Consider the following 371,958-nt stretch of genomic DNA (forward strand, 5'->3'; position numbering starts at 1 on the left):
TGCTTACTTTTGCGCTGTTCAAAAGTGAGCCGCCGTAAGGGCGGAACCCATACCCGCCGTTACCGCGGCAACGGATATGTACACATACCCAGAAGAGCGGGTCGTGTAGATACTCATGCTGCGATAGCGGTGTATCAGTTGGCAGATAAGTTGCTGACCCACAGCGATCGCAGGCAAGCCCGCTCCCACATTTTGTGTCGGCATATGCCCTACCGCCGCCGATCCTCCCGCGGGCACTTGGCAAACCGCGCCCGGTAGCTTCGGGTGAAGTACGACGGTGACTCAAACCCGCAGGCAATGCTCACTTCCAGCACGCTCATGCCGCTCTGGCGCAGCAGTTTGCGGGCTTTTTCCAGACGCAGGCCGAGGTAGAAGGTGCTCGGTGTTTCGTTCAGGTGCAGGCGAAACAGACGCTCCAGTTGGCGCCGTGTGACCTTGATCATCTGCGCCAGCGCCAGGGTGCTCAGGGGCGGTTCGGTGTGTTGTTCCATCTCGCCGATCACCTGCACCAGCTTCTGGTTGTTGATCCCGTAGCGAGTGGCGATCTGCATGCGCTGGTGGTCTTTGCGCGGGCGGATGCGGCCCAGCACAAACTGTTCGGAGACCTGGATCGCCAGTTCCGGGCCGTGGGCCTGGCTGATCAGGTCAAGCATCAAGTCGATGGAGGCGGTGCCACCGGCGCAGGTGATGCGCCGACGGTCGATTTCGAACAGTTCCTGGGTCACGGCCAGCGCGGGATAGGACTCCTTGAAGGCATCGATGGCTTCCCAGTGCAGGGTCAGACGGTAGCCATCGAGCAGGCCGGCCTGGGCCAGGACGAAGCTGCCGGTGTCGATGGCGCCCAGGGTCACACCGTCATGATCGAGGCGGCGCAGCCAGTGCTCCAGGGCTGGCGTGACGAACTCCAGCGGTTCGAAGCCGGCGACCACCAGCAAAGTCGCGCCCTTTTTCAGTGGCGCCAGCCCCTCGTCCGCGTTGACGGACATGCCATTGCTCGCCAGCACCGCGCCGCCATCCGCACTCAATACGTGCCAGCGATACAGCTCGCCGCGAAAACGGTTGGCCACGCGCAGCGGTTCGATGGCAGAGATAAAGCCGATGGCGGAAAACCCCGGCATCAGCAGAAAGTAGAAATCCTGGGACATGGTGCGCACTCGTGGGACGGGTAGCGTGGTCACTGTGATACGTCAGTTCCAACGCCCATTCAAGGGCACAGGTCGCCACAGTGCAAGATCGGGTCGCCGCCGTGCGTTTTACCGGGCATCAAGGTGGGTAACTTGGCGACACGGTGCACAAAGACGCCGGAACCCACAATAACGACCTGCCGAGGGATCCATCATGAACCGACTGATCAGCCGCTGCGTGCTCGCGCTCAGCGCCGTCCTGAGCACCAGCCTGTGGGCCGCCGATGCCGCCTCCTGTAAAAACGTGCGCATGGGTGTAGTGAACTGGACCGATGTGATCGCCACCAGCGCCATGACCCAGGTGCTGCTCGACGGCCTCGGCTACACCACCAAGCAAACCAGCGCCTCCCAGCAAATCATCTTCTCCGGCATTCGCGACCAGCGCCTGGACCTGTTCCTCGGCTACTGGAACCCGTTGATGACCCAGACCATCACCCCGTTCGTCGACGCCGGCCAAGTGAAAGTCCTCGACACGCCCAGCCTCAAGGACGCCCGCGCCACCCTCGCAGTGCCGACCTACCTGGCCGACAAGGGCCTGAAAACCTTCGCCGACATCGCCAAGTTCCACAAAGAACTGGGCGGCAAGATATACGGCATCGAACCAGGCTCGGGGGCCAACACCCAGATCAAGGCGATGATTGCCAAGAACCAGTTCGGCCTGGGCAAGTTCCAGCTGGTGGAGTCCAGCGAGGCCGGCATGCTCGCCGCCGTGGACCGCGCCGTGCGCCGCAAGGAGGCGGTGGTGTTCTTCGGCTGGGCGCCGCACCCGATGAACGTCAATGTGCAGATGACCTATCTGTCGGGCAGCGAGGACGCCCTGGGCCCCAACGAAGGCATGGCCACGGTCTGGACCGTCACCACGCCGACCTACGCCGAGCAGTGCCCGAATGTGCATAAGTTGCTGACCAACCTGACCTTCACCGCCGCCGACGAGAGCCGGATGATGCAGCCGCTGCTGGAGCACAAGGATGCCTTGGAATCCGCCAAACAGTGGCTCAAGGATCACCCCCAGGACCAGCAGCGCTGGCTGGAAGGCGTGACGACCTTCGATGGCAAGCCGGCGGCCGCCAACCTGCAATTGACCAGCAAGTAACTTCTCCTGAATCCCCGTTTCGCGGCCATCAACGGCCGCGAACAGCACCCTCACGCCTGTAAGGAACCCGCCCCATGAACCACGACGTCATCATCACCTGCGCACTCACCGGTGCTGGCGACACGACCGCCAGAAGCCCACACGTGCCGGTCACGCCCAAGCAAATCGCCGCGGCGGCGGTGGAGGCTGCCAAAGCCGGCGCCACCGTGGTGCACTGCCATGTGCGCGACCCGCAAACCGGCAAATTCAGCCGCGACGTAGCGTTGTACCGCGAAGTGATGGAGCGCATCCGCGAGGCGGATATCGACATCATCGTCAACCTCACCGCCGGCATGGGTGGCGACCTGGAAATCGGTGGCGGCGAGAACCCCATGGAGTTCGGCCCCAACACCGACCTGGTCGGCCCGTTGACCCGCCTGGCCCACGTCGAAGAACTGCTGCCGGAAATCTGCACCCTGGACTGCGGCACCCTGAACTTCGGCGATGGCGACACCATTTACGTCTCCACCCCGGCCCAGTTGCGGGCGGGCGCCAAGCGTATCCAGAAACTGGGGGTGAAGGCCGAGCTGGAGATTTTCGATACCGGCCACCTGTGGTTCGCCAAGCAGATGATCAAGGAAGGCCTGCTCGACAACCCGTTGTTCCAGCTGTGCCTGGGCATCCCCTGGGGCGCCCCGGCCGACACCACCACCATGAAGGCCATGGTCGACAACCTGCCGGCTGATGCGGTGTGGGCCGGCTTCGGGATTGGGCGCATGCAGATGCCGATGGCGGCGCAAGCCGTGCTGCTGGGCGGCAATGTGCGGGTCGGGCTGGAAGACAACCTGTGGTTGGACAAGGGCGTACTGGCGACCAATGGGCAACTGGTGGAGCGCGCCGGGGAAATCCTCAGCCGCCTGGGCGCGCGAGTGCTGACCCCGGCAGAAGGCCGCATAAAAATGGGCCTGACCAAACGCAGCTGATCCCCCTGCCGCAACCCGCTCAAAAATGTAGGAGCTGGCTTGCCTGCGATAGCGGTGCATCAGTTGATACATATGGCACTGACCCACCGCTATCGCAGGCAAGCCAGCTCCCACAATGAACCTCTTTAGCACTGGAAATTACCCAAATGAGCTTTATCACCGAGATCAAAACCTTCGCCGCCCTGGGCAGCGGTGTCATCGGCAGTGGCTGGGTGGCCCGCGCCCTCGCCCACGGCCTGGATGTGGTGGCCTGGGACCCTGCGCCCGGGGCCGAAGCGGCTTTGCGCAAACGTGTCGCCAATGCCTGGGACGCCCTGGAAAAACAGGGCCTGGCACCGGGCGCCAGCCAGGACCGCCTGCGGTTTGTCGCGACCATCGAAGAATGCGTGCAAGACGCCGACTTCATCCAGGAAAGCGCCCCGGAACGCCTGGAGCTGAAACTGGAATTGCACAGCAAGATCAGTGCGGCGGCCAAGCCCGACGCGCTGATCGGCTCCAGCACCTCGGGCCTGCTGCCCAGTGAGTTTTATGAGAGCGCCACCCACCCGCAGCGCTGCGTGGTCGGTCACCCGTTCAACCCGGTGTACCTGCTGCCGCTGGTAGAAGTAGTGGGCGGCAAACACACCGCACCCGAAGCAATCCAGGCAGCCATCAAAGTCTACGAGTCCCTCGGCATGCGCCCCTTGCATGTGCGCAAGGAAGTGCCGGGGTTTATCGCCGACCGCTTGCTCGAAGCGCTGTGGCGCGAGGCGCTGCACCTGGTCAACGATGGTGTGGCGACCACCGGCGAGATCGACGATGCGATCCGCTTTGGCGCCGGTTTGCGCTGGTCGTTCATGGGCACGTTCCTGACCTACACCCTGGCCGGCGGCGATGCCGGCATGCGGCATTTCATGGCGCAATTCGGCCCGGCGCTGCAACTGCCGTGGACGTACCTGCCGGCACCGGAACTGACGGACAAACTGATTGATGATGTGGTCGATGGCACCCGCGAGCAGTTGGGCAGCCATAGCATTTCAGCGCTGGAGCGCTATCGTGATGATTGTTTGCTGGCGGTACTGGAAGCGGTGAAGACCACCAAGGCCAAACACGGCATGAGCTTCACTGAATAACTGCTGTTGATTCCTGTGGGAGCTGGCTTGCCTGCGATAGCGGGGGTGAATCCAAAATCGCCATCGCAGGCAAGCCAGCTCCCACAGTTGACCGAGTACGGATCAGGGATTCATGACATGCCAACGTTGACCACCTACACCACCAAAATCATCCCCGACTGGGTCGATTACAACGGCCATCTGCGCGATGCGTTCTACCTGCTGATCTTCAGCTACGCCACCGATGCGTTGATGGACACCCTGGGCCTGGACAGCGACAACCGCGAAGCCAGCGGCCATTCGTTGTTCACTCTGGAACTGCACCTCAATTACCTGCACGAAGTGAAGCTGGGCGCCGATGTTGAAGTGCATACCCAACTGATCGCCCATGACAGCAAGCGCCTGCATCTCTATCACAGCCTGCATCGGGTCGGCGAAGCACGGGAACTGGCAGGCAATGAACAGATGCTGCTGCATGTCGACCTGGCCGGGCCACGCTCGGCACCGTTCAGCGAGGCGGTTGCGCAGCGGTTGGCGATGCTCAGTGCCGAGCAAGCAGACCTGCCCCGGCCTGCCCTGCTCGGACGCGTCATCGGCCTGCCCCAACGCTAACCTTGTAGGAGCGAGCTTGCTCGCGAAGAACGTCAACGATAACGCGCGCTGCCTGGTTAGACGCGGCGTCCTTGAGTTTTTCGCGAGCAAGCTCGCGCCTACAAAAAAGCAGGCATAAAAAAGCCCCGATCAAGCCGTGACAAGATCGAGGCAGAGTGCTTTGTGTGAGCGTGCGTCCCGAGGGTGACCAAACCGTCAAACCGCTTGCTTGAACCTAAGTGTGCCCGCAACGCTGCCCGGTAACTGGCCCGAAAACGACCTGTTCATAGTCGTCCCAGCCATTGCAGCATTCAGGCCTTGCCGACCCGCTGGCGGCCCACCAGAATCAAACCTGATCGAAGTCTTTCTTAACCAGGATGAACATCATGATGCACGCGGATTTGATTGATCAGGATGACCTGTTGAGCCAACTGCGCTCCCTGGGTTTCGAGGTGTCCAGCGGCGCCACCGCCGAGCAGGCCTGTGAATGCGCGGTACGCGGCTTGAGTGAAGCGCGGGCCAAGGCGCTCAAGGGCATGGTTGAGCAGATGTACACCGGCAGCGCGACGATTCTGCCGGCGGTGCGCCAGGCGATTGATAAGCAGTTGTTGCCGGCCCTGGTGCAGTTCAAGCAGAACTCCGGGGCCTGATACACCGCTATCGCAGGCAAGCCAGCTCCCACATTTGAAGGTGTTCACACATCAAAATGTGGGAGCTGCGGTGCGACGATTCGACTTGCCTGCGATGCAGACGCCCTGGTCTACAGCCTTACACTGGCAAACGTCGACTCATTGCGCGCCTGGCTCAACGCCGACATCGGCCCGGCCAACGGTGACAATACCAACGCCTGCGGGATCGGCATCATCGCCACTTGCTGGGTGGTGTTGGAACCTACGCGTTCATCCCGTGGCGGAATGCCGAAGTATTCGCGGTAGCACTTGGAGAAGTGCGGCGTGGACACAAACCCGCACACCGAGGCCACTTCGATGATCGACATCGGCGTTTGCTTGAGCAACTGCCGCGCACGAATCAGGCGCAGCTTGAGGTAGTAGCGCGACGGCGAGCAGTGCAGGTATTTCTGGAACAGCCGCTCCAGCTGACGCCGCGAGACGGCGACGTACACCGCCAGTTCATCGAGGTCGATCGGCTCCTCCAGGTTGGCTTCCATCAGCGCGACAATTTCCTGCAGCTTCGGCTGGTTGGTGCCGAGCATGTGCTTGAGCGGCACACGCTGGTGATCCTGTTCGTTGCGGATGCGCTCGTACACGAACATCTCGGAAATCGCCGCCGACAGTTCACGGCCGTGGTCGCGGCTGATCAGGTGCAGCATCATGTCCAGCGGCGCGGTGCCGCCCGAACTGGTGAAGCGATTGCGGTCGAGGGTAAACAAGCGCGTGCTCATCGACACCCGTGGGAAAGCTTCCTGCATCGATGCCAGGCATTCCCAGTGCACGCTGCAGTCAAACCCGTCGAGCAGGCCGGCGCAGGCCAGGGCCCAGCTACCGGTGCACACCGCGCCGAGGCGACGGGACTGGCGTGCCTGGCTTTGCAGCCACGACACATGTTCGCGGGTCACGGTGCGCTGGATACCCACGCCACCGCAAACAATCACGGTGTCCAGGGCTGGGGCTTTGTGCATGGAGCAATCGGGGGTGATTTGCAGGCCATCGCTGGCCCATACCTGGTTGCCGTCGACGCTCAAGGTGGTCCAGCGATACAGCTCGCGGCCGGACAATTGGTTGGCCATGCGCAGCGGTTCGACTGCGGACGCCAGGGAAATCAGCGTGAAATTGTCCAGCAGCAAAAAGCCGATGGATTGAGGCGCACGGTTCTGGGGTTGGGCCCCGGAGTTGAACGACGTCATCGCGGTATCTCCTCACACAAAGCGGGTGATGGCCTCAGGCGAGGCTCTTGTTATTGCACTCTTCATCCATCAGGAGAGAGGCTTTGGATTGATAGAGCAAATGCCATGCCTAAACTTGAATAGGCATTCAATAAATCCTAAAAACGACCTGTGAGGTGTCTATATAAGCCCCCGCCCGGCGTGAGGATATGACGTGGAAAAAGCCTACGCTCAAGGTCTGTGAGCAGATCGGTAGCACTTGTGGGAAAGCGCTTTCAGGACGTAGGAAACGGGTGTCACCACACGCACGGGCGACGGGTGGCAGGCGGGAATATCGTTTGGGAGCTACTTATCTGTTTGCGACGCGCTAAAAGGTAGCGCTTTTGGCGGGGGTGTTCACTTTATGAGCAGCGGTGTTTGAACTACCGCCATCGCGGGCAAGCCCACTCCCACATTTGAATGTATTCACAAATCACTTTTGTGGGAGCTGGCTTGCCTGCGATGCAGGCGACTCGGTCTCAGCATTCGACAGCACTCACCGCCAACCCACCCCGCGATGTTTCCTTGTACTTGTCATGCATGTCCGCGCCGGTATCGCGCATGGTGCGGATCACTCGGTCCAGGGAGATAAAGTGCTGGCCGTCGCCACGCAAGGCCATCTGCGCAGCGTTGATCGCCTTGACCGCCGCTATCGCGTTGCGCTCGATGCACGGCACTTGCACCAGGCCGCCCACCGGGTCGCAGGTCAGGCCCAGGTTGTGTTCCAGGCCGATTTCGGCGGCGTTGCACACCTGCTCCGGGGTTGCGCCAAGAATCTCGGCAAGCCCCGCCGCAGCCATGGCGCAGGCCGAGCCGACCTCACCCTGGCAACCCACTTCGGCACCGGAGATCGAAGCGTTCTTTTTACACAGGATGCCGATGGCCGCCGCACCGAGGAAGTAGTCCACCACGTTGGCCTCGGTGACTTGCTCACTGAACTTCATGAAGTAGTGCAGCACCGCCGGAATGATCCCCGCCGCGCCATTGGTCGGTGCGGTGACCATGCGCCCACCGGCGGCATTTTCTTCGTTGACGGCCAGGGCGAACAGGTTGACCCATTCCATGGCGCTCAAGGTCGAGCCGATCACATTCGGCTTGCCCAATTCCTGCAGGCTGCGGTGCAACTTGGCAGCGCGGCGGCGCACATTCAGGCCGCCGGGCAGGATGCCTTCGTGCTTGAGGCCCTGCTCGACGCAGTCCTGCATGGCGCGCCAGAGCTTCATCAGGCCACTGCGGATTTCTTCCTCCGAGCGCCAGACCTTTTCGTTGGCCAACATCAATTGCGCAACGCGCAGGTTGTGGGTGTTACACAACTGCAACAGCTCCACCGCGCTGGAAAAATCATAGGGCAACTCGGTGCGGTCCATATCGGCCACGCCGCTGCGCGCCTGGGCTTCATCCACCACAAAACCGCCCCCCACCGAATAGTAGGTATCGCGATGCAATTCGGTCTGGGCGCCGTAGACCACCAGGGTCATGGCATTGGGATGAAACGGCAGGTTTTCGTCGATCAGGCGCATGTCCCGCGCCCATACAAAGGGCACCGGCACGCGGTTGTCCAACAGCAGCGTCTGCGTCTGGCGCAGGGTCTCGATGCGCAGGCCGATCTGCGACGGATCAATCGCGTCCGGCCATTCGCCCATCAGCCCCATGATCACCGCGTTGTCGCTGCCATGGCCGATGCCGGTGGCCGACAGCGAGCCATACAGCTGAACTTCGACGCGCTGCACCTGTTCCAAAAGAGCACGTTCACGCAGGTTTTGCACAAACAACGCCGCGGCACGCATGGGGCCGACGGTGTGGGAACTGGACGGCCCGATGCCAATCTTGAACAGGTCGAAAACGCTGATAGCCATTGCGCGAAACTCCTCGATAGCACAGTCCAGGCGCAATAACGCCTGGTGGCGGAGCTGCTACGCTCAAGTCGCCCAGATGGCCGCATCATCAAGCTTTCGCTGCGCCGTCCGGCGTCTCACACCGACATACCCATGCTCACCAGCGTCGTCCCCGCGCAATGGGGCGTAATCGCCGTTTTTGGCGGTGCAGATCGAGAAAAAGTGCAGTTTTGCCTGTGGAAAAACCTGTAAGCGACGTCACCGACACTGGATACGACCATCCCTGTACTGGATACGACGCACCCTGTAGGCGTCAGATTTTCACTGGTACATGATCAGTCTCGACTCGTTTGCAAGGCACCGAGGCGGCACCTAGCTCGCACGCCCCAACTGCAACACTTATAAGCGCGGTCAAGCACCGCCGGAAAAACACCAGGAGTCCAAACCCATGAAAGGTTCCCCCCCGTTGTTGTTGGCCGCCATGCTGAGTCTTCCCCTTGCGGCTCACGCTGCTGATCCCGAGCAGTGCAGTACCGTCAACTTCTCCGATGTCGGCTGGACCGATATCACCGTCACTACCGCCACCACCAGTGAGATCCTCAAGGGCCTGGGCTACAAGCCCCGCACCACGATGATTTCCGTACCCGTGACCTACAAGTCCCTGGCCGACGGCAAGAACATGGATATCTTCCTCGGCAACTGGATGCCGACCATGGAGAACGACATCAAGCAGTACCGTGATGCCGGCACCGTGGAAACCGTGCGCGCCAACCTGGAAAACGCCAAGTACACCCTGGCAGTGCCACAAGCGCTGTACGACAAGGGCCTGAAAGACTTCGCCGATATCACCAAATTCAAGGACGAGCTGGATGGCAAGATCTACGGCATCGAGCCTGGCAATGACGGCAACCGCACCATTCAGACACTGATCGACAAGGATGCCTTTGGCTTGAAATCGGCCGGTTTCAAGATCGTCGAATCCAGCGAAGCCGGAATGCTTTCCCAGGTCGAACGTGCCAGCAAACGCGACAAGGCCATCGTGTTCCTCGGCTGGGAACCGCATCCGATGAACACGCGCTTCAAGATGAAATACCTGACCGGGGGTGACGATTCGTTCGGCCCCAACTACGGCCAGGCCACCATCTACACCAACACCCGCAAGGGCTACTCCGAGGAATGCAGCAACGTGGGCCAGTTGCTGAAAAACCTGGTGTTCACCCTGGACATGGAAAGCACCCTGATGGGTAACGTCCTCGACGACAAAATCAAACCCGATGCCGCCGCCAAGGCCTGGCTGAAGAAAAACCCACAAGTACTCGACACCTGGCTCGCCGGGGTCACCACCCTTGATGGCAAACCAGGACTTGCCGCCGTAAAAGCCTATCTCGACAAGTAATCGCTGACCCTGGGCCGGCGTGCCGGCCCAGGATGTTTTCCCTCTTCGCATGTGGACATTCACTACCATGCTGACTGAACAGAAAATCCCCCTAGGCCAGTACATCGCTGCCTTCGTCGAATGGTTGACGCAGAACGGCGCCGATTATTTCGACGCGATCGCATCGACACTGGAAACGATGATCCACGGCGTGACGTTCGCGCTGACCTGGTTCAATCCGCTGGCATTGATCGGTCTGATTGCGCTGCTTGCACACTACATTCAACGTAAATGGGGGCTGACTGTTTTTGTCATCGTCTCCTTCCTGTTGATCCTCAACCTGGGGTACTGGCAGGAAACCATGGAGACCCTGGCCCAGGTGCTGTTCGCCACCCTGGTTTGCGTGTTGATCGGCGTGCCGCTGGGCATCGTTGCCGCGCACAAACCGATGTTCTACACGATGATGCGCCCGGTGCTCGACCTGATGCAGACCGTGCCGACCTTCGTCTACCTGATCCCGACCCTGACCCTTTTCGGGCTGGGGGTGGTACCCGGGCTGATCTCCACGGTGGTGTTCGCGATCGCCGCGCCAATCCGCCTGACCTACCTGGGCATCCGCGATGTACCGCAAGAACTGATGGATGCCGGCAAGGCCTTTGGCTGCTCGCGCCGCCAACTGCTCTCGCGCATCGAACTGCCCCACGCCATGCCGAGCATTGCTGCCGGTATTACCCAATGCATCATGCTGTCGTTGTCGATGGTGGTGATCGCGGCCCTGGTGGGCGCCGACGGCCTCGGCAAACCCGTGGTCAACGCGCTGAACACCGCCGACATTTCCCTGGGCTTTGAAGCGGGCCTGGCGATTGTGCTGCTGGCCATCATGCTCGACCGTATCTGCAAACAACCCGATGCCAAAGTAGGGGGTGATGCATGAGCATTATCCGATTCGACAATGTCGATGTGATCTTCTCCAAAGACCCACGCGAAGCCCTCAAGCTGTTGGACGAGGGGATGCACCGCAACGAAATCCTGAAAAAGACCGGGCAGATTGTCGGCGTGGAAAAAGCCAGCCTGGATATCGAGAAAGGCGAAATCTGCGTGTTGATGGGCCTGTCCGGTTCCGGCAAGTCGAGCCTGTTGCGCTGTATCAACGGCCTTAACACCGTGAGCCGTGGCCAGTTGTTTGTGGAGCATGAAGGTCGCCAGATCGACATCGCTTCGTGCACGCCGGCAGAGCTGAAAATGATGCGCACCAAGCGCATCGCCATGGTGTTCCAGAAGTTCGCCTTGATGCCCTGGCTGACTGTGCGCGAAAACATCAGCTTTGGCCTGGAGATGCAGGGTCGCCCCGAGAAGGAGCGGCGCAAGCTGGTGGACGAAAAGCTCGAACTGGTCGGCCTGACCCAATGGCGCAACAAGAAGCCCGACGAACTCTCAGGCGGTATGCAACAGCGCGTCGGCCTGGCCCGCGCCCTGGCGATGGACGCCGATATCCTGCTGATGGACGAACCGTTCTCGGCCCTCGACCCGCTGATCCGCCAGGGCCTGCAGGACGAATTGCTGGAGCTGCAACGCAAGCTGAGCAAGACCATCGTGTTCGTCAGCCACGACCTCGACGAGGCACTCAAGCTGGGCAGCCGTATCGCGATCATGAAAGACGGCAAGATCATCCAGTACAGCGTGCCGGAAGAGATTGTGCTGAACCCGGCGGATGACTATGTGCGCACGTTCGTCGCCCATACCAACCCGCTCAACGTTTTGTGCGGCCGCAGCCTGATGCGCACCCTGGACAACTGCAAGCGGGTCAACGGTTCGGTATGCCTGGATCCGGGCGGCGACTCGTGGCTGGACCTGGCCGAAGGCAACACCATCCAGGGCGCGCGGCAAAATGGCGTAGCGATGAACCTGCAGAACTGGGCGCCGGGCCAAGCCGTGGAAGGCCTGGGGCGGTTGCCGACCTTGGTGGATTCGAATATCGGCATGCGTGATGCGTTGCAGATTCGCTACCAGACCGGCAACAAGCTGGTGCTGCACGACAACAACAAGGTGGTGGGGATTCTGGGGGACAGCGAGCTGTACCATGCCCTGCTGGGCAAGAACCTGGGCTGAAGACCCAACTGAAGGAACTGGATCAATGTAGGAGCGAGCTTGCTCGCGAAAAACTCACAGGCACCGGGTTCCTCCAGGAAACACGGTTATCGTTGACGTTTTTCGCGAGCAAGCTCGCTCCTACATTTGACCGCATTGCCAAGTTTGAACAGGCGGTGTCAGTGACGACACCGCCGGCTTTTATCAGCTATAGACACGGCCAAGGAGCTGCCGATGGCTTTCAAACTGATCGAGCACATCCCGGGTGATCTGTTCCTGGGTGAAGCCCATCAGGTCGTATTCCTGACCGCCGTTGTGCAGGTAGACCTCGGCGCGGTAGTAGCGCGCACGCTCCTCGTCCGCTTCGATCGACTCACTCGGCGCCGCCAGGTAGCCATCCAGGCTCACCTCGTAGACAAACGGGTTGCCTTCCATCTCGATCCGCACGCCAATGCAGCGCTTGGATTTACCCAACAGCGTCTGCACATCCAGCCCCTGGGCGCGCAACGCCACGGCCGCTTCTTCCAGCGCCGGGGTGACTTTCTTGTCCATGAAACGCTGCACCACAGCCTGGCTCGGTTGCAGGTCCTGAGCAGTCAGGCGCTCGCTGAAACCACGACGGCCGCGTTCGGCCAATTGCGCCTGCTCCTGTTCGATGGCCACGTCCTGGCGCATGGCCTTGTGCAAACCGAACATAAAGAAGATCAGCACCACCGAGAACGGCAAGCCCGCCAGCACCACCATGGTCTGCATGGCTTCGAAGTTACCGGCAAACAGCAAACCGATGGTCACCAGGGTGATCACCGCCGACCAGAAGATCCGCAGCCAGTGCGGCGCATCCTCATCCACGTTGCCGCCTTTGCACGACAGGTTGGCCATCATCACCGCGCCGGAATCCGCCGGCGTCAGGAACAGCACAAAGCCGACAAAGATCGACACGCCGATCACCACTTTCGACGCCGGGTAGTATTCCAGCAACTGGTAGATCGCCATGGAGGGTTGCTCCAGCGCGGTCTTGCCCAGCTCTACGGCCCCATGGTTGAGCACCAGGTCCAGGGCCGAGTTGCCGAAGATCGACAGCCACGCCAGGGTAAAGCCCAGCGGAATCAGCAGTACGCCCGCCACCAGTTCACGCACGGTACGGCCACGGGAAATACGCGCGATGAACATGCCCACGAATGGCGCCCAGGAAATCCACCAGGCCCAGTAGAACAGGGTCCACAGGCCCATCCAGCGCTCGGATTTCTCGCCATCGCCTTCGTACACGTACAGGTCGAAGGTCTTGAGCACCAGGCCGTTCATGTAGTCGCCGATGTTCTGCACAAAGCCGTTGAGCAGGTGCAGGGTCGGGCCAAACAGCAGCACAAAAATCAGCAGGCCGCTGAACAACACAATGTTGAGGTTGGACAGGCGGCGAATGCCGTTCTCCACGCCCGACACGGCAGCGATGGTCGCCACGGTGCTCATCACGATGATCACGATCAGCAGGTTGGTGTTGCTGTGCTCCATGCCGAACAGGTTTTCCAACCCGGACGACACTTGCATCGAACCAATCCCCAGGTTCGTCACCAGGCCCAGCAGGGTCACGAACATGCCGAAGCCGTCCACCGCGTGACCGGCCGCGCCTTTGACCCAGCGCTCGCCCATCAATGGGTACAGCGCCGAACGCAGCGCCAGCGGCTGGTTATGCCGGTAGGCAAAGTACGCCACGGCCAGGCCGACCAGCGCGTAGATCGCCCAGCCATGCAGGCCCCAGTGCAGGAAGGTCAACTGCAACGCCTGGCGCGCGGCCATATGGGTGGCGGCGGCGCCTTCAGGCGGGTTGAAGTAGTGGTCCAACGGCTCGGACGCGCCGAAGTACAGCAACGAAATGCCGATGCCCGAAGAGAACAACATGCCGGCCCAGGCGCCGTAGCTGAAGTCTGGAGTGTCGGCCTTGCTGCCCAGCTTCAATTTGCCGTAGGAGGAAAACGCCAGGCCCACCACGAATACCAGGTAGGCGGCGATGACCACCATGTAGTACCAGCCAAAGCTTTTCGAGAGCCAGGTCTGGGCGACTCCCAGCATTCTGCCGGCCTCTTGCGGGGCGATGATCAGAACGGCGGTCAACAACAGGATCAACGCGGTGGAGGTGTAGAACACCCAACCGTTGACCCGCACCTTTTCCGGTGGGGTCTTTATAAGAGAGGCAGAACTCATGGCACAGAGGCTCCGGGCAGTGCGAGAGAGGACACAAGGCAGCGCTTGACCCGCGCCATCGATTTTTCGGCAGTCGACGGACGGGTGTTATAAAGACATCCCGAAAAACCCCGAACCCCAGCGAAGCGCTGTGACGGGCTGTTTCAGGGGTTTTTACGGATGTCAGATGTGCCTGCCGACATGTAGGAAATACCTGTAGGCAGCGACCATTTGTCGCAGATCTTATTCTTTGTTGATTGAACGTTCAATCAAAACAAAATAGACTGGCCCTCAAGCCGACGAACGTTTACGCCCGTCGGCAGGCCTAAGGAGAGGTGCTACATGCCCAAGGTCGGTATGCAACCCATACGCCGCCAGCAGTTGATCGAAGCCACATTGACGGCCATCGATCAGGTTGGGATGGGAGATGCCAGCATTGCGCTGATCGCCCGTCTGGCCGGCGTTTCGAACGGCATCATCAGTCACTACTTTCAGGACAAGAATGGCCTGATCGCCGCAACGATGCGGTACCTGATGAATGTGCTGATCGAGAACGTCCACGAACGCAGGCTTGCGCTGAAGGACGACAGCCCACGGGCGCACCTTCGGGTGATCATCGAGGGCAACTTCGACGCCAGCCAGGTCAACGGCCCGGCAATGAAAACCTGGCTGGCCTTCTGGGCCACCAGCATGCACCACCCGTCTTTGCACAGGTTGCAGCGGATCAACGATCAACGTCTGTATTCCAACCTGTGCTGCCAGTTCCGCCGAGTGCTACCGCTGCCGCACGCACGCAAAGCAGCCAGAGGCCTGGCGGCCCTGATCGACGGCTTGTGGTTGCGCGGCGCCCTGTCGGGAGACGCTTTCGACACGGAGCAGGCGCAACGGATCGCTTACGAATACATGGATTTCCAATTGGCCAAGCAGGTGAGTTAGAGCACACATAAACGCTCAACCCCTGAACGGCTACTGAGTGGGCTGCGCCCCTCAGTGGTTAACGCCAACCACTTATGCACTTGCGAGGACTTTATGGCCCGTTTCGAACTGCAAAAACTCTACATTGACGGCGGCTACAGCGACGCTGGCAGCGATGCCACCTTCGAAGCCATCAACCCGGCTAACGGTGAAGTTCTCGCCAATGTGCAACGCGCCACTTTCGAAGACGTCGAGCGTGCCGTGGTCAGCGCCGAAAAGGGCCAGAAAATCTGGGCCGCGATGACCGCCATGGAGCGTTCGCGCATCCTGCGTCGCGCCGTGGAAATCCTGCGCGAGCGCAACGATGAACTGGCTGCCCTGGAAACCCTGGACACCGGTAAATCCTTCTCCGAAACCAAGTACGTCGACATCGTCACCGGTGCCGACGTGCTGGAATACTACGCCGGCCTGGTGCCTGCCATCGAAGGCGAGCAGATCCCGCTGCGCACCACCTCCTTCGTCTACACCCGCCGCGAGCCGCTGGGCGTGGTCGCCGGCATCGGCGCGTGGAACTACCCGATCCAGATCGCCCTGTGGAAATCCGCCCCAGCCCTGGCTGCCGGCAACGCAATGATCTTCAAGCCAAGTGAAGTGACGTCGCTGACCACCCTGAAACTGGCCGAGATCTACACCGAAGCCGGCGTTCCGGATGGCGTGTTCAACGTCCTGACCGGCAGCGGCCGTGAAGTCGGCACCTGGCTGACCGAGCACCCGCGCATCGAAAAAATCTCCTTCACCGGCGGCACCGACACCGGCAAGAAGGTCATGGCCAGCGCGTCGAGCTCCTCGCTCAAAGACGTGACCATGGAACTGGGCGGCAAATCCCCGCTGATCATTTTCGACGACGCCGACCTGGATCGTGCCGCCGATACCGCGATGATGGCCAACTTCTACAGCTCCGGCCAGGTCTGCACCAACGGCACTCGCGTGTTTATTCCAAAGCACCTGCAAGCCGCCTTTGAAGCCAAGATCGTCGAGCGTGTTGCGCGCATCCGCGTCGGCAACCCAGAAGACGAAAACACCAACTTCGGCCCGCTGGTCAGCTTCGCCCACATGGAAAGCGTGCTCGGCTACATCGCCAAAGGTAAAGAAGAAGGCGCACGCCTGCTGTGCGGCGGCGACCGTCTGACCGCTGGCGACTTCGCCAAGGGTGCGTTCGTGGCACCGACTGTGTTCACTGACTGCACCGATGAGATGACCATCGTGCGTGAAGAAATCTTCGGTCCAGTGATGAGCATCCTCACCTACGAGACTGAAGAAGAAGTGATCCGTCGTGCCAACGACACCGACTTCGGCCTGGCTGCTGGCCTGGTCACCAAGGATCTGAACCGCGCCCACCGCGTGATTCATCAGCTCGAAGCGGGTATTTGCTGGATCAACGCCTGGGGCGAGTCCGACGCCAAGATGCCGGTTGGCGGCTACAAGCAGTCGGGTGTTGGCCGTGAGAACGGGATCAGCTCGCTGAACAACTTCACCCGCATCAAATCGGTACAGGTTGAGCTGGGCGACTACGCCTCGGTGTTCTAAACCCGAGTTCTGTATTGCCTGCGAGGCCGCCATCGCAGGCAAGCCAGCTCCCACATTGGAATGCGTTCCCCTGTGAGAGCGGGCTTGCCCGCGATGGAGCCCGACCTGACCATCTCCAAAGAGGGTGCATTTATGTCCCAAGAATACGACTACATCATTGTGGGTGCCGGCTCTGCCGGTAACACCCTGGCGACCCGTCTGACCGAAGACGAAGGCGTCACCGTCCTGCTGCTGGAAGCCGGCGGCCCGGACTACCGTCTCGATTTCCGTACCCAGATGCCCGCTGCCCTGGCGTTCCCGCTGCAAGGCCGCCGCTACAACTGGGCCTATGAAACCGATCCAGAGCCACACATGGACGGCCGCCGCATGGAATGTGGTCGCGGCAAGGGCCTGGGTGGTTCCTCGCTGATCAACGGCATGTGCTACATCCGTGGCAACGCCATGGACTACGACAACTGGGCGAAACTGCCTGGTCTGGAAAACTGGAGCTACCTCGACTGCCTGCCGTATTTCCGCAAGGCCGAAACCCGCGACATCGGCCCTAACGATTACCACGGTGGCGAAGGCCCGGTCAGCGTGACCACGCCTAAGGCCGGCAACAACCCGCTGTTCCACGCCATGGTTGAAGCCGGCGTGCAGGCCGGCTACCCGCGCACCGAAGACTTGAACGGCTACCAGCAGGAAGGCTTCGGCCCGATGGACCGTACCGTCACGCCGAACGGCCGTCGCGCCAGTACCGCCCGTGGCTACCTGGACACCGCCAAGAAGCGCTCGACCCTGACCATCGTCACCCATGCCCTGACCGACAAAGTGTTGTTCGAAGGCAAGCGTGCGGTCGGCGTGCGTTACCTGATCGGTGCCGCCGAGGAACGTGTTGAAGCCCGTGCGCGCAAGGAAGTGCTGGTGTGCAGCGGCGCAATCGCCTCGCCACAACTGCTGCAACGTTCCGGTGTCGGCCCGGCCAAACTGCTGGAAAGCCTCGACATCCCGGTGGTCCACGACCTGCCAGGCGTCGGCGAAAACCTGCAGGACCACCTGGAGCTGTACCTGCAATACGCCTGCACCCAGCCAGTCTCGCTGTACCCCTCGCTGCTCTGGTACAACCAGCCGGCGATCGGTGCCGAATGGCTGTTCAACGGCACCGGCATCGGCGCCAGCAACCAGTTCGAAGCGGGCGGTTTTATTCGTACCCGTGAAGAGTTCGAGTGGCCGAACATCCAGTACCACTTCCTGCCGGTCGCGATTAACTACAACGGCAGCAACGGTGTGAAAGAGCACGGTTTCCAGGCACACATGGGCTCCATGCGTTCGCCGAGCCGTGGCCGTGTGCAAGTGAAGTCGAAGAACCCACGGGACTACCCGAGCATCCTCTTCAACTACATGGCCACCGAGCAGGACTGGCAGGAATTTCGCGATGGCATCCGCCTGACCCGTGAAATCATGCAGCAGCCGGCGCTGGACCAGTACCGTGGCCGCGAAATCAGCCCAGGCATCGAGGTGCAAACCGACGAGCAACTGGACAAGTTCATCCGCGAACACGCCGAAACCGCGTTCCACCCATCCTGCTCGTGCAAGATGGGCACCGACGAAATGGCCGTGGTCGATGGCGAAGGCCGCGTGCATGGCATGCAGGGCCTGCGGGTGGTCGATGCGTCGATCATGCCGATCATCACCACCGGCAACCTGAACGCGCCAACCATCATGATCGCCGAGAAAATCGCCGACAAGATGCGTGGCCGCCAGTTGCCGCGCAGCACCGCCGACTACTACGTGGCCGGCGATGCGCCAGTGCGTGGCAAGCCGTTGCGTGAAGTGGGTCCTAGCCTGTAGGAGCGAGCTTGCTCGCGAAAAACCTCAGAACCCCGCGGGGCACCAACTGCCCCGCGTCATCGTTAACGACATTCGCGTGCAAGCTCCCCGTACAAAACCCCTCCTACACCGCCCCACCCTTGATCCCACCCCCCGCGCCGGCCTAATCTAGTCCCTCGCGCAAACGTTTCACCTCCCTACCGACACGCCGGCTTCTGCCTGGCCACGAGGCTTTCTCATGTTTGATGTCGTTTCTTCGAGCAAATGGCCTACCGGCTTCCTGATCAATCCAAACGTTGAACCGCTGGACCCGAAATGGCTGAAGGAATTCAGCAAGATCCCGGCCGCGGCCGTCAGCGACTGCCTGGGCCGTAACGTCGGTGGCCTGGGCCTCAAGGCCTTCCACGGCAACGCACCGATGCTCGGCAGCGCGCTGACCGTACGTGTGCGCCCCGGTGACAACCTGATGATTCTCAAAGCCATGCAAATGGCCCGCCCGGGCGATGTGCTGGTGATCGACGGCAGCGCCGACCTGACCCGCGCCGTGTTCGGCGGCATCATGCGTGCCATGGCCCTGAAGGCCGGCATCGTCGGCGTGGTAATCAACGGCGCCCTGCGTGACCTCGACGAATGGCAAACCGGCGAGCTGCCGGCCTACGCCATCGGCGGCGTGCACCGTGGCCCGAGCACCGACGGTGGCGGCGAGATCAACGTACCGATCTCGTGCGCGGGCATGCTGGTAGCCCCTGGCGACCTGATGATCGGCGATGGCGACGGCGTGGTCGCCGCCTCACGCAGCGAACTGCCGGAGTTGCTGGTGCGCTGCCATGACCTGCTGGCCCGCGAGAAAGCCACACTGGCCGCTATCGAAGCCGGCACCCTGGACCCTGATCGCTTTGACGCCATCCTGCGCGCCAAGGGTTGCCCGGTCTAACCCTGTAGGAGCGAGCTTGCTCGCGAAAAACCCAAGAGCGCGGCATTTATCCAGAATGCCCGCGCCATCGTTCGCGACCTTCGCGAGCAAGCTCGCTCCTACAGCGATGAGGGCCTCCGGGCCACCGCTGCCAACAAGGAGGTCCCCATGTTCGACAAACACCCGCAACTCAAACAACATTTCGCCGCCCTGCGCACCCACGCCGAGTTCTTCTCGTTGCGCTACGTGCGCGAGTCCGGCCAGTACCTGTCGGTACGCAAGAACGTCGCCGAGCCGCCGCACCTGAGCCGCGACGAAGGCGCCATGCTCACCGTGCGTCTCAACGGTGTCGAAGCCTACGCCGCCACCCATGATATTTCCCTGGCCGGCCTGCAAGCCGCGCTGGAGCGGGCCGAACAGCAAGCCCGTCGCATCAGGCCCCATGCCCTGCTCGACCTGCGCGACCAGCCGGTGTCCAGCGACATCGCCGACTATCTGTCGCCAGAACTCGACCAACCCTTCCCGTCCCTCAGTGACTGCTACCAACTGCTCGGCGCCGAATCGGCCGCCGTGCCCAAGGATGAGCGCCTGGTGAACTGGGAGGTCAGCCTGGGCACCACTGACGTCGAGCAGATCTACCTCAACAGTGCCGGCGCCGAGTTGCGCCAGGCCCAGCGTTTTGTGTTCCCCGGTGTCGATGTCACGGCCTACGACGGCAACGACAGCCAGACCCGCACCCTGGGCGGCAGCAACTTTGGCCAGCAAGGTGGCTTTGAGGTGATCAGCCGTTTCGGCCTGGTCGGCGCCGCGCCACGGATTGCCGACGAGGCCCTGCAACTGCTGCTGGCCCCCAACACGCCCCAAGGCCCGCGCGACCTGCTGCTGATGCCTGACCAGATGATCCTGCAGATCCACGAGTCCATCGGCCACCCGCTGGAGCTGGACCGCATCCTCGGCGACGAGCGCAATTACGCCGGCACCAGCTTCGTCAAGGCCAGCGACTTCGGCCACCTGCAATACGGTTCCAACCTGCTGAACGTGACCTTCGACCCCAACATTCCCGAACAACTGGCCAGCTACGCCCATGACGATGACGGCACGCCCGCCAACAAGCAGTTCCTGATCCGCAATGGCCTGCTGCTCAAACCCCTGGGCGGGGCGCTGTCGCAATACCGCTCGGGCCTGGGCGGCGTGGCCAACAGCCGCGCCAGCAGTTGGAACCGCGCGCCCATCGACCGCATGGCCAACCTCAATATCGAGGCCGGCGACCAAAGCCTGGCGCAACTGATCGGCGGTATCGAGCACGGCATTCTGATGTCGACCAACCGTTCCTGGTCCATCGACGATGCGCGCAACAAGTTCCAGTTCGGTTGCGAATGGGGCCAGTTGATCGAGAACGGCGAGCTCAAGGGCGTGGTCAAGAACCCCAACTACCGGGCTATTTCCGCGCAGTTCTGGCGCAAGCTCAGTGCCGTGGGCGATGCCAGTACCTTCAAGGTGCTGGGCACGCCCAACTGTGGCAAGGGCGAGCCGAACCAGGTGATCCGCGTCGGCCATGCTTCGCCTGCGTGTGTATTCAGCGATGTAGATGTGTTTGGGGGAGATGCCTGATGAATGCTTTCAAGGAACTGGTGGAGTGGCTCAAACAGGCCATCACCGCCGAGGAACAGTTTCATCTGGGCTACGCGGCGGAGTCGTCCGAATTCGTGCGTTTCAATCACGCCAAGGTACGCCAGGCCGGCCAGGTGCAGCAGGCCAGCCTCAACCTCAAGCTGATCAATGATGGCCGGCATGCCGACCTTGGCATCACCCTGGCCGGATCCCCCGAAGTCGACCGCCAGCGCCTGGCCGAGGGCCTGCAGCAATTGCGCGAAACCCTGCCCTTGCTGCCCAAGGATCCTTACCTGCTGCTCAATCACACGGCCTGGCAGAACAGGAGCGAGCAGGCCCAGGCGTTGCCAGACCTCGATCAGGTTCTGGCCGACATCAGCCACGGCGCCCAAGGCCTGGACTTGGTCGGAATCTATGCCGCCGGGCCGATCAGCCACGGGTTCGCCAGCTCGTCGGGGGCCTTTGGCTGGCACCAGGCCAATAGCTTCAACTTTGACTTCAGCCTGTTCCATGCCAATGGCGAGGCGGTAAAGGCCAGCTACGCCGGTGATGCCTGGGACAGTGCGGCGTTTGCCCAGCGCTTGCAGCACGCCCGCGAACAACTGGAGTTCCTGGGCCGACCATTGCACGCCCTGGCGCCCGGCCAATACCGTGCCTACCTGGCGCCGGCGGCTCTGGAAGAAATCGTCGACATGCTCACGTGGGGCGGTTTTTCTGCACAGGCCATCGCCAGCAAGGGCAGCCCATTGCAACGCCTGTATGCCGGTGACCAGGCCCTGAGCCCGCTGGTGGGCATGAGCGAACAGATCACGGCCTCCCTGAGCCCGGCGTTCTCCCGTGACGGTTATCCGCGCAGCGACGTGACCTTGATCGCCGATGGCCGGGCACAGGGGCGTCTGGTCAACTCACGCAGCGCCGCCGAATACGGCTTGAGCACCAACGGCGCCAGCGGCGATGAGTCCCCCAGCGCCTTGCAGATGACCGCCGGCAACCTGGCCCAGGCCGATATCCTCAAGCAACTGGGCACCGGGCTGTATATCAGTAACCTGTGGTACCTGAACTACTCCGACCAGCCGGCGGCGCGCCTGACGGGCATGACCCGCTTCGCCACGTTCTGGGTGGAAAACGGCGAGATCAAGGCGCCGGTCAGCACCATGCGTTTTGACGACAGCGTGTACCACCTGCTGGGATCGCAGTTGGAAGCGCTGACTGCCGAGCGCGAGCTGCGGCTATCGGCCAGCACCTACGGCGCGCGCAACACTTCATCCAGCTTGCTGCCCGGCGCTTTGGTCAAGCGTCTGACCCTGACCTTGTAAACCCTGGGCCGGCTGTGGTGAGGGCAAGTTTGCTGTGGCGAGGGGGCTTGTCCCCCGCTGGGCTGCGAAGCAGCCCCAGTAAGGCGCACCGAGTTGTGTCAGGTTGACCGCGGGGGCTGGTTTTGGGGCTGCTGCGCAGCCCAGCGGGGGACAAGCCCCCTCGCCACAACAAGCCCGCCTTACCCACGGTTTAGGCCGGCTCCTACAGGGCAATCCCCCGCACGCTGATGAACCTTCCCTGACAGCGCCCCGTTGGTTGGCGGGCTGTTGTCGACTCTCCAAAAGCTCGTTATAACAGTTAGTGGCATCCCGCCACCTTTCAACCCGCTTGCCTGCAAGCGATGCATGACCTCGCCCGGGATAGGGCGAGCCGGAGCGTTGACATGTACCAAGGAAGTTTTGTCATTGATAAGTTGTTCAAGCACTACAACGTTCACGTAGAGCAATTGGGTAACGATCCGCAACGCAAGACCGTGCTGTTGGTCAACGGCGCGCTGTCCACCACCCGCTCATTCGCCCGCACCAGCAAGTGCCTGGCCGAGCATTTCAATGTGCTGATGTTCGACCTGCCGTTTTCCGGCTATTCGCGCCCGCACAACACCGATCTGGACCTGGTGACCAAGGACGACGAAGTCGAGATCCTGCGGGCGCTGGTGGAGCGCTTTCAGGTCAACCATCTGGTGTCGGCCTCCTGGGGTGGCATCTCGACCCTGCTGACCCTGGCACGCAACCCGCCTTCGATCGAAAGCTCGGTGGTGATGGCCCTGGCGCCCAACCTCAACCAGGCGATGCTCGAATATGTGGAGCGGGTGCGGGTGCTGATCGAGGCCGATGACAAGTCCGCCGTCGGCCACCTGCTCAATGAAACCGTCGGCAAATTCCTCTCCAGCCGGCTCAAGCGCAATAACCATCGGCACCTGTCGACCATGGCCACCACCGAATACCGCCAGGCACGCTTTCATATTCATCAGGTACTGGCCCTGGGCGATGGCAACTACCTGCCGCAACTACGCCAGATCGAGACGCCGGTGCATTTCCTCAACGGCACCCTGGATGAGTACACGCCGGCCAATGAGGCCCAACTGTTCAAGCAATATGTGCGGCGCAGCAGCTTCGCCAGCGCCGAACACACCGGCCATCTGCTCGACCTGGAATCGCGGGAGGCGGCGCTGGCAGTGCATCGGGCACTGATCGATTTCCTGGTGGGCAAACACGTAGCCATCGCCGATATAGACGAACCGCCAGTGGGAAAACCGGCCGAGGTTGGCGCATAATCGGCGACACATAGCCTGCTAACAAAAAGGGATCTCATGCCGAATCGTGTCGTGCTCGATGCCAAGACCGCCCGCTGGTTGCCATGGGTGGTAGCGATTGCCTTCTTCATGCAGTCGCTCGACGGCACGATTCTCAACACGGCCCTGCCCGCCATGGCCGAGGACCTGGCGGAAAACCCGCTGCGCATGCAGGGCGTGATCATCGCCTACATGCTCACCGTGGCCCTGCTGATCCCGGCCTCGGGCTGGATCGCCGACCGTTTCGGCACCAAGAAGATTTTCTTCGGCGCGATCATGCTGTTCAGCATCGGCTCGCTGCTGTGCGCCCTGTCCAGCAGCCTGACCATGCTGGTGGGCGCGCGGGTGATCCAGGGCCTGGGCGGCGCGCTGATGCTGCCCGTCGGCCGGCTGGTGGTGCTGCGCGCCTACCCGCGCTCGGAGCTGGTGCGGATCATGGGCTTTATCACCATTCCCGGCCTGCTCGGCCCCCTGCTCGGCCCGACCATGGGCGGCTGGATGGTGCAGTACCTGACCTGGCACTGGATTTTCTTGATCAACCTGCCGGTGGGCATGATCGGCTGCTACGCCGTGTGGAAATTCATCCCCGACCTGCGCGGCACTGAGCGCACACGCTTCGACAGCCTGGGCTTTTTGCTGTTTGGCGCGGCGATGGTGCTGATCACCATTGCCATGGAAGGCCTGGGTGAGCTGCACCTGCCGCACTTGCGCGTGATGTTGCTGCTGTTCGGCGGCATGGCGTGCCTGGCGGCCTACTGGCTGCGCGCCGGGCATATCGAAAACCCGCTGTTCTCGCCGGTGCTGTTCAAGACCCGGACCTTTGCCGTGGGCATTCTCGGCAACCTGTTCGCCCGCCTGGGCAGCGGCGCCCTGCCGTTCCTCGTGCCCTTGCTGTTGCAGATCGCCCTGGGCTATTCGCCGTCCCAGGCCGGGATGAGCATGTTGCCCCTGGCGGCGGCGGCCATGGTCGCCAAGTCCATCGCCCGGCCGCTGATCGAGCGCCTGGGCTATCGCATCGTGCTCACCGGCAATACGTTGCTACTGGGCATGATGCTGGCGAGCATGGGCTTGGTCAGCGAGCAGACGCCGTACCCGCTGCTGCTGGCCATGCTCGCGGTGCTGGGGGCGATCAACTCCCTGCAATTTACCGCGATGAACACCGTGACCCTGATCGACCTCGATGATGCCCAGGCCAGCAGCGGCAACAGTTTGCTGTCAGTGGTGGCGCAACTGGCCCTGAGCCTGGGGGTGGCCTGCGCCGGTGCCCTGCTCGGCGGGTTTACCGCCGAAGCCGGTAACGATGGGGTCAATACCGTGCTTGAGGCATTCCAGTTGACGTTCCTCACCGTGGGCATCATGGCGATGCTGGCGGCGGCGATCTTCCTGCAATTGTCGCCAAAAGACGGCAAACGGATGGTCAGCCGCGAGCACGACATCGAGCATTAAGCGGCGTCTCGTCTAGAACTTGCAGGGAAATTCCCACGGGGCTGGTACACTGCGCGACATTTTGTTTTTGCAGAGCCAGTCCCGTGACCACCATCGCCACCGCTTTTAATACTTTGCCGCTCTCCGCCGCCATGCTGGCTAACCTCGACTCGCTGGGTTATGCCGAGATGACGCAGATCCAGGCGCAAAGCTTGCCGGTGATCCTCAAGGGGCTGGACCTGATCGCCCAGGCCAAGACCGGCAGCGGCAAGACCGCCGCCTTTGGCATCGGCCTGTTGAACCCGATCAACCCGCGCTACTTCGGTTGCCAGGCCCTGGTGATGTGCCCGACCCGCGAGCTGGCTGACCAGGTGGCCAAGGAAATCCGCCGCCTGGCCCGCGCCGAAGACAACATCAAGGTCCTGACCCTGTGCGGCGGCGTGTCCCTCGGCCCACAGATCGCCTCCCTGGAACATGGCGCCCACGTCATCGTCGGCACCCCCGGCCGCATCCAGCAGCACCTGCGCAAGGGTTCGCTGGTGCTGGACGGCCTGAACACACTGATCCTCGACGAAGCCGACCGCATGCTCGACATGGGTTTCTACGACGCTATCGAAGACATCATCAGCAAGACCCCGGCCCGTCGCCAGACCCTGTTGTTCTCGGCCACCTACCCGGTGAGCATCAAGCAACTGGCCTCCAAATTCATGCGCGCGCCGCAGCAGGTCAAGGCCGAAGCGTTCCACTCCGACGAGCAGATCGAGCAGCGTTTCTACGAAATCTCCCCGGAAGAACGCATGGACGCGGTGACCAAGGTGCTGTCGCACTTCCGTCCGGCCTCCTGCGTAGCCTTCTGCTTTACCAAGCAGCAAGTGCAGGAAACCGTGGATCACCTGACCGCCAAGGGCATTTCTGCAGTCGGCCTGCATGGCGACCTGGAACAGCGCGACCGTGACCAGGTGCTGGCAATGTTTGCCAACCGCAGTACTTCGGTACTGGTGGCCACCGACGTGGCGGCCCGTGGCTTGGACATTGACTCGCTGGACATGGTGATCAACGTCGAACTGGCCCGCGATTCGGAAATCCACATTCACCGCGTGGGCCGTACCGGTCGCGCCGGTGAGACCGGGATCGCCATCAGCCTGGTAGCACCGTCCGAAGCGCACCGCGCCCAGGCCATCGAGCTGTTGCAGAAAGCCCCATTGAACTGGGACCAACTGAGCAACCTCAAATCCCAGGGCGGCGCGCCGCTGCTGCCGGTGATGAGCACGTTGTGCATTGCTGCCGGTCGTAAAGACAAGGTTCGCCCAGGCGACATCCTCGGCGCACTGACCGGTGAAGCCGGGATCCCGGGCGCCCAGGTCGGCAAGATTGCGATCTTCGACTTCCAGGCCTACGTGGCAGTGGAGCGCAGCGTCGCCAAGCAGGCGTTGCAGCGCTTGAACGATGGCAAGATCAAGGGCCGTTCGTTGCGCGTGCGGATCCTGTAAGCACACCGTTTAGCCACTGGGTAAACCCAATCAATGTGGGAGCTGGCTTGCCTGCGATGCAACCGACTCGGTCTGACTCTCAGGCCGAGTTGATGCTATCGCAGGCAAGCCAGCTCCCACATTAGATTGCATTTCAAATTAGGTTTTTGTGAGGACACCGTTTTGCGCTCGACCGAAGTTGTGATCATTGGCGCCGGCGCCGCAGGCTTGATGTGCGCGCTGACCGCCGCCGAGCGTGGGCGCAAGGTGATGTTGATCGACCATGCAAACAAGGCCGGCAAGAAGATCCTGATGTCCGGCGGTGGTCGCTGTAACTTCACCAATATGTACACCGAGCCTGCCAACTTCCTCTCGCACAACGCACACTTCTGCAAATCTGCCCTGGCCCGCTACACCCAGTGGGATTTCATCGGCTTGGTGGCCAAGCACGGCGTGCCGTACCACGAGAAAAAACTCGGCCAGCTGTTCTGCGATAACAAATCCAGCGACATCCTCGGCATGCTGCTCGACGAGTGCATCCAGACCGGCGTGAGCCTGCACCTGGACACCTCGATCCAGCAGATCAGCAAACTCGACAGCGGCTATCAGTTGCAGACCACCCTCGGCGAGTTGCGCTGCGAGTCGTTGGTGATTGCCACCGGCGGCCTGTCGATTCCGACCCTGGGCGCCACCGGCTTTGGCTACCAGGTGGCCAAGCAATTCGGCCATGAACTGCTGCCGACCCGCGCCGGGCTGGTGCCGTTTACCATCACCGATCAGCTCAAGGAGCTGTGTGGCGAGTTGTCCGGCACCTCGGTCGATTGCCTGGTGAGCTGTAACGACCAGAGCTTTCGCGAGAACATTCTGTTTACCCATCGCGGCCTGAGCGGGCCGGCGATCTTGCAGATTTCCTCTTATTGGGAACCTGGCGACACCGTGCAAATCAACCTGTTGCCCGACCACGACGCCCACGCCTGGCTGCAACAGCAACAGGCCGAGCGCCCCAACAGCGAGCTCAAGACCCTGCTGGGCGAGATCTTCACCAAGAAGATGGCCAACCTGCTGGCCGAGACGTGGTTTGTGTCCAAGCCGATGAAGCAGTACACCCACGCCGAACTGGCAGACATCGCCACCAAGCTGGGCGACTGGCAGTTGGTCCCGGCCGGTACCGAAGGCTACCGCACCGCCGAAGTCACCCTGGGCGGGGTGGATACCCGGGAAGTGTCGTCCAAGACCATGGAGTCGCTGAAAAGCCCAGGTCTGTACTTTATCGGCGAAGTGCTGGACGTGACCGGGCACCTGGGTGGGTTCAACTTCCAATGGGCCTGGGCGTCGGGCTATGCGGCGGCGCAGTACGTCTGAACCCCGCCCTCTAGAACGGTAATGCGATCAACTGTGGGAGCGGGCTTGCTCGCGAATGCGCAGTACCAGTCAACTGATCCGGTGGCTGGCACACCGCATTCGCGAGCAAGCCCGCACACATTTTGATTGGGGTGTGCCAAAAACATTTTTTGCTTATGAATGTGATTGCCGCGCTTGCCGTGGCGTCATTACTGGCTCAATTTAGCGGCATCGTCCCGGAAGACCCCAGACTTCATGTCCTCGACCTCGTTCAAGCAGTCCATGCGGCGCCTTTGGGCACTGGATAAGTTCAGTTACAGCGTAAGGGTGTTTATCGCCCTCACCGGCAGCATGGCGCTGTGCTGGTATCAGGATGAAATGTCGCTGCTGATCCCGCTGTTCCTGGGGATCATCGCCAGCGCCCTGGCCGAGACCGATGACAGCTGGCAGGGCCGCCTCAATGCGCTGGCGGTAACGCTGGTGTGTTTCAGCGTGGCGGCGCTGTCGGTGGAGTTGCTGTTTCCCTACCCGTGGATTTTCGCCATCGCCATCGCCCTGGCGAGCTTCTGCCTGACCATGCTCGGCGCCCTCGGCGAGCGCTATGGGGCGATCGCCTCGGCCACCTTGATTCTGTCGGTCTACACCATGATCGGCGTGGACCAGCGCGGTGGCGCCGTCACCGATTTCTGGCACGAGCCCTTGCTGCTGGTGGCCGGCGCCGCCTGGTATGGCGCGCTATCGGTGCTGTGGCAGGCGATGTTTTCCAACCAGCCGGTGCAGCAGAGCCTGGCCCGGCTGTTTCGCGAACTGGGGCGTTACCTCAAGCTCAAGTCGTCGTTGTTCGAGCCTATTCGCCAACTGGACGTAGAAGCGCGGCGCCTGGAACTGGCCCAACAAAATGGCCGGGTGGTGGCGGCGCTCAATGCGGCCAAGGAAATCATCCTGCACCGTGTCGGCAATGGCCGGCCGGGGTCCAAGGTCAGCCGCTACCTCAAGCTGTACTTCCTGGCCCAGGACATCCACGAACGCGCCAGTTCCTCCCACTACCCCTACAACGCGCTGGCCGAGGCGTTCTTCCACAGCGACGTGCTGTTCCGCTGCCAGCGCCTGCTGCGCCAGCAAGGCAAAGCCTGCCAAGCCCTCGCCGAGTCGATCCAGTTGCGCCAGCCGTTTGTCTACGACGCCAGCTTCGCCGAGGCCCTGGGCGACCTGAATGCATCCCTGGAACACCTGAGTATCCAGAGCAACCCGGCCTGGCGCGGCCTGTTACGCTCGCTGCGGGCGCTGGCGGCCAACCTGTCGACCCTCGACCGCCTGCTCAGTGACGCCAGCAACCCCGACAGCCTGGCCGATGCCAGCGACAGCAGCCTGCTGGACCGTTCGCCGCGCAACCTCAAGGAAATGTGGACGCGCCTGCGCACCCAACTGACCCCGACTTCGCTGCTGTTCCGCCACGCCCTGCGCCTGCCCCTGGCGCTGAGCGTGGGCTACGGCATGGTGCATTTGATCCACCCGTCCCAAGGCTACTGGATCATCCTTACCACCCTGTTTGTCTGCCAGCCCAACTACGGCGCGACGCGGCGCAAGCTCGGCCAGCGGATCATCGGCACGGCCATCGGCCTGACGGTGGCCTGGGCGCTGTTCGATCTGTTCCCAAGCCCCCTGGTGCAATCGATGTTCGCCATCGCCGCCGGGCTGGTGTTCTTTATCAACCGCACCACCCGCTACACCCTGGCCACCGCCGCCATTACCCTGATGGTGCTGTTCTGCTTCAATCAGGTGGGCGATGGCTACGGGCTGTTCCTGCCGCGCCTGTTCGATACCCTGCTCGGCAGCCTGATCGCCGGGCTGGCGGTGTTCCTGTTCCTGCCAGACTGGCAGGGCCGGCGCCTGAACAAGGTGCTGGCCAACACCCTGACCTGCAACAGCATCTACCTGCGCCAGATCATGCAGCAATATGCCGCTGGTAAGAGCGACGACCTGGCCTACCGCCTGGCCCGGCGCAACGCGCACAACGCCGATGCTGCGCTGTCCACCACCCTGGCCAATATGCTGATGGAGCCGGGGCATTTTCGTAAGGAAGCCGACGTGGGCTTCCGCTTCCTGGTGCTGTCCCACACCCTGCTCAGCTACCTGTCGGGGCTCGGTGCGCACCGCGATACCCAACTACCGGCCGACATGCGCGAACACCTGATCGAAGGCGCGGGCAAGACCCTCGCCACCAGCATCGACGAAATTGCCACGGGGCTGGCGAACAAACAGCCGATCGCGGTGCAGAGCGATGCCGAGGAGGCGCTGGCGGTAGAGTTGGAGCAGATGCCCGATGAGATCGATGAGGCGCAAAGGCTGGTGCAGACGCAATTGGCGTTGATTTGCCGGCAGTTGGGGCCGTTGCGCACATTGGCCGCGCATTTGATCAAGGAAACCAGCGCGGCTTAGGGCCCTATCGCGAGCAAGCCCGCCCACATTGGAAGTATTCGCAGATCAAAATGTGGGAGCGGGCTTGCTCGCGATGGCGGCCTTAAGAACACTACATCCCATGTTGCTTAAGAAGGCGCGCATAACTGCCATCCGCCTTCATCCTGCTGATCTCCCGGTCAAACCCGGCAACAATCTGCTCATGCTTGGGGTTTTTCAGGCTGACCAGGATATGCAGGCTGTTCTCACTCAAGGGCTGGGGCAGGAACTCCACGGCATTGCGCACCCTGGGCGATTCCCGCGCCAGGTAAAAGCGCGCGACATACTCATCCTCGACCGTCATCCGCACGCGCTGGGCAGCCAACATGCGCACGGCCATGGCGAAGTTATGCACCGGGACTTTTTGCAGTTTGGGATCGGCATCGAAATCCGCCGAATAGGCATAGCCGCGCACTACCGCGATGGGATAGGCATGCAGCTGCTGCAAGTTCTGGTACTCGATGGGATCGTCGCGGCGCTTGATAAACCGCACGCGGTTAAGCAGATACTCGGCGGAAAACTGCCCCAACTGCGTGCGCGCCTCGTCGTACCAGGCGTTGACCAGCACGTCGTAACGCCCGTCCCCCACCCCCATCAACGCCCGTGCCCATGGCACCTGCTCGAAATCACTGGCATAGCCGGCACGCGCCAGGGCGGTGCTGACGATATCGGTGGCCAGGCCACCATTGATCAGGGTCGCATCGGTAAACGGCGGCCACGCATCCGCCACCAGGCGCAAGCGTTCCGCGGCCACCGTCGGGGCCAGCAACAGCAATACGATCAAAGCAACGGCACGAGACAATCGCAGCATGCTTAATGTCCTTGCACAGCGGGCAATTCGTTGCGGGCGATGACGCTGGCGGGAGTACTTCCAGGTTCTGACTGTAGCTTATCGCTCGAGGTGTATCGCAGATTACACAAAGAACCAGGCCGAGAAAGCACTCAATGATGGCAAATTGACGTCACTCACAAAAAACAGCGTTTTCCAGGTGTTTGCACTACCGCCCAAGACAGTCGGCGGCCAGGGCTTTACTATCCGGGTCAGGTCTTTATGTGAGATGGAACGATGACTGTCGATTGGGTTTGCAAGCACCACAATGATCTGGGCAAAGAACAGCTCTACGCCATTTTGCGTCTGCGGGCAGCGGTGTTTGTGGTCGAGCAGAAATGCGTCTACCAGGACATCGATGATCAGGACCTGGAGGGCGATACCCACCACCTGATGGCCTGGCAGGACAATCAACTGGTGGCCTACCTGCGCCTGCTAGACCCGGAGCTGAATGGCGGCGACGTGGTTATCGGCCGCGTGCTTGTGGCCGAGGCCGCGCGAGGCACCGGCCTGGGCCACAAGATGCTGGCGGAAACCCTCAAGCAGATCGACGATATCTGGCCGCAGACGCCGATCTTTCTCTCAGCCCAGGCGCATTTGCAGGGGTACTACGCAAGATATGGGTTCAAGGTCGAGGGTAAGGTCTACCTTGAAGACGACATTCCACATATTGGTATGCGGCGCGCTTGAGATCGCTATCGCGGGCAAGCCCGCTCCCACATTTGATCGTTATCGACCTGTGGGAGCGGGCTTGCCCGCGATAGCGTCAGACCTGCCAGCCCAATTTCACGGGTAACCCAACACCTGCTTGACCTGCACCAGGTTGCGCTCGATCCAGCCACGGTCAATCGCCCCCCAGTCGCGAATCCGGTAGTGCCCGGCATGGTTGCGGGCGCCATCTTCCTGCTCGAATTCACAGACGATATCCAGGTCCGCCAACGCCGCGATGGTGTCCTGGGCCGTGCGCCGGGGCATGCCCGTCACCTCGGTCAACGCCGGGACGCTGCTGGCCAATTGGCTGTCGATCAAGTACGCCACATACAGGCGCCGGTAGAAACTGCTCTTGGTCTTGCTTACATCCATGATCGGTCGCCTTGTGTTTAGCACTTGCCCTGCAAGTCGCGATAAGTCAGGTACACCCGCAGGTCGAATTCCACCTGATGGTAGCCGGGCATCATGTATTCGCAGAGTTTATAGAACGCCTTGTTGTGGTCCGATTCCTTGAAGTGCGCCAGTTCGTGGACGACGATCATCTTCAGGAATTGCGGCGCGGCCTCCTTGAACAACGCAGCGATGCGGATCTCTTTCTTGGACTTGAGGTTGCCACCCTGCACCCGCGAGATCGTGGTGTGCAGGCCCAGGGCGCGGTGGGTCAGGTCCAGGCGGTTGTCGAACAGCACTTTGTCGATGGCCGGCGCGTTGCGCAGGTGTTCCTGCTTCAGGGCCTGGGCGTAGCTGTACAGCGCCTTGTCACTCTGCACCGCATGGCGCTCGGGGTAACGCTGGTGCAGGTAGTCACCCAGTTGATCCTTGGCGATCAATTGGCGCACTTGCTCTTGCAGGGCGGCGGGATAGGCCTGGAGGTATTTCAGCGCAGTCATGGGTTCGAACGGCAGGGGCGTGAGGCCGCCAGTGTAGCGAATTCAGCAGGGGCCTGCGCGCAGCGCGAAAGGCTGCGGCCACAGGGAAATATCTTCGGCGGTCAGGGGCAGGGCCACCAGCGGCCCCTGGATAAACTGGCAGCCATTGGCCTGCAGCCAGTGGCATTGCTCAAGGGTTTCTACACCTTCGGCAATCACCAACAAGCCGAAGTGCCCGCACAGTTCGATAATGCTGCGGGCCAGCGCGGCCTCCCGTGGCGAGCCGAGCACGCGGGCCACCAGGCCGGGGTCGAGCTTGAGGGTGTCGAACTCCAGGTCACGCAGATGGGCCAGGGAGCAGTTGCCCAAGCCGAAGTCATCCAGGGCAATGCGCACCCCCAGGCGGCGCAGCTGCTTGAGTTGCTTGATGGACTCTTCAATATTGTGCATCAGGCTTTCTTCAGCGATTTCCACCTCCAGTTGCCGCCCGTGCAGCCCATGTCGCTCCATTGCCTGCTGCAGTTGAGGCGCCAGGTTGGGCATATTGAACTGGCTGCTGCTCAGGCTCACGCTGAGCACCCAGTCGTCGCTCATGACCGAGGCCCAGGCCTGGCGCGCCAATGCCACCTGATGGTAAATCCAACTGCTGAGCTGGCTGATCAGGCGCGCCTCCTCCAACAGAGGCATGAACAACCCCGGCGGCACATCGCCCACACTCGGGTGCTGCCAGCGCAATAAGGCTTCGACACCGCGCAGATGCCCGTCCAGCAGCGACACCTGGGGCTGGTACACCAACGTCACCTGCTTGTTGTCGATGGCCTCGCGTACGCTGCTTTCAAGCATCAGGCGCGAGCGGGCCCGGCCGTTCATTTCCTGATCGTAATAGCGATATTGCTGACGCCCTGCCCGCTTGGCTTCGTACATGGCGATATCGGCGGCACGCAGCAGGCCGGACAAATCGCGACCGCAATCGGGGAAGGTGGCAATGCCGATACTGACCCCCAGCATGACCTCCAGGCCGTCCACCTGCTGGCAGATCGACACCCGCTCGATCAACTGTTCGGCGAGCTTGGCGGCCTGTTCCGGGTATTCCAACTCCAGCAGCGCGACGAACTCATCGCCGCCAAGGCGGCCAAGAATGTCACAACTGCGCAGGCACAGTTCCAACTGCTCCGAGACCCAGCGCAGCACCCGGTCGCCGGCGTCGTGCCCCACCGAATCGTTGACCCGCTTGAAACCGTCCAGGTCCATGTAGAGCAGCACTGTGGAATGTTCGCTGCGCTCGTTGCGCAGCAGGATCGTCTCCACGGTCTGGTAGAAACCACGCCGGTTGAGCAAACCGGTGAGCGGATCGGTGACGGCCTGGGATTCCAGTTGCTGATGCAGATGGCGCACCTGGGACATGTCTTGCACCGTCACCACCATGGCCTTCTGCTCCCGGGGCAGTGGCGCACAGGACATCGCCACCGGCAACTGCTGGCCGGGTGCGGTGCGCAGGATTGCATCATGCAGGCGCCAGGTTTCGCCACGCAGGTAGCCGGTATACAGCTCGCAGCTGAACCAGTCAGGCATATGGGGTTTTTGCAGGAAGCCCAGGAACGCCTGGCCTTGCAACTCGTCCACAGTGGCATTGAGCAACCGTGAAATGGCCGGATTGGCATAGCTGACGACTCCGTCCTCGCCCACCACCAGAATGCCCTCGGCGGCATTGTCGAGCACCGAGGCATTAAAGGCCCGGGCCGCCTCCAGGTCATGACTCAGACGCTGCAAGGCGCGGCGGTTGCGCTGATGCTCCAGCAAGGCCTGGACCTTGGGCTTGAGAATATGCGGGTCGAAGGGTTTGAACAGATAGTCGATGGCGCCACTGGCATAGCCTTCGAGCACAGCGGCGGGCGATTGCTCAGTGGCACTCAGGAAGATGATCGGCGTCATGCGGGTACGCTGGCTGCCGCGCATCAAGCGCGCCACTTCGAAGCCATCCATGCCCGGCATGCGCACATCCAGCAGCACTAGGTCGACATCACGCGCCAGTAGCAGCCCCAGGGCTTCCTCGCCGGAACCCGCAGTCAACACCTGCCAATCCTCGCGCTGCAGGAGCGCGCGCATGCTGATCAGGTTTTCCGGATAGTCATCGACTACCAGGAGCACTGAAGAGCCTTCGGCCAGGGTTGGAACGGATTCCATACTGCGTCTCTTCCTTGAGGGTTCACTCCGGTCAATTTTGAGATAAAACCGGACACTTAATGTGGAGTCACTCTAGCCTTGGATCATTTAAAGCAGAAGGCACGACGGGGCCATCATTGCGCCAAAGAGCACACAACCGACTAACGGTCAGGCGCTACAGCCCCCGAACTACGGGAAAGATGGCTTTTGGACAGACTATTGGCGCCAATAAACCGCCTAAAACTTATTAACAAACAGTTACCAGCCGCTTATAAAGAACGCGCCAACCCATGGGCCAAAGCCTTTTGACCCTTCTTCCGTACAGCAAAGGCGCACTCCATGATTGATCTGTCCACCTGGAACCTGAGCATCCCTGTTGGCACTCCGCCCGCCACCATCGACACCCCTAAACTGCTCAGCGGCTTCAAGGGCAAGTACTTCCAGGCCGAAGGCAGCAGCGTGCAATTCTGGTCGCCCGTCACCGGCACCCGCACCGAAAATGCCATCTACCCGCGCAGCGAACTGCGCGAAACCTATGCCGATGGCCGGCTGCGCAACTGGACTTACCCCGAAGCCGACAACTACCTGCGCGCCACCCTGGCCATCAACCAGGTGCCCTCCTCGGGCAAGATTGTCATCGGTCAGATCCACGCCTATGACAGCCAGAAACCGCTGGTCAAAGTCGAATACCAGTACAAGGAAAAAACCCAGACCGGCAACATCGTCGCCAAAGTGCGCATGCGCCCGGATGACAGCAAGGGCCGGGTAATTATCGTGGCCGAGAATGTGCCACTGGCGCGCAACTTCACCTACGTCATCCACCTGAACAAGGCCGGCCTGTTGAGCGTGGAGGCCGCCAACGGCCAATGGAACGAACGCCTCGGCGCGGCCTGGGGCAAAAAACCGTTGTACTTCAAGGCCGGCGTGTATGTGCAAGACAACAGCGGCGACAGCAAAGAGGGCGGCAAAGTGACATTTGCCAAGCTGGATATCGATCACAACTGACAGTCCGATCATTCTCACGACGCTTTAGGACAGAACCGCGACCCTGGGTCTCGACTTTCTTGTAGGACAATTCGAGTATGGCGCCGCGCACGCGCAATGCTTCCCTATAAGAAAGTCATGGAGACTCACCAATGCCCTTCACTCGCACCCTACTCGCCCTTTCCATGGGCATGGTTATGCTGCAAAACCCGGCCTTTGCGGCCCCGCCGTTGTCGATGACCGACGGGGTGGCCCAGGTCAATATCCAGGACAGCAACGCCTGGGTTGAAATCAGCAAAGCCGCGTTCGAACACAACATCCGCACCCTGCAAACCAGCCTCGCCGACAAGTCGAAAATCTGTGCCGTGCTCAAGGCAGACGCTTATGGCCACGGTATCGGCCTGCTGATGCCGTCGGTGATCAAGCTGGGCGTGCCTTGCGTCGGCGTAGCCAGCAATGAAGAAGCCCGCGTGGTACGTGAAAGCGGCTTCAAGGGCCAACTGATCCGCGTGCGTACCGCCGCGCTGAGCGAGCTGGAAGCGGCGCTGCCGTACAACATGGAAGAGCTGGTGGGCAACCTCGACTTCGCCGTGCGCGCCAGCCTGATCGCCGAACATCATGGCCGCCCGTTGGTAGTACACCTGGGCCTGAACTCCAGCGGCATGAGCCGCAACGGCGTGGAAATGACCACCGCCCAAGGCCGGCGCGATGCCGTCGCCATCACCAAGGTGCCGAACCTGGAAGTGAAGGCGATCATGACCCACTTCGCCGTCGAAGACGCCGCCGACGTGCGCGCCGGCCTCAAGGCCTTCAACGAGCAAGCCAACTGGCTGATCAACGTCGCCCAACTGGACCGCAGCAAAATCACCCTGCACGCCGCCAACTCCTTCGCCACCCTGGAAGTGCCCGAGTCGCGCCTGGACATGGTGCGCCCCGGCGGCCTGCTGTTCGGCGACACCGTACCGTCGTTCACCGCCTACAAGCGCGTGATGCAGTTCAAGTCCCACGTGGCCTCGGTCAACAGCTACCCCAAGGGCAACACCGTCGGCTACGACCGCACCTACACCCTGGCGCGGGACTCGAAACTGGCGAACATCACCGTGGGCTATTCCGACGGCTATCGTCGAGCGTTCACCAACAAAGGCATCGTGCTGATCAATGGGCATCGGGTGCCGGTGGTGGGCAAAGTGTCGATGAACACCTTGATGGTCGACGTCACCGATGTGCCGACCGTAAAAAGTGGCGATGAAGTGGTGTTGTTTGGCAAGCAGGGGAATGTGCAGACCACCCAGGCCGAGGTTGAGGATATCAATGGGGCGCTGTTGGCCGATCTCTACACCGTCTGGGGCAACTCGAACCCCAAAGTGCTGGTTGATCAATAAGCACCGCAAATCAAAGGTGGGAGCGGGCTTGCCCGCGATGGCGGTGTCAGGCAACAAATGTATTGGCTGAACCACCGCAATCGCGAGCAAGCCCGCTCCCACATTATTTTTCAGTGCTTGGAAGGTCGGGCTCGGCTATAAGCCGCTCACAAAAAACCCGCATCGCTGCGGGTTTCTTTTTAAACGCTTTAGGCTTAGTTCACCTTGGCGTTCAGCTCACCTTTGAGATAACGCTGGTACATCGCTTCCAACGACACCGGCTTGATCTTCGAAGCATTGCCGGCAGTGCCGAACGCTTCGTAACGCGCGATACACACATCACGCATCGCCGTCACGGTGGCGCCGAAGAATTTACGTGGATCAAATTCACTCGGGTTGGTGGCCATCAGGCGACGCATTGCACCGGTGGACGCCAGGCGCAGGTCGGTGTCGATGTTGACCTTGCGTACGCCGTGCTTGATGCCTTCGACGATTTCTTCAACCGGTACGCCGTAGGTTTCTTTGATGTCGCCGCCGTACTGGTTGATGATTGCCAGCCACTCTTGCGGTACCGAGGAAGAACCGTGCATCACCAGGTGGGTGTTGGGGATGCGTTTGTGGATTTCCTTGATGCGGTCGATCGCCAGCACGTCGCCGGTAGGTGGCTTGGTGAACTTGTAGGCACCGTGGCTGGTACCGATGGCGATGGCCAGGGCGTCGACCTGGGTGCGCTTGACGAAGTCAGCGGCTTCTTCCGGGTCGGTCAGCATCTGGCTGTGATCCAGCACGCCTTCGGCGCCGATGCCGTCTTCTTCACCGGCCATGCCGGTTTCCAACGAACCCAGGCAGCCCAGCTCGCCTTCTACCGACACACCGCAGGCGTGGGCCAGGGCTACGGTTTGTTGGGTGACGCGTACGTTGTAGTCGTAGTCGGTCGGGGTCTTGCCGTCTTCGCCCAGGGAGCCGTCCATCATCACCGAGCTGAAGCCCAGTTGGATGGAGCGCTGGCATACATCAGGGCTGGTGCCGTGGTCCTGGTGCATGCACACCGGGATATGTGGGAATTCTTCGATTGCCGCGAGGATCAGGTGACGCAGGAACGGGGCACCGGCGTATTTACGCGCACCGGCAGAAGCCTGGACGATCACTGGGGAGTCGGTCTTGTCAGCGGCTTCCATGATGGCGCGCATCTGCTCAAGGTTGTTGACGTTAAAGGCTGGAACGCCGTAGCCGAACTCGGCTGCGTGGTCCAGCATTTGACGCATGCTGATAAGTGCCATTGTGTTGTCTCTCCCGGTCGAGGGTCGTTAATCGTGCAAGCCTGCCGTAGCGGCGGCTGCTATTCAAGTTATTGCAGATCAAGGAATTGGACCTTGGCCTGCTGAATCGTTATTGCTAGTGGGCCTGACCCAACTTCCAATCTGGAACCGAATCATGTGGGAGCTGGCTTGCCTGCGATCGCGGTGTACCAGACACCGAATTCGCCAACTGACCCAGCGCTTTCGCGGGCAAGCCCGCTCCTACATGAGATTTTCAGTTCTGTGTTACTGAGCCTTGCAGCCTCGGCCGATCAAATCGTCGGTGGCGACCCAATAAACCAGGCCTTCCTCACCTTTGGTATGAAATGCCAACTGCTCATTGCTATACAGCGCCCCGGAGGCCGCCACGTCTTCCTTGAGGCGATATACCTGGTCGGAGCCGCCGAGGCGGACATCCACCTGCTTGCGGTCAGTATCGACAAACCGCCAGTTAACCTGGGCCTGGCTGTCGCATACCCAGGTGGTCCATGTGTCTTGCTGGGGCTCTGCCTTGTTGAACATGTTCAGGTTGGCACAACCGGCCAATAGAGCCAGTGCTGCCAGGGCGATAACGCCTTTCATTGCCAATCCTCGAACGGCGGCCCGTGGCCGCCGGTGCTGTCGGTTAGTGAATCAGACCCGTCAAGGGCAACCCTGTTCCTTACCTTTGGGCGGGGAGTCGTATTTCTCCAGCCCGTCAGGCCCTATGCGCTTGCTGATCACCGGCATGGTCTCCGCCTGCCAGTCGGCCTGGTAACAGCCCTTGTGCGGCGCAGCCCCTGGGGCCTCTGCTGGCGCCTTGGGCGCGCTGCCGCAGCCGGCCAACAGGCCTGCTGCAATCACCAGCGCGAATGGCTTGATCATGGGAATGCTCCTTTTCCAGGCCGTGGGCCTCAGCCTTTGGCTCGGCTTTCCAGCACTTCAACGGCAGGCAGCACCTTGCCTTCGACAAACTCAAGAAACGCGCCGCCACCGGTAGAAATGTAGGAGATCTGCTCAGCAACGCCATATTTATCGATGGCCGCCAGGGTGTCGCCACCACCGGCAATCGAGAATGCCGAGCTTTCGGCAATCGCCTTGGCCAGCACTTTGGTGCCGTTGCCAAACTGGTCGAACTCGAACACACCGACCGGGCCGTTCCACAGGATGGTCTGGGAGGCTTTCAGCAGTTCAGCGAAGTTCGCCGCAGTTTGCGGGCCGATATCCAGGATCATATCGTCAGCGGCCACGTCAGCAATCAGCTTGACGGTGGCTTCGGCGCTTTCGGCGAACTCCTTGGCCACTACCACGTCCACCGGCAGTGGCACGCTGACCTTGGCGGCGATGGCGCGAGCGGTGTCCAGCAGATCCGGCTCGTACAGGGACTTGCCGACCGGGTGGCCAGCAGCGGCCAGGAAGGTGTTGGCAATGCCGCCGCCAACGATCAGTTGGTTGCAGATCTGGCTCAGGCTGTTGAGCACGTCCAGCTTGGTCGACACCTTGGAGCCAGCCACGATGGCGGCCATTGGCTGGGCCGGTGCGCCCAGGGCCTTGCCCAGTGCATCCAGCTCGGCAGCCAGCAGCGGGCCAGCAGCGGCAACCTTGGCGAACTTGGCCACGCCATGGGTCGAACCTTCGGCGCGGTGCGCGGTGCCGAAGGCGTCCATCACAAACACGTCGCACAGGGCTGCGTATTGCTGGGCAAGTTCGTCGCTGTTCTTTTTCTCGCCCTTGTTGAAGCGCACGTTTTCGAACAGCACGATGTCGCCGGCCTTGACCTCGACGCCGCCCAGGTAATCAGCCACCAAAGGCACTTCGCGGCCCAGGGCCTTGCTCAGGTAGTCGGCTACAGGCTTGAGGCTGTTTTCGGCAGAGAACTCACCTTCGGTCGGACGACCCAGGTGGGAGCAGACCATCACGGCCGCGCCTTTTTCCAGGGCCAGCTTGATGGTCGGCAGCGAGGCCAGGATTCGCGCATCGCTGGTGACTACACCGTCCTTGACTGGGACGTTGAGGTCTTCGCGGATCAGTACGCGCTTACCTTGCAGATCGAGGTCGGTCATCTTCAACACGGTCATGGGTCGCAGTTCCTGAATTACTGTTGAGGTTGTTTAGTAGCGATGTGCAGATAGTGCTCTGCTACGTCGAGCATGCGGTTGGCAAAGCCCCATTCGTTATCGAACCAGGCCAGGATATTCACCAGCCTTGGCCCGGAAACACGGGTCTGGCTGGCATCCACGATGGCCGAATGCGGGTCGTGGTTGAAATCACAACTGGCGTGCGGCAACTCGGTGTAGGCCAGCAAGCCTTTGAGCGGGCCGCTGGTGGCGGCGTCGCGCAGGATCCGGTTGACCTCGGCGGCATCGGTATCGCTGACGGTTTGCATGGTGATATCCAGGCACGACACGTTCACCGTCGGCACGCGCACTGCTTTGGCCTGGATTCGCCCGGCAAGTTCCGGCAGCAGGCGTTCGATACCGCGGGCCAGGCCGGTGGACACCGGAATCACTGACTGGAACGCCGAACGGGTGCGGCGCAGGTCTTCATGGTGGTAGGCGTCGATCACCGGCTGGTCGTTCATCGCCGAGTGAATGGTGGTAATCGACACATACTCCAGGCCAATCGCCTGGTCCAGCAGGCGCAGCAGAGGCACGCCGCAATTGGTGGTGCAGGAGGCGTTGGACACCAACACCTCGTCACCGGTCAGGCAGTCCTGGTTGACGCCGTAGACGATGGTGGCGTCGACATCCGCCTCGCTGGCCATCGGCTGGGAAAACAGCACGCGCGGTGCGCCGGCGTCGAGGAAGCGCTGGCCATCGGCACGGGTGTTATAGGCACCGGAGCATTCCAACACCAGGTCGACGCCCAGCGCCGCCCAGTCGATGCCCTCGGGCGTGGCACTGCGCAAGACCTTCACGCAGTTGCCATTGATATGCAGACAATCGCCGTCGATCCGCACTTCGCCGGGGAACCGGCCGTGGGTGGAGTCGAAGCGTGTCAGGTATTCGATGCTGGCCATGTCAGCCAGATCGTTGATTGCCACAATTTCAAACCCAGCCGCCGCCCCTCGCTCGAACAGAGCACGCAAGACGCAACGACCAATGCGGCCGTAGCCGTTGAGTGCAACTTTGTAGGGACGGGGTTGAGGCATGGGGTTCTCGATTACCTTGGGTAATGGGGTGAATGTGCCGCCGCCTTCGCGAGCAAGCCCGCTCCCACAGTTGAAATGCATTCCAAATGTGGGAGCGGGCTTGCTCGCGAAGGCGTCAGTACAGCTACCCCAATCTACAGCCTTAGTCTTCCAGCAGCTCTTCAGCCTGACCCAGGATGTTTTCCAGGGTGAAACCGAACTCTTCGAACAACGCTGGCGCCGGCGCCGACTCACCGTAGGTGGTCATGCCGATCACGCGGCCTTCCAGGCCCACGTACTTGTACCAGTAGTCGGCGTGAGCCGCTTCGATGGCGATACGCGCGCTGACCTGCAACGGCAGGACCGATTGCTTGTAGTCCGCGTCCTGGGCTTCGAACACGCTGGTGCACGGCATGGACACGACACGCACGTTGCGGCCCTGGGCAGTCAGCTTGTCGTACGCCTGAACGGTCAGGCCCACTTCGGAACCGGTGGAGATCAGGATCAGCTCCGGCTCGCCGATGCAGTCCTTGAGCACGTAGCCGCCACGGCTGATGTCGGCGATCTGCGCGTCGGTACGCACTTGGTGCTGCAGGTTCTGACGCGAGAAGATCAGCGCCGAAGGGCCGTCCTTGCGCTCGATCGCGTGCTTCCAGGCCACGGCCGATTCCACCGCGTCGGCTGGGCGCCAGCAATCCAGGTTCGGCGTGGTACGCAGGCTGGTCAGTTGCTCGACCGGCTGGTGCGTCGGGCCGTCTTCACCCAGGCCGATGGAGTCGTGGGTGTACACATGGATCACACGCTTCTTCATCAGCGCAGCCATGCGCACGGCATTGCGCGCATATTCCATGAACATCAGGAAGGTCGCGCCGTACGGCACCAGGCCGCCGTGCAGGGCAACGCCGTTCATGATGGCGCTCATGCCGAACTCGCGCACGCCGTAGTACATGTAGTTGCCGCTGGCGTCTTCAGCCGAGACACCTTTGCAACCTTTCCACAGGGTCAGGTTGGAACCGGCCAGGTCAGCCGAACCGCCGAGGAACTCAGGCAGCAACGGGCCAAAGGCGTTGAGGGTGTTCTGGCTGGCTTTACGGCTGGCGATGGTCTCGCCCTTGGCCGCGACTTCGGCGATGTAGGCCGAGGCTTTTTCCGAGAAATCGGCAGGCAGGTCGCCAGCCAGGCGGCGCACCAGTTCGTTGGCAAGTTGTGGGAACTCGGCGGAGTAGGCAGCAAAGCGCTGGTCCCACTCGGCTTCTGCGGCGCGGCCAGCTTCCTTGGCGTCCCACTCGGCGTAGATATCAGCCGGGATTTCGAACGGGCCATGGTTCCACTTCAGCGCTTCGCGGGTCAGGGCGATTTCCGCGTCACCCAGTGGGGCACCGTGGCAGTCTTCCTTGCCTTGTTTGTTCGGCGAACCGAAGCCGATGGTGGTCTTGCAGCAGATCAGGGTCGGCTGCTCGCTTTTGCGCGCGGTTTCGATGGCGGTCTTGATCTCTTCCGGATCGTGGCCGTCGACGTTGCGGATCACCTGCCAGTTGTAGGCTTCGAAACGCTTTGGCGTGTCGTCGGTGAACCAGCCTTCGACTTCGCCGTCGATGGAGATGCCGTTGTCATCGTAGAAGGCAATCAGTTTGCCCAGGCCCAGGGTACCGGCCAGGGAGCTGACTTCGTGGGAAATGCCTTCCATCATGCAGCCATCACCCAGGAACACATAGGTGTGGTGGTCGACAACGTTGTGGCCGGGGCGGTTGAACTGCGCCGCCAGGACTTTTTCTGCCAGGGCAAAACCCACGGCATTGGCCAGGCCTTGGCCCAGAGGACCGGTGGTGGTCTCGACGCCTGGGGTGTAGCCGAATTCCGGGTGGCCCGGGGTGCGGCTGTGCAGTTGGCGGAACTGCTTGAGGTCGTCGATGGACAGGTCGTAACCGGTCAGGTGCAGCAACGAATAGATCAACATCGAGCCATGGCCGTTGGACAGCACGAAGCGGTCACGATCGGCAAACGATGGGTTGCTCGGGTTGTGTTTCAGGTAGTCACGCCAAAGTACCTCGGCGATATCCGCCATGCCCATCGGGGCACCGGGATGGCCGCTGTTGGCTTTTTGCACGGCATCCATGCTGAGGGCACGAATGGCGTTGGCACGCTCACGACGGCTGGGCATCGCTGATCTCCTGGGGGTTGAATAAAAGAAACGGAAAAAAGGACCGGCATTTTCCCTCAGCCAAGGCCTCAGGGGCAATGACAGATACCGACTTATGTGGGTTTTTCCTGTGGTTTGGACTGCATTGACAGCAAGAACACTTCCCGCCGTTCGTCTAAAGGTTATAGCGCCTGCTTATAACCACCGATTATCGACCAATATCAAAACTTTTTGATATTGGCCTTGCGGGGATTTGACCTCATCACTAGACTGCTGGCCTTATGAACTTACCTGCGCCTTCCATTCGCCCCGACGATTGCGATGAGCTGGCGGCCCTGTGCAAGGCCGGCGGTGATCCGCTGCGCCTGAATGTACTGCGCGCCCTGGCCAACGACTCGTTTGGCGTGCTGGAACTGGCGCGGATCTTTGCCATCGGCCAGTCCGGCATGAGCCACCATTTGAAGGTGCTGGCCCAGGCCGACCTGGTAGCCACCCGCCGTGAAGGCAATGCGATTTTTTACCGTCGCGCCCTGCCCCACAACGATTTGCTGGGTGGCAAGCTGCACGCTGCATTGCTTGAAGAAGTAGACAACCTGGCCCTGCCGGCTGACGTGCAATCGCGGATCGCTCAGGTCCACGGGCAACGCGCCGCCGCCAGCCAGGACTTTTTCTCACGGGTGGCGGACAAGTTTCGCGCCCAGCAGGACCTGATTGCCGGGCTGCCTCAATACCGCGAAAGCGTGCTGGCGCTGCTCGACAAGCTGGGCTTCAACCCAGGTGCCACGGCGCTGGAAGTCGGGCCGGGCGATGGCGGGTTCCTGCCGGACCTGGCACGGCGCTTCCACCAGGTGACGGCGCTGGACAACAGCCCGGCCATGCTGGAGCTGGCGCGCCAGCTGTGCGAGCGCGAGCACTTGGGCAACGTCAGCCTGCGGCTGGCCGATGCCTTGAATGATGTAGGGCTGCAAGCCGACTGCGTGGTGTTGAACATGGTCCTTCACCATTTCGCCGCACCGGCCGATGCGCTCAAGCAGATGGCCGGTTTGCTGCAACCGGGCGGCAGCCTGCTGGTAACTGATTTATGCAGCCACAACCAGAGTTGGGCCAGGGAGGCCTGCGGTGATCTATGGTTGGGGTTTGAACAGGACGATCTGGCCCGTTGGGCCACCGCTGCGGGACTCGTTCCCGGGGAAAGCCTCTATGTAGGCTTACGTAATGGTTTCCAGATTCAGGTCCGCCACTTTCAGCGGCCATCTGGCGACACTCACCATCGGTAAATATCAGGAAAACATCGAGATGAGCGAATATTCCCTTTTCACCTCCGAGTCCGTGTCTGAAGGGCATCCGGACAAAATCGCCGACCAGATTTCTGATGCGGTGCTGGACGCCATCATTGCTGAAGACAAGTTCGCCCGCGTGGCGTGCGAGACGCTGGTGAAAACGGGCGTGGCGATCATCGCCGGTGAAGTCACCACCTCTGCCTGGGTCGACCTGGAGCAGATCGTCCGTGACGTGATCACCGACATCGGCTACACCAGCTCCGACGTCGGCTTCGACGGCGCGACCTGCGGCGTGATGAACATCATCGGCAAGCAGTCGCCTGACATCAACCAGGGCGTCGACCGTGCCAAGCCAGAAGACCAGGGCGCCGGCGACCAGGGCCTGATGTTCGGCTACGCCAGCAACGAAACCGACGTGCTGATGCCGGCGCCGATCACCTTCTCCCACCAGTTGGTCAAACGCCAGGCCGAAGCCCGTAAATCCGGCCTGCTGCCTTGGCTGCGCCCGGACGCCAAGTCCCAGGTGACCTGCCGTTACGAAGGCGGCAAAGTGGTGGGCATCGACGCCGTGGTGCTGTCGACCCAGCACAACCCGGAAGTCTCCTACAAAGACCTGCGCGAAGGCGTCATGGAGCTGATCGTCAAGCACGTGCTGCCTGCCGAACTGCTGACCAAGGACACCCAGTTCCACATCAACCCGACCGGCCAGTTCATCATTGGTGGCCCGGTGGGCGACTGCGGCCTGACCGGGCGCAAGATCATCGTCGACAGCTACGGCGGCATGGCCCGTCACGGCGGTGGCGCATTCTCCGGCAAGGATCCTTCCAAGGTTGACCGCTCGGCAGCCTACGCCGGTCGTTATGTGGCCAAGAACATCGTCGCCGCCGGCCTGGCCGAGCGTTGCGAGATTCAGGTTTCCTACGCCATTGGTGTGGCCCAGCCTACGTCGATCTCGCTGAATACCTTCGGTACCGGCAAGATCAGCGATGACAAGATCGTCAAGCTGGTGCGTGAGATCTTCGACCTGCGTCCGTACGCAATCACCACCATGCTCGACCTGCTGCACCCGATGTACCAGGAAACCGCGGCCTACGGCCACTTCGGTCGTACCCCTGAACAGAAGACCGTCGGCGACGACACCTTCACCACGTTCACCTGGGAAAAAACCGACCGCGCCGACGACCTGCGTACCGCTGCCGGCCTGTAATCGCAGCACGTAGCACCCAAAGCCCCGCCGGGTTTTCCCGGCGGGGCTTTTTTGTTGCGCTTTTTTTGCGGGTGGGGGTTAGCGCGCGACGGCGAACCTGGCAAATAGTTCACATTTATTGGATCCAAACCTTGCAGGCTAAATGATGGCCCTCTAGAATCCGCGCCCTCCCGAGCGCTCAACCACATTGGATATTGCATTGCGCCTGCTCGGGACAGCCAAGTGCGCAGGCAATCGAACATTGAGGTTTTTCATGCGTATTTCCACGTTCGCCCCTGCTGCCGTCCTGTTCAGCCTGTTCGCCCTGCCAGTGCAAGCCGCTGACCTGAGCGGCCTGACTGGCGCCCTGACGTCCCAGCTGGGCGGCGCTACCGGCAACTGCGAAAAACAGAGCCAGGAGCTGCAAGCCAAAGTCGACGCCGCCAAAGCCAACGGCGAAGACCTGAAAGTGAAGGCCATGCAGGCTGCACTGGACCAGGTAAACAAAGGTTGCAAAAAAGTCGGCGAGTCCCAAGGCAAGCTCGACGAAGCCTCGCAAAAGCAGCAGGCCAAGGCTGACAGCAACGACACCGTGAAAGCCCTGGGCGGTCTGTTCAAGTAAGCAGAAACACCCGGTAAAAAGCCTCGCGCCTGCGGGGCTTTTTTATGGGCGTTTGCTTGCTTTAGGCTGGGCGCCCCTTCAGAGCAAGGATGCTCGTGATGACGCCCCGCCTGCTGCACTACCTGCTGTTGATGCTCTTCCCTATCGTCGCCTGGGCGCAGGGCTGCCCGGACTGGCCAGCCGACAAGGCCCGGGACGAAATCGCCGCCCTGCAACGGCAAATCGGCCTGTGGGATGACAGCTACCACCGGCTCGGCCAATCCCTTATCAGCGACGAGCTGTACGACCAGGCCCGCATACGCCTGGAGCAATGGCGCCGGTGCTTTGCACAGGTGGCGCCGCCTGGCGACAGCCCCCTTTCCAGCGCCCGGGGCACCATCCCCCACCCAGTGCCGCACACGGGCCTTGCGAAGCTGGTCAACGACCGCGCCGTGGAAGACTGGGTCCGCACTCGCAGCGACCTGTGGATACAACCCAAGGTCGATGGCGTCGCCATAACCCTGATCTACCGTGGGGGGCGCCTGGCCCAGGTCATCAGCCGTGGCGATGGCCTGCTCGGCCAGGACTGGACGACGTCGGCCCGCAAAATCCCCGGCATCGTGCAACGGCTGCCCGAAGCCATCGACCTGCTTTTGCAGGGCGAGCTGTACTGGCGCCTGGATGCCCATATACAAGGTGAGACGGGGGGCATGAACGCCCGCAGCAAAATCTCCGGGCTGATGAACCGTCACCAACTGAGTGACGCCGACGCCGCAGGTATCGGCCTGTTTGTCTGGGCCTGGCCCCAGGGGCCGGCGGACCTCAGGCAGCAACTGGGCACCCTCGCACGCTGGGGTTTTAGCGACAGCCAGCGCTATAGCCAACCCATCGAGAACTTCGAACAGGCGCGGCACTGGCGCACCTTCTGGCATGGGCATCCATTGCCCTTCGCCACCGACGGAGTGGTGCTGCACCAAAGCCAGCGCGCTCCGGCCGAACGCTGGCAGGCCAGTACGCCGTATTGGGCGGTTGCCTGGAAATACCCTGTGATCAAAGCCCTGGCCCATGTGCGCCAGGTGCAGTTCAAGATCGGCCGCACCGGGCGTATCACGCCGATCCTGGAACTGCACCCGGTGCTGCTCGACGACCGCCAGATCCGGCGCGTCAGCATCGGCTCCTTGAAGCGTTGGCAGGAGTTGGATATCCGTCCCGGTGACCAGATATCCATCAGCCTTGCCGGCCAAGTGATCCCAAGGCTCGACCAAGTCATCCTGCGCAGCCACCCACGCGCGGATATCACCGTGCCTGCCGCGAGCGATTTCCATCACCTGAGCTGCTGGCGACTGACTCCTGCCTGTGAGGAACAGCTGCTGGCCCGGCTGGCCTGGCTCAGTGGCAAGCAGGGGCTGGATCTGCCACACATTGGCCGCGAGACCTGGAACAGTTTGATCCAGGCCGGTCAAATCAGCGGTTTGGTGGATTGGTTGAACCTTGATGAGACAGAGCTTGCTACCATTGACGGATTCGGCGAGCGCAGCAGTGCGCGCCTGCTTGCGGGCTTGCGAGTTGCGCGCCAGCGACCGTTCGCGCAATGGCTGATGGCGCTGGGGGTTCCACCTACCGCCCGGAACAACCTCGCGGGCGGCTGGCAGGCCCTGGCCGCGCGAGACACTCAAGCCTGGCAAGCCGAAGCGGGAATCGGCCCGGGACGCGCGGCGCAGTTAAGCGCCTTTTTTCGCGACCCTCAGGTGGTGGCCATGAGCGAAACACTGCGGGCTGCCGGGATAGACGGCTTTTAGTCCCGGGCCCGTTACATTAATCGGTGCCGGCAGAAATCATCCTGCCCACCTGACAACGATCTTGTTTAATCTGGAGTCTTTATGAAGTTTCTTGCACCGCTTGCCCTGCTGACCATCACCAGCTTAATGACCACACCATTGATGGCTGCCGAGACGGCCCCGCAACTGACCGGCTGCGCCGCCAAGCGTCAAGCCATCAGCCTGCAGATCGAACAAGCCAAGGCCCACGGCAACAGTGAGCAACAAGCCGGCCTGGAAAAAGCCTTGAGCGAAGTCACCGCCCATTGCACCGACGCCTCCCTGAAAAAGGAACGCGAGAACAAGGTGCTGGATGCCAAACACGAAGTCAGCCGCCGTCAGGCCGACCTCGACAAGGCCATGAAAAAGGGCGACTCCGAGAAGATCAACAAGCGTAAGGACAAGCTCGCCGAATCGCGCAAAGAGTTGCAGGAAGCCCTCGACGACCTGGACAAGTAAGGCGCATTCGGCGTTCTTGCCCGATCAGGCTCAGTGGTCGCGAAACTGTTTATGACAGGCGCTGCAGGCATCTTCGACTTTCTGCACGGCCGGCCCCAGGTTACTGGCCTTGTAAGGCTGAACCTGGCTGGCGATCACCAATTCACCGGTGGCCGCCTCAAGGTTGCGCGCCAGTTCCTGGAACTGCGCCTGTTTTTGCCAGACCTCATCCTTGGCGCTGGTGTGGTCTTCTTCGCGCACCGTTGGAAAGTGCTTCCACGGCTCATGGGACAGAGCGTCGAGCTTGACCGCACCTTCGGCAAATTTCGCCCCGTCGAACGGGATGCGACCGCGCAGCATGCCACCCAGGTCTTCGCCGGTCTTGAGCATCTGCTTGAAAATAGCCTTGCGCTGGCCCAGTGGCGAGTTTGGATCAACGCCACCGCAGGCAGTCAGCGTCAGGCAGGCCAGCAATACAACAGTCAGTTTTTTAAAAGTCATGGTGGCTCAGGGTCACGGGAAACGGCGGCCAGTATCCTCGCCCCGCCCGCAAAGACCAATAGCCCTATTAATAATATGGATGCTTGCGCCACAACCTGCGCGGGCAATCGCCTTGGGAATTTACTTGCATGAATAACCTGTTGAACCCCTGGAGTCGCCGACTGGCGTGGGCTCTGCCGATGATCGCGCTGCTCGCAGGATGCGACGGCGGCAACACTCCGGCCCCCACGCCTGCGCCCGAAAAACCCCACGCCGTAGCGACCTATGTCAGCGCCACCTGGGACGCCCTGCCCGTGGTTTCGGACAGCGACCTGCAAGCCGGTTTCGAATCCTGGCGCAGTGCCTGCCAACGCCTGAAGAACGATCCGATATGGGGCACCACCTGCGCGGCAGCGGCCAATGTGCCGGGCAATGCCGGCGACATCCGCGGCTTCCTCAAGCAACAGTTGGACGTCTACGGCTTGCGCTCGGCGGACAACACGCCCAATGGCCTGATCACTGGCTACTACGAGCCGGTCTATCCAGGCAGCCTCACCGAAACCAAAACCGCCCATGTTCCCGTGTTTGGCGTGCCGGACGACCTGATCATCGTCAACCTCGAAAGCATCTACCCCGAACTCAAGGGCAAACGCCTGCGCGGGCGCCTGGAAGGCCGGGTCCTCAAGCCCTATGACGATGCCGGCACCATCAACCAACAAGGCTCCAGTGCCAAGCCGATTGCCTGGCTGACCCACCCGATGGACCTGCAATTCCTGCAAATCCAGGGTTCTGGCCGCATCCAGCTGGCTGATGGCCGACAACTGCGCGTGGGCTACGCCGACCAGAACGGTTTCCCCTATCGCCCGATCGGCCGCTGGCTGGTGGAGCAAGGCGAGTTGAAGAAAGAAGAAGTCAGCATGGGCGCGATCAGTGCCTGGGCCAAGGCAAACCCGCAGCGCATCCCGGAACTGTTGGCGAGCAACCCCAGCTACGTCTTCTTCAGCACCCGGCCCGATAGCAACGAAGGCCCGCGCGGCTCGCTGAACGTGCCGCTGACTGCTGGCTACAGCGTGGCGGTGGACCGCAAGGTCATCCCGTTGGGCAGCCTGTTGTGGCTGTCGACCACCCGGCCCGACGGCTCGCCAGTGGTACGACCGGTAGCGGCCCAGGACACTGGTGGTGCGATTGTCGGTGAGGTGCGTGCGGACCTGTTCTGGGGCACGGGTGATGCTGCGGGCGAGTTGGCCGGGAATATGAAACAGCAGGGCCAGATCTGGATGCTGTGGCCCAAGGGCGCAGCGCTACCCAAAGTCCCGGACGCCCCCCTGTAGGAGCCGGCTTACCGGGGCAAGCGGGCTTACTGTGCCAAGGGGGCTTACTGTGGCGAGCGGGCTTGCCCCGCGCTGGGCTGCGAAGCAGCCCCAGTAAGTCGAATACGGTGTATCAGATAATCCGTAGCGGGTGGTTTTGGGGCTGCTTCGCAGCCCAGCGCGGGCGATGCGGCGTTCCGACAAGCCCGCTCGCCACAACAAGCCCGCTCACCATAGTAAGCCTGCTCGCCACAGCAAGCAGGCACTGGCCGCGCGCCTTACATCGAGACGAAGAAAAAGCTCGCAATCAACACCATGCCCACAAACCACACCAGCGAACGCAAGATCGCCCAGTCCGCCAAATAGCAGATGATGTACAACAGGCGACTGGTGATAAACAGCACCGCCAGGACGTTGATGGTCACCAGTTCCGCGTTGCCCGCCAGGTGGGCAATGATCACCGCCGCCGCAAACGCCGGGGTCACTTCAAAGCTGTTGAGCTGTGCGCTATGGGCGCGTTTGGCAAAACCTTCCAGGGTCTCCAGGAAGGCCCGGGGGTCGTGGTTCTGCCGGGGCCCGAATTTGCCGCCACTGAACTTGGCCACGCCGGTGCACAGGTAAGGCAGAAAAATTGCGATCAACACACACCAGAAAGCGACAGTCATCACTCATTCCTTTTTTAGTTTTATCCACTGGTTAGAGTTTCATCACGAGCATGCCGATCAGTACCAACCCACAGGCTAAGAGCCGGGAGCGGCCGAAAGGTTCTTTCAGATAGCGCATACCGAACAACACCACCAGGATCACGCTGACTTCCCGCAGCGCGGCGGCCTCGGCAATCGAGCCCAACTGCATGGCCCAAAGCACCAGAGCGTAGCTCAACAACACGCACAATCCCACGCTCAGCCCCAACCGCCATTGCGTGCGCCAGAACAGGCTGAACGCCGCCCGCTTGCGCACCATGGCCAACAATGGAAAAGGCCAGGCGCTGAGCAGCGTCAGCCAGACCAGGTAGTCCAAAGGGTGCGACCAGCGCCGCAGCGCCTGCCCGTCGAGGAAGGTGTAGCAGCCGATGCACAAGCCGATCAGCGCCACCACCGGCAGCATCGACCAGGGCAACCTGTCCCCGCCACCGCCCTGCCACAACAGGCACAGCATGCCGAACGGGATCAGCAGGATGCCGACAATCTGCTGGGTACTGAGCACTTCACCGGCAAACACCAGGGTCAACGCCAGCACCACCAGCGGTGATAAGCCACGCATCAACGGGTACACCAGCCCCAGGTCGCCGACGCGATAGGCCTGGATCAACAGGTACCGGTAGAGCAACTCGAACAACGCCGAAGCGATGATCCACGGCCAGATTTCCAGGGGTGGCAGTGAAACAAATCCCACCGCCAGCAGAACAAACAACAGCGCAACGCTGTCCATGCAGGCGATCACCAACAGGCGTTCGCCGCTGAATTTGATCAAGGTGTTCCACGTCGCATGCAACAACGCCGCTACCAGGACAAGGGCCGTCGCAAGCAATGGAACCTCCTTAATTGATTCGGGATGTATCAGCACATGTTTATACTAAACGCCGCTTCGGCGCACCTAGCATGCCTATGACGGCTGCCATTTCCCCTATCTGCTCTTATTTCAACCGCCTTCCAAAGGACCCCGGATGCTTGAACTTGTTGCCGCCTTCATATGCCTCACCACCCTGCTCACTTATGTGAACTTCCGGTTTATCGGCTTGCCACCGACCATCGGCGTAATGGTCACCGCGCTGATGTTTTCCCTGTTACTCCAAGGCCTGAGCTTTATCGGTTACCCCGGCCTTGAAGAGCGCGTCCAGCAATTGATCGGCCAAATCGACTTCGGCGACTTGCTGATGAACTGGATGCTGTCGTTCCTGCTGTTCGCCGGCGCCTTGCACGTCAACCTGAACGACCTGCGCAGTTATCGCTGGCCCATCGGCCTGCTGGCAACCTTTGGCGTATTGATCGCCACCGTCGTGATCGGCAGCCTGGCGTATTACATCTTTGCCCTGTTTGGCTGGCATGTGAGCTTCCTCTACTGCCTGCTGTTCGGCGCACTGATCTCGCCCACCGACCCGATTGCGGTGCTCGGCGTGTTGCGTACCGCCAATGCGTCAAAACCGCTGAAGACCACGATTGTCGGCGAATCGCTGTTCAACGACGGTACGGCGGTGGTGGTGTTTACCGTCCTGCTGGGCATCGCGCAGCTCGGCGAGACGCCCACCGTAGGCGCCACTGCCATGCTGTTTGCCCATGAGGCGATTGGCGGCGTGGTGTTTGGCGGGCTGATCGGCTACCTGGTGTACCTGATGATCAAGAGCATCGAGCAGCATCAGATCGAAGTCATGCTGACCCTGGCACTGGTGATCGGCGGCTCGGCGATGGCCTCCGAGCTGCACGTATCGGCGCCGATTGCGATGGTGGTGGCCGGGCTGATCATCGGCAACCTGGGACGCAAGCTGGCGATGAACGACATGACCCGTCGCTACCTGGATGGCTTCTGGGAGTTGCTCGACGACATGCTCAACGCACTGCTGTTTGCACTGATCGGCATGGAACTACTGCTGTTGCCGTTCAACTGGCTACATGTCCTTGCCGCCAGCCTGCTGGCGGTAGCGATCCTGCTGTCTCGCCTGCTGACGGTGGCCCCGGCGATCCTGTTGCTACGGCGCTGGCGCACGGTGCCGCGCGGCACCATCCGCATCCTCACCTGGGGCGGGCTGCGCGGCGGGGTTTCGGTGGCGCTGGCCCTGGCCTTGCCGTTGGGTCCGGAGCGTGACCTGCTGTTGAGCATCACCTATATCGTGGTGCTGTCGTCGATCCTGTTGCAGGGTTTGAGCATCGGCAGGCTGGTCAAGCGCGTGACCCAGGGCGAGCCCCAGGCCACGCCTGAACATCACTGATCCTTGTCGATCTGCTGCGGATGCCTGGGATCCGCAGCCTTTTTACCCGGCAAGCTGCTTTCGCTGCGAATCTGCGCATGGCTGATCAACGCGAAGATAAAACTGCCGCCGATGATGTTGCCGGCCAGGGTCGGGCCGGCAAATATCAGCCAGAAGTCCTTCCACGGCAGCTCGCCGGCAAATACCAGGTAGGACACCTCCGCCGAACCGACGACGATGTGGGTAAAGTCGCCCAGTGCCATCAGATAGGTGATCAGGATAATGATCCACATCTTGGCGCTTTCCATGGACGGGATCATCCATACCATGGTGGCGATCATCCAACCGGAGACAATGCCCTTGGCGAACATCTGGCCGGTGTCGTTCTCCATGATCTTGCGCCCGATCTCCAAGAAAGCCAGGTCGGTCTTGGTGTCGAAGATCGGTAAGTGCAACATCACATAGGCCACCAGCAAGGTGCCACACAGGTTGCCCACCAACACCACCGTCCACAGCCGCAACAGGCGCCCGGCATTGCCCAGGGTCGGCTTGCTCATCACCGGCAGCACGGCGGTCAGGGTGTTTTCGGTGAACAGTTGCTGGCGCGCGAGGATCACCGCCAAAAAACCCGCGCAGTAGCCCAGGCTGGCGATCACCTTAAAGCCTTCGCCGTCCGGCAGGCGTGAGTTGAGCAACCCCATGGCCATCAATGACAGGCCCATGGTCAGACCCGCAGCCAGCGCTGACCACCATAACGCCGCGACGCTGCGCTCCAGTTCCTGGTCGCCCTGGGTGCGGATGATTTCATGCAACACAGCCGCCCGGGGCGGCTGGTTTTTGTCCACGTCGTGCTGTTCTTCCTGCGACAGATTGGGAGTCTTGCCGTCTTTTTGCGTGGCCATGGGCGTACCTGAACGAGGGGGCGATTTCAGGTACGACCCGTGCGCCCTCAAGAGCGTTCAATGACCACCGCTACACGGCGGATCGTTACTCGCTGTCGTCCTGGAACTGATCCTTCACGTACTTGATCTCGGTACGCCCGTGGGGCGCCGGCAAGCCGTCTTCGCCGAGGTTGACGAAGACCATTTTTTCCACGGTCAGGATGCTTTTGCGCGTGATCTTGTTGCGCACTTCACAGGTCAGGGTGATGGAGGTGCGGCCAAATTCGGTAGCGGTGATGCCCAGCTCGATGATGTCGCCCTGGCGCGAAGCGCTGACAAAATTGATCTCGGAGATGTACTTGGTCACCACCCGCTGGTTGCCCAACTGGACAATCGCATAGATCGCCGCTTCTTCATCGATCCAGCGCAGCAGGCTGCCACCGAACAGGGTGCCGTTGGGGTTCAGGTCTTCGGGTTTTACCCACTTGCGGGTGTGGAAGTTCATGTTCACTCCAAAGCGTCTTGCGAAATGATGGGCAACATCATGGCAGAGCGCCGGCCCAAGCTCTATGAGCCATTGCCTATCACAGCCATGAGCGATCTTCATGAGCCCGACAGAAAGGCTTGGGAAGTCGGGCGCAGGCGGCTATAATCGCCACCGTTTCAAAACGGTCATCTGTGATTGATACCGTTCTCCCGCCACCTGTCCGAGGGGCGCTGCAGCAGGCCCTGGCCTGTCAGGCTCGGATGGGGCGTTGCCCAGCCAGGTTGTCCTGGTTGGATACTAAACGCACAACGGCGCCCATTCGCACACTACGAATGGAGGCTCTTGATGAGCGCTGTAATCACGCCTGCAGGTTTTACCGACTACAAAGTCGCCGATATGTCCCTCGCTGCCTGGGGCCGTCGCGAAACCTTTATCGCCGAATCCGAAATGCCAGCCCTGATGGGTCTGCGCCGCAAGTACGCCGCTGAACAGCCGCTCAAGGGCGCGAAGATTCTCGGCTGCATCCACATGACCATCCAGACTGCCGTGCTGATCGAAACCCTGGTTGCCCTGGGTGCCGAAGTGCGTTGGTCGTCCTGCAACATCTTCTCGACTCAAGACCAGGCCGCTGCCGCCATCGCCGCTGCCGGTATCCCGGTGTTCGCCTGGAAAGGCGAGACCGAAGAAGAGTACGAGTGGTGCCTGGAGCAAACCATCCTGAAAGATGGCGCGCCTTGGGATGCCAACATGATCCTCGACGACGGCGGCGACCTGACCGAGCTGCTGCACAAGAAATACCCGGCCATCCTGGACCGCGTCCACGGCGTGACCGAAGAAACCACCACCGGCGTACACCGCCTGCTGGACATGCTGGCCAAGGGCGAGCTGAAAATCCCGGCCATCAACGTCAACGACTCGGTGACCAAGAGCAAGAACGACAACAAATACGGTTGCCGTCACAGCCTCAACGATGCGATCAAGCGCGGCACCGACCACCTGCTGTCGGGCAAGCAAGCCCTGGTGATCGGCTACGGTGACGTGGGCAAGGGTTCGTCCCAGTCCCTGCGTCAGGAAGGCATGATCGTCAAGGTTTCCGAAGTTGACCCGATCTGCGCCATGCAAGCCTGCATGGACGGTTTCGAAGTGGTCTCGCCGTTCATCGATGGCGTCAATGACGGCACCGAAGCCAGCATCGACAAAGCCCTGCTGGGCAAGATCGACCTGATCGTGACCACCACCGGTAACGTGAATGTGTGCGATGCCAACATGCTCAAGGCCCTGAAAAAGCGCGCCGTGGTGTGCAACATCGGTCACTTCGACAACGAGATCGACACCGCTTTCATGCGCAAGAACTGGGCATGGGAAGAAGTCAAGCCACAGGTGCACAAGGTTCACCGTACCGGTGCTGGTGATTTCGACCCACAGAACGACGACTACCTGATCCTGCTGGCCGAAGGCCGCCTGGTTAACCTGGGCAACGCCACTGGCCACCCAAGCCGCATCATGGATGGCTCGTTCGCCAACCAGGTACTGGCACAGATCTTCCTGTTCGACCAGAAATACGCCGACCTGTCGCCAGCCCAGAAAGCCGAGCGCCTGACCGTGGAAGTACTGCCGAAAAAACTCGACGAAGAAGTGGCCCTGGAAATGGTCCGCGGCTTCGGCGGCGTAGTGACTCAACTGACCAAGACCCAGGCCGACTACATCGGCGTGACTGTCGAAGGTCCGTTCAAGCCGCACGCCTACCGCTACTGATTTGCCTGCTGCCTGCTCCCCATGTGGGGGCAGGCTTTTGTGGGAGCGGGCTTGCTCGCGAAGGCGGTGTGTCAGTCGACTTATCTACTACTGACATACCGCCTTCGCGAGCAAGCCCGCTCCCACATTGACGGTGTGCACCTTCTGGCCTTATGAGTTTCCATAGGTATTACCATGTCCCAAGACCGTCGCTACAGCTTCGAGTTCTTCCCGACCAAGACCGATGCTGGGCATGAAAAACTGATGGCAACTGCTAAGCAGTTGGCCAGCTACAACCCCGATTTTTTCTCCTGCACCTACGGCGCAGGCGGCTCGACCCGTGATCGTACGATCAACACCGTGCTGCAGCTGGAAAGCGAAGCCAAGGTGCCCGCCGCTCCGCACCTGTCTTGCGTGGGCGACAGCAAGGACGACCTGCGCGGCCTGCTGACCCAGTACAAGGCTGCCGGCATCAAGCGTATCGTCGCCCTGCGCGGTGACCTGCCATCCGGCATGGGCATGGCCAGCGGCGAGCTGCGCTACGCCAACGACCTGGTGAGCTTCATTCGTGAAGAAACCGGTGATCACTTCCATATCGAAGTGGCCGCTTACCCGGAAATGCACCCGCAGGCGCGTAATTTCGAAGACGATCTCAACAACTTCGTACGCAAGGCCAATGCCGGCGCCAACAGCGCGATCACCCAGTACTTCTTCAACGCCGACAGCTACTTCTACTTCGTCGAGCGCGTGCAGGCCCTGGGCGTGAACATCCCGATCGTGCCGGGTATCATGCCGATCACCAACTACAGCAAGCTGGCGCGCTTTTCTGACGCCTGCGGTGCAGAAATCCCACGCTGGGTACGCAAGCAGCTGGAAGCCTACGGCGATGACGTCAAAAGCATCCAGGCCTTCGGCGAGCAGGTCATCAGCGAAATGTGCGAGACCTTGCTGCAAGGTGGCGCACCGGGGCTGCACTTCTACACCCTGAACCAGGCCGACCCGAGCCTGGCGATCTGGAACAACCTCAAGCTGCCACGCTGAGGCTGCCCGTTGTGCCGTCGCCCCGGATTCCTCGCGGGTCGGCGGCACAATAAAAATTCAGGTTTGCCGCCTGAAGATCCCCGATCCAGAGCTTCTCTTTAACCTGAGACAGTCGTAACCTCAGGGTATGCCCGTCATTCTCCAGTTGTTGACCGCTGTTATTTTCACTTGCCTGAGCCTGACCGCCCATGGCGAGAAACTGCGCATTGTCACCGAACCCTGGGCACCCTACGTCTACGAAGAAAACGGCCAGATGCGCGGGCTCGACTACGAGACCACCGTGATCGTGTTCCAGCGCCTGGGGATTGAGGTGCAATGGCAGTTCCTGCCCTGGAAACGTTGCCTGGCCATGCTCGACCAGGGCCTGGCAGATGGCGCGCTGGATATTTTTCACAGCCATGAACGCGACGCAGCACTGCTTTACCCCAGCGAACCGTTGTCCCAGGTTGAGTTTGTGATGTTCTACGCCAACGAGCGCCCGCATCCATTCCGCACCCTCAACGACCTGAAAGGGCTGACCATCGGCACGTCCCCCGGTTACCTGTATAGCGCCGGGTTCAGCGAATCCTCCCTGTTTACCCGCGAGCCGGCCCCCAGCCATGAGGCCAACTTCGGCAAGTTGGCCCGTGGCCGGATCGATCTGGTGATCACCGACCGCCGGGTCGGCCAGCATGTGCTCAAGGAGTTGGGCCTGGAGCAACAAGTCACCCAGGCGTCGCCGGTGATCAGCAGCCAGAAGCAATTCCTGGCCGTACGCCGTGGCGCGGGCATGGACCTGCTGGTGCAGCGCTTTGGCGCCGAGCTCAAACGCTTCAAGCAAGAGCCCGCCTACGCGGCCCTGAGTGCAAAATATGCCGGTACCGTGAGCCAAATCGCCCCGTCGCCCCTGCTGGACGACACCGTTGAGCAGCAGGAAAGCAGCGCGCAGTGATTGCTCTGTTATACTCCGGCCTTTCCGCCAGGCTTACGCCCGGCCTCTGTGGTCGTATCACAGGTATCCAACCCCGCTACTGCGCAGCTTTGCAGCCCGCGCGAGCCGTTGGAGTGCCTGCCAACCCCAGCAGGACCGGACGGGATTGCGTTCCTCTAAACGCCATTCGCGCCCGGCAAGATTATCCCTTTGGGCCAAGCCCTAACTACAAACAGGATTACTCATGTCCTTTGCTTCCCTCGGTCTCTCCGAGGCTTTAGTCCGCGCCATCGAGGCAGCGGGCTATACCGAGCCTACTCCGGTGCAACAGCGGGCTATTCCCGCCGTGTTGCAAGGTCGCGACCTGATGGTCGCGGCTCAGACAGGTACTGGTAAAACCGGCGGCTTCGCCCTCCCGATTCTGGAGCGGTTGTTCCCCAATGGTCACCCGGACAAATCCCAGCGTCACGGCCCGCGCCAACCCCGCGTACTGGTCCTGACCCCTACCCGCGAACTCGCCGCACAGGTGCATGACAGCTTCAAGCTGTACGCCCGTGACCTGAAGTTCGTCAGCGCCTGCATCTTCGGCGGCGTCGGCATGAACCCACAGGTTCAGGCCATGTCCCGTGGGGTTGACGTGCTGGTCGCCTGCCCTGGTCGTTTGCTCGACCTCTGCGGCCAAGGCAGCGTCGATCTGTCCCACGTGGAAATCCTCGTGCTGGACGAAGCCGACCGCATGCTCGACATGGGCTTTGTCCATGACGTGAAGAAAGTCCTCGCGCGCCTGCCGGCCAAGCGTCAGAACCTGCTGTTCTCGGCAACGTTCTCCAACGACATCACCGCCCTCGCCGGCAAGCTGCTGCACAACCCCGAGCGCATCGAAGTCACGCCGCCCAACACCACGGTCGAGCGTATCGAGCAACGGGTGTTCCGCCTGCCAGCCAGCCACAAGCGCTCGCTGCTGGCCCACTTGATCACCGCTGGCGCCTGGGAACAGGTGCTGGTGTTCACCCGCACCAAGCACGGCGCCAACCGCCTGGCCGAGTACCTGGACAAGCACGGCCTCACCGCTGTCGCCATCCACGGCAACAAGAGCCAGAACGCGCGGACCAAGGCCCTGGCCGACTTCAAGGCCGGCTCCGTGCGGATCCTGGTCGCCACCGATATCGCCGCCCGCGGCCTGGATATCGACCAACTGCCACACGTGGTCAACTTCGAGCTGCCAAACGTCGATGAAGACTACGTGCACCGTATCGGCCGTACTGGCCGTGCCGGTCGTTCGGGCGAGGCCATTTCCCTGGTCGCGCCGGATGAAGAAAAACTGCTGAAAAGCATCGAGCGCATGACCAAGCAGAAAATCGCCGACGGCGACCTGATGGGCTTCGATGCCAGCACCGTAGAAGCCGAAAAGCCGGAAGTGCGCGAGCGTCCGGATGTGCGTAACCCGCGCAACCCACGTGGTCCCAAGGGCGATGGCCCGAACGGCGGCGGTGGTGGCGGTGGTCGTCGCGACAAAGGCAAGGACAAGGGCGGCAAGGACAAGGCGCCTACCAACGGCCGTGGCGAACGCCCAGCCCGCGAGCAAAAGCCCCGCGAAGGCACCCCGGCCCGCGAACAGCGCCAGCCGAGCCAGCCGCCACGCGCCGCAGCCGACCGCGCACCGGACGAGTTCCTCGACGATGACGTGGATAACTTCGGTAACCGCGTTGACTACGTGCCCCAGGCCAAACCGGCCCAGGGCCGTGGTCGCCGCCCAGGTGCCCCGGCACAGGGCGCAGGCGCCGGCGCTCCGCGCACCGGTGGTCAGCCGCAGGGTCGCCAGAATGGTCCACGCAGCAGCAACGGCGCCACCACTGGCACCCCGCCTGCCAAGCGCAATGGTCCGCGTAACGGCGCTCCGCGTGATGGCCAGGCCCGTCGCGAAGAGTCGCGCAACCGCCGCCCCGCCCGTGATGAGCAGCCACGCTCCTCCGAGCCGGCCGTGCAGAACCCGCGCAGCGGCACCACGCCGAAGATTATCCACAAGGAGTCGAAAAGCGATCGCTTCCCGACACCTGAACAGTTGGATCAACTGCCAGGCCGCCCTCGTGGTGAAAAACCAGCGTTGCTGACCCGCAACCGCTGATTTTCATAGCGCCACTAAAAATGCCCCGGTTCGAACGATCCGGGGCATTTTTTATGGACTGGGCATCGATCAACTGTGGGAGCTGGCTTGCCTGCGATGGCGGTATTTCAGCCAGCATCTCTGGTGGCTGACCTGCCGCCATCGCAGGCAAGCCAGCTCCCACATTGACCGCGTTCCAGGCTAAAAAAAACCGGATCTCTCGATCCGGTTTTTTATGCCCGCAACAATTACTTCTGCTTCACACCTTCGATGGAGATGTCCAGGTCCAGGGTCTGGGAAGACGGGCCTGGGCCTTTGATGCCGAAGTCATTCAGGTTCAGCGTAGTCTTGGCGTTGAAGCCAGCACGTTCGCCACCCCATGGATCCTTGCCTTCACCGTTGAAAACGGCCTTGAAGGTCACAGGCTTGGTCACACCGTGGAGGGTCAGGTCGCCGGTCACGTCAGCGGTTTTTTCGCCGGTGGACTTAACCGAGGTCGACACGAACTTGGACTCAGGGAACTTGGCAACGTCCAGGAAATCCTTGCTGGCGATATGCTTGTCACGCTCAGCGTGGTTGGACCACAGGCTGTTGGTTTTCAGGTCGACCGCGATCTTGCTGGCTTCAGGCTTGGCGGCATCCCAGCTAAAGGTACCGTCGAAGTCCTTGAACGTACCGTGGATATAGCTGTAGCCCAGGTGGCTGATTTTCCAATCGATGAAGGCGTGCTGGCCTTCCTTGTCGATCTTGTAATCGGCCGCCATCACCTGACCAGCAGACAGCAGAGCAGTACCGATTGCCAGAGCGGCGAGTGTCTTTTTCAACATGCTTTCTATTCCTTGTGAGTCGAGGTTGAACATCAGGCTTTGCGCCCCAGCATACGAACCAGGGTCGCGTCACGATCGATAAAGTGGTGTTTCAAGGCGGCCACGCCATGCAGGCCGGCAAACACCACCAGCACCCAGGCCAGGTACAAATGCACCAGGCCGGCTACGTCTGCCTGGTCCGGTAGACCGGAAACCACGGCAGGAATTTCAAACAGACCAAACACCGGGATCCCGACACCGTCTGCGGTGGAAATCAGGTAGCCGGCAATCATCACGGCAAACAGCCCGAGATACAGGAACGCGTGGCCAAACGCCGCGCCGATCCGAGTCATGCGGCTATAACTGGCCAGCACTGGCGGCGGTGGGCTGAGCAGGCGCCAGACAATGCGCACCAGCATCACCGCGAACAGCGTAATGCCGATGCTTTTATGCAGGTCCGGCGCGTCTTTGCGCCACATGCTGTAGTAATCCAGACCGACCATCCACAGGCCCAGCGCAAACAGACCGAACACCACCAGTGCCACGCTCCAGTGGATAACAATGCTGACCCAGCCGTAGCGGGTCGATGTGTTTCGTAGTTGCATTCCCCAAATCCCGTAAGAGCCGTGCCCAAGACTAGCGTTTTACCTATCGATATAAAGCGGAAAATTTTGCTGTGAAAGATCGATTTATCCGATCTTGAGCCTATGAACAGTAAATTAACTAAGGATTAAGGACTATTGAGCACAAACGTGACAGACCGTCCTGCATTTACTGCCAATTCATGGCTCATGGGTTGTGACACAGCCCGCCATTGCATAGGCTTGCGCGATTGTTTTGCCTGCGCAGGTCGTGGCAGCGCTTCGAGGAGACGCAAAGATGGGCTTGAATAACCAGTGGATGCAACGCGATCTTGCCGTGTTGTGGCACCCCTGCACCCAGATGAAAGACCACCAGCAACTGCCGTTGGTGCCGATCAAGCGCGGTGAAGGCGTATGGCTGGAAGACTTCGAAGGCAAGCGTTACCTCGATGCCGTCAGCTCCTGGTGGGTCAATGTGTTCGGCCACGCCAACCCGCGCATCAACCAGCGCATCAAGGATCAGGTGGACCAACTGGAGCACGTGATCCTCGCCGGTTTCAGCCACCAGCCGGTGATCGAGCTGTCCGAGCGCCTGGTAAAGATCACGCCCGAGGGCCTGACGCGGTGCTTCTATGCCGATAACGGTTCGTCGTGTATCGAAGTCGCGTTGAAAATGAGCTTTCACTACTGGCTCAACCGCGGCCAGCCGAACAAGAAGCGCTTTGTCACCCTGACCAACAGCTACCACGGCGAAACCATCGCCGCGATGTCGGTCGGCGATGTGCCATTGTTCACCGAGACCTACAAGGCCTTGCTGCTGGACACCATCAAGGTGCCCAGCCCGGACTGCTACCTGCGCCCCGAAGGCATGAGCTGGGAAGAACACTCGCGCCACATGTTCCAGGCCATGGAACAGACCCTGGCCGATAACCACGACAGCGTCGCCGCCGTGATCGTCGAGCCGCTGATCCAGGGCGCAGGTGGCATGCGCATGTACCACCCGGTATACCTCAAGCTGCTGCGCGAAGCCTGCGATCGCTATGGCGTACACCTGATCCACGACGAAATCGCCGTAGGCTTCGGCCGTACCGGCAGCATGTTCGCCTGTGAGCAAGCGGGCATCCGCCCGGACTTCCTGTGCCTGTCCAAGGCCCTGACCGGCGGCTACCTGCCGCTGGCGGCCGTGGTCACCACCGAAGATGTGTACAGCGCCTTCTACGACGACTACCCGACCCTGCGCGCCTTCCTGCATTCCCACAGCTACACCGGCAACCCGCTGGCGTGTGCGGCGGCCCTGGCGACCCTGGATATTTTCGAAGAAGACAACGTCATCGAGAACAACAAGGCCCTGGCACAGCGCATGGCTACGGCCACCGCGCACCTGGTGGATCACCCCCATGTCTCGGAAGTACGCCAGACCGGCATGGTGCTGGCCATCGAGATGGTGCAGGACAAGGCCACCAAGACCGCCTACCCGTGGCAGGAACGGCGCGGCCTGAAAGTGTTCGAGCATGCCCTGGAGCGCGGTGCATTGCTGCGGCCCCTGGGCAGCGTGGTGTATTTCCTGCCGCCCTACGTGATTACCCCGGAGCAGATCGACTTCCTGGCCGAAGTGGCCACTGAAGGCATTGATATCGCCACCAACAGCAAAGTCAGCGTGGCAGTCCCGAAAGACTTTCACCCAGGCTTTCGCGACCCTGGCTAACGCCCCCTGTAGGAGCCGGCTTGCCGGCGATGAGGCCCGCAAGTCTTGCGCAGACCTTGATGCCGCCATCGCCGGCAAGCCGGCTCCTACAGGAAAAACGTCGCTCCCGCTGCATAGCAACACACACATTATTTGCAGAGAACAGAAATGAGACTGTCGCGTTTTTTCACCGATACCCCGCTAAGCCTTGGCGACCACGAACTGCCCGAAGCCCAGGCGCATTACATCAGCCGCGTGTTGCGCATGAACGAAGGCGATGCCGTGCAACTGTTCGACGGCTCTGGCCAGGAGTTTCGCGGCACACTGCTGGAAGTCGGGAAAAAACGCGTGACAGTGCAACTCACCGAGGCCTTCGCCGGCCAGGTCGAATCGCCGCTGCACATTCATCTGGGCCAGGGCCTGTCCCGTGGCGAGCGTATGGATTGGGCAATCCAGAAAGCCACCGAGCTTGGGGTCAACGCCATTACGCCGATCTTCAGCGAGCGCTGCGAGGTGCGCCTCAAGGACGAACGCGCCGACAAACGCCTGCTGCACTGGCGCCAGGTGGCGATCAGCGCCTGTGAGCAATGCGGCCGCTCCACGGTGCCGGTGATTCACCCACCGCTGTTGCTGGCCGATTGGTTGAAACAGGCCGAGGCGGATTTGAAGCTGGTGCTGCACCCGGTGGCCGAGCCGCTGGTGAGCCATGCCAAGCCGTCGAGCCTGGCGTTTTTGATCGGGCCGGAGGGTGGCTTGACCGATGGCGAAGTCCAGACCGCGCAAGGCGCTGGTTTCCACGCCGCAAGGTTGGGGCCGCGGGTATTGCGCACCGAGACTGCACCGGTAGTCGCGTTATCAGTCGCTCAACAACTCTGGGGCGACTTCTAACCCCACCTTGCAAACCCAATCAAACTGTAGGAGCTGGCTTGCCTGCGATGAGGCCCGCAAGTCTTGCGCAGACCTTGATGCCGCCATCGCAGGCAAGCCAGCTCCTACAGTTTTGATCGGGTGCTCGCCTGTTTACTCCACCGGATCACTCACCGGCTTGGCAATAATCGCCTTCAGCTCGCTGGTCATGGGGAACTCCAGGTTCAAGCCCTTCGGCGGAATCGGCTGTTCAAACCAGCGCTGGTAAATCCCGTTGATTTCCCCTGAGCTGTACAGCTCGCCCAGGGTCTCGTTGACCACCGCCAGAAACTGCGGGTCGTCCTTGCGCACCATGCAGCTGTAGATTTCCCGCGACTGTTCCTCGCCCACCACCACCCACTTGTGCGGGTCCTTGGCCTTGGCGCGCTCGCCATAGAGCAACGCGTCATCCATATAGAACGCCACGGCCCGACCCGATTGCAGCATCTGGAACGCCTCGCCATGGTCCTTGGCGCTGATCACCGACATATCCAGCTTGTGCTCATGGTTGTAGCTCTTGAGGAACCGCTCGTTGGTGGTACCGGCAGTGGTCACCACGTTCTTGCCGCGCAGGTCGGCGAAGCGCTGGATACCGCTGTCGTTGGCGGTGAGCAACTGGCCCTTCACATAGATAAAGCCATAGGAAAACGCCACCTGCTTCTGCCGCTCGGCCGTCACCCCGGTGGAGCCGCACTCCAGGTCGACCGTGCCGTTGATCACCAGCGGAATACGCGTCTGCGAGGTGACCAGGTTGTACTTCACGTTGAGCTTGGGCACACCGGTCTTTTGTTGAATACGCTCGACAATCTTGCTCGCCAGGTCCACCGAATAGCCCATGGGTTTGCCGGTGTTATCGCCGACATAGGAAAACGGCACCGACGCATCGCGATAACCCAGGGTGATGCTCTTGGCATTCGCGACCTTGGCCAGGGTGCCCGTCAGCGGTGCTTCATTGGCCTGGGCCTGGGCCGTCAACAACAGCCCCAGTGCGGTACCGATCAACGTGATTTTTTGCATTGTTATTCTCCGTTGGTGTTCTTGTTATGGGCGGCGTACAGCAATCACGCTGATTTCCACCAGCACACTCGGGCGTGCCAGTTCCGCCTGCAGGGTGGTGCGGGTCGGTGCCTGGCCGGGCGTGAGCCAGGCGGACCAGACATCATTCATCGGCGCAAAACCTTCCTGGATGTTCTTCAGGTAAATGGTCGCATTGAGCAGATGATCCTTGTCGCTGCCGGCTTGCGCCAGCAGCGCGTCAATCTTGGCCAGCACCTCGTGGGTCTGGGTGGTGACGTCCTGCCCCTGACCCGGCACTTGGCCGGAGAGGAATACCAGGTCCTGGTAGGTCACGGCGCCCGATAGGCGATTATTGCTGTCGATCCGGTTGATGGTCATTGCGGTGCCCTATGCGGCGCGGGGCGCGAGGCCCTGCATATCAATGGAAGTGGTGTGCTGGCCGATCAGTTCGGCCAATACCTGGCCGCTGCCACAGGCCAGGGTGAACCCCAGGGCGCCGTGGCCAAGGTTGAGCCACAGGTTGCGGTACACGCTGGCGCCAATCAGCGGCACACCGCTGGGGGTGGCCGGGCGCATGCCGGCCCATTCGGTGGCCTGGCTGTAGTCACCGGCCAAGGGGAACGTCTCACAGGCCTGGCGCTTGATCAGGGCCAGGCGCTTGGGCTCAAGGCCCGTATCAAAGCCGACGATGTCGACCATCGCCGCCACCCGCAGCTGTTCGCCGATCCGTGCGTAAACGATCTTGCGGTCATAGTCGGTGATGCTGATTTTCGGCGCGGCGTGTTGCTCGCCAATCGGCACACTCAGGCTGTAGCCCTTGAGCGGGTACAGTGGCAGCGCGATCCCCGGCAACGCCAGCTCAGGGCTGCGCACCCCCGCCGCCAACACCAGGTGCTGCACCGGCATCACCTCGCTACCCAACTCAATCGCCTGCACCGTGCCGTTGGCATGCCGGATACCCGTGACCTTGCGCCCCAGCACAAACCGGCAACGGCCCGACGCTTCAAGGCGCGCCGCCAGTTGCTGGCAGAAGCAGTGACAGTCCGCTACTTCTTCATTGGGCGTGTAGATCCCGCCGACAAAATCCTTCGCGCCCAGGGTCGGTTCCAGGCGCGTGCAATCGGCCGCCGACAGCACCTGTTGCTGCAGGCGATCCAGCACTTTGCCGCGGGCATGTTCAAAGGTGTGATGGCTGCGAAATGTCACCAGTTTGCCGTTGCGCTGCCAGTCGAAGCCGTCCAGCCCATCCTCTTCGCGCCATTGCTGCAAGATGCCTTGGCTCAACGTGGCCAGGCGCAACAGGTGGCCGGCGTTGCGTTTGTTCACCGAGGCCCGGCAAGCGCCAAGGAACGCGGCCATCCAGCGCCATTGCGCCGGGTCCAGGCGCGGGCGCAGCTTCAACGGCGAGTCACCGCGCAGCAGCCAGCCAATGGCTTGCAATGGCACGCCCTTGTCCGCCAGCGGCGCGACGTAGCGGTAGGACAACTGGCCGCCATTGGCAAAACTGGTCTCGCTGCCCAGGCTGTCGCGGGCCTCGACCACCGTCACGTCCATACCGGCGCGCACCAGGGCATAGGCGCTCGCCAGACCGATGACCCCACCGCCAATGATGCAAACCTGCTGAGCCATGTCGATTCCCGAGCGTTGTAATGAGCGTCCAAGGTTAGGGGCAGGTGACAGGCGCCGGACAATGAATAAAGATGGGCCACCTATAAACAAAGGTTATGGACTCGTCATGCGCTTGCGTCATATCGAAATTTTCCAGGCCATCCGCCAGACCGGCTCCGTCAGCGCCGCCGCGCAGTTGTTGCACGTCTCGCAACCGGCGGTGACCAAGGTGTTGCAACATGCCGAGTTGCAGCTGGGTTTCCCGCTGTTCCTGCGCATACGCGGCAAGCTGCAGCCGACTCCGGAAGCCCTGGCCCTGGAGCGCGAAGTCGATAAGGTCAGCGAAAGCCTGCAAGGCGTGCGGCGCCTGGCCCAGAACCTGCGGCGCGCGCCCGGCCAAAGCCTGCGCATCGGCGCCACGCCGGCCCTGGCCTTGTCATTGTTGCCGCCGGCAATTGGCGAGTGGACCCAGCGCTATCCGGACATTGCCTGCGAACTGTCCAGCGCCCACAGCCGTGAGCTGGTGCAGAACCTGTTGATGCGCGAGATGGATGTGGCGCTGACGCTCAAGTCCCCGGACCATCCCGGGCTCAAGGCCCAGGCATTGGCCCACGGCGTACTGGTGGCCCTGGCGCCTCGGGGCTTCTGGCCTGCGGCGGAGCTGGGCAAACCCTTGCCGTTGATGGCCCTGGCAGGCGCGCCGTTGATTGGCCTGTCCAGTGCCGACCCGCTGTCGGCGCGGCTCGACAGCTACCTTGAAGCGGTCGAGCCGCCGCCCAAGGTGCAGATCTCGGTGCAGACCTATTCCCTGGCCCGGGCCATGGTGGAGTCCGGCGCCGGCCTGGCGGTGATCGACCCCTTCACCGCCCTGGGCACATCCACCGACAGCACCTGCATCCGCCCCCTGGCCCCGCCGCTGCCCATCACCCTGTACGCCCTGACCCGCGCGGATGAACCGCCGCCGCATATGTTGGCGAGCCTGCTGGAGATCTTTGGCAGCCGTGCCCAGGAGCAGCTAGACCGCCTCTAAAACACCGCAGAACCCTGTAGGAGCTGGCTTGTGTGGGAGCTAGCTTGCCTGCGATGCAGACACCTCGGTCCATCAGTCACACCCCAGTGATGCTATCGCAGGCAAGCCGGCTCCCACACAAAACCAGCGCCATGTGGTCTGTCAGAGCACGTAGCCCATGATCGCCACAAAGTGCAGCAGGCTGCCGCCGATCACGAACAGATGCCAGATCCCATGGGAGTGCCGCAGCCGGTGTTCCAGGGCGAAGAAGATAATCCCCACCGTGTACAACACCCCGCCCGACGCCAGCCAGATAAACCCGTCCATACCCAACGCGCCAATCAATGGCTTGACCGCCACCAACACAATCCAACCCATCACCGCATAGATCACAATCGACAAAATACGCGCCTCGGAGCGCGGCTTGATCTCCTGCAGGATTCCGATCACCGCCAGGCCCCAGACAATCCCGAACAACGTCCAGCCCCACGGCCCGTTCAGCGTCACCAGGCAAAACGGGGTGTAGCTGCCGGCGATCAGCAGGTAGATCGAGAAGTGATCGACCTTCTGCATGATTTCTTTTTTGCGCCCGCGCACGCTGTGATACACCGTCGAGGCGCTGTACAGCACCAGCAGGGTAAAGCCGTAGATCGCCACACTGACGATTTTCCACGGGCTGCCGTCCATACTCGCCACCACCAACATCCACACCGCGCCGATAAAGGCCGCCACGGCGCCGAGCAAATGACTCCAGGCGTTGAATCGTTCTCCGTGATACATGTGTCGCCAACCTCCAAAACTGCTGCATCGACCCCGTAAGGCTCAGGCCTGACAGGCCAGAGTGCAAGACCGTTATGACGGTTGCGGCGCTTTAAGGGCACAATCGAGCGCATTCGAATAAGAGCCATCGCCATGCTGATCGACGAAGAGTTCACCCTCAAGAAGCTGGAAATCTTCCTGGCCTTCATGCGCACCGGCAACCTGGCCCGCGCCGCCGCCGAGTTGCAGACCAGCAATGTCAGCGTGCACCGGGCCATCCACTCTCTGGAGAATGCCCTGCGCTGCCCCCTGTTCAAGCACGAAGGGCGCAACCTCACCCCACTGGAAAGCGCCTACGTGCTCGAAGAGCGCGCGCAAAAACTGGTGCAGGACGTGGTCGACAGCGTGCGCCTGACCCGCGAAGCTGCTGGCTTCTCCGCCGAACGTTTCAAGCTTGGCGCCCTGTATTCGCTGACGGTCAAGACCGTGCCGCAACTGATCATGGGCCTGAAAATCCGCCGCAGCGAGCTCAATATCGACCTGATCCTGGGCTCCAACGTCGACCTGATGTACAAGCTCAAGAACATGGAAGTCGACGCGATCCTGATCTCCCTCGACGACCAGGTGATGGAGCCGGACTGCGCGCAGATCCAGCTGTTTTCCGATGACATCTTCCTCGCCACCCCCGCCGACTCGCCCCTGGACCGCGAACAGGAAATCGACCTGGCCCAGGTGCGCGACGCCACCTTCATCACCCTGACCCAGGGCTTCGCCACCCACCAGGACGGCGCACGGGTATTCAAGCAGGCGGGGTTCGAGCCGAAGGTGGCGATGCAGGTCAACGACATCTTCACCCTGCTGAGCATGGTCAGCTCGGGGGTGGGATATGCATTGCTGCCGGGAAGGATTGCGGCGGTGTATGAGAACCGGGTGAAGCTGATTCCCTTGCAGGCGCGCTACCGGCTGCAGCAGCACATTGGCGTGGTGTTCTTGAAGGCCAAGGAGCGCGATCCGAATTTGCTGGCGTTGTTGGCAGAGTGTCGGATGTATGCCAATCGGCAGGATTGAAACCGCCGATGAGGCCCGAACATTCAATCGAGATTAGCGAATCAGCCCACCAACCCCCGCATCAGCAAAAACAACAACGAAGGCCCCAACAGACACCCCAGCGCCGTATAAAACGCCGCCGTCAGGCAGCCATAGGGCACCAGCTTCGGATCGGTCGCCGCCAACCCGCCGGCCACGCCGCTGGAGGTGCCCATCAGGCCGCCGAAGATAACCGCACTGCGCGGGCTGTTCAGGCCAATCAACGGCGCCACGAACGGGGTCATCACCATCACCAAAATGGCCTTGATCAACCCCGCAGCAATGGACAACGCCATCACCTCGGAACTGGCGCCAATCGCCGCCCCGGTCACGGGCCCGACGATATAGGTCACCGCCCCGGCGCCGATGGTGGTCAGGCTCACCGCATCGGTGTAGCCAAACGCCATGGCCACCCCAACGCCTGCGACAAATGACGAGCCGACGCCCACAAACAGTGCAAGCACCCCCACGTATCCGGCACGCTTGAGCTCATCGACGCTCACCCCAAACGCGGTCGCCACAATGGCAAAGTCGCGCAGCATCGCCCCGCCCAGCAGGCCGATGCCCGACAGCAGCGGGATATCCACCACGCCCTTGGCCCCGCCGGTAAACGCACCGCCCACATAGGACAGCACCAGCCCCAGCAGGATCGCGATGGCCGACCCATGCAAGCGGCCTTTGGTGAAGGTGTCGCTGATCCAGTAGGACACCCACATGGTCAGGCCGATCACCGCAAAACCACTGATCAGGCCATAGCCGGTGATGACTTTCATCAAGGATTCGTACATGGCGCTCACCCTGCCGTCTTGGTAGGGATGACGGCATCCGGCTCACGGTTGCCGAGGCGTACCAGCACCGGCACCAGGGCAAATGCCACCACTACCGCGCAGGTGCCGGCGAGAATCGCCATGGGGCCGCCACTGATAGCGCCATAGACGTTTTGCTGGGCCGCCATGGCCACCACAATCGGGATGTACACCGCCGCCCAGAAGCTCACACCCTGCTCCGACTTGCCGGTAAACAGGCCACGCTTGCCCAGGTAACTGCCCAGGCCGATCAGCAGCAACATCGCGATGCCTACCCCGCCGACGTTGGCCGGGATGCCCATCCATTGGCCCAGCAGCTCGCCGACAAACAGGCCCGCCAGGGTACACAAGGCCAGAAACGCCACACCGTAAATAATCATGCTGGTAGTCCTCTTGATGCTTGATCGAAATTGTTGTTTTTGTGCTTCGAAAGCCAAGGTCATGCTTTATCGGTGATGGCGGCCCTCCTGCTCCAACAGGGCCTGCAAGGTGTCCAGGCGGGCACCTTCGAACGCGATCACGGTGCCCTGTTCAAACACCCGCCGCGCCAGGCCAGTAAGCACCGCGCCTGGTGGCAGTTCGATCTGCAGGCGCACACCACGCTCATAGGCGCTTTGCACGGTGCCGCGCCAATCGACGATGCGGCACATGTTGAAGGCCAGGTCGTCGCGCAGTTGCGCGGGATCACGAATCGGCCGCGCCCGCGTGCTGCTCAGGTAGCTGATGGCCGGCGCCTTGAGCGCGACCTTGGCGAACGCCTCGGCCAGTGTTTGCGCAGGCGTGTCCAGCAGCGCGCAATGGGACGGCACGCTGACGGCCAGGCGCTTGGCCACGACCTGGCCTTTGACGCGATCCGCGACCCGTTGCATGGCTGCATCGCTGCCGGCAATCACGCACTGGTTGTCGGCATTGATATTGGCCAGGTACACCGGTGAATCGGGTCCCTGGACTTCGGCCAGCACATTTTCGACGGTGGATAACTCCAGGCCGATCAGCGCGGTCATGCCGTAGCCCTGTGGATAAGCGCGCTGCATCAGCTCACCGCGCAGGCTGACCAGGCGCAGTGCATCGGCAAACCCCAGGGCGCCGGCGATCACCGCCGCCGGGTAGGCGCCAATGGACAGGCCCGCCACGTAGTCCGGCGTGTGTTGCAACTGACGAGCGTGGGCCACGCCTGCAATCAGCAAGCACAGTTGCACGGCGCGGGTACTGGCCAGGGCCTGTGCCGAATCGAGCTGGCGCACATCTTGCGCCAAGGCCTCGCTGGCTTCGTCGAGGACGCTGGCGGGCAACTGCTGGAGCATGCCCGGGCGCTGGGCGCCTTGCCCTGGGAACACCAAAAGGCTGCTCATACCACCGCCTGCCAAGGGTCACTGACCAGGTGCGCGCCGCTGGCGCTTTTCAGCAGCACCCGCGGCGAAGGGCCGGCCCATTCGCGCAAGGCCACCGCGCCATACGGGGTTTGCAGTTGCAGATCCACGGCACACGGCGCGGTGTCCAGCAGCGCCGCCAGATCCTTGGCATCGCCGCGATCAAGAGGCTCGGGCGTGCGCAACAACAAATCCAGATCGCTCTGGGCATGCAGCGCTTCAATGCCGGTGGCCAACTCGAAACCCGCGCTGCCCGTCACGCCCCAGACTTCGTGCGCCAGCATCGGCCGCAACTGATCGAGGGCGCGCAACGCCGGCAGATCCCGAGGCGAGATCACCTCGCGCAGCGCTTCCGGGGCAACTCGCCGTTGTACCGCTGCTAGGGGCATCAATGCGCCAAAGCGCTGCTCACGCAAACGCCCGCGCACACCCACCGCCACATAGCCCGGTTCGGCCAGCGCCCGGCGCACCACAACGGGCTGCCCGGCACCGATCGCCGCCAGTGCCCAGGCCGGTGCGTCAGCCGGCAGATGCGCCGGGGTCATGCCCCAGAGCAAGTCGTGAGCGTTCACCATTGCTCCCGCAGCAGCTCGCGTACACGGCTGGACGCCGCACGGTTGACGGCGCCCAGGCGCCCGCGCAAATCCCGCACGCCGCTGTTCTGTACGTCCTTGATCGCCTGCTGCAGGCAATCGCTGACCCGCACCAGGTCATCGGCCGTGGGGTGCTCGATCTGGTTGACCGTGAGGGTTTCCCAGAGCAGACCGAGGCTGGCATAGCTGTCGATGTCATAGGCCATGGGCGGCACGCTGGCGGCCAGGGCTTCCAGTTCTTCGACACTGCGCAAGGTGACCCGCGCCGCCGACGCCTTGCCCATGGCGTGCACCATCACCCCAGGGTCGCGCAGGGCAATCAGGCGATTGGCTTGGTAGCCATGGGCAAGAAACGCCCCGGACATGGCCTTGCCCACCAGCAACCCGATCACCGGGTGCCCGGCCAGGCGCGCACGGGCATAACTGTCCGCCGCCGCCGCCAGGGCTTGATGAATCCCCAACGCTTCTTCGCGGCGGCCGTAGGCCTGGCTCGGTACGTCGACGATGGCAATGATCGGGCGTTGATCGCCGCTGGCGATGGCTTCATCCACCGCCTTGGCCAAACCCCAGCCTTCCAGCAAACCCACCTCACCCTGACGCGCCCTTGGGAAGCGGTTGGCGGCATCCGGCACCACCGCGATAAACCGTACGGCTTGCTCGCCAAGCACGCCATCCGCCACTTTCAACGAAGCCGGCAGACCTGCCACCGGCGCCGCACCGGCGCTCAATGCGCTGAACCACTGCAAGCCTCTCATGGGCGTTCTCCCTGATACAGGTCACGAACCGTGGCCGGCTCGATCTGCGGTGCGGCGTCCAGCGCAGCCAGACGCGCCAGGTAATAGTCGGCCTGGCGGCTGCGTTGCGAGGCCGGCAAACCTTGCTGCAACAGTTCACTGATCTGCTGGCGGATCTGCGCCACGTCGTCCGCCACATAGCGGTCGGCCAGGCCGCTGTTGAAGCGCTGCTCGCCGCCGGTCAGGCTCCAGATGAAGGGCCGGTCACGGGAGTCGTATTCTTCAAGGCCGGCTTCCTGTTCGATCACTTGCGGGCCGTTCAAGCCCAGGCGGGCTTCGCGGGTTACCAGCAGGTAACTGCACAGGCCAGCGGCAATCGACATGCCGCCAAAGCAGCCAACACTGCCGGCCACCACGCCGATCACTGGCTGGTACTGGCGCAGGTCGACAATTGCGGCGTGGATATCGGCAATCGCCGCCAGCCCGAGGTTGGCTTCCTGCAAGCGCACACCGCCGGTTTCCAATAGCAGCACAGCGCGGGTGGGGACGCCGTTGCGGTTGTCCTCGGCGGCCAGTTCCAGGGCCCCGGCGATTTTTGCCCCGCCGACTTCACCGAGGCTGCCGCCCTGGAAGTTGCCTTCGATGGCGGCGATCACCAGCGGCAGGCCGTCGAGGGTGCCCTTGGCGATCACCACGCCATCGTCGGCCTGCGGGACCACACCCTGGCGGCTCAGCCACGGCGACATTACGCGTTGGAACGGGTCGATCAGTTCCCGGTAGCTGCCGGCATCCAGCAACGCCTTGGCCCGCTGACGGGCGCCGAGCTCGACGAAGCTGTGTCGGTTGAGTAAGTCAGTCATGGCCAAGCTCCTCGAAACCTTGCTCCAGACGCAAGCGCACCACGCCGGGGGTGGCGCCAAAGTCGTGGATCTGAATGTTCAAGGCCGGCGGTGTCTGTTCCTGGAAAAGCCGCTGGAACAGGTGTTGCCAGCGTTGCTCGGCGCCGTTGACCGAGGTTTGCACCTGGATGCTCAAGGTGCCCGCCGTGCCCGGTTCCAGCAGCACTTCAAGGTCGCCGGAACCGACGCAACCCACCAGCGCACGGCCTTTGGGCGGCTGCCCGGCGGGGAATTCAAAGGATAGGGTTTCCATCAAAACGCTCCGTCGCAAGACTCGATGCGGTCGATAAACAGGCAGGCGGCCAACAGGTCGGCGGCGCCACCGGGGGAGGCATTGAGTGCCAGCAGTTGTTGGTCCAATTCATTGAGGCGCCGCCGCCCGGCCAGGCTTGCACTGCCGCCTGCGTCCAGCACGGCCTGGGCCCCCAGTTGCATGGCCTGCAGGCCATCGGTGCCGGCGCGGTACAGCACGCAGGTATCGGCCAGTTGGGTCATGATCGCCAGCAGCGCATCGAGGCGTGCGTTCTGCTCGCCGTGTTGTTGCGCACGGCTTGCATGCAGTTGCGGCAGGCCCCGTTGCAGCACCGCGGGGAAGCCCAGTTGCGCTTCTTCGCGGGCACCGTGCACACCGTAGCGCTGCGCGACTTGTACGCCATGGCTCAACGGTTGCGGCGCATAGCGGTCGTTGAGCAAGGCCAGGCGCGCGGCGCGCAGGCTCACGGCACTGGCGTTGCGGGAGGTGGGATCCAGCGCGGTGGCAGCCACCAGCAGGCCGAGGGCCCAGATCGCGCCGCGATGGGTGTTCACGCCTTGGGTGGTGATCAGCATCGCTTGCTCACCCTCGCGCCCGATACGGCCCAGGGCTTCGCGCAGTGGCAGGCCGACTTCACCTAACTCGATCGCCGCCTCGGCCATTTCCTTGAACGCCGGCCACAGGGACAGCGCCGAGGCATGCATCAGGCCCAGGTGCAGATCGTTGTGAGCGCCGTTGCCGCGCCGGTCCACCAACGCCGGCTTGGGCGACAGGTCCGCTTCGTCGATCAGCGCGTCGACCGCCAGGTCCGCCAGTTGCTCGGCCAGGGTCAGTGTGTGCAGTTTGAGTGCGTGCATTTACCAGCTCCTGAACTTGGCGGGCGGGTTGTACAGGCCACCGGACCAGTCCACCAGGTCGGCCACGCTTTTGGCCGCCAGCAGTTCGCGGGTGGCGTCGGTGCGGCGGATGCCGAGGTCTTCGGGCAAGGCGATCAGGCCCTCGCGGCGCATGCGCGCGGTGTCCTTGGGGTTGTGGCGCAGGCCGATGGCGGTCACCCCGGCCACCGCCGCGATCATCGCCTGGCGTTCTTCCAGGGAGCGCGCCTTGTACAGGTAGGCGATGCCTTCTTCGGTGAGCAGGTGGGTCACGTCGTCGCCGTAGATCATGATCGGCGCCAGGGGCATGCCGCTTTTGCGCGCCACTTCCACCGCATCCAGGGTTTCGACGAAGGTCGGTTTGCCGCCCTCCTGGAAGGTCTCTACCATTTGCACGACGAGTTTTTTGCCGCGTTCCAGCAGGGCTTCGGGGGCATCGTCGTGGCGCATATCGAGCCAGGCCGGGGTGCCGTGACGGCGCCCCCGCGGGTCGTGGCCCATGTTCGGCGCGCCACCGAACCCGGCCAGCCGGCCGCGGGTCACGGTGGAGGAATGACCGTCGCCATCTACCTGCAAGGTGGCGCCGATAAACAGGTCCACCGCGTATTGGCCAGCCAATTGGCAGAACATCCGGTTGGAGCGCAATGAGCCGTCGCGGCCGGTGAAGAACACATCCGGGCGGGCGGCGATGTAGTGTTCCATGCCCAACTCGGTACCGAAGCAATGCACGCTTTCGACCCAGCCGCTTTCGATGGCGGGAATCAGCGTCGGGTGCGGGTTGAGGGTCCAGTTGCGGCAGATCTTGCCTTTGAGGCCCAGGGACTCGCCGTAGGTCGGCAGGATCAGTTCGATGGCGGCGGTGTTGAAACCAATGCCATGGTTCAGCGACTGCACATTGTGTTTTTCGTAGATGCCACGGATCGCCATCATCGCCATCAGCACATGCACCGGCTTGATATGCCGGGGGTCGCGGGTGAACAGCGGTTCGATGTAGAAGGGCTTGTCGGCCACCACCACAAAATCCACCCAACTGGCCGGGATGTCTACGCGGGGCAAGTCGCTGACGTCGTCCACCAACTGGTTGACCTGGACGATGACGATGCCATCGCTGAAGGCCGCCGGTTCGATCAGCGCCGGGGTGTCTTCGGTACTGGGGCCGGTGTAGATGTTGCCGGCGCGGTCGGCCATAAAGCCGGCGGACAGCACCACGTTGGGGATCAGGTCGACAACCAGCCGTGCATACAATTCGATGTAGGTGTGGATCGCGCCGACTTCCAGCAGGCCGTCTTCGAGCAACTGGCTGATGCGCAGGGATTGGGTGCCGGCGAAGGAAAAGTCGAGCTTGCGCGCGATGCCCTTTTCAAACAGGTCCAGGTGCTCGGAGCGCCCGACGCTGGGCATGATCATGTGCAAGTCGTGGAGCACAGCCGGGTCGGCCTTGGCCAGGGAGCGCGAGAGAAAGTCGGCCTGCTTCTGGTTATTGCCTTCCAGCACCACACGGTCGCCGGGCAGGATCAGGGCTTGCAGGGCCTCGACAATGCGTTCGGTGGGTAACACCACACCATCGGCCAGGGATGCCACCCGCGCCAGACGCCGCTGTTTCTCATCGCGTCGCCGCGTCCAGCGCGAGTCGGGGGTTATTGTTGTTGTCATGATCGCTCCACGGGTTCGCTGTCGTGGGGCTCACCATAGGAGTGAATCGGGGGGGTATCAATCAAGCTCGGCGGCGAACCGTTACGGCTGGAGTAACGATCCGTTCTGTGGGAGCGAGCTTGCTCGCGAAAAACGTCAACGATAATGCAGCGCTATTAGGTAACGCGCGGCGCCCATTCATCCTTCGCGAGCAAGCTCGCTCCTACAACCATTCCATACGCTGGCGCCATACGGTCCAGCCCATGGCGATGCCTGCCACGGTATGAAACCCCAGCACCGCCGCCAGGCTCCAGCTCACCAGCCCCCAAATCGCCTGCACATACACCGGCAGCAGAAACAGCAATAGCCCAAACAACAGGCCCACGCCCCACTGCTCCCACTTCATTGACCGACGCAGGTAGGAAATGAACGCGCAACCCATCGCCGCGACCAGGAACACCAGCAACAAACCCGACACTGCATGCCCCGTCACCACAGGCCAACCGAAGAACCAAAAGAGCAGGCAGAGCGCAGACAAGGCGAGTGAGCACATGAGGATAAACACCAACAGGTATTCAAAGATCCTCAGGCCCCAGCCATGGATGAAGGTGCGGGTCTGTTGAATGTCGGCCTTGCTCGGCCGTCGCGAGATAGCCACCGCCAGCAGGCCCGAGCCCAAGCCGCCCAGGCTCATGACCACCAGATTGATCACAACGACCTTGGGTTCTTTGTATTCGTCACTGAGGGTTTCCAGATACCCCAAGATAAACACCGCGCCCACCGACGAGATCACGAAGCCTGCGAGCTTGCCGCGCCGGGTCGGGAAATTCATCGTCACGCTGGCAGTGAGCGCCAACACCACGACCCACAACAGCAAGGCACCATTAAACGGGCTGGAGTTGTACAACCGGACAAATACGTCAAATAGCCACATTGTGTTGTTGCTTCCACCGAAAGACTCCTCGGGTTATCGGCGGGTTTGCGTGGGGCTTTATCCGAGAAAGCATTTGAGCTGCGCATCCACATTACTCAACAACGCTTGTGTACTGTCGAGTTGCCCTGACGGCTCATGCTCAAGACACCCGCCCGTTGCAGGCGCTCCAGCTCACGGGTCAGGCTGCCCTTGCCCACTTGGGCCCAGCGGGCTATTTCATTGGTGAAAAAGCTCTGTTCAGGTTTGCCAAAAAGCAGGCCCAGGACTTTTTGCTGGGTCACGGTAAACAGGGCTGTGCTGAGGGGCAGGGTTTGCATGGCGACGACCAAAGAGTCCCAAAAAGGGAACGATAGGTCCCTTTTTGGGACTGATCAAGTTTTACGCAGCGGCCGCCGGCGATATCTGCTCCAGCGCGTGCTCGATCAGCAGTTGGCCCCGCTCGATCATTTGTGGGATGGCGCGAAAATTTCGCGGGAAAAATCTAAAGACTGCATCCCCATCAATCATTCCTACAACCTTTTAGGGTTGTTGCTCGGATGTCGCCTCACTAGCCTTTGGGATTTGAATCATCTCACCAGCAGAACATCATGAATCTGACCCTGAAACCCGATACAAGGCCATTGCAGAGTGTGATGTATCACATCACAATCCATCCATGATCGTCAGCTGGAAACACAAGGGGCTCCAGCATTTTTATGAAACAGGATCAACCAAAGGTATCAACGCGGGTCATGCGAAACGCTTGCGTCGTGTGCTGCTGATTCTGGATAGCGCAGGACACCCGAACGAATTGAATCTCCCAGGATGGCGCTTTCATCGTCTCAAAGGCGATCTGCTCGACTACTGTTCCGTCAGCATCAGCGGTAACTGGCGCATCATTTTTCGTATGCTGGATGATCACGTCGAACTGGTTGATTACCTTGACTACCACTGAACAGGGGCACGCACATGGGTATGCACAACCCACCACATCCCGGCGAAATCCTGCTTGAGGATGTGATGCCCAGCCTGGGTATCACCATTACCGAAATGGCCCGGCGGCTCGGCTTTGCCAGGGAAACATTCTCCAGGATCCTGCATGGTCACGCGCCAGTCAGCCCGGACCTTGCCGTGAGGCTGGAGCGGGCAGGCATCAGCAAAGCGCGGTTATGGCTGTCGATGCAAAGCACCTATGATCTTTGGCAAGCGGAGCACCGTGAACAACCGGTGATTGAGCGTTTTGCGCAGATTGAGTAGGGCTAGGCGCCAAGCACAATCCAATGTGGGAGCTGGCTTGCCTGCGATGCAGACGCTTCGGTGTGTCAGTTAAACCGAGGGGATGCTATCGCAGGCAAGCCAGCTCCCACACAAGCCCGCTCCCACACTGGATCTTCAGAGGTGCTGAGAACGGGTGTTCAGGCCAGGCCAGCCTCGACCAGCAGCGCTTCCAATCCCATCAGGTCCGGCACTTTCGCCACATGCTCGCCGACCTGTACCGCCGCCAGTTCCAGCGGCGATAGAGGCACGTCCACGTAACTCAACTGGCTGTCGAGCTTGTAGGAACGGGGAATGCCCTGGATCACCAGGGCAATGAACTTCAATGTGGGCCGCCCGCCCAGGGCGTTGAGCACGACGATCCGCGCGCGCTCGCTGACAATACTGGTGCCACCGCAGGCCGCTTCAAAGCTGATCAGCGGCAGGTGCTGGTCGCGCCAGGTCACTTGCCGCAGGTACCACGGTGGTGCGTCGCTGGCCGGTTCGCCGCGCTGGAAGTCGATCAGCTCGGCCACCGCGACGTTGGGTAGCAACAGGTGGCGGTCGGCCAGGGGCAGCAGCAAGCCGGTGAGTTGACTGGTGCGGTGGTCAAGCATGTTTCGGGCTCCAGTAGGCGATGCTTTCGAGCAACACCGACTCTTGATAGGGCTTGCCGAGGTAGTCGTTGACGCCGATCGCCATGGCCCGGTCGCGGTGTTTCTGGCCGGTGCGGGAGGTGATCATGATGATCGGCAGGCGCTTGAGCCGCGGGTCGTTGCGCACCTGGATCGCCACTTCAAAACCATCCATGCGCGGCATTTCGATATCCAGCAACATCAGGTCCGGGGTGTGTTCCTCGAGCAAGGCGATGGCGTCGATGCCGTCCTTGGCGGTCAGCACGTTCATGCCATTGCGCTCCAGCAAGCGGCTGGTGACTTTGCGCACGGTCACCGAGTCGTCCACCACCAGCACCAGCAAGCGCTGTTTTTTCTGCGGCTCGTTGACCGCCAGCACGCTGTCTGCCGCCTGGGCCGGCAAGGCCGGGGCCAGGGCGCGGATATGCGCCAGCAGGTCGATGATCAATACCACCCGGCCATCGCCCAGGATGGTCGCCCCGGACAGCCCTTGCACCGCCGCAAACTGCGGGCCCAGGCCCTTGACCACGATTTCGCGGGTGCCGGCCATGTCGTCCACCTGCACCGCAATATGCCGCTCGTTGCATTGCATCAGCAGCACCGGCAGCGGCTGGTTTTGCCCCAGCAGCTTGGGCCGGGCCACGGTGTGCAGCAACTCGCCCAGGTAATACAACTCGTAGCGCTGGCCCGCGTATTCATACACCGGCGGATCCAGTTGGTAGTGCCCCTCCAGCTCATTGGGCAATACGCGCACCAGGCCCTGGATGGTGTTCAGCGGAATCGCGTACTGGTCCTCCGCACACTGCACCATCAACGCCCGGTTGACCGACACGGTAAACGGCAGGCGAATACGAAAATGCACGCCCACGCCCGGCGTAGAGTCAATGAACATGCTGCCGCCCAACTGGCGCACTTCTTCGTGCACCACGTCCATGCCCACGCCACGCCCGGAAATCTGGGTGATTTTTTCGGCGGTGGAGAACCCTGGCTGCAAGATGAACTGCAACACATCGCGGTCGCTGATCTCCATTTCCGGGTCCAACAGGCCGCGCTTGATCGCCTTGCGCCGCACTGCATCCAGTGGCACGCCGGCGCCGTCGTCGCGCATATCGAAGATGATGTCGCCGCCTTCGTGGCTCAGGTCCAGGGTGATCCGGCCCTTCTCCGGCTTGCCCGCCAACAGCCGTGCATCCCGCGACTCCAGGCCATGGTCGACGGCGTTGCGCAGCATATGCTCCAGGGGCGCCGCCATGCGCTCCAGCACGTTGCGGTCCATCTCGCCCTCGGCATTGCCGACGACGAATTCCACATCCTTGCCCAGCTCACCGGCCACCTGCCGCACGATGCGCTTGAGGCGCGGCAGCATGCGTTCGAACGGCACCATGCGCGTGCGCATCAGGCCTTCTTGCAACTCGGTGTTGATGCGCGCCTGTTGCTGCAACAGGTTCTGCGCGTCCTGGTTACGCTGGTCGAGGGTTTCCTTGAGGTCCAGCAAGTCCGAGGCCGACTCGGACAACGCGCGGGACAACTGTTGCAACTGGGAATGGCGATCCATTTCCAGTGGGTCGAATTCTTCGTAGCCCAGGCGCTCGGTTTCGGCGTGCTGGCGGCTGACGATCCGCCCCTGGGTCTCGGTTTCGAGGCGACGCAGTTGGTCGCGCATGCGCTCGATGGTGGTTTGCACCTCGGTGAGGGCGCTGCGGGCGTCGTTGACCTGCTGCTCGATACGCCCACGGAAAATCGAGGTTTCACCGGCGAGGTTGACCAGGTCATCCAGTAGCTCGGCGGATATTTTCACCATGTCCGCGCCCGGCTCGCTGGCCGCTGGCGCTTCGGGTTTGCCGGCGGGCATCGCGACCGGGGCAGCCTGGGTTTCGGTGGGCTGGACCAGGCTCTTGATGCGCTCGATCAGACGCTCTACGGAGCCGACCGGCAACCCCGCTGCCACCGCCTCGACCATCTGTGCCAGGCGGTCGTGGCAGCCTTGCAACAATGCAAACAGCTCGGCCGTGGGCGCCAGCAGCCCCGCCGAAAGGCCTTCGTAGAGAAACTCCAGTTCGTGGGCCAGGTCGCCGATGGGCGCAATTTCGACCATACGCGCCCCGCCCTTGAGGGTATGCAGGTCGCGCAGCAAGGTCTCGACCTCCTGGCGGTTCTGCGGCTCGGCCTGCCAACGCAGCAGCGCCGCGCCGGAGCTGTCGAGGATATCGGCCGCTTCTTCGAGGAAGATATCCAGCAGTTCGGGATCGCTGCCTGCACCCTGCGCCTCAGGCGCTACGGGCACAGTTACTGGCGCCGCGTTCTGGCGCACATCGCGCAAACGGTTGATCAAGGCGCTGGAGTCACTCAACGGTTGCTGCTCTTGCAACTGCTCCAGTTGCAAGGCCAGGTGTTCATGGCTGTCCATCAACACTTGGGCCATTTCAGCGGAGTAGCTATAGCGCCGGTCCACCAGGCCTTCGTAAAGGGTTTCCAGTTCCTGGGCCAGATCGCCCACCGGACCGATTTCGGCCATGCGCGCGCCGCCGCGCAGGGTGTGCAGGTCGCGCTGCAGGGACGACAGCGGTGCCACGCCGTCGGGGTCCAGCAACCAGCGCTTGAGGGACTGCCCGGCGCTGTCGAGGATATCGACCGCTTCCTCAAGGAAGATCTCGACGATCTCATCGTCCACCGCCCAGTCCTGTTGCAACTGTGTGGTGGCCGCGCCCAGTTCGGCAATGCTCAGGGCGCGACTGCCATCACTTTTGATCAGGCCGGTGGCGCTGGGGTCGAGCCCTTCATCGAGCAGCTCGCGCAAGGCTTTCATGCGCGCCGGCGCCGGGCTGACTTCCTGGCCGGCGGCCAGTTGGTCGAGCATGTTGATCAGGGCTTCATGGGCCAGCTCGGCCTCATGGAAAAACCGCTCGCTGACTGCCAGGCTGCTCTCTTCCACCGCGCCATACAGGTCGAGCAACGCTTCGCACAGCTCATCCATCGGGTGCAGGTCGGCCAGGTGTGCGCCCTCGCCCAGGGTGGTCAACTCGTCCAGCAATGCGCTGAGTTCCTGGCGCTCGCCGGGGTGTTGCTGCCAGCGCCGCAGCAGGCTTTCGGCGTCCAGCAGGATGTCCATGCCCTGGGCCAGGAAATTGCTGATCAACTGTGGGTCGCGCTTGACCCGCAGGCCCTCGCTCGGGGCGTTGAGGAAGGCTTCAAGCTGGCTGTCGAGACGCGCCTGGGTGCGCTCGATCAACGACTGCGCGCCGTCGATGGGTGCCAGGGGATCACTGTCCAACTGGCGCAAGCCGCGCTGGAACAGGGCTTCACCCTCCAGCAGCAGGTCGATTTCATCCAGGTCCAGCGCCAGGCGATGGGCCTTGTACTCACGGGTCAGATGGTCCAACGGCCGCGCCAGCTCGGCGATGGGCAGGACGCCCGCCATGTAGGCGCTGCCCTTGAGGGTATGCAACGCACGTTGCAGTTCATCGCTGACGTGCAGCGGCATCTGTTCGGTGGCCTGGTGCAAAAACCGATTGAGGCTGTCCAGGTGGCTCAACGCTTCGTTGCGGAAGATCTCCAGCAGCAGCGGGTCGAGCGTGCTGTCCTCCGGTTCCACGGCAGGCGGTAACGGCGCGCCACTGGCCAGGGCATGGGCGCGTGCGGCAAGCAGGTCGACATCATCGCGCTGGCGCTGGGCATCGGCGGCGAACTCGGCAATCAATGCCGGCAGCAGCAGCAATACATCATCCAGTACGGCCTGGACTTCGGCGCCCGGCGCGACCACCCGCTCCAGCACGCGGTTAAGCAGGTTTTCCACGGCCCACGCCAGTTCCGCCAACACCAGGGCACGCACCATACGCCCGCTGCCCTTGAGGGTATGGAAGGCGCGGCGCATGTCGCTCAGGGCGGTCTTGTCTTCGAGGCTGACGGCGCCTTGGGGTATAAGGCGCTGCAGCACTTCCAGCACTTCGGCGGTTTCCTCGAGGAACACTTCGCGCAGTTCATCGTCCACCGACTCTTCGTCGGCCGGCGGCGGCAGCAGGCTGCCCGGGCGCTGCAGGGCCGGCGGGTTGAGACGTGGGGTCGGGCTGGCCAGGGCCTGCGCCAGTGTCTGGGAATCGGCCGGCAACTCATCGTGTGGTGCCGAGCGTTCCTGGCGCCAGGCTTGTTGCGCTGGCACGGGTGCATAACCTAGGGCCGCGAGCCCTTCAAAGGCGATGTCCAGCACCCGCTCGCCCGGGGCATCCGGGTCCTGCAGCATGCGCTCCAGGTAGTGTTCCAGGCTGGTGAGCACATCGGCGCAATGTTCAAGCTGCGCCGCCGGCGGCGCCGTGTCATGGCCCATCCACTGTTCATCGACGTAAATCTTGAAGCCACGCACCAGGCCCGCCGCGCGCGGCAGCGGGATCATCGCCAGGGCACCGCGCACCTGGGTCAGCAGTTGCGGCAGGGATTCCAGGCGCTGCGTATCCCACTGCGCCTCCAGGCAGTCGATGACCAACTCCCGCGCCTGCTTGAGGCACTGGCATGACTCCTTGATCACCAACTGGTGGATCTGGGTCAGGTCGGTGGTGGGCAGGCGGCTGTCTTCACGGTTTTGCGGTTCGACGGTGCCCACCATCCCGGCCAGGGTCGCTTCGACATAGAGCAACGCCCCGGCCACATCCATCAGCACCGCATCATTGGGTTCGCGCTGCCCCTGGGCCAGGCCCTGGACCACCGCCAGCTGGTCGATGATCACTTTGCGCGGCTGGCCAAACCCCAATACCGCCAGGGTATCGGCGATCTGGCGCAACGGCGCCAGCAGGCTGTCCAGGGCAGAGATGTGCTGGCGGTCGCTGCGCACAAACAGGTCCAGACGTTCCTTGACCCGCACCAACTCTTCACACAGCGCGCCGAGCACCGAGCCCATGGCGTTGCGGTCCGGGCCGGCCAGGCGCGCGCGCTCGGCATCGACCACGGTGCTGTCGGGCAAGGCTTCATCCAGGCCGTAGCGTTCCTTGAGGCTTTGCATGCGCGGCGTCGGCCGGGTGACTTTGGCGATGTAAAACAGCAGGCTCTTGAGCAGTTGATCCGGCGCCGGGGTGTTGATCCCTTCGATGCCCTGGATCTGCAGGCGCTTGAGTACCTTGTCGCAGCTCTTGAGCAGGCTGCGCAACGCCGGGCTATTGGCGATAACGCCGGTGAGCATGCCTTCGGCCAAGGCCGAGGTAACTTGCCACAACGCCAGCAACGGCGCGCCATGGCACAGCGCTTCGAGTTGGGCAAAGACCCGCGCCATGTCTTCCAGGTTGCTGGGGCCGTGGTCCTCACGCAGTAGCCCGGCCAACCCTTGTTGCAGCATTTGCCGCCACTGCTGCAGTTGCTCGGCAAAATCGGCCGGCGCACGCTGGGCCAGGGCATCCTCGGGCAACGGCGCGATCACCAGCAGTTGCGGGCTGAACAGGCTGGTTTCCGAGAGCAGGCTTTTGCCGTGCACGCTGCGCAGGTCATTGAGCAGCGGCAACACCACCAGCGGCAGGTCGCGCCGCGCACTGTGCACACGGTCCAGGTACAGCGGCAGCTGCCCGAGGGCCTGTTGCAGCAAACGAATGCCTTCTTCACGCTGGCTGACCCGCCCCGCTTGCAGGGCCTGGGCCAGGTGCTCCATTTCTTCGGCGAGCAGTGCCGCGCCGTAGAACTCGACCATCTGCAGGGCGCCGTGGACCTGGTGAATGCCCGCAAGGCACTGCGCGAGGGCCGCATCGCTGGAGTCGTCGGTGTAGGCGTCCAGCGCCGCACGGGCCTGTTTCAGGGTGTCGGCGATCTCGCCCTTGACCCATTCGAGGGCGACGTAGTCGTGCCGGTCAACCATAACGACTCCCGTCTGAATGGGTGAAAAGTGAGAATCCATGTGGGAGCGGGCTTGCTCGCGAAAGCGCTGGGTCAGTCGGCACATTAGGTGACTGACCCAGCGCTTTCGCGAGCAAGCCCGCTCCCACATTTAGATTGCGGTGGTTTTGGGGGCGCATGTCATTCATGGGTCTTGCGCACGGGCGGCAAGGTGAAACCCGATACCGAACGGCGCAACTGGCTGGCCATTTTGGCCAGGTTGCCGATGCTCTCGGCGGTGGCCGTGGAGCCCGATGAGGTCTGGCTGGTGATCTGCTGGATCACGTTCATGGTCAGGGAGATCTGCCCCGCCGACGAGGTTTGCTGCTGCGCGGCGTTGGAGATGCTCTGGATCAGCGCGGCCAGGGTCTTGGACACCCCTTCGATTTCTTCCAGGGCCACTCCGGCGTCCTGGGCCAGCCGCGCGCCACGCACCACTTCGGTGGTGGTCTGCTCCATGGAGATCACGGCTTCGTTGGTATCGGTCTGGATCGCCCGCACCAGGTTCTCGATCTGCCGGGTGGCCGCCGACGAGCGTTCGGCCAGGCGTTGCACTTCGTCGGCCACCACTGCAAAGCCGCGCCCGGCATCGCCGGCCATGCTCGCCTGGATCGCGGCGTTGAGGGCGAGGATGTTGGTCTGCTCGGCAATGTCGTCGATCAGGCTGACGATATCGCCAATCTCCTGGGATGACTCGCCCAGGCGTTTGATGCGCTTGGCGGTGTCCTGGATCTGTTCGCGAATGTTGTCCATGCCGTGGATGGTGTTGTGCACCACCTCGTTGCCCTTGTTGGCGATCTCCACCGACCGTTCGGCCACGGCCGAGGACTCGGCGGCATTGGCCGACACCTGGTCGATGGATTGGGCCATCTGATTGATCGCGGTGGAGGCTTCGGCGATCTGCTGGGCCTGGTGTTCCGAGGCCTGGGCCAGGTGCATGGCGGTAGCCTGGGTTTCCTGCACGGCGCCAGCCACTTCACCGGCGGTGAGGTTGATGGTCGCCACCAGGTCGCGCAACTGGTCCACCGAATAGTTGATGGAATCGGCGATGGTGCCGGTGAAGTCTTCAGTCACCGAGGCGGTCACGGTGAGGTCGCCGTCGGCCAGGTCTTCGATTTCGTCCAGCAGGCGCATGATCGCGTTCTGGTTGCGTTCGTTTTTCTCGGCGGTTTCGCGCAGTTGGCGATTGGTTTCGCGCACCATCACCAGGCCGATCAGGATGATTGACGCCAGCGCCAGCAAGCCCAGGACATAGCCGCCGATGGTGTCGAGGGTGCGCCCGCCCGCCAGGTTTTCAAAACCGGTGGCCAGGTGCGAAGCCTCATCGAGCAGGGTTTGCGAGAGGCTGAAGATATTGCTCGCCGAGGCGCGCACCTGGAACAGTTGCGGCGATGTTTCGAGGATTTCATCCACGGAGCCCGAGACAAACTCGAACAGCTCGGCAATCTCCGCCAGGCGCGCACGGGCGTCGGGGTCTTGCACCTCGCTGATCTTCAGGCCAGCGCTGCCCTGGAGCATGCCGGCCAGGACCTGGCCAAAACGGTTGGCATCGCGGCCAAAGGCGTCGGCGGCCTTGACCGCCGTGTCATCCCCGGCCAGCACCGTGTTGACTGCTCCCAAAATGCGCTCGGCCAACAACGATTGGCGCTGGGCCACGGCCACCTGGCTGGCAGGTGCACCGCGCTGCAGCAGGATCTCGACTACCTTTTCCGACTCCAGCTGCAATTGCGGCACGGTTTCGGCCAGGGTCGCCGCCACTTGATGCAAGGACAGCACCGTCTGCTCACTGGCCAGGATCACATCGGTGTTCTTCAGCAAGGCTTCCCAATCATGCTGCACGGCGCGCATTTCGCTGCGCACGGCACTGGGCGCGGCGGGCAGGCCGGTGGCCGGGTCGCCTTTTTTCAGGTAGCCCCAGCGCTGGGCAAAATCATTACGCGCCTCGCTCAATAGCCTGAACGCGGCGGCCTTGCCGGCCGCCGCCTCGGTGGCGTTCTTGGCAATGCGCTGGGACAGCACCCGCAGCTCGCCGGCGTGGCCGATGTACTGCTTGTCATAGGTGGACTGGGTGTTGAGGTACGCGAAGTTGGCGAACAGCAGCATGATGAAGATGATCAGCGCAATAAACAGCACGATGATCTGCGAACGGCTACGGGAGGCTTCCTGCGGTTTGACGGGCGTGGCGGTGCTCATGCGGCAACATCCAGAAAGCCCGGGGCCTGGGCCAGGGCGAAAGGGCTGAAGACCTGCCACAGCGGCTCGCCGCTGAACTGGCCTTGGATAAATGCAGCGCTGGCGGCGGGCACACTGGCGGATACCGGGCGCAACAGGTCCTGGGCAAAATGCTGCAGGCCGACCACTTCATCCACCAACAGGCCGACAAAGGTGTCTTCGTGTTCAATCACCAGCACCCGGCGCTGCTTGCGTGAGGTCGACAGCTCATAGCCGAAAAACCCGCACAGGTTGATCACCGGCAGCAAGCGCCCGCGCAGGTTGGCCACGCCCCGGACCCAAGGCTTGACCCCGGGCATCAGGGTGCAACGCGGCTCATGCAGCACTTCGGCAACTTCGCCCATGGGCGCTACATACCAATGCCCGCCCAGGCGAAAGCCGATGCCGCTCCAACTGTGCGAGCGGGTTTCCTGGGACGGCAGGTCAGCGGCCAGCAGGCGGCAGCGGCGGTCGATGTCCAGCAGCAGCTCAAAGGCAGTTTGCGACTCGGTCATGGGAGCGTGCCGTCAGGGTTTGAGCACCGAGTTCAGGACTTCGATCAGCTTGTCTTCTTCCACCGGCTTGGTCAGGTACGCCTTGGCGCCCTGGCGTGCGCCCCAGATCTTGTCGGTTTCCTGGTCTTTGGTGGTGACGATGATGATCGGGATGCCGTTGGTTTCCGGCTCCTTGGACAACTGGCGCGTGGCCTGGAAGCCATTGAGGCCGGGCATGACGATGTCCATCAACACCGCATCGGGTTTTTCCTGGCGGGCCAGGGCCACGCCGTCGGCGCCATTTTCGGCCTTGAGGACCTGGTGCCCGTGCTTTTCCAGCATGCCGGTCAGTTTGTACATTTCAGTCGGCGAATCGTCGACGATCAGAACGCGTGCCATGGTTTTCCCCACTACATTGGTTGACGCAAGCCCTGGGGGCTGGGTCAATGTGCTTGTTCTACTGCGGCGAAACCCGGCACATAGGCCTTGATCGCACTCAGCAGTTCTTCCTTGCTGAAAGGCTTGGTCAAAAATTGATCGACGCCGACGATGCGCCCCTTGGCCTTGTCGAACAGGCCATCCCTGGACGACAGCATGATCACCGGGATGTCCTTGAACGCCGGGTTGTTCTTGACCAGGGCGCAGGTCTGATAGCCATCCAGGCGCGGCATCATGATGTCGACAAAGATGATGTGCGGGTGATGGTCAACGATCCTGGCCAGGGCATCAAAACCGTCGATGGCCGTGATGACTTCGCACCCTACGTTCTTCAACAGCGTTTCAGCGGTGCGGCGAATCGTTTTCGAATCGTCGATCACCATCACTTTCAAGGCGTTGGAATGCTGTTCCATATCTGCTCTACCATCGCCACAGCGAATCGGTTTTCGGTGTGTACTGCCGGATGCTGCCTGGGACGAGCGCCAAAACCCTTGCCGTGCAAGGGCCGACACGCCATGGCAGCCTTTTTAGCACAGACTGGGGAGGCAATCTATCGGCCGACCGGCAAGGTGGTTTTTCCTTGACCCACAACAGCCGCAGCGCCACTCTGACGCCACTTTTATGCGCCCTTATTTGCTAGAGGAAATCCCCCATGAGCGTTCGCGTCGGCATTGTCATGGACCCTATCGCCAGCATTTCCTATAAAAAGGATAGCTCGCTGGCCATGCTGCTGGCCGCCCAGGCCCGCGGCTGGACCCTGTTCTATATGGAACAGCGCGACCTTTACCAGGGCGACGGCGAAGCGCGGGCGCGGATGCGTCCCCTGCAGGTGTTCGCCAACCCTGAAAAGTGGTTTGAACTGCAAGACGAGATCGACAGCCCCCTGAGCGACCTGGACGTGATCCTGATGCGCAAGGATCCGCCGTTCGACATGGAGTTCGTCTACTCCACCTACCTGCTGGAGCAGGCCGAGCGTGCCGGTGTGCTGATCGTCAACAAGCCCCAGAGCCTGCGCGACTGCAACGAGAAGTTGTTCGCCACGCTGTTCCCGCAGTGCACGCCGCCCACCGTGGTCAGCCGCCGCGCCGACGTGCTGCGTGAATTTGCCGCCAAGCACGGCGATGTGATCCTCAAGCCGCTGGACGGCATGGGCGGCACCTCGATCTTCCGTCACCGCGCAGGCGACCCCAATCTGTCGGTGATCCTTGAGACCCTGACGGCCCTGGGCACCCAGCAGATCATGGGCCAGGCCTACCTGCCGGCGATCAAGGATGGCGACAAGCGCATCCTGATGATCGACGGCGAGCCGGTGGATTACTGCCTGGCACGTATCCCGGCGGCCGGCGAGACCCGTGGCAACCTCGCGGCGGGTGGGCGTGGCGAGGCCCGTCCGCTGAGCGACAAGGACCGCTGGATCGCCGCCCAGGTTGGCCCGACCCTGCGGGAGAAAGGCCTGCTGTTCGTAGGACTTGACGTAATTGGTGAGCACCTCACGGAAATCAACGTCACCAGCCCGACCTGTATCCGCGAAATAGACAACGCGTTCGGCACCAACATCGGCGAAATGCTCATGGCAGCGATTGCCGACAAGCTACAAGCCAAGTGACATAGAACAGCCGGAGGTCAGCCAACATTGCGCTATCATGCCCCACCTGTGAAACGCGCGATGTTGGTTTTCCTGTTATGACGCTTCCGTCCGACCTGCCCCCCGAATTCAGCCACAGCGGCGTACGCCCGGCTGATCGGCTCGGATTTACCCTATTTCTGGCAGCGCTGATTCATTTGGCGTTGATCCTCGGCCTGGGCTTCACGTTCGTCGAACCCCAGCAAATCAGCAAGACCCTGGAAATCACCCTCGCCACCTTCAAAAGTGAAAAGAAGCCCGAAAAGGCTGACTTCCTGGCCCAGGACAATCAGCAGGGCAGCGGCACCCTGGACAAAAAGGCAGTGCCCAAGACCACCGAAGTGGCGCCCTTCCAGGACAACAAGATCAATAAGGTCACGCCGCCTCCGGTGGCCAAGCCCGAGGTCAAGCAGGCCGCGCCCAAGGCCGCCGTCGCCACCATTGCGCCAAAACCCCAGAAGGCCGCGACCCAGCGCGAAGCCGTGAAGACTGAGCCTGCGCCAAGCAAACCCGCACCGACTTTCGACAGCTCGCAACTTTCCAGCGAAATCTCCAGCCTGGAGGCCGAACTGGCCAACGAGCAACAGCTGTATGCCAAACGCCCGCGCATCTACCGGCTCAACGCCGCCTCCACCATGCGCGACAAAGGCGCCTGGTATAAGGACGAATGGCGCAAGAAGGTCGAGCGCATCGGCAACCTGAACTACCCGGACGAGGCCCGGCGCCAGCAGATCTACGGCAACCTGCGCCTGCTGGTGTCGATCAACCGCGACGGCTCCTTATATGAAGTGCTGGTGCTGGAGTCGTCCGGCCAGCCCTTGCTGGACCAGGCGGCGCAACGCATCGTGCGCCTGGCCGCACCGTTCGCCCCGTTTACCGGCGACCTGAATGATATCGACCGCCTGGAAATCATCCGCACCTGGCGCTTTGCCAAGGGCGACCGCCTTTCCAGCAACTGATCAGCCCAGCGGTGCAGGAGCGAGCTTGCTCGCGAAGAACCTGAGGCCACCGCGTGCATTCTGACTGCCCGCGTTGTCGTTGACGATCTTCGCGAGCAGGCTCGCTCCTACAGCCCAAACAAACCCGCCAACCGATTTCCTACACATCCCCAGCTTGTCAGTTCGCCCCTCCAACGCCACACTAGCGGACATGAAAAATGTCAGCCCGACTTACCTCAAGCACCAATTCCTGATCGCCATGCCCCATATGGCCGACCCGAACTTTGCGCACACCTTGACCTATATCGTCGAGCACACGGCCAATGGCGCCATGGGGTTGGTGGTCAACCGCCCGCAGGACCTGAACCTGGCCGATATCCTTGAGCAACTGCGCCCGGAGATCGACCCACCCGCCAGTTGCCAGGCGGTGCCGATCTATTTCGGTGGCCCGGTGCAGACTGACCGGGGCTTTGTCCTGCACCCCAGCGGCCCGACGTTCCAGGCAACCGTCGACCTCGATGGCGTGTCCTTGTCCACCTCCCAGGACGTGCTGTTTGCCATCGCTGATGGCGCCGGCCCGCAGCAGAGCCTGATCACCCTGGGTTACGCAGGGTGGGAAGCCGGGCAACTGGAAGAAGAGTTGGCCAACAATGCCTGGCTGACGTGCCCCTTCGATGCCGACATTCTGTTCAATACCGCCAGCGAGCTGCGCCTCAATGCCGCTGCAAAGCAACTGGGGATCAACCTCAACCTGCTGACCAGCCAGGCGGGGCACGCCTGATGGCCCTGCGACTGATCCTCGGGTTTGACTACGGCACCAAGCAGATTGGCGTTGCCGTGGGCCAGGTCATCACCGGCCAGGCCCGCGAGCTGTGTACCTTGAAGGCACAAAACGGCATCCCGGACTGGAATCAGGTCGAAGCCCTGATCAAGGAGTGGAAGCCCGACGCGGTGGTGGTCGGCCTGCCGCTGAACATGGACGGCACCCCCAGCGACATGTGCTTGCGCGCCGAAAAATTCGCCCGCCGCCTCAACGGCCGCTACAACCTGCCCTTCTATACCCACGATGAGCGCCTGACGACCTTCGAGGCCAAGGGTGAGCGTCGCGACCGTGGCGGGCAGAAAGGCAGCTACCGCGACAACCCGGTCGACGCCATTGCCGCCGCCTTGCTGCTGCAGGGCTGGCTGGATGAAAACACCGCTTTATTTGAATCCTGACTGACGCGGCTTGCCGCGTCTTCTTACGTTTGAGCCCGGACTTTGCCAGCGTCACGCTGCCCGAGCCCTTGAAGGAGCCACCATGAGCCTGCCCAATCCCGCCGAACTGATCCGTCAGATGGCGACGAGCCTCACGACCCATCTGCAACACCGCGCCATCAGCGAGCCGCGTTTCATCGGTATCCGTACCGGTGGCGTGTGGGTCGCCCAGGCGTTGCTGCAAGAGCTGGGCAGTGACTCGCCCTTGGGCACCCTGGATGTGTCCTTCTACCGCGATGACTTCAGCCAGAACGGCCTGCACCCGCAAGTGCGCCCGTCTGCGCTGCCCTTTGAAATCGAAGGCCAGCACCTGGTACTGATCGATGACGTGCTGATGAGCGGGCGTACCATCCGTGCAGCCATGAACGAGCTGTTCGACTACGGCCGCCCGGCCAGTATCACCCTGGTCTGCCTGCTCGACCTCGAGGCTGGCGAACTGCCGATCAGCCCGGATGTGGTGGGTGCCACCCTGTCGCTTTCAGCCCAACAGCGGGTAAAATTGTCCGGTCCCACGCCGCTCGAACTCGAACTGCAAGACCTCGCCCTTTAAACCGCCTTGTAAAGAGTCCCCGCGATGACGCCTCTAGATGCCAAGCGCCCGCTGCAGCTCAACGCTCAGGGCCAGCTGCAACACTTCCTGTCCCTCGACGGCCTGCCCCGCGAATTGCTCACCGAAATCCTCGACACTGCCGACTCGTTCCTTGAAGTCGGCGGCCGGGCGGTGAAGAAAGTCCCGCTGCTGCGTGGCAAAACCATTTGCAACGTGTTCTTCGAGAACTCGACACGCACCCGCACCACCTTCGAGCTGGCGGCCCAACGCCTGTCAGCCGACGTGATCACCCTGAACGTCTCCACCTCGTCGGCGAGCAAGGGCGAAACCCTGCTCGACACCCTGCGCAACCTGGAGGCCATGGCGGCCGACATGTTCGTGGTGCGCCATGGCGACTCGGGCGCGGCGCACTTTATTGCCGAGCACGTGTGCCCACAGGTGGCGATCATCAACGGCGGCGATGGCCGTCACGCCCACCCGACCCAGGGCATGCTCGACATGCTCACCATCCGTCGGCACAAGGGTGGCTTCGAAAACCTCTCGGTGGCCATCGTTGGCGACATCCTGCACTCGCGGGTGGCGCGCTCGAACATGCTGGCCCTGAAAACCCTCGGCTGCCCGGATATCCGCGTGATCGCGCCGAAAACCCTGCTGCCTATCGGCATCGAGCAATACGGGGTCAAGGTCTACACCGACATGACCGAAGGCCTGAAGGACGTGGATGTGGTGATCATGCTGCGCCTGCAACGCGAGCGCATGGCCGGTGGCCTGCTGCCCAGCGAAGGCGAGTTCTACCGCCTGTTCGGCCTGACCACCGCGCGCCTGGCAGGCGCCAAGCCGGATGCGATTGTCATGCACCCTGGCCCGATCAACCGTGGGGTGGAGATTGAGTCGGCGGTGGCCGACGGCCCGCACTCGGTGATTCTCAACCAGGTCACCTACGGCATCGCGGTACGCATGGCCGTACTGTCCATGGCCATGAGCGGGCAAACTGCCCAACGTCAATTCGAGCAGGAGAAGGCCCAGTGAAGCTCAGCATTCTCGGCGCCCGAGTCATCGATCCGGCCAGCGGCCTGGATCAAGTCACCGATCTGCACCTGGAAGCCGGCAAGATCATTGCCATCGGCGCCGCCCCCAGTGGTTTCAGCCCGGTCGAGAGCATCGACGCCAAAGGCCTGGTCGCCGCGCCCGGCCTGGTAGACCTGAACGTCGCCCTGCGCGAGCCGGGCTACAGCCGCAAAGGCAGCATCGCCAGCGAAACCCGCGCCGCGGCTGCAGGCGGTGTCACTAGCCTGTGCTGCCCACCGCAAACCAAACCGGTGCTGGACACCTCGGCCGTCGCCGAGTTGATCCTCGACCGCGCCCGCGAGGCCGGCAATTGCAAAGTGTTCCCCATCGGCGCCCTGAGCAAAGGCCTGGATGGCGAGCAACTGGCCGAGCTGATTGCCCTGCGTGACGCCGGCTGCGTAGCCTTCGGCAATGGCCTGGAGAGTTTTCGCAGCACCCGCACCCTGTGCCGGGCCCTGGAATACGCCGCCACCTTCGATCTGACCGTGATCTTCCACTCCCAGGACCACGACCTGGCCGAAGGCGGCCTGGCCCACGAAGGCCCCACCGCCAGCTTCCTCGGCCTTGCGGGCATCCCGGAAACCGCAGAAACCGTGGCCCTGGCCCGTGACCTGCTGTTGGTGGAACAAAGCGGCGTACGCGCGCACTTCAGCCAACTGACCAGCGCCCGTGGCGTGGCCCTGATTGCCCAGGCCCAGGCCCGTGGCCTGCCGGTGACCGCCGATGTGGCGTTGTACCAGTTGATCCTGACGGATGAGGCGCTGATCGACTTCTCCAGCCTGTACCACGTACAACCACCACTGCGCACCCGCGCCGACCGTGATGGTTTGCGTGCGGCGGTGAAGTCGGGGGTGGTTTCGGCGATCTCCAGCCATCACCAACCCCACGAACGGGATGCCAAGCTGGCACCGTTTGGCGCCACAGAGCCTGGGATCAGCAGCGTCGAACTGCTGCTGCCGTTGGCGATGACGCTGGTGGAGGATGGTTTGCTGGACCTGCCAACGTTGCTCGCACGCCTGAGTACAGGCCCGGCGCAAGCGCTGCGCCTGCCGGCGGGCAAGCTGGCGGTGGGTTCGGCGGCGGATCTGGTGCTGTTTGATCCAGCCAGTTCCACTGTCGCCGGCGAGCACTGGTTGTCCAGGGGTGAAAACTGCCCATTCATCGGCCATAGCTTGCCGGCGAATGTACGTTACACCCTGGTGGATGGGCGGATCAGCTACCAAGCTTGATCCGATCCAAAGCGGGCACGGTCAAAATGTGGGAGCTGGCTTGCCTGCGATACAGGCACCTCGGTGTGTCAGTGACACTGAGGTGATGCAATCGCAGGCAAGCCAGCTCCCACACAAGCCCGCTCCTACAGTTCAGGACCTGCGCTTATCGACCGCCCAGCCGCTCGGCATTGCGCACCGAAATCTGCGTGTTCAGCGTCCAGAAGTCATACAGCACGCCAATCAGGAACAAGCCGCCGGTCACCAGGTACAACAGGCCGGTGAGCCATTTGCCCTGATACATGCGGTGCAAGCCAAACACCCCAAGAAACGCCAACAGAATCCAGGCCACGTTGTATTCAATGGGCCCGGCGGTAAAACGCAGGTCGGCTTCGCGGTCCATTGCCGGGATCAGAAACAGGTCGATCAACCAGCCAATGCCCAGCAAACCAAAGGTGAAGAACCAGATCGTCCCGGTCACCGGCTTGCCGTAATAGAAGCGGTGCGCCCCGGTGAATCCGAAGATCCAGAGCAGGTAACCGATCATCTTGCTGTGGGTGTCCTGTTGCGAAACGCCCTGTCGATAGGTGTTCATGAATGACCTCTTTTGCCTCGATAGATAAATATTTCTGGTTTCTTTGTGACTTTTTTACAGGCACCCGACGTACGGCAAATGATATCGTCGCTCCCCTCAAAGCCTTATGCCGCCTGACTTGTGTAGGACAATTGCGACAGTTCGTCGCGGTTTTCCTGATTTTGACGTCAAGGTTCAGTCGACAAACGGCCTGAGAAAGACACTAAAAGCTGTTATAAAGTTGCGCGCAAACCAACAAGAGCCTGCCTTATGCGACCATTTTTAAAGACATGGCTAACCATTTGCCTATTGATGCCACTGGCCGCCCACGCCACCAATCGTGAGCAACGACTTCCGAACGTTAATGGTTTCACCCCTAAAGTTCACGCCACTACCAGCTCTGCCAAATCGGTAAAACTCACCGTCAAGCGCCCGACTCAAGTGAGCAAGGCCCACGGTAAAGCAGTTTCCGGCCTGGTAGCGAGCAATAACCAGCAAAGCAGCAAAGTCCTCAGCCGTGCCGTAAACGTGCTGGGTACTCCTTATCGTTGGGGCGGCAGCAGCCCAAGTAAAGGCTTTGATTGCAGCGGCCTGGTGAAATACGCCTTCAATGATGTGGCTGCGGTGGATTTGCCACGCACCTCCAATGCAATGGCCAGTGGCCACGGGCAGAAGGTTGATCGCAAGGATTTGAAGCCCGGCGACCTATTGTTCTTCAAGCTCAAGAGCCGCCAGGTCAACCATGTAGCCATCTACCTGGGCAACGACCGTTTTATCCACGCGCCGCGCCGTGGCAAGTCGGTCAGCATCGACACCCTGAAAAAGCCGTTCTGGAACAAGAACTACGTGATTGCCAAGCGCGTGCTGCCTAAAGAGCAGAACAACCTGCGCATTGTGCAACGCTGACATTGAATGGGAATGCAGGCTGGCATGGGAGCTGGCTTGTGTGGGAGCTGGCTTGCCTGCGATTGCATCACCTCAGTGTGAATGACACACCGAGCTGCCTTTATCGCAGGCAAGCCAGCTCCCACAGGTCATAACTCTGCGGGCACCCGTGCCTGCTCCCGGGCCTCTTCGCGGCTGACCAGCCCCTGACTCACCAGCCCCTTCAAGCTCATATCCAACGTCTTCATCCCCAACGCCCCACCCGTCTGGATCGCCGAGTACAACTGCGCCACCTTGTCCTCGCGGATCAGGTTACGGATCGCCGGTGTACCGAGCATGATTTCATGGGCCGCCACGCGCCCGCCGCCGACTTTTTTCAGCAACACCTGGGAAACCACCGCCTGCAGCGACTCCGAGAGCATCGAGCGGACCATGGCCTTTTCCCCCGCGGGGAACACATCCACCAGCCGGTCCACGGTCTTTGCCGCCGAACTGGTGTGCAGGGTGCCAAACACCAGGTGCCCGGTTTCAGCCGCCGTCAGGGCCAGGCGGATGGTTTCCAGGTCGCGCAACTCGCCGACCAGGATCACATCCGGGTCTTCGCGCAGCGCAGAACGCAGGGCGGCGGAGAAACTGTGGGTATCGCGATGCACCTGGCGCTGGCTGATCAGCGCCGTGCGCGGTTCATGGACAAATTCGATAGGGTCTTCAAGGGTCAGGATGTGTTGCTGACGGGTGTTGTTGAGGTAATCGATCATCGCCGCCAGGGTGGTGGACTTGCCCGAGCCCGTGGCCCCGGTCACCAGCACCAACCCCCTGGGCAGTTCGGCGATGCGCCGGAACACGTCGCCCAGCCCCAGGCTTTCCAGGCCCTGTACCCGGGAGGGAATCGCGCGAAACACCGCGCCCATCCCTCGGTGCTGCTGGAACACATTGGCGCGAAAGCGCGCCACACCGGGCAACTCGAAGGAAAAATCCGTTTCAAGAGATGTTTCGAAATCCTTTTGCTGGTGTTTATTCATGATCGGGCTGAGTAAGTCCGCTACTTGCGTAGCACTCAATGGGGGCCAGTCGAGTGGCACAACCTCGCCATCGACTCGCATCCTCGGCGCCAACCCTGCCGACAGATGCAGGTCGGAGGCGCCCCGGCTGACGCTGGCGGTCAGCAGTTCAGTGATGTCCATAGGGCTATCCATTTCCAGTAGAATGCCGCGGACTCCATATCCACGGGCGCAACTTGAATGTCGACCATAGCAGACAATATTGGCCTGGTTAGTCAGCGGATCCGTGCTGCGGCCCAGGCCGTGCAGCGCGATGAATCCAGCGTGCATTTGCTGGCGGTCAGCAAGACCAAGCCCGCGCAAGCCGTGCGCGAAGCCTATGCCGCCGGGATGCATGACTTCGGTGAAAACTACTTGCAGGAAGCCCTCGGCAAACAAGCCGAATTAACCGACCTGCCCTTGAGTTGGCACTTCATCGGCCCCATTCAATCGAACAAGACGCGCGCTATCGCCGAGAACTTCGCTTGGGTGCATTCCGTGGACCGCCTGAAAATCGCCCAACGGCTGTCGGAGCAACGCCCGGCCGACCTGCCGCCGCTCAATATCTGCGTTCAGGTCAATGTCAGTGGCGAAGCCAGCAAGTCCGGCTGTACACCCGCCGACTTGCCAGCGCTGGCCGAGGCGATCCAGGCCCTGCCGCGCTTGAAGCTGCGTGGCCTGATGGCGATCCCCGAGCCCACCGACGACCGTGCCCAGCAAGATGCGGCGTTTGCGAAGGTGCGTGACTTGCAAGCGAGCCTGAACCTGGGGCTCGACACACTTTCCATGGGCATGAGCCATGACCTTGAGTCGGCCATTGCCCAAGGGGCCACGTGGGTGCGGATCGGTACCGCCCTGTTTGGTGCCCGCGACTACGGCCAGCCGTGAAATGGCTGACTTCCATCTGAGTAAGGACCTGTCATGAGCAGCACGCGTATAGCCTTTATCGGCGCCGGTAACATGGCGGCCAGCCTGATCGGCGGCCTGCGGGCCAAGGGCCTGGACGCTTCGCAGATTCGCGCCAGCGATCCGGGCGCCGAGACCCGCGCCCGGGTGAGCGCCGAGCACGGTATCGAAACCTTTGCCGACAACGCCGAAGCCATCCAGGGCGTCGACGTGATTGTGCTGGCGGTCAAGCCACAGGCCATGAAAGCCGTGTGCGAAGCGTTGCGCCCAAGCCTGGCACCGCAACAACTGGTGGTGTCGATTGCCGCCGGCATCAATTGCGCCAGCATGAACAACTGGCTCGGCGCCCAGCCCATCGTACGTTGCATGCCCAACACGCCATCACTGCTGCGCCAAGGCGTCAGCGGCCTGTACGCCACCACCCAAGTGAGCGCCGAGCAACGTGACCAGGCCCAGGAGCTGTTGTCGGCCGTGGGTGTGGCCCTGTGGCTGGACGAAGAACAGCAACTGGACGCCGTCACCGCTGTGTCCGGCAGTGGCCCGGCGTATTTCTTCCTGCTGGTCGAAGCCATGACCGCGGCTGGCGTGAAGCTGGGCCTGCCACGGGAAATCGCCGAGCAACTGACTCAGCAAACCGCCCTCGGCGCTGCACATATGGTGGTGTCCAGCGATGTGGACGCGGCCGAGCTGCGTCGTCGCGTGACCTCGCCCAATGGCACCACGCAGGCTGCCATCGAATCGTTCCAGGCCGGGGGCTTTGAAGCCCTGGTCGAAAAAGCACTGGGTGCCGCCGCGCACCGCTCGGCCGAACTGGCCGAACAACTGGGTCAATAAGGAGCCAATATGATTGGTTTGAACACCGCAGCCGTCTACGTGCTGCAAACCCTCGGCAGCCTGTATCTGCTGATCGTACTGTTGCGTTTTGTCCTGCAACTGGTACGCGCCAACTTCTATAACCCGCTCTGCCAATTCGCCGTGAAGGCCACCCAGCCGCTGCTCAAGCCCTTGCGCCGGGTGATCCCGAGCCTGTTCGGCCTGGACATGTCGTCGCTGGTCCTGGCGATCCTGGTCCAACTGGCGCTGATGGCCCTGACGCTCCTGCTGACCTACGGCACCACCGGCAACTTCCTGCAACTGCTGGTCTGGGCCTTGATCGGCGTGACCGCGCTGTTCCTGAAGATTTTCTTCTTCGCCCTGATCATCAGCGTGATCCTGTCCTGGGTCGCACCGGGCAGCCATAACCCTGGCGCCGAGCTGGTCAACCAGATCTGCGAGCCGGCCCTGGCGCCGTTCCGCAAGATCCTGCCGAACCTGGGCGGCCTGGATATCTCGCCGATCCTCGCGTTCATGGTGCTCAAGCTCCTGGACATGCTGGTGATCAACAACCTGGCGGCGATGACCATGATGCCGGACATCCTGCGCCTGCTGATCTGACCTTTGCAGGAGCCGGCTTGCCGGCGATGGCACCCGCGAAAACGCCATCGCCGGCAAGCTGGCTCCCACAGAAACAAGCCGTCATCAGCCAGGACAAGGTTCGCTTGCCGCTGGCCCCCCCGCTCTTTAGACTTACGCCTCATTTAAACGAGAGCAGGGTCGATGCCAGCTGCCTTCCCCCCCGATTCTGTTGGACTGGTCGTGCCCCAAGTGGCGCACTTCAGCGAACCCCTGGCCCTGGCCTGCGGTCGATCGCTGCCGGCCTATGACCTGATCTATGAAACCTACGGCCAGCTGAACGCCACGACGAGCAATGCCGTGCTGATCTGCCACGCCCTTTCTGGCCATCACCACGCCGCCGGCTACCACAGCGCCGACGAGCGCAAGCCCGGCTGGTGGGACAGTTGCATCGGCCCCGGCAAGCCCATCGACACCAATAAGTTCTTTGTGGTCAGCCTGAACAACCTCGGCGGCTGCAACGGCTCCACCGGCCCCAGCAGCCTCAACCCGGAGACCGGCAAGCCGTTCGGCGCCGACTTCCCGGTGCTGACCGTGGAAGACTGGGTGCACAGCCAGGCGCGCCTGGCCGACCTGCTCGGCATAAGCCAATGGGCAGCGGTGATCGGCGGCAGCCTGGGCGGCATGCAGGCGCTGCAATGGACCATCACTTACCCCGACCGCGTGCGCCATTGCCTGGCCATCGCCTCGGCCCCCAAGTTGTCGGCGCAGAACATCGCGTTCAACGAAGTGGCGCGCCAGGCAATCCTCACCGACCCCGAGTTCCACGGTGGTTCGTTCCAGGAAGCCGGGGTGATCCCCAAGCGCGGCTTGATGCTGGCGCGGATGGTCGGGCATATCACCTACCTGTCGGATGACTCCATGGGCGAGAAATTCGGCCGCGGGCTCAAGAGCGAGAAGCTCAACTACGACTTCCACAGCGTCGAATTCCAGGTCGAAAGCTACCTGCGTTACCAGGGCGAGGAGTTCTCCGGGCGTTTCGACGCCAACACCTACCTGCTGATGACCAAGGCCCTGGACTACTTCGACCCGGCGGCAAACTTTGATGACGACCTGGCGAAGACCTTCGAGGGTGCCACCGCCAAGTTCTGCGTGATGTCGTTCACCACCGACTGGCGCTTCTCCCCGGCCCGCTCGCGGGAACTGGTGGATGCGCTGATGGCCGCCCGCAAAGACGTGTGCTACCTGGAGATCGATGCACCGCAAGGCCACGACGCCTTCCTGATCCCGATCCCGCGCTACCTGCAGGCGTTCAGCAACTACATGAACCGCATTACATTGTGAGAAAGCCATGAGAGCCGACCTGGAAATCATCCAAGACTGGATCCCCGCCGGCAGCCGCGTGCTCGACCTGGGTTGCGGCGATGGCGAACTGCTGAGCTGGCTGCGCGACAACAAGCAAGTCACCGGCTATGGCCTGGAAAACGACCCGGACAACATCGCCCAGTGTGTGGCCAAGGGCATCAACGTGATCGAGCAGGACCTGGACAAGGGCCTGGGCAACTTTGCCAGCAACAGCTTCGATATCGTGGTGATGACCCAGGCCCTGCAGGCCGTGCACTACCCGGATCGGATTCTCGACGAGATGTTGCGCGTCGGCCGCCAATGCATCATCACCTTCCCCAATTTCGGCCACTGGCGCTGCCGCTGGTACCTGGCCACCAAGGGCCGGATGCCGGTATCGGATTTCCTGCCGTACACCTGGTACAACACGCCGAACATTCACTTCTGCACCTTCGAAGATTTCGAGGCGTTGTGCAGTGGGCGTGAAGCCAAGGTCATCAACCGCCTGGCCGTCGATCAACAGCATCGCCACGGCTGGGCGAGTAAGCTATGGCCTAATCTTTTGGGTGAAATCGGAATTTACAGGGTCAGCAGTCCTGGCCTGACCGATCATCAGATTGCCGTCTAACCATTTTCGAGGAGGACGATCATGAGTCGCCTGGCTATTTTTCTACTCACCGCCTGCCTTGGCGCCAGCGCCATGGCCGCCGGCCCTATCGACAGTAACCGGCAGAAGGCGTTTGGTGATATCACCGTGCACTACAGCACCTTCACCTCCAGCTTCCTGCAACCCGAGACGGCCCAGGCCGTGGGCGTGGTGCGCAGCAAGAACAAGGGCATGATCAACGTCTCGGTGATCAAGGGCGTGGAGCCTGTGGCCGCGCAAGTGACCGGCACGATCAAGGACTTGACCGGCAAGAGTGAAATGCTGACGTTCAAGCAGATCACCGAAAAAGGCGCGATCTACTACCTCGCCCCCTACTCGGTGCCGCAGCAGGAATTCCGCACCTTTACCATCAATGTTGAAACCGGCGGCAAGGCCCACGGTTTCAGTTTCACCCAAGAACTGTTCCCGGCCGAATAATGAACCTGACACAACTCGTACTGGCCAGCCACAACGCCGGCAAACTCAAGGAACTCCAGGCCATGCTCGGCGAATCGGTGCAATTGCGCTCGATTGGCGAGTTCAGCCAGGTGGAACCTGAAGAAACCGGCCTGTCGTTCGTCGAAAACGCCATCCTCAAGGCCCGCAATGCCGCGCGCATTTCCGGCCTGCCGGCACTGGCCGACGATTCTGGCCTGGCCGTGGACTTCCTCGGCGGCGCACCTGGCATCTATTCGGCGCGGTATGCCGACGGCAAAGGCGACGCGGCGAACAATGCCAAGTTGCTGGACGCGCTCAAGGACGTACCGGACGCGATGCGTGGCGCGCAGTTCGTGTGCGTGCTGGCCCTGGTGCGGCATGCCGATGACCCGCTGCCGATTCTCTGCGAAGGCCTGTGGCACGGGCGCATCCTGCATGCCGCCAGTGGCGAGCATGGGTTTGGCTATGACCCACTGTTCTGGGTGCCGGAGCGCAATGTCTCCAGCGCCGAACTGAGCCCGGCCGACAAGAACCAGATCAGCCACCGCGCCCGCGCAATGGCTTTGCTGCGCCAGCGTCTGGGCTTGAAATGACCCAGAACACCTCCGCGCAGCCACTGATCCTCGGTGGCGCGCAAACACCTCGGGCGGCCCTGCCAGTGCTGCCGCCCCTGGCGCTGTACATCCACATCCCGTGGTGCGTGCGTAAATGCCCCTATTGCGACTTCAACTCCCACACCGCCAGCAAGGTGCTGCCGGAACAAGAGTATGTCGATGCGTTGCTGACGGACCTGGATCAGGATCTGCACGCGGTGTATGGCCGCGAGTTGAGCTCGATCTTCTTTGGCGGCGGCACGCCTAGCCTGTTCAGTGCTGCGGCGCTGGGCCGATTGCTGGAGGGCGTGGAGCAACGCATACCGTTTGCCCGCGACATCGAGATCACCCTGGAAGCCAACCCCGGCACCTTCGAGCAAGAGAAGTTCGTCGCCTACCGCAAGCTGGGGATCAATCGCCTGTCCATCGGCATCCAGAGTTTCCAGCAGGAAAAGCTCAAGGCCCTGGGCCGCATTCACAACGGCGACGAAGCCGTGCGCGCCGCCGGCATGGCGCGCCAGGCCGGGTTCGATAACTTCAACCTGGACCTGATGCACGGTTTGCCCGATCAATCCCTGGACGATGCCTTGAGCGACCTGCGCCAGGCCATCGCCCTCAAGCCGACCCACCTGTCGTGGTACCAACTGACCCTGGAACCCAACACAGTGTTCTGGAACCAGCCGCCGACGCTGCCGGAAGACGACACCCTGTGGGATATCCAGGAAGCCGGCCAAGCCCTGCTCGCCGCCCACGGATACGCCCAGTACGAAGTTTCGGCCTATGCCCAGCCGGGTCGCCCCGCACGGCATAACCTCAACTACTGGAGCTTTGGCGACTTTATTGGCATCGGTGCCGGCGCCCACGGCAAGCTCAGCCATCCTGACGGGCGCATCGTGCGCACCTGGAAGACTCGCGCACCAAAGGACTACCTCAACCCGGCCAAAAGCTTTCAGGCAGGCATGAAAGAGCTGACCAACGAAGAGTTGCCTTTCGAGTTCCTGATGAACGCCCTGCGCCTTACCGACGGCGTTGAAGCCAGGCTTTACGCCGAACGCACGGGCCTGGACCTGGCCAGCCTGGATGAGGCCCGACGCGAGGCAGAACAAAGTGGCTTATTGCAGGTCGAACCGTCACGCCTGGCGGCCACCGACCGTGGGCAACTCTTTCTCAATGACCTGCTGCAGAAGTTTTTGAGCTGATCGCTCTAAGGAAATCGAATGGATCTGGTACTCGACCTGCTTGCCACCGTATCCCGCTGGAGCCGCAGTAACCTGTCAGAAATATCCCTGGCGCTTGTCGGCTGCTTGCTGGTGCTGTTCGGTGCCGACATCAAGGGCTGGGTCGAAGCGCGCCTGGGCAACATCGCCGGCGCCTTGCGCGTACCGTTGATGGCCCTGCTGTGCATGATCGGCAGCGGTGCCGCGCTGATCTACGCCACGCCGTGGATTGTGCGGGGGTTGAGCCAGTTCAATAACTACAGTTTGGCGCCGGTGTTGCTGGTGGTGCTGGTGTTGATTGGCGTGGTTGCCGACCGCCGCTGACTAAAAGCCCACCACCAAAAAACTGTAGGAGCGAGCTTGCTCGCGAAGAACGTCAACGATAACGCCGAGCTATCAGGTAGCCCGCGTCGCCTGTCCGTTTTTCGCGAGCAAGCTCGCTCCTACAGTTGATCGCATTTCAGTCTTCTAGCTGGTCAAGCCAGCTTTTCGAACTTCAAATCCCATGCTGGTGATCGGGCACTCGGCCGGGACTGACCAAACCCCCAACACCAAAAAACTGTAGGAGCGAGCTTGCTCGCGAAGAACGTCAACGATAACGCCGAGCTATCAGGTAGCCCGCGTCGCCTCTCCGTTTTTCGCGAGCAAGCTCGCTCCTACAGTTGATCGCATTTCAGTCTTCTAGCTGATCAAGCCAGTTTTTCGAACTTCAAATCCCATGCTGGTGATCGGGCGCTCGGCCGGGACTGACCAAATACCCACCACCAAAAAACTGTAGGAGCGAGCTTGCTCGCGAAGAACGTCAACGATAACGCCGAGCTATCAGGTAGCCCGTGTCGCCTGTCCGTTTTTCGCGAGCAAGCTCGCTCCTACAGTTGATCGCATTTCAGTCTTCTAGCGGGTCAAGCCAGCTTTTCGAACTTCAAATCCCATGCTGGTGATCGGGCACTCGGCCGGGACCGACCAAATACCCACCACCAAAAAACTGTAGGAGCGAGCTTGCTCGCGAAGAACGTCAACAATAACGCCGAGCTATCAGGTAGCCCGCGTCGCCTCTCCGTTTTTCGCGAGCAAGCTCGCTCCTACAGTTGATCGCATTTCAGTCTTCTAGCTGGTCAAGCCAGCTTTTCGAACTTCAAATCCCAAACCCCATGCCCCAATCGCTCGCCACGGCGTTCGAACTTGGTGATCGGGCGCTCGGCCGGGCGTGGCACGCATTGACCGTCTTCGGCCAGGTTGCGGTAGCCAGGGGCGACGTTCATCACTTCCAGCATGTACTCCGCGTACGGTTCCCAGTCGGTGGCCATGTGCAGGATGCCGCCCACTTTCAGCTTGCTGCGTACCAGTTCCGCGAAGGAGGCCTGGACGATGCGGCGCTTGTGGTGGCGGCTCTTGTGCCATGGATCCGGGAAAAACAGCATCAGGCGGTCGAGGCTGTTGTCGGCAATGCAGCGGTTGAGCACTTCGATCGCGTCGCAGTCGTAGACACGCAGGTTTTTCAGGCCCTGAGTCAGCACGCCGTTAAGCAATGCACCTACGCCCGGACGGTGGACTTCCACGCCGATAAAATCTTGCTCGGGCGACGCGGCGGCCATTTCCAGCAGGGAATGGCCCATGCCGAAGCCGATTTCCAGGGAGCGCGGGGCCGAACGGCCAAACACCTGGTCGAAGTCCACCGGCGCATCGGCCAGGGGCAGGACGAACAACGGCGTGCCCTGGTCCAGGCCCTTTTGCTGGCCTTCGGTCATGCGCCCGGCACGCATCACAAAGCTTTTGATGCGGCGGTGCTTGGACTCGTCGCCTTCTTCCACGGGGTTCGGCGTTTCGTTTGATTCAGTCATCAATGGCTCTTACTTGATCAGACCATCCAGCGGCGAGGAGGCGCTGGCGTAAAGTTTTTTCGGCATACGCCCGGCGAGATACGCCAGGCGGCCGGCGACAATCGCGTGTTTCATGGCTTCGGCCATCATGATCGGCTGTTGCGCGTTGGCGATAGCGGAGTTCATCAGCACCGCCTCGCAGCCCAGTTCCATGGCGATGGTGGCATCGGACGCGGTGCCGACGCCGGCATCCACCAGCACCGGGATCTTCGCTTCTTCGAGGATGATCTGCAGGTTGTACGGGTTGCAGATCCCCAGGCCAGTACCGATCAGGCCGGCCAGCGGCATGACCGCGATGCAGCCGATTTCGGCCAGTTGGCGCGCGATGATCGGGTCATCGCTGGTGTAGACCATCACGTCAAAACCTTCCTTGACCAGGGTTTCAGCGGCCTTGAGGGTTTCGATCACGTTGGGGAACAGGGTTTTCTGATCAGCCAGCACCTCCAGCTTCACCAGGTTGTGGCCGTCGAGCAGCTCACGGGCCAGGCGGCAAGTGCGCACGGCTTCGATGGCGTCGTAGCAACCGGCGGTGTTGGGCAGGATGGTGTAGCGATCCGGCGGCAGGATATCCAGCAAGTTCGGTTCGCCCGGGTTCTGGCCGATGTTGGTGCGGCGCACCGCCACCGTCACGATCTCGGCGCCCGAGGCTTCGATAGCCAGGCGGGTTTCTTCCATGTCGCGGTATTTACCGGTGCCTACCAGCAAACGCGACTGGTAGGTACGACCGGCCAGGACGAAGGGCTTGTCGCTACGAACGATGCTCATGGGAAATCCTCGAGTTGGGGTGAGGTTCTGCAGAATTCGGGTAGTTGCCCCAGGGCTAGCCGCCGCCGATGGCGTGGACTACTTCGACCTGGTCGCCTTCGGCAAGGGCGGTTTCGGTGTGCTGGCTACGCGGCACGATATCCTGGTTGAGCTCCACTGCGACGCGACGTCCGGTCAGTTCCAGACGGGTCAGCAGGGCCGCGACGGTTTCACCGTCGGGCAGTTCATAGGATTCGCCGTTCAATTGAATGCGCATGCCACGGGCCGCCATCGTTTTTAGGGGCCAGCATTCTAGCCTGATCGTGACCTGAAGGTCAGCTACAAGCGTCAGGCGGTCAGTTGCAGGCGCCAGGCGGCGAGCCCCAGGCACAGCCAGCCAATCAGGAATGCCAGGCCGCCAAACGGGGTGATGATCCCCAGTTTGCCGATGCCGACGGTAGTCAGCAGATACAGGCTGCCGGAGAACAACAGGATACCGATGCTGAACGACACCCCCGCCCACATCACCAGGCGCCCGGGAATATGCGCCGCCAGCAAGGCCACGCCAAACAACGCCAGGGCATGCACCAGTTGGTAAGTCACGCCGGTATGGAAAATCGCCAGGTATTCAGCACTCAGGCTTTTTTTCAGGCCATGGGCAGCGAACGCGCCGAGGGCAACACCGGTAAAACCGAAAAAGGCAGCCAACATCAGAAAGCCACGCAGCATGAGGAACTCCAGTCAGACTCAAAGGGCCGGGTCTGTATAATGGCCCGCTCAACGGGTTCGGCCAAGCCATCTCTATGCTGCGTGTCCTCTTCAGTCGTTTTCTCAAAGTCGTGAAATGGTTCGTCATCGCCAGTGTTTTGCTGGTGCTGCTGTTTCGTGTCGTCCCGCCACCGTTCACCGCGCTGATGGTCGAGCGCAAGATCGAATCCTGGGTCGACGGCGAGCCTATTGACCTGCAACGCAGTTGGGTGCCGTGGGACGAGATCTCCGATGACCTGAAATTGGCGGTCATGGCCGGCGAAGACCAGCGTTTCCCGCAGCATTGGGGTTTTGACTTTGGCGCGATCCAGGCCGCCCTGCTGCATAACGAGCGCGGCGGCTCGCTGCGTGGCGCCAGCACGCTGAGCCAGCAGGTGTCGAAGAACCTGTTCCTGTGGGCAGGCCGCAGTTATCTGCGCAAGGGCCTGGAAGCCTGGTTTACCGGATTGATCGAGATCCTCTGGCCCAAGCAACGGATCCTTGAGGTGTACTTGAACAGCGTGGAGTGGGATGAGGGGGTGTTTGGCGCAGAGGCCGCAGCGCGACACCATTTCGGGGTGAGTGCCAAGGGGCTTTCGCGGCAGCAGGCCAGCTATCTGGCCGCAGTGCTGCCTAATCCGCGGGCTTGGAGTGCCAGCCACCCAACCGCATATGTGGCGCGGCGGGCGGCTTGGATTCGTCAGCAGATGGGGCAGCTGGGTGGCACGGGCTACTTGAATGAGCTGAACACTACGCGAAAGGCGCCGTGGTCCAACTGACGCTACACAAAGCCGGCTCCTACAGGGGCGCGACACAAACAAAAATGCCCCGATCTTTCGATCGGGGCATTTTTTTGGCCGTTCGCTGCGTGTTAGGCGGCGATCGACAGTTTCAGCTTGTTCATCGCGCTCTTCTCAAGCTGACGAATCCGCTCGGCCGACACGTTGTACTTTTGCGCTAGGTCGTGCAGCGTGGCTTTTTCTTCTGCCAGCCAACGCTGGTAGAGGATGTCACGGCTGCGGTCGTCCAGCACTTCCAGTGCTTCGTGCAGGTTGTGGTTGGAGTTGTCGCTCCAATCGGCATCTTCCAGTTGACGCGCCGGGTCGTACCGGTGGTCTTCCAGGTAGTTGGCCGGCGATTGGAAGGCGCTGTCGTCGTCCGCTTCAGCGGCCGGGTCGAAGGCCATGTCATGGCCGGTCAGGCGACTTTCCATCTCGCGCACTTCCCGAGGCTCCACACCGAGGCTTTCAGCCACACGGTGGACTTCCTCGTTGTTCAGCCACGCCAGGCGTTTCTTCTGGCTGCGCAGGTTGAAGAACAGCTTGCGCTGGGCCTTGGTGGTCGCCACTTTCACAATGCGCCAGTTGCGCAGGATGAACTCGTGGATTTCCGCCTTGATCCAGTGCACGGCGAACGACACCAACCGCACACCCATTTCCGGGTTGAAGCGTTTTACAGCCTTCATCAGGCCGACGTTGCCTTCCTGGATCAGGTCAGCCTGGGCCAGGCCGTAGCCGCTATAGCTACGGGCGATATGTACGACAAAACGCAGGTGGGCGAGCACCATCTGCCGAGCCGCCCCCAAATCCTGCTCATAGTAGAGACTCTCGGCCAGTTCACGCTCCTGCTCGGGCGTCAGCAAAGGAATGCTGTTGACCGTGTGCACATAGGCTTCCAGGTTCGCGCCTGGGACCAGAGCATAAGCAGGTTGCAAAGAAGTGGTCATACGAAAAAACCTCCGACTCACATAACTCGTGCAGTTCAGCACTGCGAAAATTGACCGGAAACCGTAGGACAAGTTCCCTATAAACGCTGAAAGGTCAATACAAGCAAAAAGACACTATTTCGGCGCCAGCTCCCTGAGATGGCGTGCGACTGCGATCCATGCACCGATATAACCCAACAACACCGCGCCAAGCAAGAGCGATAGACCATCGGCAGCGGGTACGCCAGCCAAGGCAAAGTCACTGCCATACAAACCGGCCAGGCCGACTACCGCGTCGTTCAGCCAATCCAGGCCAAACGCCAATACACCCCAGGACAGAATCCCGGCACCGAAGCCATAAAGCGCGCCCATATACAGAAAAGGACGACGCACATAGCTGTCTGTGCCGCCGACCAGTTTAATCACTTCTATCTCGGTGCGACGGTTTTCAATATGAAGACGAATGGTATTGCCTATCACCAAAAGTAATGCAGAAACCAGCAACACCGTCAGGCCGAAGACAAACCGGTCGCCCAGCTTGAGAATCGCCGCCAGACGCTCGACCCAGACTAAATCAAGCTGCGCCTGTTGTACCTTGGGCAGTTCAGCCAATTTTTGTCTTAATGCTTCAAGGGCCGTCTTGTCGATTTCATTTGGCGTCACCAGCACCACGCCCGGCAGCGGGTTCTGCGGCAGCTCCTTGAGCGCCTCGCCCAGGCCCGATTGCTGCTGGAATTCTTCCAGGGCCTGGTCGCGGCTGATGTACTCGGCATCCGCCACGCCCGGCAGGTTCTTGATCTGCTCGCGCAAGGCCTCGCCCTCAGTGGCGCTGGCATCCAGTTGCAGGTACAGAGAAATCTGCGCCGCACGCTGCCAGGAGCCGCCAAGGCGCTCGACATTATTAAGCAGCAACGACAACCCCATCGGCAGGCTCAACGCCACAGCCATTACCAGGCAGGTAAAGAAGCTGCCAATCGGCTGTTTGCCCAAGCGGCGCAGGCTATCCACCAGGCTGGCGCGATGGCTTTCGATCCAGGCGTGCAGCAGGGTGCTGAAATCGGGACCGTCATCTTCGTCGCGTTTCTTTTTCTGCGGTTGCGGATCGGCCGCTTTCGGCGCGACGCGCTCGGAGACTTTAGGGCTGCGTGTGGCACTCATACGCCGGCCTCCCCGTCACCAATCAGGCGACCGCGCTGCAGGGTCAGCATGCGATGGCGCATGCGCGCGATCAATGCCAGGTCGTGACTGGCAATCAGCACGCTGGTGCCCAGGCGGTTGATGTCTTCAAAAACCCCCATGATCTCTGCGGCCAGGCGCGGGTCGAGGTTACCGGTGGGTTCGTCCGCCAGCAGCAAGGCCGGGCGGTGGACAATGGCGCGGGCAATGCCGACGCGCTGTTGCTGGCCGGTGGACAGGTCGCCGGGGTACAAATCGGTCTTGTCCGATAGCGCCACGCGCTCCAGGGCCGAATCCACACGCTTGACGATTTCGGCCTTGGACAGGCCGAGAATCTGCAATGGCAAGGCGATGTTGTTGAACACCGTGCGGTCGAACAGCAACTGGTGGTTCTGGAACACCACGCCGATCTGCCGACGCAGGAACGGGATCTGTGCATTGCTGATGGTGGCCAGGTCCTGGCCCGCCAGCAGCAGTTTGCCGGTGGTGGGGCGCTCCATGGCCAGCAACAGGCGCAGCAAGGTACTTTTGCCGGCGCCGGAGTGACCGGTGACAAACAAGAACTCGCCACGGCGCACCCGGAAACTCAGCTCATGCAAGCCGACATGCCCGTTGGCGTAGCGCTTGCCCACCTGTTCAAAACGAATCATGAACGCTCCCGCTCGGCAAACAGTGCCTGGACAAAGGGTTCGGCCTCAAAGGTGCGCAGGTCATCAATACCTTCGCCGACACCGATATAACGAATCGGCAACCCGAATTGTTTAGCCAGGGCGAAAATAACCCCACCCTTGGCCGTGCCATCGAGCTTAGTCAATGCCAGGCCAGTGAGCTGTACCGTCTGGTTGAATTGCTTGGCCTGGCTGATCGCGTTCTGCCCAGTGCCGGCGTCCAGCACCAACAGCACCTCGTGCGGCGCGTCGGCGTCGAGCTTGCCCATCACCCGGCGGACTTTCTTCAACTCTTCCATCAGGTTGTCTTTGGTATGCAGGCGACCGGCGGTATCGGCGATCAGTACATCGATGTTCCGGGCCTTGGCGGCCTGCACGGCATCGAAGATCACCGAAGCGGAGTCGGCGCCGGTGTGCTGGGCGATGACCGGGATCTTGTTGCGTTCGCCCCACACCTGCAATTGCTCCACCGCAGCGGCGCGGAAGGTGTCACCGGCGGCGAGCATGACTTTCTTGCCTTCCAGTTGCAGCTTCTTCGCCAGCTTGCCGATGGTGGTGGTCTTGCCGGCGCCGTTGACGCCTACCACCAGGATCACGAAGGGTTTCTTCTCGGTGATCACCAGCGGCGCTTCCACCGGCTTGAGCATGGCGGCCAGTTCGGCCTGCAATGACTTGTAAAGCGCGTCGGCGTCAGTGAGCTGCTTGCGCGCCACCTTCTGGGTCAGGCTCTGGATGATCACGGCAGTGGCTTCGACGCCCACGTCAGCAGTCAGCAGGCGGGTCTCGATGTCTTCGAGCAGCTCGTCATCGATGATTTTCTTGCCGAGGAACAGGCTCGCCATGCCTTCGCCGATGCTGGCGCTGGTTTTGCTCAGGCCTTGCTTGAGGCGGGCGAAGAAGCCGGTCTTGCTGGCTTCGGCAGGCGCCTCGGCAGGCACAGGCACTGCGACAGCCTCGATGACTGCGGGAGCAGCATCGATCACCAGCGGAACGGGCTCGACTACGAGCGGGGCCGGCTCAACGACGACGGGTAGCGGCTCGACAGGCTCGACAATGGCAGGAATCGGCGGCGCTGCATGTTCGGCCTGCACATCCTCCACCAACGCAACGGGCTCTTCAGCCACCGGCAATGACGGCCATGGCTTGTGCTCTGGCTCTGGCTCTGGCTCTGGCGCAGCCTCCACTACCGGTTGTAACACCGGTTCGGCCATAGGCAACACCACGGGGGCCTCGACGACAGGCTCGGCCACCAGCTCAATCGCAGGTTCCGCCTGCAGAACAGGCTCGGGCACAGGCTCAGGTTGGACTTGCGGCTGTTCGACGACGGTTTCCTGCGGCTTTTTGCGCAGCCATCCGAACAGGCCTTTTTTCTCGCCAGCCGCAGCTGGGCTCTTCTTGTCGTCGTTGGAACCAAACATGGAGGACGGCTATCTCACGGTAGCGACGCGCCTAGGTGGCGCCTCGGTAAATAATATTCGATGCGCAACAGACTGTTTTTTAGCCAGCTTGTTCATGCGCAGCATTTTGTGAGGCGTGAATACAGCCTCAACAAATCGATTCAATATAGGACTGAAGCGATAAAATCGGCGAAAAGCGGATTAAAACCGGGGAAACCCACCGATAACTCCATCTTTACGACGACTGGATCCGAAACGATATGACAGCCGCAGTGGCCGCCGCTAATACGGATCAGTATCCTAGCACCTCCTCGCCCGCCGACGCTAAGACCAAGCGGGCAGCCCAACAGGTTTAAAAACGAATGAATGCTCTAGCCCGCCGCGCCGCAGGCCTGCTGCTCAGCACAGTTTGTCTGCCCCTTTCAGCCTTGGCTGCCGACCCACAACCCACCCATGAATTCACCCTGGACAACGGCCTCAAGGTCGTCGTGCGCGAAGACCATCGCGCCCCGGTGGTGGTCTCGCAGGTCTGGTACAAGGTCGGCTCCAGCTATGAAACCCCTGGCCAGACCGGCTTGTCCCACGCCCTGGAACATATGATGTTCAAGGGCAGCTCCAAGACCGGACCCGGCGAAGCCTCGTTGATCCTGCGCGACCTGGGCGCCGAAGAAAACGCCTTCACCAGCGACGACTACACCGCCTACTACCAAGTGCTGGCCCGCGACCGCCTGGGCGTTGCCCTGGAACTGGAGGCCGACCGCATGGCCACCCTGCGCCTGCCGGCCGACGAATTCAGCCGCGAGATCGAAGTCATCAAGGAAGAGCGCCGCCTGCGCACCGATGACAACCCGCTGTCCAAGGCCTTTGAACGCTTCAAGGCGATGGCCTACCCGGCTAGCGGCTACCACACGCCGACCATCGGCTGGATGGCCGACCTGGACCGCATGAAGGTCGAGGAACTGCGCCACTGGTACCAATCCTGGTACGTGCCCAACAACGCCACCCTGGTCGTGGTGGGCGACGTGACTCCGGACGAGGTGAAAACCCTGGCCCAGCGTTACTTCGGCCCGATCCCCAAGCGCGACGTGCCACCGGCGAAAAAGCCCCTGGAGCTGGCCGAGCCGGGCGAGCGCCAACTGACCCTGCATGTGCAGACCCAATTGCCGAGCGTCATCCTGGGCTTCAACGTCCCGGGCCTGGCCACCGCCGAAGACAAACGTTCGGTCAACGCCCTGCGCCTGATCTCGGCGCTGCTCGATGGCGGCTACAGCGCGCGCATCCCGAGCCAGCTGGAACGCGGTGAAGAACTGGTGTCCGCGGCCTCGACCAACTACGACGCCTACACCCGTGGCGACAGCCTGTTCACCTTGAGCGCCACGCCCAACCAGCAGAAGAAGAAAACCGTGGCCCAGGCCGAAGCCGGGCTCTGGCGCCTGCTGGACGAACTCAAGGCCAAGCCACCGACCGCCGAGGAGCTGGAACGCATCCGCGCCCAGGTCATTGCCGGCGTGGTCTACGAGCGCGACTCCATCACCAGCCAGGCCACAGCCATTGGCTCCCTGGAAACGGTCGGCCTGTCGTGGAAGCTGATGGACACCGAGCTTGCCGAGCTGCAAAGCGTGACACCCGAGGACATCCAGAAGGCCGCGCGCACGTATTTCACCCGCGAACGCCTGAGTATCGCCCATGTCCTGCCCGAGGAGACCACTCATGAGTGATCGCAAAAACAACCGCCTGGTGCTGCCCGGCCTGATCGTCGTGACCCTGGTGGCGGCGGTCGCGGTGTATATCGGCCGCCCGGACGACTCCGTGGCCAGCCCGGCGCTGGAGCAGGCCAAGTCCAGCAAGACCCTGCAATCCCTGGCAGAGCTGGATGGCAAGAACCCGACCAACCGCAAGCTCAACGTGCAGACCTGGAATACCGCCGAAGGCACCAAGGTGCTGTTCGTCGAGGCCCACGAACTGCCGATGTTCGACATGCGCATCCTGTTCGCCGCCGGCAGCAGCCAGGACGGCAACACGCCGGGCCTGGCCCTGCTGACCAACGCCATGCTCAACGAAGGCGTGCCGGGCAAGGATGTGGGGCAGATTGCCGCCGGTTTTGAAGGCCTGGGCGCCGATTTCAGCAACGGTGCCTACCGTGACATGGCGCTGGTCTCGCTGCGCAGCCTCAGTGCCGCCGACAAACGCGACGCCGCCCTTACGCTGTTTGACCAGGTGATCGGCCAGCCGACCTTCCCCGCCGACTCCCTGGCGCGGATCAAGAACCAACTGCTGGCCGGCTTCGAGTACCAGAAACAGAACCCGGGCAAGCTGGCGAGTATCGAGCTGTTCAAGCGCCTATATGGCGAGCATCCCTATGCGCACCCGAGCGAAGGCACCCCTGCGAGCGTTCCGGCCATTACCCAGGCACAGCTGAAGGCATTCCATGCCAAGGCCTACGCCGCCGGCAACGCGGTGATCGCGATGGTCGGCGACCTGTCCCGCGCAGACGCCGAGGCCATGGCGGCCAAAGTCTCCGCATCCCTGCCCAAGGGCCCGGCGCTGGCGAAGATCGCCGAGCCAATCGAACCCAAGGCCGGCCTGGGGCATATCGAGTTTCCATCCAAGCAGACGCATCTACTGTTCGCACAACTGGGCATCAACCGCGCCGACCCGGACTACGCCGCCCTGTCCCTGGGCAACCAGATCCTGGGGGGTGGTGGTTTTGGCACCCGCCTGATGAGCGAAGTGCGTGAGAAGCGCGGCCTGACTTATGGCGTGTACTCGGGCTTCTCGCCGATGCAGGTGCGTGGCCCCTTCATGATCAACTTGCAGACCCGCGCCGAAATGAGCGGCGGCACCTTGCGCCTGGTGGAGCAAGTGCTGGCCGACTACCTCAAGACCGGGCCGACGCAAAAAGAACTGGATGACGCCAAGCGCGAACTGGCCGGCAGCTTCCCGCTGTCCACCGCGAGCAACGCTGATATCGTCGGGCAACTGGGCGCCATGGGGTTCTACAACCTGCCGCTCAATTACCTGGAAGACTTCATGCAGCAATCCCAAGCCCTGACCGTCGATCAGGTCAAGGCCGCCATGAACAAACACTTGAGCAGCGATAAAATGGTGATCGTGACCGCTGGTCCCACCACCGCGCAAAAGCCACTACCGCCCCCCACTGATAAACCTGCCGAGCAGCCGCTCGGGGTTCCGGAGCATTAATGGCCAGTCCATCGCGCCCTAAAAAACCTGTCCATAACGTTCATAACGGTGTGGGCCAACTGCGCATCATTGGCGGCCAATGGCGCAGCCGCAAGCTGAGTTTCCCCGATGTGGTGGGCCTGCGCCCCACCCCGGATCGGGTCCGCGAGACCTTGTTCAATTGGCTCGCGCCGTACATCGAGGGGGCCAAGGTACTTGACCCGTTTGCTGGCAGTGGCGCGTTGTTCCTCGAGTCCCTGTCCCGTGGCGCCGCCCTGGGCCAGGCCCTGGACGCGAGCAACGTGGCGGTTTCCAGCCTGCGCGAGCACCTGGGCACACTGCGTTGCACCACCGGCCATGTACAGACCGCCGATGCCCTGCGCTACCTGGAAACCCAGCCGGCCAGTGCATTCGATGTGGTGTTCCTCGACCCGCCGTTCAACCAGAACCTGTTGCCAACCGTCTGCGCGCTGCTGGAAGAGCGCCAATGGCTGGCCGATGACGCCTGGGTCTACACCGAAAGCGAGACCGCGCCGTCGACCCTGGGCCTGCCCGGCAACTGGCGCCTGCACCGCGAGCAAAAGTCCGGGCGGGTGTATTACGCACTGTGGCAACGTACGCTGCAGACCGCTTAATAGGACCACTGCTTTTTTCAGGTGTACCGAGATAGCGGGTTTTTGGGGCTGCTGCGCAGCCCAACGGGGGACAAGCCCCCTCGCCACAACCCACTGGCCACCCCCCCCCTTAAGAGTTGTGTCGAGACCCCTCATCGTGCCGAAACCTTCAGACCGCTTCACTCCCGCTTTCGGCCTCGGTAACCCCCACCTGCAAACGTTGTGGGGCCCACTCTGGCGCCCCACCACCCACCTCGATCGCCAGCGCGAGCGCCTGTGGCTGGAGGATGGTGACTTCCTCGACCTCGACTGGCATGGCCCCCATGACCCGCACGCACCACTGGTGCTGGTACTGCATGGCCTGACAGGCTCGTCCAACTCGCCCTACGTCGCCGGCCTGCAAAAAGCCTTGGCCAGCCAAGGCTGGGCCAGCGTCGCCCTGAATTGGCGCGGTTGTTCCGGCGAACCCAACCTGCTGGCCCGCAGTTACCATTCAGGCGCCAGTGAAGACCTGGCGGCCGCCATTGCGCACCTGCGGGCCAAGCGACCGTTGGCGCCACTGTATGCCGTGGGTTACTCCCTGGGTGGCAATGTGTTGCTCAAGCACCTGGGCGAAACCGGCGACAACTCCGGCCTGCAGGGAGCTGCGGCGGTATCGGTGCCGTTTCGCCTGGACCAGTGCGCCGACCGCATAGGCCTGGGGTTTTCACGGGTCTATCAAAAGCATTTCATGCGCGAGATGCTCGGCTACATCCGGGTCAAGCAGCGCCAGTTCCTGGCGGACGGACGCGAAGAAGCATTGAAGACCCTGGCGCAGCTCGGCTCGCTGGAGAAAATGCGCACGTTCTGGGATTTTGACGGCCGCGTCACCGCACCGCTGCATGGTTACTTGAGTGCCGAGGACTATTACCGACGGGCGTCGAGTCGTTACTTCCTCGGGGCAATCCGCACGCCGACGCTAATCATCCACGCGGCAGATGATCCTTTTGTGTTTGCCCACAGCTTGCCCCAGGCCAGCGAACTGTCGGACTGCACCGAGTTTGAACTGCAGGCCAAGGGCGGGCATGTGGGGTTTGTCGACGGCTCGCTGAAGACGCCTGGGTACTACCTGGAGCGGCGGATCCCGCAATGGTTACGGGTAAAACACGGTTAATCATGTGGGAGCGAGCTTGCTCGCGAATGCGGCGTTTCAGCTAATAAATTCGGTGGCTGGCACACCGCATTCGCGGGCAAGCCCGCTCCTACATTTGATCGGGGATTACCCACTTAATCGCCGGTAGCAATTTCGCGCTGCGGATCATTGATCCACTCACTCCACGACCCCGCATACAACTTGCCCAACGGATACCCCGCCAGGCTCAGGGCAAACAGGTTGTGGCACGCCGTCACGCCCGAGCCGCAATACGCCACCAATTCATCCGGCGAACGACCTTGCAGTTTGTCGGCAAACCGCTGCTTGAGCTGCTCCACCGGCAAGAAACGCCCATCACTGCCCAGGTTCTCGTTGAACGCTGCACATTGCGCCCCGGGAATGTGTCCGGCAATCGGATCAATCGGCTCCACCTCGCCGCGAAAGCGCGGCAAGGCGCGGGCGTCGATCAGGGTCAGGCCCGGCTGGCCCAGGCGTTTTTGCAGGTGTTCGACATCCAGCAGCAAATGGTTGTCCGGGCTGCCGGTGAAGGTGCCAGGCTCGGTGCTCGGCGCATCCAGGCTCAAGGGGAAACCCGCGGCATGCCAGGCTTTCAGCCCACCATCGAGGATCGACACGCCGTCGCGCTTGCCCAGCCACGCCAGCAGCCACCAGGCACGGGCGGCATACGCGCCAGGGCCGTCGTCATACAGCACAATCTCGCTGTCAGCATTGATGCCCCAGGCCTGCAACTGCTGGACCAGCGCCTGGGGCGCCGGTAGCGGATGGCGACCCGTCACGCCCTTGGTCACCGGCCCGCTGAGGTGGCGCTCCAGGTCCGCATACTGCGCGCCTTCGATATGCCCCTCGGCATAGCTGCAACGCCCGTAGTCCGGGTCTTCCAGGGCAAATCGGCAATCGAGGATGACGAGGCCCGCGTGCTTCTGGCGTTCGGCCAGTTGTTGCGGGCTGATCAGTTGCGCAAGCGGCATAACGGACTCCTGGAAATATGTTCGGGAAAGGGCCTACTTCACTTCTTCCAGTGCCTGACTCAACGGCACATAAAACTCCTTGAACAACGCGTCCACGGCCTCTTTGGCCTGGGGCGTGATAAACCCTGCCTCCAGCACCAGCACCTGGTACACCCCGCGCTTGATTGCCTCGGCACTCAGGTGTGCGGAGTTCTCGTTGGTGGTGCACAAAAAACGCACCCAGGAGGTGAGGATAATCCAGGCGTTGAGGGTCAAGGCTTCGGTCTGCACCGGGTCCATGTTCAGGATCCCTGCCTCGACAAACCCCCGGTAAATCGCGCCACCCTGGATCAGGCAACGCTGGGAGAAACGCCGGTAGCCGGTGGCCAGTTCCGGGTCGCTTTCCAGCAGATGCTCAAGATCGCGGTGCAGAAAACGATAGCGCCACATGCCCGCCAGCACCGCCTGCAGGTAGAAGCGCTTGTCCTCGACCACCATGGCGCGCCCCTGGGGCGGGCGCAGGAAGCTGTCCACCAGAGCTTCATACTCGCGAAACAGCACCGCGATAATCGCCTGCTTGTTCGGGAAGTGGTAGTACAGGTTGCCCGGGGATATTTCCATATGGGCGGCAATATGGTTGGTGCTGATGCTGCGCTCGCCCTGCTGGTTGAACAGCTCCAGGCTGGTTTGCACAATGCGCTCGCTGGTCTTTACTCGTGGTGCCATAGGGGATCGGCTTCTTGAATCCTGATACAAACATCTTACGGTCTATCCTTGCCAGGATAAAACTGCATGTTGCAGCGAAGGCATTTGACAAAATAGAGTAATGACTCTAAAAACGCAGGTATTCCAATAACAATCGGGAACTGCGTCATGTCTGCCAACGTTGCTTACCTGCAAGATTCCCAGGCGCTGGACCAACTCCAGGACCTGTTCGCTGCCCAGCGCCGCGCCTACGCAGCCAACCCGATGCCACCAGCGGCGCAGCGCCAGCAGTGGCTCAAGGCCTTGCGCGACCTGCTCAGCGATGAGCGCCAGGCGCTGATCGAGGCCATCAGCAACGATTTCAGCCATCGCAGTGCCGACGAAACCCTGTTCGCCGAGCTGATGCCCAGCCTGCATGGCATCCACTACGCCAGCAAACACCTCAAGGGCTGGATGAAACCGTCGCGCCGCGCTGTAGGTATAGCCTTCCAACCGGCATCTGCCAAAGTGATCTATCAACCCCTGGGCGTCATCGGGGTGATCGTGCCCTGGAACTACCCGCTGTACCTGGCCATCGGCCCGCTGGTCGGTGCGTTGGCGGCAGGTAACCGGGTGATGCTCAAGCTCAGCGAATCCACCCCGGCCACTGGCCAGTTGCTCAAGAACCTGCTGGCGCAAATCTTCCCCGAAGACCTGGTGTGCGTGGTGCTCGGCGAAGCCGAAGTGGGCATGGCGTTTTCCAAACTGCCTTTTGATCACCTGCTGTTCACCGGCGCCACCAGCATCGGCAAGCACGTCATGCGCGCCGCCGCCGAGCACCTGACCCCGGTCACCCTGGAACTGGGCGGTAAATCCCCGGCGATTGTTTCGGCCGATGTGCCGCTCAAGGATGCCGCCGAACGGATCGCCTTCGGCAAGGCATTGAATGCCGGGCAAACCTGTGTGGCGCCGGACTATGTGCTGGTCCCCGAGGACCGGGTGGATGGCTTCGTCGCGGCCTACACCCAGGCGGTACGCGGGTTTTATCCGACCCTGGCTGATAACCCGGACTACACCGCCATCATCAACGAGCGACAACTCGCCCGGCTCAATGCCTACGTCAAGGACGCCACCGACAAGGGCGCGACCCTGGTTCCGCTCTATGACCAGGGCCAGGCCCGGCGCATGGCCCATAGCCTGCTGCTGAACGTCAGCGATGAAATGACCGTGATGCAGGACGAGATTTTCGGCCCGGTGCTGCCCATCGTGCCCTATCGCGGGATCGACCAAGCCTTCGCCTACATCAACCAGCGCCCTCGCCCCCTGGCGCTGTATTACTTCGGCTACAACAAGGCCGAACAGAATCGCGTACTCCACGAAACCCATTCCGGCGGCGTGTGCCTGAACGACACCCTGCTGCATGTGGCCCAGGACGATATGCCTTTTGGCGGCATCGGCCCCTCGGGCATGGGCCACTACCATGGCCATGAAGGCTTCCTCACCTTCAGCAAGGCCAAGGGCGTGCTGATCAAACAACGCCTGAATGCGGCCAAGCTGATTTACCCACCGTATGGCAAAGCCATCCAGAAACTGATCCAGAAGCTATTCGTGCGCTAAAACCGTTATCACTGGGACAACAATAAAAATGAACCCTAGCCTGACTGAATCACCCGCGCTGTCGCGGCGCGGCGTCTTGAAAATCGGCCTGTGCGCCAGCGCCTTCCTGGCGACTGCAGGCCTTGGTGCCAGCCTCAGCGGCTGCTCCAGCAGCACCCCGGCCAGCGGCTTTGCCATGCTGCGCCACAGCGACCTGCCGTTTTTGCGCGCGGTGATCCCAGTGTTGCTAGAGGGCGCGGCCAGCGCCGAGGTCGTGGCGGCGGGTATCGACGACACCCTGAAAAAACTCGATTACAGCCTGCAGCACCTGTCGCCGGAGATGTTCAAGCTGACCCAGCAGTTGTTCGACGTACTGGGCATGGCCGTCACCCGTGGCCCGCTGACTGGCATCTGGGGCAGTTGGGAAAACGCCAGCAGCGAGCAGATCCGCAACTTCCTGCATCGCTGGGAGAACAGCTTCCTCAACCTGCTGCGCATGGGCCAGGGCTCGCTGCTCAAGCTGGTGATCATGGCCTGGTACTTCCGGCCCGAGTCCTGGGCCCATTGCGGGTACCCCGGCCCACCGCAAATCTGACCGTGATAGCTCCTACACGTCATGACCGCTGATAAAAACAAGAGAATAAGCTGATGCCCGTACCTGATGTGTTCCGCGATGGCATGGCCCGCGGCTGGAAAACCCATAATGGCGCTGCCCTCGACCAGGACCTGACGCTGGAAGCCGATGTCGCGATCATCGGCAGCGGCGCAGGGGGTGGCACCACTGCAGAGATTCTCAGCGCCGCTGGCTACAAGGTGCTGCTGATCGAAGAAGGCCCGCTCAAGACCAGCAGCGATTTCAAGCTACTGGAAGACGAGGCCTACGCCAGCCTGTATCAGGAAGGCATCGGCCGCATGAGCAAGGACGGCGCCATCACCATCCTGCAGGGCCGCGCCGTGGGCGGCACCACGCTGATCAACTGGACTTCGAGTTTTCGTACGCCGGACCCGACCCTGTCCCACTGGGCCAGTGAGTACGCGGTCAAGGGCCATAGCAGCGCCGAGATGGCGCCATGGTTTGAAAAGATGGAGCATCGCCTGGGCATCGCCCCCTGGGCCCTGCCGCCCAACGCCAACAATGACGTGATCCGCAAAGGCTGCGAAAAGCTCGGTTACAGCTGGCACGTGATCCCACGCAACGTGCGTGGCTGCTTCAACCTGGGTTATTGCGGCATGGGCTGCCCGGTCAACGCCAAGCAATCGATGCTGGTGACCACCATTCCTTCGACCCTGGAGCAAGGCGGCGAGCTGCTGTACCTGGCCCGCGCCGAGCGCCTGAAGTTCAGCGGCGACACCATCACCAGCCTCGAATGCGTGGCCATGGATGCGCGTTGCGTGGCGCCCACCGGCCGCAAGATCACGGTCAAAGCCAAGCATTACGTACTGGCCGGCGGCGGCATCAACAGCCCGGCGCTGCTGATGCGCTCGGACGCACCCGACCCACACTCGCGCCTGGGCAAGCGCACCTTCCTGCACCTGGTGAATTTTTCCGCGGGGTTGTTCGACGAGGTGATCAACCCGTTCTACGGCGCGCCGCAGTCGATTTACTCTGATCACTTTCAATGGCAGGACGGCACCACCGGCAAAATGTCCTACAAGCTCGAAGCACCGCCCTTACACCCGGCCCTGGCCAGCACGTTGTTCGGCGGTTACGGCACGCAGAACGCCCTGGACATGAGCCAGTTGCCCAAGACCCATGCGATGCTGGCGCTGCTGCGGGATGGCTTCCACCCCGACAGCCAGGGCGGCAGCGTCGGCCTGCGCGGCGATGGCACGCCGGTACTCGACTATGAGGTCTCGCCCTACGCCTGGGACGGCCTGCGCCGGGCCTTCCATAGCATGGCCGAGATCCAGTTTGCCGCCGGCGCCAAGTCGGTCAAGCCGCTGCACCATGACGCGCGCTACGTCAGCACACTGGCCGAGGCACGCAGCCTGATCGACGGCCTGAACCTGGAACTGCATCGCACCTGCCTGGGCAGCGCCCATGTGATGGGCGGTTGTGCCATGGGTGAAGAGCCAAAAAATGCGGTAGCCGATAGCCTTGGAAGGCATCACCAGTTGCGTAACCTGTCGATCCACGATGGTTCATTGTTCCCCACCAGTATCGGCGCCAACCCACAATTGTCGGTGTATGGCCTGACCGCACAACTGGCGACAGCACTGGCCGAGCGTCTGAAAACAGCATGAAAAACCGATTATGCGCCCGTGTAGGAGCGAGCTTGCTCGCGAAGTACGCCAACGATAACGCAGCGCTATCAGATACCCCGCGGTGCCTATGGGTTCTTCGCGAGCAAGCTCGCTCCTACAGGGGGTTCATAGGGGTATTCGCGGTGTCTATAGTGCTTTCTTCTGAATAAGTTGACTTGGCCGACCGGGATGGCTGCGATACCATCCGGTTCCCCAACGGACTCCGCCAGGACGACGCGATGAACCGAGTGTTGTACCCAGGTACCTTCGACCCGATTACCAAAGGCCATGGCGATCTGGTCGAACGCGCCTCGCGCTTGTTCGACCATGTGATCATCGCGGTCGCTGCCAGCCCCAAGAAAAACCCACTGTTTCCTCTGGAACAGCGTGTGGAGCTGGCCCGCGAGGTCACCAAGCACCTGCCGAACGTTGAAGTAGTGGGCTTTTCGACACTGCTGGCGCACTTCGCCAAGGAACAGAACGCCAATGTATTCCTGCGCGGCCTGCGCGCGGTGTCGGATTTCGAATATGAATTCCAGCTGGCCAACATGAACCGCCAACTGGCGCCGGACGTAGAGAGCCTGTTTCTCACGCCGTCGGAGCGTTATTCGTTTATTTCCTCGACGTTGGTCCGAGAGATTGCGGCGTTGGGCGGTGATATCACCAAGTTCGTACACCCTGCGGTGGCGGATGCGCTGACTCTGCGCTTCAAGAAGTAAGACCGCTCAACCGGCGCCCGCTCGCACTGCGGGCGCCAATGCGGCACAATTGCGCGCATTAGTTTTCCAGATGCCTTGGCAGAGTGCCCTGGCAGGAGTTTCCATGTCCCTGATCATCACCGACGATTGCATCAACTGCGACGTCTGCGAACCCGAGTGCCCGAACGCTGCCATTTCCCAGGGTGAAGAGATCTACGTGATCGACCCCAACCTGTGCACCCAGTGTGTCGGCCACTACGACGAACCCCAGTGCCAGCAAGTGTGCCCGGTCGATTGCATTCCGCTGGATGAAGCCCGGCCGGAAACGGAAGAGCAGTTGATGGAGAAGTACCGGTTGATTACCGGTAAGGCCTGAAACCTTGTGGCGGCTGGGCGGGCCTCATCGCAGGCAAGCCCGCTCCCACATTTGAAGGTGCCCACAAGTCAAAATGTGGGAGCGGGCCCCCGCGATGAGGCAAGCCGCAGCGCCTGCTGTCTTCAGCTCTGGCACTTAGGGCAAAACACACTCGCCCGCTGCCCCAGCATCACATTGCGCAACTCACTGCCGCACACCTTGCACGCCTCGCCCCCACGCCCGTAGACAAACAGCTCCTGCTGGAAATACCCCGGCTGCCCGTCGCCGCCAATAAAGTCACGCAAGGTCGTACCGCCACGCTCGATGGCGGCCGCGAGGATGCGTTTGATCTCGATCGCCAGCTTCAGGTAACGCCCACGGGAAATGCCCTTGGCTTCCCGGCGCGGATCAATCCCGGCGGCAAACAGCGCCTCGGTCGCGTAGATATTGCCCACGCCCACCACCACCGCGTTGTCCATGATGAACGGCTTGACCGCCATGGAGCGCCCGCGGGACAGCTGGAACAGGCGCTCGCCATCAAACAGATCGGTCAACGGCTCCGGCCCCAGGCGCAGCAGCAGTTCGTGGTTATGCGGGTCCTGGCTCCAGAGCATCGCGCCAAAACGCCGGGGGTCGGTGTAGCGCAGGGCCAGGCCCGACTCCAGCTCGATATCCACATGCTCATGCTTGGCCGCCGGCAGACCGACTTCCACCAGGCGCAGATTGCCCGACATGCCCAAGTGGCTGATCAAGGTGCCGACTTCGGCGTTGATCAGCAGGTACTTGGCCCGCCGCTCCACCAGCACGATACGCTGCCCGGACAGGCGCACATCCAGGTCTTCGGGGATCGGCCAGCGCAGGCGCCGTTCACGCACCACCACGCGGCTGACCCGCTGGCCTTCCAGGTGCGGCGCAATCCCGCGCCGGGTGGTTTCGACTTCTGGCAGCTCAGGCATATTCGTCTCGCGATAGAAAGGTTAGTGCGCGCCCAGTTCGCGGATCGACAACTTCATGCTTTCGAAGTCGTAGTCCGACAGGCCCACGTAATCCAGGACCAGATGGCCGATGCTCTCCCACTCATGGTCCACCGTCTGGTTGCCCAGCACCCGATAGGACGCGCAGATATGCTCGGCCATTTTCAGGATCGCCAGCAGGTTTTTCAGCGGGCTGTTGCGCGCCGACTCATCGCTGAAAATCGCCAGGGCGTTGTGGTGGTTGGCGATGGCGTTGGTCACATGTTCCGGCAGGCGCCAGGACTTGGCGGTGTAATAACCCACCACCGCATGGTTGGTATGGAACGCGCGGTTCTCGGTGTCGACCACCCGGCAATCAGGCCCGGCCTTGGCGTAGGAATCTTCCAGCACGCTCATGTAGTCCGGGAACCGCTTGAGCATCAGCGGCACGCCACAATCGTGGAACAGCCCCAGGGCGTAAGCTTCGTCCACCGCCTGGGAGCCGGTGCGCTTGGCCAGGGTCAGGCAGGTCATCGCCACATCCTGGGCCGTGTCCCAGAACCGGTTGAGGGTGACGATGGTGTCGTCGCTCATCTCGCCCTTGATCGATTGGGCGTTGATCAGGTTGACGATGGAGCGGCTGCCCAGCAGGTTGACCGCGCGCTGGATCGAGGCAATTTTGTTGCTCAGGCCGTAATACGGCGAGTTGACGATTTTCAGCAACGAGCCGGACAGGCCGGGGTCCTGGGAGATCAACCGCGCAATCACCTCCAGGTCCGGGTCGGGCATATATTGCTCCATCTGCAAATCCACCATGATCTGCGGTTGGGGCGGCACGCTGATGCCTTGCAGGGCCTGTTGGATCTGTTCGGCAGAAAGCTCTTGGGACATAGGTACATACTCTGGGCTAGGCGGCGATTCTAACCCCGATGGGAACCTGACCGACACCTCAAAAGCCGGATTGGAAACCGGAGCAAAATGTGGGAGCTGGCTTGCCTGCGATGGCATCGCTGCGGTGCGACAGACAGACCGAGTCGCCTGGATCGCAGGCAAGCCAGCTCCCACATGTCCGGCGGCGCGGCCAACAACGACACAACACGGTATACTCCCGCTCTTTTTTCCGGAGCGACGTCATGTCCCTGCCAAGCCTGCGTCTCAAAGCCAACGCCGATCGTCGTTTGCGCAACGGCCACCTGTGGGTCTACAGCAACGAAATCGATGTAGCCGCCACCCCACTCCACGGCTTCCAGGCAGGCGACCAGGCCATCCTCGAAGCCGCCGGCGGCAAGACCCTGGGCATCGTGGCCATGAGCCCGAACAACCTGATCTGCGCGCGCCTGCTGTCGCGTGACATCAAGTTGCCTTTGGACAAGTCGCTGCTGGTGCACCGCCTCAACGTCGCCCTGTCCCTGCGCGACCGCCTGTTCGACAAGCCGTTCTACCGCCTGGTCTACGGCGATTCCGACCTGCTGCCAGGCCTGGTAGTCGACCGTTTCGGCGACATCCTGGTGGTGCAGATCGCCTCGGCGACCATGGAAGCCCATAAAGAAGACGTGATCGCCGCACTAACCCAAGTGCTCAAGCCCAGCGGCATCCTGTTCAAGAACGACTCCGCCGCACGCGATGCCGAAGGCCTCAACCGCTACGTCGAAACCGTGTTCGGCCTAGTGCCGGAGTGGGTTGCGCTGGAAGAAAACGGCGTGAAATTCGAAGCCCCGGTGATCCAGGGCCAGAAGACCGGCTGGTTCTACGACCACCGCATGAACCGCGCACGCCTGGCCCCGTACGCCAAAGGCAAACGCGTCCTCGACCTGTACAGCTACATCGGCGGCTGGGGCGTGCAAGCTGCAACGTTCGGCGCCAGTGAAGTGTTCTGCGTCGACGCCTCGGCCTTCGCCCTCGACGGCGTCGAGCGCAACGCCGCGCTCAACGGCGTCGCGGAGAAAATGACCTGCATCGAAGGCGACGTCTTTGAAGCGTTGAAAGAACTGAAAGCCAGCGAAGAACGCTTCGACGTGATCGTCGCCGACCCACCGGCCTTCATCAAACGCAAAAAAGACATGAAAAACGGCGAAGGCGCCTACCGCCGCCTGAACGAGCAAGCCATGCGCCTGCTCAGCAAGGACGGCATCCTGGTCAGCGCCTCGTGCTCCATGCACCTGCCGGAAGACGACCTGCAAAACATCCTGCTGACCAGCGCCCGCCACCTGGACCGCAATATCCAGATGCTGGAACGCGGCGGCCAGGGCCCGGACCACCCGGTGCACCCGGCGATTGCCGAGACCCGCTACATCAAGAGCATTACGTGCCGGTTGTTGCCCAATAGCTAAGCCAAATCCCGGTTCCAACCTGAAACCGGCTCCACTGTAGGAGCGAGCTCGCTCGCGAAGAACGCCAACGATAACGCAGCGCCCCCAGGCAACCTGCGTCGCCTATGGGTTTTTCGCGAGCAAGCTCGCTCCTACAGTGGGCCGTGGCATATTCAGAATCACTGTTTGAACACCCATAGACGCTGGCGCCTCCTACCTTTTCTCTTCTAACCACAGAAGAGGACGAAGGAATGTCCACCCCGCAAAATGCGCATCGGCTGCGTGCAGGGCGCTATTCAGAGCCTGGAAGAATATATCTGCTGACCGCCGTGACCCACCAGCGGCAGGCAATCTTCAAGGACTGGCGTATCGGCCGCCTACTTGTCAGCGAGTTCAGAAAGGCACAGGAAGACGGCGAGGCAACTTCGCTGGCCTGGGTAGTCATGCCTGACCATTTTCATTGGCTGGTCGAATTGCATAACGGCGATTTGCCTAGGCTGATGCAAACCACCAAATCGCGAAGTGCCCGCGCCATCAACCAGTCGAAACGCACCTTCGGGACGATTTGGCAAAAAGGTTACTTCGACCGAGCGCTGCGCAGGGAAGAGGACTTGAAGGTTATGGCCCGCTACATCATTGCCAATCCTTTGCGAGCCGGTCTGGTCGAACACATCGGCCAATACCCACTGTGGGATGCCATCTGGCTTTGAAACGTCTCCCTGTAGGAGCGAGGGGGACGCCTAGTTCTTGCTCGCGAAGAACGCCAACGATAACGCAGCGCCCCCCGGCAACCTGCGTCGCCTATGGGTTTTTCGCGAGCAAGCTCGCTCCTACAGGAAGACGGTGTAGAATCGGCCGTATTCATCGCCAGTCATCCCCCGGCGGGTTTATGAGCTCAAGGCCAATGCGCACGGCGATCCCGTCACGTTTGCGGCAACTTCCGGACACCAGGGCCATTTTTCGGGTGTTCCAGACGTCAATAGAAGCTCACTCCCCTTTGATTCCTGATTAGCCGCCCGGAGTGCTCCATGCCAGATTACCGCTCGAAAACATCCACCCACGGCCGCAACATGGCCGGCGCGCGCGCTCTGTGGCGTGCCACGGGGATGAAAGATGACGACTTCAAGAAGCCGATCATCGCGATTGCCAACTCGTTCACCCAGTTCGTACCGGGCCATGTCCACCTCAAGGACCTGGGCCAACTGGTCGCCCGTGAGATCGAACGCGCTGGCGGCGTGGCCAAGGAATTCAACACCATTGCCGTGGACGACGGCATTGCCATGGGCCATGACGGCATGCTGTATTCCCTGCCGAGCCGCGAGATCATCGCTGACTCCGTGGAGTACATGGTCAACGCCCACTGCGCCGACGCCATCGTGTGTATCTCCAACTGCGACAAGATCACCCCCGGCATGCTGATGGCCTCCCTGCGCCTGAACATCCCGGTGATCTTCGTCTCCGGCGGCCCGATGGAAGCCGGCAAGACCAAGCTCGCCTCCCACGGCCTGGACCTGGTGGACGCCATGGTCATCGCCGCCGATTCCAGCGCTTCTGACGAGAAGGTCGCGGAATACGAACGCAGCGCTTGCCCAACCTGCGGTTCGTGCTCCGGCATGTTCACCGCCAACTCGATGAACTGCCTGGTGGAAGCCCTGGGCCTGGCGTTGCCGGGCAACGGTTCGACGCTGGCGACCCACAGTGACCGCGAGCAGTTGTTCCTGCAGGCCGGCCGCACCATCGTCGAGCTGTGCAAGCGTTACTACACCGAGAACGATGAGTCGGTATTGCCGCGCAATATCGCCAACTTCAAGGCGTTCGAAAACGCCATGACCCTGGATATCGCCATGGGCGGTTCCACCAACACCATCCTGCACTTGCTGGCCGCCGCCCAGGAGGCCGAGATCGATTTCGACCTGCGCGACATCGACCGCCTGTCCCGCAACGTGCCGCAACTGTGCAAAGTCGCGCCGAACATCCAGAAGTACCACATGGAAGACGTGCACCGTGCCGGCGGGATCTTCTCGATCTTGGGTTCCCTGGCCCGTGGCGGCCTGCTGCACACCGACCTGCCGACCGTGCACAGCAAGTCCCTGGCCGAAGGCATCGCCAAGTGGGACATCACCCAGACTGACGATGAAGCCGTGCACACCTTCTTCAAGGCCGGCCCTGCCGGGATCCCGACCCAGACGGCATTCAGCCAGTCGACCCGTTGGGACACCCTGGACGACGACCGTGAAAACGGCTGTATCCGTAGCGTCGAGCACGCCTACTCGCAAGAAGGCGGCCTGGCCGTGCTGTACGGCAACATCGCCCTCGACGGCTGCGTGGTGAAAACCGCCGGCGTGGATGAGTCGATCCATGTGTTCGAAGGTCGCGCCAAGATCTACGAAAGCCAGGACAGCTCGGTGCGCGGCATCCTCGCCGACGAGGTGAAAGAAGGCGACATCGTGATCATCCGCTACGAAGGCCCGAAAGGCGGCCCGGGTATGCAGGAAATGCTCTACCCGACGTCGTACCTCAAGTCCAAGGGCCTGGGCAAAGCCTGCGCACTGCTGACCGATGGTCGCTTCTCTGGCGGTACGTCCGGCCTGTCAATCGGCCACGCTTCGCCAGAAGCCGCAGCCGGTGGCGCGATTGGCCTGGTACAGGATGGCGACAAGGTGCTGATCGACATTCCGAACCGCTCGATCAACCTGTTGATCAGCGATGAAGAACTGGCCGCACGCCGGGTTGAGCAGGACAAGAAAGGCTGGAAACCGGTGGAGAAGCGTCCGCGCAAAGTCACCACCGCGCTGAAAGCCTACGCCCTGCTGGCCACCAGTGCCGACAAGGGTGCGGTGCGTAACAAGGCCATGCTCGACGGCCTGTAAGCCCCGCCCATGAAAATGCCCCGCCAGGTGCGGGGCATTTTTTTTGCCTGCCTGAATCGCCAAGCCACAGGAGATCAAAGGGGGGAGCTGGCTTGCCTGCGATGGGGACACCACGGCGTACCTGATACACCGCGTCGATGCCATCGCAGGCAAGCCAGCTCCTACAGGGTTACTGGATTTCGTCGGGCTTGACGATCACCCAATTCTTATCCGCCGTCACCGGCAAGCCTTCCTTGGCCTGGGCCGCGGCGTGCTTGGCGATCATGCCGTTGAGTTGGGTCATGTACTTGTCCTTGCGGTTGATCCACAAGTGAATGCCGCCCTTGGCCACGTCCACATCGTGGAACAGCATGTAGCCGTCGCTGGTGGGGGTGTCGCCGCCGACCAGTACCGGTTTTTTCCATTCATCGATGTAGGTGAGGATCGCCGCGTGCTTGCCTGCCATCCAGGTTGCCGGGGTCCACAGGTAGGGGGTCAGTTCCAGGCCCAGGTTGGCTTTTTCGTCATATTTGCCGGCGCTGATCTGCTTACGCGCGGTGGTCAACTCGCCGGTCTTGCGGTCCTTGAGCAGGGTGGTGACGCCAATGACGTTCTGCGGCTTGACGTTGTAGCCGTACTTGGGATCCGAAGCGACCATGCGCACCAGCTCTTCAGAGGCCGCCGTCATCACGTACACGTCGATGCCGTTTTCCATCAACTTGTTGTACAGCTCGGTCTGGCCGGTGAAGATTTTCGGTGGCTGCACCTCCATGTTCTTCACCACATCGCCTTCGAAGTAGGTGACCGGCACCGGCTTGCCGGAGGCCATCAGCTCATCGACGTAGCCCTTGAGTTCCTTGAGGGTGAAGCCAGAGAACACCTGGGCGACCCACGGGTAGCAGACCATGTCGTCCACTTCGCACAGGCGATAGTAGTAACTGAACAGACTTTCCTTATGGTCGGCGGTGTCTTTGAACGGCATAAGCTTGAGCGACGGGTCGAGACTGTCACGGGTGATAAGGCCCTTGTTTTCCATGTACGGCAGCAGCGACTCTTCAAGGTCGAAGCGGTAGCTGGTGTTGTCCATGTCGAATACCGCGTAGTTACCCTTGTTGGCGTTGGCGGTGATCATTTCATTCAGTTGCTTGGCGGCGGGTGCCGGCCAGTGTTTCAACTCGGTGGCGGCCATGACCTGGCTGGCAAGCCCCAGGCACAGCGCGGCGGCAAACAGTCTCGGCGCAAGCTTCATGTGCGTTTTCTCCCTGAGTGAAAAACACCAACGCTAACAAATCTGTATGACAGCCCCCGCCACACGCACGACCGACGGCGTCCTGATCCCGTCACCCACTTACACAGGAGCGTCAACGCCTTATTCCAAAAACGACAGTCGCCATTCCATAACGGTATTAAATCAATATATTTCAAGCTGTTAGGATTTCCGGTTCGCAGTCGCACGCTCATGCGATTGGCAGTCCTTTACCTGGAGCTTCAATGAATCTGCCGCTGATTCTCAACCTGTTGGTGTTCCTCGCATTATTGCTGGGCCTGGCACAAACCCGCCGTACTAACTGGAGCCTGGCCAAGAAGGTGTTGTTCGCCTTGGTCCTGGGCGTTGCCTTCGGTGTGGCCCTGCATACGATCTACGGCGCAGGCCACCCGGTGCTCAAAGCCTCGATCGGCTGGTTCGACCTGGTCGGCAATGGTTATGTGCAACTGTTGCAGATGATCGTGATCCCGCTGGTGTTCGCCTCGATCCTCAGCGCCGTAGCCCGCCTGCATAACGCCGCATCCCTGGGCAAGATCAGCTTCCTGACCATTGGCACGCTGCTGTTCACCACCGCCATTGCGGCGCTGATCGGTATCGGCCTGACCAACCTGTTCGGCCTTACCGCCGAAGGCCTGGTGGCCGGCACTCAGGAACTGGCGCGCCTGCAAGTGATCCAGAGTGATTACGCAGGCAAGGTCGCCGACCTGAATATCCCGCAGTTGCTGCTGTCGTTCATCCCGCAGAACCCGTTTGCCGACCTGGCCCGGGCCAAGCCGACGTCGATTATCAGCGTGGTGATCTTCGCCGCGTTCCTGGGCGTTGCCGCGCTGCAACTGCTCAAGGACGACGTGGAAAAAGGCCAGAAAGTGATCAACGCCATCGACACCCTGCAAGCCTGGGTGATGCGCCTGGTGCGCCTGGTGATGAAGCTGACCCCTTACGGCGTGCTGGCGTTGATGACCAAAGTGGTCGCCAGCTCCAACCTGCAAGACATCATCAAGCTCGGCAGCTTCGTGCTGGTTTCCTACCTGGCACTGGGGCTGATGTTTGTAGTCCACGGCCTGCTGCTGTCGCTGGCGGGTATCAACCCACTGCGCTTCTTCCGCAAGGTGTGGCCGGTGCTGACCTTCGCGTTTACCAGTCGCTCCAGTGCAGCAAGCATCCCGTTGAGCATCGAAGCGCAAACCCGTCGCCTGGGCATCCCGCAGTCCATCGCCAGCTTTGCCGCCTCGTTTGGCGCGACGATTGGCCAGAACGGTTGCGCCGGCCTGTATCCGGCGATGTTGGCGGTGATGGTCGCGCCGACCGTGGGCATCAACCCGCTGGACCCACTGTGGATCGCAACATTGGTGGCGATTGTGACCTTGAGTTCAGCCGGCGTGGCCGGTGTGGGCGGCGGTGCGACGTTTGCCGCGCTGATCGTGCTACCGGCCATGGGCTTGCCGGTGGCGTTGGTGGCGTTGCTGATTTCCGTGGAGCCGCTGATCGACATGGGCCGCACGGCGTTGAACGTGAATGGTTCGATGACCGCCGGGGCGATTACCAGCCAGATCATGCAGCAGACCGATAAAGCGCTGCTCAATGCCGACGAGCATCCTGAGTTGGCGCAAGCCTAAAGCCCCCCCTGTGGAGAGGGGGCTTGTCCCCCGTTGGGCTGCGTAGCAGCCCCAGTAAGCCGAGTGCGCTGTATCAGATACTCTGTAGCGGCTGGTTTTGGGGCTGCTTCGCAGCCCAACGGGGGACAAGCCCCCTTGCCACAGAGAGCTAGGCCTTTTCCCAGACTTCGAAGTTGTACGCCGGCTTGTCGCCTTCTGCCGGATTCTGCACATTCGACACCAGCTTCCACCGGTTCAAGTCAAACTCCGGAAACCACGCATCCCCCTGCGGGCTCAACGCAACCCGCGTCAGATACAGGCGATCCGCCTGCTCCAGGCCTTGCGCATACAGCTGCGCGCCGCCGATCAGCATCAGCTCATCCACACCCTGCTCCAGCGCCCAGGCTTCGGCCCGTTCAACCGCTGCGTCCAGTGAAGGAAAAACTTGCGCACCTTCAAGCTTAAGATCGGTCTGACGACTGACCACAATGTTCAGCCGCCCCGGCAACGGTCGGCCCAGGGAATCCCAGGTCTTGCGCCCCATGATGATCGGCTTGCCCAAGGTGGTGGCCTTGAAATATTTGAAATCCCCCGGCAAATGCCAGGGCATGCTGTTGTCGACGCCGATCACGCGGTTTTCACCGAGGGCTGCGATCAGGCTTAAAGGGAGAGTTTTTTTCATGGCAACGAGAATACCAGAGGCGCGGGCCAGGGGTTATGCTCCAGGCTCACTGACACAACAGGACCGCGCGTGACAGCACTGAACCCTCTGCAAAAACTGTGGCTGACGGAAACCGTGCGCCTGCGTGAAGAACACGCCGGCCCCCTGGAAGACCAGGAAGCCAATCGCCTGGCCCGCAGCAACGGCGGCGACCTGCCGACACGTATTCAAAACCGTGCACTGTGGCTGGCCGAGCGCGACGGCCTGAGCGCCGCCCTGCTGCACTGGTTGCAAGGTGCGCGGCTGGCGCTGATCGCGCTGATGGTACTGGCCGTGGTCAGCGGTGCCGGCCTGGCGTTCGCCGCCCTGGGCAACGGCCTGGCCCCGGTCAATGTGTTCTGGGCCCTGGGCAGCCTGCTGGGCTTGAACCTGATCCTGCTGCTGAGCTGGGCCCTGGGCCTGGTGTTTGCCGGCGAGCACAGCGCCAGCCTCGGCCGCCTGTGGTTGTGGCTCAGCGAAAAATTCGCCCGTGATGCCAAGGCCGCGCAACTGGCGCCGGCGTTGTTGTTGCTGCTGCAACGCCACAAGCTCAACCGCTGGGCGGTCGGTGTGCTGGTCAATGGTCTGTGGCTGCTGGCGCTGTGCAGCGCGCTGGTGATCCTGCTGACATTGATGGCCACCCGGCGCTACGGGTTTGTCTGGGAAACCACCATCCTCGGCGCCGACACCTTTGTCAGCGTGACCCAGGCCCTGGGCAGCCTGCCCGCCCTGCTCGGCTTCAGCGTGCCGACCGTCGAGATGATCCGCGCCAGTGGCGACTCTGCCCTGAATATCGAAAGCGCCCGCCAAGCCTGGGCCGCCTGGCTGGTGGGCGTATTGCTGGTCTACGGCCTGCTGCCCCGACTGCTCCTCGCCTTGCTCTGCCTATGGCGCTGGCGACGCGGGCGTGCCGCCTTGGGCCTGGACCTCAACCTGCCCGGCTACAGCCACTTGCGCGAAGCCTTGATGCCCAGCAGCGAACGCCTGGGTGTCAACGATGCAGCTCCAGAACAGTTGCATCACGTCAGCGGCGGCGCCAGCGAACTGCACAGCGATGGCGCCCTGCTGGTGGCCATCGAACTGGACGACCAACACCCCTGGCCGCCCAAACTACCGGCCACGGTCAAAAACGCCGGCATCCTCGACAGCCGCGAATCACGCCACAAGCTGCTGGAGCAACTGACCCGCTTCCCGCCCGCACGCCTGGTGATCGCCTGCGACCCACGCCGCTCGCCGGATCGTGGCAGCCTGGCGCTGATCGGCGAACTGGCGCGCAGCGCCAGCGCCACCCGTGTCTGGCTGCTGCAAGCACCACCGGGCCAGGCGCTGGATGCCGAGCGCCTCGGCGATTGGCACACGGCCTTGCAGCAACTGGACCTGCCCTTCGCCGACTGCGCGCCACTCACCTGGCTGGAGACCGGTCATGACTAAACCCCTGAAACTGGCGGTGGTCGGCCACACCAACGTCGGCAAGACCTCGCTGCTGCGCACCCTGACCCGCGACGTGGGTTTTGGCGAAGTGTCCCACCGCCCCAGCACCACCCGGCATGTCGAAGGCGCGCGTTTGTCGGTCGACGGCCAAGCCTTGCTGGAGCTTTACGACACGCCAGGCCTGGAAGATGCCATCGCCCTGCTTGACTACCTCGAGCGCCTCGACCGACCGGGCGAACGCCTCGACGGCCCGGCTCGCCTCGCCCGTTTCCTGGAAGGCAGCGAAGCCCGTCAACGCTTCGAACAGGAAGCCAAGGTGTTGCGTCAGTTGCTGGCGTCCGACGCCGGTCTGTACGTGATCGACGCCCGGGAACCGGTGCTGGCCAAATACCGCGACGAGCTGCAAGTACTGGCCAGTTGCGGCAAGCCGCTGTTGCCGGTGCTCAACTTTGTCAGCAGCAGCGACCACCGCGAGCCGGACTGGCGCGAAGCCCTGGCCCGCCTGGGCCTGCATGCACTGGTGCGCTTTGACAGCGTGGCGCCCCCCGAAGATGGCGAGCGACGGCTGTATGAAAGCCTGGCCCTGTTGCTGGAAAGCTCACGCCCCCAGCTGGAACGGCTGATCCTTGATCAGGAGGCTCAACGCCAGGCGCGCCAGCAAAGCGCCGCACGCCTGATCGCCGAGCTGCTGATCGACTGCGCCGCATGCCGGCGCAGTGTGGTCACCGAGGATGAACAGCAAGCCATCAGCGATCTGCGCAAAGCCGTACGCCAGCGCGAACAACGTTGCGTCGAAGCCCTGCTCAAGTTGTTCGGCTTCCGCCCGCAGGACGCTGCGGCCAGCGACCTGCCGTTGCTGGACGGGCGTTGGGGCGATGATTTGTTCAACCCCGAAACCCTCAAGCAACTGGGGGTGCGGGTCGGTGGCGGGATTGCGGCGGGGGCGGCGGCCGGTGCCGGTGTGGACTTGCTGGTCGGCGGCCTGACCCTGGGCGCCGCCGCCCTCGCCGGAGCGATTGCCGGCGGCGCACTGCAAACCGCGCGCAGCTACGGCAGCCGCCTGCTGGGCAAGATCAAGGGCCAGCGCGAGCTGACGGTGGATGACAGCGTGCTGCGCCTGCTGGCCCTGCGCCAACGGCAATTGCTCAAGGCCCTGGCCCTGCGCGGGCACGCGGCGATGCACAGCATCAAGGTCGACACTCCGCAAGACAAGACCTGGCGTGAAGGCAAACTGCCGGACGCCCTGCACAAGGCTCGCGCCCATCCGAAATGGTCGTCGCTCAACCCTCACCCAAGGTTAAGCCAGGCCGAACGTCAGGAACAGATCGAAGCCCTGGCCCAGCGCCTGGACGAGGCTTAAGCCGCCAGCAATTGCCGGGCCTTGGCCTTCAGCACCTCAAGGTCCAGCACCGGCACGTGCATGTCCTTGGCCTGCTCATCCCAGTGGCGCATGCGCAGGCTCACCGCGCACAGCGGGTCCTGCTCGAACGCCAGGGCCTCATCGGCCGTCATGACCCCACCCTGGTAGCCCAGGGTGCGGCGGCTGGCCTCGCTCAAGCGATGGTAATAGTCCGGCTGGCTGAAGGTCAGGTAGCGCTTGGCCTGTACGTGATATTCCACCAGTTTCGCCAGGCGCTCGCTGAAGCCGGCGCGCCGCAGATAGTCGGCGCCCAGGCGTTCATGGCTGACTACGCCGTAGCCGCCCATGTTCGCTTCACCCTGGCCGCAGATATGCCCGATATCGTGGAAGAACGCCGCCAGCACCACTTCATCGTCGAAGCCCTCGGCCATCGCCAGTTGTGCGGCCTGGGACATATGCTCGATCTGCGACACCGGCTCGCCGATGTAGTCGGCGGCGCCATGCTGTTCGTACAGGCCGAAGACTTCGGCGACTACCTGCTCAGCGTTCATCACGCCTCCCCCCACAGTTCAGTGATATTGCGCTCGGCCATCGCCGGCCCCACGCTCATGCCTACACCCGTATGCATCAACGCCACGCGCACGCCATCTGCAGCGCGCAGGAACGAAAACGGCCCCGGCCCCCGGGAACCATAGACGCCCTGCCAGCGTTCCACGACCTGAATCTGGCAGCCCAGGGTCTGTTCTGCCAGCTCGATCATCCAGTTGTCCACCTGTTCGGCATTGAACGGCGACGGATCGCTGCCGTAATGGTGGGAGTCGCCGATGATCAACTCGCCATGGGGCGTCGGGCTGATCAACAGGTGGATGCCATGTTCATCCAGGTGCGGCGTGTCGCGCAGGATCTGTGCCTGCACGGCGGCGGCTTGCGGCAAGTCGGCGAAGGCGCCGTAATGCACGCAGCTCAGGCCCGTGAGCAGCGCATGTTGCAGGTTCAAGTCGGCCTTGGGCCGCGCGCGCAGCATTTGCAACTGGCAGATTTGCGGTGTGAGTTGGGCGATCTGCTCGGCCAGCAGGGTCTGATAGTCGTGGCCGGAGCAGACAATGATCTGCTCGCCGCGAAAGCTGCCGGCGGTGGTGTGCAGTTGGCCGGGCTCGATGTCGCGTACCAGGGTGGAGAAGTGAAACTCTACCTTGAGTTCGCGGCGCAGGTAGTCGATCAGCGCCGGCAGCGCCTCACGGGAATACAGCTGCTGATCGTCGAGGCCGTGCAGCGCAGCGCGATGATGGCGGAACTGGCCGCCGTACAGATCATTCATGGCGGCGCCTTGCAGCAGGTTGACGCGGTAGCCGTGCGCCTTGGCGCGACCGGCGCAAAAGGCTTGCAGCAAATGCTCTTCGGCTTCGGTGCGGGCAAACAGGTAAGAGCCATTGCGCTTGAGTTGCAGGTTCGCCAGTTGTGCCCACTGGCCCCAGATCTCGCGGCTTTGCCGAGCCAGGTCGAGCATCTGCCCAGGCGGTTGACCAGTGACCAGGGCCTGGCCGAAGTTACGCACCGAGGCACCCAGGGGCGTGGCCGTGCGTTCGAAGACCCTGACCTTGAGCCCGCGCTTGGCGGCGGCGTAGGCGTGGGACAGGCCGAGGATACCGGCGCCGACGATCAGCAAATCACTGTGGTGTGTCATGGTGTTCGCCCCCTGTAGGAGCGAGCTTGCTCGCGAAGAACTTGAGGGCGCTGCGTGGATTCTGACGGCCCGCGTTATCGTTCACGTTCTTCGCGAGCAAGCTCGCTCCTACAGTTTTAGAAACGGTTGAAGTTATTGTTTTTCCGACTTGCCGTCATAGCGCTTGCGCCATTCAGTCAGGATGTTGTCGCGGTTTTTCGAGGCCCAGGCAAAGTCGTTCTTGATCAGGCGCTGCTCGTAGTCCGCCGGCAATTCGGTCTGTGGCTTGGCGATTCCCGGCTGGGCCAGGACCGCAAAGTTTTCCTTGTACAACTCCATCGCCGCCGGGCTTGCAGAGAAGTCGGCGAGCTTCTGCGCCGCTTCCTGGTGGGCGGTGCCCTTGATCACCGCAGTGGCTTCAATGTCCCAGCCCAGGCCTTCCTTGGGCAAGACGATATCCAGCGGCGCGCCCTGGCGCTTCAACTGCACGGCCGGGTATTCGAAGGAGATACCGATCGGGAATTCGCCGGACGCCGCCAACTTGCACGGCTTGGAGCCGGAGTGCACGTACTGGCCGATGTTCTGGTGCAGGTCATCCATGTACTGCCAGCCCTGCTTCTCGCCGAAGGTCTGCAGCCAGGCGCTGACGTCGAGGAACCCGGTGCCGGACGACGCCGGGTTCGGCATGACGATCTTGCCTTTGTATTCCGGCTTGGTCAGGTCTTGCCAACTGATCGGCTTGCTCAGGCCCTGTTTTTCGGCTTCGACGGTGTTGAAGCAGATGGTCGCGGCCCATACGTCCATGCCGACCCAGGCCGGTGGGTTGGCGGCGTCGCGGTAGTTCTTGCCAATCTTGTCCAGGTCCTTTGGCGCGTAGCTTTGCAGCATGCCTTGCTGATCGAGGATCGCCAGGCTGGAAGCCGCCAGGCCCCACACCGCATCGGCTTGCGGGCGGGCTTTTTCCGCCAGCAGCTTGGCGGTGATGATGCCGGTGGAGTCCCGCACCCACTTGATCTCGACGTCCGGGTTGGCCGCTTCGAAGGCTTTTTTGTAGGTCTTCAATTGCTCGGCTTCAAGGGCCGTGTACACGGTCAACTCGGTCTTGGCAGCAAAGGCATTCAGGCTGAACGCGGTGAGCACAGCAGCGGCGAGGGCCAGGGGCTTGAACATGGTGCGTTTCCTTGTGTGGGGCAGGGTTATTGACCGGGCGCGGTTTGGCGCCAGGCCTGGGAGCGGCGCAACAAGCCGCGTGAGGCCCACGCCAGCAGCAGCGAGACGCCGGCTGAAGTGAACAGAATCAGGGTCGACATGGCCGCCGCGCCGCCAACGTTGCCGGCGTCGTCCATGTTCAACACGGCGACTGCGGCGAGGATGGTGTCGGGGCTGTAGAGAAAGATCGCCGCCGACACAGTGGTCATCGCCGAGACAAACAGGTAGCGCAGGATGTCCAACAGCGCCGGCAGGCAGATCGGCACGGTGACCCGCAGATAGTGGCGGTACAACGGCGCCTTGAGCGACAGCGCGGCGGCTTCGAACTCGGCGTCGAGTTGGCGCAGGGCGGTGGTGGCGGTCATCTGCGCGGTGGTCAAATAGTGCGCAATGGTGCACACCACCAGCAGCGTCATGGTCCCGTAGAGCACATGCAGCGGGTTGCCGTTGAGGTTGAAAAAGAACACATAACCCAGGCCCAGCACCAAGCCCGGCACTGCCATCGGCACAAAACTGAGCATGCGCAGCGCCAGGTTGAGGCCTTTTTGCCCTTTGGTCTTTTCCATCAGGTAGGCGCCGGTGAAGATCAGCACACTGCCGATCAATGCGGTGCAGATCGCCATGGTCAAACTGTTGCGATAGGCCAGCCAGCCGCCGCCGGAGGTGTCGTTGAACTGGTAATGGTTGAGCGACAGCGACAGGTTGTACGGCCAGAATTTCACCAGCGACGAATACACCGCCATACCGAACACCAACAGCAGCACCGCGCAGATCAGCAACACAATCGCCAGGTAGCAGCCATCGCGCAGGCGCGACGGCGCCGGCTGGAACACTTGGGCGCGGCCACTCATGGAGTCGCCGTGGCGCCGGCGCAGCCAGGTATCCACCGCAAAACTGAGCAGCGCCGGCAGCAGCAACACCATGCCGATCAAGGCGCCGCGACCGAACTGCTGCTGGCCGACCACCGCCTTGTAGGCTTCCAGCGCCAGTACTTGATAGTCGCCGCCCACCACCACCGGCACGCCGAAGTCGGTGATGGTCAGGGTGAACACCAGGCAGAACGCGGCGAACACAGCCTGGCGCGTCGCCGGCCAGGTGATGCTGCGAAACGCCCGCGCCGGGCTGGCGCCCATGCTTGAGGCAGCATCGAACAGCCGCGCATCCGCCAAAGACAGCGCCGACAGCAGGATCATCAGGGCATGGGGAAAGGTGTAGATCACTTCACCGAGGACAATGCCCCAGAAGCCGTAGATGTTGTCTGACAGCAGGCCGCGCAACATGCCCTGGTTGCCGAACAGATACACCAGGGCGATGCCCGGCAACATCGAGGGCGCCATCAGCGGCAGCAATGACAAGCCACGCCAGAGCGTCTTGCCGGGGATCAGCGTGCGTTGCAGGGCGTAGGCAAACAGGTAGGCCAGGGGTACGACGATGGCCGCAACGCTCAGGGAAACCTTCAGGCTGTTGCCCAGCAGCCAATGGAAGTTGGCGCTGGTCAGCAACTCGCGCGCCGCCACCAGCCCGCCGCCCTGGCCGTCTTCGGCGCTGAAGCCGCGCCAGAAGATCGCCAGCAACGGCAGCAGCACGGCGATGCCCAACAGGCACAGCAACAGCACCTTGCCGCCCACTACAAAGATGCGGTCGCCGATTTCGGCACGGGAAACCTGGCGAGCCACGCGGCCGGGTACCGGCAGGGTCATATCGGCGGCCATCTCAGGCAAACACCTGCAGGCTGCGCGGCGGCAGTGCAACCCAGATATCCTGGGCGCCCAGGCGCGGCATGGCTTCCGGCGCCAGTTCGGCGAGCAGCGGATGGCCGGGCAACTGGTCCAGTTCAAAGCTCATGCGGCAACGGTTGCCGAGGAAGGTGATCTCGCGGACCTTGGCCGGGAACAGGTTTTCTTCGTGTACCGGCGGGTTGACGCTGATTGCTTCCGGCCGGCAGAACAGGCGGCCCGAGGCGGCCTTGCCGCTGTCTTCGGCCAGGCGCACGTTCATCCCGCCGACCTGGGCGTGGCTGGCGCTGTTGCGGCTGAACGGCAGCCAGTTGCCCTGGCCGACAAACTCGGCCACGAACGGCGTGGCCGGGCGATCATAAATCTCTTGAGGAGTGGCGTATTGCTCGACCTTACCGTTGTTCATCACGGCGATGCGGTCGGCCATCAGCATGGCCTCGTCCTGGTTGTGGGTGACCATCAAGGTGGTGATGCCCAGGCGGCGTTGCAGTTGGCGAAGTTCGGTACACAGGTGCTCACGCACCCGGGCGTCGAGGGCTGACATGGGTTCGTCCAGCAGCAACAGCGACGGGGCCGGCGCCAGGGCGCGGGCCAGGGCGACCCGTTGTTGCTGACCACCGGACAGTTGGCCGGGGTATTTCTTTTCGCTGCCGGTCAGGCCGACCAGCTCCAGCATCTGCGCCACGCGCTTGCGCACTTCATCGCGGCCGCTACCGGTCAGGCCGTAGCCGATATTGGCCTCGACGCTGAGGTTGGGAAACAACGCGTAGGACTGGAACAGAATGCCGTAGTCCCGCGCCTGCGGTGCCAGTAGGGAAACATCGCGATCACCCAGGTACAACTCGCCGCTGTCCTGGCGCTCCAGGCCGGCGATGCAGCGCAGCAAGGTGGTCTTGCCACAGCCCGAGGGGCCGAGCAGGCACACCAGCTCACCGGCAGCGACGTCCAGGGACACATGGTCCAGGGCGGTAAAGGCGCCGAAGCGCTTCTGGATACCACGCACCTTCATCGGCGCGCCGGGGTTGAGCTGGGCTGTGTTCATGGTGGCACCTCATCAAACTGATGAAGGCCATGCTAGGGAGCAAATGCGTCCCTGGTGTGGCAGGAAGGCAAAAGCGGGTGATAGTGGTATTGGTGGATTTGGGTAGGGTTGTGGCGTTGTGGTGACTGGCCTGGCGTTATCGCGGGCAAGCCCGCTCCCACATTTGGGGCTGTGAATACATGCAAATGTGGGATCTGGCTTGCCTGCGATGGCGATTTCAAAGCCACCAACACCCTCAGAGTGGCGACATTTCCTGCGCCAACCCCAGAAACGCCGCCGGCAACCGCGCACCTTTGCGCTCCTTGAGGCAATACAGATACTCCGGGATCTGCGGCGCATTCTCGATGGTCAGCACCCGCAGTTGCGGGTCATGGGGTACTTCCTGGCGGGCAATGATGCTGATGCCGATATTGCGCAGCACCGCCTCGCGAATCGACTCGCGGCTGCCGATCTCCAGCAGTGGCCCATAGCTTACGCCAGCGCCATCGAGCATCTCTTCGGTCAGGCGCCGGGTGGTGGAGCCCGCTTCGCGCATCAACAGGGTGTGCCCCACCAACGCACTGAGTGGAACATGTTCCAGCGCGGCCAACGGGTGATTGCGATGCACCGCCAGCACCAGCGGGTCAGTGCCCAGCACCCGGCGGATCAGGCGAGGGTCTTCCAGCAGTTGCGAGGACGCGGCGACATCCACCCGGTAATCATCCAGCGCTTCGAGCACCTGCTGGGAATTGCCGATTTCCACCGCCACTTCCACGTGGGGCAAGCGTTCGCGAAAGGTCTTCACCAGGTCGAGGATGTAGTAAGGCGCGGTCGCGGCGATCCGCAAGGTGCCCTGGACCTGACCGCTGTTGCGCAGGAAAAACTCGATATCCGCTTCCTGCTGCAACAGCGCCTTGACCATCGGCAACAGCCGCGCGCCCTCGTCGCTGACGGTGAGGCGCCGGCCACCGCGATAGAACAGCTCAACCGAGTACTGGCTTTCCAGGTGGCGGATCTGGGTGGTCACCGTGGGTTGGCTCAGGCCGAGTTTCTTCGCCGCCTGGGTAATGCTGCCCAGGCGGGCAACCATGTAAAACGCCTTCAGCTCGGCACTCAGCACACCACCCTCTCATCGACTATTTGCGCAACAAGCGCAGACCATTGAACACCACCAGCAGGCTGACGCCCATGTCGGCGAACACCGCCATCCACATGGTGGCCATGCCCAGGAAGGTCACTGCCAGGAAGATCGCCTTGATCACCAGCGCCAGGGCGATGTTCTGCTTGAGGATACTCGACGTTTGTCGCGACAAACGTATGAATGCCGGAATCTTGCGCAAATCGTCGTCCATCAGCGCTACGTCGGCGGTTTCGATGGCGGTGTCGGTGCCTGCGGCGGCCATGGCAAAGCCAATCTCCGCGCGGGCCAGGGCCGGGGCGTCGTTGATACCGTCGCCGACCATGCCAACCCGGTGGTTTTTGCCGTACAGATCCTCGATGGCTTTGAGCTTGTCAGTGGGCAGCAGGTCGCCTTGAGCCTGGTCGATACCCACCTGGGCGGCAATCGCCTGGGCGGTGTGGGTGTTGTCGCCGGTGAGCATCAGGGTCTTGATGCCAAGCTCGTGCAACTGCTCGATGGCTTCGCGGCTGCTGTCCTTGACCGTGTCGGCCACGGCGAACAGCGCCAGCGGGCCGGACTTGTCGAGCAGCAGCACCACGGACTTGCCTTGTTTTTCCAGGGCGAAGAGTTTTTCTTCAAGGGCTGGCGAGCACAGGCCAAGTTCTTCCACCAGGCGGTGGTTGCCCAGGTGATAGACCTCGCCGTTGATCTCGCCACGTACCCCGCGCCCAGCCAGGGCCTCGAAGTTATCCACAGCGAGCAGCGCCAGGTTTTTATCCACAGCCGCGTTGGCGATGGCCAGCGACACCGGGTGGTCGGAGCGCCCGGCCAGGCTCGCGGCCAGGGCCGGGGCGTTGTCTTGGGTGGACAGCGCCAGGTAGTCGGTCTGTACCGGCTTGCCATGGGTGATGGTGCCGGTCTTGTCCAGGGCCAGGTAGTCCAGTTTGTAGCCGGCCTCCAGGTACACGCCGCCCTTGATCAGGATGCCTTTGCGCGCGGCCGCGGCCAGGCCACTGACGATGGTCACCGGAGTGGAAATCACCAGGGCGCATGGGCAGGCGACCACCAGCAGCACCAGCGCACGGTAGATCCAGTCGAACCACACCCCGCCCATAAACAGCGGCGGAATCAATGCCACGCCCAAGGCAAACAGGAATACCGCCGGGGTGTAGATTTTCGAGAAGCTGTCGACAAAGCGCTGGGTCGGCGCCCGTGAGCCCTGGGCCTGCTCCACCGCATGGATGATGCGCGCCAGGGTGGAGTTGTTGGCGGCGGCGGTCACCCGGTATTCCAGGGAACCGGCCTGGTTGATGGTGCCGGCGAAGACTTTATCGCCCACGGTCTTCTCGATCGGCAGGCTTTCGCCGGTGATCGGCGCCTGGTCGATGGTGGACTGGCCGGCGGTGACTTCCCCGTCCAGGCCAATGCGCTCACCGGGACGTACCCGCACGATGGCGCCCAGTTCAATGACTTTGACCTCCTGTTCGACCCAGCTACCGTCAGCCTGGCGCACCGTGGCCTGTTCCGGTGTCATCTGCATCAGGCCGCTGATCGCGTTGCGCGCGCGGTCCAGGGACTTGGCCTCGATCAATTCGGCCACGGTAAACAGGAACATCACCATCGCGGCTTCCGGCCACTGGCCGATCAGGATCGCACCGGTCACGGCGATGCTCATCAGCGCGTTGATGTTCAGGTTGAGGTTTTTCAGGGCAATCCAGCCCTTTTTATAGGTAGTGAGGCCACCGCTGAGGATCGACACCAGCGCCACCAGCGCCACCACCCAGGTCGGTGCGGCGTTGGTGAAATGGATCACCTCCGCTGCCAGCGCACCCACGCCGGACAGGGCCAGCGGCCACCAGGGTTTCTTGGCAGCAGGCTCGGCGGCAGGCGCACCCTCTTCGATCGGATCGGCCTGCATGCCCAGGGATTTGATGGCCTCGATGATCGGCGCGGTGCTCGGCAAATCGTGGGTCACGCCGAGGATGCGGTTGATCAGGTTGAACTCCAGTTGCTGCACACCGGCCAGCTTGCCCAGCTTGTTCTGGATCAGCGTCTGCTCGGTGGGGCAGTCCATGGCTTCGATGCGGAAAGTGCTCAGCCGCGCGTTGGCGCTGGGCGCTTCGGTCAACGTCACCAGAGAAGGCGCAGCCGCGCCGGAACAGCAGGAGCCGCCATGATCGTGCTTTTGCACAGGCTGCAGTTTTTCGCCGTGATCATTATCGTGATCGTGGTCATGCTTATGCGGGGTGTGAATGGAATCGCTCATTGTCTCGCGTCCGTGAAGGTGCCTGTTGCCAAGTAAAGACCCTGTAGCCACTATAGGGTCAAGCACCCTTTTGGAGATTGCTGCGATGAAGATCGGCGAACTGGCAAAACTGACCGACTGCCCGGTAGAAACCATCCGCTATTACGAGAAGGAAGGCCTGCTGCCGCCCCCGGCGCGCAGTGAGGGCAACTACCGGCTGTACACCCAGGCGCACACCGAGCGCCTGACCTTTATTCGCAACTGCCGCAGCCTGGACATGACCCTGGAAGAGATCCGCAGCCTGCTGGGCCTGCGCGACAGCCCCCAGGACCAGTGTGAAAGCGTCAATGCGCTGATCGACGAGCACATCCATCACGTCAAGGCGCGGATTGATGGGTTGTTGGCCCTGCAGGAACAATTGATCGACCTGCGCCAGCGCTGTGGCGAAGGGCCGGAGATTGACCAGTGCGGGATTTTGCAGCGGCTGGAGGTCAGTGGGAGTGTGGCGGCCAGTGAGGCGGAGCATTCACATGTGGGTAGAAGCCACGGCCACTAACTAATGTGAACGCCAACCAAATGTGGGAGCGGGCTTGCCCGCGATAGCGGTGGACCAGTCAATTAAGATGTCGACTGATACACCGCTATCGCGGGCAAGCCCGCTCCCACACTTTTTTGACCGCGTTTAGATCAGACCGCCATCGGCGCGGTCATCGGCGCATGGTGCTCATAGCCTTCGAGCGAGAAGTCGCCCGGTTCGATCAATTCCAGCCACTCCGGCTGGTACACCCCAGTCTTGGCAAACTCCGGCACACGCTCGCTGATCACCAGCTTCGGCGCGGCGAATGGCTCGCGCTTGAGCTGTTCGTTGAGCATGTCCAGGTGGTTTTCGTAGACGTGCGCATCACCGATGAAATAGGTGAACCAGCGCGGCGTGTAGCCAGTCAGGCGGCCGATCAGGCTCAGCAGCGCGGCGCCTTCGGTGAGGTTGAACGGCGTGCCCAGGCCCAGGTCGTTGGAGCGGATGTAGAGGGTCAGGGAAATCTCCTTGGTCTCGACATTCGGGTGGAACTGGTACAGCAGGTGGCACGGCGGCAAGGCCATTTCATCGAGCTGGGCGCAGTTCCAGCCGTGGAACAGGATGCGCCGGCTGCCCGGGTCCTTGATGATGGTGTCGACACACTGGCGGATCTGGTCGATGGCCTTGTACAGCACCACGTAGGCCTGGCCATCTTCCTCGCCTTCGGCGATCTGGCGATAGCCCTGGGCCAGGGTCTGCTCGATAGCGGCCTGGTTGCTCAACGGGATCTGCTTGTACGCCGGCCACTTGCGCCATTGCACGCCGTAGATCTCGCCCAGGTCGTCCTCGCCCTGGCGGAACGGGTTGGCCAGCCACTGCGCGTTTTCGTTGGCGTTTTGGTCCCACACCTTGCAGCCCAGGGCGCGGAATTCGGCGGCGTTGTTCACCCCGCGCAAAAAGCCGCACATCTCGCCAATCGCCGACTTGAAGGCCATTTTGCGGGTGGTGATGGCTGGAAAACCTTCCTGCAGGTCAAAGCGCAACATCGCACCAGGGAAGCTGATGGTGTTCACGCCCGTGCGGTTGGCCTGCTTGGTGCCGTTGTTGATGACGTGGGAAACCAGCTCGAGATATTGCTTCATGACTTTACCTGTATCGGTGAAGCCGAGGCCCTCAGGCCTCGGCGTTCGAATTTATAGCGCGGCGTTCTTGATCGCCTGCGGGCGATTGTAAGCCCACCAGAGCATGCCCAGGCCTGCGAGGATCATTGGGATACTCAGCACCTGGCCCATGGTCAGCCAGCCGAACGCCAGGTAGCCCAGTTGCGCATCCGGCACCCGCACGAACTCGACGATAAAGCGGAAGATCCCGTAGAACAGGGCGAACATCCCGGAAACCGCCATGGTCGGGCGCGGCTTGCGCGAGAAGATATAAAGGATCAGGAACAGCGCCACGCCTTCCAGGGCGAACTGGTACAACTGCGACGGGTGGCGCGGCAGTTGCGCCGGGTCGCTGAAGGGTGGGAACACCATCGCCCACGGCACGTCGGTCGGTTTGCCCCACAATTCGGCATTGATGAAGTTACCGATACGCCCGGCACCCAGGCCAATCGGCACCATCGGCGCGACGAAGTCCATCAACTGGAAGAATGACTTGCCGTTGCGCCGGCCAAACCACCAGGCCGCGAGCATCACGCCGATAAAGCCGCCGTGGAACGCCATACCGCCCTTCCACACCTCGAAAATCAGGGTCGGGTTGGCCAGGTACGCGCTCAAGTCGTAGAACAGCACATAGCCCAGGCGGCCGCCGACGATCACCCCCATCGACATCCAGAACACCATGTCGGAGAGTTTCTCCTTGGTCCAGGTCGGGTCGAAGCGGTTCAGGCGCCGAGAAGCCAGCAGCCAGGCACCGCCGATGCCGATCAGGTACATCAACCCGTACCAGTGGATTTTCAGCGGACCGATGGCCAGGGCCACCGGGTCGATCTGCGGGTAAGGCAGCATTGCGACTCCTCGTTAAATCATTCGTTATTGCGCACGGACCATGCCGGTGGGCGATTAAGCCTGCGTTACAGCAGTTCGATCAAATGAAGAAGTTCGCCCCCACGCCAAGCAGCCTGGCATGTTAACGGATGGGAGGCATCTGGCCCAACTTCGATACGATGGATAGCCGGCGGTTCTATGGGTAGAGTGAACAAAACACAAAAGGATCGCCTTATGTGCCTGATTGTTTTCGCCTGGCGGCCGGGCCACGCCCAGCCCCTGATCGTCGCGGCCAACCGTGACGAGTTCTACGCCCGGCCCAGCCTGCCCCTGGCCCAGTGGCCGGATGCACCGCAGGTATATGCCGGCCGCGACCAGGAAGCGGGTGGCTCCTGGCTGGGGATCGGTGCCGATGGGCGGTTTGCCGCGCTGACCAATATCCGCGACCCGCACCAGCCACCGGCGCGCAAGTCCCGGGGCGAGTTGGTGGCGCGCTTTCTCAACGGTTCCCTACCGGTTGATGACTATTTAGCCGATGTTAACGGCAGATCGATTGAATATGCCGGGTTCAACCTGTTGATCGGCACGCGGGATGAGTTATGGCATTACAACGCCAATGAGTCGACGCCCACGCAACTGATGAACGGGATCTATGGGTTATCCAATGCCGGGCTGGACACGCCGTGGCCCAAACTGCTCAAGGCCAAGGCCGCGCTGGCCGAAGTGCTGGACGATCCCCATCCTGAAGCCCTGCTGGGGATTTTGAGCGACCCGCAGACCGCACCGTTTGCCGAGCTGCCGGATACCGGGGTCGGGCTCGCCACCGAGAGTTTGTTGTCGAGTGTGTTTATCGCCAGCCCCAGTTATGGAACACGGGCGAGTACCGCACTGATTGTGCATGCCGATGGAACGCGGCGGATGGTGGAACGTAGCTTCGGGCCCCATGGTGGGCGACTCGGCGAGGTAGACATCAACCTGTAGGAGCAAGCTTGCTCGCGAAAAACCTGAGCGCGACACGTTTAATCAGCGGGTACGCGTCATCGTTGACGTTTTTCGCGAGCAAGCTCGCTCCTACAGGGTTTTGGTCGCCGTCGGATTGATCATCCGCGCCAACCCCAGGCTTTTCAGGGCCAACTGCAGCGAGCTGTGGATAACTTGCGGGTTGTCGATGGTCATCAACTCCGCCAACAGCTCCTTGGCCTTGCTCAGGTTGATCTGGCGCAGCATCCACTTGACCTTCGGCAGGTTGGTGGCGTTCATCGACAGGCTGTCAAAGCCCATGGCCATCAACAGCACCGCCGCTGCCGGATCACCGGCCATTTCCCCACAGATACTCACCGGCTTGCCTTCGGCATGGGCGTCGCGCACCACGTGTTGCAGGGCTTGCAGCACTGCCGGGTGCAGGTAGTCGTAGAGGTCGGCCACCCGTGGGTTGTTACGGTCCACGGCCAGCAGGTATTGGGTCAGGTCGTTGGAGCCCACCGACAGGAAGTCCACCTGCCGCGCCAGTTCCTTGGCCTGGTACACGGCTGCCGGAATTTCGATCATTACGCCAATCGGAGGCATCGGCACATCGGCGCCTTCGTCGCGCACTTCGCCCCAGGCGCGGTGGATCAGGTGCAGGGCCTCTTCCAGTTCGTGGGTGCCGGAGATCATCGGCAGGAGGATACGCAGGTTGTTCAGGCCTTCGCTGGCCTTGAGCATGGCGCGGGTCTGGACGAGGAAGATTTCGGGGTGGTCGAGGGTAACGCGGATGCCGCGCCAGCCAAGGAAGGGGTTGTCTTCCTTGATGGGGAAATAAGACAGTGACTTGTCGCCGCCGATGTCCAGGCTGCGCATCGTCACCGGTAGCGGATGGAAGGCGGACAGTTGCTCGCGATAGATCGCCAGCTGCTCCTTCTCGCTCGGGAAACGTTGGTTGATCATGAACGGCACTTCGGTGCGGTACAGGCCCACCCCTTCAGCGCCACGTTGTTGAGCACGCGCCACGTCCGCCAGCAGGCCAGTGTTGACCAGCAGCGGTACACGGTGGCCGTCGAGGGTCACGCAGGGCAGTTCGCGCAGGGCATCGAGACCCTGGGACAGCTGGCGCTCCTCCTCTACGACTTCGGCGTACTGCTTGCGCAGCAACTCGCTGGGGTTGGTGAAGACCTCGCCCCGGTGCCCGTCGACGATCATCGAGATGCCGTCAACCTTGGAATACGGCAGGTCCACCAGGCCCATTACCGTCGGGATACCCATGGCCCGGGCCAGGATCGCCACGTGGGAGTTGCCCGAACCCAATACCGAGACCAGGCCCACCAGTTTGCCTTCCGGCACTTCGCCGAGCATGGTGGCGGTCAGTTCTTCACTGATCAGGATGGTGTTGTCGGGGTACACCAGGTTGGTGGTGCGGTCTTCCTGCAGGTAGGCCAGCAGGCGCCGGCCCAGGTCGCGCACATCCGAGGCGCGCTCGCGCAGGTAGGCGTCGTCCATCAGCTCGAAGCGGTTGACGTGATCGGTGACCACCTGGCGCAGCGCGCCCTGGGCCCACTGGCCGGTCTTGATCACGGTCTTGACTTCGTTGCCCAGGGACGCGTCGTCGAGCATCATCTGGTACACGTCGAACAGCGCCCGTTCTTCGGGGCGCAACTGGGTGGCCAGTTTGGTCGACAGGTTGCGCATGTCGGCGCGCACCCCTTCCAGGGCGGTCTTGAACAGTTTGATTTCCGCATCGATGTCGTCGATGGACTTGTCCGGCACCACATCCAGGTCAGCCGGCGGCAGCATGACCACCGCAGTACCGACCGCAGCGCCCGGTGAACCCGGCACGCCAACGAACTTGGCCTCCTGGATGCCCTTGCCCTGGCGACCAAGGCCGCGAATCGAGCCGGTGGCCTCGGCATGGGCGATAACCCCGGCCAGCTGCGCGCTCATGGTCACGAGGAAGGCTTCTTCACCTTCATCGAACTGGCGGCGTTCTTTCTGTTGGATGACCAATACGCCGACAACGCGGCGGTGGTGGATGATCGGGGCGCCGAGGAAGGAGGCGTAACGTTCTTCGCCGGTTTCGGCAAAGTAGCGATAACGCGGGTGATCGGCCGCGTTCTCAAGGTTCAGGGGTTCTTCACGCGTCCCCACCAGGCCCACCAGACCTTCATTGGGCGCCATGCTGACCTTGCCGATGGAGCGCTTGTTCAAGCCCTCCGTGGCCATCAGCACAAAACGGTTGGTCTCGGGGTCCAGCAGGTAAACCGAGCAGACCTGGCTGCCCATGGCTTCCTTGACGCGCAACACAATAATCCCCAACGCCGCCTTGAGATCCTTGGCGGAGTTAACTTCCTGGACGATCTTGCGCAGCGTATTGAGCATGGCTCGGGGTCGAACTCCGTCGTCAGTCGCGCGCTAAAAGGCGCGGGGCAAGCTCTTTGAGAGCGCGACGATAAACCTCGCGCTTGAATGTCACCACCTGGCCCAACGGATACCAATAACTGACCCAGCGCCAGCCATCGAACTCCGGTTTACCGGTCAAATCCATCCGCACCCGCTGCTCGTTGGAGATCAGGCGCAGGAGAAACCACTTTTGCTTCTGGCCGATGCACAGTGGTTGGCTGTGGGTACGCACCAGGCGTTGCGGCAAACGATAGCGCAACCAGCCTCGGGTACAGGCGAGAATTTGCACATCTTCGCGTTCCAGGCCTACTTCTTCGTTCAACTCGCGGTACAAGGCGTCTTCAGGGGTTTCGTCGGGGTTGATCCCGCCCTGGGGAAACTGCCAGGCATCTTGGTTGATACGGCGAGCCCATAGCACCTGTCCGGCATCATTCGTAAGAATAATCCCGACATTTGGACGGAAACCATCGGGGTCGATCACGGCAACAACCTCGCAAACGCATGTCGCCGCATTGTTCCACAAAGCTTGTTGCAGCGGCAACGAGGCTGCTTACCTTATGTGCACTCTTGTGAAAAGACCGTATTCTGGACGCCTTTTTACAGACTTTTCAGCGAGTAACCGCAATGCGCCTGGCTTTATTCGACTTGGACAACACCCTTTTGGGCGGCGACAGTGACCACGCCTGGGGTGATTACCTGTGTGAGCGCGGCATCCTCGATGCCGTTGCCTACAAAACCCGCAACGACGAGTTCTACCAGGATTACCTGGCCGGCAAGCTGGACAACGCCGCGTACCTGAACTTCAGCCTGGAAATCCTCGGCAACACCGAGATGGCCCAACTCGACGAATGGCACCGCGACTTCATGCGCGACTGCATCGAACCGCTGATGCTGCCCAAGGCGGCTGAACTGCTGGCCAAGCACCGCGCCGCCGGTGACACGCTGGTCATCATCACCGCCACCAACCGCTTTGTCACCGCGCCGATTGCCGCACGTTTGGGGGTTGAAACCCTGATCGCCACCGAGTGTGAGATGGCCGATGGCCGCTACACTGGGCGCAGCACGGATGTTCCGTGCTTTCGCGAGGGCAAGGTGACGCGCTTGAATCGGTGGCTGGAAGAGACCGGGTATAGCCTGGACGACAGCTATTTCTACAGCGATTCGATGAACGACCTGCCGTTGCTGGAGCAGGTGACTCACCCGGTGGCGGTGGATCCGGATGCGAATTTGCGGGCTGAGGCCCAGAAGCGTGGATGGCCGGTAATCAGCCTGCGCGGCTGATCACCCAAATCCCTGTAGGAGCGAGCTTGCTCGCGAAAAACCTGAGCGCGACACGTTTAATCAGCGGGTACGCGTTATCGTTGACGTTTTTCGCGAGCAAGCTCGCTCCTACAATGGTTTGACGAACGCTAGACCGGCTTGGCCCCCATCAACCCGGCAATCGCCACAAACCCCACCAGGCTGACAACCGCCAGGGCCAGGGTGAATTTCGCGCTGCCCGTACCGCCCAGGCGCAGGCGATTGAGGCGCACCACCAGCCAGAACCAGGCCAGCGCCGCGACGGTATAGATCACGCTGGAGCCCAGGATCCATGTCTGCCCCAATGGCCAGCCGATCAGGTGCACCAGCCACCAGCCGGTGAATGGCATGCTCACCAGGCTTACGCCCATCAACAACCACACAAACAGCCATGGCCGTTGCAATGTAATCGCCGGCCCGGCTGCGCGCTTGCGCCAGCTCAGCACCGCCAGGGCCAGGCCGCTGGCCAATAGCAGCACCGTTGCCACCATGTGGATGGTCTTGAGGGTTGTCAGATATTCCATGCTCTCGATTCCTTAAAGGCCGCCCAATCAGCGTAGTCGCTCAACCGAGGAACAGTTGATAGGCCGGGTTGTCACTTTCATCCCAATACGGGTAACCAATGGCTTCCAGCGCTGCCGGCACCAGGTGCCGCTCGTTGGCTGGCACTTGCAGCCCAGCGACCACCCGACCGTCAGCCGCGCCGTGGTTGCGATAGTGGAACATCGAGATGTTCCAGCGACCGCCCAATTTGTTAAGAAAGTTGAACAAGGCTCCCGGACGTTCCGGGAATTCGAAACGGAACACCACTTCATTGCTGACATGCGCCGCATGCCCACCGACCATATGGCGGATATGCAGCTTGGCCAGCTCGTTCTCGGTCAGGTCCAGCACCGGGAAACCCTGCTCGGTCAGGCTCGCAATCAGTGCGCTGCGCGGGTCGTTTTCCGGGTGGGTCTGCACCCCGACAAAAATGTGCGCCTCACTGCCAGAGTGGTAGCGGTAGTTGAATTCGGTGATCTGGCGCTTGCCCACGGCCTCGCAGAAGGCCTTGAAGCTGCCTGGGCGCTCGGGGATGGTCACGGCGATGATCGCTTCACGGCCTTCGCCCAACTCGGCGCGCTCGGCCACATGGCGCAGGCGGTCGAAGTTGACGTTGGCCCCGGAATCAATGGCAACAAAGGTCTGGCCGCTGACGCCACGGGTCTCCACGTACTTCTTGATCCCGGCCACGCCCAAGGCCCCTGCTGGCTCGGTGATGGAGCGGGTGTCGTCGTAGATATCCTTGATTGCCGCGCAGATTTCATCGGTGCTGACGGTGATCACTTCGTCGACATAGTCTTTGCAGATATCGAACGTGTGCTGGCCGATCTGCGCCACCGCCACGCCATCGGCAAAGATCCCCACGGCTGGCAGCACCACACGTTCGCCCGCGGCCATGGCGGCTTGCAGGCAGTTGGAGTCGTCCGGCTCGACGCCGATGATCTTGATCTCCGGGCGCAGGTACTTCACGTACGCGGCGATGCCGGCAATCAGGCCTCCACCGCCGACCGGGACGAAAATCGCATCCAGCGGCCCTGGGTGCTGGCGCAGGATCTCCATCGCCACGGTGCCCTGCCCGGCAATGGTGTGCGGATCATCGTAGGGGTGAATGTAGACGTAGCCTTTTTCGTCGACCAACTTCAGCGAATACGCCAGCGCTTCCGGGAAGGAGTCGCCATGCAGCACCACTTTGCCGCCACGGGAACGCACGCCTTCAACCTTGATTTCCGGGGTGGTCTTAGGCATCACGATCGTGGCCTTGACCCCCAGCACCTTGGCCGCCAGGGCCAGGCCCTGGGCATGGTTGCCGGCCGAGGCGGTGACCACGCCACGCGCGCGTTCTTCAGCGGTCAGTTGGGTCAGCTTGTTGTAGGCACCGCGAATCTTGAAGGAAAACACCGGCTGCAAATCTTCGCGCTTGAGCCAGACCTTGTTGCCCAGGCGCTCGGAGAGCTGGCGGGCGGTCTGCAACGGGGTTTCCACGGCAACGTCGTAAACGCGCGAGGTGAGGATCTTTTTGACGTACTGTTCGAGCATCGGAAAGCATCACTGGGCGGGTTGGGCAGGGCCGAGGAGTCTAACCCGCCTTTTGGCCGGACGACCACACGAATCCAGAGGTTTTGTTGGGTTATACTCGCGCCCCTCTTTACTCCCCGCCCGTTCCGGAGCCCGCATGACCCAGGATCAACTCAAACAGGCAGTGGCCCAGGCCGCCGTCGATTTAATCCTTCCTAAACTCGACGATAAAAGCATCGTCGGTGTTGGCACCGGCTCCACCGCCAATTGCTTTATCGACGCGCTGGCCCTGCACAAGGGCGCGTTCGACGGCGCCGTGGCCAGTTCCGAAGCCACCGCCGCGCGCCTCAAGGGCCATGGCATTCCGGTGTACGAGCTCAATACCGTGAGCGACCTGGAGTTCTACATCGACGGCGCCGATGAAAGCGACGAACACCTGAACCTGATCAAGGGCGGCGGCGCTGCCCTGACCCGCGAGAAAATCGTCGCGGCCGTGGCCAAGACCTTTATCTGCATCGCCGACGCCAGCAAACTGGTGCCGGTGCTGGGCAACTTCCCGCTGCCAGTCGAAGTGATCCCCATGGCCCGCAGCCACGTGGCCCGCGAGCTGGTAAAACTGGGCGGCGACCCGGTGTACCGCGAAGGCGTGCTGACCGACAACGGCAACATCATCCTCGATGTGTTCAACATGCAGATCACCAACCCGGTGGAGCTGGAGACCCAGATCAATGCGATCGTCGGCGTGGTCACCAACGGGTTGTTCGCCGCGCGCCCTGCGGATGTGCTGCTGCTGGGTACCAGTGAAGGCGTGAAAACCCTCAAGGCCTAAGTACACGCAGAACCCCTGTGGGAGCGGGCTTGCTCGCGAATGCGGCGTGCCAGTCACCGAACTTGCTGGCTGACACACCGCATTCGCGAGCAAGCCCGCTCCCACATTTTTGACCGCGCTCCGTTCGATGGACATGTAACAAAAACGCTACTTTTCGCAGCAGCCTCTCCCCCGCCCGCCCCAATTTGTGCGCCAAGTCACGGCATCCCCTGCCGCATCTGGTATCAAATCCGTTACAACTTATAGCCAGGCGACCCCCACTTCCAACAACGCGCCAATTCGCGACCGCCCCACGGAATGAGGCGCGCATTGTGCAATCGGTCCCGCCGAGCAACTCCCTCAACCTCTTCAAGGAAGACCTTGTGATCAAGCCCCTAGCCCTCGCTGTCAGCGTTGCCTGTGCCCTGCTGTCGACTCAATCCAATGCCTACGATTACGGCGAGCACGCCAATACCACCCTGGAAAAGCTGATCACCGACTACCCCGGCCGCTACCGAGGCACGGCCAACTTCGCCGGCGCCGCCGACTGGATGCAGAGCCAGATGGGCAGCGCCTATAACATCAGCCGCCAGGACTTCACTTGGAATAGCGGCAGCCGCGCTTCGCAAAACGTGGTGGCCTATGCCGCCGGCACCAAACCGCAATACGTGGTGATTGGCGCGCACTTCGATACCTATTTTGGCCGCCCGACCCTGCAAGGCCTGGACGACAACGGCTCCGGCGCCAGTGTGCTGACCGAAGTGGCGAAGAACCTTGGCGGCCTGCAACTGGAAAACGGCTTGCAGATCGTCGGCTTCGGCGCCGAAGAGGAAGGCCTGCGCGGCTCCCGGGCATTTGTCGATTCGCTGAGCGCCAGCCAGCGCGCCAATATGCTGGCCATGATCAACCTCGACAGCCTGATCACCGGCGACATGATGTACGCCCACGCCGGCCAGAACAGCACCGCCAACCCGGCCCTGGCATCGTTGCGCGAACACACGTTCCAGATCGCCAAGGAATTGAACATCAACCTGTTCACCAACCCCGGCCTGGACGCGCAATACCCCGCCGGCACCGGTTGCTGCAGTGATGGCGAAGCCTTCGAGGCGCTGAATATCCCGATCCTGTATATCGAAGCCACCAACTGGGAACTGGGCGACCTGGACGGCTACACCCAGACCGACAACCCAGCGATCCCCGGCGGCTCGACCTGGCACGACCCCAACGAAGACAACAAGAGCGTCCTGACCAATGCTTTCGGCCAGGAACGCATCGACCAGCGCCTGCGCGATTATTCGCGCCTGCTCAGCCGCCTGGTGCTGGAGCTGACCAATGCCGACTTGATGGCCTCCACCACCTCGGGCGGCGCGGTTGCGCGCAATATGCAGGACAACCTGCAGCGCCAGCACCAGGCCATGGTGCGTTTGCACGATCGCCGCTGGCTGACGTTGCAATCGGCCAGCCGTGAAGTGGGCACCTTCGATGGCGAGATCGGCGTGGACGGCGAGTACAACCCGGACAGTGGCTTCGACACCGCTCCCAACCCCGAAGCGCGACGCCTGGGCCTGCATGCCCTGGGCGACTATCAAGTGAGCAGCAGCTTGAACATCGGTGCCAGCCTCAGCTACCTCAACGGTCGCGACAAACTCGAGCACCGTGGCAAGCTGGAAAGCGACACCTGGCAAGCCGCAGTCTATGCCTTGTTGAACGATGGCGGCCCGACCTGGCTGGCCGGCGACCTGAGCGTGGGCCACAGCAGCTTTGACTCAAAACGTAACCTGGTGATCCAGGCCAATGGCGGCCCCGTGTTGCTTGACCAGCAACTGACTGGCGAGACAGATGCCTTGTCCCTGGGTGCCCGGGTGCTCGGCGGCTATGACTTCGACCTGGGTGCGATCAAGACCGGACCGTTTGCCGGCCTGGATTACAGCCACTCGCGTATCGACAAGTTCCACGAGAAGCAGAACCTGCGCACGGCCCTTGAATATGAAGAGCAGTCTTTCGATTCCCTGGAAGCCAGCCTCGGTTGGCGCGTGCGTGGTGCTGTGGCCCTGCCTTACGGCCTGAGCCTGATGCCCTACGGCGATATCGCCTGGGTCAAGGAACTGGCCGACGGCCGCCTGGACGACCTGGACCTGACTGCACGAGCTGATGGCCAGGTGCGCACTGCGCGCCTGGGTTCAGTAGACAAGAGTTTTGGCCGCGCACAGGTCGGCAGCCAATTGGCGATCACCCCGCAGCTTGGGGTGTACGCCGAAGTGAACGGGCGCCTGGGCCATGCCGAAGGCAGCCAGACCGGCTACTCCCTGGGCGTACAGTGGATGTTCTAATCCTTGCAGGAGCGAGCTTGCTGGCGCCTACAGTGGGTCGGCTTTTTTCTTGAACACGTAGAACAAGTTCGGCTCACTGACCAAATACAGTGTGCCATCGTCATCCATGGCGATGCCCTCGGCCTGGGGCACGCGCTTCTTCAGGCCATGGCGCCCCTTGAGCAATGACAGACTGCTCAAGGGGCGACCGTCGATATCCAATTCCAACACCAGGTACGACTCATCGGACAGCGCCAGCAAGTGGCCGCTGCGCTCATCGTATTGCAAGCTGGACAGGTCGCGCACAAACAGCCCGGCATCGCGCCGTGGGTTGTTGACGACATGGACCGAGTAGGTCTTTTCGGGTTTGAAATGGGGAAACCCATGCACTTCGTAGATCAACATCGGGTCCCGCTCCTTGGCGACAAACAGGCGCTTGCCCACCGAGTCATAGGCCAGCCCTTCAAACCCTTTATTGCCCTTGAGGTGCACACCCAGGGTCATCTGCTCGGCATCGGCCGCGTCGAGGAACTGCGTGTCGTCCTCCAGATGTATCTTGATCAAGCGCTGCTGACGTTCATCGCTGACCACATAGGTGTTCTCGCTGATGAACTCCACCGCTTCGGCATCGCCAAAGCCCACCAGGTTGATACGCCGCAGGATCTTGCCATCCAGGGACAGTTCGACCAGTTCGGCGTTTTGGTTGGTCACGGTAAACAGGCTCTTGCGCACCGGATCGAAGGTCAATGCCGAGACGTCATCGTCCAGGCCGTCAATCACCTGGGCTTCCAGCACCACGTGATAATCCGCCAGGCCAATGGATCGTTCGTCCACCGGCTGGCGCCAAGCCTGCCAGTTGAACCAGGCACGCTCGAATAAACGAAACTGCTGGGCGACCACGCCCACAGCAACCAGGGCGATCAACAACAGGATAAACAGGGCGGGTTTGGGGCGGGCAAATCGGCGCATGGGGGCTGGCTCAAAGTCAAAACTGGCAAATGAATATCACAGCCATCTGAATTTAAACTTAAACGCAGCTCAGTGTCTGGGGAATGCCGCTCATAGAGAAGAATCCGACGTATCAGTCGGCTATTTCTGCTTTTCGAAGCGGTAGAACAGATTGGGCTCGCTGACCATGTACAGCGTGCCGTTTTCATCCATGGTCACGCCTTCGGCGCGGGGGATGGTGTTTTTCAGGCCATTGAAGCCGCCAAGCACCGTCATGAAGCTGACTTGCTTGCCTTCTTCGTCCAGCTCCAGCAACAAATGGGAGTCGGCGGACAGTACCAACAGGTGGCCGGTACGCGGATCGACGCTCAGGGCCGAGAGGTTGCGAATATCCAACTCGGAGCTGGGCAGTTTCTGCTTGTTGCCAGCCAGGACCTGGCCGCCGTCGCTGTGCCAGGTGAACAACTGCGCTGGCCGTTCGATACCCAACACCAGTTGTTGATTGCGCTTGTCCCAGGTGATGGCCTCGAATGCCTTGTTCTGGTTTTCGGAGGGTCCCAGGTCGTAGCTGGGGAAGTCAGCGAAGGCCAGTTGGCGCGTGTCGGCATCGACCTTGACCAGCGTCATGTTGTGCCTGCGCTCATCGACGATGGCCAGCACGCCGTTTTCCATGACCGTCACGCCTTCCGGGTTGCTCCAGCCCACCAGGGGGATCTTGCGCAACACATCGCCCTGCAGGCTCAGCTCCACCAGGAACGGGTTGCGGCCCATGACCGCGTACAGGGTCTTGGTCCTGGGGTCGTAGGCCAGATCCGACGCTTCGTCCTTTTCCATGCCGGGCAAGGGCTTGGCGTCAATCACCGTCTGGTAATCCGGAAGCCAGACACTCTCCCGACGCTCCATGGGGCTTTCAAACCGCTCCAACACCCATAACGCGCCCCGGTCGTCCCAGTGCATCAACCAGGAAATCCCATACATGACGGCCCCGACCAGCAACAGCCAGGAGTACCAACGCATATTCAGGCGCGGGCGCGGAGCGGGTTTCACAGAAGGGAGAGGTACGGCCATGGAGGCATTCCAGATAATCGGCTGTAGGTGATAGCCCAGGCTTAGACCGCCTGCGTGCCATATGGCCGAGGATTATCCAGATGGCGTGTGAAAAAAATGCAAAGCGCCGATTTGCGCAGTACGCACAAATAATCTGTGTACGAGCTTGTGTGGGAGCCGGGCTTGCCCGCGATGCAAGCACCGTGGTGTATCAGGCACACCGCGGTGATGCTATCGCAGGCAAGCCAGCTCCCACACAAGCCGGCACCTACAGAGGGATGGGGTTAGCGTACGGAGCTTTCGAAGCGGCTCACGCCGGGCAATTCCAGCACCAGTTCATCACCCACTTCCAGCGGGCCCACGCCCACAGGCGTACCGGTCAGGATCACATCACCGGCCTGCAGCGAGAAGCAGCCGGCCATGTGCTGGATCATCGGCACGATCGGGTTGAGCATCTGCGCACTGTTGCCGTCCTGGCGCACCTGGCCATTGATGGTCAGGCGAATGCCGATATCGGTCAGGTCCGGGAAGGTGCTGCCCACCACGAACGGCGCAATGACCGCCGCACCGTCGAAGGACTTGGCAATTTCCCACGGCAGGCCCTTGGCCTTGAGCTCGGACTGCTTGTCGCGCAGGGTCAGGTCCAGGGCCGGGGCGAAGCCGGAGATGGCGTCCAGCACTTCTTCACGGCTCGGGGTTTTCGACAAGGGCTTGCCGATCAGCACCGCAATTTCCGCTTCGTAGTGCACCGACCCACGGTCGGCTGGAATGGCAAAACCGCCTTCCAATGGCACCACGCAACTGCCCGGCTTGATAAACAGCAGGGGCTCGGTCGGCACCGGGTTATCCAATTCCTTGGCGTGTTCGGCGTAGTTACGCCCGATGCAGACCACTTTGCCCAGCGGAAAGTGGATATTGGTGCCGTCGACGTACTTGTGCTGATAGCTCATGGACCGCTTCCTCTTTCGTGATGGTTAAACAGCGAAGATCTTGCCCGGGTTCATGATCCCGTTCGGGTCAAACACGGCCTTCACTGCCTTCATATATTCGATTTCAACCGGGGAGCGGCTGTAGGTCAGGTAGTCACGCTTGGTCATGCCCACGCCATGTTCGGCGGAGATCGAACCGTTGTACTTCTCGACGGTTTCAAACACCCACTTGTTGACGGTGGCGCACTTGGCGAAGAACTCGTCCTTGGACAGGTTTTCCGGCTTGAGGATGTTCAAGTGCAGGTTGCCATCGCCAATGTGGCCGAACCAGACGATTTCGAAGTCGGGGTAGTGTTCGCCGACGATCGCGTCTATTTCCTTCAAGAACGCCGGCACTTTCGACACAGTGACCGAAATGTCGTTCTTGTATGGCGTCCAGTGGGAGATGGTCTCGGAGATGTACTCGCGCAGCTTCCACAGGTTGTGCAGCTGGGTTTCGCTCTGGCTCATCACGCCATCCAGCACCCAGCCCTGCTCGACACAGTGCTCAAAGGTTTCCAGGGCGTGGTTGGCGACTTCTTCGGTGGTGGCTTCAAATTCCAGCAGGGCATAGAACGGGCAATCGGTCTCGAACGGCGCCGGCACATCGCCACGGCCGAGGACTTTGGCCAGGGCCTTGTCGGAGAAAAACTCAAAGGCCGTCAGATCCAGCTTGCTCTGGAACGCATGCAACACCGGCATGATCGAGTCGAAGTCAGTGGTGCCAAGCACCATGGCGGTGAGGTTTTTCGGCGCACGGTCCAGGCGCATGGTGGCTTCCACCACAAAGCCCAGGGTGCCTTCAGCACCGATAAACAGCTGGCGCATGTCGTAGCCGGTGGCGTTCTTGATCAGGTCGCGGTTGAGCTCCAGTACATCACCCTTGCCGGTGACGACCTTCATGCCGGCCACCCAATTGCGGGTCATGCCGTAGCGAATGACCTTGATCCCGCCGGCATTGGTGCCGATATTGCCGCCAATCTGGCTGGAACCGGACGAAGCGAAGTCCACCGGGTAATACAGGCCGTTTTCTTCGGCGACGTTCTGCAATTGCTTGGTGACCACGCCCGGCTGGCACACGGCGGTGCGGTCGGTGAGGTTCACGTCGAGGATCTGGTTCATGTAGTCGAACGACACCACCACTTCGCCATTCGCGGCAACGGCCGCCGCCGACAAGCCGGTACGCCCACCGGATGGCACCAGCGCCACCTTGTGTTCATTGGCCCAACGGACAATCGCCTGTACCTGCTCAATGGTCTTGGGGAAGACGATAGCGGTCGGCGCGGGGGCGAAATGCTTGGTCCAATCCTTGCCGTAAGCCTCCAGGGAGTCTGCATCGGTCAGCACTTTGCCGGGCTCAACCAGGGTCTTTAGCTCATCAATCAGGGCAGGATGGGTCATCGACAGAACTCTCGAACAATTCATGGTCATCCTGAGAACGCTTCACGTCGCAGGAATGAGTGTTTAGCGGGGCGCGTATGCTAGCATACCGCCCCCGCAGGACAGAGCCCAAGGGCGTTTCTGCGGTGACGGCTTTCCTGCCGTCCGGGTCAGCTTAAGCGATCCGATTCCCTGCCATTTTTCTCCGGGATACAGGTTTACGCAGATGAGCAAGACTTCTCTCGATAAGAGCAAGATCAAGTTCCTTCTTCTGGAAGGCGTCCACCCATCGGCCGTCGACGTCCTAAAGGCCGCCGGGTACACCAGCATTGAGTACATCACCAGTTCTCTGCCGGAATCCCAGCTCAAGGAAAAGATCGCCGACGCGCACTTTATCGGCATTCGCTCCCGCACCCAGCTGACCGAAGAGATCTTCGACCACGCCAAGAAGCTGGTAGCTGTCGGCTGCTTCTGCATCGGCACCAACCAGGTTGACCTCAATGCAGCGCGCGAGCGCGGTATCGCAGTGTTCAACGCCCCGTACTCCAACACCCGTTCCGTGGCGGAGCTGGTATTGGCCGAGGCCATCCTGTTGCTGCGCGGCATCCCTGAGAAGAACGCTTCCTGCCACCGTGGCGGCTGGATCAAAAGCGCGGCCAACTCCTTCGAAATCCGCGGCAAGAAGCTGGGTATCGTCGGTTACGGTTCGATCGGCACGCAATTGTCGGTACTGGCCGAAGGCCTGGGCATGCAGGTGTTCTTCTATGACACCCTGACCAAGCTGCCATTGGGCAACGCCACCCAGGTGTCGAGCCTGACCGAACTGCTGGGCATGTCCGATATCGTGACCCTGCACGTGCCGGAAACCGCTGAGACCCAGTGGATGATCGGCGAAAAGGAAATCCGCGCCATCAAGAAGGGCGGGATCCTGATCAACGCCGCTCGCGGCACCGTGGTCGAGCTGGATGCCCTGGCCGACGCGATCAAGGACAAGCACCTGATCGGCGCCGCCATCGACGTGTTCCCGGTGGAGCCACGCTCCAACGACGACATTTTCGAAAGCCCGCTGCGTGGCCTGGACAACGTGATCCTGACCCCGCACATCGGCGGTTCCACCGCTGAAGCCCAGGCCAACATCGGTCTGGAAGTAGCGGAAAAGCTGGTCAAGTACAGCGACAACGGTACGTCGGTGTCCTCGGTCAACTTCCCGGAAGTGGCCCTGCCGGCTCACCCTGGTAAGCACCGCCTGCTGCACATCCACCAGAACATCCCGGGTGTGATGATGGAGATCAACAAGGTCTTCGCGGAAAACGGCATCAACATCTCCGGTCAGTTCCTGCAGACCAACGAGAAGGTTGGCTACGTGGTAATCGACGTCGACGCCGAGTACTCGGACCTGGCGCAAGAGAAGCTGCAGCACATCAGCGGTACTATCCGTAGCCGCGTGTTGTTCTAAGGTTTCAGACGCACCACGAAGAAGGGAGCCCTGAGGGCTCCCTTTTTTTCGTCTGAACAAATCTTACTTGACGGTAACGGTGATCACTTTTGAAGCTACAGTAGGTTCAAACTGACGGTGAACGTTATCGCCCGCCACCAGTTGCAGGGTGTGCTTGCCTGGGGCCAGGGTCAGTTCAGTCTTGGTCTGCGCCTTGCCGAAATGGATCACGGTATCGGTGGCGGGAATCGGCTGGCTTGGGTCGGGCAACTCCTTCTGATCAACCAGCAAGTGGTGATGGCCGGCACCCGGGACTTGTTTGTCGATAGGTTCCAGGTCCATGCCCTTGATGCCAAACTCAACGGTGAAGGTCTTGTCGACGGTAGCGCCATCCTTAGGCGAGACAATAAACACTTCAGCACCCTTGAGCGCAGGTGTACGTGGGACATCGGCGGCTGACGCCAGCATGGAAGCCCCCAGCAGCAGGCTGGCCAGGGTTGCACGAGACAAAATGGCTTTCATTAACTTCTCCAGTTTTTCTGTGAAATCTGTAGGGTTATGACAACTTAGTGACGAAACGTTGTCCAAGGCACTCGACACCATAGCAAAGCGAGCCTGAACCGCGTCTCGCACCTTCGAATTCTTTAGGAGTGACCATGCGTTTTTTGCCTGGCCTGTTACTTGTGCTGCCTTTTTTGAGCCCCTTGGCTCACGCCGAACTGTTTGACGACGTGTTTGACCGTGGGGAACTGCGCATTGCCCTGGAGGCCGACACGCCGCCCTTCAACTTCAAGGAAGGCGACAAACTCACCGGTTTTGAAGTGGAACTGGGTGAGTTGCTGGCTCGGGAAATGGACGTACGCGCCTCCTTTATCACCACCGACGAAGCAGACTTGCTGCCCGGCGTGGAAAGCGGCAAGTACGACGTGGCGATCAACCACATCGCTGTGACTGCGCAATTGCGCGATCGTTTCGATTTCAGCGCACCGTATAGCTATGCCAATGCCCAGATGCTTGCCAACAAGCAGCAAAAACCCCTGTTGAGCGGCCTGAATACCCTCACCAGCAGTCAATTTGCCGCCAAGCCCACCGAGGGCGTGGATCTGCGCAGCCGTGTCGATGCCAAGGCCACGTTGACCCTGGCCATCCCCTTCCAGAAGGGCAACCCGGCGTTCAAATCGAGCCTGGACATGGCGTTGGAGCGGATCAAGGCCGATGGGCGGCTGACGGCGCTGTCGGAGAAGTGGTTCGAGGCTGACACCAGCAAACCTGCCAAATAACCAATGTGGGGCCAGGTTTGTGTGGGAGCGGGCTTGTGTGGGAGCGGGCTTGCCCGCGATTGCGGTGGGTCAGCCAAAAAATCTGTCACTGATATAGCGCCATCGCGGGCAAGCCCGCTCCCACACAAGCCCACCCTCACATGGGATTTAGGCGGGGTTTGAGAGCAGGGCCGCAGCCGCCTCGGCCAACTCCAACTCGCTGAACACCTGCACCCCATGGCGCTTGAGCAACGCTGCCGTCACCCCTTCGCCCGTGACTTTCACCCCACTGAACGTGCCGTCATAAGTCAGCAGGTTGCCGCATGACGGGCTGTTGGCCTTGAGCACCGCGATACGGATGCCGTGGCGCTGCACCAGAGCCAGGGCCTGGCGCGCCCCATCCAGGAAGGCTTCGCTGAAGTCCTGGCCATCGGCGGTCAACACTTGGGCGCGGCCTTCCCACACATCCATCCCCTGCCCGCCCGGAATCTCGGCGGATGGGCGTGGCGTAGGCAGGCCGCCAGCGACCTCTGGGCACACCGCAACCACCCGCCCTTCGGCCTGCCAGGCGGCCAGTTGGTCGAACGGCCCGCTGGCCCCACCGTCATAACGCACGCGATGCCCCAGCAGGCAGCGGCTGACCAGAATCTTTTGCATGCTCAAAACGGCTCGTTGCCCCGCCGGCGAAACCAGCCCGTCAGGGACAGGCGCTCGCGGTGGGCGGGCAGGACTTCATGGGGCACTTCCCCCGACAGGAACACCACCAGGCAACCGCCGGTGGGGTCCACATCGTGTTCAATGCCATCCTTGAGGTACATGCGCAACTGGCCGCCGTGCTCGGGCAGCCAGTCCTGGTTCAGGTAGACCACCGCCGAGACCATGCGCCGGTCATCATCGCGAAAACGGTCAAGGTGCTTGAGGTAGAACGCTCCCGGCGGGTACATGGCGAAGTGGCATTCAAACTCTTCCAGCCCCAGGAACAGCCCCCGGTTCATCGCCAGCCGCAGGCTGTCCATCAACACCAGGTAGCGGTCGCAGATAGCCGCCTGGCCGGGCTCCAGCCATTGGATATGGTCGCCACGAATCCCCTCGCGAATCTCCTGGGCCGGTCCGCGTCCGACAGCGGCCGGTGCCAATTCACCTTCAGCGGCACGTTTATGGCACTCAGCCGCCAGTTCCAGGGTCAGAGCCTCTGGCAGGAAGATGTTCTGCTGCGACCAGCCTTTCACGGCCAGGTCGTCGACGATGCGTAGCAGCAGCGGGTCATCAGGGGATATTTGCATGGCGCGCATAGTATCCATACGCCTGACAAACCGACAGCGCCGCCTAGCGCCTAAATACACTTTAGTCAGGCGATTGATAGGACTTCTCGACAAATCCTACGCCCGACACGGACAATAGTGGCCGACTGACAGGAGTCCCTATGCGTCGTTTGTTTTTATCCTTGCTGATGTTCTGCGTGTTGCCCGCCTGGGCAGACAGCCATGACCAGTTGTACGCGGTCGCCGGCTGGCCGGAACAACGTGCGCATTTTAATGACGCCTTGAGTGCCGCCCAGCAGCGCTACCGCAACAGCTTGCCGCCGGCGGTGTACCAGGCGCTGGTGGACAACAGCAATAAACGCTTCGCCCCCAAGGCCATGGATCAGCGCGCCGAAGCCCAGTTGCGCCAGAACCTGGCCGATCCAAAACCCGCGCTGGCGTTTTTCCAGTCGCCGCTGGGGCGCAAGATTGTCGCCGCCGAGTTGCTGGCGACCCGCCGCGACCAATTGGCCAAGAACGCCCAGGGCTTGCCGCAGATCCAGGCCGACGCCACCCGTAGCCTGATCATCGGCCACCTGGCCCAGGCGTTGCCCGCCCGCGAAGCCGGGGCCGAGGTCAGCCTGGCGATTGCCGGCGTGGCAGCAGACAGCCTGAGCCAGATGATCCCCGGCCTGTTGGGCGGCGGTCAGGCGCAAGGCATGCTCAACGGCCAGCGCGAGCGGTTGATGCAGCAGATCGGCAATGACCTGAACAACACCTTGCTGTACGTGTATCGGGACCTGTCAGACCCGGAGCTGGAAGAGTTCGCCACGTTTGCCGAATCGCCGGAAGGCAAGGCGTATTACCAAGCGGCGCTGGCAGCGATCCGCGCCGGCCTGGCGGTCGGCCAAAGCACCTCCAGCCTGGCCCCCTGACGCCCCTCCCCCCTGTAGGAGCGAGCTTGCTCGCGAAGAACGTCAACGATAACGCGTGCTGCCTGGTTAGACGCGGCGTCCTTGAGTTCTTCGCGAGCAAGCTCGCTCCTACAGGGGGGGAGGGTTATTTCAGGTGGTCGGTGAGGAACTTGAAGTATTGCTCGCGGATTTCAGGCAGCTCATTGGCCATGTGATGCCGCCCACGCGGCACCATCAGGACCTGCGGCTGATCGAACTTGCCGCGTAGCACCTGCAAGTTGTGCTGCCAATCCACCGTCATATCCTCCTCGCCCTGCACGATCAGTGGCCGCCGCGTGCTGCGCGGGGCAGCTTCGATGCGCTTGATCCAGCGCGCCAGCGCACCCACCCAAGCGGTAGGCAGTTGCCGGGGCTGCAAGGGGTCGGCCTCGAGGAACGGACGAAACGCCGGGTCGTTGCTGTTATCGCTGAAGCGCCGGGCGATGCCTTTGACGAACGGCTTGAGCAGGTAATAACTGAGCTGCGACCAGCCCCAGGCACGCGGCCGCACCAGCGGCGACAACAGGAAGGTCTGGCCTTGCGCCGGGCTGTCCGGGCCATGGTGGAGCAGATGGTCCACCACAATCGCCCCGCCGGTGCTTTGCCCGAACAGATGCCAGGGCTTGGGCAGTTGCAGCGCGTCGGCCTGTTCGAACAAGCCGTTCACCACCTGCTGGTACACCGCGAAGTCATCGATGCTGGCCCGCGCGCCACTGGACAGGCCATGGCCCGGCAAGTCGCAGGCAATCACCACGAAGCCCTGGTCCAGACCCCACTCCACCACGCTGCGGTACAGCCCCATGTGGTCGTAGAAACCGTGGAACATAAACAGTGTGGCCACCGGTTTCGCCGGCCACCAGACCTGGCTGACCACCGTAAACCCGTCCACCTCGAAGCGCCCCAGGCGACTGATCACTGGCTCTTTGCGCGCAGCCAGGTCCAGCCCATAGAAGCGCTGGTAGACCCTGGCCTCGGCCGAAAGCGGTTGCGCGTCCACCAGGGGCCGCAAGCTTTCGCGCAGATGATCGGGGTCAAAGGTAACGGGCATAAGAACTTCCAGACTAGGGCTTCACAGCATTGAACAGATGAATATCGAGTCGCGATATTCATCTGTCAGGGCAAGCATGGCAAGCTACGCCACCGTCGAGGATTGTTCTGAATGCGAAAACCCTACCGCACTGCCCTGCTCGCCAGCCTGATCATGCTGATCTGCGCCGCCGTGCTGTGGGCCGCGTATGACTGGTTCCAGGGTCGCTATCTGCGGGCATTCAGCGAGCATACGGCGGTGTTTTCCGGCGACCTGCTGCGCCTGCCGGACGACCTGGCAGGCCCCGGCCCGATCCGCCTGGTGCACTTCTGGGACCCGGCGTGCCCGTGCAATGTCGGCAACCAACAGCACCTGAGTGAACTGATCGAGCAATACGCGCCCCAGGGCGTGGAATTCTATGCCCTGCAAAAAACCGGCAGCCACGGCCAATTGCCCGCAACCCTTGGCGCCATGAAAATCCTCACCACCTTGCCCGGCGCCGACCAAGTACCCGCCAGCCCGGCGGTGGGCATCTGGGACAGCAATGGCAAACTGGCGTACTTCGGCCCTTACAGTGAAGGCCTGACCTGTAATTCGAGCAACAGCTTTATCGAACCGATCCTGCAAGCGCTCAAGAGCGGGCGGGCGGTGAATGCGACCCACACCCTGGCGGTGGGCTGCTATTGTTCCTGGCCACAAGGCTAAAAGTCCCACTTCTAATAATAAGGATTGTTCATGAAGCGCGTCTTGTCGGGTCTCGCGGCCCTGCTGGTGTTGATCGCCCTCGGGGCCGGCTGGTATGTCTACAGCAAGCAACCCACCCGCCAGGGCACGGTGGAGCTGGCCAACCTGCAGGGCTCGGTCACGGTGCGCTACGACGACCGGGGCGTGCCGCACATCCGCGCCGAGAACGAGGCCGACCTGTATCGCGCCCTGGGTTATGTGCACGCCCAGGACCGTCTATTCCAGATGGAGATCATGCGGCGCTTGGCCCAAGGCGAGTTGGCCGAAGTGCTCGGCGTCAAGTTGCTGGATACCGACAAACTGTTCCGCAGCCTGCGCATCCGCGACCGCGCCACGACCTATGCAGCGCAGATGGACCGCCAGTCGCCGCACTGGAAGGCCTTGCAAGCCTATCTGGACGGGATCAACCAGTATCAGGACAGCCACGCCAGCCCCATGGAGTTCGACGTGCTGGGCATCCCCAAGCGGCCATTCACCGCCGAAGACACCATCAGCATCGCTGGCTACCTGGCCTACAGCTTTGCCGCAGCCTTTCGGACCGAGCCCTTGCTGACTTATGTGCGCGACCAACTGGGCAGCGACTACCTGAAGGTGTTTGACCTCGACTGGAAGCCCAAGGGCGACCTCGGCCTGGCCGCCGCCGACTGGCAAGGCTTGAGTGCCATCGCCCGCCTCAGCGAGCAGGCCCTGGCCGACAACGGCCTGCCGCAGTTCGAGGGCAGCAACGCCTGGGCCATCAGTGGCAACCGTACCAAGAGCGGCAAGCCGTTGCTGGCGGGCGACCCGCATATCCGCTTCTCGGTGCCGTCGGTGTGGTACGAGGCGCACTTGTCGGCGCCCGGTTTCGAACTCTACGGTTATCACAACGCTCTGGTCCCGGTGGCGTTCCTGGGCCACAACAAAGCGTTTGGCTGGAGCCTGACGATGTTCCAGAACGATGACCTCGACCTGATCGCCGAGAAGGTCAACCCGGATAACCCCAACCAGGTGCGCTACCACGACCAGTGGGTCGACATGACCACCAGCGAGCAACAGATCGCGGTCAAGGGCCAGGCACCGGTGACGCTGACGCTACGCCAGTCGCCCCACGGCCCGATCATCAACGACGTGCTCGGCGCCAATGCCGGCACCACGCCGATTGCCATCTGGTGGGCGTTCCTCGACACCGAAAACCCGATCCTCGACGGGTTCTACCAACTCAACCGCGCCGACACCCTGGCCAAGGCCCGTCAGGCCGTGGCCAAGGTACATGCACCGGGGCTGAATATCGTGTGGGCCAATGCCAAGGGCGATATCGGCTGGTGGGCCGCGGCGCAGTTGCCGATCCGCCCGGCCGGGGCCAATGCCGGGTTTATCCTCGACGGCAGCACGTCTCAGGCTGACAAGCTGGGCTTCTACCCGTTCAGCGCCAACCCCCAGGAAGAAAACCCGGCGCGGGGTTATGTGGTCTCAGCCAATGCCCAGCCGGTATCGCCTACTGGCATGCAGATCCCCGGCTATTACAACCTGGCGGACCGCGGCCAACAGTTGAACGCGCAGTTGAGCGACAACCAGGTCAAATGGGACCTGGACAACAGCCAGGCCCTGCAACTGGGCACCACCACCGCCTACGGGCCCCGCCTGTTGGCGCCGCTGTTGCCGGTGCTACGCGAGGTGGTCAAGGAGCCGTCCGAGCTCAAACTGGTGGAGCAGTTGGCAGGATGGAAAGGTGATTACCCGGTGGAGTCGATCCCGGCCACGTTGTTCAACCAGTTGCTGTATGACCTGACGGACGCCGCCTTCCGCCCCAAGCTAGGCGACGACATGTTCAAGACCCTGATCACCACCCGCGTGGTCGACGCCGCCCTGCCACGCCTGGCCGCCGCCGCCGATTCGCCGTGGTGGAACGGGCAGCGGGCCGAGACGGTCAAGCGCGCCTGGGACAAGAGCCTGGCCCACCTGAAAACCACCTTCGGCGATGACCCGGCGCAATGGCAATGGGGCAAGGCCCATACCCTGACCCATGGCCATCCGCTGGGCATCAAGAAGCCGCTGGACCAGATCGTCAATCTCGGCCCGTTTGCCTCACCGGGCAGCCACGAAGTGCCGAACAACCTGTCTGCAATCATTGGCCCGGCGCCATGGCCGGTGACTTATGGCCCGTCTACCCGGCGCCTGGTCGACTTCGCCGACGCCGCCCACGCACTGACCATCAACCCGGTGGGACAGAGCGGCGTACCTTTCGACAAGCACTATGCCGACCAGGCCGAGACCTACATCGAGGGCGGGTACGAGCAAGCGCATTTTGATGAAGAAGAGGTCCAGGCCAATACTCGCGGCACCCTCAAGCTATTGCCGGCCCGCCCCCCACAACAGCCCTGACGAAACATGGCTTAAAAAATGTGGGAGGGGCGGTGCGACGATTCGACTTGCTCGCGAATGCGTAGTGTCAGTCACCACATGTATAGACTGATCCACCGCATTCGCGAGCAAGCCCGCTCCCACACTTTAATCTCCCACAATTTTAATCTGTGTTACGCATCCGACCGGGGGCCTGGCCATACGCCTCCTTGAATTTCTTGCTGAACGCCGCCTGGGATTGATAACCCACCCGGGCGGCGATATCCGTCAGGCTCAACCGCGACTGCTGCAACAGGTTGAACGCCAGCTCCATGCGCAACTGGGTCAGCAGCACCCACGGCGATACGCCCGCCACTTTGACAAACGCGCGCATGAACGTGGCTCGGGACATCGACGCCGCGCCGGCCAGGCTGTCGATGGTCCAGTCATGCCCGGGCTCGGCCAGCATCGCCTGCCAGGCGCGGCCCAGGCGTTTGTCGGTGAGCAAGGCAAACGTCCCCGCCAGCGGGGCCTGTTGTGCCAGCCAGGTGCGCACCAGCAAGGTGAACAGGGCCACCGACAGCGCATCAATGAACGACCGCGCACCGAGCCGTTCGCTATCCGCTTCGCTGCGCATCAGGGCAATCAGGGCTGCCAGTTGCCCGTCGGCCTGCCATTGCCGGCTGGACACCACCAGATACGTCGGCAAGGCCGCGAACAGCAACGACTGGCGGTTGTAGTGAAAGCTGCCACAGAGCATCTCCACCTCCGGCTGATCGCCACCCAGGCGATGCACCGTGAGGACACCGTCGTCGATCACCCTGGGCAACATCGCCGGCACCGTCGCGCCCTGGCTACGCAACAGGTGAGTCGCGCCGCCGGGCAACAGCAGGATGTCGCCCTCCTCCAGGGTCACTCGTTGCCCACCCGAAAGTTCGGCGCGGCAAGTGCCACTGACCACAATGTGATACGGCGCCACGCCCAGGGCCTCGGGCGCATGGTCCAGGGCCCAGTCGCCCTGGAACTGGCAACGTACATCGAGGTTGCCGCGCAGGTTGGCCAGGGTGATCAGGGTGTCGATAGCGTTCATTTGCGAATATCGGTCAAAAAGTTGAGCGGATCGAACAATACCGCCAAACCCGAACGGCACACACTGGCTTAACACCCAACCCGTTCAGGAGTCGTCGCAATGTTCAATAACTGGTCCGACTTGCTGCCTACCGTGAAGAAAGCCTTTGGCACACTGGGCAAGAGCAACCCGAAGATGGTCAAAGCCTACATGGCGCTTGGCGAAGCCGCCGAGGAAAACAACGTCCTGGATGCCAAGACCCGCGAACTGATCTCGATTGCAGTGGCGATCACCACTCGCTGCGACGGTTGTATCGGCGTACATGCCGACGCCGCGATCAAGGCCGGCGCCACCCGCGAAGAAGTCGCCGCAACGCTGGCCACTGCCATCTCACTGAATGCCGGCGCCGCCTACATCTACTCGCTGCGCGCGCTGGAAGCCTACGACACGCTTAAACCGGCGCCGCAAAGTTGAGCCGAAACTGCTGCGGCGTCACGCCCAGCCGGCGGTTGAACACACTGCGCAGGTGCTGGGCATCGCGAAAGCCGCATTGATAGGCCACGGTCTTGAGCGGCGCGCTGCTGGTTTCGAGCATCACCCGCGCCGCATCCACCCGCGCCCGCTCGACAAATTCCGCCGGGGTGATCCGCGCCTCCCGGGCAAATACCCGCGAAAAGTTGCGCGCACTCATGTTGGCCGCGCGGGCCAGGTCGGCAATGCCCAGGTCACCGGTCAGGTTCGCCAGCACGTACAACTGCACCTGCGCCACGGCCGATGAAGATTCGGCATGGGGCGTCAGGAACGGGCTGAACTGGGACTGCCCGCCGCTGCGCTGGGTAAACACCACCAGGCGCTTGGCCACGCTCAACGCCACTTCCGGCCCGTGGTCCTGGGCCAGCAGGTACAACGACAGATCGATGCCCGCCGTGACCCCGGCCGAGGTGTAGAGGTTGGCGTCTTGCACGTACAGGCGGTCGGCGTCGACCCGGGTCGAGGGGCACAGTCGCGCCAGATCCGCCGCGTCGCCCCAGTGCGTGGTGACCGTGCGCCCCTCCAGCAAACCGGCACGCGCGAGCATGAACGCGCCATTGCAGATCGAGCCAAAACGCCGAGCCCTGGCACTGGCGCCCTGCAGCCACTGATTGAACCCCGGGCCGAAATCCTCGAAGGGCAACTGCGGGCCACCGGCTACCAGCAACAGGTCATAGGCTTGCAATGCCTCGCTGTAGTGGATGTGGGCCTGCAATGACAGGCCGTTGGAACAGGCGATCTGGCCCTGGACCTGGCCGATGACTTCGAGCTGGTAATGATCCGCAGGTGCCAGGAAGCGATTGGCCTCGCAGAACACGTCCATGGGACCGGTCACATCCAGTGACTGGACGCCAGGGAAGATCAGGATCGCGACGGTTTTGTGCATGGATGGCACACCTTTCTACCGGAATAAACGAAGAAACAAATGTGGGAGCGGGCTTGCTCGCGAAAGCGGTGGATCAGTCTATACATCTGGTGACTGACACTGCGCATTCGCGAGCAAGCCCGCTCCCACATTTGGATTGTTGCAGGCTTCAAGGGATAGCAGTGCCTGCTACACCCTAGCCGATTTCACGTGGCACGATGTGACCGCACATTGGCCGGGATCGCATCCTCACCCCGATGGCCCTCGCGCACAGGCGCGTCCAGACTGCACTCATCAGCGCCAACCCGGCGCCCTCGTGAGGAGCATGACCATGAGTACCACCATCGCCGGCATCAAAATCCCCGACAGTGCCCTGGCCAAGGCTACCACCGAATACATCCGCGACATTGAATCCGACCTGCTCTACCACCACTCCCGTCGCGTCTTCCTGTTTGGCGCCCTGAGCGGCGAGCGCAAGCAATTGACCTACAACCCGGAGCTGCTCTACGTCGGCGCTATGTTCCATGACCTGGGCCTGGTGGCAGGCCATCGCAGCGACAACGAGCGTTTTGAAGTGGACGGCGCCAATGCTGCCGCCGCCTTTCTCAAGCCCTATGGTTTAAGCGACGACGATATCGAGCAAGTGTGGCTGTCCATTGCCCTGCACACCACGCCGGGGGTACCTCAGCACCTGCGCCCTACCGTCGCCCTGGTGACCGCTGGCGTGGAGATGGATGTGCTGGGCATGGACTACGCCGCGTTTACCCACGTGCAGCGCGAGGCAGTGGTGCATGCGCATCCACGGGGCGAAGGGTTCAAGGAATGCATCATCTGCGCGTTTGCCGACGGCTTGCGCCATCGCCCGCAGACCACGTTTGGCAACGTGAAGACCGATGTGTTGGTGGATCAGGAGCCGGGGTTCAAGCCGCTGAACTTTGTCGAGGTGATTCGCCAGTCGCCGTGGACTGCCTAATCAACTTGAAATGCAATCAAATGTGGGAGCTGGCTTGCCTGCTCCCACATTTTGACCGAGTACCGGGCTTTAGACCGGTGCTGGCGCCCGGCGTACATCCGGCTGTTTCCAGCCATCCGCTGCCGCTTCTTCGATGGCTTGCTGGATCGCCTTCTTGCGCCGCTCTTCAGCGCGACGGCTGAAGTACCACACCAGGAATGTCACCAGCGACACCGCCAGCAGGATCAGGCTGGCCACGGCGTTGATCTCGGGTTTGACCCCAAGGCGCACCGCCGAGAACACTTCCATCGGCAAGGTAGTCGAGCCCGGGCCCGAGACGAAGCTGGCAAGTACCAGGTCATCCAGGGACAACGCGAACGACATCATGCCGCCCGCCGCCAACGACGGCGCGATCATCGGGATGGTGATCAGGAAGAACACCTTCCACGGCCGCGCACCGAGGTCCATGGCCGCTTCTTCGATCGACAGGTCCAACTCACGCAGGCGCGCCGACACCACCACCGCCACATACGCCGCACAGAACGTGGTGTGGGCGATCCAGATGGTGACAATGCCACGCTCCTGGGGCCAACCGATCATCTGCGCCATGGCCACGAACAGCAGCAACAGCGACAGACCGGTGATCACTTCCGGCATCACCAGCGGCGCCGTCACCAGGCCGCCGAACAGCGTGCGGCCCTTGAATTGGCTGATACGGGTCAGCACAAACGCCGCCAACGTACCCAGCGCCACCGCCGCCACCGCCGTGTAGCAGGCGATTTCCAGGGAGCGCGCCACCGAGCCCATCAACTGGGTGTTGTCCAGCAGGCCCACGTACCACTTGATCGACCAACCGCCCCACACCGTCACCAGTTTCGATTCGTTGAACGAATAGATCACCAGGATCAGCATCGGCAGGTAGATGAACAGCAGCCCTACGACCAGCATGAAGCTGGAGAAACTGAAGCGCTTCATACCTTGCCCTCCATCTCTTTGGCTTGGCTGCGGTTAAACAGAATGATGGGCACGATCAGGATCGCCAGCATCACCACCGCCAGGGCAGAAGCTACCGGCCAGTCGCGGTTGTTGAAGAACTCTTGCCACAACACTTTACCGATCATCAGGGTTTCCGGGCCGCCCAGCAGTTCCGGGATCACGAACTCGCCCACCACCGGGATGAACACCAGCATGCAGCCGGCGATGATGCCGTTCTTGGACAGCGGTACGGTGATTTTCCAGAAGCTGTTGAAGGTGCTCGAACCCAGGTCCGATGCCGCTTCCAGCAGGCTCTGATCATGTTTGACCAGGTTGGCGTACAGCGGCAGGATCATGAACGGCAGGTACGAATAGACCACGCCGATATACACCGCAATGTTGGTGTTGAGGATCTGCAACGGTTCGTTGATCAACCCCATGGACATCAAAAAGCCATTGAGCAAGCCGTTGTTGCTGAGGATGCCCATCCACGCATACACGCGGATCAGGATCGCGGTCCAGGTCGGCATCATGATCAGCAGCACCAGCACGGTCTGCATCTCTTTGCGCGCACTGGCGATGGCGTAGGCCATCGGGTAGCCGATCAGCAGGCACAAGGCCGTGCTGAAAAACGCCATCTTCAACGAGCCCAGGTAGGCGGCGATGTACAGCTCGTCGCCGGCCAGCAGGCTGTAGTTGGCCAGGTTGAGCACCACCTCCAGCTTCTGCTCGATGTAGGTGTAGATCTCGGTGTAGGGCGGGATCGCCACGTCGGCTTCGGCAAAGCTGATCTTCAGGACGATGAAGAACGGCAGCATGAAGAACAGGAACAGCCACAGGAACGGAATCCCGATGACCACCTGCTTGCCGCTGGGAATTATTCGGTGCAGTCGCCGTTTGAATTTCTTCATGTTCATGAGCGAAGTACCACGCCGCTGTCGTCTTCCCACCACACGTAGACCTGGTCACCCCAGGTCGGCCGCGCGCCACGGCGTTCGGCGTTGGCAACGAAGGACTGCACCAGCTTGCCGCTCGGCAGTTCGACGTAGAACACCGAGTGGCCGCCCAGGTAGGCAATGTCATGCACCTTGCCGCTGGACCAGTTGTGCTCGCAGGTCGGCATTTCGGTGGTGACCAGTAGTTTTTCCGGGCGGATGGCGTAGGTCACCGACTTGTCTTCCACCGACGTGGCGATGCCATAGCCCACGTAGATATCGCGGTCCAGGTCGGCGCACTTGAGCACCGCGTGGCCTTCGGCGTCATCCACCACCACGGTGTCGAAGATGTTGACGTTGCCGATGAACTCGCACACCAGGCGGCTGGTGGGGGTTTCGTAGATATCGATCGGGCTGCCGATCTGCGCGATCCAGCCCAGGTGCATGATCGCGATGCGCTCGGCCATGGTCATGGCCTCTTCCTGGTCGTGGGTCACCATCACGCAGGTCACGCCGACGCGCTCGATGATCTCCACCAACTCCAGTTGCATCTGCGAACGCAGCTTCTTGTCCAGGGCGCCCATCGGCTCATCGAGCAACAGCAGTTTCGGGCGTTTGGCCAAGGACCGGGCCAGGGCCACGCGCTGACGCTGGCCGCCCGACAGCTGGTGCGGCTTGCGCTTGGCGTACTGGCTCATCTGCACCAGCTTGAGCATCTCGGCCACGCGGGCCTCGACCTCGGCCTTGGGGATCTTGTCCTGTTGCAGGCCGAAGGCGATGTTCTGCGCCACGGTCATGTGTGGGAACAAGGCGTAGGACTGGAACATCATGTTGATCGGCCGCTCGTAGGGCGGCATGTCGGTGATATCCACACCGTCGAGGAAAATCCGCCCTTCGGTCGGGCGCTCGAAACCTGCGAGCATGCGCAGCAAGGTGGACTTGCCCGAACCCGAACCGCCGAGCAAGGCAAAGATCTCGCCTTTCTTGATTTCCAGGGACACATCGTCCACGGCAATCGTCTCGTCGAACTTCTTCGTGACCCGGTCGATTTTGACCAACACCTTTTTCGGTGTCTGGTCGCCCTCGAGGGCTTTCTTATAGGCGCCGGAGGCAACTGCCATTTACGAAACTCCCAGAAAAAAAGAGTGCAGAACGTCCAATACGGACGAACGTTGGATAGTTTTAGCCTTACTTGCCCGTCTTGACCTTGGTCCAGCTACGGGTCATCAAGCGTTGCACTTTCGGGGGTAGCTCGAAGTTGACAAACGTCCGGTCGAGAACCGCCTGCGGTGGATAAACCGCTTCGTCGGTGCGTATCGATTGCTCCATCAGCGTGTCCGCCCCTGGGTTAGGGTTGGCGTAGCCGACGTAATCACTGACCTGAGCGATCACTTCAGGTTGCAGTAGATAGTTGATGAAGGCGTGGGCCTCTTTGACGTTGGTCGAGTCCTTGGGGATCGCCAGCACGTCAAACCACAGATTGCCGCCTTCCTTGGGAATCGCGTAGGCGATGTTCACGCCCTTGCCAGCCTCGGCCGCCCGGGCCTTGGCCTGGAACACATCGCCGGAGAAGCCCGCAGCCACGCAGATATTGCCGTTGGCCAGGTCCGAGATGTATTTGGATGAGTGGAAGTAGGTCACGTAGGGCCGCACTTTCAGGAGTTTTTCCTCGGCCTTTTTATAGTCAGCCGGGTTGGTGCTGTTCGGGTCCAGGCCCATGTAGTTGAGCACCGCCGGGAGCATTTCATCGGCCGAGTCCATGAAGGACACACCGCAGCTGGCCAGCTTCTTCATGTTTTGTGGCTCGAACAGCACGGCCCACGAGTCGATCTTGTCGACGCCCAGCACTTCCTTCACTTTATCGACGTTGTAGCCAATGCCGTTGGTGCCCCACAGGTACGGCACCGCGTATTGGTTGCCCGGGTCGTTCTTTTCCAGGCGCTTGAGCAGCGCCGGGTCGAGATTGGCGTAGTTGCCGAGCAACGACTTGTCGATCTTCTGGAACGCGCCCGCCTTGATCTGCTTGCCCAGGAAGTGGTTGGACGGCACCACCACGTCATACCCGGTACGCCCGGCCAGCAACTTGCCTTCCAGGGTTTCGTTGGAATCGAACACGTCGTAGACCGGCTTGATGCCGGTGGCCTTTTCAAAGTTGGCCAGGGTGTCGGGGCCGATGTAGTCCGACCAGTTATAAACATGCACGGTGGAAGCTGCCTGCACGCTGACTGCCAACGTGAGGCCCGCCCCTACCAGCAAGGCTTTGCGAAATAAAGAAATTGGCAAGTGGAGGTCCTCTTAAATAGTTGGGCCCGAAGTTGTTGCCCGGCAACAAAACCGGCGCGCAACTTACCCTCGATAAACCGATCCGGCAAAACTTTCTGTCATTTAATTTGTGGGAGCGGGCCTGGGTGGGAGCGGGCTTGCTCGCGAAGGGGGCGTGTCAGCCAGCATTTATATCTACTGATACACCGCTTTCGCGAGCAAGCCCGCTCCCACACAAGCTCGCTCCTACAGGTTCGTGCTTATTTACCCGACTTGATCTTGGTCCAGCTGCGCGTCAGCAGACGCTGGGTCGCGGCTGGCAGATCGCTGATTGCATACAGCTTGGCCTTCACATCATCCGACGGATAGATGCTCGGATCGCCCGAGATATCCTTGTTCACCAGCGGCGTGGCGGCCTTGTTACCGTTCGGGAAACGTACGCTGTTAGTGATTGCCGCCATGACTTCAGGCTTCATCAGGTAGTTCATGAACTGGTAGGCTGCGTCCAGGTTCTCGGCATCTTTAGGGATAGCGACCATGTCGTAGAAGCTGCCTGCGCCTTCCTTGGGAATGGCATAGGAAACCTTGACCTTGCCGCCGGCTTCAGCCGCGCGGGACTTGGATTGTTCCAGGTCACCCGAATAACCCACGGCTACGCAGATGTTGCCGTTGGCCAGGTCCGAGATGTACTTGGAGGAGTGGAAGTAGCCCACCGAAGGACGGATCTTGAGGAACAGTGCTTCGGCTTCAGCCAGTTGCTTCTTGTCCTGGCTGTCGGTCGGGTAACCCAGGTAGTGCAGGGCCACCGGGATCATTTCGGTTGGCGAGTCGAGGAAGCTCACGCCACAGCTTTTGAGTTTCTCGATGTTCTCGGGCTTGAACAGCACGTCCCACGAGTCGATCTTGTCTACGCCCAGCGCAGCCTTGACCTTGTCCGGGTTGTAGCCGATGCCGATGGTGCCCCACATGTACGGGAATGCGTGCAGGTTGCCTTTGTCACTGGCATCGCCCACGGCCTTGAGCAGGTCGGTATCGAGGTTTTTCCAGTTTGGCAGCTTGGACTTGTCCAGCTCCTGGTACACACCGGCCTTGATCTGCTTGGCCAGGAAGTTGTTCGACGGCACAACCACGTCGTAACCGGACTTGCCCGCCAACAGCTTGGCTTCCAGGGTTTCGTTGCTGTCGAAAACGTCGTACACCACTTTGATGCCGGACTCTTTCTCAAAGTTGGCAATGGTGTCCGGTGCAATGTAGTCGGACCAGTTATAGACATGCAGTACTTTGCTGTCCGCCTGGGCCGCGCCCGCCATCACGCCCATCAGGGACAAGGCCAGGAGGGTCTTGCCAGCGTTCTTCAAACCTAATGCCTTCATTCGGTCATGCTCCAATTTTTTCTTTTTTGGGCCACATTTTTCTACGTTTCATGGCCCGTCGAAGGGCAACAAAACAGGGCGACAGTCTGGCAAGTTCAGGGGCCGGCTTTCAACCAAAGCCCCGCATTTATCATTGCCCGAATGCAACAGCCGCAAGCCGCTGCATTCTGAGCCTAGCACTTAGCCCTGCAATGCCGCCAAAGTCAGGTCCAGGCACTGGCGAGCCTTGGTCACCAGCTCGTCAATCTCGGCCTTGCTGATCACCAGCGGCGGCGAAATGATCATGGTGTCGCCCACGGCGCGCATGATCAGGCCATTCTCGAAGCAGAAGGTGCGGCAGATCATGCCCACGCCCTTGCCTTCGTAACGCTTGCGCGTGGCCTTGTCCTGCACCAGCTCGATCGCACCCAACATGCCGACACCACGGACTTCGCCCACCAACGGATGATCCGCCAGCTCGCGTAGACGCTTTTGCAAATACGGTGCCGTTTCGTCATGTACACGGCTGACAATTTTCTCATCGCGCATGATGCGGATGTTTTCCAGGGCCACCGCAGCCGCCACCGGGTGCCCGGAGTAGGTGAAGCCGTGGTTGAAATCGCCACCTTCGTTGAGCACTGCCACCACTTCGTCGCGCACGATCAGGCCGCCCATGGGGATGTAGCCCGAGGTCAGGCCCTTGGCGATGGTCATCATGTCCGGCTTGAGATCGTAGAAATCGCTACCGAACCACTCACCGGTACGGCCGAAGCCGCAGATCACTTCGTCGGCGACAAACAGGATGTCGTACTTGGCGAGGATTTCCTTGATGCGCGGCCAGTAGGTCGCTGGCGGCACAATCACGCCACCGGCGCCCTGGATCGGCTCGGCAATAAAGGCACCGACGTTGTCCACGCCGACTTCCAGAATCTTCTCTTCCAGTTGGTTGGCCGCCCAGATCCCGAACTCTTCGGGGCTCATGTCGCCGCCTTCGCCGAACCAGTACGGCTGCGCGATATGCACGATGCCCGGGATCGGCAAGTCGCCCTGCTCGTGCATATAGGTCATGCCGCCCAGGCTCGCGCCGGCCACCGTGGAGCCGTGATAACCGTTCTTGCGGCTGATGATGGTTTTCTTGTTTGGCTGGCCCTTGATCGCCCAGTAGTGGCGGACCATGCGCAACATGGTGTCGTTGCCTTCGGAGCCGGAACCGGTGAAGAACACATGGTTCATGCCGGCGGGGGCGATATCGGCGATGGCCTTGGCCAATTCCAGCACCGGCGGGTGGGCGGTCTGGAAGAACAGGTTGTAGTAAGGCAGTTGTTTCATCTGCTTGGCGGCGGCGTCAGCCAGCTCGTCGCGGCCATAACCGATGGCCACGCACCACAGGCCGGCCATGCCGTCGAGGATCTTGTTGCCTTCGCTGTCCCACAGGTACACGCCCTTGGCGTTGGTGATGATGCGCGGGCCTTTCTCTTTCAACTGCTTGAAGTCGCTGAACGGTGCCAGGTGATGCTCGTTGCTCAGGGCTTGCCATTCACGGGTTTGCGGGTTGTTGCTGGACATACCAATCTCCAATAGGTAGGTGAAGGTGCGGCGTATCCCGGCCGCACCCGGCGCATCAGACGGCGAAGAGCAGGAATTCCCGCTCCCACGAACTGATCACGCGCTTGAAGTTTTCATGCTCGGCCCGCTTGACCGCGACGTAGCCAGTGATGAATTTGTGACCCAGGTATTTCTCGATGGTCTTGCTGTTTTCCATGCGTTCCAGCGCGTCTTCGATGGTCAACGGCAGGCGCAGGTTGCGCCGCTCGTAACCACGCCCCACAACAGGCGCGCTTGGGCTGATGCCTTCGACCATGCCGATATAGCCACACAGCAGGCTGGCGGCGATCGCCAGGTACGGGTTGGCATCGGCGCCCGGCAGGCGGTTTTCCACCCGACGGTTCTGCGGGCCGGCATCCGGTACGCGCAGGCCGACGGTGCGGTTTTCTTCGCCCCACTCCACGTTCACCGGCGCCGAGGTGTCGGGCAGGAAGCGGCGGAACGAGTTGACGTTGGGCGCGAACAGCGGCAGCAGCTCGGGGATGAACTTCTGCAGGCCGCCGATGTGGTGCAGGAACAGCTCGCTCTTGGAACCGTCCTCATTGGAGAACACGTTCTTGCCGGTGGCGATGTCGATGATGCTCTGGTGCAGGTGCATGGCGCTGCCCGGCTCACCGGTCATGGGCTTGGCCATGAAGGTGGCGGCCACGTTGTGCTTGAGCGCGGCTTCACGCATGGTGCGCTTGAACACCAGGATCTGGTCGGCCAGGGACAGGGCATCGCCGTGACGGAAGTTGATTTCCATCTGCGCCGTGCCGTCCTCGTGGATCAGGGTGTCGAGGTCCAGCTCTTGCAGCTCGCACCAGTCATAGACGTCTTCGAACAACGGGTCGAATTCGTTGGCCGCTTCTATAGAGAAGGACTGGCGACCGGTTTCCGGGCGGCCAGAGCGGCCAATCGGCGGTTGCAGCGGGAAGTCCGGGTCTTCGCAGCGCTTGGTCAGGTAGAACTCCATCTCCGGCGCCACGATGGGCTGCCAGCCTTTGTCGGCGTAGAGCTTGAGGACTTTCTTGAGCACGTTGCGCGGCGACAGCTCGATCGGGTTGCCTTGCTTGTCGTAGGTGTCGTGGATCACCTGGGCGGTGGGCTCGATGGCCCAGGGCACGAGGAACACGGCGTTCTGGTCGGGGCGGCAGATCATGTCGATGTCGGCCGGGTCGAGCAGTTCGTAATAGATGTCGTCTTCGACATAGTCGCCGGTCACGGTCTGCAACAGAACGCTCTCGGGCAGGCGCATGCCTTTTTCGGCGATGAACTTGTTGGTCGGCGAGATCTTGCCCCGGGTGATCCCCGTGAGGTCGCCAATCATGCATTCGACTTCTGTGATCTTGTGGTCTTTCAACCAATCGGTGAGCTGGTCGAGGTTGTTACTCATAAATGCCTCTGGGCTGGGTTTCCTGACATCCATTAAAGGTCAGGCGTTGTTTGACGCGTGCGCGTCTCTTTGTTTCGCCCGCGTTCGGCAGGCATCGCCAAATGCCTGGAAGATCGCGAGGTAGTACGGGTTGGAGCTTACCTGCCATTCAGGGTGCCATTGCACTCCTAATGCAAAAGCGTCTGCAAAAGCCTTGCCCTGTTTGAGCGAAAAAGCCTCGATCAGGCCGTCCGGTGCGCTCGCTTCGACCTGCAGGCCGGGCGCCAGGCGGTCAACGCCCTGGCTGTGGATCGAGTTGACCTGGATCGTGTCCGGCAAGCCCAGGCTCGCCAATACACCACCCGGGCTGATCGCCACGGCGTGCGCCGGGCCGTACTGGACTTCCAGCGGCTGGGTATCGTCTTCGCGGTGGTCGAGCATACCCGGCAACTCATGAACCTTCTGGTGCAGGCTGCCGCCCAGGGCCACGTTCATTTCCTGGAAGCCCCGGCAGATCCCCAGCACCGGCACGCCTGCGGCAATCGCGGCGCGAATCAGCGCCAGGGTGCTCTGGTCACGGGCAGGATCATGGGCAGTCCCTGGCGCGCTGGCCGGACCGTCATAATGATGGGGTTCGATATTGGAAGGGGAGCCGGTAAAGAGAATGCCGTCCAGACCGTCAAGAATATTGGCCGGTTCGAACAGGTCCGCCAGGGACGGAATAATCAATGGCAGGCCCTTGGCAGCGATGGCCACGGCGCGGACGTATTTGTCGCCACTGATGTGATAAGCATGCAGACCAACCTGTTTGGAGCAGGCGGTGACGCCGATTAACGGCAGGCCAGACATGAAGCACCCCGGTATTATTGCTGTTATGGGTTTGAATCGAGCTTAGCCTTGTTCATTTTTTTACACAACACCCCCGTAAAAAATACAACACGGCCCGCTCAAGCCTGCCAGTCCCAAGCCGGGCAAACCGATAAAACTGCCCAAAAAAGCCGCAAAAAAGCCCTCAAGGCGCTTTTTTAGGGCAAAAAAGGCCTCGCTTGACTTCGGCATGCCGTTCGGGTTGACTGAAACCAGAAAAGATCAATGATTGATATTTTTAACAACAAAGGTGTTGCATCATGTCGGTACCCCCGCGTGCCGTTCAGCTTAACGAAGCGAACGCGTTCCTTAAGGATCATCCTGAGGTTCTGTACGTAGACCTTCTAATTGCGGATATGAATGGTGTGGTGCGCGGTAAGCGCATCGAACGCACCAGCCTCCACAAGGTTTACGAGAAAGGCATCAACTTGCCTGCCTCTTTATTTGCCCTGGATATCAATGGCTCGACGGTGGAAAGCACCGGCCTGGGTCTGGACATCGGTGATGCTGACCGAATCTGTTATCCAATCCCCGATACCCTGTGCAATGAACCCTGGCAAAAGCGCCCTACCGCGCAACTGCTGATGACCATGCACGAACTTGAAGGTGAACCTTTCTTCGCCGATCCGCGCGAAGTGCTCCGCCAAGTTGTAACCAAGTTTGACGATATGGGCCTGACCATCTGCGCAGCCTTCGAGCTTGAGTTCTACCTGATCGACCAGGAGAACGTGAACGGCCGCCCACAACCTCCCCGCTCGCCGATTTCCGGCAAACGCCCGCACTCGACACAGGTCTACCTGATCGACGACCTCGACGAATACGTCGACTGCCTCCAGGACATTCTGGAAGGTGCCAAAGAGCAAGGCATCCCGGCCGACGCCATCGTCAAGGAAAGTGCCCCGGCGCAGTTCGAAGTGAACCTGCACCACGTCGCCGACCCGATCAAGGCATGCGACTACGCGGTACTTCTCAAGCGTTTGATCAAGAACATTGCCTACGACCATGAGATGGACACCACCTTCATGGCCAAGCCTTACCCGGGCCAGGCAGGCAACGGTTTGCACGTGCATATTTCGATCCTGGACAAAGAAGGCAAGAACATCTTTGCCAGCGAGGATCCCGAGCAGAACGCCGCATTGCGTCACGCGATCGGCGGTGTGCTGGAGACCCTGCCTGCACAAATGGCTTTCCTGTGCCCCAACGTCAACTCCTACCGTCGTTTCGGCGCACAGTTCTACGTGCCGAACTCGCCGTGCTGGGGCCTGGACAACCGCACCGTGGCGATTCGCGTACCTACCGGCTCGTCCGACGCGGTACGTATCGAACACCGCGTGGCCGGCGCCGATGCCAACCCTTACCTGCTGATGGCTTCGGTCCTGGCGGGCGTGCACCACGGTCTGACCAACAAGATCGAACCTGGCGCACCGGTGGAAGGCAACAGCTACGAGCAGAACGAGCAAAGCCTGCCGAACAACCTGCGTGACGCACTGCGCGAGTTGGACGACAGCGAGGTGATGGCCAAGTACATCGATCCGAAATACATCGATATCTTCGTCGCCTGCAAGGAAAGCGAGCTGGAGGAGTTCGAACACTCCATCTCCGACCTTGAGTACAACTGGTACCTGCATACCGTGTAAACGGATTGTGGTGAGCGGGCTTGCCCCGCTCGCCACAAACAAGCCCTAGCCACAACAGGCCCACTCACCACAAACAAACCTGCTCCCCACAACAAGCCCTATCTGTACCGATATGGATCTCTGCGTACAATGCGCTCTGCCTTGTAGGAGACTTCCATGACCACCCGCCCCGCCGCCCCTCGCAAACCCCGCGCCCGCAGCCAGGCCCGGATCGACGCGATCCTCGACGCCGCCCGCACCTTGCTGGCAGCCGAAGGCGTGGCCAGCCTGTCGATCTACAGCGTGGCCGAACGGGCGCAGATTCCGCCGTCATCGGTGTATCACTTTTTCGCCAGCGTACCGGCCTTGCTCGAAGCACTGACGGCTGACGTACACGCCGCATTCCGCGCCGCGCTACAAGCCCCCATCGACCACGACAGCCTGCATCACTGGCGCGACCTGTCGCGCGTGGTGGAGTTGCGCATGCTGACCATCTACAGCAACGACGCCGCCGCCCGGCAATTGATCCTCGCACAGCACGGCCTCACCGAAGTGACCCAGGCCGACCGCCAGCATGACCTGGAGTTGGGGGACTTGATGCTGCAAGTGTTCAACCGCCACTTTGAAGTGCCGGTGCTGCCGGCAGATGTGGACGTGTTTGCCCTGGCGCTGGAGCTAAGCGACCGCGTTTACGCGCGCTCAGTGCATCAGCATGGGCAGATCACCCCGCGCATGGCGGAGGAAGGGATGCGGGTGTTTGATGCGTATGTGGGGCTTTATTTGCCGGTGTTTTTGCCTAAGCGATAAGGGTTGTGGTGACTGGGCCGGCCTTATCGCAGGCAAGCCAGCTCCCACACTTTGAATGCATTCGCATATCGAAATGTGGGAGCTGGCTTGCCTGCGATAGCGGTCTGAAGCCGATCACAGCTTGGCGATCGACACCTCGGTGGACTTCACAAACGCAATCACTTCACTGCCAATCACCAACTCCAGTTCTTTCACCGAGCGGGTGGTGATCACGGAGGTGACGATGCCGGACGCGGTCTGCACGTCGATTTCCGACAGTACGTCGCCTTCGACGATTTCCTTGATGGTGCCTTTGAACTGGTTACGCACGTTGATCGCTTTGATAGTCATGGTGTTATTCCTTAAGGGACAAGTGAGTTATTGCGCCCAACGCAATTGCGTAGGCAACGGTGAAACAGGTTCCGGCTCCGGCGGCGTGCCGGGCAGTGACAGCACACGGTTGAGGACTTCGGTTTCCAGGGCCGCCAGGCGATGGGAGCCACGGGCCCGCGGGCGTGGCAGTTCCACATGCAGGTCGAGGCCGATTTCGCCGTCTTCGATCAGGATTACCCGGTCGGCAATGGCCACGGCTTCGCTGACGTCATGGGTCACCAGCAACACGGTAAAACCGTGCTTGCGCCACAGGTTTTCGATCAGTTGCTGCATCTCGATGCGGGTCAGGGCATCCAGTGCACCCAAGGGCTCATCCAGCAGCAACAGGCGCGGCTGGTGAATCAGGGCGCGGGCCAGGGCCACCCGTTGTTTCTGGCCACCGGACAACGCCGCCGGCCATTCATCGGCGCGCTCGGCCAGGCCGACCGCTTCCAGCGCCTCAAGCGCCTGGGGCCGCCAGTTGCCTTTTAGGCCCAGGCCGACGTTATCGATGATCTTTTTCCACGGCAGCAGGCGCGCTTCCTGGAACATCAGCCGCGTGTCTTCGAGCGCTTCGCTCAGGGGTGCAGAGCCTGCAAGCAACTCGCCACTGCTGGCGCTATCAAGGCCGGCCAGCAGGCGCAGCAAGGTACTTTTGCCACAGCCACTGCGGCCCACTACAGCCACGAACTGGCCCGCCGGGATGTGCAGGTCAATCTCGCGCAGGACTTCCCGCGCGCCGAACGCCTTGCGCAGCTTGCGCACCGCTAACGGAATGCCCCGCAGCAGGCGTGGAGGTTGTTGAGCGGTCATGCCGCACCTCCTTTGTGTACTTGATAGGCCGGATGCCAGCGCAGCCACACCCGCTCCAGGCCACGCGCCGCGAGGTCCGCCAATTTGCCGAGCACCGCGTACAGCACAATCGCCAGCACCACCACGTCGGTTTGCAGAAACTCCCGGGCATTCATCGCCAGGTAGCCGATACCGGAGCTGGCGGAAATGGTTTCCGCGACGATCAGCGTCAGCCACATAAAGCCCAGGGCAAAACGCACCCCCACCAGAATCGATGGCAACGCGCCCGGCAGGATCACCTGGCGAAACAGGCTGAACCCCGACAAGCCATAACTGCGTGCCATCTCCACCAGTGCCGGATCGACGTTGCGGATGCCGTGATAGGTGTTGAGGTAGATGGGGAACAGCGTGCCGAGGGCGACCAGGAAAATCTTCGCCGTCTCATCAATGCCGAACCACAAAATCACCAGCGGGATCAGCGCCAGGTGCGGCACGTTGCGAATCATCTGCACCGAGCTGTCCAGCAGGCGCTCGCCCCATTTCGACAGGCCGGTGATAAAACCCAGGGCCAGGCCAATGCCGCCGCCGATCACAAAACCCAGGCCCGCGCGCCAGCCGCTGATGGCCAGGTGGGTCCAGATCTCACCGCTACTGACCAGGTGCACGCCGGCCGCAATCACTGCGCTGGGGGCCGGCAAAATCCGGGTCGACAGCCAGCCCGCCGACACCGACAGCTGCCACACCGCCAGCAACAGGATCGGCAGTGCCCAAGGCGCCAGCCGATGCAGAATCCGTTGACTATTCATGACGGCGCCTCAGCTCTGCGACGCGGCTTTGGGAAGAATGTCGTTGGCCACCATCTCGCCAAACGGGCTGACGTAACCGGCACTTTTCGGCAGCTCGGGACGTTCGATATCCAGGTGCGGGAACAGCAACTCTGCAACCCGGTACGACTCTTCCAGGTGTGGATAACCGGAGAAAATAAAGGTGTCGATGCCCAGGTCCGCGTACTCCTTGACCCGCGCCGCCACGGTCGGCCCATCGCCCACCAGTGCCGTGCCGGCGCCGCCGCGTACCAGGCCAACGCCGGCCCACAGGTTGGGGCTGACTTCGAGGTTGTCGCGACTGCCACCATGCAAGGCGGCCATGCGCTGCTGGCCCACCGAATCAAAGCGCGACAGCGAGGCCTGGGCGCGTGCGATGGTGTCGTCGTCCAGATGGGAGATCAGTTTGTCGGCGGCTTTCCATGCCTCCTCGCTGGTTTCACGCACGATCACATGCAAGCGAATACCGAAGCGCACGGTGCGCCCAAGCTTGGCCGCCTTGACCCGTACCTGCTGGATTTTTTCCGCGACTGCCGCTGGTGGTTCGCCCCAGGTCAGGACCATTTCCACTTGTTCGGCTGCCAGGTCCTGGGCCGCTTCGGAAGAACCGCCGAAATACAACGGCGGGCGTGGCTGCTGGATCGGTGGGTAGAGCAACTTGGCGCCTTTGACGCTGATGTGCTGGCCGTCGTAATCCACGGTTTCGCCTTCCAGCACGCGCCGCCAGATACGGGTGAATTCCACCGAGGCCTGGTAGCGCTCCTCATGGCTGAGGAACAGGCCATCACCGGCCAGCTCTTCTGGATCACCACCGGTCACCAGGTTGAACAGCGCCCGTCCACCGGACAGCCGGTCCAGGGTCGCTGCCTGACGCGCCGCCACCGTCGGGGAAATGATCCCGGGGCGCAGGGCAACCAGAAATTTCAGACGCTGGGTCACCGGGATCAGCGAGGCGGCCACCAGCCACGAGTCTTCGCAAGAACGACCGGTGGGGATCAGTACCCCGCCAAAACCCAGGCGATCAGCGGCCTGGGCCACCTGCTGCAGATAACCGTGATCTACGGCGCGAGCGCCTTCGGCGGTGCCAAGGTAATGGCCGTCGCCGTGGGTGGGCAGGAACCAGAAAATATTGAGGCTCATGGAGTTGTCTCCTGAAGAAGTCGGATTACGGCGCTTTGGCAACGGTCGCAGGTGGCGTCCAGATCACGTCCTTGATGCTCAAGGGCTTGGGAATCAATTTGAGCTGGTAGAAGGTGTCAGCGATTTTCTGCTGCGCGGCGACCACTTCCGGGGTCAGGAACAGCGCGCCGTAGCCCTGGCGTTTGACCGAGGTCAGGGTGATGTCAGCCGGCAGGCCGAGCAGCGGCGCAACTTGTTCGGTGACTTCCTGGGGGTTGGCCTTGGACCATTCGCCTACGGCCCGCACTTCTTCCACCAGCGCCTTGATCACGTCCGGATGTTTTTCGGTATAGGGCTTGGTGGCCAGGTAGAACTGGTGGTTGTCGGCAATGCCGGTGGCGTCACGTAGGGTGCGGGCTTGCAGCTGTTGCTCGGCGGCCGCCTGGTACGGGTCCCAGATGACCCAGGCGTCGACACTCCCACGTTCGAAGGCGGCACGGGCGTCGGCGGGCGGCAGGAACACGGTCTGTACGTCGGTGTATTTCAGGCCGGCGTCTTCCAGGGCGCGCACCAGCAGGTAATGCACGTTGGAGCCTTTGTTGAGCACGACTTTCTTGCCCTTGAGCTCGGCCACCGATTTGATCGGCGAGTCCTTGGGTACCAGGATGGCCTCGCTGGTCGGCGCTGGCGGTTCGTAGGCGACGTAGAGCAGATCGGCACCGGCGGCCTGGGCGAACACCGGTGGGGTTTCGCCGGTGACGCCAAAGTCGATGGAGCCGACATTCAGCCCTTCGAGCAACTGCGGGCCACCGGGAAACTCGGTCCACTGCACGTTCACGCCCTGGTCGGCCAGGCGTTTTTCCAGGGTGCCCTTGGCTTTGAGCAGCACCAGGGTGCCGTATTTCTGATAACCGATCCGCAGAGTTTCAGCGGCCTGGGCTTGAACAATGGCGCCGAAGGACACAGCCGCAGCAAACAGTGCGACCAGGCCCCGACGCAAGATGATAGTGCGCATGGCGCTCTCCAAATTGACGATTAGGGTTGTGGCTGCACCTGCTTGGCCGTTGGCGGCTGAGTAAGGTGAGGGTTTTGTATTCGGGTGTGGCTTAGATGCTCCAGCGAGCACTCAACAAACGTTCATTCAACACATGGGGGTCTAGCGGTTGCGGGCGGCGGGCCATGGCGCTGTAGAACTGTTCCAGGGCTTCGCTCAAGCGTTGTTCAAGGATCGGCACCAGCTGCGCCTGGGCACTGCCTTCGCCGTAGGCGATCTGGCTGTCCTCGGCAAAAATCCCGTGCAGCAGCTCCTGGGCTTTGAGTGCCGACAGCACTGGCTTCAAGGCGTAGTCCACCGCCAGCATGTGGGCAATGCTGCCGCCGGTGGCCATGGGCAATACCACTTTGTGGGCCAGGGCGCGTTCCGGCAGCAGGTCGAGGACGGTTTTCAGCGCGCCGGAAAACGACGCCTTGTACACCGGCGTGGCAATCAGCAAACCATCGGCATTGGCCACCTGGGCCAGCAGGTCGAGGACCTTCGGGCTGTCGAAGCGGGCATACAACAAATCTTCGGCCGGGAAGTCCCGTACCTGATAACTCACCACTTCCACGCCTTGCTGCTGCAACCAGCGCCGGGAGTGATCCAGCAAGACCCCGGAGCGGGAACGCTGACTGGGACTGCCACCAAGTGTTACGACCAGCATCGGGAGTTTCCTTGAGCAAGTGTCGGCGGTTCGCGGTGCGGCGATGGCGCCAAGATGGAACAGACCTTATCAGCAGATTCATATATCTATAAATCTTATTTTTTCATTTGTTTATTCTTAAATTGCATATAAGAAAAATCATTTATAAGGCGAAAAAAAAGGCCGTCGAAACGGCCTGAAAACCCCTGCTATGTGAGCACTGAAATGCGATCAACCTGTGGGAGCGGGCTTGCTCGCGAATGCGGCGTATCAGTCAGCACATTTCTTGCTGATCCACCGCATTCGCGAGCAAGCCCGCTCCCACATTGGATTCAGGTTAACGATTAGGTTGTGGGGTCAGCCGCAGATACGGCTTGACCGCGCGATAGCCCTTGGGAAAGCGCTGCTTGATCTCATCCTCATCCTTGAGCGACGGCACGATCACCACTTCATCACCGTCCTGCCAGTTGGCCGGAGTGGCGACTTTGTAGTTGTCGGTCAGTTGCAACGAGTCGATGACCCGCAGGATTTCGTGGAAGTTGCGCCCGGTGCTGGCCGGGTAGGTGATGGTCAGGCGAATCTTTTTGTTCGGGTCGATCACGAACAGCGAACGCACGGTAAGGGTGTCGTTGCCATTGGGGTGGATCAGGTCGTAAAGGTCCGAGACCTTGCGGTCGGCATCGGCCAGGATCGGGAAGTTGACGAGGGTGTTCTGGGTTTCGTTGATGTCTTCGATCCACTTGTGGTGGGAGTCCACCGGGTCCACCGACAGGGCAATGGCCTTGACCCCACGCTTGGCGAACTCATCCTTGAGCTTGGCGGTGAAGCCCAGCTCGGTGGTGCACACCGGGGTGAAGTCCGCCGGGTGGGAAAACAGCACGCCCCAGCTATCGCCCAGCCACTCGTGGAAACGAATCTTGCCGGCGCTGGAATCCTGTTCAAAGTCGGGGGCGATATCGCCCAGTCTGAGGCTCATGGTGTGGCTCCTGATGAGTGCTTATGGAACCCACTGTGCCTGCGCCGATGAGATTTTAAAAAGAATAAATATCGATTTATTTAGACCATAAAGGAATATGAAGCGGTGCGTTGATTGACCAATTTCTGGGCAAAAAAAACCTCGCAATTATCGCGAGGTTTTTTTCTCAACGGTTCTTACAGGAAGCTGTAAGTGTAGTTGAAGATCAGACGAGTCTGGTCCTGGTCCTGAATGCCAGTGCCGCTACCGCGATAGACACCGTGACGCAGGGTGGTGCCAAAGCCTTTGAGAGCGCCCTGCTGAATGGTGTAGTCGATACGCATATCGCGTTCCCACTCGGACTGGTCACTGCCACCGTTCTTGGCTTTGATGTTGTCGCCATGCAGGTAAGCAATCGAGGTTTTCAAACCTGGAACGCCCAATGCAGCGAAGTCATAGGAGTACTGACCGAAGGTGGTGTTTTCACCCGCACGCACGAAGGAGTTGATCATGCTATCGGTGAAGAGGTAGAAGCTGGAACCGCCGGCGCCTTCGTTACGACCGTTGCCGTCGACAACACCGCCCTGGTTCAGCCAGACGAAACCGCCGTCATCGTTGACACGCTGATGGCCGACCATGAACGCACTGCCACCCAGGCTATAGGTGAACATGGCGCTCCAGGTTTTGTTATTGACTTCGCCTGCGTCCTTCGCATAACCACCATTGTTGTTGAACTGGTAGCCAGCCTGGCCGTTCTTGCCGTCGGAGCTGCTATCGAAGTAGCGCACGTCGGTTTTGAACGACTGACCTTCGGTGATCGGGTAGACGTGAACCAGACCCAGGAAGTGCTGCTTATAGAAGTCTTCCAGGTTGGCGTAGTAGTACTGCAAGGTCAGGTCTTTGGTGACCTTCCAGTCAGCACCGCCATAACGGAACTTGTTGCTTTCCTGGCTGGCGCCTGCAACCGACAGGCCAGTGCTGTTGCTCGAGGCACGGCCAGTGGCGTGTTCAAGTTGACCGGCATTGAACGTCACGTTGTCGATTTCTTTGGAGGTGATGGTGCCGCCTTCAAAGGTTTGCGGCAGCAGACGGCCATCGCTTGCGATCACGACCGGCAGGTTCGGGGCCAGGGCCCCGCCCAGATGGGCCTCGGTCTTGGAAAAACGAGCCTTTACGTTGGCGCTCGCGCTGCTCCAGCTGCTCACGGCCGAACCGTCGGTGTCGCTTGGAACAAAGGAGTTGTTGTCTGGGTGATGACCACGGCCACCATCTAGGTGAAAGCCGACCAATGCCTGGGCATCGATACCAAAGCCGACCGTGCCTTCAGTGAAACCAGACTGGACGTTGAACTTCAGGCCGGTGGCCGTTTCGCGCTGGTCAGCGCCGCCTTCACGCTGATCGTTATCAAAATACAGGGTCCGAGAACTTACGGATGCCTTGGTGTCTTCAACAAAACCAGCGGCGCCAGCTTGCTGAGCCAAAACCCCAGCCGCGATGGCGAACGCCAATGTGGACTTCTTCATGTACCGCTCCTCTCGTTTCTAATTTTTGTAGTTCTTTGGTCTCGGGTCTGACGCCCTCGATCCACAGACGCGCGATTAGCGCCAGATAGTGACTGACAAGTCAATCGCAACCTTGTGTGTCTACTACCTTCGTCTAACCGCAGTTGATTTGGTCCCTGCAGGGTAATGAGTTTTTCATACACCCAAAAAGAATTATTTCATCCTTTTTCATACTATTCAGGAATAACACTTTCCATGATGCGACGATCCCGCAGCGGGGTATCGCTCCATAAGCTAATTCCTAAAGGGTATTTATTGGCCATTTTTTAGATCGTTTAGTGTGAGCAAAATCTCGCACACGTCACTCACGATCAAAAAGGCGACGCCATCATGGCCAAACGCGCATCCTCTAGTCAATTTGTTACAGTTTTACTATCGCTTACACTTTCTTTTGGCGTGCAAGCCGCCAATCTCACCATCGGTTACCAAACCGGGATTGACCCCAGCAAAGTGCCCCAGGCCGACGGTGTTTATGAGCAAGTCATCGGCCAGCAGATCGACTGGCGCCGCTTCAACAGCGGCCCGCAAGTGGTCACCGCGATTGCCTCCGGCGATGTGCAGATCGGCAACCTCGGCTCCAGCCCGTTGGCGGCCGCCGCATCCCGTAACCTACCCATCGTAGCGTTCATCGTATCGGCCCAGATCAATAGTTCTGAAGCTTTGGTAGTGCGCAACGACAGTCACATTGACGCACCCAACGACCTGATCGGCAAAACCATCGCCACGCCTTTTGTCTCCACATCCCACTACAGCCTGCTCGGGGCCTTGAAACACTGGGGCCTGGACACAAAGCAGGTCAAAGTGGTGAACCTGCAACCAGGCGAAATTGCCGCAGCCTGGAAACGCGGGGATATCGACGGGGCGTTTGTCTGGTCGCCGGCCCTGGGGGAAATCCGCAAGACCGGCAAGATCCTCACCGATGCTGCCCAGGTCGGCCAATGGGGCGCGCCGACGTTCGAGGTGTGGGTGGCGCGCAAGGATTTTGCCGAGAAGCATCCTGAGGTGGTGGCCAAGTTTGCCAAGGTCACCCTGGATTCGTTTGCCGAGTATGCGGCCCATAAAGCCAGTTGGACGGTGGATTCGGCGCCGGTGCAGAAGATCGCCAGGTTGACCGGCGCAAACGCCGCAGATATTCCAGAACTGCTGGAAGGCAGCACCTTCCCCGATGCCCGGGCGCAGCAAACCGACGCCTTGCTTAATGGTGGGACAGCCAAGGCCATTGGAGATACGGCGAAGTTTCTCAAGGAACAAGGGAAAGTAGAGACAGTGCTACCGGACTATTCAGCCTACGTGACCGGAAAATTCATCAAAGAATAAACCCGGACAAAGAATGTGGGAGCGGGCTTGCTCGCGAAGGCGGTGTGCCAGTCAATAAATGTGCTGACTGACACACTGCCTTCGCGAGCAAGCCCGCACACATTAGGTATTGGGTGTACCGAATACCGTGTTTACAGGGTCTTCTCGAAGATCTTCGAATTACGCTGGAAGTTGTACAGCGAAGCCCGCGCCGACGGCAGGCGATCCACGCTGCTTGGCACAAAGCCGCGCTCGCGGAACCAGTGGGCGGTACGGGTCGTCAGCACGAACAGGGTCTTCAAGCCTTGGGTGCGGGCGCGGGTTTCGATGCGCTCGAGCAGCTCATCACCACGGCCGCCATGGCGATATTCCGGATTGACCGCCAGGCACGCCAGCTCACCCGCCTCCGAGTCGGCAATGGGGTACAGCGCGGCGCACGCGATGATCATGCCTTCGCGCTCCACCACGCTGAACTGTTCGATTTCCCGCTCCAGCACTTCCCGCGAGCGGCGCACCAAAATGCCCTGCTCTTCCAGTGGGCTGATCAGGTCCAGCAGGCCGCCGACGTCTTCAATCGCCGCCTCCCGCACCAGTTCGAACTGCTCCTGGGCCACCAGCGTACCGCCGCCGTCCCGGGTAAAGAGTTCGGTCAACAGCGCACCGTCTTCGACATAACTGACGATATGGCTGCGCCCCACGCCCCCACGACAGGCCTCGGCCGCCGCATCCAGCAGTTCGGCCTGGTAGTTGTTGCCCAGGCGTTGCAGGTGCGCCGGTACTTGCTGCGGACGCAGCTCGCGCACCAGTCGGCCGTTTTCGTCGATCAGGCCCAGGTCGGCGCCAAACAACAGCAGCTTGTCGGCGCCCAGGTCGATGGCGGCGCGGGTGGCGACGTCTTCGCAGGCCAGGTTGAAAATCTCCCCGGTCGGCGAATAGCCCAATGGCGACAGTACGACAATGGAGCGTTCGTCCAGCAGGCGGTTGATGCCCTTGCGGTCGACCCGGCGCACTTCGCCGGTATGGTGGTAATCGATACCGTCCAGCACGCCGATCGGCCGTGCGGTCACCAGGTTGCCACTGGCTACCCGCAGGCGCGAGCCCTGCATTGGCGAAGACGCCATGTCCATGGACAGTCGTGCTTCGATAGCAATACGCAAGTGGCCGACCGCGTCGATCACGCACTCCAGGGTCGCGGCATCGGTGATGCGCATGCCATCGTGGTAATGCGGGGTCAGGCCGCGAGCGGCGAGGCGGGTTTCGATTTGCGGGCGCGAACCATGCACCAGCACCAGGCGCACGCCGAGGCTGTGCAGCAGCACCAGGTCGTGGACGATGTTGCCGAAGTTGGGATGATCAACACCGTCGCCCGGCAGCATGACCACAAAGGTGCAGTCACGGTGGGCATTGATGTAAGGCGAAGCGTGACGAAGCCAATTGACGTATTCGGGCATAAACCTGGGCCTGTTATAAAAAGCAGCCAAAAAAAGAATGAATCGCTAAACGCACAGCGGGCTGATGGTTATCGTCGGAACAGGCTTGGCGACACGCTCGCTCTCCTTCTAAGTACGGGATGCAATGGGGTTAATTTATGCAGGTTTGAGGCAGTAGTGTTCAATCAATTCCCGCAATAGACGCACTGTAGGCGTCAAGCGTGACATTTCAAGGTACTCGCCCGGCTGGTGGGCGCAGGCAATATCCCCAGGGCCGAGCACCAGGGTTTCACAACCAAGGCGCTGAAGATAAGGCGCTTCAGTGCCGAACGCTACTGCTTCGGCACGATGGCCGGTCAATCGTTCCGCGACCCGCACCAGCTCGGCATCTTCAGGCTGCTCGAAAGGCGGCACTTCGGGGAACAGCGGCGCATAGTCGATCTGCACCTGATGGCGTTCGGCGATGGGCCGCAGTTTCTGCTGGATGGCGTCGCGCAGCACCTGCGGATCCATGCCGGGCAAGGGCCGCAGGTCGAATTCCAGGGAGCATTGGCCGCAAATGCGGTTGGGGTTGTCGCCGCCGTGGATGCAGCCAAAATTCAAGGTGGGCTGGGGCACGCTGAACTGTGGGTTGCGATACTCCCGCTGCCAGGCCAGGCGCAGGCCGCGCAGCTCGCCCATGGCGTCATGCATGGCTTCGAGGGCGCTGTGGCCCAGGCTTGGGTCTGACGAGTGACCACTGCGCCCGAGGATGTCGATACGTTCCATCATCACGCCCTTGTGCAGGCGGATCGGCTTGAGGCCCGTGGGCTCGCCAATCACCGCAGCCCGCCCCAGCGGGCGACCGGCCGCAGCCAGCGCGCGGGCGCCGGCCATGGAGCTTTCTTCATCACAGGTGGCAAGGATCAACAGCGGCTGCTTGAACGGTTGGTCGAGCAGCGGCAGGACCGCTTCGATGGCCAGCGCGAAAAAGCCTTTCATGTCGCAGCTACCCAGTCCTACCCAGCGCCCGTCCACTTCCGTCAACTTCAAAGGATCGGTCTGCCATAGCGCTTCATCGTACGGCACGGTATCGCTATGCCCTGCCAGCACCAGGCCGCCGGGCCCGCTGCCGAAGCTGGCCAGCAGGTTGAACTTGCCAGGGCTGACCTGCTGGATCTCGCAGGCAAAGCCCAGGTCGCCAAGCCAGGTGGCGAGCAGATCGATCACCGGGCGGTTGGTCTGGTCGAGAGACGCTTGGGTACAACTGACAGAGGGCGCAGCAATCAGAGCGGCAAATTGTTCTTTCATGGACGGTAAAGGCATGCGCTGTCTCTCAACTTCCACAGATGAAACCCATCATAGAACCATCTGCGCTGCACAATAAACCCGTTGCGGCACGTTGCCGGGCTCAGTCCTGTACACTGCACGACCTTGGCAGCCACATTTTCCCCCGGCTGCACTCCCGATCCTGGATGTTCCGGCCATGCAAAAAGAAACCGAAATCAAGCTCCGCGTCAGCCGCGAGACCCTCGCTGCGCTGCGTGAGCACCCGCTCCTGAAAAAACGCAACAAAAGTGGCTGGGAACGCCGTGAGTTGATGAATCAGTACTTCGACACCCCCGAGCGCGACCTGGCCCAGGCCAAGGTTGCCCTGCGCCTGCGCAAGGATGGCGACGAAGTGATCCAGACCCTCAAGACCCGCGGCCACAGCGTTGCCGGCTTGTCGGAACGTAATGAATACGACTGGAAACTGCCCAAAGCCAAGCTCGACGTGAAGAAACTCGACGGCGAATGCTGGCCCGAGCAATTGGCCGAGCTGGACAAAAAGACTCTCAAGCCAATTTTCACCACCGACTTCGTGCGCGAACGTGCCGAGATCGCCTGGGGCCGTGGCAAGGCCAAGGTGGTGATCGAAGCCGCCCTGGACCTGGGCCATGTGATTGCCGGCAAGCAGAAGGAAGAAATCTGCGAGCTGGAACTGGAATTGCGCGAAGGCGAACCCGCCGCCCTGCTGGAACTGGCTGCCGAACTGGCCCAGACCCTGGCGCTGATGCCGTGCGATATCAGCAAGGCCGAGCGCGGCTACCGCCTGTTCGACGCCAGCAGCTACTCCCTGAGCCTGCCGGCCCCACAACTGCAACCACAAATGCCTTTGGATGACGTCTTCGCCGCGCTGACCTGGCACCTGCTGGGCAGCAGCCAGCGCCTGGCCGAGCAGTACCGTTTCAACGGCCACTGGCGCCTGTTGCAGGACTGGGTAGAAAACCTCGCCGAAATGCGCGCCCTGATCGGTAGCCTCGGCCAGGCCGCACCACGTCAATCCACCAGCGAACTGCGCAGCGCGCTCGACGCCCTGCTGGAAGACTGGCGCCCACTGGTCCAGGCCGGTGAAGACGATGAAGACGTGCGCAAGGCCGCGCCGGAACAGTTCCTCGAAGAATTGACCGACGTGCGCTGGGGCCTGTTCTCACTGAACACTTCGCGCTGGCTGCTGGCCCGCACCTGGACCCAGGACCGCAACGTGCGCGGCAACCGCCAGGGCGCCGCCCAGGTCGCCAACTGGCTGCCGCGCTTGCTGGCCGACGAAGCCGTCGCCCTGCGCCTGCCGCGCTACCAGCAACAGCCCGAAGACCTCGCCGAGCAACTGCCGCGCATCGAGCGTCTGCAGGCTTGGCTGCACCATGCCCGGCACCTGCTGGAAATCCCGGAGCTGGATCGTTTGTACGGTGAGCTGAACAAGTTGGCGGCCCTGGCCAACCTGCCAATCACCGACGAATCGCTGGATGCGCGGATGCATCAGGTGATTGCGGTGTATCAGAATCGTGCGTGGAAGACTTTGCTGCGTCTGTAAGCGCCCTCTGGCTTGCTGTGGAGAGCCGACTTCTTGTGGCGAGCGGGCTTGCCCCGCGCTGGGCTGCGTAGCAGCCCCAACCAACCAAGACCAACTGATTTTTTTCAGGTGGACCGAGGCGACAGGTTTTGGGGCTGCTACGCAGCCCAGCGCGGGGCAAGCCCGCTCGCCACAGCAGCCCTTTCAGCGCAACACTGGCAGGCTGGTGGTCGACTTGATTTCCGACAACGCCACAATCGAGTTGACCTCCTGTATCCCCGGCACCATCGACAACTTCTCAAAGAAAAACCGCTCATACGCCTCGATATCCGAGGTGACAATGCGCAACAGAAAATCCACCGCCCCCATCAGCACATAACACTCCAGCACCTCCGGGAACCCGCGGATCGCCTCGGTGAACTCCGTGAAGTTGGACCGCCCGTGGGCGTTGAGTTTGACCTCGGCAAAAATCTGCGTGTTGAGGCCAATCTTCTTGCGGTCGAGCAACGTCACCTGGGCGCGAATCACCCCCTCTTCCTTGAGCCGCTGGATCCGCCGCCAGCAAGGCGACTGCGACAGACCGACCTGTTCGGCAATCTGCGCGCTGGAGAGTGACGCGTCTTCCTGCAGCAGTGCCAGGATCCGGCGGTCGTAGACGTCCAACTCACTGTGCATAAAAATACCCTTTAATCCCGTACGCTCGAATTGTGCTATTCATTTATAAGGCATATCACTCAAACATAGATAAGAAATACCCCACAGCTCATGTAAAAATTTCTCCAGTCAAATTTGGAGAACGGCCATGCATTCAGTCCCAGCCAGCCCCACCCGCGTCGATGCCTGGGCAGTCAGCAATAGCCATTGCCAGGCGCGCTACCAGATCCTCGCCGAAGCCGAGCCCGATGTGCTGTGCCGAATCCTGAACTACTTCGCTTTGCAGTTCCTCGTGCCGCAACAGGTGAACGTGACACGCGACGATGACCTGCTGAACATCGACGTAGTGATGGACGGCCTGAGCTGGCACCGCGCCCAGGTGATCGGTGAAAAACTTCGTAACCTGATCAGCGTGTGCTCGCTGGAGCTGCAACCTGTTGAATCCACAAGGTTGCAGACCGTACAAGCGATGGCTCAGTAAAAACCGGCAATAACCCTCTGGGCGACAGCGACCAGGATGGAACTAGCCTTGGCGCTACCACATGAAACCGCCCAGGAAACCCCCATGCCCGTTGCGCCACAACGCCAGGATCGCAGGCTTTGCCTCGACGAACTGCTGCCCGCCCTCACCGCCCATGGCTTGATCGACACTGCCCTGGCCGAACGCTTGCGGCGAACTCCGGCCAATGGCCTGCACCCGCTGGAGTTTCTCGCCGGCCAGTCACTGCCCGACCCCGCGCGGCCTGGCCTGTCGCTATCACTGGAACGGCTGACCCAATGGCTCGCCAGTCATGTAGACCAGCCCTATCTGCGCATCGACCCACTGAAAATCGATGTGGCGAGCGTGGTGCCGCTGATGTCCCATGCCTTCGCCCAGCGCCACCATATCCTCGCCGTCGCCCTGGATCGCGACAGCGTGACGGTGGCCAGCGCCGAACCCTACCTGTGTGAGTGGGAAGCGGGGCTGGCTCATGTGTTGAAGCGCTCGATCAAGCGCGTGGTCGCCAACCCCCAGGCGATCCGCAGTTGTACCCAGGAGTTCTTCCGGCTGGCCAGGTCGGTCAGCGGGGCCGACCAGACCAACCCCACGGCGCCCCCTGCCGAGCAGTTGCTCAACCTCGGTGCCGGCGACCAGGAGCCCGACGCCAACGACGCGCATATCGTCAATATTGTCGACTGGCTGCTGCAATTTGCCTTCGGCCAGCGCGCCAGCGATATCCATATCGAGCCGGGCGGCGACCAGGGCCGCGTGCGCTTCCGTATCGACGGCTTACTGCACGATGTCTATCAGTTTCCGCCCCAGGTCACGACCGCCGTGGTCAGCCGCCTGAAAAGCCTCGGGCGGATGAATGTCGCCGAGAAGCGCAAGCCCCAGGATGGCCGGGTCAAGACCAAGACGCCCACGGGTATCGAAGTGGAGTTGCGTCTTTCGACCCTGCCCACGGCCTTCGGCGAGAAGCTGGTGATGCGGATTTTCGATCCCCAGGTGCTGCTCCAGGATTTCCAGCAACTGGGGCTGTCGGCCGATGACCTGCAGCGCTGGCAGCAAATGACCGCCCAGGCCAACGGCATCATCCTGGTCACCGGCCCCACCGGGTCAGGCAAGACCAGCACCCTCTATACCACCCTGCGGCAACTGGCTTCCCGCACGGTGAACCTGTGCACGGTGGAAGACCCCATCGAGATGGTGGAGCCGGCCTTCAACCAGATGCAGGTCCAGCACAATATCGACCTGACCTTCGCCAGCGGCATCCGCGCGCTCATGCGCCAAGACCCGGACATCATCATGATCGGCGAGATCCGCGACCTGGAAACCGCTGAAATGGCGATCCAGGCGGCCTTGACCGGTCATCTGGTACTGTCGACCCTGCACACCAACGACGCTCCCAGCGCGATAAGCCGCCTGCTGGAACTGGGCATTCCCCATTACTTGATCAAGGCCACTTTGCTTGGGGTCATGGCCCAGCGCCTGGTGCGGCGGTTGTGCCCACACTGTAAAAGCCCGACGGCGTTGAACCAGGACGCTTGGCACAGCGCTACCCAATCCTGCGTGGCACCACCCGCCAGCGTCTACCGCGCCAATGGCTGCGTAGAGTGCCGCGAAAGTGGCTATCGCGGGCGTATCGGGGTCTACGAAATCATGCTGATGAATGACGGGGCCAGGGCCCTGGTCAGTGCCGACACCGACTTGCAGGCACTGCGCCGCGAAGCGCTCAAGGGCGGCATGCACAGCCTGCGTCTGGCAGGTGCGCACAAGGTGGCTGCGGGGCTGACCACACTGGGGGAAGTGCTACGGGTCACACCAGCGAACGAGTAAACCGTTCTTATCTGCGGCAAGCCCGTTACAATCGACAGACTTCGCGTCACCGCCACCACCAGACAAGGAATCGTTATGCAGATCGGAACAGTGCTTCTCCTCTTCGTAGGCTTGGCCATCGCCATCCTGTTCATGGGCTTCAAGGTCGTGCCCCAGGGCTACCAGTGGACCGTGGAACGCTTCGGCCGCTACACCAACACGCTCAAGCCTGGCCTGAATATCATCATTCCTGTGATGGACCGCATCGGGCGCAAGATCAACGTGATGGAAAGCGTGCTGGATATTCCGCCCCAGGAAGTGATCACCGCCGATAACGCCACAGTGCAGATCGACGCGGTGTGTTTCTTCCAGGTGGTGAACACCGCCCAGGCGGCCTATGAGGTCAACAACCTCGAACATGCGATCCGCAATCTGCTGCAAACCAACATCCGTACGGTGCTCGGCTCGATGGAACTGGATGCCATGCTCAGCCAGCGCGACGGCATCAACGAGAAGCTGCTGCGCACGGTCGATGAAGCCACCGCACCTTGGGGCATCAAGATCACCCGTATCGAGATCAAGGACATCAGCCCGCCCGCCGACCTGATGGCCGCCATGTCCGGCCAGATGAAAGCCGAGCGTATCAAGCGTGCCCAGATCCTCGAAGCCGAAGGCCTGCGCGCCTCCGCCATCCTGACCGCCGAAGGCAAGAAGCAGGCGCAGATCCTCGAGGCTGAAGGTGGTCGCCAGGCCGCATTCCTTGAATCCGAGGCCCGTGAACGTCAGGCCGAGGCAGAGGCCCGTGCCACGCAGGTGGTATCGGAAGCGATCGCCACCGGTAACGTGCAAGCCATCAACTACTTCGTCGCGCAAAAGTACATCGATGCCCTGGGCAAGCTCGCTTCTGCCAACAACAGCAAAGTCATCCTGATGCCGCTGGAAGCCAGCCAGGTCATTGGCGCAGTGGGAGGCATCGGCGAAATCGTCAAGGCCACCTTCGACAACAAGAAAGCCTGAGGCCCGCACCATGTGGGAATTCCTGCAACACCTGTCGTTCTGGGATTGGCTGGCGCTGGGCACGGTGCTGCTGATTCTTGAAGTGTTTGGTGCCGGCGGTTATCTGCTGTGGATGGGGATCGCCGCAGCGGCCGTGGGAGTGCTCAAGTTCCTGATCCCGGGGCTTGGGCTGGAGCTGCAACTGCTGCTGTTTGCGGTGCTGTCCATCCTGACGGCGGTGTACTGGTGGAAGCGCCAGCGCAGCAGCGCCAAGGCCAGCGACCAGCCGGGCCTGAACATGCGCGGTTCGGAGCTGATTGGCCGCACCTTTGTGGTGCATCAGGCGATTATCGACGGGCGGGGCAAAATCAAGGTCGGCGATGGCGTGTGGATGGTCACCGGGCCTGACGCACCTGTAGGGGCTCAAGTACGGGTGATTGGCCAGGATGGCGTGATTATGCGCATTGAAACTGTTTAGTCAGCCATGGAACTCGACCGGGTTATCTACAATCAAACTGTTCAGATAACCCAGTCGGAGTCACCCATCATGCGTCTCAAATATGCTGTCGCCACCCTCGCCGTGCTTTCCCTCCCAGTTGGATCGGCCATGGCCGACAGCTTCTGGCGTAATGTCATCTCATCGGGCGCCACCACCGGCTCGACGTACCTGACCTTCAAGGACCACAAGCTGGTCGTCGCCGCCCAGGACGACGCCGGCAGCTTCGTCGCCAGTGACGGCGGTATCCGTGGCCCATACCTGGAAGCCGCCATGCAGAAGGTGCGGGCAGACAATCCAGGCCTGAAAGCCACCGACATGGAGTTGGCCAACGCCATCCTGGCGAAAAACGCAGTTGCTGCCGAGTAAATCCGGTGCGTGAAAAAGCCGCTTTAGAGCGGCTTTTTTTTGCCTGTTTTTCGACGATACGTTTACAGGCGACAGGCTATATTCAGTTGCCCCGTGCGACGATGCCGGGGTTGATTTGAGTTTTTATTCTTGGTCTTTCTCCTGCGGGTACCTTCAACATCATGAGCCAACTGCCTTTCCTGCCGTTTTCAAAACCCAGCATTGACGAAGCCACCATTGCGGCGGTCGGTGATGTGTTGCGCTCGGGCTGGATCACCAGCGGGCCAAAGGTGCAGGCGTTCGAAGCACAGCTATCGGAGTACTTTGGTGGACGGCCGGTGCGCACCTTCAACTCCGGCACCTGCACCATGGAAATCGCCCTGCGCATCGCCGGGGTTGGCCAAGGGGATGAGGTGATCACCACACCGATTTCCTGGGTGGCGACCGCCAACGTGATTCTGGAGGTGGGCGCCACGCCGGTGTTTGCCGATATCGACCCCGTGACCCGCAATATTGACCTGGCCCAACTGGAAGCCGCTATCACACCGCGTACCAAGGCGATTATCCCGGTGTACCTGGCCGGCCTGCCGCTGGATATGCCGATGCTCTATGCCCTGGCCAACAAGTACGGGCTGCGTGTCGTCGAAGATGCCGCACAGGCGCTCGGGTCCAGCTGGGATGGCCAGAGGATCGGCGCCACCGGGGATTTTGTCTCGTTCAGCTTCCAGGCAAACAAGAACATCACCTCTTGCGAAGGCGGCTGCCTGGTGTTGAACAACGCCGAAGAAGCACGCCTGGCGGAAAAGTACCGGCTGCAAGGCGTGACTCGCAGCGGCTTCGATGGCCTGGATGTGGATGTGCTGGGCGGCAAGTTCAACATGACCGATGTCGCCGCGGCGGTTGGCCTGGGCCAATTTGCCAACATCGAGCAGATCACTGCCCATCGACAGGCCCTGGCCCGGCATTACTTCGAGTGTTTTGGCAGCGATTTCGAGGCGACATACGGCGCGCAGTTGCCACCTGCCGACTTCGAAAACAGCAACTGGCACTTGTTCCAGCTGGTACTGCCTGAGCGCCAGGATGGCCTGCCAGCCCGCGCCACGTTCATGGAGCTGATGCAGGCCCAGGGCGTGGGCATTGGCTATCACTACCCGCCGATCCATCTGCTGAGTTTGTACCGGGCACAGGGGTTCAAGGAAGGCATGTTCCCGGTGGCAGAACGAGTCGGGCGTTTGATTGTGTCGCTGCCGATGTTTACGGCGATGACCAAGGCGGATGTAGAGCGCGCGGTTGCGGCGGTGAAGCAGGTGCTCAAGCCCTGACCTTTGTTGTAGGAGCCGGCTTGCCGGCTCCTACACAGGGGGGGGGGTGTTACTCGCCGATGGCAGCCTTGTAGCCGGCGGCATCCAGCAGTTTTTCCAGTTCGGCGGTATTGCTTGGCTTGACCTTGAAGATCCACGCCTCATACGGCTTTTCGTTGAGCGACTCAGGGGCATCGGTCAGATCCTCGTTGACCGCAATCACTTCACCCGACACTGGCGAGTAAATATCCGAAGCAGCCTTCACTGATTCCACGACGCCCGCTGCGTCGCCTGCAGCAAATACCTTGCCCACTTCAGCCAACTCAACGAAGACCACATCACCCAGTGCTTCCTGGGCGTGATCGGAGATCCCGACGGTCACCGAGCCATCAGCTTCCAGGCGTGCCCATTCGTGGCTTTCGGCAAAACGCAGTTCGGCAGGGATATTGCTCATAGTCTGTGTCCTCAAAAGAAATGTCAGCAGCCATTGGCCTGCCGGAAAAGGTTAGATCAAGGTTTTGCCATGGCGCACGAAGGTCGGCTTGACCACTCGCACCGGGTACCATTTGCCGCGAATCTCTACCTCGGCGCGGTCGGCGGTTGCCATCGGTACACGCGCCAGGGCAATGGATTTACTCAGCGTAGGAGAGAAACTACCACTGGTGATCTCTCCTTCGCCAACATCGGCGATACGAACCACCTGGTGAGCGCGTAAAACCCCACGCTCCTCCAGCACCAGACCCACCAGTTTGAGCTGAACCCCAGCCTCACGCTCGGCTTCCAGGGCCGCACGCCCGATGAACGCGCGGCTGGCGGGTTCCCAGGCGATGCTCCAGGCCATATTGGCGGCCAGAGGGGACACATTCAGGTGGATATCCTGGCCGTAAAGGTTCATGCCGGCCTCCAGGCGCAGGGTGTCGCGCGCGCCCAGGCCGATGGGCGAGATGCCCGCCCCGACCAGGTCGTTGAAAAAACCCGGGGCCTGGTCGGCGGGCAGGACGATTTCCAGGCCATCTTCGCCGGTATAGCCCGTGCGCGCGATGAACCAGTCGCCGTCGGCACGGCCCTCGAAGGGCTTGAGCTGGTGGATTAACACGCCACGAGACTGGGTGACCAGTTCGGCAATCTTGTGTCGGGCCTGGGGCCCCTGGATAGCCAGCATGGCCAGGTCCGGGCGCTCACGCATCATTACCTTGTAGCTGCCCAGCTGGGCCTGCATCCAGGCGATATCCTGGTCGCGGGTGGCCGCGTTGACCACCAGCCGGTAACCGTCTTCGGTGCGGTAGACAATCATGTCGTCCACCACCCCGCCCTGCTCGTTGAGCATGGCGCTGTACAGCGCATGGCCGCAGCCATGCAAACGACCGACATCATTGGCCAGCAGGTACTGTAGCCACTCCCTGGCCTGATGGCCCGAGATGTCGATCACGGTCATGTGGGAAACATCAAACACCCCACAGTCACGGCGCACCTGATGGTGCTCCTCGACTTGCGAGCCGTAGTGCAGAGGCATATCCCAACCGCCAAAATCGACCATTTTCGCGCCGAGGGCGAGATGCAGGTCATACAGAGGCGTACGCTGTCCCATGGGTTTCTCCTTCCGGGCGTGGCGAAGGTGCGGACGGTCGCCGTTCGGGCTACACACCTTGAAATACAAGGCCTGCAGCCACAATCAGCCACCCTGCCCGAAAGACGGGCCGCACCGAATGCCGCGCATTGTAGCCTCAAGCCGTAGGACTGGCACCTAACCGATTCGTCGCGCCGAACGTCGGATCAAGCCGATGACCGGCAACAGGCCGACCAATACCAGGGTCAGTGCAGGCAAGGAGGCACGCGCCCACTCGCCTTCGCTGGTCATCTCGAAGATGCGCACGGCCAGGGTATCCCAGCCGAATGGGCGCATCAGCAGGGTCGCGGGCATTTCCTTGAGCACATCGACAAATACCAGCAAGGCTGCACTCAAGGTGCCTGGTAGCAAGAGCGGCAGATACACTTTGCAAAACAGTCGTGGCCCACTGACCCCCAGGCTACGCGCTGCTTCCGGCAAGGATGGGCGGATGCGCGCCAGGCTGTTTTCCAGCGGGCCATAGGCCACGGCCAGGAAGCGCACCAGATAAGCCATCACCAGGGCCGACAGGCTGCCCAGCAGCAAAGGCTTGCCCGCGCCTCCCAACCAGCTGGAAAGCGGAATCACCAACTCGCGATCCAGATAGCTGAACGCCAACATGATCGACACCGCCAATACCGAACCCGGCAAGGCGTAGCCCAGGTTACCCAGGCTCACCCCGGAGCGGATGGCCCGGGTCGGCGCCAGGCGGTTGGCAAACGCCAGCAGCAGCGCCACGCTGACGGTGATCAGCGCGGCCATGCCGCCCAGGTAAAGGGTATGTACGATCAGCCCGGTGTAACGCTCGTCGAGGTCGAAACGCCCGCGCTGCCAGAACCAGGCCAGCAGTTGGATCATCGGAATGACAAACGCGCAGGCAAACACCAGGGCGCACCAGCCAGTCGCGGCGGCGGCTTTGAACCCATGCAGGTGATACAGCGCCTTGCCCCGTGGCCGCTCGTTGCTCGGGCGGCTGGCGCCACGGGCCCGGCGCTCGCCGTAGAGCACCAGCATCACCACCAACAGCAACAGGCTTGCCAGTTGCGCGGCGCTGGACAGGCTGAAAAAGCCGTACCAGGTCTTGTAGATGGCGGTGGTGAAGGTGTCGAAGTTAAACACCGACACCGCGCCGAAATCCGCCAGGGTTTCCATCAGCGCCAGGGCCACGCCGGCGCCGATGGCCGGGCGCGCCATGGGCAGGGCCACCCGCCAGAATGCCTGCCAGGGTGATTGGCCCAGCACCCGCGCCGCCTCCATCAAGCCCTTGCCCTGCGCCAGAAAGGCGGTGCGCGCCAGCAGGTAGACGTAGGGATAGAACACCAGCACCAACACGATGATCACGCCACTGGTGGAGCGCACGCGCGGCAAGCGCAGGCCTGTGCCGAACCACTCACGCAGCAGGGTCTGCACCGGCCCGGAGAAATCCAGCAGGCCCACGAAGACAAACGCCAGGACATACGCCGGGATGGCAAACGGCAGCATCAACGCCCAGTCCAGCCAGCGCCGGCCGGGGAATTCACAGAGGCTGGTCAGCCAGGCCAGGCTCACGCCCAACACCGTTACGCCAACCCCGACCCCCAACACCAGGGTCAAGGTGTTGCCCAGCAGGCGCGGCATCTGGGTGTCCCACAGGTGCGACCAGATTTGCGTGTCAATGCTTTGCCAGGACAGCAGCAGGACACTCAGCGGCAGCAGCACCAGGGCAGCGACAGTGAAGACCGGCAGGTACCAGCGGCGTTGGGCGGGGTGGGCCAAAAGAAATTCCCAAGCAGTGGATGATTTGGAGACATACACAAACCACTGTGGGAGCGGGCTTGTGTGGGAGCTGGCTTGCCTGCGATAGCATCACCCCGGTATCGCTGATACACCGAGGTGTCTGCATCGCAGGCAAGCCAGCTCCCACACAAGCCAGCTCCCACATTAGATTTGTGAAGCCTTACAAATTGTACTCAGTTCCAGCCTGCGCGATCCATCAGGCGAATCGCCTCGGCCTGGCGCTTGCCCGCGACTTCCACCGGCAAGGTGTCAGCCTTGAACTTGCCCCAGCTCGCCACTTCAGCCGAAGGCTCGACCGCCGGGTTGGCCGGGAACTCCTGGTTGACGTCGGCAAAGATCTTCTGCGCCTCAGGCGTAGTCATCCATTCCACCAGGGCCTTGGCGGCGTCCGGGTGCGGGGCGTATTTGGTCAGGCCAATGCCCGACAGGTTGACGTGCACGCCACGGTCGCCCTGGTTAGGCCAGAACAGTTTCACGGCCAGCTTCGGATCCTGCTTGTGCAGGCGCCCGTAGTAGTAGGTATTGACGATGCCCACATCGCACTGCCCGGCATTGATTGCCTGCAATACGGCGATGTCATCGGAGAACACGTCGGTGGACAGGTTGTTGACCCAGCCCTTGATGATCTCCTCGGTCTTGTCCGCGCCATGGGTCTCGATCAGGGTGGCGGTCAGCGACTGGTTATAAACCTTCTTCGCGGTGCGCAGGCACAGGCGGCCTTCCCATTGCTTGTCGGCCAGGGCTTCGTAGGTGGTCAACTCACCCGGCTTCACACGGTCGGTGGAGTAGGCGATGGTCCGCGCCCGCAGGCTCAAGCCGGTCCAGGCATGGCTTGAAGCGCGATATTGCGCAGGGATGTTGGCGTCGATCACCTTGGAGGTGAACGGCTGCAAAATGCCCATCTGCTCGGCTTGCCAGAGGTTGCCGCCATCGACGGTCAACAGCAGGTCGGCGGTGGCGTTCTGGCCTTCGGCCTTGATGCGCTGCATCAGCGGCGCTTCCTTGTCGGTGATGAACTTCACCTGTACACCGGTTTTCTTGGTGTAGGCATCGAACACCGGCTTGATCAACTCGTCGATACGAGAGGAGTAGACCACCACTTCGTCAGCCGCCTGGACGGTGGTGCTGGCGATAAGGGTGAGTGCCAGGGCAGTCAGGAGGCGCTTGGGTGCCAACATAGGTGCGGTCTCTCGTAGGAAAAGTGAGCGCAAATGATAAGGACTCACATTTAGCATCTCAACCGAACACTGGGTGGAGGCGTTACGAGATGTTGCGTGATTGGCTTCCGGGGTGCGGCAACCGGCCTCAGGCTTTGGCCAGTTCCGGTAGATCCCCAGTCAATCCCAATGCCTGGCGCACAAATACCGCCTTGGCCTCCGGCATCTGGTCGACCATCTTCAACCCGGCATTGCGCAACCAGCGCAACGGCAGTTGGTCAGCCTGGAACAACCGTTCAAAGCCCTCCATCGCCGCCATCAGCGCCAGGTTGTGGGGCATGCGCCGGCGCTCGTAGCGACTGAGCACCTTCACATCCGCCAAGCGTTCACCGCGCTCGGACGCCTGCAGCAGCACCTCGGCCAACACCGCCGCGTCGAGGAATCCCAGGTTCACGCCCTGCCCCGCCAACGGGTGGATGACATGGGCGGCATCGCCAATCAGGGCCAGGCCTTCGGCGACGTAACGCTTGGCGTGGCGCTGGCGCAACGGTACACACAGGCGTGGATCGGCGCTGATCACGCTGCCCAGGCGGCCTTCAAAGGCGCGCTCCAGTTCGCGGCAGAAGCTTTCGTCGTCCAGGGCCATCAAGCGTTCGGACTCGCTCGGTGTGGTCGACCAGACGATCGAACACCAATCTTCCTGGCCATCGCGCACCAGTGGCAGGAATGCCAGCGGACCATGGTCGGTAAAGCGCTGCCAGGCCGTGCGCTGGTGCGGTTGGCTGCTGCGCACGCTGGTGACAATGGCGTTGTGCAGGTAATCCCATTCGCGGGTAGCAGTGCCCGTCAGGCGGCGCACCGCCGAATTGGCGCCGTCGGCCGCGATCACCAACGGCGCGCGCAGGGTGCGGCCATCAGCGAGGGTCAGCAGCCAGTCATCGCCGGAGCGGCGCATCTGTTCCAGGCGCGCATTGGCCAGCAGGCCCAGGTCGCAGTCGTGCAGGCGGTCGAGCAAGGCGTCCTGGACCACGCGGTTTTCGACGATATGCCCCAACACCTCGGCATGCACACTGGCCGCCGAAAAGTGGATCTGCCCGGTGCCGCTGCCATCCCACACCTGCATCTCGCCGTAGGGACTGGCGCGGCGGCTGGCGATGCCGTCCCACACGCCCAGGCGTTCGAGGATGCGCTGGCTGGCAGCCGACAAGGCGCTCACCCGTGGTTCAAACGGAGCGTCGGCATCAAATGGCTTGACGCTCAACGGGCTACCGTCGAGCAGCAGCACTTGCAGGCCACTGCCTTGCAACGCCAGCGCCAAGGCGCTTCCGACCATTCCGGCCCCGACAATCAGCACATCTGCGCGCATGTCCATGCTTTATGCCTGCTTCGCTGGCGGCTTGCGCCGCACGTAAAGGGTTTTGTCGACTCGCGCCACCAGGGTGCCGGAGCCGTCGTGAATCTGCACTTGGAGGCGCGGCAAGTATTTATCGCCGCCCTCGGTCTGCCGCAGCACCTCATCCAGCAAGGCCTGGTCGATGGAGAACTCGGCAAACACCGGGCCTTTGCCCGGCGAGATGAAATCGATGCTCGCCGCTTTGTCCCAGACGATGTAGTCGCGCCCCAGGTTCTCCATCAGCATCAGCATGTAGAACGGGTCGACCATCGAATACAGGCTGCCGCCAAACTGCGTACCGACATAGTTGCGGTTGTACCAGCCCAGCCCCATCCGCACCTTCACATGACGAAAGTCCGCGCTCATATGCTGCACGCTGATCCCTGCGCCCAGATACGGCGGGTACAAGGTCATGACCCAACGCAATAACCGCGCCTTGCCCAGGCGCTCGATCAGCCACTTACGCATCAGGACGCGTACCCAGGCCCATGGCCTGCCGGGCGAACCAGCGCTTGGCCGGCGGCAACAGGTCCAGGCCCAGCAGGCCGAGGTTACGGCCCATGGCGACCAGTGGCTGGCCGCTGCCGAACAGGCGGGTGACCTGATCAGAGAAGCCCACGGTCATCTGCTGATCCAGGCGCTGGCGTTCGCGGTAAGCCTGCAAGGTCGCCAGGTCGCCCGGCACCGCCGGCCCGGCCAGCAAGGCCTCGGCCAACGCATAGGCATCACGCAGGGACAGGTTGAAACCCTGGCCGGCAATCGGGTGCAGGCTGTGGGCCGCGTTGCCGAGGATCACCAGGTGCGAGCGCACCTGCTCCTCGGCCTCCACCAGCGTCAGCGGATACAAGTGACGCGCGCCGACCTGTTTCAAGGTGCCCAGGCGGTAGCCGAACACACCCTGCAATTCACTGAGGAAGCTGCGCTCATCCAACTGCGCCAAGCGCTGGGCATCCATGCCGACGCGGGTCCAGACCAGCGCGCAACGGTTGTCCGCCAGTGGCAGCAAGGCCATCGGGCCTTCGTCGGTGAAACGCTCGAACGCCTCGCCGTTGTGGGCTTCGCTGGGGGTGATGTTGGCGATCAGGGCGCTCTGGTTGTAAGGCCGTTGCTTGACGCCAATGCCCAACTGCTCGCGCAGCCCGGAGCGGCCGCCATCGGCCAATACCGCCAGGTCGCATTCGATGACGGTTTCATCGTTGAGGGTCAGGCGGTAGCCGTCGGCCAGCGGCTCCATGCGGCTGACTTCTGCCGGGCAGCGCCAACTGATCACGTCTTTGTCCAGGCCTTGCCACAGGCACTGCCCGAGCCAGGCGTTTTCCACCACATAGCCCAGGGCCGGCACGCCCTCCTCCAGCGCCGACAAGCGTGCGGTAGAGAAGCGGCCACGATCGGAAACATGGATTTGCTTGATCGGCTCGGCACGCCGGGAAATGTCCTGCCATACGCCCAGGCGTTGATAGATCTGCCGCGCACCAAAGGACAGCGCCGAAGAGCGGGCGTCGTAGCTCGGCTGATAGCTGTCGCCGGGAGCAAAGGGTTCGATCAGCACGATCTTCCAGCCCCGGGCCTTGGCCCCGGCCTGCAACGCCAGCGCCAGGCTGGCGCCCACCAGGCCGCCGCCGATAATGGCCAGGTTGACCCGGCTCATCGGGCTGCTGCCATCAATGCTTCGATCTCGGCCACGCCCTTGGGCACGCCACCGGTCAGAATTTCACAGCCTTGCTTGGTCACCACCACGTCATCCTCGATGCGCACGCCTATGCCACGCCATTTCTTTGCCACGTTCTGGTTGTCCGGGGCAATGTAGATGCCCGGCTCCACGGTCAGGGCCATGCCCACTTCCAGCACCCGCCATTCGCCGCCGACCTTGTACTCGCCGACATCATGCACATCCATGCCCAGCCAATGCCCGGCGCGGTGCATATAGAACGCCTTGTAGGCTTCGCTGGCGATCAGCTCATCCACATCACCCTGCAACAAGCCCAACTTCACCAGCCCGGCGGTGATGACTTGCACCGTCGCCTCATGGGCCTGGTTCCAATGCTTGTTCGGCGCGATCTGCGCAAAGGCGGCTTCCTGGGAGGCCAGCACAATGTCGTAGATCGCCTTCTGCTCGGCGGAAAACTTGCCATTGACCGGCCAGGTGCGGGTGATATCGCTGGCATAGCAGTCGATTTCACAACCGGCGTCGATCAATACCAGGTCGCCGTCCTTGAGCAGCGCGTCATTCTGCTGGTAGTGCAGGATGCAACTGTTGCGCCCCGACGCGACGATGGAGCCATAGGCCGGCATCTTCGCCCCGCCCCGGCGGAACTCGTAGTCCAGCTCGGCTTCCAGGCTGAACTCATGCAACCCGGCACGGCTGGCCTGCATCGCCCGGATATGAGCGGCGCAGGAAATCCGCGCGGCTTCGCGCATCACCTTCACTTCTGCGGCGGATTTATACAGGCGCATGTCGTGCAGCAGATGATCCAGGGCAACGAATTCGTTCGGCGGCTGCGCACCGAGGTGCGCCTTGGAGCGGATCACGTTGATCCACTCCATCAGGTGCCGGTCGAATTCGGCATTGCTGCCCATGGCCGAGTACACCCGGTCCCGGCCTTCGATGAGGCCGGGCAGGATGTCGTCGATATCGGTGATCGGGAAGGCATCGTCGGCACCGTATTCGCGAATCGCGCCTTCGGTGCCGGCGCGCAGGCCGTCCCATAATTCGCGCTCGGCATTGCGTTCGCGGCAGAACAGCACGTATTCGCCGTGAATGCGCCCAGGCATCAGCACAATCACCGCTTCGGGCTCGGGGAAGCCGCTCAGGTACTGGAAGTCGCTGTCCTGGCGGTACACGTGCTCGACATCACGATTGCGGATCGCCACGGCGGCGGCGGGCAGGATCGCGATGCTGTTGGGTTCCATCTGCGCCATGAGCGCCTTGCGGCGGCGGGTGTATTCCGCTTTGGGGATATGGATCATGGGCAGGTGGGTTCCCTCTCTTAGTGCAGCGACGGCTTGGGCGCTGCGGGCTCAGCAGACTTTTTGGTCTCGGTGAACAGCAGCAGCGGCGCGACGCGCAGGTATTCCATGACTTCCATATAGTCGCCTTCGCCGTCTTCGGACTCTTCCAGGGCATCTTGCACCTGGGAGATGGCGGCCAGGTCTTGCAACACTTCCTTGGCGTCGGTGCTCAGTTCCAGGCCGCCGGCGTTCACGCCAAAGCCATGGAGGAAACCCTGGCACCATTGGCCCAGAGCCGCAGCACGCTCGGTGAGCGGCGCGTCGTCGGTTGGCAGCAGCAGGACTACGGTGACGTCATCACCGGTCAGTTCGCCTTTAACCATTTCTTGCAAACCGATCAACGCATTGCGCACGTTTTCGGTAGGCTCGGTTTCCAGCAGTTCGGCCACGTCGGCCAGCCAGTTATCGGCGTCAAAACCGACGCCGGTGCAGCTGCGGCCCAACAGCACGCCATGCAGTTCGGCGGGCGAGCAAGGGTGGCCGCTGGTGCTCAGCAGTTTGGAAAAAGCGTCGTACGGGGAATTCTGAATAGGCATGATGAGCTAGGCGCCAGGCGGCGCGATGTCTAGAATGAAGCGCTGTATCCTAGCACCGGCAGACGCACCCGACTATCAAGGGCGTCAGATCGTTTATCCTGCAGTTGCCATTCATCAGACAAATCCAGTGGAACCCAATGGAAGACACCGACTTGCAAGCGCTGATGGCCAGACTCGAATTGCTAATTACCCGGGTCGAGCAACTAAAGAGTCAAAACGGACTCCTATTAGCTCAGGAAAAGACCTGGCGCGAGGAACGCGCGCACCTCATTGAAAAAAACGAAATCGCCCGGCGTAAGGTCGAATCGATGATTTCGCGCCTGAAGGCCCTGGAGCAAGACTCATGAGTTCAAGCAATAGCGTCACCGTGCAGATTCTCGACAAAGAGTATTCAATCATCTGCCCCCAGGAAGAACGCAGCAACCTGGTGAGCGCTGCCCGCTACCTGGACGGCAAGATGCGCGAGATCCGCAGCAGCGGCAAAGTCATCGGCGCCGACCGTATCGCCGTGATGGCCGCACTGAACATTACCCACGATTTATTGCATAAGCAGGAACGCCCTGACGTACAGGCCAGCGGCTCGACACGCGAGCAAGTGCGTGACCTGCTCGAGCGCGTTGACCTGGTACTTTCTACCGATCAGGAACCACCCAAGGGCTGATTGCCGCGTCTATTTGGGGTATACTCGCCTCACTCCCTGGCGTGCTTGCCAGTCGGCGATGTCCCTGAGCCGATTCGCACTACCCTGGAAGTTGCACGTTGGGCTGGTGTGCATGTCCGCTAGACGGAAAGCCTTAAAGCCTACTGCATCTTCCACCTTGAACTTTCGGGTTCAAGGGCTAAGTCGACAGCGGTTCTGTCGGGGAGCCTGATTCCCAAACTCAATGCCAGTCCCCGGACTGGCATTGTTGTATGAGCCGACCACCATGACCGAACCTGCGCCGCTTTCCCGTCCGCAACTTCGACGCATGTTGCGCAATGCCCGTCGCGCCCTGACGCCGAGCGAGCAGCGCCGGGCCGCCATTGGCCTGTATCGGCAACTGGCACAGCACCCGCTGTTTCGCCGGGCCAAACATATTTCCCTGTACCTGCCGACGGATGGCGAAATCGATCCGCGCCTGCTGCTGCGCGCTGCCCAGCGCCGGGGCAAGGCCACCTACCTGCCGGTGCTCAGCGCCTGGCCACGGACCAAGATGGTGTTCCAACGCGTGAGCCCCAGGGAAAGGCTTGCGCCCAATCGCTTTGGCATTCTTGAGCCACGGGTCAATGTCGGGCGCCAGCGCAAGGTCTGGGCCCTGGACCTGGTGCTGCTGCCATTGGTGGGGTTCGATGATGCGGGCGGGCGACTGGGCATGGGCGGCGGTTTTTACGATCGCAGCCTGGCGTACCTGGCGCGCCGTTCGTCGTGGCGCAAGCCAACGCTGCTGGGGCTGGCCCATGAGTGCCAGAAGGTCGAACGACTGGCGCAGGCAAGCTGGGACGTGCCGTTGAATGGCACCGTTACCGATAGAAGATGGTATGTCGCAGAGGGGACGCCGCTGGAATCAACGGCGCCGAAATAGCGTCAACGCTTGAAGGTTTGTTGCTGCTGCTGTGCAAATTCAACGGGCGCTTCGGTCTTGTTCGACCACAGGCTTTGCGCATACCCGGTGGTCACGACGCCCAGACCGAACAAAATAACCAAAATCCATAGTAAATCCGGTTTGCGTTTCATCGATTGCCCCCCTTCAGGCATATCACACACGATGACAGCAACGTTCCAAAGTAGTCCGTTCCAGCTGCGTCAAGCTTAAAATCCCGGCATTCTGCGTTAACGTGAACCAACACGCAAACCTTGGCGTCAACCGACCGTCGGTTTGTCATGAAATTGACAGACAACCTGCCCAATCCCCAGCAAAGGAGCAAAACCATGGCCTATTGGCTGATGAAATCCGAGCCCGATGAGCTGTCCATCAAGGGCCTGGAAAAACTCGGCGAGGCGCGCTGGGATGGCGTGCGCAATTACCAGGCGCGCAACTTCCTGCGGGCCATGGCGGTCGGCGATGAGTTCTTCTTCTACCACTCCAGTTGCCCGGAGCCGGGGATTGCCGGCGTAGGGAAAATCATCGAAGCGGCTTACCCCGACCCGACCGCGCTGGAACCTGACAGCCATTACTTCGATGCCAAGGCCACACCCGAGAAAAATCCGTGGAGCGCCATCACCGTTGCCCACGTCAAGACCTTCCCCAAAGTCCTCGGGCTGGGCTACCTCAAGCAACAGACCGCCCTGGCCGAAATGCCCCTGGTGCAAAAAGGCAGTCGCCTGTCCGTGATGCCGGTGACAGCCGAGCAATGGGCGGCGGTAATGGCCCTGCGCTAACCCCCCCTGACCAAAGAAGCCCCCATCAACACCTCAACACCGCATCATAAAGAGCGGGTCAGGGATTCATTTGACCGGTATCAACGGCTATCGGTTACGATCCCGGCAAACTAGGACGCTAACACCGCAGGATGCACCCATGTCGACGTCACATCGCAGTTCGCAATTCTTCGCCTTTCTCCTGATATTGCTGTTGGTCGCCGCCGGCGGCTTCGGCTACTGGAAGTCCACCCTCGACCGCCTGCCAGAAGGCTTGAGCATGGGCAACGGCCGGCTGGAATCCACCGAAGTGCAGATTGCCACCAAAATCCCCGGCCGCCTGGCCGAGGTGCGGGTCGATGAAGGCGACAAGGTGCTCAAGGGCCAACTGCTGGCGCGTATCGACACCCGCACCCTGGAAGCCCAGCGTTCCCAGGCTGAAGCCGAAGTGCTGCGCGCCAAGGAAAATTTCGCCGCCGCCGAAGCCAACGTGCAACTGCGCCAAAGCGAAAACCTGCTGGCCAGCCAGGAACTCAAGCGCACCCAGGAACTGTACCGACGCGGTTTTGCCAGCGCGCAGTTGATCGATCAGCAACAGGCCCGCCAGAACACCGGCAACGCGGCAGTGGTCGCGGCCCAGGCCCAGGTGAATGCGGTCAAGGCCGCCATCGGTGCCGCCCAGGCCCAGGTGGCGCAACTGACCAGCGAGATCGACGACAGCAGCCTGCGTGCGCCCATCGACGGCATCATCCAGTTGCGCCTGGCCGAACCCGGCGAAGTGCTCGGGGCCGGCGGGCGGGTGTTGTTGTTGATCGACCCGAATGACCAATACATGAACCTCTACCTGCCCGCCTCGGTCACCGGTCGCCTGACCGTGGGCAGCGAAGCGCGGATCGTGCTCGATGCCCTGCCGGATCAGCCGTTGCCGGCAAAAATCAGCTTTGTCGCGGCCAAATCCCAGTTCACCCCCAAAGAAGTGGAAACCCGCGACGAGCGCCAGAAACTGGTGTTCCGCGTCAAGCTGCGCCTGACTCAACCCAGCGCCGTGCCCCAGGCCAAGCCCGGCATGCCCGGCGCCGGCTACGTGCGCACTGCCGACCTGGACTGGCCGGCCAACCTGCAATGAACGGCCTGGCGCTGCACGCCACGGGTATCAACCACCGCTACGGCAAGCAACAGGCACTGATCGACATCGCCTTCAGCCTGCCGGCCGGCACCCGCTGCGGGCTGATCGGCCCGGATGGCGCGGGCAAGTCGAGCCTGCTGGGCTTGATCGCCGGGGTGAAAAAGCTGCAGGCCGGAGACTTGCAGGTGCTGGGCGGCTCCATCGAAGACCGCCGCCACCGCAACAGCCTGTACCCGTTGATCGCCTTTATGCCTCAGGGCCTGGGCGGCAACCTGTACCCCGAGCTGTCCATCAGCGAAAACATCCGCTTTTTCGCCACCCTGTTTGGCCTGTCCAAAGCCGACTGCGACCAGCGCATGCACAACCTGCTGCTGGCCACTGACCTGGCGCGCTTCGCCGACCGTCCGGCGGGCAAACTGTCGGGCGGGATGAAGCAAAAACTGGGGCTGTGCTGCGCGCTGATCCACGATCCGGATCTGTTGATCCTCGATGAGCCCACCACCGGCGTCGACCCATTGTCACGCCGCCGCTTCTGGGAGCTGGTGGAAACCGTACGCAGTGAACGCCCACAACTGACGCTGCTGGTGGCCACGGCCTACATGGAGGAAGCCGAGCAGTTCGAACATTGCCTGATGCTCGACCGCGGCAAACTGATCGCCGATGGCCTGAGCCGCGACCTGGCGGCTGTCACGCCCAGCGGCAAGCTGGATGAAGCCTTTACCCATTTCCAGGGCGACAGCGCGCACAACAACCAGCCGCTGGTGATCCCACCTCGGGCGAACGACAACACTGATATCGCCATCGAAGCCCACGACCTGACCCTGCGTTTTGGCGACTTTACGGCGGTGAACAAAGTCAGCTTCGCCATCGGCCGTGGTGAGATCTTTGGTTTTCTCGGCTCCAACGGCTGTGGCAAGACCACCACCATGAAAGTCCTCACCGGGCTGATGCCGGCCAGCGAAGGCAGCGCCACACTGCTGGGCAACCCGGTGAACGCCAAGGACCTGGCGACCCGCAAGCGCGTGGGCTTCATGTCCCAGAGCTTCTCGTTGTACGGCGAGCTCAGCGTGCGCCAGAACCTGGTGCTGCACGCACAACTGTTCGACCTGCCCAAGGCCGACAGCGGCCCGCGTATCGAAGAGTTGATCCAGCGTTTTGACCTGGGCAGCGTCGCTGAGCAACCCTCCGGTGAGTTGCCCCTGGGTTTGCGCCAGCGCCTGTCCCTGGCCGTGGCGGTACTGCATCGCCCGGAAGTGCTGATTCTCGACGAACCCACGTCCGGTGTGGACCCCGCCGCACGTGACGATTTCTGGCGCCTGCTGGTGGAGCTGTCCCGCGAGCAAGGGGTGACGATTTTCCTCTCCACCCACTTTATGAACGAAGCCCAGCGCTGCGACCGTATTTCCTTGATGCACGCCGGCAAGGTGCTGGCCTGCGACACGCCGCACGCACTGCAACAACAATTCCACGGCGAGACCCTGGAAGCCGCGTTCGTCACCTGCCTGGAGCAAGCCCAGCAAGCCCCGCAAGCCGACGCCCCCAGCGCGACCGTCAGCACGCCGACTACGCCGCCGGTCAGCAAGCGCGGCTTCAGCCTGGCGCGCCTGCTGGCGGTGGCCAGCCGTGAAGGCAAGGAACTGCTGCGCGACAAAGTGCGCATGGCCTTTGCCCTGCTCGGGGCGATTTTCATGATGGTGATCTTCGGCTACGGCATTTCCCTGGACGTGGAGAAGCTTGCCTTCGCCGTGTATGACCAGGACCAGACACCCCAAAGCCGGGCCTACCTGGAAGCCTTTCGCAGTTCACGCTACTTCGCCGAACAGCCGCCGATCACCGATTCGGCCGAGTTGCACCGGCGCCTGCAGCGCTCGGAGATCAAACTGGCCATGGAAATTCCACCCGGGTTTGGCCGTGACCTGTACGCCGGACGCCAACCGGCGGTGGCCGCCTGGCTTGATGGCGGCATGCCGTTTCGCGCCGAGACCAGCCGCAATTATGTAGAAGCGGTGCACCAGGCCAACCTCCAGCAATTGGCCGAACTCAACAGCACACCACGGGCCCAGCCGCCTGCGGCCAAACTGGAAACGCGCTTTCGCTACAACCAGGACGTGGTCAGCGTCAATGCCATCGGCCCCGGCGTGATGGCGCTGATCCTGGCCTTTATCCCGGCAATGCTTACCGCCCTGGGCATCGTGCGCGAAAAAGAGCTGGGTTCGATTACCAACTTCTACGCCACGCCGCTGACCCGCCTGGAATTCCTCCTCGGCAAACAGGCGCCGTATCTGGTCATCAGCCTGATCAACCTGGCCTTGCTGGTGGCAATGAATCGCTGGCTGTTCGGCGTGCCGTTCAAGGGCAGCGCTCTGACCCTGGCCTTTGGCGGCCTGCTGTACGTGCTGGCGACCACCAGCATGGGCCTCCTGATTTCCGCGTTCACCCGCACCCAGATCGCCGCGATTCTCGGCACCATGATCATCACCAGCCTGCCGACCATCCAATTCTCCGGGTTGATCGTGCCGCGCTCGTCTCTGGAAGGGGCGGCCGCGCTGATGGGCATGCTGTTTCCTGCCGGTTACTTCCTGGATGTGGCCGTCGGCACCTTCACCAAAGCCCTGGACTTGCGCCAGTTGTGGCCGCAGTGCCTGGCGCTGTTCGGGTTTTTCCTGGGGTTCACCGGGCTGAGCCTGGTCATGCTTAAGAAGCAGGAGGCCTGATGCACAAGTTCGCCCATATCCTGCGCCTGGGAATCAAGGAACTCACCAGCCTGCGCCACGACAGTGTGTTGCTGTTGTTTCTGTTCTACGCCTTCACCGTCGCCATCTATATGCCAGCGGCCGGCTCGGTGATTGGCGTGCACAACGCCAGCGTGGCCTTTGTCGATGAGGACCACGGCCAATTGTCGCGCCAGTTGGCCGAAGCCCTGCAGCCACCGGAATTCCAACCCGCCGTGCCACTGGCCTACGACCAGTTGGACAAGGTCATGGACAGCGGCCAGTACACCTTCGTGATCAACGTGCCGGCCAATTTCCAGGCAGACCTGTTGGCCGGGCGCCAACCAAGCGTACAGGTCAACGTGGATGCCACGGCGATGAGCCAGGCCTTTATGGGTGCGGGTTATATCGGGCGGATTTTCCAGCGCGAACTGCTGACCTACAGTGGCCAGCCTGACGCCAGCCAGCGGGCGCCGGCGGCCCTCACCACCCGGGCATTATTCAACACTAACCTGGAAGGTGGCTGGTTCCTGGCGGTGATCCAGATCGTCAACAACATCACCATCCTGGCCATCGTACTGACCGGCACGGCGTTGCTGCGTGAGCGCGAACACGGCACCCTCGACCATTTGCTGGTGCTGCCGCTGACAGCGCTGGAGATCATGCTGGCGAAAATCTGGAGCAACATGCTGGTGGTGGTGCTGTGCACCTGGCTGTCGCTGGAAGTGGTGGTCAAGGGCATGCTCGGCGTGCCGCTGGCCGGGTCGTTGAGCTTGTTCCTGCTGGTGACGGCACTCTACCTGTTTGCCAGCACCGCCCTGGGCATCTTCCTGGCCACCCTCGCCCGTTCGACGCCGCAATTCGGTTTGCTGGCAATCCCGGTAATCATTCCGATGCTGCTTCTGTCTGGCGGCAGCACGCCGTTGGACAGCATGCCCGAATGGTTGCAATGGGTGATGCAGGGCTCGCCGTCGACGCACTTTGTGAGCTTGAGTGCGGCGATTCTGTTCCGGGATGCAGGAGTAAGCGTGGTGTGGCCGGACTTGCTGGCGCTAGCGGCGATTGGGTTGTTGTTTTTTGCGGTGGCGTTGGCCAGGTTCAGGAAAAGCCTGGCGTCTTGAGGTGCCCGCAAGGCCGTCATCGCAGGCAAGCCAGCTCCCACATTTTGAGGGTGAGCACCGTCAAATGTGGGCACCGGCTTTTCAGCGCGGGCTTTACTGGATGATCAAGTTGTTGAACAACAGGTCCTCAACCACCGGCTTGCCGGTTTCGTCGTTCATCACTTGTTGGGTCTGCTTCAACGCTTCCTGGCGCAACTTCTCTTTGCCTTCGACACTGCCCATGCTCTCGACAGTCTGCTGGGTAAACAACGCCACCAGTTGGTTGCGAATCAACGGTTCATTGGCCTTGATCGCCGCCGCCGCTTCCGGGCCGGTCACGCGCAGGGCCACATCGGCCTTGTACACCCGCAGTTTCGGGCCGCCATCCAAGGCGTAGTTGCCCACAAAAGGCGGCGTCAGGCTGTAATAGCTGACCTTCGGCGCTTCGCCTTCCTTGGCTTCTTCGGCATGGGCCGCCATCGGCAACGTCAGGGCCAGCATCAACAGGATCCACGCTTTCACAGTTCATTCCTCAAATTCGGTTGCCAGTAGCATAACGCTAGCAAGGCAGAGCACAAGCTTATGGCGACTTATCAGGCCGGGGCATGCTCGTTGACCCGTGACCTTACCCACCTACACTTATCGGCCAATACGCCAAAAGGAATAGTCCGATGAAAGCCGTGCTGTGCAAAGCCTTCGGCCCTGCCGAAACCCTGGTGTTGGAAGACGTCGCCAGCCCCGCGATCAAGAAGAACGAGATCCTGCTGGATGTGCATGCCGCCGGGGTGAATTTCCCGGACACGCTGATCATCGAGGGCAAGTACCAGTTCAAGCCACCCTTCCCGTTCTCGCCGGGTGGCGAAGCGGCAGGCGTGGTCAGCGAAGTCGGGGAAAAGGTCAGCCACCTCAAGGTCGGCGACCGGGTCATGGCGTTGACCGGCTGGGGTAGCTTTGCCGAGCAGGTCGCTGTACCGGGCTATAACGTACTGCCGATCCCGCCGAGCATGGACTTCAACACTGCCGCCGCCTTCAGCATGACCTACGGCACCTCGATGCACGCGCTCAAGCAGCGCGGCCACTTGGTGGCCGGCGAGACCCTGCTGGTGCTGGGTGCGTCCGGTGGCGTGGGGCTGGCCGCCGTAGAAATCGGCAAGGCCATGGGCGCCCGGGTGATCGCTGCCGCCAGCAGCGCCGACAAGCTGGCTGTGGCCAAGGCGGCGGGTGCCGATGAGTTGATTAACTACAGCGAAACCAACCTCAAGGATGAAATCAAGCGCCTGACCGATGGCAACGGCGCCGACGTGATCTACGACCCGGTAGGTGGCGACCTGTTTGACCAGGCCATCCGCGCCATCGCCTGGAACGGGCGCCTGTTGGTGGTGGGCTTTGCCAGCGGGCGTATTCCTGAGTTGCCAGTGAACCTGGCGCTGCTCAAGGGCGCGGCGGTGGTCGGGGTGTTCTGGGGCTCGTTCGCCCAGCGCCAGCCCCAGGATAATGCGGCGAATTTCCAGCAACTGTTCAGTTGGTACGCCGAGGGGAAGCTGAAGCCACTGGTTTCGCAGGTGTACCCGCTGGATAACGCCGCCCAGGCGATCAATGACCTGGGGCAGCGCAAGGCGGTGGGCAAGGTGGTCGTCCAGGTCCGCCAGTGATTTGTGGAGGAGCTGGCTTGCCTGCGATAGCGGTCCGTCAGCTCCACCTGTTTAGCTGAGCCACCGCTATCGCTGGCAAGCCAGCTCCTACAGTTGAGTCGCGGGGTTCTGAGGAATTTGATTACGACGCATATTTATCTATTAGCGACATGTTCGTAAAAGAACATGCAATTACTCCAGTTTCCTGTGTTTGCAGATAAGAGGCGATGCTATTTTCGGTAACGAAACTGTAACATTCGCATCCGCAGTCAAAACAAGAAATTTGGAGCTCTTGAATGTTTGCTTTCTTTCGTCCTGCCCCTCATCAGGCACCCCTGCCTGAAGAAAAGATCGACAGTACTTACCGACGACTGCGCTGGCAGATCTTCGCCGGTATTTTCTTTGGCTACGCGGGTTACTACCTGCTGCGCAAGAACTTCTCCCTGGCCATGCCGTATTTGATCGACGAGGGTTATACCCGTGGTCAGCTGGGCCTGGCCATGTCGGCGATCGCCATTGCCTATGGCCTGTCCAAGTTCCTCATGGGCCTGGTGTCCGACCGCTCCAACCCGCGCTACTTCCTGCCTTTTGGCTTGCTGGTGTCGGCGGGGGTGATGTTCATTTTCGGTTTCGCGCCTTGGGCCACCTCCAGCGTGACGATGATGTTCATTTTGCTGTTCATCAACGGCTGGGCCCAGGGCATGGGCTGGCCGCCGAGCGGACGGACCATGGTGCACTGGTGGTCGCAGAAAGAACGCGGCGGCGTGGTGTCGGTGTGGAACGTGGCGCATAACGTCGGCGGCGGCCTGATCGGCCCGCTGTTCCTGCTGGGCATGGCCTGGTTCAACGACTGGCACGCGGCGTTCTATGTACCGGCCACTGTAGCCTTGGCGGTAGCGGCGTTTGCCTTCATCACCATGCGCGACACCCCACAGTCGGTGGGCCTGCCGCCTATCGAGAAGTACAAGAACGACTACCCGGAAGGTTACGACGACAGCCACGAAGACGAATTCAGCGCCAAGGAAATCTTCGTCAAGTACGTGCTGCGCAACAAAATGCTCTGGTACATCGCCTTCGCCAACGTGTTCGTGTACCTGCTGCGCTACGGCGTGCTGGACTGGGCACCGACGTACCTCAAGGAAGCCAAGCACTTCACGGTCGACAAGTCGTCCTGGGCGTACTTCTTCTATGAGTGGGCAGGGATTCCGGGCACGCTGCTGTGCGGCTGGATGTCAGACAAGATCTTCCGTGGCAACCGAGGCCTGACCGGCATTGTGTTCATGGCGTTGGTCACCGTGGCGACCCTGGTTTATTGGCTCAACCCGCCAGGCAACCCGATGGTCGACATGATCGCGCTGTTCTCCATTGGCTTCCTGATCTACGGCCCGGTGATGCTGATCGGCCTGCAGGCACTGGAGCTGGCGCCGAAGAAAGCCGCCGGTACAGCCGCAGGTTTTACCGGCCTGTTCGGTTACCTGGGCGGTTCGGTAGCGGCCAGTGCGGCCATGGGCTACACCGTGGACCACTTCGGCTGGGATGGCGGCTTTGTGCTGCTGATCGGCGCGTGCCTGTTGGCTATCGCGTTCCTGATTCCTACGCTGTGGCACACCAATAGCGTTAGCTCGGCGCGTTAATCGCCGCGACGCCTTTGGCACATCGCTTGAGCCGCGCCTCCAGATTCTTGTCTGGCATGGCGTGGCTACGCAGGGCGTTGACGGTCTGCTCGACATAATCGCGAGTAGTGCCGTAGCGCCCGCAAGCGCTGGCGAATACCTGGTTCAGCACGCTGTCGGGCAAGTTGCCGGCGTAGCTGGGCAAGTGCCGCTCCAGCACAAAACCCAACGCCTGCACCTGACTACCGTCTTCAAGCCGGCAACTGAGCCAATGTGGCCGATACGAAGGGTAAGGCATCTCCCGCTGCCACAAGGCATAGAGCGAAGCCTCCAGCTGCTCCTCCGGCAGGCGATAGGCAAAGCCACTGCACGAGCCGCCGCGATCCAGGCCAAACACCAGCCCCGGCAACTCCGGCGTACCCCGATGCTCGTGGGACCACAGATACAGGCCCCGGTGATAACCGTGGACCCGTGCCCGCAGGCGCTGGGTGGCCGAACACTCGGGACGCCAGATCAGCGAGCCGTAGGCAAACAACCAGACCGGCCCACCCTTGTGCAGGCCCATGGTGGCCTGCATTGAGCTCATCAATTGTTCGTGAGTGAGTTGCGGCCCCAGATCGAGCCGCGGAGGGTAAGCCAATTGCAGAAGTTCGGATTCAATAACGGTCATGGCGGATCGCTTAGGTCTCCTTTCTCGGAAATGAAGAGCTACTACCAGTTATAGGCGACTTTACCGTAATAGAACGCGCCGCTGTAACCGTAAGGCGAAAAAGTGCTATAGGCCAGGTTGCCGCCACTGCTGGCGTAGGCATTGAGCTTTTCCGGGTACTTATCGGTCACGTTGTCGCCGCCCACGGTGAAGGTCCAGTTGTGTAATGTGTAGTCAGCCGACAAATCCAGCACCCAGGCGGCCTTGAAGGTCTGGTCATTGACCTTGTCCGCCTGGTAGCTGGTGAATTCGCCATAGCGCACCAGATTGCTGTGCAGCGCCCAATTGCCGAAAGTGAAATCGTTGCCCAGGCTCAGCTTGTGCTGGGGCGTGGTGTCGCCCAGCAGACCGATGCGCTCGCGCCGGTCGACCCGCACCAGGTTGGCGCCCAGGCTGTCGAGAATGGCCGGGTTGGCCTTCACGTCCGTGACCTTGGTGTGGTTGTAGTTGTAGCCCACGGTGCTGTTCCAGCGGATGCCGTTGTCCAACTGGTAGCGGTAGTTGGCCACCAGGTCGACGCCGTCGGTGCTGGTGTCCGTGGCATTGGTGAAGTAGCGGGCGGTGGTGTAGTCGATATTGCCGACGCCATTGGCTTGCAGATAGGCGCGTGTCGCCGCGTTAAGGGCAAGGTTGGACGACAGGCTTATGCGGTCGCGAATGTCGATGCGGTAGACGTCCGCCGTCACCGTCAGGTTATCCGCCGGCTCCAGCACCAAGCCCAGGCTGTAGTTGCGCGACTTCTCGGCCTTGAGGTCTTCGGCGCCAAGCAAACGCGCCACCTGACTGTTGGCCGGGAAGGTGCCGGCTTCCTGGATGGTGTTGCCGATCAACTGCGATGAGGTGTAGGCAAAGTTCTGCTGGGCCAGGGACGGTGCGCGAAAGCCATTGGAAATACTGCCGCGCAGGGCCACTTGCGGGGTGAAGTCATAGCGCGCCGACAGCGAGCCGCTGACGTTGGAGCCGAAGTCGCTGTAGTCCTCATGGCGCACCGCCGCCGAAACCCCGAGCTTCTCGGTGAAGTTGGTTTCCAGGTCCAGGTACTGCGCCCAGTTGTGGCGCGAGGTGCTGCCGGCGTCGGCATCGCGGAAACCGCCGAGGCCCGAGCTGCCGGTCTGGTAATAGGACGCCGGCTCACCGGCTTCGATCTCATAGCCCTGGTGCAGGTATTCGCCGCCGAATGCCACCGATACCGGGTACGGCAGCCAGCCCAGGTCAAACTCACGGGACAGGTCCAGGCTGAGCTGCTTCTGCTCGTTGCTCAGGGTGCCGTTGTCGAATTTGCGCGGCGTCGCCAGGCCCAGGGAGGTGTTGATGGTTTCGGTGCGCAGTTCGTACTGGTTCTTGCCGTAGTTGGCCGACAGGTCGTAGTGCCAGTCATACGCCAACTGCCCGCGCAGGCCGGCCACCAGCGAGGTATCTTCGAGGCTGCCACGGATCAGCGGCAGGTAGCCATTGGGGTTGAGCGCCGGGAGGTTGTTGGACGCATTGCTCGCCCGGTAGAACGCCGCCGTCTCGCCACGCCGCTTGCTGTAGCCGCCAAAAGTGTAGAACTCGGCAGCCTCGTTGAAGGCATAGCCGGCGTTCAGCCACAGCTTGCCTTCGTTGGTCGAAGGTTCGCCCTGGCGGAACACCCGCTGGCCGTACGTGGTGGAACCGATGCTGGCCGGGCGGTAATCGTGGCCGGCGCGGTTGGTGTAGTCATTGTCGGCAACTTCGGCCGAAAGGTTGATAAACCCGTTCTCGCCTACGGCCAGGCCGGTGTTGCCGCTGATGTTGCGCTGGATCCCGTCGCCTTTCTTGTATTGGCCGAACTTGCTCGAAACCGAGCCGCCGTGGTCGGTCTGCTTGAGGATCACGTTGATCACCCCGGCAATTGCATCGGACCCGTAGCGCGCCGACGCGCCATCACGCAGCACTTCAATATGGTCGACCGCCGACAACGGGATGGCATTCAAATCCGCCGGGGCCGAACCGCGGCCGACCGCACCACCCAGGTTGACGAAAGCGCTGGTGTGGCGCCGCTTGCCATTGACCAGCACCAGCACTTGATCCGGCGACAGGCCGCGCAGTTGCGCCGGGCGCACCAGTTCGGCGCCGTCCACCAGGCTAGGGCGGGGGAAGTTGATAGAAGGAATCAGCCGCGCCAGTACCGCGCCCAGCTCATCGGAACCGGTGCTGCGCAGGCTTTCGCCGGAAATCACATCAATAGGTGATAGTGACGCGCTGGCCGTGCGCTCTTGGGCGCGGGTACCCGTGACGATCACGGTGTCGAGTTTTGGCGTTTCGGCCGTCGCCGCTTCAGCGGCGATCACTGGATTGAATCCCACGGAGGCCAGCAAATTGGCTGACAAAATCGCCGTGTACAGCGCGTGCCTGTTGTAGCTCCCCATACCGCTCCCCTTGGAATCAAAAGTCAGAACGTCAATGCCCTGAGTTCATACGATCGATCCGTGTGGCGGACGGTGGCGGTCATTTACTGGTTAGTGGCAGATAGTCGGTAGCCCGATGACATATAGCTTAATGATATTTATCTTGACGAATAAATATCTTTTAAGAATAAGCAAAAGCATAAGCAACAGGCCCCGTTCATCAGGATTGCTCCAGAAAATCCCGCTACTTTCAGCGCCCGTTCAGCCTTTGGGCAGAGCGAGCCCTCAAAATAGGCCCGCGTCACGACCCACTTAGCCGTGCATCCACCGACTATCGAGGTCGCCCCATGAAAAACCGACTTTCCGGCCTGCTGCTCCTGGCACAGGCCACCACCGCCCTGGCCGCCGAAGCGCCGGCCAACGACGACAAAGGCTTCTGGTACGCCCAGACCAGCGTCTACACCCGGCACTTTGCGCCGGATCCCGAGCACAACAACAACCAGGACCTGATCGGCCTGGAGCGTAATGACGCTTCGGGGTGGGTGTATGGCGGTGCGACCTTTCGCAACTCGTTTCGCCAGCGCTCGTACTACGCGTACGCAGGCAAGCGCTACGACATGAGCGACTATCCGGTGTATCTGAAGCTCACTGGCGGGGCGATCCAGGGCTATCGCGGCAAGTATCGCGACAAGATTCCGCTGAACCGCTACGGCGTGGCGCCGGTGATCATTCCGTCGGTGGGAACCCACTATGGGCCGGTAGCGGCGGAATTCGTATTGCTGGGGTTCAATGCGGCGATGGTGACCACAGGTGTGCGGTTCTGACACCGACAGACGTGAGTAGACACAATCCCCTGTGGGAACCGGGCCTATGTGGGAGCGGGCTTACCCGCGAATGCGGTGTGTCAGTCAACACATCCAGCGACTGATTCACCGCTTTCGCAGGCAAGCCCACACACCGTTTGAAGTCAGGAGCGTGGTGCGTAGGCAAACACGTCGGCGCGCATCTGGTGTGCATCCATGCCGGCGTTGACCAGCGCATCCAGCGTGCCATAGATCATCGCTGGCGAACCGCTGGCATAGACATGCACGCCCTTGAGGTCGCTGATGTCTTCACACACCGCCTCATGCAACAAGCCACAGCGCCCTTCCCATCCGCACAGGTCACTGACCACTTTGTGCAGGAACAGATTGGGCAATTGCTGCCATTGCTCCCAATGCTCCACCTGATAGAAATCATCCGGTTGGCGCACGCCCCAATACAGGTGCACAGGGTGCTTGAAACCGCTGGCCCGGCAGTGCTCGATCAGGCTGTGCATCTGGGCCATGCCGGTGCCGGCCGCGATCAGCACCAGCGGCCCGTCGGGCAGTTCGGCCAGGTGGGTATCGCCAAACGGCAGCTCGACCCGCGCCATCTGGTTACGCTGCAACTGCTCGATCAGGCTGCGGGCGCTGTCTTCACGCACCAGCACATGCAGTTCCAAATCGCGCCCGGCATGGGGCGCCGAAGCCAGGGAAAACGCCGACTTCTCGCCGTTTTCGCGCTCGATCATCAGGTACTGGCCCGCGTGATAGCGCACCGCCTTGCCGGCCGGTGCCCGCAGGCGCACGCGCCACACGTCGCCCCCCAGGTCCACGCATTCGCTCAACTGGCAGGCAAGTTTGCGCACCGGCAACTCTCCCGGCGCCAGCACGCCATCCCACAGCACGATGCAATCCTCCAAGGGCTCGGCGATGCAGGTATAGAACTCGCCATGATCGCGCACCTCACCGGCTTGTTGCACCCGGCCCTCGACCAACAGGGCCGCGCAGACGTGGCACACCCCATTACGGCACGCCTGCGGGCATTCATAGCCCAGGCGCCGGGCGCCTTCAAGAATCCGCTCGCCGGGCTGCAAGTCGAGGACCGCACCGGAAGGTTGCAGGGTTACACGCATCAATCTATTCCCAATTCTTTCCACATCGCATCGACACGTGCCGTCACCGCTTCGTCCTTGACGATCACCCGGCCCCACTCCCGGGTGGTTTCACCCGGCCACTTGTGAGTGGCATCCAGGCCCATCTTCGAGCCCAGGCCCGACACCGGCGAGGCAAAGTCCAGGTAGTCGATCGGCGTGTTATCGATCATCACCGTGTCGCGCTTGGGGTCCATGCGCGTGGTGATGGCCCAGATCACGTCGTTCCAGTCCCGGGCATTGATGTCGTCGTCGGTGACAATAACGAACTTGGTATACATGAACTGTCGCAAAAACGACCACACACCGAGCATGACGCGCTTGGCATGGCCCGGGTACGACTTCTTCATGGTCACGATGGCCATGCGGTACGAGCAGCCTTCCGGCGGCAGGTAGAAGTCGGTGATTTCCGGGAACTGCTTCTGCAGGATCGGCACGAACACTTCGTTCAGCGCCACACCGAGGATCGCCGGTTCATCAGGCGGCCGGCCCGTGTAGGTGCTGTGGTAGATCGGTTTGACCCGGTGGGTGATGCGCTCGACGGTGAACACCGGGAAGCTGTCGACTTCATTGTAGTAGCCGGTGTGGTCGCCATACGGGCCTTCATCGGCCATCTCGCCCGGATGAATCACGCCTTCAAGGATGATTTCGGCGGTGGCCGGTACTTGCAGGTCGTTGCCACGGCACTTCACCAGCTCGGTGCGGTTGCCGCGCAGCAGGCCGGCAAAGGCGTATTCGGACAGGCTGTCGGGCACCGGCGTCACGGCGCCGAGGATCGTCGCCGGGTCGGCCCCCAGGGCCACGGAAACCGGGAACGGCTGGCCCGGGTGCTTTTCGCACCACTCACGGAAATCCAGCGCCCCACCACGGTGGCTCAACCAACGCATGATCACCTTGTTGCGGCCGATCACTTGCTGGCGGTAGATGCCCAGGTTCTGGCGGTCCTTGTTCGGGCCCTTGGTGACGGTCAGGCCCCAGGTGATCAGCGGGCCGACGTCGCCGGGCCAGCAGGTCTGCACCGGGAGCATCGCCAGGTCGACATCATCGCCTTCGATGACCACTTCCTGGCATACCGCGTCCTTGACCACCTTGGGCGCCATGGCAATGATCTTGCGAAAGATCGGCAGCTTCGACCACGCGTCCTTCAGGCCCTTGGGCGGCTCGGGCTCCTTGAGGAACGCCAGCAGCTTGCCGATTTCGCGCAGTTCGCTGACCGACTCGGCGCCCATGCCGAATGCCACCCGGTCGGGCGTGCCGAACAGGTTGCCGAGCACCGGGATATCAAAGCCTGTGGGGTTCTCGAACAGCAGCGCCGGGCCCTTGTTGCGCAAGGTGCGGTCGCAAATCTCAGTCATTTCCAGGACCGGGGACACCGGCACCTGAATACGTTTCAACTCTCCGCGCTGCTCAAGTTGCTGCACGAAATCCCGAAGATCCTTGAATTTCATTAACCATGCCACCCGTAAAATAGGCGTACATCCTACCTGCTCTGAGGGCGGCTGGCAGCCCTATCGGCGGCGCAATTGCCGGCCGGGTGTCGTTAAAAACCCCAGGCAAAAAAATGGCGCCCCTGGGGGCGCCATTCTTTCGGACCTGAAACGCAGTATTACTTGCGTTTCATCGACAGGAAGAACTCGTCGTTGGTCTTGGTGGTTTTCAGCTTGTCGATCAGGAACTCGATGGCAGCGACTTCGTCCATCGGGTGCAGCAGCTTGCGCAGGATCCACATGCGCTGCAGTTCGTCGTCGGCCGTCAGCAACTCTTCGCGGCGGGTGCCGGAGCGGTTGATGTTGATGGCCGGGAACACACGCTTTTCAGCGATGCGACGGTCCAGAGGCAGCTCCATGTTGCCGGTACCCTTGAACTCTTCGTAGATCACTTCGTCCATCTTCGAGCCGGTTTCAACCAGCGCGGTGGCGATAATGGTCAGCGAGCCGCCTTCTTCGATGTTACGCGCGGCGCCGAAGAAACGTTTCGGCTTCTCCAGGGCGTGGGCATCGACACCACCGGTGAGCACTTTGCCGGAGCTCGGGATCACGGTGTTGTAGGCACGGGCCAGACGGGTGATGGAGTCGAGCAGGATCACCACGTCCTTCTTGTGTTCGACCAGGCGCTTGGCCTTCTCGATCACCATTTCGGCAACCTGCACGTGGCGGGTTGGCGGCTCATCGAACGTCGAGGCAACCACTTCGCCGCGCACGGTGCGCTGCATTTCGGTCACTTCTTCCGGACGCTCATCGATCAGCAGCACGATCAGGTGAACTTCAGGATTGTTACGCGCGATGTTCGCTGCAATGTTCTGCAGCATGATGGTCTTACCGGCTTTCGGCGGCGCGACGATCAGGCCACGCTGGCCTTTGCCGATCGGGGCGCACAGGTCGATCACACGACCGGTCAAGTCTTCGGTGGAACCGTTGCCGGCTTCCATCTTCATGCGCACGGTTGGGAACAGCGGCGTCAGGTTCTCGAAGAGAATCTTGTTCTTCGCGTTCTCCGGGCGATCGAAGTTGATCGTGTCGACCTTGAGCAGGGCGAAATAACGCTCGCCTTCCTTTGGAGGGCGGATCTTGCCAACGATGGTGTCACCGGTGCGCAAGTTGAAGCGACGGATCTGGCTCGGCGAGACGTAGATATCGTCTGGGCCGGCGAGATAGGAGGCGTCTGCAGAGCGGAGAAAGCCGAAGCCGTCCTGGAGAATCTCCAGCACGCCATCACCGGAGATTTCCTCGCCGCTTTTCGCGTGCTTTTTCAGCAGGGAGAAAATCACGTCCTGCTTGCGCGAACGGGCCATATTTTCTATGCCCATTTCTTCGGCCAGTTGGAGCAGGTCGGTAATCGGCTTTTGCTTGAGTTCAGTCAGATTCATATAGGAATGACGTAATCATTTATAGAGGGGGGGAATTAAGCTTTTGGCTTAATGAGGCCGCGCCGCAGAGAAGGCGACAGGATCGCGTACTAATCGAAAGGAATGCGTCGGCGACGGCTTGCAGGGGGCAGTGGAGAAACCAGTGCGGGGCCGAATGTACCACCTGAATTTCAGAGCGTCTAGCCCTGCTTTACGAAAAAGCCCCGCAATTTGCGGGGCTTTTTTTACGACGCTTAGATGTTGGCGTCGAGGAATGCGGCCAGTTGCGACTTCGACAGTGCGCCAACCTTGGTGGCTTCGACGTTGCCGTTCTTGAACAGCATCAGGGTCGGGATACCACGTACGCCGTGCTTGGCCGGGGTTTCCTGGTTCTCGTCGATGTTCAGCTTGGCAATGGTCAGTTTGCCTTCGTAGGTGGTTGCGATGTCGTCCAGGACCGGAGCGATCATTTTGCAAGGACCGCACCACTCAGCCCAGTAGTCAACCAGCACCGGGCCCTGGGCCTGCAGTACTTCGGCCTCAAAGGTCGCGTCGGTGACGTGCTTGATAAGATCGTTGCTCATGGATGTCTCCGGGTTGTAAGCAAAAAAAACGTTGCCCATCATAGCTGCCCTTCCTTCGTTCAGGAAGCCGCCGCTGATTGACTCTTGCTATCGAATGCCATCATTTTGGGTATTACCGATTCAGGATGTTACCGGTGTGACAAAGGCGATGCCCGTGCGCAAGGCAGCGTTACGCACGTGCTCCTGCATGGCTTTTTGCGCCGCCGCGCTGCTGCGCCGGGCCAGCGCACGGAGGATCTTGCGGTGCTCCTGCCAGGTTTCCATCGCCCGCTCCGGTCGGATGAACGGTAGTTTCTGGCTTTCCAGAAACACCTCGGCACTGGCGCTGAGGATGCTCACCATCGCCTGATTGCCACTGGCCAACAGAATGCGCTGGTGAAAAGCGAAGTCCAGCCGCGCGGCGGCCTCGAAATCACCGGCCTTGAGCTCCCGGCGCATGGCCTGGACATTGTCTTCGAGCCAATCCAGTTCCCCGGTGGTCAGCGTCATGGCCGCCAGCCCCGCCGCAAACCCCTCCAGGGCATAGCGCAACTGGAAGATATCCAGCGGGCTGGCCTGGGCCGTAAACGGCCAGGCCACGCCGTTTATCTCGGCTGCCGGCGGCGCCTGCACAAATACGCCCTTGCCCGGTTGCACACTGACCAGCCCCAGTGCGCTGAGCGACGACAAGGCCTCGCGCAAGGAAGCACGACTGACCCCCAATTGCATCGCCAGGTCCCGCTGCGAAGGCAAGGCATCGCCGGGGCCGAAGCCCTGCTCCTTGATCAGTTTGCGGATAGCTTGCAAGGCCGCTTCCGGTACGGCTTGGGCGATGGAATACATGGAAAACCCGAGGTTTCAGTCAACAGTGGGCCTAGTTGTAAAGCTATTCTCGGCAGCCGGCAAGCCACGCCCCAAAGGGGCTCGCGCGGTTTTGCCGACGCTCGAAAAGGGTGCGAAACCAGACCTGACTGTTCAGACCAGTCAGACCGCCGCACGCCTCGTAAAACCTGCCTTGCAGGCGTTTCAAAGCACCATGGCACGGGCTGTGCACTGGCAACACTCAGAAAATCCCTTCGCCCTTTTCGGAGAGTTGCCATGACCAAGCGTTGCAGCGTCCTGCTCACTGCCTTGTTTGCCAGCCTGATGCTCAGCCAGGCACCTGCCCAGGCCAATGGCCTGGACGATATCGTCGCCCGTGGCACCCTCAAGGTTGCCGTACCCCAGGACTTCCCACCATTCGGTTCGGTGGGCCCGGACATGAAACCACGCGGCCTGGACATCGACACCGCCAAATTGCTGGCCGAGCAACTCAAGGTCAAACTGGAGCTGACCCCGGTCAACAGCACCAACCGCATCCCGTTCCTCACCACCGGCAAAGTGGACCTGGTGATTTCCAGCCTGGGCAAGAACCCGGATCGCGAAAAGGTCATCGACTTTTCCAAGGCCTACGCGCCGTTCTATCTCGCAGTGTTCGGCCCTCCTGACGCGGCCATTGCAAGCCTCGATGACCTCAAGGGCAAGACCATCAGCGTGACCCGCGGCGCCATTGAAGATATCGAGTTGAGCGCCGTCGCCCCCAAGGAAGCCACGATCAAGCGCTTCGAAGACAACAACTCGACCATCGCCGCCTACCTCGCCGGCCAGGTGGACCTGATCGCCAGTGGCAACGTGGTGATGGTGGCGATCAGCGAGCGCAACCCCAAGCGTGTGCCGGCGCTGAAGGTCAAGCTCAAGGATTCGCCGGTGTATGTCGGGGTGAACAAAAACGAGCCGGCACTGCTGGAGAAGGTCAACCAGATCCTGGTCAGCGCCAAGGCTGATGGCAGCCTGGAAAAAAACGCGATGCAGTGGCTGAAAGAACCATTGCCTGCAGATCTCTGAAGCGGAGCTGATTGATGGCCTATCAATTCGACTTTGCGCCGGTGCTGGCCAATACCGACCTCCTGTTGCGCGGCGCGTTGTTCACCCTGGAACTGACCGCCATCGGCGCCATCCTGGGGGTGGCGCTGGGGATTGTCGGCGCCGTGGTGCGCGCATGGAAAATCCAGCCGTTTTGCTGGTTCTTCGGGGTGTATGTCGAGTTGATTCGCAACACACCGTTCCTGGTGCAGTTGTTTTTTATCTTCTTCGGCCTGCCGTCCCTGGGCCTGCAGATTTCCGAATGGCAAGCGGCGGTGTTGGCGATGGTGATCAACCTGGGCGCCTATTCCACGGAGATCATCCGGGCCGGCATCCAAGCGATTCCCCGCGGGCAACTGGAAGCGGCGGCAGCGCTGGCGATGACACGTTTTGAAGCGTTCCGCCACGTGGTGCTACTGCCGGCGCTGGGCAAGGTCTGGCCGGCCCTGAGCAGCCAGATCATCATCGTGATGCTCGGTTCGGCGGTGTGCTCGCAGATCGCCACTGAAGAACTGAGCTTTGCCGCCAACTTTATCCAGTCGCGCAACTTCCGCGCCTTTGAAACCTACGCGCTGACCACGCTGGTGTACCTGTGCATGGCGCTGATGATCCGCCAGTTGCTCAATTGGATCGGCCGTCGCTATGTGATGAGGAACAGCCATGAGTGATTTTTCGTTCTGGGACATCGTGCGCAACCTGCTGACCGGCCTGCAGTGGACGTTGCTGTTGTCGCTGGTGGCGTTTATCGGCGGTGGGCTGATCGGTCTGCTGGTAATGACCCTGCGCATCAGCAAAAAAGCGTTGCCGCGCAATATTGCCCGCACCTATATAGAACTGTTCCAGGGCACGCCGCTGCTGATGCAGCTGTTCCTAGTGTTCTTCGGCATCGCCTTGCTGGGGATCGATATCTCGCCGTGGCTGGCCGCCGCGATTGCCTTGACCCTGTTTACCAGCGCCTACCTGGCCGAGATCTGGCGCGGCTGTGTCGACTCCATTGCCCATGGCCAATGGGAAGCCTCCGCCAGCCTGGCGCTCAACCCTTATGAGCAACTGCGCTATGTGATCCTGCCCCAGGCCCTGCGTATTGCCGTGGCGCCAACGGTGGGTTTCTCGGTGCAGGTGGTCAAGGGCACAGCGGTGACGTCGATCATCGGCTTCACCGAACTGACCAAGACCGGCGGCATGCTCGCCAATGCCACCTTCGAGCCCTTCATGGTCTACGGCCTGGTTGCACTCGGTTACTTCCTGCTCTGCTACCCCTTGTCCCTCAGTGCCCGCTACCTGGAAAGGAGACTGCATGCCTCTGCTTAGAATATCCGCGCTGCATAAGTATTACGGCGATCACCATGTGCTCAAGGGCATCGATCTGACGGTCGAGGAAGGCCAGGTGGTGGCGATCATTGGCCGCAGTGGCTCGGGAAAGTCCACCTTGCTGCGCACCCTCAATGGCCTGGAGTCAATCAACGACGGGGTGATTGAAGTCGATGGCGAATACCTCGACGCGGCCCGAGCCGACCTGCGCAGCCTGCGGCAGAAAGTCGGCATGGTGTTCCAGCAGTTCAATCTGTTCCCCCATTTGACCGTGGGTGAAAACGTCATGCTCGCGCCCCAGGTCGTGCAAAAAGTACCCAAGGCCAAGGCCACGCAACTGGCGCGGCAGATGCTCGACCGTGTCGGGCTGGGGGAAAAGTTCGATGCATTTCCCGATCGCCTGTCTGGCGGCCAACAGCAGCGGGTGGCCATTGCCCGCGCCCTGGCAATGTCGCCCAAGGTATTGCTGTGCGATGAAATCACCTCGGCGCTGGACCCGGAGTTGGTCAATGAAGTGCTCAGCGTAGTGCGCCAACTGGCCAAGGACGGCATGACGCTGATCATGGTGACCCATGAGATGCGCTTTGCCCGGGAAGTGGGCGACAAACTGGTGTTTATGCACCAGGGCAAAGTGCACGAGGTGGGCGACCCGAAAACCCTGTTCGCCCAACCGCGCACCGCCGAACTGGCCAACTTCATTGGCTCGGTGGAACAGCCGGGCTGATACTCACCCCCAGTGGCATCCACTCAACCTGCACCCGCCCTTCGAGGGTGGTTTCGCGGCGCACAGAGAAAGCCTCCACCGGCAAGTAAGGGTCGATCTCAAGGTGGGCCGATAGCCGTCGGCCTGCCACCGGGACACCCGCCGCGCGGGCGATCAGGACCTGCCCGGGCATAAGGTGTTCGCTGACAGCCACGGACAGCGCACCCTCGGCGATCAGATCCACGGATCGCCCATCAACATGGGCGTGCCTGATACCCAGGGCAAAGGCGCCATCGCCGCCAAACCGAAAGCCCAGCCCTCCCGCAGGCGAGCCGCTGAACCGCAGTGCCATGGGAGCAGGATCGACACAGACCACGTTCAGCAACACCGTCCGCCGGCCCAGCGACTGCGCGCCTGCGTGCCCATCCAGCCCTTGCCCATGGCGCAAGACGCCGTAGTCCACCCGAGGCTGGCTCAGCGCTACCTGACACGTCGCGACGCTGGCCTCACTGGCCAGTAACGCCATCACAAACAACAAGCACCGAGAGAGGCTGCCCATCGACTTACAACCCACGGCAGGTAGCCGAGGCGGTTTCATACAATTTGTCATTGGAAGGCTCTGACTCAAGGTTCAGTTGCAACAGGCAGGGCGTCGTCGAGTCAGGCAACTCGACACTCAGGATTTGCTGGGGCTCGCTGTCATTCAGGAAGATCAGCCCTTCGCCCACCACGCTGGTCAGGAAAGCCTTGTCCGCTCCAAACACCGCAGCCCCCTGGGGTAACGCACGCCCACGCTGGTCATGAGCGGTCAACAGCACGCGGCGTGCACTGACCACCTTGAACTCCACGGTATTGAACGACCCGCGTGCGGCAGCGAGGGTGTGGGTGCCGTTCTTGAGGTCGACATGCTTGGGCAGGGATTGGGTCTGCACCTCCAGGTGGGTGTTGCTGTAGGCCGGCAACCCTGGGATGACCGCATGACCGCGATAGTCGGTCCAGACCGGGCCCTGGGGCGTGGAGACCTTGGCGCCCGCGATATTCCCCACCGACAGCAGGCCGAACGTGTCCTGTACCGCATAGGGCGAAAAGGACACCCCCTGCCCATGGGCGACCACGGCGCCCTGCAGTTGCCCGGTGTAGCTGGTGCCTGATGCTTCCCGGCTCATTCCGGCGCCGATGCGGGTGTAGCGCGGCATGACGTCGACCCGCCCATACACCGATTGCTGGCGCTCACTCAGGTCGCGTTCGGCGCCGACCTCATAGTCCACATACTCGTTGACCCGTTCCGACAGCGCGGTGCCGACATCGGAGCGACCGTTGCGCCGACTCGCAAAAGAGGTGAGGCGACGACTCTCGCCGAAGGGCACGCTGACTTGCAGGCGCAGTGACACGCCTTGCGAGGGGAGTTGCTCATTGGCCGCATAACGGCGCTTGCGCCGACGGGAGGGGCCTGTCTGAGAATCGGCGACCAGGGCGACATCAACCTCATTGAAGCGCTTGTTCCACGACGCAAATACATGCTCGGCGCCTTGCCCATCAAACTGCCGGTTGCGCGAATAGCTGAGGGAGAACGCGCCCAAAACCGGCTCGGCCCAACTTATGCCGGCGGTGTACTGGTGTTGGAACCTTGCGCCCAGGGCATCCCGAGTCGATGCCATGCCGGCCTCCAGCACATCACGATAACCCTGGCTCTGGGTGGTGACGCTCAGGTTGACTTCAACCCCCGCGCCCAAAGGGCTGCCCAACGACACGGCGCTGCGCGTCCCGCCCACTGCGTAGACTTTGTCTCGCGAGCGGTTGTGCCGTGCCGCAACCGTGACCCGCTGGAAAAAGACACGGCTCAATGTACCGCCAGCCGCGTGATAGTCATCGGTACCCAGCACACCGAGCCCCAGGGAGGTGCCTGCGCCCAGGCCCCAAGTGCCACTGCCCATCGCCACCACCGGCGACTCCCGGCCATTGGCGAGGGTTTCCCGCACTTTGCCCAGGGCAAAGTCGAAGCCCGGCGCCACCGGCACTTGAGCACCAAAAGACGCGGCGGGCACCACGAAGTTGCGCTTGCCACCCCGTGTACCGATGACACTCACGTCCAGGTCACTGGTGCCATTGAGCAGGGGCAGGCCTGTCAGGCTGAAGGGCCCTTCGGGCACCAGGGTCGAATAAATCAGCACGCCGGACTGGCGCACCTCGACCCTCGCCTGGCTGTGGGCCAAGCCTTCAACCACGACGCCGTTGGAACTCCCCAGGCGCGCAACACCATCCGGGAAGAGCTGCAGGCCCGAGAGTTGGAGGCCGCCAAACACCGGGCTGCGGCTGGAAATCTGGCCCACCTGGAAGGTCGACTGCAAGGCCGCGAAATCGCGCTGGGCATAGGCATATACGTGTTCACTACGGCCCCTGCCGTTATCGGAAATATAGAACTGTCGACTGCGCACCACCCAGTTGCCCAGGTTGAATCCCGCCTCGGTGTAGGCCGAGACAAAACGACTGGAGCCATCGCGCGCATGGCTGTCGAAGCCCAGCACATCGTAGTTGAGCATGGCGGCCGTCCCGCCCTGGCTGAAGCTGCCCACCTCCCACTCTGGCTCGCGCAACGATTGCGTGGGCACCACCAGGGACACTTCGTCACTGCCGGGGCGCAACCTGACGAGCGTCGCCGGGAATTCGCCAAGAAAGTCGTGACACGCCTGCTCAGCCGTCACGCCAGCCTGCAGGACCGCCGACGGCACCCGCAAACCCGCCTTGTCCAGCAGCCCGCGGGTAAAACACAGCTGCCCTTGATAGTCGAAACGCGCATCGACCAGCCCCAACGCCGTGCCATTGACCCGCAGCCCGACCACCTGTACGCCCTCGCGAAAGCGCGCAGCGCTGCGAAAGTACTCCGAGACTTTTGGATCAATGCCGTGCGTGGTCAGGGCGGCCAGATCAAACCCGTCGCCCAACTGGATGGCCTGCGCGTCCCCCTGGACCCCGAATAGGGTTGCCAGGCCCATGAACAGCCCCGAGCAACACGCACCGCCGGCCCCTTTGCCCACCGCCCGCTCAAACCCCATGGTCGGTGACATCTGCTTGATAGCTGTCGACACTGAACCCGTACACCGTCGCGGGCTGCAGAACCACCGAGGTGACATCGGACTGCGGCCCGTGGGTATCGACCACCAGTACTTCACCCGGCAGGACATAGCTGCGCGGCAGGGTCGCCAGTTGCTTGCCGGGCAACAGTTGCACCTCCAGCGCCAGGCGCACCACATATGCGCTGTCGTTATGCACAACCAAGCCGCCGCCCTGGCGTTTCCACTTCAACAACTCCCAGGGTGCCTGGTGCCTGGCCAACCCCCTGGGGTGCAGGATCAGTGGCAGGTTCTGCCGCAAGGTAATGCCAATGGTCGTACCACCGGGGCTACGTGCCTGGGGAATCCCTTCAAAGGACACACGTTTCAACCGCTGGGTCTTGAGCGGCGCCCCAGCCGTGCTGATAAAACGCACGAGCTGGGTTTCACCTGCCTCGACCCGGGTAATCGGCGGCGTGACTATCAACAATGGCTCTTGATCTTCAGGAATGTTTTCAATCACCGAGTGAAGTAACGCGGGCCCCGGGTCGGTGTTCTTGATATTGATCGTCGCTTCACCGTCTTCTTCATATAGCACCACGACCGTTGTTTCGGGCTGCATGCCATCGGCGACCGTAATGCCACTTGCGCATAACAACAAACCGGCACACCAGAACAGCGTCACACTTGCTTTCAAAAAACAACTCACCGTGGTTTCTCCGCAACAACCCAGACAAACAGCAAGAAAATAAACAGCCATGCAAAAGCAGCCGACAAGTTACGAAAGCGTTATGAAAACTTCCGTTTCAATATCGGCTGCTTTTATAAGTCCTTAGATGTAACTAAGTACTAAAGTAGCGCGGCCATCCAGCGTGACATCACGGGTCAGGTCCAAGTCCTGTGCCCTGTTGATGACCGCCTTCACCGCAATCACCCCTGTCAGCTGGGAGATTGACGCGGGGGTAACGGTAGAGCCGTTACGCCACGAATACTGGCTGGGTGCCTGCGCGACTTTCCCGTCGCTGTTCTGCCAGGCGCCGGTGCTGACCCGCATGATCGGGTTCAACACGACACCTGAAGACCTCAGGTCCCTGAGCGTGACCGAGTACCCTCCGGTACGCCGGGACGATACAGCGCCCAGCCCGAAGTTCTGCGCCTCGGTATAGCCAGTGCCGAGGATCCCGGTGACCTTGCTGCCTGCCTGCAGGTCAGTCAGGGCCAGGGCGAACTTGGCCGGGGTAGTGCCGCAGTTGACGGCCACCGACGTGGTTTTCTCTTCACGGGGGTTGAAGGCGGTCTGGGACAGTTCACCGGAGCGAATGGTCCCGTAGTCGATGATGCCACCGCCGCCCAGGCTCAGATTGCAGGCTGTGGGGGTGATCGTCCCGCGTACGACCAGTTGCGCAACGTTTGTTGCTTGAGCGCCAATACTGGCTGCCAGACAAATAATGCCTACTGTCAAACCTACTGCTTTTTTCATGATCGACCTGTCGTTGAAAAGTGTCAGGCATTATTTATCCGAGCGGAGATTCTGTTCTCCATTATTAGTTCATCCTTGAAACACAAAGCATAGATAAATAACACCACGGCTTGATTGCCGAATGACAGTTTCGCCCCTGGGCCCACTCAATAAATATAAGACAACACCTTAAACCCTGTGAGACTCATAAAAAACAACTGTCCCTTTTACTAACCCCCCAAGTAGTCCGGAACAAGTTATGGTCCAGCACATTTACGTGAATAATGTAGGAAATAACATAAAAAGCCCAAGTCGCAAAAAATCGTGCAACTTCCTTCACGGACCAAGAGTGATGTCATCGGTCATACGGAAATTTGCCCTACATTTCCTACAAAATTTGATCGAGAGCAGGGGTAGGACAAATCACCAAGCACTACGCGTTGGCGTCAGCGTTTGATCGTGGCACGATGGCGAGGTTATCGACCGAGATCCCCTAACCATGCCGCAATCCCAAGCCAAGAATCTGTCCTTGATCGCCGCCATCGACCTGGGCTCCAACAGCTTTCATATGGTCGTGGCCAAGGCCCAGAACGGTGAGATCCGCATCCTTGAGCGACTCGGCGAAAAGGTACAACTGGCTGCCGGCATCGACGACGAGCGCAAGCTCAACGAAGAGTCCATGCAACGCGGGCTCGATTGCCTCAAGCGCTTTGCCCAACTGATCAATGGCATGCCCCAGGGCGCCGTGCGTATCGTCGGCACCAACGCATTGCGCGAAGCGCGCAACCGTGGCGAATTCATCCGCCGCGCCGAGGAGATCCTCGGGCACCCGGTGGAAGTCATCTCCGGCCGTGAAGAAGCGCGCCTGATCTACCTCGGCGTTTCCCACACGCTGGCCGACACCCCTGGCAAGCGTCTGGTGGCGGACATTGGCGGCGGCAGCACCGAGTTCATCATCGGCCAGCGCTTCGAACCGTTGCTGCGTGAGAGCCTGCAAATGGGCTGCGTCAGCTACACCCAGCGTTATTTCAAGGACGGCAAGATCACCCCGGCCCGCTACGCCCAGGCGTATACGGCGGCGCGGCTGGAGATCATGAGCATCGAGCATGCCTTGCATCGCCTGACCTGGGATGAAGCCATCGGCTCATCCGGCACCATCCGCGCCATCGGCCTGGCCCTGAAGGCTGGCGGCCATGGCACTGGTGAGGTGAATGCCGAAGGCCTGGCGTGGCTCAAGCGCAAGCTGTTCAAGCTCGGTGATGCCGATAAAATCGACTTCGAGGGCATCAAGCCTGATCGCCGGACTATCTTCCCGGCCGGCCTGGCGATCCTTGAAGCCATCTTCGACGCCCTCGAACTGCAGCGTATGGACCATTGCGATGGTGCGCTGCGTGAAGGCGTGCTCTATGACCTGCTGGGCCGTCATCATCATGAAGACGTGCGTGAGCGCACCCTGGGCTCGCTGATGGAGCGCTACCACGTCGACCTGGAACAAGCGGCACGGGTCGAGCGCAAGGCGCTGCATGCCTTTGACCAGGTCGCCGAGGATTGGGAGCTTGAAGAAGGGGTCTGGCGGGAGCTGCTGGGCTGGGCGGCCAAGGTCCATGAAGTGGGGCTGGATATCGCCCACTACCATTACCATAAGCACGGCGCGTACCTGATCGAGCACTCTGACCTGGCGGGTTTTTCCCGGGAAGACCAGCAGATGCTGGCGTTGCTGGTGCGCGGTCATCGCCGCAATATTCCCAGGGACAAGTTCGCCGAATTCGGCGCCGAGGGCATCAAGCTGATTCGCCTGTGTGCCCTGCTGCGCTTTGCGATTCTGTTCCATCACATTCGCGGCACCCACCAGATGCCGCAGGTCACCCTGCACGCCCGTGGCGACAGCCTGGATGTGGTGTTCCCCGAAAATTGGCTGGATGAACACCCCTTGACCCAGGCGGATTTTGCCCAGGAGGCCGAATGGCTGACACGGGTAGGCTTTACCCTGAACGTCCACTGACCTGGCAACGCACCGGATGCCTGGCTGGCGTCCGGTGCGCGACTTCACGACGCCCCTAAACGCTCGAGGTCTGTGGCACACCCGGCTTGAAGGCCGGCTCCTGGATAGCCTGGGAAGCCTGTTCATAGCCATAGGCAATCGAAAGCAACGTGGCCTCGCTGTTGCCCGTACCACACAAGTGAATCGCGGTCGGCATCCCCTCCTCATCCATACCCGAAGGCACCGATATACCGGGGTAACCTGCTGCGGCGGCGCCGTAGTAACTGTGTGAGTGGAAGTTCGACACAATGGCATCGAGCTTGTGTTCATTGAGCGGCTTGTCGAGAGCGTTGCTGAACGTGGGGATAACGGATGCCCACAGGCTCTCGCGCTGCTCATCCGTCAGCTGCAGGCCGTTGATAAAGGCCAGCAGATCCTGGTCAGGCTCCCCCGGCCGCCTGTCGCGCTCATTGAATGCAATCAGCTCAGACAACGACTTCACGGGCAACCCTTCCCGTGTGGCCAGGTACGCTTCCAGTCTCGGCTTGATGCCGGCAATAAGCGCGGCGTTGTATTGATGGTAGGTTTGCTGCGATACATCAGCATCCGGCGCGGTGATCGGCACCATGACGGCACCCTTGGACGCCAGGAGTTGGATAGCGTCCTCAAAATGCTTTTTGTCCGCGCGCATGGCCGGATCCCTGGCTTCTTCTTGCGTCAACTCGGGCACTGGGGTGTAGCCGATCCGCTTGCCCTGCAAGGCATCCGGCTTCAGCCCGGCAGTGTAGACGGTTGTTTGTGTCATGGCGTTCAGCGCTTCGCCGGCATCGCGTATGTTGCGCGTGAACGTGCCCACCGCGTCCAGCCTCGAACTGGTCATCACGCCCTCGGTGCTCACCAGCCCGGCCGTTGTTTTTACCCCGAACACACCGTTGTAGGCCGCCGGGGCAATGATCGAACCATTGGTCTCGACCCCCAATGCCAGTGGGACATGCCCCTGGGCAACCGCCACCGCCGAACCGGAACTCGAACCCGCCACCTGCCCTCCCAGCCGATGCGGGTTGAGGGTTTGCCCGCCACGGGAACTCCATCCGTCAACCGGCACGTCGGAGCGAAAGTTGGACAGCTCGCTCATGTTGGTTTTGCCCACGATGACCGCACCCGCGTTGAGCAAGTTATCCACAACCTTGGCGTTTTTTTTCGTCGGTAATCCCACCAACGCACGGGAACCCGCGCTGGTCTGCATTTTCCCACTGGTTTCAAAGACATCCTTCAGAGCGATCGGAACGCCATGCAAAAAACCGCGCACGTTACCGTTGGCACGCTCCAGGTCACGCGCTTTTGCCTGCTCACGGGCATCAGGATTGACTTCAAGAAACGCATTGCCGCCCTGCAAACCCTGGTCGATATTGGCGATGCTTTTCAGCGAATCCTTTACCAGGGCCTCTGAAGTGACCGTCGCCTGGCTCATGCCCGACGCCATCACGTGCGCGCTGCGATAATCCTTTGGCGGCGAAGTGAACGCATCAAGTAGCCCCGTACCTCCCACTCCCATTCCTACGACTGGCCCCATCATTGAAACTCCTTAGCTGTCACCGGCTATCGTCTGATAGCCCGGTGTCAGTCTAGGAATGGAAAGAGGCGGCTCCCAACCTGGCATATCTGAAGCGCCTGTCCGACCGGTCAGAGGTGGACGTAGGCTCAGGCCAGTATCAGCGTACGGCCAGCAGCGGGCTGCCCAGCCGCTCCAGTAACGTCGCCTGCGCACTGCGCGGGTTCTGGTTGCCGGTCGGGGTGTTGCGCACGTAGCGCCCATCCGACTGCAGGCTCCAGCTGTGGGTGTTATCGGTGAGATAACTCTCCAGCTCTTTCTTGACCCGCATGATCAGCTTCTTGCCTTCTACCGGGAAGCAAGTCTCTACCCGCTTGTCGAGGTTGCGCTCCATCCAGTCGGCACTGGAAAGGAACATCTGCTCTTCACCACCATTGAGGAAGTAGAACACCCGCGTGTGCTCCAGGAAGCGGCCGATGATCGAACGCACGTGGATATTGTGCGACACCCCGGCAATACCCGGACGCAGGCAGCACATGCCGCGCACCACCAGGTCGATGCGCACGCCGGACTGGCTGGCCTTGTACAGCGCACGGATGATCTTCGGGTCGGTCAGCGAGTTGAACTTGGCGATGATATGCGCCGGCTTGCCGTCGAGGGCGAACTGGGTTTCGCGGGCAATCATGTCAAGCATGCCCTTCTTCAGGGTGAACGGCGCATGCAGGAGCTTTTTCATGCGCAGCGTCTTACCCATGCCGATCAACTGGCTGAACAGTTTGCCGACGTCTTCGCACAGTGCGTCGTCGGAAGTCAGCAGGCTGTAGTCGGTGTAGAGCTTGGCGTTGCCGGCGTGATAGTTACCGGTGCCCAGGTGTGCGTAACGCACGATTTCCCCGGCTTCGCGGCGCAGGATCAACATCATCTTGGCGTGGGTCTTGAAGCCGACCACACCATAGATCACCACCGCGCCGGCTGCTTGCAGGCGGCTGGCCAGTTGCAGGTTGGACTCTTCGTCGAACCGCGCACGCAGCTCGATCACCGCCGTGACTTCCTTGCCGTTACGCGCGGCGTCCACCAGCGCATCGACGATTTCCGAGTTGGCGCCGCTGCGGTACAGGGTCTGGCGCACGGCCAGTACATGGGGGTCCTTGGCGGCCTGGCGCAGCAGGTCGACCACCGGGGTGAACGACTCGAAGGGGTGCAGCAGCAAGATGTCCTGCTTGCTGACCACGCTGAAGATGTTCTCGCTGTTTTGCAGCAGTTTCGGGATCTGCGGAGTGAACGGCGTGTATTGCAGCTCCGGATGGCTGTCCAGGCTGGTGATGCTGAACAGGCGCGTCAGGTTCACCGGGCCATTGACCTGATACAGCTCGGTCTCGGCCAGGTTGAACTGCTTGAGCAGGTAGTCCGAGAGATGTTTGGGGCAGGTATCCGCCACTTCCAGGCGCACCGCGTCGCCGTAGCGCCGCGAGAACAGCTCGCCGCGCAGGGCGCGGGCCAGGTCTTCGACGTCTTCGGTGTCGACCGCAAGGTCAGCGTTACGGGTCAGGCGGAACTGATAGCAGCCCTTGACCTTCATGCCCTGGAACAGGTCATCGGCATGGGCGTGGATCATCGACGAAAGAAATACATAGTTATCGCCAGCCCCCCCGACCTCTTCCGGTACCTTGATGATGCGTGGCAACAGGCGCGGCGCCGGGATGATCGCCAGGCCCGAGTCACGGCCAAAGGCATCGATCCCTTCGAGCTCGACGATAAAGTTCAGGCTCTTGTTCACCAGCAGCGGGAACGGGTGCGTCGGGTCCAGGCCAATCGGGGTGATGATCGGCGCGATCTCGTCACGGAAGTAGCGACGCACCCAGGTCTTGAGCTTGACGGTCCAGTTGCGCCGACGGATGAACCGCACCTGATGCTTTTCCAGTTCCGGCAACAGGATGTCGTTGAGGATGGCGTATTGACGGTCCACATGGCCGTGTACCAGCTCGCTGATGCGGGCCAGGGCCTGGTGCGGCTGCAGGCCATCGGCGCCAGCCTGTTCACGGGCAAAGGTGATCTGTTTCTTGAGGCCGGCGACACGGATCTCGAAGAACTCGTCCAGGTTGCTGGAGAAGATCAGCAGGAACTTCAGGCGCTCGAGCAGTGGGTAGGACTCATCCAGTGCCTGTTCCAGAACACGGATGTTGAATTGCAGTTGGGACAGCTCGCGATGGATATACAGGCTGCTGTCATCCAGGTTCGGAATCACGATAGGCGGTGCCGCCACCACCGGCTCAGTAATCACGGCAGGCTGCTCAGGCACAAGCTCCGGCGGGGTTTCGGCCACCTGTTCAACCACCGGGTGAGCGTCTTTTACGGCAACGTCTGTGAGTCCTTCGGTATTCATCGAGTGTTCCTGTGAGGGCTATTGTTGCTCTCTAAGCAATTGGGCGGCACGGGCGGCAAAGTAAGTCAGGATGCCATCGGCACCCGCACGTTTAAAGGCAGTCAGGGACTCGAGGATCACTCCTTCACCCAACCAGCCATTTTGAATCGCAGCCATGTGCATGGCGTATTCACCACTGACCTGATAGACAAAGGTCGGCACCTTGAATTCCTCCTTGACCCTATAAAGGATGTCCAGGTACGGCATGCCGGGCTTGACCATCACCATATCGGCGCCTTCGGCCAGGTCCGCCGCCACTTCGTGCAAGGCTTCGTGGCTGTTGGCCGGGTCCATCTGGTACGAGGCCTTGTTGGCCTTGCCCAGGTTCAACGCCGAGCCGACCGCATCGCGGAACGGCCCGTAGTAGGCGCTGGCGTACTTGGCCGAATAGGCCATGATCCGCACATTGACGTGGCCGGCCAGCTCCAGCGCCTCACGGATTGCCTGGATACGACCGTCCATCATGTCCGACGGGGCCACCACCTGGGCGCCCGCGGCGGCATGGGACAGCGCCTGCTTGACCAGGGCATCGACGGTGATGTCGTTCTGCACATAGCCTTCTTCATCCAGGATCCCATCCTGCCCGTGGGTGGTGAACGGGTCCAGCGCCACGTCCGTGATCACCCCCAGCTCCGGAAAGCGCTCGCGCAGGGCGCGGGTCGCGCGCTGGGCAATCCCTTCGGGGTTCCAGGCCTCGGCGGCGTCCAGGGACTTGAGCCCGGCCGGCGTGACCGGGAACAGTGCCAGCGCCGGAATCCCCAGCTCGACCCACTGCGCGGCTTCTTCGAGCAGCAGATCAATGGTCAAGCGCTCGACGCCCGGCATCGACGCCACCGCTTCCCGACGATTTTCACCGTCCAGCACAAACACCGGCAGGATCAGATCATCCACCGTCAGTACGTTTTCACGCACCAGGCGGCGAGAAAAATCATCACGACGGTTGCGGCGCAGGCGGGTAGCGGGAAACAGGCGTTGGGCGGGGGTAAAGCTCACGGCAGACTCCTGAGCCCGGCTTGACGGGCGAGCGTGACAGTTATAAGCGGTCATTATGACGAAGGAATGACAGTTGTGCTTACTCATGCGACCTGTCGCCGCATTCACGGTTTCTGTAGGAAATGTTCACTTCATGACACATCTCGATACTTTCATGAATGTCCACGAAGGCGTAGGCTGCGCGTTCATTTCGCCAGCACCCAGACAATGCTCCAACAATTTCTGAATGACTTTGGCTACTTTGCCCTCTTCCTGGGGACGTTCTTCGAAGGTGAGACCATTCTGGTTCTCGCAGGCTTCCTTGCGTTCCGCGGATACATGGATATCAACGTAGTGGTGGTGGTCGCGTTCTTCGGCAGCTACGCCGGCGATCAGCTCTGGTACTTCATGGGCCGCAAGCATGGGCGCAAATTGTTGGCACGCAAGCCACGCTGGCAGTTGATGGGTGATCGGGCGTTGGAGCACATCCGCCGGCATCCGGATATCTGGGTGCTGAGTTTCCGTTTCGTCTATGGCCTGCGCACGGTCATGCCCGTGGCCATCGGCCTGTCAGGCTACCCGCCGGGACGCTACCTGTTGCTCAACGGCATTGGCGCGGCGATCTGGGCGGCTGCGCTGGGGGCGGCGGCCTACCACTTCGGCGCCGTGCTCGAAGGCATGCTGGGCAGCGTCAAGAAGTACGAGCTCTGGGTGCTGGGCGCCTTGCTCGTGCTCGGCCTGGGCTTGTGGCTGCGCCGGCGCATCCGCAACGCCCGCCTGGCCCGGGAAACCTGCGCCGCCGAGAAGGCCCAATTGGCGCAGGAACAACTGGCCGAGAAAAAGCCCGAGCCTACGACGCCAATCGAGTAAGCCGCGCCTCACTCCATCGTTGCGCATAGAACTGCCAGTTGGCCCACAGCGGCTTCCAACTGGCAAAGGCGTGGTCACGCCAAAGATCACCGGCTCTTTTTCGTCTTCTTCCGGGAACGAGCCAAACGAACGCCCCCAAATAATGAACACCCCGCCTTGGTTGCGATCCATGTAGAGAGCCTTCTGTGCATGGCGGCCCAGCCGCTCGAGCACAATCAGGGCAATGAACAACGGTACCGCGCAAGGAACGAAGTCCAAGGGCCAGTCCGGTCGACTATTGTCATATCAAGATTAGGGCGAATGGCCGGATGCCCCATTGGCAATGACCGAAAAATAAGTAGACATTTAACGCCATAAATCAGGAGAAATGCCCATGAGCAAAAAGATTGCAGTGATCCTTTCCGGCTGTGGCGTGTACGACGGCGCTGAAATCCATGAAAGTGTGATCACCTTGCTGCGCCTGGACCAGCGCGGCGCCGAGGTTCAGTGCTTCGCGCCGGATATTGCGCAAATGCATGTGATCAACCACCTCACGGGCGAAGAAATGCCCGAGTCGCGCAATGTTCTGGTGGAGTCTGCGCGCATCGCCCGGGGCGAGGTGAAGGACATTCGCGAGGCCCGCGTGGAGGAGTTCGACGCATTGATCGTGCCCGGCGGTTTTGGTGCGGCGAAGAACCTATCGACCTTTGCTGTCGAAGGCGCCGGCTGCAGCGTCAACCCGGATGTACTGGCACTGGCCGAAGCCTTCGCCGAAGCAGCCAAGCCCGTGGGGCTGATCTGCATCTCGCCAGCCTTGGCGGCAAAAATCTACGGCCCCGGCGTGACCTGCACCATCGGCAACGACACCGACACGGCGGCGGCCCTGGACAAGATGGGCGCCACCCACCAGGAATGCGCGGTAGACGAGATCGTCGAAGACAAGGCGCGCAAACTGGTGAGCACGCCGGCCTACATGTTGGGCAAGAACATCAGCGAAGTGGCATCGGGCATCAACAAGTTGGTGGACCGGGTGCTGGAACTGACCCACGAGAACGACTGAGTCGTCTCTGACTATTCACAGCAGCGATGTGGGAGCTGGCTTGCCTGCGATAGCATCACCTCGGTTTAACTGACACACCGAGGCGCCTGCATCGCGGGCAAGCCCGCCCCACTTTTGACCGCTGGCGTGCTTAAGAAGCCGACACCCGGCGCTTTTCGGCCAGGCGGCTGCGGCTGTACAACACCACAATCGCAATGATCGCCACCGCCTGGGCGCTCAATGAATACGCATCGGCGTGGATGCCCAGCCAGTCGAAGTCAAAGAACGCCACCGGCCGGGTGCCGAAGATGCCCGCTTCCTGCAATGCCTTGACGCCATGCCCGGCGAACACCACCGACAGCGCGCACAGCAGCGCGGCGTTGATCCCGAAGAACAGCGCCAGCGGCAATTTCGCCGAGCCGCGCAGAATGATCCACGCCAGGCCCATCAGCAACACCAGCGCCGTGGCACCACCGGCCAACACGGCGTTATGCCCGGCTGGACCGGCCTGCAGCCACAGGGTTTCGTAGAACAGGATCACTTCGAACAGTTCACGGTACACCGAGAAGAACGCCAGGATCGCAAACCCAAAACGCCCACCACCGCCGACCAGGCTGCTCTTGATGTAGTCCTGCCAGGCGGCCGCGTGGCGGCGGTCATGCATCCACACGCCCAGCCACAGCACCATCACGCTGGCGAACAGTGCCGTACAACCTTCCAGCAACTCGCGCTGGGCGCCACTGACGTCAATGACATATGCCGCCAGCGCCCAGGTCGCCGCGCCGGCTACCAGGGCCAGGGCCCAACCGACGTTGACGCTGCGCACCGCCGATTGCTGGCCGGTGTTGCGCAGGAAGGCGAGGATCGCCGCCAGCACCAGGATCGCTTCCAGCCCTTCACGCAACAGGATCAGCAAGCCCGAGATGTAGCTCAAGGACCAGCTCAAGCCGTCGCCGCCCAACAGGCCGGCCGACTCAGTGAGTTTGCCCTTGGCCACGTCCAGGCGCTGTTGGACTTGCTCGATCGGCAGCCCGTCCTGCAACGACTGCCGATAGGCCATCAAGGCCTTCTCAGTGTCCTTGCGCACATTGGCGTCGACGTTATCCAGGGAGCTTTCCACCAGCTCGAAACCTTCCAGGTACGCCGCTACCGACAGGTCGTAGGCCTGTTCATGCTCGCCACTGCGGAACGCCGCCAGGCTCTTGTCCAGCGTGGCAGCGGTGTATTCCAGCAACTGCGCCGGGCCACGCTGGACCTGCGGCGGCTGCGCACGCTGGGCGCGGAACACCCGGACCGCCTCCGGCCCTTCGGCGGCCAGCACTTCTTCCGGGGTCTGGCGGGCAAGGTCGGCCAGGTTGAAGGATTTTTCGCTTTTTGCTGCGGCCGGGTCGGCGGTGAAGCCGGCGATATAGGTCGCCAGGTCCCAGCGCTGACGGTCATCCAACTGGTCGGCGAACGACGGCATATCGGTGCCTTCGACGCCCAGGCCCAGGGTGTTGTAGATGCCATACAGGCTCAGGCGGTCCAGGCGCTGTGCATCGCGCAGGTTGGCCGGCGGCGGGGTCATGCCGACACCGGCCGGGCCATCGCCCGCCCCGGCGTCACCGTGGCACACCGAGCAATGCTGGGCGTACAGCGGCGCACCCCGTGTCGGGTCTGGGGTAATGGCCGGTGCCTGGCTGACTTCATAGGCCGCCGCCAATTGCGCACCCAGTTGCCGTGCCTGGCGCGCTACCGCGTTGCCGTCCTGATGGGTGGTGACGGCGCCCAGCAGCTCATCGACGCCTTTGACCAGGGCCGCACGCTCGGGCTTGTCGGGCAGGTCTGCCACCAGCCCCTGCAGCACACCGAGAAACTCCACCTGCTCACGGTATTCGGACTCATCGACCACCTTGCCCGCCTCCACCGTCGGCGGATAGTCAGCGCCAATGTAGTCCAGCAAATGCAGGGCCTGGGGCGCACCTTCTGCGGTGGCAGCCAACAGATTGAAGCTGCACGACACCAACGCCGGCAACAACAGCCAGGCGAGAAAACGGGAGGGGGCAGTCATGAATGAATCTCAGATGGAAACAAGAAGTAACATATTGTCGAATGTTAATGGGTTTGACTCAAGGCGTTAGTGCTTTGTCCGCCGAAATGACCCGCCCAGGTCTTCAATACACCCACGGAAAAGCCATTGTTTTGCCAGTAACGAAGCCTATAATGCGCCGCCTTCGTTATCGCGAATCGGCATTTCAGCTCCTCGTTTTATGAGGAATGTGTAGGAAAGGCTTTTCCTGCGATTGGTTATTCGGCCCGACCAGCACCTTCGGCCGATTACGCTCAGGGAAGCAGCATTCCAATGGCATCTCGCGTCTTCATCTCCCTTGCCCTCGCTGCGGTCACGCTGCTGTCGGGCTGTTCGATGTTCCGCAGTTACGACTCGGAACTGCAAGCCACTAACCAGCAATTGGCCAGCGGCAATGTCGACGGTGCACTGACCCTGCTGGAGAAAAACAACAGCAGCGAAGACAAAGACCTTCTCTACTATTTCGAAAAAGGCGAGTTGCTGCGCGCCAAGGGTGACCTGGCCGGCAGCCAGGCGGCCTGGCACCGCGCAGACCTGGTGGTGTACAAGTGGGAAGAGTCGGTCAAGTTCGACACTGAGCGCTATCTGGCGCAGTTCGGCAGCTTCCTGGTCAATGACAAGGTGCGGCGCTACGAAGGGTATGACTATGAAAAAGTCATGCTCACCACCCAGATGGCGTTGAATCTGCTGGCGGTCAACGACTTCGACGGCGCCCGGACCGAAATCAAGAAAACCCACGAACGCGAAGCGGTGATCGCCGAACTACGGGACAAGGAATACCTCAAGCGCGAAAACGCAGCCGAACGCCAGGGCGTCGCCACCCAGTTCAAGGACTTGCGCGGCTACCCGGTGGAAAGCCTCGACGCGCCGGACGTGGTGGGCCTGAAGAACAGCTACCAGAGCGCTTTCAGTCATTACCTGGCCGGTTTCGTCTACGAAGCCCTGGGTGAAAAAGACCTGGCCGCGCCGGGCTATCGCAAGGCCGCCGAACTGCGCCCCAACACACCGCTGCTGGAACAGGCCCTGCTCGATCTGGACGCGCCCAGCGTGGCGGCTGACGAAAGCGACGTGCTGATCGTAGTCCAGAGCGGCCTGGCGCCGGCTCGCGACTCGATCCGCCTGCCACTGCCGATCCCTATCGACGGGCATTGGGTAATCACACCGCTGTCGTTCCCGGTGATCAAGCCAGACACCTCGACGGCCACCTTTGCGCAGATCGGCGTCGATGGCCGGCAGCAGAACCTCACGGCCCTCAACAGCACCACCGCCATGTCCCGCCGCGCCCTGCGCGACGACATGCCAGGGATCATCCTGCGCACCACCGTGCGCGCCATCAGCCGTGGTGTGACACAAAAGAACCTGAACCAGACCAACCCCATGGCCGGCCTAGTGTTGGGCATCGCCTCCGCCGTCACCGAGGGCGCCGACACCCGCACCTGGCGCACCCTGCCGGACGTCACCCAGGTCACGCGCCTGCGCCTCAAGCATGGCGAGCACCAAGTGAGCCTGCCCAATGCCCTGGGCGGCACGCTGGTGACGGTCAAGGCCGAACAACCCCACCAGGTGATTACCTTGCGCGTGGTCGGCAACCAGGTATTCGCCAGCGGCCTGGCGGCCCATGTGGTCGCGAGCAACCCGGGCCAGGCCGTGGCCAGCCTCAAACAACCTTAAGGAGCACGCTATGCGTCATTTCATCCTCGGCGCCCTGGCGCTGATTTTCCTCGCCGGTTGCGCCACCCCGCCGCCGGAACCTGGCAGCGCGGCGAGCAAAGTCGTGGTGATGGGCAAGTTCAAGGGGATTGCCGTGGGCGCGATTCGCGTGGCCCGCGAAAACGGCTTCCTGACCGCCAAGGTGCAGTTGAGCAACATCACCAGCAGCAACCAGATGATGTATTACCGCTTCGCCTGGCTGGGCGCCGATGGCTTCCCGGTGGGCGACGAAGAAACCTGGAAAGTGCTGAACCTCTACGCCAACCAGGCCACTTTCCTGCCGGCTATCGCCAACCTGCCCCAGGCCGCCGACTTCCGCCTTGAAGTCAAGACGCCTTGAACCTGCCCCCTATTCAGTTTTCGAGAGACCTTCCCATGTTTGCACGCTTTTCGTTCCTCGCCGTGATCGCCGCCCTGGCCAGCGGCTGCGCCAACACCTCGCCGGTCATCGGCGGCAAAAACATCAGCTACGGCGATACCAAGGCCGTGGAATTGGTGACCAACGAGTTCGGGTCCACCGACCTGCAGATGATCGCCGAAAGCATGACCCGCTCCCTGGCGCAGTCCGGCATTCTCCAGGGCCGCCCGGTGGTGCAGGTGTATGACGTGAAGAACAAGACCAGCGAATACATCGATACCCGCGAGATCACCACCTCGATCAAGACCCAACTGATGAAGACCGGCACCGCCCGCTTCGCCAGCGACAACACCGACATGCAAAGCCAGGTCGACCAGCTCAAGCTGCAAAACCAGAGCGGCCTGTACAAGAAGTCCACGGTCAGCAAGACCGGCAACATGGTCGCGGCCAAGTACCGCCTGGAAGGCTCCATCAGCTCCATCGTCAAGCGCAGTGCCGACTACAAGGACGTGTTCTACAAGTTCAGCCTGCAACTGGTCGACGTCGAAAGCGGCCTGGCCGAATGGATGGACGAAAAAGAAATCCGCAAGACCACGGAGCGCTAAACCATGCGCCTATGGATCGGCATCATCGGCTTGCTTTGCACGTTTGGCGCCTGGGCGGCACCGAAAATTGCCGTCACAGACCTGGCCTACGAGGCGCGCGTAGAGGAATACATCCACGCAGTCTCGGCCAGCAACAACTTCCAGGCCAGCGCCTATAACGCCAGTGGCGCGTCCAGCTACAGCGAGTTTGAAAGCCGCAGCAGCTACATCGAACAGGGCGAACTGCGCAAATTCAGCGGTGATATCAAGGGCGAGATCCTCAAGTCGCGCCAGTTCCAACTGGTCCAGGGCACGCCCTACACCAGCGAAGCCAAGGGCGATGTGTACGACGTGATCAAGCGGATCAAGGCCGGCCACTTCAAGGGTGCGGACTATGTGCTGTTCGGCACCCTATCGGACATCGACTTCACCCGGGACATCAACGCCCTGGATCACACCAGCAGCTATTCGGCGGTGCTGGGGCTGAGCGTGGTGGCGGATTTCAGTCTGATCAACACCCGCACCTATGAAATCACCTCGGCGTTTACCGCCATGGGCGAAGGCCAGGACACCAAGCTGGTGAGCAGTCGTGATGTGCGCGTGAACCTGAACCGGCCACGGGTGGTGAGGGAAGTGTCGAAAGCCTTGGGTGAGGACGTGGCACGCCAGCTACAAGAGCAGTTGGGCGGCGGCTATCAAGAGCCCGGCCAGCCTGCGTTGCGCAATAACCTGCCAAGGGACGAAGCGCCGAAAATCCTGCGCTGAACCTCAATGGCTCGGCTAGCACACATCAATGTGGGAGCTGGCTTGCCGGCGATCGCATCAGCGCGGTGTATCAGTGACACCGCGGCGCGTGTATCGCAGGCAAGCCAGCTCCCACAGTTTTGATTGGGTTTATTCAGTCAGGCGGTGGCGCGGTGCAGGCTGGCGAGGAAACCCGCAGCGCCCACGAACAACCCGGCAAACGTGCGGTTCACGCGTTTCTGCTGCTTGGGCGTGCGCAACAGGCGCAACACTTTGGACGCAAGCCCCGTGTAGCCGGCCATTACGATCATATCCACGCCGATCATCGTCGCGCCGAGGATCAGGTACTGGATCAGCAGCGGCGCCTGCGGGTTCACGAACTGCGGCAGCACCGCCAGCATGAACACCAGCGCCTTGGGGTTGCTGGCGTTCACCAGAAAACCACGGAACATCATCGCCATGGGCTTGCCGATGGGGCGCACGGCAGCGTCATCGGTCAGGTCCATGGGCAAGGCACGCCATTGCTTGACGGCCAGGTACACAAGGTAGGCCACGCCGAACCATTTGATCGCGTAGAAGGCGGTAGACGACGCCGCAAGCACCGCCCCAAGGCCGCCGGCCACCACGGCAATCTGCATCGCCAGGCCCAGTTGCAGGCCGATGGCATTCCAGTAGCCGCGCACAAAACCGTATTGCAGGCCGCTGGACATCGAGGCGATGGCGCCCGCGCCGGGAGAGAGACTGATGATCCAGCTGGCCAGGAAGAAGGCCAGCCATGTGTCGAGCGCCATTACACACCTCGTAGCAAATTCGTCGTGAGCACTAAGCTAACTCCGAGGGCCAAGGGCTGGCTAGAGTTTTTTCAGGATATGGGGCTGACGTCGCTACCGCGCCAGCGGCGTACCGAACGCTGGAAGAACAGGCTGTTGGGCACTTGCACCACAGCGCTGTCGGTGCCCGCCTCGGCCACTTCGATCAGTGTGGTGTAAAGCAGGTTGATCGCGATCACCCGACCTTTGACGCCAGGCTTGTCGACGGTATCCACCAACTCCACCACATCACCCAGGCGAAACGGCCCGACGGTGAAGATCAGGATCGCGCACAGCAGGTTGGACAACACCGACCACATGGCAAAGAACGCCACCGCTGCCACGGCCACAAAGCCCGACAACGCGGTCCACAGCACGGTGGCCGACACCCCCAGGCGCTCGAGGACGAAGATCAGCGCACTGCCCATGATCAGCCAGCGCAGGCCACCGCGCAGGGGCATCAGCAGTTGCGGCGGGAACGGGTAGCGCTCGCCCAGGCGCGTCAGGCCCTTGGCGACGAAGCGCTGGGCCAGGTAGCCGGCCAGCAGGATCAGCAGGATTTGCACGCCGACCCACACCGGTTCGATCCATTGCGCGGGCAGCGGCAGTTGCAAGGCTTCCATCAGGACAGTGCCTCCAGCTCCGCTTGCAGGCCTTCCAGCAGTTCGAGGGCTTCCATCCAGGTTTCCTCCAATTGCCCTTCGCGCACCTTCAGCTTGGCCTGTTCGGCCAGCAGGTCGCGCAGTTCATCCTTGCGGGCCGCTTCGTACACGGCGCTGTCGCCGAGGCTGGCTTCGATCTTGGCCAGGCGTTCGTGGACCTTGCCCAGTTCGGCCTCGAGCTTGTCGGCTTCGCGTTTGTGCGGTGCCAATTGCTGGCGCAGGGCCGCGGCAGCCTGGCGCTGGGCTTTCTTGTCGGTCTTGTCCGGGTTGACCGGGGTGTTGCTGACCGGCGCGTTGCGCAGTCGATAGTCAGTCAGCCAACGGGCGTAGTCGTCCAGGTCGCCATCGAACTCTTCGACTTTTCCATCAGCTACCAGCAGGAAGTTATCAGTGGTGCTCTTGAGCAAGTGGCGGTCGTGAGACACCACCAGTACTGCACCGCTGAATTCCTGCAGGGCCATGGTCAGCGCCAGGCGCATTTCCAGGTCCAGGTGGTTGGTCGGTTCGTCGAGCAGCAGCAGGTTTGGCCGGTCCCAGGCGATCAACGCCAGGGCCAAACGGGCTTTTTCGCCGCCCGAGAAATTCAACACCGGCTCATCGATGCGCGCGCCACGGAAGTCGAAACCACCCAGGAAGTCGCGCAGGGTCTGCTCGCGCTCGGTGGGCGCCAGGCGCTGCAAATGCAGGAGCGGGCTGGCCTTGGAGTCGAGGGAGTCCAGCTGATGCTGGGCGAAGTAGCCCACCACCAGGTTCTCGCCACGGGTCAGGCGCCCGGCCAGGGGTTGCAGCTCACCGGAAAGGTTCTTGATCAGCGTCGATTTGCCCGCGCCGTTGGGCCCGAGCAAACCGATGCGCGCACCCGGGGTGAGCTGCAGCTTGACCTTCTCCAGGATGGTTTTGTCGCCATAGCCAAGGCGTGCATCCGAGAGGTCCAGCAAGGGGCTGGAGATTTTCACCGATTCGCGGAACACAAAGTCGAATGGCGAATCGACGTGGGCCGCCGACAGCTCTTCCATGCGCTCCAACGCCTTGATCCGGCTCTGAGCCTGGCGGGCCTTGGTGGCCTGGGCCTTGAACCGGGCGATGTAGCTTTCCATGTGCGCACGCTGCGCCTGTTGCTTCTCGAAAGCCTGTTGCTGCTGGGCCAGGCGTTCGGCGCGGGCCCGCTCGAACGCGGTGTAGCCGCCGCGATAGAGGGTGATTTTTTTCTGTTCGACATGGGCGATGTTATCGACCACAGCGTCGAGGAAATCCCGGTCGTGGGAAATCAGCAGCAAGGTGCCCGGGTAGCTCTTGAGGAAATCCTCCAGCCATAGGATCGCATCGAGATCCAAGTGGTTGGTGGGTTCGTCGAGCAGCAACAGGTCCGAGGGGCACATCAATGCCTGGGCCAGGTTCAGGCGCATGCGCCAGCCACCGGAGAAGTCGGCGACCGGGCGATCCATCTGTTCGTTGGTGAACCCCAGGCCGGCGAGCATCTTGCGCGCTCGGGCGTCGGCGGTGTAACCGTCGGCACTGTCGAGTTCCGAGTGCAGGCGGGCCTGGGCGGCACCGTCCTGGGCTTTCTCGGCCTCGGCCAGGTCGTGTTGCACCTGGCGCAGGCGCAGGTCGCCATCGAGCACGTAGTCGATCGCGATGCGGTCCAGGGTGTCGATCTCCTGGCGCATATGGGCGATACGCCAGTCGGCTGGCAGCAGGCAGTCCCCGGAATCCGGGGTCAGCTCACCGAGCAACAGGGCGAACAACGTGGATTTGCCGGCGCCATTGGCACCGATCAGGCCGGCTTTGTGACCGGCGTGCAGGGTCAGCTCGGCGTCTTCAAGAAGACGTTGCGGGCCACGCTGTAATGTTAGGCTTTGAAGTCGGATCATAATGGCGGCGGAGTCTACCAGCTTCGTTAGCCGCTGGCTTGGGTGTGAACATGTGCGCTGACCTGTGGAGCTTTGCCCTCTCGACCTACGCCCGTGCGGGTGCTGAAGATGCCTGCCTGCGCTTGCAGGAGCAAGGGGCCGATGTGTGTCTGTTGTTGTGTGGGTTGTGGCTGGAACAGCGCGGGGTCGCGCTGGAGCCTGGACGCGTACAGGCGCTGCGAACAATCGCCGAGCCCTGGCAGGCAGATGTCGTGCAGCCCTTGCGCAGGGTGCGCAAACAATGGCGTTGCATGGCACAGCAGGATGTGGAGCTGGGGGCGTTGCGCGAGCAGGTCAAAGCCCTGGAACTGGAGGCCGAACGGCAGTTGCTATTGCGTCTGGAGGCACTGGCACAGCGTTGGCCAGCGGGGGAGCACGCCACAGATCAGGCATGGCTTGAAGCACTGGCGACCGAAGCCGCCAACTTCGACCACGACGCGCTGCATCAGCTGCGCGTCGCGGCCACCGGCACTTAAGAAGCGCTGGTTGGGGTGGTACCTGGCACTACCGGAGCAGGCGTGCTGCTGGCCGGTGCCGGGGTAGCAGTTGGAGCTGCCGGCGCAGCGGGGGTCGCGGGCTTTGCAGCAGCAGGTTTGGCGGCTGGCTTGGCAGCTGGTTTTGCAGCAGCAGGTTTGGCAGCTGGCTTGGCGGCTGGTTTCGCAGCAGCAGGTTTGGCAGCTGGCTTGGCGGCTGGTTTTGCAGCAGCAGGTTTGGCAGTTGGCTTGGCGGCTGGTTTTGCAGCAGCAGGTTTAGCAGCTGGCTTGGCGGCTGGTTTTGCAGCAGCGGTTTTAGCAACTGGCTTAGCGGCTGGTTTTGCAGCAGCAGGTTTGGCAGCTGGCTTAGCGGCTGGTTTCGCAGCAGCAGGTTTAGCTGCTGGCTTGGCGGCTGGTTTCGCAGCAGCGGTTTTAGCAGCCGGCTTGGCGGCTGGTTTCGCAGCAGCAGTTTTAGCGGCTGGCTTGGCGGCTGGTTTCGCAGCAGCAGGTTTGGCAGCTGGCTTGGCGGCTGGTTTCGCAGCAGCGGTTTTAGCAGCTGGCTTGGCGGCTGGTTTCGCAGCAGCAGTTTTAGCAGCTGGCTTGGCGGCTGGTTTCGCAGCAGCGGTTTTAGCAGCTGGCTTGGCGGCTGGTTTCGCAGCAGCGGTTTTGGCCACTGGCTTGGCGACCGATTTTGCAGGCGCTTTTTTAGCAGCAGGCTTGGCCGCAACTTTAGCCGAAGCCTTGGCCGCAACTGCCTTGGCCGGTGTACGAGTGCTCAACACTTTGGCCACTGCTTCTTTCACACGACCAACGCCCTGGGCCAGTTTCAGGCTCTCTTGGGCATCACGCTTGAGTTGAAGGATGTAGGTGCGGGTTTCGGATTGACGATCCTTGAGGGCATCGAGCAAGTCCTCAAGTTCTTTGACAGCGCCCTTGGCTTTGGTTTGCGCCTTGGCTTTGCCGGCAGTCGCGGCGTCTTGCAGTTTGGTGCGGGATTTATGCAGTTTTTCTTGAGCCTTACCGCGTTGCTTTTCCAGCTTGGCGAGCAATTTCTCTGCATCAGCCAAGGCTTGGGAGCAAGCACTTTCCAAATGTTCGAGCAGGCTGCCCGAGAGTTGTTGGAGCAAGTGCAACGGGGTATTAACAGGCTTCTGTTTGGCCGACATGGTTTACCTCCTGGCTGACGTGGGTGCGGCTCATACTAGCCCTCTGCTCTTACCGCCGCTAGGGCATGTTGACAGTATCGAATGCGTTGCGTTGCACCGCACAAAAATTCTTATCGATATAACGAAAAACCACTCCATTCTTTACCCCTCCACACTGGCATAATCCACCGCACTTTCGGCTGGAGAATACCCATGTCGCGTTACCTTTTTTTCATCCTGGGTTTGTCGTTTTCAGTGGCCAACGCGAGTGAGCCAGCAGCGTCCAAAGACAGCCACGACCTGGCCTACAGCCTGGGCGCCAGCCTTGGCGAACGCCTGCGCCAGGAAGTCCCCGACCTGCAGATCCAGGCCTTGCTCGACGGCCTCAAGCAAGCCTATCAAGGCAAGCCCCTGGCCCTGGATGACGCACGCATCGCTCAGATCCTCGCCCAACACGAAGCGCAAGCCAGCAGCGAGGCACAAGTGCCGCAAAGCGAAAAGGCTCTCGCCGCCGAACAACAATTTCTGAGCACGGAAAAAGCCAGGAACGGTGCGCGCGAATTGGCAGACGGTATCTTGTTCACGGAGTTGGCCCCTGGAAGCGGGAAAAAGCCAGGCGCCAATGATCGGGTGCAGGTGAAGTACGTGGGGCGATTGCCGGATGGGACGGTTTTCGACCAGAGCACGCAGCCCCAATGGTTTCGCCTGGACAGCGTGATCAGCGGCTGGCAAAGCGCGCTGCAACAGATGCCGGTAGGCGCAAGATGGCGCCTGGTGATTCCTTCTGCACAGGCCTATGGCGCAGACGGTGCGGGCCAGTTGATCGCACCTTACACACCGCTGGTTTTCGAGATTGAGCTGCTCGCAATCGGTGCCTGAGCCCAACGAAAAACGGTGCGCCATGCGCACCGTTTTTTGTCTTGCCGCTGAGGCTCAAGCCTGGGTTGCAGGCTCTTCCTTGTGGGCGTTGTGCAGCACTTCGATCAAGCAGTCTTCCAGTTCGAAACGCTCATGGAGCAGGCCACCCAGCTCTTTGAATTTCGCGGCAACGCACTCACCCTTGTCGCAAAGGTCGTTAAACGCCAGGAGCTTTTCGGTGATGACGTCGATACGCGGGTAAATGGTCTTGGCCAAATCCAGGCCACGCTGGTCATCGAAGGCCTCGGCCTCCTTGGTCAGTTGCTCATAGACCCCGAAGTGCCCTGCCGAGACGTAGTCCACCAAGACACCACAGAACTCCTGCAGAGGCTTGCGGTTCTCAGCCAGCGCTTCAGGCTTCTCACCCAGAGCATCAAAGGCCCGAACCAATTCGTGACGTGCCTTCAACCAGCTGTCGATCAGCTTATGCACACCACCCCAGCGTTCCTGAGCATTCTGACAACTTTCCAACATGATGATCTCTTCCCTTATGGGCGGTGCCGCTTTCACCCGCGCGATGCGTCGAGGATAAAGCGGCAAGCGGACAACGCCGCATCGAACAAACTGTTTCAATAACGCGTGCGGGCCAGATTATGCCCCCACGACTATGGCTTCAAGGTACGCAGACCAGAAAGTTCATACAAGTGTTTAATCCCATCCTACGAACCAACCCAACCAGTCAGTGCTTCACAAACCGTAGATTCTGACCGGGTAACAGTCGGGAAAACTGCGTCACCCCCAGTAGGAGCATTGCCACGAAGAACAGCAGGCTCCACTCCGGGATGCTCAGGTCAAACAACGTCCAGTTGATTTCCACACAGTCGACAGTGCCCTTGAACGCCAACTGCAGGGCTTGCCCCAGCGACAGGTTTTCGATCATGTATTCCAGGCTTGGCCAGCAGTTGGGAACCTGGTCAGGCGGGATGTTCTGCAATAGCACCTGGCGCACCGCTGTCACTGCGCCGAGCAACGCACAGCCCATGCTCGCCGCCCAGTACAGGTAGATGCCCACGCGCCTGGGGCCGTGGATCGCCGCTATGAAGTTGATCAGGGTGAACACCGCCAGCAGGCTGCGCTGGATCAGGCATAGGAAACAAGGCCGCAAAAGAGCCCCGTATTCCAGGTAAAACGACGCGCCCAACGTCAGCACACCGGCCATGAACGCCAGGAAGAACAAGGAGCGTGAAGGGGCCAAAGACATTGTTTATCCGTAACGCAAGAGATAGGTCGTTACGGTAGAGGAAAGACCTTACCCCTTTCAATACGCGCTGGAGCAGACACTTCCGCGAGATCGCAGGGATATCCCGTCAGAGGGCAGGTAACTTTACGTGGTGCCCTGTGGGAAACCACCTCAAGCCCCTGAATCCGCAAAACCGAGGGATTTTGAAGGACTGGTTGCCAGATGCTTCTGAGCCAGCCCTTCAAAACATCCTACGTCAGACCCGTGCAGGCACCGGTAGCGGTGAAGCCAGCAGGCGGCTGTCCAACAGCCCCAGGCCCTCCTGGAACAGTTGATTACTGCGCTCGGTATCACCCAGCTGCGCGAGCAATCGCGCCAACTCGGCACAGGCCTCGGGGTTGCGTTGAACCTGCAGGCTGCTTTCCAGATAGTCCCGCGCCTTGCCCCACAAACTGTTTTGCAGGCAGAGCCGACCCAGCGTCAGCAACAAACTGGCATCGCCCGGATGGTCCTTGAGCCAGCCTTCGGCGAACTTCAACTGCCGTGCCGGATCGCCACCGCGCAGCAGGCCATACAACCGGATCAGGTGACTGTCGTAGCCGCGCTTGAGCGCAACACGCAAAGCCTCTTCGGCCTTGGCATCGGCGCCCAGTTGGCGCAACTGTTCGGCATAGGCCAGTACCAGTTGGGGCTCCTGGCGCTGGGCCGAGGTCAATTGCTGCCAGGCCCGCTCAAGGGACTGCAGGCCGGCCTCACCATGCTCTTCACGCTGGACGGCCAGGCTCAGGTTTTCACCCCAGGCCCGGCGCTCCAGATCCGCCAGCTCGGTGGCTGGCAGCACTTTATCCTTGCGCAGCTCCGGCAAGAGCCGGATCACCGAGGACCAGTCACCACGCTGCTGGTGCAGGCGCTGGAGCTGGCGCAATACCTGGGCGTTGTGCGGATGGCGCTCATGCATGGCCTGCAGCGTCACGAGGGCTGCGTCCGTGTCGCCACGGTCCATCTGCAACTGTGCGTGGCTCAAGGCAATCGCCAGCTCGGCCTGGGGCTGACGCTCCAGGGCACGCTCCAACAGGCTGTCGGACTCTTCATAGCGCCCCTGCTCGTTGGCCGCCCGAGCCGCGCCGAGGTAGTAGAGCAATGGCTGGCGTTCGGCTTCCGCCGCACGGTGCAGGTGCCGCTCGGCACTGGCCCAGCGGCCTTCCGCCAAGTCCATCTGCCCCTGCTCGATAGCCACCTGCACCCGCCGGCTGCGATTGCGCCGCGACCAGGGATTGACCACGCCACCCGAAGTCGTCACCAGGCCCAGCAGCACGCGCAGCAGATAGATCGCCAGGCCGACGACAAACACTGCCACCAGGGTCGACCACAGGCCGGACTCATAATGCAGCACATGGGGATAGCTGATCAGCACATAACCGGTGTGTTTCGAGATGCCCACCGCCAGCGCCAGAGCGAGGGCAATGGCCAGCACCAGGACCACATAGAAACGCTTCATCGGCTTTACTCCTGGGTCGCCGGCTTACCGGCGGAAGCCTTGGCTTCGTCGGCAGACAGATGGCGGCGTTCAAGGTAAGCCTGCACCGCAGACAAACTCGCGGCGAGGTCCGGGGTCACTACCGACACGGCCTTGGGCTCAAGCTCGGCAATACGCGCCAGCATGGCCTGGCTTTGCGGGTTGTCCTGGTTGAAGTTGCCCTGCAATACGCTGCGCGCCTCGCCCAGCGCCCGAGCGTACACCGCCGGTTCGCCATTGAGTGCGGCCCATTGCGCCTGCTCCAGCGCCAGGCTCAGGGCCAGGCGCACCTGGTTCAGGCCTTGGCCTGCCAGCAATGGGCGGATGTTGTCATCGGGGTTGAAATCGATACGGAAGTAGCGGGAGATCTGCTCCCACCATTGGCTCCAGCGACTGTCAGTGTCGGTGCTCGGACGGCCCTGGGGGCTCTCTTGCAACTGATATTCCGGGGACACGGCGGCCAGTTGCACCACCTGGTCACGCAGCGCCGCCAACTGCAGGTACAACCCGGTGCGGTCGGGCTGCTCAACGCTGCGCAAGGCCGCCAGGCTCTTGGCCAACTGCTCGCGGGCGGCGTAGGAACCCGGATCGCTCTGCTCACGCAGGATCTCATCGGCGCCCTGCACCAGCGCCTGGGCACTGTTGATGTCCTGCAACGCTGACAAGCGCAGGCTGGCCAGGCGCAGCAGATGCTCGGCCTCGGCCAGGCGCCAGTCCTTGCGGCTGGCCCCCAGGACGGTTTCCAGACGCTGGTTCAGTCGCTGCTGGTCGCCCTGCAATTGCGCCACCAGGCGCCGGCGTTCTTCCAGTTCATCAGCACCCGGCAATTGCGCCAGGCGTGCGGCCAATTGCTGCTGCGCCTGCTGGATGCCCTGGGATTGTTCATCCAGGGTGCGCACCTGCACCAACTGTTGCTGGCTGCTCGTTTGCAGGGCCCGGACCTGCCAGAGCCCCCAACCGCCTGCCGCAACACCCGCGGCGCCAAGCAGCAAAGCAAAGACCGCCAGGCCGTTGCCACGGCGAGGCGTAGTGACCGGGGTCTCAACAGGCGCATCAAGCGCGGGCTGAGCTTCATCTTTAGGCAAGGCTGTTTCGCTCACGTGTCCATCCTTTGCGTTATTAGAGAGTGGGAACGGGCTGGCTCCGTAACGCCACTAGCAAAGCCGCGGCACTGGCACCGCGGCAATCCACAACTTTTTTCGCGCCCGCAGCCCGGGCCATTTCGGCAACTCGTGGGCTGGGCACGAACAACGGCAACTGTGCCACGCGTGGCCAATCGGCACCGGCGAGGCCATGCAGATGCAAAAAACCCTGCCCACTGCTGACCACCAGGCCGTTCAAGCGTTCCACATCAATGCGCTGGGTGAGCACATCCGGGTCGTAGGTCGGCAAAAACCGACGATACAACTCCAGATAATCGACACTAGCACCTTGGCCGCGTAAACGCTCAGCCAGCAACTCTCGCCCCCCCTGCCCACGTAGGATCAATACGCGCGCACCGTCAACAGCGACAGCCTCGCGCAACCTGGGCAATTCAAGCAAGGCCTCGCTGTCGTCCCCAACCTCGGGGTAGCTCACATCCAGGCCATGGTCAGCCAGAACCCGGGCCGTTGCCGCGCCGACGCTGAACCACGGCAGGGTCGGCACCGCTGGGGCGAACTGAGCGAGCAACTGCAGCGCCCGGCGCGCGGCCGGCTTGCTCACCACGATCACCGCGCAATAGCAGTTCAGGCGCTGAAAAACCGCCTGGTGCTCGGCGGTGATGGGCAATGGTTGGGTTTCCAGCAACGCCAGGCTGCTGCTGAAGATACCGGCTTCGGACAACGAGGCCGCCAGGGCTGCCGATTCCTCGGCAGGCCGCGTCAGCAGCACACGCCAACCGGTCACTGCGGACCGGCCTCGCCATAGACTTTTTGCAGAATGGCGCCGGCGCCTTTTGCCAGGAGTTCTTCGGCAACCTGCACGCCCAGGCTCGCAGCCTCGGTTTGTGGCCCGCGGGTTTCAGCCGTGAGCAGCAAACCGCCGTCGGGATCACCCACCAGGCCGCGCAGCCAGAGGTTGTCACCCTCAAGTACTGCGTAGCAGGCAATCGGCACCTGGCAGCCACCGTTGAGGTGCTTGTTCAGGGCACGCTCGGCGGTGACCCGCACTTCGGTTGGCTGGTGATCGAGGGGCTTGAGCAGCGCCTGGATTTCCAGGTCTGCGGTGCGGCATTCGATACCGACGGCACCCTGGCCTCCAGCCGGCAGGCTGTCTTCGACGCTGATGGCAGAGGTGATGCGCTCTTCAAAGCCCAGGCGAATCAGGCCAGCGGCCGCCAGGATAATCGCGTCGTACTCGCCGGCATCCAGCTTGGCCAGGCGGGTATTGACGTTGCCCCGCAGGAAGCGGATCTGCAAGTCCGGGCGACGGGTCAGCAACTGGGCCTGGCGACGCAGGCTGGAGGTGCCGACGATGCTGCCCTGCGGCAGTTCATCAAGGGAGGCGTAGGTATTGGACACGAAGGCATCGCGCGGGTCTTCACGCTCGCAGATGCAATACAGGCCCAGACCTTGGGGAAAGTCCATCGGCACGTCTTTCATCGAGTGCACGGCGATGTCGGCTTCATTCTCCAGCAGAGCGGTTTCCAGCTCCTTGACGAACAAGCCCTTGCCACCGATTTTCGACAGCGGCGAGTCGAGCAGCTTGTCGCCACGACTGACCATGGGCACCAGGGACACCGTGAGCCCCGGATGGGCTTGCTCAAGGCGGGCTTTGACGTATTCGGCCTGCCACAAGGCCAGGGCGCTTTTACGGGTGGCGATGCGGATTTCGCGAGAGGACATGGATCAATCCGTACTGAATAGATACGGCAGATAATAACAGCTCAGGCAGAACCGCCTTGATTTGAATCAGCAAGTGCGGGGCCTCCCTGGCCGCTGCGCACCGGGATTCGGGGCATGCAGGTCGCTACAGCCCTCGGGCTAAAGCTGCTGCATCATCTTGCGTACGCCTGCGACATGGCGCCGGCTGACGATCAACGCGTCGCCGTTGAGCCCTTTGAGGAACAACTGAAAATGCCCCAGGGGCGTGCGTTGCAGGCGTTCGATACGCTCGCGAGCCACCAGCGCGTTGCGGTGGATACGCACGAAGCGCTCGCCAAATTCGTCTTCCAGGGCCTTGAGCGGCTCATCGAGCAGCACTTCACCGTGCTCGTGGCGCAAGGTCACGTACTTGTGATCGGCAATGAAATAAATCACCTGGTCCACGGGAATCAGCTCGATCCCCTTGCGGGTCCTCGCGCTGATATGGCTGCGGGGGCCATTGCCACTTTGCGCCGCAGGCTGGGTCAGGGCAGCAAGCTGCACGCGATTGGGCCGCTCGGCCTTCTTCAACGCCTTGAGCAGCGCTTCGGCAGATACCGGCTTGGCCAGGAAGCTGACGCCGCTTGCCTCCAGGGTCTCGGAGGAGAACTCCTCGTCGGTCGCGCATAACACCAGCGCCGGCGGCGACTCGCGCTCGCTCAAGCGGGCGGCGACCTGCAACCCATCAAGGCCAGGCATACGGATATCAAGGAGCACCACGTCCGGCTTGAGGCTTTCGATCAAGGCCAATGCCTCGTCGCCACTGGACGCGCTCGGTTCAAGGGCAGTGTATCCCTCGAGCTCACTGACCATACGGCTCAGTCGCTCGCGGGCTTGGGGTTCGTCATCAACGATCAGGACATTCATATTGCGCTGGATTCCTGCGTGAGTCTCGCACAAGGATAGCGTAGACAGGTGCGGTGACTTCCGTCACGGCGATCCACGCTAAGACTAGCGTGAGCGGCAAAAAGTGCCCCGAGAGCGACACCAATATTTACCCGGACCTGTTCAATACCGCCCAAAACCCGATACCGCAGGGCATCGTCATAGGGTTTGCTGATACTCAATATGAACACCCCCTCTACTTTAAGGTTAGCCTGGAGTTCGACCTCATCGCCTGGCATTGGTGCACTGCACCCCTGTCAGTGCAACTGTAGACGCTCACGAAGACGACATTGCTCAATCGTCAAATATCGTTTCAATAAACATCCTTTGTTTACCTCAGGATCCGGTCGGGTGAAACCCCCGCTTTCACTCCCACCTCCAGTCTCATCCCGGACGCGGCCAACGGCAAGGCACTTTGCCATCCATCAAACAAATAAAAATGCCGACGCGGCGTATCAACGCCTCCACGGGCAACCCTGTTATTATCGGCGGCACACTTTCATGCCTCTTTTAAGCAGATCACGAGCGAATCCATGAGCACCGACAAGACCAATCAGTCCTGGGGCGGCCGCTTCAGTGAGCCCGTCGACGCCTTCGTCGCGCGCTTCACCGCCTCCGTCAATTTCGACCAGCGCCTCTATCGCCACGACATCATGGGCTCGATCGCCCACGCCACCATGCTGGCCAAGGTCGGCGTGCTGACCGATGCCGAGCGCGACAGCATCATCGATGGCCTGACCACCATCCGTGGCGAAATCGAGGCCGGCACCTTCGACTGGCGCGTGGACCTTGAAGATGTGCACATGAATATCGAGGCGCGCCTGACCGACCGCATCGGCGTGACCGGCAAGAAACTGCACACCGGGCGTAGCCGCAACGACCAGGTCGCTACCGATATCCGCCTGTGGCTGCGTGATGAAATCGACCTGATCCTGGGCGAAATCACCCGCCTGCAAAAAGGCTTGCTGGAGCAGGCCGAGCGTGAATCGGACACCATCATGCCCGGCTTCACCCACCTGCAGACCGCGCAGCCCGTGACCTTCGGCCACCATCTGTTGGCCTGGTTCGAAATGCTCAGCCGCGACTACGAACGCCTGGTCGACTGCCGCAAGCGCGCCAACCGCATGCCCCTGGGCAGCGCTGCGCTGGCCGGCACCACCTACCCGATCGACCGCGAATACACTGCGCAACTGCTGGACTTTGACGCCGTGGGCGGCAACTCCCTGGACGGCGTGTCGGATCGTGACTTCGCCATCGAATTCTGTGCAGCGGCCAGCATTGCGATGATGCACCTGTCGCGCTTCTCCGAAGAACTGGTGTTGTGGACCAGCGCGCAGTTCCAGTTCATCGACCTGCCGGATCGCTTCTGCACCGGCAGTTCGATCATGCCGCAAAAGAAAAACCCCGACGTGCCGGAACTGGTGCGCGGTAAAAGTGGCCGTGTATTCGGTGCGCTGATGGGCCTGCTGACCCTGATGAAAGGCCAGCCCCTGGCCTACAACAAGGACAACCAGGAAGACAAGGAACCGTTGTTCGACGCCGCCGACACCCTGCGCGACTCGCTGCGCGCATTTGCCGACATGATCCCGGCGATCAAGCCCAAGCACGCGATCATGCGTGAAGCGGCCCTGCGCGGTTTCTCCACCGCCACTGACCTTGCGGACTACCTGGTGCGCCGTGGCCTGCCGTTCCGTGACTGCCATGAAATCGTCGGGCATGCGGTGAAATACGGCGTGGATACCGGCAAGGACCTGGCGGAAATGAGCCTGGAAGAACTGCGCCAGTTCAGTGACCAGATCGAACAGGATGTGTTTGCGGTGCTGACCCTGGAAGGGTCGGTCAATGCCCGTAACCACATCGGCGGCACCGCACCGGCCCAGGTCAAGGCGGCAGTCGCACGCGGCCAGGCGCTGCTCGCCAGCCGCTGAAAGTATCGCAGGCAAGCTAGCTGCCACCTTTGACCGGGGCCTTCAATTCAACTCGGTCAACTGTGGAAGCACGCTTGTGTGGGAGCTGGCTTGCCTGCGATAGCATCACCTTAGTGTCACTGACACACCGAGGTGCCTGCATCGCGGGCAAGCCCAGCTCCCACACAAGCCCGCCCCCCCATTTACTACTTCTTCGCCGCAATCATCGCCATGAAGGCTGGCATCGCCGCCTCCTTGTCCGCCGCCACTCGCTGGGCGTTGGGCATGTCTTGCAGCCTCTTCAGCAAGGCCTTGGCCTTCGGAAGCTCAGCCAGCAAATCCAGGCCAAACAGCTTCCCACCGACGGCACACGCCAAGTCCACGCTGTACAGGAAGTACAAGTCGGCCAGCGTAAAACTCTCCCCCGCGACATACGGCGCAAACTTGCCGTGTCGCCCCAACGCCGCAATTCCCAACAGCAACTCGGCCCTGGACTTGTCCTTGATCGCCTCTGGCACCGACATGCCAAAGAACGCCTCGGCGTAACACGCGCGGGCTGGCAGTTCGATGTACAGCTCGATTTCCCGGCACAACGCCAACACCTGGGCGCGCTGGAATGCATCGCCTGGCAGCAGGGCCGGGCCCGACTGTGTCTGTTCGAGGTATTCGAGAATCACGCTGGTTTCGTTGATGAAGCCTTTCTCGACCTTCAGCACCGGCACCTTGCCGCGCGGGCTCACCGCCAGGGCTTCAGCGGTTTGCCCGGCATAAAACGGCACTTCTTCAAAGGGCAGGCCCTTTTCCAGGAGCGCCAGCTTGACCATGTTGTAGTAGTTACTGACCGAAAATCCGTAGAGCTTGAGCATCACAAAGCCTCCAGGCCGTGCAGGGGTTGGCTGGGTAGGTTATAGATCGTGACGCACGGCCTGACCAGCAGCATCACCTGGCTGAATGGGGGTAGACTGGCGCCCTTTCCTGACAGGAGGCTGCCATGAGCGAGCCAACCGATATCGATAACGACGAAGAAGAGTTCGCCGAGTCCACCTTGACCCAGGCGATCGAAAACCAGATCGAAAGCGACAACCCGCCGGCAGCCAAGGCTACGTTCAACAAGCTGACCCTGGTCGGTTACGAGCGTGAAGACATCCTGAACCTGATGGCCCACGTGCTGGCCGTGGAAATCGACGCGATGCTGGAAACAGACCGCCCGTTCGATACCGATTGGTATGAAACGGCGCTGCGCGCACTGCCTGAGCTGCCGCCGGAAAAACAGTAGGTCCCTGGAACCGCCATCGCCGGCAAGCCGGCTCCTACAGGAGTGCGGCTTGCCTCCCCTGCGCCCATATCGCACTGGACAGTTCGCTCAAGTGCGTTCACCTTAGGCTCTGCTAGCGTCTGACAATTCCTAGAACGTCTGGAGTCCTTATGTCGTATACCCCTGAGTTGGTTGCCGAACTGGAAATCCTTGTACTTTTCCCCCTGGATAGCACCCATGAAGGTCTGAAAGTCCATCAGACTGCTGCTCCCACTGCCATTGCTGCTGCAAAGCGCCTGTTCGACAAAAAACTGATCGATCAGCCAGATGGCGGCTACCTGACCAGCCTGGGCCGGGATGCTGCAGAGCAAGCGCAAACGTTGCTGACGATTCTGACCACCGCGACCACCAAAGAAGCTGCCTGACACTCCGTATCGCCCTCGGGATCCTCTGTTCACGGATTCCGCGGGCATTCCTGTGTGTGCGATAAAATTCTGACGTCAAAAACAAATTCCCCTTAAACCTCCTACGATTCTGTCTGTAAACTCCTACACGGCTGCCCACGCCGGGCCCTGCGAGCCGCTGAGTTCGACATGACCAGTACCCATGAAATCCGCCCTGACTTGGATGAAGGCATTGACCGCAAGGTACTGGCCCAACTGCGCTCGCGCTTCCTGACCCTCAATGCCGGCCGCATGGCCCGGGCCGTCGAAGGCCTGACGCCACGCCAGCAAAGCGTGTTGGCGCTGCTGCCGCTGTTTTTCCACGTCAATCACCCGCTGCTGCCGGGCTATGTCTCGGGCAGCACCCCGGCCGGGCTGGCGAATTTTGAACCCGAGGCCCAGGTCCTGGCCGAAGCCCAGCGCCTGACCCGCTCGTTTTCCTACAAACCACGCCACGGCAACCCGCCTACCCCGATCCACGGCCTGTTCCTGATGGGTAGCCTCGGCACGCTGGCCCAGGCCGACCAAAGCGATATGGACGTCTGGGTATGCCACGCCGACGACCTGAACGAGGCCGAGCTGGGTGAGTTGCGCAAAAAATGCCAACTGCTGGAGGCCTGGGCCGTAAGCATGGGCGCCGAAGCGCATTTTTTCCTGGTCGAGCCGAACCGCTTTGCACAAGGTGGCCGCGATACCCAGCTCAGTTCGGATGACTGTGGCACCAGCCAGCACTATCTGTTGCTCGACGAGTTCTACCGCACCGCCATCTGGCTGGCCGGGCGCACGCCGATCTGGTGGCTGGTGCCGGTCTACGAAGAGGCTCGGTACGCCGAATTTACCCACACGCTGATTTCCAAACGCTTTATCCGCGCCGACGAAACCCTCGACCTCGGGCACTTGGCCCATATCCCGCCGGGAGAATTTATCGGCGCCGGCCTGTGGCAGTTATTCAAGGGTATCGAGTCCCCGTACAAGTCCGTACTCAAGCTGTTGCTCACCGAGGTGTATGCCAGCGAACACCCCAAGGTGCAGTGCCTGAGCCTGCGCTTCAAACGCGCGGTGTTCGCCAACCAGCTGGATCTGGATGAGCTGGACCCCTATGTCGTGGTCTACCGCCGCATCGAAGAATATCTGCGCGGGCGCAACGAGCCCGAGCGACTGGAACTGGTGCGGCGCAGCCTGTACCTGAAGGTCAACCGCAAGCTCACCACCGGCCAGCGCACCATCGGTTGGCAGCGCGCACTGCTGGAACGCCTGGCCAATGAATGGGGCTGGGACCAGCGGCAACTGGCCCTGCTTGATAGCCGCAGCCAGTGGAAAGTGCGCCAGGTAGCATCCGAGCGCCGGGCCCTGGTCAATGAACTCAATTACAGTTATCGCTTCCTGACCCAATTCGCACGCACCGAACAGACCGTGAGCCTGATCAACAAGCGTGACCTCAATGTACTGGGCCGGCGCCTGTACGCGGCATTTGAACGCAAGGCCGGCAAAGTCGAATTCATCAACCCCGGGATTGCCCCGGACCTGGCCGAAGACACGCTGACCCTGGTGCATTCGCCCAACCGCAAGGAGCCGGGTCAGTTTCACTGGGGTTTGTACAACGGCAGCCTGACCGCCCTGGAATGGGAGCACTTTGCACCGATCAAACGCAGCCGTGACCTGCTGGAGATGCTCACCTGGTGCCATCGCAACGGCGTGATCGACAGCAGCACCCGCCTGGCCCTGCACCCGGGCAGCAGTGACTTGAGCGAATTCGAGCTGTTCAACCTGCTGGGCAGCCTGCAGCAGACCATCGCCCTGCCGTTGGCCACGGTGGATGAGGAGCATTTGCTGCGCACGGCGATACCCGATGAAGTGCTATTGCTGATCAACGTTGGGGTCGACCCGCTCAAGCACCATCGCGACCTGAATATCCTGATGACCACCGAGCGTACCGACTCCTTGAGTTATGCCGGCGTGCGGGAAAACCTGGTCCTGACCCTGGACCAGGTGACGCTCAACAGCTGGAACGAGGTGATGGTCAGCCGCTACGACGGCCCCCATGCCCTGCTCGACTGCCTGCGCGACTACCTCAACCAACTGCCGCGCAACCAACTGCCACGGCTGCGGGTCCGGTGTTTTTGCCACAACCGTGCGCAATTCATCGCGCAACGTGTAGAAGAGATTTTCGACACCGCGCAGAACCTGCAACTGAGCCAGCTCAACCACCGCTACCTGATCCAGGTACAACAGCACTATCACGTCATGGAGCTGGCGCCGGGGCAAGCCAATCATGTGTCGCTGCCCAGCCAGCAGGCGCTGGTGGACTATCTCAGCGAAGAATTGGCCAGCTACAGCCCGCTGCACCTGGATGCCATGGCCCTGGAAGACCACGACCTGGCAGCGTTGTTGCCCATGGGCCTGCCGGAATGTGTGCAGGTGTTCTACCGCATCAACGAGGGCTTTGCCGAGCTGTACGTACTCGACGAGTTCAATGCCCTTTGGCAGCAGCGCCTGCCGTTTCATGATGAACAGAGCTTGTTGGCGCCTTTGCAACGCTTCCTGCAATCGATCATCTATCGCCGCGACGCGCTGTCACCGCTGGACCCGCAGCAGCCATCAGGGGCCTTGCAGGTGCTGTATTACCAACTATTGTCATCGGCAGGCGGCCGCGCCCGTCGAGTAGAGCCACGGCCTGCGCCACAGACTCCGGCCAACAAACCGTTCTATGACGTGCAGGCGATTATCGGCAAGGGTTCGCCAGGCCAGGTGGGGATTACCCTGTATTGCAATCAGCGGGAGTTTTCCGAACTGGAATTTGGCGACCAACTGTTTGCAGTGGTCGCCCAGGAGATCGTCGGGCAGCGTCGGGAAACCGAGCGCTATCGTTGCTACATCACCGACCTGGACCTGTCCGGGCTACTCGGTGATGTTCAAAGCCCAAGCAATCTGTACCTGCGCTACAAGGCCGAGTTGGAGCAGGCGCTCAACCAGGCGTTGAACCAGATTTAGAGCGTGAAGGCGCCGCCGTCTTTAGGCTGGCCTTCGACACTCAGCAACTCAAGCTTGAGGGTCTTGCCGCCCGGAGCCGGCCAATCGATGTGCTGGCCGACTTGCAGGCCCAGCAACGCACTGCCCACAGGAGCCAGGATCGAAATCTTGCCCTCGTCGGCATTCGCGTCCTTGGGGTAGACCAGGGTCAGGTGATAGTCCTTGCCGCTGCTCTGCTCGCGGCAATGGACACTGGAGTTCATGGTCACGACACCGGCAGGCACTTCATCGTGGCCAACCAAGTCTTCGGCACGGTCAAGTTCGGCTTGCAACGCCTCGACGCCAGGAAATTCGTCGCCCAGACGGTCGATCAATTGCTCAAGACGTTGCACATCGAGACGGGTGAGGATGATGGAAGGTGCAGTCATGATTGCGGCAGACTCCTTTTTTTCTGCACAAAAAAGCAAAACCCCGCCAGTAAACGGCGGGGTTCTCACGGACCTCGATGAGTTGAGGTGTACCCGGACACTACCACAGCACAACAAATAAACAAGATGGGCCGGCCTGAAGGTCAGGCGCCAGCCTTGCGTTGCTCGGCCTGGGCGACGATCACGCGGCGCCGCTGATCGTCGGCGGAGCGCCATTCCCGGATGTCTTCCACGTGCCGGAAACAGCCAAGGCAGACTTTTTGCTCATCCAGCCGACACAAACTGATACAAGGTGACGGCACAGCCGGGCTGACATTGCTGAACAGCGGCTTGGGCGGGCGGGCGGAAGCAGGCTGGGTCACGATCAGATCTCGTCGAAATCCAGCTCGACGCCGGCTTGTTCCAGGGTGATGCGTGCAAGCATTTCACTCAACAGCTCGTCGCTGGTGTCGTTCGACCAGCGGTTTTCTTCTTCGTCATAGTCGAAGTGAAAACCTCCGGAGCGCGCCGCCAACCACAACTGACGCAGCGGCTCTTGGCGGCTGAAGATCAATTGGCTGCCGTTCTCGAACTTGACGGTCAACACGCCTGCAGAATTTTCCAGATCCACGTCCAGGCCACTCTCGTCGAAAATATCCTCCAGCGCTTGCTGGGTCGCATCGACCAGGTCGTGAAAACGGGCTTCGGTCAAACTCATGGTGGGAACCTCAAAAAGTGTCTACTCACGCTCAAGCGCCGCACGATACGGAGGCGCCATCATGATTGCAAAGGATACCGATTTCATTCCCGTACGCCGCGTGAAATATCTCAGAGTGATGTAGGTCACTTCACGACATACACGGCAAAGCCCCGCCGGACGGGTGTCCCGGCGCATAGGCAAGCTGCCGGGTGGTCGGTATACTCGGGCGCAATTAATGCATATTCAAGGATTTAGCCATGAAGCGCCTGATCTCTTCCCTTGCTGCGCTCGTCGCGGTCGCTTGCCTCGTCAGTGCCTGTGGTCAAAAAGGCCCGTTGTACCTGCCTGATGACAGCAAAGACCCCAATGAACAGGCGCAAACGTCGCAATCCAAAGCGCACAAGCACGACAACAACTAAGGGAACATCATGGACGCTTTTAACTACCGGGACGGCGAGCTGTTCGCGGAGGGCGTGGCGCTGTCCGCGATTGCCGAACGCTTCGGCACCCCGACCTATGTCTACTCCCGTGCCCACATCGAAGCGCAATACCGCTCCTTCACCGACGCCCTCGATGGCGTACCGCACCTGGTGTGCTACGCGGTAAAGGCCAACTCCAACCTGGGTGTACTCAATGTCCTGGCGCGTCTGGGCGCTGGTTTCGACATCGTGTCCCGTGGCGAACTGGAGCGTGTCCTGGCGGCTGGTGGCCAGGCTGACAAAATCGTGTTCTCCGGTGTCGGCAAGAGCCGTGAAGACATGCGCCGCGCCCTGGAAGTGGGCGTGCATTGCTTCAACATCGAATCCACCGACGAGTTGGAGCGCCTGCAAGTCGTAGCCGCCGAGATGGGCGTGCGTGCGCCGATCTCCCTGCGCGTCAACCCGGATGTGGATGCCGGCACCCACCCGTACATTTCCACCGGGCTCAAAGAGAACAAGTTCGGCATCGCCATTGCCGACGCCGAAGACGTGTACATCCGTGCCGCCCAGTTGCCGAACCTGGAAGTGCTGGGTGTGGACTGCCATATCGGCTCGCAACTGACCAGCCTGCCACCGTTCCTCGATGCCCTCGACCGCCTGCTGGCGTTGATCGATCGCCTCGGCGAGTGCGGCATCTACCTGCACCACATCGACCTCGGTGGTGGCGTGGGTGTGCGTTATCGCGATGAAGAGCCGCCGCTGATTGCCGACTACATCCAGGCCGTACGCGAGCGCACCGAAGGCCGCGACCTGACGCTGATGTTCGAGCCGGGCCGCTACATCGTAGCCAATGCGGGCGTACTGCTGACCCAGGTCGAGTACCTCAAGCACACCGAATACAAGGATTTCGCCATCGTCGATGCGGCGATGAACGACTTGATCCGCCCGGCGCTGTACCAGGCCTGGATGAACGTCACCGCCGTGACGCCGCGTAACAGCGAAGCGCGCGCCTATGACATCGTCGGCCCGATCTGCGAAACCGGCGACTTCCTGGCCAAGGACCGTGAACTGGCCCTGGCAGAAGGCGATCTGCTGGCCGTGCACTCGGCCGGTGCCTATGGGTTTGTCATGAGTTCCAACTACAACACCCGCGGGCGTACCGCCGAAGTGTTGGTGGACGGTGATCAAGCGTTTGAAGTGCGTCGCCGCGAGACGGTAGCCGAGTTGTTTGCTGGCGAAAGCCTGCTGCCGGAGTAAGCCATGCTGCTGCGTTTTACCAAGATGCACGGCCTGGGCAATGACTTCATGGTCCTTGACCTGGTCAGCCAGCACGCGCACATCCTGCCCAAGCACGCCAAGCTGTGGGGCGACCGGCATACCGGCATCGGCTTCGATCAACTGTTGATCGTCGAGGCGCCGAGCAACCCGGAAGTGGACTTCCGTTACCGGATCTTCAACTCCGACGGTTCCGAAGTGGAGCAATGCGGCAACGGCGCGCGCTGCTTCGCCAGGTTTGTGCTGGACAAGCGCCTGACCGCCAAGCGGCAGATTCGCGTCGAGACCAAAAGCGGCATTATCGAGCTGGATATCCGCAGCGACGGCCAGATCAGCGTCGACATGGGCGCCCCGCGCCTGGTGCCGGCCGATATTCCGTTCGAGGCCGATGCCCAGGCGTTGAGTTATCCGCTGGAGGTCGACGGTACTGTGGTCGAGGTCGCCGCCGTGTCCATGGGCAACCCCCATGCGGTGCTGCGGGTCAACGACATCAACAATGCGCCGGTGCATGAGTTGGGGCCGAAGATCGAACATCACCCGCGCTTTCCGGCACGGGTCAACGTCGGCTTCCTGCAGGTCATCGACCGCTCCCGTGCGCAATTGCGCGTCTGGGAGCGCGGCGCCGGGGAAACCCAGGCTTGCGGCACCGGTGCTTGCGCCGCCGCCGTGGCCGCGATCAGCCAGGGCTGGATGGATTCGCCACTGTTGATCGACCTGCCCGGCGGACGCCTGTCCATCGAATGGGCAGGCCCAGGCCAACCGGTGAAGATGACCGGCCCGGCATCCCGTGTATACGAAGGACAGGTCCGTCTATGAGAGCGACTCGCCAATGACCGATAAGCCCCAGGCACCCGCCAAGCAGCCCGAAGGATCCCCTTGCGAAAGCCTGGAGGCAGCGGCCGTCGCCGCTTACCTGGAGGCTAACCCGGACTTCTTCGTCGAACACGACGAGCTGCTCCCGGCCCTGCGCATCCCTCACCAGCGCGGCGACACCGTGTCGTTGGTAGAACGGCAGATGAAAATCCTGCGCGAGCGCAACATCGAAATGCGCCATCGGCTTTCGCAGTTGATGGACGTGGCCCGTGACAACGACCGCCTGTTCGACAAAACCCGCCGCCTGATCCTGGCGCTGCTGGATGCTGGCAGCCTGGAAGACCTGACCATTGCCGTCGAAGACAGCTTGCGCCAGGACTTCCAGGTGCCGTTTGTCAGCCTGATCCTGTTCAGTGACAACCCGATGCCGGTCGGGCGCTGGGTCAAGGGCAGCGAGGCGCAAACCGCCATTGGTGGCCTGCTGTCAGAAGGCAAGACCATCAGCGGCACTCTGCGCGAGCATGAGCTGGACTTCCTGTTTGGCGAAGACCAGCGCGTGCAGATCGGCTCGACTGCCGTGGTCGCTCTCAGCCATCAGGGCTTGCACGGCGTCCTCGCCATCGCGAGCCGTGATCCGCAGCACTACAAAAGCACCGTCGGTACCTTGTTCTTGACCTACATTGCCGAAGTGCTGAGCCGCAGCCTGCCGCGCTTTACCACCGCCCTGCGCGCGGTGCGCTAGCCATGGAACGACAACTGGACGCCTACTGCGCTCACCTGCGCAGCGAGCGCCAGGTGTCGCCCCATACGCTGGAGGCTTATCGGCGGGACTTGAACAAGGTCCTGGCCTTCTGCGAGAAACAACAGATCGGTAGCTGGAAGGCCCTCGACATCCAGGGTCTGCGCAGCCTGATTGCCCGCCTGCACCAGCAAGGCCAATCCTCCCGCAGCCTGGCGCGCCTGCTGTCGGCGGTGCGCGGCCTCTATCACTACCTTAACCGCGAAGGCCTGTGCGACCACGACCCGGCCAACGGCCTGGCGCCGCCCAAGGGTGAACGTCGCCTGCCCAAGACCCTGGATGCCGACCGCACCCTGCAATTGCTCGATGGCGCGGTCGAGGATGACTTCCTGGCGCACCGCGACCAGGCGATCCTGGAGCTGTTCTACTCTTCGGGCCTGCGCCTGTCGGAGCTGACCAGCCTCAATCTCGATCAGTTGGACCTGGCCGACGGTCTGGTACAAGTGCACGGCAAAGGCAGCAAGACCCGCGTGCTGCCCATCGGCAAAAAAGCCCGCGACGCCCTGCTGATATGGCTGCCCCTGCGGGCATTGAGCAATCCGCCGGACGATGCGGTGTTTGTCAGCCAACAAGGCCGACGCCTCGGGCCACGGGCCATTCAGTTACGGGTCAAGGCCGCCGGCGAGCGGGAACTGGGGCAGAACCTGCATCCGCACATGCTGCGGCACTCCTTTGCCAGCCACCTGCTGGAATCGTCACAAGACTTGCGCGCCGTACAGGAACTGCTCGGCCACTCGGATATCAAGACCACCCAGATCTACACCCACCTGGACTTCCAGCATCTGGCGACGGTGTACGACAGCGCCCACCCAAGGGCCAAACGCATTAAAGGCGGCGACTCATGAGCATCAAGCTAATCACCTTCGACCTGGACGATACCTTGTGGGATAACGTCCCCGTCATCATCAGCGCCGAAGCATCGATGCGCCAATGGCTGGCAACCCATGCGCCCAAGGTCGGCGACCTGCCCCTGGAGCATTTCGCCAGCCTGCGCCAGCAGGTGCTGCAGCGTCATCCCGAGCTCAAGCACCGGATCAGCATCCTGCGCCACCGGGTGCTGATGCATGCCTTTGAAGAGGCCGGTTATGCACAACCGCAAGCCACGGAGATGGCCGATGTGTGTTTTGAAGCTTTCATTCACGCGCGGCACCAACTCACGGTGTTCCCGGAAGCCGAGCCGATGCTTCAAGCCCTGCGCCAACACTTCCTGCTGGGGGTGATCACCAATGGCAATGCCGACGTACAACGCGTGGGCCTGGCGGATTACTTCCACTTTGCCCTGAGGGCCGAAGATATCGGGATCCCCAAGCCAGATGCGCGATTGTTTCAGGAAGCGTTGCAGCGTGGCGGGGTGGAGGCCAGTGCGGCAGTGCACATCGGCGATCATCCAGGTGATGACATTGCCGGCGCGCAGCAGGCGGGGTTGCGAGCGGTGTGGTTCAACCCGACTGGCAAGGCCTGGACAGGCGATAAGTTGCCGGATGCGCAGATTCGTAGCCTGACCGAGCTGCCCTCACTGCTTCACAGCTGGAAATAACTGTAGGAGCCGGCTTGCCGGCGAAAAACCCGAGAGCACCGCGACCCTGCGTTATCGTTGACGATCTTCGCCGGCAAGCCGGCTCCTACAGAAGTCATCACCGCAGGAAATAGAGGCGCCCATGAAAAAGCCCGCAGCGACGGCGGGCTTTTTCAGCAAGCAAGTCACCGACCTCAGATAGGACGGCTGCCGTACTTGTTATCCGGCTTCTTCGGTGGATCTGCCACCACGTTAGCCTCGACTTCCTGAACTTTGCCACCTTTGGCGAGGAACTCTTCCATCGCACGGGCCAGCGCATCGCGCTCTTTGTTCTTGGCCTCGACGCTCGGCAGTTCGTCTACCGAAACGGCAGCCTTGGCCTTGCCTTTGGCGGCCGGAACAGGTGCGTCATCGCCACCGTCGTCGTCAGCAACATCTTCCGCTGCCGCTTCAAGACCTTCTTCGGTGTCGTCTTCGTCACCTACTTCCAGTTCGTCGTTTTCCAGATCATCGTCGCTCATGTTCTACCTCATGACTTGCGAAAAGCAGATTAGTTATAGCCCAGCTTCACCATCTGTCGAAGGCTGCCGGAAAAAAATCAACGTCCACCGGATAACCAGTGGCTTATGCCCCGTCACCCTGCAAGGTACCGAGGACTTTACGAGCACCGCCCTGATCACGCTGCTCGCCCAGATAAACGCGTTGCCATGTGCCCATTGCCAAGTGGCCGGCCTTGACCGGCAAACTCAGTTGGCGACCTGATAGGTTGCCCTTGAAAGGACCCGGGGCTTGGCCCACAGGGTAATCAGGGTCTGCCGCCGTATACAGTTCTGCGCCCATCGGCGCGCATTCTAGCGCGCTCTGGGAAAAAACAAAGTGCCGAATACGCCTACATGCCTGTAAGACATTCGCACAGTGAAAACTGCCTTGTGGATCCGATCACAAACTCGCCACAAAAAATCTCACAAGCCTTCACCACAGGCAAATACCAGACAAAAAAATGCCCGGCAAGCCGGGCAAGTTTTTTCATAGGTTCTTACAAGTTGTAGCCGCGTTCGTTGTGTTCCGCCAGGTCCAGGCCAACGGCCTCTTCCTCTTCAGTCACACGCAGGCCGATGGTCAAGTCCAGCACCTTGAGAATCACAAAAGTCACGATACCGGTGTAGATCACGGTAAAGCCGACGCCCTTGGCCTGGATCCAGACCTGTGCGGCAATATCGGTCACTGTGCCGAAGCCACCCAGGATCGGCGCCGCGAATACGCCGGTGAGAATTGCCCCGACAATCCCGCCCACGCCGTGTACACCGAAGGCATCCAGGGAGTCATCGTAGCCCAGCTTGCGTTTGAGGCTGGTGGCGCAGAAGAAGCAGATCACACCCGAAGCCAGGCCGATCACCAGGGCACCCATCGGGCCCACGGTACCGGCGGCCGGCGTAACGGCCACCAGGCCGGCAACCACACCTGAGGCGATGCCCAGGGCGCTTGGTTTGCCGTGGGTGATCCACTCGGCGAACATCCAGCCCAGTGCCGCAGCAGCGGTGGCGATCTGGGTCACCAGCATCGCCATGCCGGCCGTGCCGTTGGCCGCTGCAGCGGAGCCGGCGTTGAAGCCAAACCAGCCGATCCACAGCATTGCCGCACCGATCAGGGTGTAGCCCAGGTTATGCGGGGCCATCGGCGTAGTCGGGTAGCCTTTACGCTTGCCGAGCACGATGCACGCCACCAGGCCAGCCACACCGGCGTTGATGTGCACCACGGTGCCGCCAGCGAAGTCCAGCACGCCCCAGTCCCACATCAGGCCGCCGTTGCCGCTCCAGACCATGTGCGCGATTGGCGCATAGACCAGGGTGAACCAGATGGCCATGAACAGCAGCATGGCGGAGAACTTCATGCGCTCGGCGAATGCACCGACGATCAGCGCCGGGGTGATGATCGCAAAGGTCATCTGGAAGGTGATGAACACCGCTTCCGGGAACAGCGCCGCAGGGCCAGTAATGCTGGACGGTGTGACACCCGCCAGGAACGCCTTGCCCATCCCGCCGAAGAAGGAGTTGAAGTTGACGACGCCCTGCTCCATGCCGGTGGTGTCGAACGCAATGCTGTAGCCGTAGACGACCCACAGGATGCTGATCAGACCGGTAATGGCGAAGCACTGCATCATCACGGAAAGAATGTTTTTGGAGCGGACCATGCCGCCGTAGAACAGCGCGAGGCCGGGGATGGTCATGAACAGCACCAATGCGGTGGCTGTCAGCATCCAGGCGGTGTCGCCGGAGTTGAGGACTGGAGCCGCCACTTCGTCTGCCGCCATGGCCAGGCTGGGCATTACGATGGACAACAGGGCTCCTAGCCCTGCGAATTTACGCAGAGTCATATTGTTTTCTCCTGGGGCGTTGGGGTTTGGCGGCTTAGATTGCGTCGGTATCGGTTTCGCCGGTACGGATGCGAATAGCCTGTTCCAGATTGACCACGAAGATCTTGCCGTCACCGATCTTTCCGGTGTTGGCCGCCTTGGTTATCGCCTCGATAACCCGATCAAGATCCTTGTCGTCAATGGCGACATCAATCTTCACCTTCGGCAGGAAATCGACTACATATTCCGCGCCGCGATACAGCTCGGTATGACCCTTCTGCCGACCGAAGCCTTTGACCTCAGTGACGGTAATGCCCTGCACGCCGATCTCGGACAGTGACTCGCGTACATCGTCCAACTTGAACGGCTTGATGATGGCAGTGACTAGCTTCATGAAAACTCTCTCCCGAATTGGTGGACTTGCCCCAGGAAAACAAACCCGTCTCAAGTCTAAGCGCAGTGCCTGGCTTTGTAACGCATCGTCGCCTTGGCAATTGCCTTTGCGACGCCAGCTAACCGTTGGTGACGAAACAAGTACCCTGATCCGTCAGCGCACTGCATTCGTCACAGCGACTGCATCAGTGCATGGGTCATGATCGTCTAAGCAGAAACCTTGCCAGCTCCGTAAAAATCACTGAAATCAATCCGTTGCCCGCCTACATCCGCCCACAGGCCTGTGCTGCGGCCTGGATACGCACAAAAACGGTGCATACCCATTCGGGCCGATGCGCGAAAAGCGTGCGTAGATCACCTTGAAAAGACTGTAGGCGCTGCGTGATACACTGCCGGCCAACTGTTTTCCGGAATGTTTCCCATGCTCGCGCCCAAAGACCTCCTCGACGCCCTGAGCGGCCATGCCTCTCGCCTGTTCAGCGGCGAAACCCCGCTGCCTCGCAACGAAATCGAAAGCCAGTTCAAGGCGCTGCTGCAAAGCGGGTTCAGCAAACTGGACCTGGTGAGCCGCGAGGAATTCGACAGCCAGATGGTGGTCCTGGCCCGCACCCGCGCGCGTCTGGAGAGCCTGGAGGCGAAGGTCGCGGAGTTGGAAGCCAAGTTGACGCCACCCGCTGCTGAATAAACGCGGTCAGTGTGGGAGCTGGCTTGCCTGCGATAGCATCGCCTCAGTCTTTCTGATACACCGAGGCGTGTGCATCGCAGGCAAGCCAGCTCCCACATAAAGCGCTGCGAACGACTCCGGATACGTTCTGTAAAACCTCCCCCGCCTCGCTCTTCCCCACCTCGTCTACCCTTGAAAAACCCGCAGGAAGCGGCCTCTCTTTCAAGGAACGAGCATGTCCCTCGCCATCGTCCACAGCCGCGCCCAGATCGGCGTCGAAGCCCCTGCCGTCACGGTCGAAGTGCATATGGCCAATGGCTTGCCATCGTTGACCCTGGTGGGCCTGCCCGAGGCTGCTGTGAAGGAAAGCAAGGACCGCGTACGCAGCGCCATTCTCAACAGCGCGCTGCAATACCCCGCACGCCGCATTACGCTCAACCTGGCCCCCGCCGACCTGCCCAAGGACGGTGGGCGGTTTGACTTGGCGATTGCCCTGGGGATTCTCGCGGCCAGTGTGCAGGTGCCAGCGTTGATGCTCGATGATGTGGAGTGTCTGGGCGAACTGGCCCTGTCCGGCGAGGTGCGAGCGGTGAAAGGCGTGTTGCCGGCCGCCCTGGCGGCACGCAAGGCCGGGCGCACGGTGATCGTGCCTCGGGCCAATGCCGAGGAAGCCTGCCTGGCGTCCGGGCTGACGGTGATTGCGGTGGATCATCTGCTGCAGGTGGTGGCGCACCTTAATGGGCAGGTGCCGATTGAACCGTTCAAGTCCGACGGTTTGCTGTACCTGAACAAGCCCTACCCCGACCTGAGTGAAGTGCAAGGCCAACTGGCGGCCAAGCGAGCGCTGTTGATTGCCGCAGCAGGCGCCCACAACCTGTTGTTCAGCGGCCCGCCGGGCACCGGCAAGACCCTTCTCGCCAGCCGCCTCCCCGGCTTGCTGCCGCCGCTGAGTGAACAGGAAGCCCTGGAAGTGGCGGCGATCCAGTCGGTGGTCAGCCTCGCTCCGTTGAGCCACTGGCCGCACCGGCCATTCCGTCAGCCGCATCATTCCGCGTCCGGGCCGGCGCTGGTGGGTGGCGGCTCGAAACCCCAGCCAGGGGAAATCACCCTGGCCCATCATGGGGTGCTGTTTCTCGATGAGTTGCCAGAGTTTGATCGCAAAGTGCTTGAGGTGCTGCGCGAGCCGCTGGAGTCCGGGCATATCGTGATTTCCCGCGCCCGCGACCGTGTGAGTTTCCCGGCGCGGTTTCAACTGGTAGCGGCGATGAACCCCTGCCCTTGCGGCTATATGGGCGAGCCCAGCGGGCGCTGTCGTTGCACGCCGGAGCAGGTCCAGCGCTACCGCAACAAACTGTCCGGGCCGCTGCTGGACCGCATCGACCTGCACCTGACCGTCGCCCGGGAAAGCACCGCGCTGAACCCTGCCAAACAAACCGGCAATGACACGGCCAGCGCTTCTGCCCTCGTCGCCGACGCCAGGGATCGCCAGCAGCAACGCCAGGGTTGTGCAAATGCTTTCCTCGACCTGACGGGGTTGCGCCGCCACTGCGAGTTATCGAAAGTCGACGAAGGCTGGCTGGAGACGGCCTGCGAGCGCTTGACCCTGTCGTTGCGCGCGGCCCACCGGCTGCTCAAGGTCGCACGCACCCTGGCGGATCTGGAGCAGGTGGAAAGCATCATGCGGCATCACTTGGCGGAGGCGTTGCAATACCGGCCAGCAACCTTGGGCTAGAGATCCCGGGGTAAGTCCAGCAACCACCCCGCCACTTCCAGCACCTCACCCAGTGCCGATTCAGCGGACTCGGTGGAGGGGTTAAGCATCAGGTCATCGGCATACCCCATCGCCAAGGCAAAGATCTGGCGTGCGGCGCGTGTGGATGAGTCGCAACGGAACACCTGCGCGGCCACACCCCGCTCGATCACCTCCGCCAGCATGGCTTGCCACTGGGCGTTGATCGACAGATAGGCCTGGGCCATTTGCGGGTCATACAGCGCCTCGTCCCAGGCGTCCAGCCACAGTGCCCAGTCGGCATCGGCGCTGCTTGGCAGGCAGTCACGCAGGAACCCCAGCAACGCTTCGAGAGGCGGCGCCAGCGCCAGGGGGGCACGCACTTCGTCCAACTGGTCGGTGGCGAACCGCACGAAGGCTTCGCGGCGCAGTTCTTTCCAGTCGCTGAAGTAGTGATACACGTGGCTGCGGGACAAACCGGCATGCTCCGCCAGATCGCGGGTGGAGACATCGGCAAAACCCTTGCTGCGAAACAGCTCCAGGGCAGCGGTGATGATCTGGTCTTTACGGTCGATACGCGACATGGGCAATTCCTTACGGGCACCGGCAGATAAGCGGCGCTTGCTTTTTGAGCGATCGCTCAAGGATACTTGAGCAGTCGCTCAATAGTAGCGCCTATCACTCCTTTGGTGCACCCATGCCATCCGTAACGCCGCACATCCTGATCGAAGAAAGCAAGAAAATCGGCCAGCAATCCGCCAGCCAAACCCTCAAGGCAATCGCCAGGGCTTACCCCTGGAAGCTGTTTGGCACGTTGTCGTTGGTCGCGCTGGAGAACGCCTTGCTGTTGGCCTACCCGCTATTTGCGGGTTTCGCTGTGGACTCGATCCTGCGCGGCGATGCCGGCAGCGCGTTGATTTATGCAGCCGTGGTCATGGCTTTCTGGGTAGTCGGTGCCGCACGCCGGGCCCTGGATACCCGTACCTTCACCCGGATCTACGCCGACCTTGCCGTGCCGGTGATTCTCAACCAGCGCCTGCAAAACCACAGCACGTCAAAGGCTGCCGCGCGGGTAGTGCTGGCACGGGATTTTGTTGATTTTTTCGAAAAACACGTGCCGGTGATTGCTACGGCCCTGGTATCCATCGTTGGCGCAGCCGTGATGCTCCTGGTGATTGAACCCTGGGTCGGCCTGGCCTGCTTTGCCGCGCTGGTGCTGTGCATCACCCTGCTGCCGCGCTTTGCCCGCCGTAACGAGCAATTGCACAAACGCTTGAATAACCGCCTGGAGAAAGAAATTGGCCTGGTGGAAAAGGTCAGCGCCCAGACCCTGCGCCGCCATTACCAACTGCTGTCACGCCTGCGTATCTGGCTATCGGACCGCGAGGCCGCGGCGTTCCTGTTTATCGGCACGCTGGCGGCGCTGCTGTTTGTGGTCGCCATCAGCCAGCTGGCCCTGTCGCCTGCAGTCAAGGCCGGCCACGTGTATGCGGTGATGACGTACTTGTGGACCTTCGTCAGCAGCCTCGACGAAGCACCAGGGATGGTCGATCAACTGGCGCGGCTCAAGGACATCGGCAAGCGCGTGGACCCAGGGCTCGGCGATCGAACCGAGGCTTGAGAGCCGAGTCAGCCGTCATCGCGGGCAAGCCCGGCTCCCACACTGAACCGGTTTCTTCAATTGAACACGGTCAACTGTGGGAGCCGGGCTTGCCCGCGATGAGGCCCTGACAGTCAATCAACGAAACCGATCAACCTCATGCCGCAGCCCCGCCGCCAGCGTCTCTAACTCCCTGGCGGTAATCGCCAGGTTCGAGACCACTTCACGTTGTTCACTGTTGGCCAGCGCAATGCTCTGCAGGTTGCTGCTGAGCAAGGTCGCCGTGCTGCTTTGCTCCTGGGTGGCGGTGGTGATCGCGGCGAATTGCTGCCCCGCCGAGCGGCTTTGTTCGTCAATGCGCGCCAGGGCCGAGGCAACGTCGGCATTGCGCGACAAGCCTTCCTGCATCAGCACATTGCCCTGCTCCATGGTGCTGATGGCATTGCCGGTTTCCTGCTGGATGCTCTGGATCATCCCGGAGATCTCGTCGGTGGCCTGGCGGGTGCGTGAGGCCAGGTTGCGCACCTCATCGGCAACCACGGCAAACCCACGCCCCTGCTCCCCGGCCCGTGCCGCCTCGATGGCCGCGTTGAGGGCCAACAGGTTGGTCTGGTCGGCAATCGAGGTGATCACGCCGACGATGCCACCGATTTCCTGGGAACGCTGGCCCAGGGTGTTGATCACCGTGGCCGTGCTGTTGAGTGCCGTAGCGATATGCTCCAGGGACGCCGACGCCTCCTGCATCGAGTTGCGGCCAATGCGGGTCTGCTGGGCATTTTCCTGGGCCAGGCGTTCGGTATTGCCCATGTTGTCGGCAATGTTCAACGAGGTGGCACTGAACTCTTCCACCGCACCGGCCATGCTGGTGATCTCGCCGGACTGCTGCTCCATGCCTTCATAGGCCCCACCTGACAAGCCCGACAGCGCCTGAGCGCGGCTGTTGACCTCCTCGGCCGCCTCACGGATATGCGAGACCATGGTCGACAGGGCCTCGCCCATCTGGTTGAAACTGCGCGCCAATTGACCGATTTCGTCATGGCTGGACACATTCAACCGCGCACTCAAATCACCGGCGCCCAGGGCTTCGGCCTGGCGCACCAGGTCGCTCAATGGAGCCAGCTTACTGCGCAACAGCCACACCGTGGCGCCTACTGCCAGCAACATCGCCAGCACACTGCCGATCACCAAGCGGATGCCGACTTCCCAGGTCACTGCGCGAATTTCAGCCTTGGGCATGCTCGCTACCACCGCCCAGGGGCCGCCTTCGAACGGCACCGAGACGCTGTAGAAATCTTCGTGCTTGTCGCTCCAGAAACGGCCTGCGCCCGGTTTCTTCGCCAGGTCGAGCATCACCGCAATGGCCTCGTCCGGCGCCTGCACCCCAGCCGGCGCCACCAGCCAATGCTTCTGTTCATCCAGCAGCGCGAGCGAGCCGGTCTGGCCGATGCGAAAACGTTTGAGGTTTTCAAACTGGGCGTTCTGGGCGTCGGTGTAATCAAAACCGATGAACAGCACGGCGATGACCTTGCCACTGCTGTCACGCACCGGGCTGTATTGAGTCATGTAGGAACGGTCGAACAGCACCGCACGGCCGATGTAGGTCTGGCCGCCGGCCACGCGCTGGTAGGCCGCGCCCTGACGGTCGAGCACGGTGCCGATGGCGCGGTTGCCATCCTGTTTGGTCAGGGAGGTACTGATGCGGATGAAGTCTTCGCCGCTGCGCACAAACACCGTGGCCACGCCGCCGGACATCTGCTTGAACTCATCGACCTCGTCGAAGTTGTTGTTGAGCACCGCATCGCCCAGGTAAAGACTCGGGGTCGCTACCCCGGCCACATTCACCGTCTGCTCGGCATGCACACTCAGGCCTGCGCCAAAGCGCTTTTCAAACAGCCCGCTCAAACGCTGAGTGCTCTCGCGCAAGGTGCTGTGGAAGGTATTGAGTTGGTCGGCGAGCAAACGCGCTTCGCTGGCCAGGTGTTCTTCACGGGTCTGCAGGTTGGCCGAATCAAGGGAGCGCAGGGCAAACACGGTGCTGCCGCTGATCACGACAGCCAATATGACCGCCAAGGCGATGCCCAGCTGCGAAGCTATGCGGGCGCGGGGTTGAGACATGACTGCTCCTGGCCGAGGCCCGGATCTTCCTGATCTCATAGCGCTAATCGGCGAATTTCTTGAATTGGGGGCACGCTGAGCCGCAACTAATGGCAGCTGCGACACACCTACTTCGGCGGCCGGGGCCAATACTTGAGCAAATCACAGGGGTATCACTCCAACGCCTTGTTGGCGGGCGCTGCATCGATTCAGTCGAGCTGTTCCACTGCCGGCAGTGCCATGGCCCGCACTTCACTTTGCAGAAAGTCCGACAGCCTGCGCAGGCGCTCACCGCCGGGGCGGGTCTTGGGCCAGACCAGGTAGTAGCTCTCGCCGCTGGCCACCGCAGTAGGCCAAGGCAGGCTCAAACGGCCCTGGGCCACATCCTCGGCGACCATCAGCAAGTCGCCCATGGACACGCCGTAGCCCCGGGCGGCAGCAATCATGCCCAGCTCCAGGGTATCGAACACCTGCCCGCCCTTGATGGCGACGCGAGAGGCCAGCCCCGTGCGTTGCAACCAGCGGCGCCAATCACGCCGGTCCGGCGTGGGGTGCAGCAGCTCGGCGCCGGCCAGGCGTTCCACATCCCAGGGGCCATCGTTAAGCAAGTTCGGAGCGCCCACCGGGATCAGCAATTCAGGAAACAGGTAACTGGCTTCCCAGTCCGCAGGAAAGTGCCCATCGCTCAGCAGGACCGCGCAGTCGAACGGCTCCTGGTTGAAATCCACCTCATCGATGCTCATCCACGCGCTGGTCAACTGCACCTCATTGCCCGGCTGCAGATGCCGGAACCGACTCAACCGCGCCAGCAACCAACGCATGGTCAGGGTCGACGGGGCCTTCATGCGCAAGATGTCGTCCTCGGCATTCAAGGTATGGCAAGCGCGTTCCAGGGCGGCAAAACCCTCGCGCACGCCGGGCAACAGCAGGCGCGCCGACTCGGTGAGCTGCAAGGTGCGCCCGCTGCGCTGGAACAGACGGCAGGCGAAGTGCTCCTCCAGAGTGCGGATATGCCGGCTGACCGCGCTTTGGGTGATCGACAACTCCTCGGCGGCACGGGTGAACGAATTGTGCCGGGACGCCGCTTCAAACGCGCGCAGGGCATACAGCGGAGGAAGACGACGAGACATGAAGAAAACTCCGACGGCTTGATCCGCAAACCCTACCAGAATCGTCCAGGCATGAGTTTTAATCATGTGACTGATCGCATTTATCCCTTTGTGCAAAGCGCTGAGAGCGCCGAGAATCAACCGCTCTACCCTTTATACAAATATTGAGCGTGATGATCATGCAGCATCCGGCGCGTACCGAACTCTGGGCCATTCTGCGGCTGTCAGGGCCGTTGATTGCCTCACAGTTGGCGCACATGCTGATGGTGCTCACCGACACCTTGATGATGGCCCGCCTGAGCCCCGAAGCCCTGGCCGGCGGCGGGCTGGGGGCGGCGAGCTACTCGTTTGTGTCGATCTTTTGCATCGGCGTGATAGCCGCCGTGGGCACCCTGGTCGCTATCCGCCAGGGCGCCGGCGATATCGAAGGCGCCACCCGCCTGACCCAGGCGGGACTCTGGCTGGCCTGGCTGATGGCCCTGGTGGCGGGCCTGCTGCTGTGGAACCTCAAGCCCGTACTGCTGATGTTCGGCCAGACCGAAACCAACGTGCAGTCGGCTGGCCAGTTCCTGATGATCCTGCCGTTCGCCCTGCCCGGCTACCTGACGTTCATGGCCCTGCGCGGCTTCACCAGCGCCATCGGCAAAGCCACGCCGGTGATGGTGATCAGCCTGTGCGGCACGGTGATCAACTACCTGCTCAACCATGCGTTGATCGAAGGCATGTTCGGCCTGCCCAAGCTGGGCCTGATGGGCATTGGCCTGGTCACCGCGATTGTCGCCAACTGCATGGCCCTGGCGCTGTTGTGGTACATCAAATACAACCGCGCCTACGCGGCCTACCCATTGGGCAAGGGCCTGTTGCGGCCCAACCTGCACTACCTGCGCGAGCTGTGGCGCCTGGGCCTGCCGATTGGCGGCACCTATGCAGTGGAAGTCGGCTTGTTCGCCTTCGCGGCGCTGTGCATGGGGACCATGGGCAGTACGCAGTTGGCAGCGCATCAGATTGCCCTGCAAATCGTCTCGGTGGCGTTCATGGTGCCGGCGGGCATGTCTTATGCGGTCACCATGCGCATCGGTTTGCATTACGGCGGTGGGCACCTGCTGGGCGCGAGGCTGGCCGGGCGGGTCGGGATCGCCTTCGGCGCAACGGTGATGCTGGGGTTTGCCATGGTGTTCTGGTTGTTTTCAGACCCGCTGATCGGCCTGTTCCTCGACCATGACGACCCGGCCTTCGCCCAGGTGATCAGCCTGGCGGTCAGCCTGTTGGCGGTGGCGGCGTGGTTCGAGTTGTTCGACGGCGTGCAAACCATTGCCATGGGTTGTATCCGCGGGCTCAAGGATGCCAAGACCACTTTCCTCGTCGGCCTGGGCTGCTACTGGTTGATTGGCGCGCCAGCGGCCTGGTTGATGGCGTTTACCCTGGATTGGGGCCCGACCGGCGTGTGGTGGGGACTGGCGCTGGGCCTGGCCTGTGCGGCGATTACCCTGACGTGGGCGTTTGAAAGAAAGATGAGGCGAATGATTGCCCAGGAACCGCAAATCGACATGGCCCCACAGCCGAACTGAAGCATGTACTCGGTCAATGTGGGAGCTGGCTTGCCTGCTCCCACATTTTTGATTGGGTTTACAAAGTCAGATCACTTCACCCAACAACGCCTGTTGGCTGCTGCCAAATGTCAGGTATTCCACCAACTCCGGCAACGGCAATGGCTTGCTGATCAGGTAACCCTGGGCCTGGTCGCAGCCAAACAGACGCAATAACGCCAGTTGCTCCGGCGTCTCCACACCTTCGGCCACCACTTCCAGGTTGAGGTTATGGGCCAGGTTGATCATGGCGTGCACCAGCTTGCGGTTTTCCTCGCGCTCTTCCATGCCGCCGACAAAGCTCTTGTCGATCTTGAGCAGGGCAATCGGCAGGCTGTTGAGGTGTACGAAGGATGAAAACCCGGTACCAAAGTCATCCAGGGAAAAGCGTACGCCCAGGCGGCCCAAGGCATCCATGGTCTGCTTGACCAGGTCGCTGCGGCGCATCACGGCGGTTTCCGTCAGTTCGAATTCCAGCCACTGCGCCTCCACCCCACGCTCGGCAATCAGCCGGCTCAAGGTCGACAGCAATTGGCTGTCCTGGAATTGGCGGAACGACAGGTTGACCGCCATGTGCAGCGGCGGCAGGCCGCGTTCGCGCAGGTCCTGCATGTCGCGCAGGGCACGGGAAATCACCCAGTAGCCCAACGGCACAATCAGGCCGCTCTGCTCGGCCAACGGCACGAACTCGCTTGGCGGCAACAGGCCGCGCTCGCCATGGCGCCAGCGCACCAGGGCTTCGAGGCCGACGATATGCCCATCGTCCAGGTCCAGACGCGGCTGGTAATGCAGCTCCAGCTCATCACGGCGCAGCGCCCGGCGCAGTTCGCTTTCCAGGTCGGCAAGGCTGCGGGCGTTGCGGTTGATTCGTTCATTGAAGATATGAAAGGTGCAGCCCTGGGTGCTCTTGGCCTGTTGCATGGCGATATGCGCGTGCCACATCAACGGGTCGGCGCCGGCCTTGGCGCGGGCATGGGCCACACCGAGGCTGCAGCCGATCAGCAGGCTCTCGCCATCGACCCAGTAAGGTTCGGCCATGGCCTCGGTGATGCGTTCGGCCATCCACTCGGCGCGTTGCGGCGCGCGGCGGGTGTCGATCAACAAGGCGAATTCGTCACTGCCCAGGCGCGCCAGTTGGTCGCCGGCTTCGAGCTGGCTCTTGAGCCGCGAGACCACTTGCAGGATCAGCCGGTCGCCCGCCTGGTGGCCGAGGGCATCGTTGGCATGGCGGAAGTTGTCCAGGTCCAGATGGCCGAGTGCCAGGCCACGCCCGTCGTTTTCTGCCAGGCGCGCGGCCAGCAGGGTCTGGAACCCCTGGCGGTTGGCGATGCCGGTCAGCGGATCCTGTTCGGCCAGGCGTTGCAGAGTGTTTTCCAGCAAGCCGCGCTCGCGCACATGGCGCAGGCAGCGGCGAACCGTATCGACATCAAACGCACCGAGGATCAGCCAGTCGCTGGCGCCCAACGGCGCAACCAGCGGCTCCTGCTCCAGCAGCAAGACGGTCGGCAGGCTGCAACGGCCTGGGCCGGGTTGCAGGCTGGGGGTGGTGAGCAAGACGGCGGTGCGGTCGTCGTCGAACAGGCTGCTCACCGACTCCCAATTTGGCGCACTGATCAGCACTGCCCCGTCGCCCATCGGCGCCAGGCACTCGCGCAACAACGCTGCCCACGTAGGCGTATCGGCCAATAGCAGCAAACGCAAGGGTTCGACAGGCGTAGACAAGCTAGCTCCCTAGACTGTGCAAGATTTCGTTGGCGGCGGGCATTATGACGTGCAGCCTGATAATCACCAATGATATTGGTTATCAAATACGCGCAGTGCGGCTCTAGATCGAACGATAGACCCAAAAACCCCGCACATCCTGCGGCAAAGTAACAAAAGCGGCAAATTTAGATCGAGTGGTACGTCACACTGTCGTTCAGAGGCAGCAGAATCTTGCCAGCCTGTTAAAATGCCCGCCCTTTTGAACAATGACTCCCAAAATTCCGTATGTCCCGACTCAATCCCCGGCAGCAAGAAGCCGTGAACTACGTCGGCGGCCCTCTATTGGTGCTCGCCGGTGCTGGCTCCGGCAAGACCAGCGTGATCACCCGCAAGATCGCGCACTTGATCCAGAACTGTGGCATCCGTGCCCAGTACATCGTCGCCATGACCTTTACCAACAAGGCCGCGCGCGAGATGAAAGAGCGCGTCGGCACCCTGCTCAAGGGCGGCGAAGGCCGTGGCCTCACCGTGTGTACCTTCCACAACCTGGGGCTGAACATCATCCGCAAGGAGCATGCGCGGCTGGGCTACAAGCCGGGCTTCTCGATCTTTGACGAGACCGACGTCAAGGCCCTGATGACCGACATCATGCAGAAGGAATACGCGGGCGACGACGGCGTCGATGAGATCAAGAACATGATCGGCGCCTGGAAAAACGACCTGATCCTGCCCCCCGAAGCCCTAGAAAACGCACGCAACCCCAAGGAACAGACCGCCGCCATCGTCTACACCCACTACCAGCGCACGCTCAAGGCGTTCAATGCGGTGGACTTCGACGACCTGATCCTGCAGCCGGTCAAGCTGTTCCAGGAACACGCCGACATCCTCGAAAAGTGGCAGAACAAGGTGCGCTACCTGCTGGTGGATGAATACCAGGACACCAACGCCAGCCAGTATTTGCTGGTGAAGTTGCTGATCGGTACACGCAACCAGTTCACCGTGGTCGGCGACGATGACCAGTCGATCTACGCCTGGCGCGGCGCGCGCCCGGAAAACCTGATGCTGCTCAAGGTCGACTACCCGTCGCTGAAAGTGGTGATGCTGGAGCAGAACTATCGCTCCACCAGCCGCATCCTGCGTTGCGCCAACGTGCTGATCTCCAACAACCCCCACGAGTTTGAAAAGCAGCTGTGGAGCGAGATGGGCCATGGCGACGAAATCCGCGTGATCCGCTGCCGCAACGAAGATGCCGAAGCCGAGCGCGTGGCCGTCGAGATCCTCAGCCTGCACCTGCGCACCGACCGGCCCTACAGCGATTTTGCGATCCTGTATCGCGGTAACTACCAGGCCAAGCTGATCGAGCTGAAGCTGCAGCACCACCAGGTGCCGTATCGCCTGTCAGGCGGCAACAGCTTTTTCGGACGCCAGGAAGTAAAGGATCTGATGGCCTACTTCCGGTTGATCGTGAACCCGGATGACGACAACGCCTTCCTGCGCGTGATCAACGTGCCGCGCCGGGAGATCGGCTCCACCACCCTGGAAAAACTCGGCAACTACGCCACCGAACGCAAGATCTCGATGTACGCCGCCACCGACGAAATCGGCCTGGGCGAACACCTGGATACGCGCTTCACCGATCGCCTGTCGCGCTTCAAGCGCTTTATGGACAAGGTGCGCGAGCAGTGCGCCGGCGAAGACCCGATCAGCGCCCTGCGCAGCATGGTCATGGATATCGACTATGAAAACTGGCTGCGCACCAACAGCTCCAGCGACAAGGCCGCGGATTACCGCATGGGCAACGTCTGGTTCCTGATCGAAGCGCTGAAGAACACCCTGGAAAAAGACGAAGACGGTGAAATGACCGTCGAGGACGCCATCGGCAAGCTGGTCCTGCGCGACATGCTCGAGCGCCAGCAGGAAGAAGAAGATGGCGCCGAAGGGGTGCAAATGATGACCTTGCATGCATCCAAGGGCCTGGAATTCCCCTATGTGTTCATCATGGGCATGGAAGAGGAAATCCTCCCACACCGCTCCAGTATCGAAGCCGACACCATTGAAGAAGAACGGCGCCTGGCCTACGTGGGCATTACCCGCGCGCGTCAGACCCTGGCCTTCACCTTTGCGGCCAAGCGCAAGCAATACGGCGAGATCATCGACTGCGCCCCGAGCCGCTTCCTCGATGAGCTGCCACCGGACGATTTGGCCTGGGAAGGCAACGACGACACCCCGACTGAAGTCAAGGCGGTACGCGGCAACACTGCCCTGGCGGATATACGCGCGATGCTAAAGCGCTAGAATCGACTACTTTTTAATCTACTTTCGGCGCCCCTTGCGCCACCAGAGGAAGCTTTTGTGGAAGCACTGCACAAGAAAATTCGCGAAGAAGGCATCGTGCTTTCCGACCAGGTACTCAAGGTCGACGCCTTTCTGAACCATCAGATCGACCCGGCGCTGATGAAGCTGATCGGCGACGAATTCGCCGCGCTGTTCAAGGATTCGGGGATCACCAAGATCGTCACCATCGAAGCCTCGGGCATCGCGCCGGCGATCATGACCGGCCTGAACCTGGGCGTGCCGGTGATTTTCGCCCGCAAGCAACAGTCCCTGACCCTGACGGAAAACCTGCTGTCGGCGACGGTGTATTCCTTCACCAAGAAAGTCGAAAGCACCGTGGCGATTTCCCCGCGTCACCTGACCAGCAGCGACCGCGTGCTGGTGATCGATGACTTCCTGGCCAACGGCAAGGCGTCCCAGGCGCTGATTTCGATCATCAAACAGGCCGGCGCCACCGTGGCAGGCCTGGGGATTGTGATCGAGAAGTCGTTCCAGGGCGGCCGTGCAGAGCTGGATGCCCAGGGCTACCGTGTTGAGTCGCTGGCGCGGGTGAAGTCCCTGGCCGGTGGGGTTGTGACCTTCATCGACTGAAGGTGAGCGAGCACAGTTAAAAATGTGGGAGCTGGCTTGCCTGCGATAGCGCAGTGTCAGGCGACAGAGATGTCGACTGTCAGGCCCTCATCGCAGGCAAGCCAGCTCCCACATTTGCCTTGTGTTACCTATCAGTGTGCGGTGGCCTGTAGGCCAGCAAGCAATAGGCGCTGATACAGATCCTCTTTAAACCCCTCAGGCTTATCCAGGCGCATGCGCACCAGATGCTCGGGAAACGCCGCAGGTTCCGGTGCATCCAGCGCCGCCTTGCCCAACTCCAGAATCTCCGTCAGCTTGAATTTGCTCTTGAGCCAGTTCAGCGCGCGCAACAAATCCCGCTCTTGATCAGTGAAATCACTGCCCAGCGGATACTCCGGAAACAGCCTTGAATGCCGCGCCTGCACCGCCTGCAAACGCTCGGGAGTGTTGTCGGCAAAGCGTGGGTCGAGCTGGAAGTCCTTGGGCAACTTGCCGGCTTTTTGCGCCTGTTCGATCAAGTCGGCCTGGAACCGTGAGTCGGTGATATTGAGCAACGCCTCGATCACCTTGGCGTCGGTCTGGCCGCGCAGGTCAGCGATACCGTATTCGGTGATCACGATATCGCGCAGGTGCCGTGGAATCGTGCAATGGCCGTACTCCCAGACAATATTGGAGCTGACCTCGCCAGCCGATTCGCGCCAACTGCGCAGGATCAGGATCGAGCGCGCACCCTCCAGCGCATGGCCTTGGGCGACAAAGTTGTATTGCCCACCCACACCGCTGAGCACGCGGCCATCTTCCAGTTGGTCGGCAACGCCTGCACCCAGTAGCGTCACCATGATCGCGCTGTTGATAAACCGCGCATCCACGCGCTGTAAACGCTTGAGTTCTTCCTGCCCGTACAGCTCGTTGATATAGCTGATGCGGGTCATGTTGAATTCCAGACGCTTGGCGTGGGTCATTTCCTGCAAGCGCTGGTAAAAACTGCGGGGGCCGAGGAAAAACCCACCGTGGATCGATATGCCATCGGGCTGCGCCGCATCGTCCAGCAGGCCTGCGTTGGCCTGCTCCTGCGTCGCCACATCCGGGTACACCTTGCGCCGCACAATCCCGGCATCGGCCAGCACCAGCAGGCCGTTGACGAACATTTCGCTGCAACCATAAAGGCCCCGGGCAAACGGTTCGACCCCACCCTCACGGCTGATCAGCGGCGCCCATTGGTACACATCCAGGTCGGTGAGCAACTGCCGATAGCTCTCGTTATCGGCCTGACGCGCCAGCAACGCGGCGGTCAAGGCGTCGCCCATCGAACCGATACCAATCTGCAAGGTGCCGCCATCGCGCACCAGGGTGCTGGCGTGCAAACCGATGAAGTGGTCCTGCAAACCCACTGGCATGTTGGGCGTAGAGAACAGCGTGGTGCGGTCTTTTTCGTCGATCAGGAAGTCGAACTGATCCATGCCCAGTTCGGCATCACCGGGCATGTAGGGCAAATCTTCATGCACCTGGCCGACCACCAGGATGGTCTCGCCTGCCGCGCGGCGCTTGGCGATCATGGGCAACAGGTCGAGGGTGATATCCGGGTTGCAACTCAGGCTCAGGCGATCCGGGTGCTCACTGCTGCTGGCCACCAATTGCGCAACCAGGTTCAGGCCGGCGGCGTTGATATCGCGAGCGGCATGGCTGTAGTTGCTGCTGACGTAGTCCTGCTGGGCCTGGGCGCTGTGCAACAGGCTGCCGGGCTGCATGAAGAACTGCTGCACGTGGATATTGGCCGGCAGGCTGTCCTTGCGCAGGGCGGCAAGGTAATCCAGCTCGGGATAATCACCGAACACCCGCTCGACAAACGGCTCCAGAAAGCGCTTCTGCAAACCATCACCCAGCGGCGGGCGGCCCAGGCTCAACGCGGTATAGATCGTCAGCGACCGCTCGGGCAGCTTGGCGATACGCCGGTACAAGGCATTGGCAAACAGATTCGGCTTACCCAGACCCAGCGGCATACCCATGTGGATATGCGCCGGTAGGCGCTCCAGTACGTCGTCGACCGCTTGCTCGATTGAACACAACTGCACCATCCGACCCTCCTGACGTTCCGTGATTAGGGGTTGGACCGAGCTTGCCGGGTCTTTGCTGCAATGAACAGCCTTGGCCGGCAAATTGCGGGCACAAAAAAGCCGCTGGTCAGCGGCTTTTTGGCGAAGATCGGTTTATTTCAAACCAGACATCTTCTCGATTGCAGCCTTGAGGTCGTCATCCGAGCAATCGGAGCAGGTGCCTTTAGGCGGCATGGCGTTGATGCCGGTGATGGCCTTGGCCAGGATGCCGTCGAGGCCGCCCTGGTGATCGGCGCGCTCTTTCCAGGCTGCGGTGTCACCGATTTTCGGTGCGCCCAACAGGCCAGTGCCGTGGCAAGCATTACAGTGTTTGGCGACGATCTCGTCCGGCGTTTTTGCGCCGCCGCCGCCCGCTGTCACAGCGACTTCCATGCCCTTGCATTCCTCACCTTGAATACAGACCTTCCCCACGGGTTCAAGGCGCTTGGCAATATCATCATTGGTCGCAGCTTGAGCGCTGGCAGCCCAAAGGGCCAGTACGGTTGCTGGTACAGCCAGCATTTTCATAATTAGGTTCACGCGTTCACCCTCATGGTGGCTATTCACGCCTGCGGCCACGGTTTCGCAGGCGGCGAAAGTATAACGGTTAGGCCGCCTCACTGAAACAACCCTATTATCCAAGGGGAGATTGAGCATGGCGAAATACAACTACGGGCACCTCTGCAAGGTAGGCAGGGCGCCTCTTCTGTTAAAAGTTCGCGGGTGTGGCTGCGCTGATTAGTCGCGCCGGCACATCGAACGGATTGCGAAAACGGTGCGGCTTGGTGCTTTCAAAGTAGTAGCTATCGCCGGCTTCGAGCACAAAAGTTTCGACGCCCACGACCAATTCCAGACGACCTTCCAGCAGGATCCCGGTTTCCTCGCCGTCATGGGTCAGCATTTCCTCACCCGTATCGGCGCCCGGCGGGTAGATTTCGTTGAGAAACGCAATCGCCCGGCTCGGATGTGCCCGGCCCACCAGCTTCATGGTGACCGCGCCATCGGAGATGTCGATCAGCTCATTGGCTTTATAGACGATCTGCGTCGGTTTTTCCTGGAGGATCTCCTCGGAAAAGAACTCGACCATGGACATGGGGATGCCGCCCAGCACCTTGCGCAAGGAGCTGATGGAGGGGCTGACACTGTTTTTCTCGATCATCGAAATGGTGCTGTTGGTGACGCCCGCACGCTTGGCGAGTTCACGCTGGGAAAGACCTTTCAGTTTACGGATGGATTGCAGTCGTTCGCCGACGTCCAATGCAGGAGCCTCCTAGGATTCAGGCTTTGTTGTAATTGAGCGTTATCATGGCGACAGCGTTCAGTATTTACAACACTTTGGTCTGAATCCCGCAGGGCTTCATCTGCAGCTGGCGGCTAAGCGCCGGAATAGAGCCGTGGCACACGGCGCAGGTTGCAGAAAATCTGATAAGGGATGGTCTCGGCGGCGGTCGCCACATCGCTGGCGAGGATGTTTTTGCCCCACAACTCGACGGTCGAACCCAGACCCGCCTGGGGTACATCGGTCAGGTCGATGCACAGCATGTCCATCGACACCCGCCCCAGCAACTGGCTGCGCTGGCCGGCGACCAGTACCGGCGTACCGGTCGGCGCATGCCGTGGATAACCGTCGGCATACCCCATGGCAACCACACCGATACGCATCGGCTTGGGCGTCACGAAGCGCGCGCCATAACCCACGGGCTCGCCCGCAGGCAGCTCGCGTACGCAGATGACTTTCGACTCCAGGGTCATTACCGGCTGCAAACGCGCGGCAACCGCCTGGTCTTCGCCAAACGGCGTCGCACCGTAAAGCATGATGCCGGGCCGTACCCAGTCGCTGGAAACGCTCGGCCAGCCCATCACCGACGGCGAGTTGCGCAGGCTGACCTGGGCCGCCAAGCCCTGGCGCGCGGCCTCGAAGACCGTGACCTGTTCATCGCTGCTCGCGCAGTCCAGCTCATCGGCACGGGCGAAGTGGCTCATCAACACGATCTTGGCCACTTTGCCGCTGGCCAGCAGGCGCTGATAGGCGTCGTGATAATCCTTGGGATGCAAGCCAACCCGGTGCATGCCCGAATCCAGCTTCAACCATACCGTCAGCGGCTTGCTCAGGCGCGCCTGTTCAATCGCTTCCAGCTGCCACAGCGAATGCACCACGCACCAGAAGTCATGCTCGATGATCAGCGGCAGTTCGTCGGCCTCGAAGAACCCTTCGAGCAACAATACCGGCCCACCAATCCCGGCAGCGCGCAGTTCCAGCGCTTCCTCGATACAGGCCACGGCAAAACCGTCGGCCTGGTCTTCCAGGGCCTGGGCCACGCGCACGGCTCCATGGCCGTAGGCATCGGCCTTGATCACGGCAAGGGCCTTGGCCCCGGTCAGTTCGCGGGCCAATTGGTAGTTGTGGCGCAGGGCTTGTAGGTCGATCAGGGCACGGGCAGGACGCATGGCGGCAGGCTTCTAGGCGGCGGTAGGAAGAAAAAACCGGTACCGACCGACAGCGCCGGCACCGGAAGAGGGATCGTTTAAGGCAGAGCGGCCACGACAGACAGCTCGACCAGGATTTCGGGTTCACACAGTTTCGATTCGACCGTGGCACGGGCGGGTGCGACACCTTTTGGCAGCCACTTGTCCCATACCGCGTTCATGCCGGCAAAGTCGGCGTCGATGTCTTTGAGGTAGATCGTCACCGACAGCAACCTGGTTTTGTCGGTACCGGCCAGATCCAGCAAGCGCTCGATGTTGGCCAAGGTCTCGCGGGTCTGCTGTTCAATCCCGGCACTCATGTCGTCGCCGACTTGCCCTGCCAGATACACGGTACCGCTGTGGACAACGATCTGGCTCATGCGCTCATTGGTGAGCTGGCGCTGGATTGACATGTTTTGTGGACTCCTGAGGGTTGCCGTAACGGGAAATATCGAGGCCTGCGGCGCTGATCTGCGGGGTTTTCTTGGCCATCAGGTCCGCCAGCAAGCGGCCAGAGCCACAGGCCATGGTCCAGCCGAGGGTGCCGTGGCCGGTATTCAAGAACAGATTCTTGAACGGGGTAGCGCCGACAATTGGCGTACCGTCCGGGGTGGTCGGGCGCAGGCCGGTCCAGAACGTGGCTTCGCTCAGATCACCGCCCTGAGGATAAAGGTCGTTGACGATCATCTCCAGGGTTTCGCGCCGGCGCGGGTTCAGCGACAGGTCAAAACCGGCTATTTCAGCCATGCCGCCAACCCGGATGCGGTTGTCGAAACGGGTGATCGCAACCTTGTAGGTTTCGTCGAGAATGGTCGAAGTAGGGGCCATCGCCGGGTTGGTGATCGGCACGGTCAGGGAGTAACCCTTGAGCGGATACACCGGTGCCTTGATCCCCAGCGGCTTGAGCAACTGCGGCGAGTAGCTGCCCAGGGCCAGCACGTAGCGATCGGCGGTTTCCAGCTTGCCGTCGATCCACACACCGTTGATACGATCACCGGCGTGGTCCAGGCGCTGAATGTCCTGCTCGAAACGGAACTCCACGCCCAACTGCTTGCACATATCGGCCAGGCGGGTGGTGAACATCTGGCAGTCGCCGGTCTGGTCATTGGGCAGGCGCAAGGCACCGGCCAGGATATCCGTGACGCTGGCCAGGGCCGGCTCGACGCGGGCGATGCCGGCGCGGTCGAGCAGCTCGAACGGTACGCCGGACTCTTTCAACACGGCAATATCCTTGGCCGCACCATCGAGTTGCGCCTGGGTACGGAACAATTGCGTAGTACCCAGGCTACGGCCTTCGTAGGCAATGCCGGTTTCGGCGCGCAGTTCGTCGAGGCAGTCGCGGCTGTACTCGGACAGACGCACCATGCGCTCCTTGTTCACCGCATAGCGGTTGGCCGTGCAGTTGCGCAGCATCTGCGCCATCCACAGGTATTGGTCGATATCGGCCGTGGCCTTGATCGCCAGCGGCGCATGGCGCTGCAGCAGCCACTTGATGGCCTTGAGCGGCACACCCGGCGCAGCCCATGGCGACGCATAGCCGGGCGAAACCTGGCCGGCGTTGGCGAAGCTGGTCTCCATTGCAACGGCCGGCTGACGGTCGACCACGACCACCTCAAAACCGGCACGCGCCAAATAGTAGGCACTGGCCACACCAATGACACCGCTACCCAAGACCAAAACGCGCATTTTTATATCCTCATCACGGCTTGACCGCTGACGTTTGTTGTTCAGCACAAAGATGTGGGCAGTATAAAAAGCAATGACCAGTGCATTTCACTATATAAGTGCCTATATTTGGCGACAATTCTCGGCAAAAACCCTTTTCACGGAGGAGCATCCCCTATGCGGACCAATACCCAGACCAAGCGGGAGCTGGACAAGATCGACCGCAACATCCTGCGCATCCTGCAGGCGGACGGGCGGATATCGTTTACCGAGCTGGGGGAGAAGGTAGGACTGTCGACCACGCCCTGCACCGAACGGGTCCGGCGCCTGGAGCGCGAGGGGATCATCATGGGCTACAACGCCCGCCTCAATCCGCAGCACTTGAAGGGTAGCCTGCTGGTGTTTGTCGAGATCAGCCTCGACTACAAATCCGGCGATACCTTCGAAGAATTCCGACGTGCCGTGCTGAAACTGCCCCATGTGCTGGAGTGCCACCTGGTCTCGGGGGATTTCGACTATCTAGTGAAGGCGCGGATTTCCGAAATGGCGTCGTACCGCAAACTGCTGGGCGACATCCTGCTCAAGCTGCCCCATGTGCGCGAGTCCAAGAGCTATATCGTGATGGAAGAGGTGAAGGAGAGCCTGAACCTGCCGATCCCGGATTGATCCTGTGGGAGCTGGCTTGCCTGCGATAGCGATCAACCCGCCGCCATTTTCATGGCCTGGCACACCGTCATCGCAGGCAAGCCAGCTCCCACCTTTTGACCGAGTACATCTGTCAGACCAGCACCTGCCGCGTCGTCGCCATGTACTCGTGGATCTGCTTCTCGACCCGAGGGTGAATCAGTTCCACCGGCCCACGGTTATTGGGGCATGGCAGGCTGGGCGTAGTACCAAACAACCTACAGATCAATGGGCGCTCGTCGTACACCGTGCAGCCGTTGGGCCCCAGGTGTACACAGTTCAGCTCATCCATGGCCGCTTCCTGCTCGGCCGCGGTCTTGCGCGGCAGGCGCGACATTTCCTCGGTGGATGTAGTCACCGGCCCACAGCAATCATGGCAACCCGGCACACACTCGAACGAGGGAATCTGCCGGCGCAGCGCGTTGACTTTCTGGCTGTTGCAACTCATCGAAACCCATACCGAACGGCGAATAGGCGTGGATTTTGCCCTAAAAGCCCCGAGTGAGACAGCTTCACCCGACCGCTGTATCCTGCGTCAAATTTTCCAAACACGGATGCTCCCCATGACCGCCAGCGCCCGGCACACCGCTTCCTACTACGCCGCCAGCAGCCTGCCGCAACCCGATTACCCGGTGCTGGCGGGTGAAGTCGTCGCCGATGTGTGCGTGGTGGGCGGTGGGTTTTCCGGGCTGAACACCGCGCTGGAACTGGCTGAACGGGGCTTCAGCGTGGTGCTGCTGGAGGCCCGCAAGATTGCCTGGGGCGCCAGCGGGCGCAATGGCGGGCAGTTGATTCGTGGCGTCGGCCACGGCCTTGATCAGTTTGCCAATGTGGTCGGCACCGAAGGCGTGCGGCAGATGAAGTTGATGGGCCTGGAAGCCGTGGAAATCGTGCGCCAGCGGGTCGAGCGCTTCCAGATTGAATGCGACCTGACCTGGGGTTACTGCGACCTGGCCAACAAGCCCCGCGACCTGCAGGGCCTGGCCGCCGATGCCGAGGAGTTGCACGACCTGGGTTATCGCCATGAACTGCGCCTGCTGCAAGCCGGGGAGATGGGTAGCGTGATCGGTTCCGACCGTTACGTAGGCGGCATGATCGACATGGGTTCCGGCCACCTGCACCCGCTGAACCTGGCCCTCGGCGAAGCCGCCGCCGCGCAGCAACTGGGAGTCAGGCTGTTCGAGCACTCCGCAGCGGTGCGCATCGACTACGGCCCTGAAGTCAAAGTCCATACCGCCCACGGCAGTGTGCGCGCCAAGACTCTGGTGCTGGGCTGCAATGCCTACCTCAACGGCCTCAACCCCCACCTGAGCGGTAAGGTGCTGCCCGCCGGCAGCTACATCATCGCCACCGAACCCTTGAGCCCGACCCAGGCCGCCGAACTGCTGCCGCAAAACATGGCCGTGTGTGATCAGCGGGTCACGGTGGATTACTTCCGGCTGTCAGCCGACCGCCGCCTGCTGTTTGGCGGCGCCTGCCATTATTCCGGGCGCGACCCTCAAGACATCGCGGCTTATATGCGGCCCAAGATGCTCCAGGTCTTCCCGCAACTGGCCGAGGTGAAAATCGACTACCAATGGGGCGGCATGATCGGCATCGGTGCCAACCGCCTGCCGCAGATTGGCCGCTTGGCCGACCAACCCAACGTGTACTTTGCCCAGGCGTATGCCGGCCATGGCCTGAACGCCACCCACCTGGCGGGCAAGCTGCTGGCCGAAGCCATTAGCGGCCAGCACCGTGGGCGCTTCGATCTGTTTGCCCAGGTGCCCCACGTCACCGTCCCTGGCGGTAAGCACTTGCGCTCGCCGTTGCTGGCCCTGGGCATGCTCTGGCACCGCTTGAAAGAACTGCTCTGACTCACCCGCGCCAGAACGGTTTCAAGCCTTCCTGGCGCGCTTGCTCAGCGCTTAAGCCGATATCGCGCAGTTGCTCCGGGGTCAGGTCCAGCAGGGCCTGGCGCGTGTGGCGACGGCGCCAGAACAGTTCCCAACGGCTCGGCTGACCAGGCGCCAGCCCAGTCAGCCCACGCTCCTGCCCTGCTTCCAGTTCCTGACTGTGTAGCGCCAGCCGCACATCGCTCAAGCCACTCATTGTCGTGCCCCTCATTTGCCTGTTGCCATGAGTGACTAGAATGGATGGCGCGGCAAAACCATTACAGATTCAACCAACCTTTATTAAATCCATACAGATACTGCCATGCAGGGGCTGAATCCTGTATTTTCCCTTCATCTGTACTGGTCCACCGGGAGCGACCGCCATGACCCTCTACGTCAACCTCGCCGAATTGCTGGGTACCCGCATCGAGCAAGGCTTCTATCGCCCCGGCGATCGCCTGCCCTCGGTGCGTGCCCTGAGCGTGGAACATGGCGTCAGCCTGAGCACCGTGCAACAGGCTTACCGGTTACTGGAAGACAACGGCCTGGCGACTCCAAAGCCAAAATCCGGTTACTTCGTGCCCGTCGGGCGCGAGCTGCCGGCGCTGCCCGCCGTGGGTCGGCCGGCCCAGCGCCCGGTGGAGATCTCCCAGTGGGACCAGGTACTGGAACTGGTGCGCGCGGTGCCGCGCAAAGACGTCATACAGATGGGCCGCGGTATGCCAGATGTAATGTCACCGACCATCAAGCCCTTGCTGCGCAGCCTGGCCCGGGTCAGTCGCCGCCAGGACCTGCCGGGCCTGTACTACGACAACATCTACGGCTGTATGGAATTGCGCGAGCAAATAGCCCGTCTGTCATTGGATTCCGGCTGCCAGCTCGACGCCCAGGACATCGTGATCACCACTGGCTGCCACGAAGCCTTATCCTCCAGCATCCGCGCGATTTGCGAACCCGGCGATATCGTCGCCGTGGACTCGCCAAGCTTCCATGGCGCCATGCAGACCCTCAAGGGCCTGGGCATGAAAGCCCTGGAAATCCCCACCGACCCGCTCACCGGCATCAGCCTCGAAGCCCTGGAACTGGCCCTGGAGCAATGGCCGATCAAGGTTATCCAGCTGACGCCCAACTGCAACAACCCCCTGGGCTACATCATGCCCGAGGCGCGCAAGCGGGCGCTGCTGACCCTGGCCCAGCGCTTTGACGTGGCGATCATTGAGGACGATGTGTATGGCGAACTGGCCTACAGCTACCCGCGACCGCGCACCATCAAGTCCTTCGACGAAGATGGCCGCGTCCTACTCTGCAGCTCGTTCTCCAAGACCCTGGCCCCCGGCCTGCGGATCGGCTGGGTAGCGCCCGGACGCTATCTGGAGCGGGTGCTGCACATGAAGTACATCAGCACCGGCTCCACCGCCACCCAACCACAGATCGCCATTGCCGAATTCCTCAAGAACGGGCACTTCGAACCGCATTTGCGGCGCATGCGTACCCAATACCAGCGCAATCGCGACCTGATGCTCGATTGGGTCAGCCGCTATTTCCCCGCTGGCACCCGCGCCAGCCGGCCCCAGGGCAGCTTTATGCTGTGGGTGGAACTGCCCGAAGGCTTCGACACCCTCAGGCTCAACCGGGCCCTGGTCGAGCAGGGGGTGCAAATTGCCGTAGGCAGTATCTTTTCCGCTTCGGGCAAATACCGTAACTGCCTGCGGATGAACTACGCTGCCAAGCCAACCCCGCAGATTGAAGAGGCGGTGCGCAAGGTCGGGGCAACGGCGAGCAAGATGCTCGCCGAAGCCGAACAGCGGATGGACTGACCTTTTGCCAGCAATCACCGTCATATGCCCACCACCGTCCTGATTCGGAACCTGTCTCCTTGATGAGCCAACGGCTATTAGCGTTCTTTTTGCTGGGGTTCCTGGGCCTGGGCGGTTGCGCCACCCTGGACGTGCCCCGGGTGCCCAGCGAGGCACTGCCGGCGACGCAGTCCGCCTTTGGGCGCTCGATCCAGGCCCAGGCCGCGCCCTATCAGGGCCGCTCCGGGTTTCGCCTGCTGCCCAACAGCAGCGAAGCGTTCATGGCCCGCGCCGAATTGATCCGCAATGCCCAGACCAGCCTCGACTTGCAGTACTACATCGTCCATGACGGCATCAGCACGCGCATGCTGGTGGACGAGCTGCTGACGGCGGCCGACCGTGGCGTGCGGGTGCGCATCCTCCTCGATGACACCACCAGCGACGGCCTGGACCAGATCATCGCCACACTGGCTGCACATCCGCAGATCCAGATCCGCCTGTTCAACCCCTTGCACCTGGGGCGCAGCACCGGCGTGACACGGGCCATGGGCCGGCTGTTCAACCTGTCGCTGCAACACCGGCGCATGCACAACAAGCTATGGCTGGCCGACAATAGCGTGGCGATTGTCGGCGGGCGCAACCTGGGGGATGAGTATTTCGATGCCGAGCCCAACCTGAACTTCACCGATATCGACATGCTCAGTGTGGGACCCGTGGCCGAGCAACTGGGCCACAGTTTTGATCAGTACTGGAACAGTGCGCTGAGCAAACCTATCGCCGACTTTATCTCCAGCGCCCCGTCCTCCCGCGACCTGGCCACGGCGCGCGGGCTTCTGGAGAAGTCCCTGGCCGAATCGCGCCAGCAAAACCATGCCCTGTATAACCGCCTGCGGACCTACCAGACCCAGCCACGCATGGATATCTGGCGCCGGGAACTGATCTGGGCCTGGAACCAGGCACTGTGGGACGCGCCGAGCAAGGTCCTGGCCAAGGCCGATCCCGACCCACAACTGCTGCTCACGACCCAACTGGGGCCAGAGCTGGAAGGCGTGCACAGTGAGCTGATGATGATTTCGGCCTACTTCGTGCCCGGCCAGCCGGGCCTGGTGTACCTCACCGGCCGCGCGGACGCAGGCGTCGACGTGCGCCTGCTGACCAACGCCCTGGAAGCCACCGACGTGCCGGCGGTGCATGGCGGCTATGCGCCCTATCGCAAGGCGCTGCTGGAACACGGGGTGAAGTTGTACGAACTGCGCCGCCAACCGGGTGACGGTGGCGGCAGTGGCCCGCACCTGCTGGGCAGCCGCTCGCTGCACGGTTCGGACTCGAGCCTGCACAGCAAGGCGATGATTTTTGATCGGCAGAAGTCGTTTATCGGCTCGTTCAATTTCGACCCGCGTTCGGTGCTGTGGAACACCGAGGTCGGCGTGCTGGTGGACAGCCCCGAACTGGCCGAGCATGTTCGTAACCTGGCCCTGCAAGGGATGGCGCCGGCGTTGAGTTATGAGGCAAAACTGCAAGATGGCCAGGTGGTATGGGTCACGGAAGACAACGGCCAGATGCACACCCTGAGCCGCGAGCCGGGGAGCTGGTGGCGCCGGTTCAATGCCTGGTTTGCCACCACCGTGGGTCTGGAGCGCATGCTCTAAGAACCACGAATATCCATTGTGGGAGCTGGCTTGCCTGCGATAGCGGTGGGTCAGTTGGCCCATTTGCTACTGATACACCGCTATCGCAGGCAAGCCAGCTCCCACAGTTTTGATCGCATTTCCAGGTCAGGCTGGTTGCTCGAGGCCAAACGCGCCTTGGCGCAACAACAGAATCACCAATCCCAAGGCACCCGCGGCCATCAACAACGGCAACGCATGCCCGCTGATCCACTGGCTGCCAGCCCCCGCCACCAGCGGCCCGATCAGGCAACCAATCCCCCACAACTGGGCAATATGGGCATTGGCTCGCACCAGCGCATCGTCACGGTAGCGCTCGCCGATCAGAATCAACGACAAGGTGAACAAGCCCCCCGCACTGGCACCGAACAGGACCCAGATCGGCCAGATCAGCCAGGTATCCAGCAACGGCGCAATGGCCAGGCTCGACAGCAGCAACAGCACCGCACAGCCGAGAAACAGGGTGCGCCTGGGCAGGTAGTCGGCCAGCGCACCAATCGGCAATTGCAGCAGGGCATCGCCTACTACCACGGTGCTGACCATCGCCAACGCCACTTCCGCAGTGAAGCCCTGTTGCAGGCAATACACCGGCAACAGCGTCAGAATCATCGCCTCGAACGCGGCAAACAATGCCACCGCCCAGGCGATCGCCGGCAAGCCCCGGCAAAATCCCCATAAGTCGCCAAAGGTCACGCTGAAGGCCTCTGCCGTCGGCGCCCCGCTACGCCCCAGCAGCAGGAAGGGCGCAACGATCAACAGACCGACGCCAACCCAGAAGCCATAGTCATGATCGGTGCCCAGTACGCCGAGCAACAACGGCCCCGACAGCTGGCTCAAGGCGTAGGTACAGCCATACAGCGCCACCAGCCGGCCACGCCACTGCTCCACCACCAGTTGGTTGATCCAGCTTTCGCCGAGGATAAACACAATGGTCAGGATCACCCCTATCATCAACCGCAGCACCAGCCACACCGGATAGCTGGGCAATACCGCCAGCAACCCGATGGAAACCGCCCCGGCCCACAGGCACAGGCGCATCAGATTTGCCGTGCCCAGCCAGGAAGCCAGGCGGCTCGACACCTTGGCGCCCAACAACACACCGAACGCTGGCATCGCCGCCATGATGCCGATAGCAAAGTTGCCGTAGCCCCAGCTTTCCAAGCGCAGAGACACCAGCGGCATGCTGACGCCCAGGGCAAGGCCGACGCTGAGTACTGAAGCCAGGACGGCAAAGTAAGTCGCCCAACGCATTGCCACGCTCCTGTGGATAACTCATTTGTGGACGGTAAAACGAACTGTAGGAGCGAGCTTGTGTGGGAGCCGGGCTTGCCCGCGATGCTGGCACCTCGGTACATCAGTTGCACCGAGGTGATGCTGTCGCAGGCAAGCCAGCTCCCATACAAGCTCGCTCCTACAGGGGATCAGCGGGGTTGCTTACAGCTTGATCCAGGTTGCCTTCAGTTCGGTGTACTTGTCGAACGCGTGCAGCGACTTGTCGCGACCGTTGCCCGACTGCTTGAACCCGCCGAACGGCGCGGTCATGTCGCCGCCATCGTACTGGTTGACCCACACGCTACCGGCGCGCAGCGCTTTGGCGGTCAGGTGCGCCTTGGAGATATCCGAGGTCCATACCGCAGCGGCCAAGCCATAAGGCGTGTCGTTGGCGATGGCTACGGCTTCTTCAGCGCTGTCGAAGGTGATCACCGACAGGACCGGGCCAAAGATCTCTTCCTGGGCAATCTTCATGGCGTTGGTCACACCGTCGAAAATCGTCGGCTCGACGTAAGTGCCGCCGGTTTCCTGCAGGGTGCGCTTGCCACCGGCCACCAGTTTGGCGCCATCGGCGTGCCCGGCTTCGATGTACGACAGCACGGTGTTCATCTGCTGGGTATCCACCAGCGCACCGACGTTGGTGGCCGGGTCCAGCGGGTTGCCCGGCTTCCAGCCCTTGAGGGCCTCGATCACCATCGGCAGGAATTTGTCCTTGATCGAACGCTCCACCAGCAGGCGCGAGCCGGCGGTGCAGACTTCGCCCTGGTTGAAGGCGATGGCGCCAGCGGCGGATTCGGCAGCGGCTTGCAGGTCCGGGGCATCGGCAAACACGATGTTCGGGCTCTTGCCGCCGGCTTCCAGCCAGACGCGCTTCATGTTCGACTCGCCGGAGTAGATCATCAGTTGCTTGGCGATCTTGGTAGAACCGGTGAACACCAGAGTGTCGACGTCCATATGCAGCGCCAACGCCTTGCCCACGGTGTGGCCGTAGCCCGGCAGCACGTTGAGCACGCCTTTGGGGATACCGGCTTCAACGGCCAGGGCGGCGATGCGGATGGCGGTCAGCGGCGACTTTTCCGACGGCTTGAGGACGACCGAGTTACCGGTGGACAGCGCTGGCCCCAGTTTCCAGCAGGCCATCATCAGCGGGAAGTTCCACGGCACGATGGCCGCCACTACGCCGACGGGCTCGCGGGTCACCAGGCCCAGTTGGTCATGGGGGGTGGCGGCGACTTCGTCGTAAATCTTGTCGATAGCCTCGCCGCTCCAGCTCAGGGCTTGCGCCGCACCTGGAATGTCGATGCCCAGGGAATCACCGATTGGCTTGCCCATGTCCAAGGTTTCAAGCAGGGCCAGCTCTTCGGCATTGGCCTTGAGCAGCGCGGCGAAACGGATCATGGTGGCTTTACGCTTGGCCGGGGCCAGGCGTGACCAGGCACCCGAGTTGAAGGTGGCGCGGGCGTTTTCCACGGCGCGCTGGGCGTCGGCGACGTCACAGCTGGCAACCGTGGTCAGCAGGCGGCCGTCAACCGGGCTGAGACATTCGAACGTGTCGCCGGAAACGGCGGCGGTGTATTCGCCATTGATATACGCGCGGCCTTCGATCTTCAGGTCCTTGGCGCGTTGTTCCCAGTCGGCACGGGTCAGGGTGGTCATGCGAGTGTCCTCCTCTTATTAAATATAAGGGCCCGGCGTAATCACCAGTTCCCTTCCAAATGCTTGCCCGGCCAGCCAGCTATTCGGTCCGAGGCACCCGCCACCCTAAACCAGCCGCCGGGGATGTTTCAATATATTTGACATAACGGCCGCAAACGCCCTTGCGATGTTCATTTTAATAAACATAGACTTTGGCTCTCCAACCCCAGGCCTAGACGGGATACGTGCATGAACATTCAGGATGTCGTCGATTTCAGCCAGGCGAACACCGCCGCCGAACGCTACCGCCCCGCCACCGAAAAAATCCTCAAGGGCGACCCCGAGCAGACGCTCTTCAACCACTACAACAGCCCGTGCGGCCAGATGAACGCCGGGGTGTGGGAGGGTGAAGTCGGGCAATGGACGGTGAACTACACCGAACACGAATATTGCGAGATCGTGCAGGGGGTTTCGGTACTTCGCGATGGCGACGGCAACGCCAAGACCTTGCGCGCCGGTGATCGCTTCGTCATCCCGGCCGGCTTCAGGGGCACCTGGGAAGTGCTGGAGCCGTGCCGCAAGATCTACGTGGTGTTCGAAAAAAAGGCCTGATCGGTCGATCGCGACTTTTCAAAGACGAAAAAAAACCCGCATCGTGAGATGCGGGTTTTTTTCACAAGAAAGAAAACCAATTACTTGATTTTGCCTTCTTTGTAGATCACGTGCTTGCGAACGCGCGGGTCGAACATTTTCTTTTCGAGCTTGTCCGGGGTAGTACGCTTGTTCTTGTCGGTAGTGTAGAAGTGACCAGTACCGGCGCTAGAGATCATTCGAATCAATTCACGCATGATATAGCTCCTTAGATTTTGCCGTCGCGGCGCAGTTCAGCGAGCACGACAGTGATGCCACGCTTGTCGATGATGCGCATGCCTTTGGCAGATACGCGCAGACGGACAAAACGTTTCTCTTCTTCAACCCAGAAGCGGTGATGCTGCAGGTTTGGCAGGAAACGACGACGGGTTTTGTTGTTTGCGTGGGAAATGTTATTCCCAGTCACCGGACCCTTACCGGTAACTTGACAGACTCTCGACATGCCTCAGCCCTCTAAAACCACATGCCCAACCCGGCATGGGTTGGCCGCTTAATCTCTCAGTCATTTGGCGCCAGGCGCCGCGTTTCTTTAAGGGTCTTACCGGCTACACCTACAGTGAAGGAACCGGGCCCCTAGAAAAGAGCGCTGCTTTATACCAGAAAGACCCCAGTGCAACAACAGCCGGTGTGTTTTTCCCGCTGTAAATCTCGCCCGAACAGGCCTCAAGCGCTGCCAGGGTGGGGCGCCGTGCTGCAGAACCGCTCGTCGCACCGAATGATTTGTCGCCGCTGCTTGCAGGCCAAGGCCCTGGGCAAAATGACCTGAAGCGCCATCAAAACAGTATTTGCCGTAAATGCACAGGCAAAAATGGGCTAGTCATTTATGAATGAGCCCACTACGGTAGGACTTTTCCAGACTGCACTCGCAGATGGGCCTCCGATCTGCAAAGGAAACCGACCATGCGTCTCGCTGCCCTACCCTTATTGCTCGCCCCGCTCTTCCTCGCCCCACTGGCCCAGGCAGCCTCTACGCTGAGCGTCTGCACCGAGGCCAGCCCCGAAGGGTTTGACGTGGTGCAATACAACTCGTTGACCACCACCAACGCCTCGGCGGATGTGCTGATGAACCGCCTGGTGGACTTCGATGCCGCGAGCGGCAAGCTGGTACCGAGCCTGGCCGACAGCTGGGAAGTCTCGCCGGACGGCCTGACCTATACCTTTAAATTGCACCCGGACGTCAAATTCCACCGCACTGCGTATTTCAACCCAAGCCGCAGCCTCACGGCTGAAGATGTGCGTTTCAGCTTCGAGCGCATGCTCGACCCGGCCAACCCCTGGCACAAGATCGCCCAGAGCGGCTTCCCCCACGCCCAGTCGCTGCAACTGCCAGCGCTGATCAAGAAGATCGACGCCCTTGACCCGCTGACCGTGCGTTTTACCCTGGATCACGCCGATTCCACCTTCCTCGCCGCGCTGAGCATGGGCTTTGCCTCGATCTACCCCGCCGAATACGCCGACAAGCTGCTCAAGGCCGGTACCCCGGAAAAGCTCAATAGCCAACCCATCGGCACCGGGCCGTTCGTGTTCGGGCGCTTCCAGAAAGATGCGGCCATCCGCTACAAGGCCAACCCGGATTATTTTGCCGGCAAGCCGGCTGTGGATAACTTGATCTTTGCTATCACCACGGACGCCAATGTGCGCCTGCAGAAACTGCGCCGGGACGAATGTCAGATCGCCTTGTCACCCAAGCCCCTGGATATCGGTGAAGCGCAAAAGGATCCTGCACTCAAGGTGGAAAAAACTGCTGCCTTCATGACGGCTTTCGTCGCCATCAATAGCCAGCACCCGCCACTGGACAAACCCGAAGTGCGCCAGGCAATCAACCTGGCCTTCGACAAGGCCAGCTACCTCAAGGCCGTGTTTGAAGGCACCGCCGAAGCTGCCAATGGGCCTTACCCGCCCAATACCTGGAGCTTTGCCAAGGAGTTGCCGGGTTATCCACAGGACATTGCCAAGGCCAAGGGGCTGCTGGACCGCGCCGGGCTCAAGGACGGTTTCAAGACCACTATCTGGACCCGGCCATCCGGCAGCCTGCTCAATCCCAACCCCAGCCTGGGCGCCCAGCTGTTGCAGGCAGACCTGGCCAAGATCGGCATCCAGGCAGAGATCCGCGTGATCGAATGGGGCGAGCTGATCCGCCGCGCCAAGGCCGGCGAGCACGATCTGTTGTTCATGGGCTGGGCCGGCGACAACGGCGACCCGGATAACTTCCTGACCCCGCAGTTTTCCTGCGCGGCGGTCAAATCCAGCACCAACTTCGCCCGTTACTGCGACCCGGCGCTGGACAAGCTGATCAGTGCCGGCAAGACCACCAACGAGCAAGGCGTGCGCAGCAAGCTCTACCAACAGGCGCAGGCGCAGATCCAGCAGCAGGCGCTGTGGTTGCCACTGGCCCATCCGACGGCCTTTGCCCTAACACGCAAGAATGTCGAGGGGTATCAGGTCAGCCCGTTTGGGCGCCAGGACTTCTCCAAAGTCAGCGTCACCCCCTGACCCTTCGTGTGTAGGAGCCGGCTTGCCGGCTCCTACAAGGGGTTGCGTTATATCCAGCCATATTCGGCCATCGACAGCGGATCACCGTCGCCGACGATAATGTGGTCGAGTACCCGCACATCCACCAGATCCAGGGCTTTTTGCAGCACTTTGGTCAATTTTCGATCAGCGATGCTCGGCTCGGCATTCCCAGAGGGGTGGTTGTGGCACAGGATCAACGCCGCAGCGTTGTAGTCCAGGGCGCGCTTGACCACTTGTCGTGGGTAAACCGTGGCGTTGTCGATGGAGCCCTGGAACAACGCTTCGAAGCCCAGCACCCGATGCCTTGAATCGAGAAACAGGCACCCAAAGATCTCATGGGGTTGATGGCGCAGCAGTGCCTTGAGGTAATCACGCACCGCCACCGGGCTTTCCAACACCGACTCATTACGCACATGCTCGGCCAGATGGCGCCGGCCCATTTCCAGCACCGCCTGCAGTTGGGCGAATTTAGCCGGCCCCAGCCCCAGATGCTGGATGAATAAGGCCTGCCGGGCCTCCAGCAATGCGCGCAGGCTGCCAAATTGCTCCAGCAGATGACGCGCCAGATCCACTGCACTTTTACCCGAGACGCCGGTGCGCAGGAATATCGCCAGCAACTCGGCATCCGAAAGACTCGCCGCGCCCAACTCCAAAAGCCTCTCCCGCGGACGCTCCGCTGCAGGCCAATTGCGAATACTCATGCCACCTCCCTGTGCATGTGCGCCGCTGTTGCATGGCGGACGCTGTGTTATCTTAGCCCCTCTTTTTTGCGCGCGATTTCTCCTGGGGAGGGGGGATCGCAACGCCATCACTGAACTGGAAAGGCAAACCAATGCAGCGTCTGTATCGGAAACGCATCGTTCTCGGCGTCGGCGGCGGCATTGCCGCCTACAAGAGCGCAGAGCTGGTTCGCAGGCTCCTGGACCAAGGCGCCGAAGTGCGCGTGGTCATGACCCGTGGCGGCAGTGAGTTCATTACCCCGCTGACCATGCAGGCGCTGTCCGGCCACCCGGTTCACCTGGACCTGCTGGACCCGGCGGCCGAAGCTGCCATGGGCCATATCGAGCTGGCCAAATGGGCCGACCTGGTGCTGATCGCACCCGCCACCGCCGACCTGATTGCGCGCCTCGCCCAAGGCATTGCCGACGACTTGCTGACCACGCTGGTACTGGCCACCGACGCCACTGTCGCCATCGCCCCGGCGATGAACCAGGCCATGTGGCGCGACCCCGCCACCCAGGCCAACACCCAATTGCTGCAAAGCCGTGGCCTCAAGGTCTTCGGCCCGGCCTCCGGCAGCCAGGCCTGTGGCGACGTCGGCCTGGGCCGCATGCTCGAAGCCACCGACCTGGCGCTGTGCGCCGCCGAGTGTTTCCAGCACCTGGCCCTGACCGGCAAGCACGTGCTGATCACCGCCGGCCCGACCCAGGAAAACATCGACCCGGTGCGCTACATCACCAACCATAGCTCAGGGAAAATGGGCTTTGCCCTGGCTGAAGCGGCGGTTGAGGCAGGCGCACGCGTGACCCTGATCACCGGCCCGGTGCACCTGCCGACCCCGGATCGGGTCACCCGCATCGACGTAGTCAGCGCCCGTGACATGCTTGCGGCCTGTGAGGCGGCGATTCCCTGCGATGTGTTTATCGCCTCGGCAGCGGTCGCAGACTACCGACCGGAAGTAGTTGCGCCGCAAAAACTCAAGAAAGACCCTACAAGCGGCGACGGCCTGCTCCTGCAAATGGTCCGCAACCCGGATATTTTGGCCACCATCGCCACCCGCGCGGATCGTCCGTTCAGCGTCGGTTTCGCCGCCGAAACCGAAAACCTGCTGGACTACGCCGCACGCAAACTGAAAGACAAAAACCTCGACCTGATCGTTGCCAATGATGTCGCCAACCCGAGCATCGGTTTCAACAGCGAGGAAAACGCCTGCAGCGTGATCGACCGCGAACTGCACGCGACCCTTTTCGCCCAGACCAGCAAGGGCAAGATTGCCCGCCAACTGATCTCTTTTATCGCCCAACGGCTGAACCAGGTTTAATTTCCATGCACGCTTTGCAAGCCAAGATCCTCGACCCCCGCATCGGCAGCGAATTCCCACTGCCGGCCTACGCCACACCGGGCTCCGCCGGCCTGGACCTGCGCGCCATGCTCAAGCAGGACACCGTGCTTGAGCCGGGCCAGACCCTGCTGATCCCCACCGGCCTGTCGATCTACGTCGGCGATCCCGGCCTGGCCGCGCTGATCCTGCCGCGCTCGGGCCTGGGCCACAAACACGGGATCGTCCTGGGCAATCTCGTTGGCCTGATCGACTCCGATTACCAGGGCGAATTGATGGTCTCGTGCTGGAACCGTGGCCAGACCGCCTTCAATATCGCCGTTGGCGAACGTATCGCCCAACTGGTGCTGGTACCGGTGGTGCAGGCGCATTTCGAACTGGTGACCGAGTTCGACGAAACCCAGCGTGGCGCAGGCGGTTTCGGGCATTCCGGCAGCCACTGACTACGCTCAGGCATGCCGGGCTCCGCGCCCGGCATGCCCAGATGGCATTTTCGCACCACGAACTCTAGGCCAAAAACGCCGTCTTACCCTTCAGTTTGAGCCTGCCGGTCGCCATATTCAGGCCTGTCCGCCCCGTATCGATGGAGTTTCCCCAGTGATGAGCAACGCAGCCCCAGTCGCACCGACGTTTCCCGACAGTATTTTCCGCGCCTACGACATCCGTGGCGTCGTCCCGAAAACCCTGACCGCCGAAACCGCCTACTGGATCGGCCGCGCCATCGGCTCCCAAAGCCTGGCCCAGGGCGAACCCAACGTCTCGGTAGGCCGTGATGGCCGCCTGTCCGGCCCCGAGCTGGTGGAACGCCTGATCCAGGGCCTGGCCGACAGCGGCTGCCATGTCAGCGACGTCGGCCTGGTGCCGACGCCGGCGCTGTACTACGCCGCCAACGTGCTGGCCGGCAAGTCGGGCGTCATGCTCACCGGCAGCCACAACCCGTCGGACTACAACGGCTTCAAGATCGTGATCGCTGGCGACACCCTGGCCAACGAACAGATCCAGGCCCTGCACACGCGCCTGAAAACCAATGACCTGACCAGCGGCAAAGGCAGCATCACCAAGGTCGATATCCTCCAGCGCTATTCCGACGAAATCACCCGGGACGTCAAGCTTGAGCGTCGCCTGAAGGTCGTGGTGGACTGCGGCAACGGCGCGGCCGGCGTGATCGCCCCGCAATTGCTCGAAGCCCTGAACTGCGAAGTGATCCCGCTGTTCTGCGACGTCGACGGCCACTTCCCCAACCATCACCCGGACCCGGGCAAGCCTGAAAACCTGGTGGACCTGATCGCCAAGGTCGAAGAAGTGGGCGCCGATGTCGGCCTGGCCTTCGATGGCGATGGCGACCGCGTGGGCGTGGTGACCAACACCGGCAGCATCGTGTTCCCCGATCGCCTGCTGATGCTGTTCGCCCGCGACGTGGTGGCGCGCAACCCAGGCGCCGAGATTATTTTCGACGTGAAGTGCACCCGTCGCCTCACACCGCTGATCAAGGAATACGGTGGCCGCCCACTGATGTGGAAGACCGGTCACTCGCTGATCAAAAAGAAAATGAAGGAAACCGGCGCCCTGCTGGCGGGCGAAATGAGCGGCCATGTGTTCTTCAAGGAGCGCTGGTTCGGTTTCGACGACGGCATCTACAGTGCCGCACGTCTGCTGGAGATCCTCAGCAAGGAGAAATCCAGCGCCGAGGATCTGTTCGAGACCTTCCCGAACGATATTTCTACGCCGGAAATCAATATCCATGTGACCGAAGAGAGCAAATTCAGCATCATTGACGCACTGCACGATGCGCAATGGGGTGAAGGCGCCAACCTGACCACCATTGATGGTGTGCGAGTCGATTATGCCGAAGGCTGGGGCCTGGTTCGCGCGTCCAACACCACACCGGTGCTGGTCCTGCGTTTCGAGGCGGATACCGAGGCCGAGTTGCAGCGCATCAAGGACGTGTTCCACGCCCAGTTGAAACGTGTTGCCCCTGATCTCCAACTACCGTTCTGATTATTTGCCCCGGAGCCCTGAATGACCCTCGAACGCGAAGCCGCCGCCAACACCGCCAAGGTCCTTTCCGAAGCGCTGCCTTACATTCGACGCTACGTCGGCAAGACGCTGGTGATCAAGTACGGCGGCAATGCCATGGAAAGCGACGAGCTGAAAACCGGCTTTGCCCGCGACATCGTGCTGATGAAAGCCGTCGGGATCAACCCGGTGGTGGTCCACGGCGGCGGCCCGCAGATCGGTGACCTGCTCAAGCGCTTGTCCATCGAGAGTCACTTCATCGACGGTATGCGCGTCACCGATGCGCAGACCATGGACGTGGTGGAGATGGTCCTTGGCGGCCAGGTTAACAAAGACATCGTCAACCTGATCAACCGTCATGGCGGCAGCGCCATCGGCCTGACCGGCAAGGACGCCGAGCTGATCCGGGCGAAGAAACTCACCGTGACCCGCAAGACCCCGGAGATGACCCAGCCGGAAATCATCGACATTGGCCAGGTAGGCGAAGTGATCGGCATCAACACCGACTTGCTGAACCTGCTGGTCAAGGGTGACTTCATTCCGGTGATCGCGCCGATCGGCGTGGGTGCCAATGGTGAGTCCTACAACATCAACGCCGACCTGGTCGCCGGTAAAGTAGCCGAGGCCCTGAAGGCCGAGAAGCTGATGCTGCTGACCAACATTGCCGGCCTGATGGACAAGGAAGGCAAGGTCCTGACCGGCCTGACCACCCAGCAGGTCGACGATTTGATCGCCGACGGCACCATCTACGGCGGCATGCTGCCGAAGATCCGCTGCGCACTGGAAGCCGTGCAAGGTGGCGTAGGCAGCTCGCTGATCATCGATGGCCGGGTGCCGAACGCGGTGTTGCTGGAAATCTTCACTGATACCGGCATGGGCACGCTGATCAGCAATCGCAAGCGTCCCTGACCGCTGAAACAAAAAGCCCCCGTTCAACCTGGTTGAACGGGGGCTTTTTTATGTGCGCCGACCTGCAGCCTTGTGGAGATCCCCTGTAGGAGCGGGCTTGCCCGCGATGAGGGCTTGTCAGTCAACATCAGTGTTGAATGTACTACCGCTATCGCGAGCAAGCTCGCTCCTACACGAGCTCATCAGCTACAAGGGGTTGTGTCAGACGCCAAACTGCTCGCGGTACGCCCGTACAGCCGGCAGGTGTTGCTTGAGCTGTGGGTCGTCTTCGAGGAACTGCAATACCTGGTTCAGCGAGACAATGCTCACCACCGGGATTGCGAAGTCACGCTCCACTTCCTGGATCGCCGACAACTCACCGTTGCCACGCTCCTGGCGGTTCAGCGCGATCAACACGCCAGCGGCCTTGGCGCCATCCTGGGATGCAATGATCTGCATCACTTCGCGGATCGCGGTGCCGGCGGTGATCACGTCGTCGATGATCAGCACATCACCGGTCAACGGAGCGCCGACCAGGCTGCCGCCTTCGCCGTGGGCCTTGGCTTCCTTGCGGTTGAAGCACCATGGCAGATCCCGGTCGTGATGTTCAGCCAGGGCCACCGCGGTGGCCGCAGCCAACGGAATGCCTTTGTAGGCCGGGCCAAACAGCACGTCGAAGGAAATGCCGCTTTCAACGATGGCGGCAGCGTAGAAACGCCCCAGCTGCGCCAGGGCAGAACCCGAGTTGAACAGGCCGGCATTGAAGAAGTATGGGCTGGTGCGCCCGGACTTGAGGGTGAACTCACCGAAGCGCAAAACCCCGCGATCGATGGCAAAACGAATGAAATCGCGTTGATACGCCTGCATGAAAAAAGCCTCAGATACCACGGATTTAGCTAAATAGGTAGACGGCGTGTATCATACACGCACGCGATTTTTGGGGCCATTTATGCGGATCATCAGTGTGAACGTTAATGGTATTCAGGCTGCAGTCGAGCGTGGTTTGCTCAGTTGGCTGCAAGCCCAGAATGCCGACGTCATCTGCCTGCAGGACACGCGCGCCTCCGCCTTTGAACTGGACGACCCAGCCTTCCAACTGGATGGCTACTTCCTTTATGCCTGTGATGCCGAAGTCCCTGCCCAAGGTGGCGTGGCTCTGTATTCACGGTTGCAACCCAAGGCGGTCATCAGCGGCCTCGGCTTCGAGACAGCCGATCGCTACGGGCGCTACCTGCAAGCCGATTTCGACAAAGTCAGTATTGCTACCTTGCTGCTCCCTTCGGGGATGAACGGCGATGAAGACTTGAACCAGAAGTTCAAGCTAATGGACGATTTCGCCCGTTATCTGGATAAACAGCGACGCAAACGCCGCGAGTACATTTATTGTGGCTCGCTGTACGTGGCGCAACAGAAGCTGGATATCAAGAACTGGCGCGACAGCCAGCAATCCCCGGGCTTCCTGGCGCCGGAACGGGCCTGGATGGACGAGATTGTCGGCAACATGGGCTATGTAGATGCCCTGCGTGAAGTCAGCCGTGAAGGTGACCAGTACAGCTGGTGGCCGGACAACGAACAGGCCGAGATGCTCAACCTGGGCTGGCGTTTTGACTACCAACTGCTGACCCCCGGCCTGCGCCGGTTTGTCCGCAGCGCACGCCTGCCGCGTCAACCGCGCTTCTCGCAACACGCGCCGTTGATCGTGGATTACGACTGGACCTTGACCATCTGAGGTCATGTTCCAGGTACAAAAAAACCGACATCGCTGTCGGTTTTTTTGTGGGCGATCATTATTTGATCAATCGCCATGTGCACGGGTAACGGTAGGCAATGCCTTTATTGGCCTTGATGCCCCCAATGATGGTCAGCACCAACGCGGCAATCACCAGCACCGCCATCATCAGGAAACCAATGATCACAAAACCCAGGACAAAGCAGACCAGCCAGGCAATGGCCACGGTCAGCTGGAAGTTCAGCGCTTCCTTGCCCTGATCATCGATCAGCGGATCCATGTCCTTCTTCACCTGCCACAGGATCAAAGGCCCCAGCACACTGCCGAAGGGGAACACCAGGCCAAGGAACGCCGCGAAGTGACAGAGCATGGCCCACTGGCGCACTTCCTTGGTCTGGGCTGGCACAGGAAGCTGGTTGTCACTCATGGCGTTGCTCCTTGAGGCGGGTTTCAGTCAGCCAGTGCGGCGGTCTGTAGTTCGAAGATTTCGCTCATGCCTTTCTGGGCCAGGGCCAGCATGGCGTTCAGGTCTGCTGGCTGGAACGGCGCGCCTTCGGCGGTGCCCTGCACTTCGATGAACCCACCGGTGCTGGTCATGACCACGTTCAGGTCGGTCTCGGCCGCCGAATCTTCCAGGTAGTCCAGGTCCAGCACAGGCTCGCCCTGGTACATGCCCACCGATACAGCTGCAATCATCTGCTTGAGCGGGTCGCCGCCTTTCAGGCCGCCGCGCTTCTTGATCACTTTCAGCGCATCGACCAGCGCGACCATGGCGCCAGTGATGGACGCGGTGCGGGTGCCGCCGTCGGCCTGGATCACATCGCAGTCGACGTACAGGGTGACGTCGCCCAGCTTGGACATGTCCAGCGCAGCGCGCAGGGAACGGCCGATCAGGCGCTGGATCTCCAGGGTGCGACCGCCCTGCTTGCCACGGCTGGCTTCACGCTGGTTACGCTCGCCGGTGGCGCGCGGCAACATGCCGTATTCGGCGGTCAACCAACCCTGGCCCTGGCCCTTGAGGAAACGCGGCACGCCGTTTTCAACGCTGACGGTGCAGATGACCTTGGTATCGCCGAACTCGACCAGTACAGATCCCTCGGCGTGTTTGGTGTAGTTGCGGGTGATGCGGATCGAGCGGAGCTGATCGGCAGCGCGACCACTTGGACGTTTCATAGGGGATACCTGTACTGAGGACGAAAAACTGCCGAGCATTATAGAGCCGCAGGCCGCTTCGCGGCACTGCTAATAAATTCGGTTACCAAAGGGCGGCCCTGGGCACCCTTTGTCACAGCCAGCATTTGGGGGCGCTTGCCCCGTTGCGCTACAATCCTGCGCCTTCGCAGCCAGTCGGCTTCAATCTACCTACCAGCCCGCCCGTTTGCGGGACTGTATCGCGAGGTACCTCCATGGTGCATAGCATGACCGCCTTCGCCCGCGTCGAAAAAGCCGGCGCCCAAGGCACCCTGAGCTGGGAGTTGCGCTCGGTCAACAGCCGCTACCTGGAGCCGCACCTGCGCCTGCCCGAGTCCTTTCGCGACCTTGAAGGCGTCGTGCGCGAAGCCCTGCGCGCGGGCATCTCACGCGGCAAGCTGGAATGCACCCTGCGCTTTACCGAGGAAACCACCGGCAAGCCACTGCAGGTTGATCGCGAGCGCGCTGCACAGTTGGTCGCTGCCGCTGAAACGATTGCCAGCCTGATCAAGCAGCCGGCGGCACTGAACCCCCTGGAAGTCCTGGCCTGGCCCGGCGTACTGGTGGCTGACGCCACTGACCCGCAGGCACTGAACGCCGAGGCCCTGGCCCTGTTCAACCAGGGCCTCAAGGAGCTAAAGGCCGGCCGTGAGCGCGAAGGCGCCGAACTGGCCCGCCTGATCAATGAGCGCCTGACTGCCATCGAAGAAGACGTCGTGACCCTGCGCGAGCTGGTGCCACAAATGCTGGCCACCCAGCGCCAGAAAGTCCTCGACCGCTTCACCGACATGAAGGCCGACCTCGATCCGGTACGCCTGGAACAGGAAATGGTCCTGCTCGCACAAAAAAGCGACGTCGCCGAAGAACTCGACCGCCTGAGCACCCACATCCTGGAGGTGCGTCGCGTACTCAAGTCGGCCGGTGCCGCTGGTCGGCGCCTGGACTTCCTGATGCAGGAACTCAACCGCGAAGCCAATACACTGGGCTCCAAAGCCTTCGACCCGCGCAGCACCCAGGCTGCGGTCAACCTCAAAGTGTTGATCGAGCAAATGCGCGAACAAGTACAGAATATTGAGTAAGGCAACTCCCATGACCCACAGCACCGGCACCCTGTACATCATTTCCGCCCCCTCGGGCGCGGGCAAAAGCAGCCTGGTCAAGGCCCTGACCGACACCAACCCGGAGATCCGCGTATCGGTCTCCCACACCACCCGCGCCATGCGCCCCGGTGAGGTGAACGGTGTGAACTATCACTTCGTCGAGCGCAGCGAGTTCGTGAAGATGATCGAGCACGGTGACTTCCTGGAGCGCGCCGAAGTGTTCGGCAACCTCTATGGCACCTCCCAGAGCCACCTGCAGCAGACCCTGGACGAAGGCCACGACCTGATCCTGGAAATCGACTGGCAAGGCGCCGAACAGGTCCGCCAATTGATGCCCAAGGCGCGTTCGATCTTTATCCTGCCGCCTTCACTGGAAGCCTTGCACCAGCGCCTGAACAATCGCGGCCAGGACAGCGAAGAGGTCATCGCCGGGCGCATGCGCGAAGCTGTCAGCGAAATGAGCCACTATGTGGACTACGACTACCTGATCATCAACGACGATTTTGCCCACGCCCTGGACGACCTGAAGGCGATTTTCCGCGCCAATCAGCTCCAGCAAAAACGCCAGCAGCAGCGTTTTGGCAAATTGTTGGCCGAACTGCTCGGTTGAATGGCTTTTCCCAAAACCGCTGCAAGGGCCTTACATTGGCACTTGTAGCGTGTTTGCCGGGGCCTGCGCAAAATCAGCGCTTCCCTAAACGCTGGTGATTTTTTAAACTGTTGAGTCCGCTCGCCCAACCGGGCAGCGCGCATCTTGCATTCGCTCCGAGGAATACCATGGCCCGCGTAACCGTTGAAGACTGCCTAGAACACGTGGATAACCGCTTTGAGCTGGTCATGCTCTCTACCAAGCGTGCCCGTCAATTGGCCACTGGCGGCAAAGAGCCCCTGGTCCAGTGGGAAAACGACAAGCCTACCGTTGTAGCCCTGCGTGAAATCGCTGAAGGCCTGATGAGCTACGAGTTCATCGCCAACGCCGAAATCGTTGAAGACGAACCGCTGTTTGCAGCGTTCGAGGACGAGTCCAACGAGGCCGTCTAAGCCTATGCCTGGTCGACGTAGCACGGCGCGGGGTCACAGCCTTCGGCAGGAGTTAACACTTTGCCGAGTATAGACGCCCTCGCCGATCGCTTATCGACCTACCTCGGCACCGACCAGGTCAACCTGGTCCGCCGAGCGTACTTCTACGCCGAACAAGCCCACGACGGCCAGCGCCGCCGTAGCGGCGAGGCGTACGTCACCCATCCTCTTGCGGTGGCCAATATTCTTGCCGACATGCACATGGACCATCAAAGCCTGATGGCCGCGATGCTGCATGACGTGATCGAAGACACCGGTATTGCCAAGGAAGCGCTCAGCGCACAATTTGGCGAAACCGTGGCCGACCTGGTCGACGGGGTCAGCAAGCTGACCCAGATGAACTTCGAGACCAAGGCCGAGGCCCAGGCGGAAAACTTCCAGAAGATGGCCATGGCCATGGCCCGGGATATCCGGGTAATCCTGGTCAAGCTGGCCGACCGGCTGCACAACATGCGCACGCTGGAAGTGCTATCCGGTGAAAAACGCCGGCGCATCGCCAAGGAAACCCTGGAAATCTACGCGCCCATCGCCAACCGGCTGGGCATGCATGCCATTCGTATCGAGTTCGAAGACCTCGGCTTCAAGGCCATGCACCCGATGCGTTCGGCGCGCATCTACCAGGCGGTCAAGCGCGCCCGGGGCAATCGCAAGGAAATCGTCAACAAGATCGAAGAGTCCCTGAGCCATTGCCTGGCAATCGACGAGATTGAAGGCGAAGTCAGCGGGCGGCAAAAGCATATCTACGGCATCTACAAGAAGATGCGCGGCAAGCGCCGGGCCTTCAACGAGATCATGGACGTGTATGCGTTCCGGATCATCGTCGACAAGGTCGATACCTGTTACCGCGTGTTGGGCGCTGTACATAATTTGTACAAACCCCTTCCGGGGCGCTTCAAGGACTACATCGCCATCCCCAAGGCAAACGGCTATCAGTCGCTGCACACCACGCTGTTTGGCATGCATGGGGTGCCGATCGAGATCCAGATCCGCACCCGGGAAATGGAAGAGATGGCCAATAACGGCATCGCCGCCCATTGGCTGTACAAATCCACCGGCGACGAGCAGCCCAAAGGCACCCATGCCCGCGCCCGCCAGTGGGTCAAGGGCGTGCTGGAAATGCAGCAACGTGCCGGCAACTCGCTGGAATTCATCGAAAGCGTGAAGATCGACCTGTTCCCGGACGAGGTCTACGTGTTCACGCCCAAAGGCCGGATCATGGAGCTGCCCAAGGGCTCCACGGCGGTCGACTTTGCCTACGCGGTACACACCGACGTCGGCAACAGCTGCATCGCGTGCCGGATCAATCGTCGCCTGGCCCCGCTGTCGGAACCGTTGCAAAGCGGCTCCACCGTGGAGATCGTCAGCGCGCCGGGGGCCAGGCCGAATCCGGCGTGGCTCAACTTCGTGGTCACCGGCAAGGCGCGCACCCACATCCGCCACGCGCTGAAGCTGCAACGCCGGTCCGAGTCCATCAGCCTGGGTGAACGCCTGCTGAACAAGGTACTCAACGGCTTTGACAGCTCCCTGGAGAAAATCCCCGCCGACCGCGTGCAGGCGATCCTCCACGAGTACCGCCAGGAAACCATCGAAGACCTGCTCGAAGATATCGGCCTGGGCAACCGCATGGCCTATGTCGTCGCCCGTCGCCTGTTGGGCGAAGGCGAGCAGTTGCCAAGCCCCGAAGGCCCGCTGGCCATTCGCGGCACCGAAGGCCTGGTCCTCAGCTACGCCAAGTGCTGCACGCCGATCCCGGGCGACCCGATTGTCGGGCACCTGTCCGCCGGCAAAGGCATGGTGGTGCACCTGGATAACTGCCGCAATATCAGCGAAATCCGCCACAACCCGGAAAAATGCATCCAGCTGTCATGGGCCAAGGATGTGACCGGCGAATTCAACGTCGAGCTGCGAGTGGAGCTGGAGCACCAGCGCGGGCTGATCGCCTTGCTGGCCAGCAGTGTCAACGCGGCCGACGGCAATATCGAAAAAATCAGCATGGACGAACGCGATGGTCGCATCAGCGTGGTCCAACTGGTGGTCAGCGTGCACGACCGTGTGCACCTGGCCCGTGTGATCAAGAAACTGCGTGCCCTGACCGGGGTTATCCGCATCACTCGCATGCGCGCATAACGCCTCCCCTATAGCCCGGACATTACAAGGAGTCATTCATGACCAAGACTGTTATCACCAGCGACAAGGCACCTGCCGCCATCGGTACTTACTCCCAAGCGATCAAGGCGGGCAACACCGTCTACATGTCCGGCCAGATCCCACTGGACCCAAAGACCATGGAGCTGGTTGAAGGCTTCGAAGCCCAGACCGTACAAGTCTTCGAAAACCTCAAGTCGGTAGCCGAAGCAGCGGGCGGTTCGTTCAAGGACATCGTCAAGTTGAACATCTTCCTCACCGACCTGAGCCACTTCGCCAAGGTCAACGAGATCATGGGCAAGTACTTCGAACAACCCTACCCAGCCCGCGCCGCCATTGGCGTTGCCGCCCTGCCAAAGGGTTCGCAGGTTGAGATGGACGCGATTCTGGTCATCGAGTAATACATTCGGCGCAACCCCAGGGGTTGCGCCGACTTCGTTTTAAAAGGATTTCGTAATGCGCAAAGCGCTCGTTGCCTCCACGCTGCTCACCCTGTTCCTTGGCGGCTGCGCCAGCAATCCTGCCGCCCGGGATGTGAGCGGCACCTGGATCAACCAGGTCGCCATCGATGCGGCGTCCAAGGGCGGCCCTTTGCGTGAAGCCCTGCAGGCCTATGGTCCGAACCTCGAATGGGAGGTCAATACCCGGGCCAACCAAGCGCGCTACTTCAACGGTTTTGAACGCCCTGAAGGCACGTTGGAGGGCGAGAAGGCCGGCACCTGGAATGTCGACTTCTACGGTAGCTCAACCACCGAGCTCAAGCGTGATGGCAAGCAGTTGCTGCAAGTGGCCAACGACAATGAGCCCGAACAGCTCTTTGACCGACCCAAGGACCCTGCTCCCGAAGGCGCGCCCCTGGGTGCCAACTTCGAACGGGCGCTGTATTCGGCCTATATGGGCGGCAGCTGGAAAATCACCAGCGGCAATGGCGTCGGCGCGACAGTGCAGTTCCAGGCCAACGGCCAAGTCACTGGCCTGCCCGGCGTAGACCAATACTCACTGTGCCTGGCCGGCGATTGCGCCTCCATGAGCGGTGGCTACGACAGCATCTGGCTGCAACAAAGCGGCCAGGGCAACCCGTGGATCTTCAGCCGCAATGACAAGCAACTGGAGATTTTCCAGGCGATCAATACGTCCCAGGCCGACGAAGTACCTTCGTTCACCCCGGGGCCACGCCAGTGGTTGCTGGATAAACAGTAAAGTCACTGCAGGCACCTCGGTGTGTCAGTGACACCAAGGTGATGCTATCGCAGCGATGCGGCGACCCGACGAGCCAGCTCCCACTCAAGCCGGTAGTGCTCAGCCTTTGAGGATGGCCGCGTAGCCTTCGCGGTAACTCGGATAGGTGGGCGACCAGCCCAGTGCCTTAGCCCGCGCATTACTGCACTGCTTGCTGCCCGCGCGGCGCACGCTGGCGTCTTCGGCCCATTCGGTCACCCCAAGGTAGCCACGCAGCCAGTCCACGACTTCGGCCAGCGGTGCGGGCGCGTTGTCGACACCGATATAGACCTTCTCCAACGCCCCGCCCTGCTCTACATGCAGCAGCAGATAAGCCAGCAGGCCTGCCGCGTCATCGACATGTATGCGGTTGCCATATAAAGGCGGCTCGACCGCCACGCGATAGCCTTGGCGCACCTGGCTCAACAACCACTCACGCCCAGGCCCGTAGATCCCGGTCAAGCGCACAGTCGTAGCCGGGATACCGCTGTCGAACGCCACTTGCTCGGCTTCCAACATCACCTGCCCGGAATAGCCGACGGCCTGGGTGGGCGAGGTTTCATCGACCCATTCACCGTTTTGCTGGCCGTAGACACTGCTGCTGGAGACGAAAACAAGGTGCTTGGGCTCCTGGCCATAGTCGCCCAGCCACTCCAGCACATGCTGCAGGCCCTGGACATAAGCCTTGCGGTAGCCCGCCTCGTCGTGATCGGTTGCAGCGGCGCAGTACACCAGGTAATCCACGCCGCCGATCGGCCACGTGTCGGGACACTCTTTATTGAACAGGTCGCCGGCGATGCCGATCACCCCTTCCGGCAAGCGCGCGACATTGCGCCGCAGGCCATGAACCTCCCATCCCGCGGCCAGCAATTGACTCGCCAGCCGACTACCTACATCACCACAACCGGCAATCACCACAGAAGGCGCAGACATCACAAAACTCCGTTCTCAAAGGTCTAGATTAGCCCTCACAGGTGACCAGCGGCCAGAAATAGCACAAATAAAGTTACTGTATTACTTCTGTTAACAAGAATTACTTGCAATAATAACCGCCCATTTGTCCTCGGCCGTCCTCTGGCCTGGCAGGACAACTACTTATTTTCAACTCTCAGGTCCGGCCAGCATGACACGCAATAACCTCCCCGCTTCGCCAACCAAGCCTCACAGCCCATCCCGCGCCTGGCGCGCGATTGCTGCGGTGCTGTTCAGCGCCCTGCTGGCACCGACCGCCGCGTTTGCAGATGCCACGGCGCCGGCAACCCCGCCTGCCGCTACGGCACCAGCCCCAGCTGCGGCCGCCGCACCTGAGCAAAATGCCGCCGTACCAGGTGCCCCGGCTGCCGCACCTGCCGCCACCGACCCGGTCGCCGCCGAGGGTGTGACCCCGGAAGATGAAACCGGCGTGGTCCTGGAAGAAGACAACACCCTGGGCATGGCACACGACCTGTCGCCGTGGGGCATGTACCAGAACGCTGACATCATCGTGAAGATCGTGATGATCGGCCTGGCCATCGCCTCGATCATCACCTGGACCATCTGGATCGCCAAAGGCTTCGAACTGCTGGGCGCCAAACGCCGCCTGCGCAATGAAATCGTCAACCTGAAAAAAGCCACCACCCTTAAAGAAGCCAGCGAAAGCGCGGCCATCAAGGGCACCCTGGCGCACCTGCTGGTGCACGACGCACTGGAAGAAATGCGCCTGTCGGCCAACACCCGCGAAAAAGAAGGCATCAAGGAACGCGTGAGCTTCCGCCTCGAGCGCCTGGTAGCGGCCTGCGGTCGCAACATGAGCAACGGCACCGGCGTGCTGGCAACCATCGGTTCCACCGCGCCGTTCGTCGGTCTGTTCGGTACCGTGTGGGGCATCATGAACAGCTTCATCGGCATCGCCAAGACCCAGACCACCAACCTCGCCGTTGTCGCCCCCGGCATCGCCGAAGCCCTGCTGGCAACTGCGCTGGGCCTGGTCGCCGCGATTCCTGCGGTGGTGATCTACAACGTGTTCGCCCGTTCGATCGCCGGCTACAAGGCCCAGGTGTCGGACGCTTCGGCAGAAGTCCTGTTGCTGGTCAGCCGTGACCTCGATCACCTGCCTACCGAGCGCAGCTCGCAACCGCACATGGTGAAAGTGGGGTAATCGGCCATGGGCCTGCATTTGAATCAAGGTGACGACGAGCTCGTCGAGAACCACGAAATCAACGTCACGCCGTTTATCGACGTGATGCTGGTGCTGCTGATCATCTTCATGGTGGCAGCACCCTTGGCTACGGTGGACATCAAGGTCGACCTCCCCGCCTCCAGCGCGAAACCCGCGCCCCGGCCGGAGAAACCGGTGTTCCTCAGTGTCAAGGCGGACCAGCGCCTGTTCCTGGGCGAAGAAGAAGTCAAATCCGAAACCCTCGGCGCGGTGCTCGACGCCCGTACCCAGGGCAAGAAAGACACGACGATCTTCTTCCAGGCCGACAAAGGCGTGGACTACGGCGACCTGATGAGCGTGATGGATGCCCTGCGGGCAGCCGGCTACCTCAAGGTCGGTCTGGTCGGACTTGAGACGGCAGCCAAAAAATGATCACGACGCGCCACAAACTGACGCGTTATGGCACCAGCCTCGCCGTCGTGCTGGGCGTCCATGCCGTCGCGATCATCCTCGCGTACCAGTGGTCGGCGCCACATATGGTGCAGTTGCCACCGGCAGCCATGGTCATCGACCTAGCGCCGCTGCCGGCACCACCGCCTCCGGCCCCGCCGAAGGTGGTGACGCCTCCACAACCGCCAGCACCGGTGGAAGAGCTGCCATTGCCGAAACTGGCAGAGGCCCCCAAGCCGACGATTTCCGTGCCCAAGCCGGTCAAACCCAAGCCCAAGCCACAGCCGCCCAAGCCTGAGAAGAAGATCGAGCCGCCCAAGGAGAAACCTTCCGAGGATCCGCCAAGCGAAAGCCCGGCGAATAATGCGCCTTCGGAAAAGTCCGCGCAGCCGCAACCCGGCCCTTCGCCGGCGCAGATCGCGGCCAAGGCAACGTGGGAAAGTACGCTGCTCGGTCACTTGGCGAAGTACAAGAAGTACCCGCCAGGCGCCCAGGCCCGTGGCAAGGAAGGCTTGAACCGCTTGCGGTTCGTGGTGGATGCCGAAGGCAAGGTGCTGTCCTATGAGCTGGTGGGCCGCTCCGGCAACGCCGATCTGGACCGCGCTACCCTGGAGATGATCCGTCGTGCCCAGCCGCTGCCCAAGCCACCGGCCGATATGTTGAAAAACGGCAGCATCGAAATCGTTGCGCCGTTTGTCTACAACATCGAGAAGCGCCGCCGCTGACCCAGTGGGAACGGGCTTGTCGGATCGCGGCGGTGCGGCGATCCGACAAGCCCCCTCTCACATTCAGGACCCGCTTGAGCGTTAAGCAAAATCCCCCGCACAAACCGCTCAATCCCCACTCTAGTTCTGATAACGTGCGCCTATCGATTGCAGCCGGTATGCTTGGCCCGCAACCTCATGGACGCCCGCTATGACTCTTACAGAATTACGCTACATCGTGACCCTCGCCCAAGAGCAACACTTCGGCCATGCCGCCGAACGTTGCCATGTCAGCCAGCCGACGCTGTCGGTGGGCGTGAAAAAGCTTGAAGACGAACTCGGTGTGCTGATTTTCGAGCGCAGCAAAAGCGCCGTGCGCCTCACCCCGGTCGGCGAAGGCATTGTCGCCCAGGCCCAGAAGGTGCTGGAGCAGGCCCAGAGCATTCGTGAACTGGCCCAGGCCGGCAAGAACCAACTGACGGCCCCGCTCAAAGTCGGCGCGATCTACACCGTCGGCCCATACCTGTTCCCGCACCTGATCCCGCAACTGCACCGCGTCGCGCCGCAGATGCCGCTGTATATCGAAGAAAACTTCACCCACGTACTGCGCGACAAACTGCGCAACGGTGAGTTGGACGCGATCATCATCGCCCTGCCGTTCAATGAAGCCGACGTGCTGACATTGCCGCTCTACGACGAGCCGTTCTATGTGCTGATGCCCGCCTCTCACCCGTGGACGAAGAAAGACACGATCGACGCTGGCCTGCTCAACGACAAGAGCCTGCTGCTGCTCGGTGAGGGTCACTGCTTCCGCGACCAGGTCCTGGAAGCCTGCCCGACCCTGACCAAGGGCAACGACGGCGCCAAGCACACCACGGTCGAATCCAGCTCCCTGGAGACTATTCGCCATATGGTGGCGTCCGGCCTGGGTATTTCGATCCTGCCGTTGTCGGCCGTGGACAGCCATCACTACGCCGCCGGCGTGATTGAAGTGCGTCCGCTCACCCCGCCCGTGCCGTTCCGTACCGTGGCGATTGCCTGGCGTGCCAGTTTCCCGCGCCCGAAAGCGATTGATATCCTCGCCGACTCGATCCGCCTGTGTTCGGTGGCCAAGCCGCCTGCTGCGAGCTAAGCAAGCGTATGACAGAGCTGTCGCAGGTGTCGGTGACGGCACTCAAGGGTGTCGGTGACGCCATGGCCGAGAAACTGGCCAAGGTTGGCCTGGAAAACCTCCAGGACGTGCTGTTTCACCTGCCCTTGCGCTATCAGGACCGCACCCGCGTAGTGCCCATCGGCCATCTGCGCCCTGGGCAGGATGCGGTGGTCGAAGGCACCGTCAGCGGTGCAGATGTGGTGATGGGCAAGCGCCGCAGCCTGGTGGTGCGCCTGCAGGACGGCACCGGTGGCCTGAGCCTGCGCTTCTACCATTTCAGCAACGCGCAAAAGGAAGGCCTCAAGCGTGGCACTCGTGTGCGTTGCTACGGCGAAGCCCGGCCGGGCGCATCGGGCCTGGAAATCTACCATCCGGAATATCGCGCCATTACCGGCGACGAACCGCCGCCGGTAGACACCACCCTCACCCCCATCTACCCGCTCACCGAAGGCCTGACGCAACAGCGCCTGCGCCAGCTATGCATGCAAACCCTGACCCTGCTCGGCCCGCAAAGCCTGCCCGACTGGCTGCCGCAAGAGCTGGCCCGCGATTATCAGTTGGCGCCCCTGGCTGACGCGATCCGCTACCTGCATCATCCACCGGCCGACGCGGACGTGGATGAGTTGGCCCTGGGTCATCACTGGGCCCAACATCGCCTGGCCTTCGAAGAGCTGCTGACCCATCAACTGTCCCAGCAACGCCTGCGCGAAAGCATGCGTTCCCTGCGCGCGCCAGCGATGCCCAAGGCCACGCGCCTGCCCGCGCAATACCTGGCCAACCTCGGTTTTGCGCCGACCGGTGCGCAGCAGCGCGTAGGCAATGAAATCGCCTACGACCTGAGTCAGAAAGAACCCATGCTGCGCCTGATCCAGGGCGATGTCGGGGCCGGCAAGACCGTGGTCGCCGCCCTGGCTGCGCTGCAGGCCCTGGAGGCTGGTTACCAGGTGGCGCTGATGGCGCCGACCGAGATCCTCGCCGAACAGCACTTCATCACCTTCAAGCGCTGGCTCGACCCCCTGGGCCTGGAAGTGGCGTGGCTGGCGGGCAAGCTCAAAGGCAAGAACCGCACGGCCGCCCTGGAGCAGATCGCCGCCGGCGCGCCGATGGTGGTCGGCACCCACGCGCTGTTCCAGGATGAGGTTAAATTCAAGAACCTGGCCCTGGTGATCATCGACGAGCAGCACCGTTTCGGCGTGCAGCAACGCCTGGCCCTGCGTGAAAAAGGCGTGGGCGGGCGAATGAACCCGCACCAGTTGATCATGACCGCCACCCCGATCCCACGCACGCTGGCCATGAGTGCCTACGCCGACCTCGACACCTCGATCCTCGACGAACTGCCGCCGGGCCGAACGCCTGTCAACACGGTGTTGGTCACCGACACCCGCCGCGTCGAAGTGATCGAACGCGTGCGCGGCGCCTGCGCCGAAGGGCGCCAGGCCTATTGGGTGTGCACGCTGATCGAAGAATCCGAAGAGCTGACCTGCCAGGCTGCCGAAACCACCTACGAAGACCTCACCAGCGCCTTGGGCGAGCTCAAGGTCGGGCTGATCCATGGGCGCATGAAACCTGCGGAAAAAGCCGCGGTGATGGCCGAGTTCAAGGCCGGCAACCTGCAACTGCTGGTGGCCACCACCGTGATTGAAGTCGGCGTGGATGTACCCAACGCCAGCCTGATGATCATCGAAAACCCCGAACGCCTGGGCCTGGCGCAACTGCACCAACTGCGCGGCCGTGTCGGCCGGGGCAGTGCCGCCAGCCACTGCGTGCTGCTCTACCATCCACCGCTGTCGCAGATTGGCCGCCAGCGCCTGGGGATCATGCGCGAGACCAACGACGGCTTCGTGATCGCCGAAAAGGACCTGGAACTGCGCGGCCCCGGCGAGATGCTCGGCACCCGCCAGACCGGGCTGCTGCAGTTCAAGGTGGCCGACCTGATGCGCGACGCCGACCTGCTGCCCGCCGTGCGCGACGCCGCCCAGGCCCTGCTGGAACGCTGGCCGCACCACGTCAGCCCGCTGCTGGATCGCTGGCTGCGCCACGGCCAGCAATACGGTCAGGTCTGACCCAGCCCCCCTGTAGGAGCGAGCTTGCTCGCGAAGAACACCCAGGCGCCACGGATATGGCGGTGCCCCGCGTCACCGTCAAGGTTCTTCGCGAGCAAGCTCGCTCCTACAGGAATGGGGACCACCATCACAAACCACAGTTAGACCCCCCTCAGCCGGACCAAGCTGGTTATACTCCAAGCAAATGTAGGAAATTGGATCCGGCCATGTCAGAAGTAGCCCACGCCACAGCCCCACCGACCGCACCCTCGGTCATTCGGGACCTGCTCGCAAAACTCGCCGTCAGCTACAAGGAAGTCATCGAACATCCAGGCCTGAACCCCGCTCGCAAGGTTCAAGCGGTGCTGCTCGACGATGCCGTGGGCGCCCTGATGGTGCTGTTCCCCCAGAGCCAACTGCTGGATCTCAATCGCCTTACCGAACTGACCGGCCGCAACCTCACCGCCGTGGCACCGGAACGCCTGGAGCGCATGCTCGGCAAACACAGCCTGAGCCTGCTGCCTGGCCTGCCACCGCTGACCAGTTCGCCGTGCCTGTACGAAGAAAGCCTGCTACGCGAGCCGACCTTACTGGTGCATTCGGGCGAAGCCACGGTGCTGCTGGAAATCGCCAGCGATGACTTCAAGCGCATGCTGAGCAAGGCCAGTGCGGCCAACTTCGGCGAGCCCTTGAGCAGCATCCGGCCCAACTTCGACCGCCCCAACGACGACCGCGACGAGATCTCCCAAGCGATGCAGGCGTTTACCGCCCGGCGTATCCAGCAACGCCTGGAAGCCACCATCGAGATCCCGCCGCTGGCCGACACCGCGCAGAAGATCATCAAGCTGCGGGTCGATCCCAACGCGACCATCGATGACATCACTGGCGTCGTGGAAACCGACCCGGCCCTGGCCGCGCAAGTAGTGAGCTGGGCGGCATCGCCGTACTACGCCTCGCCGGGCAAGATCCGCTCGGTAGAGGACGCCATTGTCCGCGTGCTGGGCTTCGACCTGGTGATCAACCTCGCCCTGGGCCTGGCGCTGGGCAAGACCCTGAGCCTGCCCAAGGACCATCCGCAACAGGCCACGCCTTACTGGCACCAGTCGATCTACACCGCGGCGGTGATCGAAGGCCTGACCCGCGCCATGCCCCGCGCCCAGCGCCCGGAAGCCGGCCTGACCTACCTGGCGGGCCTGCTGCACAACTTTGGCTATCTGTTGCTGGCCCACGTGTTCCCGCCGCACTTCTCACTGATCTGCCGGCACCTGGAGGTCAACCCGCACCTGTGCCACAGCTATGTCGAGCAACACTTGCTGGGAATCAGCCGCGAGCAGATCGGCGCCTGGCTGATGCGTTACTGGGACATGCCGCAAGAACTGTCCACGGCCTTGCGCTTCCAGCACGACCCGAGCTACGACGGCCAGTACGCCGAATACCCCAACCTGGTGTGCCTGGCCGTGCGCTTGCTGCGCGGGCGTGGGATTGGCTCGGGGCCCGAAGCCGAGATTCCGGACGAGCTGCTGGAGCGCCTGGGCCTGGACCGCAGCAAGGCAGAGGATGTGGTGAGCAAGGTGCTGGATGCTGAGGTGTTGCTGCGGGAGTTGGCGTCGCAGTTCAGCCAGGGCTGAAGCGGGCGTCTGTCAAACCGCTATCGCAGGCAAGCCAGCTCCCACCGTTGACCGAGTTCCAACGTTGGAATGCGATCAAAATGTGGGAGCTGGCTTGCCTGCGATGAATCCAACTCGGTCTCTCAGGCCTTCTTTTTCTTCGGCTTCAAGTACTTGGTCAACCCCTGGAACCACATCACCAGCGCCGGGTTGCCCTTGATCTGGATCGACTTGTCCTGAATCCCCGTCATGAACGCCAGTTGCTTGTTCTTCGCCTGCATGGTGGCGAAGCCATAGGCGGCGTCTTTGAAGGCAATGGCGAACGCAGGCTCCGGGTGGACACCCGAGCGGCTAGTGATGCGCTGGTCTTTGACGATGAAGTGACGGGCAACCTTGCCGTCGAGGGTCTGCAGCTGGAACGCCAGGTCCTTGTCACCCAACTGCTGCTGGAACGCGGGGTTGTTGCGGCTGGCTTTGGCCATCATCAGGCCCAGCACCCACAGGAGAAAACGAAATTTCATGCACACGGCCTCAGTGTAATTATTGGGTGGCCGCAGCAGTTTAACGATTTGTGCGCGGAACGCTACCGATCTCCCGCGTTAGCAGGAGATCGGCTGGCGTTTACCGCTTATAGCAACAACTTGGCTTAAACGTTAGGGCAAGGTACCGGCGCCCAGTCGGCCAGGTTCGGATCGCGGCAAGTGCCTTCGATCTGTGCTTTACCGGCGCTGGCCACCTGCTTGCTTTCAGTCTGCTTGACCTTGGCGGTCAGGATGCTTTTCTCGGTGCTCACCGCTTCGGTCGGCACCTTTGGCAGTGGCGGACGCTTGGTCACGACTTTGCCGGTGGATTTGCCTTTCTTCGCCGGGACCACGGTCTTGGTGGTATCGGCGGTGGCCACGGTCACCACATCATTACGCTGCACACCCACCTGTTGCAGGTCTTTCTCGTAGGCCTGGGTGTAGTTGTTCAGGTCTTCGCTGGCCTTGCCATTGACCGCGACGATCAGGTCATTGGACTCCTTGAGGCCGGAGACGATTTCCGCCAGGCGCTTGCGGCCTTCGGTGTCGTTGACGGTCTTGGCCTTGCGGTCGGCCACAAGCTTGGTGAACGCGCTCTGGTAGCACTGCTGGGACGCCTTGGCGTACGCGGTGCTGCGGTCGATGTCGGAGGCGCTTTTGTTGAAGTCAGCGGCGTAGGACGCGATGCGCTGGTTGTCGTCGCTGATCTGCTTCTGGCGCTCGGTGTAGTAACCCGCCGCGCCACCTGCCAGGGCACCGCCCGCTGCACCAATGGCGGCGTTGCGGCCGCGCTTGTCCGAATCCCCGGTCAAGGCGCCCAGCAGCGCACCACCCGCCGCGCCGAGGGCGGCGCCGGTGACGACCGACTTGGTCATGTCCGAATCGGTGGCACGCAAGTGCTGCACAGGCTCGTAGCAATTGGGGTAGTACTCGACCTTGGTGCTCGACGCGACCTTGGAGGCCGGCGACGTGGCGCAACCAGTCAACACGGTGCTGAAACCAGCCGCGATCAGCAGCAAGTAACGCTTGGAAACCGCCTTACGGGAAAAAAGCATAGGTGTGTTCTCTTTTAAGTTTGACTTGCCCAGCACGGCCCATGCCGCCTGAGTCCCTTCCAAGCTCGCCAGCCTGCGAGCGATCAAGACCGCTGACCGCTCGCTGCGAGCAATTCCTTCAAAATCGTTGCCGGGTCGGCTCGCTGTTGTTTGCGATAGTTACCGACATGGCGAACGAACAACGTCGCGCGCGTCATCAGGCTCTTGCCCAATACCGGCTTGCGCTCCAACTCTTGCTTGACCCTTTGAAACTGCGCCTGGATCACCGCATCGGTGTAGCGCGTGCCGGTGGCCAGGTTGTCGATATAGATCGCCACCGCACCGTCCAGCGCGCTGCGGCCATTGGCGATGGCCGTGGCGAACAGCTGCGCGCTGGCCTCGTCCTTGGCGTCCAGGGACTGCTGGCGACTTTTCTGCAGATTGATCAGGCGGATGTTGTAGTTATTGATGGTCTCGGCAACCAGGGCGGCAGACTGGATCAGGTTGCCGGCCGCTTCCTCACGTTGCTGGGCAATCAGCGACACATTGCGCTTGAGCTCTTCGTTGACCAGCCCCAACTCGGCCTGCAGCCGCGGGTCGACGCTGGCGGCGATGATGCTGTCCAGGCGCTTGGTCGGGTCCTGGGCGTCGTCGATGGCATCGGTCAGCGCGGCCAGGCGCCCCTCTTTCTGCCACTGCGCAAACAGTTCGTTGTAGCGTGAACGCGGTGCCGACAGCGCTCCGATCGCTACGCGAAAACCGGTGGTTTCGTTGCTTTGCTCGGTGCCATCGGCGCCGAACAGCGGGTACTCGCGGCGCATGCCGGTGAACAGCGTGCCCTCGCCTTCCAGGTAGTTGCCACCCTTGACGATAAAGCCGCCATACGTGCCCTGGCGGCGGCCGGCATGGACCAGTTGGAACGACTCCTGGACCATTTCGGCGGCGTTGCCGATCACGTCGAACATGCCGATAGGGTTCGGCAACCTGGTGCCGATGGGCATCAGCCGCGCGGCCTGGCCGGTGCCGCCGGCGACCTGGTTGAACACCGCCCAATCGCCCAGCGGGCCGTCGCTGTCGCTGCCCTCGATGCGCCGTGGGAACAGCCGGCCTTCGAGGTCCTGGCGGCTCACCGCCTGGCCGCCGCGTGCGGCAAACTCCCATTCCACTTCGGTGGGCAGCCGCACAAAGCCCAGGCCACCATCCTCTGCCGAAGATCCGCGACCACTGACCGGCAACAACTCGCGGTGATATTTCATCAACCAGGCGCTGTACACCGCCGCAAAGCGCTCGGCTTCAAACCGCGACAGCTTGACCTTGGGCAGGCGCCCGGCCATGCCCTCAGGCACCTCGCACGCCGGGGCTGGCTCGCCGCTGGCCAACGACTGGGCCTGGGCCATGACCTGGGCATACTGGCGCGCGGTCACTTCGTACTTGCCGATAAAGTAGAGCATCGGCTTGAGCGGGGTCTTGGCGTCGGTCTTGGGCATCAGCGGCGCGATGACCTTGTTCCAGCCCTTGGGCAAATCCTTGAGGGTGAATTGGCCGTTGATGAAGTCGCGGCGATAGCCGGAGATAAACGACTGCTTGTAGCCCGCCTCGCCTTCGCTGAACGGGTAGCCGAGGCTGACTTCACGGTCGTCCAGGGTGCCCTGGGCCAAGACATAGGCGTAGCGAAACACCATATTGCCCTCGCACGGCAGCGGCAGGCTGACGTCATCGGCCAAAGGCTTGGGGTTGTCCAGCTTGTCGCCGGCCTCATCGGCCCACGCCCCAGCAGCCAGGCTCAGCGCCACGGCGGCGCCCAACAACTTATACATCTCTGATTCCCTCGCAAGCCTGGATACGCGCCACACGCCACCCACCACACGCGGCCGCCACGGCGCTGACGCCGAGCACCGCGACCAGCGCCAGGGCGTAATGCCGCACCAGCAGATGGCTGGCGTATTCGCCCGGCACCTGCACGAATAATCGATTCAAACCGGCCTCGGCCAAGCCATACAGGCCGGCACTGAGCAGCGCGGCAAACCCTGCGCCGTAGAGCGCCTGCAACGTCACGAACAGCAACAGCGCGCCCGTGGAAAACCCCAGCAGGCGCAACACCGACAACTCCCGACGCTTGCGCACCACCGCCGCCAGCGCCCCGGCGAAGATCGCCGCAAATGCTCCCGCCAAGGCCAGGCCGGCGATGATCCAGAACACGATGGACAAGTTGCGGCTCAACGACTGCACCTGGGCGATGCTCAGCGCCTGGGTCGAGACCAACAGGTTCTGCGCGGCGAAATGCACCCGCAGCGGCTCTACATCACTGAGGTTGCGCGCATACAAACGAAACCCCGGATACACGCGCTGCGCGCCCTCGCCTGCCGCGTCACCGGGCCAACCCAGCGCCAGTACCGCCCGGCCATCACGGTAATCTTCCGCCGCTTCCAGCAGGCTCAAACCGGCAAACAATCCATCCCGGGCGAATGCCTCCAGGGGCAATACCGCCAGCACCTGCAGCCGCGTGCCCTGGGCCTCGACACGCCCGGCCACTTGCCGCGCAAAGCGGGTTTGCAACCAATCCCCCGGCCGCGCCGCGAGCTTCTCGGCGGCGGTGTGGCTCAGCACGATCTGGTCCAGGCCTGCGGGCACTGGCAGCCCGCTCAGCAACGGATCACCCGGCGCGGTCGGCAACATTTCCAGGGTCAGCGCGCCTACCTGGGCCGTGGCCGCGATCTGCCGTGTGCGTGGGATGGCGAACGCCACATCGCTGCGCTGAGCAAGCTGCTCGACAAAAGCGTGGCTGAATCGACCACCGCCCAATGGAATGATTTCCCGGGTCGCCGGGTCATTCTCCAGACGCTCGGTCAGGCTGCTGACCAGGCCGAACTTGAGGCCGAACAACACCAGCAGCGGCGCGATCACGGCCACCAGCGCCAGCACCGAACAGGCCGACAACCAGCCATCGTCGCGGTAATCCTGCCAAGCGAGGGACGCTACCAAAGGAATGCGCATCAGCACGCCTCCCCAAGGGTTGCGGTGACGCCACCGTCGCTATCGCGCTGGCAACTGATGCGCCGCACCTGCAAGCCACTGGCGCGGGCCAGGGGCTCGTCATGGGTGGCGATCACGCAGGCGGCACGGTGCTCGCGGGCCTGGGCCAGCAGCGCCTGCATGACACGCTCGGCATTAAGGGGGTCAAGGGACGCGGTTGGCTCATCCGCCAACAGCAGTTGCGGGGCATGGGCCAGGGCACGGGCGCAACTCACGCGCTGACGCTGGCCCACCGATAACGCGCCAGGCTTCTTGGCCAACTGGTCACTGATCTGCAACTGCGCCGCCAGGCGCGCCACGCTGCCATCGTCCTTGAGCCCCAACAGTTGCCGGGGCAGGGCAATATTGCTGCGCACGTCGAGAAAACCCAGCAGGCCGCCGGTCTGCAGCACATAACCGAGGTGCCGGCTGCGCAACCCGGCCAACGTGGATTGCTGATTGGCCCGCCATAGACCCTCAATATCCAGTTGGTTGAATTCAAACCGGCCCACCTGATCCGGCGCCAATACCAACGCCAACAGATCCAGCAGGGTGCTTTTGCCGCAGCCACTGGGCCCGACAATCGCCAATTGCTCCCCCGCGCACAGGTGCAACCCTGGAATCACCAGGCTATAGCGCTGGCTACCGACGCCCCGGCTCTTGTGCACCGCGCTCAGGTTCAGCATCAAGGCAGCGTCGACAGCGGCACGCGGTACAACGCATCGCCCGGCTCGGCATCACCGAAACGGACCCAGTTGGCCACGTCGTTATGGAAGGTCTCAAAGAGGCGGATTTTCGAATCCAGCTCATCGATAAAGTCTTCCTGTTCGGCCACGCTCAACGACAGCCACAAGTCCTGGGTCATGTTCAGCGACTTGCTGCGGTACGGCAGGCCTTCCAGGTATTCGCCGAGGATGCCGCCATCGGCGAGGTTGCCGCCCTTGCGCAAGGCCTGCGGGTCGCGGCTCATGTAGGCCGAGGCGCTGGCGATTTCCTGGAAGAAATCCTTGGGCGAGGTCTGGGTCTTGCGCGCCGCATCGACGATCAGTTTGAGCGACTGCTGCAAGTCGTTGAGCTGCAATTTGGTGAGCATCACGCAGACCTGGAACGCCGGCAGCGCGGGGTTGGTCAGGTCGCGGTCGGCGGTCCAGGCGCTGACCAGCTGCGGCGCCTGACTCGCGCCTTTGTGGCCGAGGAAGTCCATGTGCATGGCATAGCCGACGGCCGCGGATTTGTCCGCCAGGCTCGGCGCGTTGCTGAGCAACGGCACCGGCTGCGGGGTGTTGCTGCGCACTTGGTGCACCAGGTTGGCGAACACCGTGCCGATCTCATCGACGCGCTCGCCCAGCTTGCGCACATCACCGCCCGGCACCGCTGTGTAGAGGTCGCCGATCTGCGGGTTGGCGTCGGCGGTCAGGGTGCGGTACTGGGACTCGGCGCCGCCATGGGTTTTCTTGCCGGCGTCGGTGCGCAGGTGCAAGGCATAGATCTTGATCTGCTTGCCCAGCGCGGCCTGGCGCACTTCGGCTTCGTTCATCTGGGTGGCGGCGAACGGGTCGTTCTTGCGCAAGGCGCCGGCATCGGTCACCAGCAGGATCAGGCGCCCGCCATAGCCGGACCAGTCCATACCGTTCACCGCCTGCATCACCCCGGCGAACGCGTCTTCGTTGAAGGCGTGACTGGAAACGGTCGAGGCCTTGACCTGCCGCGCCCTATCGAGAAAACGCTGGGGGTCGCGGCCCTGATCGAGGGTGATCAGGGTCTTGGCCACGTATTCCAGGCCCGGGGTTTTCTTCACGCTGCTGCGAAAGCCGACCATGCCGAAACTGACGCTGTCCAACTCGCCACGCTCGGCGATGCGGGTCTGCAACTCGTGGACGACGTCGCGCACTTGGTCGATGTAGGGCTGCATTGACACGGTGGTGTCCACCACCAGCACCACAGCGGTGCGGAACGCATCGGCATTCGCACTGATCACCGGGGTCGCCGGCTTGGCGGCGGCACTGCCGGGGTCGATGGACGCCACATTGAGTAACTGCACCGGCTGGCCATTCTCGTCGAAGCTCTCTTTGGCATCGAAGATCGGCAACAGGTAGAACTGATTCTGCGGCACGGCGCTGGCGGCGGGCTCCAGGGCCAGGACCTGCTGATTGTCGCCGGGGTTGTTCTGCGCCTTGAGCAACAGGTTCTTCGCCGCGACTGGATCCGCCAGGAGTTTTTCCACCTCGCCGGCCTGGCGCAGGAACATCACCGGCGCACGCCCCGAACGCTCGGTGAACTTGAGTACCAGGCTCTGCTTCCAGTCGCTGACGTGCACGGCCGGCAACCAGCCGTCGCTGCGCCCATCGGTGGCGGCGCCCACACGCAGCCACGGGCTGCCGTCGATGTCCTTGCGCTGGTACACATAGAGCACGGAAAACGCCGGCAAAGCCTTGCCCGGTGCGCCGCCCGCCGCGCTGGAGAGCTTGGCGCCGGGCTTGCTCAGGACCCGCTGGAACAGGGTTTTCTTGCCGGCCATCAGCAACGGGCGCTGGCCGCCGTCGATATCGGCTGCCACCGGTGTGACGGCAGCAGGCGTCACCGGCCCTGGCGCAGCAGGCGGCGGCAGCGGGGCGTCGTCACTCAGCCACCCGTAACTGGCACCACCGATGGCCAGCGCAACCGCCACCGCCACGGCGGCCAATGCCAGCACCGGGCCGCGCCGCTGCTCGGACACCGCACGTGGCGGCGTGGGAGCCATCACCGGCTGGCGCACCGCTTGCGGCTGCGCAGTGGCGCTGGGCACTTCGATGGACACCGGGGTTAACCCGGCCAAGTCGTTGACCGGGCGAATCAAGGTCGCCTCCAGCGCGTCTTTCGGTGCTTCCAGCGGCAGTCGATCCAGCGCCAGCAGCAGCGCGGTGGCATCCGGGAAACGTTGCGCCGGGTCCTTGGCCAGGAGCTTTTTCAGCACCTCTTGATAACGACCATGGTGCAGCGGCAACTCCGGCAAGGGCTCGGTCAGGTGTGCCAGGGCCGTGGAGAGTGCATCGGTGCCACGGTAAGGCAACTGGCCGACGAGGATTTCATAGAGCACCACCCCGAGGGCGTAGAGGTCGGCACGGCCGTCGATTTCCTGGCCGCGCGCCTGCTCCGGGCTCATGTAGCTGGGGGTGCCCACGGCAAACCCGGCCTGGGTGAACTGCGTGCGGTCATCCAGGGACTTGGCGATACCAAAGTCCGACAGCACCGCCGTGCCATCGGCGCGAAACAGGATATTCGCCGGCTTGACGTCGCGATGCACCAGGCCCTGGGCATGGGCGTAACCCAGTGCCGAGGCGATCTGGCGGATATACACCAGCCCCTGTTCCGGCGTCAGGCCGGCGGCGATGCGCTCCTTGAGCGTGCCGTTGGGCAGATATTCCATGGCCATGTAATACAGCTCGCCAACATTGCCGATGTCGTGGATCGTCACCGTATGCGGGTGCGACAGCCGCGCCAGGGTCTTGCCCTCGCGCAGGAAGCGTTCGCAAAAGCTCGGGTCGGCGGCCAGCGCGGCGGCCATGACCTTCAACGCCACCTTGCGCTCCAGCGATCGCTGGGTCGCCAGGTATACGCTGGCCATGGCGCCTTCGCCGATTTCGCCGTCGATGTCGTAGCCAGGGATGATCAGGGTCATGGCGACACCTTGACGACGAGGGTGGTGATGTTGTCCGGCGCACCGCGGTTAAGCCCCAGGTGCACCAGGCTGCGGGCAATTTCGTCGGGCTCGGCATGGCTCAGTACATCGCGGATCTCGTGGTCTTCGACGGTCTTGTTCAGGCCATCGCTGCACAACAGGTAACTGTCGCCGGGGGCGATCAACAGGTCGACCACCGACAACTCCAGTCGCGCCTCCACGCCAATGGCGCGGGTGACGATATTGGCCCGTGGATGCACCCGCGCATCGGCCTCGCTGAGCAGGCCGCTGTCCTGCAGGTCCTGCACGTAGCTGTGGTCGCGGGAGATGCGCTCCAACTCGCCATCGCGCAGGCGATACAAGCGGCTGTCACCGGCCCACAGGCACACGCCGCGCAGACCACGTGCGGCCAGCAGCACCACGGTGCTGCCCATCATGGTCACGCCGCGATTGGCGGTTTCTTCGCGCACGTCCGCGTTGACCCGGTTCAACTCGGTGCGCAGCGCCGCGGTGTATTCGTCCAGTGACCGGCCCACCGGCAGGCTGCGCAGGCTGTCGACGATCAAGCTGCTGACGTAATCGCCTGCGGCATGCCCGCCCATGCCATCGGCCACCACCCACAGGCGGTTCTGCGGCAAGTCCAGGCACGCGTCCTCATTGACCTGGCGCACCATGCCCACATGACTTTTGCTCGCGGATTTGTACGTCGACCCCATCTACACCACACCTTCTTGTCCGAGCAGAAATTGCGCAAAATCGCCGGCGGCAGGCAAACCCTGGCACCGCAATAAACCGGGGGAAATGCGTTGCGAGCCACGCCCCCACCACAGGCTGGCGCCTTCGCAGGCCTGTTCGGCAAGGGCCGTCATGCGAGCATGGGGCTCGGTGGCGGCTACCCGCTGCAGGCCGGCGAAGCGGCTGTCCAACGCGCGCGCCTCGCTGCCCGGCAAACCCAGGCGCTCCAGGCCATCGCTGAACCCTTCGAACGTGGCGCCGGGGTCCAGGGTGCTGAGCAACAACTCCTCGGCCTGCTCGAACCAGGCATCCGGGCCGCCCACCAGGGACGCTGGATTGGCGTCGTGATCCAACAACGCGACCACCGCCAGCGGGAAATACCGCCCGACCCGATCAATGCTCGGCATCACCACCCCCGCCGCCGCATCCGGCCCGCACACACCCGGCGCCAGCACAAAACGCCACAGCGGGCTGACCAGGTACACGTTGAGCCAATCGCCGCCCAGGCTGTGTTGACTGGCCAGCAAACCGGCGGCCAGCCAACTGTCCCAAGGCCCGATAAAACTCTGGGGCAAGGCGCGGCTGACAAAGTCCCCGCGACTGGCCAACTTGCCGTAGAACCCCAAGGTGGTCATAACCGCTCCGGCAGGCTGAACCCGCTCAGCACACGGCTCTTGAACGGGTTGAAGGCGCTGTTGGCCCGCAACTCATAAGCAATGCTGGCGCCATCGACCCGCAGACGCAGGTTGAAGCGATCCGGCGAATTGCCCGCCGAAAGCTCCGATTGCTCCAGCAGGCGGAACCACGCCCACGGGCCATCCAGGGTCACGCCCGAACGTCCGCTGGCGGCTGGCGGCATGATCGAGATCCGCACCCCGCCGCTGCTGCCGGGGTTCGGCCACTGCATCGCCACCGGCCGGCTCGGGCCGTGGTCGTAGCTCAGTTGCTGGCCGTCGAGGTCGAGCAGGAACTGGGTGATGGTCGCGTCCATTGCCACCGGCTTGAGCTCGAAACGCACGATGGGCTGCGTGCCCCCGGCACGGAAGAACGCATCACGAATGGTCGCCGCACGCTGGAAGGTTTGCAGCACACCCGGCGCGATCCCGAGTTTCTGCGCCGCCCCCGGCTGCCAGCGCCAGGTCTGCGCGGAGGTGTCGACGTAGGGCTGCAGGTACTTGCGGAAGTAGTTGTCCATCACCCCGCCCACCCCGAAGAACTGACCGAAGTCGTCCAGGGTGGCATCGCGGGCACTGCCAGGGGACATCGGGTAACGGCCGGCCAGGGACTGGCGGTAAACGTTGACCACTTCGCTGACCCAGGCCGCGTTCAGTTGATTGCGCACCCCACCCATCATGCTGTTGGTGGTGGAGTTGACCACCGACTTGACCATGCCCTGTACCAGCGGCGGCTGGCGCTCGGCATTCAGGCTGACCCGCGTGGCGGCGGCAGCGGCCTGGTTCTTGGCTTCGCCGAGCAAGGCATCGCCACTGGCACCGACCATGGCGCTGACCTGCACATACAGCGCATTCATGTCCGCCAACAGGCCGTCGATGGCCGCCGGCTCGCCTTCGTTCTTGGCGACGATGCTGTTGAGTTCGGCAAAGTGCGCGGTCACCGGGTCTTCGCTGAGGGCTGGCGCGCTGGCCGCCGGTTGCGCCTCGCCGAGCAGGCTGCCGAGGCGCTCCTTGAGCTTGTCGACACCCCCTTCCACTGGCACGCCCTTGGCAGCCAGTTGGCGCTCTTCAGCCTGCAGATCGGTTTCCTTGGCCACCGCCACCAGCAGCTTTTTCAGGGGCGAGGTCGGGCCGGAAATCACCCGCAATACGTCGGCCGCCTGGGCCACGCTGGTGATGGGCACAAAGTCGATATCGGCCAGCAAGGCGTCCCACTGGCGCTGATAGTCCTGGAAATACAGGCGCCGCACATCGGCGGCAAGGCTGGCGACGTTCTGTTGATCCGCCGGTGCATGCCCCAATACCCATTGCTCTTCAGCCAGGGTGCCGGCCTGGTTCAGGCTGGTCAGCAAAAAACCCTGGCGATAGCCCTTGGCAGTAAAGAACCCACTCAATGGCTCGCCCAGCGGCTTGCCACTTTTGCGGCTGAATACCAGTGCGGCATCGCGGCCGGCAGCTTCGTTGATGCGAAAATCCGTCACGCCTTCGGGCAGCTTGTGGCGCTTGACCCGGTCGTATACACGCTGGGCCACCGGCAGTTGTTGCAACTGCCGACGCAAGTCATCGATCAGCCGTGGGTCGAGTCGCGCATTCGGTGGGTGACGATCGAACAACGCCTGCAAGTGCCCGGTCAGTGCCTGGCGCTGGTCGGCGGGCAGGTCGCGTGGCAGGTTGCGGTCCCAGTCCAGGGCGATCCAGGCCTTGATGAAGTCCGGGTCGTAATGCTCGCTGTCAGCCAGCATCAGGTAGGCCTTCAAGCCTTCGTAGAGGAAGTCGGAACTGCCGCCGCTGTGCAGTTGCTCTTCGATGCGCGTTACCAGCCGCGGGGCGAACACCGCGATCAGCAGCTTGCGATAGACACTGGCTGATTCGGCTTCGAGCATGTCGCCCTGATACAGGCCCAGGCCTTCGGACCAGCTTGGCGAATCGCCCGCCAGGTTCTTCACCGCGTTGAGCAGCGGCAACACGGCCAGCACCTCGCGCTGTGCCGGGCTCAGGGTCTGCACGGCCTGGCCCAGTGGCGCGACCTTGTGGTCGACCTGGGCGATATACGCCTGGTTCGCGCGATAACTCACCCACCACAGCGTACTGACCACCAACACCACCGCCACGGTGGCGGCCAGGACGCCACGGGCCAGCCATTTGCGACGGCGCTCGACCTTCGGGTTGACCCCCACCAGACCACGCTCGGCAAAGGCCACGGCGCTGAACAGCTTTTCGATGAAATAACTGCGCCCGGTGCCGCTCTGGCGCGCCAGGTGCTGGCGGTCGAGGTTCATGCTCTGGGCCATGGCGCCGATCAGGCGATCGATCGGGCTGCCTTCCTGGGTGCCGCTGGTGAAATAGACGCCGCGCAGCAGCACGCGCTCTTCAAACGCATTGGGCTTGAATACGCCTTCGAGGAAGCCTTGCAGGCAATCCTTCAGGGCACCGAACTGCTGCGGGAAGCCGTAGATCAGGTCGCGCCGCGCCGGGTCGCGCTCCTGTTGCAGGCGCTCCACCAAGCGCTCGTTGAGGCGCTGCTCCAGGCCGGCGAATTCGCTTTGCAAATGGGCCAACGGGCTGTCGCTGTGCTTGCCGTCGTCCAGGGCAAAGGTCATGCCCCACACCTGGGCGCGGTCTTCCTTGCTCAGGTTGTCGAAAAACTCCATGAAGCCCGGCACCAGGTCGAGCTTGGTCAGCATCAGGTAGATCGGGAAGCGCACGCCCAACTGGGTGTACAACTCCTGGATGCGCAGGCGGATCGCTGCTGCATGGGCGGCGCGCTCGGCGTCGCTGCCTAGCAGCAGGTCCGAAAGGCTGATGGCGATAAAGGCGCCGTCGATCGGGCGACGGGCGCGCTGCTTTTTCAGCAGGTCGAGAAAGCCCAGCCAGGCCGCTTTATCCACCGTGGAGTTGCTGTCCTGGGTGGTGTAGCGCCCGGCGGTGTCCAGCAGCACGGCTTGATCGGTAAACCACCAATCGCAATTGCGCGTACCGCCCACGCCCCGCACCGCGCCGGCACCCAACTGGGCGGCCAGGGGGAAATGCAGCCCGGAGTTGACCAGCGCGGTGGTCTTGCCCGAGCCCGGTGGGCCGATGATCACGTACCACGGCAACTCGTAGAGGTTGCGCCGCTCGTCACCGCCCAACTTGGCCTTTTTCAGCAACGCCAGGGCTTCGTCCATGCGCTGGCGCAGGGTGGCCAGTTCTTCTGCAGTGGCAACGCTGTTGGGGTCGACCGGGGTTTCGGCGGCCAGGCTGCGCATCACTTCGCCAGCCTGGCGCCGGGCCTGGATGATGCGAAACACGCGGTAGGCGATCCACACCGCGAAGACCAGGATGATCAGTGCCCAGCGCCGGCCTTCGGGGACCAGCACGTCGAGCAACGGCCCGACAAACCAGATGATCAGGCCCAGGGCAATCAGGCCCAGCACAGGGATCACCCAGCGAATCATGAAACTGAAAAACGCCTTCACTCGACGCCCTCCGCCAATACGGTGATTTCAACCCGACGATTGCGGGCACGGCCTTCGGCTGTGGCGTTGGTCGCCACCGGCTCGGTATCGCTGCGCCCCTCGGCGCTGAAACGCTCGCCCTGGCCGGTCTTGGCCGCGAGAATCTCCAGTACCGACTTGGCCCGCGCTTCGGACAAGGCCCAGTTGGACGGGAAACGCAGGGTGGCAATCGGGCGGTTATCGCTGTGCCCGGTCACGCGCACCTGGCCCTTGACCTTGCGGATGGCATCGGCGATGCGCAGCATCAGGGGCTGGTAGTCATCGACAATGCTCGAGCTAGCGGAAGCGAACAGCTCATCGCCACGGATCGTCACCACGGAGCGGTCAACGGCGTCTTCCACTGCGACCCGGCCTGCCTTGATGTCTTCCACCAGAAAGCCCGCCAGGCGCGGGCGCTCGATGATTTTCGGCTGCGCCACCGGGCGGTCGATGGCCTGCACCGGGATTTCCCCCAGGGCATGGATGTTCTTGAACACCGGCTCGGCATCCGACGCCAGCTTCAGGCGCAAGCCAAACAACAGCGCCAGCAACAACGCCAGGCCGATGGCGACTGCAATCCACGGCGGCATGAATTGCGCCAGGCGATCACGGGCCACGGTCACGCCGCGCCAATGGGGCGACAACTCGCGCTCATGCTCGCCACGGGCACTGCGAATCGCCGCCGCCGTGCGTTCGCGCAACGCTTCCAACTGGCTGCGCCCGTCGTTCATCACCCGGTAGCGGCCTTCGAAACCCAGGCACATGCACAGGTACAACAGCTCCAGCAGATACAGGCGCTCGCGCGGGCTTTGCAGGCAGTGATCCAACAACTGAAAGACCTTTTCGCCGCCCCAGGCTTCGTTGTGCACGGTAATCAACAAGCTCTGCTTGCCCCAATCACTGGCGCTGCCCCAGGGGGTGCTCAGCACCGCTTCATCGAGGGCGGTGCACAGCGCGTAGCGCGCCAGCAGTACCTCGTTACGGGCCACGCCGGCCGCCTCGGCGCGTTCTTCGAACTGGCGCAGGTAGGCCAGCAACTGCGCACGCAGGCTCGATGGCGCGGGATGGGCGATGGTGTTGCGCAGGCGTGTCAGCAACGCCAGCAACGGGCCGGCGGCGCTTTCCAGGGGGTTGAGGCCCTGGCTTTTGCCGGTGAGGATCGGCGCCGCCGGCATCGACAAAGGCGCCGGTTCTGCGCGTGCAGGCTCCGGCGCACGGCCACCCGGGCGCGGCATGAACTGGGTGCGGTCGTCATCATTGGGATGCATCGCGGATTATCCTCGGATCGCCCAGAAGGCCAGGTTCAAGCCCGGGAACTGCCCGGCGATATGGAAGGCAAAGCCGCCGGAGTGGATCAACTGCTGCCAGTGTTCGCTGCCGCGGTCCAGTTCGTAATAGGTGGAGCCCGCGTGATACGGGATCTGGCGTGGCGCCACCGGCAGCGGCAGCAGGCCGATGCCCGGCAGTTGCAGGTTGACCAGGTCGCGGATGTGTTCCACCGAGCCGACCTTGCTCTGCTGGCCGAAGCGCGCACGCAGGGTTTCGCCCGGCACATCGGCACGGACCACGAGGATGAAGCTGGCGCTGTCGATCAGGGTTTTATCCGCCAGCATTGCCACGTGCACGCCGTAGGCTTTCTCGACAATCGGGATAGGCGTGGCCTTGCTGTCGATCAGCATCGACAGCGCCTCGCGCAGGGCCTGCATCACCGGGGCGAAGCTCAGGGCCAGGTCGTCATGCTGATAGCGCGGGTATTCCTCAGGGCGCCGCCCTGAGGTGGAGAACGTCGAGAACTCGCCGGCCAGGCTTACCAGCTCACTGAAGAAACGCTCCGGGTGCAGCGGGCTCAACTGGCTCAGGTGCTGGATCAGCGGCTGGGCGCGGTTGACCAGTTGCAACAGCATGAAGTCGGCAATCTCTGAAGCGCCACCGGCGCCCGACGCCACCACGCGCCCAGCCAGGGCTTCGCCACGCTGGTGCAGCAGGCCCAGCAGTTCACTGCGAAACGCCGTCAGCGGTTTGCTCGCCGCCACATCGAGCACCGGCGGGATGTAGCTGTCATCCAGCACCAGGGCGCGGTCGGCGCGCTTTTCCTTGATGCGCACCAGGCCGATGGCGGCGTAGTCGCTGATGCCATCGGCGCCGGTGAGCAAGCGCAAGGCACGGGAACCGACGGCCACCGGTGCGCGGTTTTCGAAGGGTGCGTTGTCATCGCGCACCTCGCGCACCTGGCTCAGGTAACGCGCGGCGCCCAGGGGCTCGCCTTCATCTACCGTGTCGCGGGCGCCGGCACGCTTGAGGGGCAAGGCCAGGTACACCAGGCCGTCACGCAAGTTGTCGTCGATATTCAGCGGGCTCGGCGCCAGGTCATCCTGGGGAATATTGAACGGCGTGCCATCGGGCAACAGGCCACGGGCCGAGACAATCGCCAGCTTGCCCTGGGCCAGCAGGCCCTGGTCGATCAGCAGTTCGCAAAACCCCCAGGCGCCGGCCGACAGCGGACGGCTGCGGGCATCGATCAGGTTTTCCAGGTAACGGTCATGCTGCTGGAAGTGCTGCGTTCCGATGAACATGCCTTCCGACCAGACCACGCGATTGTTCCAGGACATGGGGGCTCCGATTGCTTCTTATTGGGCAGGACTGGATGGGGCAACGCTGAGGTGCGCACGTACGGCGCGCACATCAAGGCTGATCTGGTATTCGCTGGCCTGGCGGGGCGGCACGCTGAGTACCGTGCGCCATTGCGCACGGTCCAGTTCGCGATAGCCCACCAGCAGGCCGATCTGCCGAGTGGCCGGGTCGAGGTCGCGCTGCAGGCTCAATTGCTGGCCGGGCTGGATCACCACTTCATCCTGGTCCAGCAGGTCCAGGCCGAGGGTCGGCTGGGCGCGATCCGCCAGGGCGAAGTAATCGGCACGACTGAAGGTCGCGGCGTTTTTCAGTTCGAAAATCCGTACCCGCACCGGCGCTGGCTGGCCCGTGGTGCCGGGGTTGAGGCCGCTGATGGCATGGAAATGCAGCTCGACGCTGGCAGTGTCGATTTGTGCCTCTGGCGCGGGCGGCGCAGCATCCTTGGCACAGGCCGTCAGCAGCAACAGGCCGGCGGCCGCGAGTAAAAACCTGGAAATCATCCTGCGTCCTCAATGACGTATGTGGCTGTCCGTTGTTCCAGTTTCAGCGCCGCTGGCGTGCGCTGTGTGCTTCATAGGCCCGGCTGAATTCACGGCCGAACAGGTCCTGGAAATCCTCCTGGGCCTCACGGGAAATACTGTTGTAGAGCTCGGTGAACTGTTGCCAGTACTGGGCCTGGCGCGAACCGTTGAACAGGCTCGACAGCCCGCCAGGCTTGCCCATGCGCTCTTCCAGTTGAGCGGGTTCGAAGCGTGTCAGCAGATGTTTGATGGCCGCTTCGACACCGGCCATCACCGCCAGTTGGTGGGCCCGCAGGTCGTCGAAACTGTCGCGCACGGCCAGGTCCGGCGCCATAAACGCTTGGTTGCCGTGGCGAAGCAGCAGCAGTAACGCTTCGTCGGCATTCGGGGCGAATTTCAACGGATTGTTTTCCACCGGCTGGATCGTCGTCTGCTGCATGCGGAACTCGCCCTTGAGGCTGCTGCGCGCACGTAATACGTCGATCAGGCCTTCGACCATCAGCCGGTAGCTGCGGCCGATACTTTCCATCTGCGCCTCGGCCTGGGCCTTGTCCAGGCGCAGGTGATCAAGACCGGCACCGCGCAGGAAGGCTTGCAGCAAATCGGGCTGGGTGGCGTCTGCCAGCGGCAGCGGGCGCTCGACCACAGGAGGTTCAGGCGGCGCGATGGGCGGTGGCGTGCTGAGCGGCGGCGCGGGTGTTTCGCCAAGCAGGTCCCAGTCTTCCGGAATCACCGAGCCCGGGGTCGCCGGCTTCTCGGGCACAGGCACGTTAACAGCGACGGGCGGGCGAAAATCATGCTGCTCGGCCGGCACATGGTCAGGCTGGCTGGGCGGCGGCACCGCCGTTGGTGTGAGGAAATCGAACAGGTCCGGCAGCGTATCCATCGACGACGCGCCCTGGAACTGCGGCGCAATCACCGGGGTGCTTGGCAGCGGCGCGGCCACCCCCGCACCCTGGCGGCCCATGAGCGCTTCGAAACTGTTGGAGGCATCGGCGGCGAAAGGCTGGGAGCCTGTCACGTTCACCCCGCAATCAATCCGTGCCTGGATCTCGTAATCGCCGATCCGGATCAACTCACCATCTTGCAATGGCTCGCTGTTCCCCCGGCGCAAACGAATACCGGCATTAACCAATTCCACACCATTAGTACTGTTATCGGTTAGATAGTAACGGCCATCTTTGTATTGAATAACGCAATGTTGCGCGGAGACCAAACGCTCTGGATCAGGCAATATCCAGTCGTTTTCACTAGAGCGGCCAATAGCCATCACTCCATTATCCATGGACTTTTCCGGACATTGACCTGGGGTGATCTTGTGATAACTAGTGATAGTCAAACACAGTGACATCTTGCCTCCTTGCTGAACCTCACGCGCGGTCGGCCAAGGGAAATACTTTCCCAAGCGCGTCTCGACAAATCCTTTAAACAACCTTAGAAGCCTGCTTTTACCAGCATGATCGCTGATCTTAACCGGCAAATGTGACAAAAATCCTCAGGCAGCGCCTACTTTGACCCACGGGTTGCATAGGATGTTAAACACCGCACATCTGTCACACAGGGCGAATAGCTTACCTTGACAACGCATAACTACTACACCAAAAATGCACAACTTCTTGAAGATAAGTAGTGGCACATTGAAATCAATGTGCTGGCCTGACCAAGAAAACATGCCGATAAATTGCGCAACTAAACCGCGCAACTAACGCATGCACTGCCCGAGACTAAAGGGCCGATATGGAGATCGAATTTAGTGGATGTGCCGTTGCTGCTCACCGCTGTTTCCGCGACTTTGCCGTGTGGCGAAGACCTGGAATATGACGCGGACTTCCTGCACTTGGAACGTGCTGCCCAGGGTCAACCCGAGCGCAGCATGGGCGACGCTATTTTGCCCGCCGAGCCCCCAGACTGGCGCAGCATCCAGCAACAGAGCCTGGACTTGCTGCAGCGCAGCAAAGACCTGCGCATCACCCATTTTTTGCTGCAAAGCTCCCTCGCCCTGCAAGGCGTCGGCGGGCTGGCCAGCGCCCTCACCCTGATCAGCGAACTGCTCCAGCAGTACTGGGCCGACCTGCATCCGCGCCTGGATGCCGATGACGACAACGATCCCACCGTACGCATCAATGCCCTCGCCGGATTGACCTGCGACACGAACATCCGCCTGCTGCGCGAAAGCGTGCTTACGCGCTCGCGAGCGTTCGGCGCCGTGAGCCTGCGTGGTGCCCTGAATGCCAGCGGCCTGCAAAGTTTTCCCGGCGAGAGCCTCGGTGCCGAGCAACTGGCCGCCGCCTTCCTCGACAGCGACCCGGAGCCGTTGCAAGCCACCCACGCCGCCCTGGTCGAGGCCCGTGCGGCCTGTGAAAACATCGAAAAATACGTCAGCGAGCAAGTCGGTTCCGCCCAGGGCGTGGACCTCGGCGCGCTGAAACATCCGCTCAAGCAGGCCCTGCAGATTTTCAGCCAGTTCACTGCACAGAGCGACGACAGCCGTGAACCCGAGGTGGTCAGTGACGACAGCCACGCCTCGGTCGAACACGCTAGCGCCCCTGCAGCCCCCCGCAATGCTGGCGAGATCGCCAGCCGCGACGAGGTGCTGCGCGACCTGGACCGGATCCTTGCGTACTACACCCGGCACGAGCCTTCCAGCCCGCTGCCGGTACTGTTGAACCGGGCGAAAAACCTGGTGCACGCCGATTTTGCGGCCATCGTGCGCAATCTGATTCCCGACGGCATGTCCCAATTTGAAAACCTGCGTGGCCCGGACGGCGAGTAAGTCGCCAGGCTTTGCAGTAACAACACCGTCGCTCAAGCGACCAGGAGCAGCAACGTGGCGAAGCAAAGTTCTCAGAAATTCATCGCGCGCAACCGTGCGCCTCGAGTGCAGATCGAGTACGACGTCGAGCTTTACGGCGCCGAGAAAAAGGTCCAACTGCCCTTCGTGATGGGTGTGATGGCCGACCTCGCCGGCAAGCCCGCCGAGCCTCTGGCGCCGGTCGCGGACCGCAAGTTCCTTGAAGTGGACGTCGACAACTTCGACTCGCGGCTCAAGGCCATGCAGCCGCGGGTGGCATTCCACGTACCCAACGAGCTGACAGGCGAAGGCAACCTGAGCCTGGATATCACCTTCGAAAGCATGGACGACTTCAGCCCCGCCGCCGTGGCGCGCAAGGTCGACTCGCTGAACCAGTTGCTGGAAGCCCGTACCCAACTGGCCAACCTGCTGACCTACATGGACGGCAAGACCGGCGCAGAAGAAATCATCATGAAAGCGATCAAGGACCCGGCATTGCTGCAGGCCCTTGCGAGCGCGCCCAAACCTGCTGGGGACCAGTAATCATGACCGACACCGCCCGCGAAGGCGCCCAGAACCTGGGTACCACCCAAGAAGCCAGCGAGTTTGCAAACCTGCTGCTGCAAGAATTCAAGCCCAAGACCGAGCGTGCCCGCGAAGCCGTCGAGACCGCCGTGCGCACCTTGGCCGAGCAGGCCCTGGCGCAGACGGACCTGGTATCCAACGACGCGATCAAGTCGATCGAATCGATCATCGCCGCCATCGACGCCAAGCTCACCGCCCAGGTCAACCAGGTTATCCATCACCCGGATTTCCAGCAGCTGGAAAGCGCCTGGCGCGGCCTGCACTACCTGGTCAACAACACCGAGAGCGATGAGCAGCTGAAGATCCGCGTGCTCAATATCTCCAAGACTGACCTGCACAAGACCCTGAAGAAATTCAAGGGCACCGCGTGGGACCAGAGCCCGATCTTCAAGAAGATGTACGAGGAAGAATACGGCCAGTTCGGTGGCGAACCCTACGGTTGCCTGGTGGGCGATTACTACTTCGACCAGTCGCCTCCTGACGTGGAGTTGCTGGGCGAGCTGTCGAAAGTCTGCGCCGCCATGCACTCGCCGTTCATCGCTGCCGCATCGCCGACCGTGATGGGCATGGGCTCCTGGCAGGAACTGTCGAACCCACGTGACCTGACCAAGATCTTCACCACCCCGGAATACGCTGGCTGGCGTTCGCTGCGCGAATCGGAAGACTCGCGCTACATCGGCCTGACCATGCCGCGCTTCCTCGCGCGCCTGCCGTATGGTGCCAAGACCGACCCGGTGGAAGCCTTCGCCTTCGAAGAAAACACCGACGGCGCCGACAGCTCCAAGTACACCTGGGCCAACGCCGCGTACGCGATGGCGGTGAACATCAACCGCTCGTTCAAGCATTTCGGCTGGTGCTCGCGCATCCGTGGCGTGGAGTCCGGCGGTGAAGTGGAAAACTTGCCGGCTCACACCTTCCCCACCGATGACGGTGGCGTGGACATGAAGTGCCCGACCGAAATCGCCATCAGCGACCGCCGTGAAGCGGAGCTGGCGAAGAACGGTTTCATGCCGCTGCTGCACAAGAAAAACACCGACTTCGCCGCGTTCATCGGCGCCCAGTCGTTGCAGAAACCAGCCGAATACGACGACCCGGACGCCACCGCCAACGCCAACCTGGCTGCACGCCTGCCGTACCTGTTCGCCACCTGCCGTTTCGCCCACTACTTGAAGTGCATCGTGCGCGACAAGATCGGTTCCTTCAAAGAGAAGGACGAGATGCAACGCTGGTTGCAGGACTGGATCCTCAACTACGTCGACGGGGATCCTGCGCATTCCACCGAAACCACCAAGGCCCAGCACCCATTGGCTGCCGCCGAAGTGATCGTGGAAGACGTCGAGGGCAACCCGGGGTACTACAACTCCAAGTTCTACCTGCGCCCGCACTACCAGCTCGAAGGGCTGACCGTGTCGCTGCGCCTGGTATCGAAACTGCCTTCGGCAAAAAGCGCGTAAAAAATCGGGACTGGCTCGCTCCCTGTCGGAGCGAGCTTGCTCGCGAAAAACTTGAAGGCGCTGCGTTCATTCAGGATGCCCGCGTCACCGTTGACGACCTTCGCGAGCAAGCTCGCTCCTACAGGGGTCGGCGGCGTAAACAAATATCGTGGCTCAGACCACACAGGGAGAAAACATGGCTGTTGATATCTTCATCAAGATCGGCGACATCAAGGGCGAGTCCATGGACAAGGCCCACAAGGACGAAATCGACGTGCTGAACTGGAGCTGGGGCATGGCCCAGTCCGGCAACATGCACGTTGGCAGTGGCGGCGGCGCGGGCAAGGTGAATATCCAGGACCTGTCGTTGACCAAGTACGTCGACAAGGCTTCGCCTAACCTGATGATGCATTGCGCCAGCGGCAAGCACATCGACAAGGTCAAGCTGACCGTGCGCAAGGCCGGCGGCGAAAGCCAGGTCGAGTACATGATCATCAACCTTGAAGAAGTGCTGATCACGTCCCTGAGCACCGGCGGCTCGGGCAGCGATGATCGCCTGACCGAAAACGTCACCCTGAACTTTGCCCAGGTGATGGTCGACTACCAGCCGCAGAAAGCCGACGGCACCAAGGACGGCGGCCCGATCAAGTTCGGCTGGAATATCCGTTCCAACACCAAGCGTTGATACGAAGACCCCTGGCGCAACGCGCCGGGGGTTTTGGTGCTTGCTCGAATTTCGACCTTCCTCTTTTCGGTATCTGAGTCATGGCCAAACCTTCGTTTATCAATTTGTGGGCGAACTACCCCACAACATCAACACCCTGTGACGGTCCTTGGGACAACCAATGCGCCATCCGTATGAGCATCACGCTTAACGCCGAAAAAACCATCAAGGTAAACAAATCGACGTATAGCGAACCCAAATGCGCGCATGACCACGCCAGAGGCGCGGAGTCGCTGGCTAACTGGCTGTGGCGTCATCATCTCGGTCGCCCAACCATTCTTACGGGCAGCGCCGAGGACCGCCGTACGCTTTACCAAAAAACCGGAATTATTTTCTTCAAAGATTGTTTTGCCCGGATGGGCCAATCTCTGGACGCTCGTACCGGCGACCATATTGACCTATGGAATCGAGGTTCAGTAACAGGTGATTTCGCCGACCAGGCGCACCGGTCCCGGCAGGTCTGGTTTTGGGAGTTGAAATGATCAAACGCACCCTGCAATGCGTACTCTCAGTGAGCATGCTGTTGAGCCTGAATGCCTGTGCGGAGCAAGCTGAGCAAATCGACGCCACCCAATCAAACCCCGAGGTGGTGGTTGGAGGTCAACGACTGACCTTGGAGAATCATGCACAACGCTGTGCATTGCGAAAGCCCGACCAGAGCCTGTTGACCCTGGATATGCCTTGGCCTTGCCATCTCAGCGTCGACCGCAAGGACCAGCCAAGGGTCGAGACCTTTAACAATGCACAGATCATCATTGTGCAGCACTTTGCACCAGAACCTGCACCGAGCCAGGAGTGTCGCTCTCAGTATCAAGCCATCAGACATATTGAAGGTCGCTTGGAGGCGTCTATGGTTGCCAACGGAGGTCGTTGTCTGCTTGGGGCTATGGACCAGAAAAACTTCGTGGCACTCTTTACGTGGTAACCGAAATCGCCACCCGCGACCGCCTGCAACCGTCCCTGCTGGACCGGTTGACCGACGACGAGCCGAGCAACCCCAAGGAAAGCGCCGACAAGCGCGTGCTGTCCCTGACCCAGCTCAAAGCCTCGGTGCTGCGGGACCTGGCGTGGCTGCTCAATACCACCTCGCTGCTCAATGCCGATGCCACGCTGCACACCCCGGCCGGGACGTCAGTGATCAATTACGGCCTGCCGGCGCTGGCGGGCAACAGTGCGTCGAGCGTCGATATCAATGCTCTGGAAGCCCTGATCTACCAGGCAATTGCCACCTTTGAGCCGCGCATCCTGCGCCACACCCTGCGGGTCAAGGCGCGTGTGGCCCATGGCGAGATGAACCACAACGCCTTGAGCTTCGAGATCGAAGGCGACCTGTGGGCCCAGCCGGTGCCCTTGCGTCTGCTGCTGCAAACCGACCTGGACCTGGAGTCTGGCCATGTACGCGTGGTCAACGCCGACCAGCGGAGGCGCCCATGAACCCGCGCCTGCTGGAGCTGTACAACCAGGAGCTGCATCACGTGCGCGAGAGCGCCGCGGAGTTCGCCAAGGAATACCCGAAGATCGCCAGTCGGCTGACCCTGTCCGGCATGGACTGCGCCGACCCGTACGTCGAGCGCCTGCTCGAAGGCTTCGCGTATCTCACCGCCCGGGTGCAGCTCAAACTCGACGCCGAGTACCCGACCTTCACCCATAACCTGCTGGAAATCGCCTACCCGCACTACCTGGCGCCGACCCCATCGATGACCGTGGTGCAGTTGCAGGCCGACCCCGATGAAGGCTCCCTGACCAGCGGATTTCCATTGCCCCGCGATACCGTACTGCGCGCAGCCCTGGGCCGCGAAACCCAGACCTGCTGCGAGTACCGCACCGCCCACCCGGTGACGCTGTGGCCGTTGCAGGTCAGCCAGGCCGATTACTTTGGCAACCCGTCCGCCGTGCTCGGGCGCCTGGCCGCCAGTGAGCCCAAGGCCAAGGCCGGTTTGCGCCTGACCCTGCGCACCGGCGCCGAGCTGCCATTCAACAGCCTGGCCCTGGACAATCTACCGCTGTACCTGAGCGGCGCCGATGAGCAGCCGTTCCGCCTCTACGAGCAATTGCTGGGTAATGTGTGCGCGGTGTTTGCGCGCCAACCCGGCGGTGACTGGGTGGAGCGCCTGCCACAGGACGCGCTGCGTTCGCGCGGGTTCGACGACGCCGATGCGGCGATGCCCGTGGTATCGCGAGCCTTCCAGGGTTACCGCTTGCTGCAGGAATACTTCGCCCTGCCCCATCGCTACCTGTTCGTCGAATTCGCCGAACTGAGCCGCGCCGTACAACGCTGCGATGGCCAGGAACTGGAGCTGATCGTGCTGTTCGACCGCCACGATCCCAGCCTGGAAGGCAGTGTTGGCGCTGCGCAGTTCGTGCCCTTCTGCACCCCGGCGATCAACCTGTTCCCCAAACGGGTGGACCGGATTCACTTGTCCGAGCGGGTCAACGAACACCATGTGATTGCCGACCGCACCCGGCCCATGGACTTCGAGATCCACTCCCTCAGCGCCATCACCGGCCACGGCACCGGGCCGGAGCAACCCTTTTTGCCGTTCTACGCCGTGCGTGATCCGTCGCGCTACGGCCGCGACCAGAGTTACTACAGCGTGCGCCGCGAGCCGCGGGTGCTGTCCAGCGACCAGCGGCGCAATGGCCCGCGCTCCACGTATGTGGGCAGCGAGACCTTTGTCAGCCTGGTGGACAGCCAGCAAGCGCCCTACCGCCACGACCTGCGCCAATTGGGCGTGACCGCGTTGTGCACCAACCGCGATCTGCCACTGTTCATGAGCGTGGGCAACGGCAAGACCGACTTCACCCTGGCCGACAGTGCCCCGGTGCTGGCGGTGCGCTGCGTCGCCGGGCCCAGCCGCCCGCGCGCCAGCCACGCCCATGACGCCAAGGCCTGGCGCCTGATCAGCCAGTTGTCGCTCAACTACCTGTCCCTGAGCGAAGGCCAGGGTGCCGCGGCGTTGCGTGAACTGCTGCGCCTGTATGGCGACAGCAACGACGCCGCCCTGCAATTGCAGATCGAGGGCCTGCGCGAGGTCAGCAGCAAAGCGGTGACACGGCGCCTGCCGATGCCCGGCCCGATCGTGTTTGGCCGTGGCCTGGAAATCACCCTGGAATTTGATGAAAACGCGTTCCGCGGCACCGGTGTATTCCTGCTCGGTGCAGTGTTGGAACGATTCCTGGCGCGTTACGTGTCGATCAACAGTTTTACCGAGACGGTGATTCGTACCACCGAACGCGGCGAGATCATGCGATGGAAAGCCAAGCCCGGACGGCGTCCGACCCTGTGAGTACCCTGGATGCGATGCATCAGGAGCCCTGGGAATATGACTTCTTCCAGGCGCTGCGCCGTATCGAGTGCGAATCTCCCCAACTGCCGCGCCTGGGGCATTCCCTGCGCCTGGCCGATGACCCGTTGCGCCTCGGGCAACAGGCTGACTGCACCTTCGCCCCGGCCACCCTGGCGTCGGTGAACCCCGGCGGCGACGGCACGCCAGCGCGCCTGGAGCAGTTCTTTTTCGGCCTCGGCGGCCCCAATGGGCCGTTGCCGCTGCACATCACCGAATACGTGCGCGAACGCCAGCGCAACAACGCCGACAGCACCAGCAAGCGCTTCCTGGATGTATTCCACCACCGCCTGTTGACCCTGTTTTATCGGGCCTGGGCCGAAGCGCGGCCGACCGTCAGCCACGACCGCCCCGACGATGATTACTGGTCCGCACGCCTGGCGGCGCTCAGCGGCCGCGGTATGCCCAGCCTCCTCGACCAGGGCCTGATCCCCGATACCGCAAAACTGCACTACAGCGGCCACCTCTCGGCGCAAACCCGCTACCCGGACGGTTTGAAGGCAATTCTCAGCGAGTATTTCGGCTTGCCGGTGGAGATTGAAGAGTACGTCGGCCAATGGCTGGAGCTGCCCGAGCGCAGCCGGGTCAGCGTGAGTGCCAATCAATTGGGCGTGGATTTTTGCCTGGGCAGCCATGTGTGGGACCGCCAGCACAAATTCCGTATCCGCCTCGGGCCCCTGACGCTCGACGACTACATGGGCATGTTGCCCGGCAGCCAGCCGTTCAATGAGCTGGTGGCCTGGGTCACCGAATACCTGGGCCATGAACTGGACTGGGACCTGAACCTGATTCTTCAACAACCGCAAGTGCCGCCGTTGCAACTCAACGGGCAGTTCCGGTTGGGTTTCAACACCTGGCTCGGCCAACCCGGGCAAGACGCCAACGACCTAATCCTGGCCCGGCATTACGCCGATCAAGCCACCACCTCAAGGAATCCAGAGCATGGGTGAAATCAGTCGCGCCGCGCTGTTCGGCAAACTCAACAGCGTGGCCTACAAGGCCATCGAAGCCGCCACGGTGTTCTGCAAATTGCGCGGTAACCCCTACGTGGAACTGGCCCACTGGTTTCACCAGTTGCTGCAACTGCAGGACTCTGACCTGCATCGCATCATCCGCCAATTCAACATCGAGCCGGCACGGCTGGCCCGAGACCTCACCGAAGCCCTGGACCGCCTGCCCCGTGGCTCGACGTCGATCACCGACCTGTCGTCCCATGTGGAAGAAGCCGTGGAACGCGGCTGGGTATACGGCAGCCTGATGTTTGGCGAAAGCCAGGTGCGCACCGGCTACCTGGTGCTGGGCATTTTGAAGACGCCGAGCCTGCGGCATGCACTGCTGGGCTTGTCGTCCGAGTTCAACAAGATCAAGGCCGAGGCCCTGAGCGAGCGCTTTGATGAATATGTCGGTGATTCGCCGGAAAACGCCCTGAGCGCCAGCGATGGTTTCAATGCCGGTGCCGTGCCGGGCGAAGCCAGCGGCGCCATGGCCCCCAGTGCCATGGGCAAGCAGGAAGCCCTCAAGCGTTTCACCGTGGACCTGACCGAACAGGCGCGTAGCGGCAAGCTCGACCCGATCGTGGGGCGTGACGAAGAGATCCGCCAACTGGTGGACATCCTGATGCGTCGGCGCCAGAACAACCCGATCCTCACCGGTGAAGCCGGGGTGGGCAAGACCGCCGTGGTCGAAGGCTTTGCCCTGCGCATCGTTGCCGGCGACGTGCCGCCAGCGCTCAAGGACGTGGAGCTGCGCAGCCTGGATGTGGGCCTGCTGCAAGCCGGCGCCAGCATGAAAGGCGAATTCGAACAGCGCCTGCGCCAGGTCATCGAAGACGTCCAGGCGTCGCCAAAACCGATCATCCTGTTTATCGACGAAGCCCACACCCTGGTAGGTGCCGGGGGCGCCGCCGGCACCGGTGATGCGGCCAACCTGCTCAAGCCGGCCCTGGCCCGTGGCACCTTGCGCACCGTGGCCGCCACCACCTGGGCCGAGTACAAGAAGCATATCGAGAAAGACCCGGCGCTGACCCGCCGCTTCCAGGTGGTGCAAGTGGCCGAGCCGTCGGAGGACAAGGCGCTGCTGATGATGCGCGGCGTGGCCTCGACCATGGAAAAGCACCACCAGGTGCAGATCCTCGATGAAGCCCTGGAAGCCTCGGTCAAACTGTCCCACCGCTATATCCCGGCGCGCCAGTTGCCGGATAAATCCGTGAGCCTGCTGGACACCGCTTGCGCCCGCGTCGCCATCAGCCTGCACGCGGTGCCGGCAGAAGTGGATGACAGCCGTCGCCGCATCGAAGCCCTGGAAACCGAGCTGCAAATCATCGCCCGCGAGCATGCCATCGGCATCGCCATTGGCGCACGCCAGAGCAACAGCGAAGCCTTGTTGAGTGCCGAACGCGAGCGCCTGGCTAGCCTGGAAAGCCGCTGGGCCGAAGAAAAAACCCTGGTGGACGAGTTGCTCGCTACCCGCGCGACCCTGCGCGAGAAAGCCGGCGTTGTCGACAGCGGCAACGACGAGTTGCGCGCAAAACTGGTGGACCTGCAACAGCGCCTCAGTGCCCTGCAGGGTGAAACCCCGTTGATTCTGCCGACCGTGGATTACCAGGCCGTAGCCTCGGTGGTCGCCGACTGGACCGGAATCCCGGTAGGCCGCATGGCCCGCAACGAACTGGAGACGGTGCTCAACCTCGACCAGCACCTGAAAAAACGCATCATCGGCCAGGACCACGCCTTGCAGATGATCGCCAAGCGCATCCAGACCTCCCGCGCCGGCCTCGACAACCCAAGCAAGCCGATTGGCGTGTTCATGCTGGCCGGCACCTCGGGCGTGGGCAAGACCGAAACCGCCCTGGCCCTGGCCGAAGCCATGTACGGCGGCGAGCAGAACGTGATCACCATCAACATGAGCGAGTTCCAGGAAGCCCATACCGTGTCCACCCTCAAGGGCGCGCCACCGGGCTATATCGGCTATGGCGAAGGCGGCGTGCTGACCGAAGCCGTGCGGCGCAAACCCTACAGCGTGGTGCTGCTGGATGAGGTGGAAAAAGCCCACCCGGACGTGCATGAGATTTTCTTCCAGGTGTTCGACAAGGGCGTGATGGAGGACGGCGAAGGCCGGGTGATCGACTTCAAGAACACCTTGATCCTGCTCACCACCAACGCCGGCACCGAGCTGATTTCCCACGTCTGCAAAGACCCGGCAAACGTGCCCGACCCGGAAGACATCGCCAAGGCCCTGCGCCAGCCGCTGCTGGAGATCTTCCCACCCGCCCTGCTCGGGCGCCTGGTGACGATTCCGTATTACCCGCTCAGCGATGTGATGCTCAAGGCGATTACCCGCCTGCAACTGGACCGCATCAAGAAGCGCGTGGAGAACACCCACAAAGTCGCGTTCGATTACGACGACACGGTGATCGACCTGATTGTCTCGCGCTGCACCGAAACCGAAAGTGGCGGGCGGATGATCGACACCATCCTCACCAACAGCCTGCTGCCGGACATGAGCCGCGAGTTCCTCACGCGCATGCTCGAAGGCAAGGCGCTGGCGGGGGTGCGGATCGGCAGCCGGGATAACGAATTGCACTACGACTTCAGCGACGCCGAATAACCTGACGAAGTGCTATCCAAATGTGGGAGCGGGCTTGCTCGCGAATGCGGTGAGTCAGTCACCGGATGTATCAACTGATACACCGCATTCGCGAGCAAGCCCGCTCCCACATTGGATTCGGTTTCTTCAGTTATTAAGACACTTACGGGACAACCCATGCTTTTCAACCAAGCCTCACGCCTGGCCAAGATCACCAGCCCCCTGGGGCCGGATGTGCTGCTGCTCAATGAAATGGGCGGCGGCGAAGAGCTGGGGCGGCTGTTCAGCTACGAGCTGCAACTGAACTCGTTGGACGCCAACATCGACCTCAACCAGTTGCTGGGCAAGCCGATGAGCGTCGGTCTGCAACTGGCGGACGGTGGCGAGCGGTATTTCCATGGGATCGTCGCGCGCTGCAGCCAGAACATCGACCAAGGCCAGTTCGCCAGTTACCAGGTGACGCTGCGCCCGTGGCTGTGGCTGCTGAGCCGTACCTCCGACTGCCGGATTTTCCAGAACCTGAGCATCCCGCAGATCATCAAGCAGGTGTTTCGCGACCTCGGGTTTTCCGACTTCGAAGACGCCCTGAGCCGGCCGTATCGCGAGTGGGAATACTGCGTGCAGTACCGCGAGACCAGCTTCGACTTCGTCAGCCGCCTGATGGAACAGGAAGGCATCTACTACTTCTTCCGTCACGAGCAGGATCGCCATGTGCTGGTGCTGGCCGATGCCTATGGCGCCCACACCACGGTGCCCGGCTACACCTCGGTGCCCTACTACCCCAAGGACGAGCAGCAGCGCGAACGCGACCATATGCACAACTGGCACCTGGCGCAGCAAGTCCAGCCGGGTTCCCTTGAGCTCAACGACTACGACTTCCAGCGCCCCAGCGCCAGCATCGACGTGCGCTCGGCCATGCCGCGCCCGCACACCGCCGGTGATTATCCGCTGTACGACTACCCCGGCACCTACGTCAAAAGCGAAGACGGCGAACACTACGCACGTACCCGCATCGAAGCCCTGCAAACCCTGCACGAACAAGTGGAGTTCAGCGGCAATGCACGGGGCCTGGGCTCTGGTCATCTGTTCAGTCTCACCGGCTTCAGCCGCCGCGACCAGAACCGCGAATACCTGATTCTTGCCGCGCGCTACTACATCACCCAAGAACGCCTGGAATCCGGCGGCGGCGCGGCGTCGGCGCAGTTCGACAGCAGCCTGACCTGCATCGACGCACAACAGAGCTTCCGCCCACTGGCCAACACCCATCGCCCTGTCGTCAAAGGCCCGCAGACCGCGCTGGTGGTCGGGCCCAAGGGCGAGGAAATCTGGACCGACCAGTATGGTCGGGTGAAGGTGCATTTCTATTGGGACCGCCACGACCAATCCAACGAAAACAGCTCGTGCTGGATTCGCGTGTCGCAATCCTGGGCCGGGAAAAACTGGGGCTCGATGCAGATCCCACGCATCGGCCAGGAAGTGATTGTCAGCTTCCTCGAAGGCGACCCGGACCGCCCGATCATTACCGGCCGGGTCTACAACGCCGAACAGACGGTGCCCTACGACCTGCCGGAAAACGCCACCCAAAGCGGGATGAAAAGCCGCTCCAGCAAGGGCGGCAGCCCGGCGAACTTCAATGAAATCCGCATGGAGGACAAGAAGGGCCTGGAGCAGTTGTACATCCATGCCGAGCGCAATCAGGACATTGTGGTGGAGGTGGATGAAAGCCACTCGGTGGGGCATGACCGCAACAAGAGCATCGGGCACAACGAGACGGTGACCATTGGCAACAACCGCCTGCGCATCGTCAAGCAGGAAGACGTGCTCTCGGTGGGCCAGAAGAAGACCGACAGCATCAGCCAGAGTTATGTCATCGAGGTCGGCGAAAACCTGCGCCTGGTGTGTGGGCAAAGCATCCTCGAGCTGAACGCCAGCGGGCAAATCAACCTCACTGGCGTGCAAATCAGCTTCTATGCCAGCGGCGACGCCGAGTTCAACACCGGCGGCGTGCTGCACCTCAACAACGGCGGCGGGCCTGGCGCCACACCGGATGGCCAGGGCATAAAAACCAGCATCGACGCCAACATCAAAGCCGCGTTCCCCACGCCCAAAAGCTCCTGACGAGACCTGTTTGCCATGACGTATCGCATCAACGAATTCCAGTTCCAACTGCCCGCCGGCGAGCTGCAGGACGCAACGATCAATATCCTCAAGTTCCCGGAGCTGGGGACTTCACTGATCGTCAGCCGCAGCTTGCTGGCGCAAGGCGAAACCTTGCACAGCAACTTCGACGACCAGCTCAAGCGCCTGGAAAAACAGGTGCAGGACTTGCGCTGCCTGCCCAGCGTGCCCGTGCGCCTGGGTGCTGCCCAGGAGGTTGAAGGGATCGAGTTGCGCAGCCAGTTCAGCAAGGGCAATGACAAGGTGTTCCAGTATCAACTCGCCCTGGTGTTGCCGGGTACGCGCAAGATGCTCGCCTTGAGCTATGTGAAAGCCGACAAGCTCGGCGATGCCGAAGCGGCGCACTGGGCGACTATCAAAAATTCGCTGTCGTTCGACGTGCCTGCGTGATGGGCATCTTGCATGTCTGACGCGTTATGGGCCGCACGCCTGGGCGATGCGATGGAACACACCTCGATGATGGCCGACATTCTCGGCGGCGTGCTGGAGGTGGCGGCGAACATCGCGATTACCGCACTGGCCACGGCGGCGGTGGTGGCCGCCACCGGGATCACCGTTGTCACGGGCGGGTTGGGGTGCTTCCTGCTGGGCGCGGTGGTCGGCGTGGTGGTGGGCCTTGCGATGAGCAAGAGCGGGGCCGACAAGGGCCTGAGCAATCTATGCGAGGGCATCGGCAACGCGCTGTTCCCACCGACGGTGCAGGCTAACATCCTCACCGGCTCCTTCGACACGCTCACCAATAACATCCCCGCCGCCCGCGCGGCCGGGGCGGTTGTTTCACATGTGGCACCGGCCGGTACCGAGCTGGAAATGCCGGCACCTGAAGAAGAAGCCAGCTACCTGGACATGGCCGGCGAGTTCTTCTCACAGATGTGGCGCCCCACCGTGGCTTCGCCTGCGCCAGGCACGGAGACCAAGCTGGAAGACCTGGTGCTTTGCATGAAGCACCCACCGATGCCGCCGCAGTTCATGGCCGAAGGCTCGGACAAGGTGACCATCAACGGCCAGCCCGCCGTGCGCAGCGGCGACCGCAGCACCTGCGATGCGAAGGTGGTGTCCTCCGGGCTGATCTCCTCCAACGTCACTATTGGCGGCGGTTCGGTGGTGGTACGCGAGATTCGCAGCGGCAAGACCCCGGGGGTCGGGCTGGCAGTGACGGTGCTGCTGATGCTCAAAGGTGGCAAGGGCAAGTTTTTCAGCAAACTACCTTGCATGCTGGCGGGCGGTGCCGCGTCGATGGCCGTCAGCAGCGCCATGGGCGCAGCGGCCAACGCGGCCATGGGTTCCTCGAACCCGGTGCATGCGGCTACCGGCGCCAAGGTGCTGGGCGATGACCAGGAACTGGATTTCGTCCTGCCCGGCCTGTTGCCGATCGATTGGCAGCGCTTCTACAACAGTCGCGACGAACGCCGTGGCAGCCTGTTTGGCACGGGCTGGAGTGTGCCGTATGAAGTGTGCGTCGAAATCCAGCCCCATCCCGAAGGCGGCGACACCCTGGTCTATACCGACGAACAGGGCCGGCCCATCGATATGGGCGCCATCCCCTTGGGCGGCGCAGTGTTCAGTGCCGGTGAAGGGCTTGCTGTACGGCGCCACCGCGATGGGCCGTTACTGATTGAAAGCGACGACGGTGTGTATCGCCTGTTCGAGCCCACCCCGGCAAACCCGTCGCGGCTGCGCCTCAGCCAACTGGGTGACCGCAACGACAACCGTATCTACCTTGATTATGACGACGCAGGACGCCTGGTGCGGCTGCGCGACACGTTTGATCTGGTGCAGGTCGAACTGATCCGCGACCCGCTGCACGTGGCCCGCCTCGAGCGCGTGTACCCCGATCAACGCCGCGAAGTACTCGCCAGCTACGGCTACGACGCCATGGGCAACCTGGCCGAGGTACGCGATGCCAGCGGCCAGGTGCAACGGCGTTTTGCCTACGACACCGGGCAGCGCATGGTGGAACACCAGTTGCCCAGCGGCTTGCACTGCTTTTATGAGTGGGCCCTGATCGATAGCCTGGAATGGCGCGTGGTCAAGCATTGGACCAATGAAGGCGATGCCTACCGGTTCGACTATGACTTGCAGGCCGGCACCACACGCATTACCGACAGCTTGCAGCGTGTCAGCACGCGGCACTGGAACAGCCAGCACCAGGTCACCCGCTACAGCGACAACCTCGGCCAGACCTGGCTGTTCGAATGGAACGACGAGCGCCAATTGCTCAACGCCACCGACCCACAGGGTGGCCGCTATGAATACAGCTACGACGAGGCCGGCAACCTCATCGGCGAAACCGACCCCCTGGGGCGCAGCGACTCGACGTTGTGGCTGGAACACTGGGCCCTGCCGTTGGTGCAAACCGACGCCGCCGGCAACAGTTGGCGCTACCGCTATGATCAACGCGGCAACTGCACCGTCGCCATCGACCCGCTGGGCCACGTCACCCGCTATCGCTATGACGCCCACGGCCAGGTCGTCGAGATCATCGATGCCACGGGCAAAAGCAAAAAACTGCGCTGGAACCCGTTCGGGCAACTGCTCGAGCACATTGACTGCTCGGGGTACCCGACCCGGTTCAGCTACAACGAGCAGGGCTTTTTGCAAGTCATCACCGACGCCCTCGGCGAACGTACCCAATTCCACTACGACGCCCAAGGCCGCTTGCTCAGCAGCCAGTTACCCGACGGCCGTAGCGAGCAGTACCAGCGAGATATCAGCGGCCAACTGACGGCCTACACCGACCCGGCCGGCCACACCACGCGCTATCAACACAACCGCCGCGGCCAGGTGCGCCAACGCACCGATGCCCATGGCCGGCAGGTGCAGTTCGGCTATGACAGCTTTGGTCGGCTGCAAGCGCTGATCAACGAGAACGGAGAACGTTATCGGTTTGCCTGGGATGACGGGGATCGGTTGACGGAACAGCAAGACCTGGACGGCAGCG

At 61.8% G+C, this 371,958-nt stretch carries 345 protein-coding genes, 1 other RNA gene, 4 pseudogenes and 1 riboswitch; of the genes and pseudogenes, 170 read left to right on the plus strand and 180 right to left on the minus strand.

All coding sequences use genetic code 11. The annotated features are described in order from the left end of the window. Positions 1-209: 209 nt before the first annotated feature. Positions 210-1,145, minus strand: coding sequence for a GlxA family transcriptional regulator (locus BHC62_RS00005; protein WP_029300663.1), 936 nt, complete (start codon positions 1,143-1,145; stop codon positions 210-212). 193 nt (positions 1,146-1,338) lie between these two features. On the opposite strand from BHC62_RS00005, the gene BHC62_RS00010 reads away from it, so the two are divergent. The 5 genes from BHC62_RS00010 (at position 1,339) to BHC62_RS00030 (ending at position 5,571) form a co-directional block, all read left to right on the plus strand. Beyond that, entirely contained in the window at positions 1,339-2,277 is a 939-nt protein-coding gene (locus tag BHC62_RS00010) for a choline ABC transporter substrate-binding protein (RefSeq protein ID WP_029300664.1), read from the plus strand. Between the two features lie 74 nt (positions 2,278-2,351). After that, on the plus strand, positions 2,352-3,239 hold the full coding sequence (locus BHC62_RS00015) for a 3-keto-5-aminohexanoate cleavage protein (protein WP_070993945.1): 888 nt from the start codon (positions 2,352-2,354) through the stop codon (positions 3,237-3,239). Between the two features lie 146 nt (positions 3,240-3,385). Beyond that, positions 3,386-4,351: an L-carnitine dehydrogenase gene (locus tag BHC62_RS00020; RefSeq protein WP_029300666.1), complete on the plus strand. Its 966-nt coding sequence runs from the start codon at positions 3,386-3,388 to the stop codon at positions 4,349-4,351. Between the two features lie 117 nt (positions 4,352-4,468). Continuing rightward, positions 4,469-4,942, plus strand: coding sequence for a thioesterase family protein (locus BHC62_RS00025; RefSeq protein WP_070993946.1), 474 nt, complete (start codon positions 4,469-4,471; stop codon positions 4,940-4,942). 365 nt (positions 4,943-5,307) lie between these two features. After that, a complete protein-coding gene (locus tag BHC62_RS00030) occupies positions 5,308-5,571 on the plus strand; it encodes a hypothetical protein (RefSeq protein WP_029300669.1) in 264 nt (87 codons plus the stop codon). 110 nt (positions 5,572-5,681) lie between these two features. Here the strand turns inward: BHC62_RS00030 and BHC62_RS00035 are convergent, their stop codons facing one another. Together BHC62_RS00035 and BHC62_RS00040 are read right to left on the minus strand one after the other, a co-directional pair. After that, a complete protein-coding gene (locus BHC62_RS00035; RefSeq protein WP_029300670.1) occupies positions 5,682-6,785 on the minus strand; it encodes a GlxA family transcriptional regulator in 1,104 nt (367 codons plus the stop codon). Between the two features lie 497 nt (positions 6,786-7,282). Next, a complete protein-coding gene (locus BHC62_RS00040) occupies positions 7,283-8,659 on the minus strand; it encodes an L-serine ammonia-lyase (RefSeq protein WP_029300672.1) in 1,377 nt (458 codons plus the stop codon). 427 nt (positions 8,660-9,086) lie between these two features. Here BHC62_RS00040 and BHC62_RS00045 point away from each other — a divergent pair, with 427 nt between their 5' ends. From BHC62_RS00045 to choV, 3 genes are all read left to right on the plus strand, one after another. Beyond that, complete coding sequence (locus tag BHC62_RS00045) at positions 9,087-10,034, plus strand: choline ABC transporter substrate-binding protein (protein WP_029300674.1); 948 nt, start codon at positions 9,087-9,089, stop codon at positions 10,032-10,034. 67 nt (positions 10,035-10,101) lie between these two features. Beyond that, complete coding sequence (gene choW, locus BHC62_RS00050; protein WP_029300676.1) at positions 10,102-10,947, plus strand: choline ABC transporter permease subunit; 846 nt, start codon at positions 10,102-10,104, stop codon at positions 10,945-10,947. Next, on the plus strand, positions 10,944-12,122 hold the full coding sequence (gene choV, locus BHC62_RS00055) for a choline ABC transporter ATP-binding protein (RefSeq protein ID WP_029300678.1): 1,179 nt from the start codon (positions 10,944-10,946) through the stop codon (positions 12,120-12,122). The genes choW and choV overlap by 4 nt, the downstream gene beginning before the upstream one ends. 183 nt (positions 12,123-12,305) lie before the next feature. On the opposite strand, the gene BHC62_RS00060 is transcribed toward choV, so the two are convergent. Continuing rightward, the gene (locus BHC62_RS00060; protein WP_232545555.1) at positions 12,306-14,243 is read right to left on the minus strand and encodes a BCCT family transporter; all 1,938 of its coding nucleotides are present in this window, start codon (positions 14,241-14,243) and stop codon (positions 12,306-12,308) included. 378 nt (positions 14,244-14,621) lie between these two features. Between BHC62_RS00060 and betI the strand changes: the two genes are divergently transcribed. The 11 genes from betI (at position 14,622) to yccS (ending at position 30,396) form a co-directional block, all read left to right on the plus strand. Continuing rightward, a complete protein-coding gene (gene betI / locus BHC62_RS00065) occupies positions 14,622-15,215 on the plus strand; it encodes a transcriptional regulator BetI (RefSeq protein WP_010207128.1) in 594 nt (197 codons plus the stop codon). Positions 15,216-15,308: 93 nt separating this feature from the next. After that, positions 15,309-16,781 carry a betaine-aldehyde dehydrogenase gene (gene betB, locus BHC62_RS00070; RefSeq protein WP_029300682.1) on the plus strand — a complete coding sequence of 491 codons (1,473 nt, stop codon included), beginning with the start codon at positions 15,309-15,311 and terminating at the stop codon, positions 16,779-16,781. 132 nt (positions 16,782-16,913) lie between these two features. After that, positions 16,914-18,611 (plus strand): choline dehydrogenase, encoded by a 1,698-nt coding sequence (gene betA, locus BHC62_RS00075; protein WP_070994075.1) that lies wholly within the window; start codon positions 16,914-16,916, stop codon positions 18,609-18,611. A gap of 217 nt (positions 18,612-18,828) precedes the next feature. Next, positions 18,829-19,524 carry an RraA family protein gene (locus tag BHC62_RS00080; protein ID WP_029297314.1) on the plus strand — a complete coding sequence of 232 codons (696 nt, stop codon included), beginning with the start codon at positions 18,829-18,831 and terminating at the stop codon, positions 19,522-19,524. Between the two features lie 147 nt (positions 19,525-19,671). After that, positions 19,672-21,114 (plus strand): TldD/PmbA family protein, encoded by a 1,443-nt coding sequence (locus tag BHC62_RS00085; protein ID WP_029297316.1) that lies wholly within the window; start codon positions 19,672-19,674, stop codon positions 21,112-21,114. Further along, the gene (locus BHC62_RS00090; RefSeq protein WP_070993947.1) at positions 21,114-22,430 is read left to right on the plus strand and encodes a TldD/PmbA family protein; all 1,317 of its coding nucleotides are present in this window, start codon (positions 21,114-21,116) and stop codon (positions 22,428-22,430) included. The genes BHC62_RS00085 and BHC62_RS00090 overlap by 1 nt, the downstream gene beginning before the upstream one ends. 383 nt (positions 22,431-22,813) lie before the next feature. Then, a complete protein-coding gene (locus BHC62_RS00095; RefSeq protein WP_070993948.1) occupies positions 22,814-23,704 on the plus strand; it encodes an alpha/beta fold hydrolase in 891 nt (296 codons plus the stop codon). 36 nt (positions 23,705-23,740) lie between these two features. Then, positions 23,741-25,168, plus strand: coding sequence for a multidrug transporter subunit MdtD (gene mdtD / locus BHC62_RS00100; protein ID WP_029297321.1), 1,428 nt, complete (start codon positions 23,741-23,743; stop codon positions 25,166-25,168). 131 nt (positions 25,169-25,299) lie between these two features. After that, positions 25,300-26,637 (plus strand): ATP-dependent RNA helicase DbpA, encoded by a 1,338-nt coding sequence (dbpA, locus tag BHC62_RS00105; RefSeq protein WP_232545553.1) that lies wholly within the window; start codon positions 25,300-25,302, stop codon positions 26,635-26,637. A 162-nt stretch (positions 26,638-26,799) separates the two neighbouring features. Beyond that, positions 26,800-27,978 (plus strand): NAD(P)/FAD-dependent oxidoreductase, encoded by a 1,179-nt coding sequence (locus tag BHC62_RS00110; RefSeq protein ID WP_070993949.1) that lies wholly within the window; start codon positions 26,800-26,802, stop codon positions 27,976-27,978. Positions 27,979-28,212: 234 nt separating this feature from the next. Continuing rightward, positions 28,213-30,396 carry a YccS family putative transporter gene (yccS, locus tag BHC62_RS00115; RefSeq protein WP_070993950.1) on the plus strand — a complete coding sequence of 728 codons (2,184 nt, stop codon included), beginning with the start codon at positions 28,213-28,215 and terminating at the stop codon, positions 30,394-30,396. A 91-nt stretch (positions 30,397-30,487) separates the two neighbouring features. On the opposite strand, the gene BHC62_RS00120 is transcribed toward yccS, so the two are convergent. After that, positions 30,488-31,225 (minus strand): ABC transporter substrate-binding protein, encoded by a 738-nt coding sequence (locus BHC62_RS00120; RefSeq protein ID WP_029297330.1) that lies wholly within the window; start codon positions 31,223-31,225, stop codon positions 30,488-30,490. 255 nt (positions 31,226-31,480) lie between these two features. On the opposite strand from BHC62_RS00120, the gene BHC62_RS00125 reads away from it, so the two are divergent. Continuing rightward, complete coding sequence (locus BHC62_RS00125; RefSeq protein ID WP_029297332.1) at positions 31,481-31,933, plus strand: GNAT family N-acetyltransferase; 453 nt, start codon at positions 31,481-31,483, stop codon at positions 31,931-31,933. A gap of 96 nt (positions 31,934-32,029) precedes the next feature. Here the strand turns inward: BHC62_RS00125 and BHC62_RS00130 are convergent, their stop codons facing one another. Genes BHC62_RS00130 through BHC62_RS00140 form a run of 3 tightly spaced genes read right to left on the minus strand, consistent with a single transcriptional unit; the run spans position 32,030 to position 35,007 of the window. Next, positions 32,030-32,326, minus strand: a complete 297-nt coding sequence (locus BHC62_RS00130) for a helix-turn-helix domain-containing protein (protein WP_029297334.1) — start codon at positions 32,324-32,326, stop codon at positions 32,030-32,032. Between the two features lie 17 nt (positions 32,327-32,343). After that, positions 32,344-32,844 (minus strand): M48 family metallopeptidase, encoded by a 501-nt coding sequence (locus BHC62_RS00135; RefSeq protein WP_070993951.1) that lies wholly within the window; start codon positions 32,842-32,844, stop codon positions 32,344-32,346. Between the two features lie 42 nt (positions 32,845-32,886). Then, on the minus strand, positions 32,887-35,007 hold the full coding sequence (locus tag BHC62_RS00140) for a bifunctional diguanylate cyclase/phosphodiesterase (RefSeq protein ID WP_029297339.1): 2,121 nt from the start codon (positions 35,005-35,007) through the stop codon (positions 32,887-32,889). A gap of 318 nt (positions 35,008-35,325) precedes the next feature. Between BHC62_RS00140 and BHC62_RS00145 the strand changes: the two genes are divergently transcribed. Both BHC62_RS00145 and alr (BHC62_RS00150) read left to right on the plus strand, forming a co-directional pair. After that, complete coding sequence (locus BHC62_RS00145) at positions 35,326-35,991, plus strand: polysaccharide lyase family 7 protein (protein ID WP_029297342.1); 666 nt, start codon at positions 35,326-35,328, stop codon at positions 35,989-35,991. Positions 35,992-36,122: 131 nt separating this feature from the next. Beyond that, complete coding sequence (gene alr / locus BHC62_RS00150) at positions 36,123-37,352, plus strand: alanine racemase (protein ID WP_029297345.1); 1,230 nt, start codon at positions 36,123-36,125, stop codon at positions 37,350-37,352. Between the two features lie 194 nt (positions 37,353-37,546). Here the strand turns inward: alr (BHC62_RS00150) and fba are convergent, their stop codons facing one another. The 6 genes from fba to tkt form a co-directional block, all read right to left on the minus strand. Further along, positions 37,547-38,611, minus strand: coding sequence for a class II fructose-bisphosphate aldolase (gene fba, locus BHC62_RS00155; RefSeq protein ID WP_029297347.1), 1,065 nt, complete (start codon positions 38,609-38,611; stop codon positions 37,547-37,549). Between the two features lie 264 nt (positions 38,612-38,875). Then, on the minus strand, positions 38,876-39,211 hold the full coding sequence (locus BHC62_RS00160; RefSeq protein WP_029297350.1) for an MliC family protein: 336 nt from the start codon (positions 39,209-39,211) through the stop codon (positions 38,876-38,878). A gap of 60 nt (positions 39,212-39,271) precedes the next feature. Next, positions 39,272-39,493: a hypothetical protein gene (locus tag BHC62_RS00165; protein WP_070993952.1), complete on the minus strand. Its 222-nt coding sequence runs from the start codon at positions 39,491-39,493 to the stop codon at positions 39,272-39,274. Positions 39,494-39,522: 29 nt separating this feature from the next. Then, positions 39,523-40,686 carry a phosphoglycerate kinase gene (locus BHC62_RS00170; RefSeq protein WP_029297354.1) on the minus strand — a complete coding sequence of 388 codons (1,164 nt, stop codon included), beginning with the start codon at positions 40,684-40,686 and terminating at the stop codon, positions 39,523-39,525. 17 nt (positions 40,687-40,703) lie between these two features. Continuing rightward, positions 40,704-41,759 carry an erythrose-4-phosphate dehydrogenase gene (gene epd, locus BHC62_RS00175; RefSeq protein ID WP_070993953.1) on the minus strand — a complete coding sequence of 352 codons (1,056 nt, stop codon included), beginning with the start codon at positions 41,757-41,759 and terminating at the stop codon, positions 40,704-40,706. 142 nt (positions 41,760-41,901) lie between these two features. Beyond that, complete coding sequence (tkt, locus tag BHC62_RS00180) at positions 41,902-43,899, minus strand: transketolase (protein ID WP_070993954.1); 1,998 nt, start codon at positions 43,897-43,899, stop codon at positions 41,902-41,904. Positions 43,900-44,159: 260 nt separating this feature from the next. On the opposite strand from tkt, the gene BHC62_RS00185 reads away from it, so the two are divergent. The 5 genes from BHC62_RS00185 (at position 44,160) to BHC62_RS00205 (ending at position 49,221) form a co-directional block, all read left to right on the plus strand. Then, positions 44,160-45,155: a metalloregulator ArsR/SmtB family transcription factor gene (locus BHC62_RS00185; protein ID WP_029297361.1), complete on the plus strand. Its 996-nt coding sequence runs from the start codon at positions 44,160-44,162 to the stop codon at positions 45,153-45,155. A gap of 19 nt (positions 45,156-45,174) precedes the next feature. After that, complete coding sequence (metK, locus tag BHC62_RS00190; RefSeq protein WP_029297363.1) at positions 45,175-46,365, plus strand: methionine adenosyltransferase; 1,191 nt, start codon at positions 45,175-45,177, stop codon at positions 46,363-46,365. A 253-nt stretch (positions 46,366-46,618) separates the two neighbouring features. Further along, positions 46,619-46,966, plus strand: a complete 348-nt coding sequence (locus BHC62_RS00195) for a DUF1090 family protein (RefSeq protein WP_070993955.1) — start codon at positions 46,619-46,621, stop codon at positions 46,964-46,966. A 98-nt stretch (positions 46,967-47,064) separates the two neighbouring features. After that, positions 47,065-48,744 (plus strand): NAD-dependent DNA ligase LigB, encoded by a 1,680-nt coding sequence (gene ligB, locus BHC62_RS00200; RefSeq protein ID WP_070993956.1) that lies wholly within the window; start codon positions 47,065-47,067, stop codon positions 48,742-48,744. 81 nt (positions 48,745-48,825) lie between these two features. Next, complete coding sequence (locus BHC62_RS00205) at positions 48,826-49,221, plus strand: DUF1090 domain-containing protein (RefSeq protein WP_070993957.1); 396 nt, start codon at positions 48,826-48,828, stop codon at positions 49,219-49,221. A 30-nt stretch (positions 49,222-49,251) separates the two neighbouring features. Here the strand turns inward: BHC62_RS00205 and BHC62_RS00210 are convergent, their stop codons facing one another. Next, positions 49,252-49,701 carry a cytochrome c gene (locus tag BHC62_RS00210; RefSeq protein ID WP_029297371.1) on the minus strand — a complete coding sequence of 150 codons (450 nt, stop codon included), beginning with the start codon at positions 49,699-49,701 and terminating at the stop codon, positions 49,252-49,254. Between the two features lie 128 nt (positions 49,702-49,829). Between BHC62_RS00210 and BHC62_RS00215 the strand changes: the two genes are divergently transcribed. After that, positions 49,830-51,011 (plus strand): murein transglycosylase A, encoded by a 1,182-nt coding sequence (locus tag BHC62_RS00215; RefSeq protein WP_029297373.1) that lies wholly within the window; start codon positions 49,830-49,832, stop codon positions 51,009-51,011. A 257-nt stretch (positions 51,012-51,268) separates the two neighbouring features. Here the strand turns inward: BHC62_RS00215 and BHC62_RS00220 are convergent, their stop codons facing one another. Beyond that, positions 51,269-51,655 (minus strand): MAPEG family protein, encoded by a 387-nt coding sequence (locus BHC62_RS00220; protein WP_070993958.1) that lies wholly within the window; start codon positions 51,653-51,655, stop codon positions 51,269-51,271. A gap of 31 nt (positions 51,656-51,686) precedes the next feature. Beyond that, positions 51,687-52,520, minus strand: coding sequence for an EamA family transporter (locus tag BHC62_RS00225; RefSeq protein WP_029297377.1), 834 nt, complete (start codon positions 52,518-52,520; stop codon positions 51,687-51,689). 136 nt (positions 52,521-52,656) lie between these two features. On the opposite strand from BHC62_RS00225, the gene BHC62_RS00230 reads away from it, so the two are divergent. Then, complete coding sequence (locus tag BHC62_RS00230) at positions 52,657-53,916, plus strand: sodium:proton antiporter (protein ID WP_029297379.1); 1,260 nt, start codon at positions 52,657-52,659, stop codon at positions 53,914-53,916. Here BHC62_RS00230 and BHC62_RS00235 read toward each other — a convergent pair. Together BHC62_RS00235 and BHC62_RS00240 are read right to left on the minus strand one after the other, a co-directional pair. Then, positions 53,910-54,797 carry a formate/nitrite transporter family protein gene (locus BHC62_RS00235; protein WP_029297381.1) on the minus strand — a complete coding sequence of 296 codons (888 nt, stop codon included), beginning with the start codon at positions 54,795-54,797 and terminating at the stop codon, positions 53,910-53,912. The genes BHC62_RS00230 and BHC62_RS00235 overlap by 7 nt on opposite strands. Positions 54,798-54,882: 85 nt before the next feature. Then, positions 54,883-55,281: an acyl-CoA thioesterase gene (locus BHC62_RS00240; protein WP_029297383.1), complete on the minus strand. Its 399-nt coding sequence runs from the start codon at positions 55,279-55,281 to the stop codon at positions 54,883-54,885. 198 nt (positions 55,282-55,479) lie between these two features. Next, positions 55,480-55,587: riboswitch (S-adenosyl-L-homocysteine riboswitch) on the plus strand. 21 nt (positions 55,588-55,608) lie between these two features. Between BHC62_RS00240 and ahcY the strand changes: the two genes are divergently transcribed. The 4 genes from ahcY to BHC62_RS00260 all read left to right on the plus strand — a co-directional run bounded on the left by ahcY (position 55,609) and on the right by BHC62_RS00260 (position 61,073). Then, positions 55,609-57,018, plus strand: a complete 1,410-nt coding sequence (gene ahcY / locus BHC62_RS00245; RefSeq protein WP_029297385.1) for an adenosylhomocysteinase — start codon at positions 55,609-55,611, stop codon at positions 57,016-57,018. A 174-nt stretch (positions 57,019-57,192) separates the two neighbouring features. Further along, positions 57,193-58,038, plus strand: a complete 846-nt coding sequence (gene metF, locus BHC62_RS00250; RefSeq protein WP_029297387.1) for a methylenetetrahydrofolate reductase [NAD(P)H] — start codon at positions 57,193-57,195, stop codon at positions 58,036-58,038. A gap of 127 nt (positions 58,039-58,165) precedes the next feature. Next, the gene (locus BHC62_RS00255) at positions 58,166-58,969 is read left to right on the plus strand and encodes an ABC transporter substrate-binding protein (RefSeq protein WP_029297389.1); all 804 of its coding nucleotides are present in this window, start codon (positions 58,166-58,168) and stop codon (positions 58,967-58,969) included. A 223-nt stretch (positions 58,970-59,192) separates the two neighbouring features. Beyond that, the gene (locus tag BHC62_RS00260; RefSeq protein WP_029297392.1) at positions 59,193-61,073 is read left to right on the plus strand and encodes a DEAD/DEAH box helicase; all 1,881 of its coding nucleotides are present in this window, start codon (positions 59,193-59,195) and stop codon (positions 61,071-61,073) included. A 227-nt stretch (positions 61,074-61,300) separates the two neighbouring features. Here BHC62_RS00260 and BHC62_RS00265 read toward each other — a convergent pair whose 3' ends face one another. Continuing rightward, on the minus strand, positions 61,301-61,879 hold the full coding sequence (locus BHC62_RS00265; protein WP_070993959.1) for a YceI family protein: 579 nt from the start codon (positions 61,877-61,879) through the stop codon (positions 61,301-61,303). Between the two features lie 32 nt (positions 61,880-61,911). Beyond that, the gene (locus tag BHC62_RS00270; protein WP_070993960.1) at positions 61,912-62,463 is read right to left on the minus strand and encodes a cytochrome b; all 552 of its coding nucleotides are present in this window, start codon (positions 62,461-62,463) and stop codon (positions 61,912-61,914) included. Positions 62,464-62,737: 274 nt separating this feature from the next. Between BHC62_RS00270 and BHC62_RS00275 the strand changes: the two genes are divergently transcribed. Both BHC62_RS00275 and BHC62_RS00280 read left to right on the plus strand, forming a co-directional pair. Next, complete coding sequence (locus tag BHC62_RS00275) at positions 62,738-64,144, plus strand: adenosylmethionine--8-amino-7-oxononanoate transaminase (protein ID WP_029297398.1); 1,407 nt, start codon at positions 62,738-62,740, stop codon at positions 64,142-64,144. 147 nt (positions 64,145-64,291) lie between these two features. Further along, positions 64,292-65,011: a 16S rRNA (uracil(1498)-N(3))-methyltransferase gene (locus tag BHC62_RS00280; RefSeq protein ID WP_070993961.1), complete on the plus strand. Its 720-nt coding sequence runs from the start codon at positions 64,292-64,294 to the stop codon at positions 65,009-65,011. Between the two features lie 132 nt (positions 65,012-65,143). Here the strand turns inward: BHC62_RS00280 and BHC62_RS00285 are convergent, their stop codons facing one another. Genes BHC62_RS00285 through BHC62_RS00295 form a run of 3 tightly spaced genes read right to left on the minus strand, consistent with a single transcriptional unit; the run spans position 65,144 to position 67,675 of the window. Further along, complete coding sequence (locus BHC62_RS00285) at positions 65,144-66,046, minus strand: transporter substrate-binding domain-containing protein (protein WP_029297402.1); 903 nt, start codon at positions 66,044-66,046, stop codon at positions 65,144-65,146. Between the two features lie 24 nt (positions 66,047-66,070). Next, positions 66,071-66,424: a RidA family protein gene (locus BHC62_RS00290; RefSeq protein WP_029297404.1), complete on the minus strand. Its 354-nt coding sequence runs from the start codon at positions 66,422-66,424 to the stop codon at positions 66,071-66,073. Positions 66,425-66,433: 9 nt separating this feature from the next. Then, positions 66,434-67,675, minus strand: coding sequence for a D-amino acid dehydrogenase (locus BHC62_RS00295; RefSeq protein WP_070993962.1), 1,242 nt, complete (start codon positions 67,673-67,675; stop codon positions 66,434-66,436). 106 nt (positions 67,676-67,781) lie between these two features. On the opposite strand from BHC62_RS00295, the gene BHC62_RS00300 reads away from it, so the two are divergent. After that, positions 67,782-68,684, plus strand: a complete 903-nt coding sequence (locus BHC62_RS00300; protein WP_070993963.1) for a LysR family transcriptional regulator — start codon at positions 67,782-67,784, stop codon at positions 68,682-68,684. A gap of 141 nt (positions 68,685-68,825) precedes the next feature. Here BHC62_RS00300 and BHC62_RS00305 read toward each other — a convergent pair whose 3' ends face one another. After that, on the minus strand, positions 68,826-69,443 hold the full coding sequence (locus tag BHC62_RS00305) for a hemolysin III family protein (RefSeq protein WP_029300416.1): 618 nt from the start codon (positions 69,441-69,443) through the stop codon (positions 68,826-68,828). 132 nt (positions 69,444-69,575) lie between these two features. On the opposite strand from BHC62_RS00305, the gene BHC62_RS00310 reads away from it, so the two are divergent. After that, positions 69,576-70,490 carry a LysR substrate-binding domain-containing protein gene (locus BHC62_RS00310; protein ID WP_029300417.1) on the plus strand — a complete coding sequence of 305 codons (915 nt, stop codon included), beginning with the start codon at positions 69,576-69,578 and terminating at the stop codon, positions 70,488-70,490. A 41-nt stretch (positions 70,491-70,531) separates the two neighbouring features. Here BHC62_RS00310 and madM read toward each other — a convergent pair whose 3' ends face one another. The 11 genes and pseudogenes from madM to BHC62_RS00365 all read right to left on the minus strand — a co-directional run. Next, on the minus strand, positions 70,532-71,296 hold the full coding sequence (gene madM / locus BHC62_RS00315; RefSeq protein ID WP_029300419.1) for a malonate transporter subunit MadM: 765 nt from the start codon (positions 71,294-71,296) through the stop codon (positions 70,532-70,534). Positions 71,297-71,301: 5 nt separating this feature from the next. Next, the gene (gene madL / locus BHC62_RS00320; RefSeq protein WP_029300421.1) at positions 71,302-71,694 is read right to left on the minus strand and encodes a malonate transporter subunit MadL; all 393 of its coding nucleotides are present in this window, start codon (positions 71,692-71,694) and stop codon (positions 71,302-71,304) included. A gap of 66 nt (positions 71,695-71,760) precedes the next feature. Beyond that, a complete protein-coding gene (mdcH, locus tag BHC62_RS00325) occupies positions 71,761-72,666 on the minus strand; it encodes a malonate decarboxylase subunit epsilon (RefSeq protein WP_070993964.1) in 906 nt (301 codons plus the stop codon). Next, positions 72,663-73,259 carry a malonate decarboxylase holo-ACP synthase gene (locus tag BHC62_RS00330; RefSeq protein WP_070993965.1) on the minus strand — a complete coding sequence of 199 codons (597 nt, stop codon included), beginning with the start codon at positions 73,257-73,259 and terminating at the stop codon, positions 72,663-72,665. The genes mdcH and BHC62_RS00330 overlap by 4 nt, the downstream gene beginning before the upstream one ends. Further along, positions 73,253-74,032, minus strand: a complete 780-nt coding sequence (gene mdcE / locus BHC62_RS00335) for a biotin-independent malonate decarboxylase subunit gamma (protein WP_070993966.1) — start codon at positions 74,030-74,032, stop codon at positions 73,253-73,255. Before mdcE ends, BHC62_RS00330 begins: the two co-directional genes overlap by 7 nt. Beyond that, the gene (locus tag BHC62_RS00340) at positions 74,029-74,871 is read right to left on the minus strand and encodes a biotin-independent malonate decarboxylase subunit beta (protein WP_070993967.1); all 843 of its coding nucleotides are present in this window, start codon (positions 74,869-74,871) and stop codon (positions 74,029-74,031) included. Before BHC62_RS00340 ends, mdcE begins: the two co-directional genes overlap by 4 nt. After that, on the minus strand, positions 74,864-75,163 hold the full coding sequence (locus BHC62_RS00345; protein WP_029300430.1) for a malonate decarboxylase subunit delta: 300 nt from the start codon (positions 75,161-75,163) through the stop codon (positions 74,864-74,866). Before BHC62_RS00345 ends, BHC62_RS00340 begins: the two co-directional genes overlap by 8 nt. Beyond that, positions 75,163-76,020, minus strand: a complete 858-nt coding sequence (locus BHC62_RS00350; protein ID WP_070993968.1) for a triphosphoribosyl-dephospho-CoA synthase — start codon at positions 76,018-76,020, stop codon at positions 75,163-75,165. Before BHC62_RS00350 ends, BHC62_RS00345 begins: the two co-directional genes overlap by 1 nt. Further along, positions 76,021-77,691 (minus strand): malonate decarboxylase subunit alpha, encoded by a 1,671-nt coding sequence (gene mdcA, locus BHC62_RS00355; protein WP_029300435.1) that lies wholly within the window; start codon positions 77,689-77,691, stop codon positions 76,021-76,023. A 202-nt stretch (positions 77,692-77,893) separates the two neighbouring features. Further along, complete coding sequence (locus BHC62_RS00360; protein ID WP_070993969.1) at positions 77,894-78,604, minus strand: hypothetical protein; 711 nt, start codon at positions 78,602-78,604, stop codon at positions 77,894-77,896. Between the two features lie 113 nt (positions 78,605-78,717). Beyond that, positions 78,718-78,921, minus strand: a pseudogene (locus tag BHC62_RS00365) (transcriptional regulator); the annotation flags it as partial. Positions 78,922-79,259: 338 nt separating this feature from the next. Between BHC62_RS00365 and BHC62_RS00370 the strand changes: the two are divergent. Together BHC62_RS00370 and BHC62_RS00375 are read left to right on the plus strand one after the other, a co-directional pair. Then, positions 79,260-79,538 (plus strand): type II toxin-antitoxin system RelE/ParE family toxin, encoded by a 279-nt coding sequence (locus BHC62_RS00370; RefSeq protein WP_070993970.1) that lies wholly within the window; start codon positions 79,260-79,262, stop codon positions 79,536-79,538. Positions 79,539-79,552: 14 nt separating this feature from the next. After that, a complete protein-coding gene (locus BHC62_RS00375; protein ID WP_029300442.1) occupies positions 79,553-79,840 on the plus strand; it encodes a HigA family addiction module antitoxin in 288 nt (95 codons plus the stop codon). 158 nt (positions 79,841-79,998) lie between these two features. Here BHC62_RS00375 and BHC62_RS00380 read toward each other — a convergent pair whose 3' ends face one another. From BHC62_RS00380 to pilG, 6 genes are all read right to left on the minus strand, one after another. Beyond that, a complete protein-coding gene (locus BHC62_RS00380; RefSeq protein ID WP_029300444.1) occupies positions 79,999-80,454 on the minus strand; it encodes a chemotaxis protein CheW in 456 nt (151 codons plus the stop codon). Beyond that, positions 80,447-86,302, minus strand: coding sequence for an Hpt domain-containing protein (locus BHC62_RS00385; protein ID WP_070993971.1), 5,856 nt, complete (start codon positions 86,300-86,302; stop codon positions 80,447-80,449). Before BHC62_RS00385 ends, BHC62_RS00380 begins: the two co-directional genes overlap by 8 nt. Before the next feature lie 158 nt (positions 86,303-86,460). Next, positions 86,461-88,512 (minus strand): methyl-accepting chemotaxis protein, encoded by a 2,052-nt coding sequence (locus tag BHC62_RS00390; protein ID WP_070993972.1) that lies wholly within the window; start codon positions 88,510-88,512, stop codon positions 86,461-86,463. After that, on the minus strand, positions 88,509-89,045 hold the full coding sequence (locus tag BHC62_RS00395; protein ID WP_070993973.1) for a chemotaxis protein CheW: 537 nt from the start codon (positions 89,043-89,045) through the stop codon (positions 88,509-88,511). The genes BHC62_RS00390 and BHC62_RS00395 overlap by 4 nt, the downstream gene beginning before the upstream one ends. Before the next feature lie 12 nt (positions 89,046-89,057). Further along, a complete protein-coding gene (gene pilH, locus BHC62_RS00400) occupies positions 89,058-89,423 on the minus strand; it encodes a twitching motility response regulator PilH (protein ID WP_029300454.1) in 366 nt (121 codons plus the stop codon). 44 nt (positions 89,424-89,467) lie between these two features. Then, positions 89,468-89,875 (minus strand): twitching motility response regulator PilG, encoded by a 408-nt coding sequence (gene pilG, locus BHC62_RS00405; RefSeq protein WP_029300456.1) that lies wholly within the window; start codon positions 89,873-89,875, stop codon positions 89,468-89,470. A 239-nt stretch (positions 89,876-90,114) separates the two neighbouring features. Here pilG and gshB point away from each other — a divergent pair, with 239 nt between their 5' ends. The 7 genes from gshB to BHC62_RS00445 all read left to right on the plus strand — a co-directional run bounded on the left by gshB (position 90,115) and on the right by BHC62_RS00445 (position 96,128). Then, on the plus strand, positions 90,115-91,068 hold the full coding sequence (gene gshB, locus BHC62_RS00410) for a glutathione synthase (protein ID WP_029300457.1): 954 nt from the start codon (positions 90,115-90,117) through the stop codon (positions 91,066-91,068). Between the two features lie 77 nt (positions 91,069-91,145). Next, positions 91,146-92,045, plus strand: coding sequence for an energy transducer TonB (locus BHC62_RS00415; RefSeq protein WP_029300459.1), 900 nt, complete (start codon positions 91,146-91,148; stop codon positions 92,043-92,045). A gap of 190 nt (positions 92,046-92,235) precedes the next feature. Next, positions 92,236-92,805 carry a YqgE/AlgH family protein gene (locus BHC62_RS00425; protein ID WP_029300463.1) on the plus strand — a complete coding sequence of 190 codons (570 nt, stop codon included), beginning with the start codon at positions 92,236-92,238 and terminating at the stop codon, positions 92,803-92,805. After that, positions 92,805-93,242, plus strand: a complete 438-nt coding sequence (ruvX, locus tag BHC62_RS00430; RefSeq protein WP_005792259.1) for a Holliday junction resolvase RuvX — start codon at positions 92,805-92,807, stop codon at positions 93,240-93,242. Before BHC62_RS00425 ends, ruvX begins: the two co-directional genes overlap by 1 nt. 82 nt (positions 93,243-93,324) lie before the next feature. Further along, positions 93,325-93,831 (plus strand): bifunctional pyr operon transcriptional regulator/uracil phosphoribosyltransferase PyrR, encoded by a 507-nt coding sequence (gene pyrR, locus BHC62_RS00435; RefSeq protein ID WP_029300467.1) that lies wholly within the window; start codon positions 93,325-93,327, stop codon positions 93,829-93,831. A gap of 24 nt (positions 93,832-93,855) precedes the next feature. Further along, on the plus strand, positions 93,856-94,860 hold the full coding sequence (locus BHC62_RS00440; RefSeq protein WP_029300469.1) for an aspartate carbamoyltransferase catalytic subunit: 1,005 nt from the start codon (positions 93,856-93,858) through the stop codon (positions 94,858-94,860). Next, entirely contained in the window at positions 94,857-96,128 is a 1,272-nt protein-coding gene (locus BHC62_RS00445) for a dihydroorotase (protein WP_070993974.1), read from the plus strand. Before BHC62_RS00440 ends, BHC62_RS00445 begins: the two co-directional genes overlap by 4 nt. Positions 96,129-96,273: 145 nt before the next feature. Here the strand turns inward: BHC62_RS00445 and BHC62_RS00450 are convergent, their stop codons facing one another. Next, positions 96,274-96,702 (minus strand): TM2 domain-containing protein, encoded by a 429-nt coding sequence (locus tag BHC62_RS00450; protein WP_029300473.1) that lies wholly within the window; start codon positions 96,700-96,702, stop codon positions 96,274-96,276. 249 nt (positions 96,703-96,951) lie between these two features. On the opposite strand from BHC62_RS00450, the gene BHC62_RS00455 reads away from it, so the two are divergent. Next, positions 96,952-97,587 (plus strand): C40 family peptidase, encoded by a 636-nt coding sequence (locus BHC62_RS00455; protein WP_029300475.1) that lies wholly within the window; start codon positions 96,952-96,954, stop codon positions 97,585-97,587. Between the two features lie 128 nt (positions 97,588-97,715). Here the strand turns inward: BHC62_RS00455 and BHC62_RS00460 are convergent, their stop codons facing one another. Beyond that, positions 97,716-98,750: a type IV pilus twitching motility protein PilT gene (locus BHC62_RS00460; RefSeq protein WP_070993975.1), complete on the minus strand. Its 1,035-nt coding sequence runs from the start codon at positions 98,748-98,750 to the stop codon at positions 97,716-97,718. Positions 98,751-98,807: 57 nt separating this feature from the next. Between BHC62_RS00460 and BHC62_RS00465 the strand changes: the two genes are divergently transcribed. The 9 genes from BHC62_RS00465 (at position 98,808) to BHC62_RS00505 (ending at position 105,466) form a co-directional block, all read left to right on the plus strand. Then, positions 98,808-99,494 (plus strand): YggS family pyridoxal phosphate-dependent enzyme, encoded by a 687-nt coding sequence (locus BHC62_RS00465; RefSeq protein WP_029300479.1) that lies wholly within the window; start codon positions 98,808-98,810, stop codon positions 99,492-99,494. 33 nt (positions 99,495-99,527) lie between these two features. Continuing rightward, positions 99,528-100,346 (plus strand): pyrroline-5-carboxylate reductase, encoded by an 819-nt coding sequence (proC, locus tag BHC62_RS00470; protein ID WP_070993976.1) that lies wholly within the window; start codon positions 99,528-99,530, stop codon positions 100,344-100,346. 9 nt (positions 100,347-100,355) lie between these two features. Then, positions 100,356-100,946, plus strand: a complete 591-nt coding sequence (locus BHC62_RS00475; protein ID WP_029300481.1) for a YggT family protein — start codon at positions 100,356-100,358, stop codon at positions 100,944-100,946. 162 nt (positions 100,947-101,108) lie between these two features. After that, positions 101,109-102,248 carry a homoserine O-acetyltransferase gene (locus BHC62_RS00480; RefSeq protein ID WP_070993977.1) on the plus strand — a complete coding sequence of 380 codons (1,140 nt, stop codon included), beginning with the start codon at positions 101,109-101,111 and terminating at the stop codon, positions 102,246-102,248. A gap of 7 nt (positions 102,249-102,255) precedes the next feature. Continuing rightward, positions 102,256-102,876, plus strand: coding sequence for a methionine biosynthesis protein MetW (gene metW, locus BHC62_RS00485; protein WP_029300485.1), 621 nt, complete (start codon positions 102,256-102,258; stop codon positions 102,874-102,876). A gap of 21 nt (positions 102,877-102,897) precedes the next feature. Further along, positions 102,898-103,332, plus strand: a complete 435-nt coding sequence (locus BHC62_RS00490) for a DUF4426 domain-containing protein (protein ID WP_029300487.1) — start codon at positions 102,898-102,900, stop codon at positions 103,330-103,332. Continuing rightward, positions 103,329-103,925, plus strand: coding sequence for an RdgB/HAM1 family non-canonical purine NTP pyrophosphatase (rdgB, locus tag BHC62_RS00495; RefSeq protein ID WP_029300489.1), 597 nt, complete (start codon positions 103,329-103,331; stop codon positions 103,923-103,925). Before BHC62_RS00490 ends, rdgB begins: the two co-directional genes overlap by 4 nt. Next, positions 103,922-105,124 carry a radical SAM family heme chaperone HemW gene (gene hemW, locus BHC62_RS00500; protein ID WP_070993978.1) on the plus strand — a complete coding sequence of 401 codons (1,203 nt, stop codon included), beginning with the start codon at positions 103,922-103,924 and terminating at the stop codon, positions 105,122-105,124. The genes rdgB and hemW overlap by 4 nt, the downstream gene beginning before the upstream one ends. A gap of 18 nt (positions 105,125-105,142) precedes the next feature. After that, complete coding sequence (locus BHC62_RS00505) at positions 105,143-105,466, plus strand: DUF3392 domain-containing protein (RefSeq protein WP_029300493.1); 324 nt, start codon at positions 105,143-105,145, stop codon at positions 105,464-105,466. A 791-nt stretch (positions 105,467-106,257) separates the two neighbouring features. Here the strand turns inward: BHC62_RS00505 and trmB are convergent. The 4 genes from trmB to BHC62_RS00525 form a co-directional block, all read right to left on the minus strand. Continuing rightward, positions 106,258-106,983: a tRNA (guanosine(46)-N7)-methyltransferase TrmB gene (trmB, locus tag BHC62_RS00510; protein ID WP_029300750.1), complete on the minus strand. Its 726-nt coding sequence runs from the start codon at positions 106,981-106,983 to the stop codon at positions 106,258-106,260. Between the two features lie 9 nt (positions 106,984-106,992). Continuing rightward, positions 106,993-107,787, minus strand: coding sequence for a thiazole synthase (locus BHC62_RS00515; RefSeq protein WP_017845016.1), 795 nt, complete (start codon positions 107,785-107,787; stop codon positions 106,993-106,995). A gap of 55 nt (positions 107,788-107,842) precedes the next feature. After that, on the minus strand, positions 107,843-108,043 hold the full coding sequence (gene thiS / locus BHC62_RS00520; RefSeq protein WP_029300748.1) for a sulfur carrier protein ThiS: 201 nt from the start codon (positions 108,041-108,043) through the stop codon (positions 107,843-107,845). Positions 108,044-108,114: 71 nt separating this feature from the next. Then, positions 108,115-108,495 (minus strand): DUF423 domain-containing protein, encoded by a 381-nt coding sequence (locus BHC62_RS00525; protein WP_029300746.1) that lies wholly within the window; start codon positions 108,493-108,495, stop codon positions 108,115-108,117. Positions 108,496-108,569: 74 nt separating this feature from the next. On the opposite strand from BHC62_RS00525, the gene mtgA reads away from it, so the two are divergent. Next, the gene (gene mtgA / locus BHC62_RS00530; RefSeq protein ID WP_029300744.1) at positions 108,570-109,292 is read left to right on the plus strand and encodes a monofunctional biosynthetic peptidoglycan transglycosylase; all 723 of its coding nucleotides are present in this window, start codon (positions 108,570-108,572) and stop codon (positions 109,290-109,292) included. Positions 109,293-109,384: 92 nt separating this feature from the next. Here mtgA and rpoH read toward each other — a convergent pair whose 3' ends face one another. From rpoH to ftsY, 4 genes are all read right to left on the minus strand, one after another. Further along, positions 109,385-110,239, minus strand: a complete 855-nt coding sequence (rpoH, locus tag BHC62_RS00535) for an RNA polymerase sigma factor RpoH (protein ID WP_003176698.1) — start codon at positions 110,237-110,239, stop codon at positions 109,385-109,387. Positions 110,240-110,353: 114 nt separating this feature from the next. Next, positions 110,354-111,376 carry a permease-like cell division protein FtsX gene (ftsX, locus tag BHC62_RS00540; protein WP_029300742.1) on the minus strand — a complete coding sequence of 341 codons (1,023 nt, stop codon included), beginning with the start codon at positions 111,374-111,376 and terminating at the stop codon, positions 110,354-110,356. Beyond that, positions 111,373-112,044 carry a cell division ATP-binding protein FtsE gene (gene ftsE, locus BHC62_RS00545; RefSeq protein WP_003213784.1) on the minus strand — a complete coding sequence of 224 codons (672 nt, stop codon included), beginning with the start codon at positions 112,042-112,044 and terminating at the stop codon, positions 111,373-111,375. The genes ftsX and ftsE overlap by 4 nt, the downstream gene beginning before the upstream one ends. Then, positions 112,041-113,480, minus strand: a complete 1,440-nt coding sequence (ftsY, locus tag BHC62_RS00550; RefSeq protein WP_070993979.1) for a signal recognition particle-docking protein FtsY — start codon at positions 113,478-113,480, stop codon at positions 112,041-112,043. The genes ftsE and ftsY overlap by 4 nt, the downstream gene beginning before the upstream one ends. Before the next feature lie 341 nt (positions 113,481-113,821). On the opposite strand from ftsY, the gene BHC62_RS00555 reads away from it, so the two are divergent. From BHC62_RS00555 to BHC62_RS00570, 4 genes are all read left to right on the plus strand, one after another. Continuing rightward, positions 113,822-115,177 (plus strand): pitrilysin family protein, encoded by a 1,356-nt coding sequence (locus BHC62_RS00555; protein ID WP_029300738.1) that lies wholly within the window; start codon positions 113,822-113,824, stop codon positions 115,175-115,177. Then, positions 115,170-116,660 carry a pitrilysin family protein gene (locus tag BHC62_RS00560; protein ID WP_070993980.1) on the plus strand — a complete coding sequence of 497 codons (1,491 nt, stop codon included), beginning with the start codon at positions 115,170-115,172 and terminating at the stop codon, positions 116,658-116,660. Before BHC62_RS00555 ends, BHC62_RS00560 begins: the two co-directional genes overlap by 8 nt. Beyond that, positions 116,660-117,274 (plus strand): 16S rRNA (guanine(966)-N(2))-methyltransferase RsmD, encoded by a 615-nt coding sequence (gene rsmD, locus BHC62_RS00565; protein WP_070993981.1) that lies wholly within the window; start codon positions 116,660-116,662, stop codon positions 117,272-117,274. The genes BHC62_RS00560 and rsmD overlap by 1 nt, the downstream gene beginning before the upstream one ends. 133 nt (positions 117,275-117,407) lie before the next feature. Then, positions 117,408-118,406, plus strand: a complete 999-nt coding sequence (locus BHC62_RS00570; protein WP_071609989.1) for a hydrolase — start codon at positions 117,408-117,410, stop codon at positions 118,404-118,406. A gap of 113 nt (positions 118,407-118,519) precedes the next feature. On the opposite strand, the gene BHC62_RS00575 is transcribed toward BHC62_RS00570, so the two are convergent. Next, entirely contained in the window at positions 118,520-119,374 is an 855-nt protein-coding gene (locus tag BHC62_RS00575) for a sulfurtransferase (protein ID WP_070993982.1), read from the minus strand. 33 nt (positions 119,375-119,407) lie between these two features. Then, positions 119,408-120,079, minus strand: coding sequence for a TetR/AcrR family transcriptional regulator (locus tag BHC62_RS00580; protein WP_029300622.1), 672 nt, complete (start codon positions 120,077-120,079; stop codon positions 119,408-119,410). A 147-nt stretch (positions 120,080-120,226) separates the two neighbouring features. Between BHC62_RS00580 and BHC62_RS00585 the strand changes: the two genes are divergently transcribed. The 5 genes from BHC62_RS00585 (at position 120,227) to BHC62_RS00605 (ending at position 124,951) form a co-directional block, all read left to right on the plus strand. Beyond that, complete coding sequence (locus BHC62_RS00585; RefSeq protein WP_029300620.1) at positions 120,227-121,654, plus strand: coniferyl aldehyde dehydrogenase; 1,428 nt, start codon at positions 120,227-120,229, stop codon at positions 121,652-121,654. Between the two features lie 28 nt (positions 121,655-121,682). Continuing rightward, a complete protein-coding gene (locus tag BHC62_RS00590) occupies positions 121,683-122,228 on the plus strand; it encodes a twin-arginine translocation pathway signal protein (RefSeq protein ID WP_070993983.1) in 546 nt (181 codons plus the stop codon). A 53-nt stretch (positions 122,229-122,281) separates the two neighbouring features. Then, positions 122,282-123,877 (plus strand): GMC family oxidoreductase, encoded by a 1,596-nt coding sequence (locus BHC62_RS00595; RefSeq protein WP_070993984.1) that lies wholly within the window; start codon positions 122,282-122,284, stop codon positions 123,875-123,877. A gap of 239 nt (positions 123,878-124,116) precedes the next feature. After that, on the plus strand, positions 124,117-124,596 hold the full coding sequence (gene coaD, locus BHC62_RS00600) for a pantetheine-phosphate adenylyltransferase (protein ID WP_003176711.1): 480 nt from the start codon (positions 124,117-124,119) through the stop codon (positions 124,594-124,596). Positions 124,597-124,699: 103 nt separating this feature from the next. Next, complete coding sequence (locus BHC62_RS00605; RefSeq protein WP_029300613.1) at positions 124,700-124,951, plus strand: YfhL family 4Fe-4S dicluster ferredoxin; 252 nt, start codon at positions 124,700-124,702, stop codon at positions 124,949-124,951. Positions 124,952-125,073: 122 nt separating this feature from the next. Here the strand turns inward: BHC62_RS00605 and mutM are convergent, their stop codons facing one another. Both mutM and BHC62_RS00615 read right to left on the minus strand, forming a co-directional pair. Then, entirely contained in the window at positions 125,074-125,886 is an 813-nt protein-coding gene (gene mutM, locus BHC62_RS00610; protein ID WP_057440389.1) for a bifunctional DNA-formamidopyrimidine glycosylase/DNA-(apurinic or apyrimidinic site) lyase, read from the minus strand. 21 nt (positions 125,887-125,907) lie between these two features. Further along, entirely contained in the window at positions 125,908-126,720 is an 813-nt protein-coding gene (locus tag BHC62_RS00615) for an HDOD domain-containing protein (RefSeq protein WP_169851357.1), read from the minus strand. 296 nt (positions 126,721-127,016) lie between these two features. On the opposite strand from BHC62_RS00615, the gene BHC62_RS00620 reads away from it, so the two are divergent. The 3 genes from BHC62_RS00620 (at position 127,017) to ilvD (ending at position 131,062) form a co-directional block, all read left to right on the plus strand. After that, entirely contained in the window at positions 127,017-128,213 is a 1,197-nt protein-coding gene (locus BHC62_RS00620) for a class I SAM-dependent rRNA methyltransferase (protein WP_029300608.1), read from the plus strand. A gap of 230 nt (positions 128,214-128,443) precedes the next feature. Next, the gene (locus BHC62_RS00625; protein WP_029300606.1) at positions 128,444-128,902 is read left to right on the plus strand and encodes a transposase; all 459 of its coding nucleotides are present in this window, start codon (positions 128,444-128,446) and stop codon (positions 128,900-128,902) included. 318 nt (positions 128,903-129,220) lie between these two features. Beyond that, the gene (ilvD, locus tag BHC62_RS00630) at positions 129,221-131,062 is read left to right on the plus strand and encodes a dihydroxy-acid dehydratase (protein WP_029300604.1); all 1,842 of its coding nucleotides are present in this window, start codon (positions 129,221-129,223) and stop codon (positions 131,060-131,062) included. 169 nt (positions 131,063-131,231) lie between these two features. Here ilvD and BHC62_RS00635 read toward each other — a convergent pair whose 3' ends face one another. Further along, positions 131,232-132,290, minus strand: coding sequence for a phosphorylcholine phosphatase (locus BHC62_RS00635; RefSeq protein ID WP_029300603.1), 1,059 nt, complete (start codon positions 132,288-132,290; stop codon positions 131,232-131,234). 242 nt (positions 132,291-132,532) lie between these two features. On the opposite strand from BHC62_RS00635, the gene BHC62_RS00640 reads away from it, so the two are divergent. Beyond that, complete coding sequence (locus tag BHC62_RS00640; protein WP_029300601.1) at positions 132,533-133,924, plus strand: L-cystine transporter; 1,392 nt, start codon at positions 132,533-132,535, stop codon at positions 133,922-133,924. A gap of 148 nt (positions 133,925-134,072) precedes the next feature. Here the strand turns inward: BHC62_RS00640 and BHC62_RS00645 are convergent, their stop codons facing one another. Further along, positions 134,073-134,585 (minus strand): dihydrofolate reductase, encoded by a 513-nt coding sequence (locus tag BHC62_RS00645; RefSeq protein ID WP_070993985.1) that lies wholly within the window; start codon positions 134,583-134,585, stop codon positions 134,073-134,075. A gap of 69 nt (positions 134,586-134,654) precedes the next feature. Between BHC62_RS00645 and BHC62_RS00650 the strand changes: the two genes are divergently transcribed. Both BHC62_RS00650 and BHC62_RS00655 read left to right on the plus strand, forming a co-directional pair. After that, positions 134,655-136,034 (plus strand): DUF2868 domain-containing protein, encoded by a 1,380-nt coding sequence (locus tag BHC62_RS00650; protein ID WP_029300598.1) that lies wholly within the window; start codon positions 134,655-134,657, stop codon positions 136,032-136,034. After that, the gene (locus BHC62_RS00655; protein ID WP_070993986.1) at positions 136,027-137,394 is read left to right on the plus strand and encodes a GTPase/DUF3482 domain-containing protein; all 1,368 of its coding nucleotides are present in this window, start codon (positions 136,027-136,029) and stop codon (positions 137,392-137,394) included. The genes BHC62_RS00650 and BHC62_RS00655 overlap by 8 nt, the downstream gene beginning before the upstream one ends. Here the strand turns inward: BHC62_RS00655 and BHC62_RS00660 are convergent. The 7 genes from BHC62_RS00660 to BHC62_RS00690 all read right to left on the minus strand — a co-directional run bounded on the left by BHC62_RS00660 (position 137,391) and on the right by BHC62_RS00690 (position 146,409). Beyond that, complete coding sequence (locus tag BHC62_RS00660) at positions 137,391-137,945, minus strand: phosphonate degradation HD-domain oxygenase (RefSeq protein ID WP_070993987.1); 555 nt, start codon at positions 137,943-137,945, stop codon at positions 137,391-137,393. The two genes, BHC62_RS00655 and BHC62_RS00660, sit on opposite strands and share 4 nt — an antisense overlap. Continuing rightward, positions 137,945-139,078: a TIGR03364 family FAD-dependent oxidoreductase gene (locus BHC62_RS00665; protein ID WP_070993988.1), complete on the minus strand. Its 1,134-nt coding sequence runs from the start codon at positions 139,076-139,078 to the stop codon at positions 137,945-137,947. Before BHC62_RS00665 ends, BHC62_RS00660 begins: the two co-directional genes overlap by 1 nt. A gap of 132 nt (positions 139,079-139,210) precedes the next feature. Continuing rightward, entirely contained in the window at positions 139,211-140,227 is a 1,017-nt protein-coding gene (locus tag BHC62_RS00670) for a putative 2-aminoethylphosphonate ABC transporter substrate-binding protein (protein WP_029289369.1), read from the minus strand. 26 nt (positions 140,228-140,253) lie between these two features. Beyond that, entirely contained in the window at positions 140,254-141,978 is a 1,725-nt protein-coding gene (locus tag BHC62_RS00675) for a putative 2-aminoethylphosphonate ABC transporter permease subunit (protein WP_070993989.1), read from the minus strand. 1 nt (position 141,979) lies between these two features. Next, entirely contained in the window at positions 141,980-143,044 is a 1,065-nt protein-coding gene (locus BHC62_RS00680) for a putative 2-aminoethylphosphonate ABC transporter ATP-binding protein (RefSeq protein WP_029289373.1), read from the minus strand. Positions 143,045-143,279: 235 nt separating this feature from the next. Further along, positions 143,280-144,143 carry a LysR family transcriptional regulator gene (locus BHC62_RS00685; protein ID WP_029289375.1) on the minus strand — a complete coding sequence of 288 codons (864 nt, stop codon included), beginning with the start codon at positions 144,141-144,143 and terminating at the stop codon, positions 143,280-143,282. Positions 144,144-144,159: 16 nt separating this feature from the next. After that, the gene (locus BHC62_RS00690; RefSeq protein ID WP_070993990.1) at positions 144,160-146,409 is read right to left on the minus strand and encodes a heavy metal translocating P-type ATPase; all 2,250 of its coding nucleotides are present in this window, start codon (positions 146,407-146,409) and stop codon (positions 144,160-144,162) included. Between the two features lie 85 nt (positions 146,410-146,494). Here BHC62_RS00690 and cadR point away from each other — a divergent pair, with 85 nt between their 5' ends. Next, entirely contained in the window at positions 146,495-146,944 is a 450-nt protein-coding gene (gene cadR / locus BHC62_RS00695) for a Cd(II)/Pb(II)-responsive transcriptional regulator (protein ID WP_029289380.1), read from the plus strand. A 131-nt stretch (positions 146,945-147,075) separates the two neighbouring features. On the opposite strand, the gene BHC62_RS00700 is transcribed toward cadR, so the two are convergent. Beyond that, a complete protein-coding gene (locus BHC62_RS00700) occupies positions 147,076-148,047 on the minus strand; it encodes a thymidylate synthase (protein WP_029289382.1) in 972 nt (323 codons plus the stop codon). A gap of 51 nt (positions 148,048-148,098) precedes the next feature. Next, entirely contained in the window at positions 148,099-148,911 is an 813-nt protein-coding gene (gene lgt / locus BHC62_RS00705) for a prolipoprotein diacylglyceryl transferase (RefSeq protein WP_070993991.1), read from the minus strand. A gap of 213 nt (positions 148,912-149,124) precedes the next feature. Between lgt and BHC62_RS00710 the strand changes: the two genes are divergently transcribed. After that, a complete protein-coding gene (locus BHC62_RS00710) occupies positions 149,125-149,871 on the plus strand; it encodes an NRDE family protein (protein ID WP_070993992.1) in 747 nt (248 codons plus the stop codon). A 90-nt stretch (positions 149,872-149,961) separates the two neighbouring features. Here the strand turns inward: BHC62_RS00710 and ptsP are convergent, their stop codons facing one another. Further along, entirely contained in the window at positions 149,962-152,241 is a 2,280-nt protein-coding gene (gene ptsP / locus BHC62_RS00715) for a phosphoenolpyruvate--protein phosphotransferase (RefSeq protein WP_029289388.1), read from the minus strand. Positions 152,242-152,263: 22 nt separating this feature from the next. Next, a complete protein-coding gene (locus BHC62_RS00720) occupies positions 152,264-152,743 on the minus strand; it encodes an RNA pyrophosphohydrolase (RefSeq protein WP_003176750.1) in 480 nt (159 codons plus the stop codon). 143 nt (positions 152,744-152,886) lie between these two features. Between BHC62_RS00720 and BHC62_RS00725 the strand changes: the two genes are divergently transcribed. Next, positions 152,887-153,543, plus strand: coding sequence for an HAD family phosphatase (locus BHC62_RS00725; protein WP_070993993.1), 657 nt, complete (start codon positions 152,887-152,889; stop codon positions 153,541-153,543). Positions 153,544-153,671: 128 nt separating this feature from the next. Here the strand turns inward: BHC62_RS00725 and BHC62_RS00730 are convergent, their stop codons facing one another. Both BHC62_RS00730 and ilvA read right to left on the minus strand, forming a co-directional pair. Then, on the minus strand, positions 153,672-154,085 hold the full coding sequence (locus BHC62_RS00730; protein WP_070993994.1) for a DUF2269 family protein: 414 nt from the start codon (positions 154,083-154,085) through the stop codon (positions 153,672-153,674). A 40-nt stretch (positions 154,086-154,125) separates the two neighbouring features. Beyond that, positions 154,126-155,640 carry a threonine ammonia-lyase, biosynthetic gene (gene ilvA / locus BHC62_RS00735; protein WP_029289404.1) on the minus strand — a complete coding sequence of 505 codons (1,515 nt, stop codon included), beginning with the start codon at positions 155,638-155,640 and terminating at the stop codon, positions 154,126-154,128. A 136-nt stretch (positions 155,641-155,776) separates the two neighbouring features. Here ilvA and rpiA point away from each other — a divergent pair, with 136 nt between their 5' ends. Beyond that, entirely contained in the window at positions 155,777-156,448 is a 672-nt protein-coding gene (gene rpiA, locus BHC62_RS00740; RefSeq protein ID WP_029289406.1) for a ribose-5-phosphate isomerase RpiA, read from the plus strand. Between the two features lie 362 nt (positions 156,449-156,810). Further along, positions 156,811-158,757, plus strand: a complete 1,947-nt coding sequence (locus BHC62_RS00745; RefSeq protein WP_029289409.1) for an autotransporter domain-containing protein — start codon at positions 156,811-156,813, stop codon at positions 158,755-158,757. Between the two features lie 27 nt (positions 158,758-158,784). Here the strand turns inward: BHC62_RS00745 and BHC62_RS00750 are convergent, their stop codons facing one another. The 4 genes from BHC62_RS00750 to BHC62_RS00765 form a co-directional block, all read right to left on the minus strand. Then, positions 158,785-159,705 (minus strand): SdiA-regulated domain-containing protein, encoded by a 921-nt coding sequence (locus BHC62_RS00750; RefSeq protein ID WP_070993995.1) that lies wholly within the window; start codon positions 159,703-159,705, stop codon positions 158,785-158,787. A 120-nt stretch (positions 159,706-159,825) separates the two neighbouring features. Beyond that, on the minus strand, positions 159,826-160,752 hold the full coding sequence (locus BHC62_RS00755) for an SdiA-regulated domain-containing protein (RefSeq protein ID WP_070993996.1): 927 nt from the start codon (positions 160,750-160,752) through the stop codon (positions 159,826-159,828). A 263-nt stretch (positions 160,753-161,015) separates the two neighbouring features. Further along, positions 161,016-161,681 (minus strand): fumarylacetoacetate hydrolase family protein, encoded by a 666-nt coding sequence (locus BHC62_RS00760; protein ID WP_029289416.1) that lies wholly within the window; start codon positions 161,679-161,681, stop codon positions 161,016-161,018. 24 nt (positions 161,682-161,705) lie between these two features. Next, positions 161,706-163,100: an FAD-binding oxidoreductase gene (locus BHC62_RS00765; protein WP_029289417.1), complete on the minus strand. Its 1,395-nt coding sequence runs from the start codon at positions 163,098-163,100 to the stop codon at positions 161,706-161,708. Positions 163,101-163,305: 205 nt separating this feature from the next. Between BHC62_RS00765 and serA the strand changes: the two genes are divergently transcribed. After that, on the plus strand, positions 163,306-164,535 hold the full coding sequence (serA, locus tag BHC62_RS00770) for a phosphoglycerate dehydrogenase (protein ID WP_029289418.1): 1,230 nt from the start codon (positions 163,306-163,308) through the stop codon (positions 164,533-164,535). 63 nt (positions 164,536-164,598) lie between these two features. Here serA and BHC62_RS00775 read toward each other — a convergent pair whose 3' ends face one another. Continuing rightward, on the minus strand, positions 164,599-165,036 hold the full coding sequence (locus BHC62_RS00775; protein WP_070993997.1) for a DUF4399 domain-containing protein: 438 nt from the start codon (positions 165,034-165,036) through the stop codon (positions 164,599-164,601). A 134-nt stretch (positions 165,037-165,170) separates the two neighbouring features. On the opposite strand from BHC62_RS00775, the gene BHC62_RS00780 reads away from it, so the two are divergent. Continuing rightward, positions 165,171-165,794 carry a transporter substrate-binding domain-containing protein gene (locus BHC62_RS00780; RefSeq protein ID WP_029289421.1) on the plus strand — a complete coding sequence of 208 codons (624 nt, stop codon included), beginning with the start codon at positions 165,171-165,173 and terminating at the stop codon, positions 165,792-165,794. Between the two features lie 147 nt (positions 165,795-165,941). Here BHC62_RS00780 and BHC62_RS00785 read toward each other — a convergent pair whose 3' ends face one another. Further along, positions 165,942-166,430 (minus strand): DUF523 domain-containing protein, encoded by a 489-nt coding sequence (locus BHC62_RS00785; protein WP_029289423.1) that lies wholly within the window; start codon positions 166,428-166,430, stop codon positions 165,942-165,944. Between the two features lie 2 nt (positions 166,431-166,432). Further along, positions 166,433-167,065, minus strand: a complete 633-nt coding sequence (locus BHC62_RS00790; RefSeq protein WP_070993998.1) for a 2OG-Fe(II) oxygenase — start codon at positions 167,063-167,065, stop codon at positions 166,433-166,435. Between the two features lie 131 nt (positions 167,066-167,196). On the opposite strand from BHC62_RS00790, the gene BHC62_RS00795 reads away from it, so the two are divergent. Then, positions 167,197-167,949 (plus strand): DUF2059 domain-containing protein, encoded by a 753-nt coding sequence (locus BHC62_RS00795; protein WP_029289427.1) that lies wholly within the window; start codon positions 167,197-167,199, stop codon positions 167,947-167,949. Between the two features lie 124 nt (positions 167,950-168,073). On the opposite strand, the gene BHC62_RS00800 is transcribed toward BHC62_RS00795, so the two are convergent. Then, on the minus strand, positions 168,074-169,015 hold the full coding sequence (locus BHC62_RS00800) for an alpha/beta hydrolase (RefSeq protein WP_070993999.1): 942 nt from the start codon (positions 169,013-169,015) through the stop codon (positions 168,074-168,076). A gap of 111 nt (positions 169,016-169,126) precedes the next feature. On the opposite strand from BHC62_RS00800, the gene BHC62_RS00805 reads away from it, so the two are divergent. Continuing rightward, positions 169,127-169,699 carry a DUF6436 domain-containing protein gene (locus BHC62_RS00805; protein WP_070994000.1) on the plus strand — a complete coding sequence of 191 codons (573 nt, stop codon included), beginning with the start codon at positions 169,127-169,129 and terminating at the stop codon, positions 169,697-169,699. 30 nt (positions 169,700-169,729) lie between these two features. Further along, a complete protein-coding gene (locus tag BHC62_RS00810; RefSeq protein ID WP_070994001.1) occupies positions 169,730-172,099 on the plus strand; it encodes a penicillin acylase family protein in 2,370 nt (789 codons plus the stop codon). Positions 172,100-172,241: 142 nt separating this feature from the next. Here the strand turns inward: BHC62_RS00810 and BHC62_RS00815 are convergent, their stop codons facing one another. Then, positions 172,242-173,147 carry an AraC family transcriptional regulator gene (locus BHC62_RS00815; RefSeq protein ID WP_070994002.1) on the minus strand — a complete coding sequence of 302 codons (906 nt, stop codon included), beginning with the start codon at positions 173,145-173,147 and terminating at the stop codon, positions 172,242-172,244. Positions 173,148-173,246: 99 nt separating this feature from the next. Here BHC62_RS00815 and BHC62_RS00820 point away from each other — a divergent pair, with 99 nt between their 5' ends. Continuing rightward, the gene (locus BHC62_RS00820; RefSeq protein WP_028618364.1) at positions 173,247-173,600 is read left to right on the plus strand and encodes a carboxymuconolactone decarboxylase family protein; all 354 of its coding nucleotides are present in this window, start codon (positions 173,247-173,249) and stop codon (positions 173,598-173,600) included. Here BHC62_RS00820 and BHC62_RS00825 read toward each other — a convergent pair. Beyond that, positions 173,578-174,543 (minus strand): GlxA family transcriptional regulator, encoded by a 966-nt coding sequence (locus BHC62_RS00825; protein ID WP_070994003.1) that lies wholly within the window; start codon positions 174,541-174,543, stop codon positions 173,578-173,580. The two genes, BHC62_RS00820 and BHC62_RS00825, sit on opposite strands and share 23 nt — an antisense overlap. 310 nt (positions 174,544-174,853) lie before the next feature. Here BHC62_RS00825 and BHC62_RS00830 point away from each other — a divergent pair, with 310 nt between their 5' ends. Beyond that, positions 174,854-175,495, plus strand: coding sequence for an HD domain-containing protein (locus BHC62_RS00830; protein WP_070994004.1), 642 nt, complete (start codon positions 174,854-174,856; stop codon positions 175,493-175,495). A 69-nt stretch (positions 175,496-175,564) separates the two neighbouring features. Here BHC62_RS00830 and BHC62_RS00835 read toward each other — a convergent pair whose 3' ends face one another. From BHC62_RS00835 to BHC62_RS00870, 8 genes are all read right to left on the minus strand, one after another. Then, entirely contained in the window at positions 175,565-176,449 is an 885-nt protein-coding gene (locus BHC62_RS00835; protein WP_029289445.1) for an ABC transporter permease subunit, read from the minus strand. After that, positions 176,446-177,366, minus strand: a complete 921-nt coding sequence (locus BHC62_RS00840) for an ABC transporter permease subunit (protein ID WP_029289447.1) — start codon at positions 177,364-177,366, stop codon at positions 176,446-176,448. The genes BHC62_RS00835 and BHC62_RS00840 overlap by 4 nt, the downstream gene beginning before the upstream one ends. Next, positions 177,363-178,505, minus strand: a complete 1,143-nt coding sequence (locus BHC62_RS00845) for an ABC transporter ATP-binding protein (protein WP_029289449.1) — start codon at positions 178,503-178,505, stop codon at positions 177,363-177,365. Before BHC62_RS00845 ends, BHC62_RS00840 begins: the two co-directional genes overlap by 4 nt. Before the next feature lie 67 nt (positions 178,506-178,572). Next, complete coding sequence (locus BHC62_RS00850) at positions 178,573-179,667, minus strand: polyamine ABC transporter substrate-binding protein (RefSeq protein ID WP_029289451.1); 1,095 nt, start codon at positions 179,665-179,667, stop codon at positions 178,573-178,575. Between the two features lie 239 nt (positions 179,668-179,906). Next, complete coding sequence (locus BHC62_RS00855; RefSeq protein WP_029289453.1) at positions 179,907-181,004, minus strand: polyamine ABC transporter substrate-binding protein; 1,098 nt, start codon at positions 181,002-181,004, stop codon at positions 179,907-179,909. Between the two features lie 195 nt (positions 181,005-181,199). After that, on the minus strand, positions 181,200-182,564 hold the full coding sequence (locus BHC62_RS00860; protein ID WP_029289455.1) for an aspartate aminotransferase family protein: 1,365 nt from the start codon (positions 182,562-182,564) through the stop codon (positions 181,200-181,202). Between the two features lie 55 nt (positions 182,565-182,619). Next, positions 182,620-183,978, minus strand: coding sequence for a glutamine synthetase family protein (locus BHC62_RS00865; RefSeq protein ID WP_029289457.1), 1,359 nt, complete (start codon positions 183,976-183,978; stop codon positions 182,620-182,622). Positions 183,979-184,017: 39 nt separating this feature from the next. Beyond that, entirely contained in the window at positions 184,018-184,806 is a 789-nt protein-coding gene (locus BHC62_RS00870) for a gamma-glutamyl-gamma-aminobutyrate hydrolase family protein (RefSeq protein WP_029289459.1), read from the minus strand. A 278-nt stretch (positions 184,807-185,084) separates the two neighbouring features. Here BHC62_RS00870 and BHC62_RS00875 point away from each other — a divergent pair, with 278 nt between their 5' ends. Next, entirely contained in the window at positions 185,085-186,461 is a 1,377-nt protein-coding gene (locus tag BHC62_RS00875; RefSeq protein ID WP_029289461.1) for a glutamine synthetase family protein, read from the plus strand. A 156-nt stretch (positions 186,462-186,617) separates the two neighbouring features. Continuing rightward, positions 186,618-187,247: a TetR/AcrR family transcriptional regulator gene (locus BHC62_RS00880; protein ID WP_029289463.1), complete on the plus strand. Its 630-nt coding sequence runs from the start codon at positions 186,618-186,620 to the stop codon at positions 187,245-187,247. Positions 187,248-187,361: 114 nt separating this feature from the next. On the opposite strand, the gene BHC62_RS00885 is transcribed toward BHC62_RS00880, so the two are convergent. The 8 genes from BHC62_RS00885 to BHC62_RS00920 all read right to left on the minus strand — a co-directional run bounded on the left by BHC62_RS00885 (position 187,362) and on the right by BHC62_RS00920 (position 194,490). Further along, positions 187,362-187,577 (minus strand): molybdopterin-binding protein, encoded by a 216-nt coding sequence (locus tag BHC62_RS00885; protein WP_003213899.1) that lies wholly within the window; start codon positions 187,575-187,577, stop codon positions 187,362-187,364. A gap of 27 nt (positions 187,578-187,604) precedes the next feature. After that, the gene (gene ssuB / locus BHC62_RS00890; protein WP_070994005.1) at positions 187,605-188,411 is read right to left on the minus strand and encodes an aliphatic sulfonates ABC transporter ATP-binding protein; all 807 of its coding nucleotides are present in this window, start codon (positions 188,409-188,411) and stop codon (positions 187,605-187,607) included. Continuing rightward, positions 188,408-189,196, minus strand: a complete 789-nt coding sequence (gene ssuC, locus BHC62_RS00895) for an aliphatic sulfonate ABC transporter permease SsuC (RefSeq protein ID WP_029289469.1) — start codon at positions 189,194-189,196, stop codon at positions 188,408-188,410. The genes ssuB and ssuC overlap by 4 nt, the downstream gene beginning before the upstream one ends. Before the next feature lie 9 nt (positions 189,197-189,205). After that, on the minus strand, positions 189,206-190,354 hold the full coding sequence (ssuD, locus tag BHC62_RS00900; RefSeq protein ID WP_070994006.1) for an FMNH2-dependent alkanesulfonate monooxygenase: 1,149 nt from the start codon (positions 190,352-190,354) through the stop codon (positions 189,206-189,208). Between the two features lie 25 nt (positions 190,355-190,379). Further along, entirely contained in the window at positions 190,380-191,348 is a 969-nt protein-coding gene (locus BHC62_RS00905; protein WP_070994007.1) for a sulfonate ABC transporter substrate-binding protein, read from the minus strand. A 91-nt stretch (positions 191,349-191,439) separates the two neighbouring features. Beyond that, positions 191,440-192,033 (minus strand): NADPH-dependent FMN reductase, encoded by a 594-nt coding sequence (gene ssuE, locus BHC62_RS00910; protein ID WP_038444301.1) that lies wholly within the window; start codon positions 192,031-192,033, stop codon positions 191,440-191,442. A gap of 316 nt (positions 192,034-192,349) precedes the next feature. After that, complete coding sequence (locus BHC62_RS00915; RefSeq protein WP_070994008.1) at positions 192,350-192,988, minus strand: peroxiredoxin; 639 nt, start codon at positions 192,986-192,988, stop codon at positions 192,350-192,352. Between the two features lie 176 nt (positions 192,989-193,164). After that, a complete protein-coding gene (locus BHC62_RS00920; protein WP_029289480.1) occupies positions 193,165-194,490 on the minus strand; it encodes an OprD family outer membrane porin in 1,326 nt (441 codons plus the stop codon). A gap of 369 nt (positions 194,491-194,859) precedes the next feature. On the opposite strand from BHC62_RS00920, the gene tauA reads away from it, so the two are divergent. Beyond that, positions 194,860-195,846: a taurine ABC transporter substrate-binding protein gene (gene tauA, locus BHC62_RS00925; RefSeq protein ID WP_070994009.1), complete on the plus strand. Its 987-nt coding sequence runs from the start codon at positions 194,860-194,862 to the stop codon at positions 195,844-195,846. Between the two features lie 131 nt (positions 195,847-195,977). Here the strand turns inward: tauA and argA are convergent, their stop codons facing one another. Both argA and argE read right to left on the minus strand, forming a co-directional pair. Beyond that, positions 195,978-197,276 (minus strand): amino-acid N-acetyltransferase, encoded by a 1,299-nt coding sequence (argA, locus tag BHC62_RS00930; RefSeq protein ID WP_029289484.1) that lies wholly within the window; start codon positions 197,274-197,276, stop codon positions 195,978-195,980. Between the two features lie 135 nt (positions 197,277-197,411). Next, entirely contained in the window at positions 197,412-198,560 is a 1,149-nt protein-coding gene (argE, locus tag BHC62_RS00935; protein WP_029289486.1) for an acetylornithine deacetylase, read from the minus strand. 160 nt (positions 198,561-198,720) lie between these two features. Here argE and BHC62_RS00940 point away from each other — a divergent pair, with 160 nt between their 5' ends. After that, the gene (locus BHC62_RS00940) at positions 198,721-200,088 is read left to right on the plus strand and encodes an inorganic triphosphatase (RefSeq protein ID WP_070994010.1); all 1,368 of its coding nucleotides are present in this window, start codon (positions 198,721-198,723) and stop codon (positions 200,086-200,088) included. Positions 200,089-200,271: 183 nt separating this feature from the next. On the opposite strand, the gene BHC62_RS00945 is transcribed toward BHC62_RS00940, so the two are convergent. After that, positions 200,272-200,742, minus strand: a complete 471-nt coding sequence (locus BHC62_RS00945) for an Lrp/AsnC family transcriptional regulator (protein WP_029289490.1) — start codon at positions 200,740-200,742, stop codon at positions 200,272-200,274. A gap of 127 nt (positions 200,743-200,869) precedes the next feature. Between BHC62_RS00945 and BHC62_RS00950 the strand changes: the two genes are divergently transcribed. From BHC62_RS00950 to BHC62_RS00975, 6 genes are all read left to right on the plus strand, one after another. Then, a complete protein-coding gene (locus tag BHC62_RS00950) occupies positions 200,870-201,202 on the plus strand; it encodes a hypothetical protein (RefSeq protein WP_029289492.1) in 333 nt (110 codons plus the stop codon). Positions 201,203-201,286: 84 nt separating this feature from the next. Further along, positions 201,287-203,038, plus strand: a complete 1,752-nt coding sequence (locus BHC62_RS00955; protein WP_070994011.1) for a GspE/PulE family protein — start codon at positions 201,287-201,289, stop codon at positions 203,036-203,038. A 75-nt stretch (positions 203,039-203,113) separates the two neighbouring features. Continuing rightward, positions 203,114-204,034: an SPFH domain-containing protein gene (locus BHC62_RS00960; protein WP_027608388.1), complete on the plus strand. Its 921-nt coding sequence runs from the start codon at positions 203,114-203,116 to the stop codon at positions 204,032-204,034. Between the two features lie 10 nt (positions 204,035-204,044). Next, positions 204,045-204,491 carry an NfeD family protein gene (locus BHC62_RS00965; protein ID WP_029289497.1) on the plus strand — a complete coding sequence of 149 codons (447 nt, stop codon included), beginning with the start codon at positions 204,045-204,047 and terminating at the stop codon, positions 204,489-204,491. A gap of 69 nt (positions 204,492-204,560) precedes the next feature. After that, entirely contained in the window at positions 204,561-204,878 is a 318-nt protein-coding gene (locus tag BHC62_RS00970) for a DUF2388 domain-containing protein (protein ID WP_029289499.1), read from the plus strand. Positions 204,879-205,039: 161 nt separating this feature from the next. Beyond that, on the plus strand, positions 205,040-206,179 hold the full coding sequence (locus BHC62_RS00975; protein ID WP_070994012.1) for a DegT/DnrJ/EryC1/StrS aminotransferase family protein: 1,140 nt from the start codon (positions 205,040-205,042) through the stop codon (positions 206,177-206,179). 49 nt (positions 206,180-206,228) lie between these two features. Here BHC62_RS00975 and gcvH read toward each other — a convergent pair whose 3' ends face one another. The 9 genes from gcvH to BHC62_RS01020 all read right to left on the minus strand — a co-directional run bounded on the left by gcvH (position 206,229) and on the right by BHC62_RS01020 (position 215,635). Beyond that, on the minus strand, positions 206,229-206,612 hold the full coding sequence (gcvH, locus tag BHC62_RS00980) for a glycine cleavage system protein GcvH (protein ID WP_029289503.1): 384 nt from the start codon (positions 206,610-206,612) through the stop codon (positions 206,229-206,231). Positions 206,613-206,663: 51 nt separating this feature from the next. After that, positions 206,664-207,746, minus strand: coding sequence for a glycine cleavage system aminomethyltransferase GcvT (gene gcvT / locus BHC62_RS00985; protein WP_070994013.1), 1,083 nt, complete (start codon positions 207,744-207,746; stop codon positions 206,664-206,666). Between the two features lie 156 nt (positions 207,747-207,902). Beyond that, complete coding sequence (locus tag BHC62_RS00990) at positions 207,903-209,519, minus strand: iron ABC transporter permease (protein WP_070994014.1); 1,617 nt, start codon at positions 209,517-209,519, stop codon at positions 207,903-207,905. Between the two features lie 194 nt (positions 209,520-209,713). Further along, positions 209,714-210,718, minus strand: coding sequence for an extracellular solute-binding protein (locus tag BHC62_RS00995; RefSeq protein WP_029289509.1), 1,005 nt, complete (start codon positions 210,716-210,718; stop codon positions 209,714-209,716). Between the two features lie 127 nt (positions 210,719-210,845). Further along, entirely contained in the window at positions 210,846-212,063 is a 1,218-nt protein-coding gene (locus BHC62_RS01000) for a 2-octaprenyl-3-methyl-6-methoxy-1,4-benzoquinol hydroxylase (protein ID WP_169871364.1), read from the minus strand. Between the two features lie 9 nt (positions 212,064-212,072). Beyond that, positions 212,073-212,558 carry a DUF4442 domain-containing protein gene (locus BHC62_RS01005; RefSeq protein ID WP_029289513.1) on the minus strand — a complete coding sequence of 162 codons (486 nt, stop codon included), beginning with the start codon at positions 212,556-212,558 and terminating at the stop codon, positions 212,073-212,075. Further along, the gene (gene ubiH, locus BHC62_RS01010; RefSeq protein WP_029289515.1) at positions 212,551-213,738 is read right to left on the minus strand and encodes a 2-octaprenyl-6-methoxyphenyl hydroxylase; all 1,188 of its coding nucleotides are present in this window, start codon (positions 213,736-213,738) and stop codon (positions 212,551-212,553) included. Before ubiH ends, BHC62_RS01005 begins: the two co-directional genes overlap by 8 nt. Continuing rightward, positions 213,735-215,057 (minus strand): Xaa-Pro aminopeptidase, encoded by a 1,323-nt coding sequence (gene pepP, locus BHC62_RS01015; protein ID WP_029289518.1) that lies wholly within the window; start codon positions 215,055-215,057, stop codon positions 213,735-213,737. The genes ubiH and pepP overlap by 4 nt, the downstream gene beginning before the upstream one ends. Positions 215,058-215,077: 20 nt before the next feature. Further along, positions 215,078-215,635 carry a YecA family protein gene (locus BHC62_RS01020; RefSeq protein WP_017739071.1) on the minus strand — a complete coding sequence of 186 codons (558 nt, stop codon included), beginning with the start codon at positions 215,633-215,635 and terminating at the stop codon, positions 215,078-215,080. 137 nt (positions 215,636-215,772) lie between these two features. Between BHC62_RS01020 and BHC62_RS01025 the strand changes: the two genes are divergently transcribed. From BHC62_RS01025 to BHC62_RS01040, 4 genes are all read left to right on the plus strand, one after another. Beyond that, entirely contained in the window at positions 215,773-215,982 is a 210-nt protein-coding gene (locus BHC62_RS01025) for a TIGR02449 family protein (RefSeq protein ID WP_007982902.1), read from the plus strand. Further along, on the plus strand, positions 215,979-216,296 hold the full coding sequence (locus BHC62_RS01030; RefSeq protein WP_029289530.1) for a cell division protein ZapA: 318 nt from the start codon (positions 215,979-215,981) through the stop codon (positions 216,294-216,296). The genes BHC62_RS01025 and BHC62_RS01030 overlap by 4 nt, the downstream gene beginning before the upstream one ends. Before the next feature lie 30 nt (positions 216,297-216,326). Beyond that, positions 216,327-216,505: non-coding RNA, 6S RNA (ssrS, locus tag BHC62_RS01035), on the plus strand. Between the two features lie 56 nt (positions 216,506-216,561). Then, on the plus strand, positions 216,562-217,197 hold the full coding sequence (locus BHC62_RS01040; protein WP_070994016.1) for a 5-formyltetrahydrofolate cyclo-ligase: 636 nt from the start codon (positions 216,562-216,564) through the stop codon (positions 217,195-217,197). Between the two features lie 2 nt (positions 217,198-217,199). On the opposite strand, the gene BHC62_RS28530 is transcribed toward BHC62_RS01040, so the two are convergent. Next, positions 217,200-217,349 carry a hypothetical protein gene (locus tag BHC62_RS28530; protein ID WP_092231272.1) on the minus strand — a complete coding sequence of 50 codons (150 nt, stop codon included), beginning with the start codon at positions 217,347-217,349 and terminating at the stop codon, positions 217,200-217,202. Positions 217,350-217,544: 195 nt separating this feature from the next. Between BHC62_RS28530 and BHC62_RS01045 the strand changes: the two genes are divergently transcribed. The 4 genes from BHC62_RS01045 (at position 217,545) to BHC62_RS01060 (ending at position 222,931) form a co-directional block, all read left to right on the plus strand. Beyond that, positions 217,545-217,994 (plus strand): EVE domain-containing protein, encoded by a 450-nt coding sequence (locus BHC62_RS01045; protein WP_029289534.1) that lies wholly within the window; start codon positions 217,545-217,547, stop codon positions 217,992-217,994. 139 nt (positions 217,995-218,133) lie between these two features. Further along, positions 218,134-219,099: an HlyD family secretion protein gene (locus BHC62_RS01050; protein WP_029289536.1), complete on the plus strand. Its 966-nt coding sequence runs from the start codon at positions 218,134-218,136 to the stop codon at positions 219,097-219,099. Then, positions 219,096-221,813, plus strand: coding sequence for a ribosome-associated ATPase/putative transporter RbbA (gene rbbA / locus BHC62_RS01055; protein WP_070994017.1), 2,718 nt, complete (start codon positions 219,096-219,098; stop codon positions 221,811-221,813). The genes BHC62_RS01050 and rbbA overlap by 4 nt, the downstream gene beginning before the upstream one ends. Further along, complete coding sequence (locus tag BHC62_RS01060) at positions 221,813-222,931, plus strand: ABC transporter permease (protein WP_070994018.1); 1,119 nt, start codon at positions 221,813-221,815, stop codon at positions 222,929-222,931. Before rbbA ends, BHC62_RS01060 begins: the two co-directional genes overlap by 1 nt. A 93-nt stretch (positions 222,932-223,024) precedes the next feature. On the opposite strand, the gene BHC62_RS01065 is transcribed toward BHC62_RS01060, so the two are convergent. Further along, positions 223,025-223,432 carry a flagellar basal body-associated protein FliL gene (locus BHC62_RS01065; RefSeq protein ID WP_029289542.1) on the minus strand — a complete coding sequence of 136 codons (408 nt, stop codon included), beginning with the start codon at positions 223,430-223,432 and terminating at the stop codon, positions 223,025-223,027. A gap of 149 nt (positions 223,433-223,581) precedes the next feature. Here BHC62_RS01065 and BHC62_RS01070 point away from each other — a divergent pair, with 149 nt between their 5' ends. Both BHC62_RS01070 and glpT read left to right on the plus strand, forming a co-directional pair. Next, positions 223,582-224,562 carry an NADPH:quinone oxidoreductase family protein gene (locus BHC62_RS01070; protein ID WP_070994019.1) on the plus strand — a complete coding sequence of 327 codons (981 nt, stop codon included), beginning with the start codon at positions 223,582-223,584 and terminating at the stop codon, positions 224,560-224,562. Between the two features lie 275 nt (positions 224,563-224,837). Further along, positions 224,838-226,175 carry a glycerol-3-phosphate transporter gene (gene glpT, locus BHC62_RS01075; protein ID WP_029289546.1) on the plus strand — a complete coding sequence of 446 codons (1,338 nt, stop codon included), beginning with the start codon at positions 224,838-224,840 and terminating at the stop codon, positions 226,173-226,175. Here glpT and BHC62_RS01080 read toward each other — a convergent pair. Further along, on the minus strand, positions 226,159-226,824 hold the full coding sequence (locus BHC62_RS01080; protein ID WP_029289548.1) for a gamma-glutamylcyclotransferase: 666 nt from the start codon (positions 226,822-226,824) through the stop codon (positions 226,159-226,161). The two genes, glpT and BHC62_RS01080, sit on opposite strands and share 17 nt — an antisense overlap. Before the next feature lie 41 nt (positions 226,825-226,865). Continuing rightward, on the minus strand, positions 226,866-229,253 hold the full coding sequence (locus BHC62_RS01085) for a TonB-dependent siderophore receptor (RefSeq protein WP_070994020.1): 2,388 nt from the start codon (positions 229,251-229,253) through the stop codon (positions 226,866-226,868). A gap of 326 nt (positions 229,254-229,579) precedes the next feature. Here BHC62_RS01085 and BHC62_RS01090 point away from each other — a divergent pair, with 326 nt between their 5' ends. Continuing rightward, a complete protein-coding gene (locus BHC62_RS01090; RefSeq protein ID WP_070994021.1) occupies positions 229,580-230,056 on the plus strand; it encodes a sn-glycerol-3-phosphate transporter in 477 nt (158 codons plus the stop codon). A gap of 143 nt (positions 230,057-230,199) precedes the next feature. On the opposite strand, the gene BHC62_RS01095 is transcribed toward BHC62_RS01090, so the two are convergent. The 5 genes from BHC62_RS01095 to BHC62_RS01115 form a co-directional block, all read right to left on the minus strand. Then, positions 230,200-231,168, minus strand: a complete 969-nt coding sequence (locus BHC62_RS01095) for a CDP-6-deoxy-delta-3,4-glucoseen reductase (protein WP_029289554.1) — start codon at positions 231,166-231,168, stop codon at positions 230,200-230,202. Next, positions 231,168-232,634, minus strand: coding sequence for a 4-hydroxy-3-polyprenylbenzoate decarboxylase (gene ubiD / locus BHC62_RS01100; protein ID WP_029289556.1), 1,467 nt, complete (start codon positions 232,632-232,634; stop codon positions 231,168-231,170). Before ubiD ends, BHC62_RS01095 begins: the two co-directional genes overlap by 1 nt. A gap of 158 nt (positions 232,635-232,792) precedes the next feature. Further along, the gene (rho, locus tag BHC62_RS01105) at positions 232,793-234,052 is read right to left on the minus strand and encodes a transcription termination factor Rho (RefSeq protein ID WP_003176825.1); all 1,260 of its coding nucleotides are present in this window, start codon (positions 234,050-234,052) and stop codon (positions 232,793-232,795) included. 233 nt (positions 234,053-234,285) lie between these two features. After that, positions 234,286-234,615, minus strand: coding sequence for a thioredoxin TrxA (trxA, locus tag BHC62_RS01110; protein WP_029289563.1), 330 nt, complete (start codon positions 234,613-234,615; stop codon positions 234,286-234,288). A gap of 120 nt (positions 234,616-234,735) precedes the next feature. Continuing rightward, positions 234,736-235,437: a FadR/GntR family transcriptional regulator gene (locus BHC62_RS01115; protein ID WP_070994022.1), complete on the minus strand. Its 702-nt coding sequence runs from the start codon at positions 235,435-235,437 to the stop codon at positions 234,736-234,738. 255 nt (positions 235,438-235,692) lie between these two features. On the opposite strand from BHC62_RS01115, the gene BHC62_RS01125 reads away from it, so the two are divergent. From BHC62_RS01125 to BHC62_RS01140, 4 genes are read left to right on the plus strand one after another with little or no spacing between them, the layout of a single operon-like run. After that, entirely contained in the window at positions 235,693-236,478 is a 786-nt protein-coding gene (locus BHC62_RS01125) for a transporter substrate-binding domain-containing protein (protein ID WP_070994024.1), read from the plus strand. A gap of 14 nt (positions 236,479-236,492) precedes the next feature. After that, complete coding sequence (locus BHC62_RS01130) at positions 236,493-237,164, plus strand: amino acid ABC transporter permease (protein ID WP_029289571.1); 672 nt, start codon at positions 236,493-236,495, stop codon at positions 237,162-237,164. Next, a complete protein-coding gene (locus BHC62_RS01135) occupies positions 237,157-237,807 on the plus strand; it encodes an amino acid ABC transporter permease (protein WP_029289573.1) in 651 nt (216 codons plus the stop codon). Before BHC62_RS01130 ends, BHC62_RS01135 begins: the two co-directional genes overlap by 8 nt. Continuing rightward, on the plus strand, positions 237,794-238,531 hold the full coding sequence (locus BHC62_RS01140) for an amino acid ABC transporter ATP-binding protein (RefSeq protein ID WP_029289575.1): 738 nt from the start codon (positions 237,794-237,796) through the stop codon (positions 238,529-238,531). The genes BHC62_RS01135 and BHC62_RS01140 overlap by 14 nt, the downstream gene beginning before the upstream one ends. On the opposite strand, the gene BHC62_RS01145 is transcribed toward BHC62_RS01140, so the two are convergent. The 4 genes from BHC62_RS01145 to BHC62_RS01160 form a co-directional block, all read right to left on the minus strand. Beyond that, complete coding sequence (locus BHC62_RS01145; RefSeq protein ID WP_070994025.1) at positions 238,503-239,069, minus strand: hypothetical protein; 567 nt, start codon at positions 239,067-239,069, stop codon at positions 238,503-238,505. The two genes, BHC62_RS01140 and BHC62_RS01145, sit on opposite strands and share 29 nt — an antisense overlap. A 4-nt stretch (positions 239,070-239,073) precedes the next feature. Beyond that, positions 239,074-241,503 carry a fimbria/pilus outer membrane usher protein gene (locus BHC62_RS01150; protein ID WP_070994076.1) on the minus strand — a complete coding sequence of 810 codons (2,430 nt, stop codon included), beginning with the start codon at positions 241,501-241,503 and terminating at the stop codon, positions 239,074-239,076. A gap of 49 nt (positions 241,504-241,552) precedes the next feature. Further along, on the minus strand, positions 241,553-242,239 hold the full coding sequence (locus BHC62_RS01155; RefSeq protein ID WP_071609990.1) for a fimbria/pilus chaperone family protein: 687 nt from the start codon (positions 242,237-242,239) through the stop codon (positions 241,553-241,555). 153 nt (positions 242,240-242,392) lie between these two features. Further along, positions 242,393-243,040 carry a DUF1120 domain-containing protein gene (locus tag BHC62_RS01160; protein ID WP_070994026.1) on the minus strand — a complete coding sequence of 216 codons (648 nt, stop codon included), beginning with the start codon at positions 243,038-243,040 and terminating at the stop codon, positions 242,393-242,395. A 478-nt stretch (positions 243,041-243,518) separates the two neighbouring features. Between BHC62_RS01160 and ppx the strand changes: the two genes are divergently transcribed. Beyond that, complete coding sequence (ppx, locus tag BHC62_RS01165) at positions 243,519-245,021, plus strand: exopolyphosphatase (RefSeq protein WP_029289582.1); 1,503 nt, start codon at positions 243,519-243,521, stop codon at positions 245,019-245,021. 55 nt (positions 245,022-245,076) lie between these two features. On the opposite strand, the gene BHC62_RS01170 is transcribed toward ppx, so the two are convergent. From BHC62_RS01170 to hemB, 3 genes are all read right to left on the minus strand, one after another. Continuing rightward, entirely contained in the window at positions 245,077-246,483 is a 1,407-nt protein-coding gene (locus tag BHC62_RS01170) for an amidase family protein (RefSeq protein ID WP_070994027.1), read from the minus strand. 229 nt (positions 246,484-246,712) lie between these two features. Continuing rightward, the gene (gene ppk1 / locus BHC62_RS01175; protein WP_029289586.1) at positions 246,713-248,935 is read right to left on the minus strand and encodes a polyphosphate kinase 1; all 2,223 of its coding nucleotides are present in this window, start codon (positions 248,933-248,935) and stop codon (positions 246,713-246,715) included. A gap of 18 nt (positions 248,936-248,953) precedes the next feature. Then, positions 248,954-249,967: a porphobilinogen synthase gene (gene hemB, locus BHC62_RS01180; protein WP_070994028.1), complete on the minus strand. Its 1,014-nt coding sequence runs from the start codon at positions 249,965-249,967 to the stop codon at positions 248,954-248,956. Positions 249,968-250,174: 207 nt separating this feature from the next. On the opposite strand from hemB, the gene BHC62_RS01185 reads away from it, so the two are divergent. After that, entirely contained in the window at positions 250,175-250,816 is a 642-nt protein-coding gene (locus BHC62_RS01185; protein WP_029289590.1) for a DedA family protein, read from the plus strand. Here the strand turns inward: BHC62_RS01185 and BHC62_RS27180 are convergent. After that, a pseudogene (locus BHC62_RS27180) lies at positions 250,812-251,008 on the minus strand (hypothetical protein); the annotation flags it as partial. The gene BHC62_RS01185 and the pseudogene BHC62_RS27180 overlap by 5 nt on opposite strands. A 181-nt stretch (positions 251,009-251,189) precedes the next feature. On the opposite strand from BHC62_RS27180, the gene elbB reads away from it, so the two are divergent. Further along, positions 251,190-251,855 (plus strand): isoprenoid biosynthesis glyoxalase ElbB, encoded by a 666-nt coding sequence (gene elbB / locus BHC62_RS01190; RefSeq protein WP_029289592.1) that lies wholly within the window; start codon positions 251,190-251,192, stop codon positions 251,853-251,855. A gap of 130 nt (positions 251,856-251,985) precedes the next feature. On the opposite strand, the gene BHC62_RS01195 is transcribed toward elbB, so the two are convergent. Continuing rightward, positions 251,986-253,884 carry an FTR1 family protein gene (locus BHC62_RS01195; RefSeq protein WP_070994029.1) on the minus strand — a complete coding sequence of 633 codons (1,899 nt, stop codon included), beginning with the start codon at positions 253,882-253,884 and terminating at the stop codon, positions 251,986-251,988. Positions 253,885-254,175: 291 nt separating this feature from the next. On the opposite strand from BHC62_RS01195, the gene BHC62_RS01200 reads away from it, so the two are divergent. The 4 genes from BHC62_RS01200 to BHC62_RS01215 are packed head-to-tail and all read left to right on the plus strand — an operon-like array spanning position 254,176 to position 257,319. Then, a complete protein-coding gene (locus tag BHC62_RS01200; RefSeq protein ID WP_070994030.1) occupies positions 254,176-255,573 on the plus strand; it encodes a COG3014 family protein in 1,398 nt (465 codons plus the stop codon). A gap of 10 nt (positions 255,574-255,583) precedes the next feature. After that, positions 255,584-255,952, plus strand: a complete 369-nt coding sequence (locus BHC62_RS01205) for a YcfL family protein (RefSeq protein WP_029289599.1) — start codon at positions 255,584-255,586, stop codon at positions 255,950-255,952. Between the two features lie 35 nt (positions 255,953-255,987). Then, positions 255,988-256,575: a penicillin-binding protein activator LpoB gene (gene lpoB / locus BHC62_RS01210; protein ID WP_029289601.1), complete on the plus strand. Its 588-nt coding sequence runs from the start codon at positions 255,988-255,990 to the stop codon at positions 256,573-256,575. Positions 256,576-256,578: 3 nt separating this feature from the next. After that, complete coding sequence (locus tag BHC62_RS01215) at positions 256,579-257,319, plus strand: hypothetical protein (RefSeq protein ID WP_029289603.1); 741 nt, start codon at positions 256,579-256,581, stop codon at positions 257,317-257,319. A gap of 137 nt (positions 257,320-257,456) precedes the next feature. Here the strand turns inward: BHC62_RS01215 and BHC62_RS01220 are convergent, their stop codons facing one another. The 3 genes from BHC62_RS01220 to BHC62_RS01230 form a co-directional block, all read right to left on the minus strand. Continuing rightward, complete coding sequence (locus tag BHC62_RS01220) at positions 257,457-258,089, minus strand: LysE family transporter (RefSeq protein ID WP_029289605.1); 633 nt, start codon at positions 258,087-258,089, stop codon at positions 257,457-257,459. A 71-nt stretch (positions 258,090-258,160) separates the two neighbouring features. Then, complete coding sequence (locus tag BHC62_RS01225; RefSeq protein ID WP_029289606.1) at positions 258,161-258,730, minus strand: mechanosensitive ion channel family protein; 570 nt, start codon at positions 258,728-258,730, stop codon at positions 258,161-258,163. Beyond that, positions 258,730-260,640 (minus strand): ATP-binding cassette domain-containing protein, encoded by a 1,911-nt coding sequence (locus BHC62_RS01230; RefSeq protein WP_029289609.1) that lies wholly within the window; start codon positions 260,638-260,640, stop codon positions 258,730-258,732. The genes BHC62_RS01225 and BHC62_RS01230 overlap by 1 nt, the downstream gene beginning before the upstream one ends. A gap of 50 nt (positions 260,641-260,690) precedes the next feature. On the opposite strand from BHC62_RS01230, the gene BHC62_RS01235 reads away from it, so the two are divergent. Further along, positions 260,691-261,155 carry a TIGR02444 family protein gene (locus tag BHC62_RS01235; RefSeq protein ID WP_029289610.1) on the plus strand — a complete coding sequence of 155 codons (465 nt, stop codon included), beginning with the start codon at positions 260,691-260,693 and terminating at the stop codon, positions 261,153-261,155. Here BHC62_RS01235 and BHC62_RS27680 read toward each other — a convergent pair. Beyond that, a complete protein-coding gene (locus BHC62_RS27680) occupies positions 261,152-262,318 on the minus strand; it encodes an AlgP family protein (protein WP_083335403.1) in 1,167 nt (388 codons plus the stop codon). The genes BHC62_RS01235 and BHC62_RS27680 overlap by 4 nt on opposite strands. A gap of 192 nt (positions 262,319-262,510) precedes the next feature. Between BHC62_RS27680 and BHC62_RS01250 the strand changes: the two genes are divergently transcribed. Then, positions 262,511-263,176, plus strand: a complete 666-nt coding sequence (locus BHC62_RS01250) for an FKBP-type peptidyl-prolyl cis-trans isomerase (protein ID WP_070994032.1) — start codon at positions 262,511-262,513, stop codon at positions 263,174-263,176. Positions 263,177-263,230: 54 nt separating this feature from the next. Here the strand turns inward: BHC62_RS01250 and BHC62_RS01255 are convergent, their stop codons facing one another. The 7 genes from BHC62_RS01255 to BHC62_RS01285 all read right to left on the minus strand — a co-directional run bounded on the left by BHC62_RS01255 (position 263,231) and on the right by BHC62_RS01285 (position 269,621). After that, positions 263,231-263,689 (minus strand): Rsd/AlgQ family anti-sigma factor, encoded by a 459-nt coding sequence (locus BHC62_RS01255; RefSeq protein ID WP_070994033.1) that lies wholly within the window; start codon positions 263,687-263,689, stop codon positions 263,231-263,233. Positions 263,690-263,894: 205 nt separating this feature from the next. Further along, complete coding sequence (locus BHC62_RS01260) at positions 263,895-264,416, minus strand: disulfide bond formation protein B (RefSeq protein WP_029289614.1); 522 nt, start codon at positions 264,414-264,416, stop codon at positions 263,895-263,897. A gap of 235 nt (positions 264,417-264,651) precedes the next feature. Next, on the minus strand, positions 264,652-265,893 hold the full coding sequence (locus BHC62_RS01265) for a heme biosynthesis protein HemY (RefSeq protein WP_070994034.1): 1,242 nt from the start codon (positions 265,891-265,893) through the stop codon (positions 264,652-264,654). Positions 265,894-265,898: 5 nt separating this feature from the next. Then, positions 265,899-267,011 (minus strand): uroporphyrinogen-III C-methyltransferase, encoded by a 1,113-nt coding sequence (locus BHC62_RS01270; protein ID WP_070994035.1) that lies wholly within the window; start codon positions 267,009-267,011, stop codon positions 265,899-265,901. 19 nt (positions 267,012-267,030) lie between these two features. Beyond that, positions 267,031-267,798 (minus strand): uroporphyrinogen-III synthase, encoded by a 768-nt coding sequence (locus BHC62_RS01275; RefSeq protein WP_070994036.1) that lies wholly within the window; start codon positions 267,796-267,798, stop codon positions 267,031-267,033. Continuing rightward, positions 267,795-268,736 (minus strand): hydroxymethylbilane synthase, encoded by a 942-nt coding sequence (gene hemC / locus BHC62_RS01280; RefSeq protein WP_029289622.1) that lies wholly within the window; start codon positions 268,734-268,736, stop codon positions 267,795-267,797. The genes BHC62_RS01275 and hemC overlap by 4 nt, the downstream gene beginning before the upstream one ends. 138 nt (positions 268,737-268,874) lie before the next feature. Next, complete coding sequence (locus BHC62_RS01285) at positions 268,875-269,621, minus strand: LytTR family DNA-binding domain-containing protein (RefSeq protein WP_029289624.1); 747 nt, start codon at positions 269,619-269,621, stop codon at positions 268,875-268,877. 551 nt (positions 269,622-270,172) lie between these two features. Here BHC62_RS01285 and argH point away from each other — a divergent pair. Beyond that, the gene (gene argH, locus BHC62_RS01295; RefSeq protein WP_070994037.1) at positions 270,173-271,567 is read left to right on the plus strand and encodes an argininosuccinate lyase; all 1,395 of its coding nucleotides are present in this window, start codon (positions 270,173-270,175) and stop codon (positions 271,565-271,567) included. 185 nt (positions 271,568-271,752) lie between these two features. On the opposite strand, the gene BHC62_RS01300 is transcribed toward argH, so the two are convergent. Further along, positions 271,753-272,412 carry a glutathione S-transferase family protein gene (locus BHC62_RS01300; RefSeq protein ID WP_070994038.1) on the minus strand — a complete coding sequence of 220 codons (660 nt, stop codon included), beginning with the start codon at positions 272,410-272,412 and terminating at the stop codon, positions 271,753-271,755. A gap of 125 nt (positions 272,413-272,537) precedes the next feature. Between BHC62_RS01300 and BHC62_RS01305 the strand changes: the two genes are divergently transcribed. From BHC62_RS01305 to BHC62_RS01315, 3 genes are all read left to right on the plus strand, one after another. Next, positions 272,538-272,822, plus strand: a complete 285-nt coding sequence (locus BHC62_RS01305) for a hypothetical protein (protein WP_029289632.1) — start codon at positions 272,538-272,540, stop codon at positions 272,820-272,822. Positions 272,823-272,971: 149 nt separating this feature from the next. Beyond that, positions 272,972-273,226, plus strand: a complete 255-nt coding sequence (locus tag BHC62_RS01310; protein ID WP_029289634.1) for a TIGR02647 family protein — start codon at positions 272,972-272,974, stop codon at positions 273,224-273,226. Positions 273,227-273,394: 168 nt separating this feature from the next. Further along, positions 273,395-276,235, plus strand: a complete 2,841-nt coding sequence (locus tag BHC62_RS01315) for a class I adenylate cyclase (RefSeq protein ID WP_070994039.1) — start codon at positions 273,395-273,397, stop codon at positions 276,233-276,235. Here BHC62_RS01315 and rnk read toward each other — a convergent pair. The 3 genes from rnk to cyaY form a co-directional block, all read right to left on the minus strand. After that, on the minus strand, positions 276,232-276,642 hold the full coding sequence (gene rnk / locus BHC62_RS01320) for a nucleoside diphosphate kinase regulator (protein WP_029289638.1): 411 nt from the start codon (positions 276,640-276,642) through the stop codon (positions 276,232-276,234). The two genes, BHC62_RS01315 and rnk, sit on opposite strands and share 4 nt — an antisense overlap. Before the next feature lie 143 nt (positions 276,643-276,785). Further along, entirely contained in the window at positions 276,786-277,004 is a 219-nt protein-coding gene (locus BHC62_RS01325) for a DUF1289 domain-containing protein (protein ID WP_029289640.1), read from the minus strand. A 2-nt stretch (positions 277,005-277,006) separates the two neighbouring features. Further along, complete coding sequence (gene cyaY / locus BHC62_RS01330; RefSeq protein WP_029289642.1) at positions 277,007-277,339, minus strand: iron donor protein CyaY; 333 nt, start codon at positions 277,337-277,339, stop codon at positions 277,007-277,009. A gap of 239 nt (positions 277,340-277,578) precedes the next feature. On the opposite strand from cyaY, the gene BHC62_RS27190 reads away from it, so the two are divergent. Genes BHC62_RS27190 through BHC62_RS01355 form a run of 6 tightly spaced genes read left to right on the plus strand, consistent with a single transcriptional unit; the run spans position 277,579 to position 282,164 of the window. Then, positions 277,579-277,740, plus strand: coding sequence for a lipoprotein (locus BHC62_RS27190; RefSeq protein ID WP_071609987.1), 162 nt, complete (start codon positions 277,579-277,581; stop codon positions 277,738-277,740). A 9-nt stretch (positions 277,741-277,749) separates the two neighbouring features. Next, positions 277,750-278,997, plus strand: coding sequence for a diaminopimelate decarboxylase (gene lysA / locus BHC62_RS01335; protein ID WP_070994040.1), 1,248 nt, complete (start codon positions 277,750-277,752; stop codon positions 278,995-278,997). A 3-nt stretch (positions 278,998-279,000) separates the two neighbouring features. After that, positions 279,001-279,831, plus strand: a complete 831-nt coding sequence (dapF, locus tag BHC62_RS01340) for a diaminopimelate epimerase (protein ID WP_029289646.1) — start codon at positions 279,001-279,003, stop codon at positions 279,829-279,831. A 13-nt stretch (positions 279,832-279,844) separates the two neighbouring features. Then, positions 279,845-280,570, plus strand: coding sequence for a DUF484 family protein (locus BHC62_RS01345; RefSeq protein ID WP_029289648.1), 726 nt, complete (start codon positions 279,845-279,847; stop codon positions 280,568-280,570). 2 nt (positions 280,571-280,572) lie between these two features. Continuing rightward, the gene (xerC, locus tag BHC62_RS01350) at positions 280,573-281,472 is read left to right on the plus strand and encodes a tyrosine recombinase XerC (RefSeq protein WP_070994041.1); all 900 of its coding nucleotides are present in this window, start codon (positions 280,573-280,575) and stop codon (positions 281,470-281,472) included. Continuing rightward, entirely contained in the window at positions 281,469-282,164 is a 696-nt protein-coding gene (locus BHC62_RS01355; RefSeq protein ID WP_029289653.1) for an HAD family hydrolase, read from the plus strand. The genes xerC and BHC62_RS01355 overlap by 4 nt, the downstream gene beginning before the upstream one ends. Before the next feature lie 173 nt (positions 282,165-282,337). Here BHC62_RS01355 and sutA read toward each other — a convergent pair whose 3' ends face one another. The 4 genes and pseudogenes from sutA to glnK form a co-directional block, all read right to left on the minus strand. Then, positions 282,338-282,664, minus strand: a complete 327-nt coding sequence (gene sutA, locus BHC62_RS01360; RefSeq protein WP_015886504.1) for a transcriptional regulator SutA — start codon at positions 282,662-282,664, stop codon at positions 282,338-282,340. Between the two features lie 103 nt (positions 282,665-282,767). Beyond that, a pseudogene (locus BHC62_RS01365) lies at positions 282,768-282,929 on the minus strand (YjbQ family protein); the annotation flags it as partial. A 250-nt stretch (positions 282,930-283,179) separates the two neighbouring features. After that, positions 283,180-284,517, minus strand: coding sequence for an ammonium transporter (locus BHC62_RS01370; protein ID WP_029289659.1), 1,338 nt, complete (start codon positions 284,515-284,517; stop codon positions 283,180-283,182). A 34-nt stretch (positions 284,518-284,551) separates the two neighbouring features. Then, entirely contained in the window at positions 284,552-284,890 is a 339-nt protein-coding gene (gene glnK / locus BHC62_RS01375; protein ID WP_002555808.1) for a P-II family nitrogen regulator, read from the minus strand. A gap of 420 nt (positions 284,891-285,310) precedes the next feature. On the opposite strand from glnK, the gene BHC62_RS01380 reads away from it, so the two are divergent. Then, entirely contained in the window at positions 285,311-285,574 is a 264-nt protein-coding gene (locus tag BHC62_RS01380; protein WP_029289742.1) for an accessory factor UbiK family protein, read from the plus strand. Between the two features lie 214 nt (positions 285,575-285,788). After that, positions 285,789-287,285: a YifB family Mg chelatase-like AAA ATPase gene (locus tag BHC62_RS01385; protein ID WP_070994043.1), complete on the plus strand. Its 1,497-nt coding sequence runs from the start codon at positions 285,789-285,791 to the stop codon at positions 287,283-287,285. Here the strand turns inward: BHC62_RS01385 and BHC62_RS01390 are convergent. Beyond that, a complete protein-coding gene (locus BHC62_RS01390; protein WP_029289746.1) occupies positions 287,282-287,866 on the minus strand; it encodes a TetR/AcrR family transcriptional regulator in 585 nt (194 codons plus the stop codon). The genes BHC62_RS01385 and BHC62_RS01390 overlap by 4 nt on opposite strands. Positions 287,867-287,979: 113 nt before the next feature. Between BHC62_RS01390 and BHC62_RS01395 the strand changes: the two genes are divergently transcribed. Continuing rightward, complete coding sequence (locus BHC62_RS01395) at positions 287,980-288,903, plus strand: ABC transporter six-transmembrane domain-containing protein (protein WP_029289748.1); 924 nt, start codon at positions 287,980-287,982, stop codon at positions 288,901-288,903. 117 nt (positions 288,904-289,020) lie between these two features. Here the strand turns inward: BHC62_RS01395 and BHC62_RS01400 are convergent, their stop codons facing one another. Together BHC62_RS01400 and BHC62_RS01405 are read right to left on the minus strand one after the other, a co-directional pair. After that, positions 289,021-290,997: a methyl-accepting chemotaxis protein gene (locus tag BHC62_RS01400; RefSeq protein WP_070994044.1), complete on the minus strand. Its 1,977-nt coding sequence runs from the start codon at positions 290,995-290,997 to the stop codon at positions 289,021-289,023. Between the two features lie 188 nt (positions 290,998-291,185). Beyond that, a complete protein-coding gene (locus BHC62_RS01405) occupies positions 291,186-292,106 on the minus strand; it encodes a LysR substrate-binding domain-containing protein (protein WP_029289752.1) in 921 nt (306 codons plus the stop codon). A 152-nt stretch (positions 292,107-292,258) separates the two neighbouring features. Between BHC62_RS01405 and BHC62_RS01410 the strand changes: the two genes are divergently transcribed. Next, the gene (locus BHC62_RS01410) at positions 292,259-293,653 is read left to right on the plus strand and encodes a NorM family multidrug efflux MATE transporter (protein WP_070994045.1); all 1,395 of its coding nucleotides are present in this window, start codon (positions 292,259-292,261) and stop codon (positions 293,651-293,653) included. 66 nt (positions 293,654-293,719) lie between these two features. Here BHC62_RS01410 and BHC62_RS01415 read toward each other — a convergent pair whose 3' ends face one another. Beyond that, positions 293,720-295,393: a bifunctional diguanylate cyclase/phosphodiesterase gene (locus BHC62_RS01415; protein WP_029289756.1), complete on the minus strand. Its 1,674-nt coding sequence runs from the start codon at positions 295,391-295,393 to the stop codon at positions 293,720-293,722. Positions 295,394-295,660: 267 nt separating this feature from the next. Here BHC62_RS01415 and rep point away from each other — a divergent pair, with 267 nt between their 5' ends. Next, on the plus strand, positions 295,661-297,670 hold the full coding sequence (gene rep, locus BHC62_RS01420; protein WP_029289758.1) for a DNA helicase Rep: 2,010 nt from the start codon (positions 295,661-295,663) through the stop codon (positions 297,668-297,670). A 57-nt stretch (positions 297,671-297,727) separates the two neighbouring features. Continuing rightward, on the plus strand, positions 297,728-298,300 hold the full coding sequence (locus tag BHC62_RS01425) for a xanthine phosphoribosyltransferase (protein ID WP_029289761.1): 573 nt from the start codon (positions 297,728-297,730) through the stop codon (positions 298,298-298,300). Between the two features lie 131 nt (positions 298,301-298,431). On the opposite strand, the gene BHC62_RS01430 is transcribed toward BHC62_RS01425, so the two are convergent. The 6 genes from BHC62_RS01430 to dadA form a co-directional block, all read right to left on the minus strand. After that, positions 298,432-300,354 (minus strand): acetyl-CoA hydrolase/transferase C-terminal domain-containing protein, encoded by a 1,923-nt coding sequence (locus tag BHC62_RS01430; protein WP_070994046.1) that lies wholly within the window; start codon positions 300,352-300,354, stop codon positions 298,432-298,434. 132 nt (positions 300,355-300,486) lie between these two features. Beyond that, a complete protein-coding gene (locus BHC62_RS01435; protein ID WP_070994047.1) occupies positions 300,487-300,900 on the minus strand; it encodes a cytochrome c5 family protein in 414 nt (137 codons plus the stop codon). A gap of 181 nt (positions 300,901-301,081) precedes the next feature. Further along, positions 301,082-301,630, minus strand: a complete 549-nt coding sequence (locus BHC62_RS01440; RefSeq protein WP_029289768.1) for a cupin domain-containing protein — start codon at positions 301,628-301,630, stop codon at positions 301,082-301,084. Positions 301,631-301,746: 116 nt separating this feature from the next. After that, complete coding sequence (alr, locus tag BHC62_RS01445) at positions 301,747-302,820, minus strand: alanine racemase (protein WP_070994048.1); 1,074 nt, start codon at positions 302,818-302,820, stop codon at positions 301,747-301,749. A gap of 77 nt (positions 302,821-302,897) precedes the next feature. After that, positions 302,898-303,251, minus strand: a complete 354-nt coding sequence (locus BHC62_RS01450) for a RidA family protein (protein WP_029289772.1) — start codon at positions 303,249-303,251, stop codon at positions 302,898-302,900. Then, positions 303,223-304,524 (minus strand): D-amino acid dehydrogenase, encoded by a 1,302-nt coding sequence (gene dadA / locus BHC62_RS01455; RefSeq protein WP_029289774.1) that lies wholly within the window; start codon positions 304,522-304,524, stop codon positions 303,223-303,225. Before dadA ends, BHC62_RS01450 begins: the two co-directional genes overlap by 29 nt. A 156-nt stretch (positions 304,525-304,680) precedes the next feature. On the opposite strand from dadA, the gene BHC62_RS01460 reads away from it, so the two are divergent. Then, on the plus strand, positions 304,681-305,169 hold the full coding sequence (locus BHC62_RS01460) for an Lrp/AsnC ligand binding domain-containing protein (RefSeq protein ID WP_003206849.1): 489 nt from the start codon (positions 304,681-304,683) through the stop codon (positions 305,167-305,169). A gap of 112 nt (positions 305,170-305,281) precedes the next feature. Here BHC62_RS01460 and BHC62_RS01465 read toward each other — a convergent pair whose 3' ends face one another. After that, positions 305,282-305,635, minus strand: coding sequence for a YkgJ family cysteine cluster protein (locus BHC62_RS01465; RefSeq protein WP_029289779.1), 354 nt, complete (start codon positions 305,633-305,635; stop codon positions 305,282-305,284). A gap of 115 nt (positions 305,636-305,750) precedes the next feature. On the opposite strand from BHC62_RS01465, the gene BHC62_RS01470 reads away from it, so the two are divergent. Further along, a complete protein-coding gene (locus BHC62_RS01470; protein WP_070994049.1) occupies positions 305,751-307,043 on the plus strand; it encodes an FAD-binding oxidoreductase in 1,293 nt (430 codons plus the stop codon). A 1-nt stretch (position 307,044) separates the two neighbouring features. Here BHC62_RS01470 and BHC62_RS01475 read toward each other — a convergent pair whose 3' ends face one another. Further along, a complete protein-coding gene (locus BHC62_RS01475; RefSeq protein WP_029289783.1) occupies positions 307,045-307,278 on the minus strand; it encodes a DUF1127 domain-containing protein in 234 nt (77 codons plus the stop codon). Between the two features lie 166 nt (positions 307,279-307,444). Between BHC62_RS01475 and BHC62_RS01480 the strand changes: the two genes are divergently transcribed. Continuing rightward, positions 307,445-308,878 (plus strand): PLP-dependent aminotransferase family protein, encoded by a 1,434-nt coding sequence (locus BHC62_RS01480; RefSeq protein WP_029289785.1) that lies wholly within the window; start codon positions 307,445-307,447, stop codon positions 308,876-308,878. 62 nt (positions 308,879-308,940) lie between these two features. Beyond that, positions 308,941-310,506, plus strand: coding sequence for a phospholipase D family protein (locus BHC62_RS01485; RefSeq protein ID WP_029289787.1), 1,566 nt, complete (start codon positions 308,941-308,943; stop codon positions 310,504-310,506). Between the two features lie 126 nt (positions 310,507-310,632). On the opposite strand, the gene BHC62_RS01490 is transcribed toward BHC62_RS01485, so the two are convergent. Further along, positions 310,633-311,775: an MFS transporter gene (locus BHC62_RS01490; RefSeq protein WP_070994050.1), complete on the minus strand. Its 1,143-nt coding sequence runs from the start codon at positions 311,773-311,775 to the stop codon at positions 310,633-310,635. 183 nt (positions 311,776-311,958) lie between these two features. Further along, positions 311,959-313,452 (minus strand): aldehyde dehydrogenase, encoded by a 1,494-nt coding sequence (locus BHC62_RS01495; RefSeq protein ID WP_029289792.1) that lies wholly within the window; start codon positions 313,450-313,452, stop codon positions 311,959-311,961. Positions 313,453-313,680: 228 nt separating this feature from the next. Here BHC62_RS01495 and BHC62_RS01500 point away from each other — a divergent pair, with 228 nt between their 5' ends. Then, positions 313,681-314,043 carry a cupin domain-containing protein gene (locus BHC62_RS01500; RefSeq protein ID WP_070994051.1) on the plus strand — a complete coding sequence of 121 codons (363 nt, stop codon included), beginning with the start codon at positions 313,681-313,683 and terminating at the stop codon, positions 314,041-314,043. An 80-nt stretch (positions 314,044-314,123) separates the two neighbouring features. Here BHC62_RS01500 and rpmG read toward each other — a convergent pair whose 3' ends face one another. Beyond that, positions 314,124-314,279, minus strand: a complete 156-nt coding sequence (gene rpmG / locus BHC62_RS01505; protein ID WP_003176906.1) for a 50S ribosomal protein L33 — start codon at positions 314,277-314,279, stop codon at positions 314,124-314,126. Positions 314,280-314,290: 11 nt separating this feature from the next. After that, positions 314,291-314,524, minus strand: coding sequence for a 50S ribosomal protein L28 (gene rpmB / locus BHC62_RS01510; RefSeq protein ID WP_007920377.1), 234 nt, complete (start codon positions 314,522-314,524; stop codon positions 314,291-314,293). Between the two features lie 458 nt (positions 314,525-314,982). On the opposite strand from rpmB, the gene BHC62_RS01515 reads away from it, so the two are divergent. Then, positions 314,983-316,575, plus strand: a complete 1,593-nt coding sequence (locus BHC62_RS01515) for an ABC transporter substrate-binding protein (RefSeq protein ID WP_070994052.1) — start codon at positions 314,983-314,985, stop codon at positions 316,573-316,575. Positions 316,576-316,622: 47 nt separating this feature from the next. Here BHC62_RS01515 and radC read toward each other — a convergent pair whose 3' ends face one another. Continuing rightward, the gene (gene radC, locus BHC62_RS01520; protein ID WP_029289803.1) at positions 316,623-317,297 is read right to left on the minus strand and encodes a DNA repair protein RadC; all 675 of its coding nucleotides are present in this window, start codon (positions 317,295-317,297) and stop codon (positions 316,623-316,625) included. A gap of 131 nt (positions 317,298-317,428) precedes the next feature. On the opposite strand from radC, the gene coaBC reads away from it, so the two are divergent. The 4 genes and pseudogenes from coaBC (at position 317,429) to argB (ending at position 321,580) form a co-directional block, all read left to right on the plus strand. Then, complete coding sequence (gene coaBC / locus BHC62_RS01525; RefSeq protein WP_029289805.1) at positions 317,429-318,637, plus strand: bifunctional phosphopantothenoylcysteine decarboxylase/phosphopantothenate--cysteine ligase CoaBC; 1,209 nt, start codon at positions 317,429-317,431, stop codon at positions 318,635-318,637. Positions 318,638-318,642: 5 nt separating this feature from the next. Further along, a complete protein-coding gene (dut, locus tag BHC62_RS01530; protein ID WP_029289808.1) occupies positions 318,643-319,098 on the plus strand; it encodes a dUTP diphosphatase in 456 nt (151 codons plus the stop codon). Between the two features lie 148 nt (positions 319,099-319,246). Further along, positions 319,247-320,653: pseudogene (locus tag BHC62_RS01535) on the plus strand (phosphomannomutase/phosphoglucomutase); the annotation flags it as partial. A gap of 21 nt (positions 320,654-320,674) precedes the next feature. Continuing rightward, complete coding sequence (argB, locus tag BHC62_RS01540; RefSeq protein ID WP_029289812.1) at positions 320,675-321,580, plus strand: acetylglutamate kinase; 906 nt, start codon at positions 320,675-320,677, stop codon at positions 321,578-321,580. 201 nt (positions 321,581-321,781) lie between these two features. Here argB and pyrE read toward each other — a convergent pair whose 3' ends face one another. Next, complete coding sequence (gene pyrE, locus BHC62_RS01545) at positions 321,782-322,426, minus strand: orotate phosphoribosyltransferase (protein ID WP_070994053.1); 645 nt, start codon at positions 322,424-322,426, stop codon at positions 321,782-321,784. Between the two features lie 82 nt (positions 322,427-322,508). Between pyrE and BHC62_RS01550 the strand changes: the two genes are divergently transcribed. Continuing rightward, entirely contained in the window at positions 322,509-323,288 is a 780-nt protein-coding gene (locus BHC62_RS01550; protein ID WP_029289816.1) for an exodeoxyribonuclease III, read from the plus strand. A gap of 58 nt (positions 323,289-323,346) precedes the next feature. On the opposite strand, the gene BHC62_RS01555 is transcribed toward BHC62_RS01550, so the two are convergent. Beyond that, positions 323,347-323,715 carry a DUF4870 domain-containing protein gene (locus BHC62_RS01555; protein WP_029289818.1) on the minus strand — a complete coding sequence of 123 codons (369 nt, stop codon included), beginning with the start codon at positions 323,713-323,715 and terminating at the stop codon, positions 323,347-323,349. 23 nt (positions 323,716-323,738) lie between these two features. After that, a complete protein-coding gene (gene rph, locus BHC62_RS01560) occupies positions 323,739-324,461 on the minus strand; it encodes a ribonuclease PH (protein ID WP_029289820.1) in 723 nt (240 codons plus the stop codon). Positions 324,462-324,694: 233 nt separating this feature from the next. Between rph and BHC62_RS01565 the strand changes: the two genes are divergently transcribed. From BHC62_RS01565 to BHC62_RS01590, 6 genes are all read left to right on the plus strand, one after another. Further along, on the plus strand, positions 324,695-325,558 hold the full coding sequence (locus BHC62_RS01565; protein WP_029289822.1) for a YicC/YloC family endoribonuclease: 864 nt from the start codon (positions 324,695-324,697) through the stop codon (positions 325,556-325,558). A 10-nt stretch (positions 325,559-325,568) separates the two neighbouring features. Continuing rightward, on the plus strand, positions 325,569-326,189 hold the full coding sequence (gene gmk, locus BHC62_RS01570; protein ID WP_070994054.1) for a guanylate kinase: 621 nt from the start codon (positions 325,569-325,571) through the stop codon (positions 326,187-326,189). Between the two features lie 167 nt (positions 326,190-326,356). Further along, positions 326,357-326,620 carry a DNA-directed RNA polymerase subunit omega gene (gene rpoZ / locus BHC62_RS01575; protein ID WP_003176920.1) on the plus strand — a complete coding sequence of 88 codons (264 nt, stop codon included), beginning with the start codon at positions 326,357-326,359 and terminating at the stop codon, positions 326,618-326,620. Between the two features lie 60 nt (positions 326,621-326,680). Beyond that, on the plus strand, positions 326,681-328,786 hold the full coding sequence (spoT, locus tag BHC62_RS01580; RefSeq protein ID WP_070994055.1) for a bifunctional GTP diphosphokinase/guanosine-3',5'-bis pyrophosphate 3'-pyrophosphohydrolase: 2,106 nt from the start codon (positions 326,681-326,683) through the stop codon (positions 328,784-328,786). A 38-nt stretch (positions 328,787-328,824) separates the two neighbouring features. Further along, complete coding sequence (locus BHC62_RS01585; RefSeq protein WP_025130815.1) at positions 328,825-329,205, plus strand: RidA family protein; 381 nt, start codon at positions 328,825-328,827, stop codon at positions 329,203-329,205. A gap of 55 nt (positions 329,206-329,260) precedes the next feature. After that, positions 329,261-330,004, plus strand: coding sequence for a hypothetical protein (locus BHC62_RS01590; protein WP_070994056.1), 744 nt, complete (start codon positions 329,261-329,263; stop codon positions 330,002-330,004). Positions 330,005-330,103: 99 nt separating this feature from the next. Here BHC62_RS01590 and BHC62_RS01595 read toward each other — a convergent pair whose 3' ends face one another. Then, entirely contained in the window at positions 330,104-330,955 is an 852-nt protein-coding gene (locus BHC62_RS01595; protein WP_029289834.1) for an NAD-dependent epimerase/dehydratase family protein, read from the minus strand. 190 nt (positions 330,956-331,145) lie between these two features. Between BHC62_RS01595 and exbB the strand changes: the two genes are divergently transcribed. The 6 genes from exbB (at position 331,146) to BHC62_RS01625 (ending at position 338,136) form a co-directional block, all read left to right on the plus strand. Next, positions 331,146-332,159 (plus strand): tonB-system energizer ExbB, encoded by a 1,014-nt coding sequence (gene exbB, locus BHC62_RS01600; RefSeq protein WP_029289836.1) that lies wholly within the window; start codon positions 331,146-331,148, stop codon positions 332,157-332,159. A 6-nt stretch (positions 332,160-332,165) separates the two neighbouring features. After that, positions 332,166-332,591 (plus strand): TonB system transport protein ExbD, encoded by a 426-nt coding sequence (exbD, locus tag BHC62_RS01605; RefSeq protein ID WP_029289838.1) that lies wholly within the window; start codon positions 332,166-332,168, stop codon positions 332,589-332,591. Next, positions 332,588-333,334 carry an energy transducer TonB gene (locus tag BHC62_RS01610; RefSeq protein ID WP_029289840.1) on the plus strand — a complete coding sequence of 249 codons (747 nt, stop codon included), beginning with the start codon at positions 332,588-332,590 and terminating at the stop codon, positions 333,332-333,334. Before exbD ends, BHC62_RS01610 begins: the two co-directional genes overlap by 4 nt. Before the next feature lie 190 nt (positions 333,335-333,524). Next, positions 333,525-334,445: a hydrogen peroxide-inducible genes activator gene (locus BHC62_RS01615; protein ID WP_029289842.1), complete on the plus strand. Its 921-nt coding sequence runs from the start codon at positions 333,525-333,527 to the stop codon at positions 334,443-334,445. A gap of 8 nt (positions 334,446-334,453) precedes the next feature. After that, complete coding sequence (gene recG / locus BHC62_RS01620; RefSeq protein ID WP_070994057.1) at positions 334,454-336,529, plus strand: ATP-dependent DNA helicase RecG; 2,076 nt, start codon at positions 334,454-334,456, stop codon at positions 336,527-336,529. A 206-nt stretch (positions 336,530-336,735) separates the two neighbouring features. Further along, a complete protein-coding gene (locus BHC62_RS01625; protein WP_070994058.1) occupies positions 336,736-338,136 on the plus strand; it encodes an aminoacyl-tRNA deacylase and HDOD domain-containing protein in 1,401 nt (466 codons plus the stop codon). A 122-nt stretch (positions 338,137-338,258) separates the two neighbouring features. Here the strand turns inward: BHC62_RS01625 and BHC62_RS01630 are convergent, their stop codons facing one another. The 13 genes from BHC62_RS01630 to tagH form a co-directional block, all read right to left on the minus strand. After that, on the minus strand, positions 338,259-338,636 hold the full coding sequence (locus tag BHC62_RS01630; RefSeq protein ID WP_029289848.1) for a hypothetical protein: 378 nt from the start codon (positions 338,634-338,636) through the stop codon (positions 338,259-338,261). 125 nt (positions 338,637-338,761) lie between these two features. Beyond that, a complete protein-coding gene (gene tagQ / locus BHC62_RS01635; RefSeq protein ID WP_070994059.1) occupies positions 338,762-339,691 on the minus strand; it encodes a type VI secretion system-associated lipoprotein TagQ in 930 nt (309 codons plus the stop codon). A gap of 83 nt (positions 339,692-339,774) precedes the next feature. Further along, positions 339,775-341,487 (minus strand): SUMF1/EgtB/PvdO family nonheme iron enzyme, encoded by a 1,713-nt coding sequence (locus BHC62_RS01640; RefSeq protein WP_070994060.1) that lies wholly within the window; start codon positions 341,485-341,487, stop codon positions 339,775-339,777. Beyond that, positions 341,480-342,664, minus strand: coding sequence for an ABC transporter permease (locus BHC62_RS01645; protein ID WP_070994061.1), 1,185 nt, complete (start codon positions 342,662-342,664; stop codon positions 341,480-341,482). The genes BHC62_RS01640 and BHC62_RS01645 overlap by 8 nt, the downstream gene beginning before the upstream one ends. Beyond that, a complete protein-coding gene (locus BHC62_RS01650) occupies positions 342,664-343,368 on the minus strand; it encodes an ABC transporter ATP-binding protein (protein ID WP_070994062.1) in 705 nt (234 codons plus the stop codon). The genes BHC62_RS01645 and BHC62_RS01650 overlap by 1 nt, the downstream gene beginning before the upstream one ends. Then, positions 343,368-346,340, minus strand: a complete 2,973-nt coding sequence (locus BHC62_RS01655; protein WP_070994063.1) for a serine/threonine-protein kinase — start codon at positions 346,338-346,340, stop codon at positions 343,368-343,370. The genes BHC62_RS01650 and BHC62_RS01655 overlap by 1 nt, the downstream gene beginning before the upstream one ends. Next, positions 346,337-347,056 carry a PP2C family serine/threonine-protein phosphatase gene (locus BHC62_RS01660; protein WP_029289857.1) on the minus strand — a complete coding sequence of 240 codons (720 nt, stop codon included), beginning with the start codon at positions 347,054-347,056 and terminating at the stop codon, positions 346,337-346,339. Before BHC62_RS01660 ends, BHC62_RS01655 begins: the two co-directional genes overlap by 4 nt. After that, positions 347,057-347,710: a type VI secretion system-associated protein TagF gene (gene tagF / locus BHC62_RS01665; protein ID WP_070994064.1), complete on the minus strand. Its 654-nt coding sequence runs from the start codon at positions 347,708-347,710 to the stop codon at positions 347,057-347,059. It lies immediately after the preceding gene. Then, complete coding sequence (gene tssM, locus BHC62_RS01670) at positions 347,707-351,207, minus strand: type VI secretion system membrane subunit TssM (protein ID WP_070994065.1); 3,501 nt, start codon at positions 351,205-351,207, stop codon at positions 347,707-347,709. The genes tagF and tssM overlap by 4 nt, the downstream gene beginning before the upstream one ends. Beyond that, positions 351,204-352,493: a DotU family type VI secretion system protein gene (locus BHC62_RS01675; protein WP_032856783.1), complete on the minus strand. Its 1,290-nt coding sequence runs from the start codon at positions 352,491-352,493 to the stop codon at positions 351,204-351,206. Before BHC62_RS01675 ends, tssM begins: the two co-directional genes overlap by 4 nt. 6 nt (positions 352,494-352,499) lie before the next feature. Then, the gene (gene tssK / locus BHC62_RS01680; protein WP_070994066.1) at positions 352,500-353,834 is read right to left on the minus strand and encodes a type VI secretion system baseplate subunit TssK; all 1,335 of its coding nucleotides are present in this window, start codon (positions 353,832-353,834) and stop codon (positions 352,500-352,502) included. Positions 353,835-353,852: 18 nt separating this feature from the next. Continuing rightward, the gene (tssJ, locus tag BHC62_RS01685) at positions 353,853-354,356 is read right to left on the minus strand and encodes a type VI secretion system lipoprotein TssJ (RefSeq protein ID WP_029289868.1); all 504 of its coding nucleotides are present in this window, start codon (positions 354,354-354,356) and stop codon (positions 353,853-353,855) included. 43 nt (positions 354,357-354,399) lie between these two features. Continuing rightward, entirely contained in the window at positions 354,400-355,728 is a 1,329-nt protein-coding gene (tagH, locus tag BHC62_RS01690; RefSeq protein ID WP_070994067.1) for a type VI secretion system-associated FHA domain protein TagH, read from the minus strand. 402 nt (positions 355,729-356,130) lie between these two features. Here tagH and tssA point away from each other — a divergent pair, with 402 nt between their 5' ends. The 13 genes from tssA to BHC62_RS01755 form a co-directional block, all read left to right on the plus strand. Beyond that, positions 356,131-357,150 (plus strand): type VI secretion system protein TssA, encoded by a 1,020-nt coding sequence (tssA, locus tag BHC62_RS01695; RefSeq protein ID WP_070994068.1) that lies wholly within the window; start codon positions 356,131-356,133, stop codon positions 357,148-357,150. Positions 357,151-357,204: 54 nt separating this feature from the next. Further along, positions 357,205-357,711 carry a type VI secretion system contractile sheath small subunit gene (tssB, locus tag BHC62_RS01700; RefSeq protein WP_010207547.1) on the plus strand — a complete coding sequence of 169 codons (507 nt, stop codon included), beginning with the start codon at positions 357,205-357,207 and terminating at the stop codon, positions 357,709-357,711. Positions 357,712-357,713: 2 nt separating this feature from the next. After that, the gene (tssC, locus tag BHC62_RS01705; protein WP_070994069.1) at positions 357,714-359,207 is read left to right on the plus strand and encodes a type VI secretion system contractile sheath large subunit; all 1,494 of its coding nucleotides are present in this window, start codon (positions 357,714-357,716) and stop codon (positions 359,205-359,207) included. A gap of 175 nt (positions 359,208-359,382) precedes the next feature. Next, positions 359,383-359,871: a type VI secretion system tube protein Hcp gene (locus tag BHC62_RS01710; RefSeq protein WP_029289879.1), complete on the plus strand. Its 489-nt coding sequence runs from the start codon at positions 359,383-359,385 to the stop codon at positions 359,869-359,871. Between the two features lie 80 nt (positions 359,872-359,951). Continuing rightward, positions 359,952-360,392 carry a type VI secretion system amidase effector protein Tae4 gene (locus tag BHC62_RS01715; protein WP_070994070.1) on the plus strand — a complete coding sequence of 147 codons (441 nt, stop codon included), beginning with the start codon at positions 359,952-359,954 and terminating at the stop codon, positions 360,390-360,392. Beyond that, complete coding sequence (locus BHC62_RS01720; RefSeq protein ID WP_070994071.1) at positions 360,389-360,835, plus strand: hypothetical protein; 447 nt, start codon at positions 360,389-360,391, stop codon at positions 360,833-360,835. The genes BHC62_RS01715 and BHC62_RS01720 overlap by 4 nt, the downstream gene beginning before the upstream one ends. Next, positions 360,829-361,344 carry a type VI secretion system baseplate subunit TssE gene (tssE, locus tag BHC62_RS01725; RefSeq protein WP_029289885.1) on the plus strand — a complete coding sequence of 172 codons (516 nt, stop codon included), beginning with the start codon at positions 360,829-360,831 and terminating at the stop codon, positions 361,342-361,344. The genes BHC62_RS01720 and tssE overlap by 7 nt, the downstream gene beginning before the upstream one ends. Then, on the plus strand, positions 361,341-363,197 hold the full coding sequence (gene tssF / locus BHC62_RS01730) for a type VI secretion system baseplate subunit TssF (RefSeq protein WP_070994072.1): 1,857 nt from the start codon (positions 361,341-361,343) through the stop codon (positions 363,195-363,197). The genes tssE and tssF overlap by 4 nt, the downstream gene beginning before the upstream one ends. Then, a complete protein-coding gene (gene tssG / locus BHC62_RS01735) occupies positions 363,161-364,204 on the plus strand; it encodes a type VI secretion system baseplate subunit TssG (RefSeq protein ID WP_029289890.1) in 1,044 nt (347 codons plus the stop codon). The genes tssF and tssG overlap by 37 nt, the downstream gene beginning before the upstream one ends. After that, positions 364,197-366,860: a type VI secretion system ATPase TssH gene (gene tssH / locus BHC62_RS01740; protein ID WP_070994073.1), complete on the plus strand. Its 2,664-nt coding sequence runs from the start codon at positions 364,197-364,199 to the stop codon at positions 366,858-366,860. The genes tssG and tssH overlap by 8 nt, the downstream gene beginning before the upstream one ends. 156 nt (positions 366,861-367,016) lie before the next feature. Beyond that, a complete protein-coding gene (locus BHC62_RS01745; protein WP_070994074.1) occupies positions 367,017-368,957 on the plus strand; it encodes a type VI secretion system Vgr family protein in 1,941 nt (646 codons plus the stop codon). A 15-nt stretch (positions 368,958-368,972) separates the two neighbouring features. Further along, entirely contained in the window at positions 368,973-369,407 is a 435-nt protein-coding gene (locus BHC62_RS01750; protein WP_029289896.1) for a DcrB-related protein, read from the plus strand. Positions 369,408-369,419: 12 nt separating this feature from the next. Then, positions 369,420-371,958: DUF6531 domain-containing protein (locus BHC62_RS01755; protein WP_176770961.1), on the plus strand; the 2,539-nt coding region annotated here is incomplete at its 3' end.

The sequence above is a fragment of the Pseudomonas sp. 06C 126 genome, assembly GCF_001855215.1.
Lineage (GTDB): Bacteria > Pseudomonadota > Gammaproteobacteria > Pseudomonadales > Pseudomonadaceae > Aquipseudomonas > Aquipseudomonas proteolytica.

Excerpts from the sequence above, each read along its gene's own strand:
- BHC62_RS00005 (WP_029300663.1), bottom strand. The coding sequence starts at position 1,145 with ATGTCCCAGGATTTCTACTTTCTGCTGATGCCGGGGTTTTCCGCCATC.
- BHC62_RS00010 (WP_029300664.1), top strand. The coding sequence starts at position 1,339 with ATGAACCGACTGATCAGCCGCTGCGTGCTCGCGCTCAGCGCCGTCCTG.
- BHC62_RS00015 (WP_070993945.1), top strand. The coding sequence starts at position 2,352 with ATGAACCACGACGTCATCATCACCTGCGCACTCACCGGTGCTGGCGAC.
- BHC62_RS00020 (WP_029300666.1), top strand. The coding sequence starts at position 3,386 with ATGAGCTTTATCACCGAGATCAAAACCTTCGCCGCCCTGGGCAGCGGT.
- BHC62_RS00025 (WP_070993946.1), top strand. The coding sequence starts at position 4,469 with ATGCCAACGTTGACCACCTACACCACCAAAATCATCCCCGACTGGGTC.
- BHC62_RS00030 (WP_029300669.1), top strand. The coding sequence starts at position 5,308 with ATGATGCACGCGGATTTGATTGATCAGGATGACCTGTTGAGCCAACTG.
- BHC62_RS00035 (WP_029300670.1), bottom strand. The coding sequence starts at position 6,785 with ATGACGTCGTTCAACTCCGGGGCCCAACCCCAGAACCGTGCGCCTCAA.
- BHC62_RS00040 (WP_029300672.1), bottom strand. The coding sequence starts at position 8,659 with ATGGCTATCAGCGTTTTCGACCTGTTCAAGATTGGCATCGGGCCGTCC.
- BHC62_RS00045 (WP_029300674.1), top strand. The coding sequence starts at position 9,087 with ATGAAAGGTTCCCCCCCGTTGTTGTTGGCCGCCATGCTGAGTCTTCCC.
- choW (WP_029300676.1), top strand. The coding sequence starts at position 10,102 with ATGCTGACTGAACAGAAAATCCCCCTAGGCCAGTACATCGCTGCCTTC.
- choV (WP_029300678.1), top strand. The coding sequence starts at position 10,944 with ATGAGCATTATCCGATTCGACAATGTCGATGTGATCTTCTCCAAAGAC.
- betI (WP_010207128.1), top strand. The coding sequence starts at position 14,622 with ATGCCCAAGGTCGGTATGCAACCCATACGCCGCCAGCAGTTGATCGAA.
- betB (WP_029300682.1), top strand. The coding sequence starts at position 15,309 with ATGGCCCGTTTCGAACTGCAAAAACTCTACATTGACGGCGGCTACAGC.
- betA (WP_070994075.1), top strand. The coding sequence starts at position 16,914 with ATGTCCCAAGAATACGACTACATCATTGTGGGTGCCGGCTCTGCCGGT.
- BHC62_RS00080 (WP_029297314.1), top strand. The coding sequence starts at position 18,829 with ATGTTTGATGTCGTTTCTTCGAGCAAATGGCCTACCGGCTTCCTGATC.
- BHC62_RS00085 (WP_029297316.1), top strand. The coding sequence starts at position 19,672 with ATGTTCGACAAACACCCGCAACTCAAACAACATTTCGCCGCCCTGCGC.
- BHC62_RS00090 (WP_070993947.1), top strand. The coding sequence starts at position 21,114 with ATGAATGCTTTCAAGGAACTGGTGGAGTGGCTCAAACAGGCCATCACC.
- BHC62_RS00095 (WP_070993948.1), top strand. The coding sequence starts at position 22,814 with ATGTACCAAGGAAGTTTTGTCATTGATAAGTTGTTCAAGCACTACAAC.
- mdtD (WP_029297321.1), top strand. The coding sequence starts at position 23,741 with ATGCCGAATCGTGTCGTGCTCGATGCCAAGACCGCCCGCTGGTTGCCA.
- dbpA (WP_232545553.1), top strand. The coding sequence starts at position 25,300 with ATGCTGGCTAACCTCGACTCGCTGGGTTATGCCGAGATGACGCAGATC.
- yccS (WP_070993950.1), top strand. The coding sequence starts at position 28,213 with ATGTCCTCGACCTCGTTCAAGCAGTCCATGCGGCGCCTTTGGGCACTG.
- BHC62_RS00120 (WP_029297330.1), bottom strand. The coding sequence starts at position 31,225 with ATGCTGCGATTGTCTCGTGCCGTTGCTTTGATCGTATTGCTGTTGCTG.
- BHC62_RS00125 (WP_029297332.1), top strand. The coding sequence starts at position 31,481 with ATGACTGTCGATTGGGTTTGCAAGCACCACAATGATCTGGGCAAAGAA.
- BHC62_RS00130 (WP_029297334.1), bottom strand. The coding sequence starts at position 32,326 with ATGGATGTAAGCAAGACCAAGAGCAGTTTCTACCGGCGCCTGTATGTG.
- BHC62_RS00135 (WP_070993951.1), bottom strand. The coding sequence starts at position 32,844 with ATGACTGCGCTGAAATACCTCCAGGCCTATCCCGCCGCCCTGCAAGAG.
- BHC62_RS00140 (WP_029297339.1), bottom strand. The coding sequence starts at position 35,007 with ATGGAATCCGTTCCAACCCTGGCCGAAGGCTCTTCAGTGCTCCTGGTA.
- BHC62_RS00145 (WP_029297342.1), top strand. The coding sequence starts at position 35,326 with ATGATTGATCTGTCCACCTGGAACCTGAGCATCCCTGTTGGCACTCCG.
- alr (WP_029297345.1), top strand. The coding sequence starts at position 36,123 with ATGCCCTTCACTCGCACCCTACTCGCCCTTTCCATGGGCATGGTTATG.
- fba (WP_029297347.1), bottom strand. The coding sequence starts at position 38,611 with ATGGCACTTATCAGCATGCGTCAAATGCTGGACCACGCAGCCGAGTTC.
- BHC62_RS00160 (WP_029297350.1), bottom strand. The coding sequence starts at position 39,211 with ATGAAAGGCGTTATCGCCCTGGCAGCACTGGCTCTATTGGCCGGTTGT.
- BHC62_RS00165 (WP_070993952.1), bottom strand. The coding sequence starts at position 39,493 with ATGATCAAGCCATTCGCGCTGGTGATTGCAGCAGGCCTGTTGGCCGGC.
- BHC62_RS00170 (WP_029297354.1), bottom strand. The coding sequence starts at position 40,686 with ATGACCGTGTTGAAGATGACCGACCTCGATCTGCAAGGTAAGCGCGTA.
- epd (WP_070993953.1), bottom strand. The coding sequence starts at position 41,759 with ATGCCTCAACCCCGTCCCTACAAAGTTGCACTCAACGGCTACGGCCGC.
- tkt (WP_070993954.1), bottom strand. The coding sequence starts at position 43,899 with ATGCCCAGCCGTCGTGAGCGTGCCAACGCCATTCGTGCCCTCAGCATG.
- BHC62_RS00185 (WP_029297361.1), top strand. The coding sequence starts at position 44,160 with ATGAACTTACCTGCGCCTTCCATTCGCCCCGACGATTGCGATGAGCTG.
- metK (WP_029297363.1), top strand. The coding sequence starts at position 45,175 with ATGAGCGAATATTCCCTTTTCACCTCCGAGTCCGTGTCTGAAGGGCAT.
- BHC62_RS00195 (WP_070993955.1), top strand. The coding sequence starts at position 46,619 with ATGCGTATTTCCACGTTCGCCCCTGCTGCCGTCCTGTTCAGCCTGTTC.
- ligB (WP_070993956.1), top strand. The coding sequence starts at position 47,065 with ATGACGCCCCGCCTGCTGCACTACCTGCTGTTGATGCTCTTCCCTATC.
- BHC62_RS00205 (WP_070993957.1), top strand. The coding sequence starts at position 48,826 with ATGAAGTTTCTTGCACCGCTTGCCCTGCTGACCATCACCAGCTTAATG.
- BHC62_RS00210 (WP_029297371.1), bottom strand. The coding sequence starts at position 49,701 with ATGACTTTTAAAAAACTGACTGTTGTATTGCTGGCCTGCCTGACGCTG.
- BHC62_RS00215 (WP_029297373.1), top strand. The coding sequence starts at position 49,830 with ATGAATAACCTGTTGAACCCCTGGAGTCGCCGACTGGCGTGGGCTCTG.
- BHC62_RS00220 (WP_070993958.1), bottom strand. The coding sequence starts at position 51,655 with ATGACTGTCGCTTTCTGGTGTGTGTTGATCGCAATTTTTCTGCCTTAC.
- BHC62_RS00230 (WP_029297379.1), top strand. The coding sequence starts at position 52,657 with ATGCTTGAACTTGTTGCCGCCTTCATATGCCTCACCACCCTGCTCACT.
- BHC62_RS00235 (WP_029297381.1), bottom strand. The coding sequence starts at position 54,797 with ATGGCCACGCAAAAAGACGGCAAGACTCCCAATCTGTCGCAGGAAGAA.
- BHC62_RS00240 (WP_029297383.1), bottom strand. The coding sequence starts at position 55,281 with ATGAACTTCCACACCCGCAAGTGGGTAAAACCCGAAGACCTGAACCCC.
- ahcY (WP_029297385.1), top strand. The coding sequence starts at position 55,609 with ATGAGCGCTGTAATCACGCCTGCAGGTTTTACCGACTACAAAGTCGCC.
- metF (WP_029297387.1), top strand. The coding sequence starts at position 57,193 with ATGTCCCAAGACCGTCGCTACAGCTTCGAGTTCTTCCCGACCAAGACC.
- BHC62_RS00255 (WP_029297389.1), top strand. The coding sequence starts at position 58,166 with ATGCCCGTCATTCTCCAGTTGTTGACCGCTGTTATTTTCACTTGCCTG.
- BHC62_RS00260 (WP_029297392.1), top strand. The coding sequence starts at position 59,193 with ATGTCCTTTGCTTCCCTCGGTCTCTCCGAGGCTTTAGTCCGCGCCATC.
- BHC62_RS00265 (WP_070993959.1), bottom strand. The coding sequence starts at position 61,879 with ATGTTGAAAAAGACACTCGCCGCTCTGGCAATCGGTACTGCTCTGCTG.
- BHC62_RS00270 (WP_070993960.1), bottom strand. The coding sequence starts at position 62,463 with ATGCAACTACGAAACACATCGACCCGCTACGGCTGGGTCAGCATTGTT.
- BHC62_RS00275 (WP_029297398.1), top strand. The coding sequence starts at position 62,738 with ATGGGCTTGAATAACCAGTGGATGCAACGCGATCTTGCCGTGTTGTGG.
- BHC62_RS00280 (WP_070993961.1), top strand. The coding sequence starts at position 64,292 with ATGAGACTGTCGCGTTTTTTCACCGATACCCCGCTAAGCCTTGGCGAC.
- BHC62_RS00285 (WP_029297402.1), bottom strand. The coding sequence starts at position 66,046 with ATGCAAAAAATCACGTTGATCGGTACCGCACTGGGGCTGTTGTTGACG.
- BHC62_RS00290 (WP_029297404.1), bottom strand. The coding sequence starts at position 66,424 with ATGACCATCAACCGGATCGACAGCAATAATCGCCTATCGGGCGCCGTG.
- BHC62_RS00295 (WP_070993962.1), bottom strand. The coding sequence starts at position 67,675 with ATGGCTCAGCAGGTTTGCATCATTGGCGGTGGGGTCATCGGTCTGGCG.
- BHC62_RS00300 (WP_070993963.1), top strand. The coding sequence starts at position 67,782 with ATGCGCTTGCGTCATATCGAAATTTTCCAGGCCATCCGCCAGACCGGC.
- BHC62_RS00305 (WP_029300416.1), bottom strand. The coding sequence starts at position 69,443 with ATGTATCACGGAGAACGATTCAACGCCTGGAGTCATTTGCTCGGCGCC.
- BHC62_RS00310 (WP_029300417.1), top strand. The coding sequence starts at position 69,576 with ATGCTGATCGACGAAGAGTTCACCCTCAAGAAGCTGGAAATCTTCCTG.
- madM (WP_029300419.1), bottom strand. The coding sequence starts at position 71,296 with ATGTACGAATCCTTGATGAAAGTCATCACCGGCTATGGCCTGATCAGT.
- madL (WP_029300421.1), bottom strand. The coding sequence starts at position 71,694 with ATGATTATTTACGGTGTGGCGTTTCTGGCCTTGTGTACCCTGGCGGGC.
- mdcH (WP_070993964.1), bottom strand. The coding sequence starts at position 72,666 with ATGAGCAGCCTTTTGGTGTTCCCAGGGCAAGGCGCCCAGCGCCCGGGC.
- BHC62_RS00330 (WP_070993965.1), bottom strand. The coding sequence starts at position 73,259 with ATGGTGAACGCTCACGACTTGCTCTGGGGCATGACCCCGGCGCATCTG.
- mdcE (WP_070993966.1), bottom strand. The coding sequence starts at position 74,032 with ATGAGAGGCTTGCAGTGGTTCAGCGCATTGAGCGCCGGTGCGGCGCCG.
- BHC62_RS00340 (WP_070993967.1), bottom strand. The coding sequence starts at position 74,871 with ATGACTGACTTACTCAACCGACACAGCTTCGTCGAGCTCGGCGCCCGT.
- BHC62_RS00345 (WP_029300430.1), bottom strand. The coding sequence starts at position 75,163 with ATGGAAACCCTATCCTTTGAATTCCCCGCCGGGCAGCCGCCCAAAGGC.
- BHC62_RS00350 (WP_070993968.1), bottom strand. The coding sequence starts at position 76,020 with ATGCACGCACTCAAACTGCACACACTGACCCTGGCCGAGCAACTGGCG.
- mdcA (WP_029300435.1), bottom strand. The coding sequence starts at position 77,691 with ATGACAACAACAATAACCCCCGACTCGCGCTGGACGCGGCGACGCGAT.
- BHC62_RS00360 (WP_070993969.1), bottom strand. The coding sequence starts at position 78,604 with ATGTGGCTATTTGACGTATTTGTCCGGTTGTACAACTCCAGCCCGTTT.
- BHC62_RS00370 (WP_070993970.1), top strand. The coding sequence starts at position 79,260 with ATGATCGTCAGCTGGAAACACAAGGGGCTCCAGCATTTTTATGAAACA.
- BHC62_RS00375 (WP_029300442.1), top strand. The coding sequence starts at position 79,553 with ATGGGTATGCACAACCCACCACATCCCGGCGAAATCCTGCTTGAGGAT.
- BHC62_RS00380 (WP_029300444.1), bottom strand. The coding sequence starts at position 80,454 with ATGCTTGACCACCGCACCAGTCAACTCACCGGCTTGCTGCTGCCCCTG.
- BHC62_RS00385 (WP_070993971.1), bottom strand. The coding sequence starts at position 86,302 with ATGGTTGACCGGCACGACTACGTCGCCCTCGAATGGGTCAAGGGCGAG.
- BHC62_RS00390 (WP_070993972.1), bottom strand. The coding sequence starts at position 88,512 with ATGAGCACCGCCACGCCCGTCAAACCGCAGGAAGCCTCCCGTAGCCGT.
- BHC62_RS00395 (WP_070993973.1), bottom strand. The coding sequence starts at position 89,045 with ATGACCGAGTCGCAAACTGCCTTTGAGCTGCTGCTGGACATCGACCGC.
- pilH (WP_029300454.1), bottom strand. The coding sequence starts at position 89,423 with ATGGCACGCGTTCTGATCGTCGACGATTCGCCGACTGAAATGTACAAA.
- pilG (WP_029300456.1), bottom strand. The coding sequence starts at position 89,875 with ATGGAACAGCATTCCAACGCCTTGAAAGTGATGGTGATCGACGATTCG.
- gshB (WP_029300457.1), top strand. The coding sequence starts at position 90,115 with ATGAGCGTTCGCGTCGGCATTGTCATGGACCCTATCGCCAGCATTTCC.
- BHC62_RS00415 (WP_029300459.1), top strand. The coding sequence starts at position 91,146 with ATGACGCTTCCGTCCGACCTGCCCCCCGAATTCAGCCACAGCGGCGTA.
- BHC62_RS00425 (WP_029300463.1), top strand. The coding sequence starts at position 92,236 with ATGAAAAATGTCAGCCCGACTTACCTCAAGCACCAATTCCTGATCGCC.
- ruvX (WP_005792259.1), top strand. The coding sequence starts at position 92,805 with ATGGCCCTGCGACTGATCCTCGGGTTTGACTACGGCACCAAGCAGATT.
- pyrR (WP_029300467.1), top strand. The coding sequence starts at position 93,325 with ATGAGCCTGCCCAATCCCGCCGAACTGATCCGTCAGATGGCGACGAGC.
- BHC62_RS00440 (WP_029300469.1), top strand. The coding sequence starts at position 93,856 with ATGACGCCTCTAGATGCCAAGCGCCCGCTGCAGCTCAACGCTCAGGGC.
- BHC62_RS00450 (WP_029300473.1), bottom strand. The coding sequence starts at position 96,702 with ATGAACACCTATCGACAGGGCGTTTCGCAACAGGACACCCACAGCAAG.
- BHC62_RS00455 (WP_029300475.1), top strand. The coding sequence starts at position 96,952 with ATGCGACCATTTTTAAAGACATGGCTAACCATTTGCCTATTGATGCCA.
- BHC62_RS00460 (WP_070993975.1), bottom strand. The coding sequence starts at position 98,750 with ATGGACATCACTGAACTGCTGACCGCCAGCGTCAGCCGGGGCGCCTCC.
- BHC62_RS00465 (WP_029300479.1), top strand. The coding sequence starts at position 98,808 with ATGTCGACCATAGCAGACAATATTGGCCTGGTTAGTCAGCGGATCCGT.
- proC (WP_070993976.1), top strand. The coding sequence starts at position 99,528 with ATGAGCAGCACGCGTATAGCCTTTATCGGCGCCGGTAACATGGCGGCC.
- BHC62_RS00475 (WP_029300481.1), top strand. The coding sequence starts at position 100,356 with ATGATTGGTTTGAACACCGCAGCCGTCTACGTGCTGCAAACCCTCGGC.
- BHC62_RS00480 (WP_070993977.1), top strand. The coding sequence starts at position 101,109 with ATGCCAGCTGCCTTCCCCCCCGATTCTGTTGGACTGGTCGTGCCCCAA.
- metW (WP_029300485.1), top strand. The coding sequence starts at position 102,256 with ATGAGAGCCGACCTGGAAATCATCCAAGACTGGATCCCCGCCGGCAGC.
- BHC62_RS00490 (WP_029300487.1), top strand. The coding sequence starts at position 102,898 with ATGAGTCGCCTGGCTATTTTTCTACTCACCGCCTGCCTTGGCGCCAGC.
- hemW (WP_070993978.1), top strand. The coding sequence starts at position 103,922 with ATGACCCAGAACACCTCCGCGCAGCCACTGATCCTCGGTGGCGCGCAA.
- BHC62_RS00505 (WP_029300493.1), top strand. The coding sequence starts at position 105,143 with ATGGATCTGGTACTCGACCTGCTTGCCACCGTATCCCGCTGGAGCCGC.
- trmB (WP_029300750.1), bottom strand. The coding sequence starts at position 106,983 with ATGACTGAATCAAACGAAACGCCGAACCCCGTGGAAGAAGGCGACGAG.
- BHC62_RS00515 (WP_017845016.1), bottom strand. The coding sequence starts at position 107,787 with ATGAGCATCGTTCGTAGCGACAAGCCCTTCGTCCTGGCCGGTCGTACC.
- thiS (WP_029300748.1), bottom strand. The coding sequence starts at position 108,043 with ATGCGCATTCAATTGAACGGCGAATCCTATGAACTGCCCGACGGTGAA.
- BHC62_RS00525 (WP_029300746.1), bottom strand. The coding sequence starts at position 108,495 with ATGCTGCGTGGCTTTCTGATGTTGGCTGCCTTTTTCGGTTTTACCGGT.
- mtgA (WP_029300744.1), top strand. The coding sequence starts at position 108,570 with ATGCTGCGTGTCCTCTTCAGTCGTTTTCTCAAAGTCGTGAAATGGTTC.
- rpoH (WP_003176698.1), bottom strand. The coding sequence starts at position 110,239 with ATGACCACTTCTTTGCAACCTGCTTATGCTCTGGTCCCAGGCGCGAAC.
- ftsX (WP_029300742.1), bottom strand. The coding sequence starts at position 111,376 with ATGAGTGCCACACGCAGCCCTAAAGTCTCCGAGCGCGTCGCGCCGAAA.
- ftsE (WP_003213784.1), bottom strand. The coding sequence starts at position 112,044 with ATGATTCGTTTTGAACAGGTGGGCAAGCGCTACGCCAACGGGCATGTC.
- ftsY (WP_070993979.1), bottom strand. The coding sequence starts at position 113,480 with ATGTTTGGTTCCAACGACGACAAGAAGAGCCCAGCTGCGGCTGGCGAG.
- BHC62_RS00555 (WP_029300738.1), top strand. The coding sequence starts at position 113,822 with ATGAATGCTCTAGCCCGCCGCGCCGCAGGCCTGCTGCTCAGCACAGTT.
- BHC62_RS00560 (WP_070993980.1), top strand. The coding sequence starts at position 115,170 with ATGAGTGATCGCAAAAACAACCGCCTGGTGCTGCCCGGCCTGATCGTC.
- rsmD (WP_070993981.1), top strand. The coding sequence starts at position 116,660 with ATGGCCAGTCCATCGCGCCCTAAAAAACCTGTCCATAACGTTCATAAC.
- BHC62_RS00575 (WP_070993982.1), bottom strand. The coding sequence starts at position 119,374 with ATGCCGCTTGCGCAACTGATCAGCCCGCAACAACTGGCCGAACGCCAG.
- BHC62_RS00580 (WP_029300622.1), bottom strand. The coding sequence starts at position 120,079 with ATGGCACCACGAGTAAAGACCAGCGAGCGCATTGTGCAAACCAGCCTG.
- BHC62_RS00585 (WP_029300620.1), top strand. The coding sequence starts at position 120,227 with ATGTCTGCCAACGTTGCTTACCTGCAAGATTCCCAGGCGCTGGACCAA.
- BHC62_RS00590 (WP_070993983.1), top strand. The coding sequence starts at position 121,683 with ATGAACCCTAGCCTGACTGAATCACCCGCGCTGTCGCGGCGCGGCGTC.
- BHC62_RS00595 (WP_070993984.1), top strand. The coding sequence starts at position 122,282 with ATGCCCGTACCTGATGTGTTCCGCGATGGCATGGCCCGCGGCTGGAAA.
- coaD (WP_003176711.1), top strand. The coding sequence starts at position 124,117 with ATGAACCGAGTGTTGTACCCAGGTACCTTCGACCCGATTACCAAAGGC.
- BHC62_RS00605 (WP_029300613.1), top strand. The coding sequence starts at position 124,700 with ATGTCCCTGATCATCACCGACGATTGCATCAACTGCGACGTCTGCGAA.
- mutM (WP_057440389.1), bottom strand. The coding sequence starts at position 125,886 with ATGCCTGAGCTGCCAGAAGTCGAAACCACCCGGCGCGGGATTGCGCCG.
- BHC62_RS00620 (WP_029300608.1), top strand. The coding sequence starts at position 127,017 with ATGTCCCTGCCAAGCCTGCGTCTCAAAGCCAACGCCGATCGTCGTTTG.
- BHC62_RS00625 (WP_029300606.1), top strand. The coding sequence starts at position 128,444 with ATGTCCACCCCGCAAAATGCGCATCGGCTGCGTGCAGGGCGCTATTCA.
- ilvD (WP_029300604.1), top strand. The coding sequence starts at position 129,221 with ATGCCAGATTACCGCTCGAAAACATCCACCCACGGCCGCAACATGGCC.
- BHC62_RS00635 (WP_029300603.1), bottom strand. The coding sequence starts at position 132,290 with ATGAAGCTTGCGCCGAGACTGTTTGCCGCCGCGCTGTGCCTGGGGCTT.
- BHC62_RS00640 (WP_029300601.1), top strand. The coding sequence starts at position 132,533 with ATGAATCTGCCGCTGATTCTCAACCTGTTGGTGTTCCTCGCATTATTG.
- BHC62_RS00645 (WP_070993985.1), bottom strand. The coding sequence starts at position 134,585 with ATGAAAAAAACTCTCCCTTTAAGCCTGATCGCAGCCCTCGGTGAAAAC.
- BHC62_RS00655 (WP_070993986.1), top strand. The coding sequence starts at position 136,027 with ATGACTAAACCCCTGAAACTGGCGGTGGTCGGCCACACCAACGTCGGC.
- BHC62_RS00660 (WP_070993987.1), bottom strand. The coding sequence starts at position 137,945 with ATGAACGCTGAGCAGGTAGTCGCCGAAGTCTTCGGCCTGTACGAACAG.
- BHC62_RS00665 (WP_070993988.1), bottom strand. The coding sequence starts at position 139,078 with ATGACACACCACAGTGATTTGCTGATCGTCGGCGCCGGTATCCTCGGC.
- BHC62_RS00670 (WP_029289369.1), bottom strand. The coding sequence starts at position 140,227 with ATGTTCAAGCCCCTGGCCCTCGCCGCTGCTGTGCTCACCGCGTTCAGC.
- BHC62_RS00675 (WP_070993989.1), bottom strand. The coding sequence starts at position 141,978 with ATGGCCGCCGATATGACCCTGCCGGTACCCGGCCGCGTGGCTCGCCAG.
- BHC62_RS00680 (WP_029289373.1), bottom strand. The coding sequence starts at position 143,044 with ATGAACACAGCCCAGCTCAACCCCGGCGCGCCGATGAAGGTGCGTGGT.
- BHC62_RS00690 (WP_070993990.1), bottom strand. The coding sequence starts at position 146,409 with ATGAGCGATTCCATTCACACCCCGCATAAGCATGACCACGATCACGAT.
- cadR (WP_029289380.1), top strand. The coding sequence starts at position 146,495 with ATGAAGATCGGCGAACTGGCAAAACTGACCGACTGCCCGGTAGAAACC.
- BHC62_RS00700 (WP_029289382.1), bottom strand. The coding sequence starts at position 148,047 with ATGAAGCAATATCTCGAGCTGGTTTCCCACGTCATCAACAACGGCACC.
- lgt (WP_070993991.1), bottom strand. The coding sequence starts at position 148,911 with ATGCTGCCTTACCCGCAGATCGACCCGGTGGCCCTGGCCATCGGTCCG.
- BHC62_RS00710 (WP_070993992.1), top strand. The coding sequence starts at position 149,125 with ATGTGCCTGATTGTTTTCGCCTGGCGGCCGGGCCACGCCCAGCCCCTG.
- ptsP (WP_029289388.1), bottom strand. The coding sequence starts at position 152,241 with ATGCTCAATACGCTGCGCAAGATCGTCCAGGAAGTTAACTCCGCCAAG.
- BHC62_RS00725 (WP_070993993.1), top strand. The coding sequence starts at position 152,887 with ATGCGCCTGGCTTTATTCGACTTGGACAACACCCTTTTGGGCGGCGAC.
- BHC62_RS00730 (WP_070993994.1), bottom strand. The coding sequence starts at position 154,085 with ATGGAATATCTGACAACCCTCAAGACCATCCACATGGTGGCAACGGTG.
- ilvA (WP_029289404.1), bottom strand. The coding sequence starts at position 155,640 with ATGCTCGAACAGTACGTCAAAAAGATCCTCACCTCGCGCGTTTACGAC.
- rpiA (WP_029289406.1), top strand. The coding sequence starts at position 155,777 with ATGACCCAGGATCAACTCAAACAGGCAGTGGCCCAGGCCGCCGTCGAT.
- BHC62_RS00750 (WP_070993995.1), bottom strand. The coding sequence starts at position 159,705 with ATGCGCCGATTTGCCCGCCCCAAACCCGCCCTGTTTATCCTGTTGTTG.
- BHC62_RS00755 (WP_070993996.1), bottom strand. The coding sequence starts at position 160,752 with ATGGCCGTACCTCTCCCTTCTGTGAAACCCGCTCCGCGCCCGCGCCTG.
- BHC62_RS00760 (WP_029289416.1), bottom strand. The coding sequence starts at position 161,681 with ATGAGCTATCAGCACAAGTACGTCGACGGCACCAATATCCACTTTCCG.
- BHC62_RS00765 (WP_029289417.1), bottom strand. The coding sequence starts at position 163,100 with ATGACCCATCCTGCCCTGATTGATGAGCTAAAGACCCTGGTTGAGCCC.
- serA (WP_029289418.1), top strand. The coding sequence starts at position 163,306 with ATGAGCAAGACTTCTCTCGATAAGAGCAAGATCAAGTTCCTTCTTCTG.
- BHC62_RS00775 (WP_070993997.1), bottom strand. The coding sequence starts at position 165,036 with ATGAAAGCCATTTTGTCTCGTGCAACCCTGGCCAGCCTGCTGCTGGGG.
- BHC62_RS00780 (WP_029289421.1), top strand. The coding sequence starts at position 165,171 with ATGCGTTTTTTGCCTGGCCTGTTACTTGTGCTGCCTTTTTTGAGCCCC.
- BHC62_RS00785 (WP_029289423.1), bottom strand. The coding sequence starts at position 166,430 with ATGCAAAAGATTCTGGTCAGCCGCTGCCTGCTGGGGCATCGCGTGCGT.
- BHC62_RS00790 (WP_070993998.1), bottom strand. The coding sequence starts at position 167,065 with ATGCGCGCCATGCAAATATCCCCTGATGACCCGCTGCTGCTACGCATC.
- BHC62_RS00795 (WP_029289427.1), top strand. The coding sequence starts at position 167,197 with ATGCGTCGTTTGTTTTTATCCTTGCTGATGTTCTGCGTGTTGCCCGCC.
- BHC62_RS00800 (WP_070993999.1), bottom strand. The coding sequence starts at position 169,015 with ATGCCCGTTACCTTTGACCCCGATCATCTGCGCGAAAGCTTGCGGCCC.
- BHC62_RS00805 (WP_070994000.1), top strand. The coding sequence starts at position 169,127 with ATGCGAAAACCCTACCGCACTGCCCTGCTCGCCAGCCTGATCATGCTG.
- BHC62_RS00810 (WP_070994001.1), top strand. The coding sequence starts at position 169,730 with ATGAAGCGCGTCTTGTCGGGTCTCGCGGCCCTGCTGGTGTTGATCGCC.
- BHC62_RS00815 (WP_070994002.1), bottom strand. The coding sequence starts at position 173,147 with ATGAACGCTATCGACACCCTGATCACCCTGGCCAACCTGCGCGGCAAC.
- BHC62_RS00820 (WP_028618364.1), top strand. The coding sequence starts at position 173,247 with ATGTTCAATAACTGGTCCGACTTGCTGCCTACCGTGAAGAAAGCCTTT.
- BHC62_RS00825 (WP_070994003.1), bottom strand. The coding sequence starts at position 174,543 with ATGCACAAAACCGTCGCGATCCTGATCTTCCCTGGCGTCCAGTCACTG.
- BHC62_RS00830 (WP_070994004.1), top strand. The coding sequence starts at position 174,854 with ATGAGTACCACCATCGCCGGCATCAAAATCCCCGACAGTGCCCTGGCC.
- BHC62_RS00835 (WP_029289445.1), bottom strand. The coding sequence starts at position 176,449 with ATGAAGCGCTTCAGTTTCTCCAGCTTCATGCTGGTCGTAGGGCTGCTG.
- BHC62_RS00840 (WP_029289447.1), bottom strand. The coding sequence starts at position 177,366 with ATGAACATGAAGAAATTCAAACGGCGACTGCACCGAATAATTCCCAGC.
- BHC62_RS00845 (WP_029289449.1), bottom strand. The coding sequence starts at position 178,505 with ATGGCAGTTGCCTCCGGCGCCTATAAGAAAGCCCTCGAGGGCGACCAG.
- BHC62_RS00860 (WP_029289455.1), bottom strand. The coding sequence starts at position 182,564 with ATGTCCAGCAACAACCCGCAAACCCGTGAATGGCAAGCCCTGAGCAAC.
- BHC62_RS00865 (WP_029289457.1), bottom strand. The coding sequence starts at position 183,978 with ATGAGTAACAACCTCGACCAGCTCACCGATTGGTTGAAAGACCACAAG.
- BHC62_RS00870 (WP_029289459.1), bottom strand. The coding sequence starts at position 184,806 with ATGTCTGGCCTGCCGTTAATCGGCGTCACCGCCTGCTCCAAACAGGTT.
- BHC62_RS00875 (WP_029289461.1), top strand. The coding sequence starts at position 185,085 with ATGTCGGTACCCCCGCGTGCCGTTCAGCTTAACGAAGCGAACGCGTTC.
- BHC62_RS00880 (WP_029289463.1), top strand. The coding sequence starts at position 186,618 with ATGACCACCCGCCCCGCCGCCCCTCGCAAACCCCGCGCCCGCAGCCAG.
- BHC62_RS00885 (WP_003213899.1), bottom strand. The coding sequence starts at position 187,577 with ATGACTATCAAAGCGATCAACGTGCGTAACCAGTTCAAAGGCACCATC.
- ssuB (WP_070994005.1), bottom strand. The coding sequence starts at position 188,411 with ATGACCGCTCAACAACCTCCACGCCTGCTGCGGGGCATTCCGTTAGCG.
- ssuC (WP_029289469.1), bottom strand. The coding sequence starts at position 189,196 with ATGAATAGTCAACGGATTCTGCATCGGCTGGCGCCTTGGGCACTGCCG.
- ssuD (WP_070994006.1), bottom strand. The coding sequence starts at position 190,354 with ATGAGCCTCAATATTTTCTGGTTCCTGCCCACCCACGGCGACGGCCAT.
- BHC62_RS00905 (WP_070994007.1), bottom strand. The coding sequence starts at position 191,348 with ATGCGCACTATCATCTTGCGTCGGGGCCTGGTCGCACTGTTTGCTGCG.
- ssuE (WP_038444301.1), bottom strand. The coding sequence starts at position 192,033 with ATGCTGGTCGTAACACTTGGTGGCAGTCCCAGTCAGCGTTCCCGCTCC.
- BHC62_RS00915 (WP_070994008.1), bottom strand. The coding sequence starts at position 192,988 with ATGAGCCTCAGACTGGGCGATATCGCCCCCGACTTTGAACAGGATTCC.
- BHC62_RS00920 (WP_029289480.1), bottom strand. The coding sequence starts at position 194,490 with ATGAAGAAGTCCACATTGGCGTTCGCCATCGCGGCTGGGGTTTTGGCT.
- tauA (WP_070994009.1), top strand. The coding sequence starts at position 194,860 with ATGGCCAAACGCGCATCCTCTAGTCAATTTGTTACAGTTTTACTATCG.
- argA (WP_029289484.1), bottom strand. The coding sequence starts at position 197,276 with ATGCCCGAATACGTCAATTGGCTTCGTCACGCTTCGCCTTACATCAAT.
- argE (WP_029289486.1), bottom strand. The coding sequence starts at position 198,560 with ATGCCTTTACCGTCCATGAAAGAACAATTTGCCGCTCTGATTGCTGCG.
- BHC62_RS00940 (WP_070994010.1), top strand. The coding sequence starts at position 198,721 with ATGCAAAAAGAAACCGAAATCAAGCTCCGCGTCAGCCGCGAGACCCTC.
- BHC62_RS00945 (WP_029289490.1), bottom strand. The coding sequence starts at position 200,742 with ATGCACAGTGAGTTGGACGTCTACGACCGCCGGATCCTGGCACTGCTG.
- BHC62_RS00950 (WP_029289492.1), top strand. The coding sequence starts at position 200,870 with ATGCATTCAGTCCCAGCCAGCCCCACCCGCGTCGATGCCTGGGCAGTC.
- BHC62_RS00955 (WP_070994011.1), top strand. The coding sequence starts at position 201,287 with ATGCCCGTTGCGCCACAACGCCAGGATCGCAGGCTTTGCCTCGACGAA.
- BHC62_RS00960 (WP_027608388.1), top strand. The coding sequence starts at position 203,114 with ATGCAGATCGGAACAGTGCTTCTCCTCTTCGTAGGCTTGGCCATCGCC.
- BHC62_RS00965 (WP_029289497.1), top strand. The coding sequence starts at position 204,045 with ATGTGGGAATTCCTGCAACACCTGTCGTTCTGGGATTGGCTGGCGCTG.
- BHC62_RS00970 (WP_029289499.1), top strand. The coding sequence starts at position 204,561 with ATGCGTCTCAAATATGCTGTCGCCACCCTCGCCGTGCTTTCCCTCCCA.
- BHC62_RS00975 (WP_070994012.1), top strand. The coding sequence starts at position 205,040 with ATGAGCCAACTGCCTTTCCTGCCGTTTTCAAAACCCAGCATTGACGAA.
- gcvH (WP_029289503.1), bottom strand. The coding sequence starts at position 206,612 with ATGAGCAATATCCCTGCCGAACTGCGTTTTGCCGAAAGCCACGAATGG.
- gcvT (WP_070994013.1), bottom strand. The coding sequence starts at position 207,746 with ATGGGACAGCGTACGCCTCTGTATGACCTGCATCTCGCCCTCGGCGCG.
- BHC62_RS00995 (WP_029289509.1), bottom strand. The coding sequence starts at position 210,718 with ATGTTGGCACCCAAGCGCCTCCTGACTGCCCTGGCACTCACCCTTATC.
- BHC62_RS01000 (WP_169871364.1), bottom strand. The coding sequence starts at position 212,063 with ATGCGCGCAGATGTGCTGATTGTCGGGGCCGGAATGGTCGGAAGCGCC.
- BHC62_RS01005 (WP_029289513.1), bottom strand. The coding sequence starts at position 212,558 with ATGCGTAAGTGGCTGATCGAGCGCCTGGGCAAGGCGCGGTTATTGCGT.
- ubiH (WP_029289515.1), bottom strand. The coding sequence starts at position 213,738 with ATGAGCCGGGTCAACCTGGCCATTATCGGCGGCGGCCTGGTGGGCGCC.
- pepP (WP_029289518.1), bottom strand. The coding sequence starts at position 215,057 with ATGATCCATATCCCCAAAGCGGAATACACCCGCCGCCGCAAGGCGCTC.
- BHC62_RS01020 (WP_017739071.1), bottom strand. The coding sequence starts at position 215,635 with ATGCCTATTCAGAATTCCCCGTACGACGCTTTTTCCAAACTGCTGAGC.
- BHC62_RS01025 (WP_007982902.1), top strand. The coding sequence starts at position 215,773 with ATGGAAGACACCGACTTGCAAGCGCTGATGGCCAGACTCGAATTGCTA.
- BHC62_RS01030 (WP_029289530.1), top strand. The coding sequence starts at position 215,979 with ATGAGTTCAAGCAATAGCGTCACCGTGCAGATTCTCGACAAAGAGTAT.
- BHC62_RS01040 (WP_070994016.1), top strand. The coding sequence starts at position 216,562 with ATGACCGAACCTGCGCCGCTTTCCCGTCCGCAACTTCGACGCATGTTG.
- BHC62_RS28530 (WP_092231272.1), bottom strand. The coding sequence starts at position 217,349 with ATGAAACGCAAACCGGATTTACTATGGATTTTGGTTATTTTGTTCGGT.
- BHC62_RS01045 (WP_029289534.1), top strand. The coding sequence starts at position 217,545 with ATGGCCTATTGGCTGATGAAATCCGAGCCCGATGAGCTGTCCATCAAG.
- BHC62_RS01050 (WP_029289536.1), top strand. The coding sequence starts at position 218,134 with ATGTCGACGTCACATCGCAGTTCGCAATTCTTCGCCTTTCTCCTGATA.
- rbbA (WP_070994017.1), top strand. The coding sequence starts at position 219,096 with ATGAACGGCCTGGCGCTGCACGCCACGGGTATCAACCACCGCTACGGC.
- BHC62_RS01060 (WP_070994018.1), top strand. The coding sequence starts at position 221,813 with ATGCACAAGTTCGCCCATATCCTGCGCCTGGGAATCAAGGAACTCACC.
- BHC62_RS01070 (WP_070994019.1), top strand. The coding sequence starts at position 223,582 with ATGAAAGCCGTGCTGTGCAAAGCCTTCGGCCCTGCCGAAACCCTGGTG.
- glpT (WP_029289546.1), top strand. The coding sequence starts at position 224,838 with ATGTTTGCTTTCTTTCGTCCTGCCCCTCATCAGGCACCCCTGCCTGAA.
- BHC62_RS01080 (WP_029289548.1), bottom strand. The coding sequence starts at position 226,824 with ATGACCGTTATTGAATCCGAACTTCTGCAATTGGCTTACCCTCCGCGG.
- BHC62_RS01085 (WP_070994020.1), bottom strand. The coding sequence starts at position 229,253 with ATGGGGAGCTACAACAGGCACGCGCTGTACACGGCGATTTTGTCAGCC.
- BHC62_RS01090 (WP_070994021.1), top strand. The coding sequence starts at position 229,580 with ATGAAAAACCGACTTTCCGGCCTGCTGCTCCTGGCACAGGCCACCACC.
- BHC62_RS01095 (WP_029289554.1), bottom strand. The coding sequence starts at position 231,168 with ATGCGTGTAACCCTGCAACCTTCCGGTGCGGTCCTCGACTTGCAGCCC.
- ubiD (WP_029289556.1), bottom strand. The coding sequence starts at position 232,634 with ATGAAATTCAAGGATCTTCGGGATTTCGTGCAGCAACTTGAGCAGCGC.
- rho (WP_003176825.1), bottom strand. The coding sequence starts at position 234,052 with ATGAATCTGACTGAACTCAAGCAAAAGCCGATTACCGACCTGCTCCAA.
- trxA (WP_029289563.1), bottom strand. The coding sequence starts at position 234,615 with ATGAGCAACGATCTTATCAAGCACGTCACCGACGCGACCTTTGAGGCC.
- BHC62_RS01115 (WP_070994022.1), bottom strand. The coding sequence starts at position 235,437 with ATGTATTCCATCGCCCAAGCCGTACCGGAAGCGGCCTTGCAAGCTATC.
- BHC62_RS01125 (WP_070994024.1), top strand. The coding sequence starts at position 235,693 with ATGACCAAGCGTTGCAGCGTCCTGCTCACTGCCTTGTTTGCCAGCCTG.
- BHC62_RS01130 (WP_029289571.1), top strand. The coding sequence starts at position 236,493 with ATGGCCTATCAATTCGACTTTGCGCCGGTGCTGGCCAATACCGACCTC.
- BHC62_RS01135 (WP_029289573.1), top strand. The coding sequence starts at position 237,157 with ATGAGTGATTTTTCGTTCTGGGACATCGTGCGCAACCTGCTGACCGGC.
- BHC62_RS01140 (WP_029289575.1), top strand. The coding sequence starts at position 237,794 with ATGCCTCTGCTTAGAATATCCGCGCTGCATAAGTATTACGGCGATCAC.
- BHC62_RS01145 (WP_070994025.1), bottom strand. The coding sequence starts at position 239,069 with ATGGGCAGCCTCTCTCGGTGCTTGTTGTTTGTGATGGCGTTACTGGCC.
- BHC62_RS01150 (WP_070994076.1), bottom strand. The coding sequence starts at position 241,503 with ATGGGCCTGGCAACCCTATTCGGGGTCCAGGGGGACGCGCAGGCCATC.
- BHC62_RS01160 (WP_070994026.1), bottom strand. The coding sequence starts at position 243,040 with ATGAAAAAAGCAGTAGGTTTGACAGTAGGCATTATTTGTCTGGCAGCC.
- ppx (WP_029289582.1), top strand. The coding sequence starts at position 243,519 with ATGCCGCAATCCCAAGCCAAGAATCTGTCCTTGATCGCCGCCATCGAC.
- BHC62_RS01170 (WP_070994027.1), bottom strand. The coding sequence starts at position 246,483 with ATGGCGTCGGGCATGAGCCAGGCGACGGTCACTTCAGAGGCCCTGGTA.
- ppk1 (WP_029289586.1), bottom strand. The coding sequence starts at position 248,935 with ATGAATACCGAAGGACTCACAGACGTTGCCGTAAAAGACGCTCACCCG.
- BHC62_RS01185 (WP_029289590.1), top strand. The coding sequence starts at position 250,175 with ATGCTCCAACAATTTCTGAATGACTTTGGCTACTTTGCCCTCTTCCTG.
- elbB (WP_029289592.1), top strand. The coding sequence starts at position 251,190 with ATGAGCAAAAAGATTGCAGTGATCCTTTCCGGCTGTGGCGTGTACGAC.
- BHC62_RS01195 (WP_070994029.1), bottom strand. The coding sequence starts at position 253,884 with ATGACTGCCCCCTCCCGTTTTCTCGCCTGGCTGTTGTTGCCGGCGTTG.
- BHC62_RS01200 (WP_070994030.1), top strand. The coding sequence starts at position 254,176 with ATGGCATCTCGCGTCTTCATCTCCCTTGCCCTCGCTGCGGTCACGCTG.
- BHC62_RS01205 (WP_029289599.1), top strand. The coding sequence starts at position 255,584 with ATGCGTCATTTCATCCTCGGCGCCCTGGCGCTGATTTTCCTCGCCGGT.
- lpoB (WP_029289601.1), top strand. The coding sequence starts at position 255,988 with ATGTTTGCACGCTTTTCGTTCCTCGCCGTGATCGCCGCCCTGGCCAGC.
- BHC62_RS01215 (WP_029289603.1), top strand. The coding sequence starts at position 256,579 with ATGCGCCTATGGATCGGCATCATCGGCTTGCTTTGCACGTTTGGCGCC.
- BHC62_RS01220 (WP_029289605.1), bottom strand. The coding sequence starts at position 258,089 with ATGGCGCTCGACACATGGCTGGCCTTCTTCCTGGCCAGCTGGATCATC.
- BHC62_RS01225 (WP_029289606.1), bottom strand. The coding sequence starts at position 258,730 with ATGGAAGCCTTGCAACTGCCGCTGCCCGCGCAATGGATCGAACCGGTG.
- BHC62_RS01230 (WP_029289609.1), bottom strand. The coding sequence starts at position 260,640 with ATGATCCGACTTCAAAGCCTAACATTACAGCGTGGCCCGCAACGTCTT.
- BHC62_RS01235 (WP_029289610.1), top strand. The coding sequence starts at position 260,691 with ATGTGCGCTGACCTGTGGAGCTTTGCCCTCTCGACCTACGCCCGTGCG.
- BHC62_RS27680 (WP_083335403.1), bottom strand. The coding sequence starts at position 262,318 with ATGTCGGCCAAACAGAAGCCTGTTAATACCCCGTTGCACTTGCTCCAA.
- BHC62_RS01250 (WP_070994032.1), top strand. The coding sequence starts at position 262,511 with ATGTCGCGTTACCTTTTTTTCATCCTGGGTTTGTCGTTTTCAGTGGCC.
- BHC62_RS01255 (WP_070994033.1), bottom strand. The coding sequence starts at position 263,689 with ATGTTGGAAAGTTGTCAGAATGCTCAGGAACGCTGGGGTGGTGTGCAT.
- BHC62_RS01260 (WP_029289614.1), bottom strand. The coding sequence starts at position 264,416 with ATGTCTTTGGCCCCTTCACGCTCCTTGTTCTTCCTGGCGTTCATGGCC.
- BHC62_RS01265 (WP_070994034.1), bottom strand. The coding sequence starts at position 265,893 with ATGAAGCGTTTCTATGTGGTCCTGGTGCTGGCCATTGCCCTCGCTCTG.
- hemC (WP_029289622.1), bottom strand. The coding sequence starts at position 268,736 with ATGTCCTCTCGCGAAATCCGCATCGCCACCCGTAAAAGCGCCCTGGCC.
- BHC62_RS01285 (WP_029289624.1), bottom strand. The coding sequence starts at position 269,621 with ATGAATGTCCTGATCGTTGATGACGAACCCCAAGCCCGCGAGCGACTG.
- argH (WP_070994037.1), top strand. The coding sequence starts at position 270,173 with ATGAGCACCGACAAGACCAATCAGTCCTGGGGCGGCCGCTTCAGTGAG.
- BHC62_RS01300 (WP_070994038.1), bottom strand. The coding sequence starts at position 272,412 with ATGCTCAAGCTCTACGGATTTTCGGTCAGTAACTACTACAACATGGTC.
- BHC62_RS01305 (WP_029289632.1), top strand. The coding sequence starts at position 272,538 with ATGAGCGAGCCAACCGATATCGATAACGACGAAGAAGAGTTCGCCGAG.
- BHC62_RS01310 (WP_029289634.1), top strand. The coding sequence starts at position 272,972 with ATGTCGTATACCCCTGAGTTGGTTGCCGAACTGGAAATCCTTGTACTT.
- BHC62_RS01315 (WP_070994039.1), top strand. The coding sequence starts at position 273,395 with ATGACCAGTACCCATGAAATCCGCCCTGACTTGGATGAAGGCATTGAC.
- rnk (WP_029289638.1), bottom strand. The coding sequence starts at position 276,642 with ATGACTGCACCTTCCATCATCCTCACCCGTCTCGATGTGCAACGTCTT.
- cyaY (WP_029289642.1), bottom strand. The coding sequence starts at position 277,339 with ATGAGTTTGACCGAAGCCCGTTTTCACGACCTGGTCGATGCGACCCAG.
- BHC62_RS27190 (WP_071609987.1), top strand. The coding sequence starts at position 277,579 with ATGAAGCGCCTGATCTCTTCCCTTGCTGCGCTCGTCGCGGTCGCTTGC.
- lysA (WP_070994040.1), top strand. The coding sequence starts at position 277,750 with ATGGACGCTTTTAACTACCGGGACGGCGAGCTGTTCGCGGAGGGCGTG.
- dapF (WP_029289646.1), top strand. The coding sequence starts at position 279,001 with ATGCTGCTGCGTTTTACCAAGATGCACGGCCTGGGCAATGACTTCATG.
- BHC62_RS01345 (WP_029289648.1), top strand. The coding sequence starts at position 279,845 with ATGACCGATAAGCCCCAGGCACCCGCCAAGCAGCCCGAAGGATCCCCT.
- xerC (WP_070994041.1), top strand. The coding sequence starts at position 280,573 with ATGGAACGACAACTGGACGCCTACTGCGCTCACCTGCGCAGCGAGCGC.
- BHC62_RS01355 (WP_029289653.1), top strand. The coding sequence starts at position 281,469 with ATGAGCATCAAGCTAATCACCTTCGACCTGGACGATACCTTGTGGGAT.
- sutA (WP_015886504.1), bottom strand. The coding sequence starts at position 282,664 with ATGAGCGACGATGATCTGGAAAACGACGAACTGGAAGTAGGTGACGAA.
- BHC62_RS01370 (WP_029289659.1), bottom strand. The coding sequence starts at position 284,517 with ATGACTCTGCGTAAATTCGCAGGGCTAGGAGCCCTGTTGTCCATCGTA.
- glnK (WP_002555808.1), bottom strand. The coding sequence starts at position 284,890 with ATGAAGCTAGTCACTGCCATCATCAAGCCGTTCAAGTTGGACGATGTA.
- BHC62_RS01380 (WP_029289742.1), top strand. The coding sequence starts at position 285,311 with ATGCTCGCGCCCAAAGACCTCCTCGACGCCCTGAGCGGCCATGCCTCT.
- BHC62_RS01385 (WP_070994043.1), top strand. The coding sequence starts at position 285,789 with ATGTCCCTCGCCATCGTCCACAGCCGCGCCCAGATCGGCGTCGAAGCC.
- BHC62_RS01390 (WP_029289746.1), bottom strand. The coding sequence starts at position 287,866 with ATGTCGCGTATCGACCGTAAAGACCAGATCATCACCGCTGCCCTGGAG.
- BHC62_RS01395 (WP_029289748.1), top strand. The coding sequence starts at position 287,980 with ATGCCATCCGTAACGCCGCACATCCTGATCGAAGAAAGCAAGAAAATC.
- BHC62_RS01400 (WP_070994044.1), bottom strand. The coding sequence starts at position 290,997 with ATGTCTCAACCCCGCGCCCGCATAGCTTCGCAGCTGGGCATCGCCTTG.
- BHC62_RS01405 (WP_029289752.1), bottom strand. The coding sequence starts at position 292,106 with ATGTCTCGTCGTCTTCCTCCGCTGTATGCCCTGCGCGCGTTTGAAGCG.
- BHC62_RS01410 (WP_070994045.1), top strand. The coding sequence starts at position 292,259 with ATGATCATGCAGCATCCGGCGCGTACCGAACTCTGGGCCATTCTGCGG.
- rep (WP_029289758.1), top strand. The coding sequence starts at position 295,661 with ATGTCCCGACTCAATCCCCGGCAGCAAGAAGCCGTGAACTACGTCGGC.
- BHC62_RS01430 (WP_070994046.1), bottom strand. The coding sequence starts at position 300,354 with ATGGTGCAGTTGTGTTCAATCGAGCAAGCGGTCGACGACGTACTGGAG.
- BHC62_RS01435 (WP_070994047.1), bottom strand. The coding sequence starts at position 300,900 with ATGAAAATGCTGGCTGTACCAGCAACCGTACTGGCCCTTTGGGCTGCC.
- alr (WP_070994048.1), bottom strand. The coding sequence starts at position 302,820 with ATGCGTCCTGCCCGTGCCCTGATCGACCTACAAGCCCTGCGCCACAAC.
- BHC62_RS01450 (WP_029289772.1), bottom strand. The coding sequence starts at position 303,251 with ATGTCAATCCAGCGCCAGCTCACCAATGAGCGCATGAGCCAGATCGTT.
- dadA (WP_029289774.1), bottom strand. The coding sequence starts at position 304,524 with ATGCGCGTTTTGGTCTTGGGTAGCGGTGTCATTGGTGTGGCCAGTGCC.
- BHC62_RS01460 (WP_003206849.1), top strand. The coding sequence starts at position 304,681 with ATGCGGACCAATACCCAGACCAAGCGGGAGCTGGACAAGATCGACCGC.
- BHC62_RS01465 (WP_029289779.1), bottom strand. The coding sequence starts at position 305,635 with ATGAGTTGCAACAGCCAGAAAGTCAACGCGCTGCGCCGGCAGATTCCC.
- BHC62_RS01470 (WP_070994049.1), top strand. The coding sequence starts at position 305,751 with ATGACCGCCAGCGCCCGGCACACCGCTTCCTACTACGCCGCCAGCAGC.
- BHC62_RS01475 (WP_029289783.1), bottom strand. The coding sequence starts at position 307,278 with ATGAGTGGCTTGAGCGATGTGCGGCTGGCGCTACACAGTCAGGAACTG.
- BHC62_RS01480 (WP_029289785.1), top strand. The coding sequence starts at position 307,445 with ATGACCCTCTACGTCAACCTCGCCGAATTGCTGGGTACCCGCATCGAG.
- BHC62_RS01485 (WP_029289787.1), top strand. The coding sequence starts at position 308,941 with ATGAGCCAACGGCTATTAGCGTTCTTTTTGCTGGGGTTCCTGGGCCTG.
- BHC62_RS01490 (WP_070994050.1), bottom strand. The coding sequence starts at position 311,775 with ATGCGTTGGGCGACTTACTTTGCCGTCCTGGCTTCAGTACTCAGCGTC.
- BHC62_RS01495 (WP_029289792.1), bottom strand. The coding sequence starts at position 313,452 with ATGACCACCCTGACCCGTGCCGACTGGGAACAACGCGCCAAGGACCTG.
- BHC62_RS01500 (WP_070994051.1), top strand. The coding sequence starts at position 313,681 with ATGAACATTCAGGATGTCGTCGATTTCAGCCAGGCGAACACCGCCGCC.
- rpmG (WP_003176906.1), bottom strand. The coding sequence starts at position 314,279 with ATGCGTGAATTGATTCGAATGATCTCTAGCGCCGGTACTGGTCACTTC.
- rpmB (WP_007920377.1), bottom strand. The coding sequence starts at position 314,524 with ATGTCGAGAGTCTGTCAAGTTACCGGTAAGGGTCCGGTGACTGGGAAT.
- BHC62_RS01515 (WP_070994052.1), top strand. The coding sequence starts at position 314,983 with ATGCGTCTCGCTGCCCTACCCTTATTGCTCGCCCCGCTCTTCCTCGCC.
- radC (WP_029289803.1), bottom strand. The coding sequence starts at position 317,297 with ATGAGTATTCGCAATTGGCCTGCAGCGGAGCGTCCGCGGGAGAGGCTT.
- coaBC (WP_029289805.1), top strand. The coding sequence starts at position 317,429 with ATGCAGCGTCTGTATCGGAAACGCATCGTTCTCGGCGTCGGCGGCGGC.
- dut (WP_029289808.1), top strand. The coding sequence starts at position 318,643 with ATGCACGCTTTGCAAGCCAAGATCCTCGACCCCCGCATCGGCAGCGAA.
- argB (WP_029289812.1), top strand. The coding sequence starts at position 320,675 with ATGACCCTCGAACGCGAAGCCGCCGCCAACACCGCCAAGGTCCTTTCC.
- pyrE (WP_070994053.1), bottom strand. The coding sequence starts at position 322,426 with ATGCAGGCGTATCAACGCGATTTCATTCGTTTTGCCATCGATCGCGGG.
- BHC62_RS01550 (WP_029289816.1), top strand. The coding sequence starts at position 322,509 with ATGCGGATCATCAGTGTGAACGTTAATGGTATTCAGGCTGCAGTCGAG.
- BHC62_RS01555 (WP_029289818.1), bottom strand. The coding sequence starts at position 323,715 with ATGAGTGACAACCAGCTTCCTGTGCCAGCCCAGACCAAGGAAGTGCGC.
- rph (WP_029289820.1), bottom strand. The coding sequence starts at position 324,461 with ATGAAACGTCCAAGTGGTCGCGCTGCCGATCAGCTCCGCTCGATCCGC.
- BHC62_RS01565 (WP_029289822.1), top strand. The coding sequence starts at position 324,695 with ATGGTGCATAGCATGACCGCCTTCGCCCGCGTCGAAAAAGCCGGCGCC.
- gmk (WP_070994054.1), top strand. The coding sequence starts at position 325,569 with ATGACCCACAGCACCGGCACCCTGTACATCATTTCCGCCCCCTCGGGC.
- rpoZ (WP_003176920.1), top strand. The coding sequence starts at position 326,357 with ATGGCCCGCGTAACCGTTGAAGACTGCCTAGAACACGTGGATAACCGC.
- BHC62_RS01585 (WP_025130815.1), top strand. The coding sequence starts at position 328,825 with ATGACCAAGACTGTTATCACCAGCGACAAGGCACCTGCCGCCATCGGT.
- BHC62_RS01590 (WP_070994056.1), top strand. The coding sequence starts at position 329,261 with ATGCGCAAAGCGCTCGTTGCCTCCACGCTGCTCACCCTGTTCCTTGGC.
- BHC62_RS01595 (WP_029289834.1), bottom strand. The coding sequence starts at position 330,955 with ATGTCTGCGCCTTCTGTGGTGATTGCCGGTTGTGGTGATGTAGGTAGT.
- exbB (WP_029289836.1), top strand. The coding sequence starts at position 331,146 with ATGACACGCAATAACCTCCCCGCTTCGCCAACCAAGCCTCACAGCCCA.
- exbD (WP_029289838.1), top strand. The coding sequence starts at position 332,166 with ATGGGCCTGCATTTGAATCAAGGTGACGACGAGCTCGTCGAGAACCAC.
- BHC62_RS01610 (WP_029289840.1), top strand. The coding sequence starts at position 332,588 with ATGATCACGACGCGCCACAAACTGACGCGTTATGGCACCAGCCTCGCC.
- BHC62_RS01615 (WP_029289842.1), top strand. The coding sequence starts at position 333,525 with ATGACTCTTACAGAATTACGCTACATCGTGACCCTCGCCCAAGAGCAA.
- recG (WP_070994057.1), top strand. The coding sequence starts at position 334,454 with ATGACAGAGCTGTCGCAGGTGTCGGTGACGGCACTCAAGGGTGTCGGT.
- BHC62_RS01625 (WP_070994058.1), top strand. The coding sequence starts at position 336,736 with ATGTCAGAAGTAGCCCACGCCACAGCCCCACCGACCGCACCCTCGGTC.
- BHC62_RS01630 (WP_029289848.1), bottom strand. The coding sequence starts at position 338,636 with ATGAAATTTCGTTTTCTCCTGTGGGTGCTGGGCCTGATGATGGCCAAA.
- tagQ (WP_070994059.1), bottom strand. The coding sequence starts at position 339,691 with ATGCTTTTTTCCCGTAAGGCGGTTTCCAAGCGTTACTTGCTGCTGATC.
- BHC62_RS01640 (WP_070994060.1), bottom strand. The coding sequence starts at position 341,487 with ATGTATAAGTTGTTGGGCGCCGCCGTGGCGCTGAGCCTGGCTGCTGGG.
- BHC62_RS01645 (WP_070994061.1), bottom strand. The coding sequence starts at position 342,664 with ATGCGCATTCCTTTGGTAGCGTCCCTCGCTTGGCAGGATTACCGCGAC.
- BHC62_RS01650 (WP_070994062.1), bottom strand. The coding sequence starts at position 343,368 with ATGCTGAACCTGAGCGCGGTGCACAAGAGCCGGGGCGTCGGTAGCCAG.
- BHC62_RS01655 (WP_070994063.1), bottom strand. The coding sequence starts at position 346,340 with ATGACCCTGATCATCCCTGGCTACGACATCGACGGCGAAATCGGCGAA.
- BHC62_RS01660 (WP_029289857.1), bottom strand. The coding sequence starts at position 347,056 with ATGGGGTCGACGTACAAATCCGCGAGCAAAAGTCATGTGGGCATGGTG.
- tagF (WP_070994064.1), bottom strand. The coding sequence starts at position 347,710 with ATGACCACCTTGGGGTTCTACGGCAAGTTGGCCAGTCGCGGGGACTTT.
- BHC62_RS01675 (WP_032856783.1), bottom strand. The coding sequence starts at position 352,493 with ATGCATCCCAATGATGACGACCGCACCCAGTTCATGCCGCGCCCGGGT.
- tssK (WP_070994066.1), bottom strand. The coding sequence starts at position 353,834 with ATGTCCTGGAACAATCGCGTGGTCTGGTCGGAAGGCATGTTCATCGGA.
- tssJ (WP_029289868.1), bottom strand. The coding sequence starts at position 354,356 with ATGATTTCCAGGTTTTTACTCGCGGCCGCCGGCCTGTTGCTGCTGACG.
- tagH (WP_070994067.1), bottom strand. The coding sequence starts at position 355,728 with ATGTCACTGTGTTTGACTATCACTAGTTATCACAAGATCACCCCAGGT.
- tssC (WP_070994069.1), top strand. The coding sequence starts at position 357,714 with ATGACCGACACCGCCCGCGAAGGCGCCCAGAACCTGGGTACCACCCAA.
- BHC62_RS01710 (WP_029289879.1), top strand. The coding sequence starts at position 359,383 with ATGGCTGTTGATATCTTCATCAAGATCGGCGACATCAAGGGCGAGTCC.
- BHC62_RS01715 (WP_070994070.1), top strand. The coding sequence starts at position 359,952 with ATGGCCAAACCTTCGTTTATCAATTTGTGGGCGAACTACCCCACAACA.
- BHC62_RS01720 (WP_070994071.1), top strand. The coding sequence starts at position 360,389 with ATGATCAAACGCACCCTGCAATGCGTACTCTCAGTGAGCATGCTGTTG.
- tssF (WP_070994072.1), top strand. The coding sequence starts at position 361,341 with ATGAACCCGCGCCTGCTGGAGCTGTACAACCAGGAGCTGCATCACGTG.
- tssG (WP_029289890.1), top strand. The coding sequence starts at position 363,161 with ATGGAAAGCCAAGCCCGGACGGCGTCCGACCCTGTGAGTACCCTGGAT.
- tssH (WP_070994073.1), top strand. The coding sequence starts at position 364,197 with ATGGGTGAAATCAGTCGCGCCGCGCTGTTCGGCAAACTCAACAGCGTG.
- BHC62_RS01745 (WP_070994074.1), top strand. The coding sequence starts at position 367,017 with ATGCTTTTCAACCAAGCCTCACGCCTGGCCAAGATCACCAGCCCCCTG.
- BHC62_RS01750 (WP_029289896.1), top strand. The coding sequence starts at position 368,973 with ATGACGTATCGCATCAACGAATTCCAGTTCCAACTGCCCGCCGGCGAG.